Source organism: Staphylococcus argenteus (genome assembly GCF_000236925.1).
In the GTDB taxonomy this organism is placed as follows: Bacteria; Bacillota; Bacilli; order Staphylococcales; family Staphylococcaceae; genus Staphylococcus; species Staphylococcus argenteus.
In genome coordinates this window covers 1,038,086-1,499,458 of the sequence record NC_016941.1, presented here as the reverse complement: position 1 = coordinate 1,499,458, position 461,373 = coordinate 1,038,086, and the positions used below count along the sequence as shown (strand labels likewise).

Sequence of the window (461,373 nt, the reverse complement as noted above, 5' to 3'; positions counted from 1 at the left end):
ATATCAAGATTATATGATTGAACATCATATCTCACATATTGATTTTATAGATAGACAAGTAATCCAAGAGTGTTTGGGTTATTTAATAGACGAAGGACAATCTGCTAAATCAATTGCACGATTTATTTCTACTATTCGAAGTTTCCATCAGTTTGCTTTAAGAGAAAAATATGCTGCTAAAGATCCAACAGTATTATTAGACTCGCCAAAATATGATAAAAAATTGCCTGATGTGTTGAATGTAGATGAAGTCTTGGCATTATTAGAAACACCAGATTTAAACAAATTAAATGGTTATCGCGATCGAACGATGTTAGAACTTTTATACGCAACGGGAATGCGTGTATCAGAACTCATTCATTTAGAGTTAGAACATGTTAATTTAATGATGGGATTTGTATGTGTATTTGGTAAAGGTGATAAAGAAAGAATTGTACCTTTAGGGGATGCTGTGATTGAATACTTAACAACATATATTGAAACAGTTCGACCACAACTTTTAAAAAAGACTGTGACCAATGTATTGTTTTTAAATATGCACGGAAAACCTTTATCACGACAAGCGATTTGGAAAATGATTAAACAGAATGGTTTGAAAGCAAATATTAAAAAGACGCTAACACCACATACATTACGACACTCCTTTGCGACGCATTTATTGGAAAATGGCGCAGACTTAAGAGCTGTTCAAGAAATGTTAGGTCACTCAGATATTTCGACAACACAACTATATACACATGTCTCAAAATCACAAATCAGGAAAATGTATAATCAATTTCATCCTAGAGCTTAAAGTGAATATTGCATTAAAAGTCACAATACATATGACTATAAGGTCTGTGTAGATGTGACTTTTTAATTTGGAAAATCATTTCGCTTAAACTTTCTCATTTGAATTGCATCTTGTTTGGCTTTGATAACATCTGAACGATCCCGGAGTTTATGATGATTAATAATAAAGGAATCTGTAGTTGTTTCTTGGTTATAATCATAATCAGGAAAATTATCTTTGATAATATTTTCAAAGTCAGGGTTTATTGGTAAAACTACTGGTGAAAAAGGCTCTGATTTATTAATCATTTCGATCTGCTGTGCAATTAATTTTTGAAACTCATCTATATTTAGATTTAAGATATTTGAATCTTTAGCATTTTGTATTATTTCATTCGATTTATTAAAAGATTTATAGGCGCCCTTTAAATTATTGCGGCGATAATGATAACAAGCAGTTGCAAATAAGATTAAACTGACAACAGCATCTTGTTTACTAAACTTGCTTTCTGCTTTCCAAGCATCTTCAAGAATGTCGTGGCAAAGAAAATAATGTTGCTTTTTATGAAATTGATAATAGAAATTTATGAGTGCCTGGTGCATTTTGTTTTCACCCCAATTTAAAAGTAAGTTATTTTCATGCTATAATATTTTAAAGAATTATGCACATATGACGCAATACGAGGTAGATATTATGTATGAAGTTAAATTAGATGCTTTTAATGGACCTTTAGATTTATTACTGCATCTTATCCAAAAATTTGAAATAGATATTTATGATATTCCTATGCAAGCATTAACTGAGCAGTATATGCAATACGTTCATGCAATGAAACAGCTTGAAATTAATATTGCAAGTGAATACCTAGTATTAGCGTCAGAGCTCTTAATGATTAAAAGTAAGATGCTATTACCACAATCTACATCTGACATGGAAGTTGATGATGACCCACGTGAAGATTTAGTTGGTCGATTAATAGAATATCAAAATTACAAAGAATATACTGCTATTTTAAATGACATGAAAGAAGAAAGAGATTTTTATTTTACTAAAAGACCGACTGACTTATCTCATTTGGAAACAGATGAATCATGGGATCCCAACCATACGATTGATTTAACAGAATTAATCGTTGCATATCAAAGAGTTAAAAATAGAGTTGCTTTAAATACACCTAAATCCGTTGAAATTCGAAAAGAGACATTTACCATTCAACAAGCTACAGAACAAGTTACAACAAGATTGAAAGATAAAGATCATTTCAACTTCTTTAGTTTATTTACATTTTCTGAACCAATTGAACAAGTAGTCACTCACTTTTTAGCTATTTTAGAAATGTCAAAAGCAGGAATAATTAATATTGAGCAACAACGTAATTTTGAAGATATTAACATTATTAGAGGAGTGAACTACCATTTTGGATAATCATGGCATTTTAGAGTCGCTATTATTTACAGCTGGCGATGAAGGTTTAGATGAAAAGCAACTATTAGACATTTTAGATATGTCGAAAGAACAACTTGTAGAATTAATTAACAATTATTCCTCACATGGACTAATGATACAACGATTTGGTACGACGTATGTATTAACAACTAAAAAAGAAGCGGCAACATACATTGAACAATTAATTGAGCAGAAGTCACAAATGAAATTATCACAGGCGGCAATGGAAGTTTTATCAATAATTGCTTATAACCAACCATTATCAAGAAGTGATATTGAATTAATTCGAAGTATCAATTCGGATGGTGCAGTCAAAACGTTGATTGCCAAAGGACTTGTTGAAGCTAAAGTGGTTAATGAACAGCGTAGCCAACAATTAATCACGACGGATTTGTTTTTAAATGTATTTGGTATTTCTAATATAGAAGATTTACCGACAACTGAAGAAGACGACGAAGAAATGGATGCTTTTTTCAGCAATCTAGTCAATCAAAAAGGAGAAAATAATGACTAAAGAATTAGAGAGATTACAAAAACGTATAGCAAATAGTGGTTATACTTCAAGACGTAAGGCAGAAACTTTGATTTCTGAAGGTAAAGTGAAAGTAAATGGTACAACTGTTACTGAATTAGGTACAAAAGTGAAACCTTCTGACACGATTGAAGTTGAAGGTATTAAAATCGAACAAGAGGACAAAATTTACATATTATTCCATAAGCCAACACAAGTGATAACAAGTGTATCAGATGATAGAGGTCGTACAGTGGTTACAGATTACTTTAAAGATATTGATGCGCGTATTTATCCTGTTGGACGCTTAGATTTTGATACATCTGGATTGTTATTATTAACAAATGATGGAGAATTTACTAATTTAATGACACATCCTCGATATCAAATTAAGAAAAAATATGTCGCGAAACTAAAAGGCTATTTAATGCGAGAAGAAGTGAAAGCTTTAGAAAAAGGCATTGAATTAGAAGATGGTTTAACACAACCAGCTGAAGTAAAAGTTAAAAAACAAGATAAAGATAAAAATACAACATTGGTTGAAATTACAATTACAGAAGGACGAAATCGACAAGTTAGAAGAATGTTTGAACATTTTGGTCACCAAGTGACAAAATTATCTCGTATTGAATATGGGCCTTTAAATGTTGTTGGTTTAAATGCTGGCGAAGGTCGCGTATTAACACCTCATGAAGTTAAAGTAATGCGTCATCTTGCTGAACACGGAAAATAATTAGATAAAATATGTATTTATCACAAAGTTTGAGAAATTTTTCACAAAATTTTAGGTTTTTAATAACTGTATGCGTTTTCCTGTGATATAATACTTTTGTAAAGAAAAGCATGTGTGGGAGGTATGACCTGTATGTCGAACGAAATACTTATCGTAGATGATGAGGATAGAATCAGAAGATTACTTAAAATGTATTTAGAAAGAGAATCTTTTGAAATCCATGAAGCAAGTAATGGGCAAGAAGCTTATGACCTTGCAATGGAGAATAATTATGCTTGCATACTACTAGATTTAATGTTGCCTGAAATGGATGGTATCCAGGTGGCAACTAAATTGCGTGAACATAAACAAACACCAATTATTATGTTGACTGCTAAAGGCGAAGAAACAAACCGTGTTGAAGGTTTTGAATCTGGTGCAGATGATTACATTGTTAAGCCATTTTCGCCGAGAGAAGTAGTCTTAAGAGTTAAAGCACTTCTAAGAAGAACGCAATCTACAACTGTAGAACAAAGCGAACCTCACGCACGTGATGTGATTGAATTTAAACATTTAGAAATTGATAATGATGCACATCGCGTACTTGCTGATAATCAAGAAGTTAATTTGACTCCAAAAGAGTATGAATTATTAATATATTTAGCTAAAACACCAAATAAAGTATTTGACCGTGAACAATTATTAAAAGAAGTTTGGCATTATGAATTTTACGGTGATTTAAGAACAGTTGATACTCATGTTAAGCGTCTTAGAGAAAAATTAAATCGTGTGTCTAGTGAAGCTGCACACATGATTCAAACAGTATGGGGCGTTGGGTATAAATTTGAGGTTAAATCTAATGATGAGCCGACTAAATAGTGTCGTAATTAAACTGTGGTTAACTATTATTTTAATAGTAACGACAGTTTTAATTTTATTGAGTATTGCTTTAATTACATTTATGCAATACTACTTTACACAAGAAACCGAAAATGCCATAAGAGAAGATGCTAGACGTATTAGTTCACTGGTCGAACAATCACACAACAAAGAAGAAGCGATAAAATATAGCCAAACATTAATTGAAAATCCTGGCGGGTTGATGATTATAAATAATAAACACCGTCAATCTACAGCTTCACTTTCTAATATTAAAAAGCAAATGTTGAATGAAGTAGTCAACAACGACCATTTTGACGATGTGTTTGATAAAGGTAAATCTGTTACTCGAAATGTAACGATTAAAGAAAAGGGTTCGTCTCAAACATATATTTTGTTAGGCTATCCAACAAAAGCACAGAAGAATAGTCATAGTAAATATAGTGGAGTCTTTATATATAAAGATTTGAAATCAATCGAAGATACAAATAATGCGATTACGATTATTACCATTATAACTGCTGTTATTTTCTTAACAGTTACAACTGTCTTTGCATTTTTCTTATCTTCAAGAATTACAAAACCATTAAGACGTTTAAGAGATCAAGCAACTCGTGTATCTGAAGGGGATTACTCTTATAAACCTTCTGTTACTACAAAAGATGAAATTGGACAATTATCACAAGCATTCAATCAAATGAGTACAGAAATTGAAGAACATGTCGATGCACTATCAACTTCTAAAAATATTAGAGATAGTCTGATTAACTCGATGGTTGAAGGTGTCTTAGGTATTAATGAGAGTCGACAAATTATCTTATCTAATAAGATGGCTAATGATATTATGGACAATATTGATGAAGATGCAAAAGACTTCTTATTAAGACAAATCGAAGATACTTTCAAATCAAAGCAAACTGAAATGCGTGATTTAGAAATGAATGCGCGGTTCTTTGTAGTGACAACAAGTTATATTGATAAAATTGAACAAGGTGGTAAAAGTGGTGTTGTTGTAACGATTCGTGATATGACCAATGAACATAACCTTGATCAAATGAAGAAAGATTTCATCGCAAATGTATCACACGAATTGCGTACGCCGATATCTTTACTTCAAGGTTACACTGAATCAATTGTGGATGGCATTGTTACAGAACCGGATGAAATAAAAGAATCGCTTGCTATTGTCCTTGATGAATCGAAACGTTTAAATCGTTTAGTTAATGAATTGTTAAATGTTGCGCGCATGGATGCTGAAGGGTTATCTGTAAATAAAGAAGTTCAGCCTATTGCAGCGTTACTAGATAAGATGAAAATTAAGTATCGTCAACAAGCGGATGATTTAGGTCTAAATATGACTTTTAATTATTGTAAGAAGCGTGTTTGGAATTATGATATGGATCGAATGGATCAAGTACTAACGAACCTAATTGATAATGCATCACGTTATACGAAACCTGGCGATGAAATTGCAATTACTTGTGATGAAAATGAAAGCGAAGATATTTTATACATTAAAGATACAGGTACAGGCATTGCACCAGAACATTTACAACAAGTATTTGATCGTTTTTATAAAGTTGATGCAGCGAGAACGCGAGGTAAACAAGGTACTGGTTTAGGTTTGTTCATTTGTAAAATGATTATCGAAGAGCATGGTGGTTCCATTGATGTTAAAAGCGAATTAGGAAAAGGCACAACGTTTATTATTAAACTACCAAAACCTGAATAAAACTGAATATAATTACTTAAGAACGCATGTTATTGATTAGAGACTCTAATTTATAGCATGCGTTTTTTGGTTGATGTTGGGAATTTTGTAAGTGGATTAGGAATTAGAACTTTTGCGCATATCAACTATTAAATATATTACTAATTTATATAAAAATATAAAGTTTGATAAAGTTATTTATTTGATTATAAAAATAGGGTAAAATATAGATATATTGTAATAATTAAATTATTCGAGGTGTCATATGAAAAAATTCATTGGATCAGTTTTAACCACGACATTAATCTTAGGGGGATGTTCCGCGATGGAAAATGAATCAAAAAAAGACACAAATACAGAAACAAAATCTGTACCAGAAGAAATGGAAGCTTCAAAATATGTAGGCCAAGGTTTCCAACCACCTGCAGAAAAAGATGCGATTGAATTTGCGAAGAAACATAAAGATAAAATAGCCAAACGAGGCGAACAATTTTTTATGGATAACTTCGGTCTGAAAGTTAAAGCTACCAATGTTGTAGGTAGTGGCGACGGTGTAGAGGTATTCGTTCATTGTGATGACCACGATATCGTATTTAATGCGAGTATTCCATTTGACAAATCAATTATTGACAGTGATAGCTCATTAAGAAGTGAGGACAAAGGCGATGATATGAGCACTTTAGTCGGTACAGTACTGAGTGGTTTTGAATATCGAGCGCAAAAAGAAAAGTATGATAATTTATATAAATTTTTTAAAGATAATGAAAAGAAATATCAATATACAGGCTTTACTAAAGAAGCAATCAACAAGACACAAAATAGTGGTTATGAAAATGAATATTTTTATATCGTTGCAAATATACCAACACTTCAAGAATATAGAAAATATTACGAACCTCTAATAAAAAAAAATAATCTAGATTTTAATAATGGTATGAAAGAAGCAAGAAGAGGAGTAGGCTACAAAGCTGAAGTAGAAGTATATACAACACTGTTTTCGAAAAGTAGAAACTTTTCAAAGGACGAGAAATTAGATGATGTTATAGATTTATCCGAAAGCGTGAAAAAGTTAAACCTTAATTTAGAAAACACCAAAATATTTTTACAACTAACGAAATCTACCATCGATACTAAACGAGTAAATTACAGTGATAACAAACCTATTAAGATTGAGGTTGAGTGAAAATGAACAATATAAACGATAGAGATTTAACTGAGTTAAGTGGTTATTGGGTCTACCAAGATATTAAAGATGGTAGTAAATTTAGAGTTAATGATAAAAAATTCAAACAAGTCGAAGAGATAACGAAAGTAGCTAATAAAAATAATAGTTCAGATATAAAAGTTTATGAACTATTGGATGAAAATGAAACACCTACAGGCAAGCAAGTTTTATTATTTCAAGGTACAGATAACCAAAAGAGTGATGTGAAAAGCAATCCTTTTCGTGGTAAGGTTGCTGATGATTGGATTGAAAATATAAAGTTGATGAATGATAAAAATAAGTCAACTTTTTTATTAGAACAAAATAATGCTTATATTAAATCGTATGAACAGAAACTAAAAGATGCAAATACCCTTAAAAGTTCTGATTTTTTAAAGAAATATAAGCAAAATCCGTCTACGTATAAAAATAAAACCCTTAAGTCCGATGGGGGCAATTCTCAAGGAGGAGCAAGTGCTAACCATCAAGGTTTGATTAATCCGGATAAAAATATAGTTTCGACAAACCCTGCCATGTTACCAAAGTCAATATGGGAAAATTTCAAATCTCAAAATTTTAAAAATATGATTAATTATCATAGTAAGTTTGATATTTTATCTTGGCTACAAGATCCATTTGCCACTCCGACACTAGGAAAACGAGTGAATTTAGAAACTGGTGTGCCAACGATAGATGGATTAGTAAATAGTCATTTAGGTTATAAAAGAAAATTAAATCCAAGATATAATACTTATACGGATTTACCAGTTTATAAAATTAAATCAGTTAAAGATACTGTGATTAAAAATGGTAAAAAAGTCAAAAAAACTATTGAAATCGATATAAATATGGATGATAGGATTCCAATTAATGTGTGGACAGGAGATTCAATAGCGAGAACTGGTAAAGGGACTCCTATAAAATTAAATCTAGAAAACCTTAGTGCATTAAGTAATTTGGTAACTGGTGAAACAAGTAATATGTTAACCGATTGTGTAAATTATTTGAATGAGAGCTATAACATTTCACAGGTTGAAAATTCTAATTTTGGAGAAAGAAAACATAAACTTAAACAAGATTTTAAAAATATTGTCGAAGTTGATATCCTTGAAGGGATGAGTAGGGAATTAACTTCTTTGAAAAAGGATGCATTTAGCGCAATTGATAATGTCAAAAAAAATCTTGTTGGAATTGCTTTCATATTTTTATCAGTTGCAGGCCTTATTTTTGAATTAAATACTATTGAAGAAATGCTTGAAGATTTAGATAAAAAATTACAACGTGGCATAGAAAGTTTACATGATTCACTTGATAACGTAATTAAAGAAATGTTTAAAAATTTAGATCATGATTTTGAAGATGGCGTGACAGAGGAAATGATGAAGCATTTAAATGTTGTGAATAATAATATAAATTTTGTAAAAAAACAAAATGATGTATATGGAGAGCAGATAACCGATATTAAAAATATAATGTCACATCAAGATGCAACGGTAATGGATGGAAACTTATCTATTAATTATAGCGGTGAACATATGATTTCGGGTCAAGTACAATCTTCTAATTATTTAACTAGAAAAATGACAATTTTAAAAAACCATATTGATAATGCAGTTAACAAAATTAGTGATTATGTTCAAGAAACTTACAATAATTATTTTGAACCAGTATTAAACTATATTCTTGAAGTTATACATTCGGTAGAAACAGCTGTGAGACATATTTATGAAATAAGCAGTTTAATATACAAAGTAACAATGAAAATAAAGATAAAGGCTATGGGAATAAATGTCGACGAAATTGATAAAAGCCTTGAAGTTTTAAAAAGTAAACTTAAAAATTTAGATGAATTTTTAAATAACTTAAAAACAGCTTCACCAATTTTAGAAAATCACTTAGATGACATTGTTAGAAATATGAAGCCATTAATTGTTAATCAAATTTTTGAACCATCTCATTATGATGATATGTTTATTTTAAACACTCAAGCTCATGCACGTCTTGATCAAATGGCACAACAGTTTGAAGTTGTTTGTAATGGCTTGAACGAAAATGAAGGGCAAGCTATTCAAACAATGGATCAATCTGCTTCGTTAATTCGTTCAAACTTAATTCAAGTTAAAGAGCAATTAGAAAAACTAGCAGTATACTAATTATTTATTAAAAGCTACTTGTTTTCATTGAGAATAAGTAGCTTTTTCAAACATAAAAGTTTTACAAACACATAAATGGGTGATGAGCTATGTTTAAAAGAACTAAACTAATCTTAATAGCAACACTACTACTATCAGGATGTTCCACGATGGAAAATAAATCAAATAAAGACACAAAAACAGAAACAAAATCTGTATCTGAAGAAATGGAAGCTTCAAAATATGTAGGCCAAGGTTTCCAACCACCTGCAGAAAAAGATGCGATTGAATTTGCGAAGAAGCATCGTAAAGAATTTGGAAAAGTAGGTGAACAATTTTTTATGGATAACTTCGGTCTAAAAGTTAAAGCTACCAATGTCGTAGGTAAGATGATGGTGTAGACGTTTATGTGCATTGTGATGATCATGGCATTGTATTTAATGCAAGTCTACCTTTGTACAAAGATGCCATCCATCAAAAAGGATCAATGCGTAGTAATGACAATGGTGATGATATGAGTATGATGGTAGGTACAGTACTCAGTGGTTTTGAATATCGAGCGCAAAAAGAAAAGTATGATAATTTATATAAATTTTTTAAAGATAATGAAAAGAAATATCAATATACAGGCTTTACTAAAGAAGCAATCAACAAGACGCAAAATGTTGGGTATCAAAATGAATATTTTTATATCACATATTTATCAAGAAACTTAAAAGAATATCGTAAATATTATGAACCATTGATTCATAAAAATGATAAAGAATTTAAAGAGGGAATGCAAAAAGCCAGAAAAGAGCTAAATTATACTGCTAATACTAATACTGTAGCAACATTGTTTAGTACGAATGATGAAAAAAATAGAAAAGAAAAGATAAGTAATGTAATAGAATTATCCGAGAAAATTGAAAGAACAAAAGATATGCCAATCAAAAATACTATAACTACTCAATTAGGAAATAAACTTATTGGCACAAAAAGAGCTCGGTTTGATGATAAGAAAGTAGTGTCGTTTGGAGCATTCGAAGACGAATAAAATTAATGATAGAGGTTTAACAGAATTGAGCAGTTATTGGGTTTATCAAGATATAAATGAAAAAACTTTAGAATAAATGGTAAACGGTTTAAACAATTAGAAAATCACAATATGTTAGTTACACCTTAATATAAAAACATACGAGCTTCTTTATGATCAGGGGAATCCAACTGGTCAACAGTCGATTGTTTATCAAGGAACATCTAATGAGGCAATTAATCTAGATAATCCATTAAAATCATTGGGTATTGGAGATGATTGGCTTCAAATTGCTAAATTAATGAATAATTAAATTAAAATCAGAGATTATTTAACACAAGTAGATGTACTTGGAGGTTTATATATAGGTGAACTAAAAGATGCAAATAAATTAAGTGAGTATAACTATATGCAAAATGAAACTTCTAAATAAAAACATAAATGGGTGATGAGATATGTTTAAAAAGGCAAAATTAATCTTAATAGCAACACTGCTACTATCAGGATGTTCAACTACCAATAACGAATCCAACAAAGAAACAAAATCTGTGCCAGAAGAAATGGAAGCCTCAAAATATGTAGGCCAAGGCTTCCAACCACCTGCAGAAAAAGATGCGATTGAATTTGCGAAGAAGCATAAAGATAAAATTGCTAAACGAGGCGAACAATTTTTTATGGATAACTTCGGTCTAAAAGTTAAAGCTACGAATGTTGTAGGTAGTGGAAAAGGCGTAGAAGTATACGTGCATTGTGATGACCACGACATCGTATTTAATGCGAGTATTCCATTTGATAAATCGATAATTGAGAGTGATAGCTCATTAAGAAGTGAGGACAAAAGTGGTGATATGAGTATGATGGTGGGTACAGTACTCAGTGGCTTTGAATATCGAGCACAAAAAGAAAAGTATGATAATTTATATAAATTTTTCAAAGAAAATGAAAAGAAATATCAATATACAGGCTTTACTAAAGAAGCAATCAACAAGACACAAAATGTCGGATATAAAAATGAATATTTCTATATTACATACACGACTATAAGTTTAGATGAATATCGTAAGTATTATGAACCATTGATTCAAAAAAATGATAAAGAATTTAAAGAAGGAATGGAACGAGCAAGAAAAGAAGTGAATTACGCTGCTGATACAGATGCAGTAGCAACATTGTTTAGTACAAAGAAAAATTTTACTAAAGACAATACAATAAATGATGCAATTAAACTAAGCAATAAATTGTATGATTTAAAAAATAAACCAGAAAAATCTACAATTACAATTCAAATAGGGAAACCTACTATTAAAACTAATAATCCCTTCTATGATGATAATCATCCAATAGAATTAGGGGTGTACAGTAAAGATGAATTACATTAAAAATATTGCTTTTAATATTCTAAACAAACACATAAATGGGTGATGAGATATGTTTAAAAAGGCAAAATTAATCTTAATAGCAACACTACTATTATCAGGATGTTCCACGATGGAAAATAAATCAAATAAAGACACAGAATCAGAAACAGAAACGAAATCTGTTCCAGAAGAAATGGAAGCTTCAAAATATGTTGGGCAAGGTTTCCAACCACCTGCAGAAAAAGATGCGATTGAATTTGCGAAGAAACATAAAGATAAAATTGCTAAACGAGGCGAACAATTTTTTATGGATAACTTCGGTCTAAAAGTTAAAGCTACCAATGTTGTAGGTAGTGGCGATGGTGTAGAAGTATTCGTTCATTGTGATGACCACGATATCGTATTTAATGCGAGTATTCCATTTGATAAATCGATCATAGACAGTAATAGTTCATTAAGAAGTGAGGATAAAGGTGATGATATGAGTACTTTAGTTGGTACAGTACTCAGTGGCTTTGAATATCGAGCACATAAGGAAGAGTTGGATAATTTAACAGAAGTTTTAAAAGAATATAAAAGTAAATATAAATATACTGGTTATACTGAAAATGCAATTATGAAAACGCAGAATAGTGGTTTTAGAAATGAATATTATTATTTGACTGCTGTTCCATATACTCTAGATGAATATAAAAAGTATTTTCAACCCTTAATCAAAGAGAATGATAAGTCTTTTAGGGATGGTATGAAAAACTCAAAAAAACAACTTAAAGATAAATCTCGTCCATATGTTGTTACAACTTTATTTAGCACTAAAGACAATTACACAAAAGACAATACAATAGACGAGATGATTGATTTTTCTGAAGTACTAAAAAAGAAAAAGAATATTCCTCATGATTTGAATGTTTCTCTTCAAATTGCTGATAAATATATTAACACAACAAGACCTAATTATAGTAAGAAAGATTCAATAGAAGTAGGAGTATTTAATCATGAAAAAGGCAACGTTAATAATTAGTTTTTCTTATAGGTAATAAAAGGGTAGTGTCAAAAAAGTATCTAAAAATTGCCATCCCCAAAACCTATCAAACCTATCCAGCCAATGAACTTAAATCACCAATGCATCATGCAACACCAACGTAACTATGCTCTAATTTAAGCATAGTTATTGAGGTTTTGTGATATATAGTATAAAATTAATGAGAATTAAATTTAATAATGTTAAATTCATCTTCGGGGTCGGGTGTAATTCCCAACCGGCAGTAAATTAAGCCTGCGACCTGCTAGTATGTTTCATATTAGTGGCTGATCTAGTGAGATTCTAGAGCCGACAGTATAGTCTGGATGGGAGAAGATGGAGGTTTTTTGTTGTGCAATAATCCTCCTATTCTTACGAGATGAATGGAAGGAGAAAATTGAATATGCAACAAAATAAACGTCTTATCACTATAAGTATGTTGAGCGCAATTGCGTTTGTGTTAACTTTTATCAAGTTTCCTATACCATTTCTGCCACCATACTTAACTTTAGATTTTAGTGATGTACCGTCATTACTGGCAACATTTACATTTGGACCAGTTGCCGGAATCATTGTAGCGCTAGTCAAAAATTTATTAAATTACTTATTTAATATGGGTGATCCAGTTGGACCGTTTGCTAACTTTTTAGCGGGCGCAAGTTTCTTATTAACTGCATACGCCATCTATAAAAATAAACGTTCAACAAAATCTTTGGTTACTGGATTAATCATCGCAACAATTGTTATGACTATTGTGTTGAGTATCTTGAACTATTTCGTTCTATTACCTTTATACGGAATGATTTTCAATTTAACTGATATCGTAAATAATCTTAAAGTAATCATTGTGTCAGGAATTATACCATTCAATATTATCAAAGGTATCGTCATTTCTATTGTATTTATTTTGCTATATAGAAGGCTGGCGAATTTCTTGAAAAGAATTTAATAAACTTTAATCAAAATAATTACACATAAAAATATAAGCAGGCAACTATCAATTAACGATAGCATACCTGCTTTTTATATTGAGTATTAATCACAACGCATCAATTTATTCATATTTTAAAGCGTCCCCATCAAATGATTCGTCTGCAATTTTAATAGAATCTGTAGGGCAACCATCTAATGCATCTTCCATGTCTTCATATAATTCTTCTGGTACTTCTGCAGTACCTTGGTTATCGTCAAGGATTACGAAAGCAATACCTTCGTCGTCGTAATCATATATATCTGGCGCTGCTGCACCGCATGCACCACATGCAATACAAGTATCCATATCAACGATTGTATATTTTGCCAATGTCTTCGCCTCCTTTGATAAAAATGCTAAAATAGTAATGTGACTAAAATTTTAGACAGCATCTTTTTTATTTTCAAATTATCCGTTTTACAGAGTGAGGGTTAAACTTGCAACACATTATAAAAACAGCATTACAACAAACATTTAACTATAAAACAAATAAAAGTATTTACAATATATTAGTCGGTAAGAAATCTCACCAAACCTTTTTTGACGCTTGTAGTCAACAACAGTTGTCATTATATCATAGTTTACCACTATTAAAATATCCGTCTTTTGAGCTATTTTTAGAAAATATTAATGAATTTAACTCTAAAATAGAAATTGCTTTGCATCCAAGGTTTACATTTGAAAGCATGGTGCAAACATTTCAGGCAATACAACTATTAGTTCAGACGATGTCTAATATTAAGCAACAAGAATTTCAATTTATTCCAATCTCTCAAAATAATAAGATACAAGAAACAGTGAAAATTGTCTATAACCATATTAAAGAAAAAGAATTACAAAGTGATTTTGAAAATGAATTGCATAATTTATTTAAAGCAATTGAAGTTAAAGGACCTTGTTATTTACATTATTATTTGCAAGGCTATGATGAGCCAATGTATACACGACAGCAAGTGAGTTTAATAGAACAAATATCACAGCAACAGTTATTTGAGTACGAAATGAATAATTTAGTGGCAATGATGTTTGAATTAGAAAGTGATGACTATACAGTTTTATCAAGTTTAATAATGAAACCTACATTATCAAATCAGACATTTATTACTTATACAAAATTACTTGAACCCGTTTCAATGGAAAGCATTGCTTCACAACAGCAAGTTAAAATTAATACAATAGAAGATCATGTGTTAGAAATTTTAATAAAAGGTTATATGTCAAATTATGATGACTATGTTGATGACGCACTAATGCAGCAATTTTTTAATTTTTATCAGCAACATCGTGGTGAACGATTAAAATATTACAAAGATAAATTTGACTCACTTTCATACTTCCAAATAAAAGTATTGATTGTTGGAATTGAAAGAGGTGATCTCAATGTTGCATAAAGCTTTAAAAGATAATTTTGGATTTGACAGTTTTAAACCAGGTCAACAAGAAATAATAGAAAGTGTATTGAAACGTGAACATACACTTGGCATTCTTCCTACTGGTAGCGGTAAAAGTTTATGTTATCAACTACCAACATATCTTTCTAATAAGCCGACATTAATTGTATCTCCATTAATTTCTTTAATGGATGATCAAGTGATGCAATTAAAGATTAATGGTGAGAAACGTGTTGCTTGTATTCACTCAGGTATGGATGAAATTGAAAAAAAGTATAATATCAAAGTATTACGACATAGTCGATTTATCTTTTTGAGTCCAGAATTCCTACTACAACCTGCCAATTTTAAATTAATTTCTAAAATAGACTTTGGCATGATTGTTTTAGATGAAGCACATTGTTTATCGGAATGGGGCTATGATTTTAGACCGCATTATGCATTAATTGGTAAAGTTACTAGACATTTTAAAGAAGCTGTCGTATTAGCCTTGACGGCTACTGCACCTCCACATTTACAAGATGATTTAACAGAAATGCTATCTATTCAATTTAATGTTATTAAAACTACAATGAATCGTCCGAACATAAGTTTCAAACATCTTAATTTTCAGGATGATGAAGATAAAATTGACTGGCTTCTACCATTTCTTGAACATTCTGGTCCAACAATTATATACGTATCTGCTAAAAAGATGTGTCTAAATTTGGCTCAAATGATATATGATTATGGCTTTTTAACAGGTATATATCATGGAGATATGAATTACCAAGAACGTCAAACAGTCCAACAACAATTTTTGAATAATGATATTCCAGTTATAGTTGCAACGAGTGCTTTTGGAATGGGGATTAATAAAAAAGATATAAGAACAATTATCCATTTTCATCTATCAACTAGCCCTTCAAATTATATACAAGAGATTGGTCGTGCTGGTCGAGATGGTGAACGAAGTCAAGCAATCAGTTTATATCAACCGGATGATAAGTATATTTTAGAAACGTTATTATTTGCGGATATGATTACAGAGGCAGATGTACAAAATTTTGAAATAGGTGAATTTCTACTTCCAGATAAACAAAACATTTTATCAACATTACATTCTTTCTATAAAATTGGAACATTAAAGCAAATTTTTAAACAATCATTTAAACGAAAACAATTAGGATTCTTCCGCATGATTGGTTATAGTAAGTTAGATCAATGTAGACGCAAGTATTTGTTAGAATTTTTTGGAGAATATCCACCAACACAAGAACAGTGTTGTGACAATGATTCGAATATACAAGATATAATAATTCCAAATAAGAAAAAAGTAATTAGAAGCATCGGTTTTGAAGAAAAATTGCAAAATTTATTTCCCAGATAGTATTACTTTACTAAAAGAAAATTGACAAGCTATAATTAGTGTATACACAATTGAAAAATGATTGAAATAATTTTGAAAAATATACATAAACATGTGTCATATGGGTATATTTTATGTAAAATCATTGTAATAGAATTGAAAGGAAGATGGCTATGTCTAATAATTTTAAAGATGACTTTGAAAAAAATCGTCAATCGATAGACACAAATTCACATCAAGATCATATAGAAGATGTTGAAAAAGACCAAGCAGAAGTAGAACATCAAGATACAACAGAGAAAACGGAGCAACAGTTTCCGCCAAGAAATGCCCAAAGAAGAAAAAGACGTCGTGATTTAGCAACGAATCATAATAAACAAGAACACCAAGAATCACAAGTGTCTGAAGATAAAGTTCAAAATGAAGCTGGAACGTTAGATGATCGCCAAGATGATTCATCATTACATAGTTCTCTGAATCAAGAAGCTAGCCATCATGAAAGTAAGCCTCATAAAGATGAATCAAATTACACTAAAAATGCATTTGCAATGGATAAATCACATCCAGAACCAAATGAAGAAAATGTGAAACAAGAGGAAACTCAAGAAAAAAGAGATGCAAAGGAAAATAAAAGCGTAGCAAACAACGTTGAAAATGAAAAAGTACAACAACCTAAACCGCATTTTTCAACTGATGCTAATAAGTCAAAAGAATCAGAAGAGAATAGCAATGATGTATCTTTAGATTCAAAAAATAATGATACAAAAGAAAATCATAATGGTAAAAAAGCTGCAGCCATTGGTGCAGGTACAGCAGGTGTTGCGGGGGCAATTGGTGGCGCATCTAAAGCTAATCATCATGCAAAAGATCAACAAAATGCTCAAAAAGATAACATTGAAAAGTCTACTGAAAGTAAAGAAGCGAAAAAGAAGGAAAAAGATTATAATAATAAAAAAGGTGCAGCTGTCGGCGCAGGTACAGCTGGTGCAGTAGGTGCTTCAACTGCTGCTTCAAAACAACAAGCTTCTGCTCAAACGAATCATAATCATGAACATCGTGATCATCATGACAAGAAAAAAGATCATAAAAAAGGTGGTATGACAAAAGTTTTATTACCTTTAATTGCAGCTGTTTTAATTGTAGGTGCGTTAGCAATATTTGGTGGTATGGCATTAAATAATCATAATAACGGTACGAAAGAAAATAAAATAGCGAATACGAACAAAAATAAATCTGATGATAATAAAGATAAAGCAACTTCAACAGATTCTGCTAAAGATAAATCAAAATCTGAAGACAATGACAAATCAAAATCTGATGATAAAGACAAAGCAACTACTGACGAGTCAAATAATAATCAAAATACTGCAAATCAAGCGAACAATCAAACGCAAAACAACCAAAATCAACAACAAGCAAATCAAAACCAACAACAGCAACGTCAAGGTGGAGGCCAAAGACATACAGTTAGTGGTCAAGAAAACCTTTACCGAATCGCAATTCAATACTACGGTTCAGGTTCACCTGAAAATGTTGAGAAAATTAGACGTGCTAATGGTTTAAGTGGTAATAATATTAGAAATGGCCAACAAATTATTATTCCATAATCAATATCGATGCAACTTTTAAATTTAACTGCTACATTCACATTTGTGTTCTAAAGTAAGCTCAGAGAAATCTGATTTACTTATAAATCACTTATTGTAATGTAGCAGTTTTTTTCGTGAAGATTTAGAAAGTATTTATCAGTAACTTCATTAATAAGTATCCAATTTATTGCTGTTCACTCATAATCAAGATTAAATATAAGAAATTGACGTATTGCTTAAATATCAAATTAGGATTATCAATATTCAATATCGGGTTATGACTTAAGTTTTTGATTTTCTTTCCCTAATGAAACTAAACATATGAATTGTGCAATTGCACAGACGACAATATTTTAGTGTAAACCTACTAATTGTCGAAAATATATCATAAATTATTAAGCACAGACTTAGCTTAGCAACTATTGAACTGTTATAATAGTTTGGGATTAAAGGAGGCCGAAACAATGCAAAAAGTAGAAAGTATTATAATTGGTGGAGGGCCATGCGGTTTAAGTGCGGCTATTGAACAAAAAAGAAAAGGCATTGACACGCTAATTATTGAAAAGGGCAATGTCGTTGAATCAATATATAATTATCCAACACACCAAACATTTTTCTCATCAAGCGATAAATTAAGTATTGGGGACGTGCCATTTATCGTAGAAGAAAGTAAGCCAAGACGTAATCAAGCGTTAGTATATTATCGTGAAGTTGTGAAGCATCATCAATTAAGGGTGAATGCATTCGAAGAAGTGTTAACAGTTAAAAAAATAGATAATAAATTTACAATAACTACAACGAAAGATGTATATGAATGTCGCTTTTTGACAATTGCAACTGGATACTATGGACAGCATAATACATTAGAAGTTGAAGGTGCTGATTTATCAAAAGTTTTCCATTACTTTAAAGAAGCGCATCCATACTTCGATCAAGACGTTGTAATTATTGGCGGTAAAAACTCAGCGATTGATGCTGCATTAGAATTAGAAAAAGCTGGTGCTAACGTTACAGTATTATATCGAGGTGGTGATTATTCACCGTCAATTAAACCGTGGATACTTCCGAACTTCACAGCACTTGTAAATCATGAAAAAATAGACATGGAATTCAATGCCAATGTCACACAAATTACTGAAGATACTTTGACTTATGAAGTAAATGGAAAGAGTAAGACAATTCACAACGATTATGTATTTGCAATGATTGGATATCATCCAGATTATGAATTTTTAAAATCTGTAGGTATACAAATTAACACCAATGAATTCGGAACTGCACCTATGTATAATAAAGAAACGTACGAAACCAATGTCGAAAATTGTTACATTGCAGGTGTAATCGCAGCAGGAAACGATGCTAATACTATTTTTATTGAAAATGGTAAGTTCCACGGTGGTATTATCGCTCAAAGCATGCTTGCTAAAAAACAAACACCGTTAGAATCATAAATCTCGAAAGGTCTATCTGCTAGAAGTTTAACTATTCAACAATTGACATACTTATTATGTCAAACTTTGTTGATGACTAACCGATGCAAATAGACCTTTTTTATTTTACTTTAAAATTACATTTCAAAATATGATTTTAATTTAGTGATGTCTAAATGATTACTTATAGCAACTAATAATTTCAAACGTGCTTTAGGACCATTTAAACCATTTGAGAAAATAAATCCTTGTTGAGCGAGTTGATATCCACCACCATCGTAAGCATAAGTAGGACTTACTATACCGTTGAAAGAACGAGATACTAAAACAATAGGTATATTGAGTTTGACTAATTCTTGAATGCCATTCAATGCACTAGGAGGTAAATTACCTTGTCCCAGCGCTTCAATGACCATGCCATCGATTCCTTCACGACTGTAAAATTTAAAAATATCACTAGGCATACCCATGTACGCTTTAATTAGCGGTACATTAAGTGATTCATTAACATTTGGCAAAGCATGTTGACGATAAGGCATATGGTGGAATTGAACACGATCTTTTGTCAGAACACCTAGTGGTCCGTGATTCGGACTTTGAAAAGTATTGGTATTTGAAGTATGGGTTTTAGTTACATTTCGCGCGGTATGAATTTCATCATTAAATACAACCATAACACCTTTATGGCGTGCTTTTTCATCAGAAGCTACACGAATAGCGGAAATATAGTTATATAAACCGTCTGACCCAATTTCATTTGATGAACGCATTGCACCAGTGATTACAACAGGTTCTTCAATACCTAATATTAAATCTAATAAAAAGGCAGTTTCTTCTAATGTATCAGTACCGTGTGTGATAACAAAACCATCATAATATTTTTTTGATACTGCATCTAAAATAATATCCTTTAATTGTTTAACGTGTTGGATAGTCATATGAGGTGATGGAACATTAAAAGGGTTTAATTCATCTATTTGTGCATATTGATTAATAACATCTTGATGCATCGAAATAGGGTTGATATCATTTGTTACTACTTTATTAGATTGATCTTGTGACATACTTATTGTGCCACCGGTATGAATAACAAGTAGATGTTTCATATATTTCCTCCTATATTTCGTTTACCTAATTATGATAAAATATTATTCATAAAACGACAAGGAAGGGAAATGACGCATGAAAGCCATTAATATTGCATTAGATGGTCCAGCTGCTGCCGGTAAAAGTACAATAGCAAAGCGTGTAGCAAGTGAACTATCTATGATTTATGTCGATACAGGAGCAATGTATCGTGCATTAACTTATAAATATTTAAAATTAAATAAAACTGAGGACTTTGCAAAACTTGTTGACCAAACAACATTAGATTTAACTTATAAAGCAGATAAAGGTCAATGTGTCATTTTAGATAACGAAGATGTTACAGACTATTTAAGAAGTAATGATGTGACGCAACATGTTTCATACGTAGCTTCAAAAGAACCTGTTCGTTCATTCGCTGTTAAAAAACAAAAAGAATTAGCTGCAGAAAAAGGTATCGTAATGGATGGTCGTGATATAGGTACAGTAGTTTTACCGGATGCAGATTTAAAAGTGTATATGATTGCTTCAGTTGAAGAACGTGCAGAACGACGTTTAAAAGATAATCAGTTAAGAGGCATTGAATCTAATTTTGAAGATTTAAAAAGAGATATTGAAGCACGTGATCAATATGATATGAACCGTGAGATTTCGCCTCTAAGAAAAGCTGATGACGCAATTACATTAGATACAACTGGCAAATCAATTGAAGAGGTTACAGAAGAAATTTTAGAGATGGTTAATCAAATTAAGTAATTACAAAGGTAACATTAATAAAATTTAAAATCTTTGACGAACAGAAAAGGCTGTTTTTATTCAAGTTGAATAGAAATGGCTTTTTGTTAATTTTAATACGAATAACGATAATACTTAAAGTGAAAATGTATAATTAGATCAATCCTCTTGATAATTCAACAGATATATAAACAGTTTCTGAATTGCTCTAACAAAATCATAAATAAGCATGTACTTTAATTTTTTTTGCGAAATTAAAATTAAAACGAGGAAGTTAGGCAGAAATAATAAAGAATCGCAATTGATTTATTATATAAGCTTCTTAAACATTAACCACAGCTTATATGTACACAAAAACAATTTTGCATTGGATTATTATTAGTATTAACAAATGTAATGATTAAAGAATGATGCCTTTTATACACACTTCTTACTATCAGAATGTAAAAGTTTCTTAATTACGTGGCTTTTTGTTTTATAAAAGTATAAAATTTTACTATAATATATCTTGTAGAGAACAATGAAATGACAGACTTATTAAACTAAATAGTGAGTTATGCTAATTTTTATACAAAAAATATGTATAAACATAGCGAACTGCATTACTTTGATACAAAAATGGTTGTAATAAATATTTGTCAATATGACGACTTGAATATGATAAAGTGACATATTTATGTATATGACTATTTCGTAAAATGTAATCGAGGTAGAATTTCTTGACAATTCTGTCAGTTTATAAGATGTTATAAATATGTAGTGTATAAGGAGGCAAACAAGATGACTGAAGAATTCAATGAATCAATGATTAACGATATTAAAGAAGGTGACAAAGTCACTGGTGAAGTGCAACAAGTTGAAGATAAACAAGTTGTTGTTCATATCAACGGTGGTAAATTTAACGGTATTATACCTATTAGTCAGCTATCTACGCATCATATTGATAGTCCAAGTGAAGTTGTAAAAGTGGGCGATGAAGTTGAGGCGTATGTCACTAAAGTTGAGTTTGATGAAGAAAACGAATCTGGAGCTTACATTTTATCTAGAAGACAACTTGAAACTGAGAAGTCTTACAGCTATTTACAAGAGAAATTGGACAATAATGAAATCATCGAAGCGAAAGTTACGGAAGTAGTTAAAGGTGGTTTAGTCGTAGATGTAGGACAAAGAGGTTTTGTACCAGCTTCATTAATTTCAACAGACTTCATTGAGGATTTCTCTGTATTTGATGGACAAACAATTCGCATTAAAGTTGAAGAGTTAGACCCTGAAAATAATAGAGTCATTTTAAGCCGTAAAGCAGTTGAACAAGAAGAAAATGACGCTAAAAAAGATCAATTATTACAATCATTAAATGAAGGCGATGTTATTGACGGTAAAGTAGCACGTTTAACACAATTTGGTGCATTTATTGATATCGGTGGTGTTGATGGTCTAGTTCACGTGTCAGAACTTTCACATGAACACGTCCAAACACCAGAAGAGGTAGTATCAATTGGTCAAGATGTAAAAGTTAAAATTAAATCTATTGATAGAGATACAGAGCGTATTTCATTATCAATCAAAGATACGTTGCCTACACCTTTCGAAAACATTAAAGGGCAATTCCATGAAAACGATGTTATCGAAGGCGTCGTGGTTAGGTTAGCGAATTTTGGTGCATTTGTTGAAATTGCACCTGGTGTGCAAGGACTAGTACATATTTCAGAAATTGCACATAAACATATTGGTTCACCAGGTGAAGTACTAGAACCTGGTCAACAAGTTAGCGTTAAAATTTTAGGCATTGATGAAGAAAATGAGAGAGTATCATTGTCTATCAAAGCTACATTACCAAATGAAGACGTTATTGAAAGTGATCCTGCAACAACTGAGGCATACTTAGATAATGAAGATGAAGATAATCCAACGATTGGCGATATGATTGGTGATAAGCTGAAAAATCTTAAATTATAATTTGAATATAAATATTATGATGAACTCCACATGCTTTTGATACACATGTGGAGTATTTTTTTATAATATTATCTAAATTTGAAATGAATGCTAGAAAACATAAAAGTTAGTTATTTTGAATTGTTATATTTTGATAATAATTTTTCTTAGCACAATTATAAACACATTTTGATTACACAGTGTCATGTGATATTATTAAAAAGATATAAGAAAGAGAGGAAGTTAGCTTATGACTAAACCTATAGTAGCAATTGTAGGTAGGCCTAACGTAGGTAAATCTACAATTTTTAATAGAATAGTTGGTGAACGTGTATCAATCGTTGAAGATACGCCAGGTGTAACACGAGACCGTATTTATTCTTCAGGTGAGTGGTTGACACACGATTTTAATATTATTGATACTGGTGGTATCGAAATTGGTGATGCACCATTCCAAACACAAATTAGAGCACAGGCAGAAATCGCCATTGATGAAGCGGATGTTATCATTTTTATGGTTAACGTGCGTGAAGGATTGACACAAAGCGACGAAATGGTTGCTCAAATTTTATACAAATCTAAAAAGCCGGTCGTATTAGCGGTTAATAAAGTAGATAATATGGAAATGCGTACAGACGTGTATGATTTCTATTCATTAGGTTTTGGAGAACCATATCCAATTTCTGGATCTCATGGTTTAGGTCTTGGTGATTTGTTAGATGCAGTTGTATCACATTTTGGTGAAGAGGAAGAAGACCCATATGATGAAGATACAATTCGTCTTTCAATAATTGGACGTCCAAATGTAGGTAAATCAAGTTTAGTAAATGCTATCTTAGGTGAAGATCGTGTCATTGTCTCTAATGTTGCAGGAACAACAAGAGATGCAATCGATACTGAATATAGTTATGATGGACAAGATTATGTTTTAATCGATACTGCAGGTATGCGTAAAAAAGGTAAAGTATATGAATCAACTGAAAAATACTCAGTATTAAGAGCGCTAAAAGCGATTGAACGCTCAAATGTTGTTCTTGTAGTAATCGATGCTGAACAAGGTATTATTGAACAAGACAAACGTGTAGCTGGTTATGCACACGAACAAGGTAAGGCAGTAGTTATCGTTGTAAATAAATGGGATACAGTTGAAAAAGATAGTAAAACAATGAAAAAGTTTGAAGATGAAGTGCGAAAAGAATTCCAATTTTTAGACTATGCACAGATTGCTTTTGTATCCGCAAAAGAACGTACGAGATTACGTACATTATTCCCATACATTAAAGAAGCGAGCGAAAATCATAAAAAACGTGTTCAAAGTTCTACATTGAATGAAGTTATTACAGACGCGATTTCGATGAATCCTACGCCAACAGATAAAGGAAGACGACTTAATGTCTTTTATGCGACACAAGTTGCCATTGAACCGCCAACATTCGTTGTATTTGTGAATGATGTTGAATTAATGCATTTCTCTTATAAGCGCTATTTAGAGAACCAAATCCGTGCTGCTTTTGGATTTGAAGGTACGCCAATTCATATTATAGCTCGAAAAAGAAATTAACGATTGGGGGATAACTATGACTAAAATTACCGTATTTGGTATGGGGAGTTTTGGGACAGCCCTTGCCAATGTACTAGCTGAAAATGGACATGACGTGATGATGTGGGGTAAAAATCAAGATGCTGTTGATGAGTTAAACTCATGTCACACGAATAAAAAGTATTTAAAATATGCGAAATTAAATGATAGTATTGTTGCGACATCAGATTTGAATGAAGCTATTCAATACGCAGATATATATTTAATGGCATTACCAACTAAAGCGATGCGTGAAGTTGCTTCTGAAATAAATGAAAAGCTAACAACTAAGAAGACATTTATTCATGTTGCTAAAGGTATTGAAAATGGTACGTTTAAACGTGTTTCTGAAATGCTTGAAGATTCAATTTCCCCTGAACATAATGCTGGTATTGGTGTATTATCAGGGCCAAGCCATGCTGAAGAAGTTGTAGTAAAACAACCAACAACTGTAGCCGCTTCGTCAAAAGATGAAAATGTAAGTAAATTAATCCAAGATTTATTTATGAATGATTATTTACGTGTTTATACGAATGATGATTTAATCGGCGTTGAACTTGGTGGTGCATTAAAAAATATAATTGCAGTGGCAAGTGGAATTGTAGCTGGAATTGGATATGGAGATAATGCGAAAGCTGCATTAATGACTCGTGGTTTAGCTGAAATCAGCAGACTAGGTGAAAAATTAGGTGCAGATCCAATGACGTTTTTAGGATTGGGCGGTATTGGTGATTTAATTGTTACATGTACGTCAACGCATTCTCGAAATTTCACATTAGGGTATAAACTCGGACAAGGTGAATCCATGGAGCAAGCTTTATCTGAAATGAATATGGTTGTCGAAGGTATTTATACAACTAAATCAGTTTACTATTTAGCTAAAGAAAAAAATGTAGATATGCCAATTACAAATGCATTATATAGAGTTTTATTTGAAAATATTTCTGTAAAAGAATGCGTTAAAGATTTAATGGAGCGCGATAAAAAATCTGAATAAATTGTGTATTATTACACATATACAGCTATTTATTACGTATTATGAACAGAAATGGCTTAAATTCAACGTTTTTGCCACATAAATGATTGCGATTTATATAATGCTTGTGTTAAAGTTTTACCATAATGATATAAACATATCATTATCAAACCTCAGGAGGTGAATGTCTAATGAACAAAACAGATTTAATCAATGCAGTTGCAGAACAAGCTGATTTAACTAAAAAAGAAGCTGGTTCAGCAGTAGATGCTGTATTCGAATCAATCCAAAACTCACTTGCTAAAGGTGAAAAAGTACAATTAATTGGTTTCGGTAACTTTGAGGTACGTGAACGTGCTGCACGTAAAGGTCGTAATCCTCAAACTGGTAAAGAAATTGATATCCCAGCAAGTAAAGTTCCAGCATTCAAAGCTGGTAAAGCATTAAAAGATGCTGTAAAATAATTTTACTTAGAAAGCCCTGTATAAGGGCTTTTTATTTTGCCTTTAATACTTACAACCTGTACATAAATTGTAATGTTCTTCTAAGTTTTTAATCTTTGGAACATTCATTATTTAATCATTAAAGATATTAGATGCCATAATAGTTGTGATAAAAATAGCAACCACAAAATATACATATGAATAAAGAGATTAATTGTTAGCGTTGAATATAGTTAAAAAGTAACTAAGTCTACTATAGTTTTTTGCGTTATTTAAAATGATGAATAATTTGAATGAAGTAAGGGTTATTATAAGAATTACAAAAGCTACATAAATTACTGTTAGTTTAAACTGAAATTTAAAAATGATAAGTAATCTTAATGCTTCAAAAGATTTTAATTTCTTACATATAATGTTAATATGAATAGTGATAATATCGTGAGGTGTAGACATGGAAACAACTGTAAGCAAATTGGAAAGACAAATAAAAGAAAGATTAAAGGGCGTATCCGAGTATGAACCTATAAATATTAATCATAGATTAGGTGCATTATTAGATTCATATGATATTCCTGATGTTGCCAAAGTAGCATGCCTCACAATTGACACATCAATGAGACACCTAGATGACATTACATATAATCATTTATCTAAGCATTCAATTTTGATTGGTGATTTAATTAGTGCACATTTTTATACATTACTTGCAGCAATCAATGATTTATCATTTCAAAATGAAATAAGTAAAGCAATTGTTGAAATCAACGAATTAAAATCATCTTTACATCATCAAGTTTTAAGTGATTATGAAATATCACAAGCAATAGTAAGGATTGAAACACTTTTTCCGTATATTACAATTTCTCATTTTGGTACGACAGTTGATGAGTCAAAAATATATAATTATTTATTTGAAGATATGTCTGATTACTATCCATCATACTTCAAGAAATATAATCAAAGTGAAGTAAAGCGTTACTTACACGATATCCAAAAAAGTTATTTAAAAAGTAGAGGTAATTAAGCATGGCTGACAATAAAGCAAATAAAGAACAAGTACATCGAGTATTCCAAAATATATCAAAAAAATATGATAGATTAAACAATATTATTAGTTTTGAACAGCATAAAGTATGGCGAAAACGTGTCATGAAAGATATGGGCGTAAGAAAAGGTACAAAAGCCTTAGATGTATGCTGTGGTACAGCAGATTGGACGATAGCCCTAAGTAAAGCAGTTGGACCAACTGGCGAAGTAACAGGTATTGATTTTAGTGAAAATATGCTAGAAGTAGGAAAAGAGAAAACTGCTTCAATGGAAAATGTTAAGCTTGTTCATGGCGATGCGATGGACTTACCATTTGAAGATAATTCATTCGATTATGTAACAATCGGGTTTGGTTTGAGAAATGTACCAGATTATTTAGGAGCATTAAAAGAAATGAATAGAGTACTTAAACCAGGTGGTATGGTAGTGTGCCTCGAAACGAGCCAACCAACTTTGCCGGTATTTAAACAAGTATATGCACTATACTTTAAATTTGTTATGCCGATATTTGGGAAGTTTTTTGCAAAGTCAAAAGAAGAATATGAATGGTTACAGCAATCTACTTTTAATTTTCCAGGCAAAGACGAATTAAAGCGAATGTTCGAAGAAGCTGGGTTCATAAATGTAAGAGTACGTAGCTTTACAGGTGGCGTTGCTGCAATGCACCTTGGCTATAAAGAAAAAGATAATTCCAAAGGTGATTAACGTGGCAAAGTTAAACATGAACAATGAAATTAAAAAAGTGGAACAACGACTTGAAAAGGCAATTAAAAGCAAAGATTCTGTTCTAGAACAAGCTTCTTTACATTTATTGTCTTCTGGTGGTAAACGTGTACGACCTGCATTTGTGATTCTTAGTAGTCAATTTGGTGAAGATGAACAAACGTCTGAACAAACTTATCAAGTTGCAGTCGCATTAGAGTTAATTCATATGGCAACACTTGTTCATGATGACGTTATCGATAAAAGTGATAAACGCCGTGGTAAGTTAACCATATCAAAGAAATGGGATCAGACAACAGCTATTTTAACTGGAAACTTTTTACTAGCATTAGGACTAGAGCACTTAATGGCAGTAGAAGACAATAGAGTGCATAAGTTGATTTCTGAATCAATTGTAGATGTTTGTCGTGGGGAATTATTCCAATTTCAAGATCAATTTAATAGTCAGCAAACAATTATCAATTATTTAAGACGTATTAATCGTAAAACTGCACTGTTAATTCAGTTGTCGACAGAAGTTGGTGCAATTACATCGCGCTCAGATAAAGAAACAATACGAAAATTGAAAATGATAGGGCATTATATTGGTATGAGCTTCCAAATCATCGATGATGTTTTAGATTTTACTAGTTCTGAAAAGAAATTAGGAAAACCTGTAGGTAGTGACTTGTTGAATGGTCATATTACTTTGCCTATTTTATTGGAAATGAGAAAAAATCCAGAATTCAAATTAAAAATTGAACAATTACGTCGTGACAGCGATCGTAAAGAATTTGAAGAATGTATTCAAATTATTAGAAAGTCTGACAGTATTAATGAATCTAAAGCAGTTAGTACAAAGTATTTGAATAAAGCTTTAAAATTAATTGATGAACTGCCAGATGGCCACCCTAAATCACTTTTACAAAGTTTAACGAAAAAAATGGGTTCAAGAAACACTTAGTATTTATGAAAAGTATTGAAAGCGCTTTACCAACCTGTTAATATATAATAGTAATATACATAAACCTATTAAACACAGGGGGGATACATAAAGTGGAACGTACATTTTTAATGATTAAACCAGATGCAGTACAAAGAAACCTAATTGGTGAAGTAATTTCAAGAATTGAACGAAAAGGACTTAAACTTGTTGGCGGTAAATTAATGCAAGTACCAATGGAACTTGCTGAAACACATTATGGCGAACACCAAGGCAAACCATTTTATAATGATTTAATTTCATTTATTACATCAGCACCAGTGTTCGCAATGGTAGTTGAAGGTGAAGATGCAGTTAATGTATCAAGACATATTATTGGCAGCACAAATCCATCAGAAGCTTCTCCAGGATCAATAAGAGGTGATTTAGGTTTAACTGTTGGTAGAAATATCATTCACGGTTCAGATTCATTAGAGTCTGCTGAACGTGAAATTAATTTATGGTTTAATGAAAATGAAATTACTAGCTATGCTTCACCACGTGATGCTTGGTTATATGAATAAAATATAAACTGTAAACCTTTACGATTTAATTATAAAGGTAGAAAGGGTTTTGTTATGTGGTTAGTCATTATGATTATACATAACAAGACCCGTTTTTTATGTTGTAGTAAATTACTTGAAAAATTATATAGTCTTTTTGGTAACACTTATTAAAAAGAGGGGAATATTCTTTATCAAATGAAACTAAATAGAAAGAAGGGGGTGTTAAAATGAAGAATATTATTTCGATTATTTTGGGGATTTTAATATTCTTAAAATTAATGGAATTACTATATGGTGCTATATTTTTAGATAAACCACTTAATCCTTTAACAAAAATTATTTTTATTCTGACTCTTATTTATATTTTTTATGTATTAGTAAAAGAGTTGATTATATTTTTGAAATCGAAGTATAACAAAAGCGCTTAGCATATGTAAATTTAAATATCATAATTTTTTTAAACGGACTGATTAACTTTATTAATAATTAACAGTTCGTTCTTTTGTATTAAGAAATGTAGTCAGTATATTATTTGCTAAAGTTGCGATACGATTATATTAAAACGGCTAATTATTTTTAATTAATGATTATATGATGCAACTGTATTAGAAATTCATAATACTTTTCTACAGACGAATATATTATAATTAATTTTAGTTCGTTTAATATTAAGATAATTCTGACATTTAAAACGAGGTGTCATAAATTTTCTTAATTAAGCTTGAAAACAAACATTTATGAATTCACAATGAATATGATAAGATTAACAACATATTATAATGTTATCGCGGAAGTATGAAAGGAGCGAGTGTGTATGAGATATCTAACTTCAGGAGAATCACATGGACCTCAATTAACAGTTATTGTCGAAGGTATACCGGCAAATTTAGAAATTAAAGTTGAAGATATTAATAAAGAAATGTTTAAGCGTCAAGGTGGTTATGGTCGAGGTCGACGTATGCAAATTGAGAAGGATACAGTAGAAATAGTATCTGGCGTTCGAAATGGCTATACATTAGGTAGCCCAATTACTATGGTTGTAACAAATGATGACTTTACTCATTGGAGAAAAATTATGGGAACTGAGCCAATAAGTGAAGAAGAACGAGAAAATATGAAACGTACAATTACGAAGCCAAGACCGGGACATGCAGATTTAGTTGGCGGTATGAAATATAATCATCGTGACTTACGAAATGTTTTAGAACGTTCATCTGCTAGAGAAACAGCAGCACGTGTAGCTGTCGGTGCACTATGCAAGGTTTTATTAGAACAATTAGATATCGAAATATATAGTCGCGTAGTTGAGATAGGTGGCATTAAAGATAAAGATTTTTATGATTCAGAGACATTTAAAGCAAATCTTGATTGTAATGACGTGCGTGTAATTGATGATGGCATCGCTCAAGCAATGCGCGATAAAATTGATGAAGCGAAAAACGATGGTGATTCAATCGGTGGTGTCGTTCAAGTTGTAGTTGAAAATATGCCCGTCGGTGTTGGAAGTTATGTTCATTATGATCGTAAGCTAGACGGTAAAATTGCACAAGGTGTTGTCAGCATTAATGCTTTTAAAGGTGTAAGTTTTGGTGAAGGATTTAAAGCAGCTGAAAAGCCAGGTAGTGAGATTCAAGATGAAATTCTATATAATAGTGAAATTGGCTATTATCGTGGATCTAATCATTTAGGTGGTTTAGAGGGTGGTATGTCAAATGGTATGCCAATTATTGTAAATGGTGTAATGAAACCTATTCCTACGTTATATAAACCATTAAATTCAGTTGATATAAATACTAAAGAAGACTTTAAAGCAACTATAGAACGTTCTGATAGTTGTGCTGTACCTGCAGCAAGTATAGTGTGCGAACACGTTGTTGCATTTGAAATTGCGAAAGCATTGCTAGAAGAGTTCCAATCAAACCATATTGAACAACTTCAACAACAAATTGCTGACCGCAGACAATTAAATATTGAGTTTTAACAACGAGAACAATTGAGGTGTGATTATGAAATTACAAACAACGTATCCTTCAAACAATTATCCAATATTTGTTGAACATGGTGCAATTGAACATATTAACACGTACATTAATCAGTTTGATCAAAGTTTTATATTAATTGATGAGCATGTAAATCAATATTTTGCTAATAAATTTAATGATGTTTTATCATTTGAAAATGTACATAAAGTCATTATTCCAGCAGGTGAAAAGACAAAAACGTTTAACCAATATCAAGAAACGTTGGAATATATTTTATCTCATCATGTGACGCGTAATACAGCAATTATTGCTGTTGGTGGTGGTGCAACTGGTGATTTTGCTGGATTCATTGCAGCAACACTTTTGCGAGGCGTTCACTTCATTCAAGTGCCAACGACGATACTAGCACATGATTCTAGCGTTGGTGGAAAAGTTGGTATTAACTCGAAGCAAGGTAAAAATTTAATCGGCGCATTTTATCGTCCAGATGTTGTTATTTATGACTTGGACTTTTTAAATACTCTGCCATTTGATGAAATATTAAGTGGCTATGCGGAAGTTTATAAGCATGCGTTATTAAATGGTGAATCAGCGACGCAAGATATCGAGCAACATTTTAAAAATCGCGCGTCATTACAATCATTAAGTGGAATTGATAAATATATTACTAAAGGCATTGAAACAAAATTAGATATTGTTGTTGCTGATGAAAAAGAACAAGGTGTTCGAAAGTATTTAAATTTAGGTCATACATTTGGTCATGCCGTGGAGTACAACTACAAAATAGCACACGGTCATGCCGTAATGATAGGTATAATATATCAGTTTATCGTTGCAAACATATTGTTCAACTCTAATCATGATATCCAACATTATATTAATTATTTAATGAAACTAGGTTATCCTTTAGACATGATAACTGACTTGAATTTTGAAACGTTATACCAATACATGCTAAGTGATAAAAAGAATGATAAGCAAGGTGTACAAATGGTGTTGATTAAACAATTTGGAGACATTGTAGTACAACACATTGATCAAACAACACTGCAACATGCGTGTGAACAACTAAAAACATATTTTAAGTAGGTGAAGTAAATGGTAAGTGAACAAATTATCGATATTTCAGGGCCACTTAAAGGTGAAATTGAAGTACCTGGAGATAAGTCAATGACACATCGAGCAATCATGCTAGCATCTCTAGCTGAAGGAACTTCCAATATTTATAAACCATTACTCGGTGAAGATTGTCGTCGTACAATGGATATATTCCGACTTTTAGGTGTAGATATTAAAGAAGAGGAAGATAAATTGATTGTGAATTCACCTGGATATAAAGCATTTAAAACACCTCATCAAGTGTTATATACTGGGAATTCTGGCACAACGACACGATTATTGGCTGGTTTATTATGTGGTTTAGGTATTGAAAGTGTTTTGTCTGGAGATGTTTCAATTGGTAAAAGGCCAATGGATCGTGTCTTAAGACCATTGAAGCTTATGAATGCGAATATTGAAGGTATTGAAGATAATTATACACCATTAATTATTAAGCCATCTGTCATAAAAGGTATAAATTATCAAATGGAAGTTGCTAGTGCACAAGTAAAAAGTGCCATTTTATTTGCAAGTTTATTTTCAAATGAAACAACAGTAATAAAGGAGTTAGATATTAGTCGAAATCATACTGAAACAATGTTTAAACATTTTAATATTCCTATTGAAACTGATGGATTAACAATAACAACTTCATCTGACGCCATTCAATTTATTAAACCAGCAGATTTTCATGTTCCTGGTGATATTTCATCAGCAGCATTCTTTATTGTAGCTGCACTCATCACACCAGGTAGTGATGTGACAATTCATAACGTTGGGATTAATCCTACTCGTTCGGGTATTATTGATATTGTTGAAAAAATGGGTGCCAATATTCAATTATTTAATGAAACAACTGGTGCAGAACCTACTGCATCTATTCGTGTACAATATACACCGACGCTTCAACCGATTACAATTGAAGGTGAATTAGTACCAAAAGCAATTGATGAATTACCTGTAGTTGCATTACTTTGTACACAAGCAGTTGGAACAAGTATGATTAAAGATGCCGAGGAATTAAAAGTGAAAGAAACAAATAGAATTGATACAACGGCAGATATGTTGAATTTATTAGGTTTTAACTTGCAACCAACAAATGATGGCTTGATTATTCATCCATCTGAGCTCAAAATGAATGCGACAGTAGATAGTTTGACAGACCATCGTATAGGTATGATGCTTGCTGTTGCATCATTACTTTCAAGTGAACCAATTAAAATTAAACAATTTGATGCTGTAAATGTATCATTTCCAGGATTTTTACCAAAATTAAAGCTTTTAGAAAATGAGGGATAATATAAAATGGAAGATATCTATAAATTAATAGACGATATCAATCTACAAAAACTAGAAAATTTAGACTCTCGTGTTAATGAAGCAATAACAACTGACAACGATGATGCATTATTTATTCTAGGAGAAACTCTTTATAATTTCGGATTAATGCCTCAAGGCTTAGAAGTATTCCGAGTGTTATATCATAAATATCCAGATGAAAGTGAACTGCTAATCTATTTTATTGAAGGACTAATGTCTGAAAATCAAACAGATGAAGCATTAGAATATTTAAGTTATGTAGAACCATCGCCTGAAAAGTTAATGTTAGAAGCAGATCTATACCAACAAATAAATATGATGGAAGTAGCGATAGATAAACTACAAGAGGCGCTTGAATTAGAGCCTAATGATCCAATTATTCATTTTGCATTGGCGGAAATGTTATATTACGATGGTCAATACTTACGTGCCACTTCTGAATACGAAACGGTATTAGAAACTGGTGAATATCAAGTTAATGGAGTGAACCTATTTTCACGAATGGCTGACTGTAGTTTGCAAAGTGGTAACTATAGTGATGCAATTCGTTTATACGATGAAATTAATGAAGAAGAAATGACGTCTGAAGATTATTTCAAAAAAGCTATTGCTTATGATAAAAATGATATTACGCAAGAAGCTATTAAAATTATGACAACATTACTTTCGAAAGACCCTGACTATATTCAAGGATACTTATATTTACAATCTTTATATGAAAATGAAAAAAACTATCCTGATGCCATTGAAACTGGTAAAGAAGGTTTGCGTTTAAGTCAATTCTACAAAGAATTAATGTATACAACTGGTAGTCTTGAAATTGAACATGGTGATGCAAATGAAGGTGTACAATTATTAAAACAAGCTTTAGAGGTTGATAATGCATATCAAGAACCACTATTAGTTTTAAGTGACTTATATCGAAATGAAGAAGATTATGAAGCAATTATCGAATTATTAACATATGTAGATGAAGAAGATTTAGATCCTACATTTATGTGGCATTTAGCATATGCATTTGGTCAAGAAGAAAGAGATAAAGAAGCACAACACTTCTTTGAACTGGCATATCCAACTATGAAGACGAATATTGACTTTATGAGTGATTATTATTTCTATCTAACTGAAATTGGCCAAAAAGATGAAGCAATTGCCGTTTTGAAACAATTGTTAGAACTAGAACCAACTAATGAAAATTGGCATGACGAACTACAGAGATTGCAATCTTAAAGGGGAATTTGATGTCTGAAACACTCACTCAAGTAAAAGAAAGTTTTATTGATTATTTACTATTTCAATATCGATTTAAATCGCGTATTGCTGTTTGGGTTCTTAACTATATCAAAGTAAATCATCATAAGTTAGAAAATATACATTTTGTTGATACTAAAATTAAAAATCATCAAACATTGGAAATTGCAGAAGTGGATAGTAACGCTTCTGCAATTCAATTTACGAAACATAATCTTAAGTTAATGAATACAAATGAAATATTTGATTATATCGCAAATAATGATGTCGCTTTTGATATCCAAATTCATTTTGCAAATAGGGTAAAGCGAGAGCAAAAATTAGATGATTTAATTGTTGCACAATTAACAGAATCTCCTTCTTTTCAAACTTATCTCCATGATTTAAAAAGTGTAACACTAGATAGACGTAAACATGCACTGTTGATAGACTATCTACTTCATAACATTGATTTGAGTTTACAAATGAATGAAAGAAAGAGATTTTATCAATTAACGCAAATTCTAAATACGTTAAAGCTAGCAGAAAATGCACCACAGAAATTTGAGGGTTATAACTAATGACAATAAAAGCATTTTGGCAATATACACTTTATCAAAGGCCGTGGTTGATTTTTTTGTTAATATGTAATTTTATAGGTGTGGTGTACGGCTATGTTTGGTATCAAGATCAGTTAAATCATACTTTATGGCAATATAAATTTTTTGTTCCAGATAGCCCGACGGCAACACTTTTTCTTGTTATTTCAATTATGTTAATGCTAATGAGACGGCAAAGTAGTATAGTTGATGCATTAGCATTCGTTACATTAATTAAATATGGTATATGGGCAGTCGTTATGAATATCATATTTATAATTGAACAAGGTGATATAACGATTAATGGACTTATGTTAATTTTAACGCATAGTATCATGGCGCTTCAGGCAATATATTTTTATCCGAGGTTTAAACGGTCAGTAATGAGTTTAAGTGTAGCAATGATATGGGGATTTCTAAACGATTATATTGATTATATACATTTGCAATTTCCATATTATGATTTTATAGCTACACATGTGTGGCAAATTGGTGTATTATCATGTTGTCTAAGTGTTTTTGGACTTTTGCTTTATGTTGAATTAAACAAATTATTAAAGTGTAAATGATTTGATAAAAATCGCAAATGACAGTAAAATATTTATAAAGGAGAGTGAGTTTATTGTCTTCAATTTTTACTATGATAATTTATTTCGTAATACTAATGGTATTACCATTATGGGCACAACACAAAGTTAAATCTAACTATGAAAAATATTCACAAGTTAGATCTACAAGTGGTAAAACGGGTCGTGAAGTTGCATTAGAAATCTTACACGCAAATGGTATTTATGACGTTGATGTTGTTAAAGGTGAAGGATTCTTAACAGATCATTACGATCCTAAAAAGAAAGTTGTTTCACTATCTCCTGCAAACTATGACAGACCATCAGTTGCTGGTACTGCGATTGCAGCCCATGAAGTTGGTCATGCCATTCAAGATCACCAAGGATATTGGTTCTTAAGATTCAGAGCAACTTTAGTTCCTGTTGCAAACCTAGGAAGTTCATTAAGCTATATCATTATCATGTTAGGTATCGTTTTAACAGCTTTAGGTAGTGCATTTGGTTCAACTGCTTTATGGATTGGTGCTGGTTTAATGTCATTAGCAGTATTATTCTCAATCGTAACATTACCGGTTGAGTTTGATGCGAGTTCAAGAGCGATGAAACAAATTACGGCATTGAATATTGTAAATGAAAAAGAATACAAACATGCGCGTAAAGTATTATCTGCAGCAGCAATGACTTATGTTGCAGCAACTGCTGTCGCTGTAGCAGAGCTTGTACGTATCATTTTACTTGCGCGTTCAAGTGAATAATCTTATAGATTAACAATTAACTTAAATTAGACACTTATTAACTAGCTAATCACATTTTGTGTGGTTGCTAGTTTTTTTATGTTCTTTTGTTAGTGGTGATAATTAAATATAAGTTAGTGTAAAGAGCGTATTATGTCGTATTATGGGAAAGGTTTTAAAATTGGAATTGGTTTAAAAGAAAGTTAATGAACTAACACAAGGTTATTATTGTTCATCGATATTTGTTGACTATATATAATTTAATATTAAAGTAGCGATGACGTTATATGTTATATAAACATGCTGTTTTGATTTATTTTATAGGTGTTTTAATACGTTGAATTTACAATTTTTATTTCAAAATAATTATTCATTTTATGATGTGAAAAGGCAGGGACATAAATTCCTAAAAAGCAGCAGTAAGATAATTTTCAATCAGAAAATATTTTACTGCTGTTCTCTTTTTTACATTACTTCGTATTGAATGGCTTCGCTATACCTGTCTGGCACATTATTGTAAAATTCTATAAATAGAATTTTTGATGACGGGTCACTTCTTAGGGGCCGTCTCAGCCTCATAATTATTCATTTTATAATGTGAAGGATTTAATCAAATCATAATGCAAAATGTTAATCCACCTGAGAATTCGTGATTTCAATTTAATATGATTTGAGCAGTTTGCACTAAACATGCATGTGACATCAAATTGATATATACTATATTAGAAACGCAATATAAGGAGATCGTATAAATGAAATCTATGTCAGATATGCAACATGAAGTTGATGAATATATTGGACAATTTAAAGCAGGATACTTTTCACCATTAGCTAATTTAGCTAGATTAACTGAAGAAGTAGGAGAACTTGCACGAGAAATAAACCATACTTACGGAGAAAAGAAGAAAAAAGAAACAGAGGCTGAAAATTCAATTAAAGCAGAGTTAGGTGATAATTTATTTGTGTTGTTATGCCTTGCAAACTCAATGGGAATTGATATGACAGAAAGTTTCAATGAAACGATGGAAAAGTTTAACACACGAGATAAAAATCGTTTTGAACGTAAATAGACATTGATGCATTTGTGGCTTTATGAAAAATTAGAGGCATTCTATGTAGCATTGTAGAAAGCGTGACGCTTTAGTTTCCTAAAAATTATAGTTAAGTATTTGTTTTGATGCATCATGAAATATAAACTAAAGGGTCTATAAATTATGTATTTGAAGATAAATATCAAAATAACACGATGATTAATAATATAGAAATAGAAAGGATGGGCAAGCAAATGAAGATAGGAATAACATGTTACCCGTCCATGGGTGGCTCAGGTATTATTGCCACAGAATTAGGTATTAAATTAGCAGAGCGAGGACATGAAGTACATTTTATAACTTCAAATATTCCATTTAGAATAAGAAAACCATTACCAAATATGATTTTCCATCAAGTTGAAGTGAATCAATATGCAGTATTTCAATATCCACCATATGATATAACACTGAGTACTAAAATAGCTGAAGTCATAAAAGAATATGACCTTGATCTATTACATATGCATTATGCTGTTCCGCATGCCATATGTGGTATTTTAGCACGTGAGATGTCAGGAAAAGATATTAAAATCATGACTACGTTGCACGGGACTGATATCACAGTATTAGGGTATGATCATTCACTACAAGGTGCTATTAAATTCGGCATAGAAAAAAGTGATGTCGTGACTAGCGTAAGTAAATCTTTAGCAGAAGAAACACATGATATTATAGAAACAAATAAAGAAATCATACCGATTTATAATTTTGTACGTGAAAATGAGTTTCCAACTAAACATAATGAAGCATTAAAGTCACAATTCGGTATTTCACCAGATGAAAAAGTGTTAATCCATGTTTCAAATTTTAGACAAGTAAAACGAATTGACACTATTATAGAAACTTTTGCTAAAGTTCGTGCAAAGATACCTAGTAAGTTGATTTTATTAGGTGATGGCCCTGAATTAGTGCCTATGCGTCAAAAGACAAAAGAATTAAATGTAGAAGATGATGTTTTATTTTTAGGAAAACAAGATTGTGTAAGTGAATTTTATCAATTATCTGATTTAGTATTACTGTTAAGTGAAAAGGAAAGTTTTGGTCTAACATTACTTGAAGCAATGAAGACGGGAGTAGTACCAATCGGTTCAAATGCAGGTGGTATCAAGGAAGTCATTAAACATGGTGAAACTGGTTTTGTCGTTGATGTAGGCGACAGTGATGCTGCAAGTGAATATGCTATTCAATTACTTCAAGATAAAGCATTATACAATAAACTTCAAAAAAATATGCTTGAAGATATTGCTGAACGTTTTGGTTCAGAACTCATTACAGACCAATATGAGTATTATTATAAAAAGATGCTCAATGATAAAAGTAAAAATGAAGGCGAGTAATAAAATGGATAAATCACTATTTGAACAAGCAAAACCTATATTAGAGCACATTCAAAAAAATGGCTTTGAAGCATATTATGTAGGTGGTTCAGTGAGAGATTATGTTATGAGAAGAGACATTCATGACATAGATATCACGACGAGCGCGACGCCCGATGAGATAGAATCGATATTCAGTCATACGATACCAGTGGGGAAAGAGCACGGAACAATTAATGTCGTATATAATCATGAAAATTATGAAGTGACAACATTTAGAGCTGAAGATGATTATCTTGATCATCGTAGACCGAGTGGTGTTACATTTGTTCGAGATTTATATGAAGACTTGCAACGCCGAGATTTTACAATGAATGCAATAGCGATGGATACCGAGTATCAGTTATATGATTACTTTGGTGGGCAACAAGATATCAATAATCGTATCATTCGAACAGTTGGTTTGCCTGAAGAGCGATTCCAAGAAGATGCATTGCGTATGATTCGTTGTTTAAGGTTTCAATCACAACTGTCATTTGAAATTGCGAATGATACTTTTGAAGCTATGCGATTACAAATGGCAGATATTAAGTTTTTATCAATTGAACGTATTGTAATTGAACTTACAAAATTAATACGAGGAATAAATGTTGCACAAAGCTTTAAACATTTGAAAAGATTAAATGCCTTTAACTATATGCCTTATTTTGAACATTTAGAAATGAATAAAATTAATATCAATGAACCAATTGCTTTAGAGTTATTCATCGCTATTGTTTCAGTGAAGTTCGATAAACACACGTCTGTTAAGCCTTTAAAACTTAGCAATCGCCAAATAAGAGAAATTCAGCAATATAAACAAATCATAATGACATTACCAAATATTGTAACGAAAGAACAACTTAAAATGTTTGTATATGATTATGATATAACGTTAATTGAAAATGTATTAAGCGCGTCGGAAGTTTTAATGGAAAATGATATTCAAGGATTTCAACCTTTAATTGTTAACCATCAAACAATTAATGAAATTAACCATCAATTACCTATGAATAATAGGAAAGAAATGAATGTAAATGGTGGCGTGATAATGTCGCACTTAAATAAAAAAAGTGGTCCATGGTTAAAAGATGTGTTAAGGCAAATAGAAATCGCAATTGTAACAGATAAAGTAAACAACAAAGAAACTGAAATTTTGAAATGGGTGGATAATCATGTCAAAATATAGTCAAGATGTACTTCAATTATTATATAAAAGTAAACCTAATTACATATCTGGTCAAACTATTGCTGAATCACTTAATATTTCAAGAACTGCGGTTAAAAAGGTAATTGATCAATTGAAATTAGAAGGATGTAAAATTGATTCAGTAAACCATAAGGGTCATTTATTACAACAATTACCAGATGCGTGGTATCAAGGTATTATTGATCAATACACACAAAACTCATCCCTATTTAATTTTAGTGAGGTATATGATTCAATTGATTCAACACAACTTGCTGCGAAAAAGTCTCTTGTCGGCAATCAATCATCATTTTTTATATTAAGTGACGAACAGACTAAAGGCCGTGGCCGATTCAATCGATATTGGAGTTCTACAAAAGGCCAAGGACTATGGATGTCAGTTGTTTTAAGACCCAATGTTGCTTTTTCAATGATATCTAAATTTAATTTATTTATTGCATTAGGTATACGTGATGCCATTCAGTATTTTAGTAAAGATGAAGTTAAAGTGAAATGGCCTAATGATATATATATTGGTGATGGAAAAGTTTGTGGTTTCTTGACTGAAATGGTAGCAAACAATGATGGTATTGAAGCAATTATATGTGGTATTGGGATTAATTTATCTCAGCAAATAGAAGATTTTGATGAAAGTATTAGACATAGAGCAACAAGTATACAATTACATGGTGAACATAAATTAGATAGATATCAATTTTTAGAGAAATTACTTCAGGAAATTGAAAAGAGATATAATCAATTTTTAACGTTACCGTTTTCTGAAATTCGAAATGAATATATTGCAGCTTCAAACATTTGGGATAGAACATTGCAATTTACAGAAAATGACAAACAGTTTAAAGGTCAAGCAATTGATTTAGATTACGATGGCTATCTAATTGTAAGAGATGAAGCGGGTGAATCACACCGTTTAATTAGTGCAGATATAGATTTTTAACACTAAAGCAAGGAGAGATAGCTATGGGTATGGCAACCTATGCCGTTGTCGATTTAGAGACAACAGGCAACCAATTAGATTTTGACGATATCATTCAAATTGGGATAACGTTTGTGCGTAATAATCAAATTATTGATACATATCATTCGATGATTAGAACAAATTTAGAAATTCCACCATTTATTCAAGCATTAACATCCATTGAAGAAAATATGTTACAACAAGCGCCATATTTTAACCAAGTCGCTCAAGAAATATACGATAAAATAAAAGATTGTATATTTGTCGCACATAATGTTGATTTTGACTTGAATTTTATAAAAAAAGCGTTTAAAGATTGTAACATTCATTATCGTCCTAAAAAAGTTATAGATACGTTAGAGATATTCAAAATTGCTTTTCCAACAGATAAAAGTTATCAATTGAGCGAGTTAGCAGAAGCACATGGTATAACATTAACTAATGCACACCGAGCTGATGAAGATGCTGCTACTACTGCAAAACTAATGATTTTAGCTTTTGAAAAATTTGAAAAGTTACCACTTGATACTTTAAAACAGTTGTATTATTTAAGTAAACAATTGAAGTATGATTTATATGATATTTTCTTTGAAATGGTAAGGCAATATGAGGCTAAGCCATTGGATAAGTCTTATGATAAATTTGAACAGATTATTTATCGTAAGCAAGTAGACTTGAAAAAGCCAACAACTAATTATAATGGAAGTTTAAAATCGTTATATAGTAAAGTTGTAGAGCGTATGGGATTAACTTATCGTCCGCAACAATTATACTTGGCAGAAACAATTTTAGATCAATTAATGCATAGTGAAAAAGCAATGATTGAAGCTTCATTAGGTAGTGGTAAATCATTAGCATATTTACTTGCTGCTTTAATGTATAATATTGAAACTGGTAAGCATGTAATGATATCAACGAATACTAAATTATTGCAAAGTCAATTGTTAGAGAAAGATACTCCTGCGATGAATGAGGCATTGAAATTTAAAATTAACGCCTTATTAATTAAAAGTAAGAGCGATTACATTTCATTAGGACTAATTAGTCAAATTTTAAAAGATGAAACTAGTAATTATGAAGTTGGCATTTTAAAAATGCAATTATTAATATGGATTACTGAAACACCATCTGGTGATATTCAAGAGTTGAATTTAAAAGGTGGTCAAAAAATGTATTTTGACCAGAAAATTGAAACGTATGTACCGGCACGTCATGATGTTCATTATTATAATTTTATTAAACGAAATGCACAAAATATTCAAATTGGTATAACAAACCACGCGCATTTAATACATTCAGATGCAGAAAATTCAATCTATCAATTATTTGATGATTGCATAGTAGACGAAGCACATCGATTACCGGATTATGCATTAAACCAAGTGACTAATGAATTAAGTTATGCAGATGTTAAATATCAGCTTGGATTGATTGGTAAAAATGAAAATGAAAAATTATTAAAAGCAATTGATCAATTAGAAAAACAACGGATTTTGGAAAAATTAGATATAGCACCTATCGATATATTTGGATTAAAAGCGAGTATGAATGAAATTCATGAGTTGAATGAACAGTTGTTCTCGACAATCTATAAAATTGTTAATGATTCTGAAGTTTATGATGATGATATTCATAGATTCCATAATGTTTTTACTTTTGAATCGAAAGATATTTTAAAAGACTTACATGCGATTATTGACAAACTTAATAAAACTTTAGAAATTTTTAACGGTATCAGTCATAAAACAGTTAAGTCTTTACGTAAGCAATTATTATATTTAAAAGATAAATTTAAAAATATTGAACAAAGCTTGAAAGCAGGTCATACGAGTTTTATTTCGATTAAAAATTTATCACAAAAATCAACAATTCGTTTATATGTTAAAGACTATGCTGTGAAAGACGTATTAACTAAACAAGTACTTGAAAAATTCAAATCTTTAATTTTTATTTCTGGTACTTTAAAATTCAACCATTCATTTGATGCATTTAAACACTTATTTAACAAAGATGTTCATTTTAATACATTTGAAGTAAACACATCTTTACAAAGTTCGAAAAATACAAGTGTATTTATTCCAAGTGATGTGTCATCTTATCAATATAAAAATATAGATGAATATGTAGCGTCCATAGTGAGTTATATTATAGAATATACGTCAATTACTGCATCAAAATGTTTAGTGTTATTTACAAGTTATAAAATGATGCATATGGTACAAGATATGTTAAATGAATTACCTGAATTTGAAGATTATGTTGTTTTAACGCAGCAGCAGAACCAAAATTATAAAATAGTACAACAATTTAATAATTTTGACAAAGCTATTTTACTAGGTACATCAACATTTTTTGAAGGTTTTGATTTCCAAGCAAATGGAATTAAGTGTGTCATGATTGCTAAATTGCCGTTTATGAATAAACATAATGCGAAATATTGGTTAATGGATTCAGAATTCACATCAACATTTAAAGAATATGTGTTACCAGACGCGGTCATTCGATTTAGACAAGGCCTTGGACGATTAATACGAAATGAAAATGATCGAGGCGTTATAGTGTCGTTTGACGATCGATTAATTAACAGTAATTACAAAAATTTCTTTGAACAGACTTTAGAAAATTATCGTCAGAAAAAAGGCGACATTCAGCAGTTTGGAAAGTTATTAAGACAAATTCAAAAAAAGAAAAAGTAATATAAATTATAAAATCCTCGTAACATGTTATCAATTTCATCATGTTACGAGGATTTTGTGGTTAAGTTTGAGTACTTATAATGTGAATTCATAAAGATGCTGAAGAAAATATTGTTTAAATCCATTGTTTTATAATTAGATATGTATCAGGACTTAAAGAATATAATTGCAAAAAAAGATAATAGAATCATTTTTGTATATTTTATTAAAAGTCTGTACGTAAATCATTACCATTTACACGTTATCTTTATGTGTAGTTCTAGAACTTGAAAGCGTATTTTGTTAAAATGAATGAGTATTGTATAACGAAAAAATAAATAGGAGAATGGTTATGAAAACAACGATTAAACAAGCGAAAGATCATTTAAACCAAGACGTTACAATTGGTGCTTGGCTAACAAATAAACGTTCAAGTGGTAAAATTGCCTTTTTACAACTACGTGATGGTACTGGATTTATGCAAGGTGTAGTAGTTAAATCAGAAGTTGATGAAGAGGTTTTTAAACTTGCGAAAGAAATTACACAAGAATCATCTCTTTATGTAACAGGTACAATTACTGAAGATAATCGTTCTGACTTAGGATATGAAATGCAAGTGAAATCAATTGAAGTGATATCTGAGGCACACGATTATCCTATTACACCTAAAAATCATGGTACAGAATTTTTAATGGATCACCGTCACTTATGGTTACGTTCTAAAAAGCAACATGCTGTAATGAAAATTAGAAATGAAATTATTCGTGCTACTTATGAATTTTTCAATAACGATGGATTTACTAAAGTTGATCCACCGATTTTAACTGCAAGTGCACCAGAAGGTACGAGTGAATTATTCCATACTAAATACTTTGATCAAGATGCATTTTTATCACAAAGTGGTCAGTTATACTTAGAAGCTGCTGCAATGGCTCATGGAAAGGTATTTTCATTTGGTCCGACTTTCAGAGCTGAGAAATCTAAAACACGTAGACACTTAATTGAGTTCTGGATGATTGAAGGTGAAATGGCATTCACAAATCATGCTGAAAGTTTAGAAATTCAAGAACAATATGTGACACATGTTGTTAAATCAATTTTAGAAAATTGTAAACTTGAATTGAAAATTTTAGAGCGTGATACTTCAAAACTTGAAAAAGTTGCTACGCCATTCCCTAGAATTTCATATGACGATGCAATCGAATTCTTAAAAGCAGAAGGATTTGATGATATCGAATGGGGTGAAGACTTTGGAGCACCACATGAAACAGCCATTGCAAATCATTATGATTTACCAGTATTTATTACAAATTATCCAACTAAGATTAAACCATTCTACATGCAACCAAATCCTGAAAATGAAGAAACTGTATTATGTGCAGACTTAATTGCTCCAGAGGGGTATGGTGAAATAATTGGTGGATCTGAACGTGTAGATGATTTAGAATTATTAGAACAACGCGTTAAAGAGCACGGCTTAGATGAAGAAGCATATAGTTACTATCTAGACTTACGTCGATATGGTAGCGTACCACATAGTGGTTTTGGTTTAGGTTTAGAACGCACAGTTGCTTGGATTTCTGGTGTAGAACATGTTCGTGAAACGGCACCATTCCCAAGATTATTAAACCGTTTATACCCATAATATTCAATAAATGAATTGAAAGTTTATTTTCTAACTATTAAAGGAATCGTCCAGTCTATTGTTAAATGGCTGGGCGATTTGTGCTTAGTTTTTCATTAATTTATGTTAGTTCAAATTGAATCAATGTTCCACTTGATGACTATTTTTTCTTATTTTTTCATTTCAGGAGATATATAAATTTTATAATGGTAGTTTTACTTTAATAATTTTATATATAGTAAGCATTTTAGTCGATAATTAAAGAAAATGATTTATACTAATAAGTAATGATTTAATTTAAAGGAGGCAATAACATGGATAAATATCAATTGAAAACAAGACCTGTAGTGATTCGAAGAGAATTGTTAGACCATTACAGTGAATTAGGTTTAGATGAGCAAGATTTAGTTATTTTGCTCAAATTGATTTATGCTTCCGAAACTTCAAATAAACAGCCTTCAATAGAATTATTGCAAAAAGGTTCAACAATGCAACCGCGTGATGTTACTGCAGTCATTCAGAATTTAATACAGCGTGAATTGCTTGAATTACAAGTTCAAAAAGACGAAGAAGGTAAGTTTACTGAATATATGAATCTTGATCCATTTTTTGAAAAGTTAAGCCAGATTTTAAAGCAACAAAGTATGGATACGAAAGTACAAGATAATAAAGAAAAGTTCAAACAACTATTTAGAATTTTAGAAGATACTTTTGCTAGACCTTTATCTCCATTTGAAATTGAAACATTAAATCAATGGATTGATGTGGATAAGCATGATACAACAATTATTCAAGCTGCTTTAGATGAAGCGAATAGCTTAAATAAACTTAGTTTTAAATATATGGATCGTATTTTACTAAATTGGAAGAAAAATAATGTGAAAACCATTGATGATTCTAGAAAAATACGTGAAAAATTTAATAAACCAAAAATGACACATACCGTTAAATCGGTGCCAAAATTTGATTGGTTAAATGGAGAGAACCTTGATGGTAAGTAAGAAAAAAGCTTTAGAAATGATTGATATAATAGCGAATATGTTTCCGGATGCAGAATGTGAATTGAAACATGATAATCCATTCGAGTTGACTATTGCAGTATTATTATCTGCACAATGTACAGATGTCCTTGTAAATAGGGTGACTAATGAGTTATTTAAAAAATATAAAACGCCAGAAGATTATTTAGCAGTAAGTGATGAAGAACTTATGAATGATATTCGTTCTATTGGCTTATATCGTAATAAAGCTAAAAATATTAAAAAACTTTGCCAATCACTTCTTGATCAATATAATGGTGAAATACCACAAACACATAAAGAATTAGAAAGTTTAGCAGGTGTCGGTCGCAAAACTGCGAATGTAGTTATGAGTGTAGCGTTTGGAGAGCCGTCATTAGCAGTAGATACTCATGTAGAACGAGTATCAAAACGTTTGGGTATTAATCGTTGGAAAGACAATGTACGTCAAGTAGAAGATCGTTTATGCTCTATAATACCTAGAGATAGATGGAATAGAAGCCATCACCAATTAATTTTCTTTGGTAGATACCATTGTTTAGCTCGTAAACCTAAATGTGATATATGTCCGTTGTTAGATGATTGTAGAGAAGGACAAAAACGTTATAAAGCTAGTTTGAAAGAAGCGTGATATGATGACTAATTTAACAAAAGAGGATTTTCAAGCACTAGAAGCCACTATTGATATTTTTGCTAAAAATAAAAAATTAGGTTCTGATGAAGCGAAGCCATATTTGGATGAATATCATGAAAAAATCATTGCATATTTTATGCAAATTAATGGAATTAGTGATGATATTGACTTTAATAATCTAGATGACTATCCAGTCGTTCCTATGAATTTTAAAGAAAGATATGATTATATGATTGAGCGTAAATATCATTTTATGGGATATCGACAAATGAAAACATTTATAATAGAAATAATTAAAATGAACGCGAGTTATCAAACAAGAATAAAAAATAAAAAAGCATAGAATAGATTTTAAATGACCTTATTAAATTATCACTTCTGTCCTACACCTATGAGGTAATTAAAATCAGAAAATTTATCTAAAAGATCCATCTACAAAAAATTAAAGCTATCGTTCAAAAGAGTAGTTCTTTTATTGAATAGTAGGGTGGTTTTATTTTTGAACTATCAAGAAGTAGACGTAATAATAAAACTAATGCATGAAAAATTTATCATATAATCAAAAAACCTCAGCTACACCGTAATTTTGGTGTAACCGAGGTTTTTTTGATGTGCGGGAATTGGATTAGTTATTAAATAACCCTGTAATTCCGCCGCTATTATTTGATTGTTGTGATCTAGAGTTATTACTATTAGATTGAGCAGTACCACTACTGTTTGCTGACGTGTCACTACCACCGTGTGTGCTACGATTTGTAGTGTTGTTATCTTGACTGCCAGAAACATTAATTGATGGAATGCTACCACTTACTGAGCTTGGACGTTTGAAGTCTTCGCCATCTCTAGAAGAGATTTTAGACATTACATTTTCGTATAAATATTGTGGATATTCTTGTTGGCTATGTCCAACAAATGAATTTTCACCATATGGTTTAACTTTACTGAAGCCCATCCACACTGACATAGTGTATTGAGGAGTAAAGCCATTTATCCATACGTCTTTCGCTGCGTTGTCAGGTAGATTATACTGTGTATAAGTTTCTGCACCGTAAGTACCAGTACCAGTTTTGGCACCCATATTTACGCCAGATACACCATGACCATATGCAGAACCATAAGGTTTGAACGTACCTTTTAACATTTCAGCTAACATATAAGCTGTGTAATCACTCATAGCTTTATGGCTAGTGTGATCGTACTCAATAGTTTCGCCGTCACGTGTCACTACTTTTTGAATTGAGTGAGCATTGTTATAAGTACCACCGTTAGCAATTGCAGCAAATGCTGATGCTAATTGTGTAGGTGAGAATTCTGATGCAGAACCACCAAGTACTTCTGAAGGTCCGATTTCGCCATCATAATTCAATCCTAATTTTGCTGCGAATTTCTTAGGAGCGTCGCTTCCAGCGTTTTGCTTAACTGATTGCCAAGTTTTTAATGCTGGAATATTGAAACTTTGACGAAGAGCATCATAAATTGAAACTGTACCATGACTCTTAGTATCGTAGTTTCTAAATGTAGAACCTTCAACTTGATATGAAGATTCATCTTGAATCGCATGGTTAGTTGCCCATTTCATATTTTCAATGGCAGGACCATACGCTAAGAATGGTTTTAAAGATGAACCAGTAGGATGAGGGTCTGTTGCTTGGTTTCTGTCAACGACATCTTTGAAATCGCGTCCACCAGAGATGGCAACTAAACCACCAGTTTTACTATCAAGAATTGTTGCACCAACTTGTTGGTCTTTATTCTTGTAGAAGCTACCGTTATCAACATCATTTTGTAATGTTTTTTGAACATCTTTATCCATATTTGTATAAATCTTGATACCACTTTGTAAAACATTACCTAAATTATCATCTTTGAACTCTTTATTGTTCATTAATTCAGATTTTACAAAGTTAACGTAAGAGTTATACTCAGAATCTTGATTTGTATCAATGTTTTGACGTTCTTCTTTAGTACGATTAACTAAATTCGCTTTAAGATCGATTTTCTTAGCTTCTTGCCACTGTTTATCAGTAATGCGTTTATGATAATGCATTAAGTATAAAACAGTGTCTTTACGGTCTTCAGCGGCTTTAGGATGATCATAAATATTATAATTGTTTGGAACCTGAGGTAAGCCTGCCAAATATGCTTCTTCAGCTAAGTTTAAATCTTTCAAATCTTTGTTGAAGTAATACTTAGCAGCAGCTTTAATGCCAGTTACACCATCAGAATAGTAAATTTTGTTCAGATATACTTGGAATATATCATCTTTACTATATTCTTGTTCTAAACGATATGATAAGTAAGCTTCTTGTGCTTTACGTCCGATAGACTTATGTTGAGATAAAAATGCATCTTTAACAACTTGTTGTGTTAATGTTGAAGCACCTTCAGAACCAAATCCACCTGTTAAGTTCTTACCAATCGCACCAAACAAACGTTTATAATCTAGCGCACCATGTTCGTAGAAACGATTGTCTTCAGTTGCTAACACTGCGTCTTTCATTGATTTTGGCACATCTTTTAAATTAACGTGCTCATGTCTTTGACCATTATCTAATGTCTTAACAAGTTCACCATTCTTGTCATATATTTTTGCAGGAATTGGGTCTTGTAATTTAGCTTCGGTAAAAGCAGGTGCTTTCCAAGCATAATAAGCAAACAATAAGATACCTAGTAAAAGAACAACGAAAAATGCAATAATCATGAAGCCAATAATCTTAATAATCGTTCTCTTCACATTTCTATTCTTTTTTGAATTGGATTTCCCGCCATTGTTCCCATTTTTCTTTGGCTGAGAAGATCCTTTGTTTTCCGTCATACGCGGTCCTCACTTTCATCTAATATCAACTTATCAACTGCTTTTAGATAGTCTAATCTTGGTTGATACTGATAAGGAATATGGTAACCATTTTTTCGTATTTCATCAACTGTTATAGATTTTTTAATATTATCCTTGTATCTATTCCAAAATATTTCGAATTTTGAATAAGGTAAAAGATAAACTTCATCTAGCGTTTTAAAACGAATCAATAAAAAGACAATACCTTTTTGTTGGTATGCATTTTTCATATGTTCGACTTGGTGGTCATGGATATTGTTTAAAGGAAAGGAAGTTTTGTTTTTAGTCTCCTTTGCTTCAAAATCAATATAATAACCTTGGTAAACGCCATTATAATCAGTTGTTGAAGGTGTACGAAAATATGCTTCATTAATCACAGCTTTACTCCGTTTTGGATAATTAACATTAACTATCTGTACAGGAGTAGGTTTCTTATGAATAACAGCAATGTCGCTTTTAAGATAAAACGAATTTGATTGTTCGATATCTTTTTCAAGTGACATACCACGTCCACCGTATTCAATATTACTAAAGGCAGGGGGTGTTTTCCCTCCGTCTATAGCACTATTTTTACGATATGGTTTACCATTTGGATAATTCATAAATTTCACCACACAAGTTTGGTAGTAAACGATGTTCATTATACACAACATTATAGTAAAACACCAAACTTAAATTAGTATAAATGCGAAAGACACAATACACCAAAGCTTATTTTAACGTGATTTCGACATTAACACAATATTATTATAATACATTTACCGTTATTGTTGGAAATTTACACATGAATTTATACTTTGTAAAAGATTTGGTAATAAAAATTAATATTTAAAGCGAGTTTTTTGAAACTTATTGTTAATATATCGTCATCGAAACCACTAAAATCTATTCAATATTTCAAAGCTGTCTCACACAAATATATATTTTCAATTATTTTACTGTAATTGGTTTAGTTATAAAAATCACCATTTATATAGGAAGTTTTTGGATTAACTTGGTATGCAAGTTGACTATTTTTGAAATATAAAAATTTAAAATCAATTAAAGTCTTAAAACATGACTAAAGTAGTATATTGTGATAAATTTAAAAATGTAGGAGGCGTCCTCATGAATGATATAGTCAAAGCACTTATTTATGAAGTTAACAACATGCAACAATATTTTGAACATGTTAAATCACAACAACAAGATCATGATTTTTATCAAATTGTAAAACCATATACAGTTCAAATTGATGGGCTATTAAATAAATTGAAATTGCATCGTGAATTAATTATTCAAGTACCTTATATGAATCAAAGAAAATTTGAATTATTGATTTCGAACATTGAACAATTGTCTGTTGAGTGTCATTTTAAACGAACGAGCAGAAAGTTATTTATTGAAAAGTTGAAAAGTGTTCAATATGATTTGCAAAACATTTTAGATGGCTTAGTTAAAGAGGGTATCTATGGTTAAAACGGTATATGTGACAGGTTATAAATCATTCGAATTAAATATTTTTAAAGACGACGCACCTGAAGTACATTATTTAAAACAATTTATTAAGCATAAAATCGAACAATTGTTAGATGAAGGGTTAGAATGGGTGTTAATTCAAGGGCAAATGGGTATAGAATTATGGACTGCTGAAGTGGTAATTGAGCTTCAAAAAACGTATGAATCGTTAAAGTTTGCGGTCATTACGCCGTTTCAAGGACATACCGAAAAGTGGAATGAACATAATCAAAGCAAGTATGCCAATATTATTAAGCATGCAGATTATGTTGATAGTATTTTTCATACCCCGTATCAAGGTCCTTTTCAATTTAAACAAGCAGATCAATTTATGCTTGAACATTCAGATCAAACGTTGCTCATTTATGATGAGGAACAAGAGGCTAGCCCTAAGTTCTTCAAGCAGATGTTAGTTGATTTTATGGAAAAAACAAACTATACTTGTGATATTGTGACGTTCGATGAATTAACAGTATTCATCAATGACTTACAGTGGTCTGAAGATCAAAGTTTCTAATGAGGTGGAAAAAATGTCAGATGTTTCATTGAAATTATCAGCAAAAGATATTTACGAAAAAGATTTTGAAAAAACAATGGCTCGTGGCTATAGAAGAGAAGAAGTAGATGCATTTTTAGATGACATTATTGCTGATTATCAAAAAATGGCCGATATGAATAACGAAGTTGTAAAATTGTCAGAAGAGAACCATAAACTTAAAAAAGAATTAGAAGAATTAAGACTACGTGTAGCAACATCTAGACCTCAAGATAATAAAAGTTTTTCTTCAAATAATACAACAACAAATGCATCATCAAATAATGTAGATATATTAAAACGTATTTCAAACTTAGAAAAAGCTGTATTTGGTAAATAATTATTAAATACAAAAGTTTAACTGTCTTACTAATAATGACTATGTTATAATTTTAAAAGTGATATTTTGGGTAATCGCTATTTTAAATAGAGGAAAGTCCATGCTCACACAGTCTGAGATGATTGTAGTGTTCGTGCTTGATGAAACCATAAATCAAGGCATTAATTTGACGGCAATGAAATATCCTAAGTCTTCGATATGGATAGAGTAGTTTGAAAGTGCCACAGTGACGTAGCTTTTATAGAAATGTAAAAGGTGGAACGCGGTAAACCCCTCGAGTGAGCAATCCAAATTTGGTAGGAGCACTTGTTTAACGGAATTCAACGTATAAACGAGACACACTTCACGAAATGAAGTGGTGTAGACAGATGGTTATCACCTGAGTACCAGTGTGGCTAGTGCACGTGATGAGTACGATGGAACAGAACATGGCTTATAGAAATATCACTACTAGTTTAGCTCTCCTAGATGATGGAGAGCTTTTTTCATGAAAAGAACACTTAAAATGAATGGTATGTCTTGTTATAATGGCAATGCCTTATTTTATATCAAATTAAAATGGATACAGCGAATTGATAAGTTGTTATGATAAATAATTTATGAACATTAATTAAGAATAAAATACCTGTGTAAAAGGAGAATCATATATGTTTCAATTACTTGCAGTTTGTCCGATGGGATTAGAAGCAGTTGTTGCAAAAGAAATACAAGAATTAGGCTATGAAACAAATGTTGAAAATGGTCGTATCTTTTTTGAAGGGGATGCAAGTGCAATTGTAAAAGCTAATTTATGGTTACGTACGGCTGATAGAATCAAAATAGTAGTTGGTCGCTTTAATGCAACAACGTTTGATGAATTATTCGAACAAACCAAAGCATTACCATGGGAATCAATTATAGACAAAGAAGGTAATTTCCCAGTTCAAGGACGAAGTGTTAAATCAACGTTACATAGTGTGCCTGACTGTCAGGCAATAACTAAGAAAGCCATCGTTGAGCGTTTAAAGCGTGCGTATAATGAAAAAGGGTGGTTAAATGAATCAGGTGCAAAGTATCCAGTTGAAGTTGCTATTTTAAAAGATAATGTATTACTGACTATCGACACATCAGGGTCAGGTTTAAACAGACGTGGCTACAGGTTAGCACAAGGTGAAGCACCTATTAAAGAAACATTAGCAGCTAGTTTAATTCGACTTGCAAACTGGAACGGTGATACACCATTAATTGATCCGTTTTGTGGATCAGGAACAATTGCCATTGAAGCTTGTCTAATTGCACAAAATATTGCACCTGGATTTAATCGTGAATTTGTATCAGAACAATGGAACATCATGCCGGCAAATATTTATGATGATTATAGAGATGAAGCAGATAAAATGGCAGACTATGATAAAGAAATTCAAGTATATGCTTCTGATATTGATCCAGAAATGGTTGAAATTGCAAAACGAAATGCCGAAGAAGTTGGTTTAGCAGATATAATTAAGTTTAGTGTTAAAGACGTCAATACTTTAACAATCGATACGGAAGAACCGGTGGCATTAATTGGAAATCCACCTTATGGTGAACGTATAGGTGACCGTGAAGAAGTTGAAGAAATGTATCGTTATATCGGCAAATTAATGAAACAACATCCTTATTTATCAACATATATTTTAACAAGTAATAAAGAATTTGAATATTTAGTAGATCGTAAAGCAACAAAACGACGTAAATTATTTAATGGCTATATTGAATGTACGTATTATCAATATTGGGGTAAAAAGGCTGAACGTAAAACGATCGATAACTAAAATGTTTGTCATGGTGTACAACAGTCATTTTTTATGAAGCTATAGGTATGAATATATGCATTTACGGTAAAGTGGAGGAGTTTAAAATGGGTAAAAAAATGGGTCTAGGTTTATCAATTACTTTAGTAGTTATTGGTATTGCTGTAGTATGTTTAATGATTTTTTCAAGTCAAAAAACGACATACTATGGTTACATGAACAGCAACATGAATGCAGAAAAAGTTGTCAGTGAAAAAGATGGCTTAGTAAAACATAATATAAAGGTAAAACCAGCTGATAGTTTTAAGCCGAAAAAAGGAGACTTTGTTAAACTTGTCTCTAAAGATGAAGGCAAGACATTTTATAAACAAGAAGTCGTTCAACATGATGATGTTCCTCATGGTTTAATGATGAAAATTCATGACATGCATATGAATTAATAAAAAAGCATCTATTACGTAATAAAGGTCTAATAATTTCGACCTAAAAATACGTTTTAGATGCTTTTAATTTTGCATTTTTATTAAGTTTGACTGACGAAAAGCTCCCGCTATTGCTTTGGTTCGAATTTTAAGCTTGAATATATTATTGCTTAGTTTTTCGATCTTTAATATACAAAATTAACTCTAATAAAAATACCAGAATTAGTGATAATCCGAATAAAGGCATTAACAATCCTAATATTACTAAGAAGATAACTAAAGTTAATGATACTGGTTTTTTGACGCGATGTGGTAATTTTACAGAAGCATTTTTTGTACGTTTGATCCACGATACAAAACCCATGCTAATAGCAACTAATAAAGCAATACAAACAAGTAAATTAATGATTTTATTTAAAACGCCAAATAAATGACCTTCATGAAGTGGAATGCCCCAAGTAAACCATTTAGCAATAATACCATAATCATCATATTTAATTGTACCAAGTTTTTTGCCACTATACTGATCGAAGTAAAGTGTTTTTTCGTCGTATGGTGATACATCTAGCCCAGTCACGCCAGAGTTACTCGTATTAGAAACAATAAATGTGCCGTTTTTATCACTAGGGTAAACTATTGAAAATGGCTTTTTAATTCCTGATTTTTGCGCGTTAGTGACAACTTTATCAATTGAAATTTGATGATCTAATTTTGTCTGAGGCATTGTCATTCCGCCATGGTGACTATTTGAGCTCTTTTCAGATGACGCTGGTTGCTTATTTTTACGGGTAGCCCAAGGTAACTCATTCAGGTCGGACTTAGGTGGATTTATTGATAGTTCAGATTGACCAAGATTACCATTTGTTTCCATCAATCCCGCTATTTTACTACCCATAAAACCAGACCATGGCAATCCAGTTAAGACTAAAATGAATACTGGAATTGCAATAATCATGCCAAGTATTGCATGCCATTTTTGCCAACGAAGTGATTTACTTCTATTTGATATCAAATGCTTTTTAATGAGCAAATACGTACCAGATAGAATCATAAATATAGTCCAACATGCAGTTAACTCAACCAAGTAATTTATGATTGTGTTTTCAGTGAAAAGTGAACTATGTATATTCCGCATGACATTTGAATACGTATGTTTAGCATTTTGATCAGCAACAATTTGATTATTCTGATCTAAAAAGACATATCTTTGATTTCCTGCCATATCACTAATTGTGATTCGATTATTGTAAGGTTCTGCCATTACACTAACTTTACTGACAAAGAAACCTTCATATTTACGTTCAACTTGATGAACCGCATCGTTTAATGTTTGATGTGTTTTAATATCGCTATCGCCGAAAAATTCATTTTTATAGATGTTATTTTCAACTTCTGGAAAAAATAGATAACCAATGCCCGAAATGGTTAATGTGATTAACAACGGGGCGATAAATAATGCTGCATAGAAATGCAATCTCTGTAATGGATTAAATGTATTTTTCATGTTTCCCTCCCACTTGGCTATTATACGGTGTCAATTCTGTGACGTGTGTGAACAAACTGTGACAAAATTTATTTTTTGGAAAAATTTAAAATTGATTTGTGTTTTTTTGGAAAATGAAAATTCGAATGGGATTGTAAGCATAATATTGATTATTCGTAGGTTTTATTAAATAGCTATGATAAAATTTATACATAACGTTATGCGTGAAGGATTATTATTTTATTGTTGATCATTATTCATTGTTATACGTCATGATTAACAAAAAAGTATCTATATGTGAACGAATCAAAGGGGAAAGTAACATGATTAATAAAGAACAATTAGATCTTTTATATAAATTGAAAAAAGAAGTTGAAAAGTCGCAAAATGATGCACTTTTACATACAATAAATCAAGTTATTAAGAAAGTTTATTTACAGCAATATACATTATCATTTGTTGGTCATTTTTCAGCAGGTAAATCTACATTAATTAATTTACTTATTGAACAAGATATTTTACCAAGTTCACCTGTACCAACAACGAGTAATACAGCTATTGTCTCAGTGTCTGATAACAACGACATTATAGCTAACTTACCAAATCAAACATATGCCAAACTATCAAATTATGATGAAGTAAGAGAAATGAATCGTCAAAATGTCGACGTTGAATCTGTAGAAATTAATTTTCAATCAACTAAATTTAACAATGGATTTACATTACAAGATACACCAGGTGTCGATTCTAATGTCGCATCACATCAATCTATTACTGAGCAGTATATGTATACGAGTAATATGCTGTTTTATACTGTTGACTACAATCATGTGCAATCTGAGCTCAATTTCAAGTTTATGAAACACATTAATGATGTAGGTATTCCAGTGGTATTTATAATCAATCAAATAGATAAACATCAAGATGAAGAATTATCATTTGATACATTTAAAGCGCGTGTTGAAAAGTCAATTGCAGATTGGGATATTAAATTAGCACGAACATTTTACGTTTCAAAATTTGATCATCCTGAAAATGAACTTGAAGCGTTATCTAATTATCTTGTTTCTTTAGATCAACATAGAGAAACAATTGGAGATTATACTGCAAGAACCGTTGATTATATTACTGAAGCACAACTTGATTATATTCAATCCGAAATTCAAGATGTATTAGAAGATTTAGGCATTGAAGAAGATGAATTCGAACAAGCTTTTTTAAACAGTCAGCAACATCAAGCTGTAAGTGAAGAAGCACAACTTTTAAATAATCCAGATGAATTAATGACATTTTTAAAGAATAAGCGTAAAAATATTTTAGAAAATGCATATATTATGCCTCACGATATGCGTGAAATGTTACGTAGCTATTTAGAAAGTATGTCTCAAGATTTTAATGTTGGTGGACTTTTTAATAAAAAGAAGAAAAAACAACAAATTCAACAACAGCGTCTTGATAGAGCAATAGATGCATTGCAACAATATGTCAATCAACAAATACGCCAACCGATGCGTGAAGACATGTCCTTCGTAACACGTTTCATTAATAAAAAAGAGGCGGCAGATCAAGTGTTGAATCAACATTATGAAATCGACCCGAAAATGATTGGAAGCTTATATCAACCTCAAACATCTATTAGCAATACGTATGTTTTAACCTTTTCAGATGAAGTAGTTAAAGCGATAAAAAAATATGTAGAGCAACAATCTACGCCAATTTTTAATGAAATCATTATGAATGTACAAGCAGATGAGTTACCTTCTGAAGAAAATGAAGATTTGAAAGAATATCAACGTTATACCGAATTAAGTGAATTACGTCAGTCATTAACTACTAGAAATTATCGTCATTATTATATCCATTTAGATGAATCTTTGGATAAGTTGATTGGTAGACAAGAAACGACATATAACTTAGCTTCGGAAAAAGCTCATATTAAAACAGGACATCAACAAATCAATCAAAGGCTAACTGCGACAGAGACTTCAATCGATATTCAAAAAGGGCTTGATATTATTTCAGAAATACCTTTATTTAATCGGACGAAGCAAGATATACGTGATACATTAACAAGATTAGACAATAAATTAATAAAGATTGGTGTATTTGGAACATTTAGTGCTGGTAAAAGTAGTTTAATCAATGCGTTACTTGGTGAACATATTTTAGTGAGTTCTCCAAATCCTACTACTGCAGCTACAACAGAAATATCTTATGGTGATGAAAGTTATATTACTTTGAAATCTAAAGAACAGTTGTTAAACGAGATTAATGCAGTAGTCGAGTATCATCGTAAGTCATTTACGACTTTTGAAGACTTTTTCAATTCAGATTTAGAAAAATTAAAACAACAATTAAATAAGAATCAACTGGCTTTTATTCAAGCGATTGAAAAACATTATAAAATGTATGAGGAAATGTTGAATATTAGTGAAAAGCATGCCATAAACCAGCAAGAATTAAAAAAATGGAGTGCAGAAGATGAATACGCAACTTTTGTTAAAACAGTGCATATTGCATTAATGCATGATTGGTTAAAAGGAAAAATTATAGTAGATTCATTAGGTTTACATTCTAATAACCAAAGACATACAAATGAAACTGAACAAATTTTAACTTCATCAGACTTAATTTTATATGTGAGCTATTTTAATCATTCATTTACAGATAATGACAAAGCGTTTATTGAACATATGAAGGATATGAACCAACTTAATGAGAATCAAGCATTTAAAATGGTTATTAACGCTTCAGATTTAGCTGAAAATGAAGATGATCTTGAAGCGGTTAAAAATTATGTATCTGATGCATTAAGTCAAGTTAACTTACATTCAGACATTTTCGCTGTTTCGAGTCGAGAAGCTCTTAGAACTTCAGATTTAGGTATTAATCAACTAAAAGATAGTATTCAGCATTTTGTAGATGTAGAATCAAAATTAATTTTAGAGCAACAAATGATTCATCAATTACAACAAATTGATCATTCGTACGTTGAGATGATTAACGAATTTGAAACAAATAAAGCAGAAATTACACGTCGTCAGGAAAAGTTGGTAACGTATAAAGATAAGCAAAGATTGCAACATCAGCTAATTGATGCAACTATACAACGTACGGATAATGAAGTTGAAGAACAAGTTTATCATTTAAATTCGCGATTGAAACTGCAATTATTAGATGACGTGAAATCAGTATTTAATTCACAGATGACGCAAAATAGTGATTTTAACGATGAAAAGAAAATTTCATCAAAAATTTATTTAGATCAAATTCATCAACGCCTATTTTTAGAGCAATCTTTAATTACAGAACGTATAAAAAAATATTTCAATACACAACTTGATAATCAAATTGCACCAATTATTCAGCAATTAGCGCAATTACATGTGATTATTAATCCTCAATTTAAATTTGAACCAACTGTTGTGGAACAACCATTATTGCATATTGATTTAAATGATATGCTTAATGCGCTGCCAAAACAACTAACGAAACGTAAAATTTTAAATCTAAATGGACAAAGAGAGATTCATGAATTGATTTGTCAAAGTACAGTTGAATTATTACAACCACAATTAGGACTATTAAGGCAGCAGCTTGAAGATTATGTTAAGCAGATGGCTAGTGAGGCTGAATTGCAATTTAAAATTATTGAAGATAATATTCAAACACAAGTGAATGATTTATTAGCATTTGATTTAGATAGCTCACTTATCAATCAATTAAAAGTTAAACATAAAGAACTTGAAACAATTATATATTAAGAAAGAAGGACCGTTTTAAATGCCAAATAAAATATTACTTGTAGATGGAATGGCGTTATTATTTAGACATTTTTATGCCACAAGTCTTCATAAACAATTTATGTATAATTCACAAGGTGTACCTACTAATGGTATACAAGGATTTGTGCGTCATATCTTTTCAGCCATACATGAAATAAGACCAACGCATGTTGCTGTATGTTGGGATATGGGACAATCAACATTTAGAAATGATATGTTTGACGGCTACAAACAAAACCGTTCAGCTCCACCTGAAGAGTTAATCCCACAATTTGATTATGTTAAGGAAATTTCTGAACAATTTGGTTTTGTAAATATTGGTGTTAAAAATTATGAAGCAGATGATGTAATAGGGACATTAGCACAACAATATTCAGTTAATAATAATGTCTATATTATTACTGGTGATAGAGATTTACTCCAATGTATTAACGACAATGTTGAAGTGTGGTTAATCAAAAAAGGTTTCAATATTTATAATCGTTATACTTTAAATCGATTTACTGAAGAATATCAACTACAACCTAAACAACTGATTGATATTAAAGCATTTATGGGTGATACAGCTGATGGATATGCTGGAGTTAAAGGTATTGGTGAGAAAACAGCAGTCAAATTAATTCAACAGTATCAAAGTGTTGAAAATGTAGTTGAAAATTTAGAAGACTTATCGGCTGGACAACGAAATAAAATAAATGACAACATAGAAGAACTATATTTATCAAAACGTCTTGCAGAGATTCATACTGAAGTGCCAGTAGACAGTAAATCATTATTTGAACAGATGTCATTTGCTACGACATTGAACCATATATTATCAATTTGTAGCGAGCATGAATTACATGTGTCTGGTAAATATCTTTCAACACATTTTTAAACATAATGAAGTATTTGATGGAATAAACAATAAATATTAAATGACAATTTCTAACTACGATGGTTGGAAGTTGTCATTTTTTTATTCAGTAACTTCGGAGAAAGCAATTCAAAAAGATAGTACATTATCTAATTTTAATGGTCGGAAAATTATTTACTTAACACCTATTAAGTATAATAGTTACAACTTTAATCAAAAATAAATCAGATTTAAATATTTGGAATTTGAGGCAATGTATAAATACAACTATAAATTATATAGAGGGAAAGAGTTTAACTAAATGGTATAATTGCACATTATATTTATAAATAAGAATATTATATTAAATATTTCATAACAAATTATAGATAAATTATGAATAATTAATTAATGGTATTTACATATGCATAACCGATAGATAAAATTATTGTGAAATTATTCACAAATATAAAGAGGAGTGTTTCAAATGTTAGTAGCAGTAGTTAAAGAATTAAAACAAGGCGAAGGACGTGTAGCTTGCACACCAGAAAATGTGCGTAAGTTAACGGATGCAGGTCATAAAGTAATTGTTGAAAATAATGCTGGCATTGGATCCGGATTTTCAAACGAAATGTATGAACAAGAAGGCGCTTCGATTGTCAGTCATGAGCAGGCATGGGAAGCAGATTTAGTTATAAAGGTAAAAGAACCACATGAAAGTGAATATCAATATTTTAAGGAAAATCAAATAATTTGGGGATTTTTACATCTAGCATCTTCTAAAAATATTGTTGAAAAAATGCAAGAAGTCGGTGTAACGGCTATAAGTGGTGAAACGATTGTCAAAAATGGCAAAGCTGAATTATTAGCGCCAATGAGTGCTATAGCAGGGCAACGTTCAGCTATTATGGGAGCTTATTACTCTGAAGCACAACATGGTGGTCAAGGTACTTTAGTAACAGGCGTGCATGAAAATGTTGATATTCCAGGAAGTACATATGTCATCTTCGGTGGCGGAGTTGCAGCAACGAATGCAGCAAATGTTGCATTAGGATTGAATGCCAAAGTTATTATTATCGAGTTAAATGATGATCGTATTAAATGTTTAGAAGAAATGTATGCAGATAAAGATGTCACAGTTGTTAAATCAACACCAGAAAATTTAGCAGAGCAAATTAAAAAAGCAGATGTATTTATTTCTACAATTTTAATTCCTGGTGCAAAACCACCGAAATTAGTTACTCGTGAAATGGTCAAATCAATGAAAAAAGGATCAGTATTAATCGACATAGCTATTGACCAAGGCGGAACCATAGAAACAATTAAACCTACTACAATTTCTGATCCAGTATATGAAGAAGAAGGCGTAATTCACTACGGTGTTCCTAATCAACCAGGCGCTGTACCAAGAACTTCAACTATGGCATTAGCACAAGGAAATATTGATTATATTTTAGAAATTTGTGACAAAGGTTTGGAACAAGCCATTAAAGATAACGAAGCGTTAAGTACTGGTATCAATATATATAAAGGTCAAGTGACTAACAAAGGATTAGCAACATCTCATGACCTTGATTTTAAAGATATTTTAAGTGTTATTGAATAAAAAATTTGTAATGGAAAAAAGAGTGAAATGAATTTTTAAATAAATGAGCAATATTTGGACTAAAAATTTACAAAACGGAAGGATGTAATTATTATGACAACCAACACTGTAGCATTACAAACAGCACACATTGTAAGTTTAGGAGATATCGAAGAAGCAAAAGCATGTATTAAACCATTCATTCGCCGAACACCTTTAATTAAATCAATGTATTTAAGTCAAAATATCACTAAAGGTAATGTGTTTTTAAAACTTGAAAACATGCAATTCACAGGTTCATTTAAATTTAGAGGTGCAAGTAATAAAATTAACCATTTAACAGATGAACAGAAAGCTAAAGGTATTATTGGTGCATCAGCCGGAAATCATGCACAAGGCGTAGCTTTGACAGCAAAATTATTAGGTATTGATGCAACGATAGTTATGCCAGAAACGGCACCTATTGCTAAACAGAATGCTACCAAAGGGTATGGCGCAAAAGTCATCTTAAAAGGTAAAAACTTTAATGAAACTAGACTTTATATGGAAGAATTAGCAAAAGAAAACGGAATGACTATTGTTCATCCTTATGATGATAAATTTGTCATGGCAGGACAAGGTACGATTGGACTTGAAATATTAGATGATATTTGGAATGTAAATACTGTAATCGTTCCAGTTGGTGGAGGCGGACTAATTGCAGGTATTGCCACCGCGTTAAAATCTTTCAATCCATCAATTCATATTATCGGTGTTCAAGCTGAAAATGTGCATGGAATGGCAGAGTCATTCTATAAGAGAGATTTAACTGAACATCGTGAAGATAGCACAATTGCAGATGGTTGTGATGTAAAAGTACCAGGCGAAAAAACTTATGAAGTAGTAAAACATTTAGTAGATGAATTTATTCTTGTATCAGAAGAGGAAATAGAACATGCTATGCAAGATTTAATGCAACGTGCCAAAATCATTACTGAGGGTGCTGGGGCATTACCTACAGCAGCTATTTTAAGTGGGAAAATTGATAAAAAATGGCTAGAGGGTAAAAATGTCGTTGCGTTAGTTTCAGGAGGGAATGTTGACTTAACTAGAGTTTCTGGTGTCATTGAACATGGACTAAATATCGCGGATACAAGTAAGGGTGTGGTAGGTTAAAACTTTCAATCTTAAAAATGAGGTGTAATTATGTCAAATGGTAAAGAATTACAAAAAAATATAGGTTTCTTCTCAGCGTTTGCAATCGTAATGGGCACAGTAATTGGTTCAGGTGTATTCTTTAAAATTTCAAACGTAACAGAAGTAACAGGAACAGCAGGAATGGCCTTATTTGTATGGTTCCTAGGCGGCATCACTACCATTTGTGCAGGGTTAACAGCAGCAGAACTTGCTGCTGCAATCCCTGAAACAGGTGGCTTAACGAAGTATATAGAATATACATACGGTGATTTCTGGGGATTCCTTTCAGGATGGGCGCAATCATTTATATATTTTCCAGCAAACGTCGCAGCCCTCGCTATTGTTTTTGCGACACAATTAATTAATTTATTCCATTTATCATCAAGTATGTTAATACCTATAGCTATCGCTTCTGCATTATCTATAGTGTTGATTAATTTCTTGGGATCTAAAGCAGGTGGTATTTTACAATCTGTAACATTAGTAATTAAACTTATCCCAATTATCGTCATTGTTATATTCGGTATTTTCCAATCTGGAGATATCACATTTTCATTAATTCCATCTACTGGTAATTCTGGAAATGGCTTTTTTACAGCAATTGGTAGTGGTTTATTAGCTACAATGTTTGCATATGATGGTTGGATTCATGTCGGAAATGTTGCAGGTGAACTAAAAAAACCTAAGCGAGATTTACCATTAGCTATTTCAGTAGGTATCGGTTGTATTATGGCAGTTTACTTATTAATTAATGCAACATTTTTATTAACACTTCCAATTGAATCACTTGCTGGAAACTTAAATGCAGCATCTGATACATCAAAAATATTATTTGGTGAATATGGCGGTAAAATTATTACAATTGGTATCTTAATTTCTGTTTACGGTACGATAAATGGATATACAATGACTGGTATGCGTGTGCCATATGCCATGGCTGAAAGAAAGTTATTACCATTTAGCCACTTGTTTGCAAAATTAACAAAATCAGGTGCACCTTGGTTTGGAGCAATTATACAACTTATAATTGCAATCATCATGATGTCAATGGGCGCATTTGATACGATTACGAACATGTTGATTTTTGTAATTTGGTTATTCTATTGTATGTCTTTTGTTGCAGTAATTATTTTAAGAAAACGAGAACCAAATATGGAACGACCGTATAAAGTACCTCTATATCCAATCATACCTTTAATTGCTATATTAGCGGGTAGTTTTGTTTTAATAAATACGTTATTTACTCAGTTTATTCTAGCGATTATTGGGATATTAATTACTGCTTTAGGAATACCGGTCTATTACTACAAAAAGAAACAAAAAGCTGCAAGGGAATAAAAATTTGGAATAATTGATCGAGTCATAAAGTGTTTAAACGATAAGTTTAATGATTAGAAGGTATATGTATATCATTCGATTATTCTATCAGTCAGACAAATTTTCATTGTGGAAATTTGTCTGTTTTTTAAAAATAGGGAGGCAATAAGAGATGGAAAAGCCGTCTAGAGAAGCGTTTGTAGGTAATAATAAATTGTTGATTGGAATAGTCTTAAGCGTAATCACGTTTTGGCTATTTGCACAATCACTAGTTAATGTTGTACCAATTCTAGAGGATAGCTTTAATACTGATATTGGAACGATTAACATTGCTGTTAGTATAACTGCATTGTTTTCTGGCATGTTTGTAGTTGGTGCGGGAGGACTTGCTGATAAATATGGTCGTATTAAACTGACAAATATAGGTATTATTTTAAGTATTCTAGGATCATTATTAATTATTGTTTCTAATGTTCCTCTGCTATTAATTATTGGTAGATTAATACAAGGAATTTCAGCAGCATGTATTATGCCTGCAACGTTATCTATAATTAAGTCATATTATGTTGGTAAGGATAGACAACGAGCGTTAAGTTATTGGTCAATTGGCTCGTGGGGTGGATCTGGTGTGTGTTCATTCTTTGGTGGAGCTGTAGCAACCATTTTAGGATGGCGTTGGATTTTTATACTTTCAATTGTGATTTCAATTGTAGCCCTGATATTAATTAAAGGTACGCCAGAAACTAAAGCTAAAAACATTTCAATTAATAAATTCGATATTAAAGGTCTGATAGTATTAGTAATTATGTTATTAAGTTTAAATATATTAATTACAAAGGGTGCAGAATTAGGTGTGACATCAATGATGTTTATCATTTTGCTAGCGATTGCAATTGGATCTTTCGCATATTTCATCATTCTTGAAAAATATGTTAAAAACCCGTTGATTGATTTTAAACTATTTAAAAATAAAGCCTATACTGGTGCAACTGCTTCAAACTTTCTTCTCAACGGTGTTGCTGGAACGTTAATTGTAGCAAATACATTTGTGCAGAGAGGACTAGGCTATTCATCATTACAAGCCGGTAGTTTATCAATAACTTATCTAGTTATGGTACTTATTATGATTCGTGTAGGTGAAAAGTTACTTCAAATACTTGGTTGTAAGAAACCGATGTTAATTGGTACGGGTGTATTGATTATAGGTGAATGTTTGATTTCGTTAACATTTCTTCCAGAGGTCATATATGTCATTTGTTGCATTATTGGTTATTTATTCTTTGGTTTGGGTCTTGGAATTTATGCGACACCATCAACAGATACTGCTATAGCAAATGCTCCATTGGAAAAAGTAGGCGTTGCTGCAGGTATATATAAAATGGCTTCCGCATTAGGTGGGGCATTTGGTGTTGCATTAAGTGGTGCAGTTTATGCAATTGTATCAAGTATTTCAAATATTTATACAGGTGCAATGATAGCTTTATGGTTGAATGCAGGTATGGGAATTTTATCATTCATTATCATTTTGATACTTGTGCCAAAACAAAACGTATCACAATTACAATAAAATAAAGTTAGCTTGAAATTATAAATGTCGCTACAATAATAAAATTATACAAAAAATAAACCGTTTCTTTTGTGAGATCACATTGATGATCAAACAAAAGTGACGGTTTTTTATTACCCTTTTACACTACTTTATTTATAATTATTATAAATTGTCACAAATTCAATTTACCAATGAATATATTTTGTGTTATTATATTCTGGAGCATAAATAAATTGTTCAACACATAGTTGTAATGTGTTTCAATACGTTTTTGATAGATTGTTAAATTGTATTGAATCGACATCAGTTTTTATTTTTAATTGAGAATAGACTGAACATTACAATGCACATGCAATCAAACGTAAATACATTCACAACACAACAGAGACATAACAACAAGATAAGGAGTGAACAATAGCTGTGAATTATCGTGATAAAATTCAAAAGTTTAGTATTCGTAAGTATACAGTTGGAACATTTTCAACGGTTATTGCGACATTGGTATTTTTAGGATTAAATACATCACATGCACATGCTGCAGAAACAAATCAAGCTGCAACAGTAGCTAAACAAACACAACAAGGTAGCAATGAACAGACGAATAATCGAGAATCACAAGGACAAACTTCTCAAGATTCACAAAATAGTCAAGTTTCTACTACAAACACAGTAACTCAACAATCTAATGACAATCAAACCAAACAAGTAGATGCAAATGTAGCGCCGACATCTACAGCAAAAGAGCAACCTGCAGTTCAACCAAAAGAATCTAACAATGATTCCCATGCTGCTAAGGCGCAAAATAGTCAAGAAGACCATAATCATGCGCAAGGTGAAAACCATACTGCGAATAACACTACAAATCAAAGTGAAGCAACGCATATTGAAAGTCATCAAGGAAATGTAGTGACAGCATCAGATACATCGGAAAATGGTAACGTTCAACATGATCGTAATGAGTTACAAGCATTTTTCGATGCAAATTATCATGATTATCGCTACATTGACCGTGATAATGCAGATTCTGCAACATTTAACTACGTAAAAGGTATTTTTGACAAAATCAATACATTGTTAGGTAGTAATGATCCAATAAACAATAAAGACTTGCAACTTGCATATAAAGAATTAGAACAAGCTGTTGCTTTAATTCGTACAATGCCACAACGCCAACAAACAAGTCGTCGTTCGAGTAGAATTCAAACGCGTTCTGTTGAGTCAAGATCTATAGAACCGAGATCAGTATCTAATTATCAAAATGCAGATTCTTCATACTATGTTGAAAATGCAAATGATGGTTCAGGTTACCCTGCAGGTACATATATTAACGCTTCTAATAAAGGTGCACCGTACTATTTACCAACTACACCTTGGAATACTTTGAAAGCATCTGCAGCAAAAGAAATTGTACTGATGACTGCAAAACAAACAAATGATGGTTATCAATGGACTATTAAATTTAATAAAGGACATGCACCGCATGAAGAAATGATTTTCTGGTTTGCATTACCGGCTGATCAAACACCAGTAGGAAGAACAGATTTTGTAACGGTTAATGCTGATGGTACGAATGTACAGTGGAGTAATGGTGCAGGACAAGGTGCTAACAAACCGTTACCGCAAATGTGGCCATATGGTGTTAATGATTCTCGTTCACGAGATTTTAAAATTAGAAATAGACAAGGACAGACTATTTATGAATGGGCAACAGTACAAATCTATAGCTTAAAAGATTTAGCTCGTGCAGGTGACTACTTTAGTGAAGCAGGAGCACCAGCTGCAACAAAAGCATTTGGTAAACAAATATTTGAATATATTAATGGTGAAAAACCAACACAATCACCAGGTGTACCAAAAGTGTATACATTTATTGGTGAAGGGGATGCAAGCTATACAATCTCATTTAAAACACAAGGACCAACTACAAATAAGTTGTATTATGCAGCTGGTGGTCGTGCATTAGAATATAATCAACTATTTATGTATAGTCAGTTATACGTTGAATCCGACAGTGATTATCAACTACGATTAGATGGATTAAGACAAATTGTTAATCGTTCGTATCGTCTTGGTACTACGAAAAGAGTTGAGGTTAGTCAAAATAATTTTAAAGATAGAAAGATACTTGAAAGTACTAACTTAAACGTTGATGACTTTATAGATGATCCATTGAGCTACGTTAGAACACCTAGTAATAAAGTGTTAGGTTTTTACTCACCCAATGATAATCCTACAGCATTTAGAAATGGAAGAGCACATGATTTAAATGAATATGAAATAAGTCAATTGTTCACTGATCAAAAACTACAAGAAGCAGCTAGAAGTGGTAGACCGATAAGATTAATGATTGGATTTGACTATCCTGATGGATATGGAAATCATGAAACATTGGTACCAGTAAACTTAACGGTCTTACCTGAAATACAACATAATATTAAATTTTATAAAAATGATGATACTGAAGACTTAGCTCAAAAGCCATTTTCAAAGCAAGCGGGACATCCAGTGTTTTATGTATATACTGGTAATCAAGGTAATGCTTCTGTGAACTTAGGTGGTTTTGTTTCTACTAATCAGCCAATACGTATTAATTTAACAAGTAATGTAAACTTTTCAGACAGTGATTGGCAAATTACAGGTATTCCACGTACATTACACATTGAGAACTCGACAAACCGACCTAATAATAATAGAGAAAGAAATATTGAACTTGTTGGTAACTTATTACCTGGGGACTATTTCGGAACTGTGCGTTTTGGTCGTAAAGAACAACCATTTGAAATACGTGTTAAACCACATGTACCAAGAATCACAACAACTGCTGAAGAATTACGAGGTAAAGCATTACAAAAAGCACCGGTTACAGTTTCGGGTGTTCCATTAGACCCAACTGCTATTGTTTATTTAGTTGTTCCTAATGCTAATACAAATAGTGGCGGTTCAGAAGCAGATCAGATACCTTCGAATTATTCAAAAATCGCTTCAGAACATCCAGATGGTGTGCATACAACACTAACAATACCTGTAGATCAATACACAGTGTTTTTGCCACATGTCGGTCAACAAGTTAAAGCAATTGTTTATTACAATAATGTAGTAGCATCAAATTTAAGTAATGGTGTCACAATTTTGCCGGATGATATACCGCCAACAATTGATAATCCAACTGGATTAAGTACGAAATATTATCGTGGCGATGAAGTGAATTTTACAATAGGTGTTACAGATAGACATTCTGGTGTGAAAAGTACAAATGTTGCAACGTTACCAAGTGGATGGACATCGACTTTAACTAAAACAAACAATAATGGTACTTTGAGAATCACTGGAAGAATACCAAATAATCAAGCCTTCAATAGTGATATTACATTTAAAGTTACAGCAACCGACAATGTTAATAACACAACAAACGATCGTCAATCTAAACAGGTGACAATCCATGTAGGCGAAATTAGTCAAGATGTGCATCCTATCGTATTAGGTAATCCAGAGAAGATAGTAGTTGCTAATCCTACTTCTTTGTCAAATGGTGTAAAACAACAAATTATTAATGCATTAAAAAATAAAAATACAGATTTAAATGGTTATTATTCATCTACAAATCCAATTACTGTTGATAATAATGGTAATGTGACAATTCATTATCGTGATGGTTCATCAACACAACTTGATGCTTCGAACGTGATGACATATGAACCAGTCATTAAAACAGAATATCAAACAGCAAATAATAATAAAATTGCAACAGTTACAATTGCTAAAGGTCAATCATTTGATATCGGTGATTTGAAACAATATTTCACTCTGAGTAATGGACATGCGATTCCTAATAGTACATTTATAAATATTAGGGCAGATAGAACAATTCCTAGTGCACAAGAAGTGAGTCAAATGAATGCAGGTTCTCAGTTGTATCACTTAACGGCAACAAATGCGTATCATAAAGACTCTGAAGATTTCTATTTAACTTTAAAAATTGTTGATGTTAAACAACCTGAAGGTGATCAACGAGTTTTCCGTTCATCTACATATGATTTAACAGCTGATGAAATTTCAAAAGTAAAACAAGCATTTATAGCTGCGAATAGAGATGCTATAACTCTTGCTGAAGGAGATATTTCAGTTACAAATACACCTAATGGTGCCAATGTTAGTACGATAAACGTTAATATTAATAAAGGTCGCTTATCGAAATCATTTACATCTAATTTAGATCATATGAACTTCCTGCGTTGGGTTAACTTCCCACAAGACTATACGGTTACTTGGACAAATGGAAAAATCGCTTCGCGACCTACAGATGGTGGTTTGTCATGGTCTGATGATCATAAATCTTTGATATATCACTATGATGCAACATTAGGTACACAAATTAATACGAATGATATTTTAACGTTGTTAAAAGCGACAACTACTGTTCCTGGATTGCGTAATAATATTGCTGGTAATGAAAAGGCTCAAGCAGAAGCTGGTGGCAGACCAAATTATAGAACTACTGGTTATTCTCAAACGTCTGCAAGTAATGGTAAGCAAAGAGAATATACATTAAATGGTCATGTTATCCAAGTATTAGATATTGTAAACGCATCTAATGGAAACAACAATCAAGAGATTACAAATTCAAATGTACGTTCAAATCATAGTAACGCAACTGTTGTGAGTGTAAATGAACCAGCAGCAAATGGTGCAGCTGCATTTACACTTGATCACGTTGTTAAAAATAATTCAACACATAACGAGCAAGATGCTGTATACAAAGCGCAATTATATTTAACGCCTTATGGTCCAAAACAATACATTGAACATTTAAATCAAACACTTGCTAACAATACTGATGTCATTAATGTTTATTTTGTTCCAAGTGATAAAGTAAATCCAACAATTACAGTAGGTAATTATGCGAATCATCAAGTGTTCTCTGGTGAAACATTTACAAACACAATTACAGCAAATGATAACTTTGGTGTGCAGTCAATAACTGTCCCAACCACATCACAAATTGCTGGTACTGTAGACAATAATCATCAACATGTGTCTGCAACAGCGCCAAATGTGACATCTACAACAAACAAGACAATCAATTTAGTGGCAAATGATGCAAGTGGTAATACGGCAGCAACATCTTTTAGCGTTACGATTAAACCTTTACATGATAAATATCGAGTTGGAACGTCTTCAACAGACAGTCATCCTGTAAGAATTGCCAATATTGCGAATAATGCAACGATATCTCAAGCAGATCAAACGGCAATTATTAATTCGTTGACGTTTACGACTAATGCGCCAAATAGAAGCTACGCAACAGCAAGCGCAAATGAAATAACGAGTAAAACAGTTAGTAATGTTCATCGTACAGGTAATAATGCTAATGTAACAGTTACAGTTACATACCAAGACGGCACAACATCAACAGTAAATGTACCTGTAAAGCATGTGATTCCGGAAATTGTATCGCATCCACATTATACTGTTCAAGGTCAGGATTTCCCTACAGGTAATGGTTCTAGCCCATCTGATTATTTTAAATTATCAAATGGTAGTGCAATTCCTGATGCGACAATTACTTGGGTTACTGGTCAAGCTCCAAATAAAGATAATACACGTATTGGTCAAGACATCACTGTATCTGCACATATTTTGATTGATGGAGAGACTACGCCAATTACGAAAACATCAACATATAAAGTGGTTAGTACAGTTCCTAAACATGTTTTCGAAACAAATAGAGGTGTCGTATTCCCAGATGTATCAGATGTATATGAAGCAAAACAATATGTTAAACCAGTTAATGATTCATGGACAACAAATGCACAACATATGAATTTCCAATTTACAGATTCATATGGCCCTAGTAAAGATGTGGTTGGTATTTCGACTAGAGATATTCGAATTACTTATGATAATCGACAAACGCAAATTGTAAAAGTTTTAGCCAAAGTTAAACCTGATCCACCGAGAATTGATGCAAATTCTGTAGCTTATAAAGCAGGTCTATCAAATCAACAAATTACTATCAATAATGTATTGAGTAGTTCGTCAATAAAATTATTTAAAGCAGATAATACGCCTTTAACAATTACAAATACTACTTATGGAAGCCGATATTCTGCAGTTGTAACAGTTAGCGATCCATTACCAAATGGAGAAATTAAAGCAAGATCTTCAATTTCAATGAACAATGTTACATATACTACTCAAGATGAACATGGTCGAGCAGTAGACGTCACTAGAAACGAATCAGTAGATTCAAATGATAGTGCACATGTAACAGTTACACCTCAATTGCAAGCGACTTCTCAAGGTCCTGTATTTATTAAAGGTGGAGATGGATTTGATTTCGGTCATGTTGAACGTTTTATTCAAAATCCACCACATGGTGCAACAGTTGCATGGCAAGATAGTCTAGATACATGGAAGAATACAGTCGGCAACACTCATAAAACTGCAGTTGTAACATTACCAAGTGGTCAAGGTACGCGAAATGTAGAAGTACCAGTCAAAGTATATCCTGTGGCCAATGCGAAAGCACCAGCACGTGATGTTAAAGGACAAAATTTGACTAATGGAACGGATGCTATTAACTACATTACTTTTGATCCAAATACCAACACAAATGGTATCACTGCAGCATGGGCAAATAGACAACAACCAAATAACCAACAAGCTGGGGTTCAACACTTAAATGTTGATGTAACGTATCCAGGTATTTCTACACCGAAACGTGTTCCTGTAACAGTCAATGTATATCAATTTGATTTCCCTCAAAGCACATATACAACAACGGTTGGCGGAACTTTACCAAGTGGTACGCAAGCTTCTAGCTATTCTCATATAGAAAATGCGACTGGACTACCAACAGATGGATTTACTTATAAATGGAATAATGCGGCAACTGGTACGAATGATGCAAACTGGGCAGCTATGAATAAACCAAATACTGCACAAGTGGTTAATGCAAAATATGATGTCATCTATAATGGACATACATTTGCGACATCTCAACCTGCAAAATTTGTGGTGAAAAATTTGCAACCAGCAAAACCTACTGTTACCGAATCAGCAGCAGGAGCGATTACTATTGCACCTGGTGTGAACCAAACAGTGAATACACATGCTGGTAATGTCACAACTTACGCAGACAAATTAGTTATTAAACGTAATGGTAATGTTGTAACTACATTTACACGTCATAATAATACGAGTCCATGGGTGAAAGAAGCGTCTGCAGCAAATGTTGCAGGTATTGCTGGAACTAATAATGGCATTACGGTTGCAGCTGGTACTTTCAATCCTGCTGATACAATTCAAGTTGTTGCAACGCAAGGTAGCGGTGAAACAATCAGTGATGAACAACATAGTGATGATTTTACAGTAGTTGCACCACAACCGAACCAAGCTACTACGAAAATTTGGCAAAATGGTCACATTGATATCACGCCAAATAACCCAACAGGTCATTTAATTAATCCGACTCAAGTTATGGATATTGCATATACTGAAAAAGTTGGTAATGGTGCAGAACATAGTAAGACACTAAGCGTGGTTCAAGGACAAAATAATCAATGGACAATTGCAAATAAACCTGACTATGTAACGTTAGATGCACACACTGGTAAAGTGACTTTTAATGCAAATACGGTAAAACCAAATTCAACGATTACTATTACGCCGAAAGCAGGTACAGGTCATTCAGCAAGTAGTAATACAAGTACATTGACTGCACCGGCAGAACATACTGTCAATACAACTGAAATTGTGAAAGATTATGGTTCAAATGTAACAGCTACTGAAATTAACAATGCGGTTCAAGTTGCAAACAAACGTAATGCAACGATTAAAAATGGTACAGCAATGCCTACTAATTTAGCTGGTGGTAGTACAACAACTATTCCTGTGACAGTAACTTACAATGATGGCAGCAATGAAGAAGTACAAGAGTCCATTTTCACAAAATCTGATAAACGTGAGTTAATCACAGCTAAAAATCATTTAGATGACCATGTGAGTACAGATGGTAAAAAACCAGGTACGATTACGCAGTACAATAATGCAATTCATAATGCGCAACAACAAATCAATGCTGCGAAGACAGAAGCACAACAAGTGATTAATAATGATCGTGCAACACCACAACAAGTTACAGATGCATTAACTAAAGTTCGTGCAGCACAAACTAAGATTGATCAAGCTAAAGCATTACTTCAAAATAAAGAAGATAATAGCCAATTAGTAACATCTAAAAATAACTTACAAAGTTCTGTAAACCAAGTGCCATCTACAACAGGTATGACACAACAAAGTATTGATAATTATAATGCGAAGAAACGTGAAGCAGAAACTGAAATCACTGCAGCTCAACGTGTTATTGACAATGGTGATGCAACTGCACAACAAATTTCAGATGAAAAACATCGTGTCGATAACGCATTAACAGCATTAAACCAAGCGAAACATGATTTAACAGCAGATACGCACGCTTTAGAGCAAGCAGTACAACAATTGAATCGTACTGGTACAACAACTGGTAAGAAACCAGCAAGTATCACTGCGTATAATAATTCAATGCACGCGTTACAAGCAGAACTCACAAGTGCTAAAAATAGTGCTAATGCTATCATTCAGAAGCCAATAAGAACAGTACAAGAGGTACAATCTGCATTAACAAATGTAAATCGTGTAAATGATAAAATTACACAGGCGATTAATCAATTAGTACCTTTAGCTGATAATAGTGCTTTAAGAACTGCTAAAACGAAACTTGATGAAGAAATCAATAAATCAGTAACTACTGATGGTATGACTCAATCATCAATCCAAGCATATGAAAATGCTAAACGTGCGGGTCAAACAGAATCAACAAATGCACAAACTGTTATTAATAATGGTGATGCGACAGACCAACAAATTGCCGCTGAAAAAACAAAAGTAGAAGAAAAATATAACAGTTTAAAACAAGCAATTGCTGGCTTAACACCAGACTTAGCACCATTACAAAATGCAAAAACTCAATTACAAAATGATATTGATCAACCTACAAGTACGACAGGTATGACAAGTGCATCTGTTGCTGCATTTAATGACAAACTTTCAGCAGCAAGAACTAAAATTCAAGAAATTGATCGCGTACTAGCATCTCATCCAGACGTTGCAACTATTCGACAAAACGTTACAGCAGCGAATGCCGCTAAATCAGCGCTTGATCAAGCACGTAATGGCTTAACTGTCGATAAAGCACCTTTAGAAAATGCGAAAAATCAATTACAACAAAGTATTGATACGCAAACAAGTACAACTGGTATGACGCAAGACTCTGTAAATGCTTATAATGCGAAGTTAACGGCTGCACGTAATAAGATTCAACAAATCAATCAAGTATTAGCAGGCTCACCTACAGTAGATCAAATTAATTCAAATACTACTGCGACAAATCAAGCTAAATCTGATTTGGATCATGCACGTCAAGCGTTAACACCAGATAAAGCGCCGCTTCAAAATGCGAAAACGCAATTAGAACAAAGCATTAATCAACCAACAGATACAACAGGTATGACGACCGCTTCGTTAAATGCGTATAACCAAAAATTACAAGCAGCGCGTCAAAAGTTAACTGAAATTAATCAAGTGTTGAGTGGCAATCCAACTGTCCAAAATATCAATGATAAAGTGGCAGAGGCAAACCAAGCTAAGGATCAATTAAATACAGCACGTCAAGGTTTAACATTAGATAGACAGCCAGCATTAAATACATTACATGGTGCATCTAACTTAAACCAGGCACAACAAAATAATTTCACACAACAAATTAATGCTGCTCAAAATCATGCTGCACTTGAAACAATTAAGTCTAACATTACAGCTTTAAATAATGCGATGACGAAATTAAAAGACAGTGTTGCGGATAATAATTCGATTAAATCAGGTCAAAATTACACTGACGCAACACAAGCTAATAAACAAGCGTATGATAATGCAGTCAATGCAGCCAAAGGTGTCGTTGGAGAAACGAATAATCCAACGATGGACGTTAATACAGTGAACCAAAAAGCAGCATCAGTGAAATCAACAAAAGATGCTTTAGATGGTCAACAAAACTTACAACGTGCGAAAACAGAAGCAACAAATGCGATTACGCATGCAAGTGATTTGAACCAAGCACAAAAGAATGCATTAACACAACAAGTTAATAGTGCGCAAAATGTTCAAGCAGTAAATGATATTAAGCAAACCACTCAAAGCTTAAATACTGCAATGACAGGTTTAAAACGAGGTATTGCTAATCATAACCAAGTCGTCCAAAGTGATAATTATGTCAATGCGGATACTAATAAGAAAACTGACTACAACAATGCATACAACCATGCGAATGACATTATTAACGGTAATGCACAACATCCTGTCATAACACCAAGTGATGTAAACAATGCTTTATCAAATGTCACAAGTAAAGAACAGGCATTGAATGGAGAAGCTAAATTAAATGCTGCGAAGCAAGAGGCGAACACTGCATTAGGACATTTAAATCATTTGAATAATGCACAACGTCAAAACTTACAATCGCAAATTAATGGTGAGCATCAAATTGAGGCTGTCAATACGATTAAGCAAAATGCAACAAACTTAAATAGTGCTATGGGTAACTTGAGACAAGCTGTTGCAGATAAAGAGCAAGTGAAACGTACAGAAGATTATGCGGATGCAGATACACCTAAACAAAATGCATATAACAGTGCAGTTTCAAGTGCCGAAACAATCATTAATCAATCAACAAATCCAACGATGTCTGTTAATGATGTTAACAATGCAACTTCAGCTGTTACTACTAATAAATCTGCATTAAATGGTGATGAAAAATTAGCGCAATCTAAAACAGATGCTGCAAGAGCAATTGATGCATTACCACATTTAAATAATGCTCAAAAAGCAGATGTTAAATCTAAAATTAATGCTGCGTCAAATATTGCTGGCGTAAATACTGTTAAAAAACAAGGTACAGATTTAAATACAGCGATGGGTAACTTGCAAGGTGCGATCAATGATGAACAAACGACATTAAATAGTCAAAATTATCAAGATGCAACGCCAAGTAAGAAAACAGCATACACAAATGCAGTGCAAGCTGCGAAAGATATTTTAAATCAAGCACACGGCGCCAATAAAACGAAAGATCAAGTTACAGAAGCGATGAATCAAGTAAATTCGGCTAAAACTAACTTAGATGGTACGCGTTTATTAGATCAAGCGAAACAAACAGCGAAACAGCAGTTAAATAATATGACGCATTTAACACCTGCACAAAAAACGAATTTAACAAATCAAATTAACAGTGGCACGACTGTCGCTGGTGTTCAAACAGTTCAATCAAGTGCCAATACATTAGATCAAGCGATGAATACGCTTAGACAAAGTATTGCCAACAAAGATGCGACGAAAGCAAGTGAAGATTACGTAGATGCTAATAATGATAAGCAAACAGCATATAACAACGCAGTAGCTGCTGCTGAAACAATTATTAATGCGAATAGTAATCCAGAAATGAATGCTAGTACGATTACACAAAAAGCAGAGCAAGTGAATAGTACTAAGACAGCACTTAATGGTGATGAAAACTTAGCTACAGCAAAACAAAATGCGAAAACGTACTTAAACACATTGACGAGTATTACAGATGCTCAAAAGAACAATTTGATTAGTCAAATAACAAGTGCAACAAGAGTGAGTGGTGTTGATACTGTAAAACAAAATGCGCAACATTTAGATCAAGCAATGGCTAGCTTACAAAGTGGTATTAACAATGAAACTCAAGTTAAATCATCTGAGAAATATCGTGATGCTGATACAAATAAACAACAAGAGTATGATAATGCTATTACTGCAGCTAAAGCGATTTTAAATAAACAACATGGTCCAAACACTGCGCAAAATGATGTTGAAGCAGCATTACAACGTGTGAATACTGCTAAAGATGCATTGAATGGTGATGCAAAATTAATTGCAGCTCAAAACGCAGCGAAACAACATTTAGGTACTTTAACACATATAACTATTGCACAACGTAATGATTTAACAAATCAAATTTCACAAGCTACAAACTTAGCTGGTGTTGAAACTGTTAAACAAAGTGCGAATAGTTTAGATAGTGCAATGGGTAACTTACAAACTGCTATCAACGATAAAGCTGGAACTTTAGCAAGCCAAAACTTCTTAGATGCAGACGAACAAAAACGTAATGCTTATAATCAAGCTGTATCAGCAGCTGAAACAATTTTAAATAAGCAAAACGGTCCAAATACAGCGAAAACAGCAGTTGAACAAGCACTTAATAATTTAAACAATGCTAAAAATATATTAAATGGTACGCAAAACTTAAATAATGCGAAACAAGCAGCGATTACAGCAATCAATGGCGCATCTGATTTAAATCAAAAACAAAAAGATGCATTAAAAGCACAAGCCAATGGTGCACAACGCGTATCTAATGCACACGATGTACAACATAATGCGACTGAACTGAATACGGCAATGGGTACATTAAAACATGCCATTGCTGATAAGACGAATACGTTAGCAAGCAGTAAATATGTTAACGCCGATAGCACAAAACAAAATGCTTACACAACTAAAGTTACCAATGCTGAACATATTATTAGCGGTACGCCAACGGTTGTTACGACGCCATCAGAAGTAACAGCTGCAGCTAATCAGGTGAACAGCGCGAAACAAGAATTAAATGGTGACGAAAGATTACGTGTAGCAAAACAAAACGCCAATACTGCTATTGATGCCTTAACGCAATTAAATACACCTCAAAAAGCTAAATTGAAAGAACAAGTGGGACAAGCCAATAGATTAGATGATGTACAATCTGTTCAAACAAATGGACAAGCATTGAATAATGCAATGAAAGGCTTAAGAGATAGCATTGCTAACGAAACTACAGTCAAAGGTAGTCAAAACTATACAGACGCAAGTCCGAATAACCAGTCAGCATATAATAGTGCTGTGTCAAATGCGAAAGGTATCATTAATCAAAATACTAATCCGACTATGGATGCTAGTGCGATTACCCAATCTGCAACACAAGTGAATACTACTAAAGATGGTTTAAACGGTGCTGAAAACTTAAGAAATGCACAAAACACTGCAAAACAAAACTTAAATACGTTAGCACACTTAACAAATAACCAAAAATCAGCATTCTCATCACAAATTGATCGTGCGGGTCATGTGAGTGACGTAACAGCAGCTAAAAATGCAGCAACTGAATTAAATACGCAAATGGGCAATTTAGAACAAGCTATCCATGATCAAAGCACAGTTAAACAAAGTGTTAAATTTACTGATGCAGATAAAGCTAAACGTGATGCATATACTAATGCAGTAAGCAGAGCGGAAGCAATTCTGAATAAAACACAAGGTGCAAATACTTCTAAACAAGATGTTGAAGTGGCTATTCAAAATGTTACGAGTGCTAAAAATGCATTGAATGGTGATCAAAACGTTACAAATGCGAAGAATGCAGCTAAACATGCATTAAATAACTTAACGTCAATTAATAATGCACAAAAACGTGATTTAACAACTAAAATTGATCAAGCAACAACAGTAGCTGGTGTAGAAGCAGTATCTAATACAGGTACGCAATTGAATACAGCGATGGCTAACTTGCAAAATGGTATTAATGATAAAACGAATACACTAGCAAGTGAAAACTATCATGATGCTGATTCAGATAAGAAAACTGCTTATACTCAAGCCGTTGCAAATGCTGAAAATATTTTAAATAAAAATAGTGGGTCAAATAATTAGAAATATTAATAATGCACGTTCGACTCAACAAGTAGAAGATGCTTTAAACAGAGGTATTGCTAGTATTTTAGCAGTTCAAATTGTAACATCTGAGCATAATAAGCAATCAACAAATTCAGATACACATGTTAATGGCAATTTACGAATTGGTTATGGAAATAGCATTACAAATCATCCATTTAACAATTCAAGTACCGGCCATAAAACGAAACGTGATGAAGATGATGAAATTGATCCACTTCATATGCGTCATTTAGGTAACAATTTTGGCAATATCATTAAAAACGCAATTGGCGTTGTAGGTATCTCTGGTTTACTAGCTAGCTTCTGGTTATTTATTGCAAAACGTCGTCGCAAAGAAGACGAAGAGGAAGAATTAGAAATTAGAGAAAATAGTAACGATAAAGAGAAAGACTCTAAAGACAGCTTTAAACACTTGCCACTTTTATTTGCAAAGCGTCGCAAAAAAGAAGAAGAAGAAGATTTAACTTTAGAAGAAAATGATGAACGCAAAAACAGTGAATCATTCAATAAAGTGAAACATACACCATTCTTTATGCCAAAACGTCGCAAAAAAGACGAAGAGGATTTCGAGGTAACAAATGAAAATGAAGATGAAAAATCATTGGAAGATACTGAGCATTCTCCGCTTTTAATTGCAAAACGTCGCCGCGATAAAGATGAAGAAGCTGACACAACAAAACGTACTATTGAATCTAATGATGAGGATGCACCTTTATTATTGGCTAAAAAGAAAAATCAAAAAGAAGAGCAAGCTAAGGTTAAAAAATCTTCAGCAAAACATACCAATAAAAAGGTAGTAGCTAAAAAGAAGAAAAAGAAATCAAAAAAGAATAAAAAATAATTTGTTTCTTCGATAAAACGAGGAGCACCGATTGACATCACATCAGTCGGTGCTCCTTTTATTTATTCTTTTTTATCAACTTATATAGTGCTTGTTGTGCATACTGATTTGCTTCCTTATTTTGTTCTCTTGGTATCCATTTAACAAATAACAAATCAAAATCTTGTTCAAAAATTTCTAATTGATCAAAATAAGGTTTGAACTTGGCATTTTTTACATAACCAGCGTCAATACTATCGGCAATTAATTTAGAGTCTGTATATAAAAGTGCGTTACGAACATTCAATTCACGTGCATGTTCCAAGGCGAAAATACAAGCTGCCCATTCAGCACTATGATTATCCATTTCACCTAAATTATGCGTAAATGTATGATGTTGATCATCTTCTTTAATTACGATGGCACATGTACTGATACCTGGGTTGCCTTTAGTAGCAGCATCAAAATTTATTTTTGCCATTCATACACCAACTTCCTTTTAAATACTTATATAATGTTTCTTTTACTTTAATACAAAAAGCATAAATCAATCCATTAAAAAACACGTATCACTTAAATAAGTAACACGTGTTATAAAAATAAGTACTAGCTTTTTTATTATGTCTTGAAGCTAAAGTTTTTTCTAATAAAAATAATTAATAGCCTTGATCTAATTTATCAATTTTACCTTTACGATAAAATGATTTAGCAATATAACCAAATGGAACATTGAAAATGGTTGACGCTAATTTTAGTACGTAAGTCGTAATAAAAATCTCAAATACTACTGTGCCAGGTAAACTACCCACGAATGCTATAGCAACAAATAATGCTGTATCAATAATTGAACTTAAAATTGTACTACCGTAAGCACGAATGAAAAACGTTTTATCGGAACTAAAAATCTTTTTAATTAATGAGAAAATAAATACATCGATATGTTGTCCGATAATATAAGCGACAATTGAACCTAATGCGATACGTGGTACAACATCAAAAATTGCATGTAAAGCTTTTTGTGCCATATCTTCTGGCGCAGGAATAAAGTGTAATGATAATTGCATAACAATAATCATAATTAATGTCGACGAAAAACCTAACCAAACTGCTCTTTTGGCAACTCTTCGACCATAAATATCATTTAAAATATCAGTTGCTAAATAAATTGAAGCAAACATAACATTTCCTAATGTTGCAGATATACCAAAAATTTCTACTGTTTTAATTACTTGAATGTTGGCAATAATTGTACCAATAGCAACCCATGCAATTAAGCCTTGTTTCCCAAAAAAGCGGTACATTAATACCATAAGGACGAATGTCACAATAAATGTAACAAGTCCTAATATTTCATTATACATATTTAAATGTCCTCCTAAATTTTGATCATGCGGGTGTTTAGAAACCGCTCAATAAATAACTTACTCATTTTACTGAAAAATCGTTTACGATGCAATAGCATTTGAATATAAATACATTTTACGTACAGAATTGTAAAAGGTTTCATTCAAAAATTAGGGGTAGAAATGTTATAATATTTTTATGTCAAATTTAAAACAGTAACACTTATTTACAAGGTTGCAATATTTTGGAGTAATAAAGGAAGTGTCGCGTATTTTAACTTTTTCAGAGCAAAATGCACTCGCGAAAATAGATGATTTAATGAATACTTATTGCAATCAATGTCCGATTAAAACACGCCTCCGAAAGATAGAGGGGAAAACGAAGGCGCATCATTTTTGTATCAATGAGTGTTCAATAGGGAAAGAAATAAAACAATTAGGAAATGAACTTCAGTAGGAGGAAGTCAAATGCAAATTATATCAATTTCAGAAACACCAAATCACAATACAATGAAGATTACGCTTAGCGAAAGTAGAGAAGGTATGACATCAGATACGTATACTAAAGTGGATGATGCACACCCTCAATTTATTAATGATATTTTAAAGATTGATGGTGTTAAATCAATTTTTCATGTCATGGATTTTATTTCTGTAGATAAAGAAAATGACGCAAACTGGGAAACAGTATTACCAAAAGTTGAGGCTGTATTCGAATAAAATTTTCATCAACATAAGTTCGGGGGGAATTAAGCAAATGGAAATTTTACGAATAGAGCCAACACCTAGTCCAAATACGATGAAAGTTGTATTGTCACAAACCAGAGAAGACCAGTCGTCAAATACTTATAAAGAGGTTGCAGAATCACAACCAGCATTTATCAATAAGCTGTTATCAATCGATGGTATTACATCAATTTTTCATGTCATGGATTTTTTAGCAGTTGATAAAGAACCGAAAGCTGATTGGGAAATGATATTACCTCAAATAAAAGCTGTATTTTCTGATGAAGCAAGTCTTGATGAAATGGTTATGGAATCACAAATAGATAATCATTTTGGTGAAATTAAAGCAGAACTCTTAACATTTAAAGGCATTCCTTATCAAATCAAGTTAACGTCAGAGAACCAAGAATTGCGTGAACAATTACCGCAAGCATATATTGATCACATGATTCAAGCGCAAACAGATCAAGATAATATCGTTTTTATGCGCAAATGGATAGATTTAGGCAATCGTTATGGAGAAATGCCAGAAGTTTTGGATAGTGTGTTAGAAGAAGTTTTAGCCATTTATCCAGAATCGAAGTTACCTAATATGGTTAAACAAGCCATTTCAGATAAACGCACATATGATAATGAAGATTTTTATCGACATGTTTCATTAGATGAATATCACGGTACAAATGATTGGAAGACACGTTTAAGAATGTTGAATCATTTTCCAAATCCAACTTTTGAAGATATACCTCTACTTGATTTAGCGTTATCTGATTACAAAGTACCCATTAGACGTCAAGCCATTGTTTTGTTAGGAATGATTGAAAGCAAAGATATTTTGCCGTACCTTTATAAAGGTCTTCGAGATAAGAGCCCAGCTGTAAGAAGAACAGCAGGTGATTGTATTAGCGATTTGGGATATCCTGAAGCACTTCCAGAAATGGTGCAACTCTTAGATGATCCGCAAAAAATTGTTAGATGGCGAGCTGCTATGTTTATCTATGACGAAGGCAATGCCGAACAGCTTCCAGCACTTAAAGCGCATATTAATGACAGTGCATTTGAAGTTAAATTACAAATCGAGATGGCAATATCACGTATTGAAAAAGGTGATGAGGCTTTAGGTTCAGTATGGAAACAAATGGCAAATCGTACAGTATAATTAGGAGGAATTAAAAATGAATGCATATGATGCTTATATGAAAGAAATAGCGCAACAAATGCGTGCAGAACTAACTCAAAATGGTTTTACTAGCTTAGAAACAAGTGAAGCAGTTAACGATTATATGAATCAAGTAAAAGAAGACGATACTACTTTTGTAGTAATTAACTCTACATGCGGTTGTGCTGCCGGATTGGCAAGACCTGCAGCTGTTGCAGTTGCAACTCAAAATGAATACAGACCTACAAATACGGTTACTGTATTTGCTGGACAAGATAAAGAAGCGACTGAAACGATGCGCGAATTTATTCAACAAGCACCATCTAGTCCATCATATGCATTGTTCAAAGGTCAAAATTTAGTTTATTTTATGCCAAGAGAATTTATTGAAGGTCGAGACATTAATGACATTGCAATGGACTTAAAAGACGCTTTTGATGAAAATTGTAAATAGTCTTTAAATAAAGGTTAGCACATTAAACGATATTGAAAATGATGTCAGTCATTGATAAATAGAGACTTTAGTTGCATATCATTTATTGAAATTTACCAAATCAAGTCAACTAACGATATCTAATTTTTACAAGACTTCCAATGACATCATTCGTAATATTTCAAATGATGTGTTAACCTCTTTTTTGAAAATGAAAGCTTTAAAGTAACAGAATGGGGTAAATAATTATCAATCGTATTATATGACAAGAATGGTTGTGTAAAAAATAATATTTTGATGTGATTTTAAATCGTTACTATTTGGACTTCAATGAAATGCTTTTTACCTTGAAAGTAGCAATATTAAAAGTTACATAACTCTAAATTATAAATTAATCAAACATACATACAATAAATATTAAAAATGAGGTGTTAACAGATATGTTGAATTCATTTGATGCAGCATACCACAGTCTTTGTGAAGAAATTTTAGAAATAGGAAATACACGAAATGACCGAACAAATACGGGAACAATTTCGAAATTTGGACATCAACTTCGTTTTGATTTATCTAAAGGTTTCCCATTATTAACGACAAAAAAAGTCTCTTTTAAATTAATAGCTACTGAATTATTATGGTTTATCAAAGGTGATACGAATATCCAGTATTTACTAAAATATAACAATAATATTTGGAACGAATGGGCATTTGAGAATTATATTAAATCTGCTGATTATACAGGGCCGGATATGACTAATTTTGGACATCGTTCATTAACAGATCCAGAGTTTAATGAACAATATAAAGAACAAATGAAACAATTTAAACAACGTATTATTGAAGATGATAATTTTGCAAAGCAATACGGAGATTTAGGTAATGTATATGGTAAGCAATGGCGTGACTGGGAAGATAAAGATGGTAATCATTTCGATCAGTTGAAAACGGTCATTGAGCAAATTAAGCAATATCCTGACTCAAGACGTCATATTGTATCTGCTTGGAACCCTACAGAAATAGATACAATGGCATTACCACCATGTCATACAATGTTCCAATTTTATGTACAAGATGGTAAATTAAGTTGTCAATTATATCAACGTAGCGCAGATATATTTTTAGGCGTGCCCTTTAATATTGCAAGTTATGCATTGTTAACGCATCTTATTGCGAAAGAATGTGGACTCGAAGTAGGTGAGTTTGTACACACATTTGGAGATGCACATATTTACTCAAATCATATTGAGGCCATACAAACACAACTTGCACGAGATAGCTTTAATCCACCAACTTTAAAAATCAATAGTGACAAGTCAATTTTTGATATAAATTACGAAGATTTAGAAATTATTGGTTATGAATCACATCCACCAATTAAGGCACCGATAGCTGTGTAAATAGCAATTTTAAGTAGTTCATCATTGTTAAATATTGTGATTTATTGAATTGTTAGTGTTAAAAAGTACTTTTTTGTGTGAAACGTTTTCATTAAATATGCAAAATCATCATTTCTATCACACTTTATAATGAAAATTATGTTAAATTAAAAGTAACTTAGTAGTAAAAATTGAAATGATAGAAGAAGGAGGATAATTATGACTTTATCCATTCTAGTTGCGCATGATTTACAACGTGTAATTGGTTTTGAAAATCAATTGCCTTGGCACTTACCCAATGATTTAAAACATGTTAAAAAATTATCAACAGGTCATACACTTGTCATGGGACGTAAGACATTTGAATCTATCGGTAAACCATTGCCAAATCGTCGTAATGTTGTTCTAACAACGGATACAAATTATACGGTTGATGGTGTTGATGTTATCCATTCAATAGATGACATTTATAATTTGCCAGGCCATGTTTTTATATTTGGAGGGCAAACATTATTTGAAGAAATGATTGATAAAGTAGATGATATGTATATTACTGTCATAGAGGGTAAATTCCGTGGTGATACATTCTTTCCACCTTATACATTTGAAGAATGGGAAGTAGCTTCTTCAGTTGAAGGTCAGCTTGATGAAAAAAATACAATTCCACATACCTTCCTACATCTAATTCGAAAAAAATAAGGGGGAGAATCACATGACAAAACAGATTATTGTGACAGACTCAACATCCGATTTATCAAAAGAATATTTAGAACAACACAACATTCATGTAGTTCCTTTAAGTTTAACAATTGAAGGTGAATCATATGTTGACCAAGTAGATATTACATCTGAAGAATTTATTAATCATATTGAAAATGATGAAGATGTGAAAACAAGTCAACCTGCTATTGGTGAATTTATATCTATTTATGAAGAACTAGGCAAAGATGATGTAGAAATCATAAGTATCCATCTTTCTTCAGGTTTAAGCGGTACCTACAATACAGCATTTCAAGCGAGTCAAATGGTAGATGCAAACGTAACGGTCATTGATTCTAAATCTATTTCATTTGGCTTAGGTTATCAAATTCAACATTTAGTTGAACTTGTAAATGAAGGTTTATCTACAGACGAAATTGTCGAAAAATTAAATGACTTTAGAGAAAATATCAAACTATTTGTCGTAATTGGTCAACTTAATCAATTAATTAAAGGTGGCAGAATTAGTAAGACCAAAGGTTTAATTGGTAATATTATGAAAATTAAACCAATAGGTACACTTGATGATGGCCGATTAGAACTTGTGCATAATGCACGTACACAAAATTCTAGTATTCAGTATTTAAAGAAAGAAATAGCTGAATTTATTGGTAATCATGAAATTAAATCCGTAGGTGTAGCACATGCTAATGTCATTGAATATGTTGATAAATTAAAAAAAGTATTTAGTGATTCATTCCATATAAATAACTACGATATAAATGTAACTACACCTGTAATTTCAGCACATACAGGTCAAGGTGCCATTGGACTTGTAGTCCTTAAGCAGTAAATTTATCATTTTCAGTGTTAATTACTTCCATTTCAATCTTTTATAGACTAAATTTATAATTAGATAGATAAAGGAGGTAATTCATATGACAAAAGAATATGCAACATTAGCAGGAGGATGTTTCTGGTGCATGGTAAAGCCATTTACATCATATCCAGGCATCAAGTCAGTCGTATCTGGTTATAGTGATGGTCATGTCGAAAACCCAACTTATGAACAGGTATGTACGAATCAAACCGGCCATGTCGAAGCAGTACAAATTACATTTGATCCAGAGGTTACTTCCTTTGAAAATATATTAGATATATATTTCAAAACATTTGATCCTACCGATGATCAAGGTCAATTTTTCGATAGAGGCGAAAGCTATCAACCAGTAATTTTCTATCATGATGAACATCAGAAGAAAGCTGCTGAATTTAAAAAGCAACAATTGAATGAAGAAGGTATTTTCAAGAAACCAGTGATTACACCTATAAAACCATATAAAAATTTCTATCCAGCTGAAGACTACCACCAAGATTATTATAAAAAGAACCCAGTACATTATTATCAGTATCAACGCGGTTCTGGTAGAAAAGCGTTTATAGAATCACATTGGGGGAATCAAAATGCTTAAAAAAGATAAAAGCGAATTAACAGATATAGAATACATTGTCACTCAAGAAAATGGCACTGAACCACCATTTATGAATGAATATTGGAATCATTTTGCTAAAGGGATTTACGTAGACAAAATCTCTGGCAAACCATTATTTACTTCAGAAGAGAAGTTTCCTTCTGAATGCGGATGGCCAAGTTTTTCAAAAGCTTTGAATGATGAAGAAATTATTGAATTAGTTGATAAATCATTTGGTATGTTAAGAACTGAAGTTCGTTCAGAAGAATCTAATAGCCATTTAGGACACGTATTTAATGACGGTCCAAAAGAAAGTGGCGGATTAAGATACTGCATTAATTCCGCTGCAATTCAATTTATTCCATATGAAAAATTAGAAGAGTTGGGTTACGGCGATTTAATATCACATTTTGATAAGTAGGAGTGGAAAGTATGTTTAAAAAATTATTTGGTAAAGGCAAAGAAGTTAATAAAGATATCGCAATTTATGCACCATTAACAGGTGAATACGTAAAGATTGAAGATATTCCAGACCCTGTTTTCGCGCAAAAAATGATGGGGGAAGGATTTGGCATTAATCCAACTGAGGGAGAAGTAGTTTCTCCAATTTCAGGTCGTGTTGACAATGTCTTTCCAACTAAGCATGCTATTGGTTTAAAAGCTGATAACGGATTAGAATTATTAGTTCATATCGGTTTAGATACTGTTCAATTAGATGGCGAAGGCTTTGAAGTACTTGTATCAAGCGGAGATGAAGTGAATGTTGGTGACCCATTAGTAAGATTTAATCTCGAATTTATTAATAAAAATGCGAAATCTGTAATTTCACCAATCATTATTACAAACTCTGATCAAGCATCTTCTATCAATATTCACGATGAAAAAGCAGTCATTAAAGGCGAAACAAAAGTTATTGATGTGACAATGAACTAATGAAAAATTATTCATTTTATCAATTTGTTATGACAGTTCGTGGTAGACACGATGATAAAGGTCGTCTTGCAGAAGAGATATTTGATGATCTTGCTTTTCCAAAACATGAAGATGATTTTAACACGCTGTCTGATTATATTGAAACACATGGTGATTTTACCTTGCCAATGTCTGTATTTGATGATTTATATGAAGAATATACTGAGTGGCTAAAATTTTAGCTAATTTAGACAATATTAATTAGAACCAGGGTGATGCAACGCTATTATCCTGGTTTTAATTTGGATAAAAATAATTTCAAACTAGAAAATGTCAATTCATAATGAAATATCGTGCGCTATTCTGCAGAAATTGATATGATTAACTACACATATATGAAAAGTCCATAATTAAGGAAGTGATAAAATGGATGATAAGCGACATACATCTTCATCCAATGATGTTCAGAGCGAGTCCGAACAGCAGAATAAACAGAATCAGCAAATTCCAAAGAAACAAGTTCACTTAAAACGTTGGCAATTTATATCCATTATTATTGCAACAATTTTAATTACAGCTATTATTACGGTATTTGCTTATATTTTTATTAATCAAAAAATAAGTGGTTTAAGTAAAACAGAACAAGAAAATTTAAACAAGATTGAATATGTTTATAAAACTTTAAATAAGGATTATTATAAAAAGCAAGATTCTGATAAGCTAACGAAAGCAGCTATTGATGGCATGGTTAAAGAACTTAAAGATCCTTACTCAGAATATTTAACGAAAGATCAAACGAAATCTTTTAATGAAGGCGTATCAGGTGATTTTGTAGGTATCGGTGCAGAAATGCAAAAGAAAAATGATCAAATTATGGTAACAAGTCCTATGAAAGGTTCTCCAGCAGAACGAGCAGGTATACGTCCGAAAGATGTTATCACTAAAGTTAATGGTAAATCAATTAAAGGAAAAGCACTAGATGAGGTTGTCAAAGAAGTGAGAGGTAAAGAAAACACTGAAGTAACTTTAACTGTTCAACGCGGTAGTGAAGAGAAAGATGTAAAAATTAAACGTGAAAAAATTCATGTCAAAAGTGTTGAATATCAGAAAAAAGGTGACGTTGGTGTTATTACAATCAATAAATTCCAAAATGATACTTCAGGAGAATTAAAAGATGCAGTTCTTAAAGCGCACAAAGATGGATTAAGAAAAATTGTTTTAGATTTAAGAAATAATCCAGGTGGTTTATTAGATGAAGCTGTTAAAATGTCTAATATTTTTATCGATAAAGGTAAAACTGTTGTTAAACTGGAAAAAGGTAATGACACAGAATCAATCAAAACATCAAATGATGCTTTAAAAGAGGCAAAAGATATGGACGTATCGATATTAGTTAATGAAGGCTCAGCAAGTGCGTCTGAAGTGTTTACTGGTGCATTAAAAGATTATCATAAAGCGAAAGTGTATGGCTCTAAAACATTTGGTAAAGGTATCGTACAAACTACTCGTGAATTTGATGATGGCTCATTACTTAAATATACAGAAATGAAATGGTTAACGCCTGATGGACATTACATCCATGGTAAAGGTATTAAGCCAGATGTTGCTATTAACACACCTAAATATCAATCATTGAATGTAATTCCAAGTTCTAAAACATTTGAATTAGGCGATGATGATAAAAATGTTAAAACAATTAAAATAGGATTATCAGCACTAGGCTTTAAAGTAGATAACGAATCATCAAAATATGATTCTGCATTAGAAAACCAAGTTAAAGCATTCCAGCAAGAGAATAAACTAGAAGTTAACGGTAAATTTAATAAAGAGACAAATAATAAATTCACTGAATTATTAGTTGAAAAAGCTAACAAAAATGACGATGTTCTAGACAAATTACTTAAAATACTGAAATAATTTTTGATAGATAATTAGTGAAAACTTAATAGATAAAAAGTATTAACACACTTCCTTAAAAGTATGAAATGTATTTTTAGGAAGTGTGTTTTTTTAAATCAAATAAGTTGAAATCGTTTTCATTAAGAGGCTGGCACATTAAGTTCTTATGCAATGTAAAAAAGCTGATTTCTATTAATTATTTGATAGAAATCAGCTTTTTTGATATGCATTTTATAATGTACAGCTCGTTGAGCTGCTATTTTCCTTATATTAAGTGCCATTAATACAAAACCTAGCTCTCGTTTAACTTTATTTATTCCTCGAACTGAGATTCGAGTGAAACCCAAAATAGCCTTCATAAATCCAAAAACAGGCTCTACATCAATTTTTCTTTGACTATAGATTTTTTTCGTTTCTGGTTCAGAAAGCTTTTGATTAATTTTGGCTTTAAAGTATTCCCAATTATAATTCTTCATAATTTTCTTATTAGATTTCGAATTTGGCTTCATGCATTGATGTCTCAAAGAACATGCTGAATAGTCATCACATTCATATAGTTTGAAGTCACGTTTAAAACCATATCTATCATTACGGTATGCATATTTTTTAAAACCTATTCTTTTGTTATTAGGACATATAAATTCATCATTAAGTTCGTCATATTTCCAATTTTGAGTGTTAAAAATGTCACTTTTAAACTTTCTAGTTTTATCTTTAATAAACATGCCATACGTAATAAGTGGTGTTTTATTAAAATCATCTATAATAGCCATATAGTTTTGCTCACTACCATAACCTGCATCAGCTACAATATACTCTGGTATATAACCGAAGGTATTTTGAATCATTGTTAAAAATGGAATTAAAGTTCTAGTATCTGTTGGGTTTTGAAATAGGTCATAGGATAAAACAAATTGAGAATTTGTCGCTATTTGTAAATTGTATCCTGGCTTAAGTTGGCCATTTTTCATATGGTCTTCCTTCATTCTCATAAAAGTTGCATCATGATCAGTTTTAGAAAAGCTATTTCTATCTTTAAGAATCGATTTTTGCTCTTCATATTTACTTTTTCTTTCAGAATAATCATCAAGTTTATTTTTGAACTTCTTAATCTCAGTTCTTTTTTACGGGTCTGTTTTCTAATTTGAGCACAATCTTCGTTCTCAATAGAATGACATAAATCTTCGATTTCTTTATCTAAATGACTACCATTTAAATCAATTTCTTCTATTGTTAAATCGCTATCTCCATCTTCTTTAATCTCTGGTATTATTTTTTCTTCAACTAAGTCACGATAAAATGCTTTTGAATTTTCGTTCAATTTCGATTCGTGATTTTGAATACTTTTCTTCCACACAAATGTATATCTATTGGCACTAGCTTCTACTTTTGTACCATCAATAAAAATTGAATTATCATCAATAAGATTTTGCTTTAAACATTGACTATGGAACTGAATAAATAAAGATTCAATTAACGCATCAGTATTAGGATTCACTCTAAAACGATTAATAGTTTTATAAGAAGGTGTTTGATCTTGAGCTAACCACATCATTCGAATACTGTCATGAAGTAATTTCTCTATTCTACGACCAGAAAATACAGATTGAGTATATGTATATAAGATGATTTTTAACATCATTTTTGGATGATAGGATGTTGCACCACGATGATGTCTGAATTCATCGAATTCGCTATCAGGTATCGTTTTAACAATTTCATTAACATATCGCGATATATCATTTTGAGGAATTCTAACAGAAGTTTCTATTGGTAGTGTAAGTTGAGTCATGTTATAATTTTTATACATAAGGCACCTCGTTAATTTAGTTTAGTGGTATTTATTAAATTATACGAAAGTGTCTTATTTTTTTTAAGTATTTAAAAGTAAAATTACATGTTAATACGTAGTATTAATGGTGAGACTCCTGAGGGAGCAGTGCCAGTCGAAGACCGAGGCTGAGACGGCACCCTAGGAAAGCGAAGCCATTCAATACGAAGTATTGTATAAATAGAGAACAGCAGTAAGATATTTTCTAATTGAAAATTATCTTACTGCTGTTTTTTAGGGATTTATGTCCCAGCCTCTCATGCATGAGTTTTACTCATGTGTTCCTATTTATAAGCACACATTAACTTCGGTTAATGTCTAAGAGTCACTACATAATAAATCATTAGTGGTTTTTATAATCTCTGCCCAACTCTTTTATTGACGTTGAAGCACAAAAGATATAAATTAGACGTTCACGTAAAAAGGTAGTCATCAAAGTAATCAAATATTATTATTGATTTAGTGCTCGATTTTAATTATTAAGGTTGTATAAATTCAATATATAAAGCTAGATTTATGACTATTACCACCTTTCATATTGGTATATGATACTTTTATCGACTACTATTATCCCAATGTTTTATAATTACTGTTTTTCATGCACAATAAACGTTTAAAGTATCACGATAGTGTGTATGATTAACATGTGCAATAAAACACATTTTAATTTTATAATAAGGAGTGACGTACATGATCCGTCTAGGTAAAATGACAGATTTAGATCAAATTTTAAATCTTGTAGAAGAAGCAAAAGAAATTATGAAGGAACACGACAACGAACAATGGGACGATCAGTACCCACTTATGGAACATTTCGAAGAAGACATTGCGAAAGACTATCTATATGTTTTAGAGGACAATGACAAAATTTATGGCTTTATAGTTGTCGACCAAAATCAAGCAGAATGGTATGATGACATTGACTGGCCTGTAAATAGAGAAGGTGCTTTTGTAATACATCGTTTAACGGGATCCAAAGATTATAAAGGTGCAGCAACGGAATTATTTAATTATGTTATTGATGTAGTGAAAGCACGTGGAGCTGACGTTATTTTAACGGATACATTTGCTTTAAATAAGCCAGCTCAAGGTTTATTTGCCAAATTCGGTTTTCATAAAGTAGGAGAGCAATTAATGGAATATCCTCCTTATGATAAAGGTGAACCTTTTTATGCATATTATAAAAATTTAAAAGAATAGAGGTAATATTGATGACGAAAATCGCGTTTACCGGTGGCGGTACAGTTGGACATGTTTCAGTAAATTTAAGTTTGATTCCGACTGCATTATCCCAAGGTCATGAAGCGTTTTATATTGGTTCTAAAAATGGAATTGAAAGAGAAATGATTGAAACACAATTACCAGAAATTACGTATTATCCTATTTCGAGTGGTAAATTAAGAAGATACATTTCATTAGAAAATGCAAAAGATGTATTTAAAGTATTGAAAGGTATTTTAGATGCTCGCAAAGTTTTGAAAAAGGAAAAACCAGATTTATTATTTTCAAAAGGTGGTTTTGTATCAGTACCTGTTGTGATAGCAGCTAAATCTTTGAAAATACCAACAATTATCCATGAATCTGACTTAACGCCTGGCTTAGCAAATAAAATTGCACTTAAATTTGCCAAGAAAATTTATACTACGTTTGAAGAAACGTTAAATTACTTACCAAAAGACAAAGCAGACTTTATAGGAGCTACAATTCGTGAAGATTTAAAAAGTGGTAGTGCTCACAAAGGTTACCAATTGACATGCTTTAATAATAATAAAAAAGTACTACTCGTTATGGGTGGAAGTTTAGGTAGTAAAAAGCTAAATGAAATTATTAGAGAGAATTTAGATGCATTACTCCATCAATACCAAATTATACATTTAACTGGTAAGGGTTTGAAAGATGATCAAGTAAAGAAATCTGGCTATGTACAATATGAATTTGTTAAAGAAGATTTAACTGATTTATTAGCAATCACAGATACAGTTATAAGTAGAGCAGGATCAAATGCTATTTATGAATTTTTAACATTACGAATTCCAATGTTATTAGTGCCATTAGGTTTAGATCAATCACGTGGTGACCAAATTGATAATGCAAAACATTTTGCTAAAAAAGGTTATGCTAAGACTATCGAGGAAGAACTATTAACTGCGGAAAAATTATTAGAAGAATTAAATGTTATAGAAAAGGATAGAACAAATATCATCAATGAGATGAAAGCTTATGAACAAAGTTATACAAAAGAAGCTTTATTTAATAAGATGATTAAAGATGCATTGAATTAATGGGAGGTAATGCTTTATGAGTCAATGGAAACGTATCTCATTGCTCATCGTTTTTACCTTGGTTTTTGGGATTATCGCTTTTTTCCATGAATCAAGACTTGGAAAATGGATTGACAATGAAGTTTATGAATTTATTTATGCATCCGAGAGTTTCATAACGACATCTATTATGCTTGGTGCTACTAAAGTAGGTGAAGTATGGGCAATGTTATGTATTTCATTACTTCTTGTGGCGTATTTAATGTTAAAACGCCATAAAATAGAAGCATTATTTTTCGCATTAACAATGGCTCTATCAGGAATCTTAAATCCAGCATTAAAAAATATTTTTGATAGAGAAAGACCAACATTATTACGTTTAATTGATATTACAGGATTCAGTTTTCCGAGTGGACATGCAATGGGTTCAACTGCATATTTTGGAAGTGGTATTTACATTTTAAATCGCTTAGGACATGGTAATACAAAAGGTCTACTTATAGGAATTTGTGCAATGATGATTTTATTAATTTCAATATCTCGTGTTTATCTTGGTGTACATTATCCAACTGATATTATTGCTGGTATTATAGGTGGCGTATTTTGCATTGTTTTATCAACGTTGTTACTAAGAAATAAATTACTAAATTAAATATTAAAGAACATAACAAAAGCAGTAAACCTAAAGTGTCGTAAGGGTTTACTGCTTTTATAAAACGTTGTTATAACGTATATTGTCTTTTACGGGCATATAAAAGGGGAATATCTGAAAATGACCAATCCAACATGAACGAAACGTTGTGGGGGGGATGTTCTATGTGGTATTGATAATCATTTTCAACTACTATTATACATTAATGAGAATCATTGTCAATTAGAAACTAAAACTTTTTTAAGAAAATTTTTAAGAAATGCAAATAAAGCGCGTTATCATGCAATTTCAAAGTATAAAAAAAATCGAAAATAATGCTGGAATTGCAGTTACTAATGAAATTAGAATATTAATTTACATCACTTATTAAAATTTGTAAGATTAAATCGATATTTATTCAAATATGGACCTGATTATGTTTAAGTAATTCATATTATGTGAAAATAGAAATATTAATGTTGCAGCTTCAAAGTTATTTTCACAACGAATTAAACATAACGTTCAGAACTAAATTTACCTATATGATACTACTTCTTTTATAAAATAAATCGTTTTATGCTAGAGTAAACAATAAAATTTGAAAATGTTCTGTAAAGTCGATGCTTGGTAGTTAAGTTAATAAATAATTAATGATTTAACTCTGAAAAATTCGAACCACGGTTATTGATTTGTGATAAAATTTAAATGTAAACAAACTAATTTGTAAAACAACTATTGTATGGAAAAATACAAAATTTAATATATATTACCTTATTAGAAAAAGTCGTAATATGAGGTGCACAAATGACGCAAATTTTAATAGTAGAAGATGAACAAAATTTAGCAAGATTTATCGAATTAGAACTCACACATGAAAATTACAATGTTGATACAGAATACGATGGACAAGATGGTTTAGACAAGGCGCTTAGTCATTACTATGATTTAATTATTTTAGATTTAATGCTACCGTCGATTAATGGTTTAGAAATTTGTCGGAAAATAAGACAACATCAATCTACACCAATCATAATTATTACAGCTAAAAGTGATACTTATGACAAAGTAGCCGGTCTTGATTATGGGGCAGATGACTATATTGTTAAACCGTTTGATATAGAAGAACTTTTAGCTAGAATTCGCGCTATATTACGTCGACAACCACAAAAAGATATTATTGATGTTAATGGTATAACGATTGATAAAAACGCTTTTAAAGTTACTGTAAATGGTGCTGAAATAGATTTAACTAAGACGGAGTATGATTTATTATATTTACTTGCTGAAAATAAAAATCACGTTATGCAGCGAGAGCAAATTTTAAATCATGTTTGGGGTTATAACAGTGAAGTTGAAACAAATGTAGTTGACGTTTATATTAGATATTTACGTAATAAATTAAAACCATATGATCGCGATAAAATGATTGAAACCGTACGTGGCGTAGGGTATGTGATACGATGACAAAACGTAAATTGCGCAATAACTGGATTATTGTCACAACGATGATTACTTTTGTTACTATTTTCTTATTCTGTTTGATTATAATATTTTTCTTGAAAGATACATTACACAATAGTGAACTTGATGATGCAGAGCGAAGTTCGAGTGATATAAACAATCTTTTTCATTCTAAGCCTGTTAAAGATATTTCTGCATTAGATTTGAATGCTTCATTAGGAAATTTTCAAGAAATAATTATATATGATGAACACAATAATAAATTATTTGAAACTTCAAATGATAATACAGTACGCGTTGAACCAGGATATGAACATAGATATTTTGACCGTGTAATTAAAAAGCGTTATAAAGGTATAGATTATTTGATAATTAAAGAGCCTATTACGACTCAAGATTTTAAGGGGTACAGTTTATTAATTCACTCCCTTGAAAATTACGATAACATTGTTAAATCATTATATATTATTGCACTAGCATTTGGTGTCATTGCAACAATTATTACGGCGACGATTAGTTATGTATTTTCAACGCAAATCACTAAACCACTTGTAAGTTTATCCAATAAAATGATTGAGATTAGACGCGATGGTTTTCAAAATAAGTTGCAATTAAACACAAATTATGAAGAAATTGATAATTTAGCAAACACATTTAACGAAATGATGAGTCAAATTGAAGAATCGTTCAATCAACAACGTCAATTTGTTGAAGATGCGTCCCATGAATTAAGAACACCACTTCAAATCATTCAAGGACACTTAAACTTAATTCAACGTTGGGGTAAAAAAGACCCGGCAGTACTAGAGGAATCTTTAAATATTTCAATTGAAGAAATGAATCGTATTATTAAATTGGTAGAAGAATTACTTGAACTCACAAAAGGTGATGTGAATGATATTTCTTCAGAAACACTAGTAGTTCATATTAATGATGAAATTCGTTCAAGAATTCATTCTTTGAAACAATTACATCCGGATTATCAATTTGAAACAGATCTTACTTCTAAAAACCTTGAAATTAAAATGAAACCGCATCAATTTGAACAATTATTTTTAATATTTATTGACAATGCCATTAAATATGACGTTAAAAATAAAAAAATTAAAGTAAAAACAAGATTAAAGAATAAGCAGAAGATTATCGAGATAACAGATCATGGGATTGGTATTCCTAAAGAAGATCAAGATTTCATTTTTGATCGTTTTTATCGTGTTGATAAGTCTAGGTCTAGAAGTCAAGGTGGTAATGGATTAGGGCTATCAATTGCGCAAAAAATCATACAGTTAAATGGTGGTACTATAAAAATAAAAAGTGAAATCAACAAGGGAACAACATTTAAGATAATATTTTAAACGACTGTTTTATTGAGAAAAACATCACAAACTTTATCATTAAATACATCTAAAACCCTAGAAGAATCAACGTTTTTGTTGATTCTTCTTTTTCGTGGATAAATAGGTAAATCTACTTTAACAAATAACTAAATAGTGATATTATTACATTGTAAGCGTTTCAACATTTTTGTGGAGGGTGTAAAATGACTAACGAAAGAAAAGAAGTTTCAGAGGCTCCTGTAAACTTCGGCGCAAATTTAGGTCTTATGTTAGATCTATATGATGACTTTTTACAAGATCCATCATCAGTGCCAGAAGATTTGCAAGTCTTATTCAGTACAATTAAAAATGATGACACAATTGTACCTGCATTAAAAGGTACAAGTAGTCAAAATAGTGATGGAACGATTAAACGTGTTATGCGTTTGATTGATAATATTCGCCAATATGGGCATCTCAAAGCCGATATTTATCCTGTAAATCCTCCGAAAAGGAAACATGTGCCTAAATTAGAAATTGAAGATTTTGATTTAGATCAACAGACTTTGGAAGGTATTTCAGCAGGAATTGTTTCAGATCACTTTGCCGACATTTATGATAATGCTTATGAAGCAATTTTAAGAATGGAAAAACGTTACAAAGGACCAATCGCATTTGAGTATACACATATTAATAATAATACTGAACGTGGTTGGTTAAAACGAAGAATTGAAACGCCGTATAAAGTAACGTTAAATAATAATGAAAAAAGGGCACTTTTTAAAAAACTAGCATATGTTGAAGGTTTTGAAAAATATCTTCATAAAAATTTCGTTGGTGCAAAGCGCTTTTCAATTGAAGGGGTAGACGCGCTTGTTCCAATGTTACAACGAACAATCACAATCGCTGCTAAGGAAGGTATTAAAAATATACAAATAGGCATGGCTCACCGTGGACGTTTAAATGTCTTAACGCATGTTCTAGAAAAACCTTACGAAATGATGATTTCAGAATTTATGCATACAGATCCAATGAAATTTTTACCTGAGGATGGTAGTTTGCAATTAACTGCTGGTTGGACTGGAGATGTAAAGTATCATTTAGGTGGCATAAAGACTACTGACTCTTATGGTACAACTCAACGAATCGCACTAGCTAACAATCCAAGTCACTTGGAAATTGTTGCACCGGTTGTTGAGGGTCGAACAAGAGCGGCTCAAGATGATACACATCGTGCTGGTGCACCGACAACTGATCATCATAAAGCGATGCCAATCATCATTCATGGTGATGCTGCGTATCCAGGTCAAGGTATTAACTTTGAGACAATGAACTTAGGTAACTTGAAAGGTTATTCAACGGGCGGTTCATTGCATATCATTACGAACAATAGAATTGGTTTTACAACTGAACCAATCGATGCACGTTCAACAACGTATTCTACTGATGTAGCTAAAGGATATGATGTACCTATTTTCCACGTCAATGCTGATGATGTAGAAGCTACAATTGAAGCCATTGACATTGCCATGGAATTTAGAAAAGAGTTTCATAAAGATGTAGTAATTGATCTAGTAGGTTATCGTCGTTATGGTCATAACGAAATGGATGAACCTTCAATTACGAATCCTGTTCCTTATCAGAATATTCGCAAACATGACTCTGTAGAATATGTATTTGGCAAAAAGCTTGTTGAAGAAGGTGTGATTTCAGAAGATGAAATGCATGCATTTATTGATCAAGTACAAAAGGAATTAAGACAAGCGCATGATAAGATTGATAAAGCTGATAAAATGGATAATCCAGATATGGAGAAACCATCTGATCTCGCATTACCTTTACAAGCTGATAAACAATCTTTTACGTTTGAGCATTTGAAAGAAATTAATGACGCATTGTTAACGTATCCTGAAGGATTTAACATTCTTAAGAAATTAAATAAAGTACTTGAGAAACGTCATGAGCCTTTTAACCAAGAAGGTGGTTTAGTTGATTGGGCTCAAGCAGAGCAACTTGCATTTGCTACGATTTTACAAGACGGAAGACCAATTCGTTTAACTGGTCAAGATAGTGAACGTGGTACGTTTAGCCATAGACATGCTGTATTACATGACGAAGAAACAGGTGATACGTATACACCTTTACACCATGTACCTGATCAAAAAGCAACTTTTGATATTCACAATTCACCGTTATCAGAAGCTGCTGTCGTAGGTTTTGAATATGGTTATAATGTAGAAAATAAAGAAAGTTTTAACATATGGGAAGCACAATATGGTGACTTTGCCAATATGTCACAGATGATCTTTGACAACTTCTTATTTAGTTCTCGTTCAAAATGGGGTGAACGTTCTGGTTTAACATTATTCTTACCACATGCGTACGAAGGACAAGGGCCTGAACATTCATCTGCACGACTTGAAAGATTTTTACAGTTAGCGGCTGAAAATAATTGTACGGTCGTAAACTTATCAAGTTCAAGTAACTATTTCCATTTATTACGTGCACAGGCGGCTAGTCTTGGATCTGAACAAATGAGACCATTAGTTGTCATGTCACCTAAAAGCTTGTTAAGAAATAAGACGGTTGCAAAACCAATTGATGAATTTACGTCAGGTGGCTTTGAGCCAATTTTAACGGAGCCGCATCAAGTAGATAAAGTTACAAAGGTAATATTGGCAACCGGAAAAATGTTTATTGATTTAAAAGAAGCTTTAGCTAAAAATCCTGATGAAACGGTATTATTAGTAGCTATTGAAAGACTATATCCGTTCCCAGAAGAAGAAATTGGATCATTATTAGAACAGTTACCAAATCTTGAAGAAGTATCTTGGGTTCAAGAAGAACCTAAAAATCAAGGTGCATGGTTATATGTTTATCCATATGTTAAAGTACTTGTATCAGATAAGTATGATTTAAGCTACCATGGCAGAATACAAAGAGCGGCACCAGCTGAAGGTGACGGCGAGATTCATAAACTTGTTCAAAGTAAAATTATAGAAAATGCATTAAAAAATAACTAGGGGGAAATAAGTCATGCCAGAGGTTAAAGTTCCAGAATTAGCAGAATCTATTACAGAAGGTACCATTGCAGAATGGTTAAAAAACGTTGGGGATAGCGTAGAAAAAGGTGAAGCTATTCTTGAATTAGAAACTGATAAAGTAAATGTCGAAGTAGTATCAGAAGAAGCAGGTGTATTATTCGAACAACTTGCAAGTGAAGGCGACACAGTAGAAGTTGGGCAAGCAATTGCTGTCATTGGCGAAGGCAGTGGAAATGCTTCAAATGAATCAGAAAAAGACAAAGATAAAACTCCACAACAAAAAGATGAAACAGAGAACAATAAAGAAGAAAAAGTTACGGGCGATGATTCTACAGAATCAAAAACATCTGATGACAATCAACAACGTGTTAACGCTACACCTTCTGCTCGTCGATATGCGCGTGAAAATGGTGTGAATTTAGCTGAAGTAAGTCCGAAAACAAATGATGTACTTCGTAAAGAAGATATCGATAAAAAGCAAGATGCACCTGCATCAACACCGACATCACAAAAAACACCTGCTAAAGAAGAGAAAAAATACAATCAATATCCATCAAAGCCAGTTATCCGTGAAAAAATGTCACGTAGAAAGAAAACAGCTGCTAAAAAATTATTAGAGGTATCTAATAATACAGCAATGTTAACGACATTTAACGAAGTTGATATGACTAATGTAATGGAATTACGTAAACGTAAGAAAGAACAGTTTATGAAAGATCATGATGGTACTAAATTAGGATTTATGTCATTCTTTACAAAAGCATCTGTTGCAGCATTGAAAAAATATCCAGAAGTCAATGCAGAAATTGATGGGGAAGATATGATTACTAAACAGTATTATGACATTGGCGTAGCTGTATCTACTGATGATGGCTTATTAGTACCATTTGTTAGAGACTGTGATAAAAAGAATTTTGCTGAAATTGAAGCAGAAATTGCGAATTTAGCAGTGAAAGCAAGAGAGAAAAAGCTTGGTTTAGATGATATGGTAAATGGTTCATTTACTATTACAAATGGTGGTATTTTCGGTTCAATGATGAGTACGCCAATTATCAATGGAAATCAAGCAGCAATATTAGGTATGCACTCAATCATTACAAGACCAATTGCGATTGATCAAGATACAATCGAAAATCGTCCAATGATGTATATCGCATTAAGCTATGATCATAGAATCATTGACGGTAAAGAAGCAGTTGGTTTCTTAAAAACAATTAAAGAATTGATTGAAAACCCAGAAGACTTATTATTAGAATCATAAAATTATAATGTTTAAAAGAACATAACGGCAATTGATCACAAGTCGTTATGTTCTTTTATGTTTATTAAAACTAAATAATAGATACTAGTCTTATCAATATAAACCATAACAATATTATGTTAACTTTAAACACAAATTTGTTGTTTTAAGGAAATACATTTTTCGCATATTAATCTATAATCAAAATCAACTGACCGATATTCTATAATTTATGATTAAAATAAGTTATAATATAACCGTAAAGATAAAGATAGAGGTGGCTATAATGTGTGGACTTAGAAGTATAACATTAGGTACAACAAATATAGAACAGACAAAACATTTCATGGTTGACATATTAGGATTAAATTGTGAAGAACTTCTTGAAAACTCAATTCGCTTCGGTGATGCAGATATAAGCCCTGGAACAAGACTTCAATTTATACAAGTTCCAAGTGAACAATTAGAAGAATCGCATTTTGTGGGAATTGGATTACGTACACCTAGTGACTCAGGTTTAGATGAGTACGCAGAAATATTATCAAGTAAAGATATTCCATATACAACAGTTAAAGAGTTAAATGGCAATAAATATTTCAGTTTCGAAGATAACAATGGTCATATTTTCTCAATATATTCAAATGAGAATAACTACGGCGTTGGTTTAGGTATGCCTTCTTTCGAAAGTACGGTCAATCCGTTACATCAAGTACAAGGTTTAGGCCCGGTTATTCTTAAAGTAAATCATGTGGATATCACTGCACAAATTTTAACGAATATATTTGGTCTTGAAGTATTTGCAGAATATCAACCGTTCGATGATGCTGATTACCATGTTCAAGTTTTTAAAATTGGTGAAGGTGGATTAGGTGGCGAGATTCATTTAATGCCTACTGATAACGAAATTGACATGCCAGAATATGGCGCAGTTGATCAAGTTGAAGTCGAAACGAAAGATCGAGATTACTTTAACCAAGCAAAATTACGCTTAGATGAAGTCGAAATTCCGTATCAAACACTTGAACAAGATGATATAGAATCAATTAGAATTACTGAAAATAGTGGATTATCTTTTATATTCACTTTACAAAAATAATTATTTACGATAGTGAGGAAGAATTATATGTTACATGAAACTTGGAAAGATCATACACCTATTAAGAAAGTTGAAGTTATAAATACAGATGCAAAGAAATTCACAGTATCTGATATGTTAACTGTAGGTAAACAGTATGATGTAATCAATGAAACTGAAGAATATTATCAAATTATCGATAATTCAGGATTAGTTGGTGGTTATTATAAAACATATTTCAAAGAAGTATAAGTTTAACTGTTGAAATAAATCCTAATATGAGATTTTCATTTGCTAAATTTGTTAAAATATAATCAATTCAAATTGCATGAATTGTATTTTATATCAGAATAGAATAGTAAACTAAGGCATTTGGATATATTTTCCGTGTCTTAGTTTTTTACTTTATTTAAAGGAGAATGTTTTAAAAATGTCACTTAAACACTATAAGAATTCAGATTCAACTGTTTTTAATGATGCAAAAGCATTATTTGATTTAAATAAAAATATTTTACTTAAAGGTCCAACGGGTTCTGGGAAAACAAAGTTGGCGGAAACATTAAGTGAAGTTGTTAATACACCGATGCATCAAGTGAATTGTTCTGTAGATTTAGATACAGAAAGTTTATTAGGCTTTAAAACAATTAAAACAAATGCTCAAGGTCAACAAGAAATAGTCTTTGTTGATGGTCCAGTTATCAAAGCGATGAAAGAAGGGCATATTTTATATATTGATGAAATCAATATGGCTAAACCAGAAACATTACCTGTATTGAATGGTGTGCTAGATTACCGTCGACAAATTACAAATCCTTATACTGGAGAAGTTATTAAAGCTGTACCAGGATTTAATGTAATAGCAGCAATCAATGAGGGATATGTTGGAACATTACCTATGAATGAAGCCTTAAAAAATCGTTTCGTTGTTATTCACGTTGATTATATTGATGGGGATATTTTGAAAAATGTTATAAAAGAACAAAGTTTGTTGCAAGATGATAAACAAATTGAACAAATTATTAAATTTAATGAAGATTTACGCACAATGTCTAAACAAGGGCAAATTTCTGAAGAAGCTGCAAGTATTCGTGCATTATTAGATTTATGTGACTTAATGACGGTTATGCCAGTTGAACGTGCAATAAAACGTACAATTATAGATAAATTAGAAGATGAACGTGAACGACAAGCAATTTACAACGCTGTAGAATTAAATTTTTAAAGAGGGATAAAAAATGAGTGATCGTTTCATAAAATTTAACGACGAACAGTTAGACGCGAAACAAGTTATGATGTTGCAAGACTTAGCGCGACTCTTATTAAAAAATGAACAAACACAAGTTAAAATTCAAAAGTTCCCTTATTATAATCCAATTCAAAATGTGTTAATTACAAGTTGGTTTTGGTCACATCGACCAAGCCATATCGAAATGGCTGGCTTAAAAACGGATGTAATGTTAGCAGCTTATGGGTATCAAATGATGGAAGTTTCAATTGTTAATGGAGTAGCGAATGATGAAACATTTAAACATCCTAAATTTTATCAACAACTTTTTAAATTATTAGAGGATATGCGTGTATTTAATACAATAAAAAAGCAACGTCCGAGTACTGCTAAATTGATTAATCTTCGTTTAGCTACTCGAATTGCTTATACAGAATCTCAAATTAAAGTTTATCGGACAAAAACACAATATACTGATTTATTATTTCTATATTTAGAACATGCATTTTTAAGTCAGAATTTCTTCGATATACCTTCGATTCATCCAGACTTAGATGATATTTTAATGAATATGTTTTTGTACTTACCTAACTTTTTCCAAAATCAAAACTCTGAAGATAATATGTATCTAGCTCAACGCATCATGTATCAAGTAGATGATATTTTAAAAGAAGATATGTTGAACGAATATTATTACTTACCAAAAACTTTATATGAAACATTAGCTAGTGAAGATTTTGATGATTTGAAGAGAACGGATGCAAGCGAAGTAGATGGTCAGGATCAAACGTCAAAAGATGAGGACGTCGAAAGCGAAAAAGCTGATTCAAAATCCGCTGATAGTGAGTCTAAAGGTGGCGCTTATTTAGAAATGGAGCTTCATGAAGGGCAAAATAGTGAAGTATTGGGTAATGATGAAGCAAGAGAAGGTGATGCTTCTGATGATATGACCGATATGATGTCCAAAAAAGGAAAAGGCTCTAACGATACGTTAAATCGTGAAGACGGAGATGCTGTAGGTCAAAGCCAAGCTTTTCAACTCGATGGTGTAAACAAAAATGTAGAAATCAAATGGCAAATTCCTGAAATTGAACCACAATATGTTCTGGAATATCAAGAATTAAAGCATGATGTTCAGTACGAAATCAAAGATTTAATTCAAATAATTAAGAAAACAATTGAAAGAGAGCAACGTGATGCGCGTTATAATTTAACTAAAGGGCGTTTACAAAAAGACTTAATTAATTGGTTCATCGACGATCAATATAAATTGTTCTATAAAAAACAAGATTTAAGTAAATCATTTGATGCGACATTCACTTTACTCATTGATGCTTCAGCGAGTATGCATGACAAAATGGCTGAAACGATGAAAGGTGTTGTGTTATTTCATGAGACACTAAAGGATTTAAATATAAAGCATGAAATTTTATCATTCAGTGAGGATGCATTTGATTCAGACGAGCATGTTCAACCAAACATAATTAATGAAATTATTAATTATGATTACTCAACTTTTGAAAAAGATGGACCACGTATTATGGCACTAGAACCTCAAGATGACAATCGAGACGGAGTTGCGATTCGAATTGCTAGCGAAAGATTAATGCGCCGTAATCAGCATCAACGATTTTTAATTGTCTTTTCAGATGGAGAACCGTCAGCATTTAATTATAGTCAAGATGGTATTATTGATACGTATGAAGCAGTAGAAATGTCACGTAAATTCGGAATTGAGGTGTTTAACGTATTTTTAAGCCAAGATCCAATTACTGAAGATGTTGAACAAACGATTCATAATATTTATGGACAATATGCCATATTTGTTGAAGGTGTAGCTCATTTACCTGGTCATTTATCGCCATTACTTAAAAAATTACTACTTAAATCACTATAAATATACTTAAAATCTGGGTTTGTATGAAATGTAAAATAGTTGAGTTTGGGATATAAATCAATGTCCTAGGGTCTATAATATTATATTGGCAGTAGTTGACTGAATGAAAATGCGCTTGCAACAAGCTTTTTTCAATTCTAGTCAACCTTGCTGGCGGGGCCCCAACATAGAAGTTGACGGAAAGTCAGCTAACAAAAATGTGCAAGTTGGCGGGGCCCCAACACAGAGAAATTGGATCCACAATTTCATCAAGCAATGCAAGTTGGGGTGCGGGCCTCATCATAGAGAATTTCAAATAGAATTCTACAAACAATGCAAGTTATTGGAGTGAAACAACGATAAAGAAATACTTTTTCTTTAGAAATTAGTATTTCTTATGCATGAGTTTTACTCATGTATTCCTATTTTTAAGTACACATTAGCTGTGGCTATTGTGTAAGAACCACTACATAATAAATCATTAGTGGCTCTTTATCATTTCTGTCCCACTCCCAACTATTTTTGATTCATTATCTAATTTAAACAATAAATTTGTTTTATTTCTGATATGTACAACACTTTTCATATAGACTCTTTATTATTTTTTGTGCTAAAATGTTTACTTGTAAATTATTTCGTGTTTTCAAAAAAGGAGTAACTCTATGAATAAAAATACATGGGTCATTGGGTTTACGCTTTTCGCTATGTTTTTTGGCGCAGGCAATCTGATTTTCCCACCTAATCTCGGACTAGATAGTGGTAAATACTTTTGGCCTGCTATTATAGCATTTGTCTTAACAGGGATTGGCTTACCATTATTAGGAGTGATTGTAGGCTCACTTGATAAAGAAGGTTATATAGGAGCATTAAATAAAATATCACCTAAATTTTCAATATTGTTCTTAGTTATTATATATTTGACTATAGGTCCACTTTTTGCAATACCGAGAACTGCATCAACTTCATTTGAAATGACAATTACACCAATTATACATAGTAACAGTAGTGTAGCTTTATTTATTTTTACTATTATCTACTTTTTAGTAGTATTGTATATTTGTTTAAATCCATCCAAGTTAATCGATCGTATAGGTTCGCTATTAACACCGCTATTATTAATTACTATTTTAGCGATGATTATTAAAGGGTTTGTAGACTTTAGTGGGAACGGTGCTGGAAAGGGTAATGAAACATTATATCATTCTAATTTTTCTAGTTTTGCAGAAGGTTTTACACAAGGCTATTTAACAATGGATGCCATTGCAGCAATTGCATTTTCAATGATTGTTGTTAATGCAGTGAAACTAACTGGAATTACTAAAACGAATCAAATATTCAAGCAAACTTTGACTGCTGGCTTAATAGCAGCCGTAGCTTTGATTTTTATTTACATCTCACTAGGTTTTATTGGAAATCATATGCCTGTAAGTGATGCGACATTACAGGAGTTGAATTCTAAAGATCGCAACATCGGAACATACTTATTGACGAGTATGGCTGCAACTGGCTTTGGGTCGTTTGGTAAATATTTATTAGGTATTATTGTAGCGTTAGCATGTCTTACGACGGCATGCGGTCTTATAGTTGCAGTTTCAGAATATTTCCATAGAATTATTCCACAAGTATCGTATAAAGCATTCGTTATTATCTTCATTTTAATGAGTTTTATAATTGCAAATCAAGGTTTAAATGCTGTCATATCAATGTCAATTCCGGTATTAAGCATAGTATATCCTGTTGCAATAACAGTCGTATTATTAATTTTAATTGCAAAATTTATACCAACAAAACGTATTTCACAACAAATACCAGTTACAATCGTTTTTATATTGTCAATTTTTAGTGTTATTAGTAAATTCGGTTGGATGAAAATTAGTTTTATTGAAGCATTGCCACTTAGATCATATTCATTAGAATGGTTTCCAGTAGCAATCATAGCCACGATTTTAGGCTACATTATTGGCATATTTGTAAAACAAAATCCGATTAAATATCAACAAGAATAATAAAAAGGAAGCACTCAATCATTCAATTGAAAGTGCTTCCTTTTTTGTTAATTATGCATAATCTATGATTTATGATTCGGTCCTTTAATATTCACTACATGTGACTTTAAATCTTCTTCTAATTGTTGTAATTCTTTTTCAGCTAATTGTCGTTCTTCTCGACCTTTTTGTTGAATTATTAGAGTTTCTTCAATTGTTTCAATAATATTGTTCTGCGTACGTTTTAACGTATCAAGGTCAACAATACCACGCTCATTTTCCGTTGCTGTTTCTATGGCATTTTGTTTAAGCATTTCAGCATTGGCCGTTAATAAATCGTTTGTTGTATCTGTAACAGCTCGTTGTGCTGCAACTGCATTTCGTTGTCTCATAAGTGTTAATGCAATGGCCATTTGGTTTTTCCATAAAGGAATACTTGTTAAAATAGAGCTTTGAATTTTTTCGGCAAGAGCTTGGTTAACATTTTGAATCATTCTAATTTGTGGCGCAGTCTGCAACGCAATCTGTCTTGAAAGTTGTAAATCGTATATTCGTTTATCTAGTCTGTCTATAAATTGCTGCATATCTGCAACATCTTGTATTTCCATTTGGTTTGTAGACTGTTGTGCTTGCTGTTGTAATTGAGGAAGTGTTTCAGTTTCCAATTGTAATTTTTTCTGTTGTGCTGCAATAATATGCAAGGATAGGTCATCAAAATATTGCTTGTTTTTATCATATAATGTGTCCAATAACTCAACATCTCTTGTTAAATGACTTTGATGTTTCTGAAGTTGAATTGTTATACGATCCACTTGAGCACTGACAGATTGCATTCTTGAAAAAATTTCATTGATAGAAGATTTGGCTCTGCTAAAGATTTTTTTTAACAGAGAATTTTTCTCCGTATTTAACTCATTTGGATTCACTGATTTTAATTTTGACATGAGGTCTGATAAAGTATCCCCAATCGGACCTACGTCTTTACTTTGTACTTCATCCAACATTTGATGTGAAAACTGAGACATTTGCTTTTGTAAATCAGACCCAAATGTTAATAAACCTTCATTGTCTTGGGGATTTATTTGTCTACTAATTGAATCTATATGTTTTTGTTGCTCTATTGTTAGTTGTTGTTTCTGAATAGTCGAATTTGTTATTTGCTTTTCATTTATAAAATCATCGAGTGGATGGCTTTCTTGGAAACTTTTCTTTTCAGTCATCTATCATCTCTCCAATAATTGCTATTTTACATCAATCTTGATGCTGTTTTTGATGTAACTTGTTTAATTGCATTTCAATATCTAAACGTTCATAATCATCTTCATTTAGACGTTTTAAATCGGCAATCAGTGTTCGTTTAACTTCATCCAAAGTAATTCGTGTCTGTTCTAATTTTTGTTGTTCATTGATTGATTTTTTAGGCATTTTAGCAAGCCGAGTATACGCGTCAACTAAATTAAGCGCGTTATCAATATGAGAATAAAAAAAGCCTTCAACTTTATAAAATGATGCAGGTCTTTGTCTTACCGTTGTATAAATAGAACGTGAAATTTGGTATATATCATTAATTTGTCTAAAATCTTTAATTGATCTTATATTTACATAAGTTTTTAAAATTCCTCTAAGCTTCTGGTGTGTGTGGTTTAACTGATTTCGAATATAACGATAATCTTTTCTAGTCAAACCAATTTCGTTTAAATATTTACGTGAAGTGAATTTTTGTATCGGTAAGTATGTTAATACAAAGCCAACAGCACCAAGTGACATATCTATTAAAAATGACACATCGAGCGCAATCATCCCCAAAATGCTTACTAAAAACGCTACAGGAATTCCCCCTAACACCCCAAAAATATGCGAAATATTATATCTCACTGTCATCTTCCTTTATTTAGCATTTTATATTGTTCTAAAATCTGATAATGTTTGGTTAAGTTCTAATTCTTCTAAGTGATGGCTTGTCACATCAGATGCTGGTGATGCACCATCAATTACACTTTGTAAAAATCTATCTATATCTTTTTCATCCCCTTGTGCATATATCTCTACATAATCATCTACATTTTGAACCGTTCCGACTATGTTATATTTCATTGCAATACGCTGAGTAAAATATCTAAATCCGACGCCTTGTACGCGCCCGAATACTTGCAAAAGTACATGTCTCATATTTACCACCTCATATTGTTATTATACGTAGTTTTACTTAAAAAAACTAATAATTACTATAGACTCATCATGATTGTTTCGAGTCGTCAAACTTGATTTTCAGAGGCGAAAGGTTTAAAAATAAGTATATAGTTCTTGAAGTATGGAAGGGGTCTTTAATAATGTGGACAGTTACCAAAATTAGAGCCGATTATGAGGGATGGTGGTTATTCAGTGACTGGCCAGATAACATTGTTGAAAAGTATGAATATCAGACTTTTGATGATATGCTTAAACACTATCAACAATTAATTAATCATTGCAAAGTTAAATTTGATAATTATGTCACAGGAAAATATAATATCTATGCATTTTATAATAATTGTGATATGAACTATTGCGAAGATTGTGAAGAAGATTTACAAATATTTTATAGTTTCATTGTTTTACAAAATAATGAAGTATATTATAAACTACCAATAATTGATTAAATGAATATTTTTTATTATTGTATTGCAATTTGGTAATAACTGCACTATAATACAAGTTAAGCAGATGATTATTCCATATTGCAAAGAATATTTGAGTGAAATTTGCATGTATTTTTTGTAATATGCGAATAAGCATATTGAATGAATTTTAGTCTTGGAGGTTTCAGATTATGAAACAAGGTACAGTTAAATGGTTTAACGCTGAAAAAGGATTCGGCTTTATCGAAGTTGAAGGAGAAAATGACGTATTCGTACATTTTTCAGCAATTAACCAAGATGGTTACAAATCTTTAGAAGAAGGTCAAGCTGTTGAGTTTGAAGTAGTTGAAGGCGACCGCGGTCCTCAAGCTGCAAACGTTGTTAAACTATAATTCTTAGATTATAATCATTGATTTTAACTAACACCTTACCAAGATGTAAGGTGTTTTTATATGCTTATTACTAATATTTCACGCTTTGAGTGCCAATATCAAATTGAGCACTCTTTTTTTACGTACTTAACGTTGTTTGCAATAGAAAAAAATGTTTATATAATGTAATTATGGTGTACAACGATGAGGTGAATTTATGAAATATCTTATTCTTAGTTTAGTTGCTAATTTATTGATATTTGGCATATTATCGGCAATAGGATTAAATATTAATATTTTAGTAGCAATGATGCTTATACTGGTGATCCCAATGACAATATCAGGTATTTTATTTTTTAAAACTAATCTAGATAAGACATACATATTCTTTAACATTTTATTTATCGACTTTTATTATTATATTTACAATGTTCATTTGATGGATTTACCAAGATTTAATAGTTACATTAAAACTGAAATGATGGATTTAGAGGACATTGATATATTAATTACAAGTAAAGATTTTGGCTTTGATGAAATAGTTTTCTTTACATTATATTTGATGCTTATTTTTATCGTTTTGTACTATTTAAAGAAGCAAGTTAGAGGCAAAGCTTAACCTTAACCTCGAAGATAATACGGTTTTAAAATTGGTTTAAATACATGTTATTGCTGGACACCTAAAATTACATGATTATCTAAATATAAACTAATAAAATCCCCTAAGACACAGTTTTTTGTGGCTAGGGGATTACTTTGTTTATTTTTATTTCGTATCATTAATAATCAATTGTCTTAACGATTGACGTTTGACGACTTCGCGTGCCTTGCCATCCTTCAAGAAAAATACAGATGGTTTTTGCATTTGATTATAATTTGAAGCCATAGAATAATGATATGCACCTGTTGACAATATAGCAAGATAGTCACCACGTTTAACTGATGACGGTAATTTAGCATCTTTAATGATGATATCACCAGACTCACATAATTTTCCAGCAATCGTTACAGTATCGTCTGCTTCTTCATTTCTGTTGATAAGTAATGCTTGATACTTAGCATCATAAAGTGCTGTTCTGATATGATCACTCATACCGCCGTCTATTGAAATATACTTATTAATACCAGGAATTTCTTTTATTGTACCTACTTCATATAAAGTAACACCAGCTTCACCGACTATAGAACGGCCAGGTTCAATACCAATTTCAGGTGTTTCCATATCTAGAACTTTTACTTCAGATTTTATCGCATCTGTAATGGCTTTAATGCCTTCTTCGATAGGGAAGCTTACGTCACCTTCAACATATTTAATGCCAAATCCTCCGCCAAGGTTCAATAATTCAACTTGAATGCCTTGATCTTTTAACCAACGAAGAACAATTCTAGCAGTTTCGATAAACGCTTCTGTTCCTTCAATTTGTGACCCAATATGACAGTGAACACCTTTCAATTTTAAATGTTTGGATTGTTGTACTTTTTCAATAGCAGTTTTAGCCAAGCCATATTGAATTGATAATCCAAATTTACTATCTTCTTGACCAGTTTGGATAAATTCATGTGTATGTGCTTCAACACCTGGATTCACACGTACTACAACTTGAACAGTATCATTAGCATATCGGTCGATTAAATCAATTTCTTCTAATGAATCAATCACAAAATATCCTATCTTATTTTCTAAAGCGTATCTAATTTCATGTTTCGTCTTATTGTTACCGTGAAAATGAATGCGACTTGGTTCGAAACCAGCTTCTAATGCTGTGTATAATTCACCTTCAGATACAACATCTAATTGTAAATCTTCTTCAGATACAAGTTTGACCATTTGAAGACAAGTAAATGCCTTAGAAGCATATGAAATATTATATTTTAAGCCACTATCTTTAAATGCACGATGGTAACGACGCATTTGTTCTCTAATTTGTAATTCATCATAAACAATGGTAGGGGTACCGAAGCTTTGGGCAATCGTTTTTAAACTAATTCCATCCATTGTTAATTCACCGTTTTGATTATATTTAACAGTCATTTGAAATGTACTCCTTTTTTAAAGAATCGTGATTCATTGCACTTAATTGTTCAGAATTTGCACCTACACCTTTAAAAGTGTATTCATCAATGCGTATATCATTATTATAAAGAATAACTTCATCTTGTGCATGTACATTATCATCTACTTCAACAAACATGTGACTCATCATTAATGCACGAATCGGGTAACGCTTGCCATTAATTAACGCTTCATGTTTTGATCGTGTTCTTAAAATCCCATCACCATAACCAATATCAACAACAGCTAGCTTTGTATAATCTTTCGTTGCTTCAAATGCAAAGCTGTAACCACAATAATCACCAGCTTGAACTTCACGTATTTGAATCACATTAGCTTTTACTGTTAAAGATTGAACTATGTCTTTCTGATGTAATGAGCTGTATGGTCTAGAACCATATAGTGCAATACCTATACGTGCGTGTGTATGGTGGGGGAGTAATTCTTGTTCTTCACGATAAAAACTTGCGCTATTTTGTGCATGTATTAGGTCAAATTGATAGCCTTCAGATAGAAGCGTTTGAACAATTTCCATCCATTGTTCACGTTCAATGCGATAATCTGGCACATCAAACTCATCAGCGTATCCAAAATGAGTCCACAAACCACTTATTATCATTTTTGCATTTTGATTTTGTTGATGATCTTCCAAAACTTCTTTAATTTCTTTTAAATTTTTCAATCCTGAACGATGTAATAAATTTTCAAATTCTAAGTGAACATGAATATCAGCCAAGTCTTCTTTATGTTCATAATAAAATGTCAAAGAAGGCAAAGTCATATGGATATCATGCTCACGGACTAAATTGAAATCATAAACTGCATTCATTAAGAATATCGTTGCATGGGGTGCAAGTTGTCTAACTCTAATCGCTTCACGTAATGACGTAGTACTAAATGTATCAATGCCTGCATGGATAAATTGGGATACAGCAAATTCTAGGTCATAGTGGTATGCATTGTTTTTTACAACTGCCATTATTGGTTGATTGTTTTTAACTGTTATTGCATTTTGTAAAAATGTGTTCGTATTTACAGACCATGTTGCTGTCAATGTACTACACCTCTTTGTAATTTATTAATAAATTTTCATAAAAATTAGCTACATCAATCAACACTTTTTCATCGAAATTTAAATGTGATGTGTGTAAACCTGTAACAAAGTCTTTATCTTCGTTACGTGTACCAACAAATACAAAATAAGCCGGTGCAAGCTTTTGTCCGTAGAAGCTAAAATCTTCACCGAATAAAAATGGTGTCGGTTTGTCATATACATCTAACTTTGCTTGAATCAATGCTTGTTCTACTTGAGCACGTAACTTTGGACTATTGATAGTAGGAGGGTATCCCTCTGCAAATTTAACTTCACAATTAACATTGAACAATAGTTTTACACTTTCGGCTATTTTGAGCATTTGATTTTTAACAATAGTTAAATCATCAATATCATATGTACGAATAGTACCTTCTAAATAACCATTACTTGGCACTGTATTAATCGCTTCACCAGCTTCAAAGTGACCAATATGAACGATATTTCGTTTCAAACCATTGAGATGAAATTGTTGAATTTGTGATATTTGAGTTAAGACATGTTGTAACGCTTCGCCACATGAATGACCTTGTTCTTTATCAGCTACATGACTTGATAATCCTTTTAAGAAAAAGCGATATTCTGTTGCGCTAGCTGTAATTTCTTCGTCTCTAATAACTGCAATCCCTTCATCAGCAAATGGGTTAACGTGTATACCAAATACCGCTTCAATTGGATATTTTTCAAAAGCATTTGCTTGAATTAACCGATTTGCACCGCCACCTGTTTCTTCTGCAGGTTGGAAAATGAAAACGACATTCTGCGGTAATTGTCCGGCATCTTGCATCTCTTTACAACGTTGTACAAATAGCATTAATGCAGTTGTATGTCCATCATGACCACATGCATGCATTACATGATCATTTTGACTACGATAAGGTACATCATTTTCTTCTAAAATAGGTAGCGCATCAATATCAGCTCTATATGCTATAGTATGAGAGCCATTACCTTCTAAGTATGCAATGACTCCAGTTTCTAATGGGCAGTCATATTGAATATTTAAACTATCTAAAAATGCTTTGATGTAAGCTGTGGTTTCAAATTCATGTAAGCTAAGTTCAGGATGTTGATGCAAATGACGACGATGCTTCGTAACAAATTCTAATTCATTCATAATTATCAATCCTTTATGTTAAATTACTTTAATTATAGTGTAACTCATTTTGAAAACTTTACTTTTTAATATATGAAAATATAAACAATAAGGTTGAGACATAACCGTATCTCAACCTTAGAATTATTATACGTTGACGTAATTAGTCATTTAATTTTCTTAATGCTGCTACAATTTCTTTTTTAGTATCTTGTACATCAGAAGCTTGTTTAATCACCTTAGCAGGCGTACCAGCGACAACTGCACCAGCTGGTACATCTTGCGTAACAATAGCACCTGCTGCAACGATAGCACCTTTACCAACACGTACGCCTTCTAAAATAACTGCATTTGCACCAATTAATACGTCATCTTCAATAATGACTGGTGAAGCACTAGGGGGCTCAATTACACCTGCCAATACTGCGCCAGCACCAACATGCACATTTTTACCAGTCGTTGCACGACCACCTAATGTAGCATTCATATCAATCATTGTACCTTCACCAACGACAGCACCAATATTAATTGTTGCACCCATCATAACAACGGCACCATCTTCTATAATAGCTTGCTCTCTGATAAATGCTCCTGGTTCAATACGAGCATTTGTATTTGTTAAATCTTTTAATGGAATAGCAGAGTTACGACGATCCATTTCAATTTCTACATCTTCAAATTTGCTTCCATATGTTTCGTAAAAAGGTTTCCAATCATCTGCTTCACAAAAGATAACTTTAGATTGTTCTGAACCGAACACTTTAAAACTTTTTGGAAATGTGATGCTGTTAAAATCACCGTTTACATATACTTTTAATGGTGTAGATTTTTTCGCGTCACTTATATATTGAATAATTTCTTCAGCTGTTAAATGTTGTACCATAAATAATTAATTCTCCTTTAATATGTTTATAGATTATCAAACGTATAAAAGCCGTTTGGTTTATTGATTAAACGTTCTGCTGCTTGAATAGCACCATTTGCAAAAATATCTTTTGACTGTGCACGATGTGTGATTTGAATTGTTTCATCAGTGCCTGCAAATAACACTTCATGTTCGCCTACAATCGTGCCACCACGAATCGAGTGAATACCAATATCTTGTGGTTTTCGTTTTTCAATTAGTTCATGTCTATCATATACAGGTGTTGCATTTTCTTTTAAAGACGCAATTACGTCATACAATTTTTCCAGTGTACCACTTGGAGCATCTACTTTTTTATTATGATGAGCCTCCGTCAATTCGATATCAAAATCGTCAAGTAGGGGAACAGCAGTTGCTAAAATTTTAGTTAGTGCATGAACACCATAACTCATATTTGCACTAAAAAATACAGGCATGTCTTTACTTAACGCGTCTAACTTATTTAGTAGTTTATCTTTTTCACCAGTAGTTGCAATCACTAAGGGTAACTGAAAAGCTTCATCTAATAAAGGAAATAATAGATTGGGATTTGAAAAATCAATTGCAACATCAGCATCTTTGACATCTGCAATATGTTGATATTGTTTATATGGTGTTGTTTCTTTTGGCGTATGTTCAATAACACCAACGATTTTATGTCCTCTTTCTTCGGCTAATCTTGCAACGCGTTGATTCATTGCACCATAGCCAATTAGTAATAACTTCATTCATTTTCACCCGCTTTATATGTGTCGTATGCGTCTCGAAGTACTTTAGTATCTGCTTCATCTAGTGTAATTAAAGGTAAGCGTAATTCATATTCACCAAATCCTAAATAGCTTGTTAAAGCTTTAATTGGAATTGGATTAATATCAACTGATAGGGCTGATAGTAATGTACTGACAGGTTTAAATTGATTTTGAATATCTTTACCACTTTGTTGAGCATCGTATAACGCTTGAAATTCTTTAGGAATTACATTTGCAATGACAGAAATTACCCCTTTACCGCCACGTCGATAATATTCGACAACATTGTCATCGTTACCACTATATAGTGCAAATGTATTTGTATTAATTCGTTTTTGCACTTCTTCTAAATAGTCAAAATCATTAGTAGCATCTTTTAAAGCTACAATATAAGGATGATGACTTAATGTTTCTACCGTTTCTGGATCGATTGTCATATTTGTTCTTGATGGCACATTATATAAAATGACTGGCAACTCAACTGAATTTGCAATGGTTTCAAAATGTTTAATTAATCCACGTTGATTCGTTTTATTGTAGTAGGGTGTAATTAACATGATTGCATCAGCACCTAATGCTTTTGCTTGTAGTGATGCATGTATTGATTTTTCAGTATCATTCGTACCAGTTCCAGCTATGACAGGGATTCGTTTATCCACAAGATCAATGACTGTCTTTAAGGTTAATTCTTTTTCCTCAGTCGTCAGTGTCGGACTCTCTGCTGTCGTACCATTAACAATAATTGCTTGCGTATTATTTTCTAGTAAAAAATTAACGTGTGCTTTTAAAGCTTCAAGGTTAACTTTGTTATTTGTGAAAGGGGTTGTAAGTGCAACGCCAACACCCTCAAATAAATGTGTCATTTTAATTCGCTCCTTTTAAACGCATGACTTGTTCCAATACTTGTACGGCATTTAATGCAGCACCTTTTAATAAATTATCTGATGTACACCATACATGGAAGGTATTATCCAATGAATCATCTCGACGAATACGTCCAACAAATACCTCATCTTTATTTGTAGAATTAATAGCCATTGGATATTCGTTATTTTCTGGGTTGTCTACTAATACAACACGTGCATCTTGATCAAATAATGCTTTAATATCTTCTGCTGTTGTTTCTTTATCAAGTGTTACATCAATTTCAACACTATGGCTATCTTGAACCGGGACACGTGCACATGTTGCAGTTACTTTTAAATCTGGCGCATTTAAGATTTTTCTAGTTTCATCAATCATTTTTTGTTCTTCTTTTGTATACCCATTTTCTAAGAAAACATCAATATGAGGTAATACGTTATTATAAATTGGATGTGGATATGCTTCAGGAGCTTTACCATTTACGCCCTCAGCTAAATCTTTTTTACCTTTCATTCCTAAACCTGAAACTGCTTGATACGTTGTATATGCAACGCGTTTTAAACCATATGCATCTTGTAATATTTTTAATGGAACAACAGATTGTATTGTTGAACAGTTTGGATTTGCAATAATGCCTCTTGTAAATGTTGGTTCATTGACCTCTGGTACAATTAAATCTATATCCTTTGCCATACGCCATTGACTCGAATTGTCAATAACGATTGCTCCAGCTTTTTCGAATAGTGGGGCGAAATGTTCACTTGTTCCGCCACCAGCACTCATTAAAACATAATCGAAATGTTCACTTGCACGATCATCAGTCAACTCTTGAACTGTATATGTTTTTCCTTGAAATTCAATATCTTGCCCTGCAGAACGTGCTGATGAAAATAACACTAATTCATCGAAAGGAATATTTTTACGATTTAAAGTTTCTAACATTTTAGTACCTACTAATCCTGTCGCACCAACTACTGCTAATTTTGTCATATCTAGTCACTCCATTTTGTAATAATTTCCAATTTTTAGAATATTTTTAATAATAATTCTACCATTAAATATTAAATGCGTCATATAGTTTTTCTACTGCTAATTGACCATTAAAATTATCGATAACATATGAAATACTAATTTCTGAGGTTGTTGTTTGGTAAAATGGTATGTTATTTTCAATCAATGTTAAAAATGCTTGTGATGCAACACCTGACATATCTCTCATTCCAGAACCGATTAATGAAATTTTGACATAGTGCTCATTGATTTTATAAGCTAATGCTTCAAATTGCTTTTGCAAAGTTTCTAGAATCATTGAAATTTGTTGGTAATCACTATCTTTAATTGTAAAAGATAATTGTAATCCTTCTAAATTTACGATTTGTGAAATCATATCTACATTTACTGATCCCTCTTCAAGTTCTGTAAATAATTGTGTGAGCAATTTATTGTCGGGCAGGGGATAGCTAATCGTGACATGCATCATATGTTTGTCTAATGCCACACCTGTCACTGCTTTTTTCTCTAATATTTCTTCATTTGACATAATCCATGTTCCTTTCGTATTTGATAATGTTTTCCCTAAATAAATGGGGATATTATAATTTTTAGCTAATTCAACACTTCTAGTTTCAAGAACACCTGCACCTAGAGCACTCATTTCCATCATTTCTTCATATGATACAACGTCGAGTCGTTTTGCTTTTGGCAATAATCTAGGGTCAGTTGCGTATACGCCATCAACATCTGTATAGATTTCGCATGGAATTTGATTGCTGACTGCAAGTGCCACTGCTGTCGTATCAGAACCACCTCTACCTAAGGTCGTTAATTCTTGATGCTCATTGATACCTTGAAATCCTGCAATGACTAAAATATCATTATCTTGAAAGGCATGTTCAAATGTTTGAGGATTAATTTGAGCAATTTTGCTTTTTAAATGATGACCAATTGTTTTAATACCCGCCTGATAGCCAGTCATAGCTTTTGCTCTGACACCGATATCATTTAATACCATCGATAAATAAGAGACTGTTTGTTGCTCGCCAGTTGTTAATAGTAGCGCAAGCTCCTGCTGTTTTGGTGCTTTCGTTAATGTCGATACATTCGTCATCAATTGATCGGTTGTATTACCCATAGCACTTACAACGACGATGAGTTGTTCGTCTTGACTTACTCGTGATTTTAACATTTCGGCTATATTTTTTATTTTTGTAAAATCACTGACGGATGATCCGCCAAATTTTAACACACTTCTTGTCACCATATAATCCTCCTAATTAAAAAGAAAGGCTCACAATAATATAAAAAGAGCAAGTTCGGAATGCGAACTTGCTCTTAATCTATATACAAGTGATGCACTCCATTATTTTTAAATAATGACAAACTCTCAGCTCTTAACCAAAAAGTCCAACAAATTATAACTGCTATTATAATCGCTTCGGCATCGCACCCTTTCAAGTTTAGCTGTTAGCAGACAGTTATCTAAACTTTACTCATGATTGATGCGCCTCATCAAAATATTATTAAATTGGTATGTGTTCATTATACATATGACAATTATGAATGTAAACCGATAATTTAGATTTTTTGGAATTAGCAGAAAATTCAAAGTGAAAAAGTGATTTATTTAATATGATTCGTGTGTGCCTCTCCTGTATAGCGTTGTTAAAAATATTTTAATTATGTATAAACCACTGCGGATTATTCAGGACACAATTTTTAGTAGCAGATAATCATTAATGGAATGTTGAGTAGGGGACAGAAAATAAAGTGGCATGAATAAAAGGCGAACACCTTAACACTAAATCTGCATTGAGATGTTCGCCGAACTCTTTTAATTATTATATGTTATTGAGATTTTAAGTCTCAGCTTATTTAAGAACGCCAATTTCCTGCAAGTATTCTTCATAAGGAATTTCTTTTGAAACGCCACCTTGTTTATTTAAATCGATAACACGGTTTGCGATAGTATTGATAAATTCAAAGTCATATGAAGTAAAGATAATAGAACCTTTAAACGATTTAAGACCATCATTGACAGCAGTAATACTTTCTAAGTCTAAATGGTTTGTCGGTTCATCAAGTAAAAGAACGTTTGCACTTGATAACATCATTTTACTTAGCATACAACGAACTTTTTCTCCACCTGAAAGAACACTGGCTTTTTTCTTAACTTCTTCACCACTAAATAACATACGACCTAAGAAACCACGTAAAAATGTTTCAGTTTGTTCATCTTCAGGCGCATATTGTCTCAACCAATCTACAAGGTTCATATTTACACCTTCAAAGAATTCTGAGTTATCTTTAGGGAAGTAACTTAATGATGTAGTGACACCCCATTTATAAGAACCTTCATCTGGTTCCATTTCACCTGCTAATATTTTAAGCAAAGTTGTTTTCGCAATTTCACTATCTCCAATTAAAATTGCTTTATCATTTGGATTCATTGTAAATGAAACATTATCTAATACTTTTTCACCGTCGATTGTTTTAGAAAGGTTTTGAACGATTAATAAATCATTACCGATTTCACGCTCAGGTGTAAATTTAACGAAAGGATATCTTCTTGATGATGGTTGAATATCATCTAATTCAATTTTTTCAAGTTGTTTTTTACGACTTGTTGCTTGTTTTGATTTAGAAGCATTAGCTGAGAAACGTGCAATAAAGTCTTGTAACTCTTTCATTTTTTCTTCTTTTTTCTTGTTTTGTTCTTGAGCCATCTTTTGTGCTAACTGGCTAGATTGATACCAAAAATCATAGTTGCCAACATAAACTTTAATTTTACCAAAGTCTAAATCAGCGATATGAGTACATACGTTATTTAAGAAATGACGGTCATGTGATACTACGATAACAGTATTATCGAAGTTTATTAAGAAATCTTCTAACCAACTGATTGCCGGTATATCAAGTCCGTTTGTAGGCTCATCTAGTAAAAGAACGTCTGGTTCACCGAATAAACTTTGCGCTAATAATACTTTGATTTTTTGATTGTTTTCTAATTCAGCCATTTTTTTGTCATGTAAAGTTGGGTCAATACCTAAACCAGATAAAAGGTTAGCTGCATCAGCTTCAGCATTCCAACCATTCATTTCTGCAAATTCGCCTTCAAGTTCAGCAGCACGAATTCCGTCTTCATCACTGAAATCTGGTTTCATATAAATTTCATCTTTTTCTTTCATAACTTCATAAAGACGTTCATGACCTTTGATTACAACATCTAGCACGCGTTCATCTTCATAAGCATAGTGGTCCTGTTTTAAAACAGCTAGACGTTCATTTTTACCTAATGAAACGTGACCTGTTTGAGAATCTAATTCTCCAGATAATATTTTTAAGAATGTTGATTTACCTGCACCATTCGCACCAATTAATCCATAACAATTACCTTCTGTAAATTTAATATTTACATCTTCAAATAGTTTACGATCTCCAAAACGCAAACTGACATCAGTTACTTGTAACATGCATTTTCTCCTTTTTTCATTCGATATTCTAACGGAAGAATTATATCATATAATCGTCACAGTTTCGACCTCATATAAGTTGTAATGATAGATTGACTCACACATGTTATAATAATTAAGAATACAAGAATCGAAGGAGAATAACATGGCATTAGACAAAGATATAGTAGGTTCTATAGAATTCCTTGAAGTAGTAGGGTTACAAGGCTCAACTTACCTTTTAAAAGGACCAAATGGTGAAAACGTTAAATTAAACCAATCAGAAATGAACGATGATGATGAATTAGAAGTAGGTGAAGAATATAGTTTCTTCATTTATCCAAACCGTTCAGGTGAATTATTTGCAACTCAAAATATGCCTGATATTACGAAAGATAAATATGATTTTGCTAAAGTACTTAAAACGGATCGCGATGGAGCACGCATAGATGTCGGATTACCTCGTGAAGTTTTAGTACCATGGGAAGACTTACCAAAAGTGAAATCACTATGGCCACAACCAGGAGATCATTTGCTAGTTACATTACGAATTGATCGTGAAAATCATATGTATGGGCGTTTAGCAAGTGAATCTGTAGTAGAAAACATGTTTACACCTGTACACGATGATAATTTAAAAAATGAAGTTATTGAAGCCAAACCATACCGCGTATTACGAATTGGAAGCTTCTTATTAAGCGAATCAGGTTACAAAATTTTTGTACATGAATCAGAACGTAAAGCGGAACCGCGATTAGGTGAATCTGTTCAAGTTAGAATTATTGGACATAACGATAAAGGTGAGCTAAACGGTTCATTTTTACCACTTGCGCATGAACGTTTAGACGATGACGGCCAAGTCATCTTTGATTTACTAGTTGAATATGATGGTGAATTACCTTTCTGGGACAAATCAAGCCCTGAAGCAATTAAAGAAGTATTTAATATGAGTAAAGGTTCATTCAAACGTGCAATCGGCCACTTATATAAACAGAAGATTATTAATATAGAAACAGGTAAAATCACTTTAACTAAAAAAGGTTGGAGTCGAATTGACTCAAAAGAATAAATACAAACAACACGCTTCTTAGGATGCGTGTTGTTTTATGTTCAATATTAAATCGGACTGATGAAATAGTTTTTCGTCTGTCCATTTTTATTGTCCATATTTAAATTTCGATAATTCTTCCAGAAACATTTTAATTTTACCTATGAATCAATATTTTATAAAACAACAAAAATTAATATTTACGATTTCTTAACAAAGCTTTATCGAAGATTTACAGTTTCTAAAAATGAGGTTAATAATTCAAGGTTAAGATAAAGATGTAATCAATACAAATACTATTTGTGTTTCATACAGGGAGGATATTTCAATGAAAAAATGGCAATTTGTTGGTACTACAGCTTTAGGTGCAACACTATTATTAGGCGCTTGTGGTGGCGGTAATGGTGGTAGTGGTAATAGCGATTTAAAAGGGGAAGCAAAAGGTGATGGATCATCAACAGTAGCACCAATTATTGAAAAATTAAATGAAAAATGGGCTCAAGATCACTCAGATGCTAAAATCTCAGCAGGACAAGCTGGTACTGGTGCTGGTTTCCAAAAATTCATTGCAGGAGATATCGACTTTGCTGATGCTTCAAGACCAATTAAAGATGAAGAGAAACAAAAATTACAAGATAAAAATATTAAATACAAAGAGTTTAAAATTGCACAAGATGGTGTAACGGTTGCAGTTAACAAAGAAAATGACTTTGTTGATGAATTAGACAAACAGCAACTTAAAGCAATTTACTCTGGAAAAGCAAAAACATGGAAAGATGTAAATAGTAAATGGCCAGATAAAAAAATAAATGCAGTGTCGCCTAACTCAAGTCATGGTACTTATGATTTCTTCGAAAATGAAGTAATGAATAAAGAAGATATTAAAGCAGAGAAAAATGCTGATACAAATGCAATCGTTTCTTCTGTAACAAAAAATAAAGAAGGTATCGGTTACTTTGGCTATAACTTCTATGTGCAAAACAAAGATAAATTAAAAGAAGTAAAAATTAAAGATGAAAACGGCAAAGCAACAGAACCAACGAAAAAAACAATTCAAGATAATTCATATGCATTAAGTAGACCATTATTCATTTATGTGAATGAAAAAGCATTAAAAGAAAATAAAGTAATGTCTGAATTTATCAAATTTGTCTTAGAAGATAAAGGTAAATCTGCAGAAGATGCAGGCTATGTAGCGGCACCAGAAAAAGATTATAAATCTCAATTAGATGATTTAAAGGCATTTATTGATAAAAACCAAAAATCTGACGACAAAAAGTCAGACGATAAAAAATAATAAGATGTAATTTCAAATTCATCTTAAAACATGATTGATATGGTGAATCATTATTTAGAGTATGACGCTTGAATGATCGAAAAGCTGACCTTGACATTCAGTTAGTCGACAAGCTCATCGACTTAAAATAGTGATTCATCATTATTTTACAAATTTAATTATTTTGGGAGTAATAGAAAGAGGTTTGATTATGACTTCATCTACTAATATCAAAGCTTTAATCGAAAAAAACAATAGCAAAAAAGGGAAGCATAATGACAAAATTATACCAGTTATTTTAGCTGCTATATCAGCAGTATCTATATTGACAACACTTGGTATTTTAATCACTTTACTTTTAGAAACAATCACTTTTTTTACAAGAATTCCAATAACAGAGTTTTTATTTTCAACGACATGGAACCCTACAGGCTCTAATCCCAAATTCGGGATTTGGGCACTCATAATAGGGACATTAAAAATTACTGTTATTGCAACAGTGTTTGCTGTACCTGTTGGTTTAGGTGCTGCCATTTATTTAAGTGAATATGCAAGCGATCGTTCACGTCGAATAATTAAGCCGATATTAGAAATTCTTGCAGGTATTCCAACAATCGTATTTGGTTTCTTCGCTTTAACATTTGTCACACCGGTATTAAGAACTATTATACCTGGATTGGGTGAATTTAATGCAATTAGTCCTGGTCTAGTTGTTGGTATCATGATTGTTCCGCTTATTACCAGCTTAAGTGAGGATGCAATGGCATCTGTACCTAAAAAAATCCGCGAAGGTGCTTATGGTCTTGGTGCAACTAAGTTTGAAGTAGCAACAAGAGTCGTACTTCCCGCAGCAACATCAGGTATTGTAGCTTCAATTGTTTTGGCAATATCAAGAGCCATTGGAGAAACGATGATTGTATCTTTAGCAGCAGGTAGTTCTCCAACTTCATCATTAAGTTTAACAAGTTCAATACAGACTATGACGGGATACATTGTTGAAATAGCGACAGGCGATGCAACTTTCGGATCGAATATCTATTACAGTATCTATGCTGTTGGTTTCACGCTATTTATTTTCACATTAATCATGAATTTACTTTCTCAATGGATTTCGAAACGTTTTAGAGAGGAGTATTAAAATGGCAACGACAGATAGTAACAAACAATCACTCGTCGATCAACAGTTAGTCCAAAGGCATTTATCATCGAGAACAATTAAAAATAAAGTGTTCAAATTAATATTTTTAGCTTGTACATTGTTAGGGCTTGTCGTACTTATTACATTGTTAACTCAAACATTGATTAAAGGGGTAAGTCATTTAAATTTACAATTTTTCACTAACTTTTCTTCTTCAACACCATCCATGGCTGGTATTAAAGGGGCGTTAATCGGTTCACTTTGGTTAATGTTAAGTATCATACCACTATCAATTATTTTAGGAATAGGTACGGCAATATACTTAGAAGAATATGCGAAAAATAATAAATTTACTCAATTTATCAAAATCAGTATTTCAAATTTAGCTGGTGTACCATCAGTTGTGTTTGGTTTACTAGGTTATACATTGTTTGTAGGTGGTGCTGGTATCGAAGCTTTAAAAATGGGCAACAGCATATTGGCTGCAGCACTTACAATGACTTTGCTGATTTTGCCAATTATTATTGTTTCAAGTCAAGAAGCGATTAGAGCAGTACCCAATTCTGTTCGTGAAGCATCATATGGTTTAGGCGCGAACAAGTGGCAAACAATAAGACGTGTTGTATTACCAGCTGCATTACCAGGAATATTAACTGGATTCATTTTATCTTTATCACGTGCACTAGGGGAAACAGCGCCACTTGTACTTATTGGTATACCAACTATTTTATTAGCGCTACCAAATAGTATTTTAGATCAATTTTCAGCATTACCTATCCAAATTTTCACATGGGCTAAAATGCCACAAGAAGAATTCCAAAATGTTGCATCAGCAGGAATTATTGTTTTACTAGTGATTTTAATCTTAATGAATGGTGTTGCGATTATTTTACGTAACAAATTTAGTAAAAAATTCTAATATAAACAAACTATCTCATTTATCTATTGAAAAGGGAGTTTTAAATATGGCGCAAACACTTGCACAAACTAAACAAATATCTCAAAGTCATACATTTGGCAGCTCGCAAAGTCATCATACAGCAAAACGAGATGCCAATTCTCATCCAATTATTTATTCGACTCAAAATTTAGACTTATGGTATGGAGATAATCATGCATTGCAAAATATTAATTTAGATATTTATGAAAATCAAATAACTGCAATCATTGGACCATCTGGTTGTGGAAAATCAACATATATCAAAACGCTAAATCGAATGGTTGAGTTAGTGCCATCAGTCAAAACAGCTGGTAAAATATTGTATCGTGATCAAGATATTTTTGACCAAAAGTATTCAAAGGAACAATTACGTACTAATGTAGGTATGGTATTCCAACAACCAAATCCATTTCCGAAATCAATATACGATAATATTACTTATGGTCCTAAGATTCACGGTATTAAAAATAAAAAAATTCTTGATGAAATTGTTGAGAAATCTTTACGTGGTGCAGCAATTTGGGATGAATTAAAAGATAGGTTGCACACGAATGCATATAGTTTATCCGGCGGGCAACAACAACGTGTTTGTATCGCGCGTTGTTTAGCAATTGAACCTGAAGTAATTTTAATGGATGAACCGACATCAGCCCTAGATCCAATTTCTACATTAAGGGTAGAAGAGTTGGTTCAAGAATTAAAAGAAAACTATACGATTATTATGGTTACACATAATATGCAACAAGCTGCTCGTGTATCGGATAAAACTGCATTTTTCTTAAATGGATATGTCAATGAATATGATGATACAGATAAAATTTTCTCTAATCCATCAAATAAGAAGACAGAAGATTATATTTCAGGAAGGTTTGGTTGATATATAATGGCAATTATTAGACAACGATATCAGGAGCAACTTGATGATTTAATAAAAGAATTACGTCGATTAGGTGCAAATGTCTATGTGAGTATTGAAAATGGTATAAAGTCATTAAGTATAGATGATAGAAGTTTTGCACGACAAACAGTTAAAAATGATAAACATATCAATCAATTAAATTATGATATTAATGAACGAGTGATTATGCTCATTACGAAGCAACAGCCCATTGCGAGTGATTTGCGCATGATGATTTCTTCATTAAAAATCGCTTCAGATTTAGAGAGAATAGGTGATAATGCAGCGAGTATTGCGAATGTTCGCTTGCGTACAAAAATTACCGACGATTATGTATTAACCCGTTTAAAAACAATGGGAAAATTAGCAATGTTAATGTTAAAAGATTTAGACCAAGCATTTAAAAAGAAAGACACAGTATTAATTAGAGAAATTATAGAACGAGATCAAGACATTGATGACTTATATAGTCATATTATTAACGCAACGTATCTTATTGATAATGATCCATTTGTTGCAGCTCAAGCTCATTTAGCAGCAAGACATTTAGAACGTATTGGTGATCATATTATTAACATCGCTGAAAGTGTCTATTTTTATTTAACAGGTACACATTACGAACAATAACTTTAAGTTATTACTATAAATCCCTTGCGATAAATATACATTTCTATTATTCATAAACCCTCAAAAAACCAAGATTCTCACAATTAATAATGTGAAAATCTTGGTTTATATTGTTTTACTATAAAATGTCTCGCATCTTAGTTATTTGCTTTCTCAATTTCATCTGTTAATTTTTCAACTTCATCTACTAAATCAGAAATATATTGTATTGTAGATTTTAGTGGCTGATCTGTAGTAATGTCTACACCCGCAATTTTTGCAAGTTCGACAGGTGATACACTTCCACCTTTTTTCAATGTTTCTAACCAAGCATCAATAGCTGGTTGACCTTCATTTTTAATTTTTTGAGAAACGACAGTGCCGATTGTTAAGCCGGCAGAATACGTATACGAATATAATCCCATATAGTAATGAGGTTGGCGCATCCATGTTAATTCAGCACCCTCAGTCATTTCTACTGCATCTCCGAAAAATTGTTTATATACATTTATCATAATATCATTTAAAGTAGGCGCATTTAATGACTCCCCTTGATCTACTTTACGATATACTTCACGCTGATATGCAGCTTCTAATAAATGGGTTACCATGTTGTGATAATATGTTCTAGATAAAATAGAGCCAATAACCCAGCGTTTAAATCTTGGATTTTCACTTGTGTTAAACAAGTAATTGGCCATTAACATTTCATTCATTGTAGAAGGCGCTTCAACAAAGTACATTGATGCTTCTGATTCAAGGTATGGTTGATGTTTTTGAGCTAATGTAAAATGACCTGCGTGCCCTAATTCATGTGCTAATACAAATGCTTCGGCCATTTTTCCAGTCCAAGAAATAAAAACATAAGAATGCGTAAAGTACGGACTCGCACAAAATGCACCAGTATCTTTACCTTTATTTTGAGCGAAATCGATCCATCGTTGATCATAAGCGTCACGTAGCATGTTTGTATAGTCATCACCTAAAACACTTAATGCACCGAAAATATATTTTTTTGAGTCTTCAATTGAAATTTCTGGTTCATAATCAGGGTCTACAGAAATTTTCAAATCTTCAAAACGCATCTTATCTAATCCATGAATGCGTTGTAATATTTTGGCATATTTCTGCATAACTGGCACCAAGTCACGCATAATGACATCGATTTGACGGTCAAACATATCACGAGTTACTTCTTGAGAATGTAATAAGTAATCGATGACTGATTCAAATCCTCGTAAATCAGCTTCAATTTTTTCTTGTTGAACTTGCATATTATACGTTGACGCAGTTGTATGTTGATATTTACTAAGAGCATCACTAAATGATTTGAAGCTTTTACGTCTAAACTCAGGGTCTTTATTATCTTCATAATCATTTTCAAACGTAGCATAGTCGACAGGGTACGTTGTACCTTCATGTTCAAATGAGTCGAACGTGATATCTAACATTTTTGTCGTACCATATAAATCGTAAGGACTATTTAGTGTTGGTGATAAAGTTGCTAATACTTGTTCGACTGACGCAGATAATCGAAATGGCTTTTGCTTAACTAACTGTTTAATATAGTGTTGATATGGACATGATTCTACTAATTGTTGAAGTACTTCCTCTGGGAGTTCAAGTATTTCTGACTCGACAAAGGATAATTGGCTAACAATTTTACCGTATGTAGTAGCTAATTTAGCGCTCAATACTTGTGCCTCTATATTACTAGTATCTACACTTAAACGCAGTTCAGCATAATTACTTAAGCGATCTAATGCAATTAAAATATTTTCTAATTCAGTTAAAGCAGCATTAATTTGTTGGATTGAATTTAATGTTGTTACATATGTATGATGAAATTGATTTGCTTGTTGCAGTAAGGATTCTATGCTTTCATAGTATTGTTGATCATCTTTAAATAAATCTGTTAAATCCCATGTTTCTGAAACTGGAACATCTTCTCTTAAAGGTAAACCTTGAGACATATAATCACTCCTTTGGTATAATACATACATTATACAAAATTTTAGAGCCTAAACGATAATGTTACGATTTTATACCTATATGCATACAATGACTTCTCTTGAAAAATTATGTATTGAAGATTGAAACTGACTAGCATTGTTTAATTTTTTGAAATTTTATAATAAAATGTATACAAGGAAAGTATTGAAATAAAAGGAGAATGGTTATGACATTATTCGATATGCCTAATTATTTATGGATCACAACTTTAATAATGATTTTATTAACAGTATTCTGTTGCTTAGTTTTGAATAAATGGTTTGTATCAGCAGTAATTACATTTGTAGTTTTAGGCGTGCTTGCCTTTTTCATTCCAAATTTTCAAGATATAAAATATCAACCATTATTAGGTTATGCTGCATTTTTAGCTATCATGAGTTTAATCATTAGTTTTCTATTATGGTATTTCACTAGAAATTGGCGTAAAGATAGAAAAGCTCGTAAATTAGAAAAGCAAATTGAAAAATATGGTTATGAGGGTGCTGAACTCCGCCGTAAAGATAAAAAGTAAATTTTAACAACTATATGCACAAAATAAAAAACTTCCCCTGAAAATTGTTTTAATGGAAGTTTATGAACGGATTTATTTATTAAAAGTGCTATAGTTGTTTTTGTTTTGTTCAAATTTAAGTTGTAAATTCATATTAAATTGTAGGTTATCAACTCTGAATAAAAATACTCATTTTAAAAGCGTTTATTGTCAAAATAAATAAATTTACTTCAATTTCTTTTTGTATAATACTATAATGAATCGTGGTTCTTTATTTGTAAGTTATGAAAATGTGTGTAATTCTCATACAAATTCAAAATATGATTAACTTACACAAGGAGGGGGACTTTTATGTTCATGATAAGGTCTATTTTGCATAGACTGATACAAATGATAGTTGTTTTATTTGTTATTTCAACACTAACTTTCATTTTGATGAAATTATCTCCAGGAAATCCAGTTGATAAAATACTTCATCTCGATGTGGCACATGTGTCGGCAAAACAAATAAATGCAACTGAAGAAAAATTGGGTTTAAAGGATTCACTCGTATCGCAGTGGTGGCAATGGATGAAACAATTGTTTCAATTAAATTTAGGACGTAGTATAGAAACTAAAGAACCTGTTACACAGTCACTATTTGAGTATGCACCGCCAACTTTGCTTATATCTTTTTCAACGTTAATCTTGTCATTAGCGATATCGATACCATTAGGTGTACTATCAGCAATACGATATCACAAATTGACTGATAAAGTGATTAGAACAGTGTCAACCTTATCAATCAGTTTGCCAGCATTTTTTATTGGTATTATATTATTATTCATTTTTACCAATTTATTAAATATAGATAGCATTTTATGGAATCAGTTTATATTACCTGTCTTTACATTGTCGTTAGGAATGTGTGCGTATATCATTCGCTTAGTTCGATCAAATTTGCTCACACTTTATCAAAGTAATGTAGTTAAAGCATCACGCTTACGTGGTATGAGTGAACGTTATATATTAATTCATGATTTATTAAAGCCAACACTTTTACCAATTATTCCATTATTAGGTATTTCTCTTGGAAGTCTCATTGGTGGTACAGTGGTTATTGAAAATTTATTTGATATACCTGGCATTGGTTACTTATTGATGGATAGTATTAAATCTCGGGATTATCCAATTATACAAGGATGTGTATTATTTATTGGTTTTTTTGTTGTGTTAATCAATACAATTGCTGATTTACTCAGTCTATCCCTTGATCCAAAACAACGTTTACATTTTAAAAATCAAAAAAATAATTCAAACGTATCATCAATCTTAGAAAGTGGTGATCAACATGCTTAGAGGTTTGACTAAAGATAATTTTATATTTTATCTATTTATCATTTATTTAATACTTATGATAATTTTGCAATTCTTTGTGAATAGTGCTGATGCAACAAAAGTTAACTTATCTCAAACGTTTGAGCCAATAAGTTGGGGCCATTTACTAGGAACAGATGACTATGGTCGTGATTTATTTACGAGAGTTATTGTGGGCGCACGATCAACATTATTTATCACTGTCTTAACATTATTCGCTATCGTCATAATCGGTATAACATTCGGATTACTTGCAGGATATAAAAAAGGATGGGTAGAGCGTATTATATTACGTATTATTGATATCGGATTAAGTATACCGGAATTTATTATCATGATAGCATTAGCAAGTTTTTTTCAACCAAGCATTTGGAATTTAGTTATTGCAATTACAATAATAAAATGGATGAATTATACAAGATTAACGAGAAGTATTGTAAATAGCGAGCTTACCAAACCTTACATTAAAATGGCAAAATTATTTCATGTACCAACAAGGGTGATATTATTACGACACTTAATCCCTAAGATTATGCCGTCAATTATCGTTTTGATGGTGGTTGATTTCGGAAAAATTATATTATACATCAGCTCATTATCTTTCATAGGTCTAGGTGCTCAACCACCGACACCAGAGTGGGGCGCTATGTTGCAACTTGGCAGAGATTTTATTTCATCACATCCAATTATGCTCATTGCACCTGCTTCCATCATTGCTACAACGATTTTAATTTTTAATCTAACTGGTGACGCGCTAAGAGATAAATTGTTGAAACAACGGGGTGAGTATTATGAGTCTCATTGATATACAAAATTTAATGATTAAGAATCAAAAAGGTGAAACTTTAATAAATGGTATCAATCTGAAAATTTACCCACAAAAGATTAACGCTTTAATTGGAGAAAGTGGCGCAGGCAAGAGTTTGACGGTAAAAGCTTTGCTAGAATTTTTACCTCCTGATTTAAGTTGTCATTATGATCATTATTACTTTTATAATAAAAATGTAAACAACATGCATCAATTTTACGGTCGCACCATTGGATATATTTCTCAAAATTATGCTGAAAGTTTTAATGACCATTCAAAATTAGAAAAACAATTGATTGCAATATATCGTACTCATTTTAAAGTTAGTAAAGAAGTAGCACTATCTCAAATTGACAAGGCATTGTCGGCGGTTAACTTATGCGGCAAAGAAATATTGAAAAAGTACAGTTTCCAACTTTCTGGCGGTCAACTTGAACGCGTATATATCGCAAGCGTTTTAATGCTAGAACCTGAGTTAATTATTGCAGATGAACCAGTGGCATCATTAGATGTTATAAACGGCTATAAAATTATGAATTTACTTCAACACATTGTAAAAGAACACGGTCAAACATTATTTATAATCACACATAACTTAAGTCACGTTTTAAAATATTGTGACTATATTAATGTTATAAAAGATGGTGAAATTGTTGAGCATGGTGACATAAATCACTTTAAGTACGATTCATTACAACCTTATACCGAATTCTTAATTAAATATCGAACACAATTAAAGAGGGATTATAATGATTGAGTTAAAACATGTGACATTTAGCTATAATAAGAAGAATACGATATTAAATAAGATAAGCCTATCCATAGCTGACGGTGAAAATGTTGGAATTTTAGGTGAAAGTGGTAGTGGTAAAAGTACTTTAGCGGCATTGTTATTAGGCTTATTAAAGCCAACTAATGGGGAAATTTATATAAGTGATGATGCTGTATTACCAATTTTTCAACACGCATTGACTAGTTTTAATCCTGACTGGACTATGAAAGCCTCATTAAAAGAATCACTAAAATATTATCGTGGAATAAAAGCCGATGACAATCAACGAGAATTATTGTTACAACATTTATCTAGCTTTGATTTAAATGCACAACTATTATCTAACTATCCAAATGAAGTGAGTGGTGGACAGTTACAAAGATTTAATATTATGCGTTCATTATTAGCACAACCTCGTGTTTTAATATGTGATGAAATTACATCAAATCTAGATGTTATAGCTGAGCAAAATATAATAAGTATATTAAAGGAGCAAACTATTGCGAATTTAAATCATTTAGTTGTCATATCGCATGACTTATCTGTATTACAACGCTTAGTTAATCGAATTATTGTCATTAAGGAAGGTGCAATCGTTGATGATTTTGCGATAGAGGAATTACTTAATGTTGATAGACACCCTTATACAAAAGAATTAGTACAAGCATTTTCATTTTAGTTACAATTGAATGCGATAATTCTAAACTTGTTATAAACTATAGATAAATCAAACAAATTAATTTAGATACTTATGGATTTTATTTTCTATTTTTAATTATTTTATAAAAGGAGCACCATCATGGGATTACTTGATATAGCAAGTATTCGTTCTATAGAAAGAGGCTTTAATTATTATCAAAGTGAATGCGTCATTAACTTAAAATCACTTTCAGAAACACAGCATGAGGCTGAAGTAAAAGGCAGTGGTAACAATGTATATCGTTGTTATATAGATATGGAACATCCTAGAAAATCCAAATGTAATTGTCCTCATGCTGATGGAAGACGAGTGATATGCAAACATATGATTGCATTACTATTTACAGCTAGTCCAGAAGCAGCAAACAAACATATAATCATGTTAAACGAAGTTGAAGAAGACTATCACTTACGCAGAAATATGTGGATTGATTCTCTTAAAGATATGGTTAATGATATGAGTGAAGAAGACCTTCGTGACGCATATTTAAACATGTTAATTGAGCATGGAGAAATGGCAGAACTATTTGGATTAGAAGATGAATTTTTTGAGGACGAATTTCATTAAAATCACCCCCTATTAAATGATAATTGTTATCAATTGATAGGGGGCATTTTTTTATAAATGTGATTTTATAATTTTGCAAACAGCTTGCTCATGGTTATCTATATGCTTTATATGATCCAATTTCAATATTGTATGTGTATATTCTTCGGATGGTCCTACAATATAACCATTAGTAGCATGTCGTAGCATAGCAATATCATTATGATCATTACCAAATGCTATATATTCAACATCTTTACCATATATGTATTGTAATGCTGTATATTTATTAATATTTTGTGCTGTAATATCAATATTAAACTCATTTGAATGATGAATAATTTCTAGTTCTTGATGATATTGATTTAATTCATTTAAAATAATCGTAATTTGGGACGGCTCTAAATTTAATAAAATAATTTTGATTGGTGTATTGATATTGGCAACTTTAATACAACTGGCCAGCTTATGTGGATCTAAACGCTCAAAAATCTCGTTCTCAGCGTCGAGTTTTGCAGCATAATTCCAATCATCGTCAATAATATAATCTAAATCATACTTTTGTATTATTTTTAAGATATGATGGTATGTATCTGTATGAATTGGTTTGATAACAGATATCTTTGATTGTTGTGAAATCATAGCGCCATTTGCGCCAATTAATGTATGCTGATGAAATACTGATGGTAAAACTGGCAACAAATCACGAATCGGACGTGCTGATGCAAATATAAGTTCATGACCAGCATGTTGTAAACGTAACAATGTATCAATAATAGTCTGATCAATTACTCGGCCGTCGAAACAAAGCGTACCGTCAATATCAAATACAAATCTCATCAAATCACTCCAAACAATATAATACCGATTATTATAACATACGTAAGTTATGTGACAATCTTAAATAATGATTATGGTGTAGGGTACCTTTTGCGTCAAATATACAACTTCCTATAATATATATTATGTAAACTAGAAATGAAATTCCATAAGGGGCCTTATATAACTACTTACTTAAACAGTTAGCATTTTTAACTTGTTGCATGTTTAGATTAAACTTTTTCATTACTTCAAAAACTTTGGTTATATGTTCTAATTAACGATATTGTTTAATATCAATGTCTACGTTCATTATTTGGTTACGTTATTAGAGTTATGATAAAACTGTCATTATCTACGTATAAGCAATAGCATTCATATCATTATATAAACTTAAAATATTGTACTGGATTTGGAATTAAAGTCATAATATTACTGATAAGATTTACCTCAAACATATTTGAATACAATCCAAGTTTGCTAGTGTTCAAATAGACACAAATATGTTGTTCGAAATATATTTGTCTTTAATATAGAAAATTATCATATTTACGATTAGCTTTACAGGGCTCTGAAGTATATTTACTACAATATTCATACAAAAAAGAGCCTATAGTATCAATAACTATAAGCCCTAACATCATTTACATCTATTTCTTTAATTTTTTACGTAATTTATCCAATGTAGTGAACAACCAATATTTCACTTTATGAATTGGTTTATAGAAATCCCCTATTAATTCTTCGATTTGTACATTAAATCCACGTTTAAAGCGGTAAACGCCGTAATCTTCACTGTTTTCTGTAAAATCACCTGATAAACCATAGAAATTATAACGATCATAACCATTATCGAAGCAATAATTAATCATAAACCAATGCATCATGTATGGTCCCATAAATTGATTATATTTTTCTGATGAACCACCAGAGAAATAATTCACTTCATATGCATTTGCAAAATAAACGCCAGAAGCAAGGTTTAGAATTGGGCCGTCCGTTTTGCTCAATTCACTTGCATTCAATAATTCATGCTGATCATGATCAATTTGTTTATCTAATTCTGCAATTTTCTTCATTTGTTTATCGGATTTGTTTTCTTTCGCCATCATTTGATCACGACGATTTTCTTTGTCATTTAATTCCTGTTGTAGCTTTAACACATATTCATCAAGGTCAATATATGCTAAAGGTACTAATACTTTATCGCCATATGTGTCAATAAAGTTATAAAAATAGGCATCGGTTTTTGAAACAAATCCAGCACGCTCTTCAGTTTCACGATATAAATCTAGGAAAAGATTGAACTCATCACGTTCAAGGAATCTGACTTTAACACCATAGTTTATCGCTTTATTAATATTACGTTTACGTTGACTATCAAATGTCTTTTTCAATGTTTCAGGTGTTTTACCTTCAAGGTTTAATACGCCCATCCATCGTACTTGGCTCGATGTATCATACTCAGTTGTAAAGCCGTGATGCTCGTAACCATGCGATTTAAACAAGTTTACTAAGGCATCATTTTTCTCGCGACCTTCAAATGGCACGATATCTTTATCATATAGATGATATAACCAATACGGATCTAATTTAACATATAAACATTGATGTTGCTGTAAATATTTATCTAACTCTTTTAAATAATAATCAACTAAACCTAGATCTGAAAAATCCATCACTGGACCACGATTCGAATAGTAAACATAACTTCCCATAGTAGGAATTTTAGAGAAAAGGCTTGCTGCAATTACTTTGTTATTGTCGTCTTTAATACCTAATAAAACTACTTCAAAGCCATCATTTTCACGGGTAACAATATTTTCTTTTACTTGGAAATAATGGCTTTCCAACGATGGATTTTGTACAAAGTTGTCATACTCAGTAACAGTTAACTCTGTAAATTTCATGGTTTAATAATTCCTTTCCTAAAAAATTCTATCTTTAACTTTTTTAAGTGCAGTATATGCTGCATAAACAGGTTTATTAATTGGCTTAATAAAGTCACCAACATATTCAATAATCTCAGCGTTATAACCTTTTTTAAATTTAACTACACCAGCATCTTCAGCATCTTCTGTAAATTTACCACTTACACCATAGAAATTATAACGGTCAATGCCATGATTTAATGCATAATTAATCATTTCCCATTGCACTGCATAACTTCCGGCAAAATGACGGAAAGCATTTGATGTACCACCTGCATAATAAACAACTTCAAATGGATTGATAAAGAAGAAACCAGCAGAGATAGGTAATTCATTACCATGTTCTTCTTGTAGACGTTTACCTTCTTCAATCTTTTGCTCATTCGCATCAAGTTGTTGTTGTAAGTTATCTCGCTTGTTGTGTGCTTTTTTATTTTCAGGACGTTTTTCAATATCTTTCAATGCTTTATTTAAATCTTTATTTAAAATATCACGCTCTTCGTTGAGTTCTTTAATATATTCATCAAAGTTGATATACGCTAAAGGTACTAACACACGATCTTTGTAATATTTTAAGCGATTATAGTAAAACTTATCATCACGATCAGCAAAAGCTTTTGATTCTGACGTATCTTCCATAAATAATCTAAATATCGGCAGTTCATCTTCCGATAAAAATCTTACTTTAACGCCATTCTTTTTAACTTTCTTTGTATTTCTTTTTCTAAGTCCATCCATATTTTTGATGATATCATCAGCTGATTTATCTTTTAAATCTAACACTGAGTGATAACGAATTTGTAACACAGGATCAAATCCTTTATGGAATCCAGTATGCTCAAATCCTAAGTTACTCATTTTATCGAAGAACCAATCATTACCAGCATTACCTGTAATCTCGCCATCATGATTCAAGTATTGATATGGTAAATATGGATCGATATGTAAGTATAGACAACGATGTTTTTTAACATATTTTGATAGTTCATTAAAGAAAAAGTGTACAAGTTCTTGATTTTCATAGTCAATCACTGGACCCCGATTTGAATAAAAATATTTGAACACTTTCATAACAGGTACAGCAGTAAGCAAGCAAGCTGCAATAACCTCATTATTATTGTCTTTTATTCCCACTAAATGCGTTTCATAACCTTCGGCAAGCTTTAACTCATAGTGGCCAACAGTTTGCGTGAAATGACTATATGGCATGCTATCCGTAAAGGCACCAAACTCTTTAGCTGTTAAATTTGTAAACTTCATTATCATTACTCCTATTTGTCTCTCGTTAATTTCATTTCCGTATTCGCAGCATTTTTTCTTTCGCCCTCTGCAAATGTCAAAAATAATAAATCTAATCTAAATAAGTATACAATAGTTAATGTTAAAACTAAAACATAAACGCATTAATTGTGTATACTTTTATGGTTAAATTTAGATTTTTGCATACAATTCCAAAAAAAGTAATATGAACGTTTGGATTTGCCCATATTACTTTTGAAAACTTCTTATTCATTTTTATAATTTACCGTTTTATATAACTTTTAAACAGCATTCAGCTATTTTATATTAAATCAAAAAATCTTAATTGTTCAATGCCTGTTTGATTGTTTGAAGGTAGGTAATTATTTCCTCTTGTGAGTTAGCTTTAAATTGCTTAACAATTTCGCTGCCAATGACGATACCATCTGCAACCTCTTTTATATCTGCAACATGTTGTGGTGTTCTTATACCAAATCCTGCGACAACTGGTACATTGGCTATCGCTTTAATTGACTCAATTTTTTGTTTTAATTCTGGATGAAAAGCTCCGTTTTGTCCTGTTGTAGCATTCATCGTTACAGTGTATATAAATCCTTCTGCCTGCGACACAATATTTCTTATACGTTTGTCATCAGTAGTCATAGCAACTAACGATATAATTTTAACACCATAATGGCTGCATTGTTGTTTTAAGCGCTGTGATAATTCATATGGTAAATCGGGAATAATTAAGCCGTAGACACCAGTATCTCGACATTTTTCAAAAAACGCTTGTTCTCCATAATGACAAATAATATTATAATACGTCATTAATACATAGTGACACTTAATTTGATTACCGTGTTTTTCTAATTGTTCGAAAATATAATCTATCGTGATACCTTGTTTAATCGCTTGTTGTCCTGCTTCCATGATAACTGGACCATCAGCAACCGGATCAGAGAAAGGTACGCCAATTTCAATGATGTCGGCACCATGTTCACTCAACAATGTTGCATTTTCAATAAAGTCTTTATCTCCCATAATATAAGGTATAAATAATTTAGTCATTTTCAAGACCTCGCTCTGCCATATATTGTCTAATTGTTTCCATATCTTTATCGCCACGTCCAGAAATAGTTACTACAATAATATCTTCATTCGACATCGTAGGAGCTAGTCTTTCAACATAACTCAGTGCGTGTGCACTTTCTATTGCAGGTATAATACCTTCGTGCTTTGTAAAGTTAATTAAAGCATTCATTGCTTGTGTATCACTTGCATTTTCAAACGTTACTCTTCCTATGTCGTGGTAATAAGAATGTTCAGGCCCTATACCAGGATAATCAAGTCCAGCTGATATAGAATGAGCAAGTTGCACTTGACCACCTTCATCTTGGATTAAATACATTTTTGTACCGTGTAGTACACCTGGTGAACCTTTTCCAATTGCAAGTGCATGTTTGTCAGTATCCTCGCCTTGACCTGCTGCTTCAACGCCGTATAACGCAACATCGTCTTTTATAAATGGGTAAAATGTTCCGATTGCATTTGAGCCACCACCGATACATGCGACTATTGCATCCGGAAGTCGTCCTTCTTTTTTCAGTATTTGTGATTTTATTTCTTTACCAATGACACTTTGAAAATCTCTAACTATCGTTGGGAATGGGTCTGGACCTAGTGCAGAACCTAATAAATAATGTGTGTCATCCACATGACTCACCCAATATTGCAAAGCTTTATTAACTGCATCCGATAATGTACCTTGACCATCTTCAACAGCAACAACCTTCGCACCAAGTAATTCCATTCTAAATACATTGAGTTGTTGTCGTTTAATATCTTCACTTCCCATAAAGACAACAAGTTCCATATCAAATAATGCAGCAACAGTAGCACTAGCTACACCATGTTGACCCGCACCGGTTTCAGCAACAAGCTTCTTCTTGCCCATTCTTTTAGCGAGCAACGCTTGACCTAACGCATTATTAATTTTATGGGCGCCTGTATGATTTAAATCCTCTCGTTTCAAATATATTTTAGCGCCACCTAAGCTTTCAGTATATGATGCAGCATATGTCAGTGGAGTCGCGCGTCCTACATACTCTGATAAATAGTATTCCAGTTCTCTTTGAAACTCTGGGTCTGCTTTTGCCTCTTTATAAGCTTTTTTCAACTCAATAATTGCTGGCATTAATGTTTCTGGAACATATTGCCCTCCGTATTCACCAAAGAAACCTAATTCATCTGCTTCTGTTTGTATTTGTTTATTCATTTTCTCTATCTCCTTTCACAATATTTACAATTGCTGTCATTTTTTCTATATCTTTTCGCCCATTTACTTCTATACCTGATGCAAGATCATAACCTTGATGTGATAATTTCAATTGATTAACTGTTTGAATATTTTCAGTGTTAATGCCTCCTGCTATCAAGTAATGGATGCCTTTTATCTCTTTTAAAATTGCCCAGTCATATGTTTGACCCGTACCTCCATAAGACGCTGAAGGTGTGTCGATAATAAATAAATTTACGAATCCTTTATATTTATTAATATTTAGGATTATGTTTTCATCTGCGGCTAAAGCTTTAATGATTTTTATATTTGGATATTTTTTTCTAACTTTCTGTATAAAAGCAATAGATTCTGTGCCGTGTAACTGTATTGTGTTAATTGGCGTATTGACCAATACGTGTTCAATTGTTGTTAAATCAGGATTTACCATGACACATACTTTATCAATATGATTTGGAACAACAGACGCTAACTTTTGAATTTGAGCAACTGTTTGATGCCTTTTACTTTTTTCGTAATGGATGAAACCTATCGCATCAATTGGCAATTGACTGGCCGCTGTGACATCCTTAATTGATGTAAAGCCACAAAACTTCAATTTCATCATGATTGCACCTTTTGCATTTTTAGTTGTGGTAAAAATTTGGCCAGATTGTCGCAACGCATGAGTGCCTCACCTATTAGTAAGCCATCGATGCCACTGTTTAAAATTTTTTCAACATCAGATGTGTCGTGTATGCCACTTTCAGAAATATAATAATGATTCGGTTGTTTATTTTCTAAAATAATATTTGTATGTTCCACATTTGTGACAAACCTTTTTAAGTCTCTGTTATTTACACCAATCAATTTAGGATTAATCTTATAGGCACGATATAATTCCTCACGATTATGAACTTCAACCAATACTTCCAAATTTTGAGAAGTAGCGTATTCGTATAACTCTTTCAATTGTTTATCTGACAAGATGTTAACAATTAATAAAATAATAGATGCACCAGCTTGTTTAGCAACATCGATTTGAAGCGGATCTATAATAAAGTCTTTACACAGTACTGGAAGTGTCGTTTTTGTTGTTAATTCTTGTAAACGTTCAAAACTACCACCAAAATACTTTTCATCTGTTAAAATCGAAACTGCATTTGCACCATACTGTTCATAATCAGAGATTTGTTGCAATAAATCTCGTTCAGGTAAATCATTAACTGTAGGACTCTTAGATTTAATTTCTGCAATAATTGCTAATGTTGATTTTTGTTCAATTGAATTTATAAAAGACTTTTTATTCTGAATGTTCACACTTTTTAAGCTATTAAGTTTCTCTAGATAATAGCCATTTTGTAAAAGTGACTGTTTATATTCAACAATTTCTTCTAAAATTGTCATGTTATTCACCTCTCATTTGATGGTATTTTTTCAAAGCTTCACCATTATTTATCAATGTGCCCGCAAGTTCTATGCCTTCAGCAATTGTATCCACTTTCTCTGCAACATATAGACTTAAACCTGCATTTAGGACAACAACGTCACGACGACTCGTTTTATCAGTACCATTTAAAATATTAAGTGTAATAATTAAGTTTTCTTCTGGTGTACCCCCTTTAAAATCACTATTTGGTGCATATCTCAAACCATAATCTGCAGCATTTAATGTATAATTTTTAATTTCTCCATCTTCAGTCAATTCATAAATTAAATTATCGCCAGACAATGTTGCTTCATCCATCCCATTTGCACCATGTAATACTATCGCCCGTCGTCTTCCTAAATCTTTTATTGTTTTAGCAACAATCTTTAATTTCGTCGGATCGAATACACCCACCATTTGATACGATAAATGATATGGATTAATTAATGGACCAACAAGATTTAAAATAGTAGGCTTGCCAATCATTTTTCTAACTGGTTGCATATATTTCATAACAGGATATGATTCCGTTGCTCCAATGAATACAAGACCTTTTTCATCTAATTGGTTAGGTGTATCATCAACAGTTGTTGTTTGTATGTGCATTTGATTTAACAAATCTGTACTACCTGAATTTGAGGTAATGCTTTTATTACCATGTTTAATGACTTTAACACCAGCACTCGCTACGACAAAAGCAACAGTTGTCGAGATATTAAAACTATTAGATTTATCTCCACCTGTACCACAAACACACATACTACCTTCATAACAAGGTTGATGTGGATACATCGTATTAATTAAACTTCTTACGATATATGTTAATTCTTCCTGTTGAATTTCTCGTTCTGAATAATTACTTAACAATTCATATTTTATATCCGTTCCAATACTAGGTGAAATAAGTATTTCAATTAGCTCTTTAATATCACTTTCGTGTAAAATCGATTCAGTTTTTATTCTTGTTAGTAATGACATAATCATTGCCCTCCCTTTACAGAATTTATAAAATTCATTAATATTTTCACGCCATATTCTGTAGCGAATGATTCCGGATGATATTGAATCCCATAATGTGGTCGCTCATTATGCTCAAATGATTGTATGCAATCTTCAGTGCGTCCAGTAATTTTTAATTCTTCTGGAAAATTATCAGGATTACTTATTAATGAATGATATCTCATAATTGAAAATTGTTCTGGAACATCTTGGTATAATAAATGTTGATGATGTGATGCAATCTTTAGCGTATCAACTTTTCCGTGCATAACCTTATTACCTTTAATGACTTCCCCACCGTAATAACAAGTAAGCGCTTGAGCGCCTAAACAAATACCCAAAATCGGCTTTTCTTGATAGGCTGATATGATTTTCATTAACTGTTGATCATCTAATGGATGCCCTGGACCAGGAGAAATAATTACAGCGTCTCCAGATTGATGCAATACATTATCATCATCCGGATATTTTACAAGGACATCAGTATGTTGTGCGACAATATCCACTAAGTTATACGTAAATGAATCATAATTATCTATCACTAGAATCATGGTTGCACCTCCAATAAACTTTTGGCTTTCAATTTCGTTTCTTCTAGTTCTTTTTCAGGTATGGAATCATATACAACGCCACAACCAGCCTCTACATTGACAAATTGATCATTAATCATCATCGTCCGAATCGCTAATGCAAAGTCTAAGTTGTGATTACAATTGATATAGCCAACGCCCCCGCTATAAACACCACGTTTAAATGGATATTGTTCATATATTCTTTCAATTGCACGTAATTTAGGTGCACCTGAGACCGTACCTGTAGGTAGTAAATTCGCAATGACAGTCATTGGCGATAAATTTTGATTTATTTTACCTGTGACTTCGCTTACGATATGCATGACATGTTCATATTTTTCAATAACCATCAACTTGGTAATTTTTGATGTGCCAATTTCACATACTCTATGAATATCATTACGTCCTAAATCAACAAGCATGCGATGTTCACTACATTCTTTAGGGTCATTAAGTAATTGTTGCATATTTTTATTATCTTGTTGCGTTGTTTTCCCACGTTGAATTGTTCCAGCAATTGGGTTCGTTGTTACGATTTGATCTTTGACACTGACAAAACTTTCTGGAGAGCTTCCGACAATATAAGGTTTATCGATATTCAGATAATACATATACGGACTTGGATTTTGACGTTTCAAATTTTGATATAGTTGAAACGACAGTTGATTTAAATTTTTGCTTGCATGATGCTTGTAACTATATATTCTTGAAGGCACAACTTGGAACATATCACCTTCTGTTATTTTCTTTTTAAAGTATTGAATCATTTCGATAAATCTTGATTCTGAAATATTAGATTGAATTTGTTTGTCTTTAAAATCAAAATCATGTGTAGGTGTAAATGGCTGAATCTTTGTTAAATCATTAATTGATTTATTTACACGTGCTTCTAATTCAGATTTTGGTGCATTTGAAAATTGATTTGTCGCGATGATATATAATTCATCTTTGTAATGGTCAAATACATAAACATGTTCCACCATATATAACCGTACATCATGTTGAACGTGATCTTCTAATTGAATTGATTGTAATTTTGGAAATTCATGACGTACTAAGTCGAAGCTACATGTTCCCACATATCCAGAAATAAATGGCAATGCCTTAAGTGTGTCATCATTAATGTCATGATAATCCTCGTTTATTTTAGTTGTTAAATACTGATAAGGATTCACAGTAATTTTGTTTGTTCCTTTTATTGTATTTATTGATAAAGTATTATTATCTAATGTTAATGTGCCAAAAATATCAAATATAACTATAGAATATCTCCCTTTAGTTTGTTGCTGATTTGTACTTTCTAGTATTATTTTCTTTGAATGAAGTTGTGCCAATACTTCTGGCGTTACATTAGCTTTTACTTTTTTATAAAATATGTCCATTCTCTTCTTACGCTCCTTTCAAAAAAACGCCAGCATCCCTTAATAATTAAAGGACGCTGACGCGTGGTACCACCTAAATTAACCGAATATTCGAAATATTCAAAGTTCACTCTTTTTTATTTAATTTTCTCTTACAAACAAAACCCAATTTCATTAATATTGGTGTTAGTTCACATCGACCACTAACTTTCTGTTGCTACCATACAATTAACTACTACATTTTGTTCAAATAAAAAACACCACTATAACGCGAAATTCTGTAAGGACGCGTTACCGTGGTGCCACCTTAGTTAACATAATTAATGTTCACTTTATAAATTTATTTAACTGTCTTCCAAAGTCCAATTCACAAAATATGTCGTGCTAATTCTCATCACCCATTAGCTTTCTATTTGCTACATTTCATACTTGCTACTATATCTTTAGAAAATTCTAATTATTTTTATAGTTTATTATATTACATAGGTCGTTCACATTTGTCAACACTATTTCATTTATTCTATAGGTGATAAGCAATATACATATAATAATTGTTCTGTCGCTCTAATTGAATCAATATGTGTTCGTTCCATTGCATGAGATGATTCAATGCCTGCGCCAAACAAGCCATGTCTTATATCTGCCCCAGCACTTAACGCCGCTGAAGCATCTGAACCATAGTATGGATATATGTCTATTTTGTATGGAATATCATTTATTTTACAGAGATTTACTAGATGTGATTTCAATTGTTTATGGTATGGTCCGGATGAATCTTTTGCGCAAATCGAAACAGTATACTCATCTGAATTTTGACCGTCTCCTAATGCCCCCATATCTAATGCGATATACTCTTTGATTCTAGAATCAATCGATGCGTTCGCACCGTAACCTATTTCTTCGTTATTAGAAATATAAAATTGTGTTGTATGTGGCAACGTAGTTTGATTTTGCTTTAATTTTTTGAGTAATTGCAGTATCATGGCTACGCTTGCTTTATCATCCAAATGGCGAGATTTAATAAAACCTGATGAAGTAATGACTGTGCGTGGATCAAAGCTAACAAAATCACCTACTGAAATCCCCAAACTCTTAGTATCTTCCTCGGACGTTGTAACCTCATCTATTCGTATTTCCATATGCTCTTTGTCTCTAGCTATTTCATGGTTGTTCCGATAAACATGTACACTTGTTTCATGTAAACAAATGGTACCTGTATATATTTGTCCTGCTTCAGTCTTAATTTGACAATATTCACCTTCGATTGCGTTGTAAGTGAATCCACCAATCAACTCTATTGCTAAGCGTCCATCTTCTTTAATTTCTTTAACCATTGCACCTAATGTATCAACATGAGCAGTAATACAGCGTTGCACTTCATTATTTTTGCCTGGCACAGTTATGAGTAATGCACCTTTATTTGTTAGTGTTGTTTGATATCCTAAGTCTTTTGCGAATTCCTCAACAAACTGAATTGCTTCTTCTGTATCTCCTGAAGGACTGCTAATATTTGTTAATGTTTTAATCGTTTCTAAAATTTCTTCCATGTAATTACCCCTCCATGACAGTTGTTTTATCTACAGTTTTATTGTAGATGATTTACTTTAGTTTAGCTATTAATGTCTTATGGCATTTTTTTATTAACTATTGCACTGTTTCAATAGCTCATTTACAATGTTATTATTATTCTGAAAATTTCGAAATAAGGTGATGTAGATGACAACAGTTTTATTTGTTGGACTTGGGTTAATTGGCGGTAGTCTTGCTAGTAATATAAAATTCCATAATCCTGAAATTAATATCATTGCATTTGATGCAGATATTTCTCAGTTAGATAAAGCTAAATCGATTGGAATTATTGATCGTAAATACACAAATTATCCATCTGCTGTCAAAGAAGCTGATGTGATTATTTATGCAACGCCTGTAACTATTACCGATAAGTATCTTAATGAATTAGTTGATATCGAAACAAAAACAGGTGTTATTGTTACAGATACTGGCAGTACTAAATCAATTATCCAACAACATGAATACAACTTATTAAAACATAATATTCATTTAGTCAGTGGTCATCCGATGGCTGGTAGTCATAAATCAGGTGTATTGAATGCTAAGAAGCACTTATTTGAAAATGCTTATTATATTTTAGTATACAACGAAAAAGAAAATGAACATGCCGCTAATACATTAAAAGCACTGTTATCACCTACACTTGCTAAATTCATATTAACCACTGCCGAAGAACATGATTATGTTACAAGTGTTGTAAGTCACTTGCCTCACATTGTAGCTTCTAGTCTGGTTCACATCAGTCATAATAATAGTGATGAACATCAGTTAGTCAATAAATTAGCAGCTGGTGGCTTCCGAGATATTACACGAATTGCTAGCAGCAATGCGCAAATGTGGAAAGATATCACGTTAAGTAATAAAACATATATTTTAGAAATGATTCATCAACTGAAAAATCAATTTCAAGATTTAGAAAGCTTAATTGAAAATAACGATTCCGAAAAATTGTTGGCATTTTTTGATGAAGCTAAGTCATATCGTGATGCGTTACCTTCTAAACAACTTGGTGGACTAAATACTGCGTATGATCTATATGTCGATATTCCGGATAAACCAGGTATGATAAGTAAAGTAACCTACATCTTAAGTTTACATAATATATCTATAAGCAACTTAAGGATTTTAGAAGTCCGTGAAGATATATATGGTGCTTTGAAAATTAGTTTTAAAAATCCTACTGACCGAGAACGCGGTATGCAAGCATTGAGTGATTTTGATTGTTATATCCAATAATTATTAAGTCTCTTTTGATAAATTCCATATATTCTTAGATGCTGTCGTGAAAATCTATTGTCATATATGAGATATTTATCTTTAGAGACTTATTTTATACGACTTACAGTTATATATTCTTAAACCATATAATTATTACATTTTATGTCCAGCCATTAAACCTAATCTGCCGTGTTTTGTACCTGCTTCTGTAAATGATACCGCTTTGGAGACAATACCTTTGCCGTATTTCAAATGTAATTGATCTATCGTTTTAGCTAGACATTCGTCGCGTTTGCGTTGATATTCATCTTCAAACAAACTTAACTGTCGCTCATCTTCATTAATAAATTGACTCAAAGATATGCTTAGCGTACGGTATAGTGCTTGTTTATTACATAATTTATCTGCGAAATGCATTACTACTTTATAAATATCTTTTTCTAAATTTGTTGGATCTTTCAAAGTATATTGTTTATGAACGCCTCCTTCATCACTATATCCAAAAGAAAAGTGAATTGTACGTGCTACTTTTTTCCTCGCTCTGACTCGACTTGCCACATCTTCAATTAACTCTTGCATTACTACTTTTGCTTCATCAAAATGATAATCCCTCATTAATATTTGACTCTTACATATAGATGGATTGCTAATCTTATGCTTTTCACGCACTTTACTTTGATCTATTCCATTAGCATGTAAATGCATATCAACACCTAAAATACCGAACTCCTTTTTCAAAAATTTATATGGATATTTTGCTAAATCTCCTATAGTAAAAATCCCTCTTTTATTCAGCTTTGCTTCTGTTCGACGATTAATGCCCCAAAAATCTCGCAATGGTTGAATTGGCCACAATTTTGTTGGTACATCTTGATACCGCCATTCAGCTATACCATTTTGATTATGCTTCGCTTCAACGTCCATTGCAATCTTACTTAACAACATATTAGATCCTATACCTACAGTGCAGTAAATCCCTGTTTCTTCATAAATTTCACGTTTGAGTCTTTCACAAAATGCATGTACTGTTGAACTAAATCTATGATAACTATCAGTCACATCCATAAAAAACTCATCAATGCTATATTGGTGTAAATCTTCAGGTGGAACATAACGTAATGCAATTTTAGAAATAGCAACTGAGACATTGAGATATTTACGCATACTTGGATTAATAATATAAATGTCATTTCTATGTGGTATTTCAAACAATCGTGATCCTGTCTTGATGCCCAACTCTTTTAATTTAGGTGTCGCAGCTAATACTACAGATCCTTGGCGTTTAGTATCCGCAACAACAGCTAGCTTTGTGTTTAATGGATCTAATCCCTTTTCAATACAAGAAACACTCGCAAAAAAGCTCTTTTGGTCAATACATAGAACATCCCTATCTTCTAATAAATGATAATTATACACTGTTATCCCTCCATTACATGTATTCATTATATACGAACATTTGTTCTATTTCAATATATTCAGGAACATTAGTTCTATAAATTTGTAAATGTATTTTTAATTATTACATGGTATACTCAAATTAATAATGATTAGGAGGTTTGGATTATGCCAATCGTCAATGTAAAATTATTAGAAGGTCGTTCAGATGAACAATTAAAAAATTTAGTAAGCGAAGTAACAGATGCAGTAGAAAGAACAACAGGTGCTAATAGACAAGCAATTCATGTTGTTATTGAAGAAATGCAACCAAGCCGTTATGGTGTTGCTGGTGTTAGAAAATCAGATCAATAGAGTTGAGAAACATATTGGAACTTTAAATTCTTGATTACTGAAAAAGGCGATTTCTACCATTACTTTGATAGAAATCGCCTTTTTTTATTCTTCATCTAAAAAATCTTTAATTGCTTGTCTATTTGTATTTTTGTTAATTTGTAAAGCACTGCCGTCAGTATTTGTGTTGATATCTTGATATGAGTTTTTAATCGGCACAGTTAATGACTTAACATCTTTGTCTCCACGAATACCAAAACTCAAACCTGTTTGGAAAATTCCAGAATCCGGAATGTTTGTATTAACATAACCTCTTAAAATACCTGCAACTTTAGGTAGTTTAATAACTGTTCTGAAGTTAACCATTTCTTTTTTTAATGTTTGCATAACTTGTTGTTGGCGTCTTACACGTCCGAAATCACCTTCAGGATCGTGACGGAATCTCGCATAACCTAGTAATTCTTTACCATTTAATCTATGATTACCTTTTTTCAAAGATACGCCGATATTTTTAGACATATCTTTTTCAACATTAATTGGTACACCATCAGGCATTAGTTCATCAATCATTTTCTCAAATCCAGTAAAGTCAACTACAGCATAATATTCTGGATTAATACCTAAATTTTTATTAAGTGTCTTTCTAAGTAGCTCTGGACCACCTAAAGCATATGCTGAATTAATTTTATGTTTGCCATAACCTGGTATATCTGCATAAATATCACGCATGACAGACATCATTTTCATCTTTTTATTGATAAAGTCATATTGAACAACCATGATAGAATCTGTTCTTGATTGTCCACCTTGTGCTTTATCTGCACCAAGTACAAGAATAGAAATTTTACCATCATTTTTTACAGGCCCATTAAATTGATGCACTTTAACATCTTTCGCATGTTGCTTGGCATACTCTACGCCGCTATTATAACTATGTACAATATATGCAACTAACGCGATAAGTATGATTACAACAATTAGAAGAATGATAGGTAACTTCCTAATTTTCTTCTTCTTTTTTCTTTTAGGCGTCGAAGTAACATTTTCACTTTGACGTCTATATTCGTTGTCATTATTTTCTTTATCCATATTTACCTACCTTATATCTTCAAAAATAGATTTTTGTGTACTATAATTATCACATATTAACGTTATATAAAAACAATTCAAAAAGCAAGTGATTTCTGAATAAATCGTACTAAGGTCTAATGAAAGGATGTCAAAAATGAATATAAATACAGCTTATTTTGCCGGAGGTTGCTTTTGGTGTATGACGAAACCATTTGACACCTTTGATGGTATTGAAAAAGTAACTTCTGGATATATGGGTGGACATGTTAAAAACCCAACATACGAACAAGTAAAATCAGGTACTAGTGGACATTTAGAAACTGTAGAAATACAATATGATGTCACTTTATTTTCGTATAACAAGTTATTAGAAATATTTTTCTCAGTAATTGATCCATTAGATTCTGATGGCCAGTATCAAGACCGCGGTCCACAATATCAAACTGCCATTTTTTATACTAATGAACATCAAAAAAAGCAAGCCGAAGTATATATTGAACAGCTTAAAAATACTATTAATGCTGACAAGGCTATTGCTACAAAAATAGTACCTGCTTCAGAATTTTACAAAGCTGAAGAATACCATCAAGACTTTTACAAGAAAAATCCTGAGCGTTATGCAGAAGAACAAAAAATACGTCAAGAATATAAAAATAAGCAACAACATCTTTAACAAAACAATTAAGTACAGTCATAAATGACTGGATTCACCATACCAGCATATGTACTAATAGCATTCAACTCATTATTTAAAAAGGTAGACGAAAAACGTTAAAATTTTCATCTACCTTTTTTATATTTCTATTAATATGAAACTTAAACAACACATAAAAAATCCGAGCACTTTATCAGCATTGCATGCCTTTCCTTTAGTACTCGGATTTCTAATTATTTATGACGTATAACACGCATTACTTTAGAAAGTGATTCCCAAAGTGAGCTATCCTTACGATAAACTAAAAAGCGTGGTTCCCAGTTTGGATTATACTTCGATTTATAACGACGTAAACCTTGGAAACGATATAAGCCATTAAAATGTTCAAACACTCTTCCTGCAAGTCGTTCTCGTAAATATGAGTAATGTAATTGTCCAACATTTGATAAAGTCGCCATCCCCATATTAAATTTCGTATAGCCTTGTTCTTTACTCCAAAGTAACATATGCAAGTATAAACCATCCATTAATGGTAAATCTAAATCAGGTAACCATCTGATTAAGTCAACTGAAATTGCATCGTTAAAGTATGTTGGCATCAAACTACAAAACGCGATTACTTCATTATTTTCATTACGCATCACACCAATTGGAGCTTTAGATAAATAAGCCTCATTAAATTGACCAACAGAGAAATGCATTTCTTGACGATTATCTAACCATAAATCACTTACATGTTGAAGTTCATTTAAAAATTCTGTATTAAATGGAGGTTCAATAATTTCAAATGAAATATTTAACTCATCAAATTTATTTAATGTTGCTCTAAAGCCACGTCGCTTTTTACCAGAAGTTGAAAATTGAGTTAAATCAATAATTGCTTCTTCACCTAATTTGAAAAATTGATTTCCAAAATTATGGTATAACGGCATATGTTGGTCCGTCACTTGATAGAAAACAACGTCGTAACCTAGATACTCCGCATAATTATAAAATGCTTCTAATAGTTCATCAAATGCATTTTCATCACCAAGTGGATCGCCAAGAACAACTAATGAACTTGCTTTATAACGATACATTAAAAATGCAGTCTTATCTTCATTAGTGAAAAACTGTTTATCTCCACTATAAATTAAATGACTTAAATAATTTCCGCCGTATTGATTAATAATCGCTTCACAATCTTCAATGTTAGAAGATATGCGCACTTTGCTAAATTGATAATCAAATAGCCATGCGATTGCACCAACAATTAAAGCAATAATTAAAATGGTAATCCAGAAATAATATCTAAGTACAGATGTATGCATTTCAATAGTATAAATATCTAATGCATAAAGCGTTCCAGCTATAAATATATGATTAACATATAAAACAAATACACTAAATAAAAACATAGCTACTAGATTTCTAATTCTAATTGGGCGTTTTAATTTACGTGCTCTACGGAAAGCTACAATAAGTAAAATAAAGATAATGGCTAACCAAGCAATTAAAATATACGATGCATACGTAAAGAATGTCGCTACAGTAATTAATAAAATTGAAATCATAGCATATATAATAGCTCGTCTACTTTGTTGATAAATGCCAACAACATTAAGTAGCAACAATAAACAAGCGCTCGTATGCACTGCTAATAAAAGATAATACGTAAGATGATTACCATCGTATAATGCATCATAAACAATGGTCAGATTGTTTACAAAGAAAATCATACTTGTGAAGAATACTAAAATTGCCAATGATAATGAAGGAATTTTAGCAATAATATCTTTTTGGTATGACATTATAAATGATGTAACATCCTTAGCAGGAATAAAGTATTTAGAGCCTTCAATATATTTCTTAGCTGATGTACCAAATTCAAATGAAGATAAAATTAATGCAATAATTACTGGTACAAAATAATACGCAAAGCGGTAAAGTAATAGCATTAATAATACTTTTTCTTCCGGTACACCTAATGTTTTAAATCCTAATAAAACAACTAAGTCGAAAGCACCAAAACCACCTGGAATAAAGCTGACTAAACCTGATAATGCTGCAATAATAAACACAGCAATAAATGACATAAATGATACATGCGCATCAACAATTACACCACAGAAATATAATACAACCGCAGCCGCCAACCATTCCACACACGAAACGATTGTACAGTACAAGCCAACAAAACGATTGTTTTTATCGGGTGGTTTGACCATTGAATAAATAATGAATAATGGTAAGAAAAATGACACTGCATATAATACCCATCTCACCCACGTGATTTTATCTAAAATTAAAGATGCATCGAAAACGTGGAAAACAATTAATAATGATAACAAACTTAAGCCTGTTAACATCGAAATTAGTATTAATGATATAAAGTGAACTAATTTTTTCTTATCGTGCGTATAGTTTTTATAAACCATTGCTCTTACGCCCGCACCTATAAATCCACCAAATCCGACAATCGCATTTAATGCATTGATGATATAACTTACTCTTAAAACTTTTCCTAAGGAAATGTCCATTTTTAAAGCTCTAGATAAAATAACATCATACATAGATAAAATGACAAGCGATGCCCCACCACCAATAAATAGTAATACAAGGGACATACGGTTGATTTTGCCAAATTCAACCAATGTATCTTTAAAGTTAATACCAGATAACTCTCGATACAACGTAATTACTACAAAAATAAATAATGCTGTAGCAAACGTAATTTTTAAGATTGAAAATATTTTGTTTTTAACTTCCTGATTCATTTTTTCACATCAATTCTAATTATTTCTATTATAAATCAAAATATATCATATAAATCATAATAATAGCATATCATTTCCCTTTGATTTATATAACACTTTTGTCATATTGATAACGATAATAGCACTACATGTATACACTATATTCATACATTATCGATATATTTAGTTTCACTGATTCATATTTAACATAAAGAATCTTATGAATCAACACTTATAAAAAATCAGATTAACCATATTAATATTATGACTTTTTCTTAATGGATTAATATTTTACTTTATTGCATTCCATCCAATGTAAACTGAAAATATCTATACCATTAGTATTTTCAAATCAATTGAAATACCATATTTAACTAAAACTTCACATAAATATTTTACTATATTTACATGATTAAATTTAACTCCAAATACATTGCCACATAATAATATGACGATACTCATAAAAAATACCAACAAACATATGTCTATTGGTATTTAATAAGTTATTCTACTATTTTGTTACTTTCTTTAATATCATACTCACCTACATCATTACCATAAAAACGATTATAACGTCGTTTAAATAATTGGAACAAATGTGTTACTAATACTTTTAAAATTGCATATCCAGGAATACCTAAAATAACACCAACAATTCCCAGTAACTTACCTGCACATAGCAATATGAAAATAATTGTAAGTGGGTGAATTTTAAGCGTTTTACCCATAATATTTGGAGAAATAAAATGTCCTTCAACAAATTGCACCAATGTCCATACCACAGCTAATTTTAAAAGCATCCAAGGTGAAGTAATAGCAGCAATAACAATGGCTGGTGATATTGCGATTGTCGGACCTAAATATGGAACAACACTAGTAACAGCTGCGATACTTGCTAATACTAAGCTATATTTCAATCCGATAACTGAGTATCCAATAAATAATAATATACCGATACAGAAAGAAACAATAATTTGTCCTTGAATATATGAACCTACTTGAACGCTCATCTTCTCAAGTAAATCATGGAAATCCTTTCTAAATTTAGGAGGCATAATATTCGTTGAAAACTCTTTGAAATGGTGTCCATCTTTAAGCATAAAGAATAATACAAATGGTGTAGTTACAATCACAACACCAATATTAGCGATTGTTTCAGCAAACGTTGCAATTTTAGAGCCGAAACCATCTGTAAACTCACTAAGCATTGACGGTATTTTTTTCGGCAATGAATTTAACCAATCATTAATTTGACTATAATATGATGAGAAAAATGTATTATTAGCTATCTTATCAATAGAATTAATTAATTTTTCTAAATAATGCGGTGAATTTTTAACTAAACTGTCAACTTGAGAACCAATAATTGGTATTAACAAATTAACAATTAGCGTAATAATTCCCACTACAGCTAAATAAATAATTGAAATCCCTGCAACCCTAGGAATTCTATAACGTTCCATTAAGTTCACAATTGGGTTAAACAAATAAAATAGTATTAAAGACACTATAATAGGTGCTGCTATCGTTTTAAAAACTATGATAAAAGGATCAAACACATATGATACCTTTTCAAAGATAAAAATAACGATACCAAGTAATACAAGAGCAATTAATGAGAAAACTAAATCATTCCCACCAATAAACTTCATATACCGTGATTCGGTAAATTTCAAAAAATTCTTTCTAATATTTTTATCATTTTCAGTCAATTAAATATTCACCACCACTTGAAATATTCATAAGTTAGTTGTTAAATCAACTGTCTCCTTATGTAAAATTACTAATATTAATCATACCATATAAATATGCTTTAAAGTAATGAAACGCCCGTATAATAAGCTTTTTATGACTGATTTATTTTTGCTTCAAAATGATGTATGTGTAAAGTTAAATATATAATTTCTGATTCACTAATATGAACATCAAACTGCTTTTGAATCATTGTTAAAATTTTAAAAGCAGTATTATAGCAAATCGGATAATGATTTTTAATCATTGACACAAAATCATCTTGCGCATGAATATATTCTTTTTTTCGTAAACGTCGAATCAAAAACTGCACATGTCTAATAAAACGCTGATATTGTAATGATTGCTTATCTACGGTTGTTACTAAATCTGATTCAATGATATCGATACTCCTTTTAATTAAATCGTTAATTAATGTCATCTCTCGCATAGATAAATCTTCTGTATTAGATGCAATATGCAATGCGATAAATCCAATTTCATCTTCTGGAAAGTGTACATCTAGGGCAGCATTTAATTGATCAATAACTTGTTTAGCAATGTGATAAGCTTCACTATATAATTGTTTTGTTTCCATAACAAATGGATTACTAATGACTTGGTTTTGCTTTATACGCTTGTATGCAAAAATAATGTGATCCGTTAATGAAACAACGAGTTGCTTCGAATCGACATTCATTGCTGTATTTGAAATAAAATTTAATGACTCAATAATAACTTGTAAAACATTATCGTCAGCAATTTCAACTAAACTTTTATAATGTTCTTTTTGTTGCTCACTTTCAAGTTTATAAATTTTATCGATTGTAATAGCTTGGTTATTTAACACCATTCCCTCTTTTTTGTTAAAACCAATACCTTTACCAATCAAGATAACTTCTTGACCATCGTTAGTACATACTACGACATTATTATTCAATGTCTTTGTTACAATATACTCTCCCATTATCATCACCTATTTTTCTATTATTAAGATTATATATTGGAAATGACTAATATAAAAGTATTTTCAATTAAAAACTTGTGCTCAATTACACGCTCATTCCAATTAATTTATCTTAATTACTCTTCGATGTTCCAATAGTTTAATAAACTCATTGATATTTCGTATTATGTATCATACTTTTCTCTATTTATTTTTATAGTATCTGAATTAACTTATAATACAAACTAAAATGCACTATTAATTTCTAATATGCTTTGAAAAATAATTTTATGAAATGACATTTGATATATTTGCCGAATACAAAATGACAAGTATCATCCATTGTATTTTTTTAAAGTCAATCAACGCCCACTAAATACTATTAAGCATAGATTTGCTCTATTAAAATATTGATTTCCAAACGATATGATTGAGTATAGCCATTTCAAGCAAAAAAATATTAATATTGTATGATGCGAGCAATTAACATAAAAAGAAAAAACCTGAAATTTTCATTTATACTTGAAAATTCCAGGATTTTTAATTGATTTAAAATTGAAATATTACTCGTGAAATGCTTATTTATCTAATTTCTTATTGTTATTAGCGCCCCAAGCACTAATGCCAAATAAGTTGATTTCTAAGTTTTCAGGTTTAAAGACAGGGTTCTTGCCCTCTTTTTTCTGCTTTTGATAATCTTTCATTAATGCGAATGCTACATTGGACAAGCCTATAATGGATATAATATTTACAATTGCCATTAAGCCCATAAATAAATCCGCTGTGTTCCATACAGTTTCTGTTTTCACAACTGCTCCAATAAATACTAATACTACAACGAGGCATCTAAAGATAAATAATACCATTCGATTCGTTGATAAAAACTCGATATTTGATTGGCCATAATAGTAGTTACCTACTACAGATGAAAAAGCAAATAAAGTAACTGCAATTGTTAAGAAAATACCACCAGCAGAACCTAAATGTTCATTAAGTGCTGATTGTGTCACAGCAACACCTTGAGGTGCACCAGCGCCAAATTTCAATCCAGAATACAATAAGATCATAATGGCAGTTGCAGTACAAACTAACATTGTATCAAAGAATACACCTAATGATTGAATCAAACCTTGCTTAACTGGGTGTGGTACGGCAGCAGTTGCAGCTGCATTTGGCGCAGAACCCATACCAGCTTCGTTTGAGAACAAACCACGTTTAATACCTTGCAATACAGCAGCACCAACAGCACCGCCTGTGACTTGTTCAATTCCAAAGGCACTTTTAACAATCGTACCAATCATAGGAACAATCTGATCTAAGTTAAATAATAAAATAACTAAAACCATACCTATGTATATAATAGCCATTATTGGAACAATCAATGATGATAATGTAGCAATACTACGAACACCACCAAAAATTATAATAGCAGTTACAATAGCTAAAATTATACCTGTAACAACAGGACTAATATTGTACTGTGTGTTTAATGATTCAGCAATTGTATTCGATTGTACTGTATTGAATACGAATGCAAAAGTAATTGTGATTAAAATTGCAAATACAATACCTAACCATTTTTGATTTAAACCTTTTGTAATATAGTAAGCAGGTCCACCACGGAATCCGCCATCTTTGTCATGTACTTTATATACCTGTGCTAGAGTTGCTTCAATAAATGCACTTGCGGCACCTATAAAAGCAATCACCCACATCCAAAATACTGCACCTGGACCACCTAATACAATTGCAGTCGCAACACCAGCAATATTACCAGTACCTACTCTTGAACCAGCACTTATAGCAAATGCTTGGAATGGAGAAATACCTTTCTTACCATCTTCTAATGTTTCTGGACGTTCTACTAAAGCTCTAAACATTTCAGGTAACATACGCAATTGTACGAATTTAGAACTTATAGTAAAGAAGAATCCAGCAGTCAGTAACAACCCAATTAAATATTGGGACCATATTAATTCAGTACCGACATGGACAAATTCTTTAAACCATCCAGGAATTAAACTATCGAAATCTTTCAAAATAAACCCCTCGCATCCTCTACATGAATCATGTATCTTCTATAATTTTAGAACACATTGAAACATTCAGTAAATATAGAGATACACCATCATTTCTTATACAATACAAGAGATTTATATTAGTTTGGTCAAAGCATACCGTTTATTTAACGATGCGCTATTGGTCAGCATTTAATATAAATCCCTTGAATTTAGTCAAAATTTAACATTACTGTATTTTATCATTTAATTTAATAATTGCATATAGTTTTTAATCGATATACATATCAGTTACTATCCCGAAATCATCTGTATCAACTATAAAAGAGCCATTTGTATATTGTTCTGATTTATGGATATCATTGATTAATCCGTGTTCTTCATTCGATTTTGAATACAAAGTATATTGATTATGCTCATTTGTTACAACATGTGCAGCAACTATACGATGAGGATTTTTCTTTAATTCTTTCAATAAAGTTAATCCTCTTTGTGCTCGCTTAGCAACTTGTAAAACTTTAAAACCTATACGTTTTAAAGAGCCACGCTGAGTAGCCATTAAAATACTGTCTTTTTCAGAAATACCTTCTGTCATAATAACATAATCTTCATCTTTAAGATTAATAGATTTGACACCTGCTGCTCTCAATCCCGTATCAGATAATTCACTAGTATTATAAGTAAGCGACATACCTTTATTTGTAATGACTGTGATTAACTGATCTTTATCAAAACGCATCACACTAATTAACTCATCACTATCTTTAAGTTTCGTAGCTACTAATGGTTTATTATAGCGTGTTGTTTTGAATTGAGGTACTGTACTTTTCTTAATCATACCATTTTGAGTAGCAAACACATAAAATGCATTTGTATTAAAGTCTTTTTCATTAAAGACATTAATAACCATTTCATCTTCTTCTATTGGAACGATTTGTGATACATGTTGTCCTAATTCTTTCCATCGAATATCTGCTAATTTATGAACTGGTATAAATAGATAACGACCTTTATTAGTAAACACTAATACAGTATCTTGCGTATTTACCTCTTGATGTTTGAGTAAACTATCGCCATCTTTTAAGCCTATTTCAGCTACACCACTAGCGTTAAAACTTCTCACTGATGTACGTTTAATGTATCCATGACGCGTCATACTTAAAATAACTTCTTCGCTTGGAACCATAACTTCTTTATCAATTTTAATTTCAGCTATTTCAGCTTCAATTTGTGATAAACGATCAGATTTGAATTTTTTCTTAATTTCAGTCAGTTCCTCTTTGATAACATTTAATAGTGCATCGTGATTATCAAGAATATGACGTAATTGTTGAATTAACGCTTCAAGCTCTTTATGTTCTTCTTGCAAAGCAACAATATCAGTGTTCGTTAAACGATACAATTGTAACATCACAATAGCTTCAGCTTGTTCTTCAGTAAAGTCATAAACATCAATCAAGTTTTCTTTAGCATCTCGCTTATTTTTAGAACTGCGAATCAATTCAATTACTTGATCTAAAATGGATAATGCTTTAATCAAACCTTCAACAATATGCATACGTTTTTCAGCATTGTCTAATTCAAATTTTGTTCTATTAGCTACAACTTCAATTTGATGATTTAAGTAACTGTCGATGATTTGACGAATTCCCATTAATTTGGGACGTCCATCACTAATTGCAACCATATTAAAATTGTAAGAAATTTGTAAATCAGAGTTCTTATAAAGATAATTTTTAATTGATTCACTATTAACATCTTTTTTTAATTCGATAGCAATACGTAAACCTGTTCTGTCTGTCTCATCACGAACTTCAACAATACCATCAACTTTTTTATCAGCGCGAAGTTCGTCAATACGTTTTACTAAACTACTTTTGTTCACTTCATAAGGAATTTCCGTAATAATTAATTGTTTACGACCATTACGTAAAGTCTCTTCATCTACTTTTGAACGTACAATAATACGACCTTTACCTGATTCATAAGCCTTTTTAATTCCATCAATTCCTTGAATAATACCGCCTGTTGGAAAATCCGGACCTTTAATATATTTCATTAATTGGCTCACTGAAATATCTGGATTTTCAATATATTTTAAAGTCGCTTGAATTACTTCAGCTAAATTATGTGGTGGAATATCAGTAGCGTAACCAGCTGAAATACCTGTAGAACCATTCACTAATAAATTAGGAAATCTTGACGGTAAGACCATTGGTTCAAGTGTCGTATCATCATAGTTAGGAATAAACGAAACTGTTTCCTTATTGATATCACGCAATAATTCTTCTGCTAACTGACTCAACTTAGCCTCTGTATAACGCATTGCTGCAGGTGGATCATTATCGATACTACCATTGTTACCATGCATCTCTATTAAGACGTGACGTAATTTCCAGTCTTGACTTAAACGAACCATTGCTTCATACACTGAGGAGTCTCCATGTGGATGATACTGACCAATAACATCACCGACTGTTTTGGCACTTTTACGGAAATTTTTATCGTGTGTATTACCACTTGAATACATTGCATATAAAATACGACGTTGTACTGGTTTTAAGCCATCGCGGACATCAGGCAATGCACGCTCTTGAATAATATATTTACTATATCTTCCAAAGCGATCACCTAAAACATCTTCAAGTGATAAATCTTGAATTACTTCACTCACTAGATTTCCTCCTCATCAAATTGATCGTTTTCAAGAACTTGTACTTCAGAATTATCTAAAATACTTTGGTCTTCTTGCATACCAAATTCAACATGCTTTTCAATCCACTCACGTCTAGGTTGAACTTTGTCACCCATCAACGTTGTTACTCGTTTAGATGAACGTACTTCATCTTCAACTTGAACACGTATTAAAGTACGTGTTTCAGGATTCATTGTTGTTTCCCATAACTGTTCAGGGTTCATCTCACCTAAACCTTTATAACGTTGTAATGTAAAACCTTTGCCAAGTTCTTTTTGTAATTTATTTAGTTCTTCATCAGTCCATGCATATTCAATTCGTTTTGCCTTACCTTTACCTTTTTCCAATTTATAAAGTGGTGGTAATGCTATAAATACACGTCCTGCTTGAACAAGTGGCTTCATATATTTGAAGAAGAACGTTAATAACAGTACTTGGATATGAGCGCCATCAGTATCTGCATCAGTCATGATAATAACACGGTTATAGTTACTATCTTCAATTTTAAAATCTGTACCAACACCTGCTCCAATTGTGTGAATAATGGTGTTGATTTCTTCATTTTTGAAAATGTCTTCAAGTCGTGCTTTTTCAGTATTTATAATTTTACCACGCAAAGGTAGAATTGCTTGGAATTTACGATCTCGCCCTAATTTTGCAGAACCACCAGCAGAATCACCCTCGACTAAATATAGTTCATTTTTTTCAGTATTTTTACTCTGTGCTGGCGTTAATTTGCCTGACAACAATGTATCTTTACGTTTATTTTTCTTACCTGAACGTGCATCTTCACGTGCTTTACGCGCTGCTTCTCTAGCTTGTTGTGCTTTAATTGCTTTTTTAACAAGGGATTTAGAAAGTTGTCCTTTTTCTTCTAGATAAAATGGTAGTTTTTCTGCAACTACTGAATCAACAGCACTTCTTGCTTCTGATGTACCTAATTTAGATTTTGTTTGCCCTTCAAATTGCAATAACTCTTCAGGAATACGAACAGATACAACTGCAGTCAAACCTTCACGAATATCATTACCATCTAAGTTTTTATCTTTAGTTTTCAATTCATTTATACGACGTGCATAGTCGTTAAACACACGCGTCATTGCCGTTTTAAATCCGACTTCATGTGTACCACCATCTTTAGTACGCACATTATTTACAAAACTTAAAATACTTTCAGAGTATTGATCGTTATATTGGAAAGCTACATCAACTTCTATACCGTTTGCTTCTCCTGAAAATGTAGCGACATCATGAAGTACTTCTTTACCTTCATTTACATAACTAACAAATTCTTTAATACCTTCCTCATAGTGATAGTATTCTTCACGTTCTTTACCACTACGCAAGTCTTTAAGTGATATTTTTAAATTTTTAAGTAAAAAAGCTGATTCTTGAAGTCTCTCACTTAATACATCAAAGTTAAATGATGTAGATGCTTTGAAAATAGTACCATCTGGTTTAAATGTTACTTTTGTGCCAGTTTTTTTAGTCTTACCTTTTTTAACTAACCCAGACGTTGGTGTCCCACCATTTTTAAAACTTTGATGATATATATTTCCATCTCTATGAATTTCAACTTCAACCCACTCACTTAAAGCATTTACAACTGAAGCACCTACACCATGTAGTCCACCAGATGTTTTATAGCCACCTTGCCCAAATTTTCCACCTGCATGTAAAACAGTGAAAATAACTTCGACAGTTGGCTTACCTGATTTATGAATACCGGTTGGCATACCACGTCCATTATCTTCTATAGAAATACTACCATCTTGATTTATTGTTACATCAATTTCATTACCGTAACCATTCAAAACTTCATCGACGGAGTTATCGACAATTTCATATACTAGATGATGTAATCCCCTTTTATCAGTAGATCCAATATACATACCAGGTCTTTTACGAACTGCTTCTAACCCCTCTAAAACCTGTATTGAATCATCTGAATAATTATTTTGTTTATTCATTGCCAATGATTTCGCCTCCTGCAAACGTACGTTCGTTTTTAAAACTATACAATAGTTATTCTTATATAAATCAGCGCAAAATGCAAGTATCAATTAACTTTCTTAGCTTAATTACCGATATTAATTTCAGTTTTTAAAATTTTTAGCCGTAATTTAAATGAATATGATAAAATAGTCCTAAGATATTAAAGGATGTGTAATATTTATGATGATAATCGTCATGTTACTACTAAGTTATCTTATCGGCGCATTCCCAAGTGGGTTTGTAATTGGAAAAGTATTTTTCAAAAAAGATATAAGACAATTTGGTAGTGGTAATACTGGCGCTACTAATAGCTTTAGAGTTTTAGGTCGTCCTGCAGGATTCTTGGTAACATTTTTAGATATATTTAAAGGGTTTATTACAGTATTCTTCCCTCTTTGGTTACCAGTTCATGCTGATGGCCCTATTAGTACTTTTTTCACAAACGGCTTAATCGTTGGCTTATTCGCCATTCTTGGGCACGTTTACCCAATTTATTTAAAATTCCAAGGTGGCAAAGCAGTTGCAACAAGTGCCGGTGTCGTATTAGGTGTTAACCCAATACTTTTGTTAATACTTGCAATCATCTTCTTTGTAGTTCTGAAGATTTTTAAATACGTTTCATTAGCAAGTATTGTGGCAGCAATTTGCTGTGTCATCGGTTCACTCATTATTCAAGACTATATTTTACTAGTCGTTAGTTTCTTAGTTTCAATAATCTTAATCATTAGACATCGTTCTAATATTGCAAGAATTTTCAGAGGCGAAGAACCTAAAATTAAATGGATGTAACAATTTTTTGACAGTAGTCCATCATTGCATAAAATTTTGCAGCTGATGGATTATTTTATTTTTGCAAAAACAATTATTTTAACTTAAAATTCAATTATACTTAGTTTTTTATAAGAACATTTGAGATCGAGACATAAATCAATGTCCTAGCCCCTAAAATGCTATATTGGCAATAGTTAGCAGAATGAAAATGCACATACAACAAGCTTTTTCAATTCAGTACCGGGGCCCCAACACAAAAGCTGACAGAAAGTCAGCTTACAATAATGTGCAAGTTGGGGTGGGGCCCCAACACAGAGAAATTGAATCCCAATTTCTACAGACAATGCAAGTTGGGGTGGGCCCCAACACAGAGAATTTCGAAAAGAAATTCTACAAGCAATGCAAGTTTGGGAACCAATCATAAATAAATACTTTTATAGAAATTAGTATTTATTTATGATTTCTGTCTCACGCCCATTTCGTAATAATATTGGAGGTCGTTGTTATGCAAATAGAACTTACTGATGCAGCTGTATCTTGGTTTAAAAATGAACTTGAGTTACCTGAAAATAATAAAGTACTTGTGTTTTTCGTAAGATATGGTGGCGAATTCCAACTCAAGCAAGGGTTTAGTCCTGCTTTTACAGTTGAACCTAAAGAAAATGTTGATGTTGGCTATGAGCAACATTATGATGGATTAAATATTGTTGTTGCAGAAAAAGATTTGTGGTACTTCGAAGATGATCATATCATTGTAAATGTAGTCGATCATGAAGATGAAATATCTTATACCGCAAAATAAATATAGAAAACACGAGCTTGATTGCGCTAATGATGATGTGCAATCAAGCTCGTGTTTAATTTGTTTCATGATTAATCATAAAAATTTGCAATATGCTATTTTAAAACTTTAACATTTCTATTTTACATATAATAACCAAGCCCCAAATAAACTTCATTCAACCGAAAGTTTTTTCCTGTTATGAATATAAAGTTCAAGTTTATAAGTTAATAAGCTAGCTAAAATAGTATCAAAATTTATAGTTATTCAATCCCGTCAACCACTTCAAATGTCGTTCCAGCTTTATTCAATTCTGAAACTTTGTGATATGCTTCATGCCAATCAGGGAAATAGCGATCTAATCGTATTGGCTTAAATGTATCTTCTTTAATACATATCAATTCTGTAGAGCCAGTTGTAGCAAGCTCACCTTGTTCATTAAAAATTTCATACTTATAAACTGAACGTAATCGAGAATAATGCTCTACCCAAGTTTTAATTTTAACTTTTTCCGGATAAAAAATAGACTTTTTAAAATTAACATTAAGTTCAGTTACAGGTGAAATGATTCCTTGCTTTTCCATATCAGCATAACTAAAACCTAACTTTGTTATATAGTCCAATCTTGCTACTTCAAACCAAGTTGCATAATTGCCATGATAAATAACACCCATTTTATCAGTTTCAGCGTAACGTGCTTCTATTTCTGTTATACTATATATCATTTTAAGCCTTCTTTCAGATAAACTTTACTTATAATTTTAACATAAATATAAAAAAGAGGTCGGCCAACAACACGAATGTTTTGAACCGACCGATTATGTTTCAAATTCAAATATATCTTCAATACTCAAGCTATAATGTAGCCATATTTCAAAGTTTGAATTGTTACACTTATTATTGAGCTAATTTATTTCTTAAAACCATTTGTAAAATACCACCGTGACGATAGTAGTCCATTTCCACTAATGAGTCGAAACGTACCATTGCATCAAATTCTACTAACTCGCCATCTTGTTTTTTAGCAGTTACTTTAACAAAATCATGAGGCTGTACATTTTCATCAATATTTACTGAAATTTCTTCGGTACCGTCTAAACCAAGCGCAACAGCTGATTCACCTTTTCTAAACTCTAAAGGTAACACACCCATCATAACTAGATTTGAACGATGAATACGTTCGTAACTTTGCGCGATAACTGTTTTGACACCTAATAAGTTTGTTCCTTTTGCTGCCCAGTCACGTGATGAACCCATACCGTAGTCATTACCAGCTAACACTACTAATCCTGTGCCGTCTTCTTTATATTTCATAGCAGCATCAAAAATTGGCATCACTTCATTTGTTGGCCAATAAGTAGTGAATCCACCCTCTGTTCCTGGTGCTAGTTGGTTTTTGATACGAATATTTGCAAATGTACCTCGAACCATTACTTCGTGGTTACCACGTCGTGAACCGTAAGAGTTAAACTCACGAATAGGAACATCATGTTCTAGTAAATATTTACCTGCTGGTGTATCTTTACCGATTGCACCTGCTGGAGAAATATGGTCTGTTGTAACTGAGTCACCGAATTTCCCCATAACTCGTAAACCGCTTAACGGTACAATTTTACCAGGTTCTTTAGATAAACCTTGGAAGAAAGAAGGATTTTGAATATACGTAGAATTTGGATCAAAATCATATAAAGGTTGATCAGTTACATCAATTTCATTCCATAATTCGTTATTGTTATAAACATTTTTATATTCTTCAATAAATAATTCTGGTGTAACTACGCTATCAACTGTATCTGAAACTTCTTTAATTGTTGGCCAAATGTCTTGTAAATATACATCTTCTCCATCTTTACCTTTTCCAATTGGCTCATTTTGTAAATCGATATCAACTGTTCCTGCTAATGCATATGCAACAACTAACTGAGGTGATGCTAAATAGTTAGCTTTAACAAGTGGATGGATACGTCCTTCGAAATTACGGTTACCTGATAATACAGAAGTAACTAATAAGTCCTCATCAGCAATTGCTTTTTCAATTTCTGGTAATAATGGACCTGAGTTACCGATACATGTAGTACATCCATATCCTACTAAATTAAAACCTAAATCATCTAAATATGTTTGTAATCCTGAGTCTCTCAAATAACCAGTTACAACTTTTGAACCTGGTGCTAGAGATGTTTTAACATATTCAGGTACTTTCAAACCTTTTTCTACTGCTTTTTTAGCTACCAAGCCTGCGCCAAGCATTACGTATGGGTTAGAAGTGTTCGTACATGAAGTAATTGCTGCAATCGCAATATCACCAGTTTTCATAGAAGCTTTTGAGCCATCTTTGAATTCAATTTCAGCTTTTTTATCAAATTCACTTTTATCTAATCCATGACCTTGGTTTCCTGCTGGTGCTGTAACTGAATCTTCAAAAGCTGTTTTCATATCACTTAAGAAAATTAAATCTTGTGGACGTTTTGGTCCTGATAATGAAGCTTCAACTGTTGCTAAGTCTAACTCAATAACATCTGTATAATTAGGATCTTCTTTTTCAACATCAAAGAACATATGGTTTTGTTGTAAATATTCTTTTACAAGTGCGATATGTTCATCTGAACGACCAGTTAACTTCATATATTTAAGAGATTCATCATCAACTGGGAAGAATCCACAAGTCGCACCATATTCTGGCGCCATGTTAGCAATCGTTGCACGGTCAGCTAATGGTAAATGTTGTACACCTGGGCCAAAGAATTCTACAAACTTGCCTACAACACCTTTTTTACGTAATTCTTGTGTAACTCTTAGCGCTAAATCAGTTGCTGTTGCACCTTGAGGCAATGAATTCACCAAGCGCACTCCAATAACTTCTGGAATTGGGAAGTAAGATGGTTGACCTAACATTCCTGCTTCTGCTTCGATACCACCAACACCCCAGCCAAGAACACCAATTCCGTTAATCATTGTTGTATGAGAATCGGTACCAACTAATGTATCAGGGAAAGCAGTTTTTTCGCCATCTACGTCACGAACATGTACAACACTTGCTAAATATTCTAAGTTAACTTGGTGCACAATACCTGTTGCAGGTGGCACTGCATTATAATTATCGAATGCTTTAGTAGCCCAATTCAAAAATTGATAACGTTCATAGTTACGTTCAAATTCTAATTTCATATTGCGTTCAAGTGCTTCAGGATTTGCATAACTATCCACTTGAACTGAGTGGTCAATAACTAAATCAACTGGCACTTCCGGATTGATTTTTGAAATATCTCCCCCAACATCGTCCATAGCTTTTCGTAAAGAAGCTAAATCAACTACGGCAGGTACACCAGTGAAATCTTGTAAAATAACACGAGAAGGTTTAAATGGTACTTCTCCTTCATTTCCATCTTCTCCAAATTGACTCAAAGCTTTAATATGCTCGTCTGTAATTACAAAATCATCTTCCTGGCGAAGTAATGATTCTAGTAATACTCGAATAGAATAAGGTAGGTTTGAAACTTTAGTAATTCCTCGATCTTCTACCGCTTTTAAATCATAGTAAGTATAACTTTGGCCATTTAAGTCAAAATGTTTTTTTGATTGCTCTTTAAAATTTGCAGCCATTTAATGATCCCCCTTGATACATTTTTATATTTATATGCCTTAATTAAATTGTATTATTATATTAATTGATAAACAACTCATGACGCTTAGAAAACGCTTAAATTACATTTCGACTTTTTAATCAGTATCCATAAGAAAAACTTATCATATGTACATAGTGTAATAAGTATTTTTTATTAATTGAGAATAATTATCAATCTCGCAATTGTTTTTCTAATTGGAATAGCAAGAATACACTTTCTACTATTTTTGTTTTTTCGGAACTTAACCCAAATATTAAATATTATGTTCATCATTTAATCAAAATATTTTTGTACAAAAATTAAAATTCACATAGTTTGTTTTATGATTTAAAATCAGCTAAATTTTATTTAAAAAACAAATTCTAAATAGCATTCATGATATGCAGTACCTTTTAAAAAAATAAAAACAAAAAATCCGAAGCTTCGTTTTTGTATATTACGAAACTTCGGATTTAATTAAGTGTCTTTGATTAATTTAACTCATTAACAATAAAATTACTAGTTAGATTACTTTCCATTATAGAAAACACCCAGTCTAATCGTCGTGCAGAAAATTTAGTTATCTTTTTTCTCTAAATTCCTACGAGATTGGCGCTTTTCAAGAATATCTGACTCATAATCTTCTTGTTGACTCTTAATATATTCTTGTAATCGATGTTTATTTGGTGTCAATGTTAAACCTAAGAATTTACGTTCTTGGTTAGCGTCTTTATAGAAGCTAATCATCATTAATATGACTACAAAGGAGAATGGGAACGCACTTATAATCGCAGCACTTTGAATTGCATTTAAAGCTTCTGCACCATTACCGCCACCAGCTAATAAAAGTACAAATGCAATTAAAGCTTGTGAAATTCCCCATACAACTTTAACCATACTTGAAGGATTTAATGACCCAAATGTCGTTTGCATTCCTAATACGAATGTAGCTGAATCTGCAGACGTAATAAAGAATGAAGCAATCAATAATAAAGCAATAAGTGATAATACAATACCAAATGGAACATGATTAAATACGCCAAATAGTTGTGTCTCAGGTGTCATATCGAATATTTCTTTATGTTTTTTACCAGTTTCGATGCCTAGCACACCAAAAACACTAAACCATATAAAACTTACGATGGCAGGTACTAATAAAACGCCAGAAATGAACTCTCTAATTGAACGCCCTTTTGAAACACGAGCAATAAACACACCAACAAATGGGCTCCAGCTTAACCACCAACCCCAATAGTAAAGTGTCCATGAAGACATCCACTCACGTTTTTGAGGATTTAAAGCTGCAGTATCAAAACTATTAAATAAAAATGTATTCAATAAACTACCTGTTGAACTAGTTAACATGTTGAGTATAAGTACAGTCGGTCCAACTATTAATGCAGCTATCATCAAAATAGTACCTAGCCCAATATTTAAGTTACTTAAATATTGAATTCCTTTACTTAGACCTGACCATGCACTTGCGATAAATAAAATTGTAACTACAATAATAATAATCGCTTGTACAAATGTGTTATTTGGAACGTTGAATAAATAATGTAAACCACCATTAATTTGTAGTGCACCCATACCTAGAGAAACAGCTACCCCAACGATAGTGGCAAAAACAGATAATACATCAATTAAAATTCCAATTGGCCCTTCAACTTTATCACCTAAAATTGGACGCAATGTTCTTGATAACAAGCCAGGCTCACCTTTACGAAATTGTGCATAGGCTAACGCTAATGCAACAACACCATAGACAGCCCAAGCGTGGAATCCCCAATGGAAAAATGTTGATCGAAGTGCTTCAGTATAAGCTTCCGTAGTCTTTGGATCAGCTGTTGGCGGCGCAGCAAAATGTGCCATCGGTTCAGCAGCCCCGTAGAATACTAATCCAATACCCATGCCAGCACTAAATAGCATTGCAAACCAAGAAATTGTATTAAATTCTGGTTTGTCATTTGGCTTACCTAATTTCAGTTTACCAATCGGACTAAAAATAAGGAAAATACAGAAGAAGACAATAATCGTTGTAAGAATTAAATAATACCAACCTAATTTTTCTGTAATCCATATTTTAATATTATTGGTCACATAGTTGAATTGTTCAGGTAAAAATGCACCAAGTAATACGACTATAGCAACAACAATCGCACTATAGATGAACACCGGTGAATACTTCTTGCCATTTGGATTCTCTGGTGAAGAAGAATTCATAATTAATTACTCCCTTCAATTCTATATTTAGTTTTATGTAGTAAAATAAAAAATTTATCAAAACATTTTATTTTTTACTCACGCACCTTTATAGGATAACAAAGGTCTTTACGATAATCAAATTTCCTTAAATAAACTATTTTCTAAATATTTTATTTGTTGTATAATTGAGGTTACATTTAAAAAAGAGAGGTTGAGTGTAATGTTAAAAGAGTTTAAAGAGTTTGCCTTAAAAGGTAATGTCTTAGACCTAGCTATCGCCGTTGTAATGGGCGCTGCTTTCAACAAGATTGTAACTTCATTAGTTGAAAATATAATTATGCCATTGATTGGTAAAATTTTCGGTTCAGTTGATTTTGCTAAAGAATGGTCATTCTGGGGAATTAAATACGGTTTATTTATTCAGTCAATAATTGACTTTATTATTATCGCATTCGCTTTATTCATCTTCGTTAAAATCGCTAATACTTTAATGAAGAAAGAAGAAGCTGAAGAAGAAGCTGTTGTAGAAGAAAATGTAGTATTATTAACTGAAATCAGAGATTTATTACGCGAAAAAAAATAATTTTAAAAAATAGGGATGTTCAATGATTTTTTTAATCCATTGAAACATCTCTATTTTTTATGTTTTAATTTCTTCTAAAAATTGTTGAACTCTGATATTGATTTGATTTAACTTCTAAAACTAAGGGTATTCTATTTTTCAATTCAGTTACATGTGAAATGATACCAACCATTCTACCAGTTGATTTAAGATTCAACAGTGTATCTAATGCAGTTTCTAATGTTTCCTGATCTAATGTACCAAAACCTTCATCAATAAAAATAGATTCTAACGAAATGCCACCTGACTGTTGCTGTACGATTTCGCTCATCCCAAGTGCCAATGCTAATGAAGATTGGAATGTTTCCCCACCTGATAAAGAACTAATGTGTCTAGCTTTATTTGAATGTAAATCAAACACATCAATCTCTAAGCCACTAAGCCCTTGCGAAACCGCTTCACGTCTTATCAACTGATACCGATTGTCTGTCATTGTCGCTAATCTTAAATTGGCCTGCGCAATAATTTTATCTAAATAATATATTAAGACAAAATTTTCTAATGTGAGGTTTTTATTATTTTTACCGCTAACAATCTCAGATAGTTGAAAAATTTGTTGCTGATCCTTCAATTCTTGATTTAAATAATTAATGTGCGATTCAATTGATTTTAGTTTTTTCACATTACTTTCACATTGGTAATGAACTGCTGAATATTTATCTATCAATGCATTCAAATTTTCTTTACTTTGTTGATAGTCTTTTTCTAATTCAACTGGATTTATGACTACTTTACCTTTAACTAATGACTCTAATCTATTTATCTCTAATTCCAATTCGTTGTATTGTTTTTTATATTCATCTACTACTTTCTTTAACCTTACTTTGTCATCTCTCCACGTCATGATTTCTTCAACATCACTGTCTTGTGATAAATTCAACTTTGTCATTTCATTTTCAATAGCCTGTTCATTTTCTTTCAATTCATTATTATATGTTGTAGATTGTTGCTTATAATGATTTAAATTATTTTCTTCAATTAAACGCTGTTGTGTCAGCTGTGTTAACTTATTTTCAATTTGTTTTGACAGTTCCTGATGATTATTTACTTCTTGTACACTCTTATTATAGTCCGCTTCAAAGCCAGAAATATCACGATACTCTGAGAGTGTTTCAAATTCAATTATAAGCTGTTGACTCAATTTAAGTTCTGATTCATTTCTATTAAATAATAATTGACTTTGATGAAGTTTAGCTGTTAACTTTTCTTTATCAGATTTCAATTCTTCTACATGTTTATTAGTAGCAATTTGTTTATTTAATTCCACTTCTTTTTCTGTTAATCGTTCATTTAATACTTCTACAGAAATATCAAGATGTTCGTTTACATTAATATTTGATATCTTTTCATTAATATGATTCATATCAGAATGTTTTACAGCAATACTTGATTTAATAGATGTTATTTTTGTTTCTATTTCTTTTATATCAGCCTTACGTTTAGCTATACTTTCAAAATCTATGTGTTCTCCTAAATCATGAATTTCATTACCGCATATAGGGCATTGGTCTCCAATTTTTACCGCAGACTTAATTTCACGAATAAAGCTTGCTTTATCATTTAAATCTAATTTAGACTTATCAAAATGCTCAAGTTTCATTTCTAAATCACTTAGAACTGTTTTTTCATTATTAATGCTCTTTTCCAGTTCTTGTTTGCTACCCATTAATCTAATTAACTCTGACTTAGCATTTTCATTTTCCTTTATTGTGTTTATGTCGTCATTAATCTGATTCATTTCATGATTTAGAACTACAATATGCTCGTAATTACTATCATTTTTACTAATAGCAATTTCAATTTCTTCTAATGATTTGTTTAAATTACTTAATTCTTTTTTTAATTGTTTATTCTCTATTGTTAATCCATCAACTTTGTTAAAACTTTCTCGATACTTAGTAATATTATTTTTTATAGGCTTAGTTTTATCAATAAATGCAATTTTCTTATCAATAGTATGCTCTTTCTCTTTTAATACCTCATACTCTTTATCAATACTTTGTCTATTAATATCAACTTCTGAAATTTTATTTTTAGTTTCCTTGATCGCATCGTTTACTTTTATCATTTTAGCTTCAATGTGCTTTTTAGCATCAATAAAATTCAATAGACTTGTAATCTCTTGAAGTAACTTAAGTTTTTCTTCTATTCGATCAATTTCAGGTTGATTTTCCTTTAATTGAACAAAACTATTTTTATACGAGTCTAATTGTCTAATATTCTCTTGTAACAGCTTATTTTCCTGGTTTTTCTTTTCTATATTTTCAAACTTTTTAGTAGCTACTTCTTTTTCCTCGTACACATTTTTTAACTGTTGGTTAAAGTTCGTTTCTAATAAGGGGATATTTTCTAGTACCTTGTCAGTTTGTTGACTTGATATATTCATTAGACTTTTAATCTCTTCATTATTAAATGTTTCAATTTCTTGCCATAATAAATCAATTTGCTGATACCTATTTTCAATCTGCGCTTTTTCTTTTTTCACTTCTTCTTTTAATATTTCTCTTACTTCTTCAAATTTATTACTGTCAAACAGTGTACGTAATATCCCTTGCTTATCACTACTTTTTGATATTAAAAACTTTTTAAATTCGCCTTGAGGTAAGATAAATAGTTGACGAAATTGCTCTGCATTAACCCCTACTAAATCAATAATAAATTGATTACCTGCTTGCACCTTACTTTCTCTAATTTCAAATTTATCATCTACCAATTCAAATACATCAAATTTAGCATTAGTTTTAGTAGTATTCCCTTCTTTTATATATGGGCCTTGTCTATGTAATTTATAAACAAGATGATTTAGTTCAAATTGAAATGTTACAGACATAGGTTCTTTTCCATCGGCAAAATGACTTCTCAAATCATTTTCTTCTCTTTGTTTAGTTGATGCTTGCCCAAAAAGTGCATAAGTCATTGCATCGAATATCATTGTCTTACCAGACCCTGTCTTACCACTTATCAAAAACAATTCATTATTATCAATTTTAGAAAAATCAATTTCTTCTTTTAAAAATGGCCCGAAGTTTTTTAAAGTTAAATGTAATGGCTTCATTCATTAATCCTCCTTGCTCAATTTATCTTCTAAAATATTTTTAATCTTTTTTGATTGAACTTCTGACAAACCTGTATCTGTAATATAATTATAAAATTGTTCAATTATAGTCATATCATCTTTTCTGCTAATATCAATAACATTTTTCTCTTCATTATAATTAAAAGTTTCATTTGTCAGCGCTAAAGTATTGGGATAAACCTGCTTTAAATGCATCATAGGATCTGTTATATGAGACATATTTGTAAGTTTAAAATGAAAATAATTCTCTTTATTATTTACAGCAATCTTTTCATTTATAACTTCACTGTATTCACCTGTAATAATTTCTAATTGTCTAAGAGGTTCTATTGGTATAAATTTATCACTGATATCATCACCATCGATTATAATGCGTCTATACCCTTTAGATTGACCTACTTCAGAAAACGAATACTGTAATAATGAACCACTATATTTAATCTTTTTATCATTAATACTAAATGGGTGGTGTAAATGCCCAAGCATTATATGATCAAATACATTAAATACATTTTTTTGAACGGACTCTACCGTACCGATTGTGAGCGGTCTCTCTGAATCAGATGTTTTACCACCTTGTACAGTCAAATGACCAATTAGTATATTAATTGCTTTCGGATCAAGTAAATGTTGAATTTCATCAATGCATCTAGAAATACCTTGTTGATGATTTTCAATGCTTTCATCTTCAAAATAATGCTTCATTTCGCTAACAGTAGCATATGGCAATGTATAGAAATTTACTTCATTAATAGTTATCGGTGACTTAATCGTTGTAAAATCTGTTCTTATGTATAGTTGACTATGTTCAAACCAACTTGCGCCGTAATTCAATCTTTCTTTACCATCATGATTCCCACTGATTATAATAATTGGAATATTTAACTCTAAATTAAGTTTACCTATTGTTCGTTCTAATAACATAATTGCATCTTTACTCGGATAAGTCGTGTCATATAAATCTCCAGCTATAACAATGACATCTGGTTTTTCTATGATCATTTGTTCAACGAACTTATCCAAAATATATGCTTGGTCCTCTAACAATTGTTTGCCGTTTAATATTTTTCCTAAATGCCAATCTGCTGTATGTATAATTTTCATTATTGCCTCCGCATAGAACATTTGTTCGCTTTTTATTTTAATATATTCTTCATTCTGTTTCAAGTAAAATTAAAACCACTTATTGACTAATTTAGTAGCCAAAAACAAGTGGTTTTAAAAGTAATTAATTGATTAATGTTTTCTTTAATTTTTTATATTTATATAGCATTGCTAATCTCCAAGGTACAATCATACAAAATGCTAATAAAAAGAACATGCCGCCCAACTCTCCCGGATCAATTTCATTACTAATAAATATCTTCATCACAGTACGAATAATAAGTAATGAAATTAAAATGACCGGAAATGCTTTTGAACGTTTCATATAAATCTCTGTACCTTTAACTTCAAATCGGGATGTCCATATCAAAACTGTAGAAAACAACAAGCCAATTATAAAAGCTTCTAACATTTCAGACCCAGTAAGTCTAAAATAAGGTACAACATACATTAAGGCACCCGTTGACATAAAGAACGGTGGCAAAATTATTTTTTTCTCATTTACCGGATAATTTTGAGCTTTCATACGGATAACTATAACCATAGTTCCCATAAATAAAGCTACAACTATTGAAAATATTAAGTAGAGCACGCATACACCTTCTTATAAAATAAACTCTCTGATAATCATATAAACTGAATTATAGCATTTATCATTCTTTTCGTCATTTTGTTAACTTCAATATTATTCAATGTATTTTTAATTGCTAATTTGTAATCAAAAAGAGGCCATACTCAAATTTGAGTAATAGCCTCTAAAAATCGCGAATTTACTTTTTCGCACTCTTCATATTTTGATCCATATTTTTATTCATCATCGTCATCATTTGATTAATTTTCTTTTGAGAAGGTTTTTGACCCATTTGCATCATCATCATACGAAGCATTTCTTCGTTGATTGGTGGGTTTTTCTTTAAGTAATCCATCATATATTTTCTTGCTAATAAGAAACCACCAATTAAACCTAAAATTAAAGCTCCTATTATTAAAATAATTGCTAACCAAGTTGCCATTGTTTCACCCGCTTTCTTTATCCTACTGAATTTTACTAAATTCAACACATTATTTCAAGAACTAGTTTATTCAAGTATTTTAATATCGATACTAAAAATAATATCAAAAATCACTTAGATATAATAGTGATTTTTATGATTAAATTAAAATCTCATAGTCAAACAAGAATGTTGATAGAAAGTTCAAGTATTTTTATCCCTTAAAATTGTCTTCAATGTAATGAAAACACTAATATTAAAGAAGCCTAAGATTAGGTATCTTAGACTTCTAAATACTTAAATTGTATAATAGCTTCTTATAAGCTCATTACTTGATTTAAAATATTTTCTTTAGTAAATCCATATTTTTCAACGACTAAATCGCCAGGCGCACTTGCACCAAAGCCATCAATAGCGATAACTTTACCAGCAGTACCTACATATATATGCCATCCAAGTGGTGAAGCCATTTCTATAGCAACACGTTTAGTTACACTTGATGGAATAACTGATTCTTTATATTCATCAGATTGTTGTTCAAATGCATTCCAGTTAGGCATAGAAACTACGCGTACAGATTTACCTTGTTTTTCAAGATCTTTTGCAGCTTCAATTGCTAAGCTAACTTCCGAACCAGATGCTAATAATAAGAATTCTGGCGTTTCTTCAGTGCCATAAACTGTATATGCACCTTTACGCACACCTTCTTCAACTACATTTTCAGGTACATCTAACACTGGTAAATTTTGGCGTGTTAATACTAATGAAGTTGGAGTTGATTCTGATTCTAAAGCAACTTCCCAAGCTACTCTAGTTTCATTTCCATCTGCAGGACGGATAACATTCATATTAGGAATAGCTCTTAACCCAGCTAATTGTTCAATAGGTTCATGTGTAGGTCCATCTTCACCAACTGCAATTGAGTCGTGTGTAAAGATAAATGTTGCATTTAATCCCATAATTGATGATAAACGCAATGCCGGTTTTAAATAATCACTAAATACGAAGAAAGTTGCTCCATATGGATGTAAACCTCCATGAGCAGCCATACCATTAACAGCAGCTCCCATTGCAAATTCACGTACACCAAACCATACATTTTTACCTTCCGGTGTTTCAGAACTATAGTCAATTGCATTATTTACATTTGATTTATTAGAACCAGCAAGGTCTGCTGATCCTCCAAAGAATGAAGGGACAGTTTTACTAATAGCTTGAATGATTGCTCCAGAGTCAGCACGAGATGCACCGCTATGTCCTAATTCAAAGCGAGGTAATTCATCTTTATAATTATTAGGTAGTTTTCCACTAACTGCTAATTTAAATTCTTCTGCTAATTCAGGATAAGCTTCAGCATATTTTTCTAATAATGCATTCCATTTAGACTCATCTTCATTAGCGCGTTGTAACATTGTACTTTGGAAAATTTCATAAACTTCCTCAGAAACATTGAAACGTTTTTCAGGATCTAAACCATAATTTTCAAAAGTTAATTTTCTTTCGTCTTCACCTAAAGGCGCACCATGAACACCATTAGTACCTGCTTTATTTGGAGAACCAAAGCCAATTGTTGTTTTAACTTCAATAATAGTCGGACCTTCTTGAGATTTAGCTTTAGTAATAGCTTGATCAATCTCTTCTAAATCATTGCCATCTTTAACTAATAGATAGTTCCAACCATATGCTTCAAAACGTTCTTTAGTATTTTCTGAAAATGCTTTATTCAATTCACCATCAAGTGAAATATCATTTGAATCATATAGTACGACTAATTTACTTAGTTTATTATGACCAGCAAATGAAGCAGCTTCATGTGAGATACCTTCCATTAAATCACCATCAGAAGCTAATACATATGTGTAGTGATCTACAACATTGTATCCATCTTTGTTGAATTTACCAGCTAAATGATCTTCGGCTAATGCCAAACCAACTGACATAGCAAATCCTTGTCCAAGTGGACCAGTTGTAACTTCTACACCATCAGTATGTCTGTATTCAGGATGACCTGGTGTCTTAGAACCCCATTGTCTAAATTGTTTTAATTCTTCTAATTCTAAACTTCCTGAAACGTGTAACAAACTATACAATAATGCTGAACCATGCCCAGCTGATAGTACGAAACGGTCTCTGTTAAAGTAATCTTTTGATTGTGGGTTGAAATTTAAGTGACGCGTCCACAAAGTATAAGCCATTGGGGCAGCTCCCATTGGTAGTCCTGGATGACCAGAATTTGCTTTTTCGATTGTGTCGATACTTAAAGCACGTAACGTATCAACAGCTAATTGATCTTTTTCATTAAACATCTTGTATATCTTCCCTTCTTCAATTTTATCAAATACATTATAACTTATTTTAAAATAAAAAGATAAGTAAAATACTTAAATCAAATTTTAATGTCAGAAAATTCTATATATAGTTATGAACTAATTTTGATTGTCTCTTTTTTCCTGTATCTCTTTGATTTTTTCCGGTGTAACATCATTACCCTCCGGATCAATCACTTTTGTATTTTCTATTTGTTGTTTAAATCCTTTTCTAAAACTTTCAAGATAAGCTTTTCTTAAAGCTGTTTGCTCTTTCGCCTCTTCTTGTGTTAAACCTTCTGCTTTTTTCTTTCTAGCTAATTCATTTATTCTTTCGATATTCAAATCTGAATTACTCATTAAAAAACCTACTTTCACTGTATTTATCCAACCATTATAATACTTTAACAAAATATAACAAATTTAAGATCATCTAAAAAGTAATAAAAAACGCTACTTTGCAGAAATAAGCAAAATAGCATAGAAAAATTTATCGAATTAATTTATAAACGCGAACACTTTTCGGTCTTTTTGTTCGTCTTCGTTTGTAGGGATACTATGTTCGTATGTTTTGTCAATCGCTTTTGTCTTAATTTGGTGATCAGTCATCTCGTACGTTTGTTCCGTGTGAGCACTGATGTTCGCACTTAATAAGAATATAGAAAAAGCTGTGCTTGAAACTAAAAATATGATTATATATGTGGATAAGTTTTTATATTTATTGAAAAACATCGATTTCACTCCTAGAACATTTGTTTGTATAAGTAATTTATCAGAACTTATGTTCTATGTCAACATTTTAACGAACAAATGTTTGTTTTAGTTTTGAATTAATGCTATAATAAATTTAAATTAAATTAGGGAGTGCCTATATATGAGAGAATTAACAAAACGACAAAGCGAAATATATAATTATATTAAACAAGTTGTTCAGTCGAAAGGTTATCCACCTAGTGTTCGTGAAATTGGCGAAGCGGTTGGTTTAGCTTCAAGTTCAACAGTTCATGGCCATCTTTCACGTCTTGAGGAAAAAGGATATATTAGACGAGATCCAACGAAACCTCGTGCAATTGAAATTGTAAGTGATCAAACAAATGACAATATTAATATGGAAGAGACAATTCATGTTCCTGTTATTGGTAAAGTTACTGCTGGTGTTCCAATTACCGCAGTTGAAAATGTAGAAGAATATTTTCCATTACCAGAACACCTAACATCAACACATAATAGCGATATATTCATTTTAAATGTTGTGGGCGACAGTATGATTGAAGCAGGTATCTTAGATGGAGATAAAGTAATTGTTCGAAGCCAAACAATTGCAGAAAATGGTGATATCATCGTTGCAATGACAGATGAAGATGAAGCAACGGTTAAACGTTTTTATAAAGAAAGAAATCGATATCGTTTACAACCTGAAAATAGCACAATGGAACCAATATACCTTGATAACGTTACAGTTATTGGTAAAGTAATTGGTTTATATCGCGAAATGTAATATTTCAACAATTTATATATAATCGCATTTGTTAAACCCTCATTCATAATAAATTTCCAACCTCTTGAAATCTCAATGATTATCAAGAGGTTTTTTATGCCATCCTTTATATGTATGTTACAACACTAGAAACAATCAGAGTTTTAGTTATACATAAAGTAAAACTCGCCTCTACAATTATATGCAGAAGCGAGCTAATATTATTTTTTACTATCTTTTTTATTTAATATGTCTTTGACGCGTTCTAATATATCCGCATCTTTTGGTTTGTCTTAAATCATCATGTTTATCTACTTCCTTACAGATAAACATTACCCTTTAAACAAGCTTTAGAAACATTATCCAGTGTAATTTTCTGTCCAAAACGGTTGTTTTTCATCATTAAAATCAACACCAACACCTAATGTATTAAATGCGTCGTTTAAAATATTCTTTCTATGACCAAGAGAGTTCATTAACCCTTCATGTGCGTAAATACTGCTTACTTGGCCATATGCTAAATTTTCACCAGCTGACCTAAATGTTATACCATCTTTTTTCAATCGATCAAACGGAGATTGACCTTTTAAGTTAGTATGATCAAAATAGTGGTTATCTGCCATATCTTTACTGTGTTTTCGTGCTGTTTCAGAATTCTGTTTTGAATACTTTAGCGTTGGTAACTCATGTTGTTTTCTTTCAGCATTAACTAAATCAAAATTTTGAAGCTCGTAACTATTTGCCAGTGATTTTGATGGCGCGCCATACTGTTCTTTCAATCTATTTTCCATAGCATCGCTTACTTGCAAAACAGCTGTTACATTATTACGTCGATGTTTATCATAAAATACCGTCGTATAAATATGATTTTTATGGAAAACATCATATTCTTTATTATTTTGTTCGTAACGAACTCTACCTTTAACAATCTCGGTTTCTGGTTCGCCTAATCTTTGCCTTACAACCGATTTCGGTGTGTTATATTTAATTTTTGATTTTGAAGTGATGATATTTTGATTTGAATATATCGCATTAACTTTATCTTTAATGTAACTTACCATTATAAAATTATTGTAATCACCATCATAATACGTATACCACTTCGTACCATATTCATTAAATGTCACTCTTTTAGGTTGTTTCAATACCTTTTCAACTTCTGATTTAGACATGTTCATCTGAATATTATTAAAGGCAAATTGTTGTTTCTTTGGCGTATCCAATTTATTTTCTGCAGAAATTGTTTCTTTATTGATGTGAATATCAATATATTGTCTTACTTCATTTTGTAAATGAATGAATGGTTTAAATTCTGTCATTGGCGCGATGATAATAATCGATAATAACGCAACAACAGTTACTATGAACTTTTTAATTTACATCACCTACTATAAATATTAATCTCTATCTCCATTAAAAATAGAGTTTCTTACAATAACATAATCTACAGTACGTAATGATTTCAAGTCTTTTCCACCGGCATATGAAATTGAACTTTGTAAATCTTGTTGCATTTCATTTAAAGTATCAAATAATGAACCTTTATGTTCTACAAACATTTTCTTACCTTCAACATTTTTATGTTCACCTTTTTGAAATTCTGAAGCACTTCCAAAATATTCTTTATACTGTTTGCCGTCAAGTTCAACAGTCTCACCTGGAGATTCTTCATGCGCAGCAAAAAGCGAACCAATCATGACCATTGATGCGCCAAAGCGAATAGATTTAGCTATATCACCATGTGTTCTTATACCACCATCAGCAATTAAAGGTTTACGTGCAGCTTTACTACATAAATTTAATGCTGCTAGCTGCCAACCGCCTGTACCAAAGCCAGTTTTAATCTTTGTAATACAAACTCTACCAGGACCAATACCAACTTTTGTAGCATCAGCACCAGCATTTTCTAATTCTCTAACACCTTCAGGCGTACCAACATTCCCTGCAATGACATAACTCTCAGGTAAATGTTTTTTTATATGTTTTATCATATTAATTACTGAATCAGAATGTCCATGAGCAATATCTATTGTTATATATTCTGGTATCAATTTATCTTGAGCTAATTTTTCAATAAATTCAAATTCTGATTTCTTTACACCTACTGAAATTGATGCAAATAAACCTGAATCTTGCATATTTTTTATAAAAGGTACTCTAGCTTTTTCATCAAAACGATGCATGATATAGAAATAATCATTTTCTGCAAACCGTTTTGCTAATGTTTCATTCATAACTGTTTGCATATTCGCAGGAACTACAGGTAGTTTAAACGTCTTCGGTCCAAATTGAATCGATGTGTCACATTCAGATCTGCTTTCAACAATACATTTATTAGGTATTAACTGAATATCTTCATAATCAAATATTTTCACTTTAAATAGCCCCTTTTAAAACTAATTATTTTATTAATGCAAATTAAAAACCGGATGTTTTCTTGATTAATTCCGAAAACATTCAGTTTATAGCATTCGTATATACTGTACATTGTTTTATTAATATTGTAAATGGGCTAAAGTACGAAATTTAATTTTACCAGCTTGATTTTTTAACACCTGGAATTTGTCCTTTATGTGCATGTTCTCTAAATGCAATACGTGACATTTCAAATTTACGTAATACACCTCTTGGTCTACCCGTAACTTTACATCTTCTTGTTAAGCGTGTTGGTGATGAATCTCTAGGTAATTTTCTTAATGCTTCATAATCACCTTTCGCTTTTAACTCTTTACGTAACTCATAATATTTATTTACTAATTCTTCTCTTTTTCTTTCTTTTGCTATTTTAGACTTCTTAGCCATATATTGTTACCTCACTTTTTATCAAATCGTAATTATTACGATTTATATAATAACACAATAATCACATAATTCAACAGTTAAATCTTATTTATTTGCTAAATCACTCAAAAAACGTTCTATGACTTTGTAAAATTTTAATCCACTTCGAAACGACTATACTTTCTTTTAAAAAACTATTACTTTTCATTTTCTACTATATATGGAAACTCACCTTTTTTTAAAATTTACTATTACTGTATTGTTCGCAGCGTTCCAACATCATTTATCAATATACCATGATAATTTTTCCGTTTACTTCATTAAGAAATAACTCAAATCATGTATCTATATATTTACTTTATTACTTTTGAAATATGTTTCTAACTATTATATTGAATTATCATCAAAAAAACGAGCTTTCCATAAATAATGGAAAAGCCCGCTTTAATTTCAAATCGTCGTATTTGAATGATAAGAATTACTTAGTTTCACGATGTAACGTATATTTGTTTAATCTTGGGCAATATTTCTTCATTTCAATACGCTCAGGATTGTTACGTTTATTTTTAGTAGTGATATAGTTACGATCGCCACATTCTGTGCATGCTAATGTTACGTTTACGCGCACGTTAAACACCCTCTCTTGTTAGGAATCTTTACGATTTATTATATTATCATAAACTGCTCAACTACGCAATATTGAATACACATTTCAAATTTATTTTTTAAAGTTTTCGTAAGTTTCGTCACTTTCTGTTTCAAGATTAATTGAATTAATATCAATACCTAATGCTTTAGCTACACCTTCACCATATTCTGGATCAGCTTTATAGCAATGACGGATATGACGTCGCTTAACATCTTCAGATACACCATCCATTGCATTTGCTGTATTTGTGAAAATTCTTTCTTTAGCATCATCAGTTTGTAATCTAAATAACTTACCAGGTTGCTCAAAATAATTATCATCATCTTGGCGTTGATTATATTCATAGCCATAACCATCAGTTGGGAATGGTGGCTTTTTATATTCAGGTTGTGAATCAAATTTGCCTTGATTATTTGGATAATAATGTGTGCCTCCACCTTGGTTATTATCAAGCACACGCATTTGACCATCTCTGCTAAATGGACAAATGTTTTCAATACCTACACCTTTAGGCTGGTTCACAGGAATTTGCCAATGATTTACACCTAAGCGATATCTTTGCGCATCTCCATATGAGAACAAACGCCCTTGTAACATTTTATCAGGTGAAAAATCTAATCCAGGAATAATATTAGTTGGTGCAAAAGCAGCTTGTTCTACATCCATAAAATAATTATCTGGATTTCGGTTTAATTCAAACTCTCCTACTTCAATTAATGGATATTCATCGTGATACCATACTTTTGTTAAATCGAATGGATTATCCTTATGGTTTTTGGCTTGTTCTTCTGTCATTACTTGGATATACATTGTCCATTTTGGATAATCACCATTCTCAATAGCATTAAATAAATCTCGTTGTGATGAATCACGATCAGTCGCTACAATTTCAGCAGCTTCTTCATCTGTTAAATTTTCAATACCTTGTTGAGTTCTAAAGTGGAATTTAACCCAAACACGTTCGCCAGCATCATTGTACATTGAATACGTGTGAGAACCGAATCCATGCATATGGCGTAAATCTTTAGGTATCCCTCTATCTGACATTAAAATCGTCACCTGATGTAAAGCTTCAGGAAGTCCAGTCCAAAAATCCCAGTTATTTTGAGCATCTCGCATATTTGTTCTTGGATCACGTTTAACAGCGCGATTTAAACTAACAAATAACTTTGGATCTCTGAAAAAGAAGACAGGCGTATTATTCCCTACTAAATCCCAGTTACCTTCTTCTGTATAAAATTTTAAAGCAAATCCTCTAATATCTCGTTCTGCATCAGCAGCACCACGTTCACCTGCTACTGTAGAAAAACGTGCGAACATTTCAGTTTGTTTACCAATTTCTGAGAAAATCTTAGCATTAGTATACTTTGTAATATCTTTAGTTACAGTAAACGTACCAAATGCACCAGAACCTTTCGCATGCATTCGACGTTCAGGTATAACTTCTCTATCAAATTGAGACATTTGCTCTAAAAAGTAAATATCTTGCATTAAAAGAGGTCCCCTAGGTCCTGCTGTCATACTATTTTCTCGATCTGATACTGGATGCCCAAAAACTCCAGTTAATTTTTTATCATGTTGTGACATAGTCATCCCTCCACAATTTATAATTATTATAATTTAATACACATTATAATTTAACCCTAATTAAATTACAATTAAACACGCTCAAAAAGATTAAAAAATCAGAAAATTTTAATTTTTTCGCTTTAAAGTGTTAAAAAGTTATTGAATAGTCTACTTAAAAAGCTTACAATAATGGGTATATTTAAATAGATGGGAGACTAAATATGGAAGATAATAAAATGAACCGTAGTCTTAATTCTAGACACATTTCCATGATTGCTATAGGTGGTGCAATTGGAACTGGTCTATTTGTCGCTACAGGTAGTATAATTTCACAAGCTGGACCCGGAGGCGCTATATTAGCCTATTTACTTATTGGTATTATGTTGTACTTCTTAATGTCTTCTATTGGAGAATTAGCAACATTTTATCCAGTATCAGGCTCTTTCAGTTCATATTCAACACGTTTTATAGATTCATCACTTGGTTTTACAATGGGATGGTTGTATTGGGCATTATGGTCATTAGTTACTAGTGTTGATGTTATTGTGGCGTCAAATGTACTTTATTTCTGGGACACATTTAAATTTTTCCACCCCATTACTTGGAGTTTAATATTTATTACCATTTTACTATTATTAAACATTTTTTCTGTAAAATCATTCGGAGAAACTGAATTTTGGTTATCATTAATTAAAGTAATTACAATTATAGTATTCATTGCATTTGGTATTTTAATGATCTTTGGTATTTTAGGCGGTCATAGTTATGGCTTTGAAAATTATACAAAAGGCGATGCACCATTTGTAGGTGGCATTTCAGGGTTCTTAGGCGTATTACTAGTTGCAGGTTTCTCTGTCGGAGGAACCGAGGTAGTAGCTGTTACCGCTGGTGAATCTGATGACCCTAAAAAATCAATGCCTAAAGCTATTAAGCAAGTTTTTTGGCGCATACTATTGTTCTATGTGTTATCAATTGCTGTAATTGCTGCAATTATTCCATATACAGATCCATTATTATTAAATGAAAGTGGTTCTGTAAGTCAAAGTCCGTTTACAATTGTCTTTGATAGAGTTGGTATTGCTTTTGCAGCATCTGTTATTAATGCAGTAATTTTAACATCATTATTATCAGCTGCTAACTCGGGCGTTTATACGACAGGTAGGATGTTATATTCACTAAGTGCAGATAATAAAGCACCTAAGTTTTTAAGTAAATTAAACAAAACTACAAAATTACCGCTTCGAGCATTATTAACAACATACGCTGTTGTTATTATTGTAATTGTTTATGCGAATTATAATGCACATGCTGTATTTAACTTATTAAAAATCATCGGTTCAATGGTAATAGTTGTATGGGGTTCAAGTATTTGGTCTCAAATCCGATTAAGACAAGCAATTAAAAAACAAGGTGAAGATCCAAATAAAGTACTTCCATATAAAGCACCGTTTTATCCATTAGGTCCTATCATTGTTATTGCAACTTTAGCATTCTTATTACTTGGTAGTTCATTTGAAAGCATGCTAGAAAATGATTGGTTGAGTGTGTTTAGAAACTTCTTACCTTTAATCATCTTAGCAATTATTTATTTTGTTCATAAAATGATTCATAAAACAAAGTTTGTTAAACTTGAAACTATCAATTTAAAACCACATGATTATGATAATCAAAAATAATTAAAACAATATAAATATAAAACCCCCTTTCATTCACGACAGATGCTTCAAACATTTGATAGCATTTGTCGTGTTATTTTATATGTTGATTTGTCAAATTAAGCGCAACAGTTCATCACTTAAAACTTCATATCATTACGGTGATGCGGTCCATTTTAAGTATTTAGTATATTAACTAGTATTCTGTTCATTTTTATTCGCACAATATTTACATTCTTTATTTTAGATATTTTGCAGATTGTGTATAATATAGATAAGAATAACTTTTCAGGGGTGAATTCAATGATTGGACAAACAAATTTATTTGATGATATATTAAAGCAAGATGAAAGATTTGTTATTGTGGTTCAAGCATTAGAAGAAAAGAATGGCCAATTATTAAAAAGAACTTTAAGGGAGTATCCAGGTTTAGATCATAAACAAATGAATGATTTATTTACTCATTTAAAGGAATTGTTTTTAGAAGAGTCTTTTGCAGAAAACCAATCAGCTTTTAGTATTACAGTATATACAAACTTAGACTATACTGCTGACCAAATATATGCACATGTAAAACGATTCAGAGGAAAACACGATTGGACTCAAACAGCTAAATAATTACCGTACGCTTGCAGTGCATCTAACAAACAAGTTAGATTGTCGCTACTTTTTTAGTTATACAATACGTTTCATTAAGAAGGTGCTTTTACACTTAAACAATTAGATCATTATGATTTTTAAAAGTTTTGCATTACATCTAACGCATTTCAGCATTTATTTCATATATTTAAACAATAAAAATCATCAACACAATAATATAAAAACATAAATTCAAAAGCCTAAACACTAGATTTTCCAATGAAATATCATGTGTTTAGGCTTATTTTAAATCTTAGAATAAATTTTTTAGAGCATGTGGAATACCGTTATTATTATGATCTAACGTAACTTCGTCTGCGTATTCCTTTAATTCGTCTGAAGCATTTCCCATTGCAATAGCTAATCCTGCTACTTCAAACATTGATTTATCATTCATGCTGTCACCAAAAGCAACAACTTGATCAACAGTAAATCCTAATTTATGACATAGCGCTTTAATCGCATTACCTTTTGAAACATCTTTAGCCATAAATTCTAAGAAAAATGGCTTACTAGTAGTAGCATCTACATTATCATTGAATACACCGTTTAAATCAATTCTAGCTTCTGTAATATTCGCAACATAGTCTACACCCATCACCTTAGGAACATCATCTTGAATATACGCTTTGATATCATCTACACGTTTCATAGGTAATCCTGTTAATTCCGCTTCGATGTTCATATACTCATGTTCACTATCGTAAATAATTTGTCCTTCATGATATGTAAGTACAAAGAAGTCTCTATCTCTACAATAATCAACAATTTCATCAAAATCTTGCTTACTAATAGATTTACTAACTTCCACTACTTCATTTGCCATATTAATCGTCTTACTACCATTATAACTAATAATGTAGCTATGGTGTTCTGGCAATTTCAATTCTCTAGCTGTTGGAATCATACCTTCTGTTGGTCTTCCAGATGCTAATACAACATAAATCCCTTCATCTTGTATCGCTGTTAAATATTTTGCAGTTTCTTCTGAAACAACATTATCTGAATTTAGCAACGTGTCATCCATATCTAAAACGACTGCTTTATAATTCGTCATATCGTATTAAATCTCCTCTCTATTCTACATTTAATACTATTTTACAATATAAAGCCTCTATTGGTATACAATTCGTTCTATAACACCACTTATATTAATATCGACCAATTCAGAATGACATGATACTACCTTACTATTTAATGATCGAACTAATTTCCCGCTATTTTCTTTTCGACTAAAGATTAAAATTGATGGCCCCGCACCACTAATAACTGTTGCATATGCATTGTGTTCATTCGCAATCGCCTTAACATCTTCAAATTCAGCAATTAAATGTTGACGATATGGTTCGTGGAAGCCATCTTGCTGCATAAGTTTACCAGCTAATTCATAATTATGCTGAGCCAAAGCACATATCATCGTATTACTAATCGCACTACATTTAACTGCTTCACTATGTGTTAATTTCTGAGGTAATGCACGTCTTGATGCTTCAGTTTTAAGTTCGTAAGTTGGTATTGTTACAATAAGATCTACGTCTGGTTTATCAATATGTGCAACCGATGTTTCTTTCGACACATCATTATAATATCCTGCAATGAGTCCGCCATAAATTGTTGGTGCAACATTGTCAGGATGACCTTCAATTTCCGTTGCTAATTGCAACACTTCATGTCTCGATAATTGAATATCTCCAAAGTAATTTGCAATATAGATTGCGCCCACTAAAGCAGAAGCGGATGAACCTAATCCTCTTGCTAAAGGAATATCACTACGCATCTCGATACATAAATTAGGCAAATTTACATCATATTTAGAAGCTACTCGTTGTGCAACTTGATAAATAAAGTTTGTTTCATCAGTAGGCAATTGCTTTGATGCATCATCACGAAAAATATATTCCCATTTTGTACCAGGCGTTTCCATTACAGACAGATACAAAAATTTATCTAAAGCCATACCTATAGAATCAAAGCCAACTCCTAGGTTGGCTGTTGAAGCTGGAATTGTTAACTCCAAAACATTAGTCATGTTATAAAGCTCCTTTTATATATTCAATAATACTATTCTTATCATTAGGTAATGGCTTAATTGGATTATCTAATAGTGAAATAGCAGTATCAGGGTCTTTTAATCCATTGCCTGTTAGTATTGCAACAACTTTTTTACCTTGAGGTAACTTACCTTGTCTATGCAATTTAATTAAACCTGCAATAGAAGCATTACTAGCTGGTTCGCTAAAGACACCTTCCTTAGTTGTCATTAATTGATAAGCTTCTAAGATTTCTTTATCTGTAACACTATCAATTAAACCGTTTGATTCACTCAGCGCATTTGTCGCTTTATCCCAGCTTGCAGGATTACCGATTCGAATAGCAGTTGCAATTGTCTCCGGGTTTTTAATGACTTTATTTTGAACAATTGGTGATGCACCTTCAGCTTGGAAGCCAAACATCTTAGGTAATTGAGAACCCTTAGATTCATGATATTCTTTAAAACCTTTCCAATATGCCGTAATATTACCTGCGTTACCTACAGGAATTGCTAAAATGTCAGGAGCTTCACCGTCTAGTTGTTGTACAATTTCAAAAGAACCAGTTTTTTGGCCTTCAATTCTGTATGGATTAACAGAGTTCACTAACTCAATTTCTCCGCTTTTAGCAATTTCTTTCACAATCTCTAATGCTTCGTCAAAATTCCCCTCAATTGAAACTATCTCTGCACCATACATTACCGCTTGAGATAACTTTCCTAATGCAATTTTTCCTTCTGGAATAACAACTATTGCCTTTAATCCAGCTCTTGCTGCATATGCAGCGGCGGATGCCGACGTATTTCCTGTTGAAGCACAAATAACAATTTTCTTTCCTTGCTCTTTAGCTTTAGTGACAGCCATTACCATACCACGATCTTTAAATGACCCAGTTGGATTGGCACCTTCATATTTAACATATAAATCAATACCTAACATTGCTGACATATTTTCACAATGAATAAGTGGTGTATTCCCTTCATTTAAAGTTAATTTAGGTGTATTTTCGTCTACTGGCAAATGTGCCTTAAATTCTTCTACTAATCCTTGCCATCTTCTCATTTTAATTAAACTCCTTCTACCGGATATACTTTTTCAACTAAATATCCATGCTTAGTGATTAATTCTTCTGGTGATGATTCCAATCCAATTATGACAGCTACATATGAATCATCCTCATAATTTGCTACGCTTAATGATTTATGGAACGGTAATATCGACTTTAATTCATTTTCAAACTTTTCTATTGAATCATTAACATTTTTAATAACGACATAAAAATTAGATTTTTCTTTAATGTTAATTTCTGCATCAGAATCCATCATCTCACGTGTCTTATCTGTCTTTAATTCAAAATGAGGCGGCAATGTATGTAAATCTGATTCAAAGAATAGTGCTACATTTAATAAATCACTTACAACTGCACTACCTGTTGCTAAACTACCTGCCCCTTTTCCATAAAACATCGTATCACCTACAGCATCACCAATGACATAAATCGCATTATACTCATCTTCTACTGCTGCTAATTGGTGTTTCTTGTCAATTAACGTCGGCTCCACTGAAGCATTAACTTTGCCATTTTCATATATTCCCTTACCGATTAATTTAATTTTATACCCCAATTGATTAGCAACATTAATATCTGTTAAAGTTACGCCACTAATCCCTCTTCGTTTAACGTCGTTTAATTTAATGACTTGGTTAAATGATAAATATGATGTGATAACAACTTTACGTGCTGCATCTACCCCTTCTACATCATCAGTAGGATCTGCTTCTGCAAAACCAAGTCTTTTCGCCTCATCGAGTGCTTCTTCAAATGTCGTTTGTTCCTTAGTCATCTTAGATAGAATAAAATTAGAGGTACCATTTAAAATTCCCATAAATTTAGAAATATTATTCGCATTCAAACCATTATTTATGGCATTTACGATTGGAATCCCACCTGCAACACTTGCTTCAAACTTTAAAGCCACACCATTTTCTTCTGCCAAATCTTCCAAAAGTTTTAGGTGAACTGCTAGTAAATCTTTATTTGCAGTGATGACATGTTTTTTATTTTTCAGTGCTGTTCGTAACCAGTCAACAGTTGGCTCAATACCACCCATTACTTCTACAATAATATCTAATGAATCATCATTTAAAATTTCATTAACATCTTCTGTTAAATGATATTGGCTTATATTTAATGGTCGTTTTTTTGATTTATCACGAACAAGAATATGTTTAATTACAATATCTTTATTTAATGTGTCTTGAATTTGCTGCCTGTTCTCTTCGATGATTTTTACTACACCAGACCCAACAGTACCTAATCCTAATAATGCTATATTTAATTTTTTCATGTTATGTACCTCCGTTTGTGCTTTTGAGAAAAACAAATGTATTATTGAAAAACACTAGATGATAGTATAGTATAGAATTATTCTTTATTTTTGTAAAGTTCGTAATATTCAAAATATAAATACATAATATCATTCTTACTTACAAAACTGAATACAATTTTCTGATTTTTTAGAAAGGTTGGCATGCACTATGAAAGTTTCTAAATTCGGTGGTAGCTCCGTCTCTAATGCTACACAAATAAAAAAGGTTTTAAATATTGTTAATTCTGACCCTGAGCGAAAAATTGTAATCGTTTCTGCACCGGGAAAAAGACATGACAATGATGTTAAAACGACTGATTTATTAATCAGATTATATGAAAAGGTCATTAATCATCTTGACTATCATGATAAAAAAAGAGAAATTATTCAGAGATATGATGATATTGTAAAAGAATTGCAGATGGATGAAAGTATTTTACGAACGATAGACCAAACATTAGAACACTATATTGAACAATTAAAAAATGAACCAAAAAGATTATTAGATGCATTACTATCTTGTGGGGAAGATTTTAATGCACAACTGATTGCTTTATATAATAATAGTCAGGGCATTCCTACAAAATATGTATCTCCAAAAGAAGCGGGTATTTATGTCACTGACGTTCCACAACAAGCACAAATTTTAGATAGCGCTTATGAAGAAATAAAGAAATTGCGAAATTATGATGAGAAACTAATTATCCCAGGATTTTTTGGTGTATCACACGAAGGTTATATTGTAACTTTTCCTCGCGGTGGATCTGATATAACTGGAGCAATTATTTCAAGTGGCGTTAGAGCTACTTTATACGAAAATTTCACCGATGTGTCTGGTATCTTTAAAGCTAATCCCAATATTATCAAAGATCCTGAACTCATTGAAGAAATTACTTATAGAGAAATGCGTGAATTGTCATATGCAGGATTTAGCGTTTTCCATGATGAAGCATTGCAACCACTATATAAGGATCGCATTCCTGTCGTTATTAAAAATACGAACCGCCCCCAAGATAAAGGTACTTACATTTTACATGATCGTGAAATCAACGCTAAAAATGTAATCAGCGGCATTAGCTGTGACAAGGACTTTACTGTAATTAATATCAAAAAGTATTTAATGAACAGACAAGTAGGTTTCACTAGGAAAATTCTTGGCGTCTTAGAAGATAATAATATTTCATTCGATCACATGCCCTCTGGCATTGATACTATAAGTATTGTTATGCGTTCAAAACAAATTCAAAATAAAGAAACAAAAGTTTTAAATGAGATTCGTAAAAAATGTGATGTTGATGAACTAAGTATTGAGCATGATTTAGCCATTTTAATGATTGTCGGTGAAGGTATGAATAAAGTTATCGGCACAGCAAATAAAATAACACATGCCTTAGCTAAGTCCAAAATCAATTTAAAAATGATTAACCAAGGTGCTTCTGAAATCTCGATGATGTTCGGTATTCATGTAGATGATGCTGAAAAAGCAGTACTATCTACTTATGAGTTTTGCTATCATGGCATAGAATTAAAAAACTTATGTGATAAAAAATAATAAAAAGCAATTCATAACACGTTTTGTCATATCCGTTATGAATTGCTTTTTATTTAATTATTTATAGTTCTCTGAATTGCATCTTTAATACGTTGCTCACCTACTACAAATTTTAAAATAAAAAATTGATAGTAGCTTAACGCATCAATAACACGTTTATAATTAGAATATTGATGATACTGATGATGTTGCATTAAATCATACATTAAAACGATTTCCGGCTTGATGTAATCGACATCCCAATTTAAACTATGAAAATAAATATTACTCTTCGGAATTCGTACATTTGGATCTAACCTAAAAATCCATTCATCATTCACTACATCATAAACATAAATACTCATAATTGTTGTATCGTTAAATTGCACATATACTCGTGCTATTTTTGAAAGTGATAAATCATTTTTAGCTATCGGTTGGTCTTGTTTATCTATGTATAGTAAAACATAAGTTTGCGGAATAACTTTCACAATATCACTCAAACGCTTACGTTCCACGCATATTTCAACAATAGAAGGTAATTTTAATTCATCATTCAAGAAAAGTTGCATGGCAACTTCACCGTGAAATTTAAATAATTGCGATGATGTTTTCATTAAATTTTCTACTAATTGTTCTTTAGCATTTATTTCATTCACTCTCAAATACACCTCCTAAGCAAGCGCTTTCACAAATTTCATTATACCTTTTAAAATTAACGAATTCAATCTCGAAAGTATATCAATTAAAACAATTCATTTATAAAAGTTCAGACATATCATAAATTCGTCATAAAGTTGAATTCACGAATCTTTCACGTCATATTCATTGAACATCAATTTCTGTCAGTTTATAATTTGATTATAACAATGGTGAACTAAAATCAACTAATAAAAATGTGGGAAATTGAATAACAATTAATCTATATTAATTATTATTGTACACAAAGTTAAAGAAGTCAAAAAGGATTGGTGAAAAAATGTCTTTTTATATTGTACTTATCATTATCATAGTAGCATTAACCGGTATTTTAGTTTTAAATCAAAGGTACAGTAACAGTAAAATCGATACCGAGGTCTACGCTAGAAAGCAACTCATTAAAAAGAATAAAGCATTAAGTGCTGAAAATGCTGAACTAAGAAGCCAAATGCTTAGTTCTAATAATGATGTTGGACATCATGCCTATAAAAATGCTAAAAGAGAATTACGTAAGATTTTAGATAGTTATCTTGAAGAAGGAAAATTAAAATATTACGATATTATCGTGACTAGCAATTTAGCGACAAAACATCCATTTTTCGAGTTTGCACGTTCTTTTGATTTTATCATTGTTTCAGATATCGGGTTGATAAATGTTGACGTTAAAAGTTGGGGTGAAAAAACATTTTATCACTTCGATGTACCAGATGAACATGATACAGAAATGAGTAATAGTAATATAGAAAAAGTGGTTGGTCATTATATAAGTCAGCAATACCACGATCAGTTTAATTCATCAAGAAGCGCAATTTATACATTTACAGAAACTGTTCAACCAAATCGTGTTGTTTATGACTTTTATGATTATGATCCGTATCAATTAGCAGCGAATAATGCTAAAGCATTAAAAGATCATATAGAGCAAAACTTTAACTTTAAAGTCCAAAGTACGGGCGTCATTTATTTTAGTGATGGCACAGTTAATATTATTCAAGGTTCCGAGGAACGAGACAAGTACGTTGATACTGTTTCCACTAAATCGTCTTTACGACGCATTATAAGTGAAGCAATCGAGCTTTCAAAACACCCTCTCAATAAAGATCAAGTGGACCAAATTACAAGTATTTTTAAATAAAGTAAAAGGCATAATAATCAATTACACTCAGTACGTACAATGATTATTATGCCTTTATTATGTTCAATTAACTATGATAGTTTGTTTTCAGTACCAAAATTATTAAATCAAAAATTGGATGATATGTTAAAATCCTTCTTTCTAACACGTTTAGATATGACGATTTTTTCTACCAATACGTCTTTAATTATCTACTCCAAATATTTAATTTCTGTTGTTTAGCTTTGTTTTGCGCCTCTATAAATACATTCCTATATTTACCATTTGGTGAAAAATACTTCTCTCTAGCAAGCCCCTTTTCCACTAATTCCTTATTGTACATACGATTTTTACTTATCCATACATACGCCAATGTTCTACCATAGCGGTCTTGCTTTTCTTTATCGTATTCTAAATAAACATCTTGATTCGTTAAAGTCTTCTTACTATAATTTGATGCTTCCTTACCAAATGGCTGTACAGGCGTATTCGGTTTAACTGTTTCAGGCGTATCGACTCCAATGAGTCTAACCTTAATTTCCTTGCCGTTTTGATTCGCTATGAATGTATCTCCATCGACGACTCTTTGAACATGCACTTTTTCTTTACCTTTTAAATCTTGGACACTTTCTTGATTTGATCCTTTTTTAAAAGGACCAGTATGATTCATAAATTGGAACGCCAAAACACCTACAATAATGATGGCCACCACAATCATAGTAAGCGATTTATTCGACTTCATTTTGCCACCTACTTCTAATTTTTTCATTCCGATTAATCATATAAAAGTTAATAAATAACGTCAATAGTCATATCTATATATTTCAATATTTTAGAACGCTATAGCATGCTATAATAATATTTGTTAAGGAGTGAAAATGAATGAACATTTCAAATGAAAATACAGTCACATTGATTGCAGTAATTATTGCAATTATCATTGGTATTTTCCTACAAATATTTTTCAAATTACCATTAATAGTTACTGCCGTATTATCTATTTTATTGGGTATCTTTGTAGGATTTATTGTTTATCTAATTGCCTCGTTTTCTAAAAAACGAAACAAATAATTCACTAGCATGACTTGTGAATAACAAAATAAAAGTATTGAGTATGATTTTGTTCTGGTTCGTTCCCAGTATTAAATCAAGACACTCAATACTATTATTTTAATTTATATCCACCCTTTTTCATTCGCCTTTTTCCAAGCATCAAAACGATTATCTGCATATAACTTATCAATAATTACTGATGTATAATTCCTAACTGTTCCATCTGACAAAAACAATTTTCCGCTTATTTCTTTACTACTTAAACCATTGCCAATTTCCCTTAATACTATTTGCTCTTTTGGAGTCAAAGGATTTTTATCTTTGAAAAATGAAGTCATCAACGTAGCACTGTATTCTTTCTCACCGCTATTTACTTTATTAATGGTTTCCACCAATTCTTCTATAGAACGTTCTTTTAAAACATAAGCATCTACATCATTTGCAACAGCTTTTTCAAAATATCCCGGCCTTTTAAAAGTTGTTACAATAATCACTTTAATATTTAATTGCTTTTTCCTAATTTCCGATAAAACTTCGAGACCTGTCATACCGGACATTTCAATATCTAAAATAACCACGTCAGGATTATATTTTTCAATAACTCTATATGCATCGAGTCCATTATCCACATCAGCTAAAATTTCAAAATCGCCATGTAGTTTAATTAATTGAACCATTGCCTGTCGCAACATATTTTGATCTTCTGCAATAATTATAGATATCATGCTATTCCTCCTGTTGAGATTTCGATGATTATTTTAGTTCCATTTGTTGAGTCGACTGCTAAAGTTCCGTTTAAATGTTGTACACGCTGCGAAATACTTTTTACCTCGCAATCACTATCAATACCTTTGCCATCATCCTCAATCATTAGCTGCAATTTATGATTGTTTACTGTTTGTAATTTGCCATGAACTTTTGAAGCATTCGCATGTTTAATTACATTATTTATCGCTTCACGTGCAATCATAACTAACATGGATTGTTTGGTAGGACTCAATACTTGTGCCAATTCTTTATTTTCAAACGTAAAATCAATATCAGCATCTTTTAAAACCTTACCTAAACTATCAATCTCTTCAATAAATGATGGCAATTTTATATCATCAATAATTTCTCGAACTTTGTTTAGTGATTCACGAGATAATTTATTAATTGCTAATAATTCAGCTTTTGTTTTTTCTATATCCGAATCTATAAGTTTATAAGCTAACTCTGATTTTAATGATAAACTTGCAAACACATGTCCTAACGTATCATGTAAGTCTTGCCCTATTCTATGTCGCTCTTGTTCAGCTATTAATGTATTAATATGTCGATTTTTTTCTTCTATCTCTTTTTGATATTCACGATTTTTCATTTTTTTGAAATTATCTAGCATTATTAATAATATAACGACATAATAAATCATTATTGAAACAAAATAGTCGTTATAAAAAGAAAAAGTAATTATTAAACATATAATCAGTGTTAGTATAAACATGTACAATGAAACTTTTTTAACACTCTTTTTAAAAGTAAAGGGAATAGCAAAGGCACTGTAAAAGAAAAACAGACTTAAGATCGGATGTATAAATAATACAAAATAGCAAATAATGACATAATGTGTCATTAATAATATGTAAAGTGTTAAATGATTAAGTCTATTATTTAGTGTAACTAATATAAAATACGACACTGAAAAAATACTAACTAGTATGATATACAACCATTTTGGCCCATGTATTTCATTGAAAAAAATACCAGCAATAGGAAAAATCAGATAAAGTAAAGAGGATAGTTCAGCAATTGAAGTACCTTTTAAAAATTTCATTTTTTATTCCGCCTTTTTAAAACTTCTAATACAATACACTGCTATTATACTTCCTAAAGCATACAAAATTATTATACCAAATGATATTAAATTGATATGATGATTCGATGCAATATCTACACCTAATTTACGCAAATGATAACTTGGTAAAACATGTGCAACATGCTGAAGCCAATTCGGAAACGTGTTTATCGGAAACCACAATCCACCTAATACTGCTAATCCAATTGTTACGATATTAGCTAAAGCACTTGTTTTTTGAATATCATTTAATAAAGAAAATAATATGCCAAAAGTTATTAATAGAGATGCACCTAACCATAAAAATATTCCTGACTCTAACCATTGACCTGCACTCATTGCAACACCTTTATAAAAATGCCCAACCATAAAAATCACTATTATCGCTATTCCAAATTGCATCATAGTTTTTACTACTTTTGAAATATAATAACTAGTAAATGTAAATGGTGTTACCATTAATTTTTGACGCCATCCATTTTGTTTTTCATTAATAATGTCTAATGGAAATGTTAGTAAACTAAAACTTAATAAACTATAAACTGTCATACTATACATATATTCTTTATAAAATTTCGGTTTAACATCTTCTGGCAAATCCAATATCGAAGTAAATAATATATAGAATATAACGGGAAATAAAATAGATAATATTATTGTTGTTTTTTTACGCATTAAAACTTTACATTCAATTTTCAAGTAACTTAGCATCATGTGTAAAACCCCTTTTCTCATTATTGTTAAAGTATGAATCAACAATAGATACTTTTTGAATTTCAATATCATCCAAATTAATATGAAGTTGTTGAAGATATAAAATCGTATCATTAACATTTGAAGTAATAATTTTTATTGTGCCATTATGATTTTTTTGAATAACTAAATCATTTTTATCTAACTTTAATTTTCTTTTATATTCATCGGATAACGTAATCTGAGATTGTTGATTTGTTCTAATATGTGACGTTAAATCATTAAGTATTATTTCTCCATTTTCAATTAGAATAATTTTGTCAGACATGCGTTCGACTTCTTCAATATAGTGTGATGTATAAAGTATCGTTCGATTTTCTTCTTTTAAATTTTCAATCATTGACCAAAAATACTCTCTAATCTCTATATCCATAGTCGATGTCGGTTCATCTAACAAGATTAATTGTGGTTGTCCGATTAAGGATAAAACAAAATCAAGTAATCGTTGTTGTCCTCCAGAAAGTTTATTAGCAAATTGATTCAATTGATTAGAATCAAATTTCGTTAGTCTTATTATTTCTTCCAATGGCAATGGATTTTCGTAAAATGATTGATATAATTTGATAATCTCAATTACTTTTAATTGATCAGGGAACATCGTTTTTTGGAACATTATACTGCGATTTTCACTTTGTAATAACTTGTCTTTATCAAATATCTCACCAGAATTAGCTTTAACTTTACCAATTAATATATCAATCAAGGTTGACTTTCCTGCACCATTTTTTCCTATTAAAGCGATACATTTACCTTGTTCAATATCAAACGAAATATTTTTTAGTACACTCCGTTTATTATATGACTTGTTGATATTTGAAATATGAATCAATTTAATCACCTCTATGTTTTTCTTAACTTAAGATTAGTAAAGTTAATTGATTTAAAATAGAATATCTTGTCATAGATTTAAAATGACAAATGTCATTGGAAGGTTTACATAATAAATTTATTGTTAAAATGTTTAGAACAAAATAAAAAGAGCCTCTATAATTGAGACTCTTTACAAATAAATTATAAAATTGGCGATACTAATTTTGCTAACGATTCTTTAAATTTAACTGACAGTGGTCTATTGGCATATGATTCTTTAGTTAACTGTTTTGATTTTGTAATATCATGTTCATAAGCTGCTCTTAAATCTTTAGCAAGCTTCTCATCATATACAAAAGCATTGACTTCGAAATTCAACTCAAAACTTCTAAAGTCCATATTAGCAGTACCGACTGAAACTATTTCATCATCTATCAAACACATTTTAGAATGTATAAATCCATTTTCATACGTATAAATTTTCACGCCACTAGATAATAAATCTGATGCATTTGAATATGTCGCCCAATATACTAATGGATGATCTGGCTTACACGGAATCATTAAGTGTACATCTACACCTGATTTAGCTGCAATCTTTATAGCATTAATATAAGAATTGTCTGGAATGAAATATGGTGATTGTAAATATACAGATTTCTTTGCGCTCATAATCATTTTTGTATAACCATATTCAATTTGATGCCAATCACTAGCTGGACCACTTGCAGCTATCTGAATTGGTGCATTGCCCAATGGTTCATTCTTTTTAGGAAAATACTTTTCATCATATTCAAACTGTGGTCGGTGCGCTTGAGAATTCCAATCTAAAATAAAACGTAATTGTAAAGCGTCGACCGCATCACCTTGAATTCGCAAATGCGTATCTCTCCAATATCCCAATTTACCTAAACCTAAATATTCATCGCCAATATTAAATCCTCCGACATAGCCTAATTGACCATCTATAACGATGATTTTTCTATGATTTCTATTGTTCATACGGAAATTTAATAGTGGTAGTTTAGACGCAAAAAATGCTTCAACTTCGCCACCTAATGATTTAAAGTGATCGAAATTCGCCATCTTAACTTTCTTTGAACCAACGTCATCATATAAAATTTTTACTTCTAAACCTTGTTTTAATTTTTCTTCTAACGCTTTTAAAATTCTTTGACCTAAGCCATCTAAAGCGAATGTATAATACTCTAAATGGATATATTCTTTAGCATTTTTAATATCCTCTATAACTTGATCATATAAATCATTACCATCAATGAAATGATCAATTTTATTATTTTCAGTTAAAAATCCATCTTGATCCATTAAAAGCATACGGACCAAATCATGATGTTTTTGAACTTGTTTATTATCAGTACCATAATTTCCTTTATCAAAGCTTTCTATTTGTTGTTTTAAAAGGTCATCGAAATCTGTTAACACGTTACCATTGTTTTTATTCAATTTGCGTGCAGAAACGGTTCTTCCAAAAAATAGGTAGAGGATAAAACCAACTAATGGCAAAACAAAAAGTACAAATAGCCATGCCCAAGTTGAGCTAGCTGTACGTCTATTTCTTTCTAAAAAAATAATAATAAACGCTAGAACCAAATTAATGATAAATCCAATGGCTAAAATGATGGTAAAAAGTGTTCCTAAATCATTTGAAAATGTAAATTGCATAGTCTTTTCTCCTATAAAGAAAGGCACAAAAAATATTTTTGCACCTTTCTCATTATATTATTTATTCACAGATAAAGTTAATATTGCATTGAATTCTTCTTCATTATTTGGGAATGTTCTTTCTTCTATTTCCTTAATAGTAACATTTACTAATTTTAAATTTGCAGCTTCTTCAGAACTCAAAAAAGCATTAATGTTTGTTTCTAATACCTCTAATGATTCAGCTGTAAACGTTTTAAGTTTTATTTGTTCCATTTTAATCCCCTCTTTTCTCTATTTCTTAAATCATAGAACTTTTATCATTAAAATTCAATCATTATTGTGTATATTATCTTTAGTACGTAGAAGATTATAAAAAGCATTATTTAATTTTATTAGTTGGTTGTTTAATGTATAATATATTTATTCAACTATACTGGATGCCAATAATATAATTATACTATTAAAGTTTATTTTTAATTTTAAAGTGGTGTTTCGACTTAGTTCATCATATTAAAATGATTAAGTTAGTTTTAGGGGGAAAAATAGTGATCTCATTTGAAAATGATTATTTAGAAGGTGCACATGAAAAAGTATTGAAACGACTATTGGATACAAATCTTGTACAAGCTTCAGGATATGGCTTTGATCAATTCACAGCACAGGCAATTGAAAAAATTAAAGATACAATTGATTGTCCTAATGCTACAGTTCGTTTTTTAGTAGGAGGAACACAAACCAATCAAGTCGTCATCAATTCTATGTTAGAAAGTTTCGAAGGTGTAATATCAGCAGATACGGGACATGTTGCAGTACATGAAGGTGGTGCTATTGAATACAGCGGTCATAAAGTAATTACATTGCCATCTAATGAAGGGAAAATTAGCGCTTCAGAAGTTGAAGCTTATATGGAAACATTTAAAAGTGATTTTAAAAAGGACCATATGGTATTCCCAGGAATGGTATACATTTCACATCCGACTGAATATGGCACTCTATATTCTAAGTCTGAATTAGAAACACTTTCCAAAGTATGTAAACAATATAAGATTCCATTATTTATGGATGGTGCACGATTAGGATATGGTTTGATGAGTGACCAATCAGATATGACTATTAAAGACATCGCTAAATATTGTGATGTATTTTATATAGGTGGTACAAAGATTGGTGCGCTATGCGGGGAAGCTATTGTTTTCACGAAAAATAATGAGCCGAAACAATTTACAACTCGAATCAAACATCACGGCGCCCTTTTAGCAAAAGGACGGTTAACTGGTATACAATTTTTAGAATTATTTACGGATGATTTGTATTTTAAAATAAGTAGACATGCTATCGAAATGGCAAATAAGATGAAACAAGGATTTATAAATAAAGGCTATCGTCTTTACTTTGATTCTCCAACCAATCAACAATTTTTTATTTTAAGTAACGAGAAAATAGCAGCGTTAGAAGAAAAAGTTAAATTTGCTGTTTGGGAAAAATACGATGATCAGCATCGTGTTGTAAGGTTTGCAACCAGCTGGGCGACAACCGAAGAAAATTTAAATAAATTATTAGATTTGATTTAATAACGTTGAAGCGTGTCATCTGGCGATTCACTTTTAATTAAGCAAGTTCAGTTGAGTAGTTATGTTTATTGGCTTGTATATGAACATGTAGATATGAAACCGTGCATTTGAAATTGTTGATGATTTGAAATTACAGTCCACCAAAACAAGATACCATAGATTGTTGAGTATCTTGTTTTGTTTTATATTTTTATAAAGGTAAATTTGCGCTGTATTTGCTTTAATTTGAAGAAATTAGAAAAGTATTATGATGGTTGTTGTTATTTTATGAAAGAAGTGACCTATTAACAATTGAATTACTTAATCTATTTTGGTAGGAATATCGATGTTTATTTTAAATGGAATGCACTATTTAAGTTTTTAATATGGACATGTTTATGACTTTTGGATAATCAGATTTTTATAGGTGTGCATGTTTACAGATAAGCTTTGTGTTTAAAATTGAGCTTAGGGAATCGATTGGTTTAGATGAGGATTTTGTTGAAGGTGTGCGGCTTGGTATCCTTAGTTGTTATAATAACGCAAAAAATAGCACCACTTTCTCTTTATCTGTTTAGAAAGGATGCTGTTTATCTTTTGAATTTGAATTCTTATTCGCTTTTTCTATACGTTCAAATTCTTCAACTAATTCTTTAAAAGATTCACTCAATTCTTTTGCAGTTACATTTCCATCTAATTGAGAATCTAACATAATTAATATCATCTCACTTTATATTTAATCATATTTATACTATAAAATTTTTCAATAATTTTTCAATATGGCTATCATTAATAATATTAATATGCGTAAAATATTTAGCACAAAATTTACTCACTATTTTACCTTGAAACCTATCTGACTTGGTAATAAATTTTACTTGTCCTTTATTAGTAACGATTGTCATTGATTTTATTGATGGATGCTTAAAAAATGTAAATAAATCATATTCTGAAAAACCTGACTGACCAGGATGGTTATGTAACATAATAATTGTATTAGGTTTACTGTTAAATAACAATTCGGTTGCTTTTTCCCCTGGCACAAAAGATACACTATCTTGTCCGCCATATACTTTTGTAACTTTACCACCTTTTAATAAATAAGCTACTTCATTGTTTTCTCTGGCGTCTTTAATACGTTCATCTGATTTTTTGTGTTCTCTAGATATACGCTCTTTAATCAATTGTGATACTTCTTCTTGAGAAAATGTTTTCTCATTCTGTTGTGATTGTTCATCACTGTTGTCTAGTTGCTCTTCGTTCTGAGTTACATCAGTAATATTACTTTCATTTCTTTCCATGAGATATACCTCCGTTTATAGTCTGTCGACTGATATTCCATACTTGCTTTTAAAATGTCATCAGCACGTTTTGGACAATAAAAAATAACCTTCACATTAGAAGGTTAAAAAAATGTATAAAAATAGCACCACTTTCTCTTTATCTGTTTAGAAAGGATGCTATTTTGTAATTATTTGTATGTCTTTAATTTCAGAGTCATCTATAGAATATATACCCATTGAGGTCTCTAAATCCATTACGAAATTCCCAGTATCACTTTCGATTGGGTTTTCAAAATTAATGACATTTCCAACTATATTATTATTATCTTTTAAAATTACTTTAACTTTATGACCATAGGCCCTTGCTATTCTCATTATTCAACCTCCTTTTTAACATATGGAACCACATGTGTTCCTGTTCTAGAATAATGTACTTTTCCAAAAGTTGTATCTATATATTTACCTTCTACAAATGATTTTCCAATTACAAATTCAAAATCTATGATCTCTTTTTGATTAAACTTACCTCTTAATAATAAAATTTCACCTGTCCCTACTTTGTCTGATAATAATTCATTAAGTTTTTGAATTGATACAGTAGTATAACTTGGTAATAAATAATTATTTATTATTGCTTGTCTTTTACTATTTTTAAACAATTGATGATTTTTGTTATGTCTATTCTGTTTTTCAGGATTTATTTCTATTTTTATTTTACCACTTTCAATCATTTCTTTCATCTGGTTTTTAGCTTTTTCCTGTAATTTTGCTTCTTTTACTTCTACTTGATACTTACCTTCACGCTCTTTAAAGAACTTATCTCGCCAACTGCTGACATGTGGCACTGTGGTACTTCTACACCAAGGATGCATAGGTGGTGCATTCACACCTGGTATCATATCTTTAACTTTAAATATTTTTCCGTTGAGTGAATGACATAATTTAGATGTTTTACTATCTATTTTGGCAACATATTTATATTTGCCATCTTCGCCTAAATCTTTAAGATAAGCTATCTTTTGTGATTCTGTTTGTACACGTGCTGATTCGGTTACTAACAATCTACTGGCGTTATAAGAAGTAGAATTGGTTTGCTTTTTAAACTCAGAAACAAATTCATTAGGATGTCGACCACGAATCAGTACATGACTAGTAATCTGTTCTACCTCTTTTTGTACCAATGCCATATCTTTCCATATTCTCTGTGACCATGTCACACCTTTAAAGTTACTATTAACCACTGCTTTTACTTCAGCATCATCTATCTTTACATGTTCACCTAAAATATGCGCTTGTCTTTCCACTTCTCTATCCACAGCTTCAACTAAGTGATCTTCTAGTTTACTTTGAAGATTCAATCCAGTATCTCTGACAATTAAGTCAAGCTGTTGCTTTAATAATTGCTCTCGTGAAATCTTCATTGTTAAGTTATATAACTTTAATACACGATTTGCTTCTCCACTAAAGTCTTTACGTCGAACATACATTTTAGCTTTATGTCTAAATGCCTTTACGTCAAACGTATCAGCATTTTTCTTAACTTCTAACATTGTTAATCCAGCAGTGGTTGCATATTTGGCATAAAATGCCAATAATTCTTTAGCAATTTATGCATACATCTGTAAAATAATTCGTTCTATCTCAGTTGTTGCTTGTGCATCCGCTTGTATTTCACTCTGTATGACATTTTGAGCTCGTTCTAGCCAATATTTTGAATTATTCATTATATTGGCCACCTAACCTTACAATAGTCATACTAATCTCTTTCCTATTCAGATACTTGAGTTCTGCTCTCAAAAAATAGAGTTTTATTATATTATATGATGATAAAATCCCATGATTACGGCTTTTATCACTATATGTTATTTAATGTTTTTTATTTTGGTGCCCAATTTTGTCATTTTTAAAAACTGGGCAACTAACAAGGCTCTATCCCTTATGTATCAAGAGATAGAGCCTTGTTTTTTAATCTTCATTCATTATTTCTAATTGTTTTTGAAAATTTTAGAGTTTTTCCGCAATATCAAAACTTAATTTTTCAACAGTTCTTCTGCCTCTTCTGATTCTTCTTATACTCGCTGGGGCTACACCCGTTTTTTATCAATTTCATACACTGATAAATTTGAGTTTATTAATTTTTTCATTGTTTCTATTAACATAATTTTTCATGAACAGGCTAAAGTTTTATTTTAAGATTATATAAAAGGCAAATATTAAAGCTAAAATTCCGATTAGATAATTAATAAAGATTTTTATTCTAGTTTTAGTTAAGTTTGTCATTTCCATCACCTCGTAATATAATACGAGGGAGGGGATATCCCCCCTCTAGAAAAACATTTTTAATATTGTGGCAAGTGTTGCAAAGCCTAAAGTGTAGTTGCGGAAGATTTCGCTTTTGGCTTTTGCGATATTTGTCATTTTTTCTTCTCTTTCCAACCTGTTTTGTATCCAACACTTTTTTTAAAAACTTTTTTCGTTTTTTTACATAAAAAATAACCGCATCAATAAAGGTACGGTTATTACTTATTTATATTCAGAACAATATGTTTGACCTTTTTACTTAGCTATTCAAAAGTTCTTTCTCAGTTTTCTTAAGTCTTTCTTTTTTATCTAAACCAAGATGTAATACATATTTATATGTTTTTTCAATAAAATTATTAACTTCTTTTAATGAGTCAAACATTTTATATTCAATATTCTCAAAGTAGAAATTATTAACAAACTTTTTCTTATAACTTTTTAATGATTGATTAGTTTGTTCGAATTCACATTTAAGCCCATCCAAAAACATATTAATAAGTTCTAAATTGTCTATTTCATCATCAAATGATAAAATTTTTCTTCTTTGGGTTATAAATTTAATTTCATTCTTATGATAACTTTCTCCTATAATTTCAAATGCCACACCTACAGCTAAATTACTATGGAGATAAATATCTGGATAATAACTTAAAATCGAATAATTCACTTTGAACATAACAAATCACTCCTTGTACAGTGGTGAAGCAAGTATTATTATTAAATTGTAGGAGTGAAATTCCCTCCTGACTGATTAACGCTCGAATGTCCATTCAATCTTTATAAAGTAGAGATTTATTAAGATTAACAATTTGGTACATTTGAGCTTTTTTATTTCCTTCACTCGCATCTTCTTAAACTTATATGTTCATTATACAAATATAAAAAGCTATAACAATTTAATGGAAATGCCCCCTTCGAAGTAGACATTGAAAAAATGAAAACTTTGAAGAGAGTATTTCAAGACGTTCCATTCCAATTTATTTTATCATTTAAAACTTAATACTTTTTTTCCCTTATTTGACGCTAATTTCGTGCAATAAATTCTAAATAAAACGACATACTCCTTTTTCACAAATTGGAATCTACTATTTTTGTATTTTAATTATTATAATATCCATTCACCATATGATTTTTATTAATAGTTAAATCAAATAAACATAGCTTGATTAATTTATACAGTAGTTATATTACAAAACTTTATTGGCATATTCATATAATTTTTCTGTTGTATTCAGGGTTAGATTATCTACTTCGCGTTTGCCCTGTCTTAATTGTGAAAGTACATATTGAGAAACTCCAGTTTTTTTAGAAATTTCATATCCTGTTAAATTACTTTCAATTAATTCAATTATCTTTTTCTTGTATTCTGACATTTTTTCATCTCCATATCTGTACAATGTTTTCTGCTTTTTTTCGAAATTCTGTGAACTTAACGTATTTTTTATTTATAAATGATTTTTTTATTTTTCTATGCATTAATGGTTATCATCACTTCATAATAGTTAAATTTCATATTATCAATTTTTCTTTCAACATATTAACGACTTTTCATCATCAATTACTTTGTCAAAGATAAACGATTTGTCTTGTATACCTTACGCCTTTTACTAAACTTCAGTGTTTAGTATTCATTGAAGTTTACAACCACTTCTAAAGTTTTACCTTTTATGTATTTTTATTAGATTAGTGTCTTTCAGTATTCAAACTACTAACTCCAGTAGTCTATTAAATTTGAGATATTGAGATATCTTTAGACTTTAATTTTTCCGGAGTCATATAGACTTCTCAAATACTATACATTTATTTCATAATTTTGAACCCTAATATTACTAAAATAATTATAAACGTCCCTATTAAAAATTCTATTTTCTCTTTTTTATTTGTTTTTCGGACTTTAATAGTCATCTTCATTTTACTAATGGTAAGAAAGTATTATTTTATTCAAAGAATATGATCCTGTATTAAATCAAACCTCACATTCTTATTAGTTTGCAAATTCAATAGTTCTATCCGAATTGAAATCAAAACATTCAAACTATTTTATCGTTTTAACTTCCTCAACCATTTTCACCTCCTTATAATCTATATAAATTATGTTTAACACACGATTCTTTACACCCGAAGAATTAATTTTGTAAAGAAACATTTAGCCATGTAACTTTGTAATAAAAACATTTTCAAATAAGCGTACCAAAATCTTTCATGAAATAAAGTATACTTTTCAACTCTATTAATTTTAGCATCATAAGACCAAATGCAATATTACAATATAATTATCACAGATCGCTATATATGTCAATCGAACAATTTAATACAAAATAAATATAAATAGGACAATATAAAATGATGCACACGTAAAATATTACTTAATACGATTATTATAAAACGCTGCAATAAAGCTAATTTAATTACTGTATTTATCCTTTTATATCATCAGTTAAAGACCTTTCAAATTTTTATGGAAATGATAATATAATAATGTACACTTTTGATTGTTTAAGCATGTACAATTTTTAAAACCTAAAGATAATTTTATTGAGGTGGACAAAACGTGGACAGACAACCTGGAAATCAATAAAAGTCTGAAACCTTGTCCACCTAACCTAACAAAGTATATTTATTAGCACTCTGTTTTATGTTCTACTGCCCTTTGGTACTCATATAACTTGATTATTGTTTTGAATTTTGCATCCCTTATTTGAGTATTGCCTACCTTTAAATCTGTAACTGTTTGACGTGGTACACCTGAATTTTTTGAAATACTATATGGTGTATTGTTAGCTAATAACTTTTCTATTTCACTTATAATCGTTTCGATCTCATTCATTTTTAATCACGCTCACTTTCTATTTATAATTATAATACTCCTAATGCAATAACTACGTTTAGCAATACATTGTTTCTTCGTAATTCACAAACTAGTTAATTTATAAACAAATACCTAATAGTATTGGAGTTTTTTTATTATATATTGATAAAATTTCTTGTCTCCATCTGTTCTATATTATTTTATTTGATAATTTTTTATTTATATTCACATTAAATTATCCATATTTAATATACTTTAAAATTAGATAATTTAAAAGGCTCATTCCTTGATGTATCAAACGATAGGTCCTTATTTTAATCTTCAATCATTGTTTCTAATTGTTTTTGGTAATTATAGAGTTTTTCCGCTGTTTCTAAAGTTAAATTTTTCACTTTTCTTTTCCCGCTTCTTAATTCACTTATACCATCATAAGAAACACCAGTGTCTTGATTAATTCTATAATTAGATATTGATTTGTCATTTAGTAATTTTTCTATTGTATTATAAATTTCTTTAAACTGGTTCATAATTTTTGTCAAAATGAAAAAATAGTTTATTTTTTTCTAGTTAAATTAATAATAAATAATATTAAAGTTGCAATGTTAAGATAGAGAGTTAATTTTTTTCCTTAATTCTCTTGTCATAAATACCACCTCCCTATTTAATGTGGTAAAGGTCTTTTGCCCTTTACCTTTTTAAAAGAACGATTTGATAAAATTAAGTACTTGAATTATTATGCTCGTCACAGCTATTCGAAATTTAATTTTGCTATTCGTTCTTTTTCTTTAACCATTCTTATCATTTTTCCTCCTTTCCTCTTTATAGTTATTTAACATTCCACAAATTGGTGTAAGTCATATTTTTGAATTCCCATATCCAATGACAAGATTTATAATTTATAATTCTAAATTATAATAGCCTATATTTTTCAAAATCTCTTTGTTTTATGTTTAACATCCATCTAAGAGCACCTAATGGTTTTTATGTAATGTAATAAACATTTCCATTTATACATATACATCTTGTAAAAAAGAAAGAACTCCATATATACTCAAAAGGTATACTGAAGTTCTATATATTATATAAAATCATTATACTATTTTGAAAAACATACGTAAATCACTAAACATGATTTCTTTCACTTTTAGAAAACTTTTAATACTATAAAAACACCCACTCAGTCACTAGTTTGGGCAGTTATTGTATGCCTATTGAACTCAATGCTTATATTATAATACCTTTTTAGCATATTCTTATAAGATCTTTGCATTCTTTAAGCTTAAATTTTCAATTCTTCTTTCTCCACGGCGCATAGCATTAATATTACCGTAACTTATCCCAGTATCTTTATTAATTTGATAACTCGTTATCTCTTTGTTTTCTATCAATTCTTTGATTGTATTGAATATTTCATCATAGCAATTCATAAATTAGATGAGGCGAAAATTTTTAATTTTTTAGAATATCAATAGTAGTATAACTAAAATGAAAATACCGATCGATAAACAAAAAGATAATTTTTGTTTTGTTTCTCTTTTCATATAGTATTACCCCCTTAATAATGAGTAGTAAGGCCCCTCTTTTCGGGGTCTTATCTTAGAACGTTCTGCAAATGAATTCGATGAGAAGTAATATGAATGTGGCTATTTTCAAGTAATACTCAACGTTTTCGCGACGTTCTTTTATCGCCTCATCTCATCACCTCCAAATATATTAAAATTCATGTGAACTAAAATATAAAATGGTCTTCCCCAGCTTTTCTAAAAATAAATACACAAAATACTTACTTGACCAAAACTTGACCAAATCCATTTTTTAACAAAAGTGGTCAAGTGAAATCCCATCTTTCCAAACCAAAAAAGAGCTAAAGCAAAATTGCTCTAGCCCTTGATATTACTGATTTCCCATCAATTGTTTAGCGTATTAATATTGCTTCATGTACTGATCTCTTTCCCATTCAGATACTTGAGTTCTGTAGTAATCCCATTCTATAGATTTAGAGTTAATAAATTGATTATAGATATGATTTCCTAAAGCTTTTTTGATAACTTCATTTTCACGCATTGCTTTTAATGCTGTGTAAAGTGTTGAAGGAAGGTCTTGAATGCCCACAGCTTCACGTTCTTCACGATTCATTTCGTAAATATTTTGGTTAACAGGTTCTGGAACTTTTAATTTATTTTTAATACCGTCTAAACCAGCTTCTAAAATTGCAGCTAACGCCATGTATGGGTTCGCAGCTGGGTCAACTGAACGTACTTCAATACGAGTTGATAATCCTCTTGAAGATGGTACACGGATTAAAGGTGAACGGTTTTTACCGCTCCATGCGATATAACATGGTGCTTCATAACCAGGTACTAAACGTTTATATGAGTTTACTAATGGGTTACAAACCGCTGTAAATCCACGTGCATTTTTAAGCACCCCAGCTGTAAATTGGTAAGCTGTTTCAGTTAAGCCCATTTCAGTATTCGGATCAAAGAATGCATTTTCTTTACCTTTGAATAATGAAACGTTAAAGTGCATACCGCTACCATTTACACCAAATAATGGTTTAGGCATGAATGTTGCATGTAAATTATGCTTACGTGCAATTGTTTTAACAACCAATTTAAATGTTTGGATGTTATCACATGCTGTAACTGCATCCGCATATTTAAAGTCAATTTCATGTTGACCAGGTGCAACTTCATGGTGACTTGCTTCGATATCGAAGCCCATATCCTCTAATTCTAGAACGATATCACGACGGCAGTTTTCACCTAAATCAGTTGGTGCTAAATCGAAATATCCACCATCATCATTAAGTTCTAAAGTTGGTTCCCCTTTTTCATCCAACTTGAACAAGAAGAATTCTGGTTCAGGCCCTAAGTTAAAGTCTGTGAAGCCTAAATCTTCCATTTCTTTTAATACACGTTTTAAGTTTGCACGTGGATCTCCTTCAAATGGTGTACCATCTGTTTTATATACATCACAAATTAAACGTGCTACTTTACCTTGACCAGCAGTCCATGGGAAGATTACCCAAGTATCTAAATCTGGATGTAAATACATATCAGATTCTTCGATACGTACGAAACCTTCGATAGAAGAACCGTCAAACATCATTTCGTTATCAAGTACTTTTTCTAATTGGCTTACAGGTACTTCAACGTTTTTAATTGTTCCTAAAATATCAGTGAATTGTAATCTTAAATATCTTACATTTTCCTCTTCTGCAAATTTACGAATGTCATCTTTAGTGAAAGTACGTTTTGGCATTTTAAAATCCTCCAAATTTTATTTAATAAATCGGGATAAATCACCACGATTTATTGGCAAAGTTTCTCCAATAGGCTTTTGCGTGGCATCTACAATCATCTTTTTTCTTATCTCTTGTTCATCAGTTGTTAAATGCTCTTGTGAGTCATAAATGATTTGTTTAATCCCTTTGATATTAAATCCTTTTTCTAAAAGTGATTTAATTTCTAGTAGTCTTTCCAAATCATTGAGTGAGAACAGACGTTTTTGACCTTCTGTTCTTTCAGGTTTGATGAGTTCATGTGTTTCGTAGTAACGAATTTGCCTAGGTGTTAAATCCGTTAACTTACTTACTACACTCATAGAGAAGACAGCCATATTTCGTCTGATTGCATCATTCGATATCATTGTTCCTCTCCTCTACTTTTGAACTTGTTAATAACTTATCATAATTTTTTTAGGATTACAAAAATATGTCAGGTTTTCTAACATAATCATTAAAACATTGATATGACTGTAATTGTGAACTCTAATATTCAATAAAATTACCTTCACCAAAAATATTTTTTCAATTTTTAAAAATAATCTGATAAATATCCGCAAAAAATTCCACCCAAAATACATTTTTCATTTAGGGTGAAATTCGATCAATTATATTAGCTCTTTTTCTTTTAATTGTTTAACAGCTCTTGTCACAGCAATTTTAACGTGTTCATACGTTAAACCACCTTGGACATAGGCTTCATAAGGAGGACGGATCGGACCATCTGCAGATAGTTCGATTGATGATCCTTGAATAAATGTACCAGCAGCCATAATAACATCATCTTCGTAACCCGGCATATAACTAGGTTCCGGACTAAAATGCGCATTGATTGGTGATGCATGTTGAATACTCTGACAAAATGAAATCATTTGTTCCTTTGTATCAAATTTAACTGTTTGAATTAAATCAGTTCGTTTTTCGTAGTATTTCGGCGTCGTGTTCATATTCATTTTTTCTAATAATAAACTAGTAAACAATGCACCTTTAAGACTTTGACTGACAACATGCGGCGCTAAAAAGAATCCTTGGTACATTTCAAGCAATGCATTTAGAGATGCACCCGCTTCTTTACCAATTCCTGGTGCTGTTAATCTGTATCCACATCTTTCAATTAAATCTTTTCTACCAGCAATATAACCACCAATTTTTGCTAAACCCCCACCAGGATTCTTAATCAATGACCCTGCTATTAAATCTGCACCACATTCAATAGGTTCACGTCTTTCAACAAATTCTCCATAACAGTTATCCACAAATATTAAAATATTAGGATGTACTTCTTTAACTCTCTTAATTGCATCTTCAATTTCATCAAGCGGAATAGATGGTCTTTGGTCATACCCTTTCGATCGTTGAATCGCAATGACTTTAGTACGTTCCGTAATACCTTCTAACACATTTTCGATATCAATCTTACCTTCATTAAGTGGGATATCTTTATACGATACCCCGTGTTCCATCAAACTTTCAATACCGTTCCCGTTTACACCAATGACTTCAAGCAATGTGTCATACGGGCTACCTGTGATATAAATCAGTTCATCACCATGTTTTAGTAAACTTTGTAATGCAATAGTAATCGCATGTGTGCCTGAAATGATTTGCGGACGTACAATAGCATCTTCTGCTTTAAATGTCTGTGCATATATTTCTTCTAAATGATCACGTCCAAAGTCATCATATCCGTATCCTGTTGACCCATGTAAATCACTTTCACTAGCTTTGACATGATGAAATGCATCTAGTACTTTTTCTTGGTTAAAATATGCTGTTTCTTCAATTTCTTTAAAATACGGTGCTAACGTTGATTCGACGTCGTCAACTATCTTACTTATATCTTTCATTTAAAATTCGTCCTTTTATTGTTTTTTAAAACCTTGTATACGATAAACATCTTCAATCTCATCAAATGTAAGCTCTGTCACTAAAGTATGTTGCTTTAAAAAGTATAGTCTATCAGCATTATTTGCAGTAACAGTTTCATCGTAATATGTTAATTGTCTTTTTAGTTCTTCAATGAATAATTCTTTAACTAGTTGTTTATCTGAATCATTTTTAGAAGAAACAAAAACATTTGGCAAATCACTAGCAGGTCTATTTGATTCAGGTTCACATAAATCACTCTTATTAAATATCACTATTTGAGGAATATGGTTCATATCTAATTGTTTAATTAAATCATTAACTGTATCATACTGTGTACGATATTCGGGATGACTACTATCAACCACATGAACTAATAAATCTGCACCTTTCGCTTCTTCTAAAGTTGATTTAAAGGCTGCAATTAGCGTTGTAGGCAGTTTTTGAATAAAACCAACAGTATCTGAAATAATTAAATTAAATCCATTATTGATTTGTATTTGTCGTGTTTTTGGATCTAGAGTTGCAAATAATTGATCTTTTTCATATGTTTCTTCATTTGCTAAAACGTTAAACCATGATGATTTACCAGCATTTGTATAGCCTACTAAAGCTACTTGAAACACTTGATTTTGATTTCTTTTATTGCGATATCTTTCACGATGCCCCTCAACTGTTTGTAATTGATGTTTAATTTCATTCATACGAGTCCGAATATGTCTTCGATCCATCTCTAACTTCGTCTCACCAGGCCCTCTAGTACCAATGCCCCCACCTAAACGCGACAAACTTTTACCATGGCCTTGCAATCTAGGTAATAAATAATCAAGTTGTGCTAGCTCTACTTGTAACTTACCTTCTTTGCTTCGCGCTCTTAATGCGAATATTTCAAGAATCAACTGAGTTCTATCAATAATTTTTACACCTAAAGCTTCATTTAATGATTTAGACTGTGCAGTCGTTAATTCGTCATTTGTAATAACTACATCTATATCTTTAAATTCAATAAATGCTTGAATTTCTTCAATTTTACCCTTACCAACATAGTATTTACGATCTACACGATCACGATTTTGCGTTATTTGTCCTAATACTTCAAGTTGGCAAGTTTCTGATAATGATGATAATTCTTCCATCGTAGACTCAAAATTAAATTGCTTATCATCTTGAGCATGTACACCGACTAAAACAGCTTTTTCTAGTTTATTTTTAGTATCATGAATTTGTTGCTGAGCCATGTTATACATCTCCTTAATAAATTCCTACTCAAAGTATTCTATCACAGAGTTTTACTAAAGACTATTGTGTGATTTTGTGGTACATTTTAAGTAAGTCGAAAGGATGATTCAATGGAGACAATATATGATTTTGTAGTAGAAACAAATAAAGGCGTTACATACAAATTAGAAGATTATAAAGGCGACGTTATGCTGATTGTGAATACAGCTAGTGAGTGTGCCTTCACTTCACAATTTGAAGGTTTACAAGCACTATATGAGAAATATAAAGACAAAGGATTTGTCGTTTTAGGTTTCCCTTGCAATCAGTTTGGTAATCAAGAACCTGGCTCAGGTGAAGAAGCTGCTCAAAACTGTAAATTAAACTATGGTGTCACTTTCCCTATGCATCAAAAGATTGATGTCAAAGGGGAACATCAATTTCCTTTATTCAGATATTTAACTGCAGCACAACATGGTTTCATTAATGAAAAGATTAAATGGAACTTCACTAAGTTTTTAGTTGACCGTGAAGGTAATGTAGTTAAGCGATTTGCACCACAGAAAAAACCTATTCAAATTGAAAAAGAAATCGAAAAGTTGCTATAATTTATTACTCTTCTCAAAAAATTAAGGCAAAATAAAACGCTTCATTTAAAGTCGTGTCTCATGTTGACTCGATTTTAAAATGAAGCGTTTTTATTACAAACATTCCTTTATTGTATCTTGTCATTTGAACATCAAATCATTGATGACCCATATGACTTCAATTCTATATCTATTTGCCATACTTCAAGTTTTATGTGCATAAACTATCATTTCATACACATTTGATTACAACTTATTCTTCACTTTCAGTAGATGCTTGAGCTTCAGATTCTACTGTATAAGTGCTGATCGCATGTTTGTAAATCAAGTGTTGTTTGCCTTGAGAATTTAAGCTTACGACATATTTGTCGAATTCTTCAATTACACCTTTCATTTGGAAACCGTTTAGAAAGAATACAGTTACTTCAGTTTGGTTTGCTTTAAAATTCTCTAGTGCTTTGTCTTGGATGTTTTCGTTTGCAATCATCTGTCGGACTCCTTTTACTTAATCTGGGTTGTAATCTCATCTAACATCATTTGAAGTGACATATTTTCTTTATCTAACCAATGAACATTCATTTTATTCTTGAACCATGTCATTTGTCGTTTTGCATATTGGCGTGAATGTTGCTTTAATTCATTGACAGCATCTTCATAAATCATTTGTCCGTTAATCACAGGTATTAATTCTTTATATCCAATAGCTTGCATACTTTGGCAAGATTCATAGCCTTGTTCAACAAGTTGTTGCACTTCTTTAAATAATCCGTGATCCAACATAATATCAACACGTTTATTTATTCTTGAATATAATGTTTTACGCGACATTTCAATCCCTATTAATAATGTATCATAATTTTCAGTAAATTGTTGCACTTTCTTGCGATTACTTAAAAGTTTTTTTGTTTTAAAATAATATTCAATGGCGCGCAACACTCTTTGTCGGTTGTTTTTATGAATATTTCCAGCAGATATTGCATCAAATTGCGCTAAATAATCATGCAATTGTTGATTGTTCAATTGTTCAATTTCTTTCATTTTTTTCTTTACAATTATTTCTTCTTCGGGTGTTATTGTTTCATCTTCTAATTCATAATTATAAATTAATGACTGAATATATAGTCCCGTCCCTCCAGCAATAATAGGGATTTTACCTCTTCTCGTAATATCATCGATTAACGCTTCAGCTAAATTTTTAAATTTGTATGCTGAAAATGCATCATCAGGATTTAAAATATCAATTAAATGATGTGGTACACCATCCATTTCTTCGGGCGTTACCTTTGCTGTTCCAATATCCATATACTTATATACTTGCATTGAATCTCCACTTATTATTTCTCCATCGATTCTTTTTGCAAGTTCAATGCTAAGTTCAGTTTTCCCCGAAGCAGTTGGACCTACTATAACCACAATAAAGGGTTTCTCTCTATTCATGTTTAATTCCACTTTCTTTATTTATTGTTAAATTGATTCAACCATTTAAATAAATCTTGCCAAATATTTTCATAATCTTTTTCAAATAAAACTTCATGTCGTTTATGGTGATAAAGATTAACTTTAACATTTTTAAGACCGGCTTTTCTATAAATATTCGCCAATTTTAAGATACCTTTTCCATAATCTCCTAAAGGATCATCATAACCTGAGACAAATAATATCGGCATTGCCTTATTTAATACTTTCATATGCTTTAATTGCGACGTACGCAACATATAATAAGCAGTTTCGTATAATAATTGATTCGACACATTAAATCCACTATAGGGATCTTTGACAAACTTATCTACTTCTACTGGATTACTAGAAATCCAATCGCTTTTCGTTCTTAATGGTCGGATTTTTTTGTTAAATGTATTCGACACTAATTTGTTAACCCATTCAACACGTTTGTCAGCTCCATAAATTTTTTTAATTATTTGTAATGCTTTAACAGTAGGCAATCCTTTCCACAATGGGTACATTCCTGTTCCACTTAAAACGAGTCCATCAACATATTTAGGATATGTTTCCACAAAAAGTCTCGCGATTATTGAACCCATTGAATGTCCAATTATAATATAGGGTTTATCGACATTGCCTCTCACAGTTTGCGCGACTTCAAATGCATCGCTGATTACCTGCTTCATATCATCATAATGACCTCTTGTGGATTCATCTATATTGATACCATGACCACGATGATTATGGCGTATTACATCAAATCCATACGCTGAAATTGCAGTGGCTAATTTATCATAACGTTCCAAATGCTCAGCCATACCATGAAAAATATGGACAATCCCTTTAGACTCAACATCAGTAAAATTTACTTTTACTTCTATATTCGTATTATCTTGAACTGTTAGTTTAAATTGTTTTTCAGCCATCGTATCACACCTTTTATAACAATTATTTAAAATCATTTTTTATTATTATCATACATATAGAATTAAATACTTTCAATTGTTGTTTGGAATCGATGCAAAAAAACTGATGCCCGAGAAAAAGGACACCAGTTTATCATGTTAAAATCAAATTATTCTTTTACAGCAGGTTGGTTATTTCCGTGTTGCGCTTCTTTAATTGCTTGTTCAACTTCTTCTGTATAAGCTTCAATTTGAGCTGGAGAATAATCAAGCATATCTGCCATAATATCGATGATACCATCTTTATAATCTAATACATCTTTAATATTGAAATACATTTTACCAGAACGACGAACTAAGAAGTCATTCGGTTTATAAACCATTTCTTGTTGAATACTATAAACAAGTTCTACATAAATTTCTAAAGGTAATTTACTATCATGATATTGTGAAGTTTGTGCAATATTAAATAATTCATCAACATTTGAACCATATTTACTTGCTAGTCGACGAGCAACATTTTCATCGATACCAAATCCTTTAGCAACATCAACTTTTTGTTCTACAAATGCATCAAAGTTCTTGCTGCCGCCAACATCTCCACCTGAAATTGCAAGTCCTTTTGTATTACATGGACTAAATGATAAACCGTAGTCTTTTTTCAAGCGTTTTGATACTAAATCAACGATGTCTTGAGCCATGTGACGATAGCCTGTTAATTTACCACCCGCAATTGTTAATAGACCAGATTTACCTTCCCAAATTTCATCTTTACGAGAGATTTCAGAAGGGTCTTTACCTTCTTCATAAATTAACGGTCGAATGCCAGCCCATGTAGACTCAATATCTTCATCTTTAACATTAACACTTGGGAACATGTAATTAATCGCATCAATTAAATAATCTCTATCTTCTTGGGTTGTTAATGGCGAAGACTTGATATTATCATAAAATGTATCTGTAGTTCCTACATATGCTTTCCCTTCACGTGGAATTGCGAAAATCATACGTCCATCTTTTTCAGTATCAAAGTATACTGCTTGACCTAATGGGAATTTTGATTGATCAATAACAACGTGTACACCTTTAGTTAAACGTAATTTTTTATTATTTCGAGCATAGTCACCGCTTCTGACATCATCAACCCAAGGACCCGCTGCATTAACCACTTTTTTAGCTTTAATTGTGTAATTTTCATTAGTTAACTTATCTATAACTTTAACACCATTTACTTGTTGATTTTGATCATAAGTAAAATGTTCAGATTTAGTATAGTTTATAATTTCAGCACCTTTTTCGGCTGCACGTTTCATAACTTCAATTGTTAAACGCGCGTCATCTGTACGGTATTCAACATAATAACCGCCACCTTTTAGTCCATCTTTTTTAACTAATGGCTCTTTAGCTAAAGTTTCTTTTTTAGATAACATTTTTTTACGTTCAGATTTTTTAACTCCAGCTAATCGATCATACATACCTAAGCCAATTGAAGTTGAAAACTTACCAAATGTACCGCCTTTATGCATTGGTAAAAGCATCCACTCAGGTGTTGTAACATGTGGACCATTTTCATAAACAATGGCACGTTCTTTACCTGTTTCAGCTACTACACCAATTTGAAATTGTTTTAAATAACGTAAACCACCATGAACTAATTTCGTAGATCTAGAACTAGTACCTTGAGCAAAGTCTTGCATTTCAACTAATGCAACTTTCATACCACGTTCACTTGCATCCAATGCTATACCTGCCCCTGTAATACCGCCACCGATAATTACTAAATCATATTCTTCATTTCTTAAGTTCTTTTTAATATGTTCTCTCTTAAAAGTAGACAATGCCATTCCAAAACGCCTCCTAAAAATATATAAAACGAGAGACTTGTCCAACACAAACAATCTTTAAATTGTACATGTACGAACAAATCTCTCGCTTCTCGATTCAAATATTAACTTAAATTTATTGTATCACAATGTTTAACCAAAAGTCTAATCTATAAAATTACTCTGTTTTAAAAACTTGTGTTGCTTCTACAGCTTTTTTCCAACCTCTGTATAATTTTTCTCTTTCGCCTTCATCCATTTTTGGATCAAATTTTTCTTCCAATTTCCAGTTCTTAGCGATATCATCTTTACTATCCCAGAATCCTACAGCTAATCCAGCTAAATAAGCAGCACCTAAAGCTGTAGTTTCTTGGATTTCCGGTCTTTCAACTGACGTGTTAACAATATCGGCTTGGAACTGCATAATAAAGTTATTTTTAACTGCACCACCATCAACACGTAGACTTTGAACATCAATTCCAGAATCTTTAGACATTGCTTCCATAACATCACGTGTTTGGTAACATAATGATTCTAAAGTAGCTCGAATGAAATGTTCTTTTTCAGTACCACGTGTTAAGCCAAAAATGGCACCTCTTGCTTCTGAGTCCCAATACGGAGTACCTAAGCCTACAAAGGCAGGTACAACATATACACCTTCAGTAGAGTCTACTCTTGTCGCATAACTTTCTGATTGAGGCGCAGAATTAATCATTCTTAAACCATCACGTAACCATTGAATTGCTGAACCGGATACAAAAATCGATCCTTCAAGCGCATAGTTTACTTTGCCATCAATACCATATGCAATTGTTGTTAATAGCCCACTATCAGACTTAACTGCTTTTTCACCAGTATTCATCAACATAAATCCACCAGTGCCATATGTGTTTTTCACATCTCCACGCTCAAAGCATGCTTGCCCGAACAATGCTGCTTGTTGGTCTCCAGCTACCCCTGCAATTGGCACTTCTTGACCATAGAAATGATAATCAATTGTTTTTCCATAAATTTCACTAGAAGGTTTAACTTCTGGCAACATATTTTTAGGAACTGTTAATAATTCTAATAATTCGTCGTCCCATTTTAAATCATGGATATTAAACATTAACGTACGACTCGCATTTGAATAATCTGTAATATGTGCAGCTTTACCTGATAATTTCCAAACTAACCAAGTATCAATTGTTCCAAACAATAAATCTCCATTTTCTGCTTTTTCACGAGCGCCTTCTACATTATCTAAAATCCATTTGACTTTAGTTCCCGCAAAATATGGATCTAACAACAATCCTGTTTTATCTCTAAACGTTTGCTCATAACCTTGTTGTTTCAATTCTGAACAAATCGATTGTGTTTGACGAGATTGCCATACAATTGCATGATAAATTGGACGTCCCGTATGTTTATCCCAAACTACTGTTGTTTCACGTTGGTTTGTAATACCAATACCTGCAATTTGATCAGCTCTAACATCATTTTCATTAATAACTTCAGTCATAACTGCTAAAACAGATGTCCAAATTTCATTCGCATCATGTTCGACCCAACCTGATTGAGGAAAATACTGTTTAAATTCACGCTGTGCTACCCCTGAAATTTCACCTTTTTGATTAAATAAAATTGCTCTTGAACTTGTTGTTCCTTGGTCTATTGATAAAATGTATTTTTCCATTAGTAGTGTCTCCTTTATCATTTAAAATAATCGCTAACCCATTGTACAAAATCTGTTAAATTTTGGCGAAAAAATAGCATAATTCATGAATAAAACATGTTAAATTATGCTATTTACATTTCTTTTTATTTTAGTAAATTGATTCAATATCACCTTTTTTAGATGATTTATTTAAGATGTAACCTAAAATCAAAGTAATAATGACTACAACGATTGCAATTGCACAACCAATATTAAACGTGTGTTTATAAAATACAGCATAAACGACTGCACCCAATAATCCACCTGCGATTGGTCCTAAAATTGGAACAATTGCATAAGACCAATTTGATCCGCCTTTACCTGCAATAGGTAAAATAGCATGTGCAATTCTTGGCCCTAAATCACGAGCAGGGTTGATTGCATAACCTGTTGCGCCACCTAAACTTAAACCAATTGCTACAATTAATGCGCCTACGATTAAAGGATTTAATCCATCAGCAATTTTGTTTACACCAATAAATAAAATACCTAAAGTTAACGCCATTGTACCAATAATCTCACTCAAAAAGTTTGCAAAATAGTTCTTAATTGCTGGCGCAGTTGAGAATACACCTAATTTTGCGCCCGCTTCCTCTGTTGCTTTCCAATGTGGTAAGTACATTAACCATACAATCGTTGCTCCGACAATCGCACCTAACATTTGTGCAACAATATAACCAGGAACTAATGCCCAATCGAAACTTCCATCTAATGCAAGTGCTAAAGATACCGCTGGGTTTAAATGTGCACCAGAGAATTGACCGACTGCATACACACCCATTGTAACCGCTAATCCCCATCCAGCAGTGATAACGATCCAATCAGCGCCATTCGCTGCACTTCGCTTTAAATTGACATTGGCACAAACGCCTCCACCAAAAAGGATTAAGATTGCAGTTCCAAGGAATTCTGCTAAATATACATTCATATTAAATGTCCTCCCAAAAGATAAAGAGACTCCTACACTAGCAGTTTGGCTCGTAGAAATCTCCCGTCTCTATTCTATGTATTAACTTGTATTATATTTGTTATGATACTATCGTTATGAAAGCGTTGTCAATAATTTTCGTAAAAATTTTGTCAAATTTAATTTTTCAAGCCTTTATAAAAGTAGTTTAATTATAAAAGTGTAAAAAATACATGCCTTAAAGTTGTTTTGTGCATTGTGAATTTTTGCATTGACCTTTTGTTGTAATCTAATGTGCCGAATTTTGATGTAGATAAATAAACATCTCTAAAACGCTTTGATATAAAACGAATTAGAGATGTATTTTAAGATTTCTCAATGTTTGTGTGTTTGTGTGAATGAACTTCCGCTATTGAACTCAATAGTCCAATTTGATTGAGCCACTTTGATTTAATATCAATTGCAACTATCACTATCGCAATTTGACGATTCAAATTTGACGAATAACATAGTCAACAATCTAGCTCAATTGAATATGTTACCACAGTTTTTCATAACTAGTCGTTACATATTTCGCGCCATTCTCCACAGCTTCTTCAACTTCTTCAATCGTGTCAATTAAACCACCTGCAATAACTTGAGTATTAGTTTCCTTTTGAATATGGTGTATTGCCTTACTAGCAACACCAGGAAGTACTTCTACGAAGTCAGGCTCAACTTTTTTAATTAAATCAATGCTTCGTTTTAATGCTTGACTATCGATGATAAACACTCGGAAAATAGTTAACGTGTTTAATGACTTAGCCTTTTTGATTACTTTCGATTTAGTGGATACAATGCCTTTGGGCTTATATTGCTGAATAATAAATTCACTTGCGTATTCATCATGGCTTAAACCTTTAATTAAATCAATGTGAATGAAACACTCAATTTCGTTTTGTTTAAGCAATTCCATTATGCTTTTAATGTGTCCAATATGCATATCAAGTAGCACACACATTTTATGTTCTGTTTTAATTAATTTCTCTAAATCTTTAATATTTCTAATAGCAGGTAGTATGCTGTTATTCACTTGATTCATCCTCTCTACATTACACGCTTGAACAATTTTTCTAATTCATACTTTGAAAAATTAATAATAATTGGGCGACCATGCGGACATGTAAATGGATCTTCCGCTTCTCGTAATTGATCAATCAAATCTGACATTTCATTTTTTTGCAAATAATGATTGGCTTTAATCGATTTTTTACAAGACATCATAATTGCAACTTCTTCGCGCAATTTTTTAATATCAACTTTTTTCTCTTCTAAAATTAACTCAATCATATCTTTAATTATTTCTTCAACTTCATCTTTAGGAAACCAAACTGGATAACTGCTTACAATATAATCATGACCTCCAAAATGTTCCAATACAATACCTACACGTTGAAGTTCGTTTTTATATTGATCAATAATTAACTGCTCATCTTTGGAAAAATGGAACGTCAAAGGAATCAATAGATCCTGAACTTCATTTGTAACTTCACCAATTTTATCTCGAAAATACTCATATTTAATTCTTTCTTGTGCCGCATGCTGATCAATCATATACATACCAAATTCATTTTGAGCAATGATATAAGTTCCATGTACTTGACCAACTATTTCCATATAAGGTATACGGCGTTTGGGGTCTTTACTTTTCGTTCCTTTTATATCGCTTGCATCATAATAATCATTCGGTGAATAGTTTTCAAAACTTTGCTCAGAACTTTCTTCTTGTCGTTCGGAAGTTTGGTCCATTTGCTGTAAAATTTCTTGTTGTTTTTTGAAGTAGTCTTCGTCTTTTTCACGTGTATTATTATAAGCGCCTACTTCATCTTCTTCTATTAAACTTTCAGATGTTTTAGTTACAAATGGATTGTAATCGTCGTTTGAATCTGAAACGTGAAATTTTGTTTCCTGTTTAACTTGCTCACTATTATTTTTTTCAAAAATATCAGATTTGTCTTGAGTCTCATTTCCTTTTTGTCTTTGTTCGAATTCAATCTTCTGTTGCTCAAATGATTGCAATACTTTATTCTTTTTCGGTACATTATCTAAATTATTTTTAGGAATTAAAATACGATCCTTAAAAGCTTCTTGTATTTTATTAACAATTAATCGATAAAGTTGTTCTTCTTTCGAGAGACGTACTTCTAATTTAGTAGGGTGTACATTGACATCTACTAAAATCGGGTCCATTTCAATATTAATATAACAAATCGGAAATCTACCAATTGTTAATAGTGTATGGTAACCTTCTAAAATTGCTTTATTTAACATGAAATTTTTAATATAACGTCCATTAATAAAAATTGAGATATAATGCTTATTACTTCTAGAATGTTCAGGTTTAGCGACAAAACCTTCAATATGATAATCGCTAGTATCACCAGAAATATGTACTAAATCTCGAGCTACTTTCATTCCGTAAATTTCTGCCATCACTTCATTCGTGCGCCCTGATCCGTTTGTACTTAACATTGTTTTACCATCAGAAATAAGCGATATACGAATATCAGGATGACTCATTGCCATTCTATTAACGATATCAGTAATTTTACCTAATTCTGTATATAAACTTTTGATATACTTTAAACGTGCTGGCGTATTATAAAATAATGACTCTACAAGTATATCTGTGCCTTTTTTGGCTTTGGCAGGCTTATGATTTAAAATTTCACCATTTTCAACATAAATTTCATTTCCATTAGCATTATCAGTACATGTTTTTAGTGTTACTTTTGCAACTGATGAAATACTAGCCAATGCTTCTCCACGAAATCCTAAAGTTCTAATATGGAATAAATCTTCATCTTGGTCTAATTTACTTGTCGCATGTCGATGAAAGACTAATCCTAAGTCTTCAGCTTCAATGCCACTTCCGTTATCGACAACACGTATAGATTGAACACCTGATTCTTCCACTTCAATACTTATTTCTGTGGCACCTGCATCGATTGCATTTTCTAGAAGCTCTTTAACAACTGAACTAGGTCTCTCAACTACTTCTCCTGCTGCGATTTTATTTGCTAATGAGGTTTGGAGTTCTTTAATTTTCCCCATTTTGCAACACCTCTATTTTAATTGATTTTGTAATTCACTTAATTTCAACAATGCTTCAATTGGCGTCATGTTTGATAAATTCAAATTTTTAATTTCTAATTCAATTTCACTTTGTTGCTCGGTTTTAAACAAATCGAATGAAGCTTGTTCAAAGTCTTTTTGTGATATATCTTTAGTATTTGTTTTTGATTCAACTTGTATGATCTCATCCGCATTTTTAGTTATTTCGGGATTTATTTGTTTTTTTCCGGCAGTTTCTTCAAAATCATTCAAAATAACTTGTGCTCGGTTTATAACTTTTTCAGGTAAATCAGCTAATTTAGCAACTTGAATACCGTAACTATCGTCAACTGCTCCATCTTTAACCTTATGCAGGAATATAAGTTCACCTTTATATTCATTTGCAGCAACATGAACATTTTTTAGACTTGGTAATGCTTGATCTAAAGTAGTTAATTCATGATAATGCGTAGAGAATAATGTCTTTGCATGAGATGTTTCGGCTACATATTCAATCATAGCTTGCGCTAATGCTAAACCGTCATAAGTTGATGTACCACGACCAATTTCATCAAAAATAATCAAACTATCTTCAGTCGCATATGTCAAAGCTTTTTGAGCTTCTAACATTTCCACCATAAATGTACTCTTACCTGAAACTAAATCATCTGCTGCTCCAATTCTCGTGAAAATTTGATCAAATATTGGTAAAACAGCTTCTTGGCATGGAACATATGCGCCCATTTGTGCCATGATACTAATAATGGCAACTTGTCTCATATACGTTGATTTACCAGACATATTCGGACCTGTAATAAGATAAATAAATGTCTCATTATCTAAGCGACAATCGTTTGGAACATAATCATTATAATCCATTACTCGTTCTACAACTGGATGTCTTGATTCAATTAAATTTAAAGTCTTATTATCACTGAATGTTGGTCTTGTATAATTATATTTTTGTGCTATTTCTGCAAAACTTTGTAAACAATCCAGCTCTGAAATAATTTTAGCCTGTTGTTGCAATCGTTCTGTATATTTTTTTACTTCTTCACGTAATTGTACAAACAACTGGTATTCTAATTCAATTGCTTTATCTTCTGCACCTAAAATAATGTCCTCTTTTTCTTTAAGCTCATCTGTAATAAAACGTTCCGCGTTTGATAAAGTCTGTTTTCTCATATAACCAAAATTACTTGGTTCAAAATTTTGTAAATTCGCACGCGTAATTTCTATAAAATAGCCAAACACTTTATTAAAACTTATTTTTAATGATTTAATACCAGTACGTTGTCTTTCTTTAGCTTGTAACTCTGCTAACCAAGTTTTACCATTTTTTGATGCTTCAAGATATTCATCTAATTGCATATTAAATCCAACTTTAAACAATCCACCATCTTTAACAGAGATAGGAGGTTCTTCAACTAAACTTTGTTCTAAAACTTCAAGTAAATCATCTAATGGTTCTAGTTGATTTACTTGTTCTATCGTTTCTTGATTCATAGAATTTAATAAAGCTTTAATATTCGGAATTTCTGAAATTGAATGTTTAAGTTGAATTAAATCTCTCGCATTGACATTACCATAACTTACACGCCCTACAAGTCGCTCAATATCATAAACTTGATTAAGATAATTTCTAAGAGTATCTCTTTCTATAAAATGTTTGCTGAACTCATCAACAATATCTAATCTTGATTCTATTTGTTGTTTATTTATCAATGGTCTATCAATCCATTGTTTTAAACGGCGCGCTCCCATTGGCGTTTTAGTTTCATCCATTAACCATAGTAACGTGCCTTTTTTCGATTTTAATCTAATACTTTCTGTAAGTTCAAGATTTCTTTTTGCATAAAAATCCATCTTCATGTAATCTATTGCTGCATATTGAACAACATCTTCTATGTGTGATAAATCACGTTTTTGTGTATGGTGAATATAATCTAACAATAATTGTGTTGCTTGATACATCAATTGATGCTCAGATTGATTCACACTATATATTTCTGTTGACAAAGTATCTCTAATTGTAATTGTCTCTGTCACCATATTAATTTGTCTCTTTAAATGCTCTGACAAACTTTCATTAACGACGACTTCATTTGGGTTTATAGTTGTAATTTCATTTAATAAAGTTGCTTCATCATTAAAGTACGTCACTTTTAGTTCACCGGTAGAAACATCGCAGTAACTAAGGGCAATTTCAGGCTGTTGCATTACAAAGCTCAAAATATAGTTATTCTGTTTATCATCAACGCCACCTTGCTCCATAACAGTACCTGGTGTAACAATTCTTACCACTTCGCGTCTAACCATACCCTTTATTTGCTTAGGATCTTCCATTTGCTCACAAATTGCCACTTTATAACCATTATTAACAAGCGTATCGATATAACTGTCTGCCGAATGGTATGGTACTCCACACATTGGAATAGGATTTTCTTTTTTGGCATCTCTTTTAGTTAATGTAATTTCAAGTACTCGTGATGCTTCTTTGGCATCCTCATAAAACATTTCATAGAAATCTCCAAGTCTGAAAAATAATAAACAATCTTGGTATTCTGATTTTATTTTTAAATATTGCTGCATCATTGGTGTAACATTAGACATATTATTTTTTCACAACCCTTGTCTCTTTTAAAATTTGTCTATATAATTTTTTCATTTATATGCTTTCTAAATATTAATTATTTAACTTGTATATTTTAACATACTTACTTTTACAAACCTATTCATACCATATAACAAGAAAACGCCTCAAACCTTTAATTTAAAGTAAAACATGTATTGAAAATTCATTCAAAATTCTAACATGTTTTAAGTATGATAAAGGTAAGGGCGTTCAAAATCAATATGTACAATGATTCGAATCGAAACCATTTATTATAAGATTATTTTAAAAACTTTTGGAGTATTCCACGTTTTTTTAAAGTTATTAATAAGAAATAACTTACAATTGAACCAATAGCACTTGAGACTATAAATGTAATCATTAAAGGTTTAATAAAGAAATCTTGGAGCCCGATTACGTATGCTAATGGTATGCAAACTAAACTGCCAATAACGCCAGTTCCTAGAACTTCACCGACCGCTGCCATAAATATGTGCTTGCGATAAATATAAAACATACTTGCCAATAAAACACCAATCATACTTCCTGGAAATGCAAACGCTGTTCCTGTGCCAAAAAGAACTCTTAGAATTGATGATATAAGGGCTTGTGCTAATCCATACCAAGGACCAACTATTACAGCACTTAATACATTAACAAAATGCTGTACTGGTGCTGCTTTGACTGGGCCTAACGGAATGATGATAATACTGCTTAATACAACATTTATTGCAATTAAAAGTGCAGTTATAGCCAGTTTTCTTGATTTCATATGATTGTTCTCCTTTTTGTTTGTTATTAATCACTATGTTTGGCTTTATTATGATCATTTAAACGCGTTTCCATTGTAGATATAAACAATTGAAGTAATTGATTCGCTTCAAATTGAGAAGTTTGAAATTGCTCAACTATAGGTAGGGTATTTATTTCTGTTTCAATATCATGGATAGTATGTTCTGATTGAGCTAACGCATTTTGCTTTCCATAATTTTGAAAGTTTACAGCTTGCTTTTGTTGCTTTTTTAAAATATCCATTTTTTTCTGTATCTTTTGATTACGATGAATTTGCGCTTCTATTTGTTGATACGTTTTGATAGTTTCCAAATCTTTAATTTTATTTGCAATAGTATTCGCTTGTTGTAATACATCGTTTTTAGTATACATTTATTGAATCACCATTTCTGTATTCACTTCTTTAATAAAGCTGCCATTTAACGAATATTGTTTTGCTTCGTCTATATGCACTTCAACTAATTTTCCAACCATTTCTTTGGGCGCTTTAAAATTCACAAGTTTATTTTTATCGGTATAACCAGCAAGAACTTCTTCATCTTTTTTACTACTACCTTCACACAATACTGTAACTGTTTGACCTTCATACTTACTCATAGCCATTTGTGAATAATGACCAACCATTTTATTCAAACGTTGTAGTCGTTCCTTTTTAACATCTAAAGGTACATTATCTTTCATTTTTGCTGCCGGTGTACCATCTCGCTGAGAATACAAATACGTATATGCATGTTCAAACTTAACTTCATCATATAGCGTTAATGTTTCCTCGAATTGTTCTTCTGATTCATTTGGATAACCTACAATGATATCAGTTGTTAAAGCTACATTAGGAATTCTTTCTTTAATTCGTTTCACTAAGTCCAAATAGCTCTCACGCGTATACTTTCTACCCATAATTTTTAACACTGCATTATTACCAGATTGTACTGGTAAATGTATATGAGGCACAATATTTCCACCTTCAGCAATAACATCTATCATATGATCAGTAAAATCCCAAGGATGACTCGTAGTGAAACGAACTCTAGGAATTGCTATTTTAGAGATTGCCTCTAAAAGGTCTCCTAAGTCATATTGCATATCCTGTAAATCTTTACCATATGAATTAACATTTTGACCTAACAACGTAATCTCTTTGTATCCTTCGCGAGCAAGTTCACGAACCTCATCAATAATATCTTCTGGTCTACGACTACGCTCTTTACCTCTTGTAAATGGTACAATGCAATATGTACAAAACTTATCGCAACCATACATAATATTTACCCAAGCTTTAATATTACCTTGTCGTACTTTCGGAAGATTTTCAATAACATCTCCCTCTTTTGACCATACTTCTACAACCATTGCCTTTGATAAATATGCCTCTTCTAAGATTTCTGGCAAATGATGTATGTTGTGTGTTCCAAAAATCATATCGACATTTTGATAAGATTTTAAAATCTTATTCACAACTGATTCTTCTTGTGACATACATCCACAAACGCCAATCAATATGTCTGGACGTTCTTTTTTCAAATGTTTTAAGTTACCGATCTCACTAAATACTTTATTTTCTGCATTCTCTCTAATTGCACATGTATTAATTAAAATAACATCAGCTACATTTATATCACTTGTAGCTTGATAACCAAGTGCTTCAAGTATACCTGCGATGACTTCTGTGTCATGCGCATTCATTTGACAACCATACGTTTTAATTAAAAATGTACGATCGTTCCCCATCCCACGATATTTCTCATCAATTTGAAAATCTCTATTATAACGAACTTCTTGTTTACCACGTTTCTTTGCTTCTTTTAAACTCGGCGGTTGGTAAACATGTTCAAAATATTTGCTATAATCTTTTTCAGCTTTCTTATCTCTTTCAGCTAAAACATCTAAAGAACTTGCTTTTCTTTGCTCTTCGTTCACTTTACAAAATCCTTTCTATTTGCCCGTATCATTAAATAATTATATTAAATTTAGCTATAAAGTGCAAAAGCAGTCAAATCTATTCGCCAATTCACAAAAAATCAAATCAAAACTAGCCATATTAATCAATCGTATTTTTCAGTTAAAGTTTCGATAGAAATTCCTTCAGGTACATGATAGAACTTTACTTGACTAATGATACTTGGACATTCAAGTTCTACCATTCGTTCATTTAGAGATTGTATTAAAATCAAACATTCATTCATATTTCCTTGCACTGTAGTTTCTAATGGTCCTACTCTATAATACAGTCCCGACTCATCGATAATTTTAATTGCTTCATCGACATATGGTATAACATTGTCATTGTTCGGTGTCTTAGGAATAATTTGAATACTCATTAATGTATCTTTCATTAAAAAAACTCCTTTAAACTTTTTAATATTAAAAAAACTGAATAGCATAAATGGATCTATTATAAATTCATTTATACGACTCAGTTTTAATTATTATATAAATTGTTCTGTTAGTGTATTGAAAGTATCTTCAGTTATCTGGATATCCCTTTTTGCTAATGGCATATCATCTAACTCTTTAATTTGCGATTCATATGATGGTGTTTCCTTATCTTGATAAACAATTCCAGTAACTAATGATTCATGTTCTATAACTGTTTTAATCGCTAGTTGTTTATCCTCAGAATCGTAATTTTCAATGTCATCAACATTTATTAAATGCTCTTTAAACCAATCGTATGTGTTAATTTTATTATAAGTTACACATGGTGAAAAGACATTTACAAATGAAAAACCATCATGGTTAATTGCATCTTCAATAAGTTTTGTTAATCCTTTAATGTCACTCGAAAATCCTTGCGCTACAAATGTCGCTCCTGAAGATAATGCTAATTCTAGTGGTGCAACATTTTTTTCAATATTCCCTTTAGGTGTTGTCTTTGTCACAAAACCTATGGCTGATGAAGGAGATGTTTGACCTTTTGTTAAACCATAAATTTGGTTATCCATAACAATATAAGTCATATTCATATTTCTTCTCAAAGCATGTATCGTATGACCCATTCCTATCGCGTAGCCATCTCCATCTCCACCAGAAGCAATTACAGTTAAATCTTTATTTGCCATTTTCACACCTTGCGCTAAAGGTAGTGCACGTCCGTGAATAGAATGTACCCCATACGAATTAATATATCCCGATAAACGTCCAGAGCAACCAATACCCGTGATAATAGCTACTTCTTCTGGCTCTAAACCAATATTTGCCGCTGCTTTTTGAATAGCAGCTTGTACTGAGAAATCACCACATCCCGGACACCAGTTCGGCTTAACATTATTTCTAAAATCTTTAAATGTTGCCATTTATACCATCTCCTTAATTTCTGTAGCAATTTCTTTTCCTTTTTCTTCGATTTCATGTGGTAAGAACGGTGTACCATCATATTTTGTATAATTTTCCAACTTATCATGAATATTGACATTCATTTTAATAATACTTGCTAATTGACCTTGATAATTATGTTCAACAACAACAACTTTTTTAGCTTTATCAGCAGCTTCTTGGACTACCTTAGTTGGGAATGGATGTAACTGTCTTATTTGCAATGTATTAACTTTTATACCTTGTTGATTTAAACGTTTACTACCTTCATAAATTGCACCTTTTGTTGATATGAAACCAATATATAGAATGTCAGCATCGTCATGTTCTATGTCTGCCTCAACTGGTGATTCAATTAATAAATGTTCTGTTTTTTTCATACGTTTATCCATTTGTTGTTTTCTATTTAATGCCGACTCACTTGGTTTCCCTTCTTCGTTATGTTCAACCCCAGTTATATGATGAATGCCACCTTTTAATCCAGGGATTGGTCGTGGTGACACACCATTTGCAGTTAATGCATAACGCTTGAAATAACCTTTATCATCTTCATCGCGCTCAATATTAGATTGAATCAATGACCCGCGTTTAATTTCAATACGATTATAATCTAATTTTTCAACTGTTTGTTTACCTAAAGATAATTGTAAATCACTTAAAACAATTACAGGACATTGATATTCTTCTGCTAAATTAAATGCCTCAATTGTTAAGTAGAATGCATCTTCAGCATCAGTGGGTGCAACTACAATTTTAGGAATATCCCCATGTGTTCCATAAATCATTTGCATTAAATCTGACTGCTCTTGTTTGGTAGGTAAACCAGTAGATGGTCCTCCACGTTGGGTATTAATAATAACTAATGGGGTCTCAGTCATTCCAGACAATCCTATTGCCTCCATCATCAAAGATAGGCCTGGGCCAGCACTAGCTGTAAATGCTCTAACACCACCATAGTTCGCCCCAATAGCCATTGTTGCTGCAGCTATTTCGTCTTCAGTTTGAATGACAGCTCCATTAACTTTAGGTATATTTGCAATCATGTATTCCATTATTTCAGAAGCTGGTGTGATAGGATATGCAGCCATAAATTGAGACCCAGCTGCTATTGCACCTAAACCAATAGCATCATTGCCAATCATATATAAATGAGGTTCTGCATCAGTTGTTTCTAATTCAAAATCACCAGTAATCTCTGGTATGTACGATTGCATTAACTGATAACCTTCGTTTAATGCTTGTATGTTTACTTCAACTACTTTTTCACCTTTTTTAGAAAACATGTTTGTAATAAGAGATTCAAAAGTATCTGTATTTAAATTCATCAATGCACTTGTTGCCCCAATTGCAACCATATTTTTCATTAATGCCGTACCTAATTCTTTAGCAGTAGCAGTGAAAGGTAATTCAATAAGTTGTGCAAGACAGCCTTCAGGTTTAACCGGTTTAGCCTTGGCATCAGCCAAAATAATGCTATCTTCTCTCATCTCATGATGATTAACATCAATTGTTTCTTGATCAAAAGCAATCAGTATATCTAAATTATCACTAATTGCATGAACAGGTGTTGTTGAAACCCTGATTTTATTATTTGTATGTCCGCCTTTGATACGACTTGAAAAATGTCTATATCCATATAAATAATACCCTTTTCTATTCATAGCTGTGGCAAAGATTTCACCAGTTGATTCAATACCTTCACCTTGTTGTCCGCCAACTTTCCACGATAATTGTGGTTTCATAGTTATATGCCTCCTACGGATATATTTCATATTAAATGATAACAAAAAGAACCACCGATTTACTATGTAAACAGTGGTACTATATTAAATTCATACTAATGGACGATATATATCAATTTTATGGATTTAAATCATTTTTCAAACTTAATATAAAATATATTTATTTTAATGGATGATCTTCATTAATTAGTATACGTTCAATATGTTTTGTTTTACCTTCTTTATTTAAGTCTATAATCACACCTGATAATACACTTCTTCCATCATTAGGAACAACATGTCTTTGAGGTAAACTTGTTATAAAACGTTCAATGACTTCTGTTTTATTAATTCCTAAAATACCATCGTAAAACCCTGTCATTCCTACATCTGTTATATATCCTGTTCCATTTGGTAAAATACGTTCATCTGAAGTTTGGATATGTGTATGGGTTCCAACAACAGCACTCGCTCTACCATCTAAATGCCAACCCATTGCATACTTTTCAGAAGTTGTTTCCGCATGAAAATCGACAAATATATATGGCGTCACTGCTTGTGCTTCTTTAATCAATTGATTAGCTTTTTTAAATGGATCATCAATATCAGGCATAAATGCACGCCCTTGCAAATTAATTACAGCTAATTTTATTTCATTAATTTGAATAAATCGCATGCCAACTCCTGGAGCTTCATCCGGAAAATTGGCCGGTCTTACTAAGCGTTTCGCTTCATCTATAAAATCATAAATTTCTCTTTGACCATATGTATGATTCCCCATCGTCATGAAATCTACGCCATTTCTTAGTAATTTCTTGTAAATTTTTTCAGTCAAACCTTTCCCGTGTGCTGCATTTTCAGCATTAACAATTGTTACGGTCGGTCTATATTTTTGTTTCAGTTGAGGAATATAAGTTTCAATTGCATCTCTTCCAATTTTGCCTACGATATCCCCTATAAACATTATTCTCATGTTCAGTTCATCCTCTCATAATTACTAGTTTAATTCATACGTTCTAATATTTAAAGTAAATATTAAATTCTTTGAATTATTTTTTAACTTTTACAAAGGGACATTACTTTGTTGAAAAACCTCAATATGTTAGTATTAAGTCATCAAAATAAATAGGAGTTGTAAATAAATACATGTCTATTAATATTGATCCAGAAAAATTTGCAGAATTAGTCGTTATGGCTAACCCTTCTAAATCTGAAGAAGCAGAAGATATTGCAAAAGATAGTTTAAAACTATATATTAATGCATATCGATTAGCAGAAAGATATTCTACTATCGCAACAAACTGCTATGATACTGCTGAAGTAATAAAAGAACTAAAGAAAACAGATTTACAATTAAAATAATCCATCAAAGAATCCTTACTGAAACTACAGAAGTGAAGATGTTTATCATCTTCACTTCTTTTTTATGATTGACACGAAAACCTTTAATCATTGTAGGTTTACATAATATAAATATAGTTAATACTGTTTTAAGTTACCTCCCACCAAAAAAGGGCCAAAAAAGGTGAAGAGCCATAAAAGCACAATAAAAAAGCCCCCTCACTTATATATGTGAGGGAGACAAAAATTATTTTGCATACTCTACTGCTCTAGTCTCTCGAACAACTGTCACCTTGATATGACCAGGATATTGTAATTCATCTTCAATTTGATTTTTAATATCTCTAGCCAAACGATAAGATTTTAAATCATCAATTTCTTCAGGAGATACAATCACACGGATTTCTCTACCTGCCTGAATCGCAAATGCTTTTTCTACACCATCATAACTTTCTGATAACGTTTCTAAACGTTCTAATCGACGAATATAATTCTCTAATGTTTCTTTTCTTGCACCTGGACGTGCCGCAGATAAGGCATCTGCTGCAGCAACAAGGATAGATATAATAGATGTAGGCTCAACATCACCATGATGAGAATGAATTGCATTAATTACTGTTTCATTTTCACCATATTTTTTAGCCAATTCTACACCAATTTCAACATGACTACCTTCTACTTCATGATCAATTGCTTTACCAACATCATGTAAAAGTCCAGCTCGTTTCGCTAATGTTTCATCTTCACCTAGCTCAGCAGCTAACATACTAGCAAGATGCGCAACTTCAATTGAATGTTTAAGTACATTTTGACCGTAACTTGTACGATAGTTTAAACGCCCTACAATTTTAACTAAGTCAGGATGCATATTATGCGCGTTAACTTCAAATGTAGCTTGTTCACCTGCTTCTCTGATGATATCATCTACTTCTTTTCTTGCTTTTTCAACCATATCTTCAATTCGACCTGGATGGATTCGTCCATCAGATACTAAGTTAACAAGTGCTGTTCTAGCAATTTCTCTTCGTATTGGATCAAAACCAGATAAAATAACTGCTTCTGGTGTATCATCAATAATTAAGTCTATGCCAGTTAAAGTTTCAAGTGTACGTATATTTCGCCCCTCACGTCCAATGATTCGACCTTTCATCTCATCATTTGGTAAGTTAACTACTGATACCGTTGATTCACTTGTGTGATCTGCTGCTAATCTTTGTACTGCTGTAGCTAATAATTCTTTTGCTGTTTTATCAACTTTTTCTTTAGCTTCTTTTTCTTTTTCTTTAACAAGTACTGCAATATCTTGTGACAGTTCTTCCTCAACTCGTTGAAGTTGCTCATTAATTGCTTCTTCTTGAGTGAGACCGGAGATGCGTTCTAATTCTTGTTCATGCTTCATTATTAATGTTTGAACACTACTCTCTTTTGCATCTACTTGTTGTTGTTTTTCTTCAATTTTTGATTCTTTTTGCTCTAAAATCTCATCTTTTTTATCTAATAGATCAGATTTACGCTCTAAGTTTTCTTCTTTTTGAAGAAGTCGGGTTTCTTGTCTTTGAAGTTCGCTTCGTCTTTCACGAAGTTCTGCTTCAGTTTGTTCTCTTAGGATTTGGTTTTCTTCTTTTGCCTCAAGTAATTTCTCTTTTTTGATATTGTCAGCTTCTTTATGGGCTTGATTCACAATATCTTCGGCAGTTTGTCTAGCTTGTGTTTGCTTTTGAAGCAACAAATTTCGGGCAACAACATACCCTCCAACAACTCCTAGAATGATCCCCAGCAAAATGAGTAGGAGGCTTAATAAATTCACACAAACACCTCCTTTTTCTAGGGTTTGCTCTGTATATGAAATTCAATATGACTTTATGAAATTATATATAAATCATACAAATTAATTGTACGGTTTATAGGAGATAAGTGTCAAGTTATCAATTTGCACTTTTGCACTATATTGATTGCTATTTCTACTATTTTCTAAAAATTTGAATCATTTTAACAAATCAAGCATCTTTATAAGAACTATGTGTAAAATTTATTTTCAACAAACTCCCTATATTTTTAAAATTAATTATCTATCATAAATGACCTAGAATCAGAAGGTATAAACAACAAAATAAAATTAATTAAACGCACGTCTTTTCGTTATGGAAATTATAATCATTTACGTAATCGAATATGATTATGTGCAAAACTTTATCCTCCAAAAACAAAAGGAAGTTAAGCAATGTTTGGTTGCTTAACTTCCAATATTGAACTCACCAATACAATTTGACCAATTACCTCAAAAATTTTACAAAAAACCCTTATAGATTTGATTTTGTGTGTTAAGAAATAGTATTGGATTTCTGCTTTTAGATAACACTTTTTTAATCGAATCTATAAGGATATGATTTAATATAGCTTTACATATAAAATTGGTTACTATTCTTCGTCAAATAAAGATTTTGGTGCGTCTTCAACTTCTTCAACATCACCATCAGAAATTCCAAGTTTCTCTCGTAACTTGCGATCAATTTCTTCTTTAATTTGAGGATTTTCTTTCAAGTACATTTTTACGTTTTCTTTACCTTGGCCCATTCTTTCACCATTATATGAGTACCAAGCACCAGACTTATCAACGATGTCATTTTCAACACCTAAATCAATAAGTTCACCTTCTTTTGAAATACCTTGACCATACATAATATCAACTTCTGCCACTCTAAATGGAGGTGCTACTTTATTTTTAACAACTTTAATCTTCGTTCTATTACCAACGATTTCTTGACCTTGTTTAAGTTGTTCAGCACGACGAACTTCTAATCTAACTGAGCTATAGAATTTTAATGCGCGCCCACCAGGTGTAGTCTCCGGATTCCCGAACATAACGCCGACTTTTTCACGAATTTGGTTAATGAAAATAGCAGTTGTATTTGATTTAGAGATAGCACCAGATAGTTTACGTAATGCTTGTGACATTAAACGCGCTTGTAAACCGACATGAGTATCTCCCATTTCACCTTCAATTTCAGCTTTAGGTGTTAAAGCAGCAACTGAGTCTACAACTACGATGTCAACCGCGCCACTTCTAACAAATGCTTCTGCGATTTCAAGCCCTTGTTCACCATGGTCAGGTTGAGATAAGTATAAATTATCAATATCTACCCCTAGAGCTTGTGCATATTCTGGATCTAATGCATGTTCGGCATCGATAAATGCAGCTACTCCACCATTGCTTTGCACTTCTGCAATAGCATGAAGTGCCACTGTTGTCTTACCAGAACTTTCAGGTCCATATATTTCAATAATTCGTCCTTTAGGATAGCCACCTACGCCTAATGCGTTATCAAGTGTAACTGATCCAGTTGACGTTGTAGAAACTCGACGACCTATATTATCGCCTAACTTCATCACGGCACCTTTACCGAAAGATTTCTCCATATTTTTAATTACTGTATCTAAAGCTTTTTGACGATCGTTATCCAAAGCGAGACCTCCTAAATGAAATTGCTATCTTTTAATTATCTTAACAATACTATACAAGTATTCAAACTAAATTACAAGTGTTTTGCGAATATTTGTTCGTGTAATTTGTTGTTTTAAAATCACAAAAACGAACAAACGTACTTATAAATCTAACAAAAACATAATTATTTTTGTGTTCGTTGCCAATTTAATAATCTTATAAGTGCATAATTTTGACTTCTGTTCTTCAATAAATTTCTTGATTTTGACATTTTAAAATGATCAACCTTTAATTGCTGTTTATCAAAGAATGCTAAATATACGGTATTATCATACTCTAGCAAAATAATCGCTGTTGAAACATTGAAAAGTTTCGTAACAAATTGAGATGCATCATCTAATTGCTGATGAATAGGATTCTCATTGTCTATAAAGTAATCACTATGACTTATCATACCTTTTAATACCCCATTTGAGTCTGCATCTTTTAAACGAGAATATAAGGCGCCATTCGTAATCCCATCGTAAATCACAAATGGTTGATGACTTACATTCATAACCGCTTCTTCAATTAAAGTTTCATCTGAGCCATAATAATACGTACCTATACGATTTAAAATTTCTTTCTTCATTGGTTCGATTAATTTCAACGCTTGCGCTTTAGAATCTGCGCTCGCAGTTAATCTAATATATACTTCATGACTGCCTGCTAAAGGAGCAATCGTAGGATTAGTTTGATTATCAATCAGATCCATTAACAGAGTCTCCACTTTAGATTCACCAATTCCAGCAAATCTGAGTAACTCTGAATGTATAATGCTACTATCATTGATAAAATGAGGCAGTAATTCATTTTTAACCATAGGTTGCATTTCTTTTGGTGGCCCCGGAAGCAATATGATGTGCTTATTTTCATACTTAACCAACATTCCTGGTGCCATACCATGATGATTAGCTAAAACAGTTGCCCCTTCAATCACTAATGCCTGTTGTTTATTATTTGGTGTCATTTCTTGCCCCTGATCTTTAAAATAGCTTTCAATATATTTTAAAGAAGGTTCATCAATAACTAATTCTTTACCTACAACTTTAGCCACAGTATGCTTTGTTAAATCATCTTTAGTAGGTCCTAATCCGCCCGTTAAAATAACAGTGTCATATTTTTCCACTGCTCGACGAACGGTGGCTTCTAGACGTTCTTCGTTATCACCAATTACTATATGTTCTAATACATCTTGTCCTATCTCATTGAATACTTTTGATAAGTATTGTCCATTTGTATTCGCAATTTGTCCTAAAAGCAACTCAGAACCCACTGCTATAATTGAAATCGACATTTTTATCCCCCTCGAATATAAAAAATAAAAGCTTATTTTGTCTATTTTAAAGCTATTAAGATTATGAATGAATTAATTATTTGAGTATTGTAAAATCTTCATTAACATAAGTTCATCTCTTTACTATCAATAGGTGATTTACAATATACTCATTATAAACAATTAAGATTCTAATTTCTAAAAATGAGATTTAAAAAACTAGATTCCGTATTAAAACGAAACCTAGTTAGAGTATTATATATTTATTTTTGTTTAAAAACATCTCTACCTTTATAAAAGTATTCAATACCAGATAAGATAGTAAATACAACACCAATGTATAATAAAATTTGTCCTAACGATAGACCAATCCATGTTACAAAAGGATCACCTAACAGTAACCAAGTGATAGCTACCATTGTAACTGCAGTTTTAATTTTACCTAACTGACCAGCAGCACTAACAAAACCTTGTTCAATCTGCAGTAAACGTAAACCAGTTACTGCAAATTCTCTGGCAATAATAATAATTGCAACAACTGAATTCGTTAAACCAAGTTGAACAAGCACAATTAAAGCACTTGCAACAAGTAATTTATCTGCTAGAGGATCTAAGAACTTACCCATATTGGTCACTAAATTCCATTTTCTCGCTAAATAACCATCAACAAAATCACTTAATGATGCGAGAATAAAAATAAAACCACTAATCAATAGTTCGATTCTAATTTCATAGCCACCTAAAAATGACACATCACCAAATCCAAAATCAACTAATGCAAATAAGATAAAAACTGGTATTAATACAACTCTAAAAACCGTTATCTGGTTTGGAATATTCATTATACATCCTCATTTCTCACTAATATATATTTTAAAAAATTAACACTAACAAAATCCATAACATTAAAGTTATTAAAACTGTAATACCCATGATAACTAATAATTGTAATGGCTCTTTAGATTTACTTTTATAATCTAAGTCTTTATTTTTATTGAAAACTGTTATAACTTCGTCCCATTCGGCTTGGTTTGATGGAATCTCATCTTGATGAGCTTGAACTAATTGATTAGGTTCAATGTTAACAACGCTGGCATATTTTCTTATAAAACCTTCACTATAGTTTTTATTAGGTAGTTGGTCGAAGTCATTATTTTCGATATGTACTAACATTTCTCGTTTTATACCAGTTCTCTGTTCTAATTCTGTTAACGTCATACCTAATCGTTCACGTCTACCTTTAAGTGCTTCACCGACTGTTTTCAATTCATAGCCTCCTTACAATAAAAATTACTCGAAGAAACCAAATCCACCGCCAAATGGATCGCCAAAATCTAAATTATTTTTACTTTGAACTGTTTGCTTTTTCATTTCTTCGTAATGTATTTCTTGGTTTTCATTTTCTCTCAATTCAATAATATAGTCAAAATCATCCATAGTACATGTACTTGTTTCAACAAATAAATCAGGATGTTCAACAACTTTGATTGATGGCAATGTCATAACTTCATTAACTAATTCTTGATGTTTTGGGTTTGACTCTCTTGCAGTAACAGCACCATCTATAATATAAACATGGTTTGCGTCATATTCCCCCTTAATTAGTGAGCTACGCACCGTTTGTTTAATTAAAGTAGAACTTATAAATAACCATCTTTTATGTGCACAAACACTTCCGGCTACTATCGATTCTGTTTTACCTACTCTAGGCATACCTCTAATTCCAATCAATTTATGGCCTTCTTCTTTAAATAACTCCGCTAAAAAATCTACGAGTAATCCTAAATCTTCACGCTCAAATCTAAACGTTTTCTTATCTTTAGCATCTTGTTCAATATATCTACCGTGTCTAACAGCAAGCCGATCTCTAAGTTCCGGCTTTTTTAATTTTGTAATTTCGATTTCATCGATACTACGAGCTATTTGTTCAAAACGTTCAACTTTTTCAAGGTTATCAGTCTTAATTAAAAGGCCTCGTTTACCTTGATCTACACCATTAATCGTAACTATACTTATACCTAACATACCTAATAAACTAGATACATCGCCTAATAGACCAGATCTGTTAATTTCAATCTCATATTCTAGGTACCATTCTTTTTTTTCTGCAACTGTCATGGTGAATCCCACCCCTTGATTAATTAACTAATTATGATTCACATTTGGTATTATTCATATTATAACATCAAACATAAAAATATTTGATAATAAAAATAGTTATGATATCAAATATACCAAGCACCGTTTACTTTTTGAATGGTTCCAGTCACACTTTTGGCATCTGGATGGTATAAATAAGCACATGTATGCGCAATTTCTCTTGGTAATATCAATCGTTGCTGTGGTAATTCATTTACCATTGCTTGGAGTTCATCTTTACGCCACTCATTAGCCATATTCCCTGCGACAAACCCAGGAGTTACTGCATTTACAGTCACTGAAGTCAATGCCAGTTCTTGACTTAAAGCTTTAACAAATCCTAATTGAGCACTTTTCATCGTAGAGTATATCGTTTCCATGCTAGCACCCATTTCTCCCCAAATTGAAGAAATAACAATTATCCTGCCATTTTCACTTTGACGTAATAAATCCACAAAATAACGACACAACCTAATTAATTGCAAGACATTTAACTGGTAACAAGCATCTATATCGTGATCTGACATATCTTGTAAAATACCATATAGTGACTGACCACTCGCATATATTAAGCAATCTAATGATTTAATTTCACCAAACGTATTTTCAATATCAATCGTTTTAGTTAAATCTGCTTTTATAAAATGTACTTTGTCACCTTTAAATTTAATTGATAATTCATTTATATCGGCACGATAATATTGTATATACACTTCAAAACCATCTGATAATAACCGTTGTACAATCTCAGAACCAATGGAACCAGAACCACCTAATACCAATGCTTTCATTATTTTTTAATCTCCAAACGACTATCAACCTGTTGTTCTAAATTTAAGTACAATGTTGACGTTTCATTAATACTATCTAATGTTATATTTTCAACAATATCTAGCATGTCAAACACACTAACACCTTCAAAATACAGCTTTGCATACTGATTTGCGATATATTCAGGCGAATTTAGACTTGAAATAAACTCACCAATAAACTGCTTTTTCAAAAGTTCAAACGCTTGAGCGTCTTGGAAATTACCTTTTTTATCTCTCAACTCACTCAACAATAATTCTTTTAATTTATCTGGCTGTTCAGTAGCACTAGTCACAATTGAAAAACTATACGTTGGTTCTAGCACAAATTGATAACCGAATGTATCATCAATAAGACCTTCACTCAATAAATGTTGATAAAAATCTGTTTCTTCTCCAAATATTAATTCAAAGAACAATGACATTTCTAAATCACGTTGCACATATTTTTCAGGTTCTTCTTGCAACGGTCTGTTTTTAAACCCAAGCATTAAACGCGGCGACTGAATTTTCATTTCTTCGGATACAAAAGCTTCTTTCACTTCATTAGGCTCATCAACAATACCTCTTTCAATTTTAGGTTGATTGTCTTTATTGCGAGCATTTTCATGATCTTCAACAATTTGGCATATGTATTCAGGATTTACATCTCCGACTACAAATAAAACCATATTTGAAGGATGGTAAAATGTTTCATAGCATAGATATAAATCATCTTTAGTAATTTCATAAATACTTTCAACACTTCCGGCAATATCAACACGTATTGGATGTTGTTGGTACATAGCACGCAAAGTATTAAACATTAATTTATATCCAGGTTGTTCTTGATACATTTTAATTTCTTCTGCGATAATTCCTTTTTCCTTATCAACAGTTTCTTTTGTAAAATATGGTGTTTCAACCATCGTCAATAAACGTTTAATATTACTTTCAACATGATCTGTTGCACTGAATAAATAACTTGTACGATCAAAGCTCGTAAATGCATTTGCTTGTGCATTTTCTTCTGCAAATGCAGTAAACAAATCCTCTTCCTCTTTTTCAAATAGTTTGTGTTCTAGAAAATGTGCTACGCCATCAGGGACTGTCACAAAATCATCCTGTCCAAATGGTTTGAATTTATTATCTAAAGAACCAAACTGAGTTGTATAAGTTACAAATGTCTTTTGAAAACCAGGTTTAGGGATAACAAATAGACGTAAGCCATTATCTAATTTTTTTTCAAAAACTCTTTCATCTATTAATTCATAATAACGTTCTTTCATTATTTACCCCCTCCTTTTGTTAATACATAAATCGTATCTAAATAAGCTTGTTTTGCAACCGATTTAATATCTTCACGACTTACATTCTGAATATCATTTATAAATGTTTCTTTACTTTGAGGTTGTTCTAATAGTATTTGGTTGTGCATAATTTCAATGATACTTTTTGGACGATCTTCAGACTCAAAACGATGAGAAATAATTACTTTCTTTGCTAACGCTAATTTTTCATCTGTAAAATCACCATTTTTTATCTTTTCAAATTCATTGATAATTGTATCTTTAGCTACCTCATACTTATCACTTGATACACCACTTAAAACAAATAAATATCCATTTTTTCCATCAATTTGTGAATGGATTGAATAAGCTAAACTTTGCTTTTCACGCACTTCGTTGAACAATACGGATGAGGGGTCTCCTCCGAACATCATATTAAAAACGACAAACGCAGCATAGCCAGGTTGACCATATTGAGTTGGAAAACGATATCCCATATTTAACTTAGCCTGATCTACATCATCATACTCAACAATATAGTCAACGTCATCATCATGTAAATGATGTGTTGAATGTTGGAACTGCTGCTTATCAAAAGGTCTAATTGCAAACTTTTCACGAATTTGTTGTTTAACAGTTTCTGGTTCTACATTTCCGACAACATAAACAGAACATTGATCATTATTAATCATTGATTGATATGTATGATAAAGTGTTTCAGCAGTAATATGTGGAATTTGTTCTAGTTGTCCTGTAGATAAATATTTATATGCTTCATTTTCAAACATATGGTCTAATAATTTTAAAAATGAATATTGCGCTTTGTTATCGACCAATGCTTCAATTTTCTTAGCAAGTAAAGTCTTTTCTTGATTAACATAATTCTTATTAAAAGTTTCATTTTCAATTAATGGATTCCAAATCATTTCTTGCAATAAATCTAATCCTTGATTGAATAATGATTCACGATTTCTTAAGTAACGCTCATTTACAATTTCTAATGAAAAAGTAATAACATGCTGATCTTTAAATTTCGAAATCGTACTGTTTACATAAGCACCATATAATTCAGCTAAATGATTATTAAATGCTTTATCCGTAGGCCATTTCTTCGTGGCACGTACTAATAATTTACTTAAAAGAGATCTTGCTGTAATTGTGTCATATTCTAATGGTGCCATAAATTTAAACACTATCGTAGTTGTTTTAAATTTAGTAGTTGGTGAAACATTTATATGTATATTTGGTTGAGATTGATTACTCAAATATATAGCCTCCTCAGTGAAATCTTATATCTATATTTTTCTTGTAACTTTAAACTGCACTAAACTATTTTTCATATAATTCAATGAATACAAGATTGGTTCATCTAACTCATTATAATGAGTTATTTTTAGTAAAATTAATCCCTCATGTGGCGATGCGTTTAACACTTCTGAAATTCTTGGTTCATAATTAACCGCTTCAATTTCAGTATCAGCGTAACAAATATTGTGATTACTTTGTTCTTTAATGGCGCTTAACATTGAACCATTGCTCATTTGGTAGCCTGTACATGTTAATTCTTTTTTAGCAATTTTATCTAAACAATAAACAACAGGTTGTCCGTCAGCAGTTCTCAATCGTTCAATAATTGTAACTGGATGTCCTTCTTCAACAGTTAGTAAATTTGCATCTAACATTGTGGCTGGTTGTTCATCGAAATTCAAATATTCCGTGCCACTTTCAAATCCTGCATTTTTTATCATCTGTCCTATACTAATCAGTTCATTTAATGGATAAAAGAAAGGGGGCAGTGACTTAACACTTGAGCCCTCTTCAAAATTATCTTTAATGACTTGTTCAGTAATCAATGCCTGAATGGCTTCATAAACATCATCGGTTTTTACATTTAATTCTCTGGCAATTGATAAATTACTAGGAAGTTGATCACCATGTTCTAATTTATTCTGATTAATCAAATTTAAAATGTATTGCTTAACCTTATATACCGCATTCATTTCTGACATTATTTACACCTCGTCATTATTAAGATCTATTAAAACTTGTCTTGGTTTACTACCTTTTTGTGGTCCAATCACTTGATTTCGTTCTAAATCATCCATCAATCTAGAAGCACGATTATAGCCTATTCTAAATTGTCGTTGCAATAAAGATGTACTGGCTTTTTGTTGCTCAATAACAAACAAATATGCCTCATCATATAATGCATCTTCACTTTTCATATCTGCTTTATCTACAGGCGCATCCGGTTCCATTTCTTTAACGTAATTTGCCTGCTGTTGCTCTACTACATAATTTACAACATCTTGTACCTCTTGGTCACTTAAAAACGCCCCTTGGACTCGAGTTTGTGATGAATCCCCATTGCCGACGTAGAGCATATCGCCTTTACCAAGTAGTTTCTCAGCACCACCAGTACCGATAATTGTTCTTGAATCTGTTTGCGAACTAACAGCAAATGCTATTCTAGAAGGGATATTGTTTTTAATGATACCTGTAATAACATCGACGGACGGTCTTTGCGTAGCAACAATTAAATGTATACCAGCTGCACGAGCCATTTGTGTAATACGTTGAATCGCATTTTCAACCTCTTTACCCGCAACCATCATTAAATCAGCAAGTTCATCTACAATGACAACAATATATGGTAGTTCTGGCTGTTTTTCATCTAATTCTTGGTTTTGTTTACGTATTAACTCATTATATCCTTTAATGTTTCGCGTTGAAGAATGTTGGAATAAGTCATAACGACGTTCCATTTCAGCTACTATCTTTTCTAAAGCCTGTGCTGCTTTATGCGGGTTTGTAACAACTGGTATTAATAAATGCGGAATACCATTATACACATTAAGTTCGACCATTTTTGGATCAATCAACATTAATTTAACTTCATGTGGTTTAGCATTTAACAAAATACTTGTAATAATACCATTAATACATACGGATTTACCACTACCCGTAGAACCTGCAACTAATAAATGAGGCATTTCATTTAGTTGAACTGTAATTGGATCTCCAGAAATATCTCTTCCCAATCCAACTTCTAATTTATTATTAGACGGAAACTTTTCATCTAAAACTTCTTTTAACGAAACTAATGAAATTTTATCGTTAGGAACCTCAATACCAACAGCTGAACGACCAGGTATTGGCGCTTCAATTCGAACATCTTTTGCAGCTAAGGCTAATGCAATATCATTATGCAAGTTCACAATTTTACTAACTTTTACACCTTGTGCTGGCTGAATTTCATATTGAGTAACAGCTGGGCCAATTTTAATTTGAGTTACTTTTGCATTAACTCCAAAATCTTTTAATGTATTTTCTAATATTTGTCCCTTACGTTGAACTTCAGTCTTAGATGTTGTTTTCTGTTTAGCTGGTTGGTTAAGTAAAGATAGAGGAGGAATAACATAAGATACATTGGTTACTTCCCCTGCTTCTTCTATTGAGTTCTCACTTTCAGTATTATGATTACTTTGTTCTACCAATTGTTCTTGATGTTTAATTTTATTATGATTGTCATTGTTGTCTGCATTTTGGTCAGCATCAAAAATTCGTTTTTTGCGACTTTGTGTCTGTTGATTGTTCTCTTCATTCTCATTATGTCCGTAAATTGGGATGTCTCTTTCTTGAGGTACTTCAGGAAAGTCACTCACATCTTTAATTTGTGGTCTTTCGTTTTGACGAGCTTGTTGTTGTGCTTCTTTAAGTCTTGCTTTTTCTTCACGTTTAATTTGTTTTTCTTGATTTTTTTCAGACATTTTTTCATTAAATGAACTAAACCACGTTTTTATGTTTTCTAAAGCAATTTTCGCAACATCTCTGTGTTGGTGATTAGTTAATAAAATAAAACTTGAACATAACAGTAGTACTGTAATAATGCACACCCCAAATAACGATATTAAAGGTACGCTTAATTCTAATAAGTAAAATCCTAATACACCACCGCCAAAATTAGGAAAATGACTATGTTGATATGATTGATATACATAAGAAAGTACAGGTTCTCTTTCAGCTTTGACGCCACTATTAAAATAGAATACTATCTGTGACACAAATAATAATGCAATTTGTAATATAATCGACCCAGCTGTCCGTCTAGTCTTAGGAATACGTTTAGAGTATGTAATAAAACCAGTTGCTAAGAGAACTAAAATATATGTTAAATATCTACTGTAACCAAATAAATAATTAAAGAAGCTGTCAATTAGACGACCTATAATTCCTAATTGGAAAACACCCAATACAACTAAGACTACGATTAATATAGCTATGACATAGCGTATCGGATTATCATTTTTCTTTTTCCTTGAATTTGTTCTTTTTTTGGATGTTGTCTTTTTCTTAGCTGTCGATTTCTTTTTTGCTTGTGCCAATTGACGCACCTCCTTATGTTGTCAATGTTATAACGTAATTAAAAATGCTAATTTTCCTAAAGTTATCAATTTGAATGTAGCGCTTATAGTTTACATTTCAAACAGACGATGAAAGAGGTTAGAACAGTTTCATCTTTGAATCACTCTGCAGAGGTTATTTGAATATAACTTCCCCCTTAAAATGACCATTTTAAAATATAACTACATTGTCACTGACATTAATTATATTTCAATGAATTGTTCTGACCTCTTTTATGTTAATATCTTTTGATTAAATTTCAGAAATAACTGGAATAATCATAGGACGACGTTTCGTACTTTCGAATAAAAGTTTACTAATTTGATCGCGCATGTTTTGTTTAATTTCAGACCATTCAATACGCTTTTCTTGTAAACCTGCTTCTACAATCTCACGAACTTTATCTTCTGCTTCTTGCAATAAATCTTCACTTTCACGTACATATACAAAACCGCGAGACTGAATTTCAGGTCCTGCAGCAATGCGTCTATTTTTAGGATCTAATGTTACAACCGCAATAAAGATACCATCTTCCGCTAAAAGATGACGGTCTCGTAAAACAATATTTCCTACATCCCCTATACCTATACCATCAATTAAAATATTACCTGAATTAACCTTTTCATTTAATACCATTTCTTTACCGTTGTAATTAATGACATCACCTTTTTCAACAAGAAAAATCTTTTCAGGTGCAACACCTGCTTCTGCTGCTAACTTTGCGTGTGCAATTTGCATTTTGAATTCACCTTGTACAGGAATGAAGTATTCAGGTTTCATGATGTTAATCATCATTTTCAATTCTTCCATGCAACCATGACTTGATGCATGAATCTTTTTATTGTTAGGAATTATATGGGCGCCTGCACGAACTAGTTCATTTAGTGTGTTTGCAATGATTACTTCCATATTAGCTGATGCTGTAATTGCTAAAAATACAGAATCGCCTTCTTCAATATTCATAATTTTATGTTTATGTTGCGCCATTTGACTCAATGCTTCAACTGGCTCCCCTTGCATACCAGTAGCAATAATAATCACTTCATTTTTAGGATAATTATCAACTTCTGTTATAGGAATAAGCAAATCTTTAGGAATATCGAAGTACCCCATTTTACGAGCAATATTAAATGAACTTTCAAGTGATCTGCCTAAAAATGATACTTTTCGATTTAACTTACTTGCAATATTCAACACTTGTTGGATACGTATAAAGTTGGATGCATAACAAGACACAATCAAACGACCACGTACTTTAGCAAATGCATCATACATATGATGTTCAATTACATTTTCAGGTGTATTGTATCCAGGTTTCTCAGCTTCTGTAGAATCACTAATTAAAACAAATACGCCTTCTTCACCAATTTCAGCCATACGTTTAATATCTGGAGCATAATGTCCATGTAAACTTTGATCGAACTTAAATTCTCCAGTATAAACAATTGCGCCATATGAAGTATGGATGCATACACCTAAACTATCAGGAATACTATGTGTTGTGTTAAAGAAACTAATATTAACGTTTTTAAATCTCATAATTGAATCATTATTAACTGTGTAATAGCGTACTTTTTTATCAATGTTACGGGCTTTCATATTTTCTTTAATCAACGCTATAGTTAATTTAGATCCATAAACTGGTGCATCTAATTGTTCAAGGACATAACTCACTGCACCAATTGCATGCTCGTGTCCATGTGTAAGGAATATACCTTTTAATTTATCTTTATTTTCTAATACATACGAAATATCCGGTATAACAATATCAATACCTAACATTTCATCTTCTGGAAACATAAGTCCAGCATCTAACATAAACATTTCATCGTCTACTTCAACGATATACATATTTTTAGCGATTTCGCCAACGCCACCTAGTGGTATAATGCGAATATCTTTATTCTTTTTCTTTATTAAACTCAAAATCTTACCTCCTAAATTTGTTACCCGTCCATATATAAACTCATTATTTATTATAAGTTAAAAAACACTTGATGTACACTATTAATCACTATACATACTGGATAATTAACAGTTGCACACAAAATAATAAAGTGTTTTAAAATGTCCAATGCAACAAAAATAAATTGAGGTTCTACTTTAAAAAGACATAAAAAAATCACATGACGATAAAATGTCGTCATATGACTTTGATTTTTATTAATTATTCTTCTAATGCTCTGTGTGAAGCATTCACACGACCTTGCTTATCAATTTCTGTAATCTTAACTTCAATTGTATCACCAATTTTTAAAACGTCTTCCACTTTTTCGATTCTATCTTTAGAAATTTGTGAAATGTGAAGCAAGGCATCTTTACCTGGGAATAGACCCACAAAAGCACCGTATTTTTCAATACGTTTAACAGTCGCTTGATATATTTGGCCGACTTCTGCTTCACGTGTAATCTCTTCAATGATTTCACGCGCGCGATTTATCATAGCTTGATCTACAGCACCAATAAAGATTGTACCATCTTGTTCAATATCGAGTTTAACGCCTGTTTCATCGATAATTTCGTTGATTTTTTTACCACCAGGTCCGATAACATCTCTAATCTTATCTGGTTTAATTGTCATCGTAACAACTTTTGGCGCGTAAGCACTTAATTCAGTGCGCGGTTGTTCAATTGTTTGAAGCATGTGATCCATAATTTCTAAACGACCACGTCTCGCTTGTTCTAAAGCTTCCTCGATAATTTCACGTGTTAAACCGTCAATTTTAATATCCATTTGAATGGCTGTAATACCCTCTTTAGTACCAGCAACTTTAAAGTCCATATCACCTAATGCATCTTCCATGCCTTGGATATCAGTTAAAATCGTATAGCTATCTTCACGTGTAACAAGCCCCATAGCGATACCAGCAACCGGTGCTTTAATCGGTACACCTGCATCCATCAACGCTAATGTTGATCCACAAATTGAAGCCTGAGAAGATGAACCATTTGATTCAAGCACTTCGCTTACAATACGAATTGTATATGGGAAGTCTGCTGTATCAGGAATAATATATTTTAAAGCTCTTTCGCCCAATGCACCATGTCCGATTTCACGACGACCTGGTGCACGTACTGGACCAGTTTCACCTACTGAGAAATTCGGGAAATTATAATGATGCATAAATCGTTTTTCTTCTTCAGGTCCTAAACCATCTATTAATTGATAATCTCCTAAAGCGCCTAAAGTTAATACTGAAAGTGCTTGTGTTTGACCTCGTGTGAATAAACCTGAACCGTGTGTTCTTGGTAAAATACCTACCTCTGAATCTAATGGTCGGATTTCATCTGGTTTACGTCCATCCGGTCTAATTTTTTCATCTGCAATTAAACGTCTTACTTCTTCTTTAATTAAGTCATTTAAAATTGAATATACTTCTTTAATTAATAATTCATTTTCAGGATCTTCTTCATCAACAAATTCACTGACAATTTCTTCTTTTAAGTTGTCAAGGTTATCATCACGTTGTTGTTTATCAAATGTTAATACAGTTTCTTTAAGTCCCTTTTCTTCAGTTAATGACTTCACTCGTTCTACTAAAACTTCATCACGTTCTACAGGAATGAATTCTTGCTTAACAGGTTGAATGTGGTCAATGATTTGTTGTTGGAAATCAACTAAACGTTTGATTTCTTCATGACCGAAAAAGATAGCTTCTAACATTTCTTGTTCAGTTATTTCACTCGCACCAGCTTCAACCATGTTCACTGCGTCTTTATGGCCGGCTACTTCAAGGTCTAAACGAGATACTTCTTTTTCTTCTACTGTTGGATTAATGATATACTTTCCATCAATAAAACCAACATTCACACCAGCGATTGGGCCTTGGAATGGAATATCAGAAACGCTAAGCGCCATAGATGAACCAATCATTGCAGCCATTTCTGGTGAACAATCTGGGTCTGCACTTAATACCATATTCATAATTTGAACATCGTGCTTATATCCTTTAGGGAACAAAGGTCTAATTGGTCTATCAATTAAACGCGCAGTTAATGTTGCATCATCACCCGGACGACCTTCTCTTTTTTTGAAACCACCAGGAATTTTACCCGCAGCGTACATCTTTTCTTCATAGTTTACTGTCAACGGGAAGAAATCTCCATCACGAGGTTCTTTTGAAGCAGTTGCAGTTGATAATACAACTGTATCACCATAACGAACTAATACAGCACCATTAGCCTGTTTAGCTAATTGTCCAGTTTCAATCGTTAAAGATCTTCCTGCCCATTCAGTTTTAAAAACTTTCTTTTCTTGAGACATTATAAATCTCCTCTCTTGAATCTAATAGTTATATCATATCATTTATTATCGTATTTTAATATTAGTTATAAAATATTGAATTGGAAAAAAAGAGAGCGGGATAATCATCTATTATGTACAAAATAGACTTATCGTCCCACCCTTATCAGTTCAAATATAAGTGATATTTTTAAAAATATACTTGTATTTTTAATTTCTTGATTAATTCTCTAGGTGTACTTATATCATCTTTATCTTATTGTAACCTTATTGTTCACTCAATATTAGCTTAACATATAATAAATGTTAATATTTGTAAAAACTTTTTGATATAAATTAAGGTTGGAACATAAATATGCCCCAACCTCAAAGACGTTATATTAAGATTAACGACGGATACCAAGTGATTTAATTAATTCACGGTAACGTTGAATATCTTTACTACGTAAGTAGTTTAATAAATGTCTACGACGACCTACCATTTTTAATAATCCACGACGTGAATGGTGGTCTTTTTTGTGTGTACGTAAGTGATCGTTAACTGCGTTGATTTCAGCAGTAAGTACAGCGATTTGTACTTCTGGAGAACCTGTATCAGTTTCGTGTACACGGTATTCTTTAATAATTTCGTTTTTACGTTCTTGTGAAATTGCCATAATCAATTTCCTCCTTAAAATGTTTGAATACTCCTTAATCCGAGTTAGGCGTTGGAGATTCGACCTACTAAGAAAAAGGTGTGGTATAGTTTGTTTTTGTAACTATACGCAACTTTAAATATTATATGCTACTTCATCACCAAAATCAACCGCTAATAAATATTTAGCACGTGCTTTATCATCATTCATCTGTTTAACTAGTGGATCAATTCCATCAAATTTAATTTCAGGACGTAAGAAATGATGCCAATAAACTGTTACGCGCTCTCCATAAATATTATCTTCAAAGTCAAAAATATTTACCTCTATGACGACTTCCGCTTTATTCGGATCATGAAATGTAGGTTTAACACCTATATTTGCTACTCCACGATATAATTTATTTTCAGTACCAATCTCTATACTAACAGCGTAAACACCTTTTCTAGGCAATAAATAGTCATCACTTGGTTGAATATTAGCAGTAGGGAAACCAATTGTTCTACCTCTTTTTTCACCTTGCACAACAGTGCCTTTAATTGAATAAATATAACCCAGCGCTTCATTAGCTTTTTGTAATTCACCGTTAATTAAATCTTGACGTATAGAAGTCGTAGAAATTTTTTCATTTTCAATTTCTTGTTTACTAACTATCGTTGTATTGAATGCATCATATTCTTGAAGTACGGTCATATTACCTTTTCCAAACTTTCCAAAGGTAAAATCAAAACCTGCAATCACTTCTTTAACATGATTTTTAATAACATAATTTTCAACAAAATCTTCGACACTCACATTTGCAAATCTAGATGAAAAATTAACAACGATGCAATAATCAATATCATGTTGACTAATTTTTTCAATTTTATCTGAAAGTGGCGTTAAATATGTTGTACGTTTTCTTTTAGGATTAAGCACGACTGATGGATGCGGATCGAATGTCATTACCGCTTTTTTCAAATTTCGCGCCTCAGCTATTTCATTTAAAATATCAAAGACTTTATCATGACCTTTATGCATGCCATCGAAAAATCCGAATGCCATTGCAACATCCTCTTTAATATACTGTTTAGATTGAATAGGATGTGTCACTTCTATGACTTTCATAAATTCTATCTCCTTTAATTAAAGACTTTTTTAGGTTTGATTTCTGATTCTTTAGTAGGATGTGCCATATAAATTGCTAATACTTTTTTTGAATCATCATCAATAAATACAATTTGGTCCTTAATTTTGTTATCAAATTCATTTTTATTAAATTTCTGCCCATTTAAAATACGTTTCTTTATGTGCGGATTTTTAATTTTAATGCTTGGCAAACCCTTTAATCCATATTCTAAAGGAAACAATTTATTTTGCAATGAATCCTGCTCATGAAGTGCACTTATTTGTTCTAAAGTTAAACTATCTTGTAATTTAAAACCACCTGATTCAATTCGCGTTAATTTTGACATATGCGCTGGAAATCCTAATTTCGCACCAATATCTGTTGCCAATGTCCTTATATATGTTCCTTTACCACAAACGACACGTATTTTAAAATGACATTCGTTTCCTTTGAAGTCGAGTTCAGAAATTCTTCCGATTTCATTAATATTCACTTTCCGTTTAGGGCGTTCTACTGTTTCATTGTTACGCGCATACTCGTATAATTTTTTACCATTAACTTTTACCGACGAATACATTGGAGGCGTTTGTTCAATAACCCCTTTAAAGTCTTCTAATAATCGATCAACATCATCGTTAGTGATGTGTGCTGAATGGATAGCTTTAACTTCTAATGTATCACCAGTTTGATCTTCGGTAGTAGTACTTCTACCTATTGAAACAGTAGCTTCATATGCCTTGCCCATATCCATTACATAATCACTTACTCTAGTAGCATTGCCAATACATACTGGTAACACGCCAGCAACTTCCGGATCAAGCGTACCTGTGTGACCAATTTTTTTAGTTTTTAAAATTTTACGTAATTTAAATACGACATCATGACTTGTTAATCCTCGTTCTTTATAAACTGGTAAAATTCCATTATACATTTCGTCACCTTCTTTTTATTCATTTATATATGTAGTTAATTCTTGTCTGAATTTCTTCATAAAAAAACTGGAAAATGTTAAACATTTCTACACATCTTTGTATTAACTGTTTAATGTTAATATACCGATATTAAGAAATTATCAAACATTTTCCAGATACCTAACACTAAATTATCTATCTTGTTTGTGTAAATCTTGAATCATTCGTTCAATTTTATTACCGTATTCGATTGATTGATCATACTCATAAATTAATTCCGGCATAATACGTAATCGCATTCTAGAACCTAATTCTGACTTAATAAAGCCTTTTGCTTTATCAAGCGCTTTAAAAGTATTTTCTACTTCTTTATCATTTCCTAAAACTGTTAAAAATACTTTAGCTTGTGATAAATCGTTTGTTAAAACGACATCAGTTATTGTAATAAAACCAACTCGAGGATCTTTGACTTTATTGTTGATGATATCCATTAATTCCTTCTTCATTTGTTCACCAACACGCTCTGCTCTCATACTGCTCATTCTTGTCACCTCTTTATCTTTAAGTTCAATTGTCATTTGCACTTTTTACTGTAACAATGCTTAAACAATTATTTTAGCTCACACGTTATTTTAATAAATTAAACCCATAAAATCAAATAAAGTTTGCCGTAGGATAGGCTTTTTAACAGAAAATTTTCCAATATTAGTCGACATTATATTTTGTCGTTAAAACTCATTCTAGATCACCGCAAAATTTCATACAATATCATGTCTATATATCGTAACTTTTACTAGGAAATCTATTCAAATAAAAAAGCCAAAAGTAAGCGACGTCACTATACTTTTGGCATATTATTTTTATGAAAAATTAACGTTTAATTTCAACCATTTCAAATGCTTCGATAACGTCGCCTTCTTTAAGGTCATTGTAGTTTTCAACAGTGATACCACATTCATAACCTTTTGCAACTTCTTTTGCATCATCTTTGAAACGTTTAAGTGTATCTAATTCACCTTCGTACTGAACAATTCCATCACGAATAATACGAACACCTGCATTACGTGTAATTTTACCTTCAGTAACATAACAACCAGCGATAGTACCCACTTTAGAAACTTTGAATGTTTGACGAACTTCTGCTTGTCCAATAACTTGCTCTTCGAATTCTGGATCAAGTAGACCTTTCATCGCTGATTCAATTTCTTCTATAACGTTATAGATGACTCTGTGTAAACGCATATCAACATTTTCAGCTTCTGCAGCACGCTTTGCACCACTATCTGGACGTACATTGAAACCAATAATGATACCATTTGATGCATTCGCAAGTGTTACGTCTGACTCGTTTATTGCACCAACTGCTGTATGAATAATACGTACATTTACGCCTTCAACATCAATTTTCATTAATGATGCAGCTAAAGCTTCGACAGAACCTTGAACATCACCTTTAATAATAACGTTCAAATCTTTCATTTCGCCTTGTTTCATTTGTTCAAACAAGTTATCTAAAGAAACATTTTTACTTTCTTGACGTTGTTGTACGATGCTAGCTTCATGTCTTGATTCACCGATACGACGGGCTTGTTTTTCATCACTAAATACAACAAAGCGATCTCCCGCTTGAGGCACATCATTAATACCAGTGATTTCAACAGGTGTTGATGGACCAGCTGTTTTAATTCTTTGACCTAAATCATTTACCATTGCACGGATACGACCATACGTATTACCAACAACAATCGCATCACCAACATTTAATGTACCATTTTGGACTAACAATGACGCAGAAGGACCACGAGATTTATCTAATTCTGCTTCGATAACTGTTCCAACAGCACGATTTTTAGGGTTTGCTTTAAGTTCTTGTACTTCCGCAACTAAGCCAATCATTTCTAATAAATCATCAATACCATCACCACTTAATGCTGAAAGCGGAACGAAAATTGTGTCGCCACCCCAATCTTCAGGAATCAAACCGTACTCAGTTAATTCTTGCATAACTCTGTCTGGATTCGAAGTTGGTTTATCAATTTTGTTCACTGCTACGATAATTGGCACTTCTGCTTCTTTAGCGTGGTTAATTGCTTCAATAGTTTGAGGCATTACACCGTCATCAGCAGCTACTACTAAAATTGTGATATCAGTTACTTGGGCACCACGCGCACGCATTGTTGTGAAAGCAGCATGTCCTGGTGTATCAAGGAAAGTAATTTTTTTACCATCGTTTTCAATTTGATATGCACCAATATGTTGTGTAATGCCGCCTGCTTCTCCAGCAGTTACCTTTGTATGACGAATTGAATCTAATAATGTTGTTTTACCATGGTCAACGTGTCCCATGATTGTTACAACTGCTGGTCTTTCAATTGCTTCTGGATCATCTTTTTCATCTTCGAAGTATGTTGAAAGATCTTCTTCATTGATAACAACTTCTTCTTCAACTTCTACACCGTAGTCATCAGCAATTAATTCAATTGTTTCTTGATTTAAAGATTGGTTAATATTAGCAACAATACCAAGTAGGAATAATTTTTTAATAATTTCAGAAGACTCAACGTTTAATTTGTCAGCAAATTCACCAACAGTGATACCTTCTTGGTATGTTACCTTTGAAGGTATTTCTTTTGGTTCAACTGGTTGGTTTTGTGGCTTATTATTTTTATTGTTCTTCTTATTATTTTTATTATTCTTTTTGTTGTTTTTGTTACCTTTATTATTAGGTTGTTGATTCTTCTTGTTATCTTTTTGTTGTCCTTTGTTGTTGTTTTGGTTTTTGTTGTTGTTTGATTTTTGGTGATTATTTTGAGCGCTTTGTTTTGAATCATTTTTTTGTTCTTTTTTGAACTTTTTATCTAATGCTTTAATTTGGTCATCTTCCAAAGCTTGCATATGATTTGAAACCTCAATATTCATGCTTTTTAACTCATCTATAATCTCTTTACTCTTTAGATTTAATTCTTTCGCATATTCGTAAATTCTTTGTTTACTCATATAATCACTCCTTATGATATTCATCTATCATTGATAGCAACTTTTTAGCAAAGCCTGGGTCAGTAATCCCTACATTAACACGCTCACCTTTTCCAAGTGCTATTCCCAATTCATTTCGGCTTCCAAATTTTCTAAATGGAACCTTATAACTATTACATTTGTCTGTAATTAATTTAGTTGTATTATTTGATGCATCTTCAGTAACAATGACGAGTTTCAAATTTCCCTTTTTAATATCATTAACAATGACTGATTCACCTGTTTTTACTTTACCAGCTCGCATTGCCAATCCTAAAAAGTTTAATATTTGTTCTATACTCATTTTGGAATCTCTTCTCTATAAATCAATCTAATAATTTCATTATAAACAGGCTCCAATTCTTCTTTTGACGCTTTAAAATACTTCTCAAGTATTTCTTTTTGTTGCGCTTTTTCAACCATTGCAACATCTTTAGAAACATATGCGCCACGGCCTTGTTTCTTTCCTGTTACATCCGCAAAAATTTCGCCTTCTTTGTTTATGACAACACGAATCATATCTTTTTTGGGATGCATTTCATTTGAAAGAATGCATTTTCGCATCGGAATTTTTTTCTTTTTCATAGATACTTCACTCCAACCTATTATTCAGATTCTTTCTCTACGTTAGTATCAACTGTAACTTCTGTTGCGTCTTCTGTTGATTCTGCTATAGCATCCTCTTCTGTAATAACTTCATCGTCAGTTACATTTTCAACCTCTACTACTGGATAGATACCTGCTTCACGTGCATCTGTTTCTGATTTAATATCAATTTTCCAACCTGTTAATTTAGCAGCTAGACGTGCGTTTTGTCCTCTTTTACCAATCGCCAATGACAATTGATAATCAGGAACAACAACTACTGTAGATTGATTTGCTTCATCAACTATAACTTCTAAAACTTGAGAAGGGCTTAAAGCATTTTTTACAAATACTTTTGGATCTTCATTCCATTGTACGATGTCGATTTTTTCGCCACCTAGCTCTTCAACAACAGCTTCAACACGCGCGCCTTTGGCACCAACACATGCACCAACAGCATCGATATCATGATTTTCTGAGAAGACACTGATTTTAGAACGATCTCCTGCCTCACGAGCAACTGATTTTACGATAACAGTACCATCATAAATTTCTGGTACTTCTTGTTCAAACAAACGTTTTAATAAACCTGGATGGCTTCGTGAAACATAAATTTGAGGTCCTTTTGTAGTTTGTTCTACTTTGTTAACATAAACTTTGATACGTTCATTAGGAATATATTTTTCATTAGGGCTTCTTTCGGCTTCAGATAAAACTGCTTCAATACGTCCTAAGTTAACATAAACATAGCGGTGATCTACACGATCAATCACACCTGTTAATATATCTTCTTCTTTATCAATAAACTCTTCAAATAAAATTTCACGTTCAGCATCACGAAGTCGTTGCATAACTGCTTGTTTCGCAGCTTGAGCACCAACACGACCGAAGTCTTTTGGTGTTACATCTTCTTCATAAATATCTCCAATTTCGTATGCTGGGTTTTTAACAAGTGCAGTACTTAAGTCGACTTCATCTCTATCATCAAAGACCTCTTCAACAACGTCTTTTCGAGCAATTACTTTGAATGTACCTTGATCCATATTTAATTCAACACGGACATTTCTTGCACTATCATAATTCTTTTTGTATGCAGTAATCAATGCTGCTTCAATTGCATCAATTAACACTGCTCTAGGAATTTTCTTTTCTTTTTCTAAATATTCAGTAGCTAATAATAATTCATTACTTGACACGTTTTTTCCTCCTCATCACGTTAAATCATAACTGCGTGACGTGCTTTTGCTATTTTGTCTCTCGGTATCTCTATATTTTTTGTTCTTGCTTTAATTTTCACCTGTACAACAATTGTTTCATTATTGACTTCCTGTAAAATGCCTAACCATTCTTTTTCACCATCAATTGGTACATACAATGAGACAAAAACAGGCTTAGTTATTGCATTTTGGAAATCTTGTTCTTTTTTAATAGGACGTTCCGCACCAGGTGATGCTACGTCCAAATAATACATTTCAGGAATTGGATCATTCGCATCCATAGCTTCACTTATTTTTTCAGAAGCAAGCGTACAATCATTTAAATCCACGCCACCTTCTTTATCAATAGAGATTCTAAGAAAATGGTCTCTACCTTCTTTGACATATTCAACGTCTACAAGTTCAAAATTCAAGTCTTCCATAATTGGTTGAACAATCACTTCAACTTGTTCTGTAATTTTACTCATACAGGCCTCCCTTTTTGGCAAATAGAAAAGAGCGGGAATCTCCCACTCTTTTGCCTGAGTTCACTAATTTTTAAGCACCTTAATTATAGCATAAGTTTATTTACTAAACAAATGACTTCACCAATTATCAGTGATTCTTCCTTAAAATTAGTCTTCTTATATTTATTTTTCTGCTAAATCAGAGCGTTAAGTTAAACAATCATATAAAACCTCATCGAATCTGATATAACTTTTTCTAAAATAAAATCACTAAATGCTATAGTGTAATATTTCGATTACATATCAAATATTGAAAGCTGAGCTTTATCTGGTAAATTCGGTAATGAGCCTAACTCATCTAAATACTCAATAATTTTCTGAGATAATCCAGCTTTTTTATTCAAGTCTTCTTTTGATAAGAACGGACCATCATCACGTGCTTCAACAATACGTTTTGCAACATTTTCACCAAGACCCGGCACTGAAATAAATGGTGGAATGAGTGAATCTCCTTCAATGATAAACTCGAACGCTTGACTCTTTTCTAAACTAATCGGTTGCATTCGATAACCACGATGTGCCATTTCATTCATAATTTCCAAGACAGTTAATACGTCTTTTTCTTTTTTACCCAAATCCATATAGCGAGAATACATGTCTTTTACAGTATTTCGAATGCTTGTTTTATCTTTAATCATCGTAATTAAATCAAAGTCTGACGCACGAATTGTAAAGTAAGAAGCATAATAATAAAGCGGATGGTGTACTTTGAAATATGCGATACGTACTGCCATTAAAACGTATGCTGCTGCATGGGCTTTAGGGAACATGTACTTAATTTTTAGACACGAATCTAAATACCAATCTGGCACATTATTTTCTTTCATCGTATCTATCATTTCTTCAGTTAAACCTTTACCTTTACGTACTGATTCCATAATTTTAAATGCCATCGATGGTTCTAAACCAGCGTACATTAAATAAACCATGATATCATCACGACAACCAATTACACTTGATAAATCACAAATACCTGATTTAATTAATTCCTGCGCATTGCCTAACCATACATCTGTACCGTGTGACAATCCAGAAATTTGAACTAACTCAGAGAACGAAGTTGGCTTTGTGTCTTCTAACATTTGTCGAACGAATCCAGTACCAAATTCCGGCACGCCAAATGTGCCTGTTTTACATAAAATTTCATCTTCAGTAACACCTAAACTTTCAGGTGTACTAAATATTTGCATGACTTCTTTATCATCTACTGGTATCGTTTTTGGATCAATTCCTGATAAATCTTGAAGCATACGTATCATAGTCGGATCATCGTGACCAAGTATGTCGAGCTTCAACACATTGTCATGAATAGAATGGAAATCGAAGTGTGTCGTCATCCATGCTGAATTTTGGTCGTCTGCAGGATATTGTATTGGTGTAAAATCATAAATATCCATATAATCAGGTACTACAATAATACCCCCTGGGTGTTGCCCAGTTGTACGTTTAACACCAGTACACCCTTTTACAAGTCGATCTATTTCAGCACCTCTTTTATGAATACCTTGATCATTTAAGTAGCCTTTGACATAACCAAAAGCAGTCTTTTCAGCGACAGTACCTATCGTACCTGCACGGAAAACTTTATCCTCACCAAACAATACTTTTGTATAGTTATGAGCATTTGGTTGATATTCACCACTAAAGTTTAAATCGATATCAGGAACCTTATCCCCTTTGAAGCCCAAGAAAGTTTCAAATGGAATATCTTGTCCTTCTTTGATAAGCGGTGCCCCACAAGTTTCACACGTTTTATCTGGTAAATCGAATCCTGATCCTACAGAACCATCATTAAAAAATTCACTCGTTTTACAATTTGGGCAAATATAATGCGGCGGTAATGGGTTCACCTCAGTAATTTCAGTCATTGTTGCTACAAAACTTGAACCAACGGAACCACGAGAACCTACTAAATATCCATCATCCAACGATTTTTTAACCAAACGTTGTGAAATTAAATAAATAACTGCGAAACCATTCCCAATGATACTTTTTAATTCTTTTTCTAATCTATCAATAACGATTTGAGGTAAATCTTCGCCATACAATTTACGTGCATTTGCATAACTTAACTCTCTAATTTCCTCATTGGCACCTTCCATACGAGGTGTATACAATTCATCTTTAATAGGAACTACACGTTCAATTCGATCTGCCAATTCATTAGTATTTTTCACAACAATTTCATGCGCTTTTTCTTCACCTAAAAAATGAAACTCGTTTAACATTTCATCTGTAGTTCTAAAATGTGCTTCTGGTAAAGTTGAACGATTCAGTGGATTACCAGGTTGCGATGCTATTAAAATTTTACGTGCAATTCCATCGTGTTCAAATAAATAGTGGGCATTACCTGTCGCAATAACTGGTATGCCTGCTGTATCACCAGCATGCATTAATCGTTGATAAATTTCATGTAATGTTTCTGTATCTCTAATTAATTCCCTATCTATTAAATCTTGATAAAGTGCTGGCGGTTGAATTTCAATGAAATCATAGTATTTAGCAATTTTTTCAACTTCACTTTGATCTTTTTGCATAACGGCTGTGAATAATTCACCTTCATCACAAGCTGTTCCAACTAATAACCCTTCACGATATTCATCTAATAATGAACGCGGAATCCGTGGTGTACGATAGAAATATTTCACCAGCGATGCACTTACAATTTTAAATAAATTTTTAAGACCTTGCTGATTTTGTACAATCAGTGTTACATGGCTCGGTCTCGCACGTTTATATGCATCCTCATTACTAAGCTTTTTGTTGATTTCATTATGATTCAATACACCTAATTCTTTCATTTGTTGAACCATTTTAATGAAAATGTAAGCTGTTGCCTCTGTATCATAAATGGCGCGGTGATGTTGTGTTAATTCTACGCCATATTTTTTTGCTAAAAAGTTCAAACCATGTTTACCATATTCGGTATTAATTGTACGAGATAATTCTAAAGTATCGATAACACCATTGGTAGATGGTCCAAATCCTAGTCGTTCATATCCAGTATCAATGAAGCCCATATCAAATGAAGCATTATGTGCTACGAATATCGCATCGCCAACCCATTCTTTAAATTCTGTTAGAACTTCCTCAATTTCGGGCGCGTCAACTAACATATCATCGGTAATATGCGTTAAATTGATAATCGTTTCCGATAATCGTTCATGTGGATTACTAAATCTTTCAAATTTATCGATGATTTCACCGTTATGAATTTTTACAGCTGCGAGCTCAATAATTTTATCATATTGATTTGACAAACCTGTAGTCTCAACGTCAAATACAACATATGTAGCATCTTTTAATACGACATCTTGTGGTTTATACGCAATCGGAACACCATCATCAACCAACATACCTTCCATACCATAAATCATTTTAATGCCATGTTTTTCAGCTGCTGCATGGGCATCTGGGAATGCTTGTACAACGTTATGATCTGTTACAGCAATAGCTGGGTGACCCCAATCTGCAGCTTGTTTAACATACGCGCCAATATTTGGTATTCCATCCATTTGACTCATTGCGGTATGCAAATGAAATTCGACACGTTTTTCTTCAGCTTTATCTTTTTTCGTAGCTTTTTTAATTTCTTCAATATCAGACATCATCATTACTAAATCTCTAATAAATGTATCTTCCTCGATTCGCCCTTGTGCTCTAACCCATTTACCAACACTCAATGCTTTGAAATGTTCTAAATCATCCTTATTTTTACGAGTAAACATTTTTAATACTAATGAATCTGTATAGTCAGTAACTTTAATTTCAACGATATGGCGTCCACTTTTTAGTTCTTTTAGATTAATATCAAAAATAACCCCTTCAATAGCAACTTTAAACTCTTCTTCAATAATTGATTCAATAGGTTTAATATTTTCAATTTGAATTGGTTTTCCTATTTGACATTTATCAACAGCACTTTCGTTATTATCTTGTTGTTTCGCTTTTTCAGCTTTCATTTTTTCAAGTTTCTCTGTAGCTAAACGTGCACTTTGTTCATCTTCTTCTTGAATATGTGCTTCTAAAGATGCTAAATTTTGTTCTTGATCATTGTCATTTGTTTCAAAAACTATTTTATCTAAGTCAAAACCACAATTTCTGAAAGCCTTAACGAGACTTCCATTACATGCTTTATCAAAATGATTTCGTTCTATGTCATTCGACACCATTACTTTTAAAATCTTACCTGACATGATAAGCTTTTTCTGTTTTAATTGTCCTTTAACTTTTGGAGATAAACCTGTTTGATCAATACAATGCCCAAAATATTTTATTGCATGTTCATCTTGATTTGTACCATCTGTTACCGTAAAACGACATGTAACATTGGCAATATCTTTAAATTCTTGCTCTATCGCGTTAATAAATAATAAATAATCTTCATGAGCTAAGAATTGTGGTAATGTAATATGAAATTCCCATGTTCTATTTTTATTAGAAACATCTATACGTGTCAGTTCACCTGAATTTAAAATTTCACTATCTAATTGATTTGAAATTTTAATTTGATCAGCAAGCACTTTAAATTTTTGTTGCTCTGTCATTGCCAAGACAATTACCACCTTAAATAGAAATTACTTTTATGCATTTCAATAATAATTAGATTATACGGTTTATTCGAAGTGAAAAACACTTAACTTCTATCTTCTTCACATATATCTAATCACATTATTGTTAAAACAAATTTATCATTAATTATACTACGTCTTCAGTCATATTTCATCGAATAATCATTATATCAAAAATAATAAGAGTAGGACATAAGCACGCAATTTCTTTTAGCTTTATCCTACTCTTATTATGTTAAATGTTTTTCATTATTTTAAATTGTCATATTTATTAGAAATGACAGTCATTAAGTCATCGATATGAACTTCTTCACTATTTCCAGTTAAACGTTCTTTAACTTCAACAATTCCTTCAGATGCACGTTTACCAACTACGATTCGCAATGGCAATCCAATTAAATCTGCATCATTGAATTTTACACCAGCACGTTCTTGACGGTCATCATACAATACATCAAATTTATCATTAAATTTCGCATAAAGTTGATCTGCAAGTTCACGCTGATCATCTTTCTTAGGATTAATTGAAATTAAATGTATATCAAATGGTGATACTGATTTAGGCCAAATAATACCGTTGTCATCATGATTTTGTTCAACAATTGCACTTAATGTTCTAGAAATACCAATTCCATAGCACCCCATAATTAAAGGTTGTGCTTTACCTTGGTTATCTAAGAAAGTTGCATTCATCGATTCTGAGTATTTAGTACCTAATTTGAATACTTGGCCAACTTCTATACCTTCTGCAAAATGCGCAACGCCAGAACCATCGCTTAACTTCTCACCTTCTAAAATAAAACGGAAATCTCCGTATTCATCAACATTAAAATCTCTACCTACATTAACATTAATTAAATGGTAGCCATCTTCATTTGCACCAACTACAAGATTATTTAAGTCTTGTACAAAATTATCTGCGTAGATTTTAATCTCTTTATCAAGAACAGGTCCTAACGATCCAGGATTGGCACCAACTAAATTTACAATTTCATCTTGTGTTGCTAATTCAATATTATCTGTTTCAAAGTATGATTTTAATTTAATGTCATTAATTTCATGATGTCCACGAACTAATACCATAATATATTCACCATCAACTTTGAAAATCATTGTTTTAACAATTTCGTCTACTGGTCTTCCTAAAAAGTCTGCTAACTCTTGTGCAGTCTTAACATTTGGGGTTTCTATTTTTTCTAACGCTTTTTCTGCTGTATGTTTATGATTAGGTTCATAAACCACTTCAGCTTTTTCAATGTTAGCGGCATAATCGCTTTCTTTACTGTAAACAATTGTGTCTTCACCAATTGCACTTAAGGCCATAAATTCATGTGTATGACTACCACCGATAGCGCCTGAATCTGCTACAACTGGTCTAGCATTAATACCAACACGCTCAAATATACGGCTATATGCGTAATACATATCTTGATATGTTTGATCTAAAGATGCTTCATCTGCATGGAATGAATAAGCATCTTTCATAATAAACTCGCGTCCACGCAATAAACCAAAACGAGGTCTCTTTTCATCACGGAATTTTGATTGAATTTGGAATAACGTCATTGGCAATTGTTTATATGATTTTAACTCATTTCTTACTAATGATGTTACTAATTCTTCATGTGTTGGACCCAATGCGAATTGTCTTCCATGTCGATCTTGCAAGCGCATTAATTCTGGTCCATAAGCTCCCCAACGACCTGATTCTTCCCATAATTCAGCTTGTTGTAAAGCTGGCATCAAAATTTCAACAGAATCAATACGTTCCATTTCTTGACGCACAATTGCTGTAATATTATTTAACACACGAGTTGCTAGCGGTAAATAACTATAAATCCCACTTGTACTTTGTTTAATCAAACCTGATTTCAATAATAAACGATGACTCTGTGCTTCTGCTTCCGATGGCACATCACGCATCGTTGGTATAAAAACTTTGGATTGTTTCATAATTATTTATCCTCCTAATTTATAAAAAATATCGTCGAATATCATTCCACGTGACTAATATCATAATAATGACCATGAATATCGCACCGATAGCGATAATTGTTGTTTCTGCTTTTTTATTAACTGGTTTTCTAAAAATTGCTTCATAAATAACAAACAATATACGTCCACCATCAAGGGCTGGTATTGGAATTAAATTCATAATACCTAAGTTAACACTTAATAATGCAGTATAACCAATTAAGCTGATAATACCAGATTTAACTACAGAGTCTACATTATGATAAATACCAACAGGCCCATTCAACATGTCGAATGAGAAACCACCAGTGAAAATACTTGCTATCATACCAACTACTGCTGTAAAAATAAGTGTACTACCCTTTAAAAAGCTTTCAAATCCGTATAATATCGGTTTAAAAATCGTATGTTCACTTGCAGGTTGGAACCCAAGAACATATTTAGTTTCTGAACTCACTTTTGTAAGTTTTCTTTCAGTCTTTTTAGGAGTTAATTCAACCGATTTTGTTTTACCATTACGTTCAAATTTAACAGTTGTCTTATTATCTTTTACTTTGTCTAAAGCTTTGTCAACATCTGCAAATTCAGATATTTTGTAATTGCCAATTTGAACAATTTTATCACCTTTTTGTAATCCTGCTTGTTGAGCTGGGTACTTATCTGCAACTTGGTCTACAGTAGAAGTTGGTGTACCTTGATAATATGCAAGACCAATAAATAGGACTAAGGCTAAAATAAAGTTAAATAATGGACCTGCAAATAATGTTAAAAATTTTGGCCAAGGCTTTTTATGTGCAAATTGTCTGTCTTTCGGTGCAATTTGAACTAAACTACCATTTTCAACAAAGAATGCCTTTCTTGCAATTTTAAAATGGTGTCTTTCATTGTCATAAGCAGTAATTCCTTCTATGAATAACTCATCTTTAAAATCACATTTTTTAACTTCAATCGCTTCAATTTGTTGAAACTTATGATGGTCATCTAATATGATATGTGTAATTTCATTATTTTCATTTAATTTAATTTTGATATTCATTCCAGGTTCTACTGGTGGTTCTTCCAAACCATCCCCTGCCATACGAACATATCCACCAACGGGTAATAGTCTTATTGTATAAAGTGTTTCATTTTTTCTAAAACTAAATATTTTTGGTCCCATACCAATCGCAAATTCTGGACACATAATACCTGCTCTTTTCGCAAAAAACATATGTCCATATTCATGAACAGTTACAAGAACACCAAAAACAATAATAAATGCAATTATTGTAATTAAATAGCTCACTCGCTACACCTCAATTATTTATAAATTTCTTTTAAAGTAAAATATGATTGCTGTATACGTAATATAAGTCATTATAATATGCTAATGAAAATTCACAAAATATAATGGCTAGTTTAAATAATTATTCTGCATAATTTTCAAAAGGAGCGCTGAGATAAAACAAAAATATCTCAGCAACTCCTCTTATCATTTAATGATCTGTTCTCAGCATTAAGATTGTATTAATAAAATATTTAATAACGGTAACACAAACATAAAGCTGTCAAATCGGTCTAAGATACCACCATGCCCAGGTAGTATTCGACCTGAGTCTTTAACGCCGAAGTGACGCTTAAATCCTGATTCCACTAAATCACCTAACTGACCGAATAAACTTAAAATTAATGTTACACCAAGTAAAATCCAAATATTCATATTAAAATCAACAAAGTATGACATTGCTATTGGTACTAATAAACTACAAAATAGACCGCCAATAAATCCTTCGATTGTTTTATTTGGACTTATCACTGGCCAAAGTTTATGTTTGCCCATCATTTTACCAAATAAATAAGCGCCTGTATCAGTAAGCCATACAATTAAAAACGCATATAATATGTAATGTAAACCTTCAGATCTTGTTTCATAAAAGAACATAAATCCAATGCCAACATACGCAACAGACATTAAACAAAATGCTGCATCCATAAAACTAAATCGATTCTTAGATAAGACTGTATAACTTAGAACAATAAAACTCATTGCAATTAAGCTTTTTAATTGAATAACTTGTACCCAAGGACCTGCATGTTGTGGCAACATAATAATGATAAGTGCGACTGCACTAATTAAACCAGGAATTGACACAAATTTAATCATATTCATGTTCAATAATTCTTTTAATGCTATTAATGCTAATAAATTAGCAAAAATCATTAATACAAGGCCACCTTTTAACAGAATAGGCAAAAATACGATTAAGGCAATAATAGCTGTCAGCGTTCTTACTTTCATACTATACTACTCCTCACTCAATCCGCCAAAACGTCTTTGACGCGACTGATAAATTTTAATACATTCAATTAATTCATCTTCGTCAAAGTCAGGCCATAATTTTTGATTAAAGATAAATTCACTATAAGAAACTTGCCAAATCAAGAAATTACTTATTCTCTGTTCACCTGATGTACGAATTAATAATTCAGGATCAGGATAATCCTTTGTCATTAAATGATTGTCTATAAATGTTTCATCTATAACGTCACTAGATAAACCTTGTTGCTGAAGCTCTTCAAACATATTTTTAATACTATGAACAATTTCTGCTCTACCACCGTAATTGATCGCAAAAATCAATTTCAAACCAGTATTATTCGCCGTCTTTTCCTTTGCATTATTAATCGCTTCAATTGTTGAATTAGGTAATTTTTCAGTAAAACCTATAGTTTCAACTTTAACATTTTTTTCTATTAACTCAGGTAAAAATGTTTTTAAGAAATTGACAGGCAAATTCATAATATAATTAACTTCACTTTCAGGTCTTGACCAATTTTCAGTGGAAAAGGCATATAAGGTTAAGTATTTAACACCGATGTCACTAGCAGCTCTAGTGATTTTCTTAATTGTTTGCATACCTTCATAATGGCCTTTAATTCTCGGCATTTTACGTTTCTTAGCCCATCGTCCATTACCATCCATGATAATCGCGATATGTTCAGGTATATTTGCCGCGTCCAATTCTTCATTATAATTATTTATAGTGTTCTTTTTATTTATTAGCTTTTTAAACATGGTCTTTCCTCCGAGCCTGATCATCTCTGTCATATAGTATTAGTTACTAAACAATCATTATCATTTTATCATACTCATTTAACGCATTGAATAAGCAAATAAAAAAACTGTACCAAAGTCTGACTCGGTACAGTTTACACCATGAATGTGACATACATACTGAGGTTAAAAATACATAACTTTAATGCGATACTTTATCACATGCAAAAGTAAAATGTTAAGTTAACTTATTTAAACACCATCATAACTAATGAAAAAATAATTAACATTCACAACCAACGAATCATTCAATGTGATTGTAGAATTTCACCTTTACATTGCTATCTCTAATTGGCATTTTAATATGTCACTGTATATCGATTTATACTGACATAATATCTTTTTCTTTATCAGCAATCATTTTATCAATTTCTTTTATTGAGTTGTCTGTTGCTTTTTGGACATCTTCAGTACCAGTTCTTAGTTCATCTTCAGTTATGTCACCGTTCTTCTCATCTTTTTTCAATTGATCATTCATATCACGACGAATGTTTCGAACAGATACTTTTGCTTCTTCACCAATTTTCTTAACGTCTTTAACGCGTTCTTTTCTGCGCTCTTCAGTTAAAGCAGGGACTGCGATACGAATTACTTCACCATCACTTGTAGGGTTCACTCCTAAGTTCGCTGCAATAATTGCTTTCTCAATATCTGCAACAGATGTTTTATCATATGGAGAAATTACAAGTAAACGTGCTTCTGGAACATTAATACTTGCCAATTGTTGTACAGGCGTTGGTGCGCCATAATAATCAACTGTTACACCATTTAATAAGTTTGAATTAGCACGGCCAGCACTAATATTTGCTAATTCACGAGATAAACTTTCGATTGATTTTTGCATTCTTGATTTAGTTTCACTAATAATGTCGCTCATTATATTACACCTCTAAATTTATTTTGTAATTAACGTACCTATTTTTTCACCCATCACGGCACGTTTGATATTTCCTTCTTCCATAATAGAGAAAACAGTTAATGGGATGTTATTATCCATGCAGAATGATGATGCAGTTGAATCCATAACTTGTAAACCTTCTTGAAGCATTTGGATATGAGTTAAATGCTCATATTTAACAGCATCTTTGTTCACTTTAGGATCTGCTGAGTATACGCCATCCACATTGTTTTTACCCATTAAAATAACATCGGCTTCAACTTCTGCAGCACGTAAAGCCGCTGTTGTATCTGTAGAGAAGTATGGGTTACCAATACCTGCAGCAAAAATAACTACACGTTTCTTTTCTAAGTGTCTAATTGCACGACGACGAATATAAGGTTCTGCAACTTGTTTCATTTCAATAGATGTTAATACTCTTGTATCGCAATCTAATTGTTCTAAACTATCTTGTAATGCTAATGCGTTCATAACTGTTGCAAGCATACCCATGTAATCTGCAGTGCCTCGGTCCATACCTAAGTCACTACCCGTTTTACCTCTCCAAATATTTCCGCCACCAACAATAACTGCGATTTCACAATCCATTTTAGCAACTTCTGCAACTTGTTCAGCAACACTTTTAATAATTACTGGATTTATGCCAAATCCTTTTTCTCCAGCTAACGCTTCACCACTTAGTTTCAAAACTACACGTTTATATTTAGAAATTTGAGCCATTTTCTTATCCTCTCTATCGTGAATATATGTAACATATACAAGTAAAGAAGACACAGTTGTCGTTTTATTAGAATGATTTACATTTTAATAAAGCAACATTAAAGGTGTCTTCTTCCTTGTTTTACTTTATGACAGATTATTTCATTTGTCCTTTTACTTCATCCGCAAAGTTTTCTTCACGTTTTTCCATACCTTCGCCTACTTCATAGCGTACGAAGTCAACAAGTTTTCCACCTTTTGTTTTCAAGAAAGCTTCAACTGTTACATCTGGGTTTTTAACGAAGTCTTGGTCTACAGCACAAATTTCTTGTAAATATTTACGTAAACGTCCTTCCACCATTTTTTCAACGATGTTTTCTGGTTTACCTTCATTTAATGCTTGTTGTTTTAATACTTCTCTTTCATGGTTGATTTCTTCTTCGCTTACTTGTTCAGAAGAAACATATTTAGGATTAATTGCAGCAATATGCATTGCAACGTCTCTCGCTGCTTCTTCATCAGTAGAACCTTCAACAACAGTTAATACACCAATACGACCGCCCATGTGTAAGTATGCGCCGAATGAGTCGTTATCAGTTTTAGTTCTGATTGCAAAACGGCGAATGCTTAATTTTTCACCGATTGTTGAGATTGCTTCTTTCATTCTTTCATCAACTGATTTACCGTTTGGTAAAGTTGTTTCCATTAAAGCTTCTACAGTTTCTGCTTTTGTATCTAATACTTGGTTAGCAATTTCTTTTACTAACTCTTGGAATCCTTCGTTACGAGCAACAAAGTCAGTTTCAGAGTTGATTTCAACGATAACTGCTTCGTTACCTTTAGTTTCAACGTGTACTAAACCTTCAGCCGCAATACGGTCTGCTTTTTTAGCTGCTTTAGCAATACCTTTTTCACGTAAGTAATCAATCGCTTTATCGATATCGCCTTCAGTTTCAGTTAGCGCTTTTTTACAATCCATCATACCTGCGCCAGTTTTTTCACGTAATTCTTTAACAAGTTTTGCTGAAATAGTTGCCATTCATTATTCCTCCAATAAGTTATCAATTTATATATTATGATTTTAGCATTATTATAGGCAATATTGCCAATACTCTAATTGAATATTTGTAATTTGCCCTAATTTCCTTTTTAAAAAAGGTGATAAGCATTTATATCTTATCACCCATTTAAACTATATCTAAGTCAGATTCAACAGTTGATTATTCTTCAGTTGCTTCTGTTTCTTCTGATTTTTCTTTTTCATCTAAATCGATGTTTTGTTCTGCAGCTACTTCTTCATTAGAAACGCCTTGTTGACCTTCTAAGATTGCATCTGCCATTTTAGCAGTTAATAATTTAACTGCACGGATAGCATCGTCGTTTGCTGGGATTACGTAGTCAATTTCGTCAGGATCACAGTTAGTGTCAACGATACCTACGATAGGAATATTTAATTTACGAGCTTCAGCAATTGCGTTACGCTCTTTACGTGGGTCAACTACGAATAATGCTTGAGGCATTGATTTCATATCACGAATTCCGCCTAAGAATTTGATTAAACGGTCGTATTCTTTTTTAAGTTCTACAACTTCTTTTTTAGGTAATACTTCGAATAAACCATCTTCTTCCATTTTTTCAATTTCAGAAATACGTTTGATTCGTTTAGAGATTGTTTTATAGTTAGTTAATAATCCACCTAACCATCTTTGGTTAATGTAGAATTGTCCAGCACGTTCTGCTTCAGATTTAACTGATTCTTGTGCTTGTTTTTTAGTACCTACGAATAAGACTTGTCCGCCATCTTCTGAAACTTGTTTCAAGAAGTTATAAGCTTCGTCTACTTTTTTCACTGTTTTTTGTAAGTCGATGATATAAATACCATTTCTCTCAGTGAAGATATATTTTTTCATTTTTGGGTTCCAACGACGTGTTTGGTGACCGAAGTGTACACCCGCTTCTAGTAATTGTTTCATTGAAATTACTGCCATTATAAATTCCTCCTATTGGTTAGTTACCTCCATAACAAACTATTGTAAAGACAATATAAACATATTGCACCCTTTACACAATCACGTTTGATATGTGTGTATTGGCTTTATAGCCGAAAATAAATATAACATAATGCCGTACCTAAAGCAAATGTTTTTCAAGTATTTTTTACATTTTTCATTGTAATATTCTCATTACCGTTTCAAATGATAATTTGAATAAAAATTACCCAAAATAAATGACTTCAATATTATCATCGAAGTCATTTCATCAATTTATTTACTTTTTTCTAACTCATCTAAGAATTTTTCTTTTTTAACTTTGATGAAGGTACCTTTCATGCCTAATGAACGTGATTCAATAACGCCAGCACTTTCTAATTTTCGAAGTGCATTTACAATAACTGATCTTGTAATACCTACTCTATCAGCAACTTTTGAAGCGATTAATAATCCTTCAGTACCACCAAGCTCATCAAAAATATGCTCAATTGCTTCTTTTTCAGAATACGATAACGAATTAATTGCCATAGTGATTGCAGCTTTATCACGAGCTTCTTTTTCAACTTCGCTATGCTTTTCACGTAAGATTTCCATACCAATAACTGTAGCTGCATATTCACCTAGTACTAAGTCATTTTCATTAAAATCATCGTGTACGCGACCAAGCACTAGAGTACCCAATCTTTCTCCTCCACCTAAAATCGGGAAAATCGTCGTACGACTATCAATGAATAATTCTCTATTTTCAGGCGGGAATACTGTTAATACATTGTCGATATCAATATTTGATTCTGTTTGTTTAACTTCCATTAATTGTTCAGTATATTCACTTGGAATATGTCTTTCTTCCAACATTTGAATAATTCGTTGGCTTTTCAATAATTCGTTAAGACTTGAACCTAAAATTTTACCTCTGCGCGACACAATAAATACATTTGTTACAGTTACGCTACTAATCGTTTGCGCGACATCTTTAAAATCAACCGCAATACCTTTATGTTTTTGAAGTAACGTGTTTAACTCTCTCGTTTTAGATAATAAGCTCATGAATTTTTCTCCTTTTTTATATTTTTATAGAATAAATGCACTTAAATCTTTATTAGTTGAAATTGATTTTAATTTATCATCAACATATTGTGGGGTAATATCTACAACTGCATTTGGCATACTTGGTGCTTCAAATGATAAATCTTCTAACATTTTTTCTAATATTGTATGAAGTCTACGCGCACCAATATTATCAGTGTCTTGATTCACCTGGTATGCTATCTCAGCTAATCTAGTTATTGCTTCATCCGTAAAGTTAACAGTAACTTCTTCTGTTTGAAGTAACGCCTCGTATTGTTTTATTAGCGACAACTTAGGTTCAGTTAAAATTCTCACAAAATCTTCTACTGATAAACTATCAAGTTCAACTCTAATTGGGAAACGACCTTGTAATTCTGGAATTAAATCACTTGGTTTAGATACATGGAACGCACCAGCTCCGATAAACAGCATATGTTCAGTATTCACAGTACCATATTTAGTTTGAATTACGCTACCTTCAAGGATAGGTAAAATATCTCGCTGTACGCCCTGTCTAGACACATCTTGACCACTATTATGGTTATTAGTAGCCACTTTATCAATCTCATCAATAAATATAATACCCATTTGCTCAGCTAATTCTAACGCTTCTTGGTTCGCACTCTCTTGATCAATTAATTCATCTGCAAAACCATCGGCTAAGATTTTTCTTGCTGTCTCAACTGCAACTTCTCTTTCAACCTTTTTCTTAGGCATCAACTGATTCATCATCTCTTGCATTTGCTGATTTTGATTTGTTCCAAGCATGCCTAAAGCTCCTGGATCCTGTTCAACTTTAATTCTAACTTTTTCTTTTTCAAGCTTTCCTTCTTCAAGTTGTCGTTTAATTTCAGATCGTTTCGTTTTAATTTCTTCTGTAGGTGGTTCTTCTTCATCTTCATTATTTTGACCGAAGTTTGGAATTGCACCTCCGAATAGTGACTCTAACGGGTTATTGCTTTGTGATGCTTTCTTTTTCATACTTGGAACAAGCAACTTAACAAGTTTTTCATTCGCTTTAGCAGTCGCTTCATCTTGAACCAATGATTTTTTTTGCGCTTTTACTAATCTTACTGAAACATCAACTAAATCTCTAACCATACTTTCGACATCTCTACCAACATAACCTACTTCAGTAAACTTAGTCGCTTCAACTTTTATAAATGGTGCACCTACAACTTTAGCCATTCTTCTTGCAATTTCAGTTTTACCAACTCCTGTTGGACCAATCATCAAAATATTTTTTGGTGAGATTTCTTGTTTTGATTCTTCATCTAACAAACTTCTTCTATATCTATTACGTAGGGCAATGGCCACTTTACGTTTAGCATCATTTTGTCCAACGATGTATTCGTTTAATTTAGATACGATTTCTTTTGGAGTTAATTTGATTCCAGTTGTATCCATTAATTTCATTCCTCCGTCTTTAACTAAAATTAATTACTCGTAACAATGTATCGCTCACGAAATATTATAGTGTTTCTACAACAATATTATCATTAGTAAAGACACAAATATCCGCAGCTACTTTTAAGCTTTCATATGCCATTTCTTCTGCTGACAATTGAGATGCATGACGTTTCAGTGCACGTCCAGCACTTAATGCATAATTACCGCCTGATCCAATAGCGATTAAATCATCGTCCGGAGCAATAACCTCACCAGTGCCACTGACTACTAAAATAGCATCTTTGTCCATGACAATTAGCATCGCTTCTAATTGGCGTAATTGTTTGTCACCACGCCATTCTTGAGCTAGTTCAACGGCAGCTCTTTCCAAATTACCGCTGAATTGCTGTAATTTAGTTTCAAATTTTTCGAATAATGTAAATGCATCAGCTACACTACCAGCAAAACCTGCCAATACTTTTCCTTCATATAGACGTCTTACTTTCCTTGCTGTTTGTTTCATGATGACTTGTTGACCAAGTGTAACTTGGCCATCACCTGCCATTGCTGCTTTTCCATTATGTCTTACGGCATAGATTGTTGTTGCATGTAACGTTGTATTACTCATGATTCATTCTCCTTTTTCGCTCGAGGATGGGCATTTAGATATACTTTTCTTAACTGCTGGTTTGATACATGCGTGTATTTACCAGTTGTTGATAGATTGACATGACCTAATAACGATTGCACTGTACGCAAGTCGGCACCTTGATTCAACAAATGTGTGGCAAAAGTATGTCTAAGTTTATGAGGATGAATATCACTTACACCCGCAGTCCTTTTAACAATGTCATTCAAAACATAACGCACACCACGTTCTGTAATGGCTTCACCTTTCAAATTTACAATTAGAAAATCATGATTACATGATTGAATAGGTTTAAAATGTTCCAAATAAATTTCAATACTTTGCCTACAATAAGCACCAAAAGGCACAAATCTCTCTTTGCTACCTTTCCCTAATACTGTTACACCATTGGCATAAAAATCTATATCTTGTTTTTTAATATTAACTAATTCTGAAACACGAATACCAGTAGCATATAATAATTCAAGAATTAATCGATCACGCAATCCTTTTGTAGCATCCTCTTCTACCGTTTTAAATAACGCCTCCATCTCTTCTTCATAAAAGAATTGAGGAAGATATTTTTCCTTCTTTGGATGTACCAATTGAACAAATGGATTTACAATATTATCATCTAATGTCATCCAATATTCATAAAAAGTACGTAACGTTGAGATTTTACGAGAAACCGATGTTCTTTTCAAATGATTTGAATATAAATAACTCAAATAATTTCTAGCATCTCTATATTCAAAAGTATTCAACTGTAAATGTTCTTGTTCTAAAAATTGATTAAATTGAATTAAATCATCTCTATATGATTTTAATGTATGTTCTGAAAAATTACGTTCAACTTTTAATGTATTTAAAAATGCTTCCTGAATATGATTCAATACATTTACCCTCCATCAATAAGAATTGTAGCACATAGAGCAAAGGGCTTACAGTAATTTGATAATCAATTCTAAATCTTTTGAGAATTAAATAATTATAAGTTACTGGTGAACCTATAAATTAGAATACTTCTTTTTAAATTTATTTACTATTAATCATTATTAATAGCTTCGCCATATAATCTTTATTTGCCTTTTAAATATTGTTTAATTAAATCTTCCTCTTACATGTTACAACAATCAACTTATTGTGTGTTATTTATTTAGATATTTTCTGAAAGCGAATTCTAAATTGTCAGAAATACGTAACAATTCCAAAATTAAAAAGACTAGAATAAGTTTTTTCATTTCATTGTCATAAATTGTGTAATAATGACTTAAGAATGAATAGCATTTCTAGTCTTTCTAACTATTTTATAAAGTTTTTTTGAAATTTTCTAAGTAGTCCAACGCTCTATTTGCCTGTGCTTCATAACGTTCTTTCTTATCTTTAATTCTAGTTTCTAAAGAAGGAAGTAACCCGAAATTAGCATTCATAGGTTGGAAGTTTTTATTATTTTTAGCATGTGAAATATAGTAAGCCATACTTCCAATCATCGTTTCTCTTGGAAACACTACTTCTCCCTTACCTAACACTTTGTGTGCAAGATTGATTCCTGCAACTAAGCCACTTGCCGCACTTTCCACATATCCTTCAACACCAGTCATTTGTCCTGCAAATTGAATTTTAGGTTGTGAAATTAATTCATATTTTTCATTTAATACGTCAGGTGAATTGATGAATGTATTTCTATGCATCACACCATATCGAACAATATCAACATTTTCTAAACCTGGTATTAATTTAATTACTTCTTTTTGTGCGCCCCATTTTAAATGTGTTTGAAAACCAACAATATTATAAAGCGTACCAGCTGCATCATCTTGTCTTAATTGCACAACAGCAAATGGACGTTTTCCAGTTTTAGGATCTTCTAAACCAACTGGTTTCATAGGACCAAACAGTAAAGTTTTGCGCCCACGCTCTGCCATTACTTCAAAAGGCATACAACCTTCGAAATATTTTTCTTTTTCAAACGAATTTACAGGTGCAACTTCCGCTTCTAATACTGCTTCATAAAATTTGTTAAACTCTTCTTCAGTCATAGGACAATTTAAATAAGCTGCTTCACCTTTATCATATCGAGATTTCAAGTATACTTTATCCATATCAATTGAATCTTTTTCTATAATCGGAGCAGCTGCGTCATAAAAATAAAGCTGATCTTTACCAGTGATATCTACAATTTCTTGCGCTAGGTTTTCAGTAGTAAGTGGACCTGTTGCGATAATTGTGTAACCATCAGGTATAGCATTAATTTCTTCGTTAATAACAGTAATATTTTCGTGATTTTTAAGGGTATCTGTAATATATCCAGAAAAGTCATGTCTATCAACTGCTAATGCACCTCCAGCCGGTACACGTGCTTTATCAGCTGCTTCAATAATTAATGAATTCAATCGTCTCATTTCTTCTTTTAAAACACCAACACCGTTTGTTAATGCATTTCCTCGTAAAGAGTTCGAACATACTAGTTCAGCAAATTTATCTGTATGGTGAGCTGGTGTTTGCTTTACTGGTCTCATTTCTATTAAATTTACTTTAATTCCTCTTTCAGCTAATTGGTATGCTGCTTCTGAACCAGCTAAGCCTGCACCAATTACATTTACAGTTTGAGTCATTTCTATACTCCTTTTATTATCATTTATGTCTATCAATATCGTTGTTATGATTGGTCAAATAAGAAATATACATTCGAAAATGTACTTCAAACTTTTAAAAATCAATCTAAAACTTAAATATTACAACAGCAAAATTTATTTAGGCTATCAACACGTTACTTCTGCGCTGCCTCTTTATAATCACAGTTTGAACATACAACTTGTGTTGTCTTACCTTTTTTATTTTCAACAAGATAATGGTTACATTTTGGACAATCTCTACCAATTGGTTTATCCCATGAAATGAAATCACATTCTGGATATTTTGAGCATCCATAAAAGACACGATTCTTTTTAGATTTTCTTTCTACGACGTCACCATCATTACATTTTGGACATTTAACGCCAATAGACTTAACTATCGCTTTTGTATTACGACAATCTGGGAAGTTTGAGCAAGCCATGAACTTACCATAGCGCCCCATTTTAATTACCATTGGAGATCCACAAACTTCACAATCTTCTCCAGCTGGCTCGTCTTTGATTTCAATCTTTTCCATTTCTTCTTCAGCACGCTCAACATCTTGTTTAAAGCTGCTATAGAAACCGCCAATAACTTTTCTCCAAGTAATATCGCCTTCAGCAATTTTATCAAGCAATGTTTCCATATTTACTGTGAATTCTACATCAATAATTTCTGGGAAGTATTCTTTCACTTGTTCATGAACAATTTCTCCCAACTCTGTTGGAACAAAACGCTTACTTTCTAATTTAACATAATTACGTTTTTGAATCGTATCAATAGTAGGTGCGTATGTTGAGGGACGACCAATTTTTAACTCTTCAAGCGTTTTCACCAATCTTGCTTCAGTATATCTTGGCGGTGGTTGTGTAAAATGCTGCGCTGGCTCAATTTGAGTTGCAGTAACTTGATCACCTTGTTCTAGTTTAGGTAACTTATTTTCTTTTTCACTGTCCGAATCATCCTTCGTTTCAACATAAAGCGTCATAAAACCTTTAAATTTAATCGTTTGACCATTCGCTCTAAATTTAATATCACCTTGCGTAATATCCAATGAAACTGTATCTAAAATTGCAGGCGCCATCTGACTTGCAACAAATCGTTCCCAAATTAATTTGTATAAACGATATTGATCTTTCGTTAAAAATGATTTCATATCATCAGGCGTACGCATAGTACTTGAAGGCCTAATAGCTTCATGGGCATCTTGATCGCCTTGTTTACCTGAAGCTTTACGCTTAGAAACAAATGATTCACCGTATTTGTCAGTAATATACTGTTTTGCTTCTGACTTTGCTGTTTCTGAAATACGTGTTGAGTCAGTACGCATATATGTGATCAAACCAACTGTACCTTGTTTCTTCAAATCAATACCTTCATATAATTGTTGTGCAACCATCATTGTTTTTCTTGCTTTAAAGTTTAATTTGCGCGCCGCCTCTTGTTGTAAAGTAGATGTTGTAAATGGATTCGCTGGATTACGCGTTTTTTCTTTTTTTGTCACGTTTGTAATTTCGAATTGATCTCCATCTAATGCAGCTGTAATTTTCTCAACATCTTTTTTCGTTTTTAGTTTAAAAGGTTTATTTTTATAATGAAGGAATTTAGCATTGAATTTTGATTTTTTGTATCTAAATTCTCCTTCAATAGTCCAATATTCTTCTGGTTTAAAGTTTCGTATTTCATTTTCACGGTCAATGACTAAACGAAGTGCAACAGATTGAACTCGACCCGCTGACAACCCTTTTTTTACTTTTTTCCATAGAACTGGCGAGATGTTATAGCCAACCAATCTATCTAATATTCGACGCGCTTGTTGTGCATCGACTAAGTTCATTTCAATTTCTCTAGGATTTTTAAAACTTTCTTTAACAGCGTCTTTAGTTATTTCGTTGAAAACAACGCGATTTTCTTTAGAATCTTCAAGCTCTAAAATTTTTGATAAATGCCAAGCAATTGCTTCACCTTCACGGTCGGGGTCACTTGCGAGAAAGACGTTTTTCGCTTTTTTTGCATGTTTTTTCAATTCTTTTACAACAGGACCTTTTCCGCGTATTGTTATATATTTTGGTTCGTAATTATCTTCAGTGTCGACACCCATTTGACTTCTTGGTAAGTCTCTGACGTGTCCCATTGAAGCTATAACTTTATATTTCTTACCTAAATACTTTTCAATGGTTTTTGCTTTTGCAGGCGATTCAACAATGACTAAATTATCTGCCAATGTCATTTCCCCCTCGCTAATCTAATTACTAAAGATAAATGATAAACGCTTAATTTTGCTTTTGTCAACGTTTTATATCTAAACAAATCATTTTCCCTGTCTATTTTTTATAGATTTTATTAAAAAATAAATTACAAAGGGTAAAAAAAGAAATATGAAGAAACTCGTTATTTTTAGTTTTAAATATAGTAGTCTTCAAATATATCATTAGCGTTTAATACTACCTTAGCACCTTCTTGGATACGTAATAAATTACCTTTTGTCATAGGATTAAACATAGATCCAGGTAAAACATAAACATTTCTATTTTGCTCTAATGCAAAATCTATCGTGATGTGACTGCCACTTTGTTCCTTAGCCTCAGTAATTAAAACCCCTTTTGACAAACCGCTGATAATTCTATTGCGCTCAGGAAATCTATATTTAGCAATTGGTGTATGTGGTGGATATTCGGATATAACTAAACCTTTTTCTTCTATTTTATTTCTTAATGCTAATGTACTTTTGGGATAATGTGTTTGATGGCCAAAGGCTAAAACTGCTATTGTAGGGAGATTGTATTTTAAAGCTATTTGATGTGCCATTGCATCAGCTCCTTGAGCAAGGCCGGAAACAATTGTTAAATATTTGCTTTTATCATTTGATAATAAAAATTCTAAAGACTGTTGGGTATAACTTGTAGAATCTCTTGCACCTACTACTGCCAAATGATGCATATTATTTATTAATTTGATGTTCCCTTTATAGAAAAGAAGTAATGGAAATTGATATATTTCTTTTAATAGCACTGGGTATTCAGAATCCATATATGTAATGTAACTTACTTTTAATTTCTGCAGTTCTTTAATAATATCGTTATGATCAAGTTTTATAAAAGCATAGTATTTACGTAATAAATGAACATTTTCTTCCCTATTTACCCATTCACATAAATAAGTATCTTTTTTTCTACCCCCCTCTTTAATTACATTAGGATATGCCATTAATAATTGATGAATTTGTTTAGTCGAAAAGTGTGCCCAGTATAACTTAAGCAAAAATAGTCTAATCAATAAATCAACTCCTTTTTGTAATCATACAAAATCATATTCTATTTTTGTTTTACATTTCTAATACAAAAACATTGTCGATGTAATGTTATTTTAAGGAGTAAAAATACTGACTTAAAAAGTGAAAAGTATGTTGGAAAGAATTTTAAATTTCAATTTCCAACATACTTTATAATCAAACCTTATAAATAAGTTTTGCAAATTTATATAGAATTGGTCTTACTGGTTTGATGAAATCACCAATTAATTCTTCAACATGTGCATTAAAACCTTTTTTAAATTGTTGTACACCAAAATCATCCGCCTCATTACTAAACACGCCTGTTATTCCATAAAAATTATACCTATTAATATTATGTGATTTTGCATATTTTATCATATGCCATTGTAGATGATATGCGCCCATAAACTGATTATATTTAGAATTTGATCCACTTGATAGATAATAAACTTCATCATCAGTACATATAAATAAAGCAGCAGCTAAATCCAAAACAGGTCCATCTTCTAATATTAGTTCTTCGGTTTTACTAATTCTATTATTAATACTAGATAATTGCATATTTAACTGATTTAATTTTGATTTATTCTTTTTAGAATTTGGATTTTCATTTAATGTTCTGTTCACAGTCATCATTTCATTTTCGATTTTCAATAATTGCATTTTTAATTTATCTTGATATTCATTAAGATCTATACAAGCTATCTTTAACATTGCCTTATCTTTGTATATTTCTTGCATTCGTTTAAAATAATCTTCATTCATGAAATGAAAACCATGTTTTTCTTCAGCCATTTGAAACAATTTATAAAATCGATTTGTTTCTTCAATAGATAAATCTTCAACCTTAACACCAATCTCAATAGTCTTTTTTATATTTCTTCTAGTTTGGTATTCCATTTCTTTTAAAAGTTGATTCTCATCTTTATCTTTTAAATCCAATACAGAAATCCACCTAATTTGACTTTTATTTGAATATCCTGTTGTATAACCTTGATGGAGATACCCAATTTTTCCTAACATCTTTACTATCACTGAATTATTATAATTCTTTATTATCCTACCATTTGCATCTCTTAAATTCTCTATTAAATATGGATCAACAAGAATAAATACTCCTCTATTTTTATAAATGAATTTAGATAATTCTTTAAAAAAGTAACAAACTAATTTAGCATCGAAATAATCAAGTAAAGGACCTCTATGAGAGTAGAAATATTTGTAGAATTTAAAAATACGTGCCTCTGTTAATAAACATGCAGCTATAACTTCATTTTTTTCATTCTTCACTCCCACAATATGTGCTTCATGATTTATTTTATTTCTATAATTATATAATTCTATAGACTGTGTATAATGTTTGAAGTGCTTTTTGGTGTAGTTGGTAAATTCTTCTTCACTTAAAGTTGAAAATTTCATATTTCAATGTCCTGCCTTTGATTTAAATTATGCTTTTTTAAATGGTCTAATAAAAATCATATCATTTTCATAATTATGAACAACTTTATGTGCAACCTCTGCTTTACGCCATCCACCATTATTCCAGTTTTGATCTAAACTTTGGAACTTCATTAATTTTCCATCATAATAACCATTTAAGACAATAGCTGTATGACCATATCCTCCATCAAATCTTCCACTAAAAACCACTAAGTCCCCAGGTTCAGCTTTGAAAGTTGGTGTGTTGTGATAAATTTTAGCTTCACTATTAAAATTATTTGCATATGGTATATCTTTAGCTCCATTTCCTTTTAATCCATGACCATAAAGATGACTCCAATATACATTGACTAAATCGAAACATTGCCATCCATAACTACCGTCGAAATCCCATCCTCTATTCTCTAATGTTTTCAAATAATTTAATGTACTGCTATTACTATTACTTTTATTATTTGAAGATACTGTTTTTGGTTTTGGTTCTACTAATGGTGTCATTGGCACTTTTAATTTTTGACCAATAAATATTAAATTAGGATTTGCTATATTATTTGTATTTTGAATATTTGAAACTGTAGTTTTGTATTTTAATGCTATAGCACTAAGTGTGTCTCCTTTTTTTACAGTATAGATTTGTGTTTTTGGAGCTTCTCTAAAACTGTAGTAACCAAAGTAATTATTAGTAACTTTATTCATTTTCTTCTGATTAGAATTTTGAGCTTCCAAGTTTGCAATTTTAATTTCTTTAGTAGGTTCATTGTTATTAACAACTAGATTGTTACCTTGGCTTGAGTTTTTCGGAGTATTTGAAATCTTTATATCTTGATTAATTTCATTTCCATTTGAAATTGCTGATTTGTTATCTAACTTTAAACTTGTGTCCGATGTTTTAACAGCACCTTCATTTTTTATTTTGTCTTTTGTCGTATTTTTATTAGCATTTAACTCTGATTTCGCGAATACATTTTGCTCATAGCCTCTTGTAAAATCTTTAGATTTATCAATTTCATCTGCATATGCTTTGTTCGACATACCCAATGCCAAAAACATACCTATTGAAATTGACAAAATTCCAATACTAACTTTTCTAATTGAATAGCGTACTTTACTTTGTTGTTTATTCATGATGAAACACTCCTTACAACAATATATAAACATTATAACATAGTGCACTATATAAATTTAATAAAAATTTGCTTTGTTTTATAAAGCTATTGTAGGAGGTAAAATAATTAACTTGTCTTTCCAAAATATGAAATGTGTACTAAAATTCATCGCACGACAAATAGCCCATTTCCGATACTTTTATAAAGTATGGAATGGGCTATAGCCATTTATATCATCTTTTAACTTTATTTATTAACTGTTAATAATGATTCATAAATACCTGCTTCTTTAGCAGCTTCAATTAATGTTGAACCAATTTCTGAAGGTGTTGCCGCTGTTTTCACACCACAACTATTTAATGTTTTAATTTTCTCTTCAGCAGTGCCTTTACCACCTGAAATGATTGCACCAGCATGTCCCATACGCTTACCTGGAGGTGCAGTTTGTCCTCCAATAAAGCCTACAACTGGTTTTGTCATATTCGCTTTAATCCATTCAGCTGCTTCTTCTTCAGCTGTACCACCAATTTCACCAATCATAACGACTGCTTTCGTTTCATCATCTTCATTGAACGCTTTTAAAACATCAATAAAGTTAGTACCATTTACTGGGTCACCGCCAATGCCGACAGCTGTAGTTTGTCCAATACCTTCTTCAGTTAATTGATGCACTGCTTCATATGTTAAAGTACCTGAACGAGATACTACACCTACATGACCTTTTTTATGAATATATCCTGGCATGATACCGATTTTACACTCATCTGCTGTAATCACACCTGGGCAGTTTGGACCAACTAAACGCGTTTTTCTACCTTGTAAGTAGCGTTTAACTTTAACCATGTCTAAAACTGGGATATGTTCAGTAATACAAATAACCATATCTAAGTCTGCATCTGCTGCTTCTAAAATTGAGTCTGCAGCAAATGGCGCTGGAACGTAAATGACTGATACAGTTGCACCAGTTTCATTTTTAGCTTCTTCAACAGTGTTGAAAACAGGAACGCCTTCAACAACTTGACCACCTTTACCAGGTGTCACACCTGCTACTATTTTCGTACCATAATCAAGCATTTGTTTTGTATGGAAAAGGGCAGTAGACCCTGTAATACCTTGTACCATTACTTTAGTATTCTTATCTATAAATACACTCATCTTAGTGCTCCCATCCTTTCCTTATGCTTCTTTAACTAGTTTAACAATTTTTTGTGCACCTTCAGCCATTGTTGCTGCTGGTTCAATTGCTAATCCTGAGTCTTTTAAGATTTTTTTACCTAACTCAACATTTGTACCTTCTAAACGTACAACAAGCGGTAATGTTAAATCTACTTCTTTTACAGCTTCAACGATACCTTCTGCGATAACATCACATTTCATAATGCCACCGAAAATGTTTACGAAAATACCTTTAACATTTTCATCACCTAAAATGATTTTAAATGCTTCAGTAACTTTTTCTCTAGTAGCGCTTCCGCCTGCATCTAAGAAATTGGCTGGGTTTCCACCGAAATGATTAATCGTATCCATTGTTGCCATGGCTAAACCTGCACCATTCACCATACATCCGATGTCACCATCTAATGCAATGTATGATAAATCATGTTTAGACGCTTCAATCTCTTTCGGATCTTCTTCTTCTAAATCACGTAATTCTACAACATCTTTATGTCTGAATAATGCATTATCATCAAAATTAATTTTAGCATCTAATGCTAAAACATCACCATCAGCAGTTGTCACTAATGGGTTGATTTCAACAATTGAACAATCTTTTTCAATGAAAACGTTATAAAGTGCTAATAAGAATTTAGCAGCTTTGTTAACAGATTCTTTAGGAATATTAATATTAAACGCAATTCGTCTTGCTTGGAATGGTGAAAGTCCGATTACTGGATCGATAGTTTCTTTGAAGATCTTTTCAGGAGTCTTCGCAGCAACTTCTTCAATCTCAGTGCCCCCTTCTTCAGACGCCATCAATGTTACTTGGTCAGTCGCACGATCAATAACGAATCCAACGTAATATTCTTTTTGAATAGCACAACCTTCTTCGATATATAAACGCTTAATTTCTTTACCTTCTGGACCAGTTTGATGTGTCACCAAAGTTTTCCCTAATAATTCATTTGCGTATGTTTCTACCTCAGATAAAGATTTAGCAATTTTTACTCCGCCTGCTTTACCTCTACCTCCAGCATGAATTTGTGCTTTTACAACATATACATCAGAATTTAATTCTTTTGCTTTCTCCACCGCTTCTTCAGCAGTAAATGCTACTCGTCCTTCTGGAACTGCAACGCCCATTGAACGAAATATTTCTTTACCTTGATACTCGTGGATATTCATCTTCCATCCTCCTGTTACTTAGGTTAAGTTCCCTTACAATTATAAAAAATGTAAGCGCTATTGTAAACTTAAATGCTACTTTTTTATCATTTAATTGAATTTTACGATTTACAGTAACGATTTTATAGGTTCAAAGCTTTTTCTATGCTCTTTCATAATGCCAATATCATCGATTGCTAGTAAATGTTGTTTGGTACCGTAACCCGCATTTTTTTCAAAACCATATTCAGGATAATCTTTAGATAACTGTGTCATATAATCATCACGAAAAACCTTTGCCATGATGCTTGCAGCTGCAATAGATACACTTCTTGCATCACCCTTGATTAAAGATACTTGAGGCAGTGCATTATCAAGCGTCATCGCGTCTATCAATAAATGCGTTGGTTGTACTGATAATCCATCAATAGCTCGCTGCATGGCGATTTGAGTAGCTTTATAAATATTAAATTCATCTATTTCTGCTGCTGTTGCAATGCCATAAGCAAATGCAGTTACATTATTTTTCAAAGACTCATTTAATTCTATGCGTTTCGTAACAGATACTTTTTTCGAGTCATCAAGGCCTAGATAATTGTGATCTGCATTTAAAATTGTTGCGCATGCAACGACTGGACCTGCTAAAGGTCCTCTTCCAACTTCATCAATACCACAAATAATAGCATTAGGATTCTCTTTTAATATTTCATTTTCAAAGTAAGTCATTACAACATACTTTTCTTTTAAAGCTTGTTCTTTTTCTAACGCTTTTCTTCGTCTGGCTATGGCATTTTGTACACCTTTTCGCTCATCTAAAAAGCATTCATGATTTTCTAATTCTTCTATTGTATTAACCGCATTAATCAACTGCGTTACTTCTTTAATTGTTAGCGTCATTTGCTAATTCCTCAGTCATATCTTTAAAAATATCAAAACAATAATTTCCTATTTTTGCATTTCGAATATCATAAATAATCAGTTCAATAACTGCCTCATAATCAATTTCATTTCCACGACGTATTAAGCCACGTTTTTTACCTATCGCATCAAACCAAGCTAAAATCTCTGCATCTTCTGGAACTTCAATTTTATAATGTGCTTTTAAGCGTTCAATATCATTTTGAATTAAAAAGTTCAATCCATATATAGCTACTTCATCTAAATGAACGATACTATCTTTAATCGCTCCAGTTAAACTTAACTTTTTACCTACTTCTTCATCTTCAAATTTAGGCCAAAGAATTCCAGGCGTATCTAATAATTGCAAAGCATTTCCTACTTTAATCCATTGTTGTTGCTTTGTAACACCAGGTTTATTACCAGTTTGAGCGATACTACGTTTTGCCAATTTATTTATTAAAGTAGATTTCCCGACATTTGGTATTCCAACGATCATCGCTCTAATTGCACGTGGTTTAAGTCCTTTTGATTTTTCTCGTTCGAATTTTTCAGCAGTCGCCTTCATTGCTGCAGCTTCCACTTTCTTTAAATTTTTACCGTGCTTAGCATCCACTGATACAGGATAGTATCCTTTATCAATAAAAAATTGTTCCCATTTTGACATCTCTTTTAAGTTTGACATATCTTTTTTATTTAAAATAACCACACGTGGTTTTTGGTTAATAACCTCATCAATCATTGGATTCCTAGAACTATAAGGAATTCTTGCATCTACAAGTTCAAATACTACATCTACTTTTTTTAACTGTTCACTTACTTCTCTTTTGGCCTTTGCCATATGTCCTGGATACCATTGAATAACCATTCACTTCACCTTACTTTCGTCTATTCTTTTCTGTACCTTCTTAAAATTAATAACTTATTAATTATAAAGCAAATCTTGAAATTCAACTATATTAATTTTAACATTAACTTATTTCTTAACAATGCTATAGATCAAGTTAAACCTAATCATTTTATGCTAAATAGGGAATATAAACTTTAAACAATATTCCTTAACTATTGTAAAAACTACTCATTTCATTCTCAAATACATTTTTATTATTCAATATTTTTGTTTAATGATAAACTAAAAACAATCTAAAGATTAAAATCATTAAAAGTTAACTGTTCAACCGTCATCATTGTCATCACACATTTTGAACTTCATTAACTTTAATTTCAGTTAAATTTAATTTTAAAATTGAAAGCTGAGGACAATGTCATGTTAAAAAAGATGCTAAATAAAAATGCAAAACAATTCTTTTTCATAACTTTCATAAGCTTGATTCTAACAATCATATTATTTTCTACTTATATTTATGATTATTTTGTTGATGGTATAGTTTTTAGTGGATCTGGAGATGGATTCCGACAAATGATGCCATTTCAAATGTATTTGTATGAACATCTGAGTAGTTTTTCAAATTTATATGATGCATCTTTTGGCTTAGGTGGCGATTATCTTAAAGGACTATCATATTATTATTCACTGTCACCTTTAATGTGGCTAAATTTCCTATTCATTAAAATTGGTGAAACGTTCGGTATATTTAATCCGACAACCATACATTTTTGGCCAACAAATCAACTTATTATGGCAATGCTACGAGCAATCATAACATTTGTCACGACCTTCTATCTTTTTAAAACTTTAAGATTTAAGCGTTCGACAAATGTGATTGCCACAATTTTATATGGTATGTCTACAGTTGTTATTTATTTTAATTTCACTTGGTCATTTTATGGTAATTTACTATATTTATTACCATTATCGATTCTCGGTTTGGAAAGATATTTTCAACAACGCAAAATCGGTATTTTCATTGTTGCGATAGCCCTAACACTATTTAGCAATTTTTATTTCAGTTATTATCAAGCTATTATTATAGGTTGCTACTATTTATACCGACTCATTTTCAGCTACAAATATGACATTGTTTCAAGAAAGCAAAAACTAATTTGTGTAATTACGGCAACGATTTTAAGTACAATGTCTAGCTCATTTGGATTATTTACTGGAGTTTCTGCATTTTTAGAAAACGATAGACAACAAAATCCCAATGTCAACATACCATTTTTGACACCAATCGATTATCACTATTTCTTCTTTAGCGATGGTTTTTACATTACAATTTCAATATTAACCATTATTGCACTATTTTCATTCAAGCTATATAGTTATTACTTTTATAGGCTATTCGCTATACTAACATGGGTCTTATTTATTGGTTCATTATCACAGTATTTCGACAGTGCTTTTAATGGATTTTCATTTCCAGAAAGACGATGGGTGTATATCTTAGCATTATCATCAAGCGCACTTTGCGGATTATTCATCCAACATTTTTCAATATTGAATATAAAATATTATTTAATCAGAGCAATTCCAGTGAGCATGATTGCATTACTTTATGTATTATTATCACCGACACATCCACGTGCACTTATAGTAGGAATTATCATTCTCATCATGATTGCCGTAATTTTTAAATTTGATTTATGGCGTTATAAAAAAGTCACTATTACTACGTTAGTGTTTGTCGTCGTAATTCAACAAATGGTAATTATAAATGAAAATAAAGATATAGCCATCAAGCCTTATCAACAATCGCTATCCTCAATGAAACAACATGATTATCACAGTAGCTATATTAACCAGCTAATTAAAAACATTAACCATAGTGCAAAAGATCCATTAAATCGCATCGATTATATGTCTGATTATGCATTAAACTCGCCATTTATTTATCATTATAATGGCATTTCAATATATTCTAGTATTTTTAATGGTGACATTTTAAAATATTATGACAAATCACTCCAAATTAATATGCCGATTGATAAAAATAGTACTTATCGTCTACTTGGTAATCGTCAAAATTTAATGTCACTTTGGAATGTTAAAGGTCGTATCAGAACGAATCGAGATGATAATTTGCCATATGGTTTTAATATTGTTTCTGAACATAATGAAAATAAAGTACATTGGATTCACTCTAAAAATAAGATTCAATATCCAAGTGCACATATCACGAATAAGGTATTTTATAATAAAGATTTAAAATCCCCATTAGATAAAGAACAAGCAATGTTACAAGGGATTGTTTCAAATAACGCTAAAGATGCAAATACTCATTTTATAGCCAATAAAAACCTATTATCGAATTCTAAAATTAACTTAAATGATGCAAAATGGCAATCTTCAACGAAACATTTATTAAAGGTGAAACAAAAAAATGGCGGGTTAACATTACAGTTACCAAAGTCAGTTTCAAATAAATATAAAGATTTGTATTTGGAAATGGATTTAGAGTTGCTTTCACCTGATAAAACACATGCTGTTAAATTAAACGAATATACTCAAGAAAGAAACAAGCTTACTTATAAGTATCGTCGTTTCGTCACACCTGTTACGATGCGCATTAAATCTTCTGACTCTATCAAATTATCCTTACCTAAAGGTACATATCGCGTGAATTTAAAAGGATTATATGGTGAAGATTACAGCACGTTGCAGCACGCTTCTAATTCATTAGAGGCTGTAAAAGTTAGTAAAACTAAAAAAGGTTACACTATTACTAAAAATAAAAATTCTTCTGGCTATATAGTTTTACCAATGGCATACACTAAAGGTATGAAAGCGAAATCTGCTGATCAAAGCCTTAAAGTTGAACAAGTAAATGGTGTTATGACTGGTATTAAAGCACCTAAAAATGTAACAAAGATTTATTTAAGTTATCAACCACCTCATTTTAACTTACTTATATCAATTACTATCTTGGGTATTTTATGTAGTATTATTTTTACGAGATGGATAATACGAAAATGATATTGTACGAATAAATTAAATAAATCTACTAAGTCCTTTTCCATGGTACTTAGTAGATTTTTATTTATATAACTATTTTGACAAAGCTCCTTTCGAATAGCGAAGAGAAAACAATTATATTATCAGATTTACTTACCTAAGCAACACAAAAAAACCACCTACATCACTACATAAAAGTGACCTAGATGGTTTTATCGATTGAGTCATAATTGACTCATACATAGCTTTGTTTAAATGCTGATTAACGAATTTCTTGGATTCTAGCAGCTTTACCACGTAAACTACGTAAGTAATATAATTTAGCACGACGTACTTTACCACGACGTTTAACTTCGATTTTTTCAATTTTAGGAGTGTGTAATGGGAATGTACGTTCCACACCAACACCTGATGAAATTTTACGAACTGTAAACGTTTCAGAAACGCCACCGCCACGACGTTTAATTACAACGCCTTCGAATACTTGGATACGCTCACGAGTACCCTCAATGATACGTACGTGTACACGTAAAGTATCACCTGGACGGAAACTTGGTAAGTCTGTACGTAATTGTGATTTAGTTACTGCTTCGATTAATTTGTGATTTGTCATTATAAATTCTCCTCTTCAACCTATGTTCTTGCCTCGACAAATATATAGCAGCGGATCATAGTGATTTTTGTGTTTCCACACTCAGATTATGTTAGCATAATGCTAGTCTTTTTTCAATCCTAATTTATATCTTTCTAAAATTTGCTTATCTACTTTAGTTAATGGATATTTTTCAATTAAATCCGGTCGTTTGTTATACGTGCGTATTAACTTTTGTTCATGTCGCCATGCATCTATATTGGCATGATTCCCAGATAATAAGACATCTGGTACAGTTAGACCTTTAAATTCACGAGGACGTGTATATTGCGGGAATTCTAATAAACCATCTGAAAATGAATCGTCTTGATGTGACTGTTCATTACCTAAAACTCCCGGAATAAGTCTAACAATAGCATCAGTCATTGTCATTGCTGGTAACTCACCGCCAGTTAACACATAGTCACCCATTGATATTTCATCTGTAACAAGATGTGTTCGGATACGTTCATCGTAACCTTCATAATGTCCACATATGAATACAATGTGTTCAGCGTTACTTAATTCAACAGCTTTCTGATGTGAAAATGGTTCACCTTGTGGGCACATTAAAATAACGCGTGTTTGTTCTGTGACATCTAAGTCTTCCATTGCATTAAAAACAGGTTCTGGCTTTAATACCATGCCCTGTCCCCCACCATATGGATAATCATCAACTTGATTATGTTTATTAACTGCATAATCTCTAAAATTAACTGTATTAGCTTGCAATTTACCATTTTCTTGGGCACGCTTCATAATTGAATGATTTAAGACGCCATCAAACATTTCAGGAAATAAAGTTAAATAATCTATTTTCATTATTCTAATAATCCTTCCATCGGTGTAATGATGATTTTTTTATTTTCAACATCAACTTCTTTTACAACGTCAGCAATGTATGGTATTAAATATTCTTTTGCGCCTTTTATTACCCAGACATCATTTGCGCCTGTTTCAAAAATGTTAATAACTCGACCGATTGGCGTGCCTTCATTATCAAAGACTGTACAACCAATAATATCTGAATAATAAAATTCATTCTCTTCAAGTTCTATATCTTCATGATCACGTTCTTGATAAATTGAACTTCCTTTTAAATGTTCAATATCATTGATATTATTGATTCCTTCAAATGTCAGCATATGTAGACCTTTGTGCACTCTATGTGACTTAACTGTATATTCAATATCTTTATTATTATATACAACTGTCAACACTTGACCTGGTTGAAAACGAATATCTGTAAAGTCTGAATTGGATTTCACTTTTATTTCACCTTTAATGCCGTGTGTATTAACAATTTGCCCGACTTCAACTCTCATACTATTACCTCCAACTCTATACTTTGAACTCTTCTATTTTAATTGAATTTAATTCAAAGAAAAAGGGTACCACAATGGTACCCCAAAACTTATTATAAAACTAACTCACATCACTCAATTTTTCATCAAATGATGGCTGTTAATTCAAATGAGTTATTCTAAATATTAGACCACAAAATAGCTAAATTACTTAGCTTTCTTTTGTTCGTCGAATTTTTTCATAATACCTTCTTTTGATAAGATATTGTGAACTGTATCAGTTGGTTTCGCACCATCATTCAACCATTTTAAAGCTAACGCTTCGTCAACTTTAATTTCTGGAGCATTAGCGCTCGTTGGGTTGTAAGTACCGATTTGTTCGATGATACGTCCGTCACGTGGAGAACGAGCATCTGCTACTACAATACGATAGAATGGATTTCTTTTTGAACCTAAACGTGTTAAACGAATTTTAACTGCCATTTATAAAATCTCCTTTAAGTCATGTTTTAATTTTTATTTTCTACAAGAAATAATATTAACAGGTGTACGAATGTTTGTAAAGAGTTTTTTCTTTACCTGAAAAAATATTGAATATTTTATCCCAAAAACTAATTGAAAACTAAATTACATCGGTGAAATGCTTAACCTAAATTCGATTACTATCAAAATATACACAATTATATTCATATGAACGAAGCTGGGACATAAATCCCTAAAAAAACAGCAGTAAGATAATTTTCAACTAGAAAATATCTTACTGCTGTTCTCTATTTATACAATACTTCGTATTGAATGGCTTCGCTATGCCCGTCTGGCACATTATTGTAAAATTCTATAAATAGAATTTTTTATGACGGGTCCCTTCCTAGGGTGCCGTCTCAGCCACCCCAACTGGCACATTGTTGTAAGCTGACTTTATGTCAGCTTCTGTGTTGGGGCCTCGGTCTTCGACTGGCACTGCTCCCTCAGGAGTCTCGCCATTAATACTACGTATTAACATGTAATTTTACTTTGAAATACTTTTAAAAAATAAGACACTTTCGTATAAAACTATTAATCGTTTTAGAGTGAATCCAAATACTGATGCGTTAATTGAATCTTTATTTATTCAGTTCCATAGTCAATGTTTAAAGCAAAATCTTATTGATGGTACAAAAGTAGAAGCTAGTGCCAATAGATATACATTTGTGTGGAAGAAAAGTATTCAAAATCATGAATCGCAATTGAACGAAAATTCAAAAGCATTATATCGTTACTTAGTTGAAGAAAAAATAATACCAGAGATAAAAGAAGATGGAGATAGCGATTTAACAATAGAAGAAATTGATTTAATTGGTAATCATTTAGATAAAGAAATCGAAGATTTAAGTCATTCTATTGAGAACGAAGATTGTGCTCAAATTAGAAAACAGACCCGTAAAAAAAGAACTGAGATTAAGAAGTTCAAAAATAAACTTGATGATTATTCTGAAAGAAAAAGTAAATATGAAGAACAAAAATTGATTCTTAAAGATAGAAATAGCTTTTCTAAAACTGATCATGATGCAACTTTTATGAAAATGAAGGAAGACCATATGAAAAATGGCCAACTTAAGCCAGGATACAATTTACAAATAGCGACAAATTCTCAATTTGTTTTATCCTATGACCTATTTCAAAACCCAACAGATACTAGAACTTTAATTCCATTTTTAACAATGATTCAAAATACCTTCGGTTATTTACCAGAGTATATTGTAGCTGATGCAGGTTATGGTAGTGAGCAAAACTATATGGCTATTATAGATAATTTTATAAAACACCACTTATTACGTATGGCATGTTTATTAAAGATAAAACTAGAAAGTTTAAAAGTGACATTTTTAACACTCAAAATTGGAAATACGACGAACTTAATGATGAATTTATATGTCCTAATAACAAAAGAATAGGTTTTAAAAGATATGTATACCGTAATGATAGATATGGTTTTAAACGTGACTTCAAACTATATTAATGTGATGACTGTTCAGCATGTTCTATGAGAAATCCATGCATGAAGCCAAATTCGAAATCCAATAAGAAAATTATGAAGAATTATAATTGGGAATACTTTAAGGCCAAAATTAACCAAAAGCTTTCTGAACCAGAAACGAAAAAAATCTATAGTCAAAGAAAAATTGATGTAGAGCCTGTTTTTGGATTTATGAAGGCTATTTTGGGTTTCACTCGAATGTCAGTTCGAGGAATAAATAAAGTTAAACGAGAGCTAGGTTTTGTATTAATGGCACTTAATATAAGGGAAATAGCAGCTCAACGAGCTGTACATTATAAAATGCATATCAAAAAAGCTGATTTCTATCAAATAATTAATAGAAATCAGCTTTTTTACATTGCCTAAGAACTTAATGTCCCACCCTCTCTATAAAACTTTAATTACAATACTATAAATGTAAAAACACCAACCTTAACTTGAATTAAAGATTGATGTTTTTATCAAAAATTAAAATGGTAAGTTCATACCTTTTAACATATTTTGCATTTGATTTCGTTTACCTTTTTTACCTTTACCGCCACCAGTAAATTGTTTCATCATTTTTTTCATATCGTTAAATTGTTTCATTAAGCGATTAACTTCTTGTAATGAGCGTCCAGAACCTTTAGCAATACGCTTCTTACGCGACACGTTTAATGTATCTGGATTGTTTCTTTCAGCTGGTGTCATAGACTGGATAATCGCTTTAATATGATCAATTTGCTTTTCACTCATATTAAGCTTATCTAGCCCTTTCATTTTGTTCATACCTGGAATCATTTTCATAATATCATCCAGTGGTCCTAAATTTTTCACTTGATCAAGTTGTTCTAAGAAATCATCTAACGTAAATGATGACTCACGCATCTTTTTCTCTAAGTCTTTTGCTTTTTCTTGATCCACATCTTGTTGCGCTTTTTCAATTAAACTTAATACATCACCCATACCTAAAATTCGTGATGCCATACGTTCAGGATGGAATAGTTCTAAACCATCTAATTTCTCACTCATACCTACAAATTTAATTGGTTTTTGAGTTACTGAACGAATAGATAAAGCTGCACCACCACGAGTGTCTCCGTCTAATTTTGTCAAAGTCACACCAGTCACATCTAATTGATTGTCAAATGACTCTGCAACGTTGACAGCATCTTGACCAGTCATTGAATCTACAACAAGCATGATTTCATTGGGTTTAGCAATTTCTTTAACTTCTTTCAGTTCATTCATCAATGCTTCATCAATGTGTAATCGACCTGCTGTATCAATGATTACAAAGTCTAAATGTTCATCTTTAGCATGTTGTAATGCATTCGTAACAATTTGTTGTGGTTTAACTTGATCTCCTTCACTATAAACAGGAATATCAATTTGTTTACCAACTGTTTGTAATTGATTAATCGCTGCTGGACGGTAGATATCTGCTGCTACTAACATGGGTTTTTTGTTGTATTTCTTACGCATTAATAATGCTAATTTACCAGCAGTTGTTGTTTTACCTGCCCCTTGTAAACCTACCATCATCACAACAGTTGGTGGTTTATTAGACATATTAATCGATGTGTTTTCTCCACCCATTAGCTTCGTTAACTCGTCTTGTACAATCTTAATCACTTGTTGACCCGGTGTTAGTGATTGCATAACGTCCGAACCTAAAGCACGCTCTGAAACTGTTTTAATAAATTCTTTTACAACTTTAAAGTTAACGTCAGCCTCAAGTAATGCTAATCTTACTTCACGCATCATAGTCTTTATGTCAGTTTCAGTAAGTTTACCTTTACCACGCATTTTTTGCATCGTTGCTTGCAGGCGTTCTGATAAGCCCTCAAATGCCATATCGTTGTCCTCCCTATATTTAAACTATTCTAAGTCTTCTAATTGTTGAATATAACGTTTTATTTGCTCAGGATCATTTAAATGTTGTTTCATTTGCTCATATATATCACGGCGTTGCTCAAATTTTCGATATAATTCTAGCTTCTTTTCATAATCTTCAACTAAATCGCCAGTTCTTCTTATATTATCATAAACTGCTTGTCTACTCACATTAAAAGTATCGGCAATTTCACTTAACGAATAATCTTCTAAGTAAAACAATTCTAAATAATTGCGTTGTTTATTCGTCAATAGTGATTGATAAAAGTCAAACAGATAGTTCATGCGCAATGTTTTAACTAAATCATTTTGGCCCATGTTGAACATCCTTTTCGTCTGCTTCATCTTTATTGTCTTCAACTGTTGTAATATCTTCATTTTGCTCAATCATATCCGCAAATAGACCATAAACATAGCTTTCTGGGTTAAATGGTTGTAAATCATCTAATTGTTCACCTAAACCTACGTATTTAACAGGAATATGCAATTCATTTCGAATAGCTAAAACAATACCACCTTTTGCAGTACCATCTAATTTTGTTAACACGATCCCAGTAACATTGGTAACTTCTTTAAAGTTTCTGGCTTGAGATAATGCATTTTGACCTGTAGTTGCATCTAAACATAACAATGCTTCATGTGGTGCGTCAGGTACAGCACGATTAATTACGCGTTTAACTTTTTCTAACTCTTGCATTAGATTCGTCTTGTTTTGCAAACGGCCAGCTGTGTCGCATATTAAGATATCAATATTTTTATTTTTAGCTGCATTAATCGCATCATACATAACGGCCGCTGGATCTGAACCTTCACTTTGACTAATAACGTCCACACCGACGCGTTCGCCCCACACTTTCAACTGATCAATAGCACCAGCTCTAAATGTATCACCAGCTGCTAGCATTACTTTTTTGCCTTCCATTTTATATCGATAAGCTAATTTCCCGATAGTTGTTGTTTTACCAACACCATTTACACCTACCATTAAAATGACATTTAAACGACCATCTTCTAAATTCATCGCTTCAGAATTATCGTCTTCTTGATGATAAATTTCAACAATTTTCTCGACGATGACTTCACGTAAATCTTCAGTATCTTGAATGTTTCTTCGTTGTGCTTCCATACGTAGTTCTTCAGTTAATGTCATTACAGTATTAAAGCCTACATCTGCTGTAATTAGCATTTCTTCTAAAGCTTCAAAAAAGTCCTCATCTACTTTACGGTATCTAGCAATTAAGTTATTTAATTGCTCTTGGAAGTTTTGACGTGATTTTTCAAGTCCTGCTTTAAATTTAGCGCCCATTTTTTGAGCTTCAATTTCTTCAAAATCTTCAATCGAAATTAAACCATCATCATCAAAGTCCGCTTCACTTAATTTTCTAGGCTTCTTTTTCACTTCAACTGTTTCTTCAACTTCATTTACGTCCTGTGTTGAATCATTTGAACGTGTATCATCTACTTTATCTTGACTTTGTTCCTCATTTAATGATTTTACTTCTTCATTTTCTTTATTTGTAGCAAACTTATCTTTTAAGCGTTTAAAAAAGCTCATGATTGCTCCTCCTTCAACACATCATCTATTGTATTTAAATTCACACTAACAAGTTTAGTTACACCCGATTCTTGCATTGTTACACCATATAATCTATCTGCAAATTCCATCGTCCCTTTACGGTGTGTAATTACTATGAATTGTGTTTCATCTGACAATTCATTTAAGTATTTCGCATATCTGATGACGTTTGCTTCATCCAATGCCGCTTCAACTTCATCTAGTATAACAAAAGGTGCAGATCTTACTTTTAAAATGGCAAATAAAAGGGCTATTGCCGTTAATGCACGTTCACCGCCACTTAATAATGACAAATGTTGTAATTTTTTACCTGGTGGCTGAACTACAATATCAATACCCGCAGTTAAATAATCAGATTCTGTCAATTGTAATTCTGCTTGACCACCGCCAAACAATTGTTTGAAAACAGTAGTAAAATGTCCTTGAATCGCATGGAATGTTTCTTTAAAACGCTCCGTAACTTCTTGGTCCATTTCATTAATGATTTGCTCTAACGTTTCTTTGGCTTTACGAAGATCTGTACGTTGTTCGCTTAAAAATGTATAGCGTTCATTCAATTCTTCAAATTGTTCAATTGCATTCAAATTCACAGGTCCTAACTCTTCAATAGACATCTTCATTAATTTTACTTTTTTACGCAAAGTATCAATCGACTCTTCACTTACATATTCAGCTTTAGCGCGTTCAACTGTTAATTGATATTCATCATTTAGATGATCCATTGCATGGTGAATCAGGACATCTAGTTTAGATTGCTCGGCTTTAATATCTTGATAGTGATTCTCTATCGATAAAATATCTTGATGGCATTCTTGCAACATTGCTTCTTGAGTGTCAATTTGTGCATTCAAGTCAATACGCTGCTGTTTTAATTTGTCTAATTCATCTGATAAACGTGTTCTTGTTTCTTGTTGACCATTAATTTGATCTTTAATATTTTGAAAAGCTTGTTCACCCATTACTTCGTCAGAATTAAAGAATTCAATTTTTTCTTTAACTTCTTTTAATTGATGCTTCGTTTGTTGATGTTGATTATTTAACCGTTCAATTGTTTGTTGTTGTGCTTTAATTCGCTCTTTTACAACAGCTAAATCAGATTGTTTTTGGTGCAATGATTGTTGTGTTTTTGTAACACTTTCTTTACCTTCCTTAGAAAGTTTAGTATAACGTTCAATTTCATCCTCTAAACGTTTTAATGATACTTTAATACTTTCTAATTGTGCTTCTTTTTCACTTAAAGTTTGACGACTCTTATCACTTGTATAACCATCATTTTTTTCAAATTCAAACTCTTCATGATCATTTTTTATTTGTGTTTCTTGAGTTGTTAATCGGTCAAGTTCCATTTCTAAATGATGGACTTGCTCTTTTAAAACATTATGTTTTTGACTTTTTTCAAAATATTGTTCACTTAATTGATCGCTTTTTGTTTTTAAATCTTTAAATTGTTGTTCAAATGACTCAGTTTGACGTAAATAGTCTTCTAATTGACTCCTCATAGTAGTCAGCTCATCTTTTTGCGACAAGATACTCTTAGATTTTCGAGCTCCACCACCTGTCATAGAACCACCTGGATTTACAATATCACCTTCAAGTGTAACGATACGTGTTCGATATTTAATCGCACGAGCCAATTCATTTGCATGCTTTAAGTGATCAACAATAATTGTATTTCCTAATAAATTCCCGATTATATTTTGATATTCAGGAGCTACTTTCACAGCCTCCGAAGCGATACTAATAAATCCGTCAGTATTACTCGCAATCGATTTAATTTCCGTTGCAATTACTCTACTTTGAATTACATTTAATGGTAAGAACGTTGCACGGCCTAAGTTACGCTCTTTTAAAAATTGAATAGCATTACGTCCGTCTTTTTCCGAATCAACAATAATATGTTGCAAAGATGCACCTAACGCTGTCTCTATTGCTTGTGTTAATTTTGAGGGTACATCAATAATTTCAGCAACTGCACCATGAATACCTTTCAAATCTTTATGTTTAGCTTTTAAAATATGTTTAACACCATTAAAGAAATACGTATACTCCTCTTCTTGTGTAGCTAAACTATCAATACGCGTTTTCATTTTTTCAGTATATCGATACGCTTGATATAATTTCTCTTCATATTCATTTTGCGATTTTTTAGTATCAGTTAGTGCTTTTTCTATGTCTTTAATTTCTTTATCAACGATAGCTAATTCTTTGCTAACTTTCTGATAGTCCTTTTTCGTTGTTTCAATTTGACCCTGAATTTCTTTTAATTGTTCAAAAACTTCAACTAATCGAGAATCAAGTCTTGATTTTTTAGCTTCATTTTCTTCGATTGTATGTTTTAAAAAGCGAATATCATTATTAACATCAGATTGTTCAGACATTAAAGTGTAGTATTCATTTTTAATTTCTTCTAATTTTTCATCATGCGCTTCATCAGAAATATATAACTGTTCTTCTAATTGACGAATAATACCATTAAGTTCTTTTTGTTTCGCTTTTAAAGTTTCAAGAGTGCTTTTGGCTTCTGTCTGTTCATTTATTATATTTTCCAAAAGCTCATTTAAATTTTCTTGTTCCTCTTCATAACGAGCATTTGTTTCAGATTGATTCTTCTTTCGCTCTTCCAAAACATTTAACTGACCAGTGTATTTTTCAAATGCTTCAGTCGCTTTTACTAATTGATAGTTCATCGACTCAACATCGTTATCAATTTGCTGGCGTTCACCTTTATATTGTTGGATTTTCTGGCTTAGACTTTGTTTATCCGATTCTTTTGCAGCTTGTTGACCTTTTAAATCATTTAAACGTTGATCTAATTGTTGATTATCATTAGTATATTGATCGATATCATGCACTGTTACAACGATGTCGCTATGCTTCATTTGTTGTGAAAGTGTTTTATATTCTTTTGCAACTGTCGCCTCTTCTTTAAGTGGTTCTACACGACCTTCTAAATCGTATAAAATATCTTCAACCCTAGTTAAATTATCCTCAGTTTGATCCAATTTATTTAATGATTCAGCTTTACGCTTTTTGTATTTAAGCACTCCTGCTGATTCTTCAATAATTTGACGTCTATCAATTGGTTTCGCATTAAGTATCTCATCGACTCTACCTTGAGATATAATACTATAAGCTTCTTTACCCAATCCAGAATCTAAAAATAAATCGGCAATATCTTTTAACCTTGCACGATCATTATTTAAGTAGTACTCACTTTCACCGCTGCGATATAATCTTCTTGTGACAACAACTTCATTTTCATCAACGCTGAGCTTGTTAGAATGATTATCTAGTCTTAATTGTACTTCAGCATAATTTTGGGCCTTACGGTGTTCTGCTCCTGAAAAAATTATATCTTCCATTTTAGAACCACGTAGTGATTTTGCTGATTGTTCACCCAATACCCATTTAATGGCATCTGTAATATTACTTTTACCACTTCCATTTGGACCAACTATTGCAGTAACACCTTTATCAAATTGTACATTCGTTTGATCTGCAAAAGATTTAAATCCAATGGCATCTATTGATTTTAAATAAACCATTCTTAACTCCTTATCACTATTTTATAGAACATGTGCAAGTTTTAATTCATTTATGTAAAGTTTATAACACAGTTGTTCAATAAAATATAAAAAATTCTTTCATAAACCCTTTTTTAATATCTATTCACACATTATTTTATTTGTTTTAATTGTTTATATGCGCTTTCAGCAGCACGTTGCTCTGATTCTTTTTTTGTTTTCCCTTTACCTTCAGCTATTGCTTGTCCTTGCAAGATAACTTCAGATGTAAATAATCGATGATGTGCAGGACCTTCTTCTTTAATCAGGTTATATGTTACATCACCTTTATTTTGTTGATGTACATATTCTTGAAATTGCGTTTTAAAATCAACAACACCTAATAATTCATTTTGTTCTACATGCGGGAAAATAACTTTCTCAGCAAAGCGCCAAACCACATCTAATCCTTGATCTAAGTACATGGCACCTATAAATGCTTCAAATGCATCAGAAATTAATGATGGTCGTGTACGTCCACCGGTTTTTTCTTCACCTTTCCCAAGTAAAATCATTTCGTTTAATCCAATTTTATTCGCAAATATTACAAGTGAGGGCTCACATACAATAGTGGCACGCATTTTTGTTAAATTCCCTTCCGGCAAGTTAGGGTGTTTATCAAATAAATATCGTGAAACCGTCAATTCTAATACCGCATCACCCAAAAATTCTAAACGTTCGTTGTGATCTAAGCGATTCATATTAAAATCATTAATAAAACTTGAATGTGAAAATGCTTGTTGGTATAAATCAATATTATGATAAGTAAAGCCTAATTCTGTCATTTTAGTATCAAAGCGCTTTCTAAAACGATTTACTATCTCACTTTTCTTTTGTTTAGACATTTCATTATCTCCTTTATGTATTGCTCTCGAATCATCTTTAATTTTACGTTAAAACTATTGATAATTAAAGAAAAAAACTGAGTCGACAATACTGACGACCCAGATGTAAGATTTATTATTTTTCAAGACTGTTAATAAATTTAACAGCATCACCAACAGTGTTGATTTTTTCAGCTTCTTCATCAGGAATTTCAGTACCAAACTCGTCTTCTAATTCCATTACTAATTCAGCGATATCAAGTGAGTCAGCGCCTAAATCATCTTTGAAAGATGCATCTTCAGTTACTTTATCAGCGTCTACACCTAAACGGTCAACGATGATATCTTTTACTTTATCGAAATTTTCCACGTCGATTCACCTCCTTTAAAAATGCCTATACATAGACTACTATATTTTCCCATTTTAAATTCTAAAAAACAAGTAGAAATTTTAGAAACAGTTATCAATTTTATTGATTACTGTTTCTTATGCATGAGCTTTAGCTCAGGTATTCCTCTGATCAGTTTTCAATTTTATTGATTACTGCATCTTTTCCTTGAGCTTTAGCTCAAGTGTTCCTTTGACCAGTTATCAATTTTATTGATTACTGCATCTTTTCCTTGAGCTTTAGCTCAGGTGTTCCTCTGATCAGTTATCAATTTTATTGATTACTGTTTCTTATGCATGAGCTTTAGCTCAAGTGTTCCTCTGACCAGTTATCATTTTTAATGATTACTGTTTCTTATGCATGAGCTTTAGCTCAGGTATTCCTCTGACCAGTTATCAATTTTATTGATTACTGTTTCTTAGGGAGAAATTCTGGAACCTTATCTAGGTTGCTTAGAATTTCCCCCGCAAAGTTGACTAGGTCAGGCAATTCTCCTTTGGATGACCAGTCAGCTACTGCGTCAATGAGCTTTAGCTCAAATATATTACATGAACATACCGCCATTTACATGAATAGTTTGTCCAGTAATATATTTCGCTTTATCTGATGCTAAGAATGCAACAGTGTTGGCAATATCAGTATCTTGCCCGAAACGAGCTAATGGAATTTGCGTAAGCATTTGTTCTTTTAACTCATCACTTAATGCATCTGTCATATCAGAAACAATAAATCCAGGAGCTACAGCGTTAACTGTAATACCACGTGAAGCTAATTCACGCGCTGCAGATTTTGTTAATCCAATTACACCCGCTTTAGTAGCAACATAATTAGCTTGTCCAGGATTACCTACAGCACCAACAACACTTGATAAGTTAATAATTGCTCCACTACGTTGTCTTAACATCTGAGGTGTTGCTTTTTGGATGCAATTAAATACACCTTTTAAGTTCGTGTCAATAACATCATCCCACTCTTGTTCTTTCATACGCATTAATAAATTATCACGCGTAATACCGGCATTATTTACTAAAACATCTAAAGAGCCAAATTGACTCACCACTTCTTTAATCATTGCTTTCACTTCATCGGCATCAGCAACATTTGCTTGAATTGCAAAACTGTCTACACCTTTAGCTTTAATTTCTTCGACTACTGCTTCAGCTTTCTCTTTGCTGCCTGCATAGTTTACTGCTACATTATATCCTTCTTCTGCTAATTGTAACGCTATACTACGTCCAATACCTCTTGATGCTCCTGTTACTAAAGCACTTTTAGTCATTTTCATTCCATCCTTTCACATCTTCTAAAGTTTGAATAGATGTTAATTTAACATCTCTATTTATTTTTTTAATTAAGCCAGATAAAACTTTACCAGGACCTATCTCAATGAAATGATCAACACCTTGATCTATTAACCATTCAGTCGATTTAATAAATTGTACTGGTGAATATAGTTGTTTTACCATGTTCAATTTAATTACTTCTTTATCCGTCTCACCTTGAGCGTTTACATTTTGAACTACAGGAAACTTTGCATCGTTCCATTCGAATTGATTAATATAATTTAAAAAGTCTTCTTCAATAACTTTCATTAACGAAGAATGGAATGGCCCTGAAACCGCAAGAGGCATCACACGTTTTGCGCCTAAAGATTTACCTTTTTCAACAAGTTCATCAATTAATTCTTTGTGACCTGAAACAACAATTTGTCCTGGACAATTTATATTTGCTGGTTCGATGATCATATCTTCTGTTGATAACGATTTGCATATATTATCAACTTCTTTGTAATCTAAGCCCAACACAGCTGCCATGCTACCTACGCCAGTTGGAAATGCTTGTGCCATTAATTGACCGCGTTTTCTAACAATTTTAACTGCATCTTCAAATGATAATACATTAGCTGCAACTAAACTTGAATACTCACCTAAACTATGCCCCATAGTATAATCTGGATTCAAATTTCTAAGTGCTACCAATAATGCAGAACTATGTGTTAATAAAGCTGGTTGTGTGTTTTCTGTTTCACCTAATTTGCCATCTTCATCAGTAAACATCGTCTCTAAAATATCAAAATCTAATGTATTTGCTGCTGAAGTTAAAATTTCAGTTGCTAGTTCATTGTTGTTATATAAATCTTGTGCCATACCAACTTTTTGGGCACCTTGTCCTGGAAAAATAATTGCTGTTTTACCCATTTGATTCACCTACAGTCTCTTTCATTGTTCGAACAATATTTTGCTCTCCAGCGATTTTCGCTTGTCTAATTGCAGAATAAAAAGCTTTTGCATTAGAACTACCATGCGCTTTTACTACGGTTCCTTCTAATCCTAAAAGTACTGAACCACCATATTCTGAGTAATCCATTTTTTTAGCAAATGCATCTAAATCTTTTTTCAAAATTGCTCCTGCTATTTTATTTTTAGTACTACTCATAATGGTATCTTTCAACATTTTGCCAATTGATTTTGCAGTACCTTCTAAATTTTTAAGTACCATGTTTCCTGTATAGCCATCTGTAACTACAACATCAGTATCGCCATCCATTAATGTTTTCGCTTCAATGTTTCCAACAAAATTTAATGTGTCTTCTTGATCTAATAGCGAATAAGATTTTTTCGTTAAACTATTACCTTTTGCTGGTTCAGTGCCTATGTTTAATAAAGAAATTTTTGGATTATTAATACCTCTAATCTTTTGAGCATAAATATTACCTAATTGAGCATATTGTAATAAATGTTCTGGCTTAGCATCTGCATTGGCGCCAACGTCTAAAAAGACAAAACCTTTACCATCGATTGTCGGCAAAGTTACAACTAATGCCGGTCTTGCGACACCTTTGATACGACCGACAATGAATAAACCAGCTGACATCAAAGCACCTGTATTACCTGCTGAAACACATCCATCTGCCTCACCTGATTTTACAGCTTCAGCCATTTTCACCATTGAACTATCTTTTTTACGTTTAATTGCCCTAACAGGTTCATCTTCCATTTCAATCTTTTCAGAACAATGTCTAAATTCGATTCGCTCATGATTCAAAGTATATTTCGCTTTATCACCGAATAATATAATTTCTAAATCTTTAAAATCTTCGACAGCCTTTTGTACCGCTTCTAATACGATATCAGGCGCGTTGTCGCCACCCATCATATCAATTGCTAATTTAACCATATTTTTATCCTCGCTTATCATAAAACATTTTAAAATTTCCTTTGAAAACTAATTTATGTTTAACATATGACTTTACTTCGACGTAATAATGTTTCGTTGTTTGATTTACAACTTGTGCTTCCGCTCTCACTGTATCATTTAATTTAACTTTTTCAATAAATTGAATAGTACTTTCATGTGTCAAAACAGTTGGTTGCTTTATAAGTGCAACACATAATGAATTGGCTTGAGCGAATAATACATGTCCACGCGCAATTCCAGATTTATGAAAAACAGAATCCGATGTAATATCTAATATCGATTGCGCTTTGTCGTTTGGATTGACTTGAATCAAATCACCAATAAATTCTTGTTCTTCAATTGAACTTATTTGGTCATAATTTTTTTCAGCAACTAATTTAATGCGCTTCCTTAATTCAGGGATGTTTAAAAAAGTACGATCTAAACGAATTGTTTGAATACTAACATTAAATAAATCGCTTAGTTCATGATCTGTGATGAAGGGATTGCTATCAATTTGTTGTCTGATTGCTTCTCTACGTTTGTCTTTCTTTAGTTTCAACGTCTCACCCCTCATTTTTTAGTACCTAGTCTTAAACATTCCTCACATATCATAACACTTTCTATTTAAATCACTCAACAAATAACTGTAATATTTAGTTATTATTTAGTCGAAAATTTATAAATTGTTAAAATACCACTTTACATTCAAATAGTTCCAGTGTCATATCACTCAAATAACGAAGTGTTGCACTTAGCATTTTAAAAACAACTTATCACATATTTAAAATAATGTGTGTATACTCATCTCTGAAACCATTTTTAATAAGTCACAAAGTTTAAGGAACTAAAATGTTATATAGGTAGTAGTTGGCGGGGCCCCAACACAGAGAATTTCGAAAAGAAATTCTACAAACAATGCAAGTTGGGGTGGGCCCCAACACAGAGAATTCCATAGAAATTCTACAAATTTATAACAATTAGTCAAAACTTCGATGTAATAAATTCTCCTCAATAAAATGACGCAAATGTTGATACGTATTTTCAAAGAATACACCAGAATGAATCAGTTCTGCCGCTTCATCACGAGCAACTTCTAACATGCGATAATCTTCAACTAAATTAGCGACTAAAAAGTCTGGCAAACCACTTTGTTTAACACCAAAGAAATCACCTGGCCCTCGCATTTCTAAATCGCGCTCACTCAGCTCAAAACCATCTGTTGTTTGTGTCATAATCGTCATTCTTTCGATACCTGTTTCAGTTTTAGGTGATGCTATTAAAACACAATAACTTTGTTGATCACTTCTTCCTACACGACCTCTCAACTGATGCAAAGTAGATAATCCAAATCGATCAGCATCATAAATCATCATAAAAGTAGCATTTGGCACATTAACACCTACTTCGACTACTGTTGTAGATACTAAAATATCAATCTCATGATTACTAAATTTTTGCATAACATCATCTTTTTCATCTGCAGATAATTTTCCGTGTAGTAGACCTACACGTGACACTCCATAATATTGTTGCAATGATTCAAATAAAGCCACAACATTTTGAACATCTTCGAGGTGCTCAGAACTTTCTATAAGAGGACAAATAACATATGCCTGTCGACCTTTTTTCAATTCTGCAGTCATCTGCATCAAGACTTTATCATATTGCTCATGCTTTGCCCATGTTGTAATAATAGGTTTACGTCCTTTTGGCAGTTGTTTAATTGATGATACGTCCATTTCACCAAACACTGAAATTGCTAATGTTCTTGGAATAGGTGTAGCGGTCATAAATAAGACATTTGTCATGGCACCTTTTTCTCTTAAAAGTTGGCGTTGGTTCACACCAAAACGATGTTGTTCATCAGTTATTACCAATCCGACATTTTGAAAAATAACATCATCTTGAATCAATGCATGGGTTCCAATTAAACAATCGATCGTACCATTTTCAAGTTGTTCTAAAAGAATTTTACGTTTCTTACCTTTAACAGACCCAGTAAGTAACGCTACATTCATAGAATCACCAAACAAAGAAATCAAGCTTTCAGCATGTTGTTCAGCTAAAATTTCAGTCGGAACCATTAATGCTGATTGATATCCAGCAGTTTTCAATGCATACATGCAAATTGCTGCAACAACCGTTTTCCCAGAACCCACATCACCTTGAAGTAAACGATGCATGCGTATTGGCGCTTTCAAATCTCTGAATATTTCATTCACACTGGATTTTTGAGCATCCGTAAGTTCAAAAGGCAATCGTTCTATAAACGCTTTCACTTCATTTAAATCGTAATCAATTTCAATCGCATCATCGGATGACTTTTCTAATCTGTTAAGCCATTGCATACGTAATTCGAATAAAAACAACTCTGTGAAAGCATAGGTTCTACGAGCACGTAATAATTCCGACTTGTTTTTAGGATGATGTAAAGTATTCAATGTAAAATCTAATGTTTCTAGTTTATACTTCTCTCTCAACTCATCTGTTAACCATTCATGAATCGTTACATCACTTAATGCTTGTCTGATTTGATCTCTCAATTGCTTCTGTTTAATACCTTCTTTAATGCGATAAACCGGTTCAAGCTGAATATCCGAATTTTCCGGAGATTGAACAGATTCCGAATTGAAGAATACTCTATTGCCAGTAATTTCTTGTTTAACTCTATTCCATTTACCTTTTACTGTTATTGTTTGATTTAATTCGATTTTCTTTTTTAAGTATGGTTGATTGAAAAATATACACTTGACCGCAATGTTATTAACCATTAAATGAACGGTTAATTTTGATTTATTTCTTCCAAAAAATGCCACTATTGGTGCAGTATATACTTGCCCTACAATATTAACAGTTGCTTGATCTTCAGCTTGGTTTAAATCAATGACTGTATTATCTTCATATCTTGTTGGCAAATACAAAACGAGGTCTTCTACTGTATGTATATTTAATTGTTGTAAAACTTCTATCTTTTTAGGTCCTATACCTTTAAGTTCTCTTAAACTATATGGACTTTCTATTAAATTAACTTTCGCCAAAATGAATCACCTATGTTTAGTTTGATTTTCCGTTCACTAAATATGTACTTTATTTTATCATGTCCAAGTTAAACATGATATTTTTATTGACTATCAACTATGTCATTTCATATTCAAATTATAAATAAAAAACTACCAACACTTTTTATTGTCGGTAGTTTTTTAATTTATTTTTATTCAACTGAAAAGAAATATTGATAAATTGGTTGTCCACCTTCATGAACTTCTACTTCAACATCAGGATATTGTTCTTCAACCCAATTTAGCATTTCATCTGTCACTGCTTTATCCGCATCTTGCCCAATAATGACAGTTAGTATCTCACTATCTTCAGCTAACATTACATTTAATAATTCAGAAATTGTTGCAAATTGGTCACTTTGACTACTTACAATCTTGTCTTCAATCAAGCCCATGAATGCATCCTTTTTAATCTCAACACCGTCGATTTTCGTATCGCGCACAGCATACGTTAAAGAACCCGATTTAACAGCATTAACTGCTTCAGTCATTTGCATTTTATTGTCTTCAAGAGATGCATCCACATCGTATTGGAATAATGCACTTATACCTTGTGGAATTGATTTAGTTGGAATCACTACCGCTTCTGCATCTACAATACTTGCAGCTTGTTCACTTGCCATTAAAATATTTTTATTGTTTGGTAAAATGATAGCGCGTTTACATTGTGATTGTTCGATAACTTTGACGATATCTTCAGTAGATGGATTCATTGTTTGCCCACCACTAATAATATGTGTTGCGCCCATTGATTTAAATATTTCTGAAATACCTTCACCCATAGAAATAGTAATGATGGCTGTTTCAACTGTTTCCATTTCTGGCTTAGTTGTATGTTGTTCTTTTCTAATTACTTCACGATGTTGTTCTCTCATATTTTCAACTTTAAGTTTAATTAATTCACCATATTGTTGACCATAATTAAACACATCACCTGGGTGTTCTGTATGCACATGAACTTTTACGATTTCATCATCATTAATTACTAGTAATGAATCACCAAATTGACTCATATCTTGTCTGAATTCTTGTTCATCAAATGCTTTTTTATTTTTACCGAAACGAACCATCATTTCAGTACAATAACCATAGATGATATCTTCAGTGTTAATTACACCATGGAAGTCATGCTCATCATGTACAAATTCATCTTTATCAAGTTTCTCAACTTTCGCTTCTACTTTTTCACCTTTAAGTGCTTTTAAGAAACCTTCATAAACACATAGTAATCCTTTACCACCACTATCAACGACTCCAACTTCTTTTAGCACTGCCAATAAGTTTGGTGTATTTTCAAGAGATTCATTAGCTTTATCAATAATATAAGCCATTAATTCAATGCAGTCCTCAGTGTTTTGTGCTTTTTCAACTGCTGCATGCGCTGCATCTTTAGCGACAGTTAATATCGTCCCTTCAACAGGTTTCATTACTGCTTTATATGCTGTTTCTACACCAGCTTGAAAACTTTCAGCTAATAATTTTGAATTAATTTCAGATTCACTTTCAATATTTTTACAAAATCCTCTGAATAATTGTGACAAGATGACACCAGAGTTACCTCTTGCACCCATTAGTAAACCTTTTGAGAATGTTTTACCTAATTCACCGATATTTTTTGATAAATTATTCTCTACTTCTTCACGACCTGAAGTCATAGTAAGATTCATATTAGTTCCTGTATCACCATCTGGCACTGGATACACATTTAATGAATCTACGAAATCTGCATTGTTAGATAAATTTTGTGCCCCTTGTATAATCATGTCGGCAAATAATTTACCATTAATTTTGCTAATCATTTCAAGTTGTCCTCCTAAATTTTCTTGCCTGTATTATTCACACGTACACCTTGTACATATATATTGATTGAATTTACTGATACATTAAGTGATTTTTCCAAAGTATATTTCACTGTTGATTGAACATTATTGGCAACTTCAGATATTTTCACACCGTAACTAACAATGATGTACATATCTATATCAACTACACCATTATTTTCCGTTACTTTAATACCTTTTGCGTAGTTTTCATGTCCCAATATTTCTGCAATACCAGCTCTAACTTGTTGTCTAGATGCCATTCCTACAATACCATAACATTCAACGGCCTTTCCACCTACAACCGAAGCAATCACTTCGTTTGAAATATCAATTTTGCCGTAGTCATTTGAAATCTCTAATGTCATATCTTTGTCCCTCCTAAATTTCAAAGTTGATTTTTCAATTTCCCTAATTCACTTTTAAAATTTTACCACTTAGCGTAGTCATAAATTCTCTAAGTTTCATTGAAAATTCGTCCGTATTATTCCAATGTATAGAAACTTAATATAATGACTGACGTTTGGATTGCCTATTTTACAATGATTAAATTCCATCGCATGTTATATGTCCTTAAGCAGTTCTTATTAATAAATGTAGTATCATTAAATAAAAAGTTTAATTGTTACATTCTGTTATTTCTCTAAAATATCATACTACATAACTTCACAGTCTACAATTATATCACAAAAGTCAGTATTTTTGACTTTTATGTGAAAATTATTGATTGTTTTTCATATGAGATTATGCTATCTTTATTAAGTATATAAGTAGTTATGTGTATTTATATTTATTAAAGGAGGTACTCATATGGGTAAACAATGTTTCGTAACAGGTCGTAAAGCTTCGACTGGTAACAGACGTTCACACGCTTTAAACTCTACAAAACGTAGATGGAACGCTAACCTTCAAAAAGTTAGAATCCTAGTTGACGGTAAACCTAAAAAAGTTTGGGTTTCTGCACGTGCTTTAAAATCTGGTAAAGTAACTAGAGTTTAATAAATATAATGCACATTAAAATGTGACCTTATGTGGAGGACACATTTACTTTAGGACTGAAAGCTCAACCTTTCAGTTCTTTTTTATTTGGAGTAATAGATTAACTATAAATAAATCACGCCGTAATCTTCATATATTACAGCGTGATTTATTATTTTCACTTAGCAACTCAATACTCACTATGCATTAAATCTAAATTTACATTAACGTCATTTCATTACATACTTCTAATTAACAACGACCTTAAAACTACTCCTTCAAATCAGCACTTCTAATTTGTAACAATAATCCTTCATGAACATTAATCATTGCTTGCGCATTCTCTACTTCATTTGAAATTGTTAATGTTGAACCAATATTCAGCATTTGTCTTGTTAAGTTATATTTGAAGCCTGACAATGACAATTCCACATCATCAGTCATTGGAATAAATGAAATATATGGATAACTAGTGTCTTTTTCAACTTGATATTGTCCCTTAGGCAACAATACAATTTTATTTTGCTGATCCACAAGCTTAATGTGTACATCTTTTTTATAATATGCTTTTTTTAATAATAATTGCACCGCTCCAAAAAAATGATCAAGACGCCCACCAGTAGCCCCAAAAATTGTAATACTATCAAATCCAAGTGCTACTGCTTTATCTACAGCTAATGCTAAATCTGTATCTGCTTTTTCAGCTTGAACTGGTTTAATTTCTAATTGTTCTGTTAAAAGTTGTCGTTCTTTATTACTAACTGAATCAAAATCACCTACTGAAAAAAATGGTGTAATTTGATGTTTTAGTAAAATCAATGCTCCTCTATCAACACCGCCCCATTTTTCGCCGATATGTTTAACCCAAATATCTTGAGGTAAGTGTCGTTCAGAACATAATAAATTAATATGCATATGCACTCAACCTTTCAATTGTTGTGTGACTTTTTTATAATCATTTTGGTTAAAGAAAAAAGAACCTGTAACTAACACCGTTGCTCCATTATCAATACAAACTTTTGCTGTATCATTATTAACGCCACCATCAACCTCTATTTCAAAATTTAACTGACGCTCCATTTTAATTGCATTTAGATGAGCAATTTTTTCGACACATTGAGTAATAAATGATTGACCTCCAAAACCTGGATTTACAGTCATTACCAACACATAATCAACAATATCTAAAATAGGTTCAATTATTGCAACTGGTGTTCCTGGATTAATAACTACGCCTGCTTTTTTATTCAAATGCTTAATCATTTGAATTGCACGGTGGATATGTGGTGTTGATTCTACATGAATGGAAATCATATCAGCACCATGTTCCACAAAGGATGCAATATAATTTTCCGGGTTTTCAATCATTAAATGGACATCAATAGGTAATGACGTACCTTTTCTTACGGCATCCAAAATAGGTAATCCAATGGATATATTTGGTACAAATTGACCATCCATAACATCAAAATGAACACCGTCAACGCCTGCTTCTTCAAGTTTGTTCAACTCATGTTGTAGATTCAAAAAATCAACAGATAATAATGATGGAAATAGTTTTGTCATTTAATATCTAACCTTTCTATTTGAAATTTCATTAAATAATTGTAAGTAATGGTCGTACCTAAATTGGGCAATGTTACCTTGTTCCAATTGCTTCTTAACATTACAATTAGGTTCTTTAATATGGTTGCAATTTCTAAATTTACACTTTTCCCCGTATCGATTCAATTCAAGAAAATAATACTTAACATCGTCTTTATCTATATGTTCAAAGTCTAATGCACTGAAACCTGGCGTATCAGCAATATAACCATTCTGACGTTCAAATAATTCAACATGTCTTGTGGTATGCTTTCCTCGGTTTAATGACTTAGAAATATCATTTGTTTCAAGGTTTAGTTCTGGACGATAGTGGTTTAAAAATGTAGATTTTCCAACACCCGACTGTCCACTTAACACTATAAGTCCAGCAGGCCATGCTTCCACTACCTTTTTACGGTCATCATCATTACCAATAAATTCAGTCTCGTAACCAATATCCTCGTATATTTTTAATAATGTATTGATTTCGTGTTGCTTTTCCATTGACGCAATATCTTTTTTGGTAACTAATATTCTTGCATTTAAATGATATGAGTGAGCAATGACTAAAAACCTATCTAATAATTGTGTTGAAAAATTTGGTTCAACCGCACTCATTACTATAACTAATGTATTAATATTACTTACAGGTGGTCTTTTTAATTCGTTTTGACGTTCATGAACATGATGAATATAACCTTCATTAACGTTCTGCACATCAAAATCTACAATATCTCCAACAACCGGTGAAAATTTTTTCTTTCTAAATAATCCACGTGGTTTTGTATTGAAACGTTCGCCATTAACGTCCACTTGATATACCCCACTAATTGATTTCACAATTCGACCTGTCTTCAAAATGGCACCTCTCGATTAAATTTACTGCATTTATTATATCAAAGACTGAAACATTAATATATAAATCATCATTTCAAAAGATATAAATGTTGTGTATGTATGGTTTTATTTCTTTTAGTTGACACAGTTTTTCTATATTAATATCTACACTTTTTTTAAATAACATTTCACTTGACTACTATTAATTTGACGCACTTTCTATAATATAAATTATTCAAACATAAGTATACCGGAATTCCTCTTAAAGAAATTCCGGTATGCTCTATTTATATATCGTCGTAACTAACTTCTTTCTCAGCTACTGTTTTACCATCCACTTTAACTATATAACTTGCTGATTTCCCTTTTTCAATTCGCAATGGAATATCAATTCGTTGATCACTTGTTATATTAAAGCTGCCTTTTTCTGTTGAGCCATCATTATCTTTATCTTTGATATAGACCTTTACTTTTTGTGGCTTATCATTTTTACCAGTGTAAGGAACATCAACAGATGCTGTAGTAGATTTCACATCTTCCGAATCATCTTTCTTACCTTTAGAAACCACAAAGGAGATTGTTGATCCTTCATCAACTGATTTTCCTTTAGGTGATTGTGAAATCACATCACCTTCATCAATATCATCACTATATTCTTCTTTACTCTCAACCTTAAATCCTTTTTCTTCTAAAGCTTTTTTAGCTTTACTAAAGGACTTATGTTCAAAATCTTCGACGTAAACCTGCTTAATACCTAATGATTCATACAATTTAATATTTGCATCATGAATTGCAATTTCAGTATTTGCAGTTACACTTTGATTAGCAATATAACCTTTTGGTGCCTGATTATTGTATACTTTTTCAACCGAAACATCCTTAATGCCCAACGATTTTAATTTCTGTAATGCCTCTTCTTTCGGTAAACCAATGACATTCGGCATTTTAACTTTTTCTGGACCTTTAGAAATGACAACGTCTACGCTATCGCCACGTTCAACTCTTTCACCAGTATTTGGTGTCGTTTTGATAATCTCATTTTCAGGATATTTATCACTATAACTACGAGAAATCTTACCCAGTTTAAGATTGTTTTTATTAAATATTTGCTCTGCTTCTTTTACTGACTTTCCAATAACATCTGGCGTTTCCTCATATTTATTACCAAACATTGCCATAGCTACAAAAGATACAAGTGCAATCATTAATAATGAAAAAATAAGTGATAGTAACACAATCTTTCTAGTTGATTTCCGCTTTGCTTTAGGCTCATACCCAGCACCTTCTGTTTTCTGGAACTGCTGATGATGTGCAGGTCCATTAACTATCGGCACTTGAGTTGTTTCGCGCTTTGGTTGACTAGATTTATGCTCACTAATGTGTTTTGCAATATCTTCTTTTTTCAAAGTAACGGCTATCGTTTTCATTTTATCAAGTTCATAAACATCTTCATTTGCTCGATTTTCATGTAAAACGCTACTTAAATCATCTTTCATTTCTTGAATTGTCTTGTAACGATTGGATTTATCTTTTTCAGTTGCACGTAAAATAACATTACTTAAAGCTTGCGGAATATCTTTACGAACATCAGTCGTCACATTTGGTACAGAATCTTGAATATGTTTAATCGCAATACTCACAGCAGTTTCACCATTGAACGGTGGTTCACCAACAAGCATTTCATATAAAACAATTCCTATTGAGTAGATATCGGTACATTCATCTGTCGCTTCACCTTTAGCTTGTTCTGGCGAAAAATACTGGACTGTTCCCAATACATGATTTGTTTGCGTTAATGATGTTTCACTTAATGCTTTAGCAATACCGAAATCAAATATTTTCAACGTTTTATTACTATCAATGAGTATATTTTGTGGTTTGATATCTCTATGTACAATACGCATATCATGCGCATGTTTGATTCCATCTAAAATTTGATTCGTGAAATCAATTGCTGTTTCGACACTTAATGGACCATGACTTTCAATGTATTCTGAAAGTGTCGGTCCTTCAATATACTCCATAACTAAGTAATAACAGTCATCTTCTTCATCAACATCGATCATACTTACGATATTTTGATGTGAAAGTTGTGACGAATTATGTACTTCTCTTTCAAAACGTTTTAAAGTTTCTTCTTTTTCCCTTGGTGGTATAAAAATCGCCTTAATGGCAACTTTAATATTCAATATAGTATCTTCTGCAAGATACACAGTACTCATACCACCGCCGCCAAGTTTATCAATTATCTTATATCGTTCATTTATTATTTTACCTATCATACTTTATCACCTTCAATAGCCGCGAGTATGAAAGTAACATTATCTTTCGAATGGTTATCTAATGCGAGTTGCATTAACTGATTACCATGATCTTCTATTGTACCTTCTTTTACTAACAAACGCTTAATTTCATTGTCTTTAACGTAATCGGTTAATCCATCTGAATTTAATAATAAATAATCATAAAAATTCAATCGTTTAATAAATAGATCTGGACTGACGCGTTTGTCAGTACCCATTACCTTAGTGATTATATTACGCTGTGGATGCGTAAATGCTTCCTCTTCAGTTATTTGTCCTGTTAATACAAGATGATTAACAAAAGAATGATCACTTGTAATTTGTTCGATTTGTCTGCTATTTATAACATATGCTCTGGAATCACCAACATTTGCTATCACAACTGATTTTTCAAAGACAAGTGCACAAACACATGTCGTACCCATACCTTTATATTCTGCATTTTCTTGTGCATAATGATATAACTGAAAATTTATATCCTTTAAATTTGTACGCAACCAATTTTCAGCTTGATGTTGTTCTATTAGATTTTCCGCTTCAAAACGGGTTTTCAACTCATCAGTTACAAACTTACTTGCAACTTCACCTGCTTTATGGCCGCCCATACCATCACACAGTACTAAAAGTTGTTGATTCGTTTGATTATAGAATATACCACCCGCATCCTCATTCTTGTCTCTATGTTGTCCAGTATCAGTAAAAAATTGTGCCTCTAGCATTTGTCTTTACCTCGTTTCTACTTGTCGTTCCTTTGCTCTTAATTGACCACATGCAGCGTCAATATCTGATCCTTGTTCACGACGTATTGTGGCATTAATTCCTAGTCTCTTTAATTCTTTTTCAAATTTAAAGATATCATTTTTAGCTGTTTTAACATAGTTTCTTTCTGGTACATGATTGACAGGAATTAAGTTAACATGGCAATTCAAGCCTTTAATTAAGTGCGCTAAATCTCTTGCATGTTCAAGTTGATCGTTTACGCCACCAAATAGTCCATATTCAAATGTGACACGACGATTCGTTTTTTCTTGATAATACTTAATCGCTTCGATTAACTTTTCAACATTATAAGCACGGTTAATTGGCATCAAGCGAGATCGCACTTCGTCTTTTGCAGCATGTAAACTTACCGCAAAATTGATTTGAATATCTTCATCTGCAAAGTCATATATTCTTGGAATGATACCTGACGTTGATACTGTTATATGACGCGCACCAATATTTAAACTGTTATCATCATTGACAATTCTTAAAAAGTCCATCATTTCATCATAATTTTCAAATGGTTCACCGATACCCATAATTACTATTTGAGATACTCTTTCTTCAGTAGCATCAAGTGCTTTTTGAACAGTTAATACTTGGGATACAATTTCGCCTGCTTCAAGGTTTCTTTTTAAACCACCTAATGTAGAAGCACAAAACGTACAACCTATTCTACAACCAACTTGTGTCGTCACACAAACTGAGTTTCCGTAATCATGTCTCATTAAAACTGTTTCAATCGTATAGCCATCTTGTAATTCAAATAAAAATTTAATCGTACCATCTTTACTTTCTTGCTTTACAACTGTTGTTAATGTTGTAACGGTAAAATTATCTTTTAAAAGTTGTCTTAATTCTTTCGACAAATTTGTCATTTCATCAATAGAATTAACTCTTTTTTGATATAACCATTCAAAAATTTGTTTTGCTCTAAACTTTTGTTGACCATGGTCGACGAGCCAATTTTGCATTTCATCAAAACGCAAAGAATATATTGATTGCTTGTCGAAATTCGGAAGAAATTTATTCTTCTTTTTCTTTTCAGCAGTTATCATTCCTAATTGTCCTTTCTTTTTATCTTAGTGATAAAGAATCCATCTGAATTAAAATCTTGTGGCATAATTTGTAATGTTTTGACCATTTCACCAGTTAACGGATGTTGGAATGGTTCAAATTCAAAGTTTTTGTTGTTTTTCAAAAACGTATAAATTACATTTTCATTTTCTAATTGCTCTATTGTACATGTTGAATAGATGATTTCGCCACCTATTTTTACATTGTTTTTTACATTTTCTAATATTTCAAGCTGTAAATCAACTAACGACGCAATCTGCTCTTTACTCTGTGAATATTTAATTTCAGGTTTATGGCGCATTACACCAAGACCACTACAAGGTGCATCAACTAATATTTTATCGTACATTTGTTCATACGGTTTTGTTGCATCGTGTTGAAAAGCACTAATATTCGTCAAACGTAGCTTTTTAATATTAAAATTAATTAAATCAATTTTATGTTCATGAATATCTGAAGCATCAACGTGTCCTTCCGGCATTAAAACTTCAGCAATATGACATGCTTTACCACCTGGAGCACTACATGCATCTAACACATCATCATGTCTATCAACATTCATAACATGTGCGACAAACATCGAACTCTTATCTTGAATTGATACGAATCCATCTTTAAATGAACGGGAATGTATTACCGGTTGACCAGAAATATGCAAACAATACGGTAAGTCGACATCTTTTTTAACTTCAAAACCTTCATTTTGCAATTTAGCAATAATATCTTCTAGTGATGCACGTGTTAAATTGGCACGTACAGTAGTAGATGGAGATTTTAAAAATGATTGCAAGATTGACTCTGTTTCTTCCAAGCCATAATGTGTAACCCAGTGATCTACAATCCATTTCGGCATACTATACTCTATCGCCATGCGTTTCTTTGGATCTGTTATTTCATTGTAATCAGGTAATTCACTACGCATGATTGTGCGTAAAATACCATTTACGACATTACCATTATGAAATCCACCACGTTCTTTTGCAATTTCAACTGCTTCATTAATAATGGCATGATTTGGCACCTTATCCAAATACACATATTGATAAATGCTCATCCATAATAATTGACGCACCCATGCTTTTATTTTTGTTTTTACAAATGGTTTCAAATAAAAGTCTAATGTATATTTTCGTTTAACAGTTCCATAAACAATTTCAGTAAATAAACCTTTATCCATAGCATTTAAGTCATTTTCCGATAACACTTCATTGATTCGAAGATTACTGTATGCACCTTCATTTAAAATATCTTGTATCGTATCAAATGCAAGACTTCTCACGTTTTCTATCATATAAGTTTCTTCCCTACTAGTGTGTTTTGCGCACCACTTAAATAGTTGGCAGCTAACATTCTCTTTTTCCCAGCCAATTGCATATCTTTAATCGCAATCGCTTCATTATCATCTGTAGCAACAATAATGGCTTTTTTTGTCGTTTCTATAATTGTTCCAGCTTCACTATTCTGATTGTTGGGGATAAGCTCCGCATCATATATTTTCAAATTAATATCGTCCATTGTTGTATATGCAACTGGCCATGGAGATAATCCACGTATTTGATTAAACACTTGTCTACCTGGTTGTTTCCAATTAATTCGCTCGTCTTCACGTTTAATATTTGAAGCAAACGTTGCTTGATCATCCTCTTGAGGTATACTATCATTTGTTCCTTTAATGATAGAAGGCAATGTTTCTTTCAACAAGTCTGCACCTAATACACTTAATTTATCATGCATTGTGCCAACATTATCATTATCTTCTATTTTAATTGCTTGTTGCGAAATAATATTACCCGCATCCAACTTTTTAACCATATACATAATTGTTATACCTGTTTCTTTTTCACCATCAATAATTGCTTGGTGAATAGGTGCACCACCTCTATACTTCGGTAACAATGAAGCGTGTACGTTAATTGCGCCAAGCTTTGGTAATGACAGCAATGATTCAGGCAATAGTTGTCCGAATGCAGCAGTAACAATCAAATCAACATCTAGCTGAAGTAATTGTTCTAATTCTTTTGATCCACTAAGTTTTTCCGGCTGATATACAGGCAAATCATATTTCATTGCAACTTTTTTAACTGGTGGTGGTGTCATTACACGTTTACGTCCAACTGGTCTATCTGGCTGAGTTACGACTGCGATGACATCATGTTCTGAAATAAGCATTTCTAATACTGTTGTTGAAAAATCTGGTGTTCCCATAAAAATAATTTTAGTCATGTGCAAAATATGCCTCCATTTCTTTATCTGTTAAAATTCGATCCGCACGTTCTGTAAAAGGAATACCGTTCATTTGATCGATGATATGTAAGATCATTCTTGCCACATCTTCATGTGCAGTTAGTTCAACTTTGTTTCCATTGATGTCATAACTTTCGACAACTATCATTTTACTTCTTGTCACTTCTCCATAAACATCTGGTAATGTAATTGAACCTTCTAAGTCTGTTATCGTTTCATTTGATTGACTTATGACTTTTGGATTAATAAGCTGTAGTAAACCTTCCATTTCCATATCAATGATTGCAACTTGGAAAGACTTACCAATTTGTGGTGCGCATAGACCGGCTGCCTCTCGAGCATACATTGTATCTTCTAAATCATTTAATAAAGATTTAAGTGAGTTATCAAATTTTGTTACTTCTTGTGCTGTTTTCGTCAAAATAGGATGCGATGCTGGTACTAATTTTTTAATCGCCATAGCTCTTACTCCTCAATAAAATTCATCAAACCATTATAACGTAAATATTTTAAAAATGCGACCTTACATTATTGTACGAATATTTTCGATATTAAAATTGTTATACGATTAAATATGACTTTGACGCACTGAAAATATCGAAATATATATGACGTGTTTAGACCTAATTTTTATGAGAGAAATCTAATTTCTAAAATCAATTTGTTAAGGAATCTTCAAACTAGAATGTTCAAACTAAAAGCGGGTATAATAAAAGTGGAATTATATGTAATTAAAAGCAACTCTAATGGAGGGAAAGAAATGCAAGTAAATAAAGTCATTTATATTTTGTTAGCACTGTTCTTAGGTAGTTTTGGTGTTCATAAGTTTTATGCCGGCAAAAACATGCAAGGCTTCCTACACTTAATATTCTTTTGGACAGTCATCCCGCATATACTAGCAATTATTAGTGCAGTGATTACTGTTTTCAAACCTGCTGATGAACATGGTAATGTCACATTATAAATTAGCGAAAATAAATCCCGATAACAATCTTTTATTAATTGCGAATCATTGAGTTATAGATCTTACGAACTCTATATGATAAGCAGTAATGCTGATTGTTTATCGGGATTATTGTTTAAATTTTTTATTATATTACACTATTTATTTTCAACAAAGTAAAGACTATTTTAAAGAATCATCTGACGAAGTTTCATAGTTTGATTCGTACTCTTTAATATATTTACTTAGAACAACAAAATGTGCGTTACCAAAATCACTAGATGCATTTAAGAAATCCATACCTACTAAATTTAAAACTTTTGGATCTGGATTAGACTTGTCTTCATAATTTTTTGGAGAAAAAGTAAAATATGCCAATGTCGGCATCACTTCATCTTTAGGATTCTTTGATCCATGCGCCATAAATGAAACGCTTGTTAAAGGTACTCCGAAAGATTTGATTTGAGCTACGCTATATGGAACTGGTTTTGGATGATCAAGTTTAGTTAGTTGACTTAATTTTTTCAACTTAGAATAATCGTCATATTTAATTGCATCATCTTTATGAATTACATAAGATCCTGGTTCGACTGATGCATAAACTAACTTTCCATCTTTATATTTAGTCATAATTTCTGCGTAAAAAACAGGTGTGTTTGAATTACCGATTTTCTTTCCATCCGGATCTACATACCAATAATCAACTTGTTTTACATCATCATGCGTTTCAATCACTTTCCTTTTTACACCTTTTTTATCTTTAAAAAATGCATCAACATCTTTTATAGACGATCCTTTTGAATCTTTTGTAAATCTATAATCTGCAAGTTCCACTTTACCCATTAATTCTTTGTAATCTTTCCATCCTTGAATCCCTTTACTATTCGTAAACGACTTTTCTGTCATTAATGGATCCAACTTATCAAGAGATGGTGCGTCTTTAATTCCTTTCATTTTTTTCTCTATTTCTTCAAATTTCTCTAAATCAGGATCTTTCTCTTCTTCCGATTCTTTTTCTTTTTTTACAGTTTCTTGTTTTGATTCTTCTGATTTTTTTGACGATGATTTATGAAATCCACCAAATGAACAACCTGCTACAACTAAAAGCATAACTAAAAGTAAACATCCCAGTATCTTTTTCATAAACTTTCTCCTCTTGTGTTTTTTGTTTGAATCAACTAAGCATACATAAATTTAAAAAACTTATTTATATTGTTATTTTACATTAACTATCTATATTTTTAAATACTTTAATTGATAATTTAGAAAAAATGTTTTGTATCATTATTTAAATATCTAAAACATCAGTATATGAAAAACAGTTTATAACCATTAATTAGCATGTATAAAATTTGTGCTATTAAAATTTGCTAATTAAAAATATTTTGTTCAATTATTACCATTACAATTCATTAATACTTATGTGGTTAAACAATAACTAGAATTCGTTAGACAAAGTAAAAAATCGAACTTATGAATAAGCGAAATCTTTTCATAAGTTCGATTTGAAAATAAAATTGTCTATTAAAGAATAATTAAAGACTGAATATTAACTATCACTAATCATCACTTTATCTAGCCTTAATGTAAAAATGAGATTTTTCATTATCTTTTAACACACTGTACTGACAGTATTGTCTACCAAAAGTTACATCATCATCTGAGGATTAATATCTATCTTCAATGCTAATTTTTCTTTTATAAATTTTTCATGATAATAATCATCTAAAAACTGAATGGCTTGTAATAAACCTGGTTCACTCTTATATTTCACTAAAATTTGGAAGCGGAATTCATTGTTAATTCTCGCAAGTGCTGCTGGTGATGGCCCTAGTACAAGTGCTTTTTCAGTTAAATGTTGTAGCAATATTTTATGAACATGCTGCGATGCTTCCATAACTTTTTTCATTTCCTTATGTGAAATCGTAAAATTAATTAAATAATAGTATGGTGGATATTTGCCTAATTTACGATATTCCATTTCTTGGCGATAAAAAGTTAAATAGTCATTTTTTTGAACATCTAAAATCGAATAATGCTCCGGATTATATGTTTGAATGATTACTTGACCTGCCTTTTCATGACGACCAGCTCTACCAGCTACTTGTGTTAATAATTGATATGTACGTTCACTTGCTCTAAAATCAGGCAAATTTAACATAGTATCTGCATTTAATACACCAACTAAAGTAATATTCGGATAGTCTAACCCTTTAGCAATCATTTGAGTACCAAGTAAAATGTCACCATTACCTTTTTCAAACTCTGTTAGTAATTTTTCATGAGCACCTTTTTTAGAAGTTGTATCTACATCCATTCTAATAATACGAGCGCCTTCAAATTCTTGTTGCAACAGTTCTTCAACTTTTTGAGTACCAGTACCAACTTGACGAATGTGCTCACTTTCACAGTTCGGACATTGATTAGGAGGCGTCTCTTGGTAACCACAATAGTGACATTTTAATAAATCAGTCGTCTTATGATACGTTAAGGAAATATCACAATTAGGGCATTGTGGCACATAACCACAATCTCGACAAAGCATAAATGATGCATAACCACGTCTATTTAAAAATAAGACAACTTGTTCCTGGCGATCTAATCTTAATTGTATTGCTTCGCGTAAATCTTTAGAAAACATAGAACGATTACCTTCACTCAATTCAGTACGCATATCCACAATGTCAATATCAGGCAATGCCTGTTGGTTAACTCTATTTGGTAATGATAATAACTGATAAACACCTTTTTCGGCTCTTGCATAACTTTCAAGACATGGCGTTGCACTACCTAGTATAACGGGACAATGATGATACTCACTTCGCCACTGTGCAATTTCTCTCGCATGGTATCTAGGATAATCTTCTTGCTTATAAGTAGACTCATGCTCTTCATCAATAATAATTAAACCCAAATTTTTAAACGGCGCAAATACACTAGACCTTGCACCAACACTTACTTGCGCCCGACCATCTCTAATTTTTTGCCACTCATCATAACGTTCACCATTAGATAAACCAGAATGTAATACTGCAACGTCATCACCAAATCGACGTTTAAATCTTAAAACCATTTGCGGTGTTAGCGCAATTTCAGGAACCAACATCATTGCCTGTTTACCTTGATTCAACACATCTTCTATCGTTTGTAAATATACTTCTGTTTTACCTGATCCAGTAACGCCATGAAGCAAGAATGTTGCTTGTTCTTGATTTATTATTTTTTCATTAATTGCAGCATACGCTCGCTGTTGGTCTGTCGTAAGCTGTCTCTTTGATTCTTGCTCAAAAACACGATCTTTAAATGGATCTCTTTCAACGATAGCGTCATACTTTTCCACATATCCTTTTTTAACCAATCCATCTAAACTAGACTTTGAAAAGCCCATATCTTCAATGTCTGATAAAAATATAGTTTTATGTTGTTCTTCAGACAAAAACGCATACAAATCGTATTGTTTAATAATTTTCTCCAGCTTAGCTAATACTTCATCAGGATTAAATCCATCAATGATTCGAACTGCCCGCTTCGTTTTTTTAGTAACATTTTGAGAAAGAATCGTTTTCTCTTCAATGATTCCAGCTTGTAATAGCGACATAAGTGATGCTATATCATTATTTTTTTGTGCATCTTTGTAATAATAGAAACCATTTTTATCAAATCGTTTTAAAATGTCTGCCGTTACCTCTGTATCATCTTTAAGCATAAATGCCTTTTTATATTTAGCTTTAATCGCGCTCGGCAACATAACTTCTAACATTGAAATTCGTTTTATAACATGCGTCGCGCTCATCCATTCACTTAATGCAATTAATTCTGGTGTTAGCTCTGGCTTAATATCTTTCACTTCAATAATACTTTTCAATTTTGACATATCAAGTTGTGAGTCAGGTTGTGTAGTAACTTCCATTACATAGCCTTGAATTGTTCTAGGTCCAAATGGAACAACAACTCGGATACCTGGCTGTATCACAGATACTAATCGTTCTGGAATTAAATAATCAAATTTATAGTCAACGCTCTTCGACGCTACATCGACAATGACTTTCGCTATCATTATTGCCACCTAGTTTCTAATTCATCTAAAATTTGAGCGGCTAATGCCACTTTTTTCCCTTTCTTAATATTTACTTTTTCTGTATTTTTAAAATGCATTGTTAATTCGTTATCATCAGAATTAAATCCAATAGACATATCACCAACGTTATTTGAAATAATTACGTCTGCATTTTTCTTACGCAACTTTTGTTCTGCATAATTTTCAATATCTTCTGTCTCTGCTGCAAAACCTACTAAGTATTGTGTCGTTTTATGTTCACCTAAATATTTTAAAATGTCTTTTGTACGCTTAAATGAAACTGACAAATCGCCATCTTGTTTTTTCATTTTATGTTCAAGTACATCAACTGGCGTATAGTCAGAAACGGCTGCTGCTTTTATAACTATATCTTGCAATTTAAATCGTGATGTGACTTCTTCAAACATTTCTTCAGCACTCTGTACATGAATCACTTCGATATTTTCAGGATCTTCTAAATTTGTTGGTCCAGAAACTAACGTAACAATTGCGCCACGATCTCGCAATGCTTCAGCAATTGCATATCCCATCTTTCCTGATGAGCGATTGGATACAAATCTAACAGGATCTATAACTTCCACTGTCGGTCCAGCAGTAACTAAGGCATGTTTTCCGTTAAATGAACTATCAGCTAAACGAGAGTCGTTTTGAAAATAATCATTTAATACTGAAACAATTTGAAGTGGTTCTTCCATGCGCCCTTTAGCAACATATCCACAAGCTAAAAATCCGCTACCAGGTTCAATGAAATGATAGCCATCTTCTTTTAAAACATTAATATTACGCTGTGTACGTTTATTTTCATACATATGCACATTCATCGCAGGCGCAATAAATTTAGCTGTTTCTGTTGCTAATAATGTTGATGTCACTACATCATCAGCTATTCCTACACTCAACTTTGCAATTATATTTGCCGTTGCTGGTGCAACAACAATTGCATCTGCCCAATCTCCTAATGCAATATGCTGTATTTCTTCAGGGTTTTCCTCAATAAATGTATCTGTATAAACTGCATTACGACTAATTGCTTGAAATGCTAATGGTGTAACAAATTTTTGAGCATGCTCTGTTAACATAACGCGCACATCGTATCCTGATTGCGTTAACTTACTTGTTAAATCAATCGCCTTATATGCAGCGATACCACCTGTTACGGCTAACAAAATTTTTTTCATATTCATTCTCCCTTAAATATCACTAGCTTTTTAGTACAAGTTGTCATTAATAATATAAATATGACTTTTGCCATCTCAAAATCACAAATTTAGTTTAATTATAACATCAATCTTTGAATAAACTAAAAAAACACACCTCCTCAGGTGCGTTTAATTATTATGTCTGATGCCGTATTTAATATGACAAATTCAATATCATTAATTTAATTGGTATTACTCTTTACCGTAATAATCACTTGAAATTATCGGACGAATTTTACCGTCTGCAATTTCTTCTAACGCTCTACCAACTGGTTTGTATGAGTGATATTCACTTAATAATTCCGTTTCAGGATGTTCATCAATTTCACGAGCTCTTTTAGCTGCTGTTGTTGCAATTAAATATTTTGATTTAATTTGTGCTGTTAATTGGTTTAATGGTGGATTTAACATTATTTTTTTGCCTCCAAAATCATTTTTCGATACTTAGCTTCTACGCGCTCTCTTTTTAAGTGCTCAGCTTCTACAATACATTGAATTCTATTTTTTGCAAGTTCAACTTCATCATTAACTACTACGTAATCATATAAGTTCATCATTTCAACTTCTTTACGTGCTTCGTTAATGCGACTTTGAATTTTTTCGTCAGATTCTGTGCCTCTTCCTACTAATCGCTCTCTCAAGTGATCTAAACTTGGAGGTGCTAAGAATATAAATAACGCATCAGGAAATTTCTTTCTAACTTGCTTTGCACCCTCTACTTCAATTTCTAAAAATACATCATGTCCTTCGTCCATAGTATCTTTAACATATTGAACTGGTGTACCATAATAGTTGCCAACATACTCGGCATATTCTATAAATTGATCATCTTTAATTAAAGCTTCAAACGCATCCCTTGTTTTAAAAAAGTAATCTACGCCATCAACTTCGCCTTCGCGCATTTGGCGTGTTGTCATTGAAATAGAATACTTATATGATGTAGTTGGATCTTCAAATATTCGTTTTCTAACAGTACCTTTACCGACTCCAGATGGCCCTGATAAAACGATTAACAATCCTTTTTCATTATCCATGCCTTACGACCTCTCTAAGCTAATCTTCTATTATTTAAATATGATATCACATTGTTCTTTATATTGTATAGCATATTTGAAGTTGCATGCCATAATTTCTCATAGGTCTAACAATATCGTTATATTGCATGATAATTTTTCAAAACATAAATTGAATTGCAACCATTTTGGTCTTTTAAAATGAAAATCTCATAATAAACGTAATAATTATGCTGAAAAGTTATAGACATGTTAAAATGAAACGAATGATATGAAGAAGGTGGAAGATATATTATGGCTTATGACGGCTTATTTACAAAGAAGATGGTAGAATCTTTACAATTTTTAACAACAGGACGTATCCACAAAATCAACCAGCCAGAAAATGATACTATTCTTATGGTTGTACGTCAAAATAGACAAAACCATCAATTATTGTTGTCAATTCATCCTAACTTTTCAAGGTTACAATTGACTACAAAGAAATATGATAATCCATTTAATCCGCCTATGTTTGCACGTGTATTTAGAAAACATTTAGAAGGTGGCATCATTGAGTCTATCAAACAAATTGGTAATGATCGCCGCGTCGAAATTGATATTAAAAGTAAGGATGAAATCGGTGATACAATCCATCGAACCGTTATTCTTGAGATTATGGGTAAACATAGTAATTTAATTTTAGTGGATGATAATCGTAAAATCATAGAAGGATTTAAACACTTAACACCGAATACGAATCAATATCGAACTGTAATGCCTGGATTTAATTATGAAGCACCACCAACACAACATAAAATAAATCCATATGAAGTAACCGGTGCGGACGTTTTAAAATATATAGATTTTAATTCGGGTAACATTGCAAAACAATTACTAAATCAATTCGAAGGTTTTAGCCCCTTAATCACAAATGAAATCGTTAGTCGACGTCAGTTTATGACATCAACTTCATTACCGGAAGCATTTGACGAAGTGATGGCTGAAACTAAATTACCACCTACACCTGTTTTTCATAAAAATCATGAAACTGGAAAAGAAGATTTTTATTTTATGAAGTTAAAACAATTTCATGATGATATGGTCACTTATGATTCATTGAATGATTTACTCGATCGATTTTATGATGCACGTGGTGAACGTGAACGAGTAAAACAAAGAGCAAACGATTTAGTGCGATTCGTTCTGCAACAATTACACAAATACCAAAATAAATTGGCAAAGTTGATTGAAGAATATGAACAAGCTAAAAATAAAGATACAGAGCAGTTGTATGGTGAGTTAATTACAGCCAACATTTACCGAATTAAACAAGGTGATAAAGAACTTAAAGCACTAAATTATTACACAAATGATGAAGTATTAATACCTTTAAATCCAACGAAATCACCTTCTGCAAACGCGCAGTATTACTATAAGCAATATAATCGCATGAAAACGAGAGAACATGAATTAGAACATCAAATTCAATTAACGAAAGATAATATTGAATACTTTTTAACGATTGAACAGCAATTGCAACATATTTCTGTTCAAGATATCGATGAAATAAGAGATGAATTATCTGAACAAGGTTTTATGAAACAGCGTAAAAATCAAAATAAAAAGAAAAAAGAGCAGATTCAATTGCAACATTATATTTCAACAGACGGTGATGATATTTTTGTCGGTAAAAATAATAAACAAAATGATTATTTAACTAATAAAAAAGCTAAAAAAACTTACACATGGTTGCATACAAAAGATATCCCAGGCTCACATGTCGTTATATTTAACGAAGAACCAAGCGAAAATACAATTAAAGAAGCTGCAATGTTAGCAGGATATTTTTCAAAAGCTGGTAACTCTGGACAAATACCTGTTGACTACACATTAATAAAAAATGTGCACAAACCATCTGGTGCAAAGCCAGGTTTTGTAACATATGATAATCAAAAAACATTATATGCAACACCCGATTATGAACATATTCAACGAATGAAACAATAAAACTTATAAATACTATAAGAAACACCTCACAATAAGATGACAACATCTTCTATCATGAGGTGTTTCGTTTTGATTATTTAAATCTAAAAAACTATTTATATTGGTTTTTCCTTAAATAGTTCTTATATTTTGCATCATTTCCTTTTAAATACGAGCATACTTTTAAAATTAAAATTCAAATATAATTGATTCAATATTTCAATAATATTATTATTCCGGTAATGCTAATTGAAAACTAACGCCAAATTTGTCTTGAACCCAAGCAAATTCACGATAAGGTGGCATATTAGTTTTAGGCATTAATATAGCGCCCTCATCTTTTAGGCCATTAAATAGTCTTTCCATTTCTAATGTGTCTTTAACCGTAACGAATAATGAAATCGCAGGATTCATTGGTAATTCTGTACCACTATTCGCGTCAATTGCCATAAACACTTGGCCATTCAAAGTAAATATTGAATGTTGTACCGTTCCTGGATCTCCAGGGCCATCTTCACCATATTTAGCCATCGTAATAATTTCACTGTCCTCAAATAGACTTGTATATAAATTAACGGCTTCTTCAGCTTGATTATTGAACATTAAAAACGTCGTAATTTTTGGTATATTCATGGTTTGCCTCCTTAAGATTCAACTTGCATATATAACTATATTAACATACTCAAAACATTAAAACTGTAATTGAATTTATAAGAAAAGAAGCGGTTTTCTCACTCAATTTTCTTAACAAAATACTACAAATTTTTCGTTTAGACCTACGATTAAAAAAACAATCGAATGCAACTTAAAATCATTGTATTAAATAGATATTAATGTTTTGACTTATTGTCAAATTTGATTACAATTAATATTAAGTTAAAGGAGGGACGTTATGTTACATTATGTGATTCCAGTACTAGTCCTATTACTTGTATTTTTAATTGGTTGGATTTTAATAAAATTGATAATCCGCTAAGTAATAACTATATAACAAAAGCTATAGTGTTTTTATGTTAGAAATCAATTATACTTTCCTAACATTTAACACTATAGCTTTTAATTTTTATATTTGACCTTGTTTACGTAATATATTTTTCACATGTTTAAATAAATCATCATTTTGATTTATTTCAGATGCATTTTTTATATGCTCGCTCGAAGTGTTTTCAGTTTCATGGTCATCAATTTGATTAGAATGATTAGAATCATTAATAAACTCATTACAATGTTTTATTTTTCCATATAAATCATTAGATGTGTTGTCATTCATTTGCTGAATTCCCCCTTCTAATGACTATCTTATGCTAAGTTGTCTCTCCATTCAACTAATGTTTGAATATCTTCTTTAGAAATTTTACCTTCATCTTTAGCAACTTCAATAAGTTCATTGTAATCACTTAATGTATAGAATGGCAGTTCGATATTTTTAAACGTTTCATCAGCTTTTTTCAAACCATAAGTAAAAATAGCTACTACACCTAGCACTTCTGCACCCGCTTGTTTTAACGCTTCAACTGCTGTTACTGAAGAACCACCTGTTGAAATTAAATCTTCAATTACAACTACTTTTTTACCTTCACTTTTAGCACCTTCAATTTGATTCTGTTTGCCATGACTCTTACTTGAAGATCGTACATAATTCATTGGCAGTTTTAACTTTTCAGCAATGAATGCTGCATGAGGAATTCCTGCAGTAGCTGTACCTGAAACTATTTCAACATCAGGAAAATGTTCCTTAATTAAATTAATTAATCCATCACGAATTGCACCACGAACTAATGGATAACCTAGTGTAATTCGGTTGTCACAATATATTGGTGATTTAATACCTGAACTCCATGTATATAAATCATTTGGTGATAAAGTTACAGCTTCAATATCTAATAATGATTTTGCAATTTCTTTTGCCATTATGCTAACCAACTTTCTTTTATTTTATGATAACTTTCAACAGGATTGTCACTTTGTGTAATAGGTCTACCAACAACGATATGTGTCGAACCTAATTGTCTTGCTTCTTCTGGCGTCGTAATTCGATGTTGATCATCTTGTGATGCTCCTTTAGGTCTAATACCTGGAGTGACTTTCAAAAATGATTCACCTAATTCATCAGTTAACATACGACTTTCGAGTGGTGAACAAACAACACCGTCTAAACCAGCATTTTTGGCTAATGTTGCATAGTTTAAAACCGCTTCTTCAATAGTTGATTGTATATTTTGTTCTTGATGTAACATGTCTTCAGTTGTAGATGTAAGCTGTGTTACCGCAATAATTTTTGTATGTTGATTATTTTTTCTTAATCCCTTTATTGCCTCAGACATCATCTTAGTCCCACCAGCTGCATGTACATTAACTAAATCAACATTTAATTTTGCTAATCCTTCCATAGCTTTTCCAACTGTATTAGGAATGTCATGTAACTTTAAATCTAAAAACACATCATGACCTCGACCTTTAATTTCATTTATTAACTGCGGTCCTTCTTGATAAAAAAGTTCCATACCTACTTTTACAAATAATGCTTCATCAAACAAATCTAAAAATTGATTTACTTTATCTTTTGATTCAAAATCTAATGCAATAATTGGCAAATCTTTCATCTTACATGTCTCCCTTTACATTAAGAAATTCATTTAAAAGATTGAGATTGTAATTATACATTTAAATTACATGATTCATTACAATCCCATCATTTCAGTCATAACATTTTTACATTTGACGCATTGTAAATGTCATACTCTCAATTACATTTGTTAAAGCATTTGCTGTATCAAGTGAAGTTAAACATGGAATACCATTTTCAACTGTTGTACGTCTAATTTGGAATCCATCTCTTTCAACTTCTTTACCTTTAGTCATTGTGTTTATGACGATTTGAACATCACCATTTTGTATACGTGTTAGCAAATCGTTTTCGCCACCGATTTTACCAACAACTTCAACAGGAATGTCATGTTCTGATAATTTCTTAGCAGTTCCAGATGTAGCTAAAATTTTATAGCCAACTTCATTTAAACGATGTGCTAGTTTAACAACTTCTTCTTTATCTTTATCACTTACTGTCATTAAGACTGTGCCGTGATCTTTCACTTCTACACCACTACCTGTTAACCCTTTGAATAACGCCTTTTCTAATGTCGTATCTTTCCCCATAACTTCACCTGTTGATTTCATTTCAGGTCCTAAAGTAATATCAACATTTTTCAATTTATTAAAACTAAATACCGGTGCTTTAACAAATACACCTTCAGCATAAGGTTGTACCCCTTCTTGATAACCCATTGCAGTTAACTTTTCTCCCATTATTGCACGCATTGCTAATTGTGCCATTGGAATATCCGTTATTTTACTTAAAAATGGCACTGTTCTACTTGAACGTGGATTCACTTCTAACACATACACGCCATCATGTGCAATAACGAATTGGATGTTAATCAATCCAATTATATCTAGTCCTTTTGCTAACTTAATCGTATAATCTTCAAGTGTTGCTAACTCTTCTTCAGTTAATGTTTGTGGCGGATATACAGCAATTGAGTCACCACTATGCACACCTGCACGTTCAATATGTTCCATGATACCTGGAATAATGACTGTTTCACCATCACAAATTGCATCGACCTCAATTTCTTTACCAGTTAAGTATCTATCTACCAATACCGGATGCTCTGGACTTGCCTTAACAGCTTGAGTCATATAGTTTTCCAATTCATTATCATTGTCTACAATTTCCATTGCTCGACCACCTAATACATAAGAAGGTCTTACTACAACTGGATAGCCAATTTCCGCTGCGTTAGCTAACGCTTCTTCTGGAGAAATAGCTGTTTTACCTTGAGGTTGCGGAACATTGATTTGTCTTAACAATGCCTCAAATTCTTTTCTATCTTCAGCACGATTTAAGTTTTCAAGTGACGTACCAAGTATTTTCACACCATGCTTCGCTAATTTATCAGCTAAATTAATTGCTGTTTGCCCACCAAATTGAACAACAACACCTTTAGGCTGTTCCAAATTAATGATGTTCATAACATCTTCTTCAGTTAATGGTTCGAAGTATAGTTTGTCAGAAATTGAAAAGTCTGTTGAAACAGTTTCTGGATTGTTATTAACAATAATCGCTTCATAACCGGCTTTTTGAATAGCCCATACTGCATGTACTGTCGCATAGTCAAATTCAACACCTTGACCAATTCTAATTGGTCCAGACCCTAATACTAAGATTTTTTCTTTATCTGTAACAATTGATTCATTTTCAGTTTCATATGTTCCATAATAATACGGTGTTGAAGATTCAAATTCAGCTGCGCATGTATCAACCATTTTATAAACAGGTTTTATATTATTGTCCATACGTAATTGATATACTTCTTCTTCTGTCATATTGAAACGATGTGCGATAGTTTTATCACTAAATCCGTAATCCTTTGCATATTTAAGATATTCCAAATCCCCTTGATGCTCTTTTAATTGATGTTCGATATCGATAATATTTTGGAACTTGTGTAAGAAGAAATAATCTATTTGAGTCATATTATGAATTTCTTCTAACGTTGTACCTCTTCTTATTGCTTCACCAATGAAAAATAGTCGCTCATCATCTTGGTGAGAAATACGTTCTTTAATATAATCTAAGTCAAAACTTTCACCATTCGGTAATCCTAAATGATGTACACCATATTCCAGCGAACGAATTGCTTTTAACAATGATTCTTCATAAGTTCGACCAATTGCCATTACTTCACCAGTTGCTTTCATTTGTGTACCAAGCTCTCGTTCCCCTTTTTCGAATTTATCAAATGGGAATCTTGGGATTTTTGAAATCACATAATCCAAAGTTGGCTCAAATGCCGCATATGATGTACCAGTGATAGGATTTAACATTTCATCTAATGTAAGTCCGACCGCAATTTTAGCTGCTAATTTTGCAATTGGATATCCAGTAGCTTTTGATGCTAAAGCTGACGAACGAGATACACGTGGATTTACTTCAATAATGTAATAATCAAATGAGTGTGGATCCAATGCCAATTGAACGTTACATCCGCCTTCTATTCCTAATGCTCTAATAACTTTCAATGAAACATCTCGTAACATTTGATATTCCACATCTGAAAGAGTTTGACTAGGTGCTACTACAATCGAATCACCTGTATGAATACCTACTGGATCAATATTCTCCATGTTACACACTACGATGGCATTATCATTTTTATCACGCATTACTTCGTATTCTATTTCTTTGAATCCTGCTATTGATTTTTCTAATAAACACTGTGTAGCCGGACTATAATGAAGGCCGTTTGATACGATTTCTTGTAGCTCTTCATCATTATGACAAATACCGCCACCAGTGCCTCCCATAGTAAATGCTGGTCTAACGATTAATGGATATCCAACTTGTTCTTTAAATTTAAATGCTTGCTCTACTGTATTTACAATGTCACTCTCTGGAACTGAAACGTTTAAATCATTCATTAATGTTCTAAACATTTCACGATCTTCTGCCTGTTGAATTGATGTTAATTCAGTACCTAATAATTGCACATTATTATCTTGAAGTACGCCACTTTCATGTAACTGAATTGCCATATTCAATCCAGTTTGACCACCTAATGTCGGTAATAAAGCGTCAGGTTGTTCTTTACGTATTATTCTCGCTATAAAGTCATGCGTTAATGGCTCAATGTATACTTTATCTGCAATTTCTTTGTCTGTCATAATAGTAGCTGGATTTGAGTTCACTAATATGACACGGTATCCTTCTTCTTTTAATGCTAGACAAGCTTGTGTACCTGCATAGTCAAATTCAGCTGCTTGACCTATAATTATTGGTCCAGATCCTATTACTAAAATTGTTTCGATATCGTTACGTTTAGGCATTGATTTGACGCTCCTTTTCCTTAAAATTAGTCATCATTTTAACAAATTCATCAAATAGATAATTTGAATCAGATGGTCCTGGATTTGCTTCAGGATGATATTGTACTGAAAAAGCTGGTAATGTTTTATGTTTTAAACCTTCTACAGTACCATCATTTAATGCAATATGTGTGATTTCTAATTCTGTATTTTTTAATGAATCTTTATCAATTGCATAACCATGGTTTTGACTTGTAATATCTACTTTACCAGTTTCTAAATTTTTAACTGGATGGTTTGCGCCACGGTGACCAAACTTCATTTTAAATGAGCTTGCACCTTGGGATAATGCAAATAGTTGATGTCCAAGGCAGATACCAAAGAATGGAATTTTCCCTAAAATACCTTGAATCATCGGAATGGCGCATTCTACTACTTCAGGGTTACCAGGTCCATTAGATAACATGACACCATCTGGAGCCATTGCTAAAATTTCTTCGGCTGTTGTTGTATAAGGAACTACTGTTACATTACAACCTCTTATATTTAGTTCTCTTACGATATTTTGCTTTTTACCAAAGTCTACAAGCACAACACTTAAATCTTTACCTGTTGAAACATATGGTGTTTTAGTAGATACAATCTCAACTTCATCTTTAGGTAATTCAACTTGTTGTAAGTGTTGAACCAGACTTTCTATCTCTTCTTTTTGATCTGTAAATCCAGCTTTTAAAACACCATGTTGACGAATCTTTCGTGTAATACTTCTTGTGTCTACACCCGCAATACCCGGAATTTGATGCAATTCTAAAACGTCATGAAGTGTCTTTTGTTGTCTAAAATTACTTGGATGTGCACTTGCTTCTTTCACTACTATGCCGTTTAATGTCGGTACTAATGATTCAAAGTCGTCTCGATTAATTCCATAATTCCCAATTAAAGGATACGTAAATGTAATGATTTGACCTGTATATGATGGATCTGAAATTGTTTCTTGATAACCTGTCATTGCCGTATTGAATACAATTTCTCCTACAGTTAAGTTATCAGACCCTAAACGGTAGCCTTCGTAGTATGAACCGTCTTCTAACACTAGATAACGTTTGCTTTGCATATTATTTTTCCCCCTCAAATTTAACTTCACCTTCGACCATTGTTAAAATCGGATTCCCATAAACTTTATATCCGATGAAAGGTGTATTGTCTGCTTTTGACAAGAAGTCCTCACCTTTAATTTCTTGTTCGTTTTCTAAATCAATAATTGTTAAATCAGCATAACCATTTTCTTTTAATGTGCCATAATCTAGATTAAAAGTTTCACATGGCTTAATAGTTAAATAATCAACCAATTGTTGTAATGTCCAATCACCATTTTTTACAAAATGCGTATATAACAATGGGAATGCTGTCTCACTACCAACAATACCGAATGGTGCTTTTTCCATTGGTTGTGCTTTTTCATCTCGTGCATGTGGCGCATGATCTGTTGCGATACAATCAATTGTGCCATCAAGTAAGCCTTCTAATAATGCATCTCTATCTTCAGTACTTCTTAATGGTGGATTCATTTTATAAATCGCATTATTGCCAGGTATATCATCTTCTGTTAACAACAAATGGTGTGGTGTAACTTCAGCTGTAACATGAATTCCAGCTCGTTTAGCATCACGAATGACTCTGACACTTTCTTTTGTAGATACATGACATACATGGTAATGACATCCAGCAGCTTCAGCTAATAATACGTCTCTTGCAATTTGAACGGATTCACAAATGTTTGGAATACCTGGTATACCTAATTCTTTACTACGTTTTCCTTCATGCATAGCACCACCATAGATTAAAGAATTATCTTCACAGTGCGCTACAATTGCTTTATTCACTTTTGCAGCTTCAATCATACCTTCATACATCATGCTCGCAGTTTGAACGCCAACACCATCATCTGTGAAGGCAAACGCACCTTCTTTTACAAGTGCAGGGAAATCAACGAGTTCTTTACCTAATTGGCGTGTTGTAATCGATGCATATGGCAATACACGTACTTGAGCATTGTCTTTAATTAGTTTTTGTAATGCTTCAAAATTTTCAACAGAGTCTGGTACTGGTCTTGTATTTGGCATTGGACAAACTGTTGTAAATCCACCTCTTGCTGCCGCTTTTGTCCCCGTTTCAATTGTTTCTTTATATTCACCACCAGGTTCGCGTAAATGAACATGAACATCAACAAATCCAGGTGATACAAAGTGGCCCTTCGCGTCTATAATGTCAACATCATTGCTTGATTCTATCTCAGTTGCAATTTGTTTAATTACTTTACCATCAATTAAAATATCTGCTTTTACTAATTCGCCATTTTGTAATACTTTACCGTTTTTAATTAATTTCATTATTTTCGTCCCCTTACTTATTTAATAATTCATCAATGACTGCCATTCTTAAGTACACGCCATTTTCCATTTGTTTGAAAATTCTTGATTTTGAAGCTTCAACTAAATCAGTTTGTATCTCTACGCCTCTATTAACTGGAGCTGGATGCATAACAATTGCATGCGCTTGTAATTTGTTATATCGTGCTTCGTTTAAACCATGCTTTTGATGATAATCGTCTGCTGCGAATCTCGCCTCTTCAGCAAGTCCATGTCTTTCATGTTGAATTCTTAGTAGCATAACGATGTCTACTTTTTCAATTACATCGTCAATATTGACATAGGGTGCTTTTAATGAATCATCAATCCACGCATCAGGACTATTAAACATTACGTTTGCTCCTAATGCCTTTAAACTATGATAGTTACTGCGTGCGACGCGTGAATTTTTTATATCTCCACATATCAATACATTTAATCCTTCGAAATAACCGTACTCTTCATAAATTGTCATTAAGTCAAGTAAACTTTGTGTTGGATGTTGTCCACTTCCATCACCAGCATTTGCAATTGGAATATTGATATTCTCTAATTTCTCATAGTAGTTATTAAATGGATGTCTAATAACTAGTAAATCGCAACCAATACTTTCCAATGTTTTACATGTATCATATAAGGATTCTCCTTTAGAAACTGATGACGTAGAAGTTTCAAAACTAATTGTTTTCAATCCTAATTTAAGTTCTGCCATTTCAAAACTACATTTTGTTCGAGTTGAATTTTCAAAGAACAAATTCGCAACATATTTCCCTTCAAAGTTTGGTAATTGACGTTCACCAGATTTAAATTGACTAGCCTTTTGAATAAGTGAGTAGATTTGATCTGTTGATAAATGTTCCATTGATAATAAATGATTCATAAAGCGCCCTCCTTAGTTTGTAAACCTTAATTGTTTTGCTTTTTCTCTTTAGGTAAGATTAAGTTCAAAATAATTCCTGTAAGTGCTGCTAATGCCATTCCTTCGATTTGAAGATTGATACCAATTTCTTTCAAGTTGAATACTAAGTTTCCAATACCTACGACTAAGACTACAGAAGCTATTACTAAGTTACGGTTATTAGCGAAGTCTACCTTACTTTCAACTAGCATTCTTAAACCACTTGCTGCAATAATTCCGAAAAGTAGAATCGACACACCACCCATGACTGGCGTTGGTATTGAAGATATTAGTGCTGTAAATTTACCAATGAATGCCAAGATAATTGCTATTACTGCGGCACCACCGATAACATAAATACTGTAGATTCTTGTAATTGCTAAAACACCGATGTTTTCACCGTATGTTGTACTCGGCGGTCCACCAATGATACTTGCGAACATAGTAGATACACCGTCACCAATAATTGATTTATCAAGGCCTGGCTTTTCAAAAAAGTTTCTACCTACTATTTTATTTAGAACCATCTGATGACCGATATGCTCACTTACCGTTACGAAAACGATTGGAATCATAACTAGTACAAGACCTAAATGGAATGATGGTACATAGTCTTTAAATGGCAGATAAATATGAGGGAAATCTAACCATTTTGCTGACATGACAGCATCAAATTTAACTATCCCCATAAAAATCGCTACCACATATCCGACGATGATACCTACAAGTACTGGTATTAATGATAAGAATCCTTTGAAAAATCCTTGTACTACTATCGTTACTAGTAATGTAACCATTGCAACAACTAAGAAGCTTATGTTATAGCCTTTCATATCACCTGGATTTTCGTACATTGCCATATTTACAGCTGTTGGCGCTAAACTCAAACCAATAACCATAATAACTGGACCAACTACAACTGGTGGTAATAGTTTCATTAACCAAGCTGTTCCACTTAATTTGATTAAAACGCCGATAATTACGTACATAACACCACTCATAAATAATGCCACTAGCATATCACCTAAGCTATGAGTACTTAAGCCTGTGATAATCGGTGTAATAAATGCAAAGCTCGATCCAAGATATGCCGGTATTTGCGCTTTCGTTATTAAGATATAAAGTAATGTACCGATTCCCGAAGCTAATAATGCTGCAGATATTGGTAGTCCTGTTAAGAATGGTACTAGCACCGTTGCACCAAACATTGCAAACAAATGTTGTAAGCTTAAAAATGCCCATTGTGCCGGTTGTGGTTTTTCATTTACATCAAGTACAGGCTTTACTGTTCGTTCAAACATTTCTTCATTTTGCATGATATTCATTTCCTCCGATAATAAAAAATCTCTTTACATCAGTATTATGTAAAGAGACGAAAAGTGTGACAATTTTCTACAAGTCGCACATTCATATGAAAGTCGTCTTGTAGTTGTCATATATGAGGGTATACTTGATAAATAAGCATTACAAAGCTTACTTTCTTTTTTATCCCTCACCTTTCTCAGTCTCTCGTACTGAATTAAAAGGGGTTATTATTTAATTATAACTGCATTTCTTTGATCCATTTCTTCTAAATAGACACTTACCGTTTCCTCTTTAGAAGTAGGTATATTTTTACCAACAAAATCTGCTCGAATTGGTAATTCTCGATGTCCTCGATCAACCAATGCGGCTAATCCAATTTTAATTGGTCTAGCGTTTAATAAAATAGCGTCTAGTGAAGCGCGAACCGTACGACCAGTATAAAGTACATCATCAATGATTATGACAACTTTATTTGTAATGTCAGTATCGATTTCAATTGCATCTTTTGACGTTTGTGATGACATATGCTCAATATCATCTCTAAAATATGTAATATCAATTGTGCCAGTAGGTATACGTTGTTGTTCGATTTGGTGAATTTTATCTTGTATACGATTCGCTAAATATTCACCTCTCGTTTTAATACCCAAAAGAATTAAATTGTCAGTACCTTTGTTATACTCCAAAATTTCATGAGCGATTCTCGTTACTGTACGTTGTATTGCTGCATCATCCATAATGATACGCTCAGACATATTCTCACCCTTTCAAAATTTAGAAACAAAAAACCTCACGTCTTTAAATCGACATGAGGTTTAGTATATACAATCACCTAACTTTTAATAATACGCTCAAATTGCATTAAATCGCTTATTGATTTATAGGTGGTAATGTTCATTTCAGTATATATCTATTTATATCATGTCTTTGACGTCTCTCTGGACGCTCATTTAAAGACTCATTTATGCTGTACTTAAACTGTTATAAGAATAATACTAATTAGCTATTTTGTCAATCTATATTAAAAAATTAACCTGAAATACGTAAAATGTTAATCGCTATAAATTTTTCAAATAAGAGACACTCATTTCATTTTGAAAGAGAAAAATTAACTAACTTTTAAGGTTTACATAATATAGTTATAGTTATTATTAAACTTTAAAATTATGCATCTCTTTTTCGTATTGTCTCTAATAAATCTTCAAAATCTTGTGGCAAATCAGCTTGCTTTTCAATATATTCTCCTGTTACAGGATGTGTAAATCCAATCAGTCCAGCATGTAATGCTTGTCCGCCAATATCTAAAGTCTTCTTCGGACCGTACTTTGGATCACCTACTAAAGGGAATCCAATATATTTCATATGAACACGGATTTGGTGTGTACGTCCGGTTTCAAGTTGACATTCAACTAAAGTATAATCTTTAAAATGCTCTAACACGTTAAAATGCGTCACTGCTTCTTTACCATCATCAACAACTGCCATTGATTGACGGTCATTTTTATTTCTACCAATTGGCGCATCGATTGTTCCGTAATCATGCGGAATATTACCATGAACTAAAGCAATATATTTTCTTTTAACCGATTTGTCCATTAATTGCTCTACTAGACCACGATGTGCAATGTCATTTTTAGCAACCATCAATAAACCTGAAGTATCCATATCAATACGGTGTACAATACCTGGACGTATCTCACCATTGATGCCAGATAAGTTTTTAATTTGGTACATTAAACCATTTACTAAAGTATTAGTATAATGACCCGGTGATGGGTGAACTACCATACCTTTTGGTTTATAAACTACAGCAACGTCATCATCTTCATAATAAATATCTAAATTTAAATTTTCAGGCAGAATGTCAGCTTCTACAATTTCTTTTTCAGTGACAACAATTCGATCATTTAGCTTTACTTTATAATTAGATTTTACAACTTTATCATTAGCTACAACTAACCCTGCTTTAATCCAGTCTTGTATTTGATTACGTGACCAATCACTATTTAATTCCGGTAATAGTTTATCAATACGCATACCAGTCTGTTCTTTTTCTGTAATGTTAAATTCAAATGTTTCCATTATTTAACCTCCTTCTCCTTTTTATTGGAAGTATCTTTTAGTAGTGCAATAATTATTAATACAACACCTATCGTCAAACTAGAATCAGCGATATTAAAAATTGGAAAATCATAACCAAAAATATTTGTATCTATAAAGTCTACAACTTCACCTGTTAATACTCTATCGATAAAATTCCCTAATGCACCAGCAAAAAGTAAACTAATTGCAATTTGCATAAACAAATGATATTGAGCATCTTTGATATAAAAATATACTAGCGCGATTAAAATAATAATAGTAATAATGTAGAAAAACATCATTTTACCACTCAATATTCCCCATGCCGCACCATTATTTCGATGTGATGTAATATTTAAAAAATTCGGTATAACTTCAAATGAATCTCCTATTTTCATACTTGTAGCAACAATATACTTGGTAACTTGGTCAAATATTATGACAAATAATGCTATTAAAATGGAAGTGCCAATAAAATATTTTTTGTTCATTCTCGTTCCTCCAATCAATCGTCCATAAGACAACTCTTTATATTATAGCCTACACATGCTAATAAAAAAAGTAAGCATATTACAATAAAAAAATGATATCAATTCAATTCTCATAAATCTATAAATTTATAATCGTTCAATTTCAGTAGATATGTGTCTTGATTTGATAAATATTTTTAAATCACTAATTAAAAATTCAATAAAAACAGTGAATTCTATCTCAATAAAATAAAATTCACTGTGACTTCTTTATTACAATGATACATCTCATTTTTAACTTTAATAAACAGTTAGTCTATTTATAACTGCATTCACTAATCGATGACTTCTATTTGATTAAAACGATAGTAAATGCCATCTGGACCTTGCAAATTTAAATGTGTTGTTTCTGGGTAATGAAAATCTACGATTGCTAAACCATATGTATCAAAATTTTCAATACGTTTAGTTGCAGAGACCCAATCGTTCATAGCTAAATGTTGATAATATCCATTAGATGCTAAAAATAACGAATAATCATCCATAATTGCTGATTCTTTCAAACCAAAATAATTGAGATAATAATCTTTAACTTCTGTAATGTGGATTGTTTTTATATGTAATGCTCCAATAATTGCCTCATCAGGAATTCCTAGCCATAATGATTTTGTAGCGTGACTAACTAACCTCGGAACATTTAGCGGTCTAATGTCTACTTTTACCAACTCATTTTCCCTAATCCATTGTTCCTCATCTTTATCCACGTAAAATTTAAAACCATTTCCTTCAGGGTCTTCGAAGAATAATGATAACGAAGCAGGTTGAATTCCCCCATTAACCGAAATATCATATTCGCTTAAATGTATTAATAAATCGGCTAAGTCGCCAATTTTAGGAAGTTTAATTGCTATATGAAATAAACCAGCTTCTGACATTAAAGGTTCACGTCCATCTTGCACTTCAACTAATGTTATCACATGATTGGATTGCCCAACTTCATATTGTATCGACGTCAATGTTTCATTGATAATATTCAATCCGAGTACATCTTCATAAAATGGTTTTAGTTCTTTTTTGTCTTTAACATTTAAAGTAATGCCATTTACAAAGTGCGCATTATAGTTATGATACATTATACTTTCTCCTATCAAAATCAATCTTTTTAATGCCTTATATTTAAAATATTATCGCTAACAAAGATACGAATAGCAACCATTAAGCATTTTAAATCGACGCAATTCAATATATCTCTACTCTGATAGCTTGATATTCTATTAAAATGCGACTAAGCAATATTATATAAATTTGAATGCAATCAAAAAACTCTCTTCAACATGTCAACAAAAACTGCAACATATTAATGAAGAGAGTTTTAATTTATATTATGCTAACGAATTAATCAGTCATTTTAATTTATACAAGTGACTTTACTACTTCTTGACAACGTGGACATAGATGCGTTAATTCTCCAACAGCACCAAGGTCCTCTGAATAGTTCCAACATCTTTCACATTTTTCACCATCTGCATGTTCAATAACAATGTCGCCATGCTCGTAGTTTGTTGCTTGATCTAACTTATCAACAACTTTGACTTGTGACACGATAAATAATTGATGTAATGCATCAAATGAAGTTAAGAATTCTGATGCATTAAATTTATCGTTGCTTGCAATCGTAACTTTAGCTTCTAATGATTTACCAATAACTTTTTCATTACGTGCAGTTTCTAACGCACGGTTTACATCATCACGTAAATTCATAAATGTACGCCATTTATCTAATAACGCTTGATCAACTTCGACAACTTTAGGCATGTCAGCTAAGTGGACACTTTCTTCTTTTACATGCGGTGTATGTGACCAAACTTCTTCAGCTGTATGCACTAAAATAGGTGCCAACAACTTCGTCATATCTACTAAAATTTGGTATAACACAGTTTGCATACTACGACGAATGTGAGAATCTCGTTGTTCGATATATAAAATATCTTTACCATAATCTAAGTAGAAGTTACTTAACTCAACATTGATGAAGTTTTGTACTTCTTGATAAATGTTTAAATAGTCAAAGTTTTCATAGTTGTTAATCGTACTTGCAGTGAACTCGCGTAAACGATTTAACAAGTAGCGATCAACTTCTAATAATTCAGACTCTGGAACACTATCAGTTTCAGGGTTGAAATCATTGATATTACCTAACATAAATCTTAGTGTATTTCTTATTTTACGATAAACATCAGATGTTTGTTTTAAAATATCATCAGAAATTCTAACGTCAGCTAAATAGTCAGTACTACTTACCCAAAGTCTGGCAATATCTGCACCTTTTTGTTTAACGACTTGGTCAGGAACAATAACATTTCCTAAAGATTTACTCATTTTCTTACCTTCTCCATCCATAACAAACCCATGTGAAAGCAAGAATTTATAAGGAGAAACGCCTCTCGTAGCAACAGCAGTTGTAATTGATGAGTTAAACCAACCACGATATTGGTCACTACCTTCAAGATACATATCTGCCGGGAATCTTAATTCAGGTCTCGTTTCTAATACACCACGATGTGATGAGCCTGAATCGAACCAAACATCCATAATATCTGTTTCTTTTGTAAACGTACCATTAGGACTACCAGGATGTGTAAACCCTTCAGGTAGCAAGTCTTTCGCTTCTCTTTCAAACCAAATATTTGAACCGTGTTCAGCAAACAAATCAGCTACATGATTCACTGTTTCTTTTGTCATGATAATATCGCCATTTTCAGCATAGAATACTGGTAAAGGTACGCCCCAAACACGTTGACGTGAAATCACCCATTCACCACGGTCACGTACCATATTATAAATACGTGTTTTACCCCAATTTACTTTGAAGTTTGTGCTTTCGATTGCATCTAAAATATCTTTTCTAACTTTACTAATTGATGCAAACCATTGTGGTGTTGCACGGAAAATAACCGGCTTTTTCGTTCTCCAGTCATGAGGGTAGCTATGTGTAATAAAGTCTAATTTTAATAAAGCACCTTTTTCAGTTAATAAATCCGTAACGGCTTTATTTGCTTTATCATAAAACATACCTTCAAATTGGCCACCTTCTTCAGTGAAGACACCTTTATCATCAATTGGACTAATAACAGGCAATTCATATTTTTGACCTACAATATAGTCATCTTCCCCGTGTCCTGGTGCTGTGTGTACACAACCTGTACCGGCATCTGTAGTAACATGTTCACCATTAATTACTAATGATTCTCTATCTAAGAATGGATGTTGTGCTACAACATACTCTAATTCTTTTCCTGAAAATTCTTTCTCTAATTTGATTGAATCTTTATCCCAGCCTAACGCTTCTGCTACGGCATCAGACAATGCTTCTGCAACGATGTATTTTTGACCATCAACATTATATTGACCGTATTTTAATTCCGGATGTACAGTGATAGCAACATTTGATGGAATAGTCCAAGGTGTTGTCGTCCAAATAATGAATTTAGCATCTGAGTCAACGATACCTTTGTCATCTTTTACATCAAACGCAACATAGATTGATGCAGAGCGTTTATCATGATATTCAATTTCAGCTTCTGCTAATGAAGACTCACTAGATGGAGACCAGTATACTGGCTTTTTACCTTTATAAATTAAGCCTTTATCAGCCATCTCACCGAAAATACGAATTTGTGCAGCTTCATATTCAGGCTTTAATGTAATATATGGATCATTAAAGTCACCACGAACACCTAAACGTCTGAAGTCTTTTTTCTGTAATTCAATTTGCTCTAAAGCAAACTCCTTACATTTTTCACGGAACTCAGCTGTTGACATCTTTTTGCGGTCAACACCCTTTTTCGTTAAAGCTTGTTCAATTGGTAAACCATGTGTATCCCAACCTGGCACATAAGGCGCGTAAAATCCTTGCATAGTTTTGTAACGTACAATAAAGTCTTTTAAAATTTTGTTCAAGGCATGTCCCATATGCAAGTTACCATTCGCGTATGGAGGTCCATCATGTAAAATAAATGTTTCATTACCTTTATTTTTTTCTAACGCTTTGTGGTATTGATCTTCTGCATCCCATTTTTCTTGGATTTGTGGTTCTTTATTAGGTAAACCACCTCGCATTGGGAAATCTGTTTTAGGCATTAATAACGTTTCTTTGTAATCCATTTTGTTCACTCCTTAAAAAATTAAAAAACTCTAAGTTAAATTAAAAGGGACGATTGTCTCGCGGTACCACCCTTATTAACTCAACTTAGAGTTCTCTCATTACAATATTTAAATATTAAAAAGTCAGTGATATAACATACATGCTTTTACTAGGCTCTCACCGTTACCTAATTCGCTGTGAAAAGTTAAATGTATATTACGTGTCTGTCTTTAGTTAATTATTATTTTGTTGATTCTGAATCATTCGTATTTGCTAGTGAATTATTTTCTGAAGAACTTGTTTCACTATTTTGTGCATTTGCTGCTGCCGCTTCATCCGGTTTCAAATCATTTTCATGTAAATGATGGATGTTTTCAAGTGTCACTTGTTCTGCATCTAAATCATAATTCAATAAATAATCCCAGTCTTCATTCTTTAATAAGTCTAATTGTGCTTCTACTAGCATACGGAAACGTGATCTAAATACTTTAGACTGGCGTTTCATATCTTCAGTTTGGAAAGCTAAACGACGTGCTTTTTCAACAGCATCTCCAACCATTTGATCAGCTTGAGTTTGTGCTCTAGCAATAATTGCTTCAGCTTGTTTTTCTGCAGCTTGCTTTGTTTCTTCGCCAGCTTTTTGAGCCTGCACTAAAGCATCACTTACAGATTGATGCACCTCTTGATAAGACTTAATATTAGTATCTCTCTCTTCGACTACTTTTTCAAGTTGTTTTTTATCTTCTTTAAGACGTTCAATTTCTGTGCTTAGTTGCTCTAAAAAGTTAGCAACTTCAGTTGGCTCTAGACCGTTCTTTACACGTGTAAACTCTTTATTCTTAATTTCATTTGGTGTAAAAGGCATTTGTTATCCTCCTTAAATCATTACTATTTGAATAATGTTCTATAGGTAATGTGCGTTTTATCTTTTTTAGTTTTACCACCTAAGTCAGTAATGTGTGCTCTACCAAACCCTTGGATGGATATTAAATCATTTGCTTGTAATTGAAAATCTGCTGAATCTACAATAGTATGATTCACTTTAACACGCTTTTTATCGATTAACTGTTTAGCAATCGTACGTGATTTACGTATCATCTCTTTAATAACAACGTCTAATCGTAAAGAGCTAACTGTCGCACTTTCAATTTTCCAATTCTCATTAGATTGTATCATATCTGTTAATGGAATAGTATTAAGTTTAACTGATGCGCCTTTAATACGTTGTAATTCTAACATAATAAATGATTCCAATCTACTTGTCAAAACAAATTGAATGCCTTCACCTACAATAATATCTCCCACTTGTTCACGTTCAATACCTAACGACATCAAAGTTCCTAAAATATGTTGATGCTTTAAAGTTACAAATTTTTCAGGATAATTGATTTCAATTAATGATAACTCAAAGTCACTTTCTTTCGGTTCAAAATAACTCGGTGAAATAATCGCTCTTTTTCTTTCGGCAAAAGGACCACCATTAAATGAAACTTTCAAATCATCATAGCTGCCACATATTACTTCTAATATGTATTGACCTCTTGGATCTAAAAAATGAGTTAAAACTGGCGCGTAATGTTGCTCTGCTTGTGCACATTTATCCGTCAATAAGTCAATTAACTCATATTCTTCCTGTCTAAAGTGTTGATAAATATCTATGTTAATCACTACCTTAAATAAATTTGTTCAATATCGTAAATTGTACTAAATATTACAAAAACACATATCAAAAACGAGGCTTAAGTATGAAATACCCTTGCCTCGTTATCTCGCATAATCTATTGTAATTGTATTAAAATCCAATTAAAAATTTGTAGTAATCCTCTTTGGAATAATACTAAAACGATAATTGCTGCGATTGATGATATATCGATAATTCCAATAGGTGGAATTATTTTTCTAAATGGTTGTAAAAAAGGCTCATATATCTTCGCTAAAAAATATCCAACCTTTGTTTCTCTAATACTTGGAACCCAAGATGTAAAGAAATAAATAATCATGCCGAAATAGTAGATTTCGACAACAAAAAGGATAAATTTAAATATTGTAGCTAGCACATTAATATCCATATGTTAACTCCTTAGTCGAATGAATGTTCCATATTTTCAATATGGTCTGTAATGCTTCCAGCTACTTCCACATTATCAGGTGTACATAAGAAAATATCAGTACCTACACGTTGGATATCTCCACCAATCGCATATACTGTACCACTTAAAAAGTCAATAATTCTTTTCGCTGACACTTTATCAATGCGTTGTAGATTTACAAGTGTTGCACGACGATTTTTAAGTTCATCAGCAATATCTTGTGTGTCTGAAAATACACGTGGTTCGAATAAACACATTTTTGAGCTTTCTTGAGATGCATTGTTTGGTGTAGCATTGTTCATAGTTACAACATTACGTGAATTATTTTTTGAATAATTAGGCATACGAGAATTCCTTTCTTCTGACGTTGTTGTATATCTTGATGCAGATTTTTGAGGGACTGATTTGATTGCGTTTTGTTTTGTTGTTTGCTGTGACTGCTCTTTTGGTGGCGCTTCATTTACCTGTTGTTGTTTTTCAGGTACTTCTACTTCCTCTTCATCATCTATTACAAAAAATCCACTAAATAAATCTTTTAAAGCCAAGTGGCTCACTCCTCTTCTCCTACAAGTTTAGTCCCAATTCTAACAAACGTGGCACCTTCTTCAACTGCAATAAGGTAATCATTACTCATTCCCATTGATAATTCATTGCAAGGTGCATAATCTAAATTGAGTCGTTGTATTTGTTCTTTTTTTAAGCGTAAATTCTTAAATAACGATTTAATATATGCACCATCGTCTGTCAATGGAGCCATCGTCATTAAACCTACAATTTCAATTTTGTCATATTCTTTAAGATCATGAATAAACTGATCTACATCTTCTAAAGCAATACCATGTTTAGAAACTTCTCCTGAAACGTTCACTTGCAAGAAACATCTAATTTTATGTTCTGCACGTTTATTAATTTCTTTGGCTAAGCTCAATCGATCTAAAGCATGAAAATAGTCAACGTCATTTATGACATCTTTAACTTTTCGAGATTGCAATGATCCAATAAAATGAATTACTGCATCTTTTGGTAGAGACTCTTTCTTTTGAAAAAAGCCTTCCAATCTATTCTCTCCAAAGTGTCTTATTCCAGCCTCATATGCTTCTTTAGCTCGCTCTATTGTAACATATTTTGTGACTGCAATCACGTTTGGTTTTGTTGAAAAATTATTTTTTTCAATTTTGTCATTAATTTGTGTTGCAATTTGTTGTAAGTTTTCTTCTACACGCAAGCCAATTTCCTCCTTATTGCTTCAGTTGTCCAATAAATGCTAACATGCGTCCAGTTTGTCCTTTTTCCACTCTATACGAGAAAAATAAGTTTAAATGCTCTGATGTAGCATAAGCTGTTGTGTAAATATTTTCATTAGGAACACCATAATAAGTTAATAATTCTGCATTTGCTTTTTTTAAATCGATACCATGACGGTCTTGTCCTCTTGTTTCAATATACTTTGAACTATTGATTGGTAGTGTTTTAAATTTATTTTTAATATCATCATTGATTTCATAACTCGAAGAAGTAGCTGGACCTATAACTACATGTAAATCTTCCAAGTCAAAATCTACTTGATCAAGTACTTCTTTTACAATTTTGGTATATGTGCCACGCCAACCCGCATGTGCTAATGCTATAAAATGATGTTTCGGACTATAAAAATATACTGGAACACAATCTGCATAACACATAGTTAATAATACATTGTCATCATAAGTAAACATTGCATCTACACCATGAAGCTGATTGGTTAACTTCTCAATGTTCGTTCCTCGATCATCTTTAGTTATGTGTGCAACTTTATTTTCATGGGTTTGTATTGGAAATACCCATTCAGCTCTATCAAATCCAATTTCTTCGGCTAGTTGAATTTGATGCTGTGTAATATTGTTAGAACTGTCATCAATATAACGCGCCATATTAAACGCATTTTCCGGATAATTACTTAATCCATTATTTCTTGTTGTAATACCCAATGTAATACCTTCTTGCAATAAATCTTCAAATATTAAATGATGCGGTTGTTTTTTAAATTTATCATTCAATCGATTGTCACCATCATTTCATAAAATTATCTTCGTATAACTGCGTAAAGTTTAATAATTATATAATATAACATTTATGTTTAAAATTAAAATGTTGTGCAAATAATATTTCATCGTTACATTGGAATTTCAAACTAATTTTAAAAGGTACAATGAACTTCTTACATAACACATCATGATTTTTTAAATGTAGTAAAAAAATCATCAGATAACTTATCTGATGATTTGTGTTGAATTATTTTGTGTATATATATCAATTAACGTCTAGTTCTTCTTGAACGTCTTTCTTCTCTATTTCTAATGAAGCTAGGAATATCATCTTCTTTAGTTGTATGTGATCTTTCACTTACACTTTCAGACGCTTGCGCATTTGAAGAATTTGAAGTAAATGAATCTTCTTTAGAAGTAGAAGCACTTGAACTGCTTACGCTAGTTCCAAATCCTGTGCTACCTGATTTACGACTATGTGAAGTTGGTTTGTCATCAAAGCCAGTTGCGATAACTGTAACTACAATTTCATCTTGTAATTCAGGATTGATTACTGTACCGAAGATCATGTTTACATCTTCATCAGCAGCGTCTTGAACGATGTCAGCAGCTTCTTGTGCTTCGAATAATGACAATGATTCGCCACCAGTAATGTTCATAAGCACACCTTGCGCACCAACGATAGATGTTTCAAGTAATGGAGAAGAAATTGCTTTTTTAGCAGCTTCTACTGCTCTGTTTTCACCAGATGATACACCGATACCCATTAATGCTGAGCCTTGGTTTGACATGATTGTCTTAACATCTGCAAAGTCTAAGTTAACTTCACCAGAAACAGCGATTAAATCTGAAATACCTTGTACACCTTGGCGTAACACATTGTCAGCCTCTTTAAATGCTTCCATCATAGGTGTAGATTTGTCAACGATGTCTAATAAACGGTCGTTTGGAATTACGATTAATGTATCTACAGCAGCTTTCATAGCTTCTACTCCAGCAGCAGCTTGAGTTTGACGTTTACGTCCTTCAAAGCTGAACGGGCGAGTTACAACACCTACTGTTAATGCACCCATCTCTTTTGCAATTTTAGCTACAACTGGTGCCGCACCAGTACCAGTTCCGCCACCCATACCAGAAGTAACGAATACCATATCTGCACCTTGAATTGCATCTTCAATTTGCTCGCGAGATTCTTCAGCAGCTTTTTTACCAATTTCAGGATTAGCACCTGCACCTAAACCACGTGTTAATTTCTCACCGATTTGGATTTTTGATTCAGCTTTAGATAAGTTTAAAGCTTGACCGTCTGTGTTGATAGCGATAAATTCAACATTATTCATTCCGTGGTCAATCATTCGGTTTACAGCGTTATTACCGCCACCACCTACACCAATGACCTTTAAAGTCGCTAAATGATTAAATCCTTGTTCAAATTCTAACATTTAAATTTCCTCCTAGTTTTATTGGCCAATAATCATTCAAATAGAGATTTCATTAGTTTTTTGAATTTACTTTCTTCTTTATCTTTGTCTTGAACATGTTCATGATTCTGTTTATGTTCCTGATGATTATCTTCTGATTGATAAATTTCTTCATCTGTTGTTTCTACTTCATTTTCATGAGTATCTTTTTTGTTCGTTTTACGTTTAAACCAATCAAATCCGCCTAATTTAGATTCGTTATCTTTGTCTTTCACATCAATAACATCTTCTTCAGTTTCTTCATTATCATGATAATTAATTGTAACATAATCTAATAACTCATCAAAAGCGATACTACTAGAAATTGTAGAAATTGCTGAAGAAAATTCAGGTTTTCTAATTCCCATTTGAGATGGTGTATGAATTCTAACTTTTTCACTCACCATATCAGATAATAATTCTTTTACGCCAAGTAAATTTGCTGACCCACCAGTAACAATAAATCCACCATTTACTTTAGTTAATCCTAATTCTTGTAAAACATCAAAAACTTCAAAGAATATTTCTTCAACACGTGCTTCAATAAAGTCACTTAAGTCTTTTTGAGTATACTGCACTGTTTCATCACTATCAACCTGTTCAACAGTAAATATATCTTGATCTGAAGCAGAATCATAAAATGCATGACCGTATTGATGTTTAACCTTTTCAGCTGTTTCATAAGATGTATTTAAACCTTGTGCAATATCATCTGTAATATCGCGTCCAGCCATTTCAATCGAATCAGCATCAACTAATTCACCACGTTCATAAAAAGCAACTTGCGTAACATCTTCACCAATGTCAATTACACATGCACCCAACTCTTTTTCAGTAGCTGTTAGGATTGAACCATAGTTATAAGCATCAGAATAAACATCTAATACATCTACACCACAAGCTTCAACACATTTAATCATATTAATTAAAATTGATTTTTGAATAGCAATTACGCCTGCTTCAACCTTTAATGAATGTCTGGCAATTAATTCTTTAGGGTCTGAAACCTCATTTTCTTTATCGACTATAAAACGTATAGGGAACACATTTATTACTTCTGTTTCTTGCACATCATTCTTTTCTCTAATACCTTCTAAAACTTTTTCGATATGTGAACCGTTGATTTCTGTATCCTCATAAAAGTCGATTTCATTTGATTCATCATAAACTTCCGTTCCAATGATAGGTAACTTCAGGAAAACTTCTTTAATATCTACACCCGAAGCGATTGATGCCTTTTTAATTGTGTCTTTGATTGCTTGACGCGCAATATCAAAATCATCAATTAAACCATTTTTTATACCGCTCGTGTAGGTTTGTCCTGTACCTATCACATTTATACCATTGTGAAATTTCTCGCCTACTATTGTTTTTACGCTTGATGATCCAATATCAATACTTACGTAGTAATGTTCTTCCATAGATAGGCACCTCCTGACAAATTACTATTAAAAAATACACTATCTTTAGTTTACAATACGTTGAATGGCTTGTGAACTATAAACATAGACAATATCAAAATTTTTTAATTATTCTTACTTGATTGATTGTTAATTTTGTTTAAAACGCTTTGTAATTCTTCTTTTGCTTGATTTTCTTCTTGAGATGATTTAGTCACATTTTTATCGCTTTCTGATTGATTTGATGTGTTACCACGATAAGGAATGAATGATGCGCCCACAGATAAATCTATGTAACCGCGTGTTTTTAATTTACCAGAACTATCTCTAGATAACGATTGTGACATTTGTGGATAATATTTCATTTTATCAGCAATCGTTGAAATGTCACCGACGACTTGAAGACCATCTGTTGTGTACAGCTCTATTCTACTTTGCTTATTTTTACTTGGTGCATAGCTAACCTCTGCAATATATCGTCTTACTTCTGGTTTCATATCAGACAACGCTTTAATCATATCATCTTCTTTTGTTCCACTAAAACCATCCATTACAGGTGCATCATTGATTTTGACATCATTTGAACCTTTAAGCAATTTCCCGTTTTCTAATAAAGGTAAATATTTACCTTTATATTTTACTAAAGCGATAATTTCATTTTCTGTTATATCTACATTTAACGTATTTGGCAATTTCTTGTGTATATCAACACTTTTAATTAAAGGGTCTTCCTCAAGATCATTGATTGCATTTTTCTTACTAAATGTATACATCCTTGAATCACTTTTTACGTCTAAAATTTTATTAATTTTCGAAGTGCTAACATGATTATTACCATTTATATTTACATGCGCAATTTTACTAAGTGGTGAAAACATATAAATTAAAATAACAGCAATTAATAATACTAAAATAGTTATAATGCTATACTGAATTCTCTTCTGTCTTTTTCGTCTTAACTTCCGTTTTTCCTCAAGTGTTAAAGGTTTTAATTGAGTAACTTTACTCTTACGTTTCGTCTTGTCATCTATTGAGTCATTAGCATCAACTTTACCTTCCGAAGTAACGTCATCACTTTGTTGATTTTCATCGTTTGAGTATTCGTCGGAAGAGGCAACTCCAAATTTATCAGAATCACTTAAATGTTCATCTTCTTGATTCGGGTTATAAACTTGATTAGCTGAGTTTAAACTCCTATCATAATCAGCATCACTGTCACCGTTATGATTAGTAAGATCGTCATGATCTTCCTTATCTTTTTTAAAATCTTTATTGATTAAATATATGTCTTCGTCAAACTCTGCTTGTTGCGATTTATCTGACTCATTTTGATCAAATAATCGTGTAGCTTCAGACCTTTTTCGTTGTCTTCTTTTCTTAGATGTATTTCTAGTAAATAGTTCTAATTCATCTTTATCTTCATTTGGCTCTTGCTGATCATTCTTCGTTTTATCATCCATCAATACTCACACCCTTTAATAAGATGGCAAATGGGCACGGAATCTTTCAATAAATTTCTCTCCACGCTCTTCAAAAGTACTATATTGATCCCAACTTGCACAAGCTGGAGATAACAGAACTACATCATTCGGTTCAATAATATCTTGTACTTTATCAACAGCATCTTCGACGTTGTTTGCTTCAATGACCGATTTCCCTTGACTATTACCTAGTTTAGCAAACTTGTCTTTTGTTTGTCCGAATACAACCATTACGCGAACATTTTCCATGTAAGGAATAAGTTCATCAAATTCATTACCTCTATCTAATCCACCACATAACCAAATGATTGGTTGATTAAAAGAGTTCAAAGCAAATTGTGTTGCAAGTGTATTAGTAGCTTTCGAGTCATTGTAATACTTATTTGTTCTGTTAGTACCAATGTACTGTAATCGATGTTCAATTCCTGAAAAAGTAGTTAAACTATCAATAATTGCTTTAATCGGCACCCCTGCTAAAATACAAGCAAGTACAGCAGCTAGAATATTTTCTAAGTTATGTTCTCCTGGTAATACTAAATCTTCTGTGTTGATGATTCGAATCCCTTTATATACGATAAAGCCATCTTTTATATAAATACCATCAACTTCTTGTTGTGTTGAAAAATATAACGTTTTAGCTTTTAATTCTTCTGATTCTATTACTTGTCTTTGATGATAATTACAAATTAAATAATCATCTTTAGTTTGATTTTTATAAATTTGCTTTTTAGCATTTTGATAATTTTCCAAGTTCTCATGGTAATCTAAATGCGCTGAATAAATATTAGTGATAATGGCGATATGTGGTCTATATTTTTCAATACCTAGTAATTGAAATGATGACAGTTCAGTAATTAAATAGTCAGACGGCTTTACTTCTTGCGCAACTTTTGATGCCACATATCCAATATTTCCTGAAAGTCTACCTGTTAAGCGACTTTTTTTAAACATATCACCAATAAGAGATGTGACTGTTGTTTTTCCATTAGTCCCTGTCACTGCTATGATTGGTGCTTCTGAAATTAAATAACTCAATTCTACTTCAGTTAATATTTTCAAATTCCTTTTCACAGCTTCATCAATAATAGACACAGTATAAGGTATACCAGGATTTTTAACGACAATTGGATCATTGTCTAGTAATGATAATGGATGTCTACCACTAACAACTTTAATCCCCATTGATTCTAAATCTTTGGCGTGCGCATCTTGCGTCAAATCTTTACCATCATTTACCGTTACATTCGCACCCAACTTGCTTAATAATTTAGCTGCCTCATATCCACTTTTTGCAAGTCCTACTACTAATACATTTTCATTTTCCAAGCCAGTATAATTGAGCATATTAATGCACTCCAATCCATAATCCGATTAAACCTGAAATTAAACCTACAGTCCAAAATACTGTAACAACTTTCCATTCACTCCAACCAATCAACTCAAAATGATGATGAATCGGGCTCATTTTAAATATACGTTTTCCAGTAAGCTTAAAGCTAGCTACTTGTAACATTACTGATAAAGTTTCAATCACAAATACAAGTCCTATAAAAATTAATGATAACTCTTGATTTAACATGATTGAAATTGTTGCGAATATACCGCCTAGTGCTAAGCTCCCCGTATCGCCCATAAACACTTTTGCCGGGTTAATGTTATATGGTAAAAACCCTAAAAGTGCAAACAACATAATAATACAGAAAATACCAATTGCCGTCTCACCTAATACAAAGCTCATAATTGCATACATTGTAAAACCAATAATTGATAAACCAGTAGCCAATCCGTCTAATCCATCTGTTAAATTTACTGCATTAGAAAATCCAACTTGCCAAAATACAATAAAGATAACATAGGCAAAGGATAATGGAATTGCTATGTTTGTAAATGGAATATGTATGTTTGTTGAAAAATTCACCAAATGAAATACATTACTTAAAACAAAGAAAATAATTGCTATTCCAATTTGCGCTAAAAATTTCTGTTTACTTGTTAAACCTTGGTTATTTTTTTTAACAACTATGATGTAATCATCAATGAAACCAATTAACCCAAATCCAATTGTCACAAATAACAATAATAAAATCGGATTTGAATCATTAACAAAAATAATTGCAATCAATGATGTTATCACAATACTTAATAAAAATGTTAGACCACCCATTGTTGGTGTTCCAGTTTTTTTCATGTGGCTTTGTGGACCTTCTTCACGGATACTCTGTCCGAATTTCATCCTTTTTAATGTAGGTATTAATACAGGTACTAAAACAAAAGTGATGACTAGCGCTAAAAACGCATATACAAAAATCATAATTATCTCCTCTTCTTAATCCAAACTTTTTTAATCATTAATATATTATCAATTTTTCAATTTAATAAACAAAGTTGTTATCATTTTTTAAATATTTATTTCATCACGGTATAAGAGGCCAGTATAAAAAGTTTGTTTATAACAAACAAGTTAACCTGACCTCGTCTACCCTAAAATTCTCTATCAACGCTAAATAATAAAGATTAAATGAAGATGTTTATGCTTGCCTAACAATTGCTTAATCACAATTTAATAGTGACAAGTTATCCTTATTTAATGCCGCAATTTACCTTATTCCGACTTATCTTTGTCAGATTTACTGTCAGATTTATTTGTATCATCTGATTTCGAATCAGAATTATTAGTTGAATTGCTGTCTACATTCTCTGATGAAAATTCTACGTCTATTTTGTCTTTTTCAGTGAGTTTTTGACCTTTTGTGATTGACTGGTGAGATACGAAGCCACTACCTTTTAAATTCACTTTAATATTCGTTAAGTTTTCAAAGGCAATAACATCTTCCTTAGTCCAACCTGTCATATCAGGCATTGTCACGTCACCATCAGTTAATAGCAACACTTTGCTATGTGGTAACACTTTATTTCCTGCTTTTACTGATTGTGCTTTAATTTGTGATCCCGAACCGATTGTAACGGGTTCTAATGATTTTGCACTCACACTATCAATAGCTTTTTGTTTTTCTTGCCCCTCAACATCAGGTACTTTACTAAACTCTGCATTAGAAGTATCGTCTTTAGATTTACCTACATTTAAATATTTTAAAGTATTTTCCATGATAGGTTTAAAAGCCTTACTAACACCTAATTCATAAGCTTCTTGATCATTTTTCTGAGCTAAACTCATACCAGCATATACTATTACTTTAGGGTTCTTCTTAGGCGCATCACCCATAAAGCTTACAAAGTATGGGTTTGGACCTTTAACATAACCGCCACCATTTGGAGCAGCTACTTGAGCTGTACCAGTCTTACCTTCAATATCATAACCTTCGATACGATAGTTTGCAGCATGACTTTTCTTACTATTAACAACCAGGTCTAATTGTTTTTCTACTTTTTCAGCAGTATCTTTCGTAATTGGTTTACCAGCGAATTGTTTTTCACCTTTATAAAATTGCTTTTTGCTAACTGGATTTTCAACGCTGTTCACAAACCATGGTTTTAACATATTACCATTATTAAAGAATGCAGATTGAGCTTGCAACATTTGAGCTGGTGTTACAGTTGTTGATTGTCCAAATGATGATGTTTTTTGTTGTAATTCATTGCTCCAACCAATTTGTCCTGGCGCTTCACCATCAAACATACCTTTAGTTGATTTTCCAAAACCAAAACGTTCATACCATGATTTCATTTTGTCTGCACCAACTAAATCTTGTAAATGCATCATTAAAGTATTTGATGAATAAGTGAATCCTAGTGACATTGGGATTTCTCCCCAACCAACTCTATTCCAGTCAGATATACGAGACCCCATTATGTCTCTATGGCCTGATTTATATTTTTTATTTGGATCAAATGCGCCTTCTTGAATAGCAGCAGCTAATCCAAACGATTTAAATGTTGACCCAGGTTCATATGTGTTTTGATATAAGTCATTAGCCCATTTTTTACCAAAGTCTTTACCAGTTTCTGGGTTAAAAGTTGGTCGTTGACTATATGCTAGTATCTCACCAGTCTTAGCATCCATAACAACTGCAAATAAATCTTTTGGACGATATCTTTCAACCATATTATCAAGCGCTTCTTCAACAAACACTTGTATATTCGAATCAATTGTTAAATGAACGTCGTCGCCACGTTTTGGTTGTTTCTCCTTCTTAGTATTTGGTGCGATATAACCCCAAATATCATGAATATATCTTAATGAACCTTTTGAACCACTTAAGTAACTATCAAAAATCTTTTCAACACCAAGTGCACCTTTAAGTTCACCAGTATCCGGATTCTTTTGAGCCATTCCAATTAAGTGAGATGCAAAGTTGCCATTCGGATAAAATCTCTCTGTTTCTGGCAGTAAAGAAATACCAGGTAATTTCATTTTTTCTATTTTTAATTTATCCTGATATGTTAAATTTGTACCTTTACGACCGAACTCGATTTGAAAAACTTTCTTTTGACTAAGTCTTTTTTCAATTTCTTCTGGTTTCATATCAATGACTGTAGACAATTTCTTAGCTGTTTCTTTTTTATCAACTACATGCCTTGGTTTCTTAGAATTGGCACTTGCCTTTTTATCTACAACAGCAACAAGTTTATATCTTTCTACATCTTCTGCTAGTACTTTACCGTTACGATCATATATCTTGCCTCGTTCAGGTTGTTGAGCATTTTTAACTAAATATTTTTCGTTTGCCTTCATGACTAAATCTTGACCATTAGAATGACCAGTAATCATGATATATGAAATTCTTAAAACCAATATAAAAAAGAGCAGTCCGAATAAACCAACAAGTAGGACTGCCCCTATTTTATTTTTTTTAATTTTAATTTTTTGCTTCGCCATTACTACGCACTACCTTTACATTATCGTTCTCAAGGCTCATCCCCTGTTTCTTAGCCTTTTCGTATATGCGTTCATAAGAAGAATTCTTTTTGATTTCAGATTGTAAAGCACTGTTTTCACTTGATTGTTTATCTATTTTATAATCTAAATCTGCAATCTTTCCTCGCGTATCATACGCATCCATTTTTAAAGATAGCATATAAATACTTAACATAGCAATTACAGTAATCAAAGTTATGTATAAAACTTTTTCAAATTTAGTTAATTGTACAACCACTTTTCTAGAAACGGTTTTCTTTTCGGGTCTAGTTTGTGGTTGTTGCATCGGTATACTAGTATAAACTTGTTCGTCATATGGTTGATACACTTTTTCTACAGCCATTATAAATTGCTCCTTATTTAAGTATTTCAGCTACACGTAATTTCGCGCTGCGTGCTCTATTATTGTCATCTAAATCTTCTTCTGTTGCGGTAATCGGTTTACGATTAACTCGCTTTAACTTTGGTGTATATTCTTCTGGTATCACTGGTAATCCTCTTGGTACTTCAGGACCCTTTTCGTATTCTTGGAAAACTTGCTTACATAAGCGGTCTTCCAATGAGTGGAATGTGATAACCGAAATCCTGCCGTTTACATTCACTAATTCAATCGCTTGTTCAATTGAATCTTCAAAGGCTGATAATTCATCGTTTACTGCAATTCGTAGTGCTTGGAAAACACGTTTTGCAGGATGACCACCTTTTCTTCTCGCTTTTGCAGGAATTCCTTCTTTTATTATGTCAACTAATTCTAGTGTTGTTGTTATTGGTTGTTGTTCACGATGTGCTTCGATTCTTCTAGCTATCTGTTTCGAAAATTTTTCTTCGCCGTAACGATAAAATATTTTCACTAAAGCTTCATATGACCAATTGTTTACGATATCGTATGCTGTTAGTTCTTGAGTTTGATCCATTCGCATATCTAACGTTGCATCATGATGATAGCTGAATCCTCGTTCAGGAATATCTAATTGTGGGCTCGAAACACCCAAGTCGTAGTATATTCCATCTACTTTTTCAATATTTAAGTCATTTAAAATGTTAGTTAATTCACGAAAGTTACTATGAACGAAAGTCACTTTATGCAAATGATCTTTCAGTACTTCTTTAGCATTATCAATAGCTGTTTGATCTTGATCGATTGCTATTAATCTACCTTCGTCATTTAATTGATTTAGTAAATAAAGGGCATGTCCCGCTCCACCTAGCGTACAGTCAATGTACACACCATTTTCTTTTACATTTAAATAATCAATGGTTTCGTTTAACATAACGCTGATATGATGAAACACTTCAATTCCTCCATTTTAAAAATCAAAATCTATTAAATCTTCAGCAATATCTTCGAAACTTTCTTCAGATTCTTCATAGAAATCATTCCAAGTTTCTCTGTCCCAAATCTCAATGCGATTTGATACACCGATTACTGTACATTCTTTAGTTAAATTAGCGTATTTTCTCAAATTTTGAGGGATATTAATACGCCCTTGTTTATCAAGTTCAACTTCAACAGCACCAGAGAAGAACATACGCATAAACTTACGTGCGTCTTTTTTTGTCATAGGTAAGGTTTTCATTTTCTCTTCAATCTGTTGCCATTCGTCTAAAGTGTAACCGAATAAACATTTATCAAGGCCTCTTGTGATAATAAAACGCTCATTTAAATCATAACGAAACTTGGACGGTATAATCATACGTCCTTTTGTATCTAATTGATGATCGTATTCTCCCATGAACATTTTTTATCACCTCACCTTATATATAATTTACCACATCTCCCCACTATCCACCACTATTTATACAAAATTTGTGAAATTTATTTTAAAAAACAAAAAAATGCCCGATTTATCAAAAAGATAAATCGGGCAAAACCCTTGATATTCTAAGGTTTTATAACGATATGATCAAAAGTGTAAGAAAGTGGTGGATAGGTGGAGGGTTTGAACACATCTATCCCAAAATCATTCAAAATTTGAAGTGGATTCCATACACGTTCTTGTAAACCGCCCATTGGGTGGAGATGTTCTTCAATTTCCCTATATTGTTTCATGCTTATTTTGTTTTCTCTTTCAATATTTAATAAGTAACGATTTAACAAATATTCATATTGGTGTTGATGAATTTCATTGTTTTTAGTAACTAGATTTATATTATTTTGATTACCAGTAACTTCATTTAATAAATCTCTATATAAAATACGTTGTTGTTCAATCATTGTTTCAACTTTTTCAATAAAATCATCTGATGCTTGTTCACGAATGAATTTGCTTCTACTTCCTTCTACACCATCAACTAAAACTTCTGATAGTGGTAATTCATATTTAGTAAGCAATTTTTCAATACGTTCATTTAAGTAGGTAATTCTTAGTCTTGGCATAACAATTGGCATTTCAATTTCAAATAACTCAAAAACACCTTTTAATTCTGCCCAGTATTTAATTTCACTAGGTCCGCCAATAAATGCCACAGTGTTAAATAACCACTCTTCCATTAATGGTCTAGTTACAACATTATTAGAAAACAGCTCTGGTTGATTTTCAGCAATTTTTAAAATTTCTTCCATTGTATATGATTTATTCGTTTTGCTTAATTTAAAAACTTCGTCTTCGTATGAGATGAGTTGACGCATTTGATCATCATGTAAAAATAAATGTACATTTGTATCAGTTTGAATCATAGCATCCAAACCTTGTTCTTGTGTACGTTGCTGTGTTGTCCTAAACGCATAATCAAGAGATTGATGTTTTTTTAGAATTTCTGTAAATAATGGCGCTTCAATTTTCCTTAACGATTCATACTGTGCGTCTATAAAGAGCACTCCATACGTTTTAAACGTCTCATGTAATAATGCTTTGAACATGTCTGACCATGAATCATATTGATCAATTATGCTGTTACACAAATTGATTAACCTTTGTGTGTAGACCGTTTCTTTCATTTGTTTAAACATTGCTTTTAAAGCTTTCTTCAATTCAGCTTTGTCTGGATTATATCTAGAAATCGTTGATTCAGGCGCATCCATAGTATGATATTTAACTTTATGTAATGTCGCTTCATTTTCATTATAAACATACGTATGATTGACTTCATCGAAATCATGATCTTCTCCTGCAATCCAAAACACTGGTACAACTTTTTGTTTATACGTATCCTCAAGTTGGTTCGCTAAAGTGATTATGGAAAAGATTTTATGAAATGTATAAAGCGGGCCACCAAAAAGTCCTGCCTGCTGACCTCCAATCACTACTTTTGAACCACTAGCTAATGCTTCTAAACTATTATTTTGTTCATTAGAAATGTCTAAATCACTCATATATTCACGAATGGCATTAGCTAATACTTTTTCCCTGCCATTACTTTTTCTCGACATTCTCTTTTCAAAACTCGTTTGTTGTGCAGCATCATATTGAAATAACCCTACAATTTCCGGATTACTGCTTTCTATTTTAGATATAAACTGATCTTTTTCATTTAAACTAACTACTTTACAGTCCATGTGTTTTCTCCTTCAGTACGCGATTACAAATTATAGTATAAAGACTATACCGCTTGTTGACAATTTTACAGCTTAAAAATCAATTTAATTGTAGAAAATTTATAATATTCAGTGTTTTGGTCTTTTAAATCAATGAAAAATACAAGTGGTTTAATGTATAATAATAGTAGTAAACAAATAAGGGGTAGATAAATATGAGTGAAATCAAACGTCTTGAAATTAATTACAAAACTGATGAGTTGTTTGAGAACTTTAGAGAATTTGGCAACAAAGACTTATATATGGTCAACGAATTAAATGGCCAAATGATTGATGCAAGTTCAGATTCACCATTTTATGGTATATTTGTCGGAGATCAATTAGGGGCTAGAATGGCATTGCTGAAAAAAGGTGATGTCGAAGAAATTTACTTCCCAGATTTTGATGATTATTTATTATTATGGAAGTTAGAAGTATTGCCAAAATATCAAAACAGAGGGTACGCAACAAAACTAATTGATTTTGCAAAAAGTTTTAATATGCCAATTAAAGCGATTGGCAGAAATGATTCAAAGGATTTCTTTTTACATCATGGATTTACAGATGTGGAAGCTAAAAATATAGAAGGACACGATGTCTTACTGTGGAAACCATAAGATATCAATATTCGACACTACGATTAATTGAATTTAAATTTTTCGTAGTGTCTTTTTTATTTCTAAATTGTAAAACTTAATTTTCTTCACTAACAATTTCCTTCAATTGCGTCCATGAATTAATTTCGTAATCAGGTATTATTTCAGAGTTTGGCTCAAAATTCCTGAAATTAAACCAACATGTTGCAATCCCTGCATTAATTCCTCCTAAAATGTCGGATGTTAATGAGTCACCTACTATTATTGAGTTTTCTCTTTCAGATTCACCTATATCATTAAAGACATAATTAAAAAACTCGGGACTCGGTTTTTGATGTCCCGTTTCTTCTGAAATGTAAATATTTTTAAAATATTTATGAAGTGGCGTTTGATTTAGTCTTCTTTTTTGCGTTTCTGTAACTCCATTAGTCACAATATACAAATTATGATTTTCCGATAATTCAATGATAGTTTCTAATGTTTGATCAAAATATTTGATTTTCGCTTCTGCTAAACCATTTCTGAATAAAACATCGGCACGATGTCCATCTATTTCCATTTGATGACGTTTAAAATAATTTACAAATCGTTGTGATAAAACTTCTGATTTTGTTAATTTATTTTGTTGAAAAGCTTCCCAATGTTGATGATTAATTTTTTTAAACTCTAAAAAATCAAGGTCAGTAGCTTTATGATCAAATAAATTAGCCATGTAATGAAATGCCCATTCTTCCGCATCATAAAAGTCCACAATTGTGTCATCAAAGTCTATTAAAATATTTTTGTATCCCAAGTTCACCCATCTCCTATATTCTGATTATCTAATTAAATCTTAACAGAGGTTTGTTTTTCTGCATACAAAAAAACTGAGTGCATATCCATTAAATATACTCACCCAGTTTTGTTTAAAGATATTTCATTCTGATATTAGAATCCGAATAATTTCCCTATTAATGCTACACCATTGGCAACAATATCTACGATACTTGTACCTAATTTTACACTATCATGCTGTTGTGCTGCTTGCACTGTATTTGCAATCGCTTCTGCTAAACCAGTCATTGTCATCTCTCCCTCGCCCTTAAATTAATTTAGATCACTTTCATAACATATTGGAATTAGAATCCGAATAATTTAGATAGTAAACCTACGCCATTTTCAACGATGTTCACAATGCTTGTGCCTAATTTTGCTCCATCATTATTGATTGCTGCAGTTACAGTATCTTTAATTGCGTTGAATAAACCTTCCATTGAAAACACTCCTTAAAATTTAAATATGAAGAAAAACAAAACGCGAGTAGTTCTAGATTACCGCCATGTCATTCGCTTAACGTTTTGTTATTGATATTTTAAAATGAATTTCGTACAATTAGTTTGTTTATACGCACAATAACATTTATAGTACATAACTGTTTTATTAATGAACTAGTTTTACACTTAGGCATTCAAAACTGTATTTAACGCAATTATATTGCTTGTATCTACATATAATACTTATTGAACCTTTTTATATAAATAGCTCTAAAATAGTGAAAAATATAAACATTTTTTATTTGTAAGGTATTGCTTATTTATGTTCATTTAGCTATAATAATTCTTGTGTTGTTAAACGTGTCCTGGTAGCTCAGCTGGATAGAGCAATGGCCTTCTAAGCCATCGGTCGGGGGTTCGAATCCCTCCCAGGACGTTTATAGGTGTTTTTTATACACCACCCAACTAAAAGAACCCCGTCAATACGGGGTTCTTTTTTGTTTTACTATTATATAATTTAAATTTTTAGGGACCCATAAGATTTCTAAATACTTGTTGCCAATACACTAGCATTCATATTCGTTTTAATATTTTTTGACACACGTTTGACACGCGATTATTCATTTTCACTTATAAAAATTTAAGTTGAAGATTCTCAGAAATTTAAATTCAAACCTTTTAAATCAAACACATACATGCTCAAAACAACCTAGTCCCTCGAGTCGTGATTTTCTAATGATCTTTGTTTTTTATCAAATCTTTCATCATAACAATTCATAAATTAGATAAGGCGAAAAATTTTTAAAATATCAATAGTAATATAACTAAAATAAATATACCAATTGATAAGCAGAAAGATATTTTTTGCCTTGTTTCTCTTTTCATGTAGTATTGCCTCCTTTATAATGAAAATTAAGAATCCTCTTTCGGGGTCTTACCATTGAACGTTCTGCGAATAAACTCGATGAGTAGTATTTTAAAACTGGCTATTTTTAGATAGTACTCAACTGTTTCGCGACGTTCTTTTTTTATTCTCTTTTCTAGCCTTATGTCATTAACTTAATTAGTATGCACAAATTAATCACTATCCAAAGAACTCCGCTATGCCGGAGTTCTTTGTTTTATCATTTTTAAATCTTTAATTGTTTGATATGGTAGATATGTTTTTCTGAAGTCTTATAATTTAATTGATTCTAATGAAGTTGGCTAGCCTTTGTTAATATTTCTTTCATCAAATTTTAAATGACAATTATGTGTCCACTATTCCAACATACGTTATAAACGTAAAAGTACACACTCTTCTTATTAAAAGAATGAAGCTATCATGATATAATTAGTGAAGAAAATCACATAAGAAAGGTTGTAAATCATGAGACTTCAAAATGCACCTTTAGTAACGTCAGGACTGGTCTTAGGTTTATTAGGCTTAGGAAATCTTTTGAAAGATATATCACTTGCTATTAACGCTCTTTGTGGCATCTTTGCTTTCTTAATTTGGCTTCACCTATTATGTACAATGTTCAAAAATTATAATACTGTGAAAGAACAATTAAACAACCCTCTAATTTCATCTGTATTCACAACATTTTTCATGTCCGGATTTTTAGGAACAACTTATTTAAAAACATTTTTTAGTAATATAACTATTATTAATAGTTTAATAACACCTTTATGGATTTTATGCCTTGTGGGTATTATGACGCATATGATTATTTTTTCATTTAAATATTTAAAAGGATTCTCATTCGAAAATGTATATCCATCATGGACAGTACTTTTTATTGGTATAGCTATCGCTGGATTAACAGCACCAGTCAGTGGATATTATTTGATAGGTAAATTATCAGTTATTTATGGTTTTGTAGCAACTTGTATTGTCTTGCCCATAGTATTCAAACGAATTAAAATATATCCATTGCAAGCGTCTATTAAACCAAACATATCTACAGTTTGTGCACCATTTTCTTTAGTTGCAGCATCATATGTTATAGCTTTTCCTAAGACAAATGCTTTTATCGTTATTGTTTTTTTAATATTAGCTCAAACTTTTTATTTTTATATCATCATACAACTTCCTAAATTACTGAAAGAACCCTTTTCGCCAGTATTTTCAGCATTCACATTTCCATTAGTGATTTCAGCTACTGCTTTAAAGAACAGTTTGCCTGTCCTTATGTTTCCAATAATTTGGAAAGGTCTTTTATTTTTTGAGATTTTATTGGCAACTATAATAGTATTTAGAGTCTTAATAGGATATATTCATTACTTTTTTAAAAGTGAAAATAAAAATAAATTAATACGTGATACAGTATAAAAGCTCACTACAAATATAAATTAAACAAATATGCTTATTAAAAAAGACAGGCTCCCCTGTCTTTTTATTGCAATAGTAAACAAAACTTAGATATTTATTTAAATATTAAATAAAAAGCATACGTTAAGGCTAATATCCCAATAAAATAGTTGAAAAAGATTTTTATCTTCGTCTTCGTTATGTTCGTCATTGTTATCATTCCTTATATTTAATATTTTTCTTCTTTTGTCTATCTTTTATCATTTCAGAAGACACACCGAAAACAAACATCAAGATAAATAATATAATCGGCAAATTTGGTATGTTTTCTAGCAAATACCACCTTAAGTTCCAATCAAATACCATATTCGCATAAGAAACGAAATATTTACTAAATAATAACACTACGCATATTCCAGTTAATGTATCTAAAAGCTTTGTCAAATATGTCATTTATAATCACCCTAATTAATAACTTTGTATCTATAAATAATCCTATCTCCCGTTTAAAAAGCCCTAACACATCATACTCTGCACAATCATATATTTATCACAATAAATATAATATATCATATTTCCCCTTACATTTTATAATAATCTTTCAATTAATGAATGTGCATTATAGTTTTGGATCATCCACTTTTATACACTGAATCTTACTACTACCCAAAAAATATGCATCTCGATTAATTTAGTATTTCTACTAACCAATGAGATGCATACCGACCACTTATTATTCAATTTTTCTATAACATAGCATTTCAAATTATGAATATATCAAAACTTGCGTAATTAGTAATCCGCCTCCGAAAATTAATACAAAGGCAACAACAGGCCATACGAAACGGAACCAATGTGAATATCGCATGTTTAACATTTGTAACGTCGCCATAACAAGTCCAGTTGGCGCTAAGAACAACATCGCATACTGACCAAATTGATATGTTGTAACGATAACGAATCTTGGTATACCAACTGTATCAGCTAGCGGTGCAAAGATTGGCATTGATAATACCGCTAACCCTGATGAAGAAGGGACGATAAAGCCTAGGCAGAAGAAAATAAATAGTAAAACAATGATAAACAACGGCCCACTCATATGTTGAACTAAAGATGATGAAAAATGTAAAATCGTATCTGAAATCATACCTTCATTCAGCACTAAGTTAATACCTCTTGCTAAACCAATGATTAAAGATACACCAACTAAACTTGATGCGCCATTAACAAAAGCATCAACCGTTCCTTTTTCTCCTAAACCAAATTTACCAGTTCCAGCAATAAACATAATAATAATTGTAAAAATTAAAAATGCTGACGCCATAACAGGGAACCACCAACCTTGAGTCATGACACCCCAGACCATAATTGGAAAAGGTAATACAAATAATGTGAGTATTATCTTTTTACGTAATGTAAATTGCGCGCTATCGTCATCCTTTAATACAGACCATTGCTTTTCAAATGCTTCCTTGTCCTCATAAGCATAAGAAGCCTTTGGATCTTTTTTAATTTTTTTACAGTACCAATATAAATAACTGATAACAAAGATTGCGCCGACGATACAAGCTCCTATCCTCCAATACAATCCATCTGTAAAAGTTGTACCAGCTGCATTAGATGCAATGACTACTGAAAACGGATTTATAGTTGAAAATGTACTACCAACAGAACTGGCAAGAAATATAGCACCTACAGAAACGATTGAATCATATCCTAATGCTATAAATATAGGTACTAAAATAGGATAGAAAGCTACAGCTTCCTCTTCAATACCACATAATGTACCACCGATAATCATTAAAATTGACACAAAAACAATCAGCATGAATTCATGACCTTTGGTTTTCTTAGTTAAAGCAAGTAAACCAGATTCAAAGGAACCACTAGCTTGAACTACACCAATAAGTCCACCCAACACAAGTATAAACACCATAATATCTACCGCTTCTATTGTACCTTCTACCATACTACCTGTGATTTGTTCTGGTCCAGCAGGATGTTGTTTTAATCGTTCATACGTATTTGGTATAGAAACAGGCTTATTAATCGCGCCTGATTTAAATTGCTCGATTTTAATTTTAACACCCATCTTATCAAGTTCTTTTTGTGTACCAGGTACTTTTTTAACTTGATTATGAGGATTCACAATTTTTAATTCTTGGGATGAAGGTTCGTAAGAAAGTTTAGAATAGGCACCTGCAGGAATAATCCAAGTCGCTATTACTGCAATAACCGTTAAAATGAATAAAATCATAAATGCACCAGGCATTCTTAGTTTAAATCTTTTTTTCTTTTCACTTTCATTAATTGTGTTTTCCACGGTTTCATCTCCTTCGACATATGACCTAACAATAATGCTGTGTAAAATATCCCAGCGTTAAATATTTATATTAAGAAAGTGCACCCTGCCCTAAAAAATCAAACTAAATACGCAGGGTTGCACATTGTTAATAAAAATCATGCATTATACATATAACAAATTGAAAACGTGTTATCATTATTACTTTTTAATCACTGTACCTATCTTACCTTCTAATGCGGCATCCAATTCATTTAATGATGTAATCAGAACACTGCCGTTAGGATTATTTTCAATAAATGAAATTGCCGCTTCAATTTTTGGTAACATACTTCCTTTTGCAAATTGATTTTCATCTATATAGCGTTTTAATTCATTAACATTTGTAACCTTCAATGGTTGTTGATTTTCACTGTTAAAATTAATATATACATAATCAATTGCTGTCAATATAATCAGTTGATCACATTGAATATTAGCACCTAAAAGTGCACTCGTTTTATCTTTATCAATAACCGCATCTATACCTTTAAAACCATCATGTTGCTCTCTTATAACTGGTATACCACCGCCACCAGCAGCAATTACAAGTGTATCATTCTTAATAAGTGTTTTAATACTTTCTAGTTCAATGATAGAAATTGGTTGTGGTGACGGCACTACCCTTCTATACCCTCTTCCAGCATCTTCAACAAATTGATATCCTTTTTCCTTTTCAATACGCTCAGCTTCTTCTTTACTATAAAATAACCCAATTGGTTTTGATGGATTATTAAATGCTGGATCATGTTCATCTACTTCAACTTGAGTGACTAGCGTTACAACTTGCTTATCTATACCAATTGAATGGAGTTCATTTTGTAGACTTTCTTGTAACTGAAAACCAATATATGCTTGGCTCATCGCTCCACATTCGGCAAATGGGAAGGCTGGACCTTGATCATGTTCAGCAGCATAATTAAGTCCCAAATTTATGCTACCTACTTGTGGTCCATTACCATGACTAATAACAATCTCATGTCCTTTGGTTATTAATCCTACCAATGACTTCGCAGTATTTTTAACAAGCTCAAGTTGTTCTTGCGGTGATTTTCCTAAAGCATTACCACCAAGTGCAACTACAATTTTTGCCATCATATTCACTTCCTTTTAGTTTTAAAATTCACCTATTGTAGCAACCATAACTGCTTTTATTGTATGCATTCTATTCTCTGCTTCTTGGAATACAACTGACGCTTTACTTTCGAACACTTCATCAGTAACTTCCATTTCACGAATTCCATATTTTTCGAAAATTTGTTGTCCAACTTTTGTTTCAGTATTGTGGAATGATGGTAAACAGTGTTCAAATATAACATTTGGATTTTCTGTCATATCCATTAATGCCTTATTTACTTGATAAGGTTTTAGTAATTCAAGTCTTTCTTTCCAAACTTCTTCAGGTTCACCCATAGATACCCAAACATCAGTGTATATGACATCAGAACCTTTTACGCCTTGCTCGATATCGTCAGTGACTAAAATATTCCCGCCGTTTTCAGAAGCAATTTGTTTACAACGATTTAACAATGCATCAGATGGATTTAATTCTTTAGGACAAACTAGATGGAAGTTCATTCCTATTATTGCTGCACCTTGCATAAGTGCATTCGCAACATTATTACGGCCATCACCAACATATGTGAAGTTTATATCTGCATAATCTTTTTTCAAAACTTCTTTTGCAGTTAAAAAATCAGCTAACACTTGCGTTGGATGGTCCTCATCAGTTAATCCATTCCAAACTGGAACACCAGAATATTTAGCCAATGTTTCAACAGTGCGTTGTGAGAAACCTCTATATTCAATACCGTCATACATACCACCAAGTACACGTGCTGTATCTTTAGTCGTTTCTTTTTTACCCATTTGCGAACCTGTTGGTCCTAAATATGTTACGTTCGCTCCTTGATCATGTGCGGCAACTTCAAACGCACAACGTGTTCTTGTAGAATCTTTTTCAAATATTAATGCAATATTTTTATTTTTTAACATAGGCTTTTCAGTACCGATATATTTAGCATGCTTTAAATCTTCAGAGAGCGTTAATAAGAATTCTACCTCTTGTCGTGAAAAGTCTAATAAAGTTAAAAAACTTCTGTTTCGTAAATTTTTCATTAATAACAACTCCTTTTATTTTAGTTACACCTAAATTGTAAGCGTATACATTTCCAACTCAACCCATTCTTAAAAATTGTAATATTTTATCAATAAATCATTGAACATTTTATTAAAATTAAATTTAAGTAGTAGGATATTTTTAAAATAAGTATTACGTTTATAGTATAACTATTTTTCAAGTAGTTAGAAAATTCAATTAATAATTAATTTAACGCAACTTAACATAAAGTTATGATTTTTCCAAAATATAAATCGTAATAAATCTCCTCTCTATATTAATACTTGTGTAGTTCTCATAATTTAAAAATGATAAGTTTTAATTAAATAAAGCGTTGAATTGTTTAATTTTATTTAACATAGTTTTAGCTTTTATTTAATTCCGTATTAGTGAAATCCTTTATATACTTTGGGTAATTCACGCAAAGGAGATATTCATATGAAAAAGAACATCACGCAAAAAATAATCTTATCAACAGCATTGTTACTTTTAGGAACAACATCCGCCCATTTTCCTAACGCATCAATCAGTTTTTCATCTGAAGCTAAAGCATATAATATTAGGGAAAATGAAACTAATATCAATGAATTAATCAAATATTACACACAGCCCCACCTATCGTTTTCAGGCAAATGGTTATGGCAAAACCCAAATGGTACAATACATGCAACACTACAAACTTGGGTTTGGTATAGTCATATTCAAATTTACGGTCCTGAAAGCTGGGGAAATATTAATAAATTAAGAGATAAATATGTAGATATCTTCGGAACAAAAGACGAAGAAACCGTTGAGGGCTATTTAACTTATGACGAAACATTCACTGGGGGTGTCACACCAGCTGCTACATCTTCTGATAAACCATACAAACTTTTTGTAGAATATAGAGATAAAAAACAGACAATTATTGGAGGACATGAGGTTTATCAAGGTAACAAACCCGTATTAACACTTAAAGAACTTGATTTCCGTGTTCGCCAAACATTAATAAAAAATAAAAAGTTATATAACGATGGATATAATAAAGGGAAAATTAACATAACTGGTGGCGGTAATAACTACACTATCGACTTAAGTAAAAAATTAAAATTAACTGACACTAATAGATACGTCAAAGACCCTCGAAACGCAAAAATTGAAGTAATCCTCGAAAAATCTAACTAACCTCATTCACGGTATTAAAGTAAATAACCTCATATGCCACAACGACTTCTCTCACTTTCTAACGCAGATATTCCACCCAAAGGAGATTTTAATATGAAAAAGAAATGCACTAAAAAAATAATTTTAGCAACTACATTGTTACTTCTAGGAACAACTGCTACAACACAATTTCCAAAAACACTAAGCAATTTTTCATCTGAAGCGAAAGCTTATTATATTAGCCAAGATGAAACTAATGTAGATGAGCTAATTAAATATTATAATCAAAAACATTTATCCTTTTCTAATAAATGGTTATGGCAAAAGGATAATGGAACGATTCATGCAACGTTACTTCAGTTATCATGGTTTAGTCATATTCAAGTTTTTGGTCCTGAAAGCTGGGGGAATATTAATCAGTTAAGAAATAAATATGTAGATATTTTCGGTATAAAAGATGCAGAAACAAAAAATTCCTATATGCTAGCTCAAGAAATATTTACCGGGGGTGTTACACCTGCTGCTACATCTGCCGACAAAAACTATACCCTGAACGTATCATATAAAGATGCAGCAGAAACATTTACAGGAGGATATCCATTATACTCAGGTAATAAGCCAGTATTAACATTGAAAGAATTGGACTTCCGCATTCGACAATTATTAATTAAAAACAAAAGATTATATATCGATAAATATAATAAAGGACAGATTAAGATTACAGATGGCAATAATCAATACATCATTGATTTAAGTAAAAGGTTAAAATCCACTGACGCAAATAGATATGTCAAAGACCCTCGAAACGCAAAAATTGAAGTAATCCTCGAAAAATCTAGCTAACCTCATTCATGGAGTCAATGCGGATAATCTCATATATCACATTGACTCCCCCACTTTTCAATATTGATATCCTACGTAAAGGAGATTTTAAAATGAAAAAGAATATTACGAAAAAAATAATATTAATAACATCATTGTTACTTCTGGGAACAACTACGACAACACAATCCCCCAAAGTATTGAGTGGTTTATCTTCTGAAGCTAAAGCATATAACATTAATCAAGATGAAACTAATGTTAATGAATTAATCAAATATTATACGCAGTCATATTTATTATTCTCAAATAAATGGTTAAGACAAAGTGAAAGTGGCAATATTTATGTCGACTTCAATAGATATACTTGGTCGGCACACATACAAGTAAAAGGAAATCAAAGTTGGGGTAATATCAATCAATTAAGAGATCGCTATGTAGATGTATTTGGATTAAAGGATAAAGAAACAAGTCAATTTTGGTGGTCATATCAAGAAACATTTACTGGTGGCGTTACACCAGCGGCAAGCCCTTCTGATAAGCTATATAAAATCTTTGTGCAATATAAAGATAAACTACAGACGATAATAGGTGCACATGTGATTTACCGTGGCAATAAACCTGTATTAACATTAAAAGAACTTGATTTCCGTGTACGCGAATCATTGATAAAAAACAAAATATTATATAATGAAAATCGTAATAATGGAAAATTAACCATTACAGGTGGCGATAATAACTTTACAATTGATTTAAATAAAAGATTACACTCAGATTATGCAAATGTTTATGTTAAAAATCCACAAAAAATTATTGTTGAAGTAATCATTGATTAACTTTTCAAAACTTAAATTATCATTTCACTACGACAATTCATTTTTGTCACTTAAACAATTTTAAATATTAAATAATAGAATTGATGGGAGTGGGAACAGAAATAAATTTTGTGTAAATTTCATTTCTGTCCCCACTCCCAACCTCTATTTACCCATTACATATATCGTTAGTTTAGCCACTTATTTTTGATTTTGTAATGAAACACTATAGGTATATAGTTTGATAATCGTTCTAAATCTGGCATCTTCTATATCTGCTTTACCATTTCGTAAGTCTTGTACAGTTTGGTATGGGACACCAGAGTTTTTTGAAATTTTGTATCCCGATTCAACCTCAAATAATTCTTTAATTGAATTTATAATATTATTCAACTCTGTCATCTTTCACACACTTCCTTGTATTTACTACATACAATGTTACTACTAAAGCTGTAACTGCATGCGTAATATTATTTCCTAAAAATAAATTCAACCAAATAAGAAAAATTAAAATGATATACATTATCTTCATAATTTTAAATGTTAAATATCGTTATTTAAACCCTTTCATTAAATAACTTTTAACACTGTTCACCCCTATCATTTTCCACTAAAATTTATCAAGCTTATCATTAATCATATATTATTCAATTTAAAAGAAGTACATATATTCATTGCTATTACAACTTTAATTGTAATATTACGGTTTCCTGTTCATTCGTTAATACTGTCAGAATTTCAGGATATGAATTAATTATGAATAGTTATACACGTTTTGATGTTATAGCTAATTTTTAAATCATACTGATTATTTAAGCCTTAAATGCAATGTTTAATACTTAATATTTTACAATATTCTTTAGTTATCAACTACCTATTTTTGAATTTTCAATAACTAAATTTATAAAATATAAATGCGTATGGCATAATCACTAAAGTATTACAATTCTCCATAATCCCATGCGCGAGAAACTAGTTAATGTATAGTTAAGTTTTATTTAATATATACTTAATTGATTTAATTTAAAAGTATTTGTATTTTTAAATTGTAATCGATTACATTTAAAAAAAGAGTAACTTCTTTAGTTCAATAAAAAACATTAATAGATTTATGCGCATATTTTTACTTTGTGTCAACAAAATTTCAAACAAGTTATCTTGAACTCGAAATTTATTACTACCTTTTATTCAATTAAATGTAAAAACTAATTCTTAAAATTATAACTCATCATCATTCAATTTTTCTTAACAGTTGCTACATTATTAAACGCATTTTAGAAAACTATTACAAACGATTTAATATATTAATCTGTATGCTACTTAAAAACAAGTAAAATATCATTAATACTGTTTCTTCGAATCGTTTTAATAAATAGAAGGATGATGAAAATGAAAACACGTACAGTCAGCTTAGTAACATCAACATTATTAGTAACTTCCATATTGTTAAATCCTATCGCTCATGCAGCAGATAGTGATATAAATATTAAACCAGGAACAACAGATATTGGTAGCAATACGACAATTAAAACAGGTGATTTAGTCACTTATGACAAAGTAAATGGTTTGCACAAAAAAATATTTTATAGTTTTATTGATGATAAAAATCACAATAAAAAATTACTGGTTATTAGAACAAAAGGTACAATTGCCGGTCAATATAGAGTCTATAGCGAAGAAGGTTCAAATAAAAGTGGTCTGGCATGGCCTTCTGCTTTTAAAGTACATCTAGAAATACCTGATAATGAAGCAGCACAAATCTCTGATTATTATCCGAGAAATTCAATTGATACGAAAGAATATATGAGCACTTTAAATTATGGTTTCAATGGCAGCATCAGTGCTGATGATACTGGGAAAATCGGCGGACAAATTGGTGGAACTGTCTCAATTGGTCATACTTTAAAATATGTGCAACCTGATTTCAAAACCATTTTAGAGAGCCCAACTGATAAAAAAGTAGGTTGGAAAGTTATTTTCAATAACATGATGAACCAAAATTGGGGACCATACGATAGAGATTCCTGGAACCCAATTTACGGAAATCAACTTTTCATGAAAACAAGAAATGGATCTATGAAAGCATCTGAAAATTTCCTTGACCCAAACAAAGCAAGTTCCCTATTATCTTCAGGTTTCTCACCAGATTTCGCTACAGTACTTGTGATGGACAGAAAAGCACAAAATCAACAAACAAACATTGATATCGTTTATGAACGTGTTCGTGATGACTACCAATTACATTGGACTTCAACAAATTGGAAAGGTACAAACACAAAAGATAAATGGACAGATCGTTCTTCAGAAAGATATAAAATCGATTGGAAAAAAGAAGAAATGACTAATTAAATTTTTAGATAATTCATAGACATTTATATATATAGTTTGACAATAGCCGAAACGACAAAAAGTTGTTTCGGCTATTTTTAAGTTATGAAACAAAAATATGTTTTTGATCACCACTATTCTAATTAAAAGCATTAAAAATAAAAGTCTTTAACATAAGTTCACTTAAATTAAGAAATTAAAATCATATTGTCAAACCCTTTATGTAAAAGTTTTGAAATTGTTCAAAACTTATTGAACACATTATGTGTTAATATATTTGCAGAATTATTTTAAATTCGTTTTAAAACAAAACTGAAATAAGAAGATAAAAAGTATAATAGGTATATATAATTGAAAATAATTTCTAGAAATCCAATTATCATATATCTAGATATTGTACGAAGTTGTATGAATAAGTTAAACTTAAATTGAATCATTTTATATATTCAAGGAGGATGATTAATGGTTTTTAAAGATTGGGAAATTAATGTTGTATATTCAGGAAAACATGAAGTTGTTACAAATGAAACTAGTTTATTCGTCATCGATGAAGATTATGATGTTGCAATTGCAATCAAATATTTAGATGGTAAATTAAAAGTTAGTCATGTCAATTACGGTTCTGAATTTACAATTGATCCTTCTCGCAAAGTTTTAGAATTGATTATTATTAATCCAAATGTTGACGAAAATTAAATATTAAAAAGCATCTAGAATCATAAAAAGCATACTATATATAGTGTTTTCAAAGTAAAACAAACAAAATTTGAGATTCGAATAAATCAATAAATTGGGAGCGGGACAGAAATGATAAGGAACCACAAATGATTTATTATGTAGTGGTTTTACACATCAGCCACAGCTAATGTGTAATTAAAAATCTGTAGAATTTCTTTTTGAAATTCTCTATGTTGAGGCCCCAACTCCAACTTGCATTGCCTGTAGAATTTCTTTTTGAAATTCTCTATGTTGGGGCCCCAACCCCAACTTGCACATTAATGTAAGCTGACTTTCCGTCAACTTCTGTGTTGGGGCCCCCGACTCGAATTGAAAAGTGCTTGTTCTAAGCGCATTTTCGTTCTGTGAATTTCTGGCATTATAACAATGTAAGCCTAGAACATTGATTTTTGTCCCAGACTCCTAAACAATAATACTAAGGTGGTGAATAAAAATTAACATTATGTATAACTTAATTGTATATATAGCGTGCATGATTAATTTTGGATTAATTATTGTCCCGTTGCTAACTACTAATAACGCGGATTTTGTATGGTCTTCTTCATCATTAATATATATGATCCTTTTAACACTACTTATTTTAATCGTTTATATTAAAACTAAAGATAGTTTACAGTTAACGATATTTATATTAAATGTCGCTTTAATTATCCTTTATTGTGCGCCATTATTATTTATCTATGAATTCTAATGTTTCATTAATATTTTAATGCGTCAGTTTGACTAAGTTATTTTTAAATTGTTTTAGATTAAAGCATCTTACTTATATATTAAACTAAATTTATCCAATATATTTTTCGATTAAAAATATAAAGTTGCATAATCACAGCATTGATTAAAGCTTTTTATTTTAAACAATGTTTTCAACTATTTTATGAATCAAACATTTAGATTAAGGAGTCAACCATCATGATTAAACATAGACTTAAAAGAAACAACAAACACCTTGAAAATTATAAAAAGATTCAAAAAAGAAAAACGGAAGAACAAGATAAAGGATGTTTAAAAAGTATCGCAATGCTTATCGTCTTATTTCTTTTAATTATTTTTGGTATTGTTGCATGTTCTACAAATGTTAACTTTTTCTTCCAATAAAAATAACCACATAATAAAACACTCACTTTTTAAGCGAATGTCAATTAACTACTTTTTTCAAATAAAATAGATTTAAAACAGGAGAGCAATATAAATATTTTAAGTATTAAATAGCTTTTTACTATACATTGATATTTATGTTTGTCTCCCCTTACTTTTTTAAAAGTGATGATTCATACATAAAATTTTAAATATCAAAATGAAACAGGCTGAGACATATATCCCAGCCTGTTTTGCTATTATCTATTTACTATTTCATCAATTTCTTTATAAATTTTCTCTAATGCTACTTTTGCTTCTGCCATTTGTGCAAAATTTTTGCTTTTCAAAGCTGCTCTCGCTTTATAATCATTCATCACAATTGTGCGCTTATAATAAGCACTTAAACTCCCTGTGGCAAGTTCATTTGGATTTAATTCATTTAGTAATGATCTTAATTCATCAGCAATTTTATTGTCATGATATTGACTTTGCGTTAAATTGTTATTGTAACTACTTGCTTCTGCTTTATTACCTTCTAAAGTTGCTACTGCTGTAGTTGATAACAGAACAGCTAATGATCCTGCTAAAATATATTTTTTAATTTCATTGTAAATTCTCCTTTAAAATTGATACTTATTGATTATATAGTCAATTTTAAAAAAGTTACATTAACCTGATATTAAATTGCTCAGATTTTTCATTAACTAATTTTAACATAAATATTAAATCTTACTTTTGTTTAAAAATATTCAAACTATTATCACATAGTCTATTCACTTATTTTACAAAACCTTGTTTCAAAACATTGTCAATTCTTTCTTGTAACACCATTTTCTTAACATTATATTCAAAAGAAACTAAATTAACTGCCTTTTGTGCTTTTCTATGTGCACTTACAGTATGTGTTTTTTCAAATTCTTTAACAAGGTTTTGAGCATTAATTAACTTTTGTTCTTTTTTAATAGTTGCCTCATTTTTCACTGCTGGTTTATTAAAATGTGGTCTAGCTCCGTAACCAAATGTACCATCATTATATTCTACAATGTTGTAGTCATGTCTAATTTTGATATATTTAGGTGTTTTATTAAATATCGGTCTTGATTGATATTTAAATGTGCCATCGTTATATTCTACAATATTATGACTAATACTAACTGGTTTCTTTTCTCTTGGTCCATAACTTTCACTTGCATCTGCTGTTGAAGCAATAGTTGTAGTAGTAACACCAATTGCTGCAATCGTTAATAATGTTTTAGCTATCAATTTATTTTTCATATTTCATTTCCTCCAAATAGTTAACTTACAATTATTAAGTTACCCTATTTATACAACTTTTGAAATTAACTAATCATTAATAAACTATAAACACTTTATAATATTAGCAAAATATAGCTATCTATAATGTTACTCTTCTGTATAACTACATTACTTAAAAATTTAGTTTAACCACTTTTTCAAATTTAAAAATAAGCAAGATATCAAAAAAGACACCTTTATTAAAATAGGTGTCCAATGCCATGATACTTTTGTTTATACAATTATTTATAGCTTTTCATTCTATAATTAAATATTGTCACCCAACTGATGATCAACGTAGGTAAAATGACTAAATTTAAATTTGAGACGTCAAAAAATACAGACTGGAAATTATCAATATTAATATCATTTATATCCATTTTTTCATTCACTGCTTGATAGATTGCAAAATAAACTAAAAACCATTGAATTAAATGTTCTAATACGACAACTTCAGTCAAATCAACATTCTTTTTACGAAAGAGTAATTTAACTATAAATAGTTGGAATATACTTGAAATCAAGATTAGAATAATTCCCATTAAGAAAAAGCTACCAAAATCTATTGTTATAAATTGTGCTATGCCATAAATGATAACAGCAGCAATAGCCAAAGAAATATAACCAATAAAGATGAATATGACGCCCATAAAGAGAGTTTTTAAAAACAGAAATGGCTTCTTTTTGTTTGTAACCAGATAACTTAATATACAGAGTAAAAAAAGAATTGTTAAAATTTTAATTATCATTGTTAGACCTCAATATATTTTTTTGTATTTTTACATGAAAAATAACAACCACTAAAGTGATTGCCAATAATATTCAATGCCTTATCACAAGTGTTATTGGCATGCGCTAATATACTATTTTTAATATGTATGAATTCTTCATAGATAACTATACAACAATAACATAGTATAATATTTAACTTATATAATAATCATAACATATCAACCAATTTTAGAGTATATTTCATATTCCTATATAAGTAAAATTCTACATTAAAATGACTTTCAAACTGCAAATAATAAAAGTATGCTATTTTATTAATAAATCAATTCAAAATAATAACAGTATATACGCTATTTTTCTTTATCAATTGCATTAAACCTCATTAAATACCGCTTAATTTTATTTAATGAAGTGTTAACTGGTATATACTTGTAACCGTTTGTAAAATAGCATTGTACTCACGTTATTAAGTACAAATTTATTTTACAGGGAGAACTTATTATGAAAAAAAATATAACAAAAACTTTAATCGCTTCTACAGTTATCGCTGTAGGTTTACTTACAACTTCAAATGATGCTAAAGCATTTTTTAGCTATGAATGGCAAGGGTTAGAAATAGTTAAAAAATTAGCTGATGATGAGAAGAAAGATGAAGCACGTGCTGATAAATTAATTAATGAAGCTGATAAAAATAACAAACCATACACAGGTAAAACTGTTGAAGATTTATATGTTATTGCTAAAAAATTAGGTAAAGGTAATAAAACAGCTGTAGTTAAAATCAAAGATGGTGGAGAAAAAGGTTTCTATACTTTTGATATCACTCGTCCATTAGAAGAAAAGAGAAAGAATATACCAGTAGTTGCTAATGGTGAAATCGACGAAATTACTTGGTATTAAGTCCACATTTCTAACTTAACATAGACACGCCAAAACGTTGGAGAACAATACTAACGGTTTGGCGTGCTTTTTTTAATTACGCATCTTTCAAATTATTTAGCACTTTTATCTTTTTTTAATAAAGAACGTACAATAAATACAGTTGCCACTATATCGGTTACAATTTTTATAATAGTTAATATATTTGATTTTCTTTTCACAATTATCAGCCCTTCCTAGTAAATCAATATCACATTTACCATTAAATTATTAATAAAGCGTCTTAAAATCTCCAATCCAATGTACATGCAATATTATAAAATTATTATACCCTATTGCGCATGATAATATCGAACAGTTGAAAAAATTATTCAATTGTTCGATTTTTTGTTTTGAAAATAAAAAAGCCATACTTTTCAGCATGGCTCAATTTTATTTATTTTAAAGTATTATATTTTAAAACTAAATCGATTTGTCTTTGTAATTTTTTCTTTTCATAGCTGTGTTGGAAATGGATTAAGTTAACAGCTCTTTGCGCTTTACGGTGAGTTGCAACTGTTCTTGTGCGTTTGAATAAGTTAACAGCTTTTTGTGCATCTACAACTTTTTTATTTACTTGCTTTTTAAAGTTAGCTTGATATTGATTGTATTTGTTAGCAGCTTCAACATTTTTAGTTTGCGCGTGAGACTCCCCAGCAAACATTGATACTGTTAAACTAACTGCAGCCACACTTAAAATTGATTTCCCAATAAAATTCTTTTTCATCTTTTAATAACACCTATCCTCAAATATTTATTTTGTATAAATACATAATAATAGACATATACAAAAAACTACATTAACTATTTATTAACTAAATATTAATATTTGTGTCCCTACATTTCTGATTTTCAAGAATTTTGGCATCACATATTTTAACCTACTAAATATTAAAATAGTTTATGCCTTTAGAAAACTTTTTAAACATGCGTACGATTCATACTTTTATCCAATAAATCAATACTATTCAACCGTATACAGCACTCAACAGACACAGTTCTCTTAATCAAAATAGTTCACATAAAAATATGCTTGTCATAAATCATCTATAAAACAACAAATTTAACCATTAATTTTAATTATTTAATTGTTTACTTGACTGGGTGCAGTTCAATGCTCACAAACCTTTTCAACTCACGCAATCAAAAAAGCCATACATACTTTTAGTTAAAAAGTAGTATGACTTATTGTTTTATGTTGTCGATTTTTAAAATTAATAGAACCATGCTTAGTTTCATCATCAACAATGATCTCGGCATAAGTTTCTTCTATTGAACTCCTAGACTGAGAAATACTTCCTGGATTGATGACATGAACACCATCAATATATTCATATTTTGCAACATGTGTATGACCGTAAAATGCAAATGTGCAGTCTAATCCAAGTGCCTTTTCAGCTAATAATGTTCTAGTACGATTGACTTGATATAAATGCCCATGTGTATAAAATGCTTTTATAGCATTGCATTTAATCACCGCTTCATTTTCAAATTCAGGATAAAAATCACAATTGCCTTTTACTCTATGAAATAAGCTCAACTCAGTATCATTAAACTCAAATTCTGAATCACCTAAATGTAAAAATACGTCTGCATCAGAATTTGCTTCATAAATTTGAAATAAAATACCTGATTCAGTGTGATTATCACTCACAACAATCCATTTAGACATTTTGATCACCCGCAAGATATGTTTGCAATAAATTAATGGCATTTCGTCTATGGCTAATTTGCCCTTTTTCTTCTTTTGAAAGTTGAGCCATTGTTTTCCCTAATTCAGGTACATAAAATATTGGATCATAACCAAAGCCATTTTCTCCATATTTACCATCTGCTATTTCGCCTGATACAGTACCCTTAAATACTTTAGTTTCCATATCGGGACCACTCATACTAATAACACATACAAATTGTGCTCGACGATCGGCATGGTCTCCTAACTCATTTAACAATTTTTCAATATTAGCATCATCATTCTTATCTTCACCAGCATAACGTGCAGAATAAACACCCGGCTCACCATTTAAAGCAAACACTTCTAATCCACTATCATCTGCTATTACCACTTTATTCAAAGCTTCTGCTGCTGCTTCCGATTTTAATTTTGCATTTTCCTCAAAGGTTGTACCTGTTTCCTCCACATCAAAATCAGGTATTAATTCTGAAATACTTATGACATGATGGTCCGGAAAGATAACTTTAAAATCATTTATTTTCCCTTGATTATTTGATGCAATTACAATTTCTTTCATTCAAAGTCCTCCTAGTCATTCACCGAAATACGTTCGACATTTACTGATAAGTTTAGCCATTCTTTTATAATATTAGTAATGTGAGTTGTATCACCTGTTGCAAAAAATCGATGGTTTGGATTTTCAGTATAACTAGCATGTTCATTACTAAAAGTTAACAGCGCACTTACTTCACGTGCTGTTTCTAAACCAGACGAAATTACAGTCTTTTTACCACCAAAATAATCATAAATTGGTTTATACAGTAATGGATAATGTGTACATCCTAAAATAACTGTATCTGCCTTACTATTTCTCCATCGTTTCAATGTTTGATGAATAACGATACTCGTAATCGTTGGATCATTATATCGCATTTGTTCTACTAATGGCACAAAACCTGGACAAGCTACCCCATGTACCTCTACATGTGGATTGATACGTTTAATGTGTGTACGATAAGCTTCTGACTTAATTGTGCCTTCCGTACCTAATACAAGGACATTTTGATTTCTAGTTGTCATAATTGCCGTCCTAGCACCTGGTTCTATTACACCAATAACAGGAATCGATAATGTTTTTTGTAAGTATTCTAATGCTACAGCTGTTGCAGTGTTACAAGCAATGACAAGCATTTTTATATCAAATTCCATCAACTTACGCGCGATTTCAACTGTATACTGTTTAACTTGTTCTCCTGGTCTTGGTCCATATGGGCATCTCCCAATATCACCTAAATAATAAATTGTCTCATTTGGTAGCTGACGCATAATTTCTTTAGCAACTGTCAGACCTCCAACACCAGAATCTATTACACCAATTGGTTTATTCATATTCGGTCATCCTTACTTTTAATTTAATTTTTAGTTTATCATAACTAAGCATTGGATTTTAGTATTATGCACTGTGTTTTACCATTTTCGTCACTAAAATAAACCGTTAAAGCATGGGTTTTCAAAATTACTTTTCATCATTTTACTATTAAAAAATCCCTTCTAAGTTATTGTGTATTTCCATTCAATTTAGTTTTGAAGGGAACATAGCATTTCTAACTCAAAAGGGATTTAATTTATTATTCTACTTCATGGTCAGAACCAAAGAATGATTTAAACATATGGAAAGTTGTTTCTCTGTTCATCGCTGCAATTGATGTTGTTAAAGGAATACCTTTAGGGCAAGCATTAACACAGTTTTGCGAATTACCACATTGTTGTAATCCGCCCGTACCCATCAATGCATTTAAACGTTCATCTTTAGTCATTGATCCAGTTGGGTGTAAGTTAAACAAACGTACTTGTGAAATTGCTTGCGCACCAACGAATTTATTATTTTCAGTAACGTTAGGACATACTTCTAAACATACACCACAAGTCATACATTTAGACAACTCATATGCCGTTTGACGTTTTTTCTCAGGCATACGTGGCCCAGGACCTAAATCATAAGTGCCATCAATTGGAATCCAAGCTTTCATACGTTTTAAGTTATCAAACATTCTTGAACGATCAACTTGTAAATCTCGAATAACTGGGAATGTGTTCATTGGTTCTAAGCGAATAGGTTGTTCTAATTGATCAACAATCGCTGAACATGATTGTCTAGCACGACCATTAATAACCATTGAACAAGCACCACAAACTTCTTCAAGACAGTTCATGTCCCATACGACTGGTGTTGTTTTTTCACCATTAATATTAACTGGGTTTCGTCTAATTTCCATTAAACACGCAATTACATTTAAATTTTCCCGATATGGAATTTCAAATGTTTCTTCGTATGGCTTAGAATCACTTGTATCTTGACGTTTAATAATTAACTTTACAGTTTTTTGTTTTGGTTTACTTTGTACTTCATGTTGTGGAGTGTCTTTTACTGATTGTTCAGTCATTACTTTTTACCCCCTTTAGACTTACTAGTATAATCACGTTTACGTGGTGGAATTAAACTCACATCGACGTCATCATAAGTAAATTGTGGCTTTTCAAATGCACCTTGGAATGAGGCCATTGTTGTTTTTAACCACTCTTCGTCATTACGTTCTGGGAATTCAGGTTTATAATGTGCACCTCTTGATTCGTTACGATTATATGCACCAATCGTGATAACACGAGCAAGTACTAACATATTCCATAATTGGCGAGTAAAGAATACCGCTTGGTTACTCCAAGTTTGAGTATCTTCCATATCAATATTTTCATAACGTTTCATTAGTTCAACAATCTTTTTATCTGTTTCTAAAAGTTTTTCATTTTCACGAACAACGGTAACATTAGCTGTCATAATCTCACCAAGTTCTCGATGAAGTTTATAAGCATTTTCAGTACCACGCATAGCTAATAATTTATCAAAACGTGCTTGTTCTTCAGCTTTACGTTCTTCAAAAATACTCTCATCCATGTCTGTATATGATCGATCAATATTAGAAATATAATCAATCGCATTTGGTCCTGCAACTGTACCACCATAAATTGCTGATAATAATGAGTTGGCACCTAATCGGTTACCACCATGTTGAGAGAAATCACACTCACCAGCCGCGAACAATCCTTTAATATTTGTCATTTGATCATAATCTACATATAGTCCACCCATTGAATAATGAACAGCTGGGAAAATTTTCATTGGTACTTTACGAGGATCATCACCAGTGAATTTTTCATAAATTTCAATGATACCACCTAATTTAACATCTAACTCATGCGGATCTTTATGTGATAAATCAAGGTATACCATGTTTTCACCATTGATACCTAATTTTTGGTTAATACATACGTCAAAAATTTCACGAGTCGCGATATCACGAGGTACTAAGTTACCATAATCAGGATATTTTTCTTCTAAGAAGTACCAAGGTTTACCATCTTTATATGTCCAAATACGTCCACCTTCACCACGTGCTGATTCACTCATGAGTCGTAGTTTATCATCACCAGGAATTGCAGTTGGGTGAATTTGAATGAACTCACCATTAGCATAAATCGCACCTTGTTGATACACGATTGAAGCTGCTGAACCAGTATTAATCATTGAATTGGTCGTTTTACCAAAGATGATACCTGGACCACCAGTTGCCATAATAACAGCGTCTGAACCAAATGTTTCGATTTCAGCGGTTGTCATATTTTGTGCAACAATACCTCTTGCAGTATCGTCATCACCTTTAACTATGCCAAGAAATTCCCAACCTTCATACTTTGTAACTAGTCCATCTACTTCATATGCACGTACTTGTTCATCTAATGCATATAATAATTGTTGTCCAGTTGTTGCCCCTGCATATGCTGTTCTGTGGTGTAATGTTCCACCGAAACGTCTAAAATCTAAGAGACCTTCATTTGTTCTATTGAACATAACGCCCATACGGTCTAATAGATGAATAATCTTAGGTGCTGCCTCTGTCATCGCTTTAACAGGTGGTTGATTTGCAAGGAAGTCTCCACCATAAACTGTATCATCAAAGTGAATCCAAGGAGAATCGCCTTCCCCTTTAGTATTGACCGCACCATTAATGCCACCTTGGGCACAAACAGAGTGCGAACGTTTTACCGGCACAACTGAGAACAAGTCTACATGTGCACCTTTTTCTGCCGCTTTAATTGTTGACATTAAGCCTGCTAGGCCACCTCCGACAACAATAAGATGTTTCTCTGCCATAAAAATGTCACTCCCCTAAATTTTCAATCTATTTTTGTTAAATGCGATGTATTACATAAAGGCAATAATTGCAGTAACACCAATATACGAAATAACTAAGAATACGATTAATGAAACCCAAGTAAATACACGTTGTGATTTTGGAGATTGTAGCCCACCCCAAGTAACTAAAAATGACCATAAGCCGTTAGCGAAGTGGAACACAACTGCAATAATACAAACGATATAAAATGCTGCCCAAAATGGATTTTGTAATGTTTCATGCATTAAATCGTAATTCACTTCTTTGCCGTAAAATGCTTTTTGTAAACGTGTTTGCCATAAGTGAATACCTATAAAAATAAATGTCAGGATACCACTTACACGTTGGAAGAAGAACATCCAGTTTCTAAAAATTGAGTAATGTCCAACATTTTCCTTTGCTGTAAATGCAATGTGTATACCAAACAAACCATGATATAACAATGGAATATATATGAATAAAAATTCTACAATGATTAGAAATGGTAATGATTCCATGAAATTCGATGCTTTATTAAACGCTTCAGCACCTTGTGTTGCTTGGTGGTTCACTAATAAATGAACGACCAAAAATGCACCTATTGGGATAATACCTAATAACGAATGTATACGTCTTAGATAAAATTCATTTTTTGATTGAGCCAAAAGGAGTCCCCCCTGTGAACGAATATTTAATTTATTGAGCTATTTATATTAAACGTACGTCAAACCCCTAAAGTGTTAAAAATTTCTAACGTTGTTGTTATCATTAAAGTAATTATATTAAATACAAATACACACTGGACGATCACCAAACTGCATGTCGAACAATGTAAAATTTGGATTTAATATTTAAAATTACAATTGGATGATAAGCTTTCTCATTTAGAAAACGCTTCCACGCACATTCAAAAAAATAACTTTGTTAACCATATTGTAACATTATTTCTTATATTTTGGGGCATGAGAATGATTCTCACGCCCTGTAATTTATTTATGCAATTGTTCTTGTAAGTTTTTGGCGACATTTTCAGGAATACCAATATTTTTAAATTCTTCAAGTGTCGCTTCTTTCATCTTTTTAATAGATCCAAATGTACGTAGCAATAACGTTTTACGTTTACTACCAATACCATCTATATCATCAAGTATCGATTTTAATCCAGTCTTTTGTCGTGTTTGTCTATGGAATGTGATGGCGAATCTATGGACTTCATCTTGAATTCGATGCAATAAATAAAATGCTTGGCTATTTTTCTTAAGCGGAACAATCTCTGCACTTGCACCATATAACAGTTCAGAAGTTTGGTGTTTATCATTCTTTTGTAACCCAGCTACAGGTATGTCTAGACCTAATTCATTTTGTAAAACATCAATGACACCGTTCATATGTCCTTTACCACCATCTACAATTATTAAATCGGGTAATGGCAAACCTTCATTTAACACACGTGTATATCGACGTCTCACTACTTCACGCATTGATTTATAATCATCAGGTCCTTGGACCGTTTTAATTTTATATTTTCTATAATTTTTCTTATCTGGTTTACCATCTACGAAAGTGACCATTGCTGAAACTGGATCCACACCTTGAATATTAGAGTTATCAAAAGCCTCAATTCTAATAGGCGTTTGAATACCCATTTGCGTTCCAAGTTCTTCAATTGCTTTAATTGTTCTAGACTCATCTCGCGATATCAATTCAAATTTGTTATTTAACGACACTTTAGCATTATGCGCCGCTAAGTCTACCATTTCCTTTTTAGGGCCTCTCGCAGGTTGCACAATTTTAGTATCCACAACAGATTGAATCATTTCTTTATCTAGATTGCGTGGTACATGAACTTCTTTAGGTAAAATATGTTGGTTTAAGCTATAAAATTGACCAATAAATGTATAAAATTCTTCCTCTTCGGTTTGTTGTAATGGAATCATAGTTGTATCGCGTTTAATCATATTCCCTTGTCGTATAAAGAATACTTGAATACACATCCATCCTTTATCAACACTATAACCAAATACATCACGAATCGTTTTATCCGTTGACATAATTTTTTGTTTGTTAGTTAAATTTTGAATATGTTGAATTAAATCTCTATATTCTTTAGCACGCTCAAAATCTAGCGATTCACTTGCACTTAACATACGTTCTTCTAAACTTTTTAATATTGTTTTATCTTCACCATTAAGAAAGTCTGTAATTTCCTTCGTCATTTGAGCATATTTACTCAAATCAACATCATATACACAAGGTCCTAAGCACTGTCCAATATGATAATAAAGACATAATTTGTCTGGCATCTTATCACATTTGCGATATGGATATATTCTGTCTAATAATTTTTTTGTTTCTTGAGCAGAATACGCATTCGGATAAGGTCCAAAATATTTACCGGTACCTTGTTTAACAGTTCTCGTTACAAGGAGTCTAGGATATTTTTCTTTTGTAATCTTAATAAATGGATAACTTTTATCATCTTTTAATAAAATATTGTATCTAGGTTGGTATTGTTTGATTAGATTTAATTCAAGTAATAATGACTCAGTTTCACTTGATGTAACGATAAATTCAAATTGTCGAATTTCACCAACGAGTCTTGTAGTCTTAGCATCATGTGCGCCCGTAAAATATGATCTAAGTCGATTCCGCAACTTTTTAGCTTTTCCGACATATATCACTTGATTATTTCGATCTTTCATCAAATAGCAACCTGGCTCCATAGGCACAACATTTAATTTATTCTTAATCGCCTTTTTATAGTCTTCCAAAAATATCCCCCCTTCTCTTTAAAATTAAAACATTCCCATAAAAGTCACGTTTACTTTTGAAAAGCTTTTAAAACTTCAATAAATATGCCATTTTCAAATCAAAGTATCATTTAATTAAACATTTGCTCAGTAAACCATTACTATGTCACATATTACTGCATGTTATTTATTTAACACAATGTATCTTAAGAAAAGTTTTAATGGACTTATTTCATATTAAAGTAACTACCAGCTTCTAAAAACTCCAATTTTATATATAACAACACATAAATAAAAACTGGAGCAATTCATAGAAGAATGCCCCAGTCGTCATTAGTTGTAACTTATAAATGTTTATCTAAAACTTCAGCTAAGTTTTCTTTTGGTTGGAAACCAACAACTTTATCAACTGGTTGACCATCTTTAAAGACGATTAATGTTGGAATACTCATCACTTCATATTTAGCTGCTGTTGATGGATTTTCATCAACGTCTAATTTTAAAATATCAGCTTTACCTTCGTAATCAGCTGCTAATTCTTCTAATACTGGAGCGATCATTTTACATGGACCACACCATGTTGCCCAAAAATCTACTAATTGTACACCTGATTCTACTTTTGAATCAAAATCTGCATCAGTTACTTTTACGATTGCCATAAATGCCAATCCTCCTTAATTATTGTTATGATGTTCAAATTATATCAGATATCATGCTTCATGTATTTCTATTTGCTCAATTTTTATGCTTATTTCAAATAACACGTTTGAAATGTATTCTTGTTGCTTTACATTATTTTAACTTTAGCTATTTAATTTATCAAACTATAATTTATTTTAATGTTGCGACAGTAACGCCGAAGCCACCTTCACTTGGCATACCACCTCTAAAATCACTTACACTTTTATGTTTTTTCAAATGTTGTTGCACGCCTTTTTGAAGCGCACCTGTACCTTTTCCGTGAATAATATAAACTTGTTCATAATTACTCAAAACTGCTTGATCAAGATACTGATCTAACTCCATTAAAGCATCTTCATAACGATAGCCTCGTAAATCTAGTTCCGTTTTAATTATTTGTCTATTTTGACGTGTAACCATTTTAGTTGGTTTAACTTTTTCTTTTTGTTTTTTCTCTAAATCATCAATCGGCAATTTCATTTTAATAATGCCCATTTGAACAATTGCTTCTTCCTCATTGACGATTTCTAAAACTTCACCTTTTTGACCATATGACAAAACTTTCACTTCATCGCCAGCGACAATTTTATCGTATTTTTGTTTTTGTACATTTTGTTTAATAGATTTCGCTTCATAATGATCATCAAGTCGTTTTTTCTTATCAATAAGTTCATGCTCTTTAACATCTGCACCTTTTTGTTCACGCAATTGTCTTAAGTCTTTAATAATATCATCAGCTTCTTTTGTTGCAGCTTTAATTTTTTGATTTGCTTTTTCTTTAGCATCTTCAATTAAAGACTTTTCATAATTTTGATATTGATGATATTGCTTAGTTAAATCATCGTGTACTTGCTCCGCTTCCTTAACAAGTCGATCTAATTCTAATCGTTGTGTTTCTACACGTTTATAATTACGCTCTAATGATTCAATCATTTCATTTATTTCTTTTTCATCAGTACCAATCATTGTTTTAGCCTTGTTAATAATATTCAAACTTAGGCCTAACTTTTTAGAAATATCAAACGCATTGGAGCGACCAGGTACACCCATTAACAATTTATATGTTGGGCTTAATGTATCTACATCAAATTCTACGCTTGCATTCATGACACCTTCTCGGTTGTAACTATATGCTTTAAGCTCAGGATAATGTGTTGTTGCCATTACAAGTGAACCAATTTTTCTAACATGATCTAATATACTCATTGCTAATGCTGCACCTTCACTTGGATCGGTACCAGCACCTAATTCATCAAATAATACTAAACTATGTTTATCTGCATGCTTTAAAATTTCAACAATATTTGTCATATGCGATGAAAAAGTTGATAGCGATTGTTCGATTGATTGTTCATCCCCAATATCACAATATACATTTTTAAACACACTTAACTGACTGCCATCTAGTGTCGGAATTAACAAACCAGATTGTGCCATAATAATAATTAAACCTAGTGTTTTTAAAGTAACTGTTTTACCACCAGTATTTGGCCCTGTAATAATTACTGTCTCAATATCTTCCATAAATTCAATCGTATTAGCTACGACTGCCTCACGATTTAATAATGGATGGTATGCTTTCGGTAAATATACAGTGCGTTCCTCTTTGAATATAGGTTTAGTCCCTTTAATACTTCTACTGTATCTGGCTTTCGCTATTAAGAAGTCTAAGTGACCCATAACTTGTTCTGCAACAAGCAATGCATCTTTTTCAACTGCAACATTGCCAGTTAATTGAGTTAATATACGTTCTTTTTCAATTGCTTCATCATGACGTAATCGACTAATTTGGTTATTCATTTCAACAACAGAAGAAGGTTCGATATATAACGTTTGACCTGATGCAGATTGGTCATGAACAATACCATTAAAGTCTTGACGATACTCTGCTTTAACAGGTATAACATTTCTTTCATTACGAACAGTTACTATGGCATCTGATAATTTCTTTTGATTTGCTTGGCTTTTAACAATTCGATCTAAGTTTTGTCTAATACGTTGATTTGTACTTGAAATTTTACTTCTAATTCCTTGTAATTCATAACTTGCACTATCATATAAATCATACGTATCACATGTTTCATTAATTTGCTGAAAAAGATCTGTTAAAACTGGTAATTGATTCATCTTTTCATCTAAAATAGCATATTTAACTTCTTCATCTTCCTCAACTAATTGGTTATAAAAAGTCTTGAATTGATTTTGCACTTGAATTAATCGTTTTATCAAGTTAAGTTCAGATACATTTAAAACGCCGCCAATATCTGCTCTATGAATTAAAGCTGATACTTTTGACAATCCACTAAGGCTAGGCAATCGATGCTTATTATAAATTTGTGCTATTTCATCAGTTTCTTCCATTTGAAATACAACCGTTTCATAATCGGTCGCTGGTATCATTTGATTTACTTTTTCCAAGCCTAAGTCACTAATTGTTTCATTGGCAACGAGTGATTTTATTTTTTCAAATTCTAAGACGTCTAATGTTTTTTGTCTCATAAAATCCCTCTATTTCTTAAGTTTTTTATTATTTTCAATAAATTCTTTAAAAGCGTCACGAGATAGCGTATTTATAACTCTATCCTTTGTAACAAAACCTTTTTGTGCAGTCGCCACACCATATGCCATAAATTCTAAATGATTTATATGATGCGCATCTGTATTAATAGTTAATTTAACATTTGGGTATTTTCGAACAATATCTGCATTTAGGTCAAGTCGATGCGGATTTGCATTTATTTCTAAAATTGTATTCGTTTCTTCAGCTAATGATACTAATTGTTCAATGTTTGGTTTATAACCTTCTCTTCTACCTATGATCCGGCCAGTTGGATGCGCAATATGTCGCACATAAGGATTACGGCATGCATTAGCTAAACGTTCCATAATTTGTTCTTCTGATTGATTAAAACTTTGGTGTATAGCTGCAATAACATAGTCTAGTTGCGCTAGAATTTCATCATCATAATCTAGTGAGCCATCGGGTAAGATATCCATTTCTGTACCTGAATAAATATCAATCTCTTTATATTCTTTATTTAATGCTTTAATTTCTTCATTTTGTCGTAAAAGTCTTTCTACTTGTAAACCATTAGCTACACGTAAACTTTGTGAGTGATCTGTAATCACCATATAGTCATATCCTTTTGCAATATTTGCTTCTACCATATCACGAATAGAAAACGCACCATCACTATACGTTGTATGCATATGAATATCCCCATTAATATCATCTAACGTAATGATATTATTTAAATCTTTATCGAATTCACTTCCATCTTCTCGCATAGCAGGTGGAATAAAATTCACATTAAAATGTTCGTATATTTTTGCTTCACTATCATATTGAATTAATGTACCATCTGCTTGTTCAATACCATACTCACTTACTTTTTCATTTTGCGCTTTTGCTAGTTGTCGAATTCTAATATTATGTTCTTTTGAACCTGTAAAATGTTGCAATGTATGGTAAAAGGCACTTGGTTCAATTAAACGAAAATCTACGCCAATGGTTTCATCATCAAAAGATAATTCTAAAGATACCTTCGTATTTCCAACCGCAACTTCTTTAACTTTATTGGGTATTTCTAACAATTGTTGTTGGACTTCTTTTGGCTTATTAGTACTAATAATAAAATCTAAATCTTTACTCTTTTCTTTATAACGACGGAAACTTCCTGCTGATGAATATTGATCAATACCTTCCAAAGTATCTATATAACCAACAATTTCTTTATTAAGTCTTCGCATTTGATCAATTGGATAACTATCTTTTTTAGCACCAAGTTGCTTAACAGCTTCTAAAATATTTTGCTCAGTTTTTTTAGCAAAACCACTTAATTCACTCACTTTGCCATTTTCACAAGCAACCTGTAAACTTTCTTTATCAATAATATTTAATTCTTTATATAATTTCGCGATTTTTTTACTGCCAAGTCCTTGAATTTTCAATAGAGGAATCAAACCTGCTGGTACTTCCTCTTGCAATTGTTGTAAATATTGTGATTCTCCAGTATTTCGATAATCATTAATTACTTCTGCAACACCTTTGCCGATACCTTTTAATTCCGTTACATCTGAAATGTCTTCTAAAGGACGTTCGTCTAATTCAAGACTTTGTGCCGCTTTTCTATAAGCAGAAACTTTAAAAGTATTTTCACCTTTCAATTCCATATAAGTTGCAATTTGTTCTAATAATTTAATAACATCTTTTTTTGTCATAATAACACTCCATAAAAAGAAGACCAGGACGTATCTTTAATATATACCTTTGTCCTGACCTCTTATGATTAATTATAAATTGATTGTGAATGCCGATAAATACGGTATGTGATATATCAACGAATGACTTACTATTGATATTTTAAGTTGATGTTGTAACGCTTCATTTGGGTACAATGCAAGTAAATAAAGTGTGAAGTTCAAGAATAAAATCGCCATTAATACTCCTGCAACCATACCCATTGCACGACTAAAAATATGAATGTTTTGATACGCTATTATTTTATCAAAAGTTACGATAATTAGATATAAAATGAACTTGCAAAGTAATGCAATTAATAAGAACGCAACAATCGCTTCAAATCGAAATTGTAGATGATTAAAATGAAACGCAAATTTAGTACTAAATGCTGCCGTTTTTGGATATGGGATAAAAACAATTAATCGTTCTACAATTGATTTATAAAATTGATTGGCAATCCATAAAGATACTATTGTCGCACTAAAGTGTATTAAAGATAACCAAAAACCACGTCTGAATCCAATGATTACAAAGAAAGTAAAGATAAGGATTATTATAAAATCGATGACCATTTAATGTTCACGCTGCTGTAATTGATGAATTTGTTTTTTCAAACGACGATTTTCTTCTTCTAATAATACTTTTTCATGCATAATATTTACAGCAGTCAAAATTGCTTTTCTAGAAGTATCTAAACCTGCTGCTTTATAGCCTAATTCTTTAATTTTATCGTCAACTAAATGTGCTACATAACGAATATGCTCTGGATTATCTTCCCCAACTATAGTAAAAAGTTGATCATTGATAGATACGTTTACTTTATTTTTAAACTGTGCCATTTAATATTTCTCCTGATCCTTTATTTATAAACTAATTTTAAGTTATAAAGCATGACTTCGAAGTTTGATTTTACTGTTAATTAATTTTGTTTAATGAAACTACAACTCAAACTTTAAAGATAGCTGGATGATTTTTATATTTATTTACAACTTTAAATTTTTAAAATGAAGTAAAGATATTATTATTCGATGCCTCATCATGATTTAAATTGTGTCACTATAACATTTTCATAAACATTATACATGACCACTATGTATTTTGTAAGTAGCAGCAATTAATTCTTTATAACATATATAAATGTTTCAGACACTGTAACCATTTATGATATGATAATTTTTGCTAACGATTAAGATTTCATATGAAAGGATTTATTCAAATGGCGAATATCGTATTCAAACTGTCAGACAAAGATATAGCAACATTAATGTCACGCATATCGTTTGATACTGAGCAATTACCACAAGGTATGAAAGCACGTAGTAAACATCAAAATACAACTATAAATATTTACAACTCAGGTAAAGTGATGTTTCAAGGTAACAATGCAGAAACTGTCGCTAAAGAACTACTACCAAATTATTCACAAGTAAATACAACTAAAAGTTCCAAGAAGACAAATTCTAAAGCTGATATTGATATTACTTTAAAATATAACCAATATAACTGTATCGGAAGTGATGAAGCCGGTAGTGGTGATTATTTTGGACCTTTAACTGTATGTGCTGCGTATGTTTCAAAAGAGCATATTCCTATTTTAAAAACATTAGGTGTAGATGATTCCAAAAAATTAACCGATGTTAAAATCGTGGAACTTGCAGAACAATTGGTTACTTTTATTCCACATTCTTTGCTGACATTACATAATGATAAATACAATATTCAGCAAGCAAAAGGCTGGACGCAAGTAAAAATGAAAGCTGTACTACATAATGAAGCGATAAAAAATGTACTCGGTAAAATCGAGACTTCTGAGTTAGATTATATTGTCATTGATCAATTTGCAAAACGAGAAGTATATAGTCATTATGCTTTATCAGATGTACCATTACCAAAACAAACTAAGTTTGAGACTAAAGGCGAATCAAAGTCACTTGCGATAGCAGTTGCAAGTATCATTTCACGTTATGCATTTGTGACATATATGGATCAAATTTCAAAAAATATTAATATGACAATACCTAAAGGTGCCGGTGCCAAAGTAGATTTAGTCGCTGCTAAAATAATAAAAAAATATGGTATTTCACGATTAGATGCAATATCAAAAAAGCATTTCAAAAACCGTGAAAAAGCCCAAAAAATTTTAAAGCCTCTTTGATTTTTAATCATTAGAGGCTTTTATGCAGTTGTGCGGAGCATCAACTGTATTCCACTATTCCTCTTTGATTTTTAATCATTAGAGGCTTTTATGCAGTTTTGCGTAGCATCAACTGTATTCCGCTATTCCTCTTTGATTTTTAATCATTAGAGGCTTTTATGCAGTTTTGCGTAGCATCAACTGTATTCCGCTATTCCTCTTTGATTTTTAATCAATTGTGGAACCTAATAGTTCTTCTATTAGGTAAGTCATACTAATTTGCTTTGCTAAAAATAAACCCCCATGTTAGGAATATCATTCTATTTCAGATATCCTAATCCATGGGGTTTTGTTGTTATTATCTGATAACAGCACCTTGCTCAATTAAAGCTGCTTCAATTTTATCTTGTACTTTAGAAACACGTTCATCTGTTAATGTTTCCTCTGTATCTAAATAATTCAAACGTATCGCAATAGATTTCTTACCTTTTTCTAAATGATCACCTTGGTATACATCAAATACAAGTGTATCATGTAAAATTTTCCCACCATGTTCATGAATCGTAGCTAATAAATCAGCTGCTGGAATATTTTGATCCACTTCCATAGCAATATCACGAGACATGCCTGGGAATCTAGGTATAGGCTGATAGTTAATGTAACCAACAGGTACTGACATTAACACATCAAAGTTCAATTCAAAAACATATGTGCGTTTCAAATCATTATCAGCAGCTAAAGTAGGATGTAATTCACCGATAAACCCAACTACTTCATTATCTAATAAAATTTCAGCAGTGCGACCAGGGTGCAAGCCATCAATATTCGCTCGACGATATTCAAAAACAAGGTTTAATTTTTCAGCTACTCGATCTACAACACCTTTCGCTAAATAAAAATCGACAACCTCTTTCTTCCCTTGCCATTGGTTCACAACATAATCACCTGTTAATATACCACTCAAATATTCAACTTGATCTGGTAATTTCCCTTCGCCATTTGCAAAGAAGACATTTCCAATTTCAAATAATTTTACATCTTTATTTTTACGCGCCACATTATAAGAAGCCGCTTCAATTAAGTGTGGTAATAAACTTTGTCGTAGTGAAGAATGTGCCTCACTCATTGGCATTAATAAATCAATCGTCTCACGTTGTTGCATCGCAAATGCTGTTGCATTTTCTTTCGATACTAATGAATACGTAATCGCTTGATCTAATCCAGCACCTTCTAAGACTTCTTTAACCATTCTTGTTTTATATTGACGATCCGTTAACTGTCCGCTCGTTACTTTATCAAATACTGGTAATGTTGAAGGAATGTCATCATAACCATAAATACGTGCAACTTCTTCAATTAAATCTTCTTTAATCGTAATATCTTTACGACGTGATGGCACTTTTACAGTAATCACATCGCCATTTAAATTAGTTTCAAACCCTAATTGATTAAAAATAGTCACAATATCACTTTGCGTCAAATCAAAACCAATTGTTCGATTAATTTTTTCAGCAGTAATATCGATAGGTGTGATTAAAGCACCTAGATTTCCAGATGCCACAGTATCTTTTAATACTTTACCGTTTGCGTATGTTTGTAATAAATAACACGCTCTGTCAACGGCTTCGTTTACAAATTCTGTCGCAATACCTTTTTCAAAACGACTTGATGACTCACTACGTAAATTTAAACGTCTTGAAGTATGACGAATTGAAACAGGATCAAAAATTGCACCTTCTACAACAATATTAGTCGTGTGATCTTTAACTTCAGAGAAGTCGCCACCCATTACACCTGCTAAAGCAATTGGTGTCTGACCGTTTGTAATAACGATATCGCTTGTTAATAAATTACGCTCTACATTATCTAATGTTGTCATTTTTTCGCCTTCATTAGCTTGACGTACAACGATTTGTTGTGATCCTATCGCATCTTGGTCAAACATATGTAATGGTTGACCGTATTCCAATAGCACATAATTAGAAATGTCGACAACATTATTAATCGGACGGATACCGGCTTTTATAAGTCTCGCTTGCATCCATATCGGTGAAGGAGCAATTGTGACATCATGAACAACACGCGCACTATAATATGGTACTTTTTCTTCATTTTCAATCTTCACAGTCAATTCATCATTTGCAGATAAATCAAGCTCATTTGATGCTGTCTCTGGCTTCGTCATTTTTGTATTATATAATGCAGCAACTTCATATGCCGTACCAATCATACTTAATGCATCAGCTCTGTTTGGTGTTAAATCAAATTCCATTACTTGGTCATTTAAATATAAAGCTTCCAATGCATCTGACCCTGGAACTTGTTTTTCATTAAATACGTAAATGCCAGATTCATAATTTTTAGGTACATAATTACTAGAGATTCCAATTTCTTGAAGTGAACAAATCATACCTTCTGAACGCTCACCACGTAATTTGGCACGTTTAATTTTAATACCACCAGGTAATCTGCCACCAACTTTTGCAACTATAACATACTGTCCTGCATCAACATTCGGTGCACCACATACAATTTGTACTGGTTCTTCCTCACCGATATCTACTTGACACACATTTAATTTATCAGCATCAGGATGCTTTGCTTTTGACTCAACATATCCTACGACTAAGTTTTTAATATCTTTAGTGTAGTCAATTAAATCATCAACTTCTATTCCTGTACGTGTAATACGTTCTGCTAAATTAGAAACAGAATCATTTACTGTTACATATTCTTTCAACCATTCGTTTGATATCAACATTACATGTCACCTCTATCTTCTACTGCTTTAAATTGATCTAAAAATCTCACATCATTTGTATAGAAATGACGAATATCTTCAATTCCATATTTCAACATAGCAATACGGTCTGGTCCCATACCAAATGCGAATCCTGAGTATTCTGTAGAATCAAATCCTGCCATTTCTAGTACATTAGGGTGTACCATACCAGCGCCTAAAATTTCAATCCATCCAGTATGTTTACAAACATTGCAACCTTTACCTTTACATTTGAAACATGATACATCTACTTCAACTGATGGCTCAGTGAATGGGAAGTAACTTGGGCGTAAACGAATTTCACGATCAGCACCGAATAATTTTTTCGCCAGCAATTCTAGTGTACCTTTTAAGTCACTCATCTTAACATTTTTATCGACTACTAATCCTTCAATTTGTGTAAATTGATGACTATGTGTCGCATCATCAGAGTCACGACGATACACTTTACCTGGACAGATAATTTTAACTGGACCTTGACCATTACGTGATTCCATTGTACGCGCTTGAACAGGTGATGTATGGGTACGTAGTAAAATCTCATCAGTAATGTAGAAACTATCTTGCATGTCACGAGCAGGATGTGATTTCGGTAAATTCAACATCTCAAAGTTATAATGATCTTGTTCAACTTCGAAACCATTAACAATTTCATAACCTAATCCTAAGAATAAGTCTTCAATTTCTTCAATTGTTCTTGTTAATGGATGTTTTGAACCTATTTCAATATGACGACCAGGTAATGATACATCAATGGTTTCTTCAGCCAATTGCTTGTTCAACTTTTCTTTAACTAGCATTTGTTGTCTTTCATCTAATTCATTTTGAATTGTTTGGCGCAATTCGTTAACTTTTTGACCGAAAGCCGGCTTCTCTTCATTAGGTAAGTCTTTCATCAATTTCATTAAGCCACTAACTGATCCTTTTTTACCTAAGTACTTCACTTTAACTTCTTGCAGTGCACGTTCATCATTCGCTTCGTTAATATCAACAAGCGCTTGTTGTTTTAACTCTGACATTGTTTGTTGTTCAGACATATGCCACTGACCTCCCTATTTATACTGTTCATTTTCAAATTATTATATTTGTTGTTTAACTAAAAAAAAAAGACCTTCATCCTCTTAAAAAATAAGGGACGAAAGTCATTTCCGTGGTACCACCCAAATTTATGCTTACGCATACACTTGTTTAATATTGATAACGGATTATCTTTCCGACTTAAATCTCTTTAAGTAACCAAAAAGGTGAAAAGATTTTAAATAATAGGAATAACTTACAGTCACGGTCATTCTCCCTGAAACAATTATTTATATAAATATCCATTCCTTTTTATTGGTTTATATTCAATTGTGTATGCTATCACGTTGAAAAGTTCTGTTAAACAATTACTTACAATTATATCGGAAAACTTTCAACTCGGTCAACCTTTCAAATGATAAAGTAAAATACTACCGGCGATTGCCACATTTAAACTTTCAGCTTTACCATAAATTGGAATGATTAAATTTTGTGTTGTATGTGCTAATAACTCTGGATTAACACCTTCACCCTCATTTCCTAATAGCAATGCAAATGAATCACTTGTAGAAACTTCTTTATATGCTACTGCATTTTCAAGTGCCGTGCCATATACTGGACCATCAAATTGAGCAATAAACGTAGTAAGATCTTGCGTTAAGACAGGCAAATGGAATACGCTACCTTGACTAGCTCTTAAAACTTTATCTTGATATGGATCTGTTGTACCTTTTTCCATTATTACTGCATCTATTCCTGCCGCATCAGCTGTTCTAATTAATGTTCCTAAATTTCCAGGATCTTGAACACGATCGATTAATAGCACTTGTTGGGCTTGTGAAATATCATATTGTGGCTTTTCAATTATTGCGAAAAAACCTTGTGGTGTTACTGTACCTGATAGTGATTCAGCGACTTTCATATTAATTTCAAAAACTTCTTGTGCGTATTCAATGATTTGTTGATCTAATCTTGCAGGTTCAATCGCGAATAATTGCGTAATGACGATACCACTTTGATGAGCTTCTTCAATTAAATGCACACCTTCAATTAAAGCTAATCCTGTTTTATCTCGTTCGCGCTTCTTTTTTAATTTATTCGCTTGTTTAATTCTATTATTTTGAGCAGAAGTAATTTGTTCCATATGTAGCTCCTCGCTTAATTTAAAAAATCGATAATTAGTATGTGATACAACCTGCTGCAATATTTAATGTCAAGTGTATCGTTTTATCACTTCGATTATTTCATATAGTATAAATCATCAATTATTGATACTACTACTATAAATCATAAGTCCTAAAATATCATTACTAAATAATTTTTGTACTGAGATTAATCATAATATAAACCCAATCGTTATTCATGAAAAACTTTAAAAATAGAGCTTATATTCATAGAAAATTACTGCTAAAATATTGGCATTCAATAAAAAAGCGACCTACATCTTATTAATGCGTGGTCGCTTATAAAGTTAACTGTATGTATTGTTATTACAATCTTATGTTAAACTTCCATATTCTATTATTTCATATAACTATATCCAATGTCATAAGTAATAACTTTGTTATTAATGATTGGACTGCTTTCATCTTCATTTTTACTTCGCACATGTTTATGTGCTGCTTTAAAGACATCTGATTTTAACCAATCTGTAAAAGCTTGCTTTGATTTCCAAACTGTTAAAATTTTAACTTCATCAAACTCTTCTTCCTCTAAAGTTTGTGTAACAAACATCCCATCGAAACCATCTAATGTTTCGATTCCGTGTCTCGTATAAAATCTTTCAATAATGTCTTTTGCTGTCCCTTTTGTTAACGTTAGCCTATTTTCTGCCATAAATTTCATAATTATCCTCTTTTCTCATTAACTTACTTTAATTATTTTTGCGACTACAACAATACGTTTCGCCGTTTCGCTATATGCATCTTCGCATGTTGATAATGTCATTATTTTATCTTTTACTGATATGTTTACATCTGATTTAATAACAGATTTCCGTTTGGTTTCATTTAAAAAATGTTGATAATCTTGATCACTGTCAAATGTTGTGCGGATATAATTGTCTTTAGTTGTCGTCTTATAAGCGCTAAATACTTGTAATTGATATTTGCCATATTTGTTATCAAATTCAATTGTTTTATGTCTCTCAAAAAAAGATTGTTTTAAATAGTCTTCTAACACATCAAACATTGTATTATCTCCAACATGATGTCCATAAAGAATCGTATTATAATTTAACGATTGTAATGTATTTCTATAGTCCATAAAAATACTACCTTTACGGCGATGCTCACGTTCAAAGTCTAAATTTAAGTATTCATGATTTGTTTTACCTTGGAGTACTGGATAGTTTAAAGATGTTCCTGGTAATTTTATCCAACCTACAATATCTTTATTTACTTTTTCAAGTTCTTCAAATTGTGGCCTTACAGATGCTTGATGTTTAGTTGCCAACGTTTGAAATTTCTGCTGTAATTTCTCATAATTCGCACGTTCTTGTTTATCTTCTATATATGTTTGGGCAATTTTATAACCGAAAATAATGATAATTATAATTAGAAGTATTTGCACTATACTTAAAAATCGTTTCATTTTCATAAAAATCCTTTTTAAAATTATTCATGAATGCCTTTGTACTATTTACTTTAATATTAATTGCTTTAAATACGGTTTCGTTGTCCCTTACAAATTAAATAAATAAGCATCGGACCGCCGACAATCATCAAGATGGCATTTGCCGGAATTTCTAAAGGAGGCTGAATGACACGCCCCAATAAATCAGCAATTAATAATAACCACGCGCCGATAACTGTTGAGAAAGGAATCAGCACTTTATAATTACCCCCAACGATTTTACGAACGACATGTGGCACAATAATACCTAAAAATGCTATTTGTCCAACAATAGCGACCGTTGCACTTGCCAGAAATACCGCTAACAAACCTGTTATCCATCGGTATCGGTCAATATTAAAACCTATGCTACGTGCTTGAACATCATCTAAATTTAACAAATTCAATTTATTTGAAATCAATAAAGTTAGAATTATTCCTACAAACGCTGACACAGCTAAGATATAAACATCACTCCAAATTTTCATCGTTAAGCCTTGAGGTATTTTCATTAAAGGATTTTGAGTTAAGATTTCTAAAATTCCATTTAATAAGACAAATAGTGCAACTCCAACTAATATCATACTTACAGCATTAAACCTGAATTTAGCATGCAAGATGATAATAATTAAAAATGGAACTACTCCGCCTATAAAGCTTAGTATTGGTAGATAAAAATATAATTGCGGAATGAATAACATACATAGTGCTCTCATGATTAATGCACCAGATGAAACACCAATAATGTTTGCCTCCGCTAGCGGATTTTGCAGTGCTGCTTGTAACAATGCGCCTGATACAGCTAACATTGCACCAACCATTATTGCAATTAGGATCCTCGGTAATCGTAAATCAATTATCGAATCTAATGTTGCATTTTCACCTGTTGTAAATTTAACTACAAAATCATTAAATGATAGCTTTATTGTACCGGTTATAAATGAAATATATGCTGTTATAATTAGCACGATAAACAGACATATAAATAATAATTTTTTATTGTGTTTTATCATCAAATCAATCCATTACTTTTTGTCTTTATAAAATAAATCATACAGTTGCATCATTGCTTCATCAGCATCTACATTTGCTGTAATACCAAATGGTACTTCTTCTAAATCATAAACTCGATTATTTTTAACTGCTTTAAAATGTTTCCAAATATCATTTTGTTTAAATTCTTTTTGGAACATTTTCTTTACCTCTTCAGGCATACCATGTGGTAATCTTAAAATTATATCTGGATCAATATTAAGTAAATTCTCAGTATTAGATGAAATATATTGTCGGTCTTTCACTTTGATAACATTTTCACCACCAGCAATTTTCACTAAATCCCCAATGTATGATTTATCCGTTGCAACTAAATAACTACCAGGCACACCCATTAAAATTAAAACTTTAGGGTGTTTCTTTTGTTTCGCTGCTTTATTTTCAATCGTCTGTTTAACAGTGTTTAAATGATTGTTTAATTTTGCTGCTTGTTCTTGTCGATCAAATTGTTTCCCAAGTTGTGTTATTGATTCTTGCATACCTTTTAAACTATCGAAATCATAAAAATAACCTTTCATATTCAATTGTTTATAAAATGGTTGCATTTCATCTTTAATTGTTGTCACACTTAAAACATGGGTAGGATTTAATTTTTTAACCGCTTCAACATTCGGTTCCATGGGTTGACCAATTTCCGGCACATCTTTATATCGTTTTGGCAAAGTTTTATATGACGTTGGTTTGCCGACAATTGGTAAATCTAATTTATCTAGCGTCATTGTTAACGCTACAGTAGTCGGTACGATTCGAAATTCACCAGATTTCGTTGTTTGCTTAGAATTTGAAGATTGACAGCTTGTTAAGATAACTACACTAATCACTAAAATTGTTAAATATTTTATGATTCTCAAACTTGGTTACCTCGCTTTCTACTGTATAAATGGGCTGAAATAAGTAAAATTGTTGCTAGCACAATACCTGCTCCAAATAATATATATTGCTTTTTATGGTTGGGTTTATCCAGCTCTTTAATATCACTAGATAATTGACTACTATCATTTTTATCGTCATTTCTGTCAAAAGCTGGTAACGCTTTTTCTTTTTCGATTACTTTTTTCTTTTCTTTTTTAGACTTTTCATCTTTTTGCTTTGACTTTGCTTTATGATTATTTTCATCTTTTTTAACAGCTGGAGGACTATTTTCAACTTTTAATGTGCCCGATGCTTTAGGTTGCTCATTTTCAACCTTTTTATTGCTCTCTTGTTGCACTTTATCCTTTTCAGCTGAAGCTTCATTCAAACTCTTTTCAGTAATAAGGCTAGTACGTTTTTCCTGATTATCTAACTGCTGATTGCTTTTTTTATCATCTGAATTATTTTCATTAAGTTTTAGTTGATCATTTGGATTATTTTGGTTTTTTGATGGTACTTCTTGCCCATCATCATGTTTATCAGTTTTCTCTTTAAAATGAATGGAATAAACCGTTTCTTTATTCTCCTGTTCTTCATTTTCAGTCGATGTTTTAACATGCATATTGATTTTATTCATATGTTGTTCAATTAATACCCTAACTAATGAATGATCATTTTCAACTTTAGTAACATGAGACAATTCTTCATTTTTGTCATTTTGAAAAACAAGTTGTTCTTTATCAAATTGACCTTTTAGCTTTAGTTGCAAATAAAGTTTACCTGTTAAATCTGAAATCAATTGTGACTTTACATCAACTAATTGTTGTTCCTCAGTTATATTCTTATTTTCTTTATCAAAAAGTTGTAACTCTATCGTTTTGTCCTCTTTTATTTCTTCATCAAATATCGATGTTGTTAATTCTAGTTTATCTTTTGCTTCAGTTTGATTAAATTTGGCTGATGGATGTTTAATCTCATCAGCCAATACGCTACCAATCGTTGTTGTATATGTAAGTATCAATAAGCTAGTTAAAGCTATAATTGATTTTGTAGCAATTTTATTGTTTATATTCATTATTTAACGTTGCCTTTAGCTCTTTTTCTGACAAACAACGTGATTGCGATTAATAGCGCTAAAGATGCGACTGGAATTGCATATATGTATGCTGGTGTACCTGCATTTGTTTGCGGATTCTCAACTTTATTTTTATCTGAACTCTCAGATCCGTTTTGACCAGAAGTAGCCCCTTCTGTTCCTTTGTCACTTCCTGAAGCAGAAGTTTTGTCGTCGTTACTTGTAGCGCCTGCACTTGCTACATCTGTTGGTCCATTAAATTTATATGTAATATTATAATGATGGTCATATTTAAATGGCTTACCGTTTACTTTTTCATTGATATAAACATCAATTTTTCCGTCAATTTTTCCATTTAATTTACTCACTTCAAATTCTGAAGTTTTTTCATCTTTGGCAGTATCTTTGTTAATAATATTTTCTTTATGACCTTCAATACTCATTCCAGTAATCCAATGACTATGATTAACAGTAATTTGAACGTATAATTTACCATTTTTCTTAACGTATTTCGCTGGCTTATTAAAGTAATCATTAGCTATCGATGTATCATTTGTGTTGTATTTATATACCTCGTAATCCAATGTACCACTTTCAGCAGCATTAGCAGTATTTCCAAAAGTCGCGATGATAATAATTAATGCCAAAATAGTTGTATTAAAAACTTTTACAATATTTTTCAAAACATAATCCTCCTTTTTATGATTGCTTGTAAGTCTTTAATGAAATCATAAATAATAATGATTATCATTGTAAATATTTATTTTATAATCAAATTATTATTGTTATACAGAATTAGATGTGCTAGTATAATTGATAACCATTATCAATTGCAATGGTTAATCATCTCTTATAACAACACATATTACATATCCTTAGGAGGAAACAGCATGACAAAACATTATTTAAACACTAAGTTCCAAGTAGAACAACAACGTACTTCTGTAATGAAAAAATTTACAATCGGTACTGCTTCAATCATTTTAGGCTCTTTTGTATATTTTGGTGCAGATAGCCATAACGCAGATGCAGCGACTGAAGCAACAAATGCTAACAGTAATCAAAGTACACAAGTATCTCAAGCCACTTCACAACCAATCAATTTCCAAGTACAAAAAGATGGTTCTTCAGAAAAATCACACATGGATGATTATATGCAACATCCTGGTAAAGTGATTAAACAAAATAACAAATACTACTTCCAAGCTGTATTAAACAATGCATCATTTTGGAAAGAATATAAATTTTACAATGCAAATAATCAAGAACTAGCAACTACCGTTGTCAATGATGATAAAAAGGCTGACACTAGAACAATTAATGTTGCTGTACAGCCTGGATATAAGAGCTTAACGACAAAAGTACATATTGTTGTACCTCAAATTAATTACAATCACAGATATACAACACATTTAGAATTTGAAAAGGCAATTCCAACTTTAGCAGACGCTGCTAAACCAAATGCTGTTAAACCAGTTCAACCTAAAGCACCTTCTGAAACTACTAAGCCAGCTCAACCTAAAGTTGAAAAAGTTACACCTGCAGTAACTACGCCAAGTAAAACTGAAAAATCACAACCAACAAAAGTTGTAAGTACTGAAACTAAGAAAGACCAAACTAATGTACAAAGTTCTCAAACAGTAAAACCTGCATCAACAACACAAGAACATAATAAAGTTCACACAGATGCTAAAAATAATACAGCAGTTAAATCAGAAAATAATAATAAAGTTGCTAGCCAAAAAAACTCACAACAATCTGACGAAGTTGAAAAACAAAATGCAGTTCAAAAACAAGCACCTTCAAAAGAAACTAAAGCAAAAGAATTGCCAAAAACAGGTTTAGCAATGGTGGATAACTTTGTTAGCACTGTTACTTTCGCGACACTTGCCCTATTAGGTTCACTTTCATTATTAGTATTCAGAAGAAAAGCTTCTAAGTAATACATCCGAACTTACAAAAAATAAATATTATATTTTAATTTTACATTAACCTATGACATTGATATTTCATAATTCTATGTCATAGGTTATTTTTTTATAAAATAGTATTGCAATTAAATGACATTTCAATGTACAATACAAGTAATTAATTGATAATGATTATCAGTTGATAATACATAATTAGGAGTTGTTTTTACAACATGAACAAACAGCAAAAAGAATTTAAATCATTTTATTCGATCAGAAAATCAACACTTGGTGTCGCTTCAGTAGCAATTAGTACACTATTTTTAATGATGTCGAATGGAGAAGCTCAAGCAGCCGAAGAATCAGCGAATATAAATGCACAATCTCAACCAAAAACTGAGGCAGTTGCAAACCCTACTTCATCACCATCTGAAAACAAAGCTTCTGAGAAAGCCACTGAAACAGTGACTAAAAAAACACCAGTTGCAGAAGCAGTTTCAGTTTCAAATAAAGAAGCTGCCCCTATTAATGAGGCAAAAGAAGTAAAAGAAGAAAAACCAGTTGCTAAAGCAAATAACAATGCAGTTGCAATTGATAATCAGGAACTTAGAGAAGCAATTAAAAATCCTGCAATAAAAGATAAAGATCATAGTGCTACCAATTCTCGACCAATTGATTTTGAGATGAAAAAAGAAAATGGTGAGCGACAATTTTATCATTATGCAAGTACCGTTAAACCAGCAAAAGTTATTTTCGATAAAAATAAAACTGAAATTGAATTAGGATTGCAATCTGGGCAATTTTGGAGAAAATTCGAAATTTATGAAGGCGACAAGAAATTACCAATTAAATTAGTATCATATGATACGGTTAAAGATTATGCTTACATTCGCTTCCCTGTTTCAAACGGTACAAAAGCTGTGAAAATTGTAAGCTCTATTGATTTTAATAATAAAGAAGAAAAATATGACTATACATTAATGGAATTCGCTCAACCGATTACAAATAAAGCTAGCGATTTCAAAAATGATGAAGATTATAAAACAGAAAAATTACTAGCGCCATATAACAAAGCTAAAACACTTGAGAGACAAATTTATGAGTTAAAGAAAATCCAAGATAAACTTCCTGAAAAATTAAAAGCTGAATACAAGAAGAAGTTAGAAGATACTCAAAAAGCTCTTGATGAACAAATGAAATCAGCTGTAACAGAATTTCAAAATGTTCAACCGACTAATGAGAAACTAACTGATTTACAAGATACAAAATATGTTGTTTATGAAAGTGTAGAGAATAACGAGTCAATGATGGATACTTTCGTTAAACACCCTATTAAAACGGGTATGCTTAATGGCAAAAAATATATGATAATGGAGACTACTAACGATGATTATTGGAAAGATTTCATTGTAGAAGGTCAACGTGTTAAAACAATTAGCAAAGATGCTAAAAATAATACGAGAACAATCATATTCCCATATGTTGATGGTAAAACATTATATAACGCTATCGTAAAAGTACATGTTAAAACGATTGATTATGATGGACAATATCATGTTAGAATCGTTGACAAAGAAGCATTTACAAAAGCCAATGCTGAAAAGTCTAACAAAAAAGAACAAAAAGATAACTCAGCTCAAAAAGCGCCTGTTCCAGCAACGCCAGAAAAAACAACTCCAGCACCAGCTGAAAAAGAAGCATCAAAACAAAACAACAAAAAAGTTGAGAAAGACAAAGCACCGAGTGTTGAGAAAGAGAGTGGCGAATCTAAAGAATCAAGTAAAGCTGAAACACCAGCAACTAAACCAGATAATAGTACAGTAGAGTCAAGTAGTACTAAACCTTCTAAAGTAGTATCGACTACTCAAAATGTTGCTAAGCCCGCTTCTACAACTTCAGAATCACCGAAAAATGTAACTCAAACATCAGTTGGTTCAAGTGAAGTTAAAGAAGCATCTCAGCCAAGCGCTTCTCTTCAAAAATCAAGCTTAAAAGATGTCAATACTGCACAATCATCGACGAAACAAAATAGTAATGTTGCTAAAGAAAACAAAGCACAGACATTACCTAATACAGGTGAAGAATCAAATAAAGATATGACTTTACCATTGATGGCATTAATAGCTTTAAGCAGTATTGTTGCATTTGTTCTACCTCGAAAACGTAAAAACTAATAAATCGTCTTAATATTTATTTAATATTTTTACAAATTTAAATTGGCGAACAAGGTATCTTGATACCTCGTCCGCCAATTATTTTTTTCAATATAAAAAGTCCCACTTAAAACTTTCATTTTAAGCGGGACTTTTTATATTGAGTAACTAAAATTATTTAGCTGCTACTTCTTCGCCATTGTAAGAACCACAGTTTTTACATACACGGTGTGATAATTTGTATTCGCCACAGTTTGGGCATTCAGTCATACCTGGTACTGAAATTTTGAAATGCGTACGACGTTTGTTTTTTCTAGTTTTAGAAGTTCTTCTTTTTGGTACTGCCATGATATATCCTCCTTAGATTATAAACGAAAAATACTAAATGTTGGCTTAATTAACAACATTATATCATTAATTAAACTACTTATTGCTCTTTATCATATAATTGTTGTAATTTTTGAAGCCTTGGATCAACTTGTCGTGATTCTGAATCATCTTGTTCTTGCTGCTTAGCAAGTTCATCTAATTGATCCTCATCGATTACTTCCCAACCATTACCTGCTGTCAACATTTGATCACTTTGTTCTGAATATGCTCTCATTGGTTTCTCAATGATGATAATTTCCTCAACAATATCTTTAACATTAACCATACCGTCTTTTACAATGTGATAATGTTCATCTACATCATCTTGATCATCACTATATTGATTGTAACCTTCTAGATCAAATACTTCGGTAGTAGTTACATCTAGTGGTACTTCAACTGGTACAAGTGTACGTGCGCATGGCATTGTATACGTCCCAATAATGTGAATATCAGCAACGACTTCTGTTGACTTAATGGTTAACTGACCTCGGATAGTAATTGGAGATAAATCAATTAAATCTAATGATTCTTTTAAATTGTCAAAACTCACCGTTTGATCAAATTCAAATGGCTTACCTTGATATTTTCTTAATTGCGTAATTGACCATTTCATATGGCTTCACCTCTAACAAGCACAAAATTTATTTTAACTTTCTAAGAACAAGTTGTCAAGATTTTTTCTTAACATATCATCTTCTGTTACAATATTAATAATGAATACTGAAAGGACGAATTGCAAATGAAAAGCGTTGGCTTAATCACAGAATATAATCCCTTTCACAATGGGCATCATTATCATATTAATCAATCTAAAAATATAGCAAATGCTGACGTCTCCATAGCGATTATGAGTGGCAATTTTGTTATGCGTGGTGAACCAGCAATATACAATAAATTTACTCGCGCTAAAATGGCCTTATCAGCTGTTGATTTAGTTATCGAATTACCTACCACAGCAAGTTTATCTTCTGGCGATTATTTTGCCGAAACAGCGATTAAAGTTGCCAATTATATGAACGTTGATACAGTCGCTTTTGGAAGTGAAAGCAACGACATAGAAACATTGAAAGTATTGGCTCAAAACATTATTCAAATTGAGCAATCTACAGCATTTTCACAAAAATTAAAAGAAGGTAAAAGCTATCCTCGTATCATAAGTGAATTATTAAATGATCATGAAGCACTTTTAAATCCTAATAATTTACTTGGTATCAGTTATTTAAAAGCCATTAAAAAATATGCACCACATATTAAAGCAACGACCATTAAACGTGAAAGTGCGCAACATCATGATGCATCGATTCAACATAATGAATTTGCGAGTGGTACATCTATCCGAACATCGCTAATAAATCAAGATGACCTTTGGCATAAAGTAGTACCAACAAAGATACACCATCTATATATCAAACCACATTTAACTTTAAATCAAGTATTCCCATATTTAAAGTATCAAATTTTGGCAATGCCTCATGAATCATTAAAGGATATTTATACGGTTACTGAAGGTTTAGAAAATCGTCTAAAAGCTTACGTCAATGACGCTAATGATTTCCATCAATATGTCCAATTATTGAAAACAAAGCGCTATACGTATACGCACATTCAAAGAGTATTAATGAATATCTTATTAAATATTCAAACTCAAGATATTACAAACGATATTGAAGCCGTCAAAGTGTTGGCAATGAATGAACGTGGTAGACAATATTTAAAGTGTTTAAAAAAACAATTTCCAGACAGACATTACTTCACTAATATCAATAAAAATAATGCGCATTATTTCAAAAATGAAATCAAATCAACTCATATTTATAATGCAATTAGCGGGCAACAGCAAACAGACTTCAACACCCCCGTCATCCAACAATATCAATAACAAATGAAAACAGTATTTTAGGATTGCTAACCATGATAAACCTAAAATACTGTTCTTTTATTATTTAAATTTCTTTTTCAATGCCTTTTCAACATAAGGTGGTACAAATTCAGAAATGTCAGCGCGATATGCAGCAACTTCTTTAACAATACTTGAACTTATAAATGAATAATTTGTACTCGACATCATATATAATGTTTCAATTTCATTGTTTAATTTTTTATTCATTGAAGTTAGACGTAGTTCATATTCAAAATCGCTGACCGCTCTTAAACCACGTATGATTGTTTTAGCCCCAACTTGTTCACAATAATCGACTAGTAAACCACTAAATTGATGAACCTTGACGTTCGGTAAATGCTTTACAGATTGCTCAATTAAATCCATACGTTCCTCTAAACTAAACGTACCTTCTTTTTTACTATTCTTAAGAACACAAACGTGAATTTCATCAAATCGGTCTGTACTTCTTTCAATAATATCTAAATGACCATATGTAATGGGGTCAAAACTCCCTGGAATAACCGCTATTGTATGTTCCATGCTATTCTCCCTTTTCTAATAACATTGTATCTGTCAAACCATAATGGTAACGTTTAATCATGTTAAACGGTTGATAGTCAATTTCTTCGTGATTACTAAATTCACAAACGATGATACCATTTTCTTTCAATAAATTAAACTCTGAAATTTGTTTTAATGCTTTATCAATTAAACCTTTTTCATATGGTGGATCTAAAAAGATAATATCAAATTGAATTTCTCGTTTCGACAAGGCTTTTAACGCTCGGTCTGCATTGTTTTTATATACTTCAGATTGTTCTACTAAATCTAAGTTTTCAAGATTTGATTTGATAATTTTAACTGCTTTAAAATTTTGATCAACAAAGATAACTTTGTCCATACCTCTAGAGAGCGCTTCTATACCCAGTGCACCGCTTCCTGCAAATAAATCCAAGCCTATACCTGACACATCATATAAACTATTAAAGATGCCCTCTTTTACTTTGTCCATAGTTGGTCTTGTATTACGACCTTCCATACTTTCTAAAGATTTACTTTTATGTTTACCAGCAATGACACGCATGTTGTTGACACTTCCAATTCGTTTAGTTATTTAATATAATTTATTGAGAAAAAGGAGATTGATAAACTTATGAAACAAACATTCATTACACTTGGCGAAGGGCTAACTGATTTATTTGAGTTTATGACATTGATTGAGTATAACCATCAACGCATTGATAAAATTATCTATTTTCATTCGCCACTAGTTGAAAATGCTAAATCATCTGTAGCTATCATTATGAATCCAACAAGTGGTAATCATTTTCAAGCATTTTATATTATGATAAATGCAATTAAATACACATATCCAGAATTAAATACAAAATCTAAAATGATTAATGACTGTGCAAAGAAATACAATATACCCGTATTTGGTATTGATGTACAGCCACCACAAGCATTTCACGACTTATCATTATATTATAATTATTTAATTAGTGTATTAAGACTCCAAAATTGGATACCTAAATTACAATAATTTTAATTATAAATCTCGTGTTTTTCCTTTTCATATGTTTTCTTTAAATATTTATACGGCGAGCCGTCAATGTGTCTTACGTATTTTAGTTGCATTAATTTATGTACAATTTGATCTGCATCCTGCTCATTCACATACATTATTACAAATTTACGATCTTTATTTGTATGAACGATATGTCCATATTTTCGGATTTGTCGTTCATGTTTCATATGTTTTAAGTAAACTACAATACTTGTTCTTGGGATTAAATTCATTTAAACCTCACTCCATTTATTTTCAGCATTAATCATATCATGTCTTTATAAATTTTAAAATATTAAGCTCCCCCATTTAAATTACCAATCTATAACAAACACCTTAGTACTTTATGGTAAATATGCTCCTGTACATTTTTCGCCTAATTCCAAAAGTACGCAGCTATAAATAATTATTCTTATTACTATCGTCACAACTATGATTTTGATAAGCTATAAACGTATTCAAGGAGGAAATTTTATGAAAAAAGTTAATAAAAAAGTTTTTAATTTAATACTCTTAGGTGCTGGTTTTATAAGTAGTCTTTTAATGATAAATAAAAACAAAGTTGTCAATAAAAAACAAACCATCCCCCCATTTTTCAAAGGGCCTGCACCATATATATTCGCACACCGTGGTGGTATGTCTTTAAGACCTGAACAAACACAACTTGCATTCGATCACGCCAAAGATTTAGGTGTTGATGGATTTGAAACCGATGTAAGGCTTACGAAAGATCAACAACTCATTGTATTTCATGATGCTACAGTTGATAGAACAACTAACGGATCTGGTAAAGTAAGTGCACATACATTATCTGAGTTAAAAAAACTAGACGCTGGATACCATTTTAAAGATATTAATGGAAATACACCTTATCGTGGTTATAAGCATACAGAAATATTAACCTTCGATGAATTATTAAAGTTATATCCTGACATGTATATTAATGTGGACTTAAAAGATGCACCAGACTCTTACGAAGGTTCCATTGCCCCTCAAGTAATGTACGATACAATTGCTGCAAATAATGCCTTTGATCGTGTTTTAGTAACAAGCTTTTTTAAAGAACAAATTATAAGGTTTAATAATATAGCACAAGGTTCTGTTGCAATCGGTGCAAGCCAACAAGAAGTGACGGAAGCATTTTTAAAATTTTATTTATTAGGCGGTAGAAGTTATACACCGTTAGCTCAAACATTCCAAATGCCAACATCCTTTAAAGGAATAAATTTAACTTCTACTAATTTTATTAAATGGTTGAATAATATGAATGTGATTCCTGGTTATTACGGTGTGAATAGTATTGACTTGATGCAAGATTTATATCAAAAAGGCGCACATACTATCGTGACAGACCGTCCAGACTTAGCTCAACAATTCAAACAAACTTTAATGAACAGCTAATAATTGATTGAAACCGTGACAGTACCTTTGAAACATATCTATTATTGTTCCTGGAGACTATAGCAAATCCAGACATTCCAAAAGTTTAATAAATATAAAAACAGCAGTAAGATGATTTTCAATTAGAAAATACCTTTTACTGCTGTTTTATTTAAATCCATATCGCGGATTCATAATATTTATAATGAACAATTGCATGATCCACCCGATGCACAACCACCATGTGTGGTTTGAAAAAATGGATTGCCTGTTTCTATTTTCACATGATCCGACACGGCGTATGCAATTTTAGTAACAACTTCATCAATTAAATGTTGAAGTTCCATCTCTCTAGCTTTATATTGCATAACAACCTCTAACATTTCGTAAGCCCTTTTACGTTGCCTTGTTTCTAACATAATCTGTTTATAATCTGGATGATATTTCCCAAAACGCATCACATCATCATATTTCTCTTTTGATTTCAAAAATGATTGATAAAGTAGATGTGCTTCATCATTTTGTTCAAGTGCGAATTTAGCTTGTTCAAAAGACGCATATATATCAGATTCAACAATCATATCGGCAAGTCCATCAATATCATCTAGTATTGCCAATGAAGCTTCATTTATCATAAATACCCCTCATTTTTATTTTTCTAAGAAAATTAGTGAATAATAATCTCTCATTACGTCTCCACCCATCTCATCATATTTTGAATTTAAAAGACGAGATCGATGTATATCTGAATTCATCCAACTATGAATTAACGTTGGCACATCATTAAATGCATAGCCTACATTTTGTGCCGTCGTTTTATAAGTAACATGATTTTTATCTAATTGCCCTCTTAAAGCATCTTCAGTAAATTCAACACTATCTGTCCCATTTGATGTAGCCTCATATAAGTTATTTGAAGCAATATGAGCTAAATCATTATTAATTTTTAAAGGTTTCAATCCTTTTAACTTTCTCATTTCATTTGTTACTTCGTATAGTGATATTAACTGATTTGGATTTTGTTCATATGGACGTTTATTATGTTCCCCACCAGTAGAATTTGAATTTAATTGATACGGTTCAATATCTGCCAACATTTCTTTTGTTAAAAATCTTACACTTAACACTTTTTTTGATTGTTGATCAGAATATACTTGCGCATAAATATCGCCATATTTAATTAATGTTTGTGTTTTTAAATCTTCATCTGACAATTCAAATTCATATTTTTTTCCATTCACTGTAAACGAAGGTTCAGGATTAATGCTCGTATGATTAAATATCTCTGCAGAATGCTGACCGATTTTCAACGGACTGACATCTACTTTGTCACCTGTCGCATACACTGAAACTATTTTATCTTTTTTTACTGAAACAATATAATAACTGTCTTTATTTTTAAAAACATAATTTTTGTAACCATCACGAAATGGATATACTCTATCTGCCTGTCCAAATTTTGACGTAAGTATTTTAATATCTTTTCCTACCCATGTACCAACGCCATCTTTAGGTTTAGGATTTTCAGCATTGTTATTTGCCTTCTTAATTTGATCTGTTCTATTTACTTTATTACCTTTGTTCGGATTCTCTAGTACGTCAAATTTTAATCTAGGAGAATAAAATAAGTAAATTAGAAATCCAACTAAAAATAATACACCAATAACTCTTATTACTAACTTTTTCATTAAACGCCCACCTAAAAAGTATTAATACTATTGTAAAAAACAACGCATCAATAAGCAAATTTTCGACACCGACAAAACTATGGCAATTTTATCGTCTAATTAAGCACTATTACTTTTCTAAATTATAACTTGTAATAACTCGATATTTATATCATACCCTATCATTAAGCATTTATGATCAAATTATAACTACAGACTTAACATAATATAAAAATTTGAACAGTAAATCATATATTGACTAAGTAATCAGTGACTCGCCAAGAATTTCATTTACTGTCCAATACTTGAATTTTAAAATAAAAAAACCTGATAAAACAATTTGTCTTATCAGATTCGCAATAATTATCAATTCATTTTAATGGCCAAACGTTGCCTTAATCAATGATGTCGTTTCTCCACCTGGATATAATACATATAACAATAAATAAACTGCTACACCTGTAATTGCTGTAAAGAACCATATAACTGAAGCAAATGGTCCAAATTTACGATGTATATTAAATTTATCTTTGAAAGCAGTAATTATTTGAACTAGACCTAAAATACCACCAATAGTTGCTAAATTAATGTGGAAAATCAAGAAAATTGTATAATATTTCTTGATTGATGCCGGTCCGCCAAATGCTGTATTACCAATAAATATCGTTCTGCTTGCATAGATTAAGAAAAAAGTTAAAGCAAAAAATGCTGCAGCTAACATGACATTTTTGTGTTTATTGATTTCCCTTTTCCAAATAAGTCTCCAACCAATAGCAATTAAAATCGCACTAATAACAATACATGTCGTACTAATCGTTGGTAAAATTGGAACGCCCATATCTTTCATCCTAACTTAATTAATCTAGATCAATGTAAGTAATGACACAATCACAGCTAACACGAAAAAGATCACTAAATAGTTTAGTGAATAAATAAACATTTGTGTTGCCCATTTTGTTTGATCTGAATTTTTCTTAAATGTTGTTAAACCTAATGCAATCCATCCTAAATTTAACAATGTAGCTAATACTACAAATACGACACCTAAATTTAGTAGTAATAAAGGTACTGGCAATAAAATAATTAGCCAGACAAACATACTGACACGCGTACGTTTAAAGCCTTTAACTGATGGTAACATTGGAATATTTGCAAGTGCATATTCATCTTTACGTTTAATTGCTAAGGCATAAAAATGAATTGGTTGCCAACAAAATACAACTAAAAACAGCGCAATTGCTGTTAAACTAATTTGCCCTTCAATTGCAACCCATCCAATTAATGGTGGAACTGCACCTGGAAAACTCCCAACAACTGTATTCCAAGTTGTATGTCTTTTCGACCAGATTGAATAATAAGACACATAACCAACAATACCCATTAGACCAAGTACGCCTGATGGAATATTTAATAAAAATAAACAAATTTCTCCAACTAACATCATGCCAAAACTTAATAGTAATAAATTTTTATCTGAAATTCTATTATTAACTGTTGGTCTATTTTGTTTACTTGGCATAATACGATCAATATCTTGGTCGTAATAATTATTTAACGCACACGCGCCACCCATAATTAAAGTAGAACCTAAAAGCATTAATAAAATCTGAGGTATTGATGATAAGAAGGAATGATTTGTCATTACAACTACTAGCCATGCGCCCGCAAAAGCTGGAATTAAGTTACCTTGAACAAGTCCCATTTTAATAATCTGTTGCAATTCTTTGAAGTTTACTCTGCTAATATTTTGCGACAAAGTATGCTCTTTGCTCATAATCCCCCTCCTTAAATTTGTTCATATAATGTTATGATATCTTAGATTGCATAAAAAGACTAGGTTTAATAAAATTAAATTGTGACAAATTAACGACATCAGAAAATGTCAATTTTGTGACACAATTAGCATTTAAATTATTGCTATAATATATATGTTAGAAAATTTTAATAAGTAGAATCATGCATCTTCAAGAGATTAATATCGAAGCTTCATTTTTGAGTGAATTTGAATTTCTCATAATTTTTGTATTAACAAAAATATGACATAAGGTTTTCGCTATATACTTGAAAAATTAATATGATATTTTCTAATTTGAATCCCATCCATCATCCATTTCAAATTAGGAAATCATGGTCAGGGCTAATTTTTAGTAATATCTCAAAACAAGCTAGTAACTCTAAATCTCAATGGTGCGTTTTTTTATGATGGGGTGTATAAAATTGTTTGGCAAAAAGAATTTAAAATGGTTAGGTGTCGTAGCAACGCTTATAATGACATTTGTACAGCTTGGTGGTGCCTTAGTAACTAAAACAGGTTCCGCTGATGGATGTGGCTCTTCTTGGCCATTATGTCATGGTGCGTTGATTCCAGAATTCTTTCCAATTGATACGATTATTGAACTGAGCCATAGAGCAGTTTCAGCTTTATCTTTATTTATCGTCTTATGGTTAGTTATAACAGCATGGAAACATATAGGCTATATTAAAGAGATAAAACCATTATCAATCATTAGTGTAGGATTCTTATTACTTCAAGCATTAATTGGTGCTGCTGCTGTAATTTGGCAACAAAACGATTATGTTTTAGCATTACATTTTGGTATTTCACTAATCAGTTTCTCTTCTGTATTCTTAATAACATTAATCATTTTTTCAGTAGACCAAAAATACGAAGCTGATGAATTATATATCAAAAAACCACTTAGACGCTTAACTTGGTTAATGGCAATTATTATTTATTGTGGTGTTTACACAGGTGCTTTAGTCCGACATGCAGGCGCTAGTTTAGCTTATGGCGGTTGGCCATTACCATTTAACGACCTAGTTCCCCATTCAGAGCAAGATTGGGTGCAACTTGCACATCGAATCATGGCATTTATCGTATTTACTATTATTATGATTACGTATATCCATGCTGTTAAAAATTATCCAAACAACCGTACAATTCGTTATGGTTATACTGCATCATTTATTCTTGTCATACTGCAAGTTGTTACAGGCGCATTATCAATTATGACAAATGTTAACTTAATCATCGCGTTATTCCACGCATTATTTATCACATACTTATTCGGAATGACAACATACTTTATTATGTTGATGTTACGTTCAGTAAGAAGTAACAAAGCATAAAAAGATAACCGCAATTCTAATGGTTCGGCCATTAAAATTGCGGTTCCTTTTTGTTTGAAATAGAAAAAGTACTTCGTGATTTTTTACATATATCACTTAATAAAGCGAGATTACAATTGAATACTGTAATCTCGCTTTTTATTAGTCTGTTGGTTTTTCGATTTCTATTAGTAAATCGCCAGTTGCAATGGTATCACCATTATTTACTGTAACTTGTTTAATCACACCGTCAAATGGTGCTTGGATCGTTGTTTCCATTTTCATAGCTTCAGTAATTAGCAATGGTTGGTTTGCCTTAACAGTCTCACCTACACTCACTTTAACTTCAGTTACTGAGCCTGGCATTTGTGCACCTATATGACTTGGATTACTCTTATCTGCTTTCGGTTTAACATTCGCATTCGTATGAACATTTTCATCTTTAATATAAATACGTCTTGCTTGTCCATTCATAGCATAATAAATTGTTCTATTACCATTTTCATCTGGCTCACTAATTGTTTCAAGTTTAATTATTAATCGTTTACCTTTATCTATTTCGATTTCCACAGTTTCACCATTTCGCATTCCAAAGAAGAATGTTGGTGTATCAAGTAAAGATAAATTACCATATTGATTTCTAGTTTGAATATATTGTTCATATACCTTTGGATATAGAACATAACTAATAATGTCTTGTTCTGTAACAGGGCCTTGTTGTTCTTCTTCTAGCAACTCACGGACTTTTTCAAAATCAACTGGTTCCAAATATTCTCCTGGGCGTGCAGTCAGAGATTCTTGACCTTTTAAAATAACAGCTTGTAAGTCTTTATTAAAACCATTCACTGGTTGACCAATTTCACCTTTAAAGAATGATACAACAGATTCAGGGAAATCTAGTTTGTGTCCTTCAGAAATGACAGATTGTTCATCAAGATCATTTTGAACCATGTAAAGTGCCATATCACCAACTACTTTAGATGATGGAGTTACTTTAACAATATCCCCAAATAAGAAGTTCACACGACGATACATGTCTTTTACTTCATCAAATCTTTCGCCAAGACCTAAACTTTTAGCTTGCTGACTTAAATTTGAATATTGTCCACCTGGCATCTCATGTTGATAAATTTCAGTATTTGGTGATTTAATATCACTTTCAAAATCTGAATAATATGTTCTTACCGTAGACCAATAATGACTTAATGCTTCCATACCTTCAATATCAGTTCTTAAATGGCGCGGGAAACCATTTAATGCAAAATATAAAGAATTGGCACTTGGTTGACTTGTTAAACCACTCATTGAAGCAACTGCTGTATCTATAATATCAACACCTGCATCGATTGCTTGTTTGTAAGTTAATAAACCATTTCCACTAGTATCATGCGTGTGAAGATGTATTGGTAAATCTACAGCAGCTTTTAATTCACCTATCAATTCAAAAGCAGCTTTAGGTTTCAATAAGCCTGCCATATCTTTAATAGCTAGAATATGGAATCCTTCGCGTTCTAATTCTTTCGCAAGTTTCACATAATATTCTAATGTATAAATATTTGAGCGTTCTGGATTTAAAATATCACCAGTATAACAAATCGTACCTTCAGAAATTTTACCAGCTTCTTGTACCGCTTCATTAGCAACTTTCATTTGATCTACCCAGTTTAGTGAGTCGAAAATTCTGAACACGTCGATACCAGCTTTAGCACTCTCTTGAACAAATTTATGAATAACGTTATCTGCATAATTTTTATAGCCAACTGCGTTTGATGCACGTAATAACATCTGGAACAAAACATTCGGAATAGCTTTACGTAGACGTTCAAGTCGTTCCCATGGGTTTTCCTTCAAGAAGTTATATGCAACATCGAATGTTGCGCCACCCCACATTTCAAGTGAAAAACCATCTTTAAATACTTCTGCAGTTTTAGATGCAATGTTAATCATGTCTTTAGTTCTAACTCGTGTTGCTAATAATGATTGGTGCGCATCTCTAAATGTTGTGTCAGTTAATAAGACATCATCTTGCTTTTTAACCCATTCAGCAACACCTTTAGGACCTACTTCATCAAGTAATTGCTTTGTACCATTAAATGAAGCAATTTTACTTGTTGAAACTGTTGGGATTGATGCTAACTCATAATCTGGTTTAGGGCGCTTTTCAACATTCGGGAAACCATTGATTGTCACATTACCAATATATTCTAAAGTTTTAGTACCTCTATCTAAAGAAGGTTGAATTTCAAACAACTCTGGTGTTTCTTCAATGAATTTAGTTGTATAGTCACCACTTGTAAATTTCTTATTTTTCATTACATTAATTAAGAATGGAATATTGGTCTTAACACCACGAATTCTCATTTCGCGTAATGAACGCACCATTTTTTCTTCTGCTTGTTTAAAAGAAATGGCATGTGTAGATAACTTAACAAGCAATGAGTCATAATATGGTGAAATTTCTGCACCTTGGAACCCATCACCTGCATCAAGACGAACACCAAAGCCGCCACTCGAACGATATGCAATAATAGTACCCGTATCAGGCATAAAATCATTTAATGGATCTTCAGTTGTAATTCGACATTGAATTGCATAACCTAATGTCGTAATATCTTTTTGTTGTGGCATATTAATCTCTTTACCAAACAAATTAGCACCAGCTGCAACTAATATTTGGGTTTTAACTATATCGATACCAGTAACCATTTCGGTAATCGTATGTTCTACTTGTACACGTGGATTAACCTCAATAAAGAAGAATTCATCACCCGATACTAAGAATTCAACAGTACCCGCATTGACATATTTAATATTTTCCATTAATTGTATTGCAGCATCACAAATACGTTGACGTAAATCAGATGACAACCCAACTGATGGTGCAACCTCAACAACCTTTTGATGACGACGTTGTACAGAACAATCACGTTCGTAAAGATGTACAATATTACCATGCTCATCTCCAATGACCTGTACTTCAATATGCTTAGGATTATCAATATATCTTTCTATGTAAACTTCACTATTACCAAATGATTTTTCAGCTTCAGATTTCGCACGATGGAAAGCATCTTCTAATTCACTTTCTTCACGAACAATCCTCATACCTTTACCGCCACCGCCACTAGTAGCTTTAATCATTAGCGGGAAACCAGCTTCTTCAGCAAATGCTTTTGCAAGCTCATATGATTTAATTGGTCCATCAGTACCAGGAATTACTGGTAAATCTGCTTTAATTGCTGTGGTACGCGCTTTAACTTTATCACCAAACATATCTAAATGTTCTAAATGAGGACCAATAAATTTAATACCTTCTTCAGCACATCGACGTGCAAATTGTTCATTTTCACTTAAAAATCCATAGCCAGGATGAATCGCATCCACATTCGCTTGTTTTGCTACATCAATGATACGCTCAATATTTAAATAACTTTCAGCAGGACCTAAATCACTTCCAACTAAATAGGATTCATCTGCTTTATATCTATGTAATGAACTTTTGTCTTCATTAGAATAAATTGCAACTGTGCTGATGTCTAATTCTGCTGCCGCTCTAAATATACGAATTGCAATTTCTCCACGGTTAGCAACAAGTAACTTTTTTATTTGTTTCAATAGCGATACACTCCTCAAACTATTAGAATTTTCTAACTAATTAGATAATAAAATTTTATCTTAAAGCGTTCTGTTTTGCTATAGTTATGTTTCAAATTTTAAAAATTTAACATACTTGCGTCGATGAATACCTCCATTTCATAAAGATATTTTCAAAAATGACATTGCAACAACAGCTTTCCCACATTTTTGTTGTGAAAAATTTTTGATTTTTGCAATTCTAAATATATTAAAATAAAATCGCAAAACATCAACTTTTATTATCAATAGCGATAACTTTATCTTATCATCAAGATTATAATTTCGCTACCTTCTTTGTTCAATTTTAACTATAAAATTTATTTATAATTATCTCCCAATACCTTTATAAAATTTGATAAATCTGGAACATAAGCGCTATAAGTTATATCAGCAGTAGTTGACTGAATGAAAATGCGCTTGTAACAAGCTTTTTAAAAATAAAGTCAGGGGCCCCAACTTGCACATTATTGTAAGCTGGCTTTCCGCCAGCTTCTGTGTTGGGGCCCCAAACATAAAGAAATACTTTTTCTTTAGAAATTAGTATTTCTTATGCATGCGTTTTACTCATGTATTCCTATTTTTAAGTACACATTAGCTATGGCTAATGTGTAAGAGCCACTACATAATAAATCATTAGTGACTCTTTATCATTTCTGTCCCATTCCCTATCATTAACTTTGTTGATAATTCTTTGCATAGTTCTAATGAAGTTAACCTAATTATAGATTAAATACATCCACCGTTTATTGCATTCAAAAATCAACAATCAACAATTTCTGCAATTTTTATAAACAAAAAAGCCAACATTCAGAATACATTTTGATAAAAATTATCGCATTCTAAATATTGGCTTCACTTTATTTAATTAAATCGTCTTCTAATATCAACTTTTTGTTGTTTCTTCTTACGTTGTTGGTCAACTTTAATTTGTTTACCTACAATTAGAAGCAGTCCCATGGCGATACTCAAACTAATCATTGATGAACCACCAAAACTTATAAATGGTAAAGGTACACCTGTTAATGGTATTGTCGCCGAAATACCACCAATGTTAACGAACGTTTGACTTCCAAAGTAAGTAGCAATTCCGACACATACTAATTTATAAAAATAAGATGATGTTTTGTTAGCAAATTGGAAAGCACGATATACGATGAAAAACTCAAGTGTGATAACGAGTAACCCTCCGATTAATCCTAATTCTTCACAAATAATGGCAAAGATAAAATCGGTATGTGGTTCAGGTAAATAACCTAATTTCATTGCACTATTTCCTAATCCTTTACCAAAAATACCACCATTACCTATCGCAAGTAATGAATTGGAAATATGGTATCCCGTTCCTGATTCAAACTGGAATGGATCCGTTAATGTGCTAAAACGAGCTGTTAAATAACTAGGCAACCAACCTGCCATTAAAGCAATGACAAAGACGACTAAAAACCCTAATACAGCCGGTATCCCAAATTTCAACACTTTATTTACACCAATACCTGAATAAAATATTATCGCGAATAAAATGATTAATATAAGTAATGTTTGTCCAACGTCTTTTTGTAAAAATACTAAAAACGTACAGCCTAGTGCTAAAACAATAGGACTCAAAATGATTTTTGGCTGACTTAATACTCTTGGCATTTTTTTACTAATCATAAACGGAACATATAAAATAATTACAATCTTTAATAACTCAGATGCTTGTAAGTTCATAAAACCTAAGTTAATCCAACTTTTAGAACCATTAATATCTTTACCTATAACTAAGGTTAGTAACAAAAGTGAAACGATTGCAATAATCATCCCTTTTTGGACTTTAATATTACTTAATAGCTTTACATTCATTAAAAAGGCTATGAAAAATACAATTATAAAACTCATAATTACGTATGCTAATTGTCTATTATAAAAATATGTACCTGGAACATCAATCCCGCCGGTCAATGTCCCTTTCGTCGCTGGTACCATACTGGCACTATATACCATCACTAATCCTATTAAACTTAATACAATATATGTAACTAATAACGGATAATCAATAAACTTAGACGTTCTACCAATATACCGTAAAATACTTCTAAAATTCTTCATATATTCAGTCATCCAATTCTACAATTTATACTTCAAATGATTTTGTTAAACACTATAATTTTAAAAATCCGTGTTACTTATTATATACATGACATAGTCATAATCACAAATATTAACAGGTATCTTGAGGTAATTTATAGAATGTTGTTATATTAATATCGTGAATCGCTAAACTCAATAAAAGTGACTGTCATGTTATCTCTTAGATAACACAGCAGTCACTTATAAAAAAATGATAGAGTAAATTTAAAATCGGCGCAATTCAATTAACGATTGTCTTACGCCTTCATTTGTATATTTATATATTTAACCTTAAACAAGTGTATAAGCTTCATGTAATTTTGAAAGTTCTTTTTCAAGACGCAACATAATTTGTTTGCCATCTTCACGGTCAACTAAACCTAATTTTACAGCAAAATCAACTTCTTTTTGAAGTCCAAACATTTGAGTATCAAGTACTTCTTCATATAATGGGCATGAAGGTAAAGTTAAATTATCTAGTTGGACTTTAATCAGATGTAAGATTTCATCTGCATCATTAGTCAATTGTTTCAAAGCTGCATTTTTCATTGTCGATTGTTTCGCCATGACACGCTCCCCCTCTATATAAATTCTAAAGTCTTAATAAAAGTTTATCTTACTAAATATTAAAAAGCAAGTAGATTTAAAATGTGTCTTTGGCAATTTGTGTTAAAATATTGATATATAAAATCATAGGGAGTGGGAAAATGATACAAATTAAAGGAGCCGTAAAGTTTCCTATAACATTAGATAGTACGACTTGGATATTTGATGATAGAAAAGTCAGCATTGAAGATTTAGAAAAAGGTGTCTTTGATGGTTCAAAGCCGATTGACTTTGAAGATAACCATGAATGGAATCGTGCTATTTTAGAAGGTCAAACTAATCCACCTACGTTAAATTCTGAAATTAAATATAAAAAGCGTGCTATGTTAGAAGGTTCATTTGTAATTAATATGACACCTTTCTTCAAACATGCTGAGCCTAAAAACTCCGCAACTACAATTCGTTTATCAAATGATCAGAATCATTTAGATATACCTTTGGATTTATTACCATATTTATTTTTCCAATTCGCAAAAGATGGTAAACGTCTATACGACGATAATGGAGTAGATAGCTTTATCTATAATCAAGAAGATGGTTATTCTTACCAAATAAACCATGTTACTCACATTGAGGTGATTTAATTTGCGACAAGTGCAATGTATTATCTGTGACGCAAAGGTATTTATAGATGAACGTACAACCGAATCTAAAAGGCTAAAAAATAATCCAATACGTACATTTATGTGTGATGATTGTAAAAGTCGCTTAGATACACCTAAACAGAGAGCACAACATTACCCTCTCGATTAATAGCCAACATTGAATTGTTCAATCATATTAAAAGAGAAGCTAAGTAATCTTAATCACTTAGCTTCTCTTTTATTTATCTTACTTAAAGTAAATTTAAATTATTCGTTTTCTTGCATCATTTGTTTAATACGTTTTGCTTCTTTTTCACGAACGTTTTTATTTAAAATTTTCTTTCTCAAACGGATACTTTCAGGTGTAACCTCAACCAATTCATCGTCATTAATAAATTGTAATGCTTCTTCTAAAGTTAAAATACGAGGTCTATTCATCGTTTGTGTTTGATCTTTCGTTGCTGAACGTACGTTTGTTTGATGTTTAGTTTTAGTAATATTAACTGTTAAGTCATTTTCACGATTATGTTCACCAACAATCATACCTTCATAAACTTCTGTACCAGGTTCCATGAAGTTAACCCCTCTATCTTCAAGTCCTAATATTGCATACGTACTTGCAGATCCTTGGTCCATAGAAATTAAAGCACCATTACGTCGTCCACCGATTTGAGCTTTAATACGTGGTCTAAACTCTTCAAATGTATGATTGATAATACCATAACCTCTTGTCATAGACATAAACTCAGTTGTATAACCAATCATACCACGGGCAGGTACATTGAAGATTAATCGCGTTAATCCATTATCAGTTGTAGTCATATCGACCATTTCACCTTTACGTGCTCCTAATGATTCAATAACTGCACCAGCATTTTCTTGAGGTACTTCACATTGAACACGTTCAAATGGTTCACACATAACACCATCAATTTCTTTAATAATTACTTGTGGCTTAGATACTTGTAATTCGTATCCTTCACGACGCATGTTTTCGATTAGAATCGATAAATGTAATTCCCCACGTCCAGCAACAACCCATGTATCAGGTGAATCAGTATTTGAAACTTTTAATGAAACATCGGTCTCTAATTGTTGATTTAAACGTTCTTGTATTTGACGGGCTGTTACGAAATCACCTTCACGACCAGCAAATGGCGAATTATTTACTTTAAATGTCATTTCAAGTGTTGGTTCGTCAATACGTAAAACTGGTAATGCTTCTTGATGATCATGTGGTGTTACAGTTTCACCAACGTTGATATCTTCCATTCCTGAAACAGCAATTAAGTCACCAGCTTGTGCCTCTTCAATTTCAAGACGTTTTAATCCAAAGTAACCAAAGATTTTAGTTACACGGAAGTTTTTAACTGTACCATCTAATTTAATTAATGAAACGTTATCACCAACACGCATTTTACCTCTGAATACACGACCTATACCAATTCGACCAACATAATCATTATAATCTAGTAATGCAACTTGGAATTGTAATGGTTCATCGCTATTGTCAATTGGTGCTGGAACATAATCAATAATTGTTTCATATAAAGATTGTAAATTATCATCTTGTTTTTCAGGATCTAAACTAGCAGTACCGTTTACAGCTGAAGCATATACTACAGGGAATTCTAATTGTTCATCGTTAGCTTCTAATTCGATAAATAAATCTAATACTTCATCTACAACACCTTCTGGACGAGCTGATGGTTTATCAATTTTATTAACAACAACAACTGGTTTTAAGTTTTGTTCTAATGCTTTTTTAAGTACAAAACGTGTTTGAGGCATTGTACCTTCATATGCATCTACTACTAAAACAACACCATCTACCATTTTCATAATACGTTCTACTTCTCCACCAAAGTCAGCGTGCCCCGGTGTATCTAAAATATTAATACGCGTACCTTTATAATCAACAGCCGTATTTTTGGCTAGGATTGTTATACCACGTTCTCTCTCGATGTCATTAGAGTCCATTGCACGTTCATCAACATGTTCGTTTTCTCTGAATATACCAGATTGTTTTAACAACTCATCTACGAGTGTTGTTTTACCATGGTCAACGTGAGCAATAATTGCTATATTGCGGACATCTTCTCTTTTATTAGTCATATAAATAATTTCCTTCTTTCTTAAGTAAAATCCCACTTTTAATTACAACTTTTTTATTATATCATATAATTGAGAAAAGATAAGCAAAAGGTGGGGATAGGATGAAACAAAAAAAATCTAAAAATATCTTTTGGGTATTTTCTATATTAGCTATTATTTTCTTAGTATTATTTAGTTTTGCAGTTGGTGCATCAAATGTGCCAATGATGATTTTAACATTTATATTACTTGTTGCAACCTTTGGTATTGGATTTACTACAAAGAAAAAGTATCGTGAAAACGATTGGTTATAGTCTATAATGTTAGCAACACGCGTTTAATGTGAGCAATTCAAATATTTACTCAGTTAAATATAAAATGTCATCACTTATGAGCGTTGTTTTTACAATTATTAAAAAGAGTGACATGTTTCCTAATATTAATAGGACGACATGTCACTCTTGTTTTATAATCATTTAGATTTTCTATTAAAACGTTTTTGATGTAAATTGATTAACGTTTCTCGATGAGGATTTAAATAATCTTCCACTATTTCTTGATGAACGCCATGATTTCCAACTAAAATTGAATTTGGGCCACTAATTGTTAACGAATCGTCTAATAAGTTTGAAGCTTTAGCATTTACTTCATTTAATATTACTAGTCCACCTGCAAAGTCCCATGGCTGTAATCTTGGTGTCATGTATGCTTCTAAATTCCCTGTCGCAACAGATACAATTTCAAGCGCAGCACTACCATATGCTCTTGCACTTCTTGAGTCATTAACGATATCTTTAAAAATATCTCCTAATACCGGTTTAGTTAACCAATTTGGATTTATCCCAATAATACTTTGCTTTAATTTTGAATCCTTTAAAAGCGGCAAACGCTGGTTTCGTCGAAATGCACCTTCTCCAACTTTTGCATGGTATAACACATCCGCCATAACATCATATACAAAACCAGCATAAGGTTTTCCATCAATAAAAATACCAATAGAAATTGCAAAATTTTCTTGTTGGTGTACAAAATTTAAAGTGCCATCGATTGGGTCTACAATCCATACCGTACCTTGAGATGTATCGATGTCATGACCATGCCCTTCTTCACCTAAAACTTGATGGTCTGGATAAGTTTTTAAAATCGTATCAAAAATATAATCTTCAGTAGCCTTATCAACATTAGTAACAAGGTCATTGGGGTTTGACTTTGTTTCAATCGTCAAATTTTGTTCCATTAATTGTTTAATTCTAATTCCTGCCTCTTGAATAAGTCCTTGGGCGAATTCGTAAAGTGCCATAACATCATCTCCTAACATCCCCTATTATACATCAACATTTTATAAAAATAACTTTTTAAGATTAAAATAAAAATGTTTAATTAAATGCGAGCGTCTTAATCCGTATTCTAGAGAACATATGCTACAATATTTTTAAAGATGTAACAGGAGGTAACCTATGACAAAATACACATTTACACCTAAAGATTTTAAGGCATTTGATGTTGATGGCTTAGATGCCAGAATGGAAGCTTTAAATGAATATATACGACCACAACTTCATCAATTAGGAGATTATTTCAGCGATTTCTTTACAAGCCAAACCGGAGAAACATTTTATCCACATGTCGCAAAACATGCAAGAAGAAGTGTAAACCCTCCTAAAGATACATGGGTTGCATTTGCAACAAACAAACGTGGTTATAAAATGCTACCACATTTCCAAATTGGAATGTTTAAAGACCAATTATTTGTTATGTTTGGTATTATGCATGAAGCCAAAGATAAAGCATCACGTGCAAAGGTATTCGAAAGAAAATTCGAAGCAATTAAGCAATTACCAGATGATTATCGAGTTTGTTTAGATCATATGAAACCAGATAAACCATTGATAAAAGATTTAACAGATGACGCTTTAAAAGAAGCAATTCAAAGAGCTATTAATGTTAAAAAAGGCGAATTCTTTATTGCACGTGCGATTACACCTCAAGATAAACGTTTAAAAAGTGATAAAGCATTTCTTGCCTTTTTAGAAGAAACTTTCGATCAATTTTTACCATTCTATTCTGCATAGATTGTTTTGCATCAAATTATCATTTTATATATAATGAGCGCTAAATTACATTGTTGATTTTGCGCTTATTTTTTATTTCCACACTGATTTTCTAACATAATAATTCACGCTTTTAAAAAAATCAAAATATTTTTAGGTTGACCTAAACATTTTATTAGGTTATTATATTGTCCATAAGAAGTAGAGGTGAGTCAAAATGAATAACAAACAACTTTCAACAAAAGAACAATTAAGTTTAGACGAAATTAATAATACGGTGAAATTCGATCATCGAAGTTCAAACAAACAAAAATTCTTATCATTTCTTGGACCTGGTCTCTTAGTCGCAGTCGGTTATATGGATCCTGGAAATTGGATAACATCTATGCAAGGTGGCGCACAATATGGCTATACTTTGCTATTCGTAATTCTTATTTCAAGCTTATCAGCAATGTTACTTCAAAGTATGACGGTAAGATTAGGCATAGCAACAGGTATGGACTTAGCACAAATGACTCGACATTATTTATCGAGACCTATTGCAATTATATTTTGGATTATTGCAGAGCTCGCAATCATTGCCACTGATATTGCAGAAGTTATAGGAAGTGCGATTGCACTTAACTTACTATTTAATATACCTTTGATTGTTGGCGCGTTAATAACTGTACTTGATGTATTCTTACTTTTATTTATAATGAAATATGGTTTCAGAAAAATTGAAGCCATTGTTGGTACTTTAATTTTCACAGTACTGTTCATCTTCATATTTGAAGTGTATATTTCATCACCACAATTAAATGAAGTGTTAAACGGATTTATACCACATAGTGAAATCATTACAAACAATGGTATTCTTTATATTGCATTAGGTATTATTGGTGCGACCATTATGCCTCACAATTTATATCTTCATTCATCAATTGTACAATCTAGAACATACTCTAGACATAGTAACGAAGAAAAAGCACAAGCTATTAAATTTGCTACAATAGATTCAAATATTCAATTGTCAGTTGCATTTGTAGTCAATTGCTTATTATTAGTTTTAGGTGCATCACTATTTTTCAATTCTAATGCAGATGATTTAGGTGGTTTCTATGATTTATATCATGCATTAAAAACAGAACCTGTTCTTGGCGCGACTATGGGTGCAGTTATGAGTACATTATTTGCCGTTGCTTTACTTGCATCCGGCCAAAACTCAACTATTACTGGTACTTTAGCTGGACAAATTGTTATGGAAGGATTTTTGAGATTACAAATACCAAACTGGTTAAGACGCTTAATAACACGTTCACTTGCAATCATTCCTGTTATCGTCTGTTTAATCATTTTTAAAGGTAACGCAGCTAAAATAGAACAGTTACTTGTTTTCTCTCAAGTATTCCTAAGTATTGCGTTACCATTTTGTTTAATTCCATTACAATTGGCAACTAGTAATAAAGATTTAATGGGACCTTTTTATAATAAAACATGGGTAAATATTATTTCGTGGACACTAATCATAATTTTAAGTATTTTAAATGTATACTTAATCATTGAAACATTCCAAGAATTACAAGGATAATTAAAAAACCATTAGAATGTACGTTTAGTCATTATTAGACCAACTACATTTTAATGGTTTTTCTTTTTAATATATTAATTAATGATAAATGTATTCATCGTCTTTATGGCGTTTTTCCGTATAGCTTTTTTCAGTCTGTTCCTTTTTAGAAATTAACATAAATATGACGACAATCCATAAAATAATCGCTAACAAATTTAATGCTATAAAACTTATAATGACTGCAAAGACGAAAAGTGATATCGCTAATTTTCTACGCGCTTTGATACAGATAGTTGCAAATATTCCATAAAGAGTTGAAAGCAATAAAATAATTGCCAGAACGCCTATTGATGTAGTAAGCATATCTAAAGACACATTACCTCCATTTTTAGACAACTGCTTTGCTAATTCTTCCCTTTGTGTCGCGTTACCACTTTTTAATGAAACATATGATAAACCTAAGATTAAAAAATAAATAATACTAATACTGTTTGCAATCCAAGACATAATTAATTCAGGTTTTCTATTCATGTTATTATCCTTTCTATTTGTATTAGGTGAACTAAGATATATGTATATTTTAAATATACGAAGTTTAATTTACTTGTATATTACCATATTTTCACTTTCTTTTTTAAAATTTTTACCCGGGAACACAATAATAATTAAATTTAATAGTTAAACTATATTCATTTTAAAAGCAGGATCAATTACACTCATCTTTTGTAACTTTTATTTCAAGCTTTATTTAAGTAGCATTGATTTCAAAAAAGCCAGATTAGCATGAAAGAATTTCTATATCTTCTACACTAATCTGGCTTATTTTATTTATTCGTGTTTGTTATTGTCCTTAACTTCACTTGAATTGCGTTCTTCGGTAATATCATTGTTGTAAATTTGACGTCGCTCTTCAAAATTCATTCGACGTTGACTAACTGCACTAGGTTGATTTTTTCTACGTTCTTTCATTCGTTGATTATATGCTTTTCGTTTTTCTTTCTTTTTCGCTTTAATTTCAGCTTTTTCTCTTTTTTGTTGAGCCTTAAGTTCTTTAGGGTCAACTTCTGGTTCTGCATAATACCCATCATCTTCAATACCTAACTCTTCGGTACTTTTTTGTTTGTATTTAGCTTGTCGAGATAATACTGATGGTTCGCCCTCACTTGTTTCCACGGTATTATATTCACTTTCAACTGCACGTTTAGGAAATTGATCATATTTATCTTTCTCTTGATCATATACAGTATGCGCTTTCTCCGCTTCACTTTCATGTTTAGGTTCATCATAGTATTCATCTTTTGGTTGAGGTCGTTCATATACTGGTTCACGATAATCATAATATGGCTCATTATAGCCTTCATAATATTGCGGACCAACCATTTCAACTTTATCTTTTCTTATAAACATCATCATTGCAATTATAAAGAATAAAATTGGTATGATTAATGTAACAATAAGTAAGATTAAAGGAATCGTTACAAAAGCTGATATTAAGAATAAAAAGCCTGACAAAATTCTAATATTCATTGAAATAAGTGCTAAAAATGAAATTAATAAACACACAATAAAGTAAACGATAATCGCCCATATACCATTTTGTAACCAAATTACAAATTGTGTTGTATTATAGCCGTTACCAGCTAATAATTGTTGAATAAAAGCATTGTTGTTTAATGTATTTTCAAGATTAGCAATTGATGTATTATTACTAAATGAAACAAGTGCTATAAACATAGTAATAATGGTAAGCACTAATAACATTACCCAACATAGCCAACCTAGAACTTTTTCAGTTAATCTACTTACTGGACGTTTAATTTGAGTAAATTGTTCTCCAGTCATTCGTTACAACTCCTTATAGTACTTATCCAGTTATTATAACTAAATATCCAACAAATAACTACTATTTATGATTTTTATTTTAATGACATTTTGAAATTCAAAAAGTTTTCGTTGTATTCACTTAAAACTTCTTGTCCTAAATCTTTGTATACTTCAAGACGTTTTTGCTCTTGTTTTGTTGGATAAAATCGGTGATCATCTTTTATTTCTTTAGGCAATAAATCTCTTGCCGCTTTGTTTGGTGTAGCGTAACCTACAAATTCCGTATTTTGTTTGTTATTTTTAGCATCCAATAAGAAATTCATAAATTTATAAGCGCCTTCTTTATTTTGAGCTGTTTTAGGAATCACCATATTATCAAACCATAGATTAGAACCTTCTTTTGGAATAACGTAGTTGTATTTATCACCTTCTTGTACTAAAGGTGCTGCAACTCCGCTCCAAACTACCGCAATATTCCCTTCATTTTGCTGTAGCATCATGGTAATTTCATCACCAACCACACCTCTTACTTGTGGTGATAATTTTGTTAAATCTCTTTCTGCTTCCTTAAGATGATGAGGATTACTGTCATTAAGATTATACCCAAGTTTATTTAAACTCATGCCTATAATTTCTCTGGCACCATCAACTAATAATATTTGATTTTTAAATTTAGGATTATACAATGATTTCCAACTATCAAATGTTTCATTTGGATACTTTTCCTTATTATAAAGTATTCCCACAGTTCCAAAAAAATAAGGTAATGAATATTTATTACCTTTATCGAATGACATGTTCATATAATCAGGATCTAAATTTTTAATATTAGGTACTTTTTTATGATTAATTGGTAATAATAGGTTATCTCTTTTAAGTTTTTGTACAGTATATTCACTAGGGAATGCAACATCATAATGTGTTCCACCATTGCGAATTTTTGCTTCCATTGCTTCATTTGAATCGAATGTTTCATAAACAACTTGAATGCCAGTTTCTTTTTCAAACTTTTTAATTAAATCCGGATCAATATATTCGCCCCAATTGTAAACATAAATCTTTTGATTCGTGTGCACTTGTTCTTTTGATTTAAACCAATGACTTACAGCAAGGCATATCATTCCAACAACTAAAGCACCTATAATGAGTTGTAAAAATCTCTTCACTGTTTTACACCTCGTTTCATTAGCTTTTTCTTATTAATCACATATTGAATTAAATAATATCCAAGAATACCAAATACAATAACTGCAAATAATAATGTCGATATTGCATTTATTTCCATACTAATTCCTTTACGCGCCATCGCATACACTTCAACAGATAATACACTAAAACCATTACCAGTAACGAAGAAACTTACAGTAAAGTCATCTAATGAATACGTTAAAGCCATAAAGAATCCACCTATAATAGAAGGTAAAATATTTGGAATGATAACATTACTTAACAATTGTGGCTCAGTTGCCCCTAAATCTCTTGCAGCGTTTAACATGTTGTTATTCATTTCATAAAGTTGCGGTAATACTATAATCACAACTATTGGAATACAGAACGCAATATGCGACGTAAGAACTGTCCAAAATCCTAATCCTAAACCTGTGAAATGACCGATTGTCGTAAACATAATTAAAAATGACGCACCTATGACCACATCTGATGACACCATTAACACATTATTAAGCGTTAAAAGAGTAACTTTAAATTGCTTATTTCTTAAATAATAAATGGCAATCGCACCAAAAGTTCCAATTACTGTAGATATAGATGCAGCTATAAGTGCCACAGCTATCGTATTGAAAATAACAGACATCAAATGGTCATTTTGAAATAAAGATTGATAATGTTCTAATGTAAAATGCTCAAAGTGAATCATATTACCTGCCGAATTGAATGAATAGAACATTAAAAAGAATATAGGGATGTATAAAATTGCTAATAATATTCCTATATATAACTTTCCATACCATTTCATATGATTCACCCTCTCCCATTAGATGATTTTGTAATGATTAAAATAAATGCCATAAATACAATAAGGAATATTGCTATAGTTGACCCCATGCCATAATTTTGAATTGTTAAAAATTGTTCTTCGATTGCCGTACCAATATTTATTACTTTGTTACCTGCAATTAAACGTGTAATCATAAATAATGATAATGATGGGATAAAAGTTACTTGAATACCAGTCATGACACCTTCTTTTGTCAATGGCATAATTACTTTTCTAAATGTATAAAAAGGACTAGCGCCTAAGTCACTAGATGCTTGTAATAAATTATTAGGTATGGCTTTCATACTGTTAAAAATTGGTAAAATCATAAATGGTATATAAATGTAACTTGCTACTACTAAAAATGCCCCAGTTGTAAATAACAAATTAAACGATGGTAAATTAAATAAATGGAAAAATTGATTTATAACACCATCGTGACTAAGTAATCCAATAAAAGCATATGTCTTTAACAACAAATTTATCCATGTCGGAATAATCATTATCATTAACAAGATGTTTTGAAATTTTGAGCGAGTAATGTAGTATGCTGCTGGATAACTGATAACCAGCGTTATAATTGTAATCAAAGCAGCGTATAAAATTGAATATGCAAACATTTTCAAATATTTAGTAGTAAAAATTTGTTGATAATTGGTGAAGCTGAAGTGTCCATTAATATCTAAAAATGAGAAATAAACGAGTAATACTACAGGTATAATAATAAATATGACCATCCATAATAAGTATGGAATTAAAAGTAATTTATTAGTATTACGCATTGTCAACTTCCTCGTAGCTTTCAATACGTTTATCAAATTCTTCTTCAGTCTCACCTGGCACCATAATGTGTATTGCTTCAGGGTCGAAATACAGACCAACTTCGCTACCTACTTCAGCTTTTTTTGTCGTTTGTATTACCCATTCATATCCTTTACGGTCAATACAACATATTTCATAGTGAACTCCTCTAAATAACATAGAATCAACAGTTGCTTTAAACAATCCTTCTTCCGCTTTAATTAACGAAATGTCTTCTGGTCGAATAACGACCTCTACTTTTTTGTTTGCAGGTATACCCATATCAACACATTCAAAATCTTGTCCATAAATATTCACAACATAATCTCTTACCATGCGCCCTTCAACTATGTTGGACTCTCCAATGAAATCAGCTACAAATCTATTGACAGGTTCATCATAAATATCTGTAGGTGTTCCAAATTGTTGAATCTTCCCATCTTTCAACACAAATAGATAATCACTGAGTGCCAAAGCTTCTTCTTGATCATGCGTAACGAATATGAAGGTAATCCCTAAACGTGATTGTAATTCTCTTAATTCATATTGCATTTCTGTACGTAATTTTAAATCTAAGGCAGATAAGGATTCGTCTAATAATAAAATTTCTGGCTCATTTACAATAGCACGTGCAATTGCGACACGTTGCTTTTGTCCACCACTCATTTCATTAATGTTTCGTTTCTCATAACCTGATAGTTTAACTAATTTTAATGCTTCTCTTACTTTTTGATCGATTTGTACTTTGGAAAATTTTTTTAATTTCAGACCGAAAGCAATATTATCATAAACATTTAAATGTGGAAATAAAGCATAGTCTTGAAAGACCGTATTCACTTTTCGCTTATTTGGAGGTAAGTTTCCTATTGGTTTGTTTTGATAAATTACTTCACCACTATCAGGATATTCAAATCCTGCAATTAATTTTAAAATTGTTGTTTTTCCACAACCTGAAGGACCTAATAATGTATAAAAGTATCCCGATTCAATATCGATATCTATCTCGTCTAAGATATTAAGATCATCATAGCTTTTACTAACTGATTTTAATGATAATAATGGTTCCATATAAGATCCCCCTATAAATATGAAGCTGTTGCTACAATAAGTATTCGTGTTTCAACGTTTGATTCATTAGATAAGCGATGATTGTCACGTGCTTTAAAATACAAAACGTCTTCTTCTTGTGCTTGATATTTTTCTTTACCTAAATTAAGTGTAATTTGACCTGACATGCAATAAATAAATGTATCAGACTCTGATGGATTAAAAGTTTTATATGAAGCACCAGGCTTTAACGTTAGTATTAATGGCTCCATATCATATTCGTTAGATTTTGATACTAACCAATTTAATATGTAACCTTCATCATATTCATCATAAATAACTTGATCCGCCTTCTTATATAACACTTTTTCATTTTCAGTATCTTTAAAAAAATCACTGGGTGTTGTCCCTAATACCTCAATGATATTTAAAAATGTTTCCATACTTGGCGATGCATGTTCACTTTCAATTTGTGAAATGTATCCTTTTGATAAGTCTGTACGCTCAGCAAGTTCTTCTTGCGTGAGATTTTTAATTCTTCTAAGATTTTTAATTTTATTACCTATGTTCATTATTTTTCCACCTAAAAAAGCTATATTAAGTTTACTATTATCAAACATTTTGTTTAACACTTGATAAAGGTACCAAAATATAGCTTTATTAGCAATAGCTTTTAATGAAAAACCTGTATAAAATATATCATTTCAAACAAATTATTACTTTGCTGTCACATATTGATCTTCAGAGTACGTTTTAACATTTTGAATAGCTTTGTAGCTATTGTATCCACTACTTTTTTCAAATGTATTGAAGATTTGCTTCTCTTCAGCTTTGCCAGGAACTATTGATTTAAATACTTTATACGCTTGCATAAATTTTCCTGCATTAACTCCTGACTCATAATATTTTTCAACATGATTAAAGAATGTAATTACTGAAAGCATTTCTTCGTTGCTCCAGTCTAAATCGATTGGATATTCATATTCCATTGAAAATCACCTCCACTCATTTGTTAGCAACGCTAGTATAACATGTCATTTTGATATCGAAATAGTATTTTATAATGTTTTAGATTTAATATACTAAATAAAATAACCACAAATTAAAAAGAGCCGTAGCAAATGCTACAGCTCTAAAAGAATGAATCTTTATAAAATCAGAAATTACATTGTATGGATTGGGTATCCGATAGCTTTTTCAGCTGCTTCCATTGTCATCTCACCTAATGTTGGATGCGCATGGATAGTTAATGCGATATCTTCTGCATTCATACCAGCTTCAATTGCTAAACCTAATTCAGAGATAATATCTGAAGCACCAGTACCTACTACTTGAGCACCAATCAAAGTATCATCTTCTTTAAGAGTAATAAGTTTAACAAATCCGTTAGTATCATCTAATGATAAAGCACGACCATTTGCTGCGTATGGGAATTTAGAAGCTTTAATTGCTAAACCTTCTTCTTTAGCTTGTGCTTCTGAATAACCAACTGTAGCTAATTCTGGTTCAGTAAAGCATACTGCTGGCATACCAATGTAATCCACTTCAGCAGCTTGACCATCAATTGCTTCAGCAGCAACTTTAGCTTCGTAGCTAGCTTTATGAGCAAGTGGTAAACCTGGAACGATATCACCAATTGCATAGATATTGCTGATAGAAGTACGGCTTTGTTTGTCAACTTCTAATAATCCACGATCTGCAAATTTTACGCCTAATTCTTCAAGGCCTAATTCATCAGTATTTGGACGACGACCAACAGTTACTAATACATAATCAGCTTCGATTGTTTTTTCTTCACCTTTAGCTTCATAAGTAACTTTAACACCGTTATCTGTTTCTTCAGCTGATTTAGCCATAGCTTCAGTAACGATTTCAACACCTTTTTCTTTCATACCTTTTTTAACAGGTTGTGTCATTTGTTTTTCAAAGCCACCTAAAATGTCTTTAGCACCTTCAAGGATAGTTACTTCTGAACCGAAGTTAGCAAATGCTGTACCTAACTCAGAACCAATATATCCTCCACCAACTACAACTAATTTACCTGGTACTTCTTGTAAGTTTAAAGCACCTGTTGAGTCGATAACACGTTTACCAAATTTGAAATTAGGAATTTCAATTGGTCTTGAACCTGTTGCAATGATTGCATTTTTAAAGTTGTATGTTTGTGCGCTTTTTTCGTCCATAACTCGTAAGCTATTGTTATCTACGAAATATGCTTCACCTTTAACGATGTTTACTTTGTTACCTTTAAGTAAGCCTTCAACACCACCAGTTAGTTTATTAACTACTGATGACTTGAATTCTTGAACTTTTTGGAAGTTTAATGAAACGCTCTCAGCAATAACACCTAAGTTTTCAGAATGTTGCGCTTCAACAAAACGGTGAGAAGCATGTAGTAATGCTTTAGAAGGAATACAACCAACGTTTAAGCAAACACCACCTAAATTACCTTTCTCAACGATTGTTACTTTTTGTCCTAATTGAGCTGCACGAATTGCTGCAACGTATCCACCAGGACCTGCTCCGATTACTATAGTATCTGTTTCAATTGGGAAATCTCCAACTACCATGTTTTACCCCTCCATTAATAATAATTCTGGATTATTTAATAAACGTTTAATGTGATTCATTGCATTTTGTCCAGTTGCACCATCGATTTGTCTGTGGTCAAAGCTTAATGATAATGCTAATACTGGTGCAGCAACAATTTCACCATCTTTAACGATTGGTTTTTGAGCAATACGGCCTATTCCTAAGATTGCTACTTCTGGGTGATTGATAACTGGAGTGAACCATTGTCCACCAGCTGAACCGATATTACTGATTGTGCATGTTGCACCTTTCATTTCATCGGCTGTTAATTTACCATCACGTGCTTTAACAGCTAACTCATTAATTTCATCTGAAATTTGGAAAATAGACTTACGATCAGCATGTTTAACAACAGGAACTAATAATCCTCTATCAGTGTCTGCTGCAATACCGATATTCCAGTAATGTTTATGAACGATTTCACCAGCTTCTTCATTGAATGAAGTGTTAAGTGCTGGGTATTTTTTCAATGCAGAAACAAGTGCTTTAACAACATAAGGTAAGAATGTTAATTTAGTTCCTTGTTCAGCTGCGATTTCTTTGAATTTCTTACGGTGATCCCATAATGCTTGTACATCAATTTCATCCATTAATGTTACGTGAGGCGCAGTATGTTTAGAGTTAACCATTGCTTTTGCAATTGCTCTACGCATAGCTGGGATTTTTTCAGTTGTTTCTGGGAAGTCACCTTCTAATGATACTGCTGCAGGCGCTGCTGGTGTTTCATCAACTTCTTCAGTTGAAGTTGAAGCAGCTGATTCATTAGTAGCTGCTGGTGCACCACCATTTAAGTATGCATCAACATCTTCTTTAGTAATACGTCCATTTTTACCTGAACCTGGAACTGCTTTAATGTTAACACCTTTTTCACGAGCGTATTTACGCACTGATGGCATTGCTTTTACAGTTCTGTTTTCATCTACTTCTTCAGTTTGAGCTGCTACTGGTGCTTGCTCAGCTGGCGCTTCCTCTTTAGCTGGTTCTTCTTTAGCTGATGAATCATCATCATGACCTTTAAATTGCATGTCTTCTGCATCTGGTGCATCAATTTTAACAATTACATCACCAACTACAGCTACTGTACCTTCTTCAACAACTACTTCTTCTACAGTACCAGAAACTGGTGAAGGAATTTCTACTACTGATTTGTCGTTTTGTACTTCTGCTAAAACATCGTCTTCTTCAATAGTATCTCCAGCTTTAACAAACCATTTTACAATTTCACCTTCGTGGATACCTTCCCCGATATCGGGTAATCTAAATTCAAATGCCACGTTTTTGCCCTCCTAGATTTCGCAAATTAATCATTTTATTTTAATCAATAAGACTAAAATACGCTAACTTCGTTAATTTTTATATTAATTAAAATTCTAAAGTTTCTTTTGCTTTTTCGATGATGTCGTTTTTGTTTGGTAACCAAACATTTTCAGCTTGTGTAAATGGATAAATAGTATCAGCCGCTGCAACTCTTCCGATTGGAGCTTCTAATGAAAGGATTGCACGTTCACTTATTTCAGCCACTACTGCTGCACCAACACCTGCTTGACGTTGTGCTTCTTGAACAACAAGTGCACGTCCAGTTTTTTCAACTGAAGCTACTAATGTATCTACATCAAGTGGTTGTACAGTACGTAAGTCAATAACTTCAACAGAGTAACCATCTTTTTCAAGTTCTTCTGCAGCTTTCATTGATTCTTGAACCATTGCACCATAAGTGATGATTGAAATGTCGTTACCTTCTTTTTTAACATTCGCTTTACCTATGTCAATTGTATATTCTTCTTCAGGTACTTCTTCACGGAAAGAACGATATAATTTCATATGTTCTAAGTATACGACTGGGTCATTACTTCTAATAGAAGAAATTAATAAACCTTTAGCATCATATGGACCTGAAGGAATTACAACTTTAAGACCAGGAGATTGAGCTAAAATACCTTCTAAGTTATCAGCGTGTAATTCAGGTGTGTGAACTCCACCACCGAATGGGCTACGAATAGTAACAGGTGCAGTTTTAGTACCACCTGAACGGAAACGTGTACGAGCAATTTGTCCAGCAATCGCATCAAATACTTCAAATACGAAACCTAAGAATTGTACTTCCATAACTGGACGGAACCCTTCAACTGCAAGACCCATTGCTAAACCACCGATACCAGATTCAGCTAAAGGTGTATCGAATACTCTATCTTCACCAAATTCTTTTTGTAGTCCTTCAGTAACACGGAAAACACCGCCGTTAACACCAACGTCTTCACCAAAAATTAATACATCTTGGTCATTTTTAAGTTCAGTTTTAAGCGCGTCATTAATCGCTTGAACCATTGTCATTTGTGCCATGGCTTACTTCGACTCCTTCTCTTTGTAAATTTCATATTGTTCTGCTAAGTTTTGAGGCATATCTTCATACATAATTTCCATTAGAGAAGTAACAGTTTGTTTTTCAGTGTTATCAGCCTCTTTAATTGCTGCTTTAATATCAGCTTTTGCACGTTCAATAACTTCGTTTTCTTTTTCTTCATTCCATAAACCTTTGTTTTCAAGGAATTTACGGAAACGTACTAATGGATCTTTTTTCTCCCATTCAGCATCTTCATCTGAAGTTCTGTAACGAGTTGGATCGTCACCAGCCATTGTATGTGGACCATAACGGTAAGTCATAGTTTCAATTAATGTTGGACCTTCGCCTGCAACTGCACGATCACGTGCTTCTTTAGTTGCTTGATAAACAGCTAATGCATCCATACCATCAACTTGGATTCCAGGAATACCTACAGCTATTGCTTTTTGAGCTAAAGTTTCAGCAGCAGTTTGCTTGCTTCTTGGAGTTGAAATTGCATAGTTATTGTTTTGAATAACGAAAATTGCAGGTGCTTTATAAGCTGCTGCAAAGTTAATACCTTCGTAGAAATCACCTTGTGATGAACCACCGTCACCAGTGTATGTGATTGCAACTGCTTTTTTACCACGTTTTTTAAGTGCAAATGCAACACCAGCTGCTTGAATGTATTGAGCACCGATGATGATTTGTGGGCTTAATGCATTAACACCTTCAGGGAATTGATTTCCTTTGAAGTGACCTCTTGAGAATAAGAAAGCATCTGTTAATGGTAAACCGTGCCAAATAATTTGAGGAACATCTCTGTATCCAGGTAATACGTAATCTTCTTTTTCTAAAGCGTATTGTGACGCTAATTGTGACGCTTCTTGACCAGCAGTTGGTGCATAGAAACCTAAACGTCCTTGTCTGTTTAATGAGATAGAACGTTGATCAAGGATACGAGTCCATACCATTCTTTCCATTAATTCAACTAATTGTTCATCCGTAAGATCAGGTACTAAGTCTTCATTTACGACGTTACCATTCTCATCCAAAATTTGAACCATTTCAAATTTCGATTGAGTATCATTTAAAACTTTTACTGCATCGAATTGGGCTTGTAACTTAGGAGCCATTCAATTCACCATACCTTTCCCATAATTGTATAGAAATTCATTTTATCCTAATTAATTGTACCATAAATAAATGGCACTGTTAAACCATTTGAAAAAGTTCTGTTTTAATAAAAAAGATACAGATAATAGAAACTGTATTAGTGGTTTCTTATTACCTGTATCATTATTCTATACGAGCTGATCTACATCTTGTTTTTCTCTTGCAACTTTTTTGTTTACTTTTGAATATTCATCTGTTATTTCTTTTACTTTCTTATAGTTTTGTATGATTGGTTTTTCTTTCTCTCTAACACCTTGTTGTGTAGCATCAATTTGACCTAAATATTTAAACAAAACTTTTTCTGAATTGACAGCTTTTTTGTATGTTTCTGCATATTTAACATGAATCTTATATTTTTCTTTTAACGCATCATTAAGCTGCTCTACTTCTTTACGTTTAACATCATTACCAATTGTATCAATATGGCTTCCTGCTTTTTTAAAGTCTTGTTCAGATTTTTTGATTGCGTCCTCTTCTTTTTTAAATTCCTTGAGTCGTTCGTCCGTATTTTTAATTAAATCTTTTACAGTTTCTTCTCGGATAGTTGCATCTTGGCCTTGACTATTTAATTTAGAAGTTAATTTACCCTTTTTCTCATCTAGTTCAGCAATTTTTTTACCAACTGACTTGATTGGTTCTTCATCTTTCTTAATTTTATCCATTTGCTCAATATACGCCTTGATTTCTTTCTTATCTGTAGTACATCCGGCAAGTAAGACACTTGATGCTAATACTACTGCGACTGTTTTTCCAAATTTCATTTCTTGTACCTCCACTTGCTATATAAATAAATGATAAATAAAATCTTAATGGAAATCAATTTTTAAACAACTTAAGTGCTAATGCTTCTCTTAAGTATATTTGTTGACAGTTACGTAATTTATAATATAATTTTTAAAGTTAAGAAGATAAATGATATTCTATATTAAAATTGCAATACAAAGCTCATTCGGACAATTTTAAAAACAATTCTTAACACATATAAATTTAAATTACTATCCAAAATAAATTATGACGGTATTAGGTTCCAATTTCATAATATCAATTAAAATGTATGAGTATCTTAACAACCTTCTTACTGTCATTCAACTAAAACAAATTAAAACAACATTTAAGGAAGGTGTAATATATGTTAACAATGAAAGACATTATTAGAGACGGGCATCCAACATTACGTCAAAAAGCCGCTGAATTAGAATTGCCATTATCTAATGAAGATAAAGAAACATTAATCGCAATGAGAGAATTTTTAGTAAATAGTCAAGACGAGGAAACCGCAAAACGTTATGGACTACGTTCAGGTGTTGGATTAGCAGCTCCTCAAATTAATATTTCAAAACGAATGATTGCTGTTTTAATTCCAGATGACGGCAATGGTAAAGTATATGACTATATGTTAGTAAACCCTAAAATTGTAAGTCACAGCGTTCAAGAAGCATACTTACCAACTGGTGAAGGTTGCCTAAGTGTTGATGATAATATTGCTGGTCTAGTTCATCGACATAACCGAATTACAATTAAAGCTAAAGACATCGAGGGTAACGATGTACAATTAAGATTAAAAGGATATCCTGCTATTGTGTTCCAACATGAAATTGATCATTTAAATGGCGTAATGTTCTATGATCATATTGATAAAGATCATCCATTACAGCCACACACAGATGCAGTTGGCGTTTAAAATTAATAATCATCAATCATACAGTCTGAGACAATTCTATGTCTTGGGCTGTTTTTTTATGAAACCACTTTTAAATTGATTTGTAACACCTTTCAATAATTAATATTTATAAACTTCGATTTGACTTTATCTTATGAGATTAAACTGTTTGAATATTTTCTTAACAATCGTTAATCTAGATTGATTTATTTTCATAATTAAATCTGTACTTTTATTCAAAATCCTAGCTTTCCAGTGAGATAAACTGCTTTATTTATTATCATTCATCATGTAAAATAAGATTTAACTGAAATTTTAGTGATTTTTCACTAACTTTTTAAAATGAACGACAAGATGTCCCTAGTTTCTAATCAATATAATTGTTAAATCAATTTTTAGGTTCTTAAAATGATTTGCAATAAAAATGATTTTATCGTAGATACTACTTTTCGATTTTTACTAGGATTAACAATATATTAAACAAACATTCTTAGGAGGAATTTTTAACATGGCAGTATTTAAAGTTTTTTATCAACATAATAGAGATGAAGTAATTGTGCGTGAGAATACACAGTCACTTTATGTTGAAGCTCAAACAGAAGAACAAGTACGTCGTTACTTGAAAGATCGTAATTTTAACATTGAATTTATTACTAAATTAGAGGGCGCACATTTAGATTACGAAAAAGAAAATTCAGAACACTTCAATGTGGAGATTGCTAAATAATGAAACAATTACATCCAAATGAAGTAGGTGTATATGCTCTTGGAGGTCTAGGTGAAATCGGTAAAAATACTTATGCAGTAGAGTATAAAGACGAAATCGTCATTATCGATGCAGGTATTAAATTCCCTGATGACAACTTATTAGGTATTGACTACGTCATTCCCGACTACACTTACCTAGAACAAAACCAAGATAAAATTGTTGGCCTATTTATTACGCATGGTCACGAAGACCATATAGGCGGTGTGCCCTTCCTATTAAAACAACTTAATATACCTATATACGGCGGTCCATTAGCATTAGGTTTAATCCGTAATAAACTTGAAGAACATCACTTATTACGCACAGCTAAATTACACGAAATAAATGAAGATAGTGTTATCAAATCTAAGCATTTCACAATTTCATTCTATTTAACTACACACAGTATTCCTGAAACATATGGTGTAATAGTTGATACACCTGAAGGAAAAATTGTCCATACTGGTGACTTTAAATTCGATTTTACTCCAGTTGGTAAACCAGCAAACATTGCAAAAATGGCTCAATTAGGTGAAGAAGGCGTATTATGTTTACTTTCCGACTCCACAAATTCACTTGTACCAGATTTTACTTTAAGTGAACGTGAAGTTGGTCAAAACGTAGATAAAATCTTCCGTAATTGTAAAGGTAGAATTATTTTCGCTACTTTTGCATCTAATATTTATCGAGTTCAGCAAGCTGTTGAAGCAGCAATTAAAAACAACCGTAAAATTGTTACATTCGGTCGTTCAATGGAGAACAATATTAAAATCGGTATGGAACTTGGATATATTAAAGCACCACCCGAAACATTTATTGAACCAAATAAAATTAATACTGTACCTAAACATGAGTTATTAATTTTATGTACTGGTTCTCAAGGTGAACCAATGGCTGCATTATCGCGAATCGCTAATGGTACGCATAAACAAATTAAAATTATTCCAGATGATACAGTTGTATTTAGTTCATCACCTATTCCAGGTAATACTAAGAGTATTAATAGAACAATAAATGCACTATATAAAGCTGGTGCTGATGTTATTCATAGTAAGATTTCTAATATCCATACTTCAGGTCACGGCTCTCAAGGTGATCAACAGTTGATGTTACGTCTGATCAAACCTAAATATTTCTTACCGATTCACGGTGAATATCGCATGTTAAAAGCACATGGTGAAACTGGTGTAGAATGTGGTGTTGAGGAGGATAATGTCTTTATCTTTGATATTGGTGACGTCTTAGCATTAACACATGATTCCGCTCGTAAGGCTGGACGTATACCATCTGGCAATGTACTTGTTGATGGTAGTGGTATTGGGGATATTGGCAACGTTGTAATTAGAGACCGTAAAATGTTATCTGAAGAAGGTCTTGTAATTGTTGTTGTAAGTATTGATTTTAATACTAATAAATTATTGTCAGGCCCAGACATTATCTCACGAGGTTTCGTATATATGAGAGAATCTGGTCAATTAATTTATGATGCACAACGCAAAATTAAAACTGATGTTATTAGTAAGTTAAACCAAAACAAAGATATTCAATGGCATCAAATTAAATCTTCCATTATCGAAACATTACAACCATATCTATATGAAAAGACAGCTAGAAAACCTATGATTTTACCAGTTATCATGAAAGTTAACGAACAAAAAGAAACAAAAAATAAATAATAATTATAAAACTACTAACACAACATCGTATGTTATCGAACAGATCATGTGTTAGTAGTTTTTTGTTTGAAATAAAAAATGGATTGATGAAAAATCATAAAATTTAACATCAATCCATTATATTTGGATCATTTATATTTAATAAAATACGTTCTAATCGTTTTAACTACATCTTTTAAGTTCGTAATCGTTTCTTATCTAGTTGCAATATTCTTTTCGAAACGATTTAAATCATTATCATGACCAATCATAATTAAAATATCGCCAATTTCTAAATTAATATTTGGATTTGGTGATATGATAAAATCTTTACCTCGTTTGATGGCAATGATATTAATACCATATTGCGCACGAATATCTAAATCTATAATAGATTGCCCTGCCATCTTTTCAGTAGCTTTCAATTCAACTATAGAATGTTCATCAGCTAATTCTAGATAGTCTAACACGCTAGCACTTGCAACATTATGCGCTATACGTCTACCCATATCACGTTCAGGATGAACTACCGTATCAGCACCAATTTTGTTCAATATTTTCGCATGATAATCATTTTGAGCTTTTGCTGTAACTTTTTTCACACCTAACTCTTTTAAAATCAACGTCGTTAACGTACTTGACTGAATATTTTCACCGATAGCTACAATAACATGATCAAAATTACGAATACCTAAACTCTTCATTACCGCTTCATCAGTTGTATCAGCAACTACTGCATGTGTAGCAATATCACTATATTCATTCACTCTATTTTCATCATAGTCAATTGCCATTACATCCATGTCTAATGCATTCAATTCGCGAACTATACTACCACCAAATCGGCCAAGTCCAATGACAACATACTCTTTACCCATATTCGCCCTCCATCAAATTATATTCATTAATTCTTAAAAAAATTAAAATTCGAACTAATATAAATGAGAACCCCAACGAATTAATCTAATTGCAGCAATGCAAGTAAATAAATGTTGGGGTTACATCATAATTTATGATTTCTTTCCTTCAACATATTCTTTGTCGAAAACAAATAACCTTAATAATAATATTAACGATGGAAGTAATAAAAGTAAACCTAAAATAAAGACAATTACTAATGTCCAACCCATTTCAGGATTAACGTATGCATCTGTAATTTTTACAAACGGATATAGTAAGTATGGCAACTTACTTATACCATAACCAAAGAATGCGAACATCATCTGTAAAATAACAAATACAAATGCCCAACCATGATGTTTTTTCAAATATGTCAAAAGTGATGCTACAGCAAAGAATATAAAACTTATAGCAAACATCCACCAATATTCAAAAACGGCTGAGTAAAAATGTTCTGCATTTTGAATCCTTAATGATAAAAATACAAATAAACAAATAATGATCATTGGTGGTCCTAAAAATATATGCCACTGTCTAGTTAAAAGATATGCTGGTTCATCATTAGCCTTTTTCGCATAATATGTTAAAAATCCTGATGAAATATACAATACTGATATAATTGCTAAAAAGACTACAGACCATGCAAATGGACTTAATAATAACTGAATCCAATCTAAATCAATCATATTATTTTTTACATTGATATAGCCACCTTCAGTAATAGTTAATGCTGTAGATAAGGAGGCTGGTATAAGTAATCCACTTAAGCCATACATCATCATCCATGTTAATTTAGTATCTTGCCCATAGTTTTCAAAGGCATAAAAGCTATTTCTTAATGAAATCATGATTAGCGCAATAGATCCTGGAATTAATAACACTGTACCTAAATATTTAATTGATTCTGGAAAGAATCCAACAAAACCAACAAAAAAGAAAACAAAGAATACATTTGTAACTTCCCATACTGGATTTAAGTAACGTGATATTAAATGATTAATTTTCTTTTCATCACCCGTTATTTTAGAATGCAATGCGAAGAAACCTGCTCCAAAATCTATAGAAGCAATAATGATATAGCAAAATAAAAACAACCATAAAACAGTTATACCAATAAATGCGTAAATCATTTTTCAACTTCTCCTCCTTGCTTCTTGGCTAAACGATTAACGTCTTCATATGCCGGCTTATTTTTAAACATACGAATCAAAACATACGCGCATGTATACATTAAAATGATATATAAAATGCCAAATAATATTGTAACAAAGGTTATACCGCCTGCTTGTGTTGCTGCTTCTGCTACGCGCATATAACCACGTACAATCCACGGTTGTCTACCCATTTCAGTTAAGAACCATCCAAACTCAATCGCCAACATTGACGCAGGACCTGTTAGTAGTATTCCATATAGTAGCCATTTGTGAGTTGAGAATTTTCTTAGCTTTTTAAAAATTAGCGTTAACATATAAATTCCTGAAATGACAAAACATAATATCCCCATTGTAACCATCAAATCAAAGAAATAATGGACAATTAAAGGAGGATGTAAACTTTTCGGAAAATCATTTAATCCTTGTACTTTTGTTTTAACACTGTTATCTGCAAGGAAGCTTAATAGTCCAGGCAATTCAATGGCACCTTTAACTTGATGCGTCTTCTCATCTAATACACCAAAAAGTAATAATTTAGCATGTGATGAAGTATCGAAATGCCATTCATATGCTGCTAATTTTTCAGGTTGAAATTTATGCAAGAATTTTGCTGATAAATCTCCTGCCAGCATAGACAGTAATGTTGAAAAGAATCCAACTATCATGGACATATTTAAAGCTTTTTTATGGTAACCTGTATCTTTTGGCTGACGATTTCGTAATAATTTGAAAGCTGCAATTGATGCAATAACAAATGCCATTGTCATACCAGCTGTTGTAATTACGTGAAAAGAACGCACAATAAATGACGGATTAAACATCGCTTCTAGTGGCTGTACATTTACCATTTTCCCGTTTTTTAATTCAAATCCTGCCGGTGTATTCATAAATGAATTCACTGAAGTAATAAAGAATGCAGAAAATGATCCACCAATGATTACCGGTATACTAATTATGAAATGAGTCCATTTATTTTTAAAACGATCCCACGTATATAAATATATACTTAAGAATATTGCTTCAAAGAAGAATGCAAATGTTTCCATAAATAATGGAAGCGCGATAACATGACCACCCATTTCCATAAATGTAGGCCAAATTAATGATAATTGAAGTCCTATAATTGTACCTGTAACAACTCCCACTGCTACAGTTATTGTATATGCCTTAGCCCATCGCTTAGCCATAGCTATATATTGTAAATCATTTTTGCGAATACCTAAAAATTCTGCTATTGCGAACATTAAAGGCATACCAACACCAATCGTTGCAAAAATGATATGAACTGCTAATGTCATGGCTGTCAAAAACCGACTGATTTCAACTGTATCCATATAAAAACATCACCTTTTTCTTTTTTTGATGACAACACAATGAACTTAATTATAATTGCTATAACGCGCATTTTTGAAACATTATGCGCTATGAAATTGTGTATAATTTATGTCAGTTCACAATGTGTTCACAAATTTGTATTTCACAGTATAATTGTGTATATTAATTTAGAAAAATGAAGGAGAGTTTCATATGACAGATATTATCATTTATACCCAAAACGATTGTCCGCCATGTACTTTTGTAAAAAATTATTTAACGGAACATCAAGTGGCTTTTGAAGAAAAGAACATCAACAATAATAAGTATCGAATTGAAATGATGGATTATGATGCATTTTCAACACCATTTATTTTATTAAAAGGCAAACCGATGTATCATGTCGATTTAGAAAAAATTAACAGCGTTTTAAATATTCAAAATTAAATCTTCTATTTTTAGCTTAAAATTGTTTGTTTACGATCAAGATTAACATTAAGAGGAAATTTTTCCTCGTTCTCAATCAATAGGAATTATCCATTCTAAATCAACATCAACTATCCAAGTCTAATTAAAGAAAATAACAAAACAAAAAATCCGAAGTTTTCATATTAAGTATGAAAGCTTCGGATTTAATTTTGACATTACCTTACATAAGATAACATTTTTTATTTTGCGTAATTGTTAACTAATTCAATCACTTCTTCTTGCGTTGCACAGTCCACTGCACGGTTTGCAAGTTCAGTCATTTCATTTTTACTTAAACCATTGATTTGTCTTCTAGCTTTAAGAATAGATGTTGCACTCATTGAGAACTCGTCTAATCCTAATCCTAATAGCAATGGAATAGCTGTTTCATCACCAGCCATCTCGCCACACATACCAGTCCATTTACCTTCTTTATGTGACGCTTCAATAACTTGTTTAACTAAGCGTAAAATTGAAGGGTTATATGGTTGGTATAAATAAGATACACGCTCTGACATACGATCTGCAGCTAATGTGTATTGAATTAAATCATTTGTACCAATACTGAAGAAATCAACTTCTTTAGCAAAGACATCAGCTAATGCTGCAGTTGCTGGAATTTCTACCATAATTCCTAATTCTATATCATCTGAAACATCATGACCTTCATTTTTAAGGTTTTCTTTTTCTTCTAATAATATAGCTTTAGCTTCTCTAAATTCATTGATTGTTGCCACCATTGGGAACATGATATTTAATTTACCGTATACTGATGCACGTAATAATGCTCGTAATTGAGGTCTGAAAATATCTTGTTGCGCAAGACAAAGTCGAATTGCTCTATAACCCAAGAATGGATTCATCTCTTCAGGTAAGTTTAAGTAAGAAAGTTCTTTATCTCCACCGATATCTAAAGTACGAACAACAACACGTTTTCCGTCCATTGCTTCTAATACTTCTTTATAAGCTTCGAATTGTTCTTCTTCTGTTGGCATTTGGTCACGACCCATATATAAGAACTCAGTTCTATATAAGCCAATACCTTGTGCACCATTTTCAATAACACCTGGTAAATCATTAGGTGTACCAATATTTGCTGCAAGTTCAGCATGAACACCGTCAACTGTAACAGTATCAGCATCACGTAGTTTTTGTAACTCTTTTTTGTCAGCAAAATAACGTTCACGTTTATCTTGATAAGCGATTAACTCATCTTCAGTTGGATTGATAATAACATCACCGTTTAATCCATCAACGATAATCATGTCGCCTTGTTTAACTTCTTGTGTAATTGATTTAGTACCAACAATTGCTGGAATTTCTAAAGAACGACTCATAATTGCAGAGTGACTAGTTCTTCCACCAATATTTGTAGCAAAACCTTGTACAAATTCTTTATTTAATTGAGCTGTATCAGAAGGTGTTAAATCATTCCCTACAATAACAACACTTTCATCAATCATGCTCGGATTTGGTAATTCTACACCCAATATGTGTGATAAAACACGTTTAGAAACGTCGCGAATATCTGCTGCACGTTCTTTCATGTATTCATTATCCATTGATTCAAAAATAGTAACAAATTGTGTTGTTACATCTGTTAATGCTGTTGCAGCATTAGCATTTTCATTTTTAATCTTATCTTGAATTGGTTGAATTAATTCAGGGTCATCTAAAACTAATAAATGTGCATCAAAGATTGCAGCTTTATCAGCACCTAGTTGAACCTCTGCATTATTTCTAATTTTAGTTAACTCAACTTTAGAAGCTTCGATAGCGCTATTGAACTTTGCAACTTCTCCTTCAACATCAGTGACTTTTTCAGTTTTGTCGAATGTTAAGTCTGGCTCAACTAATAAGTAAGCTTTAGCAATTGCAACACCATCAGATGCAGCAATACCTTTAATTAATTTAGACATGATTATTTAGTCAATCCTTCTTTTGATAAGACGTCACTGATTGCTTGAATGGCGTCAGATTCATCACTACCGTCAGCATAAATTGTAATTTCAGCATCTTTACCAACACCAAGGCTCATAACACCCATGATTGATTTTAAGTTAACTTTTTTACCATTATATTCTAATTGAATATCTGAATCGAATTTTGAAGCTGTTTGTACTAACATTGTTGCTGGTCTAGCGTGAATACCAGTCTCGTCGATGATTACATATGAATTTTGTTCCATAATTACATTTCTCCTTCGTATAGTTAGAATCTTCAATATTATTACAATACTAACTTAATTTTATACCTTAACTTTACCAAAACCATGCTTTAAATTCAATTCGTTTAAAACCGGTTTCAGTAAAATTTGCAAATTGCAAAACTATTATAGCACCTACATGACATTTTTAATAACATTTTCGCATTTTTGTATGTGATCTTTTCCAATTTTATTCATAAAGTAGTAACTTATTGACGCTGAAACAGCTTGTCCTACAATTGGAAACCATTTTGTTTGCTTTGCTGCTGTGCGTTTTGCAACATCTCTTATCACTATTTTTAAAAATGCACTAGAAATTCTCTTTCCAATAAATTGACTACCTTGAATTGCTGCCGCAGACATAATTCGTTCTTTGACATCATCACCAAGACTATTAACTTGTTTATGGTCTAAACCGTAAATTTTATTCACATCTTCGATAATGTCTTTCATAAGTTTTAAATCCACGCCAAAGTCAAGTCCTGGAATTGGCACAACACTCATCGTAGAAGACATTAAAGACTTTTTCTTTACAATAGCTTCAGCACGTTGGCGTCTCTCTCTTAACTCTTGAATTGTTGTCGGCATAGCGCCCTTTTCGTTAACATTTTCTATTTTAAAAACTGAATTACCAATCTTATTAGTCAAATTTGATGTTAAATTATTTTTAAATCCCATAGTATTATCACCCTTCTTTTTATCAATAAAATACTATACCCCTTTTACAATATTTAATGTCTAATATTTACAAAAACTGCTTTTAAATATTTTGAAGGTTTGTAATGTGGATGTGTTTTAAAATCTTTAGGTAATCCCATGACCTCAGCTAATTCGAATTCCACACCACTCTCTTCTAGTGTCTTTTTAATGGTATTTTTAAATTGTTTCAAAG

At 31.9% G+C, this 461,373-nt stretch carries 407 protein-coding genes, 1 tRNA gene, 1 other RNA gene, 10 pseudogenes and 2 riboswitches (2 of these 421 only partly in view); of the genes and pseudogenes, 146 read left to right on the top strand and 273 right to left on the bottom strand.

Annotated features, from left to right (window positions below):
- A protein-coding gene (gene xerD, locus SAMSHR1132_RS07010; RefSeq protein WP_000447724.1) for a site-specific tyrosine recombinase XerD crosses the window boundary here: on the top strand, nt 1–793 show its 3' portion. The gene continues 95 nt to the left of window position 1, outside the view; 793 of the gene's 888 nt are visible here — the last part of the coding sequence; its start codon lies off the left edge, out of view; its stop codon occupies nt 791–793.
- A gap of 62 nt (nt 794–855) precedes the next feature.
- Here xerD and SAMSHR1132_RS07005 read toward each other — a convergent pair whose 3' ends face one another.
- On the bottom strand, nt 856–1,374 hold the full coding sequence (locus tag SAMSHR1132_RS07005) for a DUF309 domain-containing protein (protein ID WP_000553822.1): 519 nt from the start codon (nt 1,372–1,374) through the stop codon (nt 856–858).
- A gap of 91 nt (nt 1,375–1,465) precedes the next feature.
- Here SAMSHR1132_RS07005 and SAMSHR1132_RS07000 point away from each other — a divergent pair, with 91 nt between their 5' ends.
- From SAMSHR1132_RS07000 to SAMSHR1132_RS06945, 12 genes and pseudogenes are all read left to right on the top strand, one after another.
- The gene (locus tag SAMSHR1132_RS07000) at nt 1,466–2,197 is read left to right on the top strand and encodes a segregation and condensation protein A (RefSeq protein WP_000273377.1); all 732 of its coding nucleotides are present in this window, start codon (nt 1,466–1,468) and stop codon (nt 2,195–2,197) included.
- Nucleotides 2,190–2,732, top strand: a complete 543-nt coding sequence (gene scpB / locus SAMSHR1132_RS06995) for an SMC-Scp complex subunit ScpB (RefSeq protein ID WP_000368645.1) — start codon at nt 2,190–2,192, stop codon at nt 2,730–2,732. The genes SAMSHR1132_RS07000 and scpB overlap by 8 nt, the downstream gene beginning before the upstream one ends.
- Nucleotides 2,725–3,462: a pseudouridine synthase gene (locus SAMSHR1132_RS06990; protein WP_000159579.1), complete on the top strand. Its 738-nt coding sequence runs from the start codon at nt 2,725–2,727 to the stop codon at nt 3,460–3,462. The genes scpB and SAMSHR1132_RS06990 overlap by 8 nt, the downstream gene beginning before the upstream one ends.
- 132 nt (nt 3,463–3,594) lie before the next feature.
- Nucleotides 3,595–4,320 carry a two-component system response regulator SrrA gene (gene srrA, locus SAMSHR1132_RS06985; protein WP_000064075.1) on the top strand — a complete coding sequence of 242 codons (726 nt, stop codon included), beginning with the start codon at nt 3,595–3,597 and terminating at the stop codon, nt 4,318–4,320.
- Nucleotides 4,301–6,052, top strand: coding sequence for a two-component system sensor histidine kinase SrrB (gene srrB, locus SAMSHR1132_RS06980; protein WP_000987780.1), 1,752 nt, complete (start codon nt 4,301–4,303; stop codon nt 6,050–6,052). The genes srrA and srrB overlap by 20 nt, the downstream gene beginning before the upstream one ends.
- 244 nt (nt 6,053–6,296) lie before the next feature.
- Nucleotides 6,297–7,214 carry a DUF1672 domain-containing protein gene (locus SAMSHR1132_RS06975; RefSeq protein ID WP_014373836.1) on the top strand — a complete coding sequence of 306 codons (918 nt, stop codon included), beginning with the start codon at nt 6,297–6,299 and terminating at the stop codon, nt 7,212–7,214.
- Nucleotides 7,215–7,216: 2 nt separating this feature from the next.
- Nucleotides 7,217–9,388 carry a hypothetical protein gene (locus SAMSHR1132_RS06970; RefSeq protein ID WP_001059755.1) on the top strand — a complete coding sequence of 724 codons (2,172 nt, stop codon included), beginning with the start codon at nt 7,217–7,219 and terminating at the stop codon, nt 9,386–9,388.
- Between the two features lie 89 nt (nt 9,389–9,477).
- A pseudogene (locus SAMSHR1132_RS06965) lies at nt 9,478–10,403 on the top strand (DUF1672 domain-containing protein).
- Nucleotides 10,381–10,797 (top strand): annotated as a pseudogene (locus tag SAMSHR1132_RS14420) (hypothetical protein); the annotation flags it as partial. The pseudogenes SAMSHR1132_RS06965 and SAMSHR1132_RS14420, both read left to right, overlap by 23 nt.
- Nucleotides 10,798–10,837: 40 nt before the next feature.
- The gene (locus SAMSHR1132_RS06955) at nt 10,838–11,761 is read left to right on the top strand and encodes a DUF1672 domain-containing protein (protein ID WP_000472940.1); all 924 of its coding nucleotides are present in this window, start codon (nt 10,838–10,840) and stop codon (nt 11,759–11,761) included.
- 49 nt (nt 11,762–11,810) lie between these two features.
- Entirely contained in the window at nt 11,811–12,761 is a 951-nt protein-coding gene (locus tag SAMSHR1132_RS06950) for a DUF1672 domain-containing protein (RefSeq protein ID WP_014373834.1), read from the top strand.
- 207 nt (nt 12,762–12,968) lie between these two features.
- Nucleotides 12,969–13,103, top strand: a riboswitch (FMN riboswitch).
- A gap of 61 nt (nt 13,104–13,164) precedes the next feature.
- A complete protein-coding gene (locus tag SAMSHR1132_RS06945) occupies nt 13,165–13,710 on the top strand; it encodes an ECF transporter S component (RefSeq protein ID WP_001186904.1) in 546 nt (181 codons plus the stop codon).
- 105 nt (nt 13,711–13,815) lie between these two features.
- Here SAMSHR1132_RS06945 and SAMSHR1132_RS06940 read toward each other — a convergent pair whose 3' ends face one another.
- Nucleotides 13,816–14,064 carry a ferredoxin gene (locus SAMSHR1132_RS06940; protein WP_001151999.1) on the bottom strand — a complete coding sequence of 83 codons (249 nt, stop codon included), beginning with the start codon at nt 14,062–14,064 and terminating at the stop codon, nt 13,816–13,818.
- Between the two features lie 107 nt (nt 14,065–14,171).
- Here SAMSHR1132_RS06940 and SAMSHR1132_RS06935 point away from each other — a divergent pair, with 107 nt between their 5' ends.
- The 4 genes from SAMSHR1132_RS06935 (at nt 14,172) to ypdA (ending at nt 19,513) form a co-directional block, all read left to right on the top strand.
- Entirely contained in the window at nt 14,172–15,125 is a 954-nt protein-coding gene (locus tag SAMSHR1132_RS06935; RefSeq protein WP_001163806.1) for a helix-turn-helix domain-containing protein, read from the top strand.
- Entirely contained in the window at nt 15,115–16,494 is a 1,380-nt protein-coding gene (locus tag SAMSHR1132_RS06930) for a RecQ family ATP-dependent DNA helicase (RefSeq protein WP_000902480.1), read from the top strand. Before SAMSHR1132_RS06935 ends, SAMSHR1132_RS06930 begins: the two co-directional genes overlap by 11 nt.
- Nucleotides 16,495–16,646: 152 nt before the next feature.
- Nucleotides 16,647–18,080, top strand: coding sequence for an elastin-binding protein EbpS (ebpS, locus tag SAMSHR1132_RS06925; protein WP_000069274.1), 1,434 nt, complete (start codon nt 16,647–16,649; stop codon nt 18,078–18,080).
- 446 nt (nt 18,081–18,526) lie between these two features.
- The gene (gene ypdA / locus SAMSHR1132_RS06920; RefSeq protein WP_001174267.1) at nt 18,527–19,513 is read left to right on the top strand and encodes a bacillithiol disulfide reductase YpdA; all 987 of its coding nucleotides are present in this window, start codon (nt 18,527–18,529) and stop codon (nt 19,511–19,513) included.
- Between the two features lie 116 nt (nt 19,514–19,629).
- Here ypdA and SAMSHR1132_RS06915 read toward each other — a convergent pair whose 3' ends face one another.
- Nucleotides 19,630–20,598, bottom strand: coding sequence for an asparaginase (locus SAMSHR1132_RS06915; protein ID WP_000681751.1), 969 nt, complete (start codon nt 20,596–20,598; stop codon nt 19,630–19,632).
- Nucleotides 20,599–20,674: 76 nt separating this feature from the next.
- Here SAMSHR1132_RS06915 and cmk point away from each other — a divergent pair, with 76 nt between their 5' ends.
- The 27 genes and pseudogenes from cmk (at nt 20,675) to SAMSHR1132_RS06775 (ending at nt 47,921) form a co-directional block, all read left to right on the top strand.
- A complete protein-coding gene (gene cmk, locus SAMSHR1132_RS06910; RefSeq protein ID WP_000644396.1) occupies nt 20,675–21,334 on the top strand; it encodes a (d)CMP kinase in 660 nt (219 codons plus the stop codon).
- Nucleotides 21,335–21,732: 398 nt separating this feature from the next.
- A pseudogene (locus tag SAMSHR1132_RS06905) lies at nt 21,733–21,837 on the top strand (hypothetical protein); the annotation flags it as partial.
- A 256-nt stretch (nt 21,838–22,093) separates the two neighbouring features.
- A complete protein-coding gene (rpsA, locus tag SAMSHR1132_RS06900) occupies nt 22,094–23,269 on the top strand; it encodes a 30S ribosomal protein S1 (RefSeq protein ID WP_000133964.1) in 1,176 nt (391 codons plus the stop codon).
- A gap of 229 nt (nt 23,270–23,498) precedes the next feature.
- Nucleotides 23,499–24,809 (top strand): ribosome biogenesis GTPase Der, encoded by a 1,311-nt coding sequence (der, locus tag SAMSHR1132_RS06895; protein ID WP_000165527.1) that lies wholly within the window; start codon nt 23,499–23,501, stop codon nt 24,807–24,809.
- A 16-nt stretch (nt 24,810–24,825) separates the two neighbouring features.
- Nucleotides 24,826–25,824, top strand: a complete 999-nt coding sequence (locus SAMSHR1132_RS06890; protein WP_000161754.1) for an NAD(P)H-dependent glycerol-3-phosphate dehydrogenase — start codon at nt 24,826–24,828, stop codon at nt 25,822–25,824.
- Between the two features lie 170 nt (nt 25,825–25,994).
- Nucleotides 25,995–26,267 carry an HU family DNA-binding protein gene (locus tag SAMSHR1132_RS06885; RefSeq protein WP_001043863.1) on the top strand — a complete coding sequence of 91 codons (273 nt, stop codon included), beginning with the start codon at nt 25,995–25,997 and terminating at the stop codon, nt 26,265–26,267.
- A gap of 430 nt (nt 26,268–26,697) precedes the next feature.
- Entirely contained in the window at nt 26,698–27,270 is a 573-nt protein-coding gene (locus SAMSHR1132_RS06875) for a heptaprenyl diphosphate synthase component 1 (protein WP_000450563.1), read from the top strand.
- A gap of 2 nt (nt 27,271–27,272) precedes the next feature.
- The gene (locus SAMSHR1132_RS06870) at nt 27,273–27,998 is read left to right on the top strand and encodes a demethylmenaquinone methyltransferase (protein ID WP_000774680.1); all 726 of its coding nucleotides are present in this window, start codon (nt 27,273–27,275) and stop codon (nt 27,996–27,998) included.
- A gap of 1 nt (nt 27,999) precedes the next feature.
- Entirely contained in the window at nt 28,000–28,959 is a 960-nt protein-coding gene (locus SAMSHR1132_RS06865) for a polyprenyl synthetase family protein (protein ID WP_001096467.1), read from the top strand.
- A 92-nt stretch (nt 28,960–29,051) separates the two neighbouring features.
- Nucleotides 29,052–29,501, top strand: coding sequence for a nucleoside-diphosphate kinase (ndk, locus tag SAMSHR1132_RS06860; protein WP_000442480.1), 450 nt, complete (start codon nt 29,052–29,054; stop codon nt 29,499–29,501).
- A gap of 209 nt (nt 29,502–29,710) precedes the next feature.
- Nucleotides 29,711–29,911, top strand: coding sequence for a hypothetical protein (locus SAMSHR1132_RS06855; protein WP_000789518.1), 201 nt, complete (start codon nt 29,711–29,713; stop codon nt 29,909–29,911).
- A gap of 386 nt (nt 29,912–30,297) precedes the next feature.
- Nucleotides 30,298–31,464, top strand: coding sequence for a chorismate synthase (aroC, locus tag SAMSHR1132_RS06850; protein ID WP_001269927.1), 1,167 nt, complete (start codon nt 30,298–30,300; stop codon nt 31,462–31,464).
- Between the two features lie 25 nt (nt 31,465–31,489).
- Nucleotides 31,490–32,554: a 3-dehydroquinate synthase gene (gene aroB, locus SAMSHR1132_RS06845; protein ID WP_000776321.1), complete on the top strand. Its 1,065-nt coding sequence runs from the start codon at nt 31,490–31,492 to the stop codon at nt 32,552–32,554.
- Between the two features lie 9 nt (nt 32,555–32,563).
- Entirely contained in the window at nt 32,564–33,862 is a 1,299-nt protein-coding gene (aroA, locus tag SAMSHR1132_RS06840; RefSeq protein ID WP_000253233.1) for a 3-phosphoshikimate 1-carboxyvinyltransferase, read from the top strand.
- 6 nt (nt 33,863–33,868) lie between these two features.
- Nucleotides 33,869–35,113, top strand: a complete 1,245-nt coding sequence (locus SAMSHR1132_RS06835) for a tetratricopeptide repeat protein (RefSeq protein WP_000389529.1) — start codon at nt 33,869–33,871, stop codon at nt 35,111–35,113.
- Between the two features lie 11 nt (nt 35,114–35,124).
- Nucleotides 35,125–35,694, top strand: coding sequence for a YpiB family protein (locus SAMSHR1132_RS06830; protein ID WP_000005250.1), 570 nt, complete (start codon nt 35,125–35,127; stop codon nt 35,692–35,694).
- Nucleotides 35,694–36,281: a DUF1405 domain-containing protein gene (locus SAMSHR1132_RS06825; protein WP_000152732.1), complete on the top strand. Its 588-nt coding sequence runs from the start codon at nt 35,694–35,696 to the stop codon at nt 36,279–36,281. The genes SAMSHR1132_RS06830 and SAMSHR1132_RS06825 overlap by 1 nt, the downstream gene beginning before the upstream one ends.
- A gap of 71 nt (nt 36,282–36,352) precedes the next feature.
- Entirely contained in the window at nt 36,353–37,033 is a 681-nt protein-coding gene (locus SAMSHR1132_RS06820; protein ID WP_031787061.1) for a zinc metallopeptidase, read from the top strand.
- Nucleotides 37,034–37,764: 731 nt separating this feature from the next.
- Entirely contained in the window at nt 37,765–38,082 is a 318-nt protein-coding gene (locus tag SAMSHR1132_RS06815; RefSeq protein WP_000839917.1) for a nucleotide pyrophosphohydrolase, read from the top strand.
- Nucleotides 38,083–38,297: 215 nt separating this feature from the next.
- The gene (bshA, locus tag SAMSHR1132_RS06810; protein ID WP_000690034.1) at nt 38,298–39,440 is read left to right on the top strand and encodes an N-acetyl-alpha-D-glucosaminyl L-malate synthase BshA; all 1,143 of its coding nucleotides are present in this window, start codon (nt 38,298–38,300) and stop codon (nt 39,438–39,440) included.
- A 4-nt stretch (nt 39,441–39,444) separates the two neighbouring features.
- Nucleotides 39,445–40,647, top strand: a complete 1,203-nt coding sequence (locus SAMSHR1132_RS06805; protein ID WP_014373833.1) for a CCA tRNA nucleotidyltransferase — start codon at nt 39,445–39,447, stop codon at nt 40,645–40,647.
- Nucleotides 40,634–41,605, top strand: coding sequence for a biotin--[acetyl-CoA-carboxylase] ligase (locus SAMSHR1132_RS06800; protein WP_000049928.1), 972 nt, complete (start codon nt 40,634–40,636; stop codon nt 41,603–41,605). The genes SAMSHR1132_RS06805 and SAMSHR1132_RS06800 overlap by 14 nt, the downstream gene beginning before the upstream one ends.
- 23 nt (nt 41,606–41,628) lie before the next feature.
- A complete protein-coding gene (locus SAMSHR1132_RS06795; protein WP_000525062.1) occupies nt 41,629–44,322 on the top strand; it encodes an ATP-dependent DNA helicase DinG in 2,694 nt (897 codons plus the stop codon).
- A 331-nt stretch (nt 44,323–44,653) separates the two neighbouring features.
- A complete protein-coding gene (gene asnS / locus SAMSHR1132_RS06790; protein ID WP_000858781.1) occupies nt 44,654–45,946 on the top strand; it encodes an asparagine--tRNA ligase in 1,293 nt (430 codons plus the stop codon).
- 293 nt (nt 45,947–46,239) lie between these two features.
- Nucleotides 46,240–46,926, top strand: a complete 687-nt coding sequence (locus SAMSHR1132_RS06785; RefSeq protein WP_000362226.1) for a DnaD domain-containing protein — start codon at nt 46,240–46,242, stop codon at nt 46,924–46,926.
- On the top strand, nt 46,916–47,575 hold the full coding sequence (gene nth / locus SAMSHR1132_RS06780) for an endonuclease III (RefSeq protein ID WP_000253763.1): 660 nt from the start codon (nt 46,916–46,918) through the stop codon (nt 47,573–47,575). The genes SAMSHR1132_RS06785 and nth overlap by 11 nt, the downstream gene beginning before the upstream one ends.
- Nucleotides 47,576–47,579: 4 nt before the next feature.
- Nucleotides 47,580–47,921: a YpoC family protein gene (locus SAMSHR1132_RS06775; RefSeq protein ID WP_042355895.1), complete on the top strand. Its 342-nt coding sequence runs from the start codon at nt 47,580–47,582 to the stop codon at nt 47,919–47,921.
- A gap of 282 nt (nt 47,922–48,203) precedes the next feature.
- On the opposite strand, the gene SAMSHR1132_RS06770 is transcribed toward SAMSHR1132_RS06775, so the two are convergent.
- Complete coding sequence (locus tag SAMSHR1132_RS06770; RefSeq protein WP_000138337.1) at nt 48,204–50,393, bottom strand: transglycosylase domain-containing protein; 2,190 nt, start codon at nt 50,391–50,393, stop codon at nt 48,204–48,206.
- Entirely contained in the window at nt 50,390–51,016 is a 627-nt protein-coding gene (gene recU, locus SAMSHR1132_RS06765; RefSeq protein ID WP_001108891.1) for a Holliday junction resolvase RecU, read from the bottom strand. The genes SAMSHR1132_RS06770 and recU overlap by 4 nt, the downstream gene beginning before the upstream one ends.
- 505 nt (nt 51,017–51,521) lie before the next feature.
- Here recU and SAMSHR1132_RS06760 point away from each other — a divergent pair.
- From SAMSHR1132_RS06760 to SAMSHR1132_RS06740, 6 genes are all read left to right on the top strand, one after another.
- The gene (locus SAMSHR1132_RS06760; protein ID WP_000998125.1) at nt 51,522–51,872 is read left to right on the top strand and encodes a YppE family protein; all 351 of its coding nucleotides are present in this window, start codon (nt 51,522–51,524) and stop codon (nt 51,870–51,872) included.
- Entirely contained in the window at nt 51,865–52,428 is a 564-nt protein-coding gene (locus SAMSHR1132_RS06755; RefSeq protein ID WP_000241300.1) for a DUF1273 domain-containing protein, read from the top strand. Before SAMSHR1132_RS06760 ends, SAMSHR1132_RS06755 begins: the two co-directional genes overlap by 8 nt.
- A 13-nt stretch (nt 52,429–52,441) precedes the next feature.
- Nucleotides 52,442–52,786, top strand: a complete 345-nt coding sequence (gene gpsB, locus SAMSHR1132_RS06750) for a cell division regulator GpsB (RefSeq protein ID WP_001286318.1) — start codon at nt 52,442–52,444, stop codon at nt 52,784–52,786.
- 62 nt (nt 52,787–52,848) lie between these two features.
- Nucleotides 52,849–53,227, top strand: an RNA gene (gene rnpB / locus SAMSHR1132_RS13795) — RNase P RNA component class B.
- Nucleotides 53,228–53,433: 206 nt separating this feature from the next.
- Nucleotides 53,434–54,579, top strand: a complete 1,146-nt coding sequence (locus SAMSHR1132_RS06745; protein WP_000487136.1) for a THUMP domain-containing class I SAM-dependent RNA methyltransferase — start codon at nt 53,434–53,436, stop codon at nt 54,577–54,579.
- An 86-nt stretch (nt 54,580–54,665) separates the two neighbouring features.
- Nucleotides 54,666–54,998 carry a DUF4889 domain-containing protein gene (locus SAMSHR1132_RS06740; RefSeq protein ID WP_000516805.1) on the top strand — a complete coding sequence of 111 codons (333 nt, stop codon included), beginning with the start codon at nt 54,666–54,668 and terminating at the stop codon, nt 54,996–54,998.
- A 145-nt stretch (nt 54,999–55,143) separates the two neighbouring features.
- Here SAMSHR1132_RS06740 and SAMSHR1132_RS06730 read toward each other — a convergent pair whose 3' ends face one another.
- Nucleotides 55,144–56,484, bottom strand: coding sequence for a PepSY-associated TM helix domain-containing protein (locus tag SAMSHR1132_RS06730; protein ID WP_000799009.1), 1,341 nt, complete (start codon nt 56,482–56,484; stop codon nt 55,144–55,146).
- A 302-nt stretch (nt 56,485–56,786) separates the two neighbouring features.
- Between SAMSHR1132_RS06730 and SAMSHR1132_RS06725 the strand changes: the two genes are divergently transcribed.
- The 8 genes and pseudogenes from SAMSHR1132_RS06725 (at nt 56,787) to SAMSHR1132_RS06690 (ending at nt 81,381) form a co-directional block, all read left to right on the top strand.
- The gene (locus SAMSHR1132_RS06725; protein ID WP_000608484.1) at nt 56,787–60,227 is read left to right on the top strand and encodes a dynamin family protein; all 3,441 of its coding nucleotides are present in this window, start codon (nt 56,787–56,789) and stop codon (nt 60,225–60,227) included.
- A 19-nt stretch (nt 60,228–60,246) separates the two neighbouring features.
- Complete coding sequence (locus tag SAMSHR1132_RS06720; RefSeq protein ID WP_001133027.1) at nt 60,247–61,125, top strand: 5'-3' exonuclease; 879 nt, start codon at nt 60,247–60,249, stop codon at nt 61,123–61,125.
- A 445-nt stretch (nt 61,126–61,570) separates the two neighbouring features.
- Nucleotides 61,571–62,689, top strand: a complete 1,119-nt coding sequence (locus tag SAMSHR1132_RS06715; RefSeq protein ID WP_000959441.1) for an alanine dehydrogenase — start codon at nt 61,571–61,573, stop codon at nt 62,687–62,689.
- A gap of 93 nt (nt 62,690–62,782) precedes the next feature.
- Complete coding sequence (gene tdcB, locus SAMSHR1132_RS06710; protein ID WP_000210770.1) at nt 62,783–63,823, top strand: bifunctional threonine ammonia-lyase/L-serine ammonia-lyase TdcB; 1,041 nt, start codon at nt 62,783–62,785, stop codon at nt 63,821–63,823.
- 30 nt (nt 63,824–63,853) lie between these two features.
- The gene (locus tag SAMSHR1132_RS06705) at nt 63,854–65,182 is read left to right on the top strand and encodes an APC family permease (protein WP_000064783.1); all 1,329 of its coding nucleotides are present in this window, start codon (nt 63,854–63,856) and stop codon (nt 65,180–65,182) included.
- 151 nt (nt 65,183–65,333) lie between these two features.
- Nucleotides 65,334–66,728: an MFS transporter gene (locus tag SAMSHR1132_RS06700; protein ID WP_000414701.1), complete on the top strand. Its 1,395-nt coding sequence runs from the start codon at nt 65,334–65,336 to the stop codon at nt 66,726–66,728.
- 402 nt (nt 66,729–67,130) lie between these two features.
- Nucleotides 67,131–80,510: pseudogene (ebh, locus tag SAMSHR1132_RS06695) on the top strand (hyperosmolarity resistance protein Ebh); the annotation flags it as partial.
- Complete coding sequence (locus SAMSHR1132_RS06690; RefSeq protein ID WP_042355199.1) at nt 80,500–81,381, top strand: hypothetical protein; 882 nt, start codon at nt 80,500–80,502, stop codon at nt 81,379–81,381. The pseudogene ebh and the gene SAMSHR1132_RS06690, both read left to right, overlap by 11 nt.
- 58 nt (nt 81,382–81,439) lie before the next feature.
- On the opposite strand, the gene SAMSHR1132_RS06685 is transcribed toward SAMSHR1132_RS06690, so the two are convergent.
- Both SAMSHR1132_RS06685 and SAMSHR1132_RS06680 read right to left on the bottom strand, forming a co-directional pair.
- Nucleotides 81,440–81,841: a ribonuclease HI family protein gene (locus tag SAMSHR1132_RS06685; protein ID WP_001062931.1), complete on the bottom strand. Its 402-nt coding sequence runs from the start codon at nt 81,839–81,841 to the stop codon at nt 81,440–81,442.
- A gap of 175 nt (nt 81,842–82,016) precedes the next feature.
- A complete protein-coding gene (locus tag SAMSHR1132_RS06680) occupies nt 82,017–82,721 on the bottom strand; it encodes a queuosine precursor transporter (protein WP_000282173.1) in 705 nt (234 codons plus the stop codon).
- A gap of 244 nt (nt 82,722–82,965) precedes the next feature.
- On the opposite strand from SAMSHR1132_RS06680, the gene SAMSHR1132_RS06675 reads away from it, so the two are divergent.
- The 12 genes from SAMSHR1132_RS06675 to SAMSHR1132_RS06615 all read left to right on the top strand — a co-directional run bounded on the left by SAMSHR1132_RS06675 (nt 82,966) and on the right by SAMSHR1132_RS06615 (nt 91,394).
- Entirely contained in the window at nt 82,966–83,160 is a 195-nt protein-coding gene (locus tag SAMSHR1132_RS06675) for a zinc-finger domain-containing protein (protein WP_000086838.1), read from the top strand.
- Nucleotides 83,161–83,171: 11 nt separating this feature from the next.
- Nucleotides 83,172–83,423: a NifU N-terminal domain-containing protein gene (locus SAMSHR1132_RS06670; protein ID WP_001165813.1), complete on the top strand. Its 252-nt coding sequence runs from the start codon at nt 83,172–83,174 to the stop codon at nt 83,421–83,423.
- A gap of 37 nt (nt 83,424–83,460) precedes the next feature.
- On the top strand, nt 83,461–84,585 hold the full coding sequence (locus SAMSHR1132_RS06665) for a conserved virulence factor C family protein (RefSeq protein WP_000404625.1): 1,125 nt from the start codon (nt 83,461–83,463) through the stop codon (nt 84,583–84,585).
- A gap of 16 nt (nt 84,586–84,601) precedes the next feature.
- Nucleotides 84,602–85,039, top strand: coding sequence for a bacilliredoxin BrxA (gene brxA / locus SAMSHR1132_RS06660; protein ID WP_000995278.1), 438 nt, complete (start codon nt 84,602–84,604; stop codon nt 85,037–85,039).
- 419 nt (nt 85,040–85,458) lie between these two features.
- Nucleotides 85,459–86,415, top strand: coding sequence for a thymidylate synthase (locus tag SAMSHR1132_RS06655; RefSeq protein ID WP_000934882.1), 957 nt, complete (start codon nt 85,459–85,461; stop codon nt 86,413–86,415).
- Nucleotides 86,416–86,613: 198 nt separating this feature from the next.
- The gene (locus SAMSHR1132_RS06650; RefSeq protein ID WP_000175753.1) at nt 86,614–87,093 is read left to right on the top strand and encodes a dihydrofolate reductase; all 480 of its coding nucleotides are present in this window, start codon (nt 86,614–86,616) and stop codon (nt 87,091–87,093) included.
- 13 nt (nt 87,094–87,106) lie between these two features.
- Nucleotides 87,107–87,946 carry a fatty acid kinase binding subunit FakB2 gene (fakB2, locus tag SAMSHR1132_RS06645; RefSeq protein WP_000166068.1) on the top strand — a complete coding sequence of 280 codons (840 nt, stop codon included), beginning with the start codon at nt 87,107–87,109 and terminating at the stop codon, nt 87,944–87,946.
- A gap of 85 nt (nt 87,947–88,031) precedes the next feature.
- Nucleotides 88,032–88,565 carry a peptide-methionine (S)-S-oxide reductase MsrA gene (gene msrA, locus SAMSHR1132_RS06640; RefSeq protein ID WP_000159898.1) on the top strand — a complete coding sequence of 178 codons (534 nt, stop codon included), beginning with the start codon at nt 88,032–88,034 and terminating at the stop codon, nt 88,563–88,565.
- Nucleotides 88,558–88,986 carry a peptide-methionine (R)-S-oxide reductase MsrB gene (gene msrB / locus SAMSHR1132_RS06635; protein ID WP_000913320.1) on the top strand — a complete coding sequence of 143 codons (429 nt, stop codon included), beginning with the start codon at nt 88,558–88,560 and terminating at the stop codon, nt 88,984–88,986. The genes msrA (SAMSHR1132_RS06640) and msrB overlap by 8 nt, the downstream gene beginning before the upstream one ends.
- An 11-nt stretch (nt 88,987–88,997) precedes the next feature.
- Nucleotides 88,998–89,498 carry a PTS sugar transporter subunit IIA gene (locus SAMSHR1132_RS06630; RefSeq protein WP_000473650.1) on the top strand — a complete coding sequence of 167 codons (501 nt, stop codon included), beginning with the start codon at nt 88,998–89,000 and terminating at the stop codon, nt 89,496–89,498.
- Nucleotides 89,498–89,719 (top strand): YozE family protein, encoded by a 222-nt coding sequence (locus SAMSHR1132_RS06625; RefSeq protein WP_000801009.1) that lies wholly within the window; start codon nt 89,498–89,500, stop codon nt 89,717–89,719. Before SAMSHR1132_RS06630 ends, SAMSHR1132_RS06625 begins: the two co-directional genes overlap by 1 nt.
- 184 nt (nt 89,720–89,903) lie before the next feature.
- Nucleotides 89,904–91,394, top strand: a complete 1,491-nt coding sequence (locus SAMSHR1132_RS06615) for a S41 family peptidase (RefSeq protein ID WP_000342169.1) — start codon at nt 89,904–89,906, stop codon at nt 91,392–91,394.
- Between the two features lie 146 nt (nt 91,395–91,540).
- Here SAMSHR1132_RS06615 and SAMSHR1132_RS13790 read toward each other — a convergent pair.
- Nucleotides 91,541–93,186, bottom strand: a pseudogene (locus SAMSHR1132_RS13790) (IS1182 family transposase).
- 711 nt (nt 93,187–93,897) lie between these two features.
- Here SAMSHR1132_RS13790 and SAMSHR1132_RS06600 point away from each other — a divergent pair.
- From SAMSHR1132_RS06600 to brnQ3, 13 genes are all read left to right on the top strand, one after another.
- The gene (locus SAMSHR1132_RS06600; protein ID WP_000620204.1) at nt 93,898–94,407 is read left to right on the top strand and encodes a GNAT family N-acetyltransferase; all 510 of its coding nucleotides are present in this window, start codon (nt 93,898–93,900) and stop codon (nt 94,405–94,407) included.
- A gap of 11 nt (nt 94,408–94,418) precedes the next feature.
- Complete coding sequence (locus SAMSHR1132_RS06595) at nt 94,419–95,489, top strand: undecaprenyldiphospho-muramoylpentapeptide beta-N-acetylglucosaminyltransferase (RefSeq protein ID WP_000160899.1); 1,071 nt, start codon at nt 94,419–94,421, stop codon at nt 95,487–95,489.
- A gap of 16 nt (nt 95,490–95,505) precedes the next feature.
- Nucleotides 95,506–96,120 carry a phosphatase PAP2 family protein gene (locus SAMSHR1132_RS06590; protein ID WP_000084771.1) on the top strand — a complete coding sequence of 205 codons (615 nt, stop codon included), beginning with the start codon at nt 95,506–95,508 and terminating at the stop codon, nt 96,118–96,120.
- Between the two features lie 171 nt (nt 96,121–96,291).
- The gene (locus SAMSHR1132_RS13785) at nt 96,292–96,435 is read left to right on the top strand and encodes a hypothetical protein (protein ID WP_169929176.1); all 144 of its coding nucleotides are present in this window, start codon (nt 96,292–96,294) and stop codon (nt 96,433–96,435) included.
- Between the two features lie 468 nt (nt 96,436–96,903).
- On the top strand, nt 96,904–97,563 hold the full coding sequence (gene arlR, locus SAMSHR1132_RS06585; RefSeq protein ID WP_000192133.1) for a response regulator transcription factor ArlR: 660 nt from the start codon (nt 96,904–96,906) through the stop codon (nt 97,561–97,563).
- Complete coding sequence (gene arlS, locus SAMSHR1132_RS06580) at nt 97,560–98,915, top strand: sensor histidine kinase ArlS (RefSeq protein WP_000166797.1); 1,356 nt, start codon at nt 97,560–97,562, stop codon at nt 98,913–98,915. The genes arlR and arlS overlap by 4 nt, the downstream gene beginning before the upstream one ends.
- A gap of 185 nt (nt 98,916–99,100) precedes the next feature.
- On the top strand, nt 99,101–101,899 hold the full coding sequence (locus SAMSHR1132_RS06575) for a 2-oxoglutarate dehydrogenase E1 component (protein ID WP_000180687.1): 2,799 nt from the start codon (nt 99,101–99,103) through the stop codon (nt 101,897–101,899).
- Nucleotides 101,900–101,912: 13 nt separating this feature from the next.
- On the top strand, nt 101,913–103,181 hold the full coding sequence (sucB, locus tag SAMSHR1132_RS06570; protein WP_001115435.1) for a dihydrolipoyllysine-residue succinyltransferase: 1,269 nt from the start codon (nt 101,913–101,915) through the stop codon (nt 103,179–103,181).
- Between the two features lie 265 nt (nt 103,182–103,446).
- Nucleotides 103,447–104,256: a VOC family protein gene (locus tag SAMSHR1132_RS06565; protein WP_000334502.1), complete on the top strand. Its 810-nt coding sequence runs from the start codon at nt 103,447–103,449 to the stop codon at nt 104,254–104,256.
- Nucleotides 104,257–104,283: 27 nt separating this feature from the next.
- Nucleotides 104,284–104,487, top strand: a complete 204-nt coding sequence (locus SAMSHR1132_RS06560) for a DUF6501 family protein (RefSeq protein ID WP_000902171.1) — start codon at nt 104,284–104,286, stop codon at nt 104,485–104,487.
- A gap of 178 nt (nt 104,488–104,665) precedes the next feature.
- Nucleotides 104,666–105,457 carry an ATP-binding protein gene (locus SAMSHR1132_RS06555; RefSeq protein ID WP_000053667.1) on the top strand — a complete coding sequence of 264 codons (792 nt, stop codon included), beginning with the start codon at nt 104,666–104,668 and terminating at the stop codon, nt 105,455–105,457.
- A gap of 13 nt (nt 105,458–105,470) precedes the next feature.
- On the top strand, nt 105,471–107,357 hold the full coding sequence (locus SAMSHR1132_RS06550) for a vWA domain-containing protein (protein WP_001283653.1): 1,887 nt from the start codon (nt 105,471–105,473) through the stop codon (nt 107,355–107,357).
- A gap of 641 nt (nt 107,358–107,998) precedes the next feature.
- A complete protein-coding gene (gene brnQ3, locus SAMSHR1132_RS06545) occupies nt 107,999–109,342 on the top strand; it encodes a branched-chain amino acid-like transporter carrier protein BrnQ3 (RefSeq protein WP_001039262.1) in 1,344 nt (447 codons plus the stop codon).
- A 62-nt stretch (nt 109,343–109,404) separates the two neighbouring features.
- Here the strand turns inward: brnQ3 and SAMSHR1132_RS06540 are convergent, their stop codons facing one another.
- From SAMSHR1132_RS06540 to SAMSHR1132_RS06530, 3 genes are read right to left on the bottom strand one after another with little or no spacing between them, the layout of a single operon-like run.
- Nucleotides 109,405–110,541: a toxic anion resistance protein gene (locus SAMSHR1132_RS06540; protein WP_000136749.1), complete on the bottom strand. Its 1,137-nt coding sequence runs from the start codon at nt 110,539–110,541 to the stop codon at nt 109,405–109,407.
- Nucleotides 110,542–110,572: 31 nt separating this feature from the next.
- Entirely contained in the window at nt 110,573–111,202 is a 630-nt protein-coding gene (locus tag SAMSHR1132_RS06535; protein WP_096001311.1) for a 5-bromo-4-chloroindolyl phosphate hydrolysis family protein, read from the bottom strand.
- An 18-nt stretch (nt 111,203–111,220) separates the two neighbouring features.
- A complete protein-coding gene (locus tag SAMSHR1132_RS06530; RefSeq protein ID WP_001216645.1) occupies nt 111,221–111,490 on the bottom strand; it encodes an acylphosphatase in 270 nt (89 codons plus the stop codon).
- A 161-nt stretch (nt 111,491–111,651) separates the two neighbouring features.
- On the opposite strand from SAMSHR1132_RS06530, the gene msaA reads away from it, so the two are divergent.
- From msaA to msaC, 3 genes are all read left to right on the top strand, one after another.
- On the top strand, nt 111,652–111,960 hold the full coding sequence (gene msaA / locus SAMSHR1132_RS06525) for a regulatory protein MsaA (RefSeq protein ID WP_000269919.1): 309 nt from the start codon (nt 111,652–111,654) through the stop codon (nt 111,958–111,960).
- A 170-nt stretch (nt 111,961–112,130) separates the two neighbouring features.
- Nucleotides 112,131–112,331, top strand: a complete 201-nt coding sequence (gene cspA, locus SAMSHR1132_RS06515) for a cold shock protein CspA (RefSeq protein WP_000809131.1) — start codon at nt 112,131–112,133, stop codon at nt 112,329–112,331.
- Between the two features lie 196 nt (nt 112,332–112,527).
- Nucleotides 112,528–112,929: a sarA expression modulator MsaC gene (gene msaC, locus SAMSHR1132_RS06510; RefSeq protein WP_000876198.1), complete on the top strand. Its 402-nt coding sequence runs from the start codon at nt 112,528–112,530 to the stop codon at nt 112,927–112,929.
- Nucleotides 112,930–113,076: 147 nt separating this feature from the next.
- Here msaC and lysA read toward each other — a convergent pair whose 3' ends face one another.
- The 9 genes from lysA to SAMSHR1132_RS06465 all read right to left on the bottom strand — a co-directional run bounded on the left by lysA (nt 113,077) and on the right by SAMSHR1132_RS06465 (nt 123,538).
- Nucleotides 113,077–114,342: a diaminopimelate decarboxylase gene (gene lysA, locus SAMSHR1132_RS06505; RefSeq protein WP_000216958.1), complete on the bottom strand. Its 1,266-nt coding sequence runs from the start codon at nt 114,340–114,342 to the stop codon at nt 113,077–113,079.
- Entirely contained in the window at nt 114,332–115,417 is a 1,086-nt protein-coding gene (locus SAMSHR1132_RS06500) for an alanine racemase (RefSeq protein WP_000127609.1), read from the bottom strand. The genes lysA and SAMSHR1132_RS06500 overlap by 11 nt, the downstream gene beginning before the upstream one ends.
- A 4-nt stretch (nt 115,418–115,421) precedes the next feature.
- Nucleotides 115,422–116,573 carry an amidohydrolase gene (locus tag SAMSHR1132_RS06495; RefSeq protein WP_001003806.1) on the bottom strand — a complete coding sequence of 384 codons (1,152 nt, stop codon included), beginning with the start codon at nt 116,571–116,573 and terminating at the stop codon, nt 115,422–115,424.
- Nucleotides 116,574–116,715: 142 nt separating this feature from the next.
- Nucleotides 116,716–117,435, bottom strand: coding sequence for a 2,3,4,5-tetrahydropyridine-2,6-dicarboxylate N-acetyltransferase (gene dapD, locus SAMSHR1132_RS06490; RefSeq protein WP_000249848.1), 720 nt, complete (start codon nt 117,433–117,435; stop codon nt 116,716–116,718).
- 26 nt (nt 117,436–117,461) lie between these two features.
- Complete coding sequence (dapB, locus tag SAMSHR1132_RS06485; RefSeq protein WP_000771463.1) at nt 117,462–118,184, bottom strand: 4-hydroxy-tetrahydrodipicolinate reductase; 723 nt, start codon at nt 118,182–118,184, stop codon at nt 117,462–117,464.
- Nucleotides 118,181–119,068 carry a 4-hydroxy-tetrahydrodipicolinate synthase gene (gene dapA, locus SAMSHR1132_RS06480; protein WP_000149283.1) on the bottom strand — a complete coding sequence of 296 codons (888 nt, stop codon included), beginning with the start codon at nt 119,066–119,068 and terminating at the stop codon, nt 118,181–118,183. Before dapA ends, dapB begins: the two co-directional genes overlap by 4 nt.
- Nucleotide 119,069: 1 nt before the next feature.
- The gene (locus SAMSHR1132_RS06475; protein ID WP_000163521.1) at nt 119,070–120,059 is read right to left on the bottom strand and encodes an aspartate-semialdehyde dehydrogenase; all 990 of its coding nucleotides are present in this window, start codon (nt 120,057–120,059) and stop codon (nt 119,070–119,072) included.
- Nucleotides 120,060–120,123: 64 nt separating this feature from the next.
- Nucleotides 120,124–121,329 (bottom strand): aspartate kinase, encoded by a 1,206-nt coding sequence (locus SAMSHR1132_RS06470; RefSeq protein ID WP_000258706.1) that lies wholly within the window; start codon nt 121,327–121,329, stop codon nt 120,124–120,126.
- Nucleotides 121,330–121,410: 81 nt separating this feature from the next.
- Nucleotides 121,411–121,586: riboswitch (Lysine riboswitch) on the bottom strand.
- Between the two features lie 350 nt (nt 121,587–121,936).
- On the bottom strand, nt 121,937–123,538 hold the full coding sequence (locus SAMSHR1132_RS06465) for an ABC-F family ATP-binding cassette domain-containing protein (RefSeq protein WP_000942304.1): 1,602 nt from the start codon (nt 123,536–123,538) through the stop codon (nt 121,937–121,939).
- Nucleotides 123,539–123,683: 145 nt separating this feature from the next.
- On the opposite strand from SAMSHR1132_RS06465, the gene cvfB reads away from it, so the two are divergent.
- The 6 genes from cvfB to phoU all read left to right on the top strand — a co-directional run bounded on the left by cvfB (nt 123,684) and on the right by phoU (nt 129,444).
- The gene (gene cvfB, locus SAMSHR1132_RS06460) at nt 123,684–124,586 is read left to right on the top strand and encodes an RNA-binding virulence regulatory protein CvfB (protein WP_001162352.1); all 903 of its coding nucleotides are present in this window, start codon (nt 123,684–123,686) and stop codon (nt 124,584–124,586) included.
- 307 nt (nt 124,587–124,893) lie between these two features.
- Nucleotides 124,894–125,862, top strand: a complete 969-nt coding sequence (locus SAMSHR1132_RS06455) for a phosphate ABC transporter substrate-binding protein PstS (protein WP_000759226.1) — start codon at nt 124,894–124,896, stop codon at nt 125,860–125,862.
- A 190-nt stretch (nt 125,863–126,052) separates the two neighbouring features.
- Nucleotides 126,053–126,979, top strand: a complete 927-nt coding sequence (pstC, locus tag SAMSHR1132_RS06450; RefSeq protein WP_000204617.1) for a phosphate ABC transporter permease subunit PstC — start codon at nt 126,053–126,055, stop codon at nt 126,977–126,979.
- A gap of 1 nt (nt 126,980) precedes the next feature.
- Complete coding sequence (pstA, locus tag SAMSHR1132_RS06445; RefSeq protein WP_000246064.1) at nt 126,981–127,898, top strand: phosphate ABC transporter permease PstA; 918 nt, start codon at nt 126,981–126,983, stop codon at nt 127,896–127,898.
- Nucleotides 127,899–127,944: 46 nt separating this feature from the next.
- Complete coding sequence (gene pstB / locus SAMSHR1132_RS06440) at nt 127,945–128,796, top strand: phosphate ABC transporter ATP-binding protein PstB (protein ID WP_000079454.1); 852 nt, start codon at nt 127,945–127,947, stop codon at nt 128,794–128,796.
- 6 nt (nt 128,797–128,802) lie between these two features.
- Entirely contained in the window at nt 128,803–129,444 is a 642-nt protein-coding gene (gene phoU / locus SAMSHR1132_RS06435) for a phosphate signaling complex protein PhoU (protein WP_000974852.1), read from the top strand.
- A gap of 137 nt (nt 129,445–129,581) precedes the next feature.
- On the opposite strand, the gene pepF is transcribed toward phoU, so the two are convergent.
- Nucleotides 129,582–131,396, bottom strand: a complete 1,815-nt coding sequence (pepF, locus tag SAMSHR1132_RS06430) for an oligoendopeptidase F (RefSeq protein ID WP_000077552.1) — start codon at nt 131,394–131,396, stop codon at nt 129,582–129,584.
- A 206-nt stretch (nt 131,397–131,602) separates the two neighbouring features.
- Between pepF and SAMSHR1132_RS06425 the strand changes: the two genes are divergently transcribed.
- The 6 genes from SAMSHR1132_RS06425 to SAMSHR1132_RS06400 all read left to right on the top strand — a co-directional run bounded on the left by SAMSHR1132_RS06425 (nt 131,603) and on the right by SAMSHR1132_RS06400 (nt 136,129).
- Complete coding sequence (locus SAMSHR1132_RS06425; protein ID WP_000171801.1) at nt 131,603–131,947, top strand: membrane protein; 345 nt, start codon at nt 131,603–131,605, stop codon at nt 131,945–131,947.
- A 330-nt stretch (nt 131,948–132,277) separates the two neighbouring features.
- Nucleotides 132,278–133,264: a nickel ABC transporter permease gene (gene nikB / locus SAMSHR1132_RS06420; RefSeq protein ID WP_000480822.1), complete on the top strand. Its 987-nt coding sequence runs from the start codon at nt 132,278–132,280 to the stop codon at nt 133,262–133,264.
- Nucleotides 133,257–134,087, top strand: coding sequence for a nickel transporter permease (gene nikC / locus SAMSHR1132_RS06415; RefSeq protein ID WP_000943797.1), 831 nt, complete (start codon nt 133,257–133,259; stop codon nt 134,085–134,087). Before nikB ends, nikC begins: the two co-directional genes overlap by 8 nt.
- Nucleotides 134,074–134,847 carry an ATP-binding cassette domain-containing protein gene (locus tag SAMSHR1132_RS06410; RefSeq protein WP_000052307.1) on the top strand — a complete coding sequence of 258 codons (774 nt, stop codon included), beginning with the start codon at nt 134,074–134,076 and terminating at the stop codon, nt 134,845–134,847. Before nikC ends, SAMSHR1132_RS06410 begins: the two co-directional genes overlap by 14 nt.
- Nucleotides 134,840–135,541: an ABC transporter ATP-binding protein gene (locus SAMSHR1132_RS06405; protein WP_000571263.1), complete on the top strand. Its 702-nt coding sequence runs from the start codon at nt 134,840–134,842 to the stop codon at nt 135,539–135,541. The genes SAMSHR1132_RS06410 and SAMSHR1132_RS06405 overlap by 8 nt, the downstream gene beginning before the upstream one ends.
- Nucleotides 135,542–135,661: 120 nt before the next feature.
- Nucleotides 135,662–136,129, top strand: a complete 468-nt coding sequence (locus SAMSHR1132_RS06400; RefSeq protein WP_000523671.1) for an SWIM zinc finger family protein — start codon at nt 135,662–135,664, stop codon at nt 136,127–136,129.
- A gap of 51 nt (nt 136,130–136,180) precedes the next feature.
- Here SAMSHR1132_RS06400 and SAMSHR1132_RS06395 read toward each other — a convergent pair whose 3' ends face one another.
- The 11 genes from SAMSHR1132_RS06395 to SAMSHR1132_RS06345 form a co-directional block, all read right to left on the bottom strand.
- On the bottom strand, nt 136,181–136,948 hold the full coding sequence (locus SAMSHR1132_RS06395; protein ID WP_001213028.1) for a Cof-type HAD-IIB family hydrolase: 768 nt from the start codon (nt 136,946–136,948) through the stop codon (nt 136,181–136,183).
- Nucleotides 136,949–137,577: 629 nt separating this feature from the next.
- Nucleotides 137,578–138,837, bottom strand: coding sequence for a glycine glycyltransferase FemB (gene femB / locus SAMSHR1132_RS06390; protein WP_000673110.1), 1,260 nt, complete (start codon nt 138,835–138,837; stop codon nt 137,578–137,580).
- Nucleotides 138,838–138,855: 18 nt separating this feature from the next.
- Nucleotides 138,856–140,118, bottom strand: a complete 1,263-nt coding sequence (gene femA / locus SAMSHR1132_RS06385; protein ID WP_000673306.1) for a glycine glycyltransferase FemA — start codon at nt 140,116–140,118, stop codon at nt 138,856–138,858.
- Nucleotides 140,119–140,439: 321 nt separating this feature from the next.
- Nucleotides 140,440–141,168 carry a tryptophan synthase subunit alpha gene (gene trpA / locus SAMSHR1132_RS06380; RefSeq protein WP_000163609.1) on the bottom strand — a complete coding sequence of 243 codons (729 nt, stop codon included), beginning with the start codon at nt 141,166–141,168 and terminating at the stop codon, nt 140,440–140,442.
- A complete protein-coding gene (gene trpB, locus SAMSHR1132_RS06375; protein WP_001041344.1) occupies nt 141,161–142,375 on the bottom strand; it encodes a tryptophan synthase subunit beta in 1,215 nt (404 codons plus the stop codon). Before trpB ends, trpA begins: the two co-directional genes overlap by 8 nt.
- Nucleotides 142,368–143,000, bottom strand: a complete 633-nt coding sequence (locus SAMSHR1132_RS06370; RefSeq protein WP_000768196.1) for a phosphoribosylanthranilate isomerase — start codon at nt 142,998–143,000, stop codon at nt 142,368–142,370. Before SAMSHR1132_RS06370 ends, trpB begins: the two co-directional genes overlap by 8 nt.
- Entirely contained in the window at nt 143,000–143,782 is a 783-nt protein-coding gene (gene trpC, locus SAMSHR1132_RS06365) for an indole-3-glycerol phosphate synthase TrpC (RefSeq protein WP_000153719.1), read from the bottom strand. Before trpC ends, SAMSHR1132_RS06370 begins: the two co-directional genes overlap by 1 nt.
- A 1-nt stretch (nt 143,783) precedes the next feature.
- Nucleotides 143,784–144,782: an anthranilate phosphoribosyltransferase gene (gene trpD, locus SAMSHR1132_RS06360; RefSeq protein ID WP_000055381.1), complete on the bottom strand. Its 999-nt coding sequence runs from the start codon at nt 144,780–144,782 to the stop codon at nt 143,784–143,786.
- A 2-nt stretch (nt 144,783–144,784) separates the two neighbouring features.
- Nucleotides 144,785–145,354 (bottom strand): anthranilate synthase component II, encoded by a 570-nt coding sequence (locus tag SAMSHR1132_RS06355; RefSeq protein WP_000604520.1) that lies wholly within the window; start codon nt 145,352–145,354, stop codon nt 144,785–144,787.
- Complete coding sequence (locus SAMSHR1132_RS06350; RefSeq protein ID WP_000350981.1) at nt 145,351–146,757, bottom strand: anthranilate synthase component I; 1,407 nt, start codon at nt 146,755–146,757, stop codon at nt 145,351–145,353. The genes SAMSHR1132_RS06355 and SAMSHR1132_RS06350 overlap by 4 nt, the downstream gene beginning before the upstream one ends.
- Before the next feature lie 494 nt (nt 146,758–147,251).
- The gene (locus SAMSHR1132_RS06345; protein WP_000391233.1) at nt 147,252–148,283 is read right to left on the bottom strand and encodes a M42 family metallopeptidase; all 1,032 of its coding nucleotides are present in this window, start codon (nt 148,281–148,283) and stop codon (nt 147,252–147,254) included.
- Between the two features lie 169 nt (nt 148,284–148,452).
- Between SAMSHR1132_RS06345 and SAMSHR1132_RS06340 the strand changes: the two genes are divergently transcribed.
- Nucleotides 148,453–149,544 carry a prephenate dehydrogenase gene (locus SAMSHR1132_RS06340; protein WP_000214262.1) on the top strand — a complete coding sequence of 364 codons (1,092 nt, stop codon included), beginning with the start codon at nt 148,453–148,455 and terminating at the stop codon, nt 149,542–149,544.
- A 135-nt stretch (nt 149,545–149,679) separates the two neighbouring features.
- Here the strand turns inward: SAMSHR1132_RS06340 and SAMSHR1132_RS06335 are convergent, their stop codons facing one another.
- Nucleotides 149,680–150,942: a Y-family DNA polymerase gene (locus tag SAMSHR1132_RS06335; RefSeq protein WP_000283038.1), complete on the bottom strand. Its 1,263-nt coding sequence runs from the start codon at nt 150,940–150,942 to the stop codon at nt 149,680–149,682.
- A gap of 147 nt (nt 150,943–151,089) precedes the next feature.
- Here SAMSHR1132_RS06335 and SAMSHR1132_RS06330 point away from each other — a divergent pair, with 147 nt between their 5' ends.
- On the top strand, nt 151,090–151,275 hold the full coding sequence (locus SAMSHR1132_RS06330; protein ID WP_001123277.1) for a 2-hydroxymuconate tautomerase: 186 nt from the start codon (nt 151,090–151,092) through the stop codon (nt 151,273–151,275).
- Between the two features lie 84 nt (nt 151,276–151,359).
- On the opposite strand, the gene SAMSHR1132_RS06325 is transcribed toward SAMSHR1132_RS06330, so the two are convergent.
- Nucleotides 151,360–152,343 (bottom strand): LCP family protein, encoded by a 984-nt coding sequence (locus tag SAMSHR1132_RS06325; protein WP_000356921.1) that lies wholly within the window; start codon nt 152,341–152,343, stop codon nt 151,360–151,362.
- 136 nt (nt 152,344–152,479) lie between these two features.
- Here SAMSHR1132_RS06325 and msrA (SAMSHR1132_RS06320) point away from each other — a divergent pair, with 136 nt between their 5' ends.
- Nucleotides 152,480–152,998, top strand: a complete 519-nt coding sequence (msrA, locus tag SAMSHR1132_RS06320; protein ID WP_001024833.1) for a peptide-methionine (S)-S-oxide reductase MsrA — start codon at nt 152,480–152,482, stop codon at nt 152,996–152,998.
- A 215-nt stretch (nt 152,999–153,213) separates the two neighbouring features.
- Here the strand turns inward: msrA (SAMSHR1132_RS06320) and mprF are convergent, their stop codons facing one another.
- The 6 genes from mprF to parE form a co-directional block, all read right to left on the bottom strand.
- The gene (gene mprF / locus SAMSHR1132_RS06315) at nt 153,214–155,736 is read right to left on the bottom strand and encodes a bifunctional lysylphosphatidylglycerol flippase/synthetase MprF (RefSeq protein WP_001071143.1); all 2,523 of its coding nucleotides are present in this window, start codon (nt 155,734–155,736) and stop codon (nt 153,214–153,216) included.
- A gap of 482 nt (nt 155,737–156,218) precedes the next feature.
- Nucleotides 156,219–157,427 carry a cell elongation protein CozEb gene (gene cozEb / locus SAMSHR1132_RS06310; protein ID WP_000138189.1) on the bottom strand — a complete coding sequence of 403 codons (1,209 nt, stop codon included), beginning with the start codon at nt 157,425–157,427 and terminating at the stop codon, nt 156,219–156,221.
- Between the two features lie 134 nt (nt 157,428–157,561).
- Entirely contained in the window at nt 157,562–158,413 is an 852-nt protein-coding gene (gene glcT, locus SAMSHR1132_RS06305; protein ID WP_000505008.1) for a glucose PTS transporter transcription antiterminator GlcT, read from the bottom strand.
- A gap of 557 nt (nt 158,414–158,970) precedes the next feature.
- A complete protein-coding gene (locus SAMSHR1132_RS06300; RefSeq protein WP_000651169.1) occupies nt 158,971–160,431 on the bottom strand; it encodes an alanine/glycine:cation symporter family protein in 1,461 nt (486 codons plus the stop codon).
- Nucleotides 160,432–160,681: 250 nt separating this feature from the next.
- Complete coding sequence (gene parC, locus SAMSHR1132_RS06290; protein WP_000005557.1) at nt 160,682–163,084, bottom strand: DNA topoisomerase IV subunit A; 2,403 nt, start codon at nt 163,082–163,084, stop codon at nt 160,682–160,684.
- Nucleotides 163,084–165,075, bottom strand: a complete 1,992-nt coding sequence (gene parE, locus SAMSHR1132_RS06285) for a DNA topoisomerase IV subunit B (RefSeq protein WP_014373827.1) — start codon at nt 165,073–165,075, stop codon at nt 163,084–163,086. Before parE ends, parC begins: the two co-directional genes overlap by 1 nt.
- Before the next feature lie 205 nt (nt 165,076–165,280).
- Here parE and plsY point away from each other — a divergent pair, with 205 nt between their 5' ends.
- Both plsY and SAMSHR1132_RS06270 read left to right on the top strand, forming a co-directional pair.
- Nucleotides 165,281–165,889, top strand: coding sequence for a glycerol-3-phosphate 1-O-acyltransferase PlsY (gene plsY / locus SAMSHR1132_RS06280; protein WP_000972782.1), 609 nt, complete (start codon nt 165,281–165,283; stop codon nt 165,887–165,889).
- A 487-nt stretch (nt 165,890–166,376) separates the two neighbouring features.
- The gene (locus SAMSHR1132_RS06270) at nt 166,377–166,673 is read left to right on the top strand and encodes a HesB/YadR/YfhF family protein (protein WP_001165371.1); all 297 of its coding nucleotides are present in this window, start codon (nt 166,377–166,379) and stop codon (nt 166,671–166,673) included.
- A 242-nt stretch (nt 166,674–166,915) separates the two neighbouring features.
- Here SAMSHR1132_RS06270 and menI read toward each other — a convergent pair whose 3' ends face one another.
- The 3 genes from menI to SAMSHR1132_RS06255 all read right to left on the bottom strand — a co-directional run bounded on the left by menI (nt 166,916) and on the right by SAMSHR1132_RS06255 (nt 172,480).
- Nucleotides 166,916–167,377: a 1,4-dihydroxy-2-naphthoyl-CoA hydrolase MenI gene (menI, locus tag SAMSHR1132_RS06265; protein ID WP_000640491.1), complete on the bottom strand. Its 462-nt coding sequence runs from the start codon at nt 167,375–167,377 to the stop codon at nt 166,916–166,918.
- Nucleotides 167,378–167,549: 172 nt separating this feature from the next.
- Nucleotides 167,550–170,255 carry an aconitate hydratase AcnA gene (acnA, locus tag SAMSHR1132_RS06260; RefSeq protein WP_000729726.1) on the bottom strand — a complete coding sequence of 902 codons (2,706 nt, stop codon included), beginning with the start codon at nt 170,253–170,255 and terminating at the stop codon, nt 167,550–167,552.
- 578 nt (nt 170,256–170,833) lie between these two features.
- Complete coding sequence (locus SAMSHR1132_RS06255; protein WP_001088975.1) at nt 170,834–172,480, bottom strand: BCCT family transporter; 1,647 nt, start codon at nt 172,478–172,480, stop codon at nt 170,834–170,836.
- A gap of 202 nt (nt 172,481–172,682) precedes the next feature.
- Between SAMSHR1132_RS06255 and mscL the strand changes: the two genes are divergently transcribed.
- Nucleotides 172,683–173,045, top strand: a complete 363-nt coding sequence (gene mscL / locus SAMSHR1132_RS06250) for a large conductance mechanosensitive channel protein MscL (protein WP_000910495.1) — start codon at nt 172,683–172,685, stop codon at nt 173,043–173,045.
- A gap of 64 nt (nt 173,046–173,109) precedes the next feature.
- Here mscL and sbcC read toward each other — a convergent pair whose 3' ends face one another.
- The 7 genes from sbcC to sosA form a co-directional block, all read right to left on the bottom strand.
- Nucleotides 173,110–176,139 (bottom strand): exonuclease subunit SbcC, encoded by a 3,030-nt coding sequence (sbcC, locus tag SAMSHR1132_RS06245; protein ID WP_000803179.1) that lies wholly within the window; start codon nt 176,137–176,139, stop codon nt 173,110–173,112.
- Nucleotides 176,140–176,142: 3 nt separating this feature from the next.
- A complete protein-coding gene (sbcD, locus tag SAMSHR1132_RS06240; protein ID WP_000691280.1) occupies nt 176,143–177,264 on the bottom strand; it encodes an exonuclease subunit SbcD in 1,122 nt (373 codons plus the stop codon).
- A 124-nt stretch (nt 177,265–177,388) separates the two neighbouring features.
- Complete coding sequence (locus SAMSHR1132_RS06235) at nt 177,389–177,856, bottom strand: CcdC family protein (protein WP_000966148.1); 468 nt, start codon at nt 177,854–177,856, stop codon at nt 177,389–177,391.
- A 178-nt stretch (nt 177,857–178,034) separates the two neighbouring features.
- Entirely contained in the window at nt 178,035–178,277 is a 243-nt protein-coding gene (locus SAMSHR1132_RS06230; protein ID WP_000246912.1) for a YneF family protein, read from the bottom strand.
- A gap of 296 nt (nt 178,278–178,573) precedes the next feature.
- Nucleotides 178,574–180,562: a transketolase gene (gene tkt, locus SAMSHR1132_RS06225; RefSeq protein WP_000481435.1), complete on the bottom strand. Its 1,989-nt coding sequence runs from the start codon at nt 180,560–180,562 to the stop codon at nt 178,574–178,576.
- Between the two features lie 120 nt (nt 180,563–180,682).
- Entirely contained in the window at nt 180,683–180,922 is a 240-nt protein-coding gene (locus tag SAMSHR1132_RS06220) for a DUF896 domain-containing protein (RefSeq protein WP_000071354.1), read from the bottom strand.
- Between the two features lie 138 nt (nt 180,923–181,060).
- Entirely contained in the window at nt 181,061–181,294 is a 234-nt protein-coding gene (sosA, locus tag SAMSHR1132_RS06215) for a DNA damage-induced cell division inhibitor SosA (RefSeq protein ID WP_000465868.1), read from the bottom strand.
- Between the two features lie 142 nt (nt 181,295–181,436).
- On the opposite strand from sosA, the gene lexA reads away from it, so the two are divergent.
- Nucleotides 181,437–182,060 carry a transcriptional repressor LexA gene (lexA, locus tag SAMSHR1132_RS06210; protein WP_001208758.1) on the top strand — a complete coding sequence of 208 codons (624 nt, stop codon included), beginning with the start codon at nt 181,437–181,439 and terminating at the stop codon, nt 182,058–182,060.
- 338 nt (nt 182,061–182,398) lie between these two features.
- Here the strand turns inward: lexA and SAMSHR1132_RS06205 are convergent, their stop codons facing one another.
- The 5 genes from SAMSHR1132_RS06205 to SAMSHR1132_RS06180 form a co-directional block, all read right to left on the bottom strand.
- Entirely contained in the window at nt 182,399–183,415 is a 1,017-nt protein-coding gene (locus SAMSHR1132_RS06205; protein ID WP_169929177.1) for a CAP domain-containing protein, read from the bottom strand.
- Between the two features lie 21 nt (nt 183,416–183,436).
- The gene (guaC, locus tag SAMSHR1132_RS06195) at nt 183,437–184,414 is read right to left on the bottom strand and encodes a GMP reductase (RefSeq protein ID WP_000688118.1); all 978 of its coding nucleotides are present in this window, start codon (nt 184,412–184,414) and stop codon (nt 183,437–183,439) included.
- 157 nt (nt 184,415–184,571) lie between these two features.
- The gene (gene rpsN, locus SAMSHR1132_RS06190) at nt 184,572–184,841 is read right to left on the bottom strand and encodes a 30S ribosomal protein S14 (RefSeq protein WP_001085655.1); all 270 of its coding nucleotides are present in this window, start codon (nt 184,839–184,841) and stop codon (nt 184,572–184,574) included.
- Between the two features lie 457 nt (nt 184,842–185,298).
- Nucleotides 185,299–185,448 (bottom strand): 50S ribosomal protein L33, encoded by a 150-nt coding sequence (rpmG, locus tag SAMSHR1132_RS06185; RefSeq protein WP_001265708.1) that lies wholly within the window; start codon nt 185,446–185,448, stop codon nt 185,299–185,301.
- 90 nt (nt 185,449–185,538) lie between these two features.
- Nucleotides 185,539–187,056 carry a catalase gene (locus SAMSHR1132_RS06180; RefSeq protein ID WP_000077642.1) on the bottom strand — a complete coding sequence of 506 codons (1,518 nt, stop codon included), beginning with the start codon at nt 187,054–187,056 and terminating at the stop codon, nt 185,539–185,541.
- Nucleotides 187,057–187,259: 203 nt separating this feature from the next.
- Between SAMSHR1132_RS06180 and SAMSHR1132_RS06175 the strand changes: the two genes are divergently transcribed.
- From SAMSHR1132_RS06175 to SAMSHR1132_RS06165, 3 genes and pseudogenes are all read left to right on the top strand, one after another.
- A complete protein-coding gene (locus SAMSHR1132_RS06175) occupies nt 187,260–188,714 on the top strand; it encodes an amino acid permease (RefSeq protein ID WP_000389963.1) in 1,455 nt (484 codons plus the stop codon).
- Nucleotides 188,715–188,918: 204 nt separating this feature from the next.
- Nucleotides 188,919–189,022: pseudogene (locus SAMSHR1132_RS06170) on the top strand (hypothetical protein).
- On the top strand, nt 188,997–189,311 hold the full coding sequence (locus SAMSHR1132_RS06165) for a hypothetical protein (RefSeq protein WP_000580196.1): 315 nt from the start codon (nt 188,997–188,999) through the stop codon (nt 189,309–189,311). Before SAMSHR1132_RS06170 ends, SAMSHR1132_RS06165 begins: the two are co-directional and overlap by 26 nt.
- 274 nt (nt 189,312–189,585) lie before the next feature.
- Here the strand turns inward: SAMSHR1132_RS06165 and SAMSHR1132_RS06160 are convergent, their stop codons facing one another.
- From SAMSHR1132_RS06160 to SAMSHR1132_RS06145, 4 genes are read right to left on the bottom strand one after another with little or no spacing between them, the layout of a single operon-like run.
- Entirely contained in the window at nt 189,586–190,389 is an 804-nt protein-coding gene (locus tag SAMSHR1132_RS06160) for a Cof-type HAD-IIB family hydrolase (RefSeq protein ID WP_000186254.1), read from the bottom strand.
- A 57-nt stretch (nt 190,390–190,446) separates the two neighbouring features.
- Nucleotides 190,447–191,361 carry a homoserine kinase gene (thrB, locus tag SAMSHR1132_RS06155; protein ID WP_000186024.1) on the bottom strand — a complete coding sequence of 305 codons (915 nt, stop codon included), beginning with the start codon at nt 191,359–191,361 and terminating at the stop codon, nt 190,447–190,449.
- 1 nt (nt 191,362) lies between these two features.
- A complete protein-coding gene (thrC, locus tag SAMSHR1132_RS06150) occupies nt 191,363–192,424 on the bottom strand; it encodes a threonine synthase (protein WP_001255450.1) in 1,062 nt (353 codons plus the stop codon).
- A gap of 5 nt (nt 192,425–192,429) precedes the next feature.
- The gene (locus tag SAMSHR1132_RS06145) at nt 192,430–193,710 is read right to left on the bottom strand and encodes a homoserine dehydrogenase (RefSeq protein WP_000735869.1); all 1,281 of its coding nucleotides are present in this window, start codon (nt 193,708–193,710) and stop codon (nt 192,430–192,432) included.
- A 190-nt stretch (nt 193,711–193,900) separates the two neighbouring features.
- Between SAMSHR1132_RS06145 and SAMSHR1132_RS06140 the strand changes: the two genes are divergently transcribed.
- On the top strand, nt 193,901–195,283 hold the full coding sequence (locus SAMSHR1132_RS06140) for an aspartate kinase (RefSeq protein ID WP_000868657.1): 1,383 nt from the start codon (nt 193,901–193,903) through the stop codon (nt 195,281–195,283).
- A gap of 53 nt (nt 195,284–195,336) precedes the next feature.
- Here SAMSHR1132_RS06140 and SAMSHR1132_RS06135 read toward each other — a convergent pair whose 3' ends face one another.
- Nucleotides 195,337–195,912, bottom strand: coding sequence for a hypothetical protein (locus tag SAMSHR1132_RS06135; protein ID WP_072292055.1), 576 nt, complete (start codon nt 195,910–195,912; stop codon nt 195,337–195,339).
- A gap of 329 nt (nt 195,913–196,241) precedes the next feature.
- Between SAMSHR1132_RS06135 and SAMSHR1132_RS06130 the strand changes: the two genes are divergently transcribed.
- Nucleotides 196,242–197,096, top strand: a complete 855-nt coding sequence (locus tag SAMSHR1132_RS06130; protein ID WP_000011704.1) for a hypothetical protein — start codon at nt 196,242–196,244, stop codon at nt 197,094–197,096.
- A 187-nt stretch (nt 197,097–197,283) separates the two neighbouring features.
- Here the strand turns inward: SAMSHR1132_RS06130 and nucI are convergent, their stop codons facing one another.
- On the bottom strand, nt 197,284–197,817 hold the full coding sequence (nucI, locus tag SAMSHR1132_RS06125; protein WP_000841356.1) for a thermonuclease NucI: 534 nt from the start codon (nt 197,815–197,817) through the stop codon (nt 197,284–197,286).
- A 140-nt stretch (nt 197,818–197,957) separates the two neighbouring features.
- Here nucI and SAMSHR1132_RS06120 point away from each other — a divergent pair, with 140 nt between their 5' ends.
- Nucleotides 197,958–198,146: a hypothetical protein gene (locus tag SAMSHR1132_RS06120; protein ID WP_001027141.1), complete on the top strand. Its 189-nt coding sequence runs from the start codon at nt 197,958–197,960 to the stop codon at nt 198,144–198,146.
- A gap of 104 nt (nt 198,147–198,250) precedes the next feature.
- On the opposite strand, the gene SAMSHR1132_RS06115 is transcribed toward SAMSHR1132_RS06120, so the two are convergent.
- From SAMSHR1132_RS06115 to SAMSHR1132_RS06090, 6 genes are all read right to left on the bottom strand, one after another.
- On the bottom strand, nt 198,251–198,853 hold the full coding sequence (locus SAMSHR1132_RS06115; RefSeq protein WP_000623462.1) for a response regulator transcription factor: 603 nt from the start codon (nt 198,851–198,853) through the stop codon (nt 198,251–198,253).
- The gene (locus SAMSHR1132_RS06110; RefSeq protein ID WP_000670346.1) at nt 198,850–199,941 is read right to left on the bottom strand and encodes a sensor histidine kinase; all 1,092 of its coding nucleotides are present in this window, start codon (nt 199,939–199,941) and stop codon (nt 198,850–198,852) included. Before SAMSHR1132_RS06110 ends, SAMSHR1132_RS06115 begins: the two co-directional genes overlap by 4 nt.
- A gap of 3 nt (nt 199,942–199,944) precedes the next feature.
- Nucleotides 199,945–200,676 carry an ABC transporter permease gene (locus tag SAMSHR1132_RS06105; protein ID WP_000979679.1) on the bottom strand — a complete coding sequence of 244 codons (732 nt, stop codon included), beginning with the start codon at nt 200,674–200,676 and terminating at the stop codon, nt 199,945–199,947.
- On the bottom strand, nt 200,651–201,553 hold the full coding sequence (locus tag SAMSHR1132_RS06100; RefSeq protein WP_080724645.1) for an ABC transporter ATP-binding protein: 903 nt from the start codon (nt 201,551–201,553) through the stop codon (nt 200,651–200,653). The genes SAMSHR1132_RS06105 and SAMSHR1132_RS06100 overlap by 26 nt, the downstream gene beginning before the upstream one ends.
- Nucleotides 201,554–201,726: 173 nt before the next feature.
- Nucleotides 201,727–203,208, bottom strand: coding sequence for a cardiolipin synthase (gene cls / locus SAMSHR1132_RS06095; RefSeq protein ID WP_001160818.1), 1,482 nt, complete (start codon nt 203,206–203,208; stop codon nt 201,727–201,729).
- Nucleotides 203,209–203,265: 57 nt separating this feature from the next.
- Nucleotides 203,266–203,463: a hypothetical protein gene (locus tag SAMSHR1132_RS06090; protein WP_000435065.1), complete on the bottom strand. Its 198-nt coding sequence runs from the start codon at nt 203,461–203,463 to the stop codon at nt 203,266–203,268.
- Between the two features lie 272 nt (nt 203,464–203,735).
- Here SAMSHR1132_RS06090 and SAMSHR1132_RS06085 point away from each other — a divergent pair, with 272 nt between their 5' ends.
- Nucleotides 203,736–204,761 (top strand): threonine aldolase family protein, encoded by a 1,026-nt coding sequence (locus SAMSHR1132_RS06085; RefSeq protein ID WP_000622688.1) that lies wholly within the window; start codon nt 203,736–203,738, stop codon nt 204,759–204,761.
- A gap of 553 nt (nt 204,762–205,314) precedes the next feature.
- Here SAMSHR1132_RS06085 and SAMSHR1132_RS06080 read toward each other — a convergent pair.
- The 15 genes and pseudogenes from SAMSHR1132_RS06080 to hflX all read right to left on the bottom strand — a co-directional run bounded on the left by SAMSHR1132_RS06080 (nt 205,315) and on the right by hflX (nt 217,523).
- On the bottom strand, nt 205,315–205,464 hold the full coding sequence (locus tag SAMSHR1132_RS06080; protein WP_096001310.1) for a hypothetical protein: 150 nt from the start codon (nt 205,462–205,464) through the stop codon (nt 205,315–205,317).
- Nucleotides 205,465–205,486: 22 nt separating this feature from the next.
- Nucleotides 205,487–206,041 carry a hypothetical protein gene (locus tag SAMSHR1132_RS14100; RefSeq protein WP_000440737.1) on the bottom strand — a complete coding sequence of 185 codons (555 nt, stop codon included), beginning with the start codon at nt 206,039–206,041 and terminating at the stop codon, nt 205,487–205,489.
- Nucleotides 206,008–206,136 (bottom strand): hypothetical protein, encoded by a 129-nt coding sequence (locus SAMSHR1132_RS06065; RefSeq protein ID WP_031786973.1) that lies wholly within the window; start codon nt 206,134–206,136, stop codon nt 206,008–206,010. The genes SAMSHR1132_RS14100 and SAMSHR1132_RS06065 overlap by 34 nt, the downstream gene beginning before the upstream one ends.
- Before the next feature lie 64 nt (nt 206,137–206,200).
- The gene (locus tag SAMSHR1132_RS06060) at nt 206,201–206,398 is read right to left on the bottom strand and encodes a hypothetical protein (protein ID WP_001217013.1); all 198 of its coding nucleotides are present in this window, start codon (nt 206,396–206,398) and stop codon (nt 206,201–206,203) included.
- Nucleotides 206,398–207,747: pseudogene (locus tag SAMSHR1132_RS13775) on the bottom strand (minor capsid protein). Before SAMSHR1132_RS13775 ends, SAMSHR1132_RS06060 begins: the two are co-directional and overlap by 1 nt.
- 836 nt (nt 207,748–208,583) lie before the next feature.
- Entirely contained in the window at nt 208,584–209,000 is a 417-nt protein-coding gene (locus tag SAMSHR1132_RS06050; RefSeq protein ID WP_000477486.1) for a hypothetical protein, read from the bottom strand.
- A 511-nt stretch (nt 209,001–209,511) separates the two neighbouring features.
- Nucleotides 209,512–209,697: a hypothetical protein gene (locus SAMSHR1132_RS06045; RefSeq protein ID WP_000006110.1), complete on the bottom strand. Its 186-nt coding sequence runs from the start codon at nt 209,695–209,697 to the stop codon at nt 209,512–209,514.
- A 427-nt stretch (nt 209,698–210,124) separates the two neighbouring features.
- Nucleotides 210,125–210,235 carry a hypothetical protein gene (locus tag SAMSHR1132_RS06040; RefSeq protein ID WP_001788716.1) on the bottom strand — a complete coding sequence of 37 codons (111 nt, stop codon included), beginning with the start codon at nt 210,233–210,235 and terminating at the stop codon, nt 210,125–210,127.
- 709 nt (nt 210,236–210,944) lie between these two features.
- Nucleotides 210,945–211,151 carry a hypothetical protein gene (locus tag SAMSHR1132_RS06035; RefSeq protein WP_001002337.1) on the bottom strand — a complete coding sequence of 69 codons (207 nt, stop codon included), beginning with the start codon at nt 211,149–211,151 and terminating at the stop codon, nt 210,945–210,947.
- Between the two features lie 296 nt (nt 211,152–211,447).
- Nucleotides 211,448–211,672 (bottom strand): helix-turn-helix domain-containing protein, encoded by a 225-nt coding sequence (locus SAMSHR1132_RS06030; protein WP_080724647.1) that lies wholly within the window; start codon nt 211,670–211,672, stop codon nt 211,448–211,450.
- 714 nt (nt 211,673–212,386) lie between these two features.
- Nucleotides 212,387–212,560 carry a helix-turn-helix domain-containing protein gene (locus SAMSHR1132_RS06025; RefSeq protein ID WP_042355160.1) on the bottom strand — a complete coding sequence of 58 codons (174 nt, stop codon included), beginning with the start codon at nt 212,558–212,560 and terminating at the stop codon, nt 212,387–212,389.
- 496 nt (nt 212,561–213,056) lie between these two features.
- Nucleotides 213,057–214,397 (bottom strand): type I glutamate--ammonia ligase, encoded by a 1,341-nt coding sequence (gene glnA, locus SAMSHR1132_RS06020; protein WP_001126603.1) that lies wholly within the window; start codon nt 214,395–214,397, stop codon nt 213,057–213,059.
- An 18-nt stretch (nt 214,398–214,415) separates the two neighbouring features.
- Nucleotides 214,416–214,784, bottom strand: a complete 369-nt coding sequence (locus SAMSHR1132_RS06015) for a MerR family transcriptional regulator (protein ID WP_000624945.1) — start codon at nt 214,782–214,784, stop codon at nt 214,416–214,418.
- A gap of 243 nt (nt 214,785–215,027) precedes the next feature.
- Complete coding sequence (locus tag SAMSHR1132_RS06010; RefSeq protein ID WP_000652057.1) at nt 215,028–216,266, bottom strand: methionine gamma-lyase family protein; 1,239 nt, start codon at nt 216,264–216,266, stop codon at nt 215,028–215,030.
- Between the two features lie 15 nt (nt 216,267–216,281).
- Nucleotides 216,282–217,523 (bottom strand): GTPase HflX, encoded by a 1,242-nt coding sequence (hflX, locus tag SAMSHR1132_RS06005; protein ID WP_000068611.1) that lies wholly within the window; start codon nt 217,521–217,523, stop codon nt 216,282–216,284.
- Between the two features lie 111 nt (nt 217,524–217,634).
- On the opposite strand from hflX, the gene SAMSHR1132_RS06000 reads away from it, so the two are divergent.
- A complete protein-coding gene (locus SAMSHR1132_RS06000) occupies nt 217,635–218,111 on the top strand; it encodes a glutathione peroxidase (protein ID WP_000448087.1) in 477 nt (158 codons plus the stop codon).
- Between the two features lie 232 nt (nt 218,112–218,343).
- Here the strand turns inward: SAMSHR1132_RS06000 and hfq are convergent, their stop codons facing one another.
- The 16 genes from hfq to SAMSHR1132_RS05920 all read right to left on the bottom strand — a co-directional run bounded on the left by hfq (nt 218,344) and on the right by SAMSHR1132_RS05920 (nt 237,369).
- Nucleotides 218,344–218,577 (bottom strand): RNA chaperone Hfq, encoded by a 234-nt coding sequence (gene hfq / locus SAMSHR1132_RS05995; protein WP_000561354.1) that lies wholly within the window; start codon nt 218,575–218,577, stop codon nt 218,344–218,346.
- 14 nt (nt 218,578–218,591) lie between these two features.
- Nucleotides 218,592–219,527 carry a tRNA (adenosine(37)-N6)-dimethylallyltransferase MiaA gene (miaA, locus tag SAMSHR1132_RS05990; RefSeq protein WP_014373825.1) on the bottom strand — a complete coding sequence of 312 codons (936 nt, stop codon included), beginning with the start codon at nt 219,525–219,527 and terminating at the stop codon, nt 218,592–218,594.
- 17 nt (nt 219,528–219,544) lie between these two features.
- On the bottom strand, nt 219,545–220,459 hold the full coding sequence (locus SAMSHR1132_RS05985) for an alpha/beta fold hydrolase (RefSeq protein ID WP_000818582.1): 915 nt from the start codon (nt 220,457–220,459) through the stop codon (nt 219,545–219,547).
- A gap of 149 nt (nt 220,460–220,608) precedes the next feature.
- Nucleotides 220,609–222,282 (bottom strand): glycerol-3-phosphate dehydrogenase/oxidase, encoded by a 1,674-nt coding sequence (locus SAMSHR1132_RS05980; protein ID WP_001218605.1) that lies wholly within the window; start codon nt 222,280–222,282, stop codon nt 220,609–220,611.
- A 157-nt stretch (nt 222,283–222,439) separates the two neighbouring features.
- The gene (gene glpK / locus SAMSHR1132_RS05975; protein ID WP_000417386.1) at nt 222,440–223,936 is read right to left on the bottom strand and encodes a glycerol kinase GlpK; all 1,497 of its coding nucleotides are present in this window, start codon (nt 223,934–223,936) and stop codon (nt 222,440–222,442) included.
- A gap of 130 nt (nt 223,937–224,066) precedes the next feature.
- Nucleotides 224,067–224,885 carry an MIP/aquaporin family protein gene (locus tag SAMSHR1132_RS05970; RefSeq protein ID WP_001103746.1) on the bottom strand — a complete coding sequence of 273 codons (819 nt, stop codon included), beginning with the start codon at nt 224,883–224,885 and terminating at the stop codon, nt 224,067–224,069.
- Between the two features lie 517 nt (nt 224,886–225,402).
- Nucleotides 225,403–225,945 (bottom strand): glycerol-3-phosphate responsive antiterminator, encoded by a 543-nt coding sequence (locus SAMSHR1132_RS05965; protein ID WP_031786963.1) that lies wholly within the window; start codon nt 225,943–225,945, stop codon nt 225,403–225,405.
- A gap of 5 nt (nt 225,946–225,950) precedes the next feature.
- Nucleotides 225,951–227,957, bottom strand: a complete 2,007-nt coding sequence (gene mutL, locus SAMSHR1132_RS05960; protein ID WP_000516272.1) for a DNA mismatch repair endonuclease MutL — start codon at nt 227,955–227,957, stop codon at nt 225,951–225,953.
- A 12-nt stretch (nt 227,958–227,969) separates the two neighbouring features.
- The gene (gene mutS / locus SAMSHR1132_RS05955; protein ID WP_000073329.1) at nt 227,970–230,570 is read right to left on the bottom strand and encodes a DNA mismatch repair protein MutS; all 2,601 of its coding nucleotides are present in this window, start codon (nt 230,568–230,570) and stop codon (nt 227,970–227,972) included.
- A 281-nt stretch (nt 230,571–230,851) separates the two neighbouring features.
- On the bottom strand, nt 230,852–231,343 hold the full coding sequence (thiW, locus tag SAMSHR1132_RS05950) for an energy coupling factor transporter S component ThiW (protein WP_000842281.1): 492 nt from the start codon (nt 231,341–231,343) through the stop codon (nt 230,852–230,854).
- A 26-nt stretch (nt 231,344–231,369) separates the two neighbouring features.
- On the bottom strand, nt 231,370–231,735 hold the full coding sequence (locus tag SAMSHR1132_RS05945) for a RicAFT regulatory complex protein RicA family protein (protein ID WP_000288222.1): 366 nt from the start codon (nt 231,733–231,735) through the stop codon (nt 231,370–231,372).
- Nucleotides 231,736–233,280, bottom strand: coding sequence for a tRNA (N6-isopentenyl adenosine(37)-C2)-methylthiotransferase MiaB (gene miaB / locus SAMSHR1132_RS05940; protein WP_001001512.1), 1,545 nt, complete (start codon nt 233,278–233,280; stop codon nt 231,736–231,738). It abuts the gene before it with no gap.
- Between the two features lie 125 nt (nt 233,281–233,405).
- Nucleotides 233,406–233,696, bottom strand: a complete 291-nt coding sequence (locus tag SAMSHR1132_RS05935; RefSeq protein WP_000655668.1) for a thiamine-binding protein — start codon at nt 233,694–233,696, stop codon at nt 233,406–233,408.
- Between the two features lie 93 nt (nt 233,697–233,789).
- Nucleotides 233,790–234,656 (bottom strand): 2-oxoacid:ferredoxin oxidoreductase subunit beta, encoded by an 867-nt coding sequence (locus SAMSHR1132_RS05930; protein ID WP_000190135.1) that lies wholly within the window; start codon nt 234,654–234,656, stop codon nt 233,790–233,792.
- Nucleotides 234,657–236,417: a 2-oxoacid:acceptor oxidoreductase subunit alpha gene (locus SAMSHR1132_RS05925; RefSeq protein WP_000804341.1), complete on the bottom strand. Its 1,761-nt coding sequence runs from the start codon at nt 236,415–236,417 to the stop codon at nt 234,657–234,659. It lies immediately after the preceding gene.
- Nucleotides 236,418–236,577: 160 nt separating this feature from the next.
- Nucleotides 236,578–237,369 carry a TIGR00282 family metallophosphoesterase gene (locus SAMSHR1132_RS05920; protein ID WP_001222108.1) on the bottom strand — a complete coding sequence of 264 codons (792 nt, stop codon included), beginning with the start codon at nt 237,367–237,369 and terminating at the stop codon, nt 236,578–236,580.
- 173 nt (nt 237,370–237,542) lie between these two features.
- Here SAMSHR1132_RS05920 and SAMSHR1132_RS05915 point away from each other — a divergent pair, with 173 nt between their 5' ends.
- Nucleotides 237,543–237,758 (top strand): hypothetical protein, encoded by a 216-nt coding sequence (locus SAMSHR1132_RS05915; protein ID WP_000026306.1) that lies wholly within the window; start codon nt 237,543–237,545, stop codon nt 237,756–237,758.
- A 226-nt stretch (nt 237,759–237,984) separates the two neighbouring features.
- On the opposite strand, the gene rny is transcribed toward SAMSHR1132_RS05915, so the two are convergent.
- Complete coding sequence (gene rny / locus SAMSHR1132_RS05910) at nt 237,985–239,544, bottom strand: ribonuclease Y (RefSeq protein WP_001050920.1); 1,560 nt, start codon at nt 239,542–239,544, stop codon at nt 237,985–237,987.
- A 285-nt stretch (nt 239,545–239,829) separates the two neighbouring features.
- On the opposite strand from rny, the pseudogene SAMSHR1132_RS14095 reads away from it, so the two are divergent.
- Nucleotides 239,830–239,974 (top strand): annotated as a pseudogene (locus SAMSHR1132_RS14095) (ISL3 family transposase); the annotation flags it as partial.
- Between the two features lie 181 nt (nt 239,975–240,155).
- Here the strand turns inward: SAMSHR1132_RS14095 and recA are convergent.
- The 44 genes from recA to ylqF all read right to left on the bottom strand — a co-directional run bounded on the left by recA (nt 240,156) and on the right by ylqF (nt 292,169).
- Nucleotides 240,156–241,199: a recombinase RecA gene (gene recA / locus SAMSHR1132_RS05905; protein ID WP_000368169.1), complete on the bottom strand. Its 1,044-nt coding sequence runs from the start codon at nt 241,197–241,199 to the stop codon at nt 240,156–240,158.
- 164 nt (nt 241,200–241,363) lie between these two features.
- Nucleotides 241,364–242,515 (bottom strand): CinA family nicotinamide mononucleotide deamidase-related protein, encoded by a 1,152-nt coding sequence (locus SAMSHR1132_RS05900; RefSeq protein WP_000027986.1) that lies wholly within the window; start codon nt 242,513–242,515, stop codon nt 241,364–241,366.
- A 242-nt stretch (nt 242,516–242,757) separates the two neighbouring features.
- Entirely contained in the window at nt 242,758–243,336 is a 579-nt protein-coding gene (pgsA, locus tag SAMSHR1132_RS05895) for a CDP-diacylglycerol--glycerol-3-phosphate 3-phosphatidyltransferase (RefSeq protein ID WP_001025088.1), read from the bottom strand.
- A 31-nt stretch (nt 243,337–243,367) separates the two neighbouring features.
- Complete coding sequence (locus SAMSHR1132_RS05890; protein WP_000859442.1) at nt 243,368–243,760, bottom strand: helix-turn-helix domain-containing protein; 393 nt, start codon at nt 243,758–243,760, stop codon at nt 243,368–243,370.
- Nucleotides 243,761–243,784: 24 nt separating this feature from the next.
- Nucleotides 243,785–244,612, bottom strand: a complete 828-nt coding sequence (locus tag SAMSHR1132_RS05885) for a DUF3388 domain-containing protein (RefSeq protein ID WP_000214894.1) — start codon at nt 244,610–244,612, stop codon at nt 243,785–243,787.
- 107 nt (nt 244,613–244,719) lie between these two features.
- Nucleotides 244,720–245,424, bottom strand: a complete 705-nt coding sequence (ymfI, locus tag SAMSHR1132_RS05880; protein ID WP_000646238.1) for an elongation factor P 5-aminopentanone reductase — start codon at nt 245,422–245,424, stop codon at nt 244,720–244,722.
- Nucleotides 245,424–246,710: an EF-P 5-aminopentanol modification-associated protein YfmH gene (gene yfmH / locus SAMSHR1132_RS05875; protein ID WP_000664761.1), complete on the bottom strand. Its 1,287-nt coding sequence runs from the start codon at nt 246,708–246,710 to the stop codon at nt 245,424–245,426. The genes ymfI and yfmH overlap by 1 nt, the downstream gene beginning before the upstream one ends.
- Nucleotides 246,710–247,975: an EF-P 5-aminopentanol modification-associated protein YfmF gene (gene yfmF, locus SAMSHR1132_RS05870; protein WP_000070920.1), complete on the bottom strand. Its 1,266-nt coding sequence runs from the start codon at nt 247,973–247,975 to the stop codon at nt 246,710–246,712. Before yfmF ends, yfmH begins: the two co-directional genes overlap by 1 nt.
- A gap of 30 nt (nt 247,976–248,005) precedes the next feature.
- Nucleotides 248,006–248,719: a GntR family transcriptional regulator gene (locus tag SAMSHR1132_RS05865; protein ID WP_001293301.1), complete on the bottom strand. Its 714-nt coding sequence runs from the start codon at nt 248,717–248,719 to the stop codon at nt 248,006–248,008.
- A 3-nt stretch (nt 248,720–248,722) separates the two neighbouring features.
- A complete protein-coding gene (locus SAMSHR1132_RS05860) occupies nt 248,723–251,095 on the bottom strand; it encodes an FtsK/SpoIIIE family DNA translocase (protein ID WP_000035748.1) in 2,373 nt (790 codons plus the stop codon).
- Between the two features lie 271 nt (nt 251,096–251,366).
- The gene (rnjB, locus tag SAMSHR1132_RS05855) at nt 251,367–253,040 is read right to left on the bottom strand and encodes a ribonuclease J2 (protein ID WP_000052592.1); all 1,674 of its coding nucleotides are present in this window, start codon (nt 253,038–253,040) and stop codon (nt 251,367–251,369) included.
- A gap of 241 nt (nt 253,041–253,281) precedes the next feature.
- Nucleotides 253,282–255,378 (bottom strand): polyribonucleotide nucleotidyltransferase, encoded by a 2,097-nt coding sequence (gene pnp, locus SAMSHR1132_RS05850; RefSeq protein ID WP_000076680.1) that lies wholly within the window; start codon nt 255,376–255,378, stop codon nt 253,282–253,284.
- Nucleotides 255,379–255,743: 365 nt separating this feature from the next.
- Nucleotides 255,744–256,013, bottom strand: coding sequence for a 30S ribosomal protein S15 (gene rpsO / locus SAMSHR1132_RS05845; protein WP_001018327.1), 270 nt, complete (start codon nt 256,011–256,013; stop codon nt 255,744–255,746).
- A gap of 114 nt (nt 256,014–256,127) precedes the next feature.
- Nucleotides 256,128–257,099: a riboflavin biosynthesis protein RibF gene (ribF, locus tag SAMSHR1132_RS05840; protein WP_000864173.1), complete on the bottom strand. Its 972-nt coding sequence runs from the start codon at nt 257,097–257,099 to the stop codon at nt 256,128–256,130.
- 14 nt (nt 257,100–257,113) lie between these two features.
- The gene (gene truB, locus SAMSHR1132_RS05835; protein ID WP_000282309.1) at nt 257,114–258,031 is read right to left on the bottom strand and encodes a tRNA pseudouridine(55) synthase TruB; all 918 of its coding nucleotides are present in this window, start codon (nt 258,029–258,031) and stop codon (nt 257,114–257,116) included.
- 171 nt (nt 258,032–258,202) lie between these two features.
- Nucleotides 258,203–258,553: a 30S ribosome-binding factor RbfA gene (gene rbfA, locus SAMSHR1132_RS05830; RefSeq protein ID WP_000097321.1), complete on the bottom strand. Its 351-nt coding sequence runs from the start codon at nt 258,551–258,553 to the stop codon at nt 258,203–258,205.
- Between the two features lie 328 nt (nt 258,554–258,881).
- On the bottom strand, nt 258,882–261,008 hold the full coding sequence (gene infB, locus SAMSHR1132_RS05825; protein WP_000043647.1) for a translation initiation factor IF-2: 2,127 nt from the start codon (nt 261,006–261,008) through the stop codon (nt 258,882–258,884).
- A gap of 4 nt (nt 261,009–261,012) precedes the next feature.
- A complete protein-coding gene (locus SAMSHR1132_RS05820; protein WP_000021269.1) occupies nt 261,013–261,330 on the bottom strand; it encodes a YlxQ family RNA-binding protein in 318 nt (105 codons plus the stop codon).
- Entirely contained in the window at nt 261,327–261,611 is a 285-nt protein-coding gene (rnpM, locus tag SAMSHR1132_RS05815) for an RNase P modulator RnpM (RefSeq protein WP_000727422.1), read from the bottom strand. Before rnpM ends, SAMSHR1132_RS05820 begins: the two co-directional genes overlap by 4 nt.
- Nucleotides 261,612–261,631: 20 nt before the next feature.
- Nucleotides 261,632–262,807 (bottom strand): transcription termination factor NusA, encoded by a 1,176-nt coding sequence (gene nusA, locus SAMSHR1132_RS05810; protein WP_000097470.1) that lies wholly within the window; start codon nt 262,805–262,807, stop codon nt 261,632–261,634.
- A 20-nt stretch (nt 262,808–262,827) separates the two neighbouring features.
- Complete coding sequence (gene rimP / locus SAMSHR1132_RS05805) at nt 262,828–263,295, bottom strand: ribosome maturation factor RimP (RefSeq protein WP_000036632.1); 468 nt, start codon at nt 263,293–263,295, stop codon at nt 262,828–262,830.
- A gap of 275 nt (nt 263,296–263,570) precedes the next feature.
- On the bottom strand, nt 263,571–267,881 hold the full coding sequence (locus SAMSHR1132_RS05800) for a PolC-type DNA polymerase III (RefSeq protein ID WP_096001341.1): 4,311 nt from the start codon (nt 267,879–267,881) through the stop codon (nt 263,571–263,573).
- Between the two features lie 273 nt (nt 267,882–268,154).
- A complete protein-coding gene (locus SAMSHR1132_RS05795; RefSeq protein ID WP_000814111.1) occupies nt 268,155–269,858 on the bottom strand; it encodes a proline--tRNA ligase in 1,704 nt (567 codons plus the stop codon).
- Nucleotides 269,859–269,877: 19 nt separating this feature from the next.
- A complete protein-coding gene (gene rseP / locus SAMSHR1132_RS05790) occupies nt 269,878–271,164 on the bottom strand; it encodes an RIP metalloprotease RseP (protein ID WP_000120886.1) in 1,287 nt (428 codons plus the stop codon).
- 210 nt (nt 271,165–271,374) lie between these two features.
- Entirely contained in the window at nt 271,375–272,157 is a 783-nt protein-coding gene (locus SAMSHR1132_RS05785) for a phosphatidate cytidylyltransferase (RefSeq protein ID WP_000868415.1), read from the bottom strand.
- 6 nt (nt 272,158–272,163) lie between these two features.
- A complete protein-coding gene (locus SAMSHR1132_RS05780) occupies nt 272,164–272,934 on the bottom strand; it encodes an isoprenyl transferase (RefSeq protein WP_000473698.1) in 771 nt (256 codons plus the stop codon).
- Between the two features lie 361 nt (nt 272,935–273,295).
- Nucleotides 273,296–273,850, bottom strand: a complete 555-nt coding sequence (gene frr, locus SAMSHR1132_RS05775) for a ribosome recycling factor (protein ID WP_001280034.1) — start codon at nt 273,848–273,850, stop codon at nt 273,296–273,298.
- 18 nt (nt 273,851–273,868) lie between these two features.
- A complete protein-coding gene (gene pyrH, locus SAMSHR1132_RS05770) occupies nt 273,869–274,591 on the bottom strand; it encodes a UMP kinase (protein WP_000057330.1) in 723 nt (240 codons plus the stop codon).
- A gap of 136 nt (nt 274,592–274,727) precedes the next feature.
- Nucleotides 274,728–275,609, bottom strand: coding sequence for a translation elongation factor Ts (tsf, locus tag SAMSHR1132_RS05765; protein WP_000201390.1), 882 nt, complete (start codon nt 275,607–275,609; stop codon nt 274,728–274,730).
- Between the two features lie 34 nt (nt 275,610–275,643).
- The gene (locus tag SAMSHR1132_RS05760; protein ID WP_223804885.1) at nt 275,644–275,739 is read right to left on the bottom strand and encodes a hypothetical protein; all 96 of its coding nucleotides are present in this window, start codon (nt 275,737–275,739) and stop codon (nt 275,644–275,646) included.
- A gap of 51 nt (nt 275,740–275,790) precedes the next feature.
- Complete coding sequence (rpsB, locus tag SAMSHR1132_RS05755; protein ID WP_000268484.1) at nt 275,791–276,558, bottom strand: 30S ribosomal protein S2; 768 nt, start codon at nt 276,556–276,558, stop codon at nt 275,791–275,793.
- Nucleotides 276,559–276,834: 276 nt separating this feature from the next.
- Nucleotides 276,835–277,608, bottom strand: a complete 774-nt coding sequence (gene codY, locus SAMSHR1132_RS05750; RefSeq protein WP_000055333.1) for a GTP-sensing pleiotropic transcriptional regulator CodY — start codon at nt 277,606–277,608, stop codon at nt 276,835–276,837.
- Between the two features lie 24 nt (nt 277,609–277,632).
- The gene (gene hslU / locus SAMSHR1132_RS05745; protein WP_000381629.1) at nt 277,633–279,036 is read right to left on the bottom strand and encodes an ATP-dependent protease ATPase subunit HslU; all 1,404 of its coding nucleotides are present in this window, start codon (nt 279,034–279,036) and stop codon (nt 277,633–277,635) included.
- A 64-nt stretch (nt 279,037–279,100) separates the two neighbouring features.
- Nucleotides 279,101–279,646, bottom strand: coding sequence for an ATP-dependent protease subunit HslV (hslV, locus tag SAMSHR1132_RS05740; protein ID WP_000072683.1), 546 nt, complete (start codon nt 279,644–279,646; stop codon nt 279,101–279,103).
- Nucleotides 279,643–280,539 carry a tyrosine recombinase XerC gene (gene xerC / locus SAMSHR1132_RS05735; protein ID WP_001015612.1) on the bottom strand — a complete coding sequence of 299 codons (897 nt, stop codon included), beginning with the start codon at nt 280,537–280,539 and terminating at the stop codon, nt 279,643–279,645. Before xerC ends, hslV begins: the two co-directional genes overlap by 4 nt.
- Nucleotides 280,540–280,953: 414 nt before the next feature.
- Nucleotides 280,954–282,261 carry an FADH(2)-oxidizing methylenetetrahydrofolate--tRNA-(uracil(54)-C(5))-methyltransferase TrmFO gene (gene trmFO / locus SAMSHR1132_RS05730; RefSeq protein ID WP_000195261.1) on the bottom strand — a complete coding sequence of 436 codons (1,308 nt, stop codon included), beginning with the start codon at nt 282,259–282,261 and terminating at the stop codon, nt 280,954–280,956.
- 155 nt (nt 282,262–282,416) lie between these two features.
- Nucleotides 282,417–284,492 (bottom strand): type I DNA topoisomerase, encoded by a 2,076-nt coding sequence (gene topA / locus SAMSHR1132_RS05725; RefSeq protein WP_014373823.1) that lies wholly within the window; start codon nt 284,490–284,492, stop codon nt 282,417–282,419.
- Nucleotides 284,493–284,665: 173 nt separating this feature from the next.
- Nucleotides 284,666–285,538 (bottom strand): DNA-processing protein DprA, encoded by an 873-nt coding sequence (gene dprA, locus SAMSHR1132_RS05720; protein ID WP_000620186.1) that lies wholly within the window; start codon nt 285,536–285,538, stop codon nt 284,666–284,668.
- Nucleotides 285,539–285,710: 172 nt separating this feature from the next.
- Nucleotides 285,711–286,955, bottom strand: a complete 1,245-nt coding sequence (fmhC, locus tag SAMSHR1132_RS05715; RefSeq protein WP_000672873.1) for a FemA/FemB family glycyltransferase FmhC — start codon at nt 286,953–286,955, stop codon at nt 285,711–285,713.
- A 27-nt stretch (nt 286,956–286,982) separates the two neighbouring features.
- Entirely contained in the window at nt 286,983–288,101 is a 1,119-nt protein-coding gene (locus SAMSHR1132_RS05710) for a LysM peptidoglycan-binding domain-containing protein (RefSeq protein ID WP_001041670.1), read from the bottom strand.
- Nucleotides 288,102–288,328: 227 nt separating this feature from the next.
- Complete coding sequence (sucD, locus tag SAMSHR1132_RS05705) at nt 288,329–289,237, bottom strand: succinate--CoA ligase subunit alpha (RefSeq protein WP_000110253.1); 909 nt, start codon at nt 289,235–289,237, stop codon at nt 288,329–288,331.
- 21 nt (nt 289,238–289,258) lie between these two features.
- Entirely contained in the window at nt 289,259–290,425 is a 1,167-nt protein-coding gene (sucC, locus tag SAMSHR1132_RS05700; protein ID WP_001020805.1) for an ADP-forming succinate--CoA ligase subunit beta, read from the bottom strand.
- A 108-nt stretch (nt 290,426–290,533) separates the two neighbouring features.
- Nucleotides 290,534–291,301, bottom strand: coding sequence for a ribonuclease HII (locus SAMSHR1132_RS05695; protein ID WP_000176402.1), 768 nt, complete (start codon nt 291,299–291,301; stop codon nt 290,534–290,536).
- Complete coding sequence (gene ylqF, locus SAMSHR1132_RS05690; RefSeq protein WP_000236710.1) at nt 291,285–292,169, bottom strand: ribosome biogenesis GTPase YlqF; 885 nt, start codon at nt 292,167–292,169, stop codon at nt 291,285–291,287. Before ylqF ends, SAMSHR1132_RS05695 begins: the two co-directional genes overlap by 17 nt.
- 399 nt (nt 292,170–292,568) lie before the next feature.
- Between ylqF and SAMSHR1132_RS05685 the strand changes: the two genes are divergently transcribed.
- Nucleotides 292,569–295,175 carry a YfhO family protein gene (locus SAMSHR1132_RS05685; protein WP_000914522.1) on the top strand — a complete coding sequence of 869 codons (2,607 nt, stop codon included), beginning with the start codon at nt 292,569–292,571 and terminating at the stop codon, nt 295,173–295,175.
- Nucleotides 295,176–295,416: 241 nt separating this feature from the next.
- Here SAMSHR1132_RS05685 and rplS read toward each other — a convergent pair whose 3' ends face one another.
- The 4 genes from rplS to rpsP form a co-directional block, all read right to left on the bottom strand.
- On the bottom strand, nt 295,417–295,767 hold the full coding sequence (gene rplS, locus SAMSHR1132_RS05680) for a 50S ribosomal protein L19 (protein WP_000181404.1): 351 nt from the start codon (nt 295,765–295,767) through the stop codon (nt 295,417–295,419).
- 102 nt (nt 295,768–295,869) lie between these two features.
- Entirely contained in the window at nt 295,870–296,607 is a 738-nt protein-coding gene (trmD, locus tag SAMSHR1132_RS05675) for a tRNA (guanosine(37)-N1)-methyltransferase TrmD (RefSeq protein WP_000687321.1), read from the bottom strand.
- Nucleotides 296,607–297,110 (bottom strand): ribosome maturation factor RimM, encoded by a 504-nt coding sequence (rimM, locus tag SAMSHR1132_RS05670; protein WP_001261978.1) that lies wholly within the window; start codon nt 297,108–297,110, stop codon nt 296,607–296,609. The genes trmD and rimM overlap by 1 nt, the downstream gene beginning before the upstream one ends.
- A gap of 186 nt (nt 297,111–297,296) precedes the next feature.
- On the bottom strand, nt 297,297–297,572 hold the full coding sequence (rpsP, locus tag SAMSHR1132_RS05665) for a 30S ribosomal protein S16 (RefSeq protein ID WP_000268754.1): 276 nt from the start codon (nt 297,570–297,572) through the stop codon (nt 297,297–297,299).
- Nucleotides 297,573–298,111: 539 nt separating this feature from the next.
- On the opposite strand from rpsP, the pseudogene SAMSHR1132_RS13760 reads away from it, so the two are divergent.
- A pseudogene (locus tag SAMSHR1132_RS13760) lies at nt 298,112–299,472 on the top strand (IS1182 family transposase); the annotation flags it as partial.
- Between the two features lie 102 nt (nt 299,473–299,574).
- Here the strand turns inward: SAMSHR1132_RS13760 and ffh are convergent.
- From ffh to SAMSHR1132_RS05580, 13 genes are all read right to left on the bottom strand, one after another.
- A complete protein-coding gene (ffh, locus tag SAMSHR1132_RS05650) occupies nt 299,575–300,942 on the bottom strand; it encodes a signal recognition particle protein (protein WP_000863483.1) in 1,368 nt (455 codons plus the stop codon).
- A 24-nt stretch (nt 300,943–300,966) separates the two neighbouring features.
- Nucleotides 300,967–301,299 (bottom strand): putative DNA-binding protein, encoded by a 333-nt coding sequence (locus tag SAMSHR1132_RS05645; RefSeq protein ID WP_000531321.1) that lies wholly within the window; start codon nt 301,297–301,299, stop codon nt 300,967–300,969.
- Entirely contained in the window at nt 301,286–302,536 is a 1,251-nt protein-coding gene (ftsY, locus tag SAMSHR1132_RS05640; RefSeq protein ID WP_000007676.1) for a signal recognition particle-docking protein FtsY, read from the bottom strand. Before ftsY ends, SAMSHR1132_RS05645 begins: the two co-directional genes overlap by 14 nt.
- Nucleotides 302,533–306,102 carry a chromosome segregation protein SMC gene (gene smc / locus SAMSHR1132_RS05635; protein ID WP_000262720.1) on the bottom strand — a complete coding sequence of 1,190 codons (3,570 nt, stop codon included), beginning with the start codon at nt 306,100–306,102 and terminating at the stop codon, nt 302,533–302,535. The genes ftsY and smc overlap by 4 nt, the downstream gene beginning before the upstream one ends.
- Before the next feature lie 131 nt (nt 306,103–306,233).
- Nucleotides 306,234–306,965, bottom strand: a complete 732-nt coding sequence (gene rnc, locus SAMSHR1132_RS05630; protein ID WP_000043235.1) for a ribonuclease III — start codon at nt 306,963–306,965, stop codon at nt 306,234–306,236.
- Between the two features lie 115 nt (nt 306,966–307,080).
- Entirely contained in the window at nt 307,081–307,314 is a 234-nt protein-coding gene (locus SAMSHR1132_RS05625) for an acyl carrier protein (protein WP_000426914.1), read from the bottom strand.
- 563 nt (nt 307,315–307,877) lie between these two features.
- Nucleotides 307,878–308,612: a 3-oxoacyl-[acyl-carrier-protein] reductase gene (gene fabG / locus SAMSHR1132_RS05615; protein ID WP_000167268.1), complete on the bottom strand. Its 735-nt coding sequence runs from the start codon at nt 308,610–308,612 to the stop codon at nt 307,878–307,880.
- Entirely contained in the window at nt 308,605–309,531 is a 927-nt protein-coding gene (gene fabD / locus SAMSHR1132_RS05610; RefSeq protein ID WP_000520536.1) for an ACP S-malonyltransferase, read from the bottom strand. Before fabD ends, fabG begins: the two co-directional genes overlap by 8 nt.
- The gene (plsX, locus tag SAMSHR1132_RS05605; RefSeq protein WP_000239751.1) at nt 309,524–310,510 is read right to left on the bottom strand and encodes a phosphate acyltransferase PlsX; all 987 of its coding nucleotides are present in this window, start codon (nt 310,508–310,510) and stop codon (nt 309,524–309,526) included. The genes fabD and plsX overlap by 8 nt, the downstream gene beginning before the upstream one ends.
- Before the next feature lie 4 nt (nt 310,511–310,514).
- The gene (gene fapR, locus SAMSHR1132_RS05600; protein WP_072292002.1) at nt 310,515–311,087 is read right to left on the bottom strand and encodes a transcription factor FapR; all 573 of its coding nucleotides are present in this window, start codon (nt 311,085–311,087) and stop codon (nt 310,515–310,517) included.
- A gap of 403 nt (nt 311,088–311,490) precedes the next feature.
- A complete protein-coding gene (recG, locus tag SAMSHR1132_RS05590; protein WP_001151519.1) occupies nt 311,491–313,551 on the bottom strand; it encodes an ATP-dependent DNA helicase RecG in 2,061 nt (686 codons plus the stop codon).
- Between the two features lie 173 nt (nt 313,552–313,724).
- On the bottom strand, nt 313,725–315,371 hold the full coding sequence (fakA, locus tag SAMSHR1132_RS05585; protein ID WP_000623893.1) for a fatty acid kinase catalytic subunit FakA: 1,647 nt from the start codon (nt 315,369–315,371) through the stop codon (nt 313,725–313,727).
- Between the two features lie 14 nt (nt 315,372–315,385).
- The gene (locus SAMSHR1132_RS05580) at nt 315,386–315,760 is read right to left on the bottom strand and encodes an Asp23/Gls24 family envelope stress response protein (RefSeq protein WP_000171417.1); all 375 of its coding nucleotides are present in this window, start codon (nt 315,758–315,760) and stop codon (nt 315,386–315,388) included.
- A gap of 442 nt (nt 315,761–316,202) precedes the next feature.
- Between SAMSHR1132_RS05580 and rpmB the strand changes: the two genes are divergently transcribed.
- On the top strand, nt 316,203–316,391 hold the full coding sequence (gene rpmB / locus SAMSHR1132_RS05575; RefSeq protein WP_000517908.1) for a 50S ribosomal protein L28: 189 nt from the start codon (nt 316,203–316,205) through the stop codon (nt 316,389–316,391).
- A gap of 249 nt (nt 316,392–316,640) precedes the next feature.
- Here rpmB and SAMSHR1132_RS05570 read toward each other — a convergent pair whose 3' ends face one another.
- From SAMSHR1132_RS05570 to SAMSHR1132_RS05530, 9 genes are all read right to left on the bottom strand, one after another.
- Complete coding sequence (locus SAMSHR1132_RS05570) at nt 316,641–317,285, bottom strand: thiamine diphosphokinase (RefSeq protein ID WP_000547909.1); 645 nt, start codon at nt 317,283–317,285, stop codon at nt 316,641–316,643.
- Nucleotides 317,286–317,291: 6 nt separating this feature from the next.
- Nucleotides 317,292–317,936, bottom strand: coding sequence for a ribulose-phosphate 3-epimerase (rpe, locus tag SAMSHR1132_RS05565; protein WP_000163638.1), 645 nt, complete (start codon nt 317,934–317,936; stop codon nt 317,292–317,294).
- Nucleotides 317,937–318,812, bottom strand: coding sequence for a ribosome small subunit-dependent GTPase A (rsgA, locus tag SAMSHR1132_RS05560; protein ID WP_000847920.1), 876 nt, complete (start codon nt 318,810–318,812; stop codon nt 317,937–317,939).
- A 266-nt stretch (nt 318,813–319,078) separates the two neighbouring features.
- The gene (gene pknB, locus SAMSHR1132_RS05555) at nt 319,079–321,073 is read right to left on the bottom strand and encodes a serine/threonine protein kinase Stk1 (protein ID WP_000579544.1); all 1,995 of its coding nucleotides are present in this window, start codon (nt 321,071–321,073) and stop codon (nt 319,079–319,081) included.
- Entirely contained in the window at nt 321,070–321,813 is a 744-nt protein-coding gene (locus tag SAMSHR1132_RS05550; protein ID WP_000888496.1) for a protein-serine/threonine phosphatase Stp1, read from the bottom strand. The genes pknB and SAMSHR1132_RS05550 overlap by 4 nt, the downstream gene beginning before the upstream one ends.
- A gap of 6 nt (nt 321,814–321,819) precedes the next feature.
- A complete protein-coding gene (gene rlmN, locus SAMSHR1132_RS05545) occupies nt 321,820–322,914 on the bottom strand; it encodes a 23S rRNA (adenine(2503)-C(2))-methyltransferase RlmN (protein ID WP_000626892.1) in 1,095 nt (364 codons plus the stop codon).
- Between the two features lie 2 nt (nt 322,915–322,916).
- A complete protein-coding gene (rsmB, locus tag SAMSHR1132_RS05540; protein WP_000572222.1) occupies nt 322,917–324,224 on the bottom strand; it encodes a 16S rRNA (cytosine(967)-C(5))-methyltransferase RsmB in 1,308 nt (435 codons plus the stop codon).
- Complete coding sequence (gene fmt / locus SAMSHR1132_RS05535; RefSeq protein ID WP_000161302.1) at nt 324,221–325,156, bottom strand: methionyl-tRNA formyltransferase; 936 nt, start codon at nt 325,154–325,156, stop codon at nt 324,221–324,223. Before fmt ends, rsmB begins: the two co-directional genes overlap by 4 nt.
- Nucleotides 325,149–325,637, bottom strand: coding sequence for a peptide deformylase (locus SAMSHR1132_RS05530; protein ID WP_000985296.1), 489 nt, complete (start codon nt 325,635–325,637; stop codon nt 325,149–325,151). The genes fmt and SAMSHR1132_RS05530 overlap by 8 nt, the downstream gene beginning before the upstream one ends.
- Before the next feature lie 300 nt (nt 325,638–325,937).
- Here SAMSHR1132_RS05530 and SAMSHR1132_RS05525 point away from each other — a divergent pair, with 300 nt between their 5' ends.
- Entirely contained in the window at nt 325,938–326,141 is a 204-nt protein-coding gene (locus tag SAMSHR1132_RS05525; protein WP_001198027.1) for a TM2 domain-containing protein, read from the top strand.
- Between the two features lie 162 nt (nt 326,142–326,303).
- Here SAMSHR1132_RS05525 and SAMSHR1132_RS05520 read toward each other — a convergent pair whose 3' ends face one another.
- From SAMSHR1132_RS05520 to gmk, 5 genes are all read right to left on the bottom strand, one after another.
- Entirely contained in the window at nt 326,304–327,263 is a 960-nt protein-coding gene (locus SAMSHR1132_RS05520; protein WP_000721842.1) for a hypothetical protein, read from the bottom strand.
- A 505-nt stretch (nt 327,264–327,768) separates the two neighbouring features.
- A complete protein-coding gene (priA, locus tag SAMSHR1132_RS05515; RefSeq protein ID WP_000560868.1) occupies nt 327,769–330,177 on the bottom strand; it encodes a primosomal protein N' in 2,409 nt (802 codons plus the stop codon).
- Nucleotides 330,177–331,376: a bifunctional phosphopantothenoylcysteine decarboxylase/phosphopantothenate--cysteine ligase CoaBC gene (gene coaBC, locus SAMSHR1132_RS05510; RefSeq protein WP_000722159.1), complete on the bottom strand. Its 1,200-nt coding sequence runs from the start codon at nt 331,374–331,376 to the stop codon at nt 330,177–330,179. The genes priA and coaBC overlap by 1 nt, the downstream gene beginning before the upstream one ends.
- Nucleotides 331,377–331,589: 213 nt before the next feature.
- The gene (gene rpoZ / locus SAMSHR1132_RS05505) at nt 331,590–331,808 is read right to left on the bottom strand and encodes a DNA-directed RNA polymerase subunit omega (protein WP_000933955.1); all 219 of its coding nucleotides are present in this window, start codon (nt 331,806–331,808) and stop codon (nt 331,590–331,592) included.
- Nucleotides 331,808–332,431, bottom strand: a complete 624-nt coding sequence (gene gmk, locus SAMSHR1132_RS05500; RefSeq protein WP_000368229.1) for a guanylate kinase — start codon at nt 332,429–332,431, stop codon at nt 331,808–331,810. The genes rpoZ and gmk overlap by 1 nt, the downstream gene beginning before the upstream one ends.
- A 273-nt stretch (nt 332,432–332,704) precedes the next feature.
- Between gmk and SAMSHR1132_RS05495 the strand changes: the two genes are divergently transcribed.
- On the top strand, nt 332,705–334,399 hold the full coding sequence (locus tag SAMSHR1132_RS05495) for an Rqc2 family fibronectin-binding protein (protein ID WP_000312758.1): 1,695 nt from the start codon (nt 332,705–332,707) through the stop codon (nt 334,397–334,399).
- 210 nt (nt 334,400–334,609) lie between these two features.
- Here the strand turns inward: SAMSHR1132_RS05495 and SAMSHR1132_RS05490 are convergent, their stop codons facing one another.
- The 30 genes from SAMSHR1132_RS05490 to bshC form a co-directional block, all read right to left on the bottom strand.
- Nucleotides 334,610–335,011 (bottom strand): VOC family protein, encoded by a 402-nt coding sequence (locus SAMSHR1132_RS05490; RefSeq protein WP_001025051.1) that lies wholly within the window; start codon nt 335,009–335,011, stop codon nt 334,610–334,612.
- A 430-nt stretch (nt 335,012–335,441) separates the two neighbouring features.
- Nucleotides 335,442–335,648, bottom strand: coding sequence for a hypothetical protein (locus tag SAMSHR1132_RS05485; RefSeq protein ID WP_000999452.1), 207 nt, complete (start codon nt 335,646–335,648; stop codon nt 335,442–335,444).
- Nucleotides 335,649–335,677: 29 nt separating this feature from the next.
- Nucleotides 335,678–336,289, bottom strand: a complete 612-nt coding sequence (gene pyrE, locus SAMSHR1132_RS05480; protein WP_001040243.1) for an orotate phosphoribosyltransferase — start codon at nt 336,287–336,289, stop codon at nt 335,678–335,680.
- Entirely contained in the window at nt 336,289–336,981 is a 693-nt protein-coding gene (gene pyrF, locus SAMSHR1132_RS05475; RefSeq protein WP_000654057.1) for an orotidine-5'-phosphate decarboxylase, read from the bottom strand. Before pyrF ends, pyrE begins: the two co-directional genes overlap by 1 nt.
- Nucleotides 336,982–337,090: 109 nt before the next feature.
- The gene (carB, locus tag SAMSHR1132_RS05470; protein ID WP_001126246.1) at nt 337,091–340,264 is read right to left on the bottom strand and encodes a carbamoyl-phosphate synthase large subunit; all 3,174 of its coding nucleotides are present in this window, start codon (nt 340,262–340,264) and stop codon (nt 337,091–337,093) included.
- A complete protein-coding gene (locus tag SAMSHR1132_RS05465) occupies nt 340,257–341,357 on the bottom strand; it encodes a carbamoyl phosphate synthase small subunit (RefSeq protein ID WP_001190919.1) in 1,101 nt (366 codons plus the stop codon). Before SAMSHR1132_RS05465 ends, carB begins: the two co-directional genes overlap by 8 nt.
- Nucleotide 341,358: 1 nt before the next feature.
- Complete coding sequence (locus SAMSHR1132_RS05460) at nt 341,359–342,633, bottom strand: dihydroorotase (RefSeq protein WP_000767036.1); 1,275 nt, start codon at nt 342,631–342,633, stop codon at nt 341,359–341,361.
- Nucleotides 342,634–342,646: 13 nt separating this feature from the next.
- Nucleotides 342,647–343,531: an aspartate carbamoyltransferase catalytic subunit gene (locus tag SAMSHR1132_RS05455; protein WP_001016174.1), complete on the bottom strand. Its 885-nt coding sequence runs from the start codon at nt 343,529–343,531 to the stop codon at nt 342,647–342,649.
- Between the two features lie 26 nt (nt 343,532–343,557).
- Nucleotides 343,558–344,865 carry a uracil-xanthine permease family protein gene (locus tag SAMSHR1132_RS05450; protein WP_001178700.1) on the bottom strand — a complete coding sequence of 436 codons (1,308 nt, stop codon included), beginning with the start codon at nt 344,863–344,865 and terminating at the stop codon, nt 343,558–343,560.
- Between the two features lie 216 nt (nt 344,866–345,081).
- Entirely contained in the window at nt 345,082–345,609 is a 528-nt protein-coding gene (pyrR, locus tag SAMSHR1132_RS05445; RefSeq protein WP_000003875.1) for a bifunctional pyr operon transcriptional regulator/uracil phosphoribosyltransferase PyrR, read from the bottom strand.
- 409 nt (nt 345,610–346,018) lie between these two features.
- Nucleotides 346,019–346,936 (bottom strand): RluA family pseudouridine synthase, encoded by a 918-nt coding sequence (locus tag SAMSHR1132_RS05440; protein ID WP_000447216.1) that lies wholly within the window; start codon nt 346,934–346,936, stop codon nt 346,019–346,021.
- Nucleotides 346,936–347,427, bottom strand: coding sequence for a signal peptidase II (lspA, locus tag SAMSHR1132_RS05435; protein ID WP_001037022.1), 492 nt, complete (start codon nt 347,425–347,427; stop codon nt 346,936–346,938). The genes SAMSHR1132_RS05440 and lspA overlap by 1 nt, the downstream gene beginning before the upstream one ends.
- Nucleotides 347,428–347,741: 314 nt before the next feature.
- The gene (locus SAMSHR1132_RS05430; RefSeq protein WP_000274858.1) at nt 347,742–348,539 is read right to left on the bottom strand and encodes a VOC family protein; all 798 of its coding nucleotides are present in this window, start codon (nt 348,537–348,539) and stop codon (nt 347,742–347,744) included.
- Nucleotides 348,540–348,819: 280 nt separating this feature from the next.
- Nucleotides 348,820–351,570, bottom strand: coding sequence for an isoleucine--tRNA ligase (gene ileS, locus SAMSHR1132_RS05425; RefSeq protein ID WP_000384675.1), 2,751 nt, complete (start codon nt 351,568–351,570; stop codon nt 348,820–348,822).
- Between the two features lie 221 nt (nt 351,571–351,791).
- Nucleotides 351,792–352,415: a DivIVA domain-containing protein gene (locus SAMSHR1132_RS05420; protein WP_001117074.1), complete on the bottom strand. Its 624-nt coding sequence runs from the start codon at nt 352,413–352,415 to the stop codon at nt 351,792–351,794.
- A 23-nt stretch (nt 352,416–352,438) separates the two neighbouring features.
- Nucleotides 352,439–353,218, bottom strand: coding sequence for a YlmH family RNA-binding protein (locus tag SAMSHR1132_RS05415; RefSeq protein ID WP_014373820.1), 780 nt, complete (start codon nt 353,216–353,218; stop codon nt 352,439–352,441).
- 110 nt (nt 353,219–353,328) lie between these two features.
- Nucleotides 353,329–353,619, bottom strand: coding sequence for a YggT family protein (locus SAMSHR1132_RS05410; RefSeq protein ID WP_000354111.1), 291 nt, complete (start codon nt 353,617–353,619; stop codon nt 353,329–353,331).
- An 11-nt stretch (nt 353,620–353,630) separates the two neighbouring features.
- Nucleotides 353,631–354,194, bottom strand: a complete 564-nt coding sequence (locus SAMSHR1132_RS05405; RefSeq protein WP_000018610.1) for a cell division protein SepF — start codon at nt 354,192–354,194, stop codon at nt 353,631–353,633.
- Nucleotides 354,191–354,865: a YggS family pyridoxal phosphate-dependent enzyme gene (locus SAMSHR1132_RS05400; RefSeq protein ID WP_001261890.1), complete on the bottom strand. Its 675-nt coding sequence runs from the start codon at nt 354,863–354,865 to the stop codon at nt 354,191–354,193. Before SAMSHR1132_RS05400 ends, SAMSHR1132_RS05405 begins: the two co-directional genes overlap by 4 nt.
- Nucleotides 354,866–354,878: 13 nt before the next feature.
- Entirely contained in the window at nt 354,879–355,676 is a 798-nt protein-coding gene (gene pgeF, locus SAMSHR1132_RS05395) for a peptidoglycan editing factor PgeF (RefSeq protein WP_000998201.1), read from the bottom strand.
- A 257-nt stretch (nt 355,677–355,933) separates the two neighbouring features.
- Nucleotides 355,934–357,106, bottom strand: coding sequence for a cell division protein FtsZ (gene ftsZ / locus SAMSHR1132_RS05390; RefSeq protein WP_000888998.1), 1,173 nt, complete (start codon nt 357,104–357,106; stop codon nt 355,934–355,936).
- Between the two features lie 32 nt (nt 357,107–357,138).
- Nucleotides 357,139–358,545 (bottom strand): cell division protein FtsA, encoded by a 1,407-nt coding sequence (gene ftsA / locus SAMSHR1132_RS05385; RefSeq protein ID WP_000391035.1) that lies wholly within the window; start codon nt 358,543–358,545, stop codon nt 357,139–357,141.
- Between the two features lie 104 nt (nt 358,546–358,649).
- Complete coding sequence (locus SAMSHR1132_RS05380; protein ID WP_000342175.1) at nt 358,650–359,984, bottom strand: cell division protein FtsQ/DivIB; 1,335 nt, start codon at nt 359,982–359,984, stop codon at nt 358,650–358,652.
- Nucleotides 359,985–359,999: 15 nt separating this feature from the next.
- The gene (gene murD / locus SAMSHR1132_RS05375; RefSeq protein ID WP_000935982.1) at nt 360,000–361,349 is read right to left on the bottom strand and encodes a UDP-N-acetylmuramoyl-L-alanine--D-glutamate ligase; all 1,350 of its coding nucleotides are present in this window, start codon (nt 361,347–361,349) and stop codon (nt 360,000–360,002) included.
- Between the two features lies 1 nt (nt 361,350).
- Nucleotides 361,351–362,316, bottom strand: a complete 966-nt coding sequence (gene mraY, locus SAMSHR1132_RS05370; protein ID WP_000578451.1) for a phospho-N-acetylmuramoyl-pentapeptide-transferase — start codon at nt 362,314–362,316, stop codon at nt 361,351–361,353.
- A gap of 291 nt (nt 362,317–362,607) precedes the next feature.
- Nucleotides 362,608–364,842: a penicillin-binding protein gene (locus tag SAMSHR1132_RS05365; RefSeq protein WP_001118665.1), complete on the bottom strand. Its 2,235-nt coding sequence runs from the start codon at nt 364,840–364,842 to the stop codon at nt 362,608–362,610.
- Nucleotides 364,823–365,224 carry a cell division protein FtsL gene (gene ftsL / locus SAMSHR1132_RS05360; RefSeq protein WP_000257601.1) on the bottom strand — a complete coding sequence of 134 codons (402 nt, stop codon included), beginning with the start codon at nt 365,222–365,224 and terminating at the stop codon, nt 364,823–364,825. Before ftsL ends, SAMSHR1132_RS05365 begins: the two co-directional genes overlap by 20 nt.
- Nucleotides 365,225–365,237: 13 nt before the next feature.
- Nucleotides 365,238–366,173, bottom strand: coding sequence for a 16S rRNA (cytosine(1402)-N(4))-methyltransferase RsmH (gene rsmH / locus SAMSHR1132_RS05355; RefSeq protein WP_000468392.1), 936 nt, complete (start codon nt 366,171–366,173; stop codon nt 365,238–365,240).
- Between the two features lie 15 nt (nt 366,174–366,188).
- On the bottom strand, nt 366,189–366,620 hold the full coding sequence (mraZ, locus tag SAMSHR1132_RS05350; protein ID WP_000480800.1) for a division/cell wall cluster transcriptional repressor MraZ: 432 nt from the start codon (nt 366,618–366,620) through the stop codon (nt 366,189–366,191).
- A 143-nt stretch (nt 366,621–366,763) separates the two neighbouring features.
- Nucleotides 366,764–368,377 (bottom strand): bacillithiol biosynthesis cysteine-adding enzyme BshC, encoded by a 1,614-nt coding sequence (gene bshC / locus SAMSHR1132_RS05345; protein ID WP_000340487.1) that lies wholly within the window; start codon nt 368,375–368,377, stop codon nt 366,764–366,766.
- A gap of 194 nt (nt 368,378–368,571) precedes the next feature.
- Here bshC and SAMSHR1132_RS05340 point away from each other — a divergent pair, with 194 nt between their 5' ends.
- Complete coding sequence (locus SAMSHR1132_RS05340; protein WP_001289714.1) at nt 368,572–369,012, top strand: N-acetyltransferase; 441 nt, start codon at nt 368,572–368,574, stop codon at nt 369,010–369,012.
- Nucleotides 369,013–369,088: 76 nt separating this feature from the next.
- Here the strand turns inward: SAMSHR1132_RS05340 and SAMSHR1132_RS05335 are convergent, their stop codons facing one another.
- The 3 genes from SAMSHR1132_RS05335 to SAMSHR1132_RS05325 all read right to left on the bottom strand — a co-directional run bounded on the left by SAMSHR1132_RS05335 (nt 369,089) and on the right by SAMSHR1132_RS05325 (nt 370,244).
- Nucleotides 369,089–369,784, bottom strand: coding sequence for a YjjG family noncanonical pyrimidine nucleotidase (locus SAMSHR1132_RS05335; RefSeq protein ID WP_000540813.1), 696 nt, complete (start codon nt 369,782–369,784; stop codon nt 369,089–369,091).
- A gap of 134 nt (nt 369,785–369,918) precedes the next feature.
- Nucleotides 369,919–370,053 carry a beta-class phenol-soluble modulin gene (locus tag SAMSHR1132_RS05330; RefSeq protein ID WP_000147102.1) on the bottom strand — a complete coding sequence of 45 codons (135 nt, stop codon included), beginning with the start codon at nt 370,051–370,053 and terminating at the stop codon, nt 369,919–369,921.
- A gap of 56 nt (nt 370,054–370,109) precedes the next feature.
- A complete protein-coding gene (locus SAMSHR1132_RS05325) occupies nt 370,110–370,244 on the bottom strand; it encodes a beta-class phenol-soluble modulin (protein WP_000398671.1) in 135 nt (44 codons plus the stop codon).
- Nucleotides 370,245–370,606: 362 nt separating this feature from the next.
- Between SAMSHR1132_RS05325 and SAMSHR1132_RS05320 the strand changes: the two genes are divergently transcribed.
- Nucleotides 370,607–370,680: transfer RNA gene (locus SAMSHR1132_RS05320), tRNA-Arg, on the top strand.
- Nucleotides 370,681–371,613: 933 nt separating this feature from the next.
- Nucleotides 371,614–372,558, top strand: coding sequence for a TDT family transporter (locus SAMSHR1132_RS05315; protein ID WP_001239310.1), 945 nt, complete (start codon nt 371,614–371,616; stop codon nt 372,556–372,558).
- A 195-nt stretch (nt 372,559–372,753) separates the two neighbouring features.
- Here SAMSHR1132_RS05315 and elxI1 read toward each other — a convergent pair whose 3' ends face one another.
- The 4 genes from elxI1 to argF form a co-directional block, all read right to left on the bottom strand.
- A complete protein-coding gene (elxI1, locus tag SAMSHR1132_RS05310; protein ID WP_000221833.1) occupies nt 372,754–372,990 on the bottom strand; it encodes an epilancin biosynthesis-related protein ElxI1 in 237 nt (78 codons plus the stop codon).
- A 313-nt stretch (nt 372,991–373,303) separates the two neighbouring features.
- Nucleotides 373,304–374,860, bottom strand: a complete 1,557-nt coding sequence (locus tag SAMSHR1132_RS05305; protein WP_000432080.1) for a YfcC family protein — start codon at nt 374,858–374,860, stop codon at nt 373,304–373,306.
- Nucleotides 374,861–375,040: 180 nt separating this feature from the next.
- Nucleotides 375,041–375,973, bottom strand: a complete 933-nt coding sequence (arcC, locus tag SAMSHR1132_RS05300) for a carbamate kinase (protein ID WP_001074336.1) — start codon at nt 375,971–375,973, stop codon at nt 375,041–375,043.
- Between the two features lie 21 nt (nt 375,974–375,994).
- Nucleotides 375,995–376,996, bottom strand: coding sequence for an ornithine carbamoyltransferase (argF, locus tag SAMSHR1132_RS05295; protein ID WP_000793597.1), 1,002 nt, complete (start codon nt 376,994–376,996; stop codon nt 375,995–375,997).
- 439 nt (nt 376,997–377,435) lie between these two features.
- On the opposite strand from argF, the gene SAMSHR1132_RS05290 reads away from it, so the two are divergent.
- The 3 genes from SAMSHR1132_RS05290 to SAMSHR1132_RS05280 all read left to right on the top strand — a co-directional run bounded on the left by SAMSHR1132_RS05290 (nt 377,436) and on the right by SAMSHR1132_RS05280 (nt 379,795).
- Entirely contained in the window at nt 377,436–378,161 is a 726-nt protein-coding gene (locus SAMSHR1132_RS05290; protein ID WP_000739590.1) for a superantigen-like protein SSL14, read from the top strand.
- Between the two features lie 93 nt (nt 378,162–378,254).
- Nucleotides 378,255–378,983 (top strand): superantigen-like protein SSL13, encoded by a 729-nt coding sequence (locus SAMSHR1132_RS05285; protein WP_000725959.1) that lies wholly within the window; start codon nt 378,255–378,257, stop codon nt 378,981–378,983.
- Between the two features lie 92 nt (nt 378,984–379,075).
- The gene (locus SAMSHR1132_RS05280; RefSeq protein ID WP_000739554.1) at nt 379,076–379,795 is read left to right on the top strand and encodes a superantigen-like protein SSL12; all 720 of its coding nucleotides are present in this window, start codon (nt 379,076–379,078) and stop codon (nt 379,793–379,795) included.
- Between the two features lie 180 nt (nt 379,796–379,975).
- On the opposite strand, the gene SAMSHR1132_RS05275 is transcribed toward SAMSHR1132_RS05280, so the two are convergent.
- Both SAMSHR1132_RS05275 and SAMSHR1132_RS05270 read right to left on the bottom strand, forming a co-directional pair.
- Nucleotides 379,976–380,176 (bottom strand): hypothetical protein, encoded by a 201-nt coding sequence (locus SAMSHR1132_RS05275; protein WP_000137798.1) that lies wholly within the window; start codon nt 380,174–380,176, stop codon nt 379,976–379,978.
- Entirely contained in the window at nt 380,160–380,306 is a 147-nt protein-coding gene (locus SAMSHR1132_RS05270) for a hypothetical protein (RefSeq protein ID WP_042355069.1), read from the bottom strand. Before SAMSHR1132_RS05270 ends, SAMSHR1132_RS05275 begins: the two co-directional genes overlap by 17 nt.
- An 857-nt stretch (nt 380,307–381,163) precedes the next feature.
- On the opposite strand from SAMSHR1132_RS05270, the gene SAMSHR1132_RS05265 reads away from it, so the two are divergent.
- The 3 genes from SAMSHR1132_RS05265 to SAMSHR1132_RS05250 all read left to right on the top strand — a co-directional run bounded on the left by SAMSHR1132_RS05265 (nt 381,164) and on the right by SAMSHR1132_RS05250 (nt 383,935).
- Nucleotides 381,164–382,123 carry a leukocidin/hemolysin toxin family protein gene (locus tag SAMSHR1132_RS05265; protein WP_000857897.1) on the top strand — a complete coding sequence of 320 codons (960 nt, stop codon included), beginning with the start codon at nt 381,164–381,166 and terminating at the stop codon, nt 382,121–382,123.
- Between the two features lie 441 nt (nt 382,124–382,564).
- Complete coding sequence (locus SAMSHR1132_RS05260; protein ID WP_000231334.1) at nt 382,565–382,798, top strand: hypothetical protein; 234 nt, start codon at nt 382,565–382,567, stop codon at nt 382,796–382,798.
- A gap of 951 nt (nt 382,799–383,749) precedes the next feature.
- The gene (locus SAMSHR1132_RS05250; RefSeq protein ID WP_000589876.1) at nt 383,750–383,935 is read left to right on the top strand and encodes a hypothetical protein; all 186 of its coding nucleotides are present in this window, start codon (nt 383,750–383,752) and stop codon (nt 383,933–383,935) included.
- 239 nt (nt 383,936–384,174) lie between these two features.
- On the opposite strand, the gene SAMSHR1132_RS05245 is transcribed toward SAMSHR1132_RS05250, so the two are convergent.
- From SAMSHR1132_RS05245 to SAMSHR1132_RS05235, 3 genes are all read right to left on the bottom strand, one after another.
- Nucleotides 384,175–384,531 (bottom strand): complement inhibitor SCIN family protein, encoded by a 357-nt coding sequence (locus tag SAMSHR1132_RS05245; RefSeq protein ID WP_042355062.1) that lies wholly within the window; start codon nt 384,529–384,531, stop codon nt 384,175–384,177.
- A gap of 163 nt (nt 384,532–384,694) precedes the next feature.
- Nucleotides 384,695–385,192 carry a fibrinogen-binding protein gene (locus SAMSHR1132_RS05240; protein WP_000791589.1) on the bottom strand — a complete coding sequence of 166 codons (498 nt, stop codon included), beginning with the start codon at nt 385,190–385,192 and terminating at the stop codon, nt 384,695–384,697.
- A gap of 263 nt (nt 385,193–385,455) precedes the next feature.
- On the bottom strand, nt 385,456–385,962 hold the full coding sequence (locus SAMSHR1132_RS05235) for an SA1002 family membrane protein (RefSeq protein WP_000584393.1): 507 nt from the start codon (nt 385,960–385,962) through the stop codon (nt 385,456–385,458).
- Between the two features lie 484 nt (nt 385,963–386,446).
- Here SAMSHR1132_RS05235 and SAMSHR1132_RS05230 point away from each other — a divergent pair, with 484 nt between their 5' ends.
- Entirely contained in the window at nt 386,447–386,845 is a 399-nt protein-coding gene (locus SAMSHR1132_RS05230) for a formyl peptide receptor (protein WP_000739571.1), read from the top strand.
- Between the two features lie 415 nt (nt 386,846–387,260).
- Here the strand turns inward: SAMSHR1132_RS05230 and SAMSHR1132_RS05225 are convergent, their stop codons facing one another.
- From SAMSHR1132_RS05225 to zapA, 13 genes and pseudogenes are all read right to left on the bottom strand, one after another.
- Complete coding sequence (locus tag SAMSHR1132_RS05225) at nt 387,261–387,590, bottom strand: fibrinogen-binding protein (RefSeq protein ID WP_000739215.1); 330 nt, start codon at nt 387,588–387,590, stop codon at nt 387,261–387,263.
- A 441-nt stretch (nt 387,591–388,031) separates the two neighbouring features.
- A complete protein-coding gene (locus SAMSHR1132_RS05220; protein ID WP_000049491.1) occupies nt 388,032–388,535 on the bottom strand; it encodes a YfcE family phosphodiesterase in 504 nt (167 codons plus the stop codon).
- The gene (locus tag SAMSHR1132_RS05215) at nt 388,528–389,115 is read right to left on the bottom strand and encodes an XTP/dITP diphosphatase (protein WP_000659308.1); all 588 of its coding nucleotides are present in this window, start codon (nt 389,113–389,115) and stop codon (nt 388,528–388,530) included. Before SAMSHR1132_RS05215 ends, SAMSHR1132_RS05220 begins: the two co-directional genes overlap by 8 nt.
- 11 nt (nt 389,116–389,126) lie before the next feature.
- Entirely contained in the window at nt 389,127–389,927 is an 801-nt protein-coding gene (gene racE / locus SAMSHR1132_RS05210; RefSeq protein ID WP_001039653.1) for a glutamate racemase, read from the bottom strand.
- A 239-nt stretch (nt 389,928–390,166) separates the two neighbouring features.
- Nucleotides 390,167–390,982 carry a succinate dehydrogenase iron-sulfur subunit gene (sdhB, locus tag SAMSHR1132_RS05205; RefSeq protein WP_000139708.1) on the bottom strand — a complete coding sequence of 272 codons (816 nt, stop codon included), beginning with the start codon at nt 390,980–390,982 and terminating at the stop codon, nt 390,167–390,169.
- On the bottom strand, nt 390,982–392,748 hold the full coding sequence (gene sdhA / locus SAMSHR1132_RS05200) for a succinate dehydrogenase flavoprotein subunit (RefSeq protein WP_000818287.1): 1,767 nt from the start codon (nt 392,746–392,748) through the stop codon (nt 390,982–390,984). Before sdhA ends, sdhB begins: the two co-directional genes overlap by 1 nt.
- A gap of 51 nt (nt 392,749–392,799) precedes the next feature.
- Nucleotides 392,800–393,414, bottom strand: a complete 615-nt coding sequence (locus tag SAMSHR1132_RS05195) for a succinate dehydrogenase cytochrome b558 subunit (protein ID WP_000079319.1) — start codon at nt 393,412–393,414, stop codon at nt 392,800–392,802.
- 324 nt (nt 393,415–393,738) lie between these two features.
- Nucleotides 393,739–395,520 (bottom strand): excinuclease ABC subunit UvrC, encoded by a 1,782-nt coding sequence (gene uvrC, locus SAMSHR1132_RS05190; RefSeq protein ID WP_000390513.1) that lies wholly within the window; start codon nt 395,518–395,520, stop codon nt 393,739–393,741.
- Nucleotides 395,521–395,843: 323 nt separating this feature from the next.
- On the bottom strand, nt 395,844–396,158 hold the full coding sequence (gene trxA, locus SAMSHR1132_RS05185; RefSeq protein ID WP_001018928.1) for a thioredoxin: 315 nt from the start codon (nt 396,156–396,158) through the stop codon (nt 395,844–395,846).
- A gap of 172 nt (nt 396,159–396,330) precedes the next feature.
- Nucleotides 396,331–398,679 (bottom strand): endonuclease MutS2, encoded by a 2,349-nt coding sequence (locus tag SAMSHR1132_RS05180; protein WP_001249269.1) that lies wholly within the window; start codon nt 398,677–398,679, stop codon nt 396,331–396,333.
- 9 nt (nt 398,680–398,688) lie between these two features.
- Nucleotides 398,689–400,401, bottom strand: a complete 1,713-nt coding sequence (gene polX, locus SAMSHR1132_RS05175) for a DNA polymerase/3'-5' exonuclease PolX (RefSeq protein WP_000161956.1) — start codon at nt 400,399–400,401, stop codon at nt 398,689–398,691.
- A 72-nt stretch (nt 400,402–400,473) separates the two neighbouring features.
- The gene (locus SAMSHR1132_RS05170; protein ID WP_000234077.1) at nt 400,474–400,995 is read right to left on the bottom strand and encodes a CvpA family protein; all 522 of its coding nucleotides are present in this window, start codon (nt 400,993–400,995) and stop codon (nt 400,474–400,476) included.
- 7 nt (nt 400,996–401,002) lie between these two features.
- Nucleotides 401,003–401,262: pseudogene (gene zapA, locus SAMSHR1132_RS05165) on the bottom strand (cell division protein ZapA).
- A 377-nt stretch (nt 401,263–401,639) separates the two neighbouring features.
- Here zapA and rnhC point away from each other — a divergent pair.
- Nucleotides 401,640–402,578 carry a ribonuclease HIII gene (rnhC, locus tag SAMSHR1132_RS05160; protein ID WP_001284255.1) on the top strand — a complete coding sequence of 313 codons (939 nt, stop codon included), beginning with the start codon at nt 401,640–401,642 and terminating at the stop codon, nt 402,576–402,578.
- Nucleotides 402,579–402,915: 337 nt separating this feature from the next.
- Here the strand turns inward: rnhC and pheT are convergent, their stop codons facing one another.
- The 9 genes from pheT to isdC all read right to left on the bottom strand — a co-directional run bounded on the left by pheT (nt 402,916) and on the right by isdC (nt 412,632).
- Entirely contained in the window at nt 402,916–405,318 is a 2,403-nt protein-coding gene (gene pheT / locus SAMSHR1132_RS05155) for a phenylalanine--tRNA ligase subunit beta (protein ID WP_000909009.1), read from the bottom strand.
- A complete protein-coding gene (pheS, locus tag SAMSHR1132_RS05150) occupies nt 405,318–406,376 on the bottom strand; it encodes a phenylalanine--tRNA ligase subunit alpha (protein WP_000003564.1) in 1,059 nt (352 codons plus the stop codon). Before pheS ends, pheT begins: the two co-directional genes overlap by 1 nt.
- A 383-nt stretch (nt 406,377–406,759) precedes the next feature.
- A complete protein-coding gene (locus SAMSHR1132_RS05145) occupies nt 406,760–407,500 on the bottom strand; it encodes a TrmH family RNA methyltransferase (RefSeq protein ID WP_000435365.1) in 741 nt (246 codons plus the stop codon).
- 377 nt (nt 407,501–407,877) lie between these two features.
- Nucleotides 407,878–408,201 carry a staphylobilin-forming heme oxygenase IsdG gene (gene isdG, locus SAMSHR1132_RS05140; RefSeq protein WP_000670944.1) on the bottom strand — a complete coding sequence of 108 codons (324 nt, stop codon included), beginning with the start codon at nt 408,199–408,201 and terminating at the stop codon, nt 407,878–407,880.
- Between the two features lie 18 nt (nt 408,202–408,219).
- Nucleotides 408,220–408,954 (bottom strand): class B sortase, encoded by a 735-nt coding sequence (srtB, locus tag SAMSHR1132_RS05135; protein WP_014373816.1) that lies wholly within the window; start codon nt 408,952–408,954, stop codon nt 408,220–408,222.
- Between the two features lie 62 nt (nt 408,955–409,016).
- Nucleotides 409,017–409,982: a hemin ABC transporter permease protein IsdF gene (gene isdF, locus SAMSHR1132_RS05130; RefSeq protein WP_000589869.1), complete on the bottom strand. Its 966-nt coding sequence runs from the start codon at nt 409,980–409,982 to the stop codon at nt 409,017–409,019.
- Between the two features lie 12 nt (nt 409,983–409,994).
- Complete coding sequence (isdE, locus tag SAMSHR1132_RS05125) at nt 409,995–410,873, bottom strand: heme ABC transporter substrate-binding protein IsdE (RefSeq protein WP_001220192.1); 879 nt, start codon at nt 410,871–410,873, stop codon at nt 409,995–409,997.
- Nucleotides 410,870–411,949: a hypothetical protein gene (locus SAMSHR1132_RS05120; protein ID WP_014373815.1), complete on the bottom strand. Its 1,080-nt coding sequence runs from the start codon at nt 411,947–411,949 to the stop codon at nt 410,870–410,872. The genes isdE and SAMSHR1132_RS05120 overlap by 4 nt, the downstream gene beginning before the upstream one ends.
- Nucleotides 411,949–412,632 (bottom strand): heme uptake protein IsdC, encoded by a 684-nt coding sequence (isdC, locus tag SAMSHR1132_RS05115; RefSeq protein ID WP_000790482.1) that lies wholly within the window; start codon nt 412,630–412,632, stop codon nt 411,949–411,951. Before isdC ends, SAMSHR1132_RS05120 begins: the two co-directional genes overlap by 1 nt.
- A gap of 207 nt (nt 412,633–412,839) precedes the next feature.
- On the opposite strand from isdC, the gene SAMSHR1132_RS05110 reads away from it, so the two are divergent.
- Together SAMSHR1132_RS05110 and SAMSHR1132_RS05105 are read left to right on the top strand one after the other, a co-directional pair.
- Nucleotides 412,840–413,892, top strand: a complete 1,053-nt coding sequence (locus SAMSHR1132_RS05110; RefSeq protein WP_000160870.1) for an NEAT domain-containing protein — start codon at nt 412,840–412,842, stop codon at nt 413,890–413,892.
- A 200-nt stretch (nt 413,893–414,092) separates the two neighbouring features.
- Complete coding sequence (locus tag SAMSHR1132_RS05105; RefSeq protein WP_001041609.1) at nt 414,093–416,033, top strand: NEAT domain-containing protein; 1,941 nt, start codon at nt 414,093–414,095, stop codon at nt 416,031–416,033.
- A 153-nt stretch (nt 416,034–416,186) separates the two neighbouring features.
- On the opposite strand, the gene rpmF is transcribed toward SAMSHR1132_RS05105, so the two are convergent.
- Both rpmF and SAMSHR1132_RS05090 read right to left on the bottom strand, forming a co-directional pair.
- A complete protein-coding gene (gene rpmF, locus SAMSHR1132_RS05100) occupies nt 416,187–416,360 on the bottom strand; it encodes a 50S ribosomal protein L32 (RefSeq protein WP_000290472.1) in 174 nt (57 codons plus the stop codon).
- Between the two features lie 79 nt (nt 416,361–416,439).
- Nucleotides 416,440–416,997 (bottom strand): YceD family protein, encoded by a 558-nt coding sequence (locus SAMSHR1132_RS05090; protein ID WP_000872162.1) that lies wholly within the window; start codon nt 416,995–416,997, stop codon nt 416,440–416,442.
- A 126-nt stretch (nt 416,998–417,123) separates the two neighbouring features.
- Here SAMSHR1132_RS05090 and SAMSHR1132_RS05085 point away from each other — a divergent pair, with 126 nt between their 5' ends.
- A complete protein-coding gene (locus tag SAMSHR1132_RS05085; protein WP_000843596.1) occupies nt 417,124–418,263 on the top strand; it encodes a nucleotidyltransferase in 1,140 nt (379 codons plus the stop codon).
- A 60-nt stretch (nt 418,264–418,323) separates the two neighbouring features.
- On the opposite strand, the gene coaD is transcribed toward SAMSHR1132_RS05085, so the two are convergent.
- Both coaD and rsmD read right to left on the bottom strand, forming a co-directional pair.
- Entirely contained in the window at nt 418,324–418,806 is a 483-nt protein-coding gene (gene coaD / locus SAMSHR1132_RS05080) for a pantetheine-phosphate adenylyltransferase (RefSeq protein WP_000401377.1), read from the bottom strand.
- Between the two features lies 1 nt (nt 418,807).
- Nucleotides 418,808–419,350, bottom strand: coding sequence for a 16S rRNA (guanine(966)-N(2))-methyltransferase RsmD (rsmD, locus tag SAMSHR1132_RS05075; protein ID WP_001263804.1), 543 nt, complete (start codon nt 419,348–419,350; stop codon nt 418,808–418,810).
- A gap of 69 nt (nt 419,351–419,419) precedes the next feature.
- Between rsmD and SAMSHR1132_RS05070 the strand changes: the two genes are divergently transcribed.
- Nucleotides 419,420–419,809 (top strand): DUF7147 family protein, encoded by a 390-nt coding sequence (locus SAMSHR1132_RS05070; RefSeq protein ID WP_000814562.1) that lies wholly within the window; start codon nt 419,420–419,422, stop codon nt 419,807–419,809.
- A gap of 2 nt (nt 419,810–419,811) precedes the next feature.
- Here SAMSHR1132_RS05070 and SAMSHR1132_RS05065 read toward each other — a convergent pair whose 3' ends face one another.
- A complete protein-coding gene (locus tag SAMSHR1132_RS05065) occupies nt 419,812–420,066 on the bottom strand; it encodes a YlbG family protein (RefSeq protein WP_001049153.1) in 255 nt (84 codons plus the stop codon).
- Nucleotides 420,067–420,307: 241 nt separating this feature from the next.
- On the opposite strand from SAMSHR1132_RS05065, the gene SAMSHR1132_RS05060 reads away from it, so the two are divergent.
- Nucleotides 420,308–421,234 carry a glycerophosphodiester phosphodiesterase gene (locus SAMSHR1132_RS05060; RefSeq protein WP_000757536.1) on the top strand — a complete coding sequence of 309 codons (927 nt, stop codon included), beginning with the start codon at nt 420,308–420,310 and terminating at the stop codon, nt 421,232–421,234.
- 179 nt (nt 421,235–421,413) lie between these two features.
- On the opposite strand, the gene SAMSHR1132_RS05055 is transcribed toward SAMSHR1132_RS05060, so the two are convergent.
- From SAMSHR1132_RS05055 to cyoE, 4 genes are all read right to left on the bottom strand, one after another.
- Complete coding sequence (locus SAMSHR1132_RS05055) at nt 421,414–421,848, bottom strand: YlbF family regulator (RefSeq protein WP_000606486.1); 435 nt, start codon at nt 421,846–421,848, stop codon at nt 421,414–421,416.
- Nucleotides 421,849–421,863: 15 nt separating this feature from the next.
- Nucleotides 421,864–422,901, bottom strand: coding sequence for a CAP-associated domain-containing protein (locus tag SAMSHR1132_RS05050; RefSeq protein WP_000737520.1), 1,038 nt, complete (start codon nt 422,899–422,901; stop codon nt 421,864–421,866).
- A 355-nt stretch (nt 422,902–423,256) separates the two neighbouring features.
- Nucleotides 423,257–423,718: a DUF420 domain-containing protein gene (locus SAMSHR1132_RS05040; RefSeq protein ID WP_000538763.1), complete on the bottom strand. Its 462-nt coding sequence runs from the start codon at nt 423,716–423,718 to the stop codon at nt 423,257–423,259.
- A gap of 24 nt (nt 423,719–423,742) precedes the next feature.
- Nucleotides 423,743–424,654, bottom strand: coding sequence for a heme o synthase (gene cyoE / locus SAMSHR1132_RS05035; RefSeq protein ID WP_000031407.1), 912 nt, complete (start codon nt 424,652–424,654; stop codon nt 423,743–423,745).
- 443 nt (nt 424,655–425,097) lie between these two features.
- Here cyoE and SAMSHR1132_RS05030 point away from each other — a divergent pair, with 443 nt between their 5' ends.
- Entirely contained in the window at nt 425,098–426,009 is a 912-nt protein-coding gene (locus tag SAMSHR1132_RS05030) for a COX15/CtaA family protein (protein ID WP_000467115.1), read from the top strand.
- Nucleotides 426,010–426,150: 141 nt separating this feature from the next.
- Here the strand turns inward: SAMSHR1132_RS05030 and SAMSHR1132_RS05025 are convergent, their stop codons facing one another.
- From SAMSHR1132_RS05025 to SAMSHR1132_RS05015, 3 genes are all read right to left on the bottom strand, one after another.
- Nucleotides 426,151–429,603 (bottom strand): pyruvate carboxylase, encoded by a 3,453-nt coding sequence (locus SAMSHR1132_RS05025; protein ID WP_000809502.1) that lies wholly within the window; start codon nt 429,601–429,603, stop codon nt 426,151–426,153.
- A gap of 882 nt (nt 429,604–430,485) precedes the next feature.
- Nucleotides 430,486–431,712 (bottom strand): cell division peptidoglycan polymerase FtsW, encoded by a 1,227-nt coding sequence (gene ftsW, locus SAMSHR1132_RS05020; protein WP_000787946.1) that lies wholly within the window; start codon nt 431,710–431,712, stop codon nt 430,486–430,488.
- A 312-nt stretch (nt 431,713–432,024) separates the two neighbouring features.
- Nucleotides 432,025–432,300 (bottom strand): YlaN family protein, encoded by a 276-nt coding sequence (locus SAMSHR1132_RS05015; protein WP_001118934.1) that lies wholly within the window; start codon nt 432,298–432,300, stop codon nt 432,025–432,027.
- A 140-nt stretch (nt 432,301–432,440) separates the two neighbouring features.
- On the opposite strand from SAMSHR1132_RS05015, the gene SAMSHR1132_RS05010 reads away from it, so the two are divergent.
- Nucleotides 432,441–432,923 (top strand): hypothetical protein, encoded by a 483-nt coding sequence (locus tag SAMSHR1132_RS05010; RefSeq protein WP_000614708.1) that lies wholly within the window; start codon nt 432,441–432,443, stop codon nt 432,921–432,923.
- Nucleotide 432,924: 1 nt separating this feature from the next.
- Nucleotides 432,925–433,092 (top strand): YlaI family protein, encoded by a 168-nt coding sequence (locus tag SAMSHR1132_RS05005; RefSeq protein ID WP_001250275.1) that lies wholly within the window; start codon nt 432,925–432,927, stop codon nt 433,090–433,092.
- A 98-nt stretch (nt 433,093–433,190) separates the two neighbouring features.
- Here the strand turns inward: SAMSHR1132_RS05005 and typA are convergent, their stop codons facing one another.
- Nucleotides 433,191–435,038, bottom strand: a complete 1,848-nt coding sequence (typA, locus tag SAMSHR1132_RS05000) for a translational GTPase TypA (RefSeq protein WP_000182654.1) — start codon at nt 435,036–435,038, stop codon at nt 433,191–433,193.
- Between the two features lie 101 nt (nt 435,039–435,139).
- On the opposite strand from typA, the gene SAMSHR1132_RS04995 reads away from it, so the two are divergent.
- The gene (locus SAMSHR1132_RS04995) at nt 435,140–435,331 is read left to right on the top strand and encodes a DUF5325 family protein (protein ID WP_000810616.1); all 192 of its coding nucleotides are present in this window, start codon (nt 435,140–435,142) and stop codon (nt 435,329–435,331) included.
- A gap of 158 nt (nt 435,332–435,489) precedes the next feature.
- Here the strand turns inward: SAMSHR1132_RS04995 and SAMSHR1132_RS04990 are convergent, their stop codons facing one another.
- Nucleotides 435,490–436,317 (bottom strand): inositol monophosphatase family protein, encoded by an 828-nt coding sequence (locus SAMSHR1132_RS04990; RefSeq protein ID WP_001240302.1) that lies wholly within the window; start codon nt 436,315–436,317, stop codon nt 435,490–435,492.
- Nucleotides 436,318–436,474: 157 nt separating this feature from the next.
- Here SAMSHR1132_RS04990 and SAMSHR1132_RS04985 point away from each other — a divergent pair, with 157 nt between their 5' ends.
- Nucleotides 436,475–437,089, top strand: a complete 615-nt coding sequence (locus SAMSHR1132_RS04985) for a YktB family protein (protein ID WP_000170616.1) — start codon at nt 436,475–436,477, stop codon at nt 437,087–437,089.
- Nucleotides 437,090–437,285: 196 nt separating this feature from the next.
- Nucleotides 437,286–438,638: an Nramp family divalent metal transporter gene (locus tag SAMSHR1132_RS04980; RefSeq protein WP_001060746.1), complete on the top strand. Its 1,353-nt coding sequence runs from the start codon at nt 437,286–437,288 to the stop codon at nt 438,636–438,638.
- Between the two features lie 78 nt (nt 438,639–438,716).
- Here SAMSHR1132_RS04980 and SAMSHR1132_RS04975 read toward each other — a convergent pair whose 3' ends face one another.
- From SAMSHR1132_RS04975 to SAMSHR1132_RS04915, 13 genes are all read right to left on the bottom strand, one after another.
- Nucleotides 438,717–439,151 (bottom strand): DUF4064 domain-containing protein, encoded by a 435-nt coding sequence (locus SAMSHR1132_RS04975; protein WP_001080471.1) that lies wholly within the window; start codon nt 439,149–439,151, stop codon nt 438,717–438,719.
- Nucleotides 439,152–439,448: 297 nt separating this feature from the next.
- Nucleotides 439,449–440,462, bottom strand: a complete 1,014-nt coding sequence (gene auxB, locus SAMSHR1132_RS04970) for a lipoteichoic acid stability factor AuxB (protein WP_000145489.1) — start codon at nt 440,460–440,462, stop codon at nt 439,449–439,451.
- Between the two features lie 74 nt (nt 440,463–440,536).
- Complete coding sequence (locus SAMSHR1132_RS04965; RefSeq protein WP_000819668.1) at nt 440,537–441,610, bottom strand: ABC transporter substrate-binding protein; 1,074 nt, start codon at nt 441,608–441,610, stop codon at nt 440,537–440,539.
- Nucleotides 441,607–442,419, bottom strand: coding sequence for an ABC transporter permease (locus SAMSHR1132_RS04960; RefSeq protein WP_000872388.1), 813 nt, complete (start codon nt 442,417–442,419; stop codon nt 441,607–441,609). The genes SAMSHR1132_RS04965 and SAMSHR1132_RS04960 overlap by 4 nt, the downstream gene beginning before the upstream one ends.
- Before the next feature lie 5 nt (nt 442,420–442,424).
- Nucleotides 442,425–443,222 carry an ABC transporter permease gene (locus SAMSHR1132_RS04955; protein ID WP_001246563.1) on the bottom strand — a complete coding sequence of 266 codons (798 nt, stop codon included), beginning with the start codon at nt 443,220–443,222 and terminating at the stop codon, nt 442,425–442,427.
- Complete coding sequence (locus SAMSHR1132_RS04950) at nt 443,215–444,309, bottom strand: ABC transporter ATP-binding protein (RefSeq protein ID WP_000433557.1); 1,095 nt, start codon at nt 444,307–444,309, stop codon at nt 443,215–443,217. The genes SAMSHR1132_RS04955 and SAMSHR1132_RS04950 overlap by 8 nt, the downstream gene beginning before the upstream one ends.
- 11 nt (nt 444,310–444,320) lie before the next feature.
- On the bottom strand, nt 444,321–444,860 hold the full coding sequence (locus SAMSHR1132_RS04945; protein WP_001020620.1) for a helix-turn-helix domain-containing protein: 540 nt from the start codon (nt 444,858–444,860) through the stop codon (nt 444,321–444,323).
- Between the two features lie 144 nt (nt 444,861–445,004).
- The gene (locus SAMSHR1132_RS04940) at nt 445,005–445,277 is read right to left on the bottom strand and encodes a UPF0223 family protein (protein ID WP_000455600.1); all 273 of its coding nucleotides are present in this window, start codon (nt 445,275–445,277) and stop codon (nt 445,005–445,007) included.
- Nucleotides 445,278–445,451: 174 nt separating this feature from the next.
- The gene (gene lpdA, locus SAMSHR1132_RS04935) at nt 445,452–446,858 is read right to left on the bottom strand and encodes a dihydrolipoyl dehydrogenase (protein ID WP_000260117.1); all 1,407 of its coding nucleotides are present in this window, start codon (nt 446,856–446,858) and stop codon (nt 445,452–445,454) included.
- A 3-nt stretch (nt 446,859–446,861) separates the two neighbouring features.
- Nucleotides 446,862–448,154, bottom strand: coding sequence for a dihydrolipoamide acetyltransferase family protein (locus tag SAMSHR1132_RS04930; protein ID WP_000863451.1), 1,293 nt, complete (start codon nt 448,152–448,154; stop codon nt 446,862–446,864).
- 88 nt (nt 448,155–448,242) lie between these two features.
- Nucleotides 448,243–449,220: an alpha-ketoacid dehydrogenase subunit beta gene (locus SAMSHR1132_RS04925; RefSeq protein WP_000068177.1), complete on the bottom strand. Its 978-nt coding sequence runs from the start codon at nt 449,218–449,220 to the stop codon at nt 448,243–448,245.
- A gap of 3 nt (nt 449,221–449,223) precedes the next feature.
- Complete coding sequence (gene pdhA / locus SAMSHR1132_RS04920) at nt 449,224–450,336, bottom strand: pyruvate dehydrogenase (acetyl-transferring) E1 component subunit alpha (protein WP_000035327.1); 1,113 nt, start codon at nt 450,334–450,336, stop codon at nt 449,224–449,226.
- Between the two features lie 168 nt (nt 450,337–450,504).
- A complete protein-coding gene (locus tag SAMSHR1132_RS04915; RefSeq protein WP_000668345.1) occupies nt 450,505–451,137 on the bottom strand; it encodes a YkyA family protein in 633 nt (210 codons plus the stop codon).
- A gap of 368 nt (nt 451,138–451,505) precedes the next feature.
- Here SAMSHR1132_RS04915 and def point away from each other — a divergent pair, with 368 nt between their 5' ends.
- From def to rnjA, 3 genes are all read left to right on the top strand, one after another.
- Entirely contained in the window at nt 451,506–452,057 is a 552-nt protein-coding gene (def, locus tag SAMSHR1132_RS04910; protein WP_000957035.1) for a peptide deformylase, read from the top strand.
- A gap of 487 nt (nt 452,058–452,544) precedes the next feature.
- On the top strand, nt 452,545–452,763 hold the full coding sequence (locus SAMSHR1132_RS04905; protein WP_000257888.1) for a DNA-dependent RNA polymerase subunit epsilon: 219 nt from the start codon (nt 452,545–452,547) through the stop codon (nt 452,761–452,763).
- A complete protein-coding gene (rnjA, locus tag SAMSHR1132_RS04900; RefSeq protein WP_014373813.1) occupies nt 452,763–454,460 on the top strand; it encodes a ribonuclease J1 in 1,698 nt (565 codons plus the stop codon). Before SAMSHR1132_RS04905 ends, rnjA begins: the two co-directional genes overlap by 1 nt.
- Before the next feature lie 194 nt (nt 454,461–454,654).
- Here the strand turns inward: rnjA and SAMSHR1132_RS04895 are convergent, their stop codons facing one another.
- The 3 genes from SAMSHR1132_RS04895 to SAMSHR1132_RS04885 all read right to left on the bottom strand — a co-directional run bounded on the left by SAMSHR1132_RS04895 (nt 454,655) and on the right by SAMSHR1132_RS04885 (nt 457,827).
- Nucleotides 454,655–455,317 carry a potassium channel family protein gene (locus tag SAMSHR1132_RS04895; RefSeq protein ID WP_000514292.1) on the bottom strand — a complete coding sequence of 221 codons (663 nt, stop codon included), beginning with the start codon at nt 455,315–455,317 and terminating at the stop codon, nt 454,655–454,657.
- Between the two features lie 132 nt (nt 455,318–455,449).
- Nucleotides 455,450–456,469: a cytochrome d ubiquinol oxidase subunit II gene (locus SAMSHR1132_RS04890; RefSeq protein WP_000638447.1), complete on the bottom strand. Its 1,020-nt coding sequence runs from the start codon at nt 456,467–456,469 to the stop codon at nt 455,450–455,452.
- The gene (locus tag SAMSHR1132_RS04885) at nt 456,466–457,827 is read right to left on the bottom strand and encodes a cytochrome ubiquinol oxidase subunit I (protein ID WP_000381839.1); all 1,362 of its coding nucleotides are present in this window, start codon (nt 457,825–457,827) and stop codon (nt 456,466–456,468) included. Before SAMSHR1132_RS04885 ends, SAMSHR1132_RS04890 begins: the two co-directional genes overlap by 4 nt.
- 193 nt (nt 457,828–458,020) lie before the next feature.
- On the opposite strand from SAMSHR1132_RS04885, the gene SAMSHR1132_RS04880 reads away from it, so the two are divergent.
- Nucleotides 458,021–458,254, top strand: coding sequence for a glutaredoxin family protein (locus SAMSHR1132_RS04880; protein WP_000129635.1), 234 nt, complete (start codon nt 458,021–458,023; stop codon nt 458,252–458,254).
- A 221-nt stretch (nt 458,255–458,475) separates the two neighbouring features.
- Here the strand turns inward: SAMSHR1132_RS04880 and ptsP are convergent, their stop codons facing one another.
- The 4 genes from ptsP to SAMSHR1132_RS04860 all read right to left on the bottom strand — a co-directional run.
- Nucleotides 458,476–460,194: a phosphoenolpyruvate--protein phosphotransferase gene (gene ptsP, locus SAMSHR1132_RS04875; protein WP_000040060.1), complete on the bottom strand. Its 1,719-nt coding sequence runs from the start codon at nt 460,192–460,194 to the stop codon at nt 458,476–458,478.
- Between the two features lie 2 nt (nt 460,195–460,196).
- Complete coding sequence (locus SAMSHR1132_RS04870; RefSeq protein ID WP_000437472.1) at nt 460,197–460,463, bottom strand: phosphocarrier protein HPr; 267 nt, start codon at nt 460,461–460,463, stop codon at nt 460,197–460,199.
- A 153-nt stretch (nt 460,464–460,616) separates the two neighbouring features.
- On the bottom strand, nt 460,617–461,159 hold the full coding sequence (locus SAMSHR1132_RS04865; RefSeq protein ID WP_000505971.1) for a hypothetical protein: 543 nt from the start codon (nt 461,157–461,159) through the stop codon (nt 460,617–460,619).
- Nucleotides 461,160–461,212: 53 nt separating this feature from the next.
- Nucleotides 461,213–461,373: the final stretch of a class I SAM-dependent rRNA methyltransferase gene (locus tag SAMSHR1132_RS04860; RefSeq protein WP_000762014.1), read on the bottom strand. Its footprint extends 1,012 nt past the window's final position; only the last 161 of its 1,173 coding nucleotides appear in the window; its start codon lies off the right edge, out of view; the stop codon is at nt 461,213–461,215.

Coding starts and splice junctions, on each gene's coding strand:
- SAMSHR1132_RS07005 (WP_000553822.1), bottom strand. CDS start 1,374: ATGCACCAGGCACTCATAAATTTCTATTATCAATTTCATAAAAAGCAA.
- SAMSHR1132_RS07000 (WP_000273377.1), top strand. CDS start 1,466: ATGTATGAAGTTAAATTAGATGCTTTTAATGGACCTTTAGATTTATTA.
- SAMSHR1132_RS06990 (WP_000159579.1), top strand. CDS start 2,725: ATGACTAAAGAATTAGAGAGATTACAAAAACGTATAGCAAATAGTGGT.
- srrA (WP_000064075.1), top strand. CDS start 3,595: ATGTCGAACGAAATACTTATCGTAGATGATGAGGATAGAATCAGAAGA.
- srrB (WP_000987780.1), top strand. CDS start 4,301: ATGATGAGCCGACTAAATAGTGTCGTAATTAAACTGTGGTTAACTATT.
- SAMSHR1132_RS06975 (WP_014373836.1), top strand. CDS start 6,297: ATGAAAAAATTCATTGGATCAGTTTTAACCACGACATTAATCTTAGGG.
- SAMSHR1132_RS06970 (WP_001059755.1), top strand. CDS start 7,217: ATGAACAATATAAACGATAGAGATTTAACTGAGTTAAGTGGTTATTGG.
- SAMSHR1132_RS06955 (WP_000472940.1), top strand. CDS start 10,838: ATGTTTAAAAAGGCAAAATTAATCTTAATAGCAACACTGCTACTATCA.
- SAMSHR1132_RS06950 (WP_014373834.1), top strand. CDS start 11,811: ATGTTTAAAAAGGCAAAATTAATCTTAATAGCAACACTACTATTATCA.
- SAMSHR1132_RS06945 (WP_001186904.1), top strand. CDS start 13,165: ATGCAACAAAATAAACGTCTTATCACTATAAGTATGTTGAGCGCAATT.
- SAMSHR1132_RS06930 (WP_000902480.1), top strand. CDS start 15,115: ATGTTGCATAAAGCTTTAAAAGATAATTTTGGATTTGACAGTTTTAAA.
- ebpS (WP_000069274.1), top strand. CDS start 16,647: ATGTCTAATAATTTTAAAGATGACTTTGAAAAAAATCGTCAATCGATA.
- ypdA (WP_001174267.1), top strand. CDS start 18,527: ATGCAAAAAGTAGAAAGTATTATAATTGGTGGAGGGCCATGCGGTTTA.
- SAMSHR1132_RS06915 (WP_000681751.1), bottom strand. CDS start 20,598: ATGAAACATCTACTTGTTATTCATACCGGTGGCACAATAAGTATGTCA.
- cmk (WP_000644396.1), top strand. CDS start 20,675: ATGAAAGCCATTAATATTGCATTAGATGGTCCAGCTGCTGCCGGTAAA.
- rpsA (WP_000133964.1), top strand. CDS start 22,094: ATGACTGAAGAATTCAATGAATCAATGATTAACGATATTAAAGAAGGT.
- der (WP_000165527.1), top strand. CDS start 23,499: ATGACTAAACCTATAGTAGCAATTGTAGGTAGGCCTAACGTAGGTAAA.
- SAMSHR1132_RS06890 (WP_000161754.1), top strand. CDS start 24,826: ATGACTAAAATTACCGTATTTGGTATGGGGAGTTTTGGGACAGCCCTT.
- SAMSHR1132_RS06885 (WP_001043863.1), top strand. CDS start 25,995: ATGAACAAAACAGATTTAATCAATGCAGTTGCAGAACAAGCTGATTTA.
- SAMSHR1132_RS06875 (WP_000450563.1), top strand. CDS start 26,698: ATGGAAACAACTGTAAGCAAATTGGAAAGACAAATAAAAGAAAGATTA.
- SAMSHR1132_RS06870 (WP_000774680.1), top strand. CDS start 27,273: ATGGCTGACAATAAAGCAAATAAAGAACAAGTACATCGAGTATTCCAA.
- SAMSHR1132_RS06855 (WP_000789518.1), top strand. CDS start 29,711: ATGAAGAATATTATTTCGATTATTTTGGGGATTTTAATATTCTTAAAA.
- aroC (WP_001269927.1), top strand. CDS start 30,298: ATGAGATATCTAACTTCAGGAGAATCACATGGACCTCAATTAACAGTT.
- aroB (WP_000776321.1), top strand. CDS start 31,490: ATGAAATTACAAACAACGTATCCTTCAAACAATTATCCAATATTTGTT.
- aroA (WP_000253233.1), top strand. CDS start 32,564: ATGGTAAGTGAACAAATTATCGATATTTCAGGGCCACTTAAAGGTGAA.
- SAMSHR1132_RS06835 (WP_000389529.1), top strand. CDS start 33,869: ATGGAAGATATCTATAAATTAATAGACGATATCAATCTACAAAAACTA.
- SAMSHR1132_RS06830 (WP_000005250.1), top strand. CDS start 35,125: ATGTCTGAAACACTCACTCAAGTAAAAGAAAGTTTTATTGATTATTTA.
- SAMSHR1132_RS06825 (WP_000152732.1), top strand. CDS start 35,694: ATGACAATAAAAGCATTTTGGCAATATACACTTTATCAAAGGCCGTGG.
- SAMSHR1132_RS06820 (WP_031787061.1), top strand. CDS start 36,353: ATGATAATTTATTTCGTAATACTAATGGTATTACCATTATGGGCACAA.
- SAMSHR1132_RS06815 (WP_000839917.1), top strand. CDS start 37,765: ATGAAATCTATGTCAGATATGCAACATGAAGTTGATGAATATATTGGA.
- bshA (WP_000690034.1), top strand. CDS start 38,298: ATGAAGATAGGAATAACATGTTACCCGTCCATGGGTGGCTCAGGTATT.
- SAMSHR1132_RS06805 (WP_014373833.1), top strand. CDS start 39,445: ATGGATAAATCACTATTTGAACAAGCAAAACCTATATTAGAGCACATT.
- SAMSHR1132_RS06800 (WP_000049928.1), top strand. CDS start 40,634: ATGTCAAAATATAGTCAAGATGTACTTCAATTATTATATAAAAGTAAA.
- SAMSHR1132_RS06795 (WP_000525062.1), top strand. CDS start 41,629: ATGGGTATGGCAACCTATGCCGTTGTCGATTTAGAGACAACAGGCAAC.
- asnS (WP_000858781.1), top strand. CDS start 44,654: ATGAAAACAACGATTAAACAAGCGAAAGATCATTTAAACCAAGACGTT.
- SAMSHR1132_RS06785 (WP_000362226.1), top strand. CDS start 46,240: ATGGATAAATATCAATTGAAAACAAGACCTGTAGTGATTCGAAGAGAA.
- nth (WP_000253763.1), top strand. CDS start 46,916: ATGGTAAGTAAGAAAAAAGCTTTAGAAATGATTGATATAATAGCGAAT.
- SAMSHR1132_RS06775 (WP_042355895.1), top strand. CDS start 47,580: ATGACTAATTTAACAAAAGAGGATTTTCAAGCACTAGAAGCCACTATT.
- SAMSHR1132_RS06770 (WP_000138337.1), bottom strand. CDS start 50,393: ATGACGGAAAACAAAGGATCTTCTCAGCCAAAGAAAAATGGGAACAAT.
- recU (WP_001108891.1), bottom strand. CDS start 51,016: ATGAATTATCCAAATGGTAAACCATATCGTAAAAATAGTGCTATAGAC.
- SAMSHR1132_RS06760 (WP_000998125.1), top strand. CDS start 51,522: ATGAATGATATAGTCAAAGCACTTATTTATGAAGTTAACAACATGCAA.
- SAMSHR1132_RS06755 (WP_000241300.1), top strand. CDS start 51,865: ATGGTTAAAACGGTATATGTGACAGGTTATAAATCATTCGAATTAAAT.
- gpsB (WP_001286318.1), top strand. CDS start 52,442: ATGTCAGATGTTTCATTGAAATTATCAGCAAAAGATATTTACGAAAAA.
- SAMSHR1132_RS06745 (WP_000487136.1), top strand. CDS start 53,434: ATGTTTCAATTACTTGCAGTTTGTCCGATGGGATTAGAAGCAGTTGTT.
- SAMSHR1132_RS06740 (WP_000516805.1), top strand. CDS start 54,666: ATGGGTAAAAAAATGGGTCTAGGTTTATCAATTACTTTAGTAGTTATT.
- SAMSHR1132_RS06730 (WP_000799009.1), bottom strand. CDS start 56,484: ATGAAAAATACATTTAATCCATTACAGAGATTGCATTTCTATGCAGCA.
- SAMSHR1132_RS06725 (WP_000608484.1), top strand. CDS start 56,787: ATGATTAATAAAGAACAATTAGATCTTTTATATAAATTGAAAAAAGAA.
- SAMSHR1132_RS06720 (WP_001133027.1), top strand. CDS start 60,247: ATGCCAAATAAAATATTACTTGTAGATGGAATGGCGTTATTATTTAGA.
- SAMSHR1132_RS06715 (WP_000959441.1), top strand. CDS start 61,571: ATGTTAGTAGCAGTAGTTAAAGAATTAAAACAAGGCGAAGGACGTGTA.
- tdcB (WP_000210770.1), top strand. CDS start 62,783: ATGACAACCAACACTGTAGCATTACAAACAGCACACATTGTAAGTTTA.
- SAMSHR1132_RS06705 (WP_000064783.1), top strand. CDS start 63,854: ATGTCAAATGGTAAAGAATTACAAAAAAATATAGGTTTCTTCTCAGCG.
- SAMSHR1132_RS06700 (WP_000414701.1), top strand. CDS start 65,334: ATGGAAAAGCCGTCTAGAGAAGCGTTTGTAGGTAATAATAAATTGTTG.
- SAMSHR1132_RS06685 (WP_001062931.1), bottom strand. CDS start 81,841: ATGGCAAAAATAAATTTTGATGCTGCTACTAAAGGCAACCCAGGTATC.
- SAMSHR1132_RS06680 (WP_000282173.1), bottom strand. CDS start 82,721: ATGTATAATGAAATATTAGGACTTGTTACATTTATTGTGACATTCGTC.
- SAMSHR1132_RS06670 (WP_001165813.1), top strand. CDS start 83,172: ATGCAAATTATATCAATTTCAGAAACACCAAATCACAATACAATGAAG.
- SAMSHR1132_RS06665 (WP_000404625.1), top strand. CDS start 83,461: ATGGAAATTTTACGAATAGAGCCAACACCTAGTCCAAATACGATGAAA.
- brxA (WP_000995278.1), top strand. CDS start 84,602: ATGAATGCATATGATGCTTATATGAAAGAAATAGCGCAACAAATGCGT.
- SAMSHR1132_RS06655 (WP_000934882.1), top strand. CDS start 85,459: ATGTTGAATTCATTTGATGCAGCATACCACAGTCTTTGTGAAGAAATT.
- SAMSHR1132_RS06650 (WP_000175753.1), top strand. CDS start 86,614: ATGACTTTATCCATTCTAGTTGCGCATGATTTACAACGTGTAATTGGT.
- fakB2 (WP_000166068.1), top strand. CDS start 87,107: ATGACAAAACAGATTATTGTGACAGACTCAACATCCGATTTATCAAAA.
- msrA (WP_000159898.1), top strand. CDS start 88,032: ATGACAAAAGAATATGCAACATTAGCAGGAGGATGTTTCTGGTGCATG.
- msrB (WP_000913320.1), top strand. CDS start 88,558: ATGCTTAAAAAAGATAAAAGCGAATTAACAGATATAGAATACATTGTC.
- SAMSHR1132_RS06630 (WP_000473650.1), top strand. CDS start 88,998: ATGTTTAAAAAATTATTTGGTAAAGGCAAAGAAGTTAATAAAGATATC.
- SAMSHR1132_RS06625 (WP_000801009.1), top strand. CDS start 89,498: ATGAAAAATTATTCATTTTATCAATTTGTTATGACAGTTCGTGGTAGA.
- SAMSHR1132_RS06615 (WP_000342169.1), top strand. CDS start 89,904: ATGGATGATAAGCGACATACATCTTCATCCAATGATGTTCAGAGCGAG.
- SAMSHR1132_RS06600 (WP_000620204.1), top strand. CDS start 93,898: ATGATCCGTCTAGGTAAAATGACAGATTTAGATCAAATTTTAAATCTT.
- SAMSHR1132_RS06595 (WP_000160899.1), top strand. CDS start 94,419: ATGACGAAAATCGCGTTTACCGGTGGCGGTACAGTTGGACATGTTTCA.
- SAMSHR1132_RS06590 (WP_000084771.1), top strand. CDS start 95,506: ATGAGTCAATGGAAACGTATCTCATTGCTCATCGTTTTTACCTTGGTT.
- arlR (WP_000192133.1), top strand. CDS start 96,904: ATGACGCAAATTTTAATAGTAGAAGATGAACAAAATTTAGCAAGATTT.
- arlS (WP_000166797.1), top strand. CDS start 97,560: ATGACAAAACGTAAATTGCGCAATAACTGGATTATTGTCACAACGATG.
- SAMSHR1132_RS06575 (WP_000180687.1), top strand. CDS start 99,101: ATGACTAACGAAAGAAAAGAAGTTTCAGAGGCTCCTGTAAACTTCGGC.
- sucB (WP_001115435.1), top strand. CDS start 101,913: ATGCCAGAGGTTAAAGTTCCAGAATTAGCAGAATCTATTACAGAAGGT.
- SAMSHR1132_RS06565 (WP_000334502.1), top strand. CDS start 103,447: ATGTGTGGACTTAGAAGTATAACATTAGGTACAACAAATATAGAACAG.
- SAMSHR1132_RS06560 (WP_000902171.1), top strand. CDS start 104,284: ATGTTACATGAAACTTGGAAAGATCATACACCTATTAAGAAAGTTGAA.
- SAMSHR1132_RS06555 (WP_000053667.1), top strand. CDS start 104,666: ATGTCACTTAAACACTATAAGAATTCAGATTCAACTGTTTTTAATGAT.
- SAMSHR1132_RS06550 (WP_001283653.1), top strand. CDS start 105,471: ATGAGTGATCGTTTCATAAAATTTAACGACGAACAGTTAGACGCGAAA.
- brnQ3 (WP_001039262.1), top strand. CDS start 107,999: ATGAATAAAAATACATGGGTCATTGGGTTTACGCTTTTCGCTATGTTT.
- SAMSHR1132_RS06540 (WP_000136749.1), bottom strand. CDS start 110,541: ATGACTGAAAAGAAAAGTTTCCAAGAAAGCCATCCACTCGATGATTTT.
- SAMSHR1132_RS06535 (WP_096001311.1), bottom strand. CDS start 111,202: ATGACAGTGAGATATAATATTTCGCATATTTTTGGGGTGTTAGGGGGA.
- SAMSHR1132_RS06530 (WP_001216645.1), bottom strand. CDS start 111,490: ATGAGACATGTACTTTTGCAAGTATTCGGGCGCGTACAAGGCGTCGGA.
- msaA (WP_000269919.1), top strand. CDS start 111,652: ATGTGGACAGTTACCAAAATTAGAGCCGATTATGAGGGATGGTGGTTA.
- cspA (WP_000809131.1), top strand. CDS start 112,131: ATGAAACAAGGTACAGTTAAATGGTTTAACGCTGAAAAAGGATTCGGC.
- msaC (WP_000876198.1), top strand. CDS start 112,528: ATGAAATATCTTATTCTTAGTTTAGTTGCTAATTTATTGATATTTGGC.
- lysA (WP_000216958.1), bottom strand. CDS start 114,342: ATGACTGTTAAATATAATCAAAACGGTGAATTAACAATGGATGGAATT.
- SAMSHR1132_RS06495 (WP_001003806.1), bottom strand. CDS start 116,573: ATGAATGAATTAGAATTTGTTACGAAGCATCGTCGTCATTTGCATCAA.
- dapD (WP_000249848.1), bottom strand. CDS start 117,435: ATGGTACAACATTTAACAGCTGAAGAAATTATTCAATATATAAGTGAC.
- dapB (WP_000771463.1), bottom strand. CDS start 118,184: ATGAAGTTATTACTAATTGGCTATGGTGCAATGAATCAACGCGTTGCA.
- dapA (WP_000149283.1), bottom strand. CDS start 119,068: ATGACACATTTATTTGAGGGTGTTGGCGTTGCACTTACAACCCCTTTC.
- SAMSHR1132_RS06475 (WP_000163521.1), bottom strand. CDS start 120,059: ATGACAAAATTAGCAGTAGTTGGTGCGACAGGATTAGTAGGTACTAAA.
- SAMSHR1132_RS06470 (WP_000258706.1), bottom strand. CDS start 121,329: ATGGTGACAAGAAGTGTGTTAAAATTTGGCGGATCATCCGTCAGTGAT.
- SAMSHR1132_RS06465 (WP_000942304.1), bottom strand. CDS start 123,538: ATGTTACAAGTAACTGATGTCAGTTTGCGTTTTGGAGATCGTAAACTA.
- cvfB (WP_001162352.1), top strand. CDS start 123,684: ATGGCATTAGACAAAGATATAGTAGGTTCTATAGAATTCCTTGAAGTA.
- SAMSHR1132_RS06455 (WP_000759226.1), top strand. CDS start 124,894: ATGAAAAAATGGCAATTTGTTGGTACTACAGCTTTAGGTGCAACACTA.
- pstC (WP_000204617.1), top strand. CDS start 126,053: ATGACTTCATCTACTAATATCAAAGCTTTAATCGAAAAAAACAATAGC.
- pstA (WP_000246064.1), top strand. CDS start 126,981: ATGGCAACGACAGATAGTAACAAACAATCACTCGTCGATCAACAGTTA.
- pstB (WP_000079454.1), top strand. CDS start 127,945: ATGGCGCAAACACTTGCACAAACTAAACAAATATCTCAAAGTCATACA.
- phoU (WP_000974852.1), top strand. CDS start 128,803: ATGGCAATTATTAGACAACGATATCAGGAGCAACTTGATGATTTAATA.
- pepF (WP_000077552.1), bottom strand. CDS start 131,396: ATGTCTCAAGGTTTACCTTTAAGAGAAGATGTTCCAGTTTCAGAAACA.
- SAMSHR1132_RS06425 (WP_000171801.1), top strand. CDS start 131,603: ATGACATTATTCGATATGCCTAATTATTTATGGATCACAACTTTAATA.
- nikB (WP_000480822.1), top strand. CDS start 132,278: ATGTTCATGATAAGGTCTATTTTGCATAGACTGATACAAATGATAGTT.
- nikC (WP_000943797.1), top strand. CDS start 133,257: ATGCTTAGAGGTTTGACTAAAGATAATTTTATATTTTATCTATTTATC.
- SAMSHR1132_RS06410 (WP_000052307.1), top strand. CDS start 134,074: ATGAGTCTCATTGATATACAAAATTTAATGATTAAGAATCAAAAAGGT.
- SAMSHR1132_RS06405 (WP_000571263.1), top strand. CDS start 134,840: ATGATTGAGTTAAAACATGTGACATTTAGCTATAATAAGAAGAATACG.
- SAMSHR1132_RS06400 (WP_000523671.1), top strand. CDS start 135,662: ATGGGATTACTTGATATAGCAAGTATTCGTTCTATAGAAAGAGGCTTT.
- SAMSHR1132_RS06395 (WP_001213028.1), bottom strand. CDS start 136,948: ATGAGATTTGTATTTGATATTGACGGTACGCTTTGTTTCGACGGCCGA.
- femB (WP_000673110.1), bottom strand. CDS start 138,837: ATGAAATTTACAGAGTTAACTGTTACTGAGTATGACAACTTTGTACAA.
- femA (WP_000673306.1), bottom strand. CDS start 140,118: ATGAAGTTTACAAATTTAACAGCTAAAGAGTTTGGTGCCTTTACGGAT.
- trpA (WP_000163609.1), bottom strand. CDS start 141,168: ATGACTAAATTATTTATACCTTATATTATGGGAGATAAAGACTTTATT.
- trpB (WP_001041344.1), bottom strand. CDS start 142,375: ATGAATAAACAAATACAAACAGAAGCAGATGAATTAGGTTTCTTTGGT.
- SAMSHR1132_RS06370 (WP_000768196.1), bottom strand. CDS start 143,000: ATGAAATTGAAGTTTTGTGGCTTTACATCAATTAAGGATGTCACAGCG.
- trpC (WP_000153719.1), bottom strand. CDS start 143,782: ATGACAATTTTAGAAGAAATTGTTGAATATAAACAGTCACTTTTACAA.
- trpD (WP_000055381.1), bottom strand. CDS start 144,782: ATGTCATTACTAACAAGAATAAAAACTGAATCGATTTTACACGAAAGT.
- SAMSHR1132_RS06355 (WP_000604520.1), bottom strand. CDS start 145,354: ATGATTCTAGTGATAGATAATTATGATTCATTTACGTATAACTTAGTG.
- SAMSHR1132_RS06350 (WP_000350981.1), bottom strand. CDS start 146,757: ATGGACATATTTTATAAAAAAGTAAAAGCTAATGTAACGCCAGAAGTA.
- SAMSHR1132_RS06345 (WP_000391233.1), bottom strand. CDS start 148,283: ATGGAAGAAATTTTAGAAACGATTAAAACATTAACAAATATTAGCAGT.
- SAMSHR1132_RS06340 (WP_000214262.1), top strand. CDS start 148,453: ATGACAACAGTTTTATTTGTTGGACTTGGGTTAATTGGCGGTAGTCTT.
- SAMSHR1132_RS06330 (WP_001123277.1), top strand. CDS start 151,090: ATGCCAATCGTCAATGTAAAATTATTAGAAGGTCGTTCAGATGAACAA.
- SAMSHR1132_RS06325 (WP_000356921.1), bottom strand. CDS start 152,343: ATGGATAAAGAAAATAATGACAACGAATATAGACGTCAAAGTGAAAAT.
- msrA (WP_001024833.1), top strand. CDS start 152,480: ATGAATATAAATACAGCTTATTTTGCCGGAGGTTGCTTTTGGTGTATG.
- mprF (WP_001071143.1), bottom strand. CDS start 155,736: ATGAATCAGGAAGTTAAAAACAAAATATTTTCAATCTTAAAAATTACG.
- glcT (WP_000505008.1), bottom strand. CDS start 158,413: ATGGGAGAGTATATTGTAACAAAGACATTGAATAATAATGTCGTAGTA.
- parE (WP_014373827.1), bottom strand. CDS start 165,075: ATGAATAAACAAAATAATTATTCAGATGATTCAATACAGGTTTTAGAG.
- plsY (WP_000972782.1), top strand. CDS start 165,281: ATGATGATAATCGTCATGTTACTACTAAGTTATCTTATCGGCGCATTC.
- SAMSHR1132_RS06270 (WP_001165371.1), top strand. CDS start 166,377: ATGCAAATAGAACTTACTGATGCAGCTGTATCTTGGTTTAAAAATGAA.
- menI (WP_000640491.1), bottom strand. CDS start 167,377: ATGATATATAGTATAACAGAAATAGAAGCACGTTACGCTGAAACTGAT.
- acnA (WP_000729726.1), bottom strand. CDS start 170,255: ATGGCTGCAAATTTTAAAGAGCAATCAAAAAAACATTTTGACTTAAAT.
- SAMSHR1132_RS06255 (WP_001088975.1), bottom strand. CDS start 172,480: ATGAATTCTTCTTCACCAGAGAATCCAAATGGCAAGAAGTATTCACCG.
- mscL (WP_000910495.1), top strand. CDS start 172,683: ATGTTAAAAGAGTTTAAAGAGTTTGCCTTAAAAGGTAATGTCTTAGAC.
- sbcC (WP_000803179.1), bottom strand. CDS start 176,139: ATGAAGCCATTACATTTAACTTTAAAAAACTTCGGGCCATTTTTAAAA.
- sbcD (WP_000691280.1), bottom strand. CDS start 177,264: ATGAAAATTATACATACAGCAGATTGGCATTTAGGAAAAATATTAAAC.
- SAMSHR1132_RS06230 (WP_000246912.1), bottom strand. CDS start 178,277: ATGGCAACTTGGTTAGCAATTATTTTAATAATAGGAGCTTTAATTTTA.
- tkt (WP_000481435.1), bottom strand. CDS start 180,562: ATGTTTAATGAAAAAGATCAATTAGCTGTTGATACGTTACGTGCTTTA.
- SAMSHR1132_RS06220 (WP_000071354.1), bottom strand. CDS start 180,922: ATGAGTAATTCAGATTTGAATATCGAAAGAATAAATGAATTAGCTAGA.
- sosA (WP_000465868.1), bottom strand. CDS start 181,294: ATGTTTTTCAATAAATATAAAAACTTATCCACATATATAATCATATTT.
- lexA (WP_001208758.1), top strand. CDS start 181,437: ATGAGAGAATTAACAAAACGACAAAGCGAAATATATAATTATATTAAA.
- rpsN (WP_001085655.1), bottom strand. CDS start 184,841: ATGGCTAAGAAGTCTAAAATAGCAAAAGAAAGAAAAAGAGAAGAATTA.
- SAMSHR1132_RS06180 (WP_000077642.1), bottom strand. CDS start 187,056: ATGTCACAACATGATAAAAAATTAACTGGAGTTTTTGGGCATCCAGTA.
- SAMSHR1132_RS06175 (WP_000389963.1), top strand. CDS start 187,260: ATGGAAGATAATAAAATGAACCGTAGTCTTAATTCTAGACACATTTCC.
- SAMSHR1132_RS06165 (WP_000580196.1), top strand. CDS start 188,997: ATGATTGGACAAACAAATTTATTTGATGATATATTAAAGCAAGATGAA.
- SAMSHR1132_RS06160 (WP_000186254.1), bottom strand. CDS start 190,389: ATGACGAATTATAAAGCAGTCGTTTTAGATATGGATGACACGTTGCTA.
- thrB (WP_000186024.1), bottom strand. CDS start 191,361: ATGACTAATGTTTTGGAGTTAACAATTCCAGCTTCAACAGCCAACCTA.
- thrC (WP_001255450.1), bottom strand. CDS start 192,424: ATGAGAAGATGGCAAGGATTAGTAGAAGAATTTAAGGCACATTTGCCA.
- SAMSHR1132_RS06145 (WP_000735869.1), bottom strand. CDS start 193,710: ATGAAAAAATTAAATATAGCATTATTAGGATTAGGTACTGTTGGGTCT.
- SAMSHR1132_RS06140 (WP_000868657.1), top strand. CDS start 193,901: ATGAAAGTTTCTAAATTCGGTGGTAGCTCCGTCTCTAATGCTACACAA.
- SAMSHR1132_RS06130 (WP_000011704.1), top strand. CDS start 196,242: ATGTCTTTTTATATTGTACTTATCATTATCATAGTAGCATTAACCGGT.
- nucI (WP_000841356.1), bottom strand. CDS start 197,817: ATGAAGTCGAATAAATCGCTTACTATGATTGTGGTGGCCATCATTATT.
- SAMSHR1132_RS06120 (WP_001027141.1), top strand. CDS start 197,958: ATGAACATTTCAAATGAAAATACAGTCACATTGATTGCAGTAATTATT.
- SAMSHR1132_RS06115 (WP_000623462.1), bottom strand. CDS start 198,853: ATGATATCTATAATTATTGCAGAAGATCAAAATATGTTGCGACAGGCA.
- SAMSHR1132_RS06110 (WP_000670346.1), bottom strand. CDS start 199,941: ATGAAATTTTTAAAAGGTACTTCAATTGCTGAACTATCCTCTTTACTT.
- SAMSHR1132_RS06105 (WP_000979679.1), bottom strand. CDS start 200,676: ATGATGCTAAGTTACTTGAAAATTGAATGTAAAGTTTTAATGCGTAAA.
- cls (WP_001160818.1), bottom strand. CDS start 203,208: ATGCAATTTACATTTTCAAATGATTTAGGAACACTTTTTACCATCATT.
- SAMSHR1132_RS06090 (WP_000435065.1), bottom strand. CDS start 203,463: ATGGAACAAATAAAACTTAAAACGTTTACAGCTGAATCATTAGAGGTA.
- SAMSHR1132_RS06080 (WP_096001310.1), bottom strand. CDS start 205,464: ATGATATTAATTATGTTAGATTCTCAATTAGATGGAAATGTAACTGCA.
- SAMSHR1132_RS14100 (WP_000440737.1), bottom strand. CDS start 206,041: ATGGAAAGAAATGAAAGTAATATTACTGATGTAACTCAGAACGAAGAG.
- SAMSHR1132_RS06060 (WP_001217013.1), bottom strand. CDS start 206,398: ATGAGAATAGCAAGGGCCTATGGTCATAAAGTTAAAGTAATTTTAAAA.
- SAMSHR1132_RS06050 (WP_000477486.1), bottom strand. CDS start 209,000: ATGTTCAAAGTGAATTATTCGATTTTAAGTTATTATCCAGATATTTAT.
- SAMSHR1132_RS06045 (WP_000006110.1), bottom strand. CDS start 209,697: ATGTCAGAATACAAGAAAAAGATAATTGAATTAATTGAAAGTAATTTA.
- SAMSHR1132_RS06040 (WP_001788716.1), bottom strand. CDS start 210,235: ATGAAGATGACTATTAAAGTCCGAAAAACAAATAAAAAAGAGAAAATA.
- SAMSHR1132_RS06035 (WP_001002337.1), bottom strand. CDS start 211,151: ATGAATGAGATCGAAACGATTATAAGTGAAATAGAAAAGTTATTAGCT.
- SAMSHR1132_RS06025 (WP_042355160.1), bottom strand. CDS start 212,560: ATGAATTGCTATGATGAAATATTCAATACAATCAAAGAATTGATAGAA.
- glnA (WP_001126603.1), bottom strand. CDS start 214,397: ATGCCAAAACGTACTTTCACTAAAGATGACATTCGTAAATTTGCAGAA.
- SAMSHR1132_RS06015 (WP_000624945.1), bottom strand. CDS start 214,784: ATGATATCGAATGATGCAATCAGACGAAATATGGCTGTCTTCTCTATG.
- SAMSHR1132_RS06010 (WP_000652057.1), bottom strand. CDS start 216,266: ATGAAAGATATAAGTAAGATAGTTGACGACGTCGAATCAACGTTAGCA.
- hflX (WP_000068611.1), bottom strand. CDS start 217,523: ATGGCTCAGCAACAAATTCATGATACTAAAAATAAACTAGAAAAAGCT.
- SAMSHR1132_RS06000 (WP_000448087.1), top strand. CDS start 217,635: ATGGAGACAATATATGATTTTGTAGTAGAAACAAATAAAGGCGTTACA.
- hfq (WP_000561354.1), bottom strand. CDS start 218,577: ATGATTGCAAACGAAAACATCCAAGACAAAGCACTAGAGAATTTTAAA.
- miaA (WP_014373825.1), bottom strand. CDS start 219,527: ATGAATAGAGAGAAACCCTTTATTGTGGTTATAGTAGGTCCAACTGCT.
- SAMSHR1132_RS05985 (WP_000818582.1), bottom strand. CDS start 220,459: ATGGCTGAAAAACAATTTAAACTAACAGTTCAAGATAATACGAATATA.
- SAMSHR1132_RS05980 (WP_001218605.1), bottom strand. CDS start 222,282: ATGGCATTGTCTACTTTTAAGAGAGAACATATTAAAAAGAACTTAAGA.
- glpK (WP_000417386.1), bottom strand. CDS start 223,936: ATGGAAAAATACATTTTATCAATAGACCAAGGAACAACAAGTTCAAGA.
- SAMSHR1132_RS05970 (WP_001103746.1), bottom strand. CDS start 224,885: ATGAATGTATATTTAGCAGAATTCCTTGGAACTGCAATCTTAATCCTT.
- SAMSHR1132_RS05965 (WP_031786963.1), bottom strand. CDS start 225,945: ATGAATCAAGTGAATAACAGCATACTACCTGCTATTAGAAATATTAAA.
- mutL (WP_000516272.1), bottom strand. CDS start 227,957: ATGGGGAAAATTAAAGAACTCCAAACCTCATTAGCAAATAAAATCGCA.
- mutS (WP_000073329.1), bottom strand. CDS start 230,570: ATGTCTAATGTTACACCAATGATGCAGCAATATTTAAAAATAAAATCA.
- thiW (WP_000842281.1), bottom strand. CDS start 231,343: ATGAAATCAAGAAAACTGGCTATAACTGCACTTTTAATTGCAATAAAT.
- SAMSHR1132_RS05945 (WP_000288222.1), bottom strand. CDS start 231,735: ATGTATACTAAAAACGATGTATTACAACAAGCGAATACTATTGCAAAT.
- SAMSHR1132_RS05935 (WP_000655668.1), bottom strand. CDS start 233,696: ATGAAAGATACATTAATGAGTATTCAAATTATTCCTAAGACACCGAAC.
- SAMSHR1132_RS05930 (WP_000190135.1), bottom strand. CDS start 234,656: ATGGCAACATTTAAAGATTTTAGAAATAATGTTAAGCCGAACTGGTGT.
- SAMSHR1132_RS05925 (WP_000804341.1), bottom strand. CDS start 236,417: ATGAAACCACAATTATCGTGGAAAGTTGGCGGACAACAAGGTGAAGGT.
- SAMSHR1132_RS05920 (WP_001222108.1), bottom strand. CDS start 237,369: ATGAGAATAATGTTTATAGGGGATATCGTAGGCAAAATTGGAAGAGAT.
- SAMSHR1132_RS05915 (WP_000026306.1), top strand. CDS start 237,543: ATGTCTATTAATATTGATCCAGAAAAATTTGCAGAATTAGTCGTTATG.
- SAMSHR1132_RS05900 (WP_000027986.1), bottom strand. CDS start 242,515: ATGTCGATTTCAATTATAGCAGTGGGTTCTGAGTTGCTTTTAGGACAA.
- pgsA (WP_001025088.1), bottom strand. CDS start 243,336: ATGAATATTCCAAACCAGATAACGGTTTTTAGAGTTGTATTAATACCA.
- SAMSHR1132_RS05885 (WP_000214894.1), bottom strand. CDS start 244,612: ATGACAGTTGCAGAAAAAAAAGAATGGTACCTAGAATATGAGATTGAA.
- ymfI (WP_000646238.1), bottom strand. CDS start 245,424: ATGAAAGCATTGGTATTAGGTGGTTCTGGTTCCATTGGTTCTGAGATT.
- yfmH (WP_000664761.1), bottom strand. CDS start 246,710: ATGAAAGAACGTTATTATGAATTAATAGATGAAAGAGTTTTTGAAAAA.
- SAMSHR1132_RS05865 (WP_001293301.1), bottom strand. CDS start 248,719: ATGTCAGAAATGAATGCGGTATATAAGGTTAAGCAATACATTTTAAAT.
- pnp (WP_000076680.1), bottom strand. CDS start 255,378: ATGTCTCAAGAAAAGAAAGTTTTTAAAACTGAATGGGCAGGAAGATCT.
- rpsO (WP_001018327.1), bottom strand. CDS start 256,013: ATGGCAATTTCACAAGAACGTAAAAACGAAATTATTAAAGAATACCGT.
- ribF (WP_000864173.1), bottom strand. CDS start 257,099: ATGAAAGTCATAGAAGTGACACATCCTATTCAATCTAAACAGTATATT.
- truB (WP_000282309.1), bottom strand. CDS start 258,031: ATGTATAATGGAATTTTACCAGTTTATAAAGAACGAGGATTAACAAGT.
- rbfA (WP_000097321.1), bottom strand. CDS start 258,553: ATGAGCAGTATGAGAGCAGAGCGTGTTGGTGAACAAATGAAGAAGGAA.
- infB (WP_000043647.1), bottom strand. CDS start 261,008: ATGAGTAAACAAAGAATTTACGAATATGCGAAAGAATTAAATCTAAAG.
- SAMSHR1132_RS05820 (WP_000021269.1), bottom strand. CDS start 261,330: ATGAGTATAGAACAAATATTAAACTTTTTAGGATTGGCAATGCGAGCT.
- rnpM (WP_000727422.1), bottom strand. CDS start 261,611: ATGAAAAAGAAAAAAATTCCGATGCGAAAATGCATTCTTTCAAATGAA.
- rimP (WP_000036632.1), bottom strand. CDS start 263,295: ATGAGTAAAATTACAGAACAAGTTGAAGTGATTGTTCAACCAATTATG.
- SAMSHR1132_RS05800 (WP_096001341.1), bottom strand. CDS start 267,881: ATGACAGAGCAACAAAAATTTAAAGTGCTTGCTGATCAAATTAAAATT.
- SAMSHR1132_RS05795 (WP_000814111.1), bottom strand. CDS start 269,858: ATGAAACAATCCAAAGTTTTTATACCAACGATGCGTGATGTGCCATCG.
- SAMSHR1132_RS05785 (WP_000868415.1), bottom strand. CDS start 272,157: ATGAAAGTAAGAACGCTGACAGCTATTATTGCCTTAATCGTATTTTTG.
- SAMSHR1132_RS05780 (WP_000473698.1), bottom strand. CDS start 272,934: ATGTTTAAAAAGCTAATAAATAAAAAGAACACTATAAATAATTATAAT.
- frr (WP_001280034.1), bottom strand. CDS start 273,850: ATGAGCGACATTATTAGTGAAACTAAATCAAGAATGCAAAAATCAATC.
- pyrH (WP_000057330.1), bottom strand. CDS start 274,591: ATGGCTCAAATTTCTAAATATAAACGTGTAGTTTTGAAACTAAGTGGT.
- tsf (WP_000201390.1), bottom strand. CDS start 275,609: ATGGCAACTATTTCAGCAAAACTTGTTAAAGAATTACGTGAAAAAACT.
- SAMSHR1132_RS05760 (WP_223804885.1), bottom strand. CDS start 275,739: ATGCTTATCACCTTTTTTAAAAAGGAAATTAGGGCAAATTACAAATAT.
- rpsB (WP_000268484.1), bottom strand. CDS start 276,558: ATGGCAGTAATTTCAATGAAACAATTACTAGAAGCGGGTGTACACTTC.
- codY (WP_000055333.1), bottom strand. CDS start 277,608: ATGAGCTTATTATCTAAAACGAGAGAGTTAAACACGTTACTTCAAAAA.
- hslU (WP_000381629.1), bottom strand. CDS start 279,036: ATGGATACAACTGGAATCAAATTAACTCCAAAAGAAATCGTATCTAAA.
- hslV (WP_000072683.1), bottom strand. CDS start 279,646: ATGAGTAATACAACGTTACATGCAACAACAATCTATGCCGTAAGACAT.
- trmFO (WP_000195261.1), bottom strand. CDS start 282,261: ATGACTCAAACTGTAAATGTAATTGGTGCAGGCTTAGCTGGTTCAGAA.
- topA (WP_014373823.1), bottom strand. CDS start 284,492: ATGACATTGGCAGATAATTTAGTCATTGTTGAATCGCCTGCAAAAGCA.
- fmhC (WP_000672873.1), bottom strand. CDS start 286,955: ATGAAATTTTCAACTTTAAGTGAAGAAGAATTTACCAACTACACCAAA.
- SAMSHR1132_RS05710 (WP_001041670.1), bottom strand. CDS start 288,101: ATGAATAAACAACAAAGTAAAGTACGCTATTCAATTAGAAAAGTTAGT.
- sucD (WP_000110253.1), bottom strand. CDS start 289,237: ATGAGTGTATTTATAGATAAGAATACTAAAGTAATGGTACAAGGTATT.
- sucC (WP_001020805.1), bottom strand. CDS start 290,425: ATGAATATCCACGAGTATCAAGGTAAAGAAATATTTCGTTCAATGGGC.
- SAMSHR1132_RS05695 (WP_000176402.1), bottom strand. CDS start 291,301: ATGACGCTAACAATTAAAGAAGTAACGCAGTTGATTAATGCGGTTAAT.
- ylqF (WP_000236710.1), bottom strand. CDS start 292,169: ATGGTTATTCAATGGTATCCAGGACATATGGCAAAGGCCAAAAGAGAA.
- SAMSHR1132_RS05685 (WP_000914522.1), top strand. CDS start 292,569: ATGTTAAAAAAGATGCTAAATAAAAATGCAAAACAATTCTTTTTCATA.
- rplS (WP_000181404.1), bottom strand. CDS start 295,767: ATGACAAATCACAAATTAATCGAAGCAGTAACTAAATCACAATTACGT.
- trmD (WP_000687321.1), bottom strand. CDS start 296,607: ATGAAAATAGATTATTTAACTTTATTTCCTGAAATGTTTGATGGCGTC.
- rimM (WP_001261978.1), bottom strand. CDS start 297,110: ATGAGAGTTGAAGTCGGGCAAATTGTTAATACACACGGCATTAAAGGT.
- rpsP (WP_000268754.1), bottom strand. CDS start 297,572: ATGGCAGTTAAAATTCGTTTAACACGTTTAGGTTCAAAAAGAAATCCA.
- ffh (WP_000863483.1), bottom strand. CDS start 300,942: ATGGCATTTGAGGGCTTATCAGAACGCCTGCAAGCAACGATGCAAAAA.
- SAMSHR1132_RS05645 (WP_000531321.1), bottom strand. CDS start 301,299: ATGGGCCAAAATGATTTAGTTAAAACATTGCGCATGAACTATCTGTTT.
- ftsY (WP_000007676.1), bottom strand. CDS start 302,536: ATGAGCTTTTTTAAACGCTTAAAAGATAAGTTTGCTACAAATAAAGAA.
- smc (WP_000262720.1), bottom strand. CDS start 306,102: ATGGTTTATTTAAAATCAATAGATGCCATTGGATTTAAATCTTTTGCA.
- rnc (WP_000043235.1), bottom strand. CDS start 306,965: ATGTCTAAACAAAAGAAAAGTGAGATAGTAAATCGTTTTAGAAAGCGC.
- fabG (WP_000167268.1), bottom strand. CDS start 308,612: ATGACTAAAAGTGCTTTAGTAACAGGAGCATCAAGAGGTATTGGACGT.
- fabD (WP_000520536.1), bottom strand. CDS start 309,531: ATGGGTAAAACAGCAATTATTTTTCCAGGACAAGGTGCCCAAAAAGTT.
- plsX (WP_000239751.1), bottom strand. CDS start 310,510: ATGGTTAAATTAGCAATTGATATGATGGGTGGCGACAACGCGCCTGAT.
- fapR (WP_072292002.1), bottom strand. CDS start 311,087: ATGAGGGGTGAGACGTTGAAACTAAAGAAAGACAAACGTAGAGAAGCA.
- fakA (WP_000623893.1), bottom strand. CDS start 315,371: ATGATTAGCAAAATTAATGGTAAATTATTTGCCGACATGATTATACAA.
- SAMSHR1132_RS05580 (WP_000171417.1), bottom strand. CDS start 315,760: ATGACATTAGAGATTTCAAATGACTACGGCAAAATTGATATTTCAAAC.
- rpmB (WP_000517908.1), top strand. CDS start 316,203: ATGGGTAAACAATGTTTCGTAACAGGTCGTAAAGCTTCGACTGGTAAC.
- SAMSHR1132_RS05570 (WP_000547909.1), bottom strand. CDS start 317,285: ATGCATATTAATTTATTATGTTCTGAACGACACTTACCTCAAGATATT.
- rpe (WP_000163638.1), bottom strand. CDS start 317,936: ATGACAAAACTATTTCCATCATTATTATCTGTTGATTTTTTGAATCTA.
- pknB (WP_000579544.1), bottom strand. CDS start 321,073: ATGATAGGTAAAATAATAAATGAACGATATAAGATAATTGATAAACTT.
- SAMSHR1132_RS05550 (WP_000888496.1), bottom strand. CDS start 321,813: ATGCTAGAGGCACAATTTTTTACTGATACTGGACAACATAGAGACAAG.
- rlmN (WP_000626892.1), bottom strand. CDS start 322,914: ATGATAACTGCTGAAAAGAAAAAGAAGAATAAATTTCTTCCGAATTTC.
- rsmB (WP_000572222.1), bottom strand. CDS start 324,224: ATGATAGAAAACGTGAGAAGTCTTGCATTTGATACGATACAAGATATT.
- fmt (WP_000161302.1), bottom strand. CDS start 325,156: ATGACTAAAATTATTTTTATGGGAACACCAGATTTTTCAACAACAGTA.
- SAMSHR1132_RS05530 (WP_000985296.1), bottom strand. CDS start 325,637: ATGGCGATTAAAAAATTAGTACCAGCATCGCATCCTATTTTGACGAAA.
- SAMSHR1132_RS05525 (WP_001198027.1), top strand. CDS start 325,938: ATGCAAGTAAATAAAGTCATTTATATTTTGTTAGCACTGTTCTTAGGT.
- SAMSHR1132_RS05520 (WP_000721842.1), bottom strand. CDS start 327,263: ATGAAAAAGATACTGGGATGTTTACTTTTAGTTATGCTTTTAGTTGTA.
- priA (WP_000560868.1), bottom strand. CDS start 330,177: ATGATAGCGAAAGTCATTGTCGATGTAGCGTCGAAGAGCGTTGACTAT.
- coaBC (WP_000722159.1), bottom strand. CDS start 331,376: ATGAAAAAAATTTTGTTAGCCGTAACAGGTGGTATCGCTGCATATAAG.
- rpoZ (WP_000933955.1), bottom strand. CDS start 331,808: ATGTTAAATCCACCATTAAACCAATTAACAGCACAAATTAAATCAAAA.
- gmk (WP_000368229.1), bottom strand. CDS start 332,431: ATGGATAATGAAAAAGGATTGTTAATCGTTTTATCAGGGCCATCTGGA.
- SAMSHR1132_RS05495 (WP_000312758.1), top strand. CDS start 332,705: ATGGCTTATGACGGCTTATTTACAAAGAAGATGGTAGAATCTTTACAA.
- SAMSHR1132_RS05490 (WP_001025051.1), bottom strand. CDS start 335,011: ATGAATATACCAAAAATTACGACGTTTTTAATGTTCAATAATCAAGCT.
- SAMSHR1132_RS05485 (WP_000999452.1), bottom strand. CDS start 335,648: ATGAATGACAACACATCTAATGATTTATATGGAAAAATAAAACATTGT.
- pyrE (WP_001040243.1), bottom strand. CDS start 336,289: ATGGCAAAAGAAATTGCAAAATCATTATTAGATATTGAAGCTGTAACT.
- pyrF (WP_000654057.1), bottom strand. CDS start 336,981: ATGAAAGATTTGCCAATTATTGCATTAGATTTTGAATCAAAAGATAAA.
- carB (WP_001126246.1), bottom strand. CDS start 340,264: ATGCCTAAACGTAACGATATCGAAACAATTTTAGTAATAGGATCTGGA.
- SAMSHR1132_RS05465 (WP_001190919.1), bottom strand. CDS start 341,357: ATGCAAAGCAAACGTTATCTAGTGTTAGAAGACGGTTCATACTACGAA.
- SAMSHR1132_RS05460 (WP_000767036.1), bottom strand. CDS start 342,633: ATGAAATTAATTAAAAACGGTAAAGTATTACAAAATGGCGAATTAGTA.
- SAMSHR1132_RS05455 (WP_001016174.1), bottom strand. CDS start 343,531: ATGAATCATTTATTATCAATGGAACATTTATCAACAGATCAAATCTAC.
- SAMSHR1132_RS05450 (WP_001178700.1), bottom strand. CDS start 344,865: ATGCAAAATGAAGAAATGTTTGAACGAACAGTAAAGCCTGTACTTGAT.
- pyrR (WP_000003875.1), bottom strand. CDS start 345,609: ATGTCTGAGCGTATCATTATGGATGATGCAGCAATACAACGTACAGTA.
- SAMSHR1132_RS05440 (WP_000447216.1), bottom strand. CDS start 346,936: ATGGAAACATTTGAATTTAACATTACAGAAAAAGAACAGACTGGTATG.
- lspA (WP_001037022.1), bottom strand. CDS start 347,427: ATGAACAAAAAATATTTTATTGGCACTTCCATTTTAATAGCATTATTT.
- SAMSHR1132_RS05430 (WP_000274858.1), bottom strand. CDS start 348,539: ATGTATCATAACTATAATGCGCACTTTGTAAATGGCATTACTTTAAAT.
- ileS (WP_000384675.1), bottom strand. CDS start 351,570: ATGGATTACAAAGAAACGTTATTAATGCCTAAAACAGATTTCCCAATG.
- SAMSHR1132_RS05420 (WP_001117074.1), bottom strand. CDS start 352,415: ATGCCTTTTACACCAAATGAAATTAAGAATAAAGAGTTTACACGTGTA.
- SAMSHR1132_RS05410 (WP_000354111.1), bottom strand. CDS start 353,619: ATGGATATTAATGTGCTAGCTACAATATTTAAATTTATCCTTTTTGTT.
- ftsZ (WP_000888998.1), bottom strand. CDS start 357,106: ATGTTAGAATTTGAACAAGGATTTAATCATTTAGCGACTTTAAAGGTC.
- ftsA (WP_000391035.1), bottom strand. CDS start 358,545: ATGGAAGAACATTACTACGTAAGTATTGATATTGGATCATCAAGCGTA.
- SAMSHR1132_RS05380 (WP_000342175.1), bottom strand. CDS start 359,984: ATGGATGATAAAACGAAGAATGATCAGCAAGAGCCAAATGAAGATAAA.
- murD (WP_000935982.1), bottom strand. CDS start 361,349: ATGCTCAATTATACTGGCTTGGAAAATGAAAATGTATTAGTAGTAGGA.
- mraY (WP_000578451.1), bottom strand. CDS start 362,316: ATGATTTTTGTATATGCGTTTTTAGCGCTAGTCATCACTTTTGTTTTA.
- SAMSHR1132_RS05365 (WP_001118665.1), bottom strand. CDS start 364,842: ATGGCGAAGCAAAAAATTAAAATTAAAAAAAATAAAATAGGGGCAGTC.
- ftsL (WP_000257601.1), bottom strand. CDS start 365,224: ATGGCTGTAGAAAAAGTGTATCAACCATATGACGAACAAGTTTATACT.
- mraZ (WP_000480800.1), bottom strand. CDS start 366,620: ATGTTCATGGGAGAATACGATCATCAATTAGATACAAAAGGACGTATG.
- bshC (WP_000340487.1), bottom strand. CDS start 368,377: ATGGACTGTAAAGTAGTTAGTTTAAATGAAAAAGATCAGTTTATATCT.
- SAMSHR1132_RS05340 (WP_001289714.1), top strand. CDS start 368,572: ATGAGTGAAATCAAACGTCTTGAAATTAATTACAAAACTGATGAGTTG.
- SAMSHR1132_RS05330 (WP_000147102.1), bottom strand. CDS start 370,053: ATGACTGGTTTAGCAGAAGCGATTGCAAATACAGTGCAAGCAGCACAA.
- SAMSHR1132_RS05325 (WP_000398671.1), bottom strand. CDS start 370,244: ATGGAAGGTTTATTCAACGCAATTAAAGATACTGTAACTGCAGCAATC.
- SAMSHR1132_RS05315 (WP_001239310.1), top strand. CDS start 371,614: ATGAGACTTCAAAATGCACCTTTAGTAACGTCAGGACTGGTCTTAGGT.
- elxI1 (WP_000221833.1), bottom strand. CDS start 372,990: ATGACATATTTGACAAAGCTTTTAGATACATTAACTGGAATATGCGTA.
- arcC (WP_001074336.1), bottom strand. CDS start 375,973: ATGGCAAAAATTGTAGTTGCACTTGGTGGTAATGCTTTAGGAAAATCA.
- argF (WP_000793597.1), bottom strand. CDS start 376,996: ATGAAAAATTTACGAAACAGAAGTTTTTTAACTTTATTAGACTTTTCA.
- SAMSHR1132_RS05290 (WP_000739590.1), top strand. CDS start 377,436: ATGAAAAAGAACATCACGCAAAAAATAATCTTATCAACAGCATTGTTA.
- SAMSHR1132_RS05285 (WP_000725959.1), top strand. CDS start 378,255: ATGAAAAAGAAATGCACTAAAAAAATAATTTTAGCAACTACATTGTTA.
- SAMSHR1132_RS05280 (WP_000739554.1), top strand. CDS start 379,076: ATGAAAAAGAATATTACGAAAAAAATAATATTAATAACATCATTGTTA.
- SAMSHR1132_RS05275 (WP_000137798.1), bottom strand. CDS start 380,176: ATGACAGAGTTGAATAATATTATAAATTCAATTAAAGAATTATTTGAG.
- SAMSHR1132_RS05270 (WP_042355069.1), bottom strand. CDS start 380,306: ATGAAGATAATGTATATCATTTTAATTTTTCTTATTTGGTTGAATTTA.
- SAMSHR1132_RS05265 (WP_000857897.1), top strand. CDS start 381,164: ATGAAAACACGTACAGTCAGCTTAGTAACATCAACATTATTAGTAACT.
- SAMSHR1132_RS05260 (WP_000231334.1), top strand. CDS start 382,565: ATGGTTTTTAAAGATTGGGAAATTAATGTTGTATATTCAGGAAAACAT.
- SAMSHR1132_RS05250 (WP_000589876.1), top strand. CDS start 383,750: ATGATTAAACATAGACTTAAAAGAAACAACAAACACCTTGAAAATTAT.
- SAMSHR1132_RS05240 (WP_000791589.1), bottom strand. CDS start 385,192: ATGAAAAATAAATTGATAGCTAAAACATTATTAACGATTGCAGCAATT.
- SAMSHR1132_RS05235 (WP_000584393.1), bottom strand. CDS start 385,962: ATGATAATTAAAATTTTAACAATTCTTTTTTTACTCTGTATATTAAGT.
- SAMSHR1132_RS05230 (WP_000739571.1), top strand. CDS start 386,447: ATGAAAAAAAATATAACAAAAACTTTAATCGCTTCTACAGTTATCGCT.
- SAMSHR1132_RS05225 (WP_000739215.1), bottom strand. CDS start 387,590: ATGAAAAAGAATTTTATTGGGAAATCAATTTTAAGTGTGGCTGCAGTT.
- SAMSHR1132_RS05220 (WP_000049491.1), bottom strand. CDS start 388,535: ATGTCTAAATGGATTGTTGTGAGTGATAATCACACTGAATCAGGTATT.
- SAMSHR1132_RS05215 (WP_000659308.1), bottom strand. CDS start 389,115: ATGAAAGAAATTGTAATTGCATCAAATAATCAAGGGAAAATAAATGAT.
- racE (WP_001039653.1), bottom strand. CDS start 389,927: ATGAATAAACCAATTGGTGTAATAGATTCTGGTGTTGGAGGTCTGACA.
- sdhB (WP_000139708.1), bottom strand. CDS start 390,982: ATGACTGAACAATCAGTAAAAGACACTCCACAACATGAAGTACAAAGT.
- sdhA (WP_000818287.1), bottom strand. CDS start 392,748: ATGGCAGAGAAACATCTTATTGTTGTCGGAGGTGGCCTAGCAGGCTTA.
- trxA (WP_001018928.1), bottom strand. CDS start 396,158: ATGGCAATCGTAAAAGTAACTGATGCAGATTTTGATTCAAAAGTAGAA.
- SAMSHR1132_RS05180 (WP_001249269.1), bottom strand. CDS start 398,679: ATGAGACAAAAAACATTAGACGTCTTAGAATTTGAAAAAATAAAATCA.
- polX (WP_000161956.1), bottom strand. CDS start 400,401: ATGACAAAAAAAGATGTTATTAAATTATTAGAACAAATTGCAACTTAT.
- SAMSHR1132_RS05170 (WP_000234077.1), bottom strand. CDS start 400,995: ATGGTCATCGATTTTATAATAATCCTTATCTTTACTTTCTTTGTAATC.
- rnhC (WP_001284255.1), top strand. CDS start 401,640: ATGGCGAATATCGTATTCAAACTGTCAGACAAAGATATAGCAACATTA.
- pheT (WP_000909009.1), bottom strand. CDS start 405,318: ATGTTGATATCAAACGAATGGTTGAAAGAATATGTAACAGTAAATGAT.
- pheS (WP_000003564.1), bottom strand. CDS start 406,376: ATGTCTGAACAACAAACAATGTCAGAGTTAAAACAACAAGCGCTTGTT.
- SAMSHR1132_RS05145 (WP_000435365.1), bottom strand. CDS start 407,500: ATGGAACAAATTACTTCTGCTCAAAATAATAGAATTAAACAAGCGAAT.
- isdG (WP_000670944.1), bottom strand. CDS start 408,201: ATGAAATTTATGGCAGAAAATAGGCTAACGTTAACAAAAGGGACAGCA.
- srtB (WP_014373816.1), bottom strand. CDS start 408,954: ATGAAAATGAAACGATTTTTAAGTATAGTGCAAATACTTCTAATTATA.
- isdF (WP_000589869.1), bottom strand. CDS start 409,982: ATGATAAAACACAATAAAAAATTATTATTTATATGTCTGTTTATCGTG.
- SAMSHR1132_RS05120 (WP_014373815.1), bottom strand. CDS start 411,949: ATGAATATAAACAATAAAATTGCTACAAAATCAATTATAGCTTTAACT.
- SAMSHR1132_RS05110 (WP_000160870.1), top strand. CDS start 412,840: ATGACAAAACATTATTTAAACACTAAGTTCCAAGTAGAACAACAACGT.
- SAMSHR1132_RS05105 (WP_001041609.1), top strand. CDS start 414,093: ATGAACAAACAGCAAAAAGAATTTAAATCATTTTATTCGATCAGAAAA.
- rpmF (WP_000290472.1), bottom strand. CDS start 416,360: ATGGCAGTACCAAAAAGAAGAACTTCTAAAACTAGAAAAAACAAACGT.
- SAMSHR1132_RS05090 (WP_000872162.1), bottom strand. CDS start 416,997: ATGAAATGGTCAATTACGCAATTAAGAAAATATCAAGGTAAGCCATTT.
- SAMSHR1132_RS05085 (WP_000843596.1), top strand. CDS start 417,124: ATGAAAAGCGTTGGCTTAATCACAGAATATAATCCCTTTCACAATGGG.
- coaD (WP_000401377.1), bottom strand. CDS start 418,806: ATGGAACATACAATAGCGGTTATTCCAGGGAGTTTTGACCCCATTACA.
- rsmD (WP_001263804.1), bottom strand. CDS start 419,350: ATGCGTGTCATTGCTGGTAAACATAAAAGTAAATCTTTAGAAAGTATG.
- SAMSHR1132_RS05070 (WP_000814562.1), top strand. CDS start 419,420: ATGAAACAAACATTCATTACACTTGGCGAAGGGCTAACTGATTTATTT.
- SAMSHR1132_RS05065 (WP_001049153.1), bottom strand. CDS start 420,066: ATGAATTTAATCCCAAGAACAAGTATTGTAGTTTACTTAAAACATATG.
- SAMSHR1132_RS05060 (WP_000757536.1), top strand. CDS start 420,308: ATGAAAAAAGTTAATAAAAAAGTTTTTAATTTAATACTCTTAGGTGCT.
- SAMSHR1132_RS05055 (WP_000606486.1), bottom strand. CDS start 421,848: ATGATAAATGAAGCTTCATTGGCAATACTAGATGATATTGATGGACTT.
- SAMSHR1132_RS05050 (WP_000737520.1), bottom strand. CDS start 422,901: ATGAAAAAGTTAGTAATAAGAGTTATTGGTGTATTATTTTTAGTTGGA.
- SAMSHR1132_RS05040 (WP_000538763.1), bottom strand. CDS start 423,718: ATGGGCGTTCCAATTTTACCAACGATTAGTACGACATGTATTGTTATT.
- cyoE (WP_000031407.1), bottom strand. CDS start 424,654: ATGAGCAAAGAGCATACTTTGTCGCAAAATATTAGCAGAGTAAACTTC.
- ftsW (WP_000787946.1), bottom strand. CDS start 431,712: ATGAAGAATTTTAGAAGTATTTTACGGTATATTGGTAGAACGTCTAAG.
- SAMSHR1132_RS05015 (WP_001118934.1), bottom strand. CDS start 432,300: ATGGCGAAACAATCGACAATGAAAAATGCAGCTTTGAAACAATTGACT.
- SAMSHR1132_RS05010 (WP_000614708.1), top strand. CDS start 432,441: ATGATACAAATTAAAGGAGCCGTAAAGTTTCCTATAACATTAGATAGT.
- typA (WP_000182654.1), bottom strand. CDS start 435,038: ATGACTAATAAAAGAGAAGATGTCCGCAATATAGCAATTATTGCTCAC.
- SAMSHR1132_RS04995 (WP_000810616.1), top strand. CDS start 435,140: ATGAAACAAAAAAAATCTAAAAATATCTTTTGGGTATTTTCTATATTA.
- SAMSHR1132_RS04990 (WP_001240302.1), bottom strand. CDS start 436,317: ATGGCACTTTACGAATTCGCCCAAGGACTTATTCAAGAGGCAGGAATT.
- SAMSHR1132_RS04985 (WP_000170616.1), top strand. CDS start 436,475: ATGACAAAATACACATTTACACCTAAAGATTTTAAGGCATTTGATGTT.
- SAMSHR1132_RS04980 (WP_001060746.1), top strand. CDS start 437,286: ATGAATAACAAACAACTTTCAACAAAAGAACAATTAAGTTTAGACGAA.
- SAMSHR1132_RS04975 (WP_001080471.1), bottom strand. CDS start 439,151: ATGAATAGAAAACCTGAATTAATTATGTCTTGGATTGCAAACAGTATT.
- auxB (WP_000145489.1), bottom strand. CDS start 440,462: ATGACTGGAGAACAATTTACTCAAATTAAACGTCCAGTAAGTAGATTA.
- SAMSHR1132_RS04960 (WP_000872388.1), bottom strand. CDS start 442,419: ATGAAATGGTATGGAAAGTTATATATAGGAATATTATTAGCAATTTTA.
- SAMSHR1132_RS04955 (WP_001246563.1), bottom strand. CDS start 443,222: ATGCGTAATACTAATAAATTACTTTTAATTCCATACTTATTATGGATG.
- SAMSHR1132_RS04950 (WP_000433557.1), bottom strand. CDS start 444,309: ATGGAACCATTATTATCATTAAAATCAGTTAGTAAAAGCTATGATGAT.
- SAMSHR1132_RS04945 (WP_001020620.1), bottom strand. CDS start 444,860: ATGAACATAGGTAATAAAATTAAAAATCTTAGAAGAATTAAAAATCTC.
- SAMSHR1132_RS04940 (WP_000455600.1), bottom strand. CDS start 445,277: ATGGAATATGAATATCCAATCGATTTAGACTGGAGCAACGAAGAAATG.
- lpdA (WP_000260117.1), bottom strand. CDS start 446,858: ATGGTAGTTGGAGATTTCCCAATTGAAACAGATACTATAGTAATCGGA.
- SAMSHR1132_RS04925 (WP_000068177.1), bottom strand. CDS start 449,220: ATGGCACAAATGACAATGGTTCAAGCGATTAATGACGCGCTTAAAACT.
- pdhA (WP_000035327.1), bottom strand. CDS start 450,336: ATGGCTCCTAAGTTACAAGCCCAATTCGATGCAGTAAAAGTTTTAAAT.
- SAMSHR1132_RS04915 (WP_000668345.1), bottom strand. CDS start 451,137: ATGAAATTTGGAAAAACAGTCGCAGTAGTATTAGCATCAAGTGTCTTA.
- def (WP_000957035.1), top strand. CDS start 451,506: ATGTTAACAATGAAAGACATTATTAGAGACGGGCATCCAACATTACGT.
- SAMSHR1132_RS04905 (WP_000257888.1), top strand. CDS start 452,545: ATGGCAGTATTTAAAGTTTTTTATCAACATAATAGAGATGAAGTAATT.
- rnjA (WP_014373813.1), top strand. CDS start 452,763: ATGAAACAATTACATCCAAATGAAGTAGGTGTATATGCTCTTGGAGGT.
- SAMSHR1132_RS04895 (WP_000514292.1), bottom strand. CDS start 455,317: ATGGGTAAAGAGTATGTTGTCATTGGACTTGGCCGATTTGGTGGTAGT.
- SAMSHR1132_RS04890 (WP_000638447.1), bottom strand. CDS start 456,469: ATGATTTACGCATTTATTGGTATAACTGTTTTATGGTTGTTTTTATTT.
- SAMSHR1132_RS04885 (WP_000381839.1), bottom strand. CDS start 457,827: ATGGATACAGTTGAAATCAGTCGGTTTTTGACAGCCATGACATTAGCA.
- SAMSHR1132_RS04880 (WP_000129635.1), top strand. CDS start 458,021: ATGACAGATATTATCATTTATACCCAAAACGATTGTCCGCCATGTACT.
- ptsP (WP_000040060.1), bottom strand. CDS start 460,194: ATGTCTAAATTAATTAAAGGTATTGCTGCATCTGATGGTGTTGCAATT.
- SAMSHR1132_RS04870 (WP_000437472.1), bottom strand. CDS start 460,463: ATGGAACAAAATTCATATGTAATCATCGACGAGACTGGTATTCACGCT.
- SAMSHR1132_RS04865 (WP_000505971.1), bottom strand. CDS start 461,159: ATGGGATTTAAAAATAATTTAACATCAAATTTGACTAATAAGATTGGT.